At 60.5% G+C, this 329,051-nt stretch carries 306 protein-coding genes, 5 tRNA genes, 1 pseudogene and 3 riboswitches (1 of these 315 running past the window's edge); of the genes and pseudogenes, 202 read left to right on the top strand and 110 right to left on the bottom strand.

Translation table 11 applies throughout. From position 1 onward, the window contains the following. Positions 1-122, top strand: partial view of a cupin domain-containing protein gene (locus tag B5477_RS11810; protein WP_079699876.1) — the final stretch only. Its footprint begins 427 nt before the window's first position; 122 of the gene's 549 nt are visible here — the last part of the coding sequence; its start codon lies off the left edge, out of view; it ends in the stop codon at positions 120-122. A 46-nt stretch (positions 123-168) separates the two neighbouring features. Here the strand turns inward: B5477_RS11810 and rlmH are convergent, their stop codons facing one another. From rlmH to B5477_RS11785, 5 genes are all read right to left on the bottom strand, one after another. Then, entirely contained in the window at positions 169-651 is a 483-nt protein-coding gene (gene rlmH / locus B5477_RS11805; protein ID WP_079699875.1) for a 23S rRNA (pseudouridine(1915)-N(3))-methyltransferase RlmH, read from the bottom strand. Between the two features lie 4 nt (positions 652-655). Next, positions 656-1,441 (bottom strand): MBL fold metallo-hydrolase, encoded by a 786-nt coding sequence (locus B5477_RS11800; protein WP_079699874.1) that lies wholly within the window; start codon positions 1,439-1,441, stop codon positions 656-658. A 155-nt stretch (positions 1,442-1,596) separates the two neighbouring features. Continuing rightward, on the bottom strand, positions 1,597-2,880 hold the full coding sequence (locus tag B5477_RS11795; protein WP_079699873.1) for a UDP-N-acetylglucosamine 1-carboxyvinyltransferase: 1,284 nt from the start codon (positions 2,878-2,880) through the stop codon (positions 1,597-1,599). A gap of 100 nt (positions 2,881-2,980) precedes the next feature. After that, a complete protein-coding gene (locus B5477_RS11790; RefSeq protein ID WP_079699872.1) occupies positions 2,981-3,910 on the bottom strand; it encodes a magnesium transporter CorA family protein in 930 nt (309 codons plus the stop codon). Between the two features lie 511 nt (positions 3,911-4,421). Beyond that, positions 4,422-4,997 (bottom strand): nucleoside recognition domain-containing protein, encoded by a 576-nt coding sequence (locus B5477_RS11785; RefSeq protein WP_079700480.1) that lies wholly within the window; start codon positions 4,995-4,997, stop codon positions 4,422-4,424. A 199-nt stretch (positions 4,998-5,196) separates the two neighbouring features. On the opposite strand from B5477_RS11785, the gene B5477_RS11780 reads away from it, so the two are divergent. Beyond that, positions 5,197-5,442, top strand: a complete 246-nt coding sequence (locus B5477_RS11780) for an AbrB/MazE/SpoVT family DNA-binding domain-containing protein (RefSeq protein ID WP_079699871.1) — start codon at positions 5,197-5,199, stop codon at positions 5,440-5,442. 279 nt (positions 5,443-5,721) lie between these two features. Here B5477_RS11780 and B5477_RS11775 read toward each other — a convergent pair whose 3' ends face one another. The 3 genes from B5477_RS11775 to B5477_RS11765 are packed head-to-tail and all read right to left on the bottom strand — an operon-like array spanning position 5,722 to position 8,199. Further along, entirely contained in the window at positions 5,722-6,204 is a 483-nt protein-coding gene (locus B5477_RS11775; RefSeq protein WP_159449028.1) for a PTS sugar transporter subunit IIA, read from the bottom strand. Between the two features lie 40 nt (positions 6,205-6,244). Further along, positions 6,245-7,912 carry a phosphoenolpyruvate--protein phosphotransferase gene (gene ptsP / locus B5477_RS11770; protein ID WP_079699869.1) on the bottom strand — a complete coding sequence of 556 codons (1,668 nt, stop codon included), beginning with the start codon at positions 7,910-7,912 and terminating at the stop codon, positions 6,245-6,247. 26 nt (positions 7,913-7,938) lie between these two features. Beyond that, positions 7,939-8,199 (bottom strand): HPr family phosphocarrier protein, encoded by a 261-nt coding sequence (locus B5477_RS11765; protein ID WP_079699868.1) that lies wholly within the window; start codon positions 8,197-8,199, stop codon positions 7,939-7,941. A 514-nt stretch (positions 8,200-8,713) separates the two neighbouring features. On the opposite strand from B5477_RS11765, the gene B5477_RS11760 reads away from it, so the two are divergent. From B5477_RS11760 to B5477_RS11730, 7 genes are all read left to right on the top strand, one after another. Next, the gene (locus B5477_RS11760) at positions 8,714-8,905 is read left to right on the top strand and encodes a hypothetical protein (protein ID WP_079699867.1); all 192 of its coding nucleotides are present in this window, start codon (positions 8,714-8,716) and stop codon (positions 8,903-8,905) included. After that, positions 8,898-10,082 carry an alanine racemase gene (gene alr / locus B5477_RS11755; RefSeq protein WP_079699866.1) on the top strand — a complete coding sequence of 395 codons (1,185 nt, stop codon included), beginning with the start codon at positions 8,898-8,900 and terminating at the stop codon, positions 10,080-10,082. The genes B5477_RS11760 and alr overlap by 8 nt, the downstream gene beginning before the upstream one ends. A gap of 5 nt (positions 10,083-10,087) precedes the next feature. Beyond that, a complete protein-coding gene (locus tag B5477_RS11750; RefSeq protein ID WP_242942193.1) occupies positions 10,088-10,453 on the top strand; it encodes a fluoride efflux transporter FluC in 366 nt (121 codons plus the stop codon). Positions 10,454-10,681: 228 nt separating this feature from the next. Continuing rightward, positions 10,682-11,116 (top strand): ACT domain-containing protein, encoded by a 435-nt coding sequence (locus B5477_RS11745; RefSeq protein ID WP_079699865.1) that lies wholly within the window; start codon positions 10,682-10,684, stop codon positions 11,114-11,116. 51 nt (positions 11,117-11,167) lie between these two features. Beyond that, on the top strand, positions 11,168-12,403 hold the full coding sequence (locus tag B5477_RS11740) for a homoserine dehydrogenase (RefSeq protein ID WP_079699864.1): 1,236 nt from the start codon (positions 11,168-11,170) through the stop codon (positions 12,401-12,403). A gap of 23 nt (positions 12,404-12,426) precedes the next feature. After that, entirely contained in the window at positions 12,427-13,320 is an 894-nt protein-coding gene (gene thrB, locus B5477_RS11735) for a homoserine kinase (RefSeq protein ID WP_079699863.1), read from the top strand. Positions 13,321-13,440: 120 nt separating this feature from the next. Further along, the gene (locus B5477_RS11730) at positions 13,441-14,646 is read left to right on the top strand and encodes an aspartate kinase (protein ID WP_079699862.1); all 1,206 of its coding nucleotides are present in this window, start codon (positions 13,441-13,443) and stop codon (positions 14,644-14,646) included. A 58-nt stretch (positions 14,647-14,704) separates the two neighbouring features. Here the strand turns inward: B5477_RS11730 and B5477_RS11725 are convergent, their stop codons facing one another. The 4 genes from B5477_RS11725 to B5477_RS11710 all read right to left on the bottom strand — a co-directional run bounded on the left by B5477_RS11725 (position 14,705) and on the right by B5477_RS11710 (position 19,432). Beyond that, a complete protein-coding gene (locus tag B5477_RS11725) occupies positions 14,705-17,392 on the bottom strand; it encodes an Ig-like domain-containing protein (RefSeq protein WP_079699861.1) in 2,688 nt (895 codons plus the stop codon). Then, positions 17,389-17,718 (bottom strand): hypothetical protein, encoded by a 330-nt coding sequence (locus B5477_RS11720; RefSeq protein WP_079699860.1) that lies wholly within the window; start codon positions 17,716-17,718, stop codon positions 17,389-17,391. The genes B5477_RS11725 and B5477_RS11720 overlap by 4 nt, the downstream gene beginning before the upstream one ends. A gap of 260 nt (positions 17,719-17,978) precedes the next feature. Then, positions 17,979-18,671: a hypothetical protein gene (locus B5477_RS11715; protein WP_079699859.1), complete on the bottom strand. Its 693-nt coding sequence runs from the start codon at positions 18,669-18,671 to the stop codon at positions 17,979-17,981. 17 nt (positions 18,672-18,688) lie between these two features. Continuing rightward, positions 18,689-19,432: a heparan-alpha-glucosaminide N-acetyltransferase gene (locus B5477_RS11710; protein ID WP_079699858.1), complete on the bottom strand. Its 744-nt coding sequence runs from the start codon at positions 19,430-19,432 to the stop codon at positions 18,689-18,691. 250 nt (positions 19,433-19,682) lie between these two features. On the opposite strand from B5477_RS11710, the gene B5477_RS11705 reads away from it, so the two are divergent. Next, a complete protein-coding gene (locus B5477_RS11705; protein WP_079699857.1) occupies positions 19,683-20,030 on the top strand; it encodes a hypothetical protein in 348 nt (115 codons plus the stop codon). 294 nt (positions 20,031-20,324) lie between these two features. Here the strand turns inward: B5477_RS11705 and B5477_RS11700 are convergent, their stop codons facing one another. After that, complete coding sequence (locus B5477_RS11700; protein ID WP_079700478.1) at positions 20,325-20,870, bottom strand: NUDIX domain-containing protein; 546 nt, start codon at positions 20,868-20,870, stop codon at positions 20,325-20,327. A gap of 465 nt (positions 20,871-21,335) precedes the next feature. Between B5477_RS11700 and lexA the strand changes: the two genes are divergently transcribed. Together lexA and pepT are read left to right on the top strand one after the other, a co-directional pair. After that, complete coding sequence (gene lexA, locus B5477_RS11695) at positions 21,336-21,941, top strand: transcriptional repressor LexA (RefSeq protein WP_079699856.1); 606 nt, start codon at positions 21,336-21,338, stop codon at positions 21,939-21,941. A gap of 22 nt (positions 21,942-21,963) precedes the next feature. Continuing rightward, a complete protein-coding gene (gene pepT, locus B5477_RS11690; RefSeq protein ID WP_079699855.1) occupies positions 21,964-23,184 on the top strand; it encodes a peptidase T in 1,221 nt (406 codons plus the stop codon). Positions 23,185-23,406: 222 nt separating this feature from the next. Here pepT and B5477_RS11685 read toward each other — a convergent pair whose 3' ends face one another. From B5477_RS11685 to B5477_RS11675, 3 genes are all read right to left on the bottom strand, one after another. Continuing rightward, complete coding sequence (locus B5477_RS11685; RefSeq protein ID WP_079699854.1) at positions 23,407-24,570, bottom strand: phosphoglycerate dehydrogenase; 1,164 nt, start codon at positions 24,568-24,570, stop codon at positions 23,407-23,409. 33 nt (positions 24,571-24,603) lie between these two features. After that, entirely contained in the window at positions 24,604-25,686 is a 1,083-nt protein-coding gene (serC, locus tag B5477_RS11680) for a 3-phosphoserine/phosphohydroxythreonine transaminase (protein WP_079699853.1), read from the bottom strand. Positions 25,687-25,945: 259 nt separating this feature from the next. Continuing rightward, positions 25,946-26,542, bottom strand: coding sequence for a nuclease-related domain-containing protein (locus tag B5477_RS11675; protein WP_159449027.1), 597 nt, complete (start codon positions 26,540-26,542; stop codon positions 25,946-25,948). A 345-nt stretch (positions 26,543-26,887) separates the two neighbouring features. On the opposite strand from B5477_RS11675, the gene B5477_RS11670 reads away from it, so the two are divergent. Then, entirely contained in the window at positions 26,888-27,409 is a 522-nt protein-coding gene (locus tag B5477_RS11670) for a DUF4358 domain-containing protein (protein ID WP_159449026.1), read from the top strand. On the opposite strand, the gene B5477_RS11665 is transcribed toward B5477_RS11670, so the two are convergent. After that, positions 27,406-28,203: a TatD family hydrolase gene (locus tag B5477_RS11665; protein ID WP_079699850.1), complete on the bottom strand. Its 798-nt coding sequence runs from the start codon at positions 28,201-28,203 to the stop codon at positions 27,406-27,408. The genes B5477_RS11670 and B5477_RS11665 overlap by 4 nt on opposite strands. A gap of 93 nt (positions 28,204-28,296) precedes the next feature. Further along, a complete protein-coding gene (locus B5477_RS11660) occupies positions 28,297-29,676 on the bottom strand; it encodes a glycine--tRNA ligase (protein WP_079699849.1) in 1,380 nt (459 codons plus the stop codon). A 338-nt stretch (positions 29,677-30,014) separates the two neighbouring features. Here B5477_RS11660 and B5477_RS11655 point away from each other — a divergent pair, with 338 nt between their 5' ends. Beyond that, entirely contained in the window at positions 30,015-31,397 is a 1,383-nt protein-coding gene (locus tag B5477_RS11655; protein WP_079699848.1) for a hypothetical protein, read from the top strand. 42 nt (positions 31,398-31,439) lie between these two features. Here the strand turns inward: B5477_RS11655 and B5477_RS11650 are convergent, their stop codons facing one another. The 3 genes from B5477_RS11650 to B5477_RS11640 are packed head-to-tail and all read right to left on the bottom strand — an operon-like array spanning position 31,440 to position 34,834. Further along, positions 31,440-32,246: a TraX family protein gene (locus B5477_RS11650; protein ID WP_159449025.1), complete on the bottom strand. Its 807-nt coding sequence runs from the start codon at positions 32,244-32,246 to the stop codon at positions 31,440-31,442. A 4-nt stretch (positions 32,247-32,250) separates the two neighbouring features. Continuing rightward, a complete protein-coding gene (locus B5477_RS11645) occupies positions 32,251-33,966 on the bottom strand; it encodes an ABC transporter ATP-binding protein (RefSeq protein ID WP_079699846.1) in 1,716 nt (571 codons plus the stop codon). A 37-nt stretch (positions 33,967-34,003) separates the two neighbouring features. Next, a complete protein-coding gene (locus B5477_RS11640; protein ID WP_079699845.1) occupies positions 34,004-34,834 on the bottom strand; it encodes a GNAT family N-acetyltransferase in 831 nt (276 codons plus the stop codon). A gap of 141 nt (positions 34,835-34,975) precedes the next feature. Between B5477_RS11640 and B5477_RS11635 the strand changes: the two genes are divergently transcribed. The 3 genes from B5477_RS11635 (at position 34,976) to metK (ending at position 37,811) form a co-directional block, all read left to right on the top strand. Then, positions 34,976-35,551, top strand: a complete 576-nt coding sequence (locus B5477_RS11635; protein ID WP_079699844.1) for a hypothetical protein — start codon at positions 34,976-34,978, stop codon at positions 35,549-35,551. Between the two features lie 42 nt (positions 35,552-35,593). Further along, a riboswitch (FMN riboswitch) is annotated at positions 35,594-35,718 on the top strand. Between the two features lie 126 nt (positions 35,719-35,844). Further along, the gene (locus tag B5477_RS11630; protein WP_079699843.1) at positions 35,845-36,414 is read left to right on the top strand and encodes an ECF transporter S component; all 570 of its coding nucleotides are present in this window, start codon (positions 35,845-35,847) and stop codon (positions 36,412-36,414) included. Positions 36,415-36,457: 43 nt separating this feature from the next. Beyond that, positions 36,458-36,558, top strand: a riboswitch (SAM riboswitch). Between the two features lie 98 nt (positions 36,559-36,656). Then, positions 36,657-37,811 (top strand): methionine adenosyltransferase, encoded by a 1,155-nt coding sequence (gene metK / locus B5477_RS11625; RefSeq protein ID WP_079699842.1) that lies wholly within the window; start codon positions 36,657-36,659, stop codon positions 37,809-37,811. 113 nt (positions 37,812-37,924) lie between these two features. Here the strand turns inward: metK and guaB are convergent, their stop codons facing one another. The 4 genes from guaB to B5477_RS11605 all read right to left on the bottom strand — a co-directional run bounded on the left by guaB (position 37,925) and on the right by B5477_RS11605 (position 42,536). Then, a complete protein-coding gene (gene guaB / locus B5477_RS11620; protein ID WP_181966733.1) occupies positions 37,925-39,400 on the bottom strand; it encodes an IMP dehydrogenase in 1,476 nt (491 codons plus the stop codon). Positions 39,401-39,599: 199 nt separating this feature from the next. Next, on the bottom strand, positions 39,600-40,883 hold the full coding sequence (locus tag B5477_RS11615; RefSeq protein ID WP_079699841.1) for a carboxypeptidase-like regulatory domain-containing protein: 1,284 nt from the start codon (positions 40,881-40,883) through the stop codon (positions 39,600-39,602). 13 nt (positions 40,884-40,896) lie between these two features. Continuing rightward, complete coding sequence (locus B5477_RS11610) at positions 40,897-41,436, bottom strand: Chromate resistance protein ChrB (protein WP_079699840.1); 540 nt, start codon at positions 41,434-41,436, stop codon at positions 40,897-40,899. Positions 41,437-41,591: 155 nt separating this feature from the next. Next, positions 41,592-42,536, bottom strand: coding sequence for a polysaccharide deacetylase family protein (locus B5477_RS11605; RefSeq protein ID WP_159449024.1), 945 nt, complete (start codon positions 42,534-42,536; stop codon positions 41,592-41,594). 274 nt (positions 42,537-42,810) lie between these two features. Between B5477_RS11605 and eno the strand changes: the two genes are divergently transcribed. Together eno and B5477_RS11595 are read left to right on the top strand one after the other, a co-directional pair. Beyond that, on the top strand, positions 42,811-44,079 hold the full coding sequence (eno, locus tag B5477_RS11600) for a phosphopyruvate hydratase (protein ID WP_079699838.1): 1,269 nt from the start codon (positions 42,811-42,813) through the stop codon (positions 44,077-44,079). 464 nt (positions 44,080-44,543) lie between these two features. Continuing rightward, a complete protein-coding gene (locus tag B5477_RS11595; RefSeq protein ID WP_079699837.1) occupies positions 44,544-46,328 on the top strand; it encodes a Na/Pi cotransporter family protein in 1,785 nt (594 codons plus the stop codon). Positions 46,329-46,396: 68 nt separating this feature from the next. Here the strand turns inward: B5477_RS11595 and B5477_RS11590 are convergent, their stop codons facing one another. The 10 genes from B5477_RS11590 to B5477_RS11545 all read right to left on the bottom strand — a co-directional run bounded on the left by B5477_RS11590 (position 46,397) and on the right by B5477_RS11545 (position 56,910). Next, positions 46,397-47,617, bottom strand: coding sequence for a hypothetical protein (locus tag B5477_RS11590; protein ID WP_079699836.1), 1,221 nt, complete (start codon positions 47,615-47,617; stop codon positions 46,397-46,399). Positions 47,618-47,827: 210 nt separating this feature from the next. Next, positions 47,828-48,619: a hypothetical protein gene (locus B5477_RS11585; protein WP_079699835.1), complete on the bottom strand. Its 792-nt coding sequence runs from the start codon at positions 48,617-48,619 to the stop codon at positions 47,828-47,830. Further along, positions 48,616-49,092 carry a YbaK/EbsC family protein gene (locus B5477_RS11580; protein WP_079699834.1) on the bottom strand — a complete coding sequence of 159 codons (477 nt, stop codon included), beginning with the start codon at positions 49,090-49,092 and terminating at the stop codon, positions 48,616-48,618. Before B5477_RS11580 ends, B5477_RS11585 begins: the two co-directional genes overlap by 4 nt. Positions 49,093-49,173: 81 nt before the next feature. Next, positions 49,174-49,752 carry an HD domain-containing protein gene (locus B5477_RS11575; protein WP_079699833.1) on the bottom strand — a complete coding sequence of 193 codons (579 nt, stop codon included), beginning with the start codon at positions 49,750-49,752 and terminating at the stop codon, positions 49,174-49,176. Positions 49,753-49,764: 12 nt separating this feature from the next. Then, entirely contained in the window at positions 49,765-52,134 is a 2,370-nt protein-coding gene (locus tag B5477_RS11570; protein ID WP_079699832.1) for an ATP-dependent helicase, read from the bottom strand. A 120-nt stretch (positions 52,135-52,254) separates the two neighbouring features. Further along, positions 52,255-53,511 carry a putative glycoside hydrolase gene (locus tag B5477_RS11565; protein ID WP_079699831.1) on the bottom strand — a complete coding sequence of 419 codons (1,257 nt, stop codon included), beginning with the start codon at positions 53,509-53,511 and terminating at the stop codon, positions 52,255-52,257. Between the two features lie 35 nt (positions 53,512-53,546). Continuing rightward, a complete protein-coding gene (locus tag B5477_RS11560; RefSeq protein WP_159449023.1) occupies positions 53,547-54,137 on the bottom strand; it encodes an Rnf-Nqr domain containing protein in 591 nt (196 codons plus the stop codon). Between the two features lie 14 nt (positions 54,138-54,151). Further along, positions 54,152-54,856, bottom strand: a complete 705-nt coding sequence (locus tag B5477_RS11555; RefSeq protein WP_079699829.1) for an Rnf-Nqr domain containing protein — start codon at positions 54,854-54,856, stop codon at positions 54,152-54,154. Further along, entirely contained in the window at positions 54,828-55,823 is a 996-nt protein-coding gene (locus B5477_RS11550; protein WP_079699828.1) for an RnfABCDGE type electron transport complex subunit D, read from the bottom strand. The genes B5477_RS11555 and B5477_RS11550 overlap by 29 nt, the downstream gene beginning before the upstream one ends. Continuing rightward, complete coding sequence (locus tag B5477_RS11545; protein WP_079699827.1) at positions 55,804-56,910, bottom strand: 4Fe-4S dicluster domain-containing protein; 1,107 nt, start codon at positions 56,908-56,910, stop codon at positions 55,804-55,806. The genes B5477_RS11550 and B5477_RS11545 overlap by 20 nt, the downstream gene beginning before the upstream one ends. A 77-nt stretch (positions 56,911-56,987) precedes the next feature. Between B5477_RS11545 and B5477_RS11540 the strand changes: the two genes are divergently transcribed. Next, positions 56,988-57,551, top strand: coding sequence for a hypothetical protein (locus B5477_RS11540; RefSeq protein ID WP_079699826.1), 564 nt, complete (start codon positions 56,988-56,990; stop codon positions 57,549-57,551). Here B5477_RS11540 and rpe read toward each other — a convergent pair. Then, on the bottom strand, positions 57,546-58,226 hold the full coding sequence (gene rpe / locus B5477_RS11535; RefSeq protein ID WP_079699825.1) for a ribulose-phosphate 3-epimerase: 681 nt from the start codon (positions 58,224-58,226) through the stop codon (positions 57,546-57,548). The two genes, B5477_RS11540 and rpe, sit on opposite strands and share 6 nt — an antisense overlap. A 320-nt stretch (positions 58,227-58,546) precedes the next feature. Between rpe and B5477_RS11530 the strand changes: the two genes are divergently transcribed. The 6 genes from B5477_RS11530 to B5477_RS11505 are packed head-to-tail and all read left to right on the top strand — an operon-like array spanning position 58,547 to position 63,293. Continuing rightward, the gene (locus B5477_RS11530; RefSeq protein WP_159449022.1) at positions 58,547-59,686 is read left to right on the top strand and encodes an aldo/keto reductase; all 1,140 of its coding nucleotides are present in this window, start codon (positions 58,547-58,549) and stop codon (positions 59,684-59,686) included. Positions 59,687-59,709: 23 nt separating this feature from the next. Beyond that, entirely contained in the window at positions 59,710-60,492 is a 783-nt protein-coding gene (thyX, locus tag B5477_RS11525) for an FAD-dependent thymidylate synthase (RefSeq protein WP_079699823.1), read from the top strand. A gap of 4 nt (positions 60,493-60,496) precedes the next feature. Continuing rightward, entirely contained in the window at positions 60,497-61,168 is a 672-nt protein-coding gene (locus tag B5477_RS11520; protein WP_079699822.1) for a dTMP kinase, read from the top strand. Positions 61,169-61,200: 32 nt separating this feature from the next. Further along, on the top strand, positions 61,201-62,094 hold the full coding sequence (locus B5477_RS11515; protein ID WP_079699821.1) for a DUF2156 domain-containing protein: 894 nt from the start codon (positions 61,201-61,203) through the stop codon (positions 62,092-62,094). Positions 62,095-62,127: 33 nt separating this feature from the next. Then, the gene (locus B5477_RS11510; protein WP_079699820.1) at positions 62,128-62,667 is read left to right on the top strand and encodes a DJ-1 family glyoxalase III; all 540 of its coding nucleotides are present in this window, start codon (positions 62,128-62,130) and stop codon (positions 62,665-62,667) included. Continuing rightward, on the top strand, positions 62,664-63,293 hold the full coding sequence (locus B5477_RS11505; RefSeq protein ID WP_079699819.1) for a 5-formyltetrahydrofolate cyclo-ligase: 630 nt from the start codon (positions 62,664-62,666) through the stop codon (positions 63,291-63,293). Before B5477_RS11510 ends, B5477_RS11505 begins: the two co-directional genes overlap by 4 nt. Positions 63,294-63,355: 62 nt before the next feature. On the opposite strand, the gene B5477_RS14940 is transcribed toward B5477_RS11505, so the two are convergent. Next, a complete protein-coding gene (locus tag B5477_RS14940) occupies positions 63,356-63,496 on the bottom strand; it encodes a sporulation protein YjcZ (protein ID WP_117508026.1) in 141 nt (46 codons plus the stop codon). A 236-nt stretch (positions 63,497-63,732) separates the two neighbouring features. On the opposite strand from B5477_RS14940, the gene mltG reads away from it, so the two are divergent. Then, complete coding sequence (gene mltG / locus B5477_RS11500; RefSeq protein WP_079699818.1) at positions 63,733-65,517, top strand: endolytic transglycosylase MltG; 1,785 nt, start codon at positions 63,733-63,735, stop codon at positions 65,515-65,517. Positions 65,518-65,561: 44 nt separating this feature from the next. Here the strand turns inward: mltG and B5477_RS11495 are convergent, their stop codons facing one another. Continuing rightward, positions 65,562-67,970, bottom strand: coding sequence for an Ig-like domain-containing protein (locus tag B5477_RS11495; protein ID WP_079699817.1), 2,409 nt, complete (start codon positions 67,968-67,970; stop codon positions 65,562-65,564). Next, complete coding sequence (locus B5477_RS11490) at positions 67,967-68,269, bottom strand: hypothetical protein (RefSeq protein WP_079697912.1); 303 nt, start codon at positions 68,267-68,269, stop codon at positions 67,967-67,969. Before B5477_RS11490 ends, B5477_RS11495 begins: the two co-directional genes overlap by 4 nt. A gap of 287 nt (positions 68,270-68,556) precedes the next feature. Between B5477_RS11490 and B5477_RS11485 the strand changes: the two genes are divergently transcribed. The 4 genes from B5477_RS11485 to B5477_RS11470 all read left to right on the top strand — a co-directional run bounded on the left by B5477_RS11485 (position 68,557) and on the right by B5477_RS11470 (position 71,903). Beyond that, positions 68,557-69,795, top strand: a complete 1,239-nt coding sequence (locus B5477_RS11485; RefSeq protein WP_079699816.1) for a peptidase U32 family protein — start codon at positions 68,557-68,559, stop codon at positions 69,793-69,795. Continuing rightward, the gene (locus B5477_RS11480; RefSeq protein WP_159449021.1) at positions 69,792-70,670 is read left to right on the top strand and encodes an RluA family pseudouridine synthase; all 879 of its coding nucleotides are present in this window, start codon (positions 69,792-69,794) and stop codon (positions 70,668-70,670) included. Before B5477_RS11485 ends, B5477_RS11480 begins: the two co-directional genes overlap by 4 nt. Before the next feature lie 73 nt (positions 70,671-70,743). Next, entirely contained in the window at positions 70,744-71,508 is a 765-nt protein-coding gene (locus B5477_RS11475) for a TIGR00282 family metallophosphoesterase (protein WP_079699814.1), read from the top strand. Positions 71,509-71,642: 134 nt separating this feature from the next. Then, on the top strand, positions 71,643-71,903 hold the full coding sequence (locus tag B5477_RS11470; protein ID WP_079699813.1) for a stage V sporulation protein S: 261 nt from the start codon (positions 71,643-71,645) through the stop codon (positions 71,901-71,903). Between the two features lie 84 nt (positions 71,904-71,987). On the opposite strand, the gene B5477_RS11465 is transcribed toward B5477_RS11470, so the two are convergent. Continuing rightward, positions 71,988-73,214: a hypothetical protein gene (locus B5477_RS11465; RefSeq protein WP_079699812.1), complete on the bottom strand. Its 1,227-nt coding sequence runs from the start codon at positions 73,212-73,214 to the stop codon at positions 71,988-71,990. A gap of 329 nt (positions 73,215-73,543) precedes the next feature. Here B5477_RS11465 and B5477_RS11460 point away from each other — a divergent pair, with 329 nt between their 5' ends. Then, entirely contained in the window at positions 73,544-74,446 is a 903-nt protein-coding gene (locus B5477_RS11460) for an Ig-like domain-containing protein (protein ID WP_079699811.1), read from the top strand. 44 nt (positions 74,447-74,490) lie between these two features. Here B5477_RS11460 and B5477_RS11455 read toward each other — a convergent pair whose 3' ends face one another. Beyond that, the gene (locus tag B5477_RS11455) at positions 74,491-75,297 is read right to left on the bottom strand and encodes a MerR family transcriptional regulator (protein WP_079699810.1); all 807 of its coding nucleotides are present in this window, start codon (positions 75,295-75,297) and stop codon (positions 74,491-74,493) included. A gap of 138 nt (positions 75,298-75,435) precedes the next feature. On the opposite strand from B5477_RS11455, the gene B5477_RS11450 reads away from it, so the two are divergent. Then, positions 75,436-75,954: a methyltransferase family protein gene (locus tag B5477_RS11450; RefSeq protein WP_079699809.1), complete on the top strand. Its 519-nt coding sequence runs from the start codon at positions 75,436-75,438 to the stop codon at positions 75,952-75,954. 71 nt (positions 75,955-76,025) lie between these two features. Here B5477_RS11450 and mreB read toward each other — a convergent pair whose 3' ends face one another. The 3 genes from mreB to recD2 form a co-directional block, all read right to left on the bottom strand. Further along, positions 76,026-77,042: a rod shape-determining protein gene (gene mreB / locus B5477_RS11445; RefSeq protein ID WP_079699808.1), complete on the bottom strand. Its 1,017-nt coding sequence runs from the start codon at positions 77,040-77,042 to the stop codon at positions 76,026-76,028. A gap of 74 nt (positions 77,043-77,116) precedes the next feature. After that, entirely contained in the window at positions 77,117-77,755 is a 639-nt protein-coding gene (locus B5477_RS11440) for a ComF family protein (protein WP_079699807.1), read from the bottom strand. A gap of 15 nt (positions 77,756-77,770) precedes the next feature. Beyond that, entirely contained in the window at positions 77,771-79,990 is a 2,220-nt protein-coding gene (gene recD2 / locus B5477_RS11435) for an SF1B family DNA helicase RecD2 (RefSeq protein WP_079699806.1), read from the bottom strand. 178 nt (positions 79,991-80,168) lie between these two features. On the opposite strand from recD2, the gene B5477_RS11430 reads away from it, so the two are divergent. The 3 genes from B5477_RS11430 to B5477_RS11420 all read left to right on the top strand — a co-directional run bounded on the left by B5477_RS11430 (position 80,169) and on the right by B5477_RS11420 (position 81,268). Then, positions 80,169-80,255, top strand: a tRNA-Ser gene (locus B5477_RS11430). Positions 80,256-80,646: 391 nt separating this feature from the next. Beyond that, positions 80,647-80,737, top strand: a tRNA-Ser gene (locus tag B5477_RS11425). A 78-nt stretch (positions 80,738-80,815) separates the two neighbouring features. After that, positions 80,816-81,268 (top strand): GNAT family N-acetyltransferase, encoded by a 453-nt coding sequence (locus B5477_RS11420; protein WP_079699805.1) that lies wholly within the window; start codon positions 80,816-80,818, stop codon positions 81,266-81,268. Positions 81,269-81,348: 80 nt separating this feature from the next. On the opposite strand, the gene B5477_RS11415 is transcribed toward B5477_RS11420, so the two are convergent. The 3 genes from B5477_RS11415 to B5477_RS11405 form a co-directional block, all read right to left on the bottom strand. Next, complete coding sequence (locus tag B5477_RS11415; protein WP_079699804.1) at positions 81,349-83,391, bottom strand: bifunctional diguanylate cyclase/phosphohydrolase; 2,043 nt, start codon at positions 83,389-83,391, stop codon at positions 81,349-81,351. Positions 83,392-83,417: 26 nt separating this feature from the next. Further along, on the bottom strand, positions 83,418-83,771 hold the full coding sequence (locus B5477_RS11410) for an Hpt domain-containing protein (protein ID WP_159449020.1): 354 nt from the start codon (positions 83,769-83,771) through the stop codon (positions 83,418-83,420). 168 nt (positions 83,772-83,939) lie between these two features. Further along, on the bottom strand, positions 83,940-85,871 hold the full coding sequence (locus B5477_RS11405; RefSeq protein ID WP_079699802.1) for a sensor domain-containing diguanylate cyclase: 1,932 nt from the start codon (positions 85,869-85,871) through the stop codon (positions 83,940-83,942). A gap of 164 nt (positions 85,872-86,035) precedes the next feature. Between B5477_RS11405 and B5477_RS11400 the strand changes: the two genes are divergently transcribed. From B5477_RS11400 to upp, 6 genes are read left to right on the top strand one after another with little or no spacing between them, the layout of a single operon-like run. Next, complete coding sequence (locus B5477_RS11400) at positions 86,036-87,055, top strand: asparaginase (RefSeq protein WP_242942191.1); 1,020 nt, start codon at positions 86,036-86,038, stop codon at positions 87,053-87,055. Positions 87,056-87,112: 57 nt separating this feature from the next. Next, a complete protein-coding gene (locus B5477_RS11395; RefSeq protein ID WP_079699800.1) occupies positions 87,113-88,780 on the top strand; it encodes a formate--tetrahydrofolate ligase in 1,668 nt (555 codons plus the stop codon). 12 nt (positions 88,781-88,792) lie between these two features. Further along, the gene (tsaE, locus tag B5477_RS11390) at positions 88,793-89,227 is read left to right on the top strand and encodes a tRNA (adenosine(37)-N6)-threonylcarbamoyltransferase complex ATPase subunit type 1 TsaE (protein ID WP_079699799.1); all 435 of its coding nucleotides are present in this window, start codon (positions 88,793-88,795) and stop codon (positions 89,225-89,227) included. Then, positions 89,224-89,928 (top strand): tRNA (adenosine(37)-N6)-threonylcarbamoyltransferase complex dimerization subunit type 1 TsaB, encoded by a 705-nt coding sequence (tsaB, locus tag B5477_RS11385; RefSeq protein ID WP_079699798.1) that lies wholly within the window; start codon positions 89,224-89,226, stop codon positions 89,926-89,928. Before tsaE ends, tsaB begins: the two co-directional genes overlap by 4 nt. Continuing rightward, complete coding sequence (gene rpiB, locus B5477_RS11380) at positions 89,925-90,371, top strand: ribose 5-phosphate isomerase B (RefSeq protein ID WP_079699797.1); 447 nt, start codon at positions 89,925-89,927, stop codon at positions 90,369-90,371. The genes tsaB and rpiB overlap by 4 nt, the downstream gene beginning before the upstream one ends. A 19-nt stretch (positions 90,372-90,390) precedes the next feature. Next, positions 90,391-91,023 (top strand): uracil phosphoribosyltransferase, encoded by a 633-nt coding sequence (upp, locus tag B5477_RS11375; RefSeq protein WP_079699796.1) that lies wholly within the window; start codon positions 90,391-90,393, stop codon positions 91,021-91,023. A gap of 301 nt (positions 91,024-91,324) precedes the next feature. On the opposite strand, the gene ymfI is transcribed toward upp, so the two are convergent. Beyond that, entirely contained in the window at positions 91,325-92,065 is a 741-nt protein-coding gene (ymfI, locus tag B5477_RS11370) for an elongation factor P 5-aminopentanone reductase (RefSeq protein ID WP_117508123.1), read from the bottom strand. A 110-nt stretch (positions 92,066-92,175) separates the two neighbouring features. Here ymfI and B5477_RS11365 point away from each other — a divergent pair, with 110 nt between their 5' ends. The 13 genes from B5477_RS11365 to B5477_RS11300 all read left to right on the top strand — a co-directional run bounded on the left by B5477_RS11365 (position 92,176) and on the right by B5477_RS11300 (position 106,698). Next, a complete protein-coding gene (locus B5477_RS11365; protein ID WP_079699794.1) occupies positions 92,176-92,415 on the top strand; it encodes a hypothetical protein in 240 nt (79 codons plus the stop codon). Between the two features lie 299 nt (positions 92,416-92,714). Then, positions 92,715-93,851 carry an FtsW/RodA/SpoVE family cell cycle protein gene (locus B5477_RS11360; RefSeq protein WP_159449019.1) on the top strand — a complete coding sequence of 379 codons (1,137 nt, stop codon included), beginning with the start codon at positions 92,715-92,717 and terminating at the stop codon, positions 93,849-93,851. A gap of 15 nt (positions 93,852-93,866) precedes the next feature. Continuing rightward, positions 93,867-94,748 (top strand): Cof-type HAD-IIB family hydrolase, encoded by an 882-nt coding sequence (locus B5477_RS11355; RefSeq protein ID WP_143533593.1) that lies wholly within the window; start codon positions 93,867-93,869, stop codon positions 94,746-94,748. Positions 94,749-94,939: 191 nt separating this feature from the next. Next, positions 94,940-95,644 carry a UMP kinase gene (gene pyrH / locus B5477_RS11350; RefSeq protein WP_079699791.1) on the top strand — a complete coding sequence of 235 codons (705 nt, stop codon included), beginning with the start codon at positions 94,940-94,942 and terminating at the stop codon, positions 95,642-95,644. Between the two features lie 55 nt (positions 95,645-95,699). Then, positions 95,700-96,254: a ribosome recycling factor gene (gene frr / locus B5477_RS11345; RefSeq protein ID WP_079699790.1), complete on the top strand. Its 555-nt coding sequence runs from the start codon at positions 95,700-95,702 to the stop codon at positions 96,252-96,254. A 101-nt stretch (positions 96,255-96,355) separates the two neighbouring features. After that, positions 96,356-97,090: an isoprenyl transferase gene (locus B5477_RS11340; protein WP_079699789.1), complete on the top strand. Its 735-nt coding sequence runs from the start codon at positions 96,356-96,358 to the stop codon at positions 97,088-97,090. 165 nt (positions 97,091-97,255) lie between these two features. Continuing rightward, the gene (locus B5477_RS11335; RefSeq protein WP_159449018.1) at positions 97,256-98,101 is read left to right on the top strand and encodes a phosphatidate cytidylyltransferase; all 846 of its coding nucleotides are present in this window, start codon (positions 97,256-97,258) and stop codon (positions 98,099-98,101) included. Between the two features lie 14 nt (positions 98,102-98,115). Beyond that, a complete protein-coding gene (locus B5477_RS11330; RefSeq protein ID WP_079699787.1) occupies positions 98,116-99,273 on the top strand; it encodes a 1-deoxy-D-xylulose-5-phosphate reductoisomerase in 1,158 nt (385 codons plus the stop codon). Positions 99,274-99,298: 25 nt separating this feature from the next. Continuing rightward, the gene (locus B5477_RS11325; protein ID WP_181966742.1) at positions 99,299-100,324 is read left to right on the top strand and encodes a M50 family metallopeptidase; all 1,026 of its coding nucleotides are present in this window, start codon (positions 99,299-99,301) and stop codon (positions 100,322-100,324) included. A gap of 15 nt (positions 100,325-100,339) precedes the next feature. Beyond that, positions 100,340-101,389, top strand: coding sequence for a flavodoxin-dependent (E)-4-hydroxy-3-methylbut-2-enyl-diphosphate synthase (ispG, locus tag B5477_RS11320; RefSeq protein WP_117508121.1), 1,050 nt, complete (start codon positions 100,340-100,342; stop codon positions 101,387-101,389). A 31-nt stretch (positions 101,390-101,420) separates the two neighbouring features. Next, complete coding sequence (locus tag B5477_RS11315; protein ID WP_079699784.1) at positions 101,421-105,725, top strand: PolC-type DNA polymerase III; 4,305 nt, start codon at positions 101,421-101,423, stop codon at positions 105,723-105,725. 23 nt (positions 105,726-105,748) lie between these two features. Next, a complete protein-coding gene (locus tag B5477_RS11310; protein WP_079699783.1) occupies positions 105,749-106,033 on the top strand; it encodes a hypothetical protein in 285 nt (94 codons plus the stop codon). A gap of 239 nt (positions 106,034-106,272) precedes the next feature. Continuing rightward, positions 106,273-106,698, top strand: a complete 426-nt coding sequence (locus B5477_RS11300) for a hypothetical protein (RefSeq protein WP_032548332.1) — start codon at positions 106,273-106,275, stop codon at positions 106,696-106,698. On the opposite strand, the gene B5477_RS11295 is transcribed toward B5477_RS11300, so the two are convergent. From B5477_RS11295 to mtnN, 4 genes are all read right to left on the bottom strand, one after another. After that, complete coding sequence (locus B5477_RS11295; RefSeq protein WP_001255868.1) at positions 106,647-107,513, bottom strand: aminoglycoside 6-adenylyltransferase AadE; 867 nt, start codon at positions 107,511-107,513, stop codon at positions 106,647-106,649. The two genes, B5477_RS11300 and B5477_RS11295, sit on opposite strands and share 52 nt — an antisense overlap. Before the next feature lie 173 nt (positions 107,514-107,686). Next, positions 107,687-108,202, bottom strand: coding sequence for a hypothetical protein (locus tag B5477_RS11290; protein WP_015573183.1), 516 nt, complete (start codon positions 108,200-108,202; stop codon positions 107,687-107,689). A 36-nt stretch (positions 108,203-108,238) separates the two neighbouring features. Then, entirely contained in the window at positions 108,239-109,039 is an 801-nt protein-coding gene (locus tag B5477_RS11285; protein ID WP_008395979.1) for a helix-turn-helix domain-containing protein, read from the bottom strand. A gap of 43 nt (positions 109,040-109,082) precedes the next feature. After that, positions 109,083-109,778, bottom strand: coding sequence for a 5'-methylthioadenosine/S-adenosylhomocysteine nucleosidase (gene mtnN, locus B5477_RS11280; RefSeq protein WP_008395978.1), 696 nt, complete (start codon positions 109,776-109,778; stop codon positions 109,083-109,085). Between the two features lie 481 nt (positions 109,779-110,259). On the opposite strand from mtnN, the gene B5477_RS11275 reads away from it, so the two are divergent. The 17 genes and pseudogenes from B5477_RS11275 (at position 110,260) to hisE (ending at position 124,440) form a co-directional block, all read left to right on the top strand. Beyond that, the gene (locus B5477_RS11275) at positions 110,260-110,673 is read left to right on the top strand and encodes a cysteine-rich VLP domain-containing protein (RefSeq protein WP_044930679.1); all 414 of its coding nucleotides are present in this window, start codon (positions 110,260-110,262) and stop codon (positions 110,671-110,673) included. Between the two features lie 111 nt (positions 110,674-110,784). After that, the gene (locus B5477_RS11270; protein ID WP_008395976.1) at positions 110,785-111,180 is read left to right on the top strand and encodes a replication initiator protein A; all 396 of its coding nucleotides are present in this window, start codon (positions 110,785-110,787) and stop codon (positions 111,178-111,180) included. A gap of 183 nt (positions 111,181-111,363) precedes the next feature. Beyond that, positions 111,364-112,308: a MobV family relaxase gene (mobV, locus tag B5477_RS11265; RefSeq protein ID WP_008395975.1), complete on the top strand. Its 945-nt coding sequence runs from the start codon at positions 111,364-111,366 to the stop codon at positions 112,306-112,308. Positions 112,309-112,380: 72 nt separating this feature from the next. Further along, positions 112,381-112,575, top strand: a complete 195-nt coding sequence (locus B5477_RS11260) for a hypothetical protein (protein ID WP_002334813.1) — start codon at positions 112,381-112,383, stop codon at positions 112,573-112,575. A gap of 101 nt (positions 112,576-112,676) precedes the next feature. Beyond that, positions 112,677-114,299: a recombinase family protein gene (locus B5477_RS11255; protein ID WP_435413791.1), complete on the top strand. Its 1,623-nt coding sequence runs from the start codon at positions 112,677-112,679 to the stop codon at positions 114,297-114,299. 455 nt (positions 114,300-114,754) lie between these two features. Beyond that, complete coding sequence (locus B5477_RS11250) at positions 114,755-116,062, top strand: hypothetical protein (protein ID WP_079699782.1); 1,308 nt, start codon at positions 114,755-114,757, stop codon at positions 116,060-116,062. A 95-nt stretch (positions 116,063-116,157) separates the two neighbouring features. After that, positions 116,158-116,874 carry a hypothetical protein gene (locus B5477_RS11245; RefSeq protein ID WP_079699781.1) on the top strand — a complete coding sequence of 239 codons (717 nt, stop codon included), beginning with the start codon at positions 116,158-116,160 and terminating at the stop codon, positions 116,872-116,874. A 192-nt stretch (positions 116,875-117,066) separates the two neighbouring features. Beyond that, positions 117,067-118,008, top strand: a pseudogene (hisZ, locus tag B5477_RS15375) (ATP phosphoribosyltransferase regulatory subunit); the annotation flags it as partial. A 6-nt stretch (positions 118,009-118,014) separates the two neighbouring features. After that, positions 118,015-118,695: an ATP phosphoribosyltransferase gene (gene hisG / locus B5477_RS15370; RefSeq protein WP_079700474.1), complete on the top strand. Its 681-nt coding sequence runs from the start codon at positions 118,015-118,017 to the stop codon at positions 118,693-118,695. Then, entirely contained in the window at positions 118,692-119,990 is a 1,299-nt protein-coding gene (hisD, locus tag B5477_RS11235) for a histidinol dehydrogenase (RefSeq protein WP_079699780.1), read from the top strand. The genes hisG and hisD overlap by 4 nt, the downstream gene beginning before the upstream one ends. Before the next feature lie 13 nt (positions 119,991-120,003). Beyond that, a complete protein-coding gene (locus B5477_RS11230) occupies positions 120,004-121,080 on the top strand; it encodes a pyridoxal phosphate-dependent aminotransferase (RefSeq protein ID WP_079699779.1) in 1,077 nt (358 codons plus the stop codon). Next, complete coding sequence (hisB, locus tag B5477_RS11225; protein WP_079699778.1) at positions 121,077-121,655, top strand: imidazoleglycerol-phosphate dehydratase HisB; 579 nt, start codon at positions 121,077-121,079, stop codon at positions 121,653-121,655. Before B5477_RS11230 ends, hisB begins: the two co-directional genes overlap by 4 nt. Beyond that, positions 121,656-122,258 (top strand): imidazole glycerol phosphate synthase subunit HisH, encoded by a 603-nt coding sequence (gene hisH, locus B5477_RS11220; RefSeq protein ID WP_079699777.1) that lies wholly within the window; start codon positions 121,656-121,658, stop codon positions 122,256-122,258. Position 122,259: 1 nt separating this feature from the next. Continuing rightward, positions 122,260-122,979 carry a 1-(5-phosphoribosyl)-5-[(5-phosphoribosylamino)methylideneamino]imidazole-4-carboxamide isomerase gene (gene hisA, locus B5477_RS11215; RefSeq protein ID WP_079699776.1) on the top strand — a complete coding sequence of 240 codons (720 nt, stop codon included), beginning with the start codon at positions 122,260-122,262 and terminating at the stop codon, positions 122,977-122,979. An 18-nt stretch (positions 122,980-122,997) separates the two neighbouring features. Continuing rightward, complete coding sequence (gene hisF / locus B5477_RS11210; RefSeq protein WP_079699775.1) at positions 122,998-123,759, top strand: imidazole glycerol phosphate synthase subunit HisF; 762 nt, start codon at positions 122,998-123,000, stop codon at positions 123,757-123,759. Between the two features lie 17 nt (positions 123,760-123,776). Next, on the top strand, positions 123,777-124,109 hold the full coding sequence (hisI, locus tag B5477_RS11205) for a phosphoribosyl-AMP cyclohydrolase (protein ID WP_079700473.1): 333 nt from the start codon (positions 123,777-123,779) through the stop codon (positions 124,107-124,109). Positions 124,110-124,113: 4 nt separating this feature from the next. After that, positions 124,114-124,440 carry a phosphoribosyl-ATP diphosphatase gene (gene hisE / locus B5477_RS11200; protein WP_079699774.1) on the top strand — a complete coding sequence of 109 codons (327 nt, stop codon included), beginning with the start codon at positions 124,114-124,116 and terminating at the stop codon, positions 124,438-124,440. A gap of 47 nt (positions 124,441-124,487) precedes the next feature. Here hisE and B5477_RS11195 read toward each other — a convergent pair whose 3' ends face one another. Then, positions 124,488-125,324, bottom strand: coding sequence for a PocR ligand-binding domain-containing protein (locus B5477_RS11195; RefSeq protein WP_079699773.1), 837 nt, complete (start codon positions 125,322-125,324; stop codon positions 124,488-124,490). A 178-nt stretch (positions 125,325-125,502) separates the two neighbouring features. Here B5477_RS11195 and B5477_RS11190 point away from each other — a divergent pair, with 178 nt between their 5' ends. The 6 genes from B5477_RS11190 to nagA are packed head-to-tail and all read left to right on the top strand — an operon-like array spanning position 125,503 to position 132,522. After that, positions 125,503-126,807 (top strand): sugar ABC transporter substrate-binding protein, encoded by a 1,305-nt coding sequence (locus B5477_RS11190; RefSeq protein WP_079699772.1) that lies wholly within the window; start codon positions 125,503-125,505, stop codon positions 126,805-126,807. A gap of 36 nt (positions 126,808-126,843) precedes the next feature. Then, complete coding sequence (locus B5477_RS11185) at positions 126,844-127,725, top strand: carbohydrate ABC transporter permease (protein WP_207739343.1); 882 nt, start codon at positions 126,844-126,846, stop codon at positions 127,723-127,725. A gap of 15 nt (positions 127,726-127,740) precedes the next feature. Then, positions 127,741-128,547, top strand: coding sequence for a carbohydrate ABC transporter permease (locus tag B5477_RS11180; protein ID WP_079699771.1), 807 nt, complete (start codon positions 127,741-127,743; stop codon positions 128,545-128,547). Between the two features lie 39 nt (positions 128,548-128,586). Beyond that, the gene (locus tag B5477_RS11175) at positions 128,587-130,425 is read left to right on the top strand and encodes a DUF4091 domain-containing protein (protein ID WP_079699770.1); all 1,839 of its coding nucleotides are present in this window, start codon (positions 128,587-128,589) and stop codon (positions 130,423-130,425) included. Between the two features lie 15 nt (positions 130,426-130,440). Further along, entirely contained in the window at positions 130,441-131,358 is a 918-nt protein-coding gene (locus B5477_RS11170; protein ID WP_079699769.1) for an ROK family protein, read from the top strand. Between the two features lie 12 nt (positions 131,359-131,370). Further along, positions 131,371-132,522, top strand: coding sequence for an N-acetylglucosamine-6-phosphate deacetylase (gene nagA, locus B5477_RS11165; RefSeq protein ID WP_079699768.1), 1,152 nt, complete (start codon positions 131,371-131,373; stop codon positions 132,520-132,522). Between the two features lie 107 nt (positions 132,523-132,629). Here nagA and B5477_RS11160 read toward each other — a convergent pair whose 3' ends face one another. Beyond that, the gene (locus B5477_RS11160; protein WP_079699767.1) at positions 132,630-133,940 is read right to left on the bottom strand and encodes a hypothetical protein; all 1,311 of its coding nucleotides are present in this window, start codon (positions 133,938-133,940) and stop codon (positions 132,630-132,632) included. A gap of 91 nt (positions 133,941-134,031) precedes the next feature. On the opposite strand from B5477_RS11160, the gene B5477_RS14930 reads away from it, so the two are divergent. From B5477_RS14930 to B5477_RS11130, 7 genes are all read left to right on the top strand, one after another. Continuing rightward, on the top strand, positions 134,032-134,250 hold the full coding sequence (locus B5477_RS14930; RefSeq protein ID WP_143533592.1) for a hypothetical protein: 219 nt from the start codon (positions 134,032-134,034) through the stop codon (positions 134,248-134,250). Between the two features lie 168 nt (positions 134,251-134,418). Then, positions 134,419-135,813 carry an asparagine--tRNA ligase gene (asnS, locus tag B5477_RS11155; RefSeq protein ID WP_079699766.1) on the top strand — a complete coding sequence of 465 codons (1,395 nt, stop codon included), beginning with the start codon at positions 134,419-134,421 and terminating at the stop codon, positions 135,811-135,813. Between the two features lie 12 nt (positions 135,814-135,825). Next, the gene (gene larE, locus B5477_RS11150; protein WP_079700471.1) at positions 135,826-136,644 is read left to right on the top strand and encodes an ATP-dependent sacrificial sulfur transferase LarE; all 819 of its coding nucleotides are present in this window, start codon (positions 135,826-135,828) and stop codon (positions 136,642-136,644) included. Next, entirely contained in the window at positions 136,644-137,882 is a 1,239-nt protein-coding gene (larC, locus tag B5477_RS11145; RefSeq protein ID WP_079699765.1) for a nickel pincer cofactor biosynthesis protein LarC, read from the top strand. The genes larE and larC overlap by 1 nt, the downstream gene beginning before the upstream one ends. 108 nt (positions 137,883-137,990) lie before the next feature. Next, a complete protein-coding gene (locus tag B5477_RS11140) occupies positions 137,991-139,274 on the top strand; it encodes an aspartate aminotransferase type Ic (RefSeq protein WP_079699764.1) in 1,284 nt (427 codons plus the stop codon). Positions 139,275-139,420: 146 nt separating this feature from the next. Next, positions 139,421-140,851 carry an adenylosuccinate lyase gene (purB, locus tag B5477_RS11135; protein ID WP_079699763.1) on the top strand — a complete coding sequence of 477 codons (1,431 nt, stop codon included), beginning with the start codon at positions 139,421-139,423 and terminating at the stop codon, positions 140,849-140,851. Positions 140,852-141,100: 249 nt separating this feature from the next. Then, complete coding sequence (locus B5477_RS11130; RefSeq protein ID WP_079699762.1) at positions 141,101-142,414, top strand: hypothetical protein; 1,314 nt, start codon at positions 141,101-141,103, stop codon at positions 142,412-142,414. A gap of 56 nt (positions 142,415-142,470) precedes the next feature. Here B5477_RS11130 and cimA read toward each other — a convergent pair whose 3' ends face one another. Further along, positions 142,471-144,045, bottom strand: a complete 1,575-nt coding sequence (gene cimA, locus B5477_RS11125; RefSeq protein ID WP_079699761.1) for a citramalate synthase — start codon at positions 144,043-144,045, stop codon at positions 142,471-142,473. Positions 144,046-144,222: 177 nt separating this feature from the next. Between cimA and B5477_RS11120 the strand changes: the two genes are divergently transcribed. The 3 genes from B5477_RS11120 to B5477_RS11110 all read left to right on the top strand — a co-directional run bounded on the left by B5477_RS11120 (position 144,223) and on the right by B5477_RS11110 (position 147,772). Further along, positions 144,223-145,110 (top strand): polysaccharide deacetylase family protein, encoded by an 888-nt coding sequence (locus B5477_RS11120; protein WP_079699760.1) that lies wholly within the window; start codon positions 144,223-144,225, stop codon positions 145,108-145,110. 89 nt (positions 145,111-145,199) lie between these two features. After that, a complete protein-coding gene (locus tag B5477_RS11115; protein ID WP_079699759.1) occupies positions 145,200-146,351 on the top strand; it encodes a THUMP domain-containing class I SAM-dependent RNA methyltransferase in 1,152 nt (383 codons plus the stop codon). A 245-nt stretch (positions 146,352-146,596) separates the two neighbouring features. After that, positions 146,597-147,772, top strand: a complete 1,176-nt coding sequence (locus B5477_RS11110) for a carboxypeptidase-like regulatory domain-containing protein (protein ID WP_079699758.1) — start codon at positions 146,597-146,599, stop codon at positions 147,770-147,772. A 70-nt stretch (positions 147,773-147,842) separates the two neighbouring features. Here B5477_RS11110 and B5477_RS11105 read toward each other — a convergent pair whose 3' ends face one another. Beyond that, positions 147,843-148,562 (bottom strand): bactofilin family protein, encoded by a 720-nt coding sequence (locus B5477_RS11105; protein ID WP_079699757.1) that lies wholly within the window; start codon positions 148,560-148,562, stop codon positions 147,843-147,845. Between the two features lie 406 nt (positions 148,563-148,968). Here B5477_RS11105 and B5477_RS11100 point away from each other — a divergent pair, with 406 nt between their 5' ends. The 19 genes from B5477_RS11100 (at position 148,969) to B5477_RS11010 (ending at position 175,277) form a co-directional block, all read left to right on the top strand. Then, a complete protein-coding gene (locus tag B5477_RS11100) occupies positions 148,969-149,310 on the top strand; it encodes a hypothetical protein (RefSeq protein ID WP_079699756.1) in 342 nt (113 codons plus the stop codon). A 45-nt stretch (positions 149,311-149,355) separates the two neighbouring features. Beyond that, complete coding sequence (locus B5477_RS11095) at positions 149,356-150,402, top strand: V0D/AC39 family V-type ATPase subunit (protein WP_079699755.1); 1,047 nt, start codon at positions 149,356-149,358, stop codon at positions 150,400-150,402. Between the two features lie 3 nt (positions 150,403-150,405). Next, entirely contained in the window at positions 150,406-151,353 is a 948-nt protein-coding gene (locus tag B5477_RS11090) for a V-type ATP synthase subunit I domain-containing protein (protein WP_079699754.1), read from the top strand. A gap of 42 nt (positions 151,354-151,395) precedes the next feature. After that, a complete protein-coding gene (locus B5477_RS11085; protein ID WP_079699753.1) occupies positions 151,396-153,336 on the top strand; it encodes a V-type ATP synthase subunit I in 1,941 nt (646 codons plus the stop codon). A gap of 39 nt (positions 153,337-153,375) precedes the next feature. Further along, positions 153,376-153,798: an ATP synthase subunit C gene (locus B5477_RS11080; protein WP_079699752.1), complete on the top strand. Its 423-nt coding sequence runs from the start codon at positions 153,376-153,378 to the stop codon at positions 153,796-153,798. A 21-nt stretch (positions 153,799-153,819) separates the two neighbouring features. Then, a complete protein-coding gene (locus B5477_RS11075) occupies positions 153,820-154,128 on the top strand; it encodes a V-type ATP synthase subunit F (protein ID WP_079699751.1) in 309 nt (102 codons plus the stop codon). Between the two features lie 33 nt (positions 154,129-154,161). Beyond that, positions 154,162-154,761, top strand: a complete 600-nt coding sequence (locus tag B5477_RS11070; RefSeq protein WP_079699750.1) for a V-type ATP synthase subunit E — start codon at positions 154,162-154,164, stop codon at positions 154,759-154,761. Between the two features lie 19 nt (positions 154,762-154,780). Further along, positions 154,781-156,535, top strand: coding sequence for a V-type ATP synthase subunit A (locus B5477_RS11065; RefSeq protein ID WP_079699749.1), 1,755 nt, complete (start codon positions 154,781-154,783; stop codon positions 156,533-156,535). 3 nt (positions 156,536-156,538) lie between these two features. Then, positions 156,539-157,960, top strand: a complete 1,422-nt coding sequence (locus B5477_RS11060; RefSeq protein ID WP_079699748.1) for a V-type ATP synthase subunit B — start codon at positions 156,539-156,541, stop codon at positions 157,958-157,960. Between the two features lie 30 nt (positions 157,961-157,990). Then, entirely contained in the window at positions 157,991-158,611 is a 621-nt protein-coding gene (locus tag B5477_RS11055) for a V-type ATP synthase subunit D (protein WP_079699747.1), read from the top strand. Positions 158,612-158,833: 222 nt separating this feature from the next. Further along, positions 158,834-160,045 carry a hypothetical protein gene (locus tag B5477_RS11050; protein ID WP_079699746.1) on the top strand — a complete coding sequence of 404 codons (1,212 nt, stop codon included), beginning with the start codon at positions 158,834-158,836 and terminating at the stop codon, positions 160,043-160,045. 235 nt (positions 160,046-160,280) lie between these two features. Continuing rightward, positions 160,281-161,597 carry a GLUG motif-containing protein gene (locus B5477_RS11045; RefSeq protein WP_079699745.1) on the top strand — a complete coding sequence of 439 codons (1,317 nt, stop codon included), beginning with the start codon at positions 160,281-160,283 and terminating at the stop codon, positions 161,595-161,597. Between the two features lie 458 nt (positions 161,598-162,055). Further along, positions 162,056-165,784, top strand: a complete 3,729-nt coding sequence (gene rpoB, locus B5477_RS11040) for a DNA-directed RNA polymerase subunit beta (protein WP_079699744.1) — start codon at positions 162,056-162,058, stop codon at positions 165,782-165,784. A 59-nt stretch (positions 165,785-165,843) separates the two neighbouring features. Continuing rightward, entirely contained in the window at positions 165,844-169,452 is a 3,609-nt protein-coding gene (gene rpoC, locus B5477_RS11035; protein ID WP_079699743.1) for a DNA-directed RNA polymerase subunit beta', read from the top strand. A 228-nt stretch (positions 169,453-169,680) separates the two neighbouring features. Then, a complete protein-coding gene (gene rpsL / locus B5477_RS11030) occupies positions 169,681-170,106 on the top strand; it encodes a 30S ribosomal protein S12 (protein WP_079699742.1) in 426 nt (141 codons plus the stop codon). Positions 170,107-170,254: 148 nt separating this feature from the next. Continuing rightward, positions 170,255-170,725 (top strand): 30S ribosomal protein S7, encoded by a 471-nt coding sequence (gene rpsG / locus B5477_RS11025; protein ID WP_079699741.1) that lies wholly within the window; start codon positions 170,255-170,257, stop codon positions 170,723-170,725. A 96-nt stretch (positions 170,726-170,821) separates the two neighbouring features. Then, positions 170,822-172,903, top strand: coding sequence for an elongation factor G (fusA, locus tag B5477_RS11020; RefSeq protein WP_079699740.1), 2,082 nt, complete (start codon positions 170,822-170,824; stop codon positions 172,901-172,903). Positions 172,904-173,045: 142 nt separating this feature from the next. Continuing rightward, positions 173,046-174,245, top strand: coding sequence for an elongation factor Tu (tuf, locus tag B5477_RS11015; protein ID WP_079699739.1), 1,200 nt, complete (start codon positions 173,046-173,048; stop codon positions 174,243-174,245). A 342-nt stretch (positions 174,246-174,587) separates the two neighbouring features. Beyond that, positions 174,588-175,277 carry a DUF4358 domain-containing protein gene (locus B5477_RS11010; RefSeq protein ID WP_079699738.1) on the top strand — a complete coding sequence of 230 codons (690 nt, stop codon included), beginning with the start codon at positions 174,588-174,590 and terminating at the stop codon, positions 175,275-175,277. Positions 175,278-175,401: 124 nt separating this feature from the next. Here the strand turns inward: B5477_RS11010 and spoIID are convergent, their stop codons facing one another. Further along, positions 175,402-176,511: a stage II sporulation protein D gene (spoIID, locus tag B5477_RS11005; RefSeq protein ID WP_079699737.1), complete on the bottom strand. Its 1,110-nt coding sequence runs from the start codon at positions 176,509-176,511 to the stop codon at positions 175,402-175,404. 271 nt (positions 176,512-176,782) lie between these two features. Here spoIID and B5477_RS11000 point away from each other — a divergent pair, with 271 nt between their 5' ends. From B5477_RS11000 to larB, 9 genes are all read left to right on the top strand, one after another. Then, on the top strand, positions 176,783-178,129 hold the full coding sequence (locus B5477_RS11000) for a citrate synthase (protein ID WP_079700470.1): 1,347 nt from the start codon (positions 176,783-176,785) through the stop codon (positions 178,127-178,129). A 129-nt stretch (positions 178,130-178,258) separates the two neighbouring features. Beyond that, positions 178,259-179,044 carry a hypothetical protein gene (locus B5477_RS10995; RefSeq protein WP_143533591.1) on the top strand — a complete coding sequence of 262 codons (786 nt, stop codon included), beginning with the start codon at positions 178,259-178,261 and terminating at the stop codon, positions 179,042-179,044. Between the two features lie 202 nt (positions 179,045-179,246). After that, positions 179,247-180,893 carry a hypothetical protein gene (locus B5477_RS10990; protein ID WP_079699735.1) on the top strand — a complete coding sequence of 549 codons (1,647 nt, stop codon included), beginning with the start codon at positions 179,247-179,249 and terminating at the stop codon, positions 180,891-180,893. 48 nt (positions 180,894-180,941) lie between these two features. After that, positions 180,942-181,757 (top strand): HAD-IIA family hydrolase, encoded by an 816-nt coding sequence (locus B5477_RS10985; RefSeq protein ID WP_079699734.1) that lies wholly within the window; start codon positions 180,942-180,944, stop codon positions 181,755-181,757. A gap of 134 nt (positions 181,758-181,891) precedes the next feature. Further along, a complete protein-coding gene (locus B5477_RS10980; RefSeq protein ID WP_079699733.1) occupies positions 181,892-182,263 on the top strand; it encodes a hypothetical protein in 372 nt (123 codons plus the stop codon). A gap of 37 nt (positions 182,264-182,300) precedes the next feature. Then, a complete protein-coding gene (locus tag B5477_RS10975) occupies positions 182,301-183,386 on the top strand; it encodes a DUF3810 domain-containing protein (protein WP_079699732.1) in 1,086 nt (361 codons plus the stop codon). Between the two features lie 98 nt (positions 183,387-183,484). Next, positions 183,485-184,843, top strand: coding sequence for an aldehyde dehydrogenase (locus B5477_RS10970; RefSeq protein ID WP_079699731.1), 1,359 nt, complete (start codon positions 183,485-183,487; stop codon positions 184,841-184,843). Further along, positions 184,840-185,628 (top strand): YdcF family protein, encoded by a 789-nt coding sequence (locus B5477_RS10965; protein ID WP_079699730.1) that lies wholly within the window; start codon positions 184,840-184,842, stop codon positions 185,626-185,628. The genes B5477_RS10970 and B5477_RS10965 overlap by 4 nt, the downstream gene beginning before the upstream one ends. Before the next feature lie 12 nt (positions 185,629-185,640). Next, positions 185,641-186,393 carry a nickel pincer cofactor biosynthesis protein LarB gene (larB, locus tag B5477_RS10960; RefSeq protein WP_079699729.1) on the top strand — a complete coding sequence of 251 codons (753 nt, stop codon included), beginning with the start codon at positions 185,641-185,643 and terminating at the stop codon, positions 186,391-186,393. 50 nt (positions 186,394-186,443) lie between these two features. Here larB and B5477_RS10955 read toward each other — a convergent pair whose 3' ends face one another. From B5477_RS10955 to B5477_RS10930, 6 genes are all read right to left on the bottom strand, one after another. Beyond that, complete coding sequence (locus B5477_RS10955; protein WP_079699728.1) at positions 186,444-189,113, bottom strand: Ig-like domain-containing protein; 2,670 nt, start codon at positions 189,111-189,113, stop codon at positions 186,444-186,446. Continuing rightward, positions 189,110-189,442, bottom strand: coding sequence for a hypothetical protein (locus B5477_RS10950; protein ID WP_079699727.1), 333 nt, complete (start codon positions 189,440-189,442; stop codon positions 189,110-189,112). Before B5477_RS10950 ends, B5477_RS10955 begins: the two co-directional genes overlap by 4 nt. A 219-nt stretch (positions 189,443-189,661) precedes the next feature. After that, entirely contained in the window at positions 189,662-190,195 is a 534-nt protein-coding gene (locus B5477_RS10945; protein ID WP_079699726.1) for a M48 family metallopeptidase, read from the bottom strand. A 32-nt stretch (positions 190,196-190,227) separates the two neighbouring features. Then, positions 190,228-191,100: a MetQ/NlpA family ABC transporter substrate-binding protein gene (locus tag B5477_RS10940; RefSeq protein ID WP_079699725.1), complete on the bottom strand. Its 873-nt coding sequence runs from the start codon at positions 191,098-191,100 to the stop codon at positions 190,228-190,230. Between the two features lie 30 nt (positions 191,101-191,130). Further along, positions 191,131-191,790 (bottom strand): methionine ABC transporter permease, encoded by a 660-nt coding sequence (locus B5477_RS10935; RefSeq protein WP_079699724.1) that lies wholly within the window; start codon positions 191,788-191,790, stop codon positions 191,131-191,133. Next, complete coding sequence (locus tag B5477_RS10930; RefSeq protein WP_242942190.1) at positions 191,780-192,793, bottom strand: methionine ABC transporter ATP-binding protein; 1,014 nt, start codon at positions 192,791-192,793, stop codon at positions 191,780-191,782. Before B5477_RS10930 ends, B5477_RS10935 begins: the two co-directional genes overlap by 11 nt. A gap of 441 nt (positions 192,794-193,234) precedes the next feature. Here B5477_RS10930 and B5477_RS10925 point away from each other — a divergent pair, with 441 nt between their 5' ends. Next, the gene (locus B5477_RS10925; RefSeq protein ID WP_159449016.1) at positions 193,235-194,425 is read left to right on the top strand and encodes an MFS transporter; all 1,191 of its coding nucleotides are present in this window, start codon (positions 193,235-193,237) and stop codon (positions 194,423-194,425) included. Next, on the top strand, positions 194,422-195,021 hold the full coding sequence (locus B5477_RS10920; RefSeq protein WP_079699722.1) for a maltose acetyltransferase domain-containing protein: 600 nt from the start codon (positions 194,422-194,424) through the stop codon (positions 195,019-195,021). The genes B5477_RS10925 and B5477_RS10920 overlap by 4 nt, the downstream gene beginning before the upstream one ends. A 115-nt stretch (positions 195,022-195,136) precedes the next feature. On the opposite strand, the gene B5477_RS10915 is transcribed toward B5477_RS10920, so the two are convergent. After that, positions 195,137-196,960 carry an ABC transporter ATP-binding protein gene (locus B5477_RS10915; RefSeq protein ID WP_079699721.1) on the bottom strand — a complete coding sequence of 608 codons (1,824 nt, stop codon included), beginning with the start codon at positions 196,958-196,960 and terminating at the stop codon, positions 195,137-195,139. Next, positions 196,960-198,804 carry an ABC transporter ATP-binding protein gene (locus B5477_RS10910; RefSeq protein ID WP_079699720.1) on the bottom strand — a complete coding sequence of 615 codons (1,845 nt, stop codon included), beginning with the start codon at positions 198,802-198,804 and terminating at the stop codon, positions 196,960-196,962. Before B5477_RS10910 ends, B5477_RS10915 begins: the two co-directional genes overlap by 1 nt. A 384-nt stretch (positions 198,805-199,188) precedes the next feature. On the opposite strand from B5477_RS10910, the gene B5477_RS10905 reads away from it, so the two are divergent. Together B5477_RS10905 and B5477_RS10900 are read left to right on the top strand one after the other, a co-directional pair. After that, positions 199,189-199,437: a hypothetical protein gene (locus tag B5477_RS10905; protein WP_079699719.1), complete on the top strand. Its 249-nt coding sequence runs from the start codon at positions 199,189-199,191 to the stop codon at positions 199,435-199,437. Continuing rightward, positions 199,434-201,941, top strand: coding sequence for an Ig-like domain-containing protein (locus B5477_RS10900; RefSeq protein WP_079699718.1), 2,508 nt, complete (start codon positions 199,434-199,436; stop codon positions 201,939-201,941). The genes B5477_RS10905 and B5477_RS10900 overlap by 4 nt, the downstream gene beginning before the upstream one ends. A gap of 54 nt (positions 201,942-201,995) precedes the next feature. Here B5477_RS10900 and B5477_RS10895 read toward each other — a convergent pair whose 3' ends face one another. The 4 genes from B5477_RS10895 to B5477_RS10880 are packed head-to-tail and all read right to left on the bottom strand — an operon-like array spanning position 201,996 to position 205,870. Further along, entirely contained in the window at positions 201,996-203,117 is a 1,122-nt protein-coding gene (locus B5477_RS10895) for a polyamine ABC transporter substrate-binding protein (RefSeq protein WP_079699717.1), read from the bottom strand. Beyond that, the gene (locus tag B5477_RS10890) at positions 203,114-203,932 is read right to left on the bottom strand and encodes an ABC transporter permease (RefSeq protein WP_079699716.1); all 819 of its coding nucleotides are present in this window, start codon (positions 203,930-203,932) and stop codon (positions 203,114-203,116) included. Before B5477_RS10890 ends, B5477_RS10895 begins: the two co-directional genes overlap by 4 nt. Before the next feature lies 1 nt (position 203,933). After that, the gene (locus B5477_RS10885; RefSeq protein WP_079699715.1) at positions 203,934-204,788 is read right to left on the bottom strand and encodes an ABC transporter permease; all 855 of its coding nucleotides are present in this window, start codon (positions 204,786-204,788) and stop codon (positions 203,934-203,936) included. Next, complete coding sequence (locus tag B5477_RS10880) at positions 204,785-205,870, bottom strand: ABC transporter ATP-binding protein (RefSeq protein ID WP_079699714.1); 1,086 nt, start codon at positions 205,868-205,870, stop codon at positions 204,785-204,787. The genes B5477_RS10885 and B5477_RS10880 overlap by 4 nt, the downstream gene beginning before the upstream one ends. Before the next feature lie 163 nt (positions 205,871-206,033). Here B5477_RS10880 and B5477_RS10875 point away from each other — a divergent pair, with 163 nt between their 5' ends. The 3 genes from B5477_RS10875 (at position 206,034) to B5477_RS10865 (ending at position 207,628) form a co-directional block, all read left to right on the top strand. After that, a complete protein-coding gene (locus tag B5477_RS10875) occupies positions 206,034-206,246 on the top strand; it encodes a hypothetical protein (RefSeq protein ID WP_079699713.1) in 213 nt (70 codons plus the stop codon). A gap of 117 nt (positions 206,247-206,363) precedes the next feature. Next, a complete protein-coding gene (gene thpR / locus B5477_RS10870; protein ID WP_159449015.1) occupies positions 206,364-206,906 on the top strand; it encodes an RNA 2',3'-cyclic phosphodiesterase in 543 nt (180 codons plus the stop codon). Next, entirely contained in the window at positions 206,903-207,628 is a 726-nt protein-coding gene (locus B5477_RS10865; protein WP_079699711.1) for an alpha/beta hydrolase-fold protein, read from the top strand. The genes thpR and B5477_RS10865 overlap by 4 nt, the downstream gene beginning before the upstream one ends. A 25-nt stretch (positions 207,629-207,653) precedes the next feature. Here the strand turns inward: B5477_RS10865 and B5477_RS10860 are convergent, their stop codons facing one another. After that, positions 207,654-208,103 (bottom strand): threonine/serine exporter family protein, encoded by a 450-nt coding sequence (locus B5477_RS10860; protein WP_079699710.1) that lies wholly within the window; start codon positions 208,101-208,103, stop codon positions 207,654-207,656. Beyond that, positions 208,100-208,873: a threonine/serine exporter family protein gene (locus B5477_RS10855; RefSeq protein ID WP_079699709.1), complete on the bottom strand. Its 774-nt coding sequence runs from the start codon at positions 208,871-208,873 to the stop codon at positions 208,100-208,102. Before B5477_RS10855 ends, B5477_RS10860 begins: the two co-directional genes overlap by 4 nt. A 164-nt stretch (positions 208,874-209,037) precedes the next feature. Here B5477_RS10855 and B5477_RS10850 point away from each other — a divergent pair, with 164 nt between their 5' ends. Then, on the top strand, positions 209,038-209,577 hold the full coding sequence (locus tag B5477_RS10850) for a nitroreductase family protein (protein ID WP_159449014.1): 540 nt from the start codon (positions 209,038-209,040) through the stop codon (positions 209,575-209,577). A 61-nt stretch (positions 209,578-209,638) separates the two neighbouring features. Here the strand turns inward: B5477_RS10850 and B5477_RS10845 are convergent, their stop codons facing one another. Beyond that, complete coding sequence (locus B5477_RS10845; RefSeq protein WP_079699707.1) at positions 209,639-209,839, bottom strand: hypothetical protein; 201 nt, start codon at positions 209,837-209,839, stop codon at positions 209,639-209,641. A gap of 54 nt (positions 209,840-209,893) precedes the next feature. Continuing rightward, entirely contained in the window at positions 209,894-211,006 is a 1,113-nt protein-coding gene (locus tag B5477_RS10840; RefSeq protein WP_079699706.1) for a M23 family metallopeptidase, read from the bottom strand. Positions 211,007-211,429: 423 nt separating this feature from the next. Between B5477_RS10840 and epsC the strand changes: the two genes are divergently transcribed. From epsC to B5477_RS10785, 11 genes are all read left to right on the top strand, one after another. Continuing rightward, entirely contained in the window at positions 211,430-212,077 is a 648-nt protein-coding gene (gene epsC, locus B5477_RS10835; protein WP_079700468.1) for a serine O-acetyltransferase EpsC, read from the top strand. Beyond that, positions 212,074-213,462 (top strand): cysteine--tRNA ligase, encoded by a 1,389-nt coding sequence (cysS, locus tag B5477_RS10830; RefSeq protein ID WP_079699705.1) that lies wholly within the window; start codon positions 212,074-212,076, stop codon positions 213,460-213,462. The genes epsC and cysS overlap by 4 nt, the downstream gene beginning before the upstream one ends. A 155-nt stretch (positions 213,463-213,617) precedes the next feature. Then, positions 213,618-213,905: a YlmC/YmxH family sporulation protein gene (locus B5477_RS10825; RefSeq protein WP_079699704.1), complete on the top strand. Its 288-nt coding sequence runs from the start codon at positions 213,618-213,620 to the stop codon at positions 213,903-213,905. A gap of 71 nt (positions 213,906-213,976) precedes the next feature. After that, positions 213,977-214,966, top strand: coding sequence for an NAD(P)/FAD-dependent oxidoreductase (locus B5477_RS10820; protein ID WP_341455998.1), 990 nt, complete (start codon positions 213,977-213,979; stop codon positions 214,964-214,966). A gap of 13 nt (positions 214,967-214,979) precedes the next feature. Continuing rightward, positions 214,980-216,224 carry a DUF1015 domain-containing protein gene (locus tag B5477_RS10815; RefSeq protein ID WP_079699703.1) on the top strand — a complete coding sequence of 415 codons (1,245 nt, stop codon included), beginning with the start codon at positions 214,980-214,982 and terminating at the stop codon, positions 216,222-216,224. A gap of 240 nt (positions 216,225-216,464) precedes the next feature. After that, positions 216,465-217,709, top strand: coding sequence for a hypothetical protein (locus B5477_RS10810; RefSeq protein ID WP_143533590.1), 1,245 nt, complete (start codon positions 216,465-216,467; stop codon positions 217,707-217,709). Positions 217,710-217,815: 106 nt separating this feature from the next. Further along, positions 217,816-218,340 carry a cysteine hydrolase family protein gene (locus B5477_RS10805; protein WP_079699701.1) on the top strand — a complete coding sequence of 175 codons (525 nt, stop codon included), beginning with the start codon at positions 217,816-217,818 and terminating at the stop codon, positions 218,338-218,340. 75 nt (positions 218,341-218,415) lie between these two features. Further along, positions 218,416-219,117: a hypothetical protein gene (locus B5477_RS10800; RefSeq protein ID WP_079699700.1), complete on the top strand. Its 702-nt coding sequence runs from the start codon at positions 218,416-218,418 to the stop codon at positions 219,115-219,117. 237 nt (positions 219,118-219,354) lie between these two features. After that, positions 219,355-220,500 (top strand): papain-like cysteine protease family protein, encoded by a 1,146-nt coding sequence (locus B5477_RS10795; protein WP_079699699.1) that lies wholly within the window; start codon positions 219,355-219,357, stop codon positions 220,498-220,500. Positions 220,501-220,525: 25 nt separating this feature from the next. Further along, positions 220,526-221,152, top strand: coding sequence for a hypothetical protein (locus B5477_RS14925; protein ID WP_143533589.1), 627 nt, complete (start codon positions 220,526-220,528; stop codon positions 221,150-221,152). A 174-nt stretch (positions 221,153-221,326) separates the two neighbouring features. Beyond that, positions 221,327-221,533, top strand: coding sequence for an alpha/beta-type small acid-soluble spore protein (locus B5477_RS10785; RefSeq protein ID WP_079699697.1), 207 nt, complete (start codon positions 221,327-221,329; stop codon positions 221,531-221,533). A 115-nt stretch (positions 221,534-221,648) separates the two neighbouring features. Here the strand turns inward: B5477_RS10785 and B5477_RS10780 are convergent, their stop codons facing one another. The 3 genes from B5477_RS10780 to B5477_RS10770 form a co-directional block, all read right to left on the bottom strand. Further along, positions 221,649-222,611, bottom strand: coding sequence for a S1 RNA-binding domain-containing protein (locus B5477_RS10780; RefSeq protein WP_079699696.1), 963 nt, complete (start codon positions 222,609-222,611; stop codon positions 221,649-221,651). 275 nt (positions 222,612-222,886) lie between these two features. Then, positions 222,887-222,963, bottom strand: a tRNA-Pro gene (locus tag B5477_RS10775). A gap of 3 nt (positions 222,964-222,966) precedes the next feature. Continuing rightward, a tRNA-Gln gene (locus B5477_RS10770) sits at positions 222,967-223,040 on the bottom strand. 241 nt (positions 223,041-223,281) lie between these two features. On the opposite strand from B5477_RS10770, the gene B5477_RS10765 reads away from it, so the two are divergent. The 4 genes from B5477_RS10765 (at position 223,282) to B5477_RS10750 (ending at position 224,739) form a co-directional block, all read left to right on the top strand. After that, entirely contained in the window at positions 223,282-223,662 is a 381-nt protein-coding gene (locus tag B5477_RS10765) for a hypothetical protein (protein WP_079699695.1), read from the top strand. A 259-nt stretch (positions 223,663-223,921) separates the two neighbouring features. Next, the gene (locus tag B5477_RS10760; protein ID WP_159449013.1) at positions 223,922-224,152 is read left to right on the top strand and encodes a helix-turn-helix domain-containing protein; all 231 of its coding nucleotides are present in this window, start codon (positions 223,922-223,924) and stop codon (positions 224,150-224,152) included. A gap of 143 nt (positions 224,153-224,295) precedes the next feature. Continuing rightward, a complete protein-coding gene (locus B5477_RS10755; RefSeq protein ID WP_079699693.1) occupies positions 224,296-224,511 on the top strand; it encodes a helix-turn-helix domain-containing protein in 216 nt (71 codons plus the stop codon). Beyond that, a complete protein-coding gene (locus tag B5477_RS10750) occupies positions 224,512-224,739 on the top strand; it encodes a DUF6514 family protein (RefSeq protein ID WP_079699692.1) in 228 nt (75 codons plus the stop codon). It begins immediately after the preceding gene. 61 nt (positions 224,740-224,800) lie between these two features. On the opposite strand, the gene deoC (B5477_RS10745) is transcribed toward B5477_RS10750, so the two are convergent. Genes deoC (B5477_RS10745) through deoC (B5477_RS10715) form a run of 7 tightly spaced genes read right to left on the bottom strand, consistent with a single transcriptional unit; the run spans position 224,801 to position 232,334 of the window. Next, on the bottom strand, positions 224,801-225,502 hold the full coding sequence (gene deoC / locus B5477_RS10745; protein WP_079699691.1) for a deoxyribose-phosphate aldolase: 702 nt from the start codon (positions 225,500-225,502) through the stop codon (positions 224,801-224,803). Continuing rightward, positions 225,499-226,185, bottom strand: a complete 687-nt coding sequence (deoC, locus tag B5477_RS10740; protein ID WP_079699690.1) for a deoxyribose-phosphate aldolase — start codon at positions 226,183-226,185, stop codon at positions 225,499-225,501. Before deoC (B5477_RS10740) ends, deoC (B5477_RS10745) begins: the two co-directional genes overlap by 4 nt. Continuing rightward, complete coding sequence (locus B5477_RS10735; RefSeq protein WP_079699689.1) at positions 226,182-227,015, bottom strand: response regulator transcription factor; 834 nt, start codon at positions 227,013-227,015, stop codon at positions 226,182-226,184. The genes deoC (B5477_RS10740) and B5477_RS10735 overlap by 4 nt, the downstream gene beginning before the upstream one ends. Continuing rightward, a complete protein-coding gene (locus B5477_RS10730) occupies positions 227,009-228,742 on the bottom strand; it encodes a sensor histidine kinase (RefSeq protein ID WP_159449012.1) in 1,734 nt (577 codons plus the stop codon). The genes B5477_RS10735 and B5477_RS10730 overlap by 7 nt, the downstream gene beginning before the upstream one ends. Positions 228,743-228,760: 18 nt before the next feature. Beyond that, entirely contained in the window at positions 228,761-230,428 is a 1,668-nt protein-coding gene (locus B5477_RS10725; protein ID WP_079699687.1) for an ABC transporter permease, read from the bottom strand. Beyond that, complete coding sequence (locus B5477_RS10720; protein ID WP_079699686.1) at positions 230,421-231,536, bottom strand: ABC transporter ATP-binding protein; 1,116 nt, start codon at positions 231,534-231,536, stop codon at positions 230,421-230,423. The genes B5477_RS10725 and B5477_RS10720 overlap by 8 nt, the downstream gene beginning before the upstream one ends. Before the next feature lie 39 nt (positions 231,537-231,575). Continuing rightward, positions 231,576-232,334 carry a deoxyribose-phosphate aldolase gene (deoC, locus tag B5477_RS10715; protein WP_079699685.1) on the bottom strand — a complete coding sequence of 253 codons (759 nt, stop codon included), beginning with the start codon at positions 232,332-232,334 and terminating at the stop codon, positions 231,576-231,578. A 259-nt stretch (positions 232,335-232,593) separates the two neighbouring features. Here deoC (B5477_RS10715) and deoC (B5477_RS10710) point away from each other — a divergent pair, with 259 nt between their 5' ends. Together deoC (B5477_RS10710) and B5477_RS10705 are read left to right on the top strand one after the other, a co-directional pair. Then, positions 232,594-233,247 carry a deoxyribose-phosphate aldolase gene (gene deoC, locus B5477_RS10710; protein ID WP_079699684.1) on the top strand — a complete coding sequence of 218 codons (654 nt, stop codon included), beginning with the start codon at positions 232,594-232,596 and terminating at the stop codon, positions 233,245-233,247. Between the two features lie 13 nt (positions 233,248-233,260). Further along, a complete protein-coding gene (locus B5477_RS10705) occupies positions 233,261-234,154 on the top strand; it encodes a dihydrodipicolinate synthase family protein (RefSeq protein ID WP_079699683.1) in 894 nt (297 codons plus the stop codon). 43 nt (positions 234,155-234,197) lie between these two features. On the opposite strand, the gene B5477_RS10700 is transcribed toward B5477_RS10705, so the two are convergent. The 4 genes from B5477_RS10700 to B5477_RS10685 all read right to left on the bottom strand — a co-directional run bounded on the left by B5477_RS10700 (position 234,198) and on the right by B5477_RS10685 (position 237,443). Further along, positions 234,198-235,334, bottom strand: a complete 1,137-nt coding sequence (locus B5477_RS10700; RefSeq protein WP_079699682.1) for an iron-containing alcohol dehydrogenase — start codon at positions 235,332-235,334, stop codon at positions 234,198-234,200. 94 nt (positions 235,335-235,428) lie between these two features. Beyond that, the gene (locus B5477_RS10695) at positions 235,429-236,520 is read right to left on the bottom strand and encodes an ABC transporter substrate-binding protein (protein ID WP_079699681.1); all 1,092 of its coding nucleotides are present in this window, start codon (positions 236,518-236,520) and stop codon (positions 235,429-235,431) included. Between the two features lie 276 nt (positions 236,521-236,796). Next, positions 236,797-237,042 carry a hypothetical protein gene (locus B5477_RS10690; protein ID WP_159449011.1) on the bottom strand — a complete coding sequence of 82 codons (246 nt, stop codon included), beginning with the start codon at positions 237,040-237,042 and terminating at the stop codon, positions 236,797-236,799. Between the two features lie 161 nt (positions 237,043-237,203). Continuing rightward, on the bottom strand, positions 237,204-237,443 hold the full coding sequence (locus B5477_RS10685; protein WP_079699680.1) for a heavy-metal-associated domain-containing protein: 240 nt from the start codon (positions 237,441-237,443) through the stop codon (positions 237,204-237,206). Positions 237,444-237,656: 213 nt separating this feature from the next. Between B5477_RS10685 and B5477_RS10680 the strand changes: the two genes are divergently transcribed. The 5 genes from B5477_RS10680 to B5477_RS10660 all read left to right on the top strand — a co-directional run bounded on the left by B5477_RS10680 (position 237,657) and on the right by B5477_RS10660 (position 246,106). Further along, positions 237,657-238,220 carry a TetR/AcrR family transcriptional regulator gene (locus B5477_RS10680; protein WP_159449010.1) on the top strand — a complete coding sequence of 188 codons (564 nt, stop codon included), beginning with the start codon at positions 237,657-237,659 and terminating at the stop codon, positions 238,218-238,220. Between the two features lie 157 nt (positions 238,221-238,377). Further along, the gene (locus B5477_RS10675; RefSeq protein ID WP_242942189.1) at positions 238,378-240,519 is read left to right on the top strand and encodes an efflux RND transporter permease subunit; all 2,142 of its coding nucleotides are present in this window, start codon (positions 238,378-238,380) and stop codon (positions 240,517-240,519) included. 22 nt (positions 240,520-240,541) lie between these two features. Then, positions 240,542-243,256, top strand: coding sequence for a hypothetical protein (locus B5477_RS10670; protein WP_079699677.1), 2,715 nt, complete (start codon positions 240,542-240,544; stop codon positions 243,254-243,256). A gap of 267 nt (positions 243,257-243,523) precedes the next feature. Next, the gene (locus tag B5477_RS10665) at positions 243,524-244,804 is read left to right on the top strand and encodes a GLUG motif-containing protein (protein ID WP_143533588.1); all 1,281 of its coding nucleotides are present in this window, start codon (positions 243,524-243,526) and stop codon (positions 244,802-244,804) included. Positions 244,805-244,864: 60 nt separating this feature from the next. Then, the gene (locus B5477_RS10660; RefSeq protein ID WP_079699675.1) at positions 244,865-246,106 is read left to right on the top strand and encodes a hypothetical protein; all 1,242 of its coding nucleotides are present in this window, start codon (positions 244,865-244,867) and stop codon (positions 246,104-246,106) included. A gap of 25 nt (positions 246,107-246,131) precedes the next feature. Here B5477_RS10660 and B5477_RS10655 read toward each other — a convergent pair whose 3' ends face one another. After that, on the bottom strand, positions 246,132-246,452 hold the full coding sequence (locus B5477_RS10655; RefSeq protein ID WP_079699674.1) for a hypothetical protein: 321 nt from the start codon (positions 246,450-246,452) through the stop codon (positions 246,132-246,134). 10 nt (positions 246,453-246,462) lie between these two features. Next, a complete protein-coding gene (locus B5477_RS10650; RefSeq protein ID WP_079700465.1) occupies positions 246,463-246,990 on the bottom strand; it encodes an AAA family ATPase in 528 nt (175 codons plus the stop codon). Between the two features lie 236 nt (positions 246,991-247,226). Between B5477_RS10650 and B5477_RS10645 the strand changes: the two genes are divergently transcribed. The 7 genes from B5477_RS10645 (at position 247,227) to B5477_RS10615 (ending at position 256,354) form a co-directional block, all read left to right on the top strand. After that, positions 247,227-247,961, top strand: coding sequence for a YebC/PmpR family DNA-binding transcriptional regulator (locus tag B5477_RS10645; RefSeq protein ID WP_079699673.1), 735 nt, complete (start codon positions 247,227-247,229; stop codon positions 247,959-247,961). A 157-nt stretch (positions 247,962-248,118) separates the two neighbouring features. Continuing rightward, complete coding sequence (locus B5477_RS10640) at positions 248,119-249,954, top strand: sensor histidine kinase (protein ID WP_159449009.1); 1,836 nt, start codon at positions 248,119-248,121, stop codon at positions 249,952-249,954. Further along, positions 249,926-251,419, top strand: a complete 1,494-nt coding sequence (locus tag B5477_RS10635; protein ID WP_159449008.1) for a response regulator transcription factor — start codon at positions 249,926-249,928, stop codon at positions 251,417-251,419. The genes B5477_RS10640 and B5477_RS10635 overlap by 29 nt, the downstream gene beginning before the upstream one ends. A gap of 286 nt (positions 251,420-251,705) precedes the next feature. Further along, a complete protein-coding gene (locus tag B5477_RS10630) occupies positions 251,706-253,004 on the top strand; it encodes an ABC transporter substrate-binding protein (RefSeq protein ID WP_079699670.1) in 1,299 nt (432 codons plus the stop codon). 27 nt (positions 253,005-253,031) lie between these two features. Further along, positions 253,032-253,928, top strand: a complete 897-nt coding sequence (locus tag B5477_RS10625) for a carbohydrate ABC transporter permease (RefSeq protein ID WP_079699669.1) — start codon at positions 253,032-253,034, stop codon at positions 253,926-253,928. Between the two features lie 77 nt (positions 253,929-254,005). Then, complete coding sequence (locus tag B5477_RS10620; RefSeq protein ID WP_079699668.1) at positions 254,006-254,902, top strand: carbohydrate ABC transporter permease; 897 nt, start codon at positions 254,006-254,008, stop codon at positions 254,900-254,902. Between the two features lie 9 nt (positions 254,903-254,911). Then, complete coding sequence (locus B5477_RS10615; RefSeq protein ID WP_079699667.1) at positions 254,912-256,354, top strand: sulfatase family protein; 1,443 nt, start codon at positions 254,912-254,914, stop codon at positions 256,352-256,354. 56 nt (positions 256,355-256,410) lie between these two features. On the opposite strand, the gene B5477_RS10610 is transcribed toward B5477_RS10615, so the two are convergent. Both B5477_RS10610 and B5477_RS10605 read right to left on the bottom strand, forming a co-directional pair. Continuing rightward, positions 256,411-256,878, bottom strand: coding sequence for a pyridoxamine 5'-phosphate oxidase family protein (locus tag B5477_RS10610; RefSeq protein ID WP_079699666.1), 468 nt, complete (start codon positions 256,876-256,878; stop codon positions 256,411-256,413). A 13-nt stretch (positions 256,879-256,891) separates the two neighbouring features. Beyond that, the gene (locus tag B5477_RS10605) at positions 256,892-258,007 is read right to left on the bottom strand and encodes an anaerobic sulfatase maturase (protein ID WP_079699665.1); all 1,116 of its coding nucleotides are present in this window, start codon (positions 258,005-258,007) and stop codon (positions 256,892-256,894) included. A 258-nt stretch (positions 258,008-258,265) separates the two neighbouring features. Here B5477_RS10605 and B5477_RS15365 point away from each other — a divergent pair, with 258 nt between their 5' ends. Next, positions 258,266-259,726, top strand: coding sequence for a DNA recombination protein RmuC (locus tag B5477_RS15365; protein WP_242942188.1), 1,461 nt, complete (start codon positions 258,266-258,268; stop codon positions 259,724-259,726). Positions 259,727-259,783: 57 nt separating this feature from the next. Here the strand turns inward: B5477_RS15365 and B5477_RS10595 are convergent, their stop codons facing one another. Beyond that, positions 259,784-260,776, bottom strand: a complete 993-nt coding sequence (locus B5477_RS10595) for a hypothetical protein (RefSeq protein WP_079699664.1) — start codon at positions 260,774-260,776, stop codon at positions 259,784-259,786. A 311-nt stretch (positions 260,777-261,087) separates the two neighbouring features. Here B5477_RS10595 and B5477_RS10590 point away from each other — a divergent pair, with 311 nt between their 5' ends. From B5477_RS10590 to B5477_RS10540, 11 genes are all read left to right on the top strand, one after another. Further along, the gene (locus B5477_RS10590; protein ID WP_079699663.1) at positions 261,088-261,798 is read left to right on the top strand and encodes an SDR family NAD(P)-dependent oxidoreductase; all 711 of its coding nucleotides are present in this window, start codon (positions 261,088-261,090) and stop codon (positions 261,796-261,798) included. A 17-nt stretch (positions 261,799-261,815) separates the two neighbouring features. After that, complete coding sequence (locus tag B5477_RS10585; RefSeq protein WP_079699662.1) at positions 261,816-262,535, top strand: NAD-dependent protein deacylase; 720 nt, start codon at positions 261,816-261,818, stop codon at positions 262,533-262,535. Then, a complete protein-coding gene (locus B5477_RS10580; RefSeq protein ID WP_079699661.1) occupies positions 262,535-262,990 on the top strand; it encodes a YaiI/YqxD family protein in 456 nt (151 codons plus the stop codon). The genes B5477_RS10585 and B5477_RS10580 overlap by 1 nt, the downstream gene beginning before the upstream one ends. Then, positions 262,980-263,261: a DUF1294 domain-containing protein gene (locus tag B5477_RS10575; protein ID WP_079699660.1), complete on the top strand. Its 282-nt coding sequence runs from the start codon at positions 262,980-262,982 to the stop codon at positions 263,259-263,261. The genes B5477_RS10580 and B5477_RS10575 overlap by 11 nt, the downstream gene beginning before the upstream one ends. A 51-nt stretch (positions 263,262-263,312) precedes the next feature. Next, positions 263,313-263,684: a VOC family protein gene (locus tag B5477_RS10570; protein ID WP_079699659.1), complete on the top strand. Its 372-nt coding sequence runs from the start codon at positions 263,313-263,315 to the stop codon at positions 263,682-263,684. Between the two features lie 162 nt (positions 263,685-263,846). Then, positions 263,847-264,041 (top strand): hypothetical protein, encoded by a 195-nt coding sequence (locus B5477_RS10565; protein WP_079699658.1) that lies wholly within the window; start codon positions 263,847-263,849, stop codon positions 264,039-264,041. Between the two features lie 223 nt (positions 264,042-264,264). Continuing rightward, positions 264,265-266,082: a potassium-transporting ATPase subunit KdpA gene (gene kdpA, locus B5477_RS10560; RefSeq protein ID WP_341455997.1), complete on the top strand. Its 1,818-nt coding sequence runs from the start codon at positions 264,265-264,267 to the stop codon at positions 266,080-266,082. 13 nt (positions 266,083-266,095) lie between these two features. Beyond that, complete coding sequence (gene kdpB / locus B5477_RS10555; RefSeq protein WP_079699656.1) at positions 266,096-268,174, top strand: potassium-transporting ATPase subunit KdpB; 2,079 nt, start codon at positions 266,096-266,098, stop codon at positions 268,172-268,174. Positions 268,175-268,187: 13 nt separating this feature from the next. Next, positions 268,188-268,790 (top strand): potassium-transporting ATPase subunit KdpC, encoded by a 603-nt coding sequence (gene kdpC, locus B5477_RS10550; RefSeq protein WP_079699655.1) that lies wholly within the window; start codon positions 268,188-268,190, stop codon positions 268,788-268,790. Positions 268,791-268,940: 150 nt separating this feature from the next. After that, the gene (locus B5477_RS10545; RefSeq protein ID WP_079699654.1) at positions 268,941-271,628 is read left to right on the top strand and encodes a sensor histidine kinase; all 2,688 of its coding nucleotides are present in this window, start codon (positions 268,941-268,943) and stop codon (positions 271,626-271,628) included. Next, a complete protein-coding gene (locus B5477_RS10540; RefSeq protein ID WP_079699653.1) occupies positions 271,621-272,316 on the top strand; it encodes a response regulator in 696 nt (231 codons plus the stop codon). Before B5477_RS10545 ends, B5477_RS10540 begins: the two co-directional genes overlap by 8 nt. A gap of 88 nt (positions 272,317-272,404) precedes the next feature. On the opposite strand, the gene B5477_RS10535 is transcribed toward B5477_RS10540, so the two are convergent. The 3 genes from B5477_RS10535 to B5477_RS10525 all read right to left on the bottom strand — a co-directional run bounded on the left by B5477_RS10535 (position 272,405) and on the right by B5477_RS10525 (position 275,695). Next, positions 272,405-273,274, bottom strand: a complete 870-nt coding sequence (locus B5477_RS10535) for a class B sortase (RefSeq protein WP_079699652.1) — start codon at positions 273,272-273,274, stop codon at positions 272,405-272,407. Between the two features lie 176 nt (positions 273,275-273,450). Further along, positions 273,451-274,860, bottom strand: coding sequence for an NADPH-dependent glutamate synthase (gene gltA / locus B5477_RS10530; RefSeq protein WP_079699651.1), 1,410 nt, complete (start codon positions 274,858-274,860; stop codon positions 273,451-273,453). Beyond that, positions 274,853-275,695, bottom strand: a complete 843-nt coding sequence (locus B5477_RS10525; RefSeq protein ID WP_079699650.1) for a sulfide/dihydroorotate dehydrogenase-like FAD/NAD-binding protein — start codon at positions 275,693-275,695, stop codon at positions 274,853-274,855. Before B5477_RS10525 ends, gltA begins: the two co-directional genes overlap by 8 nt. Before the next feature lie 250 nt (positions 275,696-275,945). Here B5477_RS10525 and B5477_RS10520 point away from each other — a divergent pair, with 250 nt between their 5' ends. From B5477_RS10520 to B5477_RS10450, 15 genes are all read left to right on the top strand, one after another. Then, a complete protein-coding gene (locus B5477_RS10520) occupies positions 275,946-276,737 on the top strand; it encodes a sugar phosphate isomerase/epimerase family protein (protein WP_079699649.1) in 792 nt (263 codons plus the stop codon). A 262-nt stretch (positions 276,738-276,999) separates the two neighbouring features. Continuing rightward, positions 277,000-277,248, top strand: a complete 249-nt coding sequence (locus tag B5477_RS10515) for a DUF6514 family protein (RefSeq protein ID WP_079699648.1) — start codon at positions 277,000-277,002, stop codon at positions 277,246-277,248. A 66-nt stretch (positions 277,249-277,314) separates the two neighbouring features. After that, positions 277,315-277,779: a transcriptional regulator NrdR gene (gene nrdR, locus B5477_RS10510; protein WP_079699647.1), complete on the top strand. Its 465-nt coding sequence runs from the start codon at positions 277,315-277,317 to the stop codon at positions 277,777-277,779. Positions 277,780-277,999: 220 nt separating this feature from the next. Further along, positions 278,000-278,103: riboswitch (cyclic di-GMP riboswitch) on the top strand. A gap of 420 nt (positions 278,104-278,523) precedes the next feature. Further along, complete coding sequence (gene trmB / locus B5477_RS10505) at positions 278,524-279,204, top strand: tRNA (guanosine(46)-N7)-methyltransferase TrmB (protein ID WP_079699646.1); 681 nt, start codon at positions 278,524-278,526, stop codon at positions 279,202-279,204. A gap of 361 nt (positions 279,205-279,565) precedes the next feature. Continuing rightward, positions 279,566-280,831, top strand: coding sequence for a hypothetical protein (locus tag B5477_RS10500; RefSeq protein ID WP_079699645.1), 1,266 nt, complete (start codon positions 279,566-279,568; stop codon positions 280,829-280,831). Between the two features lie 91 nt (positions 280,832-280,922). Beyond that, entirely contained in the window at positions 280,923-281,774 is an 852-nt protein-coding gene (locus tag B5477_RS10495; protein WP_079699644.1) for a TIM barrel protein, read from the top strand. Between the two features lie 2 nt (positions 281,775-281,776). Next, the gene (locus B5477_RS10490; protein ID WP_079699643.1) at positions 281,777-282,490 is read left to right on the top strand and encodes a GntR family transcriptional regulator; all 714 of its coding nucleotides are present in this window, start codon (positions 281,777-281,779) and stop codon (positions 282,488-282,490) included. Between the two features lie 192 nt (positions 282,491-282,682). After that, the gene (locus B5477_RS10485; protein ID WP_079699642.1) at positions 282,683-284,215 is read left to right on the top strand and encodes an ABC transporter substrate-binding protein; all 1,533 of its coding nucleotides are present in this window, start codon (positions 282,683-282,685) and stop codon (positions 284,213-284,215) included. 74 nt (positions 284,216-284,289) lie between these two features. Next, complete coding sequence (locus B5477_RS10480; RefSeq protein ID WP_079699641.1) at positions 284,290-285,207, top strand: carbohydrate ABC transporter permease; 918 nt, start codon at positions 284,290-284,292, stop codon at positions 285,205-285,207. Positions 285,208-285,271: 64 nt separating this feature from the next. Then, on the top strand, positions 285,272-286,087 hold the full coding sequence (locus B5477_RS10475; RefSeq protein ID WP_242942187.1) for a carbohydrate ABC transporter permease: 816 nt from the start codon (positions 285,272-285,274) through the stop codon (positions 286,085-286,087). Between the two features lie 38 nt (positions 286,088-286,125). Beyond that, positions 286,126-287,118, top strand: coding sequence for an SIS domain-containing protein (locus tag B5477_RS10470; protein WP_079699639.1), 993 nt, complete (start codon positions 286,126-286,128; stop codon positions 287,116-287,118). A 101-nt stretch (positions 287,119-287,219) separates the two neighbouring features. Continuing rightward, complete coding sequence (locus B5477_RS10465; RefSeq protein ID WP_079700463.1) at positions 287,220-288,479, top strand: glucose-6-phosphate isomerase; 1,260 nt, start codon at positions 287,220-287,222, stop codon at positions 288,477-288,479. A gap of 55 nt (positions 288,480-288,534) precedes the next feature. Further along, the gene (locus B5477_RS10460) at positions 288,535-289,368 is read left to right on the top strand and encodes a triose-phosphate isomerase (protein ID WP_079699638.1); all 834 of its coding nucleotides are present in this window, start codon (positions 288,535-288,537) and stop codon (positions 289,366-289,368) included. A gap of 16 nt (positions 289,369-289,384) precedes the next feature. After that, complete coding sequence (locus B5477_RS10455) at positions 289,385-290,884, top strand: lactate racemase domain-containing protein (RefSeq protein WP_079699637.1); 1,500 nt, start codon at positions 289,385-289,387, stop codon at positions 290,882-290,884. A gap of 1 nt (position 290,885) precedes the next feature. Next, the gene (locus B5477_RS10450; RefSeq protein ID WP_079699636.1) at positions 290,886-292,046 is read left to right on the top strand and encodes a diphosphate--fructose-6-phosphate 1-phosphotransferase; all 1,161 of its coding nucleotides are present in this window, start codon (positions 290,886-290,888) and stop codon (positions 292,044-292,046) included. A 43-nt stretch (positions 292,047-292,089) separates the two neighbouring features. On the opposite strand, the gene B5477_RS10445 is transcribed toward B5477_RS10450, so the two are convergent. Then, positions 292,090-292,800: a TVP38/TMEM64 family protein gene (locus B5477_RS10445; protein WP_079699635.1), complete on the bottom strand. Its 711-nt coding sequence runs from the start codon at positions 292,798-292,800 to the stop codon at positions 292,090-292,092. A gap of 163 nt (positions 292,801-292,963) precedes the next feature. Here B5477_RS10445 and B5477_RS10440 point away from each other — a divergent pair, with 163 nt between their 5' ends. The 3 genes from B5477_RS10440 to B5477_RS10430 all read left to right on the top strand — a co-directional run bounded on the left by B5477_RS10440 (position 292,964) and on the right by B5477_RS10430 (position 295,029). Beyond that, positions 292,964-293,563, top strand: a complete 600-nt coding sequence (locus B5477_RS10440) for a DUF4364 family protein (RefSeq protein WP_079699634.1) — start codon at positions 292,964-292,966, stop codon at positions 293,561-293,563. A 112-nt stretch (positions 293,564-293,675) separates the two neighbouring features. Further along, positions 293,676-294,554 carry an aldose 1-epimerase family protein gene (locus tag B5477_RS10435; protein WP_159449007.1) on the top strand — a complete coding sequence of 293 codons (879 nt, stop codon included), beginning with the start codon at positions 293,676-293,678 and terminating at the stop codon, positions 294,552-294,554. 34 nt (positions 294,555-294,588) lie between these two features. Then, complete coding sequence (locus B5477_RS10430; RefSeq protein WP_079699632.1) at positions 294,589-295,029, top strand: hypothetical protein; 441 nt, start codon at positions 294,589-294,591, stop codon at positions 295,027-295,029. 70 nt (positions 295,030-295,099) lie between these two features. Here B5477_RS10430 and B5477_RS10425 read toward each other — a convergent pair whose 3' ends face one another. Both B5477_RS10425 and B5477_RS10420 read right to left on the bottom strand, forming a co-directional pair. Beyond that, positions 295,100-296,269, bottom strand: coding sequence for a hypothetical protein (locus B5477_RS10425; protein WP_079699631.1), 1,170 nt, complete (start codon positions 296,267-296,269; stop codon positions 295,100-295,102). Between the two features lie 464 nt (positions 296,270-296,733). Then, positions 296,734-299,067, bottom strand: a complete 2,334-nt coding sequence (locus B5477_RS10420; protein WP_079699630.1) for a SpoIIE family protein phosphatase — start codon at positions 299,065-299,067, stop codon at positions 296,734-296,736. Between the two features lie 341 nt (positions 299,068-299,408). Here B5477_RS10420 and gltX point away from each other — a divergent pair, with 341 nt between their 5' ends. Then, positions 299,409-300,863, top strand: a complete 1,455-nt coding sequence (gene gltX / locus B5477_RS10415; RefSeq protein WP_079699629.1) for a glutamate--tRNA ligase — start codon at positions 299,409-299,411, stop codon at positions 300,861-300,863. Between the two features lie 44 nt (positions 300,864-300,907). Here gltX and yunB read toward each other — a convergent pair whose 3' ends face one another. Beyond that, positions 300,908-301,630 carry a sporulation protein YunB gene (yunB, locus tag B5477_RS10410; protein WP_159449006.1) on the bottom strand — a complete coding sequence of 241 codons (723 nt, stop codon included), beginning with the start codon at positions 301,628-301,630 and terminating at the stop codon, positions 300,908-300,910. Positions 301,631-301,790: 160 nt separating this feature from the next. Between yunB and B5477_RS10405 the strand changes: the two genes are divergently transcribed. The 7 genes from B5477_RS10405 (at position 301,791) to B5477_RS10380 (ending at position 308,860) form a co-directional block, all read left to right on the top strand. Then, positions 301,791-302,348, top strand: a complete 558-nt coding sequence (locus tag B5477_RS10405) for a manganese efflux pump MntP (RefSeq protein WP_079699627.1) — start codon at positions 301,791-301,793, stop codon at positions 302,346-302,348. 107 nt (positions 302,349-302,455) lie between these two features. After that, positions 302,456-302,539, top strand: a tRNA-Leu gene (locus B5477_RS10400). A gap of 174 nt (positions 302,540-302,713) precedes the next feature. Then, positions 302,714-302,917, top strand: a complete 204-nt coding sequence (locus B5477_RS14920; RefSeq protein WP_143533587.1) for an RNA-binding domain-containing protein — start codon at positions 302,714-302,716, stop codon at positions 302,915-302,917. A 135-nt stretch (positions 302,918-303,052) separates the two neighbouring features. Beyond that, positions 303,053-304,096, top strand: a complete 1,044-nt coding sequence (locus B5477_RS10395) for an ATP-binding protein (protein ID WP_159449005.1) — start codon at positions 303,053-303,055, stop codon at positions 304,094-304,096. A gap of 918 nt (positions 304,097-305,014) precedes the next feature. Further along, positions 305,015-306,160 (top strand): phage major tropism determinant, encoded by a 1,146-nt coding sequence (locus tag B5477_RS10390; RefSeq protein ID WP_079699626.1) that lies wholly within the window; start codon positions 305,015-305,017, stop codon positions 306,158-306,160. Between the two features lie 133 nt (positions 306,161-306,293). Further along, positions 306,294-307,421 (top strand): zinc-dependent alcohol dehydrogenase, encoded by a 1,128-nt coding sequence (locus B5477_RS10385; protein WP_079699625.1) that lies wholly within the window; start codon positions 306,294-306,296, stop codon positions 307,419-307,421. Beyond that, positions 307,418-308,860, top strand: a complete 1,443-nt coding sequence (locus B5477_RS10380; RefSeq protein WP_242942185.1) for an FAD-dependent oxidoreductase — start codon at positions 307,418-307,420, stop codon at positions 308,858-308,860. Before B5477_RS10385 ends, B5477_RS10380 begins: the two co-directional genes overlap by 4 nt. Positions 308,861-308,938: 78 nt before the next feature. Here B5477_RS10380 and B5477_RS14915 read toward each other — a convergent pair whose 3' ends face one another. From B5477_RS14915 to B5477_RS10370, 3 genes are read right to left on the bottom strand one after another with little or no spacing between them, the layout of a single operon-like run. Continuing rightward, entirely contained in the window at positions 308,939-309,115 is a 177-nt protein-coding gene (locus tag B5477_RS14915; protein ID WP_117507757.1) for a FeoB-associated Cys-rich membrane protein, read from the bottom strand. Between the two features lie 20 nt (positions 309,116-309,135). Beyond that, positions 309,136-311,151 (bottom strand): ferrous iron transport protein B, encoded by a 2,016-nt coding sequence (gene feoB, locus B5477_RS10375; RefSeq protein ID WP_079699623.1) that lies wholly within the window; start codon positions 311,149-311,151, stop codon positions 309,136-309,138. Further along, the gene (locus B5477_RS10370) at positions 311,148-311,384 is read right to left on the bottom strand and encodes a FeoA family protein (RefSeq protein ID WP_200806054.1); all 237 of its coding nucleotides are present in this window, start codon (positions 311,382-311,384) and stop codon (positions 311,148-311,150) included. The genes feoB and B5477_RS10370 overlap by 4 nt, the downstream gene beginning before the upstream one ends. Before the next feature lie 242 nt (positions 311,385-311,626). Here B5477_RS10370 and B5477_RS10365 point away from each other — a divergent pair, with 242 nt between their 5' ends. The 6 genes from B5477_RS10365 to B5477_RS10340 all read left to right on the top strand — a co-directional run bounded on the left by B5477_RS10365 (position 311,627) and on the right by B5477_RS10340 (position 316,191). Continuing rightward, positions 311,627-312,037 (top strand): metal-dependent transcriptional regulator, encoded by a 411-nt coding sequence (locus tag B5477_RS10365; RefSeq protein ID WP_079699621.1) that lies wholly within the window; start codon positions 311,627-311,629, stop codon positions 312,035-312,037. A 39-nt stretch (positions 312,038-312,076) separates the two neighbouring features. After that, positions 312,077-312,808: an ABC transporter ATP-binding protein gene (locus B5477_RS10360; RefSeq protein ID WP_079699620.1), complete on the top strand. Its 732-nt coding sequence runs from the start codon at positions 312,077-312,079 to the stop codon at positions 312,806-312,808. After that, positions 312,808-313,725, top strand: coding sequence for a SufB/SufD family protein (locus B5477_RS10355; RefSeq protein WP_079699619.1), 918 nt, complete (start codon positions 312,808-312,810; stop codon positions 313,723-313,725). Before B5477_RS10360 ends, B5477_RS10355 begins: the two co-directional genes overlap by 1 nt. Positions 313,726-313,897: 172 nt before the next feature. Beyond that, a complete protein-coding gene (locus tag B5477_RS10350; RefSeq protein ID WP_079699618.1) occupies positions 313,898-314,836 on the top strand; it encodes a uridine kinase family protein in 939 nt (312 codons plus the stop codon). A 231-nt stretch (positions 314,837-315,067) separates the two neighbouring features. Further along, positions 315,068-315,493: an Hsp20/alpha crystallin family protein gene (locus B5477_RS10345; RefSeq protein ID WP_079699617.1), complete on the top strand. Its 426-nt coding sequence runs from the start codon at positions 315,068-315,070 to the stop codon at positions 315,491-315,493. 137 nt (positions 315,494-315,630) lie between these two features. Further along, entirely contained in the window at positions 315,631-316,191 is a 561-nt protein-coding gene (locus tag B5477_RS10340; RefSeq protein WP_079699616.1) for a P-loop nucleotide/nucleoside kinase family protein, read from the top strand. A gap of 47 nt (positions 316,192-316,238) precedes the next feature. Here B5477_RS10340 and B5477_RS10335 read toward each other — a convergent pair whose 3' ends face one another. Continuing rightward, on the bottom strand, positions 316,239-316,757 hold the full coding sequence (locus tag B5477_RS10335) for a prolyl-tRNA synthetase associated domain-containing protein (protein WP_242942184.1): 519 nt from the start codon (positions 316,755-316,757) through the stop codon (positions 316,239-316,241). Continuing rightward, a complete protein-coding gene (locus B5477_RS10330; protein ID WP_079699614.1) occupies positions 316,738-317,520 on the bottom strand; it encodes a hypothetical protein in 783 nt (260 codons plus the stop codon). Before B5477_RS10330 ends, B5477_RS10335 begins: the two co-directional genes overlap by 20 nt. A gap of 170 nt (positions 317,521-317,690) precedes the next feature. Here B5477_RS10330 and B5477_RS10325 point away from each other — a divergent pair, with 170 nt between their 5' ends. From B5477_RS10325 to B5477_RS10305, 5 genes are all read left to right on the top strand, one after another. Continuing rightward, complete coding sequence (locus tag B5477_RS10325; RefSeq protein ID WP_079699613.1) at positions 317,691-318,365, top strand: response regulator transcription factor; 675 nt, start codon at positions 317,691-317,693, stop codon at positions 318,363-318,365. Continuing rightward, entirely contained in the window at positions 318,362-319,744 is a 1,383-nt protein-coding gene (locus B5477_RS10320) for a sensor histidine kinase (protein ID WP_079699612.1), read from the top strand. The genes B5477_RS10325 and B5477_RS10320 overlap by 4 nt, the downstream gene beginning before the upstream one ends. A gap of 167 nt (positions 319,745-319,911) precedes the next feature. Further along, positions 319,912-320,781 (top strand): PepSY domain-containing protein, encoded by an 870-nt coding sequence (locus B5477_RS10315; RefSeq protein ID WP_079699611.1) that lies wholly within the window; start codon positions 319,912-319,914, stop codon positions 320,779-320,781. Between the two features lie 126 nt (positions 320,782-320,907). Next, the gene (yfcE, locus tag B5477_RS10310) at positions 320,908-321,453 is read left to right on the top strand and encodes a phosphodiesterase (RefSeq protein ID WP_079699610.1); all 546 of its coding nucleotides are present in this window, start codon (positions 320,908-320,910) and stop codon (positions 321,451-321,453) included. Between the two features lie 16 nt (positions 321,454-321,469). Next, positions 321,470-322,141 (top strand): NAD(P)H-hydrate epimerase, encoded by a 672-nt coding sequence (locus B5477_RS10305; protein WP_159449004.1) that lies wholly within the window; start codon positions 321,470-321,472, stop codon positions 322,139-322,141. 47 nt (positions 322,142-322,188) lie between these two features. Here B5477_RS10305 and B5477_RS10300 read toward each other — a convergent pair whose 3' ends face one another. The 6 genes from B5477_RS10300 to garR all read right to left on the bottom strand — a co-directional run bounded on the left by B5477_RS10300 (position 322,189) and on the right by garR (position 328,951). Further along, positions 322,189-322,788, bottom strand: coding sequence for a DUF3783 domain-containing protein (locus B5477_RS10300; protein WP_079699608.1), 600 nt, complete (start codon positions 322,786-322,788; stop codon positions 322,189-322,191). Between the two features lie 117 nt (positions 322,789-322,905). Next, positions 322,906-323,646, bottom strand: coding sequence for a peroxide stress protein YaaA (gene yaaA / locus B5477_RS10295; protein ID WP_079699607.1), 741 nt, complete (start codon positions 323,644-323,646; stop codon positions 322,906-322,908). A 20-nt stretch (positions 323,647-323,666) separates the two neighbouring features. Further along, complete coding sequence (locus B5477_RS10290) at positions 323,667-325,565, bottom strand: sigma 54-interacting transcriptional regulator (RefSeq protein WP_159449003.1); 1,899 nt, start codon at positions 325,563-325,565, stop codon at positions 323,667-323,669. Between the two features lie 248 nt (positions 325,566-325,813). Further along, positions 325,814-327,139, bottom strand: a complete 1,326-nt coding sequence (locus tag B5477_RS10285) for an enolase C-terminal domain-like protein (RefSeq protein WP_079699605.1) — start codon at positions 327,137-327,139, stop codon at positions 325,814-325,816. After that, positions 327,136-328,047, bottom strand: a complete 912-nt coding sequence (locus B5477_RS10280) for a dihydrodipicolinate synthase family protein (protein ID WP_079699604.1) — start codon at positions 328,045-328,047, stop codon at positions 327,136-327,138. Before B5477_RS10280 ends, B5477_RS10285 begins: the two co-directional genes overlap by 4 nt. A 16-nt stretch (positions 328,048-328,063) precedes the next feature. Further along, positions 328,064-328,951, bottom strand: coding sequence for a 2-hydroxy-3-oxopropionate reductase (gene garR / locus B5477_RS10275; RefSeq protein WP_079699603.1), 888 nt, complete (start codon positions 328,949-328,951; stop codon positions 328,064-328,066). Positions 328,952-329,051: the final 100 nt, after the last annotated feature.

Here is a 329,051-nt window from a genome sequence, read left to right as displayed (position 1 = left end):
GCCACTGGTTCCAGGCCGGGGACGAGGGCGCGATTATCTCCGAGTTCAGCACCCAGTCCCGGGACGACTATGACATCTTTACCGACCCCAATATCCGCCGACTTCCGACCTTGGAGGATTAAATGTTGCAAAAAAGGCGCACATTCTGTAGAATGTGCGCCTTTTATACTATTTGTGATATTTTGAGTGGTTAAGAATCGAGAAGGCGCGGTACAGTTGTTCGAGCAGCAGCAGCCTTGCCAGCTGGTGCGGGAAGGTCATCCGGGACATGGAGAGGCGCAGTGCGCAGCGCTCCTTTACCCGCCCAGACAACCCCCAGGAACCGCCGATGATGAAGCAAAGGCTGCTGTTTCCCGCAATCCCCAGTTTTTCGATCTGGGCGGCCAACTCCTCGGAGGAAAGCTGCCTGCCCTCGATGCACAGCGCGACGGCCGTGCTGCCAGTGGGAATTTTCGCCAGGATCATGTCTCCCTCCCGTTCGATCCCGTTTTGAATCTCTGCCGCGGAGGGATTGTCCGGCAGACGATGCTCGGGCAGTTCCACCAGGTTCAGCTTGCAGAATGCGCCGAGCCTTTTTTCATATTCCCGGCAGCCGTCGGTGAGGTAGCGTTCTTTTAATTTTCCGACGGCCAGGACGGTGACGTTCATCATCCGCCTATACCGCGATGACCGGCGAGCAGGCAAATTTCGGCGCGACCTCCAGCGTGATCTCGTCCGGCTGTAAGTCCTCCTGCTGCAGGGTGTCGTATGTAGTGCGCCAGGCCAGCTCCTCAAAGTTGTTCTGCTTGCTGGTGTGCGCCAGGATCAGCCGCCGTACCCCCTGGCGGACCAGGCGCAGCACCGCACCGGCGCAGTCGTCGTTCGAGAGGTGGCCGGTGTCGCTCTTGATCCGGCGGATCAGCGGGTAGGGATAACCCGAAACCTCCAGCATATTGCGGTCGTAATTGGACTCCAGCACCACGATGTCACTGCCGCAGAGGCTGTCGAACACCACGTCGGTGAACCGTCCGAGGTCGGTCGCCACCCCGACCTTCCTGCCGTCCGGCAGGGAAAAGGTATACCCGCAGGGATCGGCGCAGTCGTGCAGGGTGGGGAAGACGGCGAAGGAGATGTCCCCGATGACGCCGCCCTCCTCCACCGGGATCAGGTCGGCGTTTGGCGGGACCAGGTCGTGGTCGGCCAGATACTGCAGAGTCCCGGGCCGCGAGTAGACCGGCACCGGGCAGCGCTTGAGCAAAACCTTGAGCGCCGAGATGTGGTCGGTGTGCTCATGGGTGAGCAAGATTCCGTTCAGGCTCTGCGGATCAATCCCATGGCCCAGCAGCGCCTCGGAAATTTTCTTGCAATTCCCGCCCGCATCGATGAGCAGGGTGGTGGCGCCGCTCGAAAGACAGGCACAGTTCCCGGCGCTGGAGCTAAAGAGGGTAAACAGCTGGGTCATGGCTCCTCCTTTCAAAAAAGGAAAAATGTGCGCTCCTCATTGAACCGCACAAATGATAAACCCATGTTTCTTTGGGAGGGGCACATGCCCCTTGACTATGTAGGGATTCCCCGTTCGGGGAATAAATATCCGGTCGCAAACGAATACTAGGGATGCTACAGGGCCTTGGCCATCTCCGAATCCGGGAGGATCACCTTTTTGATGTTGGCGCCCAACCCCTGCAGTTTTTCGCAGATGTTTTCATATCCGCGTTCGATGTGGTGGATGTCCTCGATCTCGCTGGTGCCGTGGGCGACCAGGGCGGCGATCAGCAGCGCCGCGCCGGCGCGCAGGTCGGTTGCCTTGACCGGCGCCGCCTTGAGCTCGGGAACTCCTTCGATCACCGCCACCTTGCCGTCCACCTGGATGTTGGCCCCCATGCGGCAGAGCTCGTCCGCGTACCGGAAGCGGTTGTCCCAAACGCCTTCGGTCACGATGCTCGTACCATCGGCCAGGGTGAGCAGCGCGGTGATCTGCGGCTGCATATCGGTCGGGAAGCCGGGGTGGGGCAGGGTTTTGATGTTGACCTTGCAGACCGGGCCGGTGCGGGTGACGTGCACATAGTCGTCGTACTCGTCCACCTGCGCGCCCGCCTTGACCAGCTTCTGGGTGATCGATTCAAGATGCTTGGGGATCACGCCCCGCACATAGACGTCCCCGCCGGTCGCGGCCGCGGCCACCATATAGGTGCCCGCCTCGATCTGATCGGGGATGATGGAATAGTTGGTCCCGTGCAGGAGGTCCACGCCGTGGATTTTGATCACGTCGGTACCGGCGCCGCGGATATCCGCGCCCATCGAGTTTAAGAAGTTGGCCAGGTCCACGATGTGCGGCTCCTTGGCCACGTTCTCCAGGATGGTCAGGCCCTTGGCCTTGACCGAGGCGAGCATCAGATTGATGGTCGCGCCGACCGAGACCACGTCGAAATAGATGTGCGCGCCGAGCATGGTGTCGCACTTTGCGTTGACCATGCCGTGGTCGATCGAAACGTCCACGCCCAGGGCCTCGAAGCCCTTGATGTGCTGGTCGATCGGCCGGGCGCCCAAATCGCACCCGCCGGGCATCGAAACACTGGCGAGGTTGTAGCGTCCGAGCAGGGCGCCCAGAAAATAATAGGAAGCGCGCATCAGCCGCGCGAGTTCGTAGGGGACGATCGGGTCGTTGATGTGGGAGGTGTCGATCATCACGGTGGACTTGTTCACCATTTTGACCGTCGCTCCCAGCTCCCGAAGGATCTTGAAGAGGATGGTGACGTCGCTGATATTCGGAATATTTTCGATCACGCAGCGGCCGCCGGCGAGAATGGTGGCCGGAATGATCGCAACAGCGGCATTTTTCGCGCCGCTGATGGTGACATCGCCCCGGAGCGGGATTCCGCCTGAAATCACAAACTTTTCCAACGCGGTACTCTCCTTAAATTTATCATAAAATCATCCGCGCGCGCCACCAGGGCACGGCAACGGCCGCGAAGCGCGAACGGCTTCGCGGGACGGGAAATTCTCATTTAAACATGCCCTTGATCCAGAGGATCAGGGCCGCCAAGAGGGTAAGGCCGGCGGCGAGCGCAATCGGGAACCAGAAATTGACGCTCGGGAGGTTGTGCACGTTCATCCCCCAGATGCCGGAGATCATGGTGGGAATCGCCATCAGGACCGTCAGAGAGGTGAGGATCTTCATGACGATGTTCAGGTTGTTGTTGATGATCGAGGAGAAAGCGTCCATGGTGTTCGAGAGGATGTTGGTGTAGATCCCGCACATCTCGACCGCCTGGCGGATCTCGATAAGCACATCCTCGAGCAGCTCCTCGTCGTCCTCGTAGAGCTTGATGATCCGTCCGCGGTGTATCTTCTCAAGCGTCACCTCGTTGGACTTTAAAGAGGTGGAGAAGTAAACCAGGGACTTTTCGAGCCCGAGCAGCTGGATGAGCTCCTTGTTGCGCATGGTCTTGTGCAACTGTTTTTCCGAGTAGTCGCTGATCTTGTCGATCTGCTTTAAGTATTGCAAAAACCGGGTCGCGATCCGCAGCAGCAGGACCAGCAGAAACTGTGTTTTCATCTGGGTCCGCACGTTTTTGACAAGGCCGCGGGACAGCTCGGATACGACGGAATTTTCGCTCAGGCACACCGTTATTATATTCTTCTCAGTAATGATTATACCCATCGGGACGGTGGAATAAATGATCGTTTTTTCTTCCTCTTTTTGCGCGATCGGAAGGTCCACGATGATCAATGTCTGATCCTCCTCGCGCTCGATGCGCGAGGCCTCTTCCTCGTCCAGCGCGGCGCGCACAAAGCCCGCATCCACGCCCAGGCGCCGGGTCAGGTTTTCGATCTCCGGCTCGCTGGGGGCGATGGCACAAATCCAGCACCCTTCCTCCGGGGCCGAAAGGGCGGTCACCTTGTTGTCAACTGTTTTGTAATAGCTGAGCACTGTAAACCACCCGCCCGATCCAAGAGTAAACCAAAAATAAACGGCCTGTCCAATTTACGCGCAGATGGGAAATCCCCTTGCTTTTCTCATGACACGACCGTACCTCTTATTATAGCACAAGAACATTAGTTTACAATCCCAATTCAGGGAGGAAATTCCGCCAATTTACCCTAAAAACCCGCAGCGCGCCGCGCGGGTTTGCGGGGCTGCGGTCAATATTTGGACAATTTGTGTACGAATTTCCATCGGATGGATAAAACTTCTAAAATATGGAACAGTGTTTGTGCCTGTTCCCGGGAACGGAATTTATGTTTCCGATTAAACCCGCATAACCATCGGATTGATTCGCGATTTAAAGCGTGCGATATTGTTAAAGATTCGACAAAAACGCCGAAATAATATCCATTAATTACCAACAATTTGCAATAAAATCCAAATTTTTCACATTTTCCTATTGACAATGGAAGTAATATCCTGTAAACTAAAACCAGATGATGAAAGCGGTCGTTTCCTAACGAAAAAGCGGTTTCAACGCTGTCACCATCAGTACTCCGCTGAGGACTGAGCAAAGCGAGGCGACCCAGACGGCGGGCAGGATTTCCATCGGGGCGGCGGAGCCGGCGGCGAGCCGGAGCATGGCCGTGGTGGTGGGAATGATCTGCAGGGATGCGGTGTTGAGCACGACGAACATCACCATGCTGTCGCTGGCGCGGGAGGCCTTGGGGTTATAGCCCTCCAGCTCCCGCATGGCGGCGATCCCGAGCGGAGTCACCGCGTTGCCCAGGCCTAAAAGGCTTGCCGTCATGTTCATGCTGATGAGCTCGAAGGCGCGGCTGCCGGGCGGCACGTCGCGAAAGAGCGGGCGCAGGATGGGGGACATCCACTTGGCGATCCGGTCGGTGAGGCCGGAGCGTTGGGCAACCTTCATCAGGCCGCTCCACAGGCACATCCCCCCGCACAGCTTGATGACCAGTTCGACGGCGCCCACACTTTCATTCAGCGCAGCCTCGGATACTGCGGACAATTGGCCGTTCAGGAGTCCAAAGAGCAGCGAGAGTGCGATCATTCCCGCAAAAAGAACATTCATCATGACAAACACCTACCCAAGAATACAGTCTCCCGTCCCGAATGGGACGGCAGCGCTTCCGTATAGTATACGATTTATGACCCGGGCTTATGTTTGTTTGCCCCTTCCCTGGGGGCGGGGTAGAAGCGGTACGTTAGGCTGTGTGCCTTGGACTAGGAAAAACACTCAGAGACCCGCTTTAGAAAGGAATGCATGTAAAATGAAATCCACCGGAATTGTGAGAAAAGTAGACGAGCTTGGCCGCGTCGTGCTCCCGATCGAGCTGCGCAGAACGCTGGACATCAATGAGAAGGATTCGCTGGAAATCTTCGTGGACGGCAGCCAGATCATGCTCAAGAAGTACGAGCCGGCGTGCATCTTCTGCCAGGCCAGCACCGACATCGTCACCTATAACGGCAAAAATATCTGCAAAAAGTGCTTGGGCGAGCTGTCCGAGCTGGTGTGATGTTTTATTGCTTCGCGCACGCGAAGCAATAAAAATGCCCATGACCGTGGGCCGGCCATGAGATAAACCCCTGTTTTTTACTGCGACGAGCGGTAAACTGATAAATCCCCCTTTTACTTTTACTGCCTCATGCCCTGTTTGGGTGTGAGGAGTTTTATTTTCGCCAAACGGAAGGGCCCGCCACGTCGGCGGGCCCTTCCCCTGTTTATTTGCTGCCGGGCGCAAGCGAAGCAAATGGACATGCCAGCCCCGCCGCGAAAGCCAACGGCTTCCGCCCGGCTATTTCATTTTATAGCGCAAAACCGTCGTCTCCCCGGCGACGGCCTCGCCGACCAGCGGCTGTAGAGAGGCGACCCGGTCGGGATTGGTGATGATGAAGGGGGAGGTGGTGTCGAACCCCTTCCCGCGTAAGAACGCGAGGTCCATTTCGAGCAGCCTCTCGCCCTTCTTTACCTTCTGCCCCTCCTTGACCAGGCACCGGAAGCCCTCGCCGCCCAGCTTCACCGTGTCGATCCCCAGGTGGATCAGCAGCTCGAGCCCGTCCGCCGTTTCGATCCCCACGGCGTGCAGGGTCTCGGCCACCTGGATCACGGTCCCGTCCGCCGGCGCGAGCAGCGCGCCGTCCGAGGGGACGATCCCGACCCCGTCGCCGAGCACCTTTTGGGCAAAGACCGGGTCGGGTACCTCGTCAATCGGGATTACCCGCCCGCTCAAGGGAGCGGCCAGTGCGGGGGGTTGCTTGCCTTTTAGAAATGAAAACATGACGCCTCGCTTCCTTCCTGCTGTTAGGGTTCCCCGGTTTTCAGACGGTATACAGGTTGAGCATGCTGTCGTCCACCTCACGGGAATCGGTGTGCAGCACCTTGTTGCGCACCTCGAGCACCGAGGCGGGCGAGACCGAGAGCTCATCCACCCCCAGCTTGAGATAGAGGCCGGTCAGCTCGAGGTCGCCCGCGCTCTCCCCGCAGATTCCCGCCCAGATCCCGGCCTTGTGCGCGTTGCGCACCGTCAGTGCGATCATGCGCAGCACCGACAGGTTGCGCGGGTCGTACAGCTCGCTGAGGCTTGCGTTCATCCGGTCGCACGCCAGGGTATACTGGGTCAGGTCGTTGGTGCCAATGCTGAAGAAATCGACCTCGCGCGCGAGCAGGTCGGTCGCCATCACGGCGGCCGGGGTTTCGATCATGATCCCGTATTCGATCTCTTTGGAGTAAGGGATATGTTCCTCGTCGAGCTGGCACTTGACCAGCGCGACCACCTTTTTGATCTCCAGCACTTCCTTTAGGGAGGTGATCATCGGGAACATGATGGCCAGCTTTCCAAAGACCGAGGCGCGGTGCAGCGCCCGCAGCTGGGTGATGAAGATGTCCGGCTGGCGCAGGCAGATGCGGATCGCCCGGTAGCCCATCGCGGGGTTGTCCTCGTGCGGCAGCTCAAAGTAGGGCGCGTGCTTGTCGGCCCCCAGGTCCAGCGTGCGCACGATCACCCGCTTGCCCGCCATCTTTTGCAGGATGTCCCGGTAGCTCTCGAACTGGAAATCCTCGCTCGGAAAGTCCTGCGACTCCATATAAAGGAACTCGCTGCGGAACAATCCGATACCGCCCGCGTCGTTCTCTTCGCACAGCGCGATGTCAGCCGGGTGGCCGATGTTCGCGTTGATTTCGATCTCCTTGCCGTCCAGGCTGACGGCGCGTTTGCCGATCAGGCTGCGCAGTACCCGCTTCTTTTCGAGGTAGAGGTCCCGCTCATTTTTAAAGTGGGCGAGGGTCTTTTCGTCCGGGCCCAGGTAGACGTCGCCATTAAAGCCGTCCACGATGATCTCCTGCCCGGCCTTGAGGGTGTCGAACCCCTCGCGCAGCCCGACCACTGCCGGGATCCCCATAGTGCGCGCCAAAATGGCCGAATGGGAAATCTTGCTGCCCAGCCGGGTGACGAAGGCGAGCACCTTGGAGGTATCCATCTGGATGGTCTCGCTGGGCATGAGGTCCTCGGCCGCCACGATCACCTGTCCCTTGACCCCCTCGAGGGGGTTGCCGTCGCAGCCGCAGAGCACCCGCACCACCCGCGCGGAAACGTCCCGCACGTCGCTCGCGCGCTCGCGCATGTATTCGTCGTCCATACCGGCGAACATCTCGGCGAGCTGGCCGCCGGCCTGCTGCACGGCGTACTCCGCGTTGCAGCTCTCAGAGGTAATGCAGTCCTTGACCCCTTCGAGAAAGTCGAGGTCCTCGAGCATCATCTGGTGGATTTCGAAGACCGCGGCCTCCTTTTCACCCACCGTCTGAAGCGCGCGCTCGTGCAGCTCGCCCAGGGTCGCCACCGCGGTCTGCACCGCGGCCTCGAACCGGGCGATCTCCCCCGGCCCGTCGTTTGTTTGCTTTTTTGAAACCTTTGGATCGCCGGTTTGATAGAGCAATACGCTGCCGATCGAAATTCCCTTCGAGGCGGCAACACCCTTAATCTGTTCCATAGCTTCCTCCGCTGTTGTGTTACATGTTAGAAGTTGGCCTTGAAGAATTCCTCCAGCGCTTCGGCGGCGGCCGCCTCGTCCTCGCCCTCGGCGGTGACCTTGATCGTCTCGCCGCACTTGACGGCCAGACCCATCACCCCGAACAGCCGCTTGAGGTCGGCGCTTTTCCCCCCGACTTTTTCGATCGTCAGCTTGCTTTGGTAGGTGGCCGCCTGCTTGACCAGCAGGCCCGCCGGGCGGGCGTGGAGGCCGAGCTCATCCTTGATGGTATACTCAAATTCTTTCATGGTGGTAGCTTCCTTTCAAAACGTTTTCATCGCTCCTCTATGAGGAGAATATTCTACCCTTTGATTATACCCTAAATCCCACAAGGGTACAATTACTTTTTGTCTAAACTCTGACAGGCATTGCGGCAGAATGATTGTATCCGGCGTGCCTTTTTGGTATAATAGCCACGAAGTGGCTATTATATATTTCTGTAGCCCGCCTACGGCGATGGCCAATTATACCACTTACGCTTTGCGTTCGTGGTATAATAGCCACGAAGCGGCTATTATATATTTCTGTAGCCCGCCTACGGCAATGGCCAATTATACCATTTACGCTTTGCGTTCGCGGTATAATAGCCACGAAGCGGCTATTATATATTTCTGTGGCCCGCCTACGGCGATGGCCAATTATACCACTTACGTTTTGCGTTCGTGGTATAATAGCCACGAAGCGGCTATTATAATATTTATAACCAGTACTTTGCCCGTCCTGTCGATGGACGGGTCATCAAATGATACGAAGGAGCCTGACGTGAAAAAATATTTGGCTTGGATTTTCCTGGCACTGGGGGCCGGCTTGCTGCTGGGCTACCTGCTGCTGCTCTTTCACAGCACCCTTTCCGTGTTGATCACCCTCACCCTGGTGCTTTCGGTGGCGTGCAATGTGATTGCACTGAATCTTTTCATTTCCAAATGGCAGAGAAGGAAGCGAGACAATGACTGATTTTCTTCGGCGCACCTGGGCGCAGATCGACCTCGATGCGCTGCGGCACAATCTGGCCGAGATCCGCGCCCTGCTGCGGGAGGACTGCATGCTCCTCGGCGTGGTCAAGGCGGACGCCTACGGGCACGGGGACCGCTGGTGCGCGCGTGAGATGGAGGAGTGCGGGGTCAACTGGTTCGGGGTCTCCAACCTCGACGAGGCGCTCTCCTTGCGCGAGGGGGGGATTAAGAGCCCCATTCTGATCTTCGGAACCACCCCGCCCGAGCTGGCAGGCCAGCTGGCGAAATACCGCGTCACCCAGACGGTTTTCTCTCCCGAGTACGCCCTCGAGCTGCAGCAAAGCGCCAAGAGCCTGGGGGTGCAGGTGGATGTACATATCAAGATCGACACCGGCATGGGCCGGATCGGGTTCGACGGGTTCGATCCTCTCTGCTGCGCCGATGAGGTCGAGCGGGTCTATGGCTATGAAAGCCTTCGCTGCGAGGGGATCTTCACCCACTTTTCGGCGGCCGACGACCCGGCCTCGGACGGCTATACCCGCGCTCAGTTCGCGCGCTTTCAGGCGGTGTGCGGGGAGCTCGCAAGCCGGGGGATCACCTTCAAAATCCGGCATTGCTGCAACAGCGCCGGTACCCTGCGCTTCCCCGAGATGCATCTCGACATGGTCCGCCCGGGGCTGATCCTCTACGGGCTGTTGCCGGACGGCTGCTGCGCGGGGAAGGCCGACCTGCACCCGGTCATGCAGCTCAAGACCATCGTATCGATGGTCAAGAAGGTCCCCGCCGGGCGGGATATCAGCTACGGGAGGATCTACACCACCGGGGAGGAGACCACGATCGCCACCGTGCCCATCGGCTACGCCGACGGCTACCACCGCGCGCTCTCCTCCAAGGGGACCATGCTGGTGCGCGGTCAGGAGGTGCCGGTGATCGGCCGGGTCTGTATGGACCAGCTGATGCTCGACGTCACCGGGGTCGACGGGGTCTGCGCCGGGGACGAGGTGACCGTCATCGGCCGGGACGGCGCCTGCGCGGTCACGGTCGAGCAGATGGCGCTTTGCGCGGGCAGCACTTTCAATTATGAGATCGTCTGCCTGATCGGCAAGCGGGTGCCAAGGCTCTACCTGCGCGAGGGCAAGGCCTGCGGGGTGGCGCAGTACGTCAAAAGTGCGAGATGAATAAAATGATGACAAAATTGTTGCTCGTCGGCCTTGGGGGCGCGCTGGGCGCCGTCTGCCGGTATCTGATCAGCCTGCTGCCGGTGCGCGGAGAGTTCCCGGTGCTCACCCTGTTGACCAACCTCGGCGGCGCGCTGCTGATCGGCCTGGTGGTGGGAATGAGTGGCAGGCTCTCCCAAAACGGCATGCTCTTCTGGAAGAGCGGGGTCTGCGGCGGGTTCACCACCTTTTCCACCTTCTCGCTCGAGGCGCTGCGCCTCTTTGAAGGCGGAAAAGCGCTGCTCGGTACGGCCTATGCGGTGAGCAGCGTGCTGCTCTGCCTCCTGGGAGTTTTCCTCGGGGAATGCGCGGGCAGAAGGATCGCTCTGTAAGCCAATCAAACGGGCCCCCTGTCTCTTAAGGAGAGACAGGGGGCCTTGCCATACAAACAAATTTTTAAGAAGATGTCGCAATAGAAAGCAATCCGGCGTATCCTAGAGTATGCGAAAGAATTGGCGGAACAAAAGCGAATATTTGGCCATTTTGCCAATTGTAGTTGAAACCGTGGCATGGTAAGATTGTATCCATTGGCAGGACAAACGTTTCTGGGAGGCGGACTTATGAGTGAAACACCGAAATATTTGCTGATTGATTCCACCATCGCGCCCGACATTTTTGTGCGTGTGGTGCGGGCAAAGCAGCTGATCGCGCAGGGGAAGGCGCAGAACTCCTCCCAGGCCGCGCGCATGGCGGGGATTTCCCGCAGCGCCTATTACAAGTACAAGGACTTTGTGCACCGGTTTGACGAACACCTGCAAAACAGCGTGACCACCCTCTACGTCACGCTGGAGGATGAACCGGGGGTGCTCTCCAACCTGCTCACCCAGCTGTATAAGGCGGGGGCGAACATCATCACCGTCAACCAGAACATCCCGGTGGACGGGGTGGCGCCGGTCTCGCTGGCCGTGCGCCTGGACAGCGGGCGGGTATCGGTGGATGAGCTCATCGCCATGATGCAGTCCCTCGACGGCGTGGTCCGCGCGACCAACATCTGACTTATAACTTATAAATTGGACACTCACTACAGGAAACGAGGTCGATTCGATATGAAAAAGATAGCGGTTATGGGGTTTGGGGTCGTCGGCTCGGGGGTCGTCGAGCTCTGCGACAAGAACAAGGAAAGCATTTGCGGCCGCGCCGGGGATGAGATCGTGGTCAAGTACATCCTCGATCTGCGCGACTTTCCAGACAGTCCTTACGCGGACCGGGTCATCCACGACTTCGACACGATTCTAAAGGATCCCGAGGTGGAGATCGTCGCCGAGGTGATGGGCGGGCTCGAGCCCGCGTTTTCCTATTCCAAGGCGCTGCTTTGCGCTGGCAAGAGCGTGGTCACCTCGAACAAGGAGCTCGTCGCCCAGAAGGGGGCCGAGCTGCTCGCCCTGGCGCATGAGCATGGGGTCAACTACCTGTTCGAGGCCAGCGTCGGCGGCGGGATACCGATCATCCGCCCGCTGCACATGTGCCTGGCCGCCAACCAGATCGACGAGATCGCCGGGATTTTGAACGGCACCACCAACTTCATCCTCACCAAGATGATCCGCGAGTCGATGTCCTTCTCGGACGCCTTGGCGCTGGCGCAGAAACTGGGCTACGCAGAAAAGGACCCCACCGCCGACGTCGAGGGGCAGGACGCCTGCCGCAAGATCTGCATCCTGGCCTCCCTCGCCTACGGCAAGCACGTCTACCCGCAGGAGGTGCACACCGAGGGGATCACGAAGGTGACCTTGGAGGACGTGCAGTACGCCGAGGACTGGGGCGGGGTGATCAAGCTGATCGGCCGCGCCAAGCGCCTGGAGAGCGGCAAGCTGATGGTGATGGTCTCCCCGGCGCTGATCTCGCATGAGAGCCAGCTCTCGACGGTGGACGACGTCTTCAACGGCATTTTGGTGCGCGCGGACGCGACCGGGGACGTGGTCTTCTACGGCAAGGGCGCGGGCAAGCTGCCCACCGCCTCGGCGGTGATGGGGGACATCATCGACTGCGCCAAGGCGCAGGGGACCATCGAGTCGCTGCGCTGGACCGATTCGCAGGCTGACACGGTCGGAAACTACGAGGACTACCCGGCTGGCGTCTATGTGCGCTGCCGGGGGGTGCACGCCAAGGAGACGGCGGTCAGCTGCTTCGGCAACATCAGGACCTTGCACCGGGGCGGCGAGCACGACGACGAGTTCGCCTTCGTCACCGAGGAGATGACCGAGCGGCGGATCGCCGCGGCGCGCCGGCAGATGCAAAGCGACGGCGTCGAGGTGCTCTCGTGCATCCGCACGCTGGATTACTGAGTGAAAAGGGGAGCCATAAAGAAATGGTGAAGGTCAAGATACCGGCGACCAGCGCCAACCTCGGTTCGGGGTTTGACGCCCTCGGCCTGGCGCTGACGCTCTATAACTACCTCGAGGTCGAGGAATACGACCGGGTGGAAATCTCCTCGGCGGACGCGGTGAAAATCCCGCAGGACGAGCAGAACCTGGTCTACAAGACGGTGAAGTATCTCTACGACGTCTGCGGGCGCGAGCTGCCCGGGCTGCGGATTTTGCAGACCAACAACATCCCGATGGCCAGGGGGTTGGGCAGCTCGTCGGCGTGCATCGTGGGGGGGCTCTGCGCTGGCAACGAGCTGATGGGCCGCCCGCTGGACGACGAGGCGCTGCTGCGCATGGCGGTAAAGCTCGAGGGGCACCCGGACAACGTGGCCCCAGCGCTGCTGGGGGGACTGGTGACCGCCGCCATCGAGGAGGGGGAGGTCTACCACGTCAAGCAGACCATCAAGGACGATCTGATGTTCGCGGCCTTTATCCCGGACTTCGAGCTGCGCACCTCCAAGGCGCGCAAGGTCATCCCGCTGGAAATTTCGCATAAGGACGCGGTGTATAACCTCTCCCGCGCGGCGCTGATGAGCGTTTCGCTCTACTCGGGGGATTACCAGAACCTGCGGGTCGCCTGCGCGGACAGGCTCCACCAGCCCTACCGGCTGCCGCTGATCAAGGGGGCAAAGGACATCTTCGAAATGTCCTACGAGTTCGGGGCCTACGCCTCGTTCGTCAGCGGCGCGGGGCCGACGGTGATGTCCATTGTGAACACGGATCTTTTCGACTTTGAAAGTTTGTGCAACGCCCGCCTGGGTGAGAGGGGGATGGACGGCTGGCGGCTGCAAATGCTTTCCATCGACAACCGGGGCGCCGCGACCAAGCTTGACTAGCACTGGGCAAAAAACGGTTTGCTTCCGGGCGGCATATAATAGGGAAGCGGATCAATATATCAGGACGGGCCGGCTGTTGCGGCGCAATGGCGGCTTTGAACAGAGTTGGAGGCAAGGAGAATGGGAATAATCGTACAGAAGTTTGGGGGCTCGTCGGTGGCGAACGCCCAAAGAGTCAGAAACGTCGCCTCGATCATCACCGATACATACAAGGCGGGCAACGAGGTGGTGGTGGTGGTTTCCGCCCAGGGCGACACCACCGACGATCTGATCGAAAAGGCGGGGGAAATCAACCCCAAGGCCAGCAAGCGGGAGATGGATATGCTGCTCTCCACCGGGGAGCTGATTTCGGCCTCGCTGGTGGCCATGGCGATCGAGGGTATGGGATTCCCGGTGGTATCCCTGTCGGGCTGGCAGGCGGGCTTTGTGACCGACTCCAACCACGGCAACGCGCGGATTCGCCGGATTGACAAGGAGCGCGTGCAAAACGAGCTTGATAAACATAACATTGTCATCGTGGCGGGCTTCCAGGGCCTGAACCGTTACGACGATATCACCACCTTGGGCCGGGGCGGGTCGGATACCAGCGCGGTTGCGCTGGCGGCGGTGCTCGGTGCGGACCTGTGCCAGATCTACACCGATGTGGACGGGGTCTATACCGCGGACCCGCGCCTTGTAAAAACAGCCAGAAAGCTGGACGAAATCACCTACGACGAGATGCTCGAGCTGGCCTCGCTGGGTGCGCAGGTGCTGCACAACCGTTCGGTGGAGATGGCCAAAAAATACAATGTGAAGCTGGAAGTGCTCTCGAGCCTCGAGAGGAAATCAGGTACCGAAGTTAAGGAGGTCATAAAGGTGGAAAAAATGTTAATCAGGGGCGTTGCCAGGGACAACGACGTGGCGCGCGTTTCGGTCGTCAGCGTGCCGGACGTCCCGGGTATCGCATTCAAGATATTTTCCCTGCTCGCCGCACGCAAAATCAACGTGGACATCATCCTGCAGTCGATCGGACGGCATGGGACCAAGGATATTTCCTTCACCGTTTCCCGCTCGAACAGCGACATCGCGGTGCAGGCGCTCGAGGAGATCAAGGACGTGCTCGGCTGCGAGCAGATCACCTGTGACAAGACGGTTTCCAAGGTGTCGGTCGTCGGCTCGGGAATGGTCGCCAATCCCGGCGTCGCGGCCAAGATGTTCGAGGCGTTGAGCGAAGCGAACATCAACATCCACATGATTTCGACGAGCGAGATCAAAATCTCGGTGCTGATTGACGAGGAGGATTCCTTAAAGGCCCTCAACGCCGTGCACGACGCGTTCCAGGTATAAGAACTTCTAAGAGAGAATAAGAAGCCCCGGCCTGTTTACAGGCCGGGGCTTTGTGGTATTATTGCGTAAAGTGACGGAGCATGGGATAGTTGCCGTTCGCGGGCATGTACCAGACGGTGGAGAAGTCCCAGCCGGAGAAGCTGGCGGAATTTTTGAAGGCTGCGGCGGCGAGCGGCGTGGCGCCCGTATTGGTGAGGGGGTTGCCGCCGCCGTAGGAGGCGGTGGAGTTGAGGAAGTAGTTGCCGGAAAGGGCAGGAGAGCCGCTGAAGGTTTGAGCTGCTATACCACCTAGCGCGCCACCGTTGGCGGTTAGCCGATTGGAATAGGAGAAGCAATTTTTGATTGCTCCGTTCTCCTGCATCCAGCTTGTAATGCCACCCACACTCGTTCCTGTAATTGTATTGTCGTCAGCGTAGCAATTTTCTACCCGGCTATTTCCATAGATGGCAGCGACGATGCTTGCTCCAGAATAATGGCAGGTTAGTGTGGAATTGAGAACCCGGCACCCCGAGACAACGGCGCCATTCATCAAATAGTTGACGACTGCGCTTGTGTCACTGGTGTTTACGTTGGAAACGTTTATGGTGAAATTTTGGGCGGATAAATTTTTTACTCCTGCCCCCGAACCGCTGACACAACCGAATAATGAACCGCGTAGGAAGCCACCGTTGATTTTACAACCTGTTATTATTTTTCCGTTTCCATCGTAAAGTCCTGTAAAGGGAGCGTCGATGGTGCCGGAAACAAAATTCCCGATCGGGGTCCACTGCCCGTAGGAGGACAGGTCGATGTTGGCGGACTGCCGGAAATGTCCTGCCAAATGGCTGTTGACGTGTTGCAGCTGTCCCGCGCTGGCCACGATCCAAGGCTTCCCCGAAGTTCCCGCCCCGGAGCCGTAGCCGCCGGCTGAGAGGGCATGCTCACACCCATTAACAGTGACCGTCCCGGTCCCCGACACGCCCGAGCCGTCGGCGGCGCTGGCGCGTACAGTGATGGTGCCGTTTCCGCCGACCCCGCCGGTGACCAGGCCGGCAGCACTGATGGAAGCCACATTCCCCGAGGCCAGCGACCAGGTAATATTCCGGTTGAGGGCGTTCGCGGGGCTCACGGTGGCGCTCATCTGCACCGTACCGCCCTTGTCCACCGACTTTTGGGCAATGGTGATGCCTGTGACCTTCTGGTCGGTCACGGTAACGGTGTAGGGTGCGCTGGTTATTCCGTCCACAGTGGCGGTGAAGGTGGCACTGCCCGCCGCGGTCGCGGTCACCAGCCCGGAGGTGCTGATGTTGATATCGGCGCTGCCGCCGGTCTTCGCCCAGGTCACCGCCGGGAAAGTGACGTTGGGGGGATCGGTGGTGGCAGAAAGCTGGGAGGTGGGACTGAGGTTGTCGCTGGTGCGCACCAGGTTGTTGTTCCCGCTGACTGTCACCGAGGTGACAGCGATCCTGTCCTTGACCGTGACGGCACAGTTGGCGCTCCTGCCGCCCACCGTCGCGGTGACGGTCGTGCTCCCCGGCGCGACCGCTGTCACCAGCCCGGTCTGGTTGACCGTCGCGGCGGCCGGGTTGCTGCTGCTCCAGACCGTGGCGGCGTTGGGCGTTACCGTCGCGGTCAGCTGGACCGTCTGCGGCGGCCCCGGGATGTAGAGGGTGTAGCCGGTTGGATTCATGGTGAGGCTGTTAATCGTCACCACCGTGACGGTACAGCTCGCCTTGTATTGCGCTGTGTCCGGCGCCCCCTTGATGTGGGCGGTGATCGTCGTGCTGCCCGCCGTCTTGCCGCTGGCGTCGATGGTGGCGCTGCGCCCGTCCGCCGCGACTGTCATCGCGGTAGCGCCGGGATTGCTGTTCGTCCATTCCAGCTCGTCGCTGGATACCCCGCCCGTCAGGGCGGCGGTGAGGGTGAGCTGCGTCTCGGCCGCTGTGCCGCCGGTGAAGAGGGTATAGGCGGTGTGGCTCAGCGACACCCCCGTCACCGCCGAGACGTTGACCGTGCAGGTGGCCTTCACCTTGCCGCCGTAGACGCTGGCGGTGACGGTCGCCGTCCCGCCGGTATGGGCGGTGACGAGCCCGGTCGCGTCCACCGACGCGACGGACGGGTTGCTGCTCGTCCAGAGGACCTGTTCGGCGTAGCCGTTCGCCTTCATGTAGGGGTGGCCGGTCGGGCCGGTACTGCTTGTGCTGCCATTCTTGCTGGCGGTCAGTTGCACGCTCTGCCGCCCCTGGGCGTTGTTCGTCTGCAGGTAGAGGGTTTTCCCGGTCGCGTCGGTATCCCCGCTCCTGATCGTCAGGCTCTTGATCGCGTTGTAGGTCATCACCGTTTCCTTCACCCCGGCCTCGTGGAAGCCGGGGACGCTGCTTTGGGAGGTCACGGTGATGGTGAAGTCGGTGTCCTCCTGGGGCGGGGAAGCAAACGGGATTTTATAGTCCCAGCCCGCCCCCTGCCGCACGCCATAGAGGGCCGCGCCGCTGCCCGCCGGGGCGGCGGCGACGGTGAAGCCGGTGATCAGGTCCGGATTGTTATTGCCCAGCTTGACGGTGATCGCTTCCGTCTCTGCCCCGGCGGAGAACAGCGCCGCCCGGGCCGTTCTCCCCCCGGGAACCGGGGAGGGCTCGTATTCTATTTCCGCCCCGCCGGAGACTCCCCCCGACTCTCCGACGGTGGCGGCCAAGGCTGGGCTTGCTAAGCTCAGCGAAAAGAGGATGGCAAAGATGGCGGCGGCGCCCCGGCGCGAAGGAATCCTCACGCGGGTTCACCTGCCTCGCGGCCCTGGGTGATTTCGCCGATGACGAAATCGTCAAGCGGCTCCTTCTCACTCTCACCCACGCTTATCCCCCCTCGGAGAGTTAGGGGGTCCATGGGGGGATGATTCCCCCCATGAGGTGGGTCGCCGGCGTCAGCCGGCAATTGCATTTCCGCAGAAATGCTGCCCACCATAAATTCAGCCCCGGTGATGATCCCCTCCCGGAGCAGCCCGGCGTAATGCTCCCGCGCCCCGCTGTCCCCCAGCGTGAAGCCGCCCAATACGGCAAGCGCCAAAACGGCGGTGCAAACGATAACGATCCTTTTCATGATATGGCCCCCTCAATCAAAATAAATTGACCTACAGCATAGGTTGCTCTCGGTCATTTGGCTGAGGGGAAAGAGCAAAAATTAAGGTTTTGGCTTGAAATCCGTTCCAGAACAGGATATAATTAGGATAAATTCGGAGGGGACCGGCAAGGTTTTCGCGTTTCCTTCCAAAAACAGATAAAAAGACGACCGTTAGCAACCTATGCTAACGGTCAAATTCTTATCATACAAGCGCCCCAGCCATGCGGCCGGGGCGTGCTTTATATCCGGGTGCTGAGGCCTTTCGGCTTTTTGATCGGGACCTGCTGATTTACATGGCTGTAATGGATGGTATGCCGGCCGAGCAGCGGGCGCTGGCCGCCGTCCCGCTTATCGCCGTACTGGCTGATTACAATCCGGTGGATGATCCCATCGGCGCTCGCCTGCATGACGATTTCATTGTGTACGCTGCCGCTTTCATTCTCGGCCACCAGGGTGATCCGGTAGCCGTCCCCCGACAGCTCGACCAGGTCCTTGGTCAGGCTCAACCCGTCGAGCACCTCGGGCGGGATGGAAAAATATCCGAGCCGGACCTGGTCGTCGAAATAGCCGAACCGGTCGTAAAACCAGTCCCCCTTGAGCTGGTAATAATACCGGTCGGAGTCGTAGTAATTGGGGGTCGGCCAGCTCCAGAACACCGCGGGGTAACGGTGCTGATAGGTCAGATAGAGCCGCCCGCCCTCGCGGGAGAAGCGGATGTTTTCCTCCTCAGTGTTGACCAGGTCGTATTTGCTGCGCAGCATGGTGCTGCGCTTTTGGATGACCCCGCTCTGCAGCGAAGAGAGAAACTGGTTGTAGATTTCGATGCCGCTTTGCTCAGGCAGGGGAAAGCTGACCTCAAAGCGCAGGTGCGCCTCGAGGTTGTAGAGCAGAAAGACCGCCGTGAGCAGCAGAATGATCCGTTTGATGGCCAATTCCCCCTTTGACCGTGTTATGCGAGAAGGACGTTAAAAATCAGGCTGAGCAAGCCGTAGATGATCGGCTGGTGCAGCACGTAAATCCAGAGGGTGTGCCGCCCGATAAAGCACAGCGGTTCGCTGTGCTGGCGGTAGAAGAAGGAAGGGAACCTGCCTGCCTTGATGGGGATTCCGGCGTAGCTCCCGGCAAAGAAGAGGAACATCCAGGGGACGATAGGGAAGTAGTCGCTGGAATAGAAGGCGGGGGCAGGGAACCCTAGCGGGAACAAAAAGCGCAGCTCATACGGCGCGCTAGGCAGGGGCAGGCCGAGCACCTGTCCCGCCGGAACGCGAAAGAGCAGCAAAAACAGCGCGGCGAAGAGCAGGAACCCCCATAGCGGCGGCAGCCTGTCCAGCGCGCGCCGCAGGAAGGGAAAGAGGATCATCGACAGCCCCAGCAGGTGCAAAATCCCAAAGAGGATGCGCTGCTCGGGGATGATGAGCAGGGTGACCGCCGTCATCGCCATACCGAACAGAAAGACGCTCAGTCCCCGCTGCAGGTTGTTGCGGGAAAAGCGGCAGGCGCACCCGGCGAGGAGAATGAAGGTACCGGCCATCAGGTCCCGCACAAAGTTGAGCCCCCGCGAAAAAAAGAAGGGAAAGTCCAGCCCGAAGATGGCCACCAGGTCGTACCCGGTGTGGTAAAGCACCATCAGCAGGATCGCGACCCCACGAATCTCGTCAAGCAGCCAGACCCGCCCGTTTAAACGCTTGTCCATCTTAGCAGTCCTGTTCTACCGCCGCCGGTTTTTGCAGCGGATAATAAGAAATAATTTCCAATTCGAGTATACCATACTTTTTCTCCCGCCGCAATAAATTCATCCGGTCCGCATTGATTTTATGCGCGCTCCTGTGTTACTATAATAGCAGCGGCGAATTGCCCGATAAAAGTTTGGGCCTAAGGGAATGGGCTTAATCCTTTTTGGCAAAGTTAGTGAAGGAAGAGAAAATGAAAGGGGGCGCCGGACATTGGGAGAGAAAAGAATTCTGCTGATGAAAATTTCTGCGGCGATGCTGGCCGTGTCTCTCACGGCGAAATATGCCGCCGGATATATCATGCGTTCCCTGCACAGGGCCGGGCGGGGGAAGCGGGACCTGTCGGTGGACGTGATCGCCCCGAAGTACGGCCCGGCGCTTGTGGTCTCGACCGAGGAGTTCGAGGACGAGTTCGACCAGATCGTCACCGACGGCTTCCACACCCAGACTTTCCTGCGGGTGACCCGGTTGGAGATCCTGCGGAAAACGGCCATCGCGGTCTCGGCTGCGGCGATGGTGGTCACCTTCCTGCTCTGGCTGTTCGGCCCGGAGGAGGAATGATTTTCCTCGCGCGGTGTTCGTACCCGGGGTATTTTCTCGAATCACAGGAGAAAATGGTCGAACTTGGCGATAAGGTTGTGAGATATATCCAAAAATTATTACTAATATTTGTTAAAAACACTTAGAAATAAATTCGAAAAACCAATTGCAAACATTTGGAAGATAATATATTATAGTTATTGGTATGGTTTGTGTAGGTGAACCATACCAATAGGCGGGGATGTAAAAACCACGAAAGGCGGCTGTGTACAGAGCCGCCTTTCGTGGTTTCTATATTTTGTACCCAATCACAAATCAGAGTTTGCCCTGCCGGCGCAAGGCATCCACCCGCAGCAGGCCGACCTGGGTTTTGGCGTCGGGGATCCCGCCGTCGAGCACCATCTGCACCGCCTGCGCGAAGGGAAGGCGCAGCACGCTGAGAAATTCGTCCTCATCCAGCTTCTGTCCGCCGGCGGTTAGGTCGCGGGCGTAGTAGAGATGGGTAATCTCGGTCAGATAGGCCGGAGTGGGGTAGAGGCAGCCGAGATACTGGAAGGTCTTGGCCGAATAGCCGGTCTCCTCCTGCAGCTCTCGCAGGCCGCAGACGTAGTGGTCCTCGCCGCGTTCCAGCTTGCCCGCCGGTATTTCCAGCAGCTCCTGCGAGAAGGGGTAGCGAAACTGCCGTACCAGCAGCACGTTGTCCTCGCGGTCGAGCGCGACGATTCCCACCCCGCCCGGATGGTCGATCACCTCGCGCAGCGTCTGCTCGCCGTTTTCCAGCTCGACGGTGTCGGTACGCAGGTGGACGATCCGTCCATCATAAATGGAGCGCGTGGACAGCTGTTTTTCAAAATGGGACATGTTGATGACCATTCCTTTCCCGGGAGCTTATGTCGGGGCGCAAACGTTTCCCCTCCCGGCCTTTTTTAACTTTCCAGTGGCAATGTAAAAATTATAGCACGCCTCCGCGCCGTTTAAAAGACGCGGGACAGAAAAAAGCCGCCATACGTATGGCGGCTTTTTTCTTTGTTTGAGGTGTGTTTTGAGGAGGGTAGAGCAATACCCGAAACGCTGCGGCATAGCGTTTGGATAATCCGTTCCCTTCGGCAGGTCCTTCATATCCACCGGGTATGCTTTTATTATACAAGGTTGCAGGAATTGTTTGTTAAAGCGTTGTGAATAAACGTTTAAATAACATTCGATGAATTCTGAACAATCCGTTTTAGGAGGCTTAAAGAAAATTTAAACATATGTTTGCGTTTGCCGCATGAGTATGCTATAATAACCACAGAGTGGCGATTGCCAAGAAAGCGAAGGAGGGGTCTTATGGGCGCGATCGGCGACATACACAGGCAGGTGCTGGCCTTCATTGTAGAGAACATCGACAATGAGGGATACCCGCCCTCGGTGCGGGAGATTTGCCAGAAGCTCCATATCAAATCCACCTCTACGGTGCACAAATATCTCAACGAGCTCGAGCAGGGCGGCTATATCCGCCGCGAGAACGCCAAGAACCGTTCCATCCGGGTGCTCCATCCCGGCGGGCAGGGCACCCAGACGCTGCGCGTGCCCATGCTCGGCGTGGTCACGGCGGGCTCGCCCATCCTGGCGGTACAGGAGACGGGGGAATACATCTCCTTTGAGACCGGGCGCTACACCCACGACGAGCTCTTTGCGCTGCAAATCAAGGGGGAGAGCATGATCGAGGCGGGGATCTTCGACGGGGATTACATCGTCGCCCGGCGCACCCCTTCGGCTGAAAATGGGGACATTGTGGTGGCGCTCATCGAGGACGAGGCCACCGTCAAGGAGTTTTACCGCGAGGACGGGCACTACCGCCTGCAGCCGCGCAACAGCACGATGGAGCCGATCCTGGTCAGCGAGATGTCGGTGTTGGGCAAGGTGGTCGCGGTTTTGCGGTATCTTGAGTGATTTTAGAAAGGGGCGGATTCCTGTGAGCAATGTGACCGAGCGTTTTTTGAAGTACATTTCCTTTGACACCCAGTCCCTGCCCGAGCAGGACTGCTTCCCCAGCACCGAAAAGCAGAAGGCGCTGGGCGAGGAGCTGGTGCGCGAGATGAAGGAGCTGGGGATCGCGGACGCGCGCATGGACGACAACGGCTATGTGATGGGGACCATCCCCGCCACCGTCAAGAGGAAGGGCCCGGTGCTGGGACTGATCGCCCACATGGATACCTCGCCCGACATTTCGGGGGAGGACATCAGGCCCAGGATCGTAAAGGATTACGACGGAGGGGACATCGTGCTGAACGGTGAGCGGGGGATCGTGCTGCGCCGGGAGGAGTTCGAGTCGCTGGGCCAGTATGTCGGACAGGATTTGATCGTGACCGACGGGACCACCCTCCTCGGATCGGACGACAAGGCCGGGGTAGCCGAGATCATGCAGCTGGCCGAAATCCTGATGGCCCATCCCGAGCTTCCGCACGGGCCGCTTAAAATCGCCTTCACCCCCGACGAGGAGGTCGGCCGGGGGGCGGATTTCTTTGATGTGAAAGCCTTTGGGGCGGATGTCGCCTTCACGGTTGACGGCGGGGTGCTCGGGGAGCTGAGCTTTGAAACCTTCAACGCCGCCGATGCCAAGGTGCAGATCAGCGGAGTGAACATCCATCCCGGCAGCGCCAAGCACAAGATGAAAAATTCCATCCTGATCGGGATGGAATTTCATAGCATGCTCCCGCCCCAAGAGGCTCCCGCCTTTACCGAGGGTTACGAGGGCTTTTACCACCTCGAGGGCTTCGAGGGGTCGGTGGAGCGCACGCGGCTGCACTACATCGTGCGGGACCACGACCGGGGCCTCTTTGAAAAACGCAAGCATACCCTGCAAGCCATCGCCGACTACCTCAACGAGAAGTACGGCGCCGGGACGGTGAACCTGGTGCTGCGGGACAGCTACTACAACATGCGCGAGAAGATCGAGCCGCATTTTGAGCTCATCGAGGCGGCAAAGGCCGCGATGGTGGAGCTCGGGATCACGCCGATCGTCGAGCCGACCCGCGGCGGGACCGACGGCTCGCGCCTGTCCTACATGGGACTGCCCTGCCCGAACATCTGCGCGGGCGGGCACAACATGCACGGGCGTTACGAGTATATTTCGGTGCAGTCGATGGAGAAGATCGTCGAGCTGCTTCTGCGGCTCGTGACCGGCCAGGGCTGAGCGGATCAGGGATAAAAGGGGGAGGGAACGGCAAAAGCCGTTCCCTCCCCTTTTGGGGTGTAAGAAAAGAAGGGAGGAACCCCCTTGGGTTCCTCCCCTCAAACGCTCCACCGGAGCGTTTGATTCCCCTCTTCCGGGCCTTGACGAATAAAGACCTTGGAGACGCCGTCTCCAAACCTCTGCCAAGGGGTGTGTCACACCCCTTGGAACCCCCGGGAGGGGTTAATAAATTGTGACCCGGATGACGCCTTCGATCTTCTGCATGGTGTCGATCAGTCCGGCGGGCAGGTCGCTGTCCGCGTCCACCAGGGTATAGGCGTAGTCGCCGCGGGATTTATTGGTCATGTTCCCGATGTTGATGTGCGCGTCCGACAGCGTCTGGGTGACCTGGGAGATCATGTTGGGCACGTTGCGGTGGATGACCCCGAGGCGTACCTTGCCGCTGCGCTCCATCGACAGGGAGGGCAGGTTGACCGAATTCTTGATGTTCCCGTTTTCCAGGTATTCGCGCAGCTCCTCGGCGGCCATGGTGGCACAGTTGTCCTCCGACTCGGGGGTCGAGGCGCCCAGGTGCGGAATGACCACCACGTTCTTCTGGCCGATCAGCTCGGCGCTCGGGAAGTCGGTGACATAGCAGGCGACCTTCCCCTCGTCGATGGCGGCGAGGATGTCGGCATTGACCACCAGCCCGCCGCGCGCGAAGTTGAGGATGCGCACCCCGTGCTTCATGGTGCTGATCGACTCGGTGTTGATCATCCCCTTGGTCTCGGGGGTCTGGGGCACATGCAGGGTGATGAAGTCGCAGGTCTCGAAGATTTCCTTGACCGAGGAGGCGTGGTTGATCGAGCGGGAGATCGCCCAGGCGGCCGAGACCGACATGTACGGGTCGTACCCGTAGACCTCCATCTCGAAGTGGCGGGCGATGTTCGCGACCATCACGCCGATGGCCCCCAGCCCGATGACGCCCAGCTTCTTGCCCTTAAGCTCGGGCCCGGCGAATTTGCCCTTCCCCTTTTCGACGAGGCCCGGGACCGCGTCCCCCTCGTCCTTGATGGTGGAGAGCCATTCGATGGCCGGCACCACCTTGCGCGCCGAGAGCAGCAGCCCGGCCACCACCAGCTCCTTGACGGCGTTGGCGTTGGCGCCCGGGGTGTTGAAGACGGCGATGCCAAGCTCGCTGCACCGGTCGATCGGGATGTTGTTGACCCCCGCGCCCGCGCGGGCCACCGCCTTGATGGACGGCTCGAATTCATACTCGTGCAGCGAGGCCGAGCGCACCATGATCGCGTCGGGGCTCTGCGCCTCCTCGGCGTAGGAGTACTGCCCCTTGGGGAAGACATCCAGCCCCGAGGGGGAAATTTTATTGAGCAGCTTGATTTGATACAAGTCGGGTTCCTCCTTCTATTTCAGAAGCGGCGCTTAGCCGTTCTGGCGCTCGAATTCCTTCATGAATTCGATTAGCTTGATAACGCCCTCGACGGGCATGGCGTTGTAGATCGAGGCGCGCATCCCGCCGACGCTCCGGTGCCCCTTGAGGTTGACGAACCCCGCGGCGGCCGCCTCCTTGACAAACTTTTTGTCCAGCTCCTCGTCGCCGGTGACGAACGGGATATTCATCAGCGAGCGGTCCGCCTTGTCGACCGTCCCTTTGAAGAGGGCGGAGGAGTCGAGGTAGTCATAAAACATCCCGGCCTTGCGCTCGTTCTGGGCCTTCATCCCCGAAAGGCCGCCCATCTCGTCGCGCAGCCACTCGAGCACCAGCTTGCAGATGTAGATCGCATAGGTGGGCGGGGTGTTGTACATCGAATCGTTGTCCGCATGGGTCTTGTAGTTAAACATGGTCGGCACGCTCTCGTCGGCGTTTCCGATCAGGTCCTCGCGAATGATCACCACCGTCAGCCCCGCCGGGCCCATGTTCTTCTGCGCGCCGGCATAGATCACGCCGAAGCGGGAGACGTCGACAGGCTCGCTGAGGATGCAGCTGGACATGTCCGCCACCAGCGGCACCTTCCCGGTGTCGGGCAGCGCATGGAAGCGGGTGCCGTAGATGGTGTTGTTGTAGCAGATGTGGAAATAGTCGGCGTCCGGATCAAACTTCTGGGGATCCAGCTTGGGTATGTAGGAAAAGGTTTTGTCCGAGCTGTCGGCCACCACGTTGGCGCAGAGGAACTTCTTGGCCTCGGAATGGGCCTTTTTCGCCCACTGCCCGGTCAGCACGAAGTCGGCCTTGCCCCCCTTGCGCAGGTTGAGCGGCACCATGGCGAACTGGCTGGACGCGCCCCCCTGCAAAAAGAGCACCTTATAGTTGTCCGGAATCCCCATCGTACTGCGCAGCAACGCCTCACAGCCGCCGATGATCTCTCCGTACTCCTTAGATCGATGGCTCATCTCCATCACGGATTGCCCTGATCCACCGTAGTCCAGCATTTCGTCGGCCGCCCGGCGCAGCACCGCCTCGGGCAGCATGGACGGGCCTGCGGAGAAATTGTAAACCCTAGCCATAAAACATTGCCTCCAGTCATCATTTTGTTGCGTGACGCGAGAGCGCCCCGCGCCCGCGTAAAGCGGGTTGTATATCAGCACTTTAGTGCGATGATATATTTCTTATTATAGGTGCGGGTCCGGGTAAAGTCAATGGATTTTGCAAAATATGTCGCTCTGCACAAAACGTTTGTCTTTTTGAGGTGGACAATCGGAAACCCTGACCGTCCCGCAGGAGCGGGTACCAGAAAACCGGGACGCAGATGCGTCCCGGCCGTCCTTACACTTTATACTTCATGATCAGCCCGTAGAGCCCCGGCACGTCCACGTCGTTGTCCTTATCGAACTTGGCTTTGCCGAGATAGGCCTTGAATTTTTTGAAGGTCATGAGCCCCTGCGCCCCGGTGATCCCGATCAGGCTTTTTTTGACGCTGCCGCAGAAGACGGTGACCCCTTCCATCTGGATGTTGTAAATGTCGTTCTTCGAGAAGATTTCCCGCACCACGTCGATGTTGTGCAGGTTCTCCTGCATGAGGTTGGGCATCTTTTTGCGGGTTTTGGCCGTCACCTGGGTCCAGCCCTCGCTTTTTGCGTCGCCGTAATACTCGGCGGTATCGTTGACCGTGCTGACGAACAGGATCCCGAAGAAGCCGATCAGCATATGGTCGATGTGGGCCGCCCGGCCGTTATACGAGAGGTTGAGGTCGTCCACCACCTTGAAGTTGCGGATGACGCCGAACTTTTTGAGCGCCGCGGACACCTTTTGCTTCCCCAGCTTCCCGCTGCGGTAGAGCAGGTAGCGGTAGAGATACCACGCCCCGATCAGGAGCGCGACGGCGAGCACGCCGGTTACAATCCAAATTCCATACTGCTGCAAGTTACTTCCAGCCCTTTCATCAGTCAAATCGCGTTACTACTAAGTATAACGATTTCCCGGTGAAAAGTAAAGAAGGGGCGCGCTTTTTTTCTTTGGGCCGGGAATCGACGCCGCGCCCCTTTGCTTTTGGCAGCGGCCCTTTTTCTTTGGACCGGGAAAAATCCTGGGCGGCCGCCGCAAAGCTCTCTGTTCATTTTACGGGTGCGGGGGCGTGGATATTCCGCCGCGCTTGACACCGGTCTCAAAAAAGCTATACTTATAAATATCGCCCTGTCCCGTCCGGGGACCGGGAGAATGCCCACACGCGACGAACAATGCCGCCCGAAGGCGGCGCGGAGGTTTTGGATGAAAAAAATATGTTCCGCCCTTCTGGCGGTGATATTGGTGGCGCTGCCGCTGTTCGGCTGCGGCGCAAACGAGAGTGAGGAGGCGCCGCCGCAGCAGGACCTGCCCAAGGTCAGTATAGCGGCGGACCCCGAAGGGGCGATCGAAGAGATCTACCGCGACATTGATATCAAAGAGGTCACGGTGGCCGACGACGACCTGATGGAGGACACCCTGGGGTTCGATCTGTGGAACGACATTGAGGAGTACTACGTGCGCTACTCCTCCGGGCGTTATGGGATCGCGGACGTGTATATCATCAAGCCCTACGAGTCGAGCTACGACGTCGTGCGTGAAAACCTCGAGGCGATCAAGCTCGACCGGGTGCGCAAGAGCGAAAGCTACGACATCCTCGATTCGCACAAGATCGCCCAGGAGGCCGAGATCTACCGCTACGGCTCCTACCTGATCATGCTGATGCTCGAGGACAACGAGGCGGCCATGGAGATCATCAGCCGCTATATCCCTTCCACTGAGACCTAAAGGTCGTCGGGGAGGCCGTAAACTTTACAGGCGTTGCGGTAGGTCAGGTCGGCGAGCTCCTGCTCGCCGACCCCTTTTATTTTGGCCAGCGCCGCGATGGTAAAGGGCAGCAGCGAGGAGTCGCAGCGCTGCCCGCGGTGCGGCTCGGGGGCCATGTAGGGGCAATCGGTCTCCACCAGCAGCCTTTCGGGCGGCACCGCCTCGGCGGCCTTCAGGGCCTTCTTGGCGTTTTTGAAGGTCACCACCCCGGTGAAGCCGACGTACATTCCGAGCGCGACCACCTCCTTCGCCGTCTCGGCCGAGCCGGAGAAGCAGTGCACGATCCCCTTCGGGCGGTACTCGCGCAGCAGGTTCATGGTGTCCTGCACGGCGTCCCGGGAATGGACAATCACCGGCAGCCCCAGCCTTCCCGCCAGCTCGAGCTGGGCGCTAAAGACCGCGAGCTGGTCCTCGCGGCTGTAGGGCTCGTAGTGGTAGTCCAGCCCGATCTCCCCGATGGCGCGCACCTCGCCCTCCCCGGCGAGCGCCTCGATCTTTTCGAGCCATCCGTTTTCAAGATCGCTGGCCGATTCGGGGTGGACCCCCACGGCGCAGGAGACGAAGGGATACGTCTTGGCCAGCCGCAGGCTCTGCACGCTGGAGGGGTAGTCGCTGCCCACGTTCATCACCCGGCGCACCCCGGCGCGCGGGAGGATGGCGCCGAGCAGCGCGTCCCGGTCGGGCAGGCCCTGATCGCTCTGGCCGAACTGCCGGCTGTCATAGTGGGCATGGGAATCGAAAATGTTTTGGAGCATGTGTTTTAAAATCCTTTCTCGGAAACTCTATCAGCTGCAAGAAGTGCGTACCGCCCTTGGGCGGTACGCACTTTCATTTTGGCTTGGGGGAATTTAAAAATGCATCTTGTCCCCGAGATACCCGGGCAGCGCGTCAATCGCAATGCGCTCCTGCTGCATGGTGTCGCGGTCGCGCACCGTCACGCAGCCGTCCTCGGCGCTCTCGAAGTCGTAGGTAATGCAGAAGGGGGTGCCGATCTCGTCCTGGCGGCGGTAGCGCTTGCCGATCGAGCCGGCGTCGTCGTAGTCCACCGGGAAGAGGTCCGCGAGGCGCTCATAGACCTTGCCCGCCTGCTCGCCCAGCTTTTTGGACAGCGGCAGCACACAGGCCTTGTAGGGGGCCAGCGCCGGATGGAGATGCATGACCACGCGGGTGTCGCCCTCGCCGACCTCCTCCTCGTCGTAGGCCTCGCACAGGAAGGCCAGCGCCACGCGGTCGGCGCCGAGCGAGGGTTCGATGACATAGGGGATGTACTTCTCATTTGCTTCCTGGTCGAAGTATTCCAGGGACTTGGTGGAGTGCTCCTGGTGCTGCGTCAAATCGAAGTCGGTGCGGTCGGCGATTCCCCACAGCTCGCCCCAGCCGAAGGGGAAGAGGTACTCGATGTCGGTGGTCGCCTTGGAGTAATGGGAAAGCTCCTTGGGGTCGTGGTCGCGCAGGCGCAGGTTCTCGTCCTTGATCCCCAGCGAGAGGATCCAGTTGTGGCAGTAATCCTTCCAATACTTGAACCACTCGAGGTCGGTGCCCGGCTTGCAAAAGAACTCGAGCTCCATCTGCTCGAACTCGCGGATGCGGAAGATGAAGTTGCCCGGGGTGATCTCGTTGCGGAAGCTCTTGCCGATCTGGCCGACGCCGAAGGGCAGCTTCTTGCGGGTGGTGCGCTGGATGTTGGCGAAGTTGACAAAGATCCCCTGCGCGGTCTCGGGGCGCAGGAAGATTTCGCTCTTGGCGTCCTCGGTCACGCCCTGGAAGGTCTTGAACATCAGGTTGAACTTGCGGATGTCGGTAAAGTTCTTCGACCCGCACTCGGGACAGGAAATCCCCTTCTCCTTGATGAAGTCCATCATCTGCTGATCGCTCCAGCCGTTGGGCGAGATCCCCGCCTGGGCCTCGATGAGCTGGTCGGCGCGGTGGCGGGTCTTGCAGTCCTTGCAGTCCATCAGCGGATCGGAGAAGCCCCCCACATGGCCGGAGGCCACCCACACCTCGGGGTTCATTAAAATCGCGCTGTCCAGCCCCACGTTGTAGGGCGAGCACTGTACGAATTTCTTCCACCAGGCGCGCTTGACGTTGTTTTTGAACTCCACCCCCAGCGGGCCGTAGTCCCAGCTGTTGGCAAGCCCCCCGTAAATCTCGCTGCCCGGGTAGACAAAGCCCCGGTTCTTGCAGAGATTGACGATCTTTTCCATTGTTTTTTCTGTATTGGAAAGCACGCGAAACCCTCCGTCATATAAATTTTTCTTATTGGACTCGATATACTGTTTCATTTTACGGCGAATCGGACCAGAAGTCAAGCGGATTCGCCCCGGTTTTGCCGGCACATGAAAAAGACCGTCAGCTACCCTTTCTGACGGTCAAATCCGGCTTGCAAATCCTTGCTTTTTAAAAGCAAATCCCTATCTATTTCCAATAACAGCCTAATTATACCCTGTTTTGCCAGCATTTGCAAGGGAGAAGCCTCATTTTGCAGGGGTTCCCGTCCCGGCGGCGACCGATAGAAAGGGTATCTGGTGGTCATTTTAATAATATAAAAAGGGAAGGGATGTGGCGAATGAAACGGCTGTTATCCATCTTGGCGGCGGGGGTGCTGATGCTTTGCTATGCCCCCGGCGCCTTCGCGCAGGCGGGGGTGATCGAGGTGCCCATCGCCCCGGGCGGGTGCACCACCCGCTACTTCGTCGAGGTGAAGGACAAGGATACCGGCGCGCTGTTCGGCAGCGGCTACGCCCAAAGGAGCGGGGAAGGGTACCTCGCCAGAATCGAGGGGGAATTCCCGGCGCGCAACGCGGCCTATTCGGTCAGCGTCACCGCGCAGCCCGAGGCGGGACGGGAGGGGCTGGACCTGGCGGTGACGCGGCAGGCGCCGGACTATGAATATATCTACGAGCTGCCGCCCATCGCCTGCTGCGGGGGAGCCGTTGTGGACACCGCGACCGAGCAGAGCTTCAGCGGCTACGGCGACGGGCGCGACGGCAGCTCCTACGAGCGGCCCTATTATATCTACAACGCCCGGCAGCTGCAGCATCTCAACAACGCCCACCACCTGAAGGCGGGCAGCTACTACCGGCAGATGTGCGACATCGACCTTGCCGCCGAGGGGTACGACGCGACGCCCGACGACACCATCGGCGGGGTGTCGGTGAGCGGCAACTGGTACCCGATCGGCCTGTCGGCGGGCAACGACCTGTCCGCCTACTACGACGGGAATTTTCATCTTATCAAAAACGTCTCCTTCGACGTCACCAATGTGACCAATACGCGGGCCGGAATTTTCAGTACCTTCGCTTCGGGAGAGGTCAAAAACCTCGGCGCGGTAAACTGCACCGTGCGCAGCCACCGCACCGCCGGGCCGATCTCCTCAAACGTCTATAACGCCAGCAACTGCTTCACGATCAATTGCTCTGCCACCTCCACCTCGGACATCGCGGGCGGAGTGTTCGGCAACACGGTCGGCCCGGTCTGGGACTGCTTTGGGGTCGGGTCGCGCGCCTCGGGAAACGGGGGGAACCCGAACGCCGGGGGGATCACCGGGGCGAGCGCCTCCTCCCCGTTTAACCGCTGCTATGCGGTGGCCAACCTGGTCAGCGCCACCTACCGGGGCGGGATCAGCGGGCGCGATTCGGATGGGAAGAATTCGGCGAGCGGATGCTATTACTGCAACCCGCCGGTCTCGGGCGGCGGCACGATGTACCTGTTCGGCACGAACAGCACCTCGGCGGCCGGGGCCTTTTCCTTTGCGGACTTTGGGAGCGGCGCAGCCTCCTTCCCGGCTTTGAGCGGGGGCGGCTGGAGCCGTGGGACGCTGACCTTTTCGGCGGGCGGCGCGGCGGTCACGGTGGAGGACGCCCCCATCCTCGCGGCCGAAGGATACTTCCCGCCCAGCGCCTTCACCGGGGACTATACCACCGGGCGCTCCGCCCCCGACCCGGCGTGAGATATACAAAGGCCGCGGCAGGCATGCCTGCCGCGGCCTTCTCTATGCTCCCCGGGCGAGCAGCAAAAGCTGCAAGCCGTAGAGCAGATAGGCGTGCAAGGGGTAGTAGAGATAGAAGAAGTATTTCATCCTGCGGCCCTGCCGGTGGTTATAGAGCAGCAGCAGCGGCAGCGCGAGGATCATGAAGCTCTGCAGCCCGCCCGTCAGCAGGGAGAAGACGCAGTAAAAGATGATCATCCCCCGCCGGCGGTTTCGCAGGTAGTAGAGGATCACCCCGAAGGCGACGAGCAGCACGCCCCCCTCGACGAAGAGCGGGCAGGGCAGCAGTGCGCTCAGCACCCCGAGCAGGAGGCTGCGCAGCGGTCCCTTGCCAAGATTTGCCGTGAGCATGGCGAGCAGGAGGGAGGCCGCCGGCGGCAGCAGGAAGGGCAGAGCGATGGCCAGCAGGGGCTTCACGGGCCGGCTCCTCCCCGTCTCCCGTGCGCGCAGCCGCTCGATCCAGTAGAGATAGTAAAGGATATAAAAGAGGGTGGAAAAGATGTGGTTGTCGATTCTCACCTCGGCCCGGCCGGCTGTGAGGAAGTTGATCACCGCCGTGCAGAGGTCCATCCCGACGCTCCAGCAGAACATCCGGCGGATATAGCGCACCCGGTCGTGGGTGTAATCGAACCCCCAGCAGCTCAGGAAGATGAAGAGGGGGGCCGCGATCCGCCCGATCAGCCGGAACCACCAGGGGATGGGCAGCGCGGGGGAGAGGAAGAAGGCGACATGGTCGAAGGTCATGCAGACGAGCGCGATGACCTTGAGCTCGAAGGTGCAAAGGCCCCTTTTCAGTAAACGTTCCATCATCGCCCTAGGCCCTGAACTGCGAGCGGTAGAGCCCGGCATAGATGCCGCCTCTTTCGAGCAGCTCGTCGTGGGTGCCCTGCTCCTTGATCCCCTCGTCGGTCAGCACCACGATCCGGTCGGCGTTCTTGATCGTCGAGAGCCGGTGGGCCACCACGATGGTGGTCCGCCCGCGGCAGAGCTCGTCGAGCGCGGACTGGATCATCTGCTCGGTCACGTTGTCCAGAGCGCTGGTGGCCTCGTCCAGGATCAGGATGGGCGGGTTTTTGAGGAAGACCCGCGCAATCGAAATGCGCTGCTTCTGCCCGCCCGAGAGCTTGAGCCCGTGCTCGCCGATGTAGGTGTCGTACCCCTCGGGCAGGGAGAGGATGTAGTCGTGGATGTTGGCGCGCTTGGCGGCCTCGACGATCTCGCTTTCACCCGCGTCGCTTCGCCCGTAGCCGATATTGTCCCGGATGGTGCCGGTGAAGAGGAAGACCTCCTGCTGCACGATCCCGATGGCGGCGCGCAGGGATGCGCGCTTAAGGTGGCGGATGTCCACCCCGTCGAGGGTGATCGCGCCGGAGTTGATCTCATAAAAGCGGGGGATCAGGTGGCACAGCGTCGTCTTGCCGCCACCCGAGGGGCCGACGAGCGCGACGGTGTCCCCTTCCCGGATGTCGAGCGACAGATGGTGTAGAATCTGGTTTTTGTCCCCCTCATAGGTGAAGGTGACGTCCTGAAAGCGGATATTCCCCCGCACGTCGCGAGCCTCGATCGCGCCGGGGTCGTCGTCCTCGGGGTGCTCGTCCATGATCTCGCAGAAGCGCTTGAAGCCGGTCATGCCGGTCTGGTACTGCTCGACGAACTGGATGAGGCGCTTGATGGGGTTAAAGAACATGCTGACGAAGACGATGTAGGAGGCGAACTGCCCGGGGGTGATCTGCCCGTAGATGGCGAACAGGCCGCCCGAGAGGAGGACCACCACCATGATCAGGTTGCTTAGCAGGTCCATCCCGGAAAAGAACTCGGCCATCGCCCGGTAACTCTGGCGGCAGGCGTCCACAAAGGAATTGTTCGAGCAGGCGAACTTTTCCAGCTCGTTGTCCAGGTTCTGGAACGCCTTGGCCACCCGGATCCCCGAGATCGAATTTTCCACCGTGGCGTTGATCCCGGCCACCTCCTCCCGCCGGCGGGCGAAGGCGTTGTTCATCTTGATCCTTTTTCGCATGGCGAAGAAGACCAGGAAGGGGATAAAGGCGAAGATAATTAAAGTCAGCGGGATGTTGCGCATGCACATCAGCACAAAGGACCCGGCCAGGGTCACGATCGAGATGAACACGTCCTCCGGCCCGTGGTGGGCCAGCTCGCTGATCTCCATCAGGTCGTTGACGATCCGCGACATGATGGCGCCGGTCTTGTTTTTATCGAAGTAGGAGAAGGGGAGGGACTGTAAATGGGAGAAGAGGTCCCGCCGCATGTCCGCCTGCATGCGCACCCCGACCATGTGGCCGAAGTACTGCACCACGTAGTTCAAGGCGCTGCGCAGAATGTAGATCCCCAGCAGCAGCGCGCACCAGATCAGTAGCATGCGCAGGTTCTTCTGGGGGATGTATTCGTCGATGATATTGCCGCTGACCACCGGATAGAACAGGTCGGCCGCCGAGATGACGAAGGCGCAGCACATATCTATGGCGAACATCTTCCAGTGCGGGCGGTAGTAGGAAATAAAACGTTTGAGCATGATGTCCTCCTTGCAGTAAATGTTTCGTCAGCCGGGACTAGTCGAACGCGAGGGAGAAGTAACCGTCCTTTGTCTCCTGCGCGGGGATGAACCATTTGAGCAGCGCGGTGGGCTCCCGCTCACCGAAGGGGGCGTCCGGCGGCAGCAGCGCCGTTCCGCCGGGCAGCCCGAGGCGGGACGCCAGCGCGCCGAGGAGTGCCGGCTCGCTCCCGGCTTCGCACCCGAGCTCGGTCACGAGCAGCCTCCCCTCCCGGATCCGCCCGTGGGCGTAGCCGCCGCCCTGCGGCGTCCCGATGAGCCAGGTGCCCCCGCCGCCGTGGCGGCCGAAGTCCTCGGCGAAGCGCAGCATCCCCTGATTCCATAAAAAGAGGGGACGGCAGGAAAAGTAGCTTTCCCGCGGACGGGGGAGCTTATCGAGCCGGATCGGCACGACCTTCCCCGGCCCCCCGGCCGAAAAGGGGAAGCGCTTCACATAAAAGGCATGGTCGAACCCGAAGCGGCGGTAATAGCCGTAGAGGGACTCCTCGGCCGGCTTGAGCAGCGCGGCGGCATAGCCCCGCGCGGGCAGCAGCCTGTCCAGCTCGTGCATGATCTCCCCGGCGATCCCCCGCCCGCGCATACGCTCCTCCACCGCCAGCGCGTAGAGGTAGGCGACATCAAGGGTTTTCCCCGCGCAGAGCAGCTGGGCGGGCAGGATGTAAAACATCCCGCAGAGCGCCCCGTCCACCTCGGCGACGAGGGCGTTTTCCTCCCGGTAGCAGTGCGAAAAGAAGAGGTCGAGCCCCGCCTCATCCTCCTCGAAGACCCGTCCGAACAGGGAGCGCAGGGCGGGAAGGTCTCCTGTTTTTGACAGGCGGACATCAGACAAGCGAAATCCCTCCTAAATGAATCAAAGCGCTTCTTCTATTTTAACACAAACTGTCAAGAATATTGCAAGAATGTCACAATCAGTATATAATAACGAAGGATAGACGAACCAAAATCAGGAAAGAAGCGGTGGAATGACGGCATGAAAAGACTGCTTGCAGCCATCCTTGCGGCCGGCTGCCTGGCCCTTTCGGGATGCGTGACCAAGAGCGCGAGCGGGGATATCCCTCTCGGCGCCTCGGGCTTTGCGCCCGCCGAGGAAACGGTGAGCGAGAGCGACTATAACGTGGGTGAGCAGGCGCTGGAGGAGGACCTCATCGGCTACTGGGAATATGTCAAATGGAGCGATGCGCTGCTCGAGGAGGAGACCAAGGTGGTGCCCTGGGACTACGACTACCAGCTCTTCGCCTTCGATGAAAACGGGGTGTGCTACAGCACCATGTCGGACAGCCCGCTGAACTGGACCATCGACGACTTTGAAAATGGCTTCGACACCCTCTTTTGCAGCAAGTATAAGGTGGAGGACGGGGTGATTACCATCACCGACGAGACGCTCGGTACCTCGGAGGCGTGGGACGTGACCGTGATCGAGGAGGGCTATACCCGCAAGGGGGTCGACTTTAAACCGGGCGACCTGCTGCTTCACCGGCGGGGCCCGGATGGGGAGGTCGAATACGTGCGCCAGCTCCGCCGGATCGAGTTCCCCGAGGAATCTTGACAAGCCGGGGCGAATAGAATATAATAAATAAAAATTTAACAGCGTCTGTTTCAGGGCGGGGTGAAATTCCCCACTGGCGGTGATAGTCCGCGACCCGAAGCGAAAGCTTCGGCTGAATGGGTGTGATTCCCATACCAACGGTATAGTCCGGATGAAAGAAGCAGCACGAGGCGGTTTTCCGCGGATATGCTGACGCCCTTGGGGATTTTCCCAAGGGCTTTTCCGTTTTTCCGGGAAAGGATTCCGGGAGGGCGGCGCACCCCAGAACAGGCCCCAAACTGGAGGAGAACATCATGAAAGCAAGCCAGACCACCCGCAAGCTCACCACCATGGCCATGCTCACCGCACTTTCCATCGTGCTGGTGGCCATCGTCCACTTCCCGCTCTTCCCGGCCGCGCCCTGGATGGAGTACGACCCGGCGGACATCCCGATCTTTATCGGCACCTTCCTCTTCGGCCCCGGCGCGGGGCTGGCGCTGACGCTGGTGGTCTCGATCATCCAGGGCACCACGGTGAGCGCCTCGTCCGGCATCATCGGGATCCTCATGCACTTTTGCGCGACCGGCTCCTTCGCCATCCTGGCCGGGAACATCTACCGCAAAAAGCACACCCGCGGCGGGGCGATGATCGCGCTGGCCGCCGGGGTCGTGACCATGACGGCGGTGATGGCGCTCTGGAACCTGATCTTCACCCCGATTTTCATGGGCGCCCCCCGGCAGGCGGTGCTGGAGCTGATGATACCGGTGATCCTCCCCTTCAACCTGATCAAGGCCGGGGCGAACGCCCTGATCACCTACCTTGTCTACAAGCCGATCGCGCGGCTGGTGCGCCACGAGGAGGGCGGGCTGCCCGCGCGCTCTTGACAAGAGGGCGGGAACCGTGTAAAATAAATAAAAATTAAATACATCCTTATCAAGAGCGGCTGAGGGACCAGGCCCTGTGAAGCCCGGCAACCTGCGCGTGAGCGCAAGGTGCCAAATCCTGCGGAAAACTCCGGAAGATGAGGCTAAGATAGAGCGGCGCCCGGTTTTCCGGGCGCTGTTTTTGCGTCTGAAACATCTTGCCAAACAATCTGATAAGGGAAGCGGAAAGGAAGAAAACAAAAATGGCAAACTATCTCTTTACGTCGGAATCGGTGACCGAGGGGCATCCGGACAAGATCTGCGACCAGATTTCGGACGCCGTGCTCGACGCCATGCTGCAGGGGGACCCCCAGTCCCGGGTGGCCTGCGAGTGCGCCGCCACCACCGGCATGGTGCTGATCATGGGGGAAATCACCTCCAAATCACAGGTGGACATCCCGGCGCTGGCAAGACGGGTGATCTGCGACATCGGGTATGACCGGAGCGAATACGGCTTCGATGGGAACACCTGCAACATCCTCACGTCGCTGGACCGGCAGTCCCCCGACATCGCGATGGGGGTCTCGCTGGGCTCCGGGGGTGCCGGCAGCGTGGGCGCCGGGGACCAGGGGATGATGTTCGGCTTCGCCTGCGATGAGACGGCGGAGTACATGCCGCTGACCATCAGCCTCTCGCACAGGCTGACCCGGCGGCTGGCCGAGGTACGGCGCGGCTCTTTACCCTACCTGCGCCCGGACGGGAAGGCCCAGGTGACGGTGGAGTACGACGGCTACACCCCGGTGCGCATTTCGGCGGTGGTGGTTTCCTCCCAGCACGCGGCCGAGGTGGACATCGGGCAGGTGCGGCAGGATATTTTGGAGCAGGTCATCGCCCCGGTGCTGCCGAAAGGGCTCTGCGACGAGCGCACCCGCTACTTCATCAACCCGACCGGCCGCTTCGTGGTCGGCGGCCCGATGGGGGACAGCGGCGTGACCGGGCGCAAGATCATCGTGGACACCTACGGCGGCTGGGGCCGCCACGGCGGCGGCGCCTTCTCGGGCAAGGACCCGACCAAAGTGGACCGCAGCGCCGCCTACGCCGCGCGGTACGTGGCCAAGAACATCGTGGCGGCGGGGCTCGCTTCCCGCTGTGAGGTGCAGCTCGCCTATGCCATCGGGGTGGCCGAGCCGGTGTCGGTCAATGTCAACACCTTCGGCACCGGGAAGCGCCCGACGGATGAAATCGAGGCGGCGGTGCGCCGCACCTTCGATTTGCGCCCGGCGGCGATCATCGACTCGCTCGGGCTGCGCTCACTTCGCTATCAGTCGCTGGCGAGCTACGGCCACATGGGCCGCGAGGAGCTGAATGTCAGCTTCGAGCGCACCGACCGGGTGGAGGAACTGCTGGAAAACATATAGTTTTACGTGGGATTCCCAAGGGGATCATCCCCTTGGGCGGGGCGTGGGGCGGTGCCCCACAAAAAAACCAGGGCTTCGATCGCTGCGATCGAAGCCCTGGTTTTACGTTATCCTCAGATCTGCACCGAGTAGTTCGGCGCTTCCTTGGTGATGTAGATATCGTGCGGGTGGCTCTCCTTGAGCCCGGCGCCGGTGATCCGCACAAACTGCGCCTTCTCGTGCATCTCGTCGATGCTGCGACAGCCGCAGTAGCCCATGCCGGAACGCAGCCCGCCCAGCAGCTGGTAGATGGAATCGGCGACGCTTCCCTTGTAGGGCACCCGGCCCTCGACCCCTTCGGGGACCAGCTTCTTGTTGTCCCCCTGGAAATAGCGGTCCTTGCTGCCGCAGGCCATCGCGCCCAGGCTCCCCATGCCGCGGTAGACCTTGAAGCGGCGGCCCTGGAAGATTTCCTCGGCCCCGGGGGCCTCCTCGCAGCCCGCCAGAAGCGAGCCGAGCATCACGACGTTTGCGCCCGCGGCGATCGCCTTGGCGATGTCGCCGGAATACTTGATCCCCCCGTCGGCGATGACCGGGATGTGGTGCTTGCTGGCGACGCAGGCCACGTCGTAGACCGCGGTGATCTGCGGCACGCCGATCCCCGCGACCACCCGGGTGGTGCAGATCGAGCCGGGCCCGATCCCGACCTTCAAGGCGTCGGCGCCCGCCGCGATGAGATCCTCGGCCGCAGCGCCGGTGGCGATGTTTCCGGCGATAACCGGCACGTTCGGGAAGGCCTTTTTGACCTTCGCGACCGCGACGGCGATGTCCTTGTTGTGGCCGTGGGCCGAGTCGAGCACCAGCACGTCCACCTGCGCATTGATGAGCGCCTGGGCGCGGTCGAGCACGTCGGCGGTGGCGCCGATGGCGGCCCCGCAGAGCAGGCGGCCGTTTTTATCCCTGGCGGAGTTGGGGTACTGCACCGCCTTCTCGATGTCCTTGATGGTGATCAGCCCCTTGAGGTAGCCGCCGTCGTCCACGATGGGGAGCTTTTCGATCTTGTGCTTGCGCAGAATCTCCTGCGCCTGGGCCATGGTGGTGCCGACCGGGGCGACCACCAGGTTTTCCTTGGTCATCACGTCCTTGATCTTGACGTTGAAATCGGTCATGAACCGCAGGTCGCGGTTGGTGAGGATGCCCACCAGCTTCCCATCCGCCTCGCAGATCGGCACGCCGGAAATCTTATACTTGCCCATCAGCTCGTCCGCATCGAAGACAAAGTGCTCGGGTGAGAGGTAGAACGGGTTGACGATGACCCCGTTTTCCGAGCGCTTGACCTTATCCACCTCGTCGGCCTGCCGCTCGATGGACATATTCTTGTGGATGATCCCGATCCCGCCCTCGCGCGCGATGGCAATGGCCATCTTGGCCTCGGTCACGGTGTCCATCGCAGCGGTCATGACGGGGGTGTTCAGGGTGATCCCCTTGACCAGCTCGCTGCGCAGGTCGACCTCCTTGGGGAGCACGTCGCTCTTTGCGGGGATCAGCAGCACGTCGTCGAACGTCAGGCCCTCCTTGGCGAACTTGCCCGAAAATTCGGTATTCAGCATAGATTATCCTCCTTTTTCATCGCCGATTTCCATTCCTCTTGCACCAAACCACAATCGTTTTTCGATATTTTTTCCATTCTAGCACCAAACGCCCCATTATTCAATAGCATTTTTGTCCTTCTTTCGCAGACAGATTCCTACGGGATTGGGCAGGTTGATGAAAAGGGGGAGGGAGCCGCGGCCCCTTCCCCCCTTTGGTTTACAAGATAATCGTTTGCTCCTGTCCGCCGTCCGTGCCGGCGGTAAAGCGCTTCTCCTGCCCGTTGCCCCAAACGTGCAGCGTGTAGCTCTCGGCGGGGGAGAGGAGGATGAACTTCCCCTCGTAGTCGGTGTAGCCCTCCTCAGATTTGCCGCCCTCCTGCGGGTCGGCGCGCACCGAAAGGCCGGGCAGCGGCGCGCCAAAGGCATCCCGGAAACAAAGGATCAGCTTGTCCGCCCGGCGCGCGAGGCTCTCCCGGGGCGCCTCGCCGTTCCAGACCAGGGTGTAGTCCCGCACCCCTGTAAAAGGCAGCCCCCATACTTGGTACTCCTGCCGCTGGACCCCCTCCTTGCGGTAGGGGTTCGACAGGGTGAGGCGGTAGCGCTCGTAGACCCCCGCCTGTCGCAGCACCTCGCCGTTTTGATCGGTCTTCCTGGCTTCGATGCGAAGCGCCTTTGGGTTTTCCGGCTCCCCCGAGACCATCAGGTCGGGCACCGGATGCCCGGTGGCATCGACGATTTTCAGCCGCAGCCGGCAGGTGGGGGAGCTCTGCGGGTCCGCGTATGGACCGGGCACGGACGGATCGCTGCGCAGGGGGAGCACATATTCCCGGCTGCCGCCCACCGACGCGTCGAAGCAGAAGGTCTGCTCCCCCACCGAAGGCAGGCCCTCGGCGCGGGAAACGGTGACGGTATAGTTGTCTCGCGCGGGGCTGATGAACACATATTTCCCGTCCGGGTCGTTGTAGCCGAGCTGCCCGTCGGTGCCCGGGTTGGATTTTTGCCCCGCGGCGGGCGGGGGCGGGTTGTCCCTGCCGCCCGAGAGGAAGAGCCCGCAGACCGGGTCCCCGGTGGCATCGACAAAGCGAAGCACCACCTTTTCTGAGAGCGCTTCCAGGGTTTTTGCCGGGCTCTGCTTCTTCCAAACGGCCTCCACTGTCTGAGGGCCGTCTCCGGGCAGGACGGTGAAGGAAACGCTCTGGCACACGAGCGCGGGATAGCGGTAGTAGTCCTGCAGCGTGACGGTATACCGCTTGCCGACAAGCAGCTCCCCGCAGGGAAAACGGCCCTCGGGGCCGGTTTTGCTGACGTAGTCCGGGGTGATCGAGGATTCCAGGATTTCCCCCTCACCGTAGTCGCAGGACGCCGACAGGCCGGCCACCGGCGCGCCGCCGGGGGTGCGCACCTGCAAAAACACCTCCCGGACCGGGGAAGCGGCCAGGGGGGCGAAGCTGACAAAGATAAAGAGAAGAGCGCAGCAAAGGGAAAGAAAAAGACGTTTCATCAAAATCCTCCGCTCAGAGCTTGTCCAGCGTGCGGCACAGCTGGTTGGCAAAGTCCTGCGCCGAGGCGCGCAGGGAATCGATCGCCCCGTAGAGCTTCTGCTCGAACTCCCCCGAGCGTCCGGACTGGAAGTGGTCCCGGCTCTTGGCCAGGGAATATTTTTTGACCACCTTTTTGAGCTGTTCGGTCTCATATTCGCTCAGCTTCTGCCCGGCGTGCTGTCCGAGCTGGGCGAACAGGTCGGCGCACTCGCGCAGCAGCTCGACGTATTCGCTGTCCGACTGCTTTTTGAATTTCTGGATCAGCGCGGCCTCGTCCGAGGCCCGCAGAAAGCGCAGCTCCACCAGCTGGGCGTCCCCACCCATCTCGCCGATTTTCTGGGCGAGGCGGCTGAGGCGCGCGACATTCTTTTTGTTTTGCGGCAGAACGGCCACGCCCTGCTTAAAATATTCCGCGCCGAACTCCTTGAGCTTGCGCCAGACGTAGACCCGGTTGCGCGAGGGGTTGATCGGGATGCTGTACCCGAGCGCGACCCACTTGTGAGAGCCTTCCAAGGCCGTTCACCACCCTTCATTTGATGGTTCTATTGTAACAACTGTTAAACCAAAGGTCAACCGGGAAAACGCCGTTTTCCCCGAAAAATAAAGGACGGAACAGGCAAAAGAAAAATTTGCCTGTTCCGTTCATAAAATAGGGAGGACGAGGGACGCTAGAGCTCCATTTTGGCGAACTCGTAGCCCTCCTGCCGCGCCGCGTCAATGAAGTCGCCGAGCACGGCGGCATTGGTGGAGGAGACCGAGTGCAGCAGGTAGATCGCCCCGCAGTGCAGGTGGCTCTTCAGCTGCTCGAGCGCGTCGGCCTCCGCCATCTGGTTGTCGGGGTCCCAGTCGGCGTAGGCGAAGCTCCAGAACACCGGCTTATAGCTGTTCATCTGCACCAGCCCCAGGGCCTGCTCACTGAATTTCCCCTCGGGGAAACGGTAATACCGGCAGGCGTAACCAAGCTGGTCGTTTACCATATTGTGCAGCGAGAGCAGGTCCTCCTGCGCCTCGGAGAGGGGGGCCTCGGTGGCGTCGAGATGGTTGTCGGTGTGGTTGCCCAGCACATGCCCCTCGTCGATCATCCGCTGGCACAGCTCGGGCTCGGTGCGCACATAGTGCCCGGTCAGAAAGAAGACGGCGGGCGCCTCCTTTTCTTTTAACGTATCGAGGATTTTGGCGGTGTAGCCGTTTTCGTACCCCTGGTCAAAGGTTAAGTAGATTTTCTTTTCATCCTTGTTTCCAATGAAGATGGCGCCGTATTTTCCGTATTGCTCCTGCAGTGCGATGGGGGCGGTGGGACGGTTCTCCTCATCCACCTGCCGGCCCGGGCCCCAGGTGACCGCCGCCGGGTCGAGAGCGCCGATTTGTGAAAAATCGGCGCTCCCGGCTGCGGCTGCGGCTTCACTCGAGGAATCCATCGAGGAAGAGGACGAGGAACTGCTGCTCTCGGGCGCTTCGCTGCTGGAGCTCGGTTCAGGCATGGAGCTGGACGACGAGCTGGAAATCGAAGGGGCCGAAGAGGACGAGCCGTTCTTGTCATCGTTTCGGCCCGTACATCCGGCCAGCATGCAAAGGGCCAGCGAGAGTGCGAGCACAGTTTTGAAAATCTTCATGTTCATTCCTCCTGGAGCAGAAAGGGACAACTTCCTGCCTTCATTTTAGCACATTTTTGTAGGAGCGGGGACAGCTTTACGGCGAAACCGTCTCCACATTTCAATATTCTGTCTGGCGCGGGTCATTTTATTTGTCTTAGCGTAAAATTTCAGCGAAAGGATAATTTTTCCGGCAAAAACCTGCCGTAGACAGCTCAAAAATATGGCAGGATGTACATAAAATCCCATCCGTTCGTTCATACTACAACTATAGTCTACCAAAGGAGGCAATACAATGGAATATCCGTGCAAGATCGTTTCGATAAAGGGAAGGGAAATCCTCGACAGCCGGGGGAACCCGACGGTGGAATGCGTGGTCCGCCTGTCGGGCGGGGACGTGGGCCGGGCGGCGGTGCCCTCGGGCGCCTCCACCGGACAGTTCGAGGCGCACGAGCTGCGCGACGGTGACTCCTCCCGCTACGGCGGCAAGGGGGTGCTCGCAGCGGTACAAAACATTACCAAAACCATCGCGCCCGCCCTCTACGGGATGGACGGGGCCAACATCCGGGCGATCGACCGGGCGCTCGTCGAGCTCGACGGCACCGAGAACAAGCGGGGCCTCGGCGCCAACGCCACCCTCGGTGTTTCGCTCGCCTGCGCCAGGGCCGCCTGCCGGGCGCTCGGGCTGCCGCTCTACCGGTATCTCGGCGGGGTGCGGGCCGATACCCTGCCGGTGCCGATGATGAACATCCTCAACGGCGGCGCGCACGCCTCGAACAATGTGGACATCCAGGAATTCATGATCATGCCGGTGGGCGCGGCGTCCTTCTCGGAGGGGCTGCGCTGGTGCGCGCAGGTCTACCACAGCTTGGGAAGCCTGCTGCGCGCGCGGGGCCTTTCGACCGGGGTCGGGGACGAGGGCGGTTTCGCGCCGGACCTTTCGTCGGACAGCGAGGCCATCGAACTGATCATCGAGGCCGTCGAGGGCGCGGGCTTCGAGATGCACACCGACTTCATGCTGGCGCTGGACGCCGCCGCGAGCGAGTGGACCGCCGAGTACGGCTACCGCCTGCCCAAGCTCGGGCGCAGCTACGACACCGATTCGCTGATCTCCTATTGGCAGGACCTGCTCGGGCGCTACCCCATCTGCTCGCTGGAGGACCCGCTGGGCGAGGAGGACTTCATCGGCTGGGCCTCGCTGACCGAAAAGCTCGGCTCGAAGGCCATGCTGGTGGGGGACGACCTGTTCGTCACCAACACCGAGCGCCTGCGCCAGGGGATCGAGCTTCGGGCGGGGAACGCGATCCTCATCAAGGTCAACCAGATCGGCACCCTTTCCGAGTCGCTGGACGCCATTGAGATGGCCAAGAAGGCGGGGTTCCGCACCATCATCTCCCACCGCTCGGGCGAGACCGAGGACACCACCATCGCCGACCTGGCCGTGGCGGTGAACGCCGGGTACATCAAGACCGGCGCGCCCTGCCGCAGCGAGCGGGTGGCGAAATACAACCAGCTGCTGCGCATCGAGGAGCAGCTCGGCTGCTCGGCCCGGTATGGCGGATAGCCGCGAAATAGGGAACAAATAGTATATTTATTAATATTATATACGATTTGTATCGAAAAAGATAGCTTTTTTGTCCTGAATGCGTGTGATGCAGGGGGCGGAAAAGCTATTTTCCTGCAATGAAAAATTGTCATGGGGAAACCCCTTGATAGGGTTTCCCCACGCAAAAGCCTTCCACTGGAAGCCTTTTACTCCCCTTCCTGATCTATGGGAGGCTTCTGTGGCGGCAAGATGGCAGCGACCCGGAAAAGGCCGTGGGCTCTGCCCACACCCGCCAAAGGGTCAAGGACCCTTTGGAAACCCAATGATTTCCCTGTGGATTTCTTTATAATAAGTACAATTATTTATGAGGGTATAAATTTTCTTTTAAAAATTGTTGAGTATTTCTTTCGCGGCTGTTATAATCAAAATGAGAGAACCGGGTCAAGGGACGGTAAAATCTTCGGACAAACGGAGGAAGATCAATGGATTTTTTCAGCTTGGTGACCATGTTGGGCGGGCTGGCCCTCTTTCTGTACGGAATGTCGATTCTCGGCTCAGGGTTGGAGAAGGTCTCGGGCGGGCGGCTGGAGAGCGCGCTGGAGAAGCTGACCAAGAATACCCTGTCGAGCGTGCTGTTCGGTGCGTTGGTCACCGCGGCGGTCCAGTCCTCCTCGGCCACCACGGTGGTGGTCGTTGGCCTGGTAAACGCCAGGGTCATGAAGCTGCGCCAGGCTATCGGGGTCATCATGGGCGCGAACATCGGTACCACCATCACCGCGCACATTCTGCGTCTGGCCGGGGTGGACAGCTCCAACTTCCTCATCCAGTTTTTTAAGCCCACCACCCTGGCGCCGCTGTTCGCCATCATCGGCGTGCTGCTCTTCATGTCCTCCAAGCGCACAGTCAAAAAGGACGTCGGGCAGATCCTGCTGGGGTTTGGCATCCTCTTCACCGGGATGATCACCATGTCCGACGCGGTGGCCCCCTTGGCCGACATGCCCGGCTTCGCGAAGCTCTTTTCGATGTTTGAAAACCCCGTCCTCGGCGTGATCGTCGGGACCCTGGTGACCGCGGTCATCCAGTCCTCCTCCGCCTCGGTCGGTATCCTGCAGGCGCTCTCCTCCACTGGGGTGATCACCTGTGCATCGGCCTTCCCGATCATCATGGGCCAGAACATCGGTACGTGTATCACCCCGATCCTGGCCTCGATCGGCGCTTCCAAGAACGCCAAGCGCACCGCAATGGTCCACCTGACCTTCAACATCCTGGGTACCGTCATCTTCCTGGCGGCGACCTACCTGTTCCAATATACCATCGGCTTCCCGTTCTGGAACGACCCGATCTCGATGGGCGGGATCGCGAATTTCCACACCATCTTCAACGTGACCATCACCCTGCTCTTCCTGCCCTTCGTGGGGCTCCTGGAGCGGATCGTCTGCACCATGATCAAGGACGACCCGACCGGGGAGGACGAGGAAGAGGCCGTGGTGGTCCAGCTGGACGACCGGCTGCTCGTCTCCCCCGGCCTGGCGCTGGAATATGTGCATAAGGCCACGGTGCAGATGGGCAAGCTCGCGCTCAAGAACTTCAGCAATTCGATCAAGCAATTTGAAAAATTGGACCTCAAGCGGGAGGAGCGTATGCGCGAGAACGAGGACACCATCGACAAGCTGGAGAGCCGCCTGGGAATCTACCTGCTCAAGCTCTCGGAGCGCGAGCTCACCGAGAGCGAGTCGCGCCAGGTCTCACAGACGCTGCAGGTGATCAGCGAGTTTGAGCGAATAGGCGACTACTCGATGAACAACGCCCAGTGCGCGCTGCGCCTGTACGATGACAAGGCCAACTTCTCCCAGAAGGCCCTGGGTGAGCTGCAGGTGCTCAGCGAGGCGGTGGGGGAGATCATTGAGAAGGCGATCTGCTCTTTCGAGGAACAGGACGTGGCGGTGGCCGCCACCATCGAGCCGCTCGAGCAGGTGATCGACCTGGTGGAGGAGACGCTCAAGGAGCGGCACATCCTGCGCCTGCGGGACGGGAGCTGCTCGATCGAGGCGGGCTTCCCGTATGTCGAGACCCTTTCGAGCCTGGAGCGTATCGCCGACCACTGCTCGAACGTTGGGGTGCATGTCATCACCCATCAGAATGCCGAGCAGGGGATCGACCGGCACGACTATCTGCGCGAGGTCCACCTGGGCACCTCCAAGACCTATGCCGAGCTTTACCAGGACTACGACAAGAAATATTATTCCCGGATCGCCCCGCAGGGGTGAAACAGAGAAAGCGCCCCGGCCAAAGATTCTTGGCCGGGGCGCTTTTGGGTGATGGGGACGTCGCGCGCTTAGCCCCCCGCGCGGCGCTGTGCGAAAACCTTGAGCTCGGGCCCGTTTTCGCCCATCACCCAGGCGCTGCCGCTCCCCCCGATGTCCCAGCCCGAAAAGCTGGCGGCGTTTGTGAAGGAGGCCAGCGGCAGGCCGGAGGCGCCCGCCACGTTGCCCGAGGCGGTGGCGGTGGTGGACCCGCAGGCGGTGTCGTTGGGAAAATAGCAGTTTTCCATTTTTGCCTTCCCCCACAATCCGGCGATCATCCCATTTCCCTGCGCGCCCGACAATTTGGCGGGAATGGCGTAGCAGCGGCGGATGGTGTTGGCGGTGCTGTCGCCGTTGAAGTCCCCCGAAATGCCTGCCGCGTGGCGGACGCCGGAATAGACGCCGCCCAGTGCGTAGCAGTCCTCGATTACGATGTTGGTGCTGTCGTTTCCGAGGATTCCCCCTGCGTCATAACCGGCGGTGGTGCTGACGGTGCAATCCTTGGAGTAGCAGCGCGAAATGGTGGCATCCCTGGCCTGGCCGGCGAGGGTGCCGGCGTGCCATGATCCTCCCGTCATGGCGATGTTGGCATTTTCGATCCCCAGGTTCATCAGCGCGCCGCTGAATGTGGCGAACAGCCCAGCGGGCTTGCCGGAGGAGGTACTGGTCAGGTTCCGGATGACATAGCCGTCCCCGTCGTAGGTGCCGTTAAAGTCGAAGTTCTGCCAGGCCTCCCCCGCCATATCGATGTCGCAGGCCTGCTTAAAATGGGAATCGGTGTGCTTTTGCAGATGCGCCAGCTGTGCGGGACTGGCGACCCGGTAGGGGTTTTGCGCGCTGCCGTTCCCCATTAGGAAAGCGCCGGTGTCGTCCGGATGTCCGCAGACGCGAGCGGTCTGGAGGGCGGCGGACTTGGTCGCCGCGCGGTCCAGCCCCTCCCGGCCCGGCATGGGAAGGGCGGTCACGGTGAGGGTATAGGTTTTCGGCTCGGCCAGCGAGATCGGGGCCGGGAGGAAGACGGTGCGCGCCGACTGGACAGTCAGCTCCTCCCGGGCCAGCAGCACCTGCGGGTCGGCCGCCCCCTCGTAGAGAGCGAAGGCGTAGCGGTCAGTGCGCGTCGAGGGGGTGAAGGGGATGTTGACCCCGTATTCGCCGGCCTGGACTGCGGCCCGCGCCTCGTCCGCGGCCGCGGGAAGAAAAAGCATAGCCGCCAGGCAGGCTGCCAGCAGCAGGGAACATGCCATTCGCTTCATCAATAAAACCTCCCCAAAAGACCGCTAGATAAGCAATCCTGGGGTCCTGCCGGCGGGCGGATGGGGAAGGAAACCGCCATTTTCCCTTGCAACCTTTCCCAGAATCGGGTATAATTAGGGCATAGGTTCCAACTCCTGGAAGCGTTTCCCGGGAGAGGCGAATGAAATTACAGAAAGATGACCGTTAGCTTGCTTAGCTAACGGTCATTTTTAATCCTTCTCCAGCCGCTCCAACAGTGCGTCGATCCGGGTGCGCAGCTCCTCCTGCGGGACCGGCAGGAGGATTTCCCCGTTGTCCTCGGTACCGGCGAAGAAGGCTTCCTCCTCCATCGCCACCAAGGCCGGGGTGTCCCCGTGCGCGAACCGTGCGTCGAACGTGGCGGCCTCGGGGTCCTGCGGGCTTTGGCAGGCGGCTTGCTCCTCGCCGTTATGGGTGACGGTGCAGGCGCTCTGCGCGTCGTCCCCGCCGAAGAGCGTGTAGGTGCGCTGCCAGACGTCCAGCAGCCTGCCCGCTTCATCCGGCTCTGGCAGCAGGCGCAGGGCGCTTTCCAGGACGATTTCCTGCGTCCCGTGCCCGCCCTTGCCAATGAGCACGAGCCCATCGCCCGAGGCGGCCGGGTAAAATTCGCAGCTGCCGTTCGGCACCTCGTAGTCGCCCACGACCTCGTATGCGTCTTCCGTCAGCCGCAGCAGGGTATGGGTGCCCGAAAAGTTGCCGTAGCTGCCCACGATCAGCTCGGGGGAGCCGTCCCCGTCGAAGTCATAAAGCCCCAGGTTATATTGCCAGGGCACGAAGTCCTCGCCGTTGACGAAGCTGTTTGCCGCCTCGCTCAGGCGCTCCAGCAGCTCGTCCCGCGGCGCGCCCGCCACGGGCGCGGGCTCTTCGGGGGCGCTTTCCGGCGCGGCGCCCGGCGGGGGAACATCATTCTGTTGTCCGGGCGCGCCGGCGCAGCCGGCCAGCAGGAGCAGGCCGCTCAGCACCAGCGGCGCAAGCCGCCTCATGCCTGCCAGCCCTTGCAGACGTCCACCCACCCGGCCGCCTTCGACAGCGCAAAGAGCTCGTCCGGGGTCAGCTCGATGGCCGAGCTGGCGCTGCCCGCCGCGGGATAGACGGTATCGAAGCGCCGCAGCGACTCGTCCAGGTAGGTGCGCACCCCGCCGGGGTTACAGAACGGGCAGACCCCGCCGATCTCGTGGCCGGTCAGCCCCGCCACCTGCTCGGGGGTAAGCATCTTGGCCTTGCAGGAAAACGCCGCCTTATATTTCGGGTTGTCGATCTTGGCGTCCCCGGCGGCGACGATCAGGATGCACCCGCCGTCCGCGTCCAGGAAGGATAAGGTCTTGGCGATCCTGGCCCCCTCCACCCCCAATGCGGCGGCGGCAAGCTCCACCGTCGCGCTGGAGACTGTGAACTCGTGAATCCGATCCGCTAATCCAAGGGAAGAAAAATACTCCCGTACCGCTTCGATTGCCATAATGATAATCATTCCTTTCTTAGGGAATTTTTGCCTATGCGGCATTGCCGCATAGGCAAAAAAACCGAGAGTTTGAAAGATTCATCTTTCAAACTTATCCTTTCTCACTTCGTCCAGATAGGTCGCCTGCAAGTCTGCCACATGCAGGTGGACCGCCAGCGGGTAGTGCTCGAACGCGCCCGAGAGCGCGAAGCTGCCCGCCTTGACCGAGTCGTCGAACCCGCCCATGTGCCAGCGGATCGCCATCGCCTCCTCGCGGCTCAGCCTCATGAAGCCACTGATGATATAGACTGACTTCTCGCCGTGCCCATAGGGGAGCTGGTCGTTGACGGTATAGAAGGGCTGTTTCTCCCACTGGCCGGTCTGCTCGTTTTTCACGTTGCGGGTGCTCACCGCGTAGAAATCGGCCTTGCAAATGTCGTGCAGCAGCCCGCAGACGGCCAGCGTCTCGGGGGAATACTCCGCGGCGGCCTGCGGGTTCTGGCAGAGCCGGCGGTAGACGTTCAGGCTGTGCAGGCAGAGGCCCCCCTCCTGCGCCAGATGGAAGCGGGTGCTCGCCGGGGCGGTGAAGAAGTCGGTGCGCTGCAGCCAGCTCAGCAGCTGGCTTGCCCCCTCGCGCTTGACATGTTCGTTAAATATTTCGATAAACTGTTCTCTCATTGCCGTTCCTCCTTATACCTCGGCCGGCTTCTTGAGCTTGGCGTAGTTTGCCATCACCTTCTTGGTGCCCACTGAATCGAAGGCGATCTCCAAAAGCCGGTCCCCACCCATCGGCTTGACCGAGAGGACGGTGCCCGCGCCGTAGACCGGGTGCTCGACCCGCTCGCCCTCGCTGTAGCTGGCGCTGTCCGCCTTCCGCGCCGGCATGCCGGCCCCAAGGCGCCGGGAGACGCTCGCCGCGCTTTTCTGCGTGCGCTGAGGGCGGACGTCCTCGAGCAGGTTGCGCGAGACGGTCTTGTCGTCCAGCTCGTAGGTCTCCTTAGGCAGCTCCTTGATGAAGCGGGACATCATATTGCGGGTGGTCGAGCCGAAGATCATCCGCTGGGCGCAGCAGGTAATATGCAGCGCCGCCTTGGCGCGGGTATAGGCGACATAGGCCAGGCGGCGCTCCTCCTCGATCTGCTGCGGGTCGTAGATCGACTGGCTGCCGGGGAAAATCCCCTCCTCCGCGCCCGCGACAAAGACGTTGGGGAATTCCAGCCCCTTGGCCGAGTGGATGGTCATCAAAATCACCCGGTCGTCGCTGTCGTTGTAGCTGTCGAGGTCGGTGTAGAGCGCGATCTCCTCCAAAAACCCGGAGAGGGTGGGCTCCTCGTTCTCCTGCATATAGTGCTGGATGTTGGTCTTGAGCTCCTCCAGGTTTTCGATCCTGGTCTGCTCGAGGGTGCCCTGGGCCTTGAGCGCGGCCATGTAGCCCGAGCGCTCGAGCACCAGGTCGAACAGTTCGTCGAGCGGCAGGCCCCCTGCCTCCTCCTCGATGAAGGAGTCGATCATCCTGGTGAATTCGATCAGCGAGAGGGCCTTGCGCGAGAGGGGCTGGTACTCGTCGGCGGCGCGCAGCACCTCGAAAAGCGGGAGCCCGAGCGAGAGAGCCAGCTCGTTTGCGGCACTGATGGTCGCCTCCCCGATCCCGCGCTTGGGCTCGTTGATGATCCTTGTCAGGCGCAGGTTGTCCGAGGGGTTGTTGATGATACTCAGGTAAGAGATCAGGTCCTTGATTTCCTTGCGCTCGTAGAAGCGCAGCCCGCCGATGATCTTATAGGGGATGGCGCTGCGGGTCAGCTCCCGCTCGATCGAAGCGGACTGGGCGTTCATCCGGTAAAGGACGGCGTGGTCCGAAAAATGCTGCCCCTCGCGCACGTTTTTGGCGATGGTGTCGCAAATATAGGCGGCCTCGCCCTGTTCGTCGGATAGGCGGACCACCTGGACCTTGGCCCCCTCGCCATTTTCGGTCCAGAGGTTTTTGCCCTTGCGCTCGGTATTGTTCTGGATTACCCCGTTGGCCGCGGCGAGGATGGTCTTGGTCGAGCGGTAGTTCTGCTCGAGCCGGATCACCTTGGCGCCGGGGAACTGGTCCTCGAACTGGAGGATATTTTCGATGGTGGCGCCGCGGAACTTGTAAATGCTCTGGTCGTCGTCCCCCACCACGCACAGGTTGTGGTGCCCGCCCGCGAGCAGGGCGATCAGCTTATACTGCAGGAGGTTGGTGTCCTGGTACTCGTCCACCATGATGTAGCGGAAGCGGTTCTGGTAGTATTCGAGCACGTCGGAGTTTTCCTGCAGCAGGCGCACCGTGAGCAGGATGATGTCGTCGAAATCCACCGCGTTGGCGTGGCGCAGCTCCTGCTGGTAGCCCTGGTAGCACTTGGCCGCCGTCTGGGTGAGGTAGTCGTTTGAGCTTTTCATAAGCTCCTGCGGGGTGAGCATGGCGTCCTTGGCGCGGGAGATGACCGAGAGCAGGGTGCGGGGCTTGAGGTTCTTGTCACTGACCCCACAGAGGTCCATCTGCCGCTTGATCACCCGGATCGAATCGTCGCTGTCGTAGATGGTGAAGCTCGGGGAATAACCCAGCCGCTCGATATACCGCCGCAAAATCCGCACGCAGGCGCTGTGGAAGGTGGCGGCGTTTATGTCTCTGGCCGCCTCGCCCAGGGTGCGCTCGAGCCGCTCGCGCAGCTCCCCCGCGGCCTTGTTGGTGAAGGTGATGGCTAAGATATTCCAGGGCCGCACCGGGCGGGAAGCGATCAGCGAGCAGAGGCGCTCCTCGTCCCCGCCTGCCCCCTCGGCCCAGCTTTCCAAAAAGGCGTAATCCTCCTCGCCCAGCGGCGGTATGTAATCGGAGTGGTAGGCATCCCCGAAGCGGACCAGGTTGAGAATGCGGTTGATCAGCACGGTGGTCTTGCCGCTGCCAGCACCCGCGAGGATGAGCACCGGGCCGCTGACGGTGAAGACCGCTTCGCGCTGGCGGGGGTTCATCCGGGAAAAGTATTGTTCCAAAATCTGTTTTTTCAGCGCGGGATAGCGCGCGCCTTCGTTTGGCATGTGTTGTTACCTCCCAATCGGTTTGCAAGCATCCATTATAGCACAGGACGAAAAGAATAAAAAGGCCTCAGAAAAGCGCGAAAGCCGCAGACGCGCCTGCGGCTTTCGATGAAACCCATGTCAGTAGAGGACAATGTAGCTGTCGATCCCGGCCTCCCCGGCGGCGCGTATCTGCTCGGCCACGTCGGCGGCGGTATACTGCCGGTTATACGCGCCCTCGAGCGTGTTGTCGGTATACCCCTGCAGACAGGCCACCAGTGTCTGCACGCTGGGGGCCGAGGATTTCACCCTGCCCAGCACCGCCTGCACCGTGTCGAAGGGGGTGGTGGCCGGGGCCTGCAGCCGGAAGCCCTCGAGCTCATAGACCTCGCCGAAGCTGGCGGGCATGACCCCTACCGCGAGGGCCCCGCCAAAGAGGTTCGCGGGGTTGCTCTCCCCGTAGCGGGCGTTGTTCTGCCCGAAGACCGAGTCGGCGCTCGTATAGCACAGGAGGCTGCCGCCCCGCTGGGCGGCCTGCTCGCGCACCGACTGCACGAACTCGCGCAGCACGGCGTCCCTCGGCTTGCTCTGCGACCACTCGCCATAGGTGGCGTACTGGAGTCCGTACCCCTCGGGGAATTGGACCGAATCGAGCAGGATGGTGTCCACCCCCGCGCCGATCGCCTCGAGGGCGATGTCGGTGATATAGCTCTGCGCGATGGGGGAGTAGGGGTTCAGCCACGGCTTGCCGCCGCGCTCGGCCTCGGCGTCCAGCCAGCCCCAATCGGAATTCATGTATTTGACCGCGGCCATCTCCTGCCCCTTCGGGGCCAGCGGGTCGCAAAAGGCCTGCACCCGCCCGATCACCTGGTATCCCGCCTCATGCAGCTCGGCGCAGAGCGCGCCGAGGTCCACGGCGTTCTCCGACTGTGCGCCGGCCTGGGCGACCAGCTCGAGATTGCTGCGGTAAAGCACCGAACCGCCCGTGTCCTTGAGGTCGATCATCACGGCGTTGTACCCTTCAACCCCGGTGCCCTCGACAAAGGAGAGCGCCTCGCCCGCCAGCAGGCGGCTCGCCGGGATATAGCAGGCGCGCAGCCCTGTGACCGGCGGGGGATCGCTCTCCTGCGCGGCCGGGGCGGCGGGCGCGGGTGCCGCCGGCGGCGGGGACGCCTCCTCGCCGCTTGACGGGGACGCGGCCTCCTCCCCTCCCGAAGCGCCGATGGTGGACGAGAGCCGGCCGCTGAGAAAGTCGTGTACCGGTCCGTAGAGGCTGAAAACCAGCAGCGCCGAAAGCGCCGCCGCCAGCACCAGCAGGACGATCTTTACCGGCGTGAGCCCCCCGGGGCGGCGCCGGTATATCCGGTTGTAGCGTTTGATCTTATAGCCCTTGCGCAAGGACGGCACCTCCTAAGGTCAAGTCCGACAAATCGTCAGGTGGGCAGCTGGTGGCCGATCAGGCCGTAGATGGCCAGCGAAACCAGCCCGATATAGAGCAGGTGGATGGGCATCCCCTTGAAGGCGCGCGGCAGGGTGACCAGCTCCAGCCGGCGCCGCCCGGTGTAGATGAGCAGCAGCGCCAGGGTGTAGCCGACCCCGGTGCCCAGCCCGAAGCCCACGGTGGAAAAGAAGCTGTGCTGCTGTGCGGTGGTGAGCACCAGCGCGCCGAGCGAAGCGCAGTTGAAGGTGGACAGGGGGAGCAGCTTCTTCATCGGTGTGAAGATCTTGCCCGGCAGCCTGTCACAGAGCAGGTAGAGGATGAGATAGACCACCGTCAGGCAGCACAGGTAGATCAGCGCGCGCAGCGAGACGGCGACGTTGTAGTCATACAGCAGATAGTTGGCGGCGAAGGACAGCGTGGAGCCGAAAAAGGTGATGACGGTCAGCGCCGCGCCGTGGGCCAGGATCCGCTTTGGGGTGCCCAGAAAGACCATCCGCCCGACGCCGAGCATCCGGGTGAAGACGGCGTTCTCCAGAAAGATTGCCACCAGCGCGTAGAGGAAAAATAAACCGATCGCTTCCATAGCAGCCTCCATTTCTAAATCAAGAGATCGTCGTCGAGGTCCTCGTCCTCCCCCTCGGCGGGGGTCTGGCTGTCGCGCAGGTCGGCGCGGTAGTTACGCACCCGCCAAAGCCGCCCGATATAGCGGCTGCCCGCCGCCAGGAAGGCGAGGAGGATACAGCCCGAGAAGGGGATGAGCAGCCCGCTCAGCTTAAAGGTGATCCCCGCGACCGGGATCCCCCAGACGGAGCCGTAGCCGAAGAGCTCGCGCACACAGGCGAGCAGGGCCATCACCACCGAGAAGCCCAGCAGATGGAGCACCCCGTCGATGAGGGTGTGCAGAACGCCGCAGCGCACCCCGACGTGCTCGCAGCGGTAGAGCATGATGGTGTTGACCGCGATGATCGGGAAGTAGACGCCAAGGGAGTTGAGCACCACCGGGAAGATGGGGGAGAGGCGCAGCTCCACCGGGATGAGGATCGCCACCGCCAGCAGCACATAGACCGGGAAGCGTGCCCACAACGGCAGGAAACGGCGCACCGGCGGCAGGGAGGAGAAGAGCATGACCGGCAGGGTGGTCGCCCACATGCCGATCATCACGCAGAAGGCGCCCTGCAGGGAGTTGGTCGCGCTGATGGCCAGCGGCAGCGCCAGCCCGAGCGAGAGCACGGGGTTGTCGAAAAAGAGCCCCGAGAAGCGGCGGACAAGGCGGTTATGCTTTCTTGTTCTTTGCAGGTACAAAGCGACCCCTCCTTACCGCGCGGTAGAATAATTCGTCCAGATAATCGAAGATCGGCGCCAGGGCGTTGCACAGCAGCAGCGAGAAGGCGAAGGACTCCTCAAAGCCGCCGAAGCGCCGGAACAGCATGGTGATCACCCCGGCAAACACGGCATAGACCACGCAGGCGCTCGCGCGCTTGGGGGAGGTGACCGGGTCGGTGAGCATGAAGACGGCCCCCATGATCAGGCACCCGGAGAAGAGCTCGTAGATCACCGACGCGCCCCCCGGGATGGGCGCGCGCGGAAACAGCCCGGCCCAAAGCGCGCAGGTGCCGAGGAAGCACAGCGGCATCTGCCAGTGCACCGAGCCGCGCACGACAAGATAGAGCAGGCAGGCGCAGACCACCAGTACGTTGGTCGCGCCCATCGGCCCGGGGGTGTTGCCCAGCAGCATGCTCAGGAAATCCCCGCCGGTGGGCACGCCGCCCGCCTTGAGGGTATAGGAGGCCGAGGTGACCAGCCGCCCGGTGAAGCTGCCGAAGGCGTTCAGCGCTTCGAGCGGAACCGGGTAGGAAAAGACCGCCTTGGGAAAGCAGATGGCCACGAAGGCGAAGCCCCCGGCGGCGGGGTTAAAAAGGTTGTGGCCCACCCCGCCGAAGGGGTATTTGACCACCACCAGCGCGAAGGCCACCGCCACCGCCACCACGGCGTAGTCCACCGAGGCGGGCAGCAGCAGCGGGAGGAGCAGGGCCGTCACCAGAGAGGAATGGTCCCGCAGGCTCAGCTTCTGGCGCAGCAGCAGCTTGCAGACAAGGTCGCAGACGATGGAGACCCCGGCCGCGTGCAGACCGAGCAGCAACGCGCGCGGCCCGTAATAATAGAAGGCCATCAGGTAGAGCGCGATTAGGACGATCAGCACGTCGTCCATCATCGAGCGGTTGGAGTCCCGCTTTCGGATATGCGGCGGGTTATACGCTTTGAGTATCATTTTGATCCTCCTGTGTCCCCTCTTGGGGCTGCGTTTGCGGCTGTGCTTTATCCAGCCCCTCCACCAGCCGCTTGGCGCTCAGGATCTCGGCCGAGAGCTCGAGCTTAGCCGGGCAGACGTAGCTGCAGGTCCCGCAGCCAATGCAGCGCTCCACGTCGTAAAAGCGCAGCATCCCGACCAATTTTTGCTTGGAGGACTTGTAAAGGAAGAGCGGGGAGAGCTCCTGCGGGCAGACGCTGGCGCACTTTCCGCAGCCGATGCAGCTGTAGTGCCGCTCGCGCGGGTTGTCTAGGAAGGCCAGCACCGCGCGGGTGGTCGCGCTGATGGGGGTGTGCGCGGGGTCGAGGATGCTCATGCCGGTCATCGGTCCGCCGATGACAACCCGCGCCGGCTCCTCGAGCAGCCCGCAGCGCTCGAGCGCCTGCCAGACGCTCAGGCCGTTCGTGGCCTCGAGGTTGGCGGGGTTGGCCACGCAGTTGCCCGCCACGGTGAGAAAGCTGGTGGTCTGGGCGGTGTGGTTGTGGATGGCCCGGTAGAGGTGGATCAGGGCGCAGACCCCGACGAGCAGCACCCCTTCCCCGCACTCAGGGAAGGAGGAGCGCGCCTCGGCCGGATATTTTCCGGTAATCCTTTTTATTTTGACGCCATACAATGTATTGGGGATCCGCAGGCGGAGATCGTAGACGTTTTTGTATACCCCGATCATGATCTCCTGCGCCCCGGCGGCCTTGGCCGCGAAGAGCAGGCCGCCCACCGCCTGGGAGGAGAGCTTGAAGAGCGGGCCGAGCTGGCTGGAGACATAGGGCTCGTCGTCGATGGCGTCGGCCACCACCATAGCGGTGCCGCCGTCGCGCCGCGCCGCGCGCAGCTTCTCCCCCAGCGGGAGCGAGTCGCGCTCGTCGATGATTCCCGCGGCATCGGCAAAGGCGATGATCTCCTCGGGGGAAAGCGCTGCCGGGTCTTCAGCTTTTGGAAGCGGCAGAGGCCGCGCGCTGCCGGGGACGATCAGCTCCCGCAAATCCCGCGAGAGGGCGGGCTCTTTGTGCTGCTCGAGCACCAGCCCTTTTGATAGAAAATGAAACGCCAAAGCGACGCCTCCTTTATTACTGCAATATCACATGGCCCGGCGGCAGCAAAGCCGCCTGGGGCGAAAGGAACAGATAGATGAAGATCGAACCGTTTGAGGGCGGCCGGGTGCGCGTGACCCTGAAGCAAAGCGAAATGACCGCCCTGGGGCTGAGCTATGAAGAACTTTTGCTGGGCGGGGAGGGGCTGCAAAAGGCCCTGGGCGCCCTCCTTTGGCAATTGCAGGAGAAAACCGGCCTGCACGGCGTCGGGCAGCGCGTCCTCATCGAGGCGACGCTCGGGGAGTCGGGCGGGTGTGAGCTCGTCCTCTCGGGGCTGCACGAGCCCAGCCGCTACCGGATCAAGGAGGGACAGCTCGTCCCGCGCCTGTTTTGGTTCGCGGGCCTGCCGCAGCTCGTGCAGGGGTGTAAAGCCGTCTTCACCCACATGTCGCACCGGATTTACCGCTCTTCGCTGTACTACCGGGGCGGGTATATCCTGAGCGTCACCCCGATCGACGGGCCCCGCGCCGGGGCAGCCCAGCTGCTGGGAGAATTTGGCGGCTATCTCGGCCGGGGCGAGCTGCTCGAGGAGCTGGTCTGCGAGCACGCGAAGCCGATCCGCTGCGGGGACGCCATCGACGCGGTCTCCCGGTACCTATAAACCGCGGCCGGCTTCGGCCGCGGCGCGCAGATCGCGGACCGCTCCGGCGTAATCGGGCTTTGAAAAGAGCGCGCTGCCCGCGACCAGCACGTCGGCCCCGGCGCGCACCGCCAAGGGCGCGGTGGTGGGGTCGATCCCGCCGTCCACCTCGATGTGAAGGGGGAGGCCCTGCCGCTGCGCTTCCTCTCGCAGCGCCTCGATTTTTGGAAGCATGCCGGGCATAAATTTCTGCCCGCCGAAGCCCGGCTCGACCGTCATCACCATCACGACGTCGATGAGCGGCAGAAAGGGAAAGACCCGCTCGGCCGGCGTGGCGGGCTTCAGGACAAGCCCCGCCCGCTTGCCGCGCTTCCTTATCGTGGCGATGGCCAGCGCCGGTTCGGACTCGGATTCGATGTGGAAGGTGATCAGGTCGGCGCCGGCGTCCAGGAAGGCCCCGAGGTAATCGAGCGGTTTTGAAATCATCAGATGCACGTCCAGCGGCAGCTTTACCGCCGGGCGCAGGCTTTTTACGACCGGCACCCCGATCGAGATGTTCGGGACGAAGTGGCCGTCCATCACGTCGACGTGCAGCCAGTCGGCGCCCGCGCGCTCCATGGCGCGGCAATCCTCGCCCATGGCGGCGAAGTCGCAGGAAAGGATGGAGGGGGCGATCAGGATCGGGAAATCATGCATGGGCTTTGGGCTCCTTTCAAATGGCTGCAAGTCGGAAGAAAGCTAGTTTATTGTATAATAAAAACCGCTCAAAATCAACCTTTCACGCCCATAAAACCAATATTCACAGTTTGTTCACCATACATGGAGCAGCCGGAAACCGCCGCACACTGGGCCTTGCCTTGCCGGTTTCCCCATGAAACCTCCTTCATTCGCAAAGCGGTCCCGCGGGACTGGTTTGGGGCTTTACATTCTGCGCGGAGATTGAATCAACGCCGCTTTTATGATATGATTGGTGCGAATTGTGACAAACGTACTATGCGGAAAGGCGGATGAGCGATATGGAACGAATCACACCGAAAAATTGGGACTTTTCCCTGCCGCGCCTCGGAGTGGGCGGCATGCGCTTCCCGTTGCTGGACCCACAGGTTTCCTCCTCGATCGACCGTGAGCAGGTCGGGCGGATGGTGGACTACGCCATCGCGCACGGCGCCAACTACTTCGACACCGCCTACCCCTACCACGACCATACGGCCGAGCAGGCGCTGGGCGAGGCGCTCGGGCGCCACAAGAGGGAGGAATACCTGCTCACCGACAAATTCCCCGTCTGGCTGTGCGAGAGCGAGGAGGACCTCGGGCGGATTTTCGCCGAGCAGCTTAAAAACTGCGGGGTGGACTATTTCGACGTCTATCTCCTGCACGCGCTGAGCGCCGAGCGCATGGAGAAGGTGCGCCGGCTGCACATGCTCGAGTTTTTCACCGAGCAAAAGCGCCTCGGAAAAATCCGCAAGCTCGGCTTCTCCTTCCACGACACCCCCGAGGTGTTCGAGCAGATTATGCAGAGTTTCGACTGGGACATCGTGCAGATCCAGCTCAACTACTTCGACTGGGAGCAGCTCGAAGGGGAGAAACTCTATCAAACCGTGCTGAAAAAGGACATCCCCTGCGTGGTGATGGAGCCGGTGCGCGGGGGGCTCCTGGCCGAGCTACCGCCGGACATCGTGGGGGAGCTGACGGACCTCGACCCCGCCCGCTCCCAGGCGAGCTGGGCGGTGCGCTGGCTGGGGGACCTGCCGGGGGTGACCATCGTCCTTTCCGGCATGTCCAACATGGCCCAGATGGAGGACAACGTCGCTTCCTTCTCGCCCCGTGAGCCGCTGGATGGTAAGGAGCGCGCGGCGGTGGACGCGGTGCGCCGCCGGCTGGTGGAGAAGTTCCAGATCCCCTGCACCGGCTGCGGCTACTGCATGGATTGCCCGTTCGGGGTGCAGATCCCGGACCAGTTCGAGCACTACGGCAAGTACCACCTGCTGGGCAACAAGGACGAATACCTCGCCTGGTACGGGCGCAAACAGGATGAGGGCCATGGGCCGCAGAGCTGTAAAAACTGTAAAAAATGCGTGCCGCTCTGCCCGCAGGGGATCAACATCCCCGAGCGGCTGCGGGAGGTGGCGCAATTTGCCGCCGACCTGCGCAAATAGCGATCAAAAGGAGGAGGTCCAATATGCCGATTGTCACGTTGATTTCTTATACCCCCGATCCGGTGCGCACCGTGGCCGCCGCGGCCAAGCTCTGTTACAGCCGCAGCGGAATCGAGACCCTGCTCGACAACCTGGATGAGCACAAGGCGAACGATTTTGTGGAGATGCTCTCCGACCTGGGGCACGAGAGCCCCATCGAGCACGCCAGCTTCACCTTCGGGATCGAGGGGGTCTCGCGGGCCTTCCTCGCGCAGATCACCCGCCACCGGCTGGCCTCCTACAGCGTGCAGAGCCAGCGGTATGTGGAGAAGCAGGGATTCGATTACGTCACCCCGCCCGAGATTGCCGGGATTCCAGAGGCGGCGGCGGAGTACGGGCGGATCATGGATGAATGCGCGAAAAGCTATGAGACCCTCACCTCGCTGCTCAAGGAGAAGCACGAGCGGGAGCTGGTACAGGGCGGCATGGACCCCAAAGAGGCCGGGCGCAAGGCGGCAAAGATGGCGATCGAGGACGCGCGCTTTGTGCTCCCGAACGCCTGCGACACCCGCATGGTGGTCACCATGAACGCCCGGAGCCTGCACAACTTTTTTAAGCAGCGGCTGTGCAGCCGCGCCCAGTGGGAGATCCGGGCGGTGGCCGAGCAAATGTACCGCCTGGTCTACGCGGTCGCCCCGGTGCTCTTCGCGCACGCCGGCCCGCCCTGCGCCGACGGGCCCTGCCCGGAGGGGAAGATGTCCTGCGGGCAGATGGCCGCGGTCAAGGAAAAATACCGGCTCCTGCGCGGGGAGCTAAGGGGGAAGTGAGCGCATGGGCAGACTGATCGCCATCGAGGGGATCGACGGCTCGGGCAAGGGCACCCAGACCGCCCTGCTCGAGGAATATTTACGGGGCCGGGGGCTGCCGGTGCGCAAGATCTCCTTTCCAAATTATGAAAGCGAGTCCAGTGCGCCGCTGCGCATGTACCTCGGCGGGCAGATCAGCCCCGACCCCGGGGCGGTGGGTGCTTATGCGGCCTCCAGCTTCTTCGCGGTGGACCGCTATATCAGCTTCAAACAGGATTGGGAGCGCGACTACCGGGAGGGGAAGATTCTCCTGGCCGACCGGTACGTCACCTCGAACATCACCCACCAGATGACAAAGCTGCCGAAGGCCGAGTGGCAAAACTTTGCCGGGTGGCTTTGCGACTATGAATATGTCAGGCTCGGAATGCCAAAACCAGATTTAGTGGTTTATCTCGACATGCACCCCGCCGTCTCCCAGAAGCTGCTGCTCAGGCGCTACCAGGGGGATGAGGGGAAGCGGGATATCCATGAGGGCAACACCGAATACCTGACGCGCTGCCGCGAGGCGGCGCTCTACGCGGCTAAGGGGCTTCATTGGGAGGTGGTGCGCTGCTTCGACGAGGCGGCGCTCACCCCCCTGCCGGTGGAGGACATCGCGCGCCAGGTGCGCGCGCTTACGGCGGCGGTGCTCGGCTGAGCCCTCATTTTCAGAGGGAAGGCCTGAGAAATTTGATTACATTCAAGACCCTCGACATCTCGGACAAGGGCTGGGTGGACCGGCTCTTTCAAAAGAGCGGCTACCGCGGATGCGAATATTCCTTCGCAGGCACCGTCCTATGGGCCGAGGTCTACCGCAAGACGGCCGCCGAGGTCGGCGGCTTCGTGGTGGTGCGCAGTGAACTCGGGAGCCCGAGCTACCTCTTCCCCGCCGGGGAGGGGGATCTCCATGCGGTGATCGGGCGCCTCAAGGCGCAGAGCGAAGAGGAGGGCGTGCCCTTCGTCTTTTACGCGGTGGACGACGAAAGCCGCCCCAAGCTCGAGGAACTGTACCCGGGGCGGTTTCATTATGAGGAGCTCGACGACGCGCGGGAGTACCTCTATCTCTCGGAGAGCCTTCGCACCCTGGCGGGGAAGAAGCTGCACGCCAAGCGCAACCACATCAACCGCTTTCTCGAGCAGAACCCCGACTGGTCCTTCGAGGAGATCACGAAGGAGAACATCGGCGAATGCTACGAGATGAACAAGGATTGGTGCCGCCTTTACGGGTGCGATCAAAACGAGAGCCTGCGCCAGGAGGCCTGCGCGGTGGATTATGCCTTCGAGCATTTCTTCGCGCTCGATTTTCGCGGCGGGCTGCTGCGCGCCGGCGGGCGGATCGTCGCCTATTCGATGGGCGAGCGCCTCACGCCGGACACCTTCGACGTGCGGATTGAGAAGGCGTATCAGGATGTGCAGGGGGCTTACGCGCTGATCAACCGGGAATTCTGCCGGGCGTTTTGTAAGGACGTGACCTATGTCAACCGGGAGGACGACACCGGGGCCGAGGGGCTGCGAAAGGCAAAACTGAGCTACCGCCCGGCCATCATCTTAAAAAAATACCGGGCCACCTGGCTCGGCGATTGACAGTTTTATCGGACAGAAAGGGAGGATAGCGGTATGGTCTATCTGTTTTTGGCCCCCGGCTTCGAGGAGGCGGAGGCGCTTGTCCCGCTCGACCTGCTGCGCCGCGCCGGAGTGGAGGTCAAGGCTGTGGGCGTGGGCGGCAGCCGAATAGCCGGTGCGCACGGGATCGAGATCAGCTGCGAGCGCACCATCGAGGCGTGCGCCGACGGGGGACTCGAGATGATCGTCCTGCCCGGCGGCATGCCCGGCACGCGCAACCTCGAAGCGGACGAGCGGGTGCAGCATTTTATCACCCTGGCCTTCGAGCGGGAGCTCTATGTCGGCGCGATCTGCGCCGCGCCCTCGATTCTCGGACACCGCGGGCTGCTGCGGGGCAAACGGGTCACCTGCTTCCCCGGTTTTGAAGGGGACTGCGAGGGCGCCGATGTGACCGGCGGCTTTTTGGAGAGGGACCACAAGCTCGTCACCGCCAAGGGGATGGGCGTGGCGCTCGATTTCGGCCTTGCGCTGGTGGAGTGCCTCAAGGGGCGTGGGGAGGCCGAAAAGCTCAAAGCGGCGGTCATGAGCCGATGAGGGACATCCGGCAATTTAAAAAGGAGCGCCGCGCGCTCGTCAAGGAATACCGCCGTTCTCTGGCGCCCGAGCAGAAGGCGGGGATGGACGGGCAGATCCGAAAAACGCTGTGCCGGCTCTACCAGTTCCAGCGGGCCAAAACGGTGCTGATCTATATGTCCACCCCCATCGAGGTGGACACCGTGGGGATCATCGAGTACTGCTGGCAGCACCACAAGCGTGTGGCGCTGCCCCGGTGCGTGGACGGCACCAGGCTGATGGATTTTTATTATGTAAGCTCGTTCGACCAGCTGGAAAAGGGCACCTTCGGGGTGCTCGAGCCCAAGACCAGCTGCGAGAAGCTGGGGGACTACAAGGACAGCATCTGTGTGGTCCCCGCCCTCGCATACGACCGGCAGGGCTACCGGCTGGGCTACGGCGGGGGATATTATGACCGCTTCCTCGGCAAGTATCCCGGCGCGACGGTGGGGATCATCTACCGTCAAAACCTCTACCGCTTCCTGCCGCACGGGCGGTACGATGCCTCGGTTTCGGTGGTGGTCAGCGAGAAGGGGTTTTTCTATCCGCGCAAGGGGGAATCCCAAAGGCGGACGGCGCACGAAAAGCCGGGGCAAAAGAAGCAGTAAACCGCCGCGGGCGCGCGGGCAGAGCCTGCGCGCCCCGTGGCTTCTATGTTGCGGGGAAAGGCTCAGTTACAGAGCAGCACCAACAGCACGACGATGGCGATGATGCCGGTGATCCCGAATCCGCCCCAGCCGTACCCCCAGCCGCCGCAGTTGCCGTAGCCGCATGAGCAGCCTCCCCAGCCGCCGCATCCATTCCAAAACATCTTGGTACCTCCTTGATTTTTGGTTCCTTTTCAGGCGACTGCCCAAGCGGGCAATACCTGTGCTCCATCCTATGCGGGGCGGGAAAAAGGGGTTCCCAATTAACAGTTTTTTCACATACTTCGATTGATTCTTGACATATTTTGCGGTATGATAGAAACAATGGAAAATTGCGGCGTACTTTTTGGAATTACCGCCGTTTTTGCAAATACAACAGGACAGGAGGGACAGCCGGAGCATGAGTGAGCAGGATGAGTTTCAGGAATTGATTCGCAGCTTTAGTTTGGATAAGCAGCCCGACCAGGATACGCCCTCCGGCGAATACCAGCCGCTGCGCCGGCAGGCCCCGCCCGTGGGTGCGGCACAGCAGCCTCGGACCATGGAACCGGAGCGGGGGGTCTATCAGCCCTCCGCGCGGCCCGTGCCCTCGGGGCAGCCGGTGCGGGAATATGTCCCGCGGCCGCCCAGGGAGGAAGTTCCGGCGCCTGCGCCGGGGGATGTGCAGCCGCGCTTTGGCGAGCGCACGCCGAATCCGCGGGGGTTTAACCCGGACGGCTTTGATACCGGCGTAAAAACCGGCGGGAGCGCCGGCTTTAACCCCGCCGGGTTTGAAGAGGCCGTCAGCTCCGCGCAAAGCCCGGTGGCTACCGCCGCACCGCCCGCCGCTTCGGGGAATACCGGTGCGCGGGGACGGGGCTTTCAGCTCAATATCGACAGCGAGGAGTACGCGGGGATCCCTGATTCCGCACCGGCCCCCGTGCTTTCCCAGGGGGGCGCGCAGCCGCCCCGGCGCCAGATGGGAAGCGCCGGGGGAGGTTTTGGGGCCGTGCCCCCGCCGCCCGCGCGCGGCGGGAAGGGCGGCGGCAGAGGAAACGAGCCGCCGAAGCCCCCAAAAAAGCGCCGCCGGCGCGGAGGCGGGGTCTCCCGGTTTATGGAGGCACTGGTTCTGGTCGCCGGGGCGGTGGCCTGCGCCATCTTCCTGTCGATCTTCGCGCTGCAGAGCGCGAGCGACATGCTCGGGATCAACAAGCCCGATAAGAAGGTCGAATTCGTGGTGGCCGAAAACGCCACCGTCGGGGAGGTCGCCGAGCAGCTTAAGGAGGCCGGGATCATCACCCAGCCGCTGACCTTCAAGCTCTATGCCGGGCTTAAGGATAAAAAGGAATATGTGCCCGGCACCTACGAGCTCAACACCAAGATGGCCTACGACCAGATCATGACCATGATGACCAAGGGCAACACCGAAAAGGAGGTCGTCTGGGTCACCTTCCCCGAGGGGCAGACCCTCAACCAGGTGGCCACGAAGCTGGAAGAAAACAAGGTTTGCAGCGCCGAAGAGTTCATCAAGGTGACCGACACGGTCAGTTTCGGCAGCGACAGCCAGTACGGCTATGAATTCTATGATAAGATTCCGGACGACCCGCTGCGCTACCACAAGCTGGAGGGCTATGTCTTCCCGGATACCTACCAGTTCTACGTGGGTGAGAATGTCGAGTCGGTGGTCAACAAGTTTCTCAGCGTCTTCAACACCCGGGTGACCCAAGACCTTTACGACTTGATGAAGAAGCAGGGGATGACCCTCGATCAGACTTTGACCTTGGCCTCGATCATTCAGAAGGAGGCGGGCGACGTGCAGTATATGTACGACATTTCGTCGGTCTTCCACAACCGTCTGAGCAATTCTGCCCAGTACCCGCGCCTGGAATCGGACGCCACCTACCTCTACGTGCGCGATGAGATCGAGCCGAACCTATCATCCAAAAATGAAGAGATGGCCGCGGCCTATGACACCTATCAGTGCCAGGGGCTGCCCATCGGGCCGATCAACAATCCCGGGCTCGACGCCATTAAGGCGGCGCTCGCCCCGGCCGAAACGAACTACTTCTACTTCCTGAGCGATCAAAAGCACGAGTACCACTTCGCCACCACCTTGCAGGAGCACAACCTCAATCTGCAGAGCGCGGGGGAGGCCTACGGCACCACCATCGACCACAGCGACGACGGGTCGTCCTCGCAGCAATAAGGATAAAGGAAAGCCCCGGCTTTACAGCCGGGGCTTTTGTTTCGTCAGGGGTTGAGGATGACGCAGTAACGAACAGGACGAGAAGTATAGGTAAATCCATCATATAGACTACCGGTTTTATCTACTAGAGCATATTTTTGCGATGCAGTCTTTGTACGCAACCAATGGTAGTAGGAACTGCCATATATCGAGTTAACCAAACCGTAGTTGCTGACTGTTACCCCGTTATCCGCAAAATAGCTGAACTGCTTGGGGATGTCGTCATTACTGATTGCGGTATATTTGCCATTGCTGCCATAAATTTCTATTGCGCTCGGCGGCCATACAAATTTATTTGCGGTGATAGTATTATCTGCAGCCATTCCCTTGTGTTGCGATAATCTTGCCTTTTGTTCAGTGGTAAACTCGTTATAAAGGGTTTGACCCTGGCTTGTCCAACCGGCACTCTGGGCCGAGTCAAACTTTGCCAACAGCACGACCGAACCGGTGTCGCCTCCGAAGTCCTCGCCGTGGTCGTCGACCACCCACCAGCTCCTGCCGGCCCAGCTCACGGTCTTGCCCTCCTCCATCGGGGTGCCGCTGTCGTCCACTGGGGTGTTTGACTGCACCGTCACAGTCACGGTTTTGGAAAGCCCGGCGTTCCCGGCGGCGGTCGCCGTGATGGTGGCCGTCCCCGCCGCCACGCCGGTGATGGTGACGGCCGCCCCGCTGCCGCTGCTGCCGGGGCTTACCGTGGCTACCGCCGGATTGCTGCTCGTCCAGTTGATTGTCCGGTTGTCGGCGTTCGCGGGACTGGCCGCCGCGCTCACTGTGGTCGTTTCCCCGGCCTTGACGGTTGCCGTGGCGGCGCTGACCGTGATCCCCGTCACCGCCTGCCCGACGCTGATGTTCGCCGTCGCGCTCTGCCCGCCCCCGCTGGCCGTGACGGTGGCCGTCCCCTTACCTTGCGCCGCCGCAGTGGTGGAACCCCCCGCCGCGGGCGAGAGGGAGAGTACCCCGTTGTTGCTCGACTGCCAGCTCGTCAGCGGCCGCGCGCCGCTGGGCAGGCCGGAATAGACGGCGCTGAGCGCCGCGCTCGCCGGACTGCCGTCGTGAACGAGGTTCTTTGCCCCGGTAATACTCAGACTGCCGTTTGCGATGGTGTAGACCGTCACCGGGATGCTCCCCGTCTTCCCCGCCAGCGTGGCGGTGACGGTCGTTCCCCCCGCCGCCACCGCCCTGACGTTCCCATTTTGGTCCACCGCCGCAACGCCCGGATTCCCGCTTGCCCAGGCGGGCTGCGGGGGACTGGGCGGCGACGGGGTGACCGATATGCTCCCGCTCAGGTTGGCGCTATTCGGCGTGCCATTGGTATAGAGCACCAGCCTGCCGTTCACCACGTACTGGTAGCTCCCGTCGGCGGGGTTGTCCGGGGGCTTCACCGTGATGTCCTCCCCGCTCCCGCTGCCGTCCCCGATCTGGTAGACGGTAACAACGCAGCTGTCCGAGGGCAAGCCCCCCGCCGTGGCGGCGGTGATGGTCGCCCTGCCGGGGGCCTTGGCCACCACCCGTTTCTGATTCGGCTGGCCGGGGACCTCCTGCAATTCCACGATCCCGGTTTTATCCGTGCTCCAGCTCACCGGGGTGGCCTCGTCCCCGGGCGAGAAGAGGGCCGCCACGGTGAAGGCGGTCTCGTCCGCCGTCCCGGAGGTGAAGAGGGTGTAGCTCTCAGGGGTGACCCAGAAGGCCGACCCCTCGCTCCCCCCGCCCCCAGCGGGCACCACCGTCACGCTCATCGAGCCGGTGACCGTGTCGGCGCCCTCGTAAATGCTGGCGGTGACGGTCGCCGTCCCGCCCTTGAGGGCGCTGACGGTAACGCTGCGGTCATTCGCCCCGGGGGTGATGGACAATACCGCCTCGTTGCTGCTTGCCCAGCGCACCGGGGAAACATAGTCCTGGTGGGGAGAGAGCGCCGCGCCCACCGTGGCGCTCTCTCCCGCCCGCAGGGCCGCGGGGCCCGAGAGGGTGATCGACTTCACCGCCGGGTAGGTGTGGCGCACCGTTTTCGTCGCCGGGGCCCGCAGGCCGGGCTGGTCGGAAACCGAGGTCACGGTGATCTCGTAGTCGGTATCTCTCTGCGGCGGCGGAACGAGCGGGATTTCGGCCCGGCCCTTCGCGGGGTCGTAGCTGCCGGCGATGGGCGGCTCATCCCCGGTTTTGGCGGTCACCAGAAAACTTGCGATCTGCGAATCACCTGAAGAGAGCGGGATGAAGATCTTCTCCGGCCCGGCCGAGGCGGCCGCGCCGCGCGCAAGCGCGAGGGCCGCCGCCGGGGTGTTGCGCGGCGCGGCGCCCTGGGGCACCCGCTCCCCGCCGCTCTCGCCGAGGGTAGCTCCGGCGGGCAGGCAGAGCCCGAGGGTCAAAGACAGGGCCAGCGAGAGGCAAACCGCCCTGCGGGAAAACAGCTCCTTCACGGTACCACCACCCCGGTGCTGACCTCCCCGATCGAGAAGTCATCCAAAGGAATTTTTTCTTCGTCCGGAATGATCCAGTCCCATTTTTCAGCGAGGGCGTATTCCTCCTCGCTGAGCTCCCCGCGCTCAAACATCGCGGTGTAGATTCTCCCCAGGGCCTCGCGGTCCCCGGCGGCGATCAGGCCCGGAACATCCGGTTTCGGATGTTCCGGGCTGCCGCCGTTTCCCCCCGACGAAAATCCGCCCAGGACGCACAGCGTCAGCGCGGACAGGATGATGGCAAACAGTTTCGTTTTCATGAAAATCCCCCTTTTAAGAAAGACCGTTAGCAAGGCCTTCTTGGGGTCGTTTTCTTCGCGGGAACCCGCCGAAAACCGCCAAATTCCCTTGCATTTTTCGCCAGAACAGGATATACTTAGAAAGAACTGGAAGGGTCTGGGGGTTTTCCTCCGCCTTTATATGAGTTTACATCATAATATGACCGCAAGCAGGCCTTGCTTGCGGTCTTTTTCATGCCCGGCGCGCTTTCCATCCGCCGGGCGATCTGCTATAATAATGGGTATCAATCAAAACTTGGGAGGTCGCCATGCGGGAACGAACCCTTTCCCTTCCCGAGCTGCTTTCCCCGGCGGGGGACCGCGAGCGGCTCGAGGCGGCGGTGCGCTTCGGCGCGGACGCCGTCTATCTGGGGAGCAGCGAATATACCATGCGCTCGGCGCCAAAGAACTTCAGCCACACGCAGGTGGCCGAGGCGGTGGCGTATTGCCACCAGAACGGCGTGCAAGTCTACCTCACCTGCAACACCTTACCGCGTAATGATGAAGCGGACGGGATCGGGGACTACCTGCGCTTTGTGGGGGAGAGCGGGGCCGACGGGCTGATCGTCGCCGACATCGGGGTGATGATGGCGGCGCGCCGGCTGATTCCGCAGGTGGAGCTGCACATGTCCACCCAGACCGGGATCGTCAACTGGCGCGCGGCCTGCGAGCTGCATGCGCTGGGCGCCAAGCGGGTGGTCCTGGCCCGGGAGCTCTCGCTCGAGGAGATCCGGGTCATCCGGGAGAAGACTCCGCAAGAGCTCGAGCTCGAATGCTTCGTGCACGGGGCGATGTGCATGTCCTTTTCCGGGCGGTGCCTGCTCTCCAATTATATGACCGGGCGGGACGGCAACCGCGGCCAATGCGCGCAGCCCTGCCGCTGGAGCTACCGTCTGATGGAGGAGAAGCGGCCGGGGGAATATTTCCCCATCTTTGAGGACGAGAGCGGCAGCTACATCTTCAACGCCCGGGACCTGTGCATGATCGAGCATCTGGACAAGCTCGCGGCGGCGGGGGTGTCCTCCTTTAAGATCGAGGGGCGCAACAAGAGCGCCTACTATGTCGCGGTGATCACCGCCGCCTATCGCGCGGCGCTGGGGGAGCTGGGGAAGAACCCCGGGCACTACGAGCTGCCGCAGTGGATCGTGGAGGAGACGAGGCGGGTGCGGCACCGGGACTACTGCACCGGCTTTTATTTCGGCGTGCCGCAGCAGGGGCAGTATTATGAGTCAGGCGGCTATGTGAGCAGATGGGAGGTGGCCGCCGTCGTCACCGGCTGGCGGGACGGCTGGCTCTCGCTTTCCCAGCGCAACCGCTTCGCGGTGGGGGACGAGCTGGAGGTCCTCGAGCCCGGTCAGCGCCCGGTATCCCTGCGGGTGACGGCCATGCGCGACGGGGAGGGGAATGCAATCGAGGCCTGCCCCCACGCCACCATGGAGCTTAGCATCCCGAGCAAAAACGCCTTCCCGCCCGGCTCGCTGCTGCGCAAATGCAAGGAGAACGAATGAGGGAGCTGCACTTTACCATCGAGCCCGGGTACGACAGCACCCAGGTCAAGACCTATCTGCGGCGGCAGCTCGGCTTCTCCAACCGCACCGTCACGAAGCTCAAGCAGCATCCCCTGGGCCTGCGGCGAAACGGGGAGCATGTGCGCACCGTCGACCTGCTGCGCGCGGGGGACACCCTGAGCGTCGCCTTCTGCGAGGAGGAGCGCGCGGTGCTCTGCAGCAACCGCAGGGTGGAGATCCTTTACGAGGACGAGGATTTGATGGTTTATAACAAGCCCCCCGGCATGCCGGTGCACACCAGCTGCGGGCACGCAAGCGACACGCTGGAAAACGTCTATGCCGCCCACTGCCTTCGCGCGGGCGCGCCCGGGCGGCTGCGGGCTTTAAACCGCCTGGACCGGGATACCAGCGGCTGCGTTCTGGTGGCCAAGAACCAGTATGCCGCCTCCCGGCTCACCGGGAATTTCGAGAAGAGCTACCGCGCGCTGGTCTGCGGCGAGCTTCGCGGCGACGGGCGGGTCGAGGCGAAAATATACCGCCCCGACCCGGTGGACATCCGCCGGACGGTGGATGAGCGCGGGCAGGTTTCCATCACCGAATACGGCGTGCTCCAGACGGGGAACGGCTATAGCTTTTTGCAGTTTCGCCTGCTCACCGGGCGCACCCACCAGATCCGGGTGCATATGGCTTATATCGGCCACCCGGTGCTGGGAGACCCGATGTATGGCAGCGGGAGCGAACTGATCGGGCGGCAGGCGCTTCACTGCTGGCAGCTGCGCTTCACCCATCCGGTGAGCGGGGAGCGTCTCTGCGTCACCGCCCCGCTGCCGGAGGATATGCGGGAGGCGTATGCGCGCTCTGTCGGGGCAAAATAACGAAGGACAAAATCTGGCCGGCCGCTGGCCACAAGAGCGGCGACCGCGCCTTTGCGCGGCGGGGAGCGACAGAATGCGGGTAATGATGATCGGGGACGTGGTCGGGCGCGCTGGATGCGAGCGGGTGCGTCAGTACCTGCCCTCCTTTAAGCGCAAGGAGGGGATCGACTTTGTGATCGCCAACGGCGAAAACAGCGCCGAGGGCAACGGGATCCTGCCCCACTCGGCCAAGGAGCTGCTGGACAGCGGGTGCGACGTGCTGACCACCGGCAACCACGCCTTGCGCCGCCGGGAGATTTATGACTATCTCGAGAGCACCCCCTGCGTGATCCGGCCCTATAACTACGACAAGGGCGCGCCGGGGGGCGGCATGTATTTCATTGACCATCCCCCGTTTTCGGTCTGCGTGATCAACCTGCAGGGGACGGTCTACCTCGACGGCATCCGCAACCCCTTCGACGCGGTCGACGAGGCGCTCGAGGGAGTCCGCACCCCGCACATCATCCTGGACTTCCACGCCGAGGCCACCAGCGAAAAACTCTGCATGGGGCATTATCTCGACGGGCGGGTCTCGCTGGTCGCGGGCACCCATACCCATGTGCCCACCGCGGACGCGCGCATCCTGCCCGGCGGGACGGGGTACGTCACCGACCTCGGGATGTGCGGCGGGCGCAACTCGGTGCTCGGCGTCAAGAAGGAGCTGGCGCTGCACCGCATGCGCACCCATCTGCCCACCCGGTTCGAGAACGACCCGGAGGACGTCGTTATCAATGCGATCGTGGCTGAGATTGACAATAATTCCGGCAAAACAACTAAAATTTATCGTGTAGATATATAATTATTGTATTAAATTCCCTTAAACGCTTGAAAACCCCATGTATTTGTTATACAATATGATCATGAAATGCGGCAATCGTTTCAGAAAGAGCATGACAAAATACATGACAGTTGTTTTGTAGAGGAGCGTTTATTGTGGAGATTCTAAAGGTTTCAGCAAGATCGGTTCCGAATTCTGTCGCGGGCGCCATTGCCGGGGTCATCCGGGAAAAGGGCGCGGTCGAGGTGCAGGCGGTGGGCGCAGGCGCCTCCAACCAGGCGGTCAAGGCGGTGGCCATCGCGCGGGGATATCTCGCCCCGTCCGGGATCGACCTGATTTGCATCCCGGCCTTTGCCAACGTGGTGATCGACAACGAGGAGCGCACTGCCATCAAGCTGATCGTGGAGCCCCGATAACAGGTGGAGCAAAATAAAACCCGGCGCCGGATTGTTTGACGGCGCCGGTTTTTTGTCGTTTGGGGCCGGCCGGGGCCCTGGTTTTTAAGAAAGGGGCTGCTCCACTTGCAGGCGGGGCAGGCCGTCTTTCATTTCCCAAACGCCCGTGAAGTCGAAGCCGGAAAGATACGAGGGCGTCAGGGCGGGGACCTTGGTGCCCGTCACCCCGCTGGTTTGATTGTTGCGCCCATAGAGAGGGTAGGAGACGCTGTCCAGGCAGTAGAGCGTGGGGTAGCTGCCGCTGGGCGCGAACCAGCAGCCGATGGTCGCGCCGCAGCTCATACCGCTGAGCGTCATCCCGTCCACATAGCAGTTGGAGGCCGAGACAGCCGCGCCGACCTCCCCGGTCATGCCCAGCAGCCCAGCCGCATCGGTGTCGGCCGTGGCCGTGATGTTTTGCACATAGCAGTCCTGCACCACGCTCGAAGAGTAGAGCAGACCGACGAGTCCCCCGGCGTGCCCGCCGAAGGTGGTTTGGGAGACGGTGCAGCCCTTGGTCCAGCAGCGGCGGATCGTCGAGTTTTCCGCTACTCCGGCGATGGGCCCGCCGGCCCCGCCGCTGGGAACCGTCGCCCCAACCACGCCCAGGTTTTCGATCGTGGCCTCCTGCAGGTAGCCGAACAGGCCGTTGGCATCAGCGTTTTGAAGGTTCAGGTTGGAAACCGTGTATCCGTTTCCGTTGTAATGACCCAGGAAATGAGAATAAAGCGAACCGATCGATTCGACGGTTTGCCCCTCAAAGTCAAGGTGCCCGGTTTGCAAAAAGCTGCTTTTCTTTTGCAGGTGGGCGGTGCTGCCGATGTGTTGGAGCTGATCGGTCGAGGCGACCAGGAAGGGTGCCCCTTCGCTCCCGTGCCCCACGTAGAAGGCGCCCGCCGTCCCAGCGGGACAACCGCAGGTGGGCGCGGTGGTGAAGGTTCTGCTGAGCGCCGCTTCCCGGTCAAGCCCCTGACGCCCGGCGGCGACATGGGCGGTCACCTGCAGCGTGTGGGTGCTGGGTCCGGCGGGGTCGTAGCGCAGCGGCAGGTGGACCACGACCGGGGAATCGGTGGTCACCGTGACGTTTGCCTGCACCTCGGGCGTATCCCCGGCGTAGATGGCGAAGGTGTAGTCGCTGGTGCGCGCCGAGCGGGTGAAGGGGATATCCACCCCGTATTCGCATTGGTAGCCGCCCTGCACCGCCACCGTCACCCCGTCCCTGGCCGCCGCGCACGGGAGCGCCAAAAACAGGGACGCGAGCAACAGGCAGCAGGAAAAGGCATATCTTTTCATGGAAAACCCTCCTTATACAATAAGACCTATAGCAACGATTTCTGTTGGTCGCGGCCGGTGGGGAAGAGGGTGAAAAAGAGAAGTTTCCCTTGAAAATAGCGGAAGGACAGGATATAATTGGAATAAAGAGGGGGCAATCGAACGGGTTTGGCCCTTTCAAAAGATCAATAAAAGAAAATTATGACCGCAAGAAATCGTTTCTTGCGGTCGTTTTCATTTGCAAAGCCGCACAGCTTTTGGAAAGAAGTTATCCAAAAATCCTTACTTATGAACCGGCGCTGCGGGAATAAACTAATACCGATTCTTTTTGTAATAGGAGAAACGGCGAAATGAAAAAAATTTGGTCCTTACTGTGCGCCCTGGGCCTCTGCCTCATGACCGGGCAGCCGGCCGCAAGCGTTTATAACGGGGCCCCGCGGCTGCAGGGGGCGCTCTATGAAACAATTGAAAACGTACCGGTTTACGGCAACCTGTCGGCCTTCGACCCCGAGGGGGACGAGGTCGAGATATTAATCTGCCAGCCGCCGAAAAAGGGCTCGGTTGCCTTTGACGGGACCAGCTTCGTCTATACCCCCTATCCCGGGCAGCGGGGCGAGGACAGCTTCAGCGCGCAGGCGATGGACCGGTACGGAAACCGCTCGAACGAGGCGGTCGCGGCAATTTCCATCCGGCGCGGGAGCGGCGCGCCCTACTTTGCCGACATGGACCGCCACCCCTATGAGTACAGCGCCATCAAGCTCGCCCAGGCCGGGGTGCTCGGCGGCGAGCAGGTGGGGGAGCACCTGCTCTTTTATCCGCAGCGCCAGGTCAGCCGCGGGGAGTATGTCGTCATGCTCCTGGCGGCGCTCGGCAAGGACCAGGGCTTCACCCCCTGCGTCAACACCGGGCTGCAGAATGACGGCGCCATCCCGCTCTGGCTCAAGCCCTATCTCAGCCGCGCGATCGAGTGCGGGATCGTGACCGAGGAGGCCTTCGACACCGAGACGGTGCCCACCAGGGCCGAGGCGGTGGTGCTGTGCGAGCGCGCGGCGCAGATCGGGGACATCCTCAAATACAACCTGCAGATCGGGGACCGGGACACCATCCCGAGCTGGGCGCTGGAGAGCTATGTGAATCTTTCGGCTTACGGAATCCTCGACCTCTACGACGGGAACGCCTATCCCACGCAGGCGCTCGACCGCGGATATGCCTGCAGCCTGCTCTGGCAGCTCTACAAATATGTGAACAAATAAAACGTGCGGGCTGTAGATTTTCTCTACAGCCCGCTTGCTTTCGGTTATTTCTTCTGGATGGGGAACTGCAGCTCGGTGAGCCAGTCGGCCTCCTGCTCCTTGTTCCAGATCCCGTCGATGTAGCTCTCCCGCGGGTTCTCGGTTGGGGTGTAGCCGTTCTCCTCCATCCAGCGCATGGCGAAGGCATAGGCCTGCGAGAGCCCGGCATAGGGGCCCTTGTGCATCACCGAGACGGCGGTGACCGGCGCGATCTTCTTAAAGTGGATGTCCTCGAAATCCTCCTTCAGCTGATCGACCGCCTCACAGAATTCGAGGTTGATGTCCCGCTCGCGGTACTCGCCGTCGAGGTAGACGACGTAGCAATATTCCGGCGTGGTGCAGCGCAGGTCGGGATACTTCGCGGAAACCTGTTCGCCGATGGCGGGGATGACCGAAAAGTAGGAGTCGTAGCTGGGGATGGTCATGCGCTTGGAGTAGACGATACATTCGGGCAATTCCTTGATGATGGCTTGATAGTTCATGAAAAAATCCTCCTCGTTGGTTAGCATGAATTCAACTCGGGAGAGCATGTCCTCGTCGGCCGAAAGTTCCCGCGTGAGCTGGGCACGCCGCCGTTGCAGGAAGGGCTCCTGCGAGGACCCCTGCAAAATCAGGCGCACTTCGTCAATGGACAGCCCGACTTGGCGCAGCGCCTGGATGCGGTGCAGCCTCACCAGCTGATCGGTGGTGTAGAGCCGGTAACCCGTCGCCGGGTCGGTGCATGCGGGCCGCAGCAGCCCCGCCTCGTCGTAATAGCGCAGGGTCTTGATGGTGGTCTTGCTCATTTTGGAAAATTCTCCGATCCGGTACATTCTGCTCCCTCCTTGTGAAACCATCCTACAGCCTCCCCTAAGGGGAGAGTCAAGAGGAAATTTAAAAAATTTATCGCGGTCGGCTTGACAGGCCGCCCGTGTGAATTTAGAGTATAGAGAAGAAGGGAGGCGGCCTGCGTGAATGCGTTTTTGCTGATCGTCCCGCTTTTTCTCATCAGGTTCGGTTTGCTCGGGATAATGAATCAGGAGGCACTGCGCAGCGCCGCTCATTTTGCCCCGCTGGAAGGCGGGGAGAAGACCGCCTTCTGGTTTTATGAAATCTCAAACGCCGTTTTAATCCTCTATCCGCTGACTTTGAAGGTGCAAGCCGGGAAGCCGGGATTTTTTACCGGCCTTGCCGTCTATCTTCTGGGCGTTGCCGTTTTGGCCGTATCCACCGTCCAGTTTGCCCGGCCTGGCCAAGATGGACTAAACACGGGCGGCATTTACCGGGTATCCCGCAATCCGATGTATGTCGGGTATTTCATTTATTTTCTGGGCTGCGTCATTTTGACGCGCTCCCTGCCGCTGCTTCTGTCCCTGCTCGTTTTCCAGATTTCGGCGCACTGGATCATCCGCTCGGAGGAGAGATGGTGCAAGGAAAAGTTCGGGGATGCCTATCTGAACTATATGAAGCGGGTGAGGCGGTACCTTTAAAAAAGATTTGCAGGCCGTTGAGAAAGCCAACGGCCTGCAAATTTGATTTTTAGAAAGTATGTGCCCCGTATTCAGTGCTTGTGGGTCGGCGCACCGACAAAGCCGTCCTGCAGCTCGCCGAGGAAGGCGAAGCTCTTGCCGGTGCCGATGGCCACGCACTCGACCGGGTTTTCGGCGATCCGCGCCTTGATGTGCAAAGTGTCCTCGATCAGCTCGTCGAGCCCCTGGATGAGCGAGCCGCCTCCGGTCATCAGCACGCCGTTGACGTGCACGTCGCCCACCAGCTCGGGCGGGGTGTGCTCGAGAACCTGCTGGATCGAGCGCACGATCTGCATGGCCAGCTCGTGGAGCGGCGCGTACAGGTCGGCCTGGGAAATCTCCAGCTTCTGCGGCAGGCCGTTGACCAGGTTGCGCCCCTTGATGGTGGCGGTCACGTTGGGGTCGGCCACGAAGACATTGGCGATCTCCTGCTTGATCATCTCGGCGGTGCGCTCGCCGATGAGGATGTTGTAGCTGTTGCGGATGTGCCGGATGATCGCCTCGTCGAACTTGTTGCCGGCGATCTTGATCGAGGTCTTGGACACGATCCCGGACAGGGAGAGCATGGCGATGTCGCAGGTCCCCCCGCCCACGTCCACGATCAGGATGCCGTTGGGCTTGGTGATGTCGATCCCCGCGCCGATGGCCGCGGCGACCGGCTCCTCGATGAGATAGACCTTGCGCGCGCCGGCCGACACGGCCGCGTCCACCACCGCGTTGGACTCGACCTCGGTGATCCCCGAGGGGACGCAGATCGAAACGCGCGGGCGCAGCATGGCGCCGCTGCTGACCTTTTTGAGGAAGTATTTGATCATCTGCTCGGTGGTGTCGTAATCCGAGATCACCCCGTCCTCGAGCGGTCGGATGGCCCGGATGTTGTTGGGCGTGCGCCCAATCATCTGGTAGGCCTCCTCGCCCACCGAGAGGATTTCACCGGTGTTCACGTTGACCGCGACCACGCTTGGCTCCTTGAGCACGATTCCCTTATTTCCCACATAAACCAGCACCGTTGCGGTGCCGAGGTCGATTCCAATGTCGATCGAAGCCATAATTACCTCCAGAGAAAAATGAACGGGCCGTTCCCGTCCCAATATGAACAGTATACACCATATTGTGCCAATGTTCAACCGGATTTCTCACCGCCGCGCAAATTGGCACTCTGCTCGGAGCGCGCGCATCCGGCGCCGAAAACCTGGCGTGCGCCCGCTTCCAGGAGCGCCTTCGCGCAGGCATTTAGGGTCGCGCCGGTGGTGATGATGTCGTCGCAAAGCAGGATGTCCCGCCCCTCGCTAAGCTCGGGCAGCGCGACGGCGAAAAGGTCTTCGACGTTATGCAGCCGCTCCCGGGCGGAGAGCATATGCTGTGCTTGCTTTTTGCGGGTCTGGATCAGCAGCGCCCCCTCGAAGGGGAGCCCGAGTTCCTTTGCCAGTGCCCGGCCAAAGACCCGGGCGGGGTTGTAGACGCGCCGCTGCTCCGGCTCAAAATTCGGCACGCAGCAGACCAGCGGGCGCGTTTCCCCGAGCGCCGCCTTGACTCCCGGGGCGGCCAGCAGGGCGAAGGCGTGGCCGAGCTCGCGGTGGCGCACCGACTTGAAGGAAATCAGCCGCTCGCGCACCACCCCTTTGTAGAAAAAGGGCTCGCTGCCTTGTGGCAGCCGGGCCCTGCAATCCGGGCAACAGGTTTCGTTATAGTGTACCACCCGGGAGCAGAAGATACACCTTGGCGGGTAAAATATCGCGCCGATCCGTTTTAAAATATCCATGCGGACCTCCCATCATCAAAGGCCGATACCGGCGGGGCTCCCGTCGCGCAGGAAGTCGCAAAGCCCGGTGTAGCGCACGGTGCGCAGGTTATTTTCCACCATATACCCCACCGCCGAGGCGCTCCCGACCAGGACCAGCAGGCGCTTGGCCCGGGTGACCGCGGTATAGAGCAGGTTGCGGTAATACATCTTGGAGCGGTAGTTCATCAGCGGCAGGATGACCGCCTCGAATTCGCTGCCCTGGCTTTTGTGCACCGTGATGGCATAGGCCAGCTCGAGCTGTTCGAGCAGCTCGAAGCTGTACTCGGCCAGGCGGTCCTCATAGCGGATGAAGAGGGTGAGGCTGGCCCGATCGATGGTTTCGATCACGCCGATATCGCCGTTGAAGACGCCGGTGTTCTTGCTTTCGTCGTCCCGGGTGTAGGGGATGTCGTAGTTGTTGCGTATCTGCATCACCTTGTCCCCCTCCCGGAAGACGGTCCCCATGAAGGTGGCTTCCCGCTTATCGGGTGAGGCGGGGTTGAGCAGCGTCTGCAAATGCGCATTGAGCGCGGCGGTGCCGAGCGCCCCCACCCGGGTCGGGGCGATGACCTGGATGTCCCACAGCGGGGAATAGCCGTAGGCCTTGGGGAGCCGGGTGTGCATGAGCTCCCCCACCGTCTGGAGCGACAGGGCGTCGGACTGGCGGGGGAGGAAGAAGAAGTCGTTGTCCTTTTTGGAGAGGTCCGGTGCCTCGCCGAGCACGATCTTGTGGGCATTGACCACGATCAGGCTGCTGCGCGCCTGGCGGAAGATTTCAGTCAGCTTGACCACCGGGACCTGCCCGCTGGCGATCAGGTCGTAGAGGATGTTCCCGGCGCTCACGCTGGGCAGCTGGTCGGCATCCCCGACCAGCACCAGGCGGCAGGAGAGCTTCATCGCCCGCAGGAGCGAGTCGAAAAGCAGTGTGTCCACCATCGACACCTCGTCGAGGATGATCACGTCGTACCCGAGGGTGTTGCGCTCATTGTGGCGGAACTTGCTCCGCTGCATGTCCTGGGGGTCCACCTCCAGCAGCCGGTGGATGGTCTTGGCCTCCCGCCCGGTCATGTCGCTCATGCGCTTGGCGGCCCGGCCGGTGGGGGCCGCGAGGGCCACCTTCTGGCGCTGCCCCTCGAAGAGGGTGATGATGGCGTTTAAGGTGGTGGTTTTTCCGGTGCCGGGGCCGCCGGTCAGGATCGAGATGCTGTGACAGAGTGCCGAACGGATCGCCTCGCGCTGGAGCGCGGCGAAGGTGAGCCCCTGCTCGCGTTCGAGCTGGTCGATCTCGGCGTCAAAGTCGATATCCGGGGCGTATTCGCTGAGCTTCATGAGGGAGAGGCGGGAGGCGATGTTGCGCTCGGCCAGGAAGAAGGGCGGCTGGTAGACGTATTCCCGCCCGTTTAAGGGGCAGGAAATCAGGCGCTCCTCCTCGATCGAGCGGCTGATCGCCCACTCGCAGAGCGACACGTCGCAGTCAAGTACCTGGCAGGCGACGCTGGCCAGCTTGTCCCGCGGCAGGCAGGTGTGCCCCGAAAGCAGATTCTCCCGCAGCACATATTCGATCCCGGCGAGCAGCCGCTCGGGGCTCTCGGCGTCGAACTCCAGCTCTCCGGCGATCTCGTCGGCCTTTTGGAAGGGCAGCCCGATCTCCTCGCAGCACAGCTCGTAGGGGTTCTTGCCGATGGTCTCCTGGGTCGAAAGGCCCCAGCGCTTCCAGATCTTGACCGCGTCCGAGGGGGAGATCCCGAACCTTGAAAGGTAGAGCATCACCGCGCGCAGTCCGTGGATGTGCTGGAATTCCTCGTAAATCTTGTCGGCCTTCTGCGGGGAAATCCCCTTGACCTGCCGAAGAAGCTCCGGCTGCTGCTCGATGACGGCGAGGGTGCGCTCGCCGAACGCCTCGACCAGGCGCTTGGCCAACACCGGGCCCACTCCGCGGATGGCCCCGGAGGAAAGATATTTTAAAATCGCATTGGCGGAGGAGGGCATCTGATGCTCGCAGGCGACGGCCTTGAACTGCAGCCCGTAGGTGGGGTGATGCACAAAGGAGCCGTGCAGCACCAGCCCTTCGCCCTCGTTGATGTCGGCAAACTCGCCGACCACGCAGACGAGCTCGCCGCCGACGTCGAAATCCAGGACGGAGAAGCCGGTGTCCTCGTTATAATAGACGATTCCTTCGACCTCGCCCTTGAGCTGCTCCAATTCCTGCTGCATACCGAATCCCTTTCCGCACAAAGTTGTATAAAGAACAATAGTTTGACAAAACTAGTATATACCATTTTACAGGGAAACTCAATCGCCGCAAAGAGGAAAAGCGGACAAACTCCTGGATGGATTCTATTGACACGGCTGGTAAATTGTGATATTATATTTTGGCTGACATGCCGTAGATGGAGAGATGTCCGAGCGGTTTAAGGAGCTGGTCTTGAAAACCAGTGACCCGAAAGGGCCGTGGGTTCGAATCCCACTCTCTCCGCCACTTCTTTTTTGAAGAGACTTGGCAGAGAGGGATTCGAACAGGCGGTTGCCGCGCGCAGCGCGGTCAAAAGCTGCCGGTGGCAGGTTTTGCCGCCGCGGGTAGAATCCCACTCTCTGAGCCACTTTCTTTTTTGAAGAGTGGCGAAGAAGGATTCGAAGCGCGGGTAACTTTCAAGAGGGTTCAAATCCCTCCTTCTCCGCCAATTTTCTCGCGATTGGCGCCGACCGCTCGAGGTCCCGATTTCCCCTTTCCTCTCCATTGACTGCTTCCAATGGATCGCATGCCGTCGCCAAGAGGCACGGAGAACCACATCGCTGCGGCACTCAGTAACCAAAACTTAACATTGTGAGGAGCCGGGCCCCTGTGCCCGCGTTCCCTTCACTTTGACCATGGAGAAGTACTCAAGTGGCCGAAGAGGCGCCCCTGCTAAGGGCGTAGGGCGGGTAACCGTCGCGAGGGTTCAAATCCCTCCTTCTCCGCCAAAACCGCTTAAACATTCGTTTAAGCGGTTTTTTATTGCAATTAAAACGTAAATCGTTGCCGGAGGTGAAAGCCGAAACATGGAAATTCAATGTATCCAGCCGGGCGATGAGTTGTGGCTTCGCACGACGGAATATGCGCGCGGCTGTTCGTGGCGGGCAGGGAAGTATTTGGCGGCTGAAATGGAAAACTGCCATTTTACAGAATGGGAGAGGGTGTTCGTTGCCACCCAGCAGGATGAGATCGCGGGATATTGCACCGTCTCCAAGAAAGACTGCATCCCAAACGTCGCCTATTCGCCCTATATCAGCTTTGTTTTTGTAGGGGAGAACCATCGCGGCAGACGGCTGAGTAAAAGGATGATTGATTGCGCCTGCCGGTACCTGGACGGCTTGGGGTTTGAAACGGTCTATCTCGTCAGCGGCGAGAAGGGACTTTATGAAAAATACGGCTTTGTAAGGATCGACGAAAGGAAATCCCTTGAGGGGCATCGGGAGCAGATCTTTCAAAAAACATTGGACTGGACAGAATGAAAGCGCCCGGAAGGAATTTTCTTCCGGGCGCTTTTGTGTGGATAAATACCCCAGTAGAGCGGGGGGATAATCCTCCATATTTAGTGATCCATCGGGGAGAGCACGCTCATCAGCTCCTGCATGGATTCGTCGTCATAGTAGCAATAGCGGTCCTTGCCGTTTTTCTTGGCCGCATACAGCGCCTGGTCGGCCGCGTGGAAAAGCTGCTCGTACCCGCCCGCGTTTTGGGGGAAGAGGGCGATCCCCATACTGACCGAGACCTCGAAGGATTGGAACTTGCCGTGCAGCGTACCGAAAATCCGCTCCACGATCGGTTCAATGTTCCCTTGGTATTCCAAAAACAGGAGGAATTCGTCCCCGCCGACCCGCGCGGCGATGTCCCCGCTGCGCACGCTCTTCTGAATCATCCTGGCCACATGCTGCAGCACCTGGTCGCCGAACATGTGCCCGTACTGGTCGTTGGCCTGTTTGAAGTTGTCCAAATCGAAGAGCGCCAGTGCGAAGGATTTGCCGTCCAGTGCCAGCGCGCGGTTGATCCAGTTGCGGGCCGAGGAGTGGTTGCTCAGCTTGGTTAAAGAGTCCTGTTCGGCCAGCTTTTTGAGATGCTCGAGGCGAAGCTGCTCCTCGTGCACGTCCACGAATTTGCCGATCACACCCACGATCTTCCCCGCCTCGTCCCCCTCCCAGAGCGGGCGGGCGACCGCCTTGTACCAGCGGTCCTCCCCCTTGACATGCAGGCAATAGGAGGCGCTGGCGATCGGCTTTTCCGGCGTGACCTCCTGCAGCCGGCGGCGCAGGTCGGCATAATCCTGGGCGGAAAAGACCTGCTGCAGCTGCGCGTCGTTGGAAGGATGCTCGATGAGCACGCTCAGCCCGAGCTGGCGCGCGCCCCATTCCGAGAGGGAGAGCAGGCTGGTCTGATAGCTGTACTCGAACTGGATCTCGTTGGACATCGAGGCGAAGAACTGGTACTTGATCCGCTCCTGCTCGAGCAGCGTCAGGGTGCGGTTGGAGATTTTTCCGCTGGCGATCATCTGGCTGGAAAGCTCCTGGATGCTCGCATCGTTGATCCCGCCCAGGGAGCGCAGCTTTAATTCCTCCTCCAGGTAGGGCCCGACCTTGCGCAGGCAGTCCAGCAGCAGGGGGTTGAAGGCGCCGCACTCCCCGCTCAGGATCATCTTCATGGCGGTCTCATGCGGGTAGGCGGGCTTGTAAACGCGCACGTTGGTCAGCGCGTCGTACACGTCCGCGAGCGCCACCACCTGCGCCTCGATGGGGATGGTGTCCCCCATCAGCCCATCGGGGTAGCCTTCACCGTCCCAGCGTTCGTGGTGCCAGCGGCAGATGTTGTAGGCGATCTGCAACAGCTCTTCGTGGTGGCGCTGCAGCGCGTCCTCCATGATCTGCGCGCCGATGAGGGAGTGGGTCTTCATCACCTCGAACTCCTGCGGAGACAGGCTGCCCGGGCGGTTGAGAATATCCTCGGGGATCGAAATCTTGCCGATGTCATGCAGGGCCGAGGCGTTGACGATCAGCGCCATGCGCGCGGCGGAAAGGGGATAGCGCCCGCTGATCTCCTGCAAATTGCGCAGCAGGATTTCGGTCAGGGTGCGGATGTGCAGCACATGCAGCCCGCTTTCCCCGTTGCGGAATTCGACGATGTTGGAGAGGATCTCCACCATCAAAAAATTGTTGCGCTCCTTCTCCACGATCTGCTCGGCCACCATGCTTTCGAGCACCTTCTGCTTGGAGTAGAGCATGATGGTGTTGCGCACCCGGCGCTGCACCGTCTTCTCGTCGAAGGGCCGGCTGATGTAATCGCTCGCCCCCAAGTCATAGGCGTGGTCGATGTAGGTGGAGGCGGTTTCCGAGGAGATGGTGATCACCGGGATGTGCTCGATCCAGCCGTTGCGGTTCATCAGCGACAGGACCTCGAAGCCGTCCATCTCCGGCATGACGATGTCCAGCAGCACCAGGGAGATTTCCCCATGCCGCTGCGACAGAAGGGAGACCGCCTCCACGCCGTTGGCCGCTTCCAGGATCTCGTAGTCCGGGCCGAGCATGTCCGCGAGCAGGGAGCGGTTCATCTCGGTGTCATCCACGATCAGTATCAGGTTTTTCATGTTGGCCCTCTTCCTTTTTTGTATCCTCAGGCTTCCAGTTCCCGGATACAGGCAATGGTGGCCTCATAGTCCTGCCGCAGATGCTCGAGCATGGGGGCCGAGGCCGGGGTAATCGTCCCGCCGCGCAGCTCCTCGGTCAGGGCGCAGGCCGAGGCGTAGAGCGACGAAAGGCCGAGATTGACGCTGACCCCTTTGAGGGAATGCACCGCCCGGAACGCCTCCCCGGCATCCCCGCGCTCATAGGCGCCGCAGAGCAGCGAAAAGCTCGGGTCCTGCGGGAACTTGGAAAGGAAGCGCAGGAGCCTCTCCTGCGTGCCCATCCGGCGCAGCACATCGTCATAGTCCGCGCCGAGGTTCTCGAAGCATTCTTTTATCGTCATGGCTACCTCCATCGTTTGGCTCTATATGGCAGACCGGCGCGGCCCCAAGGCCGGCTGCGCCGTTTCTATTACTGTAACGCCGCGACAGCGCTCCTGCAGGAAATAATGAAAAGGCGGGCGCCCGCGGGAAACCCTCCGGGATGGCGCCCGCCCCAAGCGGCAAGGCTGTCAGTGCGCGCTTTCATAAAGGGTGAAGCCGTTTTTGCCGCGCGCCTTGGTCTGATAGAGCGCGGCGTCGGCGTTTTGATAGAGGCTCGCGAAGTCGCGCCCGTCGCGCGGGGCGAAGGCCACGCCGATGCTCGCCGAGATGTGCCAGCTCTTCCCGCCGCAGGCGTAGGAGCGGTCCAGGTCGCGGGAGAGCGCCTTGACCTTATCCGCCGCGAAGCGCTCCTCGGGGATGGACAGGAAGGCCACGAACTCGTCCCCGCCAATCCGCCCGAGCACGTCGCCGCTCCTGAAGTGGCTGCGGATCACCTGGGTGAACTCCTTGATCACCCCGTCGCCGAAGGCGTGGCCGAAGAGGTCGTTGGCCTGCTTGAAGTTGTCGATATCGAAGATGAAAAAGGCGAACAGCTCGCCCGGCCTGTCGTAAAGCAGTTTTTCGATCCGCCGCTGGGTGGCCGACTTGGTCAGCAGGCCGGTCATCTCATCGGTCAGGGCCAGCAGCTGCAGGCGCTGTTCCTGCTGCTTTTCCGGTTCGATGTTCTGCCGGTAGGTCAGCATGTGCAGCGAGTTGTCGCTGTCCAGGTGCACCAGACGGGCGGTGATGCGCATCCAGTAGTAGGTGAGCCCGTCCCGGGTGATCATAAATTCATAGCGCAGGGTCTCTTCGCCGCTCTCATAGGCGCGGATCACATTTTGAGGGCAGAAGGTCCCGATATACCCTTCGCGGTATTCCTCCTTGATCTGCTTTTGGGCGATGATCTGCAGCGCCTTGTCGAAGGGAGTGCCCGCCGGCGCGCCCAGGCTCTCGAAGTAGCGCTCGGTCTCCTCGTTGGCGGCCCGGTTGTGGGTGATGTCCAGCTCGTAGATGTTCTCGAACAGCTGGCCGGTGGCCTGCTCGAAGATGGTGCGGCGCTCCTGCTCGATCGACTGGGCCAGGGCGACGATCTGCCTGTTAAAGGAGCGGATCACCCGGGTGATGACCACCAGGATTCCCGCCACGATGACCGAGATGATCAGCACGGTCAGCCTCATCTGGCGGTTGAGGTCGGCCACCAGCGCGGCGGTGTCCCGCTCGACCACCAGGTGCCAATCGAGCTCGGGCAGGAAGCGGGAGACGATATAATTGCTCCTCGGCTTCCCGTCGAGGTCGGAGGTCCAGAACCGGTTGGGGGATTCCTCCTGCCTCCAGCCCAGCACCTCCTGGCGCGCCCGGGCGTCGTAATGCCGCAGCTCGAACAGGCTGCGCTGCTCATAGCCGGAGTATCGGGAGGAAATTTCGATCCTCCCCTCCTCGTCGATCAGGTAGACCCCGACGCCGTAGTCCCGCTCGTAATCGAGCAGCATCTCCTGCAGGTTGTCGATCCTCAGCCCGACCCCCACGACCCCCATGACCGTGCCGTCATGGTCCTTGATCTGGCAGTTGACGAAGACGGTGACCTCGTTTTGCGCCCCCTCGACCTCGTCGTTGTCCACGTTCATCGAGTAATCGAGCCCGCTCTCCAACAGGTTGTAGTACCAGTCGTTTTCCGGGTTTCCCTGAGTGAGGACCCGGTCCAGGCCGTTAAAATTATAGTAGCGCCCGGTGGCGGTGGAGACCAGGAAAACCGAATCGTAGCCATATTTATCCCGGTAGCCGGAAAGAAACCCCTGCAGGGTTTCGGTATAATCACCGTCGTCGAGGTGACCGGCCTCCTCGGAGAGGAAGTCCCGCAGCAGGCTGTCGTTGGCCATGGTCAGCGAGACGTTGACGGGTTTGGCAAAGGTGGAGGTCATCTGGTAATAGATCCCCTCGCTCGTCAGGTCGGAGACCTGCTCGATGCTCTGGAGCGAGGCGCTGTAGTTGGTGCGGTAGCTGAGGATGGCGGTCCCCAAAAAGCCCGCCACAATAATCAGGCAGACCAGGAAATTGGTGCGCATCAGGATGTTCTTTTTCATAATTTGGCCTCCATCGCCGCCCGGTGACCGGTCTATTTCATTGTATTACAAATCCCAGCCCGAATCAATTGTTTTTTGAAAAGGCGCCGGGGCCGCGGCAGCGCGTTGGGCCCTGCAGGCAAAGGTTGTGCGCGCGCGGCATTTGTGCTATCATGGGGCTCAGAATGAAAAAAGGACTGCTGAAAAGAATGAAAAAAATCCTGCTGATCGCCACCGGCGGCACCATCGCTTCAAAAAAGACCCAAAATGGGCTCGCGCCGCAGCTGAGCCCACAGGAGATGCTGCGCTTCCTGCCGGACTTCGGCGCGCTGTGTTCGGTGGACTGCCTGCAGCCGCTCTGCCTTGACAGCACAAACATCCGCCCAGAACACTGGCTGCTGCTCGCCTCGCTCGTCGAGCAGCATTACGCCGCCTACGACGGGTTCGTCATCTGCCACGGCACCGATACCCTCGCCTACACGTCGGCGGCCCTGTCCTATCTTTTGCAGCGCTGCCAGAAGCCGGTCATCCTCACCGGCGCGCAGCTCCCGATCGACGAGGAGATCACCGACGCCAAGACCAACCTCCTCGACAGCCTGCGCTGCGCCTGCTCGGACCTGCAGGGGGTCTATCTCTGCTTCAACGGGCACGTCATCGTTGGCACCCGCGCGCGCAAGACCCGCTCGAAGAGCTATAATGCCTTTTCATCCATCAATTTCCCCGACCTCGCCACCATCCGCGACGGGCACATCGTGCGCTACATCCCGGCGGCGCAGCCCGAGGAGCCGCGTTTTTACCACCGGCTCAACACCCGGGTTTTCCTGCTCAAGCTGATCCCCGGCCTGCCGCCCGAGGCGTTCTCGGCGGTGGGGGAGCTGTGCGACGGGCTGATTTTGGAAAGCTACGGCGTGGGCGGGATACCCGCGCAGTATCTCGAGGCGCTGGACAGGCTGATCGCGGCGGGCAAGACGGTGGTGATGGCGACCCAGGTGCCGCAGGAGGGGAGCGATCTTTCGGTCTATGAGGTGGGGCATCTCTTAAAGGAGCGCTACGACCTGCTCGAAACCTACGACATGACGCTCGAATCCACCGTTACCAAGCTGATGTGGGTGCTCGGGCAGACGGGCGACCCGCAGCAGGTGCGCAGGCTCTTCTACCGGACGGTGCACTACAACATCCTCTTTCACACCCGGCAGGAGGAATAGCGGGCCCAAAAAATTGTGCTATAATGATACCAATATCAATTACAGGGGGCGTTCATCATGTTATCGGACATTGAAATCGCACAGGGAGCTTCCATGCTGCCCATTTCCAAGGTAGCCGAAAAACTCGGGATCGGCGAGGACGAGCTCGAGTGCTACGGCAAATACAAGGCCAAGCTCTCGGACGCGCTGATGGCGTGGCTAAGGGACCGGCCCGACGGCAAGCTGGTGCTGGTCACCGCCATCAACCCCACCCCGGCGGGCGAGGGGAAGACCACCACCACCGTGGGGCTCGGGCAGGCCATGCAGAAAATCGGCAAGAAGGCGGTCATCGCCCTGCGCGAGCCCTCGCTCGGCCCGGTGTTCGGGATCAAGGGCGGCGCCGCCGGCGGCGGGTATGCCCAGGTGGTGCCGATGGAGGACATCAACCTGCACTTCACCGGGGATATGCACGCCATCACCAGCGCCAACAACCTGCTTTGCGCCATGCTGGACAACCACCTGCAGCAGGGAAATGCGCTCGGGATCGACCCGCGCAGGATCCTCTTTAAGCGCTGCCTGGATATGAACGACCGCGCGCTGCGCTCGACCATCGTGGGACTGGGCGGAAAGATGAACGGCGTCCCCCGCGAGGATGGCTTCCAGATCACCGTCGCCAGCGAGGTGATGGCGATTTTGTGCCTGGCGAGCGACATCACCGACCTGAAACGCCGTCTGGGCGACATCCTCGTCGCCTACAAATATGACAACTCCCCCGTTTACGCGCGCGACCTGCGCGCCGAGGGCGCGATGGCGGCGCTCCTGCGCGACGCGCTCAAGCCCAACCTCGTGCAGACGCTGGAAAACACCCCCGCCATCGTGCACGGCGGTCCGTTCGCCAACATCGCCCACGGCTGCAACTCGGTGCGCGCGACCAAGCTCGCGCTCAAGCTCGCCGACTACACCATCACCGAGGCGGGCTTCGGCTCGGACCTCGGGGCCGAGAAATTCCTCGACATCAAGTGCCGCTACGCCGGGATCGCCCCGAGCGCCATCGTGCTGGTGGCGACCCTGCGCGCGCTCAAGTATAACGGCGGGGTGGAGAAGGCCCGGGTCGGCGAGCCGAATGAGGAGGCGCTGCGAGCGGGGCTCTGCAACCTCGAGGCGCACATCGAAAACATGCAGAAGTACGGCGTGCCGGTGATCGTCGCCATCAACAAGTTCCCCACCGACACGGCCGGGGAGCTCGAGCTGCTGGCCGAATACTGCCGCCGTCGCGGGGCGCGCTTCGCCCTCTCGGAGGTGTTCGAGCGCGGGGGCGAGGGCGGCGTGGCGCTCGCCAACGCCGTCGTCGAGGCCTGCGAAGAGCCGGGATGCTTTAAGCTCCTTTACGATGAGAAGGCGCCCATCAAAGAGAAGGTCGCGACCATCGCGAGAGAGATCTACGGCGCCGCGGGCGTCGTCTATTCCCCCGCCGCGCAAAAGGCCATCGCCGGGATCGAGGCGCTGGGCAAGGCGGAGCTGCCGGTCTGCGTGGCCAAGACCCAGTATTCCCTCTCGGACGACCCGAAGAAACTGGGCCGCCCGCAGGGGTTCGAGCTCTCGGTCAAGGACGTGCGCCTGAGCGCGGGGGCCGGCTTCATCGTGGTCTACACCGGGGACATCATGACCATGCCGGGGCTGCCGAAGGTCCCCGCCGCCGAGCACATCGACGTGGATGGTGACGGCATCATCTCCGGGCTGTTTTAAAGGGGCGGCGGCATGACGACCTATCACACCCACTCCCCGCAGGAGACCGAGACGCTCGCCGCCACGATGGCGCAGCGCCTGCGCGCGGGGGACGTAATCGCCTACCGCGGCACGCTCGGCGCCGGGAAGACCTGCTTCACCCGGGGACTGGCAGCGGGGCTCGGGATCAAGTCGGCGGTCAGCAGCCCCACCTTCGCCCTGGTGCACGAGTACCGGGGCGAACGCCTCACCCTCTACCACTTCGACATGTACCGGATCGAGGGGGAGGACGACCTCTATTCCACCGGCTTTTACGATTATCTTAGCGACCCGCGCGCCCTGCTCGCCATCGAGTGGAGCGAAAACATCGACTTTGCGCTGGACTTTCCCCACATCACGGTGGAGATCGCCCCCGGTGCAAAGGAGGACGAGCGGGTGATCACCATAAAGGGGGACGGGCGGTTTTGAAGCTGCTTTCACTCGACGCTTCCTCCAAGGCGGCCTCCTGCGCCCTGGCCGAGGACGGACGCCTGCTGGGGGAATACTATGCCGACTGCGGGCTGACCCATTCGCAGACCCTGCTGCCGATGGTGCGCCAGCTGCTCGACACCACCGGCACCAAAACGGAGGAGATCACCCACGTCGCGGTCTCGAAGGGGCCCGGCTCCTTCACGGGGCTGCGCATCGGGCTCGCGGCGGCAAAGTCGCTCGCGGCGGGGCTCCACGTGCCGCTTTGCGGGGTGAGCACCCTGCTCTCCCTGGCTTATAACCTGCGCGGGATGCGCGGCACCGCCTGCACGGTGCTTGACGCGCGGCGGGGCCAGGTCTACTATGCACTCTTCGCGCTAAAGGACGGTGCGGTGCGCAGGCTCTGCGAGGATCGGGCCGGGCCGATCGGGGAGCTAAGGCAGGAGCTAAAAAATGTCGAGCCTCCTCTCTTTTTGGTTGGAGACGGGGCCATGTTGTGTTATAATAGTTTACAGGAAACCACCGAGGGCCTTGCGCTCTCGCCCGAACACCTGAGGCTGCAGCGCGCGTCCTCGGTCGGCTATGCCGCGCTTGCGCTCGGCGAATGGGATTCGGCCGGCGCGCTCGTCCCGAGCTACCTGCGCCTGTCGCAGGCGGAGCGGGAGCTGCTGGAAAAGGAAAAGAAGGAGGCGGATTCATGATAGCCATCGGAGCGGACCACGGCGGCTATGCGCTCAAGGAAGAGATCAGGGCCCATCTCGACGAACAGGGTGTGGCCTACAAGGATTTTGGAACCTATGAGGGGAAGAGCTGCGACTACCCGGACATCGCCGAGGCGGTGACCGGCGCCATCAATGCCGGCGAATGTGAGCGCGGCATCCTGATCTGCGGCACCGGGATCGGCATCTCGATCGCGGCGAACAAGGTGAAGGGGATTCGCGCGGCGCTCTGCTCGGACTGCTACAGCGCCAAATACACCCGGCTGCATAACGACGCGAACGTCCTTTGCATGGGCGGGCGGGTGATCGCGGGCGGACTCGCCTGCGAGATCGTGGACCTGTTTTTAAATACCGCCTTTGAGGGCGGGCGGCACCAGCGCCGGCTCGACAAGATCGCGGCGATCGAGGAGCGAAACGAACATTAAAATAACGGAGGAAAACGATATGGGCATTCAGCCAGTCATCCTGGATCATCCGCTGATCCAGCACAAGATTTCACTCATGCGCGACAAGAACACCGGCTCGAAGGAGTTCCGTGAGCTGATCACCGAGGTGACCATGCTGATGTGCTTCGAGGCCACCCGCGACCTTCCGCTCAAGGAGGTGGAGATCGAAACCCCCATCGCCCTGGCCAAGACCAAGGTGATTTCGGGGCGCAAGCTGGCTTTCGTGCCCATCCTGCGCGCCGGGATGGGGATGCTCGACGGGGTACTTAAGCTCCTGCCCGCCGCCAAGGTGGGACATATCGGGCTCTACCGCGACCCGGATACCCACCTGCCGGTGGAGTATTACTGCAAGCTGCCCAGCGACATCAGCGAGCGGGACGTGATCGTGATCGACCCCATGCTCGCCACCGGCGGCAGCGCGATCGACGCGATTTCGCAGGTCAAGAAGCGGGGGGTAAAGTCGATCAAATTTATGTGCATCATCGCGGCCCCCGAGGGGCTCGAGGCGCTGACGGCCGCCCATCCCGACGTGCCGGTCTATATCGCCGCGCTCGACGAGCGGCTCAACGAGAGCAAGTATATCGTCCCGGGCCTCGGCGACGCGGGGGACCGCATCTACGGGACCAAATAATTCTTCCTTGGATTTTCAAGGCGCGCTGTGGAAATTTCACAGCGCGCCTTATTTTGTCGAAAAACTCTGTTGCTCAAAGAATGCACGCAGAATCCCGGCAATGAATCGGGTTCCTAAGGGAGCGAACAGCGCAATGGCGACGCCCCCTTGGCGAGGAGTTTGAGGGCGAGAAGCCCTCATAAAACGTAAGAAAGGGGAATCAAACCGTCCAGTGGACGGTTTGGCGGGAGAACCCCAAGAGGGGTTCTCCCGCCCTTTGCGCGAATCGCTCCGTTTTCATGCTGATTATCTGATCTTCCCTTTAAATCACAAACCCTCCGTTCGGGCTGAGCACCTGCCCGGTGATGAAGTCCGCCCCCTCGCTCGCCAGAAAGAGCACGGCGCTCGCGATGTCCTGCGGGGAGCCGATCACCCCGAGCGGCGTCTCCTCGCGCAGCGCGGCGCGGGTGTATTCGTCAAGGCCCTGGTTCATTTCGGTATCCACCACTCCGGGCGCGACGCAGTTGACGGTGATCCCGCTCGGCCCCAGCTCCTTGGCCAGCGCCTTGGTCATCCCGATGAGCGCCGCCTTGGCCGCCGAATAGTGCACCTCGCAGGAAGCCCCAGCGATTCCCCAGATCGAGGAAACGTTGACGATCTTCCCCTGCTGACGCGCGATCATGCCGGGCAGCACGCACTGGCAGCAGTGATAGGCCCCGTCCACGGTGACGGCGAACATCCGACGCCACTCGGCGGGCGATATGCTGCAAAAGAGCTTTTGCTGCGCGATCCCGGCGTTGTTGACCAGCACGTCCACCCGGCCGAAATCGAGGTTTATCTGCCGCACCATCCGCTCGACCTGCGCGCGCTCGGACACGTCCGCCTGCACCGCGATCGCATCGCACCCGCCCGCGATCAGCTCGCGCGCCAGCGCCTCGGCGCGCGCCGCGCTCTGGTTATAATTGATCGCCACGCGGTATCCCGCCGCACCGAAGGCCCGCGCGCAGGCCAGCCCGATCCCGCGGGATGCGCCGGTGATCAGTACCACCTTTGACAATGCCACCGCCCCCTTTTGCCATCATTATAACAAATTTCAAAAATTTTGTCTGCTCCTTGTTCGGATGATCGCTGTGCCGCGTGGAACACTAATCAAAAAAGAAAGGAGCAATTTTTATGGATAAACCGCGCGGTACCCGCCCTTACGATGCGCAGGATGACGACGAGCTTTTCGACGAAAGCTTCACCGTGATGTCCTCGACCGAGTGCACCGGACTGATCCCCAGCGCCCCGACCGACGAGGCGCAGATCGATTCCTACGCTGAAATATACGACATCCCGCTCTCCAAGGACAAAACCAACGCGAAATTGCAGGACGAGAGGCGCCACGGGGAGATCCCGGGCCACCAGGAATAAGCTTAGCCTTCCCATTGTCTGCGCTTTGATACCAGCCGGCCGGGGCCCGCATAAACTGCGGGCCCCGGCCGGTTTTTATCCTGAAACGGCAAATCGGGGTGGAGCCCTTTACAGAGGGGTTAAAGGGAAATAAACATTTTTTGAATATTCCTTTTCTCGCCGCGCTTTGACTTGAATAAGCCGGTTGGACAGGCTATAATAGCCACAGAGCGGCTATTATTACATTTTTATGGCCCGCCTACGGCGATGGCCGATGATACACAGCGATGTCGATCCTATGTTTTCGGGAAAGGGGCCGAATGAAAAAGTTATTGCACTTCGCCGCGGACTATCTGCGGCATACCGATATTATCCTGATCGTCTTCTGCCTGGCGGCGTCGGGGATCAGCGTGGCGGCCCTGGCGGCGATGGCCCGTTCGGGCTATGTGGACACCTCGGGGCTGCCCTACAAGACCGCGCTGGTACAGCTGGCCGCCTCGGGGGCTGGGGTGTGCGTGGCCATGCTGCTCTCGAAGCTCGACTACCACACCATGGCAAAGCTTTGGAAAATCCACGCGCCGCTGTGCGTGGCGCTTGTTGTGCTGACCTTTTTCATCGGCATCACGGTGGGCGAGGCGGACGACAAGGCCTGGATTTCCTTGCCGTTGGGGCTGTCCTTCCAGCCCGCGGAGGTGCTCAAGATTTCCTTCGTCATCACCTTTGCGTTCCATCTGAGCGTGGTCAAGGAGGAGATAAATTCCCTGCGCAACGTCCTGCTGCTCGGCGCGCACGCCGCGCTGCCGGTGCTGCTGGTCCATCTGCAGGGGGACGACGGCACCGCGATGGTTTTCGCCTTTATCTTTTTATCCATGATCTTTGTCGCGGGGCTGAGCTGGCGCTACCTGCTCGGGGCGGCGGCGGCGCTCGCGGCGGCGGCGCCGCTGGTCTGGATCTATGTGATGAACGAGGACCAGCGCCAGCGGATCGAAATGATTGTGACCGGGAACCTCGACCCGTCGGGGATCGGCTACCAGCAGTGGCACGGCCTGCTCTCAATCGGCTCGGGGCAGCTGCTGGGCACCGGGCTTTTTGGCGGCGAGCACCGGTACGTGCCCGCTATGCGCAACGACTTCATCTTCGCCTTTTTGGGCGAGGCGATGGGCTTTGTCGGCTGCCTGATCGTCATCCTTCTGCTGCTGGGGATCTGCTCGCGCATCCTCTGGACCAGCCACCTGGCGCAGGACGACCTGGGGCGGTATATCTGCATCGGCATTTTTGCGATGATCGCCTTCCAGTCGATTCTCAACATCGGCATGTGCCTGAGCATGCTGCCGGTCATCGGGGTGACGCTGCCCTTCTTTTCGGCGGGCGGCACCTCGGCGGCGGCGCTCTATCTCGGGATCGGGGTGGTGCTCAGCGTCTACATGCACTCGCGCCGCCATCTGTTCATGGACTAGAAAGGGGAGCTGTTTTTGCCAATCAGGATGATCGCGGCGGACCTGGACGGGACGCTGCTTTGCGAACAAAATACCATCTCGCCCGCCACCCTGCGGGCCATCTCTGCGGCGGCGCGCCTGGGGGTGCGGATCGTACCGGCCACCGGGCGCATTTTCAGTGAGCTTTCGCAGGTTTTGTGCCAGCTGCCCGAGGCAGAGTATCTGGTGACCGCCAACGGCGCCGCCGTGATGACCCGGGAGCGGGAGGTCTTATGGGGGAACTGCATTTCTCCGCAGCTGCTCGGGCGGGTCATGTCGGTTGTGAAAAACAGGCACACCTTTGCCGAGGTGACGATGGAGGACGGGCGCAGCTACAGCGAGCGCGAGGAGATGCAGCGCATGTCCGACTTCGGGGTGCGGGATGACTTTTTCGAGAGCATTTTCGCCTGCGTCGAGCCGGTGGACGGCCTGTCCGGCTTTTTGCGGCGCCTTAATCAGCCCGCGGCGAAGATATACCTCTCCTTCAGCAGCCAGGAGCAGCGCAGGCTGGCCTGGCGGGAGCTCGAGGCGCTCGGCGGGCTTTACGTCACCACCTCGATGGAAAACAACCTCGAGCTGGCGGCCGCCGGCTCGGGCAAGGCGCAGGGGCTGCGCGCCCTGTGCGGAATCTTAAAGATCGACCCGGGCGAGGTGCTGGCGCTGGGGGACAACCACAACGACGCCGGGATGCTGCGTCTGGCCGGGATCGGGGTGGCGATGGGCAACGCCACCAAAGAGGCGCTGCAGGCGGCTGACTATGTCACCGCGGCTTGTGATAAGGACGGGGCCGCCGGCGCGATCGAGCGCTTCGTATTAAACGCCTGTGCGGGAAAGGATGATCTTGTTGGTGTTGCCGACTTATCGCGGGAAGGTCTGTGATTTGGTCGCGGCCGTCAGCCTGGCCCTGTCAGGGGCGGCGGTGGCGGTCGTCGGGATGGTGATGGCGGCGCGCATTATGCGCCGCTAGGGGGAATTTTCGCCCGTTAGTCTTTACATACCGGGGACCATATTGTAAAATATAAGAAAACGGGACGCCCCCGGGCGCTCCGGAAAGGGTTGGTTATTTAAGGATGGCGCTGCTTTATCGGAGGGTACTGCTCAAGCTCAGCGGCGAGGCGCTCGCCGGCGAGAAAAAGATGGGGATCGACCACGAGATCGTGGTCAATATCTGCAAGAGCATCAAGAAGTGCGTCGACCTCGGGGCCGAGATCGCGATCGTGGTGGGCGGCGGAAACTTCTGGCGCGGCCGCCAGAGCGGCGACATGGACCGCACCCGCGCCGACCACATGGGGATGCTCGCCACCGTCATCAACGCCCTGGCGCTGGCCGATGGGCTGGAGGCCCAGGGGCTGGATGTGCGGGTGCAGACGGCCATCGCCATGCAGGCGATCGCCGAGCCGTATATCCGCGCGCGCGCCGTGCGCCACCTGGAGAAGGGGCGGGTGCTCGTCTTCGGCTGCGGCACCGGCAACCCGTTCTTCTCAACCGATACCACCTCCTCGCTGCGCGCGGCCGAGATTGAGGCGGACATCATCTTCAAGGCCACCATGGTGGACGGGGTCTACGACAAGGACCCGCACAAGTTCCCGGACGCCGTCAAGTACGACACCTTGACCTTCTCGGACGTGCTGGGCAGGCAGCTGGGCGTGATGGACATGACAGCCGCCTCGATGTGCCGGGACAACGGGATTCCGGTGCTGGTCTTCTCGCTGCAAAGCCCGGACAATATCGTGGACGCCATCGAGGGCAAGCAGATCGGCACGCTGATTCAGTAGGATTTACCGGGGCCACCCCCGGACTTTGGAACATAACGAAAGGGGAAAATCACCCATGAAGGAACAGGTAAAGCTCTTTGAAGGCAAAATGCAAAAGAGGGTCGATTCGCTCAATTCCGAGCTGTCCGCCATCCGGGCGGGGCGCGCCAACCCGGCGGTGCTCGACAAGGTGATGGTCGATTACTACGGCACCCCCACCCCGGTACAGCAGGTGGGCGCGGTCTCGGTGCAGGAGGGCAAGATCCTGGTCATCCAGCCCTGGGACAAGAGCCTGATCAAGGCGATTGAAAAGGCGATCCAGGTTTCAGACATCGGGATCAACCCGACCAACGACGGCAACGTCATCCGCCTCGCCTTCCCGCCGCTGACCGAGGAGCGCCGCCGCGAGATCGGCAAGCAGGCGCACAAATACGGCGAGGAGGCCAAGGTCTCGGTGCGCAACGTGCGCCGGGACGCCAACGACAAGCTCAAGGAGATGAAGAAGTCCTCCGAGATCACCGAGGACGAGCAGAAGCAGGGCGAGGAGCAGATTCAGAAGCTCACCGACAAGTACTGCAAGGAGATCGACAACCTGGTCGCCGCCAAGCAGAAGGAGATCATGGAGCTGTAAAAACAGCGGAAAGGATACGGGGTCCGGTGTGGGGCGTAGGGCATACGCCCCACAATCCATTGGTGGGCGCCGGGCCGCCATGGGAAGGATGAAAAAGGCTGATGGATTATAAACCGCTGCTCGAAAGGCTCAAGGGGATCGAGCTGCCAAGGCATGTGGGCATCATCATGGACGGGAACGGCCGCTGGGCGCAAAAGCGCATGCTGCCGCGCAGCGCGGGACACCGCGAGGGGGCGAACACCTTCGGGAAGATCGCCCGCTTCGCGCGGGAGTGCGGGATAAAGTATATCACCTTTTATGCCTTCTCGACCGAGAACTGGCGGCGTCCCGAGCAGGAGGTGCGCGAGCTGATGGAGCTGCTGCATAAATTCCTGCGCGACTCGTATAAATATAAGGATGAGAACATCCGCACCCTCTTTTTGGGGGACCTGAGCCCCTTAAGCGACGCGCTGAAAGCCGAGATCAAGCGGGTGGAGGAGGGCAGCGCGGACAATACCGGGCTCACGGTGAACATCGCACTCAACTATGGCTCGCGCGATGAGATCGTGCGCGCGGCGCGCGCGCTGGCAAGGGATGCGAAGGCGGGCGCGATTGATCCCGAGGCGGTCGATGAGCAGGCGCTTTCCGACCGGCTTTACACCGCCGGCATGCCGGACTGCGATTTGGTCATCCGCCCGAGCGGGGAGCAGCGCCTTTCCAACTTCCTGCTCTGGCAGTCCGCCTACGCCGAATTCGTCTTTATGGACATTCTCTGGCCGGATTTTGGCGAAGAGGACTTTACCAATGCGGTGCTGGAATACGCGCGGCGTTCCCGCCGCTTCGGGGGAATCGGCTGAGCGGCCGGGCCCCGGCGCTGAGACATTTCATTTCGATTTGAGAGGAACGAAAGTTTGAAAGAGGAATCTTTCAAACTTCAGGGTATTGCACCTTGGCGGTCTCTCAACCGCCGTTTCGGCAAAGCCGAAGCCGGCGCAATTCCTGAGAAAGGTATGGACATTCACATGAAACAGCGTATCATTACCTCCTTTGTCTGTCTGGTCATCCTGTTCGCGGTGCTGGCCTTTTTCGATACCTGGCTCTTCAACCTGGTGATCGCCGCCATCGCGGCGCTCGCCCTTTACGAGCTGCTCGGCGCGGTTCACTGCCGGGGGATTCTTTCGCTGAACCTGGTTTGCTGCCTGTACGGGGCCGCCATCCCCTTCATCCCGCACGGGATGACCTCGACCCTGCTGGCCCCCCTGACGGCGGTGTACATATTCCTGCTCTTTTTGATCCTGCTGCGTGAGCACCGCCGTGTCAGCGCGCAGCAGATCGGTTTTTGCTTCTTCGTCTCCCTCGCCGTCCCCTTCGCGATGAGCACCACCGTTTACCTGCGCCAGCGCGAGGGCTGGCCCGTCGCTTTGGGGCTGATCCTCGTGGCGCTTTCGGGCGCCTGGATGAGCGACACCGGGGCCTATTTTACCGGCCGTTTCCTCGGCCGGCACAAGCTGGCCCCCGAGATCAGCCCGAAAAAAACGGTGGAGGGCGCCATCGGCGGGGTTGTGGTCTGCGTGGTCTTTACCCTGCTGATCCTCTGGGGCTATGCCGCGATCTGCGGGCAGTTCTTCGGTGTGCGGCTGGCGGTGCACTACGGTACGCTGGCGCTGATTATGCCGCTGGTCTCGGTGAGCGGGATGCTCGGGGATTTGAGCGCTTCGGTCATCAAGCGGCAGGGCGGGCTCAAGGATTACGGCACCATCTTCCCCGGGCACGGCGGGATCATGGACCGCTTCGACAGCGCCCTGTTCACCATGCCGACCGTCTTTTTGCTCTCGCATTATCTGACCATCATCGGGCTGGCGGCGTGAGGAGGAAGGACAAAGTGGAAAACGAGCAAAAAACAATCAGCATCCTGGGCAGCACCGGCTCGATCGGAACCCAGGCGATCAAGGTGTGCGAGGCGCTGGGGTTTCGGGTGCGCGCGCTGGCGGCGAGAAGCAACGTGTCGTTGCTCGAGCAGCAGGCGCGCCGCCTTCGCCCCGCGCTTTTGTCCGTTTCAAACGAGGAGGCCTGGCGGGACCTTCGCGTCCGCCTGGCGGATACAAATGTCGAAATCCTTCTCGGGACCGAGGGGATGTGCGAAATCGCCGCCGGCGGGGAAAACGACCTCGTTTTAAACTCGGTGGTCGGGATGGTGGGCCTGCGCCCGACCCTCGCGGCGCTCGAGGCGGGCAAGGACGTGGCGCTGGCCAACAAGGAGACGCTGGTCGCCGCGGGCGGACTGGTGACGGAGACCGCGCGCCGGCACGGCGCCAGGCTCATCCCGGTGGACAGCGAGCATTCGGCGATATTTCAGTGCCTTTGTGGGAATGATAGTAAGGACGTGCGCCGCCTGCTGCTGACCGCCTCGGGCGGGCCGTTTTTCGGCAGGCGCTCTGAGGAGCTCGAACACGTCATGGTCGAGGATGCGCTGCGCCATCCCAATTGGCAGATGGGCGCAAAAATCACGGTGGACTGCGCGACGATGATGAACAAGGGCCTCGAATTCATCGAGGCGATGTGGCTCTTCGGCGTCGCCCCGGAGCAGATCGAAATCCTCGTGCACCGGGAGAGCGTCGTCCACTCGATGGTGGAATACCGCGATGGGGCGGTGATGGCCCAGCTCGGGGTGCCGGACATGGCCATCCCGATCCAGTACGCGCTCACCTTCCCGCGGCGGCTGTCCTGCGAGGTAGGTACCCTCGACCTCTTCGAGGTGGGGAAGCTCACCTTCCAGCGGCCGGACTATGGGACCTTTCGCTGCCTCGGCGCGGCGCTCGAAGCGGCAAAGCGCGGCGGGCTCTCCCCCTGCGTGGTCAACGCCGCCAACGAGGCGGCCGTGGCACTCTTTTTAGAGCGCAAAATCGGCTTTATGGAGATTGCGCGCGCGGTCTGCGGCGCGCTCGAGGAGGTACCCGCGGGGGACTATGAGTCCCTCGACGAGGTGCTCGAAGCCGCGCGGCGCGCGCAGGACTATGTCAATCAGAAAATTTCGCAGTAAGTAACGATAGAAAAGGGTGGATTTTTTGCAGCTTGTTTTTCAGATCGTCGTCGCCGTCATTACCTTCGGACTGATCATCTTCATCCACGAGCTCGGGCACTTCCTGGTGGCCAAGAGCGTGGGGATCACGGTGCATGAGTTCGCCCTCGGCATGGGACCGAAGCTCTGGTCCATGAAACGCGGGGAGACCACCTATGCGCTTCGCCTGGTTCCCATCGGCGGCTTTGTGCAGATGGAGGGAGAGGATGAGGAGAGCGACAAGGCGGGGGCCTTCGGCAGCAAGAAGATTTGGCAGCGGATTCTGGTGGTGGTCGCAGGCGCTTTGATGAACATCCTGCTGGGCTTCCTCATCATCCTGGGGCTGACCATCTCGGAGGATGCGCTTTCCTCCTCCACCATCGCGGTCTTCGACGAGGCGGCGACCAGTTCCTCGAGCCTGCAGGTGAACGACCGGATCCTCGCCATCAACGGCGCGAAGGTGCATATCGGCAACGACATCGTCTTCGAGCTGCTGCGCGACGACGACGGGGCGGTGGACTTCACCGTGCTGCGCGACGGGCAGCGCCTTGAGCTGCCGGGCGTGCAGTTCGAGACCCGTAAGGCCGAGGACGGCACCAACCTGATCTCGCTGGACTTCAAGGTCTACGCGCTGGAAAAAAGCGCGCGCAACGTCGCGCTCTACTCCTTCTACTGGACCGGCGGCACGGTGCGCCAGGTCTGGGTTTCGCTGTTCGATTTGATCACCGGGCGGTATGGCCTCAGCCAGCTCTCCGGACCGGTCGGGGTGACCACCGCCATCGGCCAGGCGGCCACCATGGGGGCGCAGTCGGTGCTGCTGCTCATCGCGCTGATCACCATCAACGTGGGGGTCTTCAACCTCCTGCCGGTCCCGGCGCTCGACGGCGGGCGGCTGGTCTTCTTGCTCATCGAGCTGATCTTCCGCCGGCCGGTGCCCCAGAAGTACGAGGCCTATATCCACGCGGCGGGGATGCTACTGCTCTTCGGGCTGATGATCGTGGTTACCTTCAACGATATAATACGGCTGTTTTAAAGGATGGGCGGGACGATGAAACGAGCGACAACGAAACGGGTGATGGTCGGCGGCGTCCCCATCGGGGGCGGCAGCGAGGTGACCATCCAGTCGATGTTAAACGTTCCCTGCGCGGACGTTAAGGGGAACGTGGAGCAGGCCAAAGCACTGCAGCGGGCGGGCTGCCAGATCATCCGCGCGGCGATCGAAAACAGGGAGGCCGTGCGGCTGATCGATGCGGTCAAGTCGGCGGTGGATATGCCCTTTGTGGCGGACATCCACTTTGATTACCGCCTCGCGCTGGAGGCGGTGGCGGCGGGCGCTGACAAGATCAGGATCAATCCCGGCAACATCGGGGACGAGGGGAGGGTACGCCAGGTGGTGTCCGCTTGCAAAGCGAAGGGGATTCCCATCCGCGTCGGGGTCAACTCCGGGTCGCTCGAGCGGCAGATCCTCGAGAAATACGGTTCCCCGACCGCTGAAGCGCTCGTCGAGAGCGCGCTCTATCACGTCGGGCTGATCGAGCGGTGCGACTATGACAATATCGTGGTCTCGATCAAGTCATCAAGCGTACATAAGATGATCGAAAGTTACCGGCTGATGGCCGAAAAAAGGGACTATCCGCTCCACCTCGGGGTGACCGAGGCGGGCACCGCCCGCATGGGGCTTTTAAAGTCGGCCGTCGGGATCGGTTCGCTGCTCCTGGACGGGATCGGGGACACCATCCGGGTGTCGCTGACCGCCGACCCGATCGAGGAGATCGCCGCGGCGAAGGACATCCTGCGCGTCTGCGGGCTGCGGCGCGGCGGGGTCAACCTCATTTCCTGCCCGACCTGCGGGCGCACCAGGGTGGCGCTCATCCCGCTGGCCCAGCAGGTGGAGAAGGCGCTGCAGGAGGTGGACAAGCCCATCACCGTGGCGGTGATGGGGTGCGCGGTCAACGGCCCGGGGGAGGCCAGGGAGGCGGATATCGGAGTGGCCTGCGGCGACGGGTGCGGGCTGATCTTTCGGAAGGGAGAAATCCTCGAAAAGGTACCGGAGGAGCAGATTCTGACGACGCTGCTCTCCTATATTGAGAAGCTGTAGAGTAAGATATAAAAGCAGATGGAGGTCAAAATTGGCACATCTCTTAGAAGTTTTGGGCCCCTGGGTGCAGGGCGCGCTGCCGCAGGAGCTGCTTTCTTGCCAGGTGACGGCGATCGAGGTGGACCGGGGCAAGCGCACGATCGAGATTGCGATTTACAGCGAAACGCTGATCAGCCCCGAGGCGATCGCACAGGCACAGTCTGCCGTCAAGGAGCGCCTGTCCCTTGGCGGCTGCATATTTGCGCCCTCCTACCCGGAGCGGCTTTTTTCGATCGAGCAGCTGCCCGCGCTCTGCGCCGATCTGCGCAGGCAGGGGCTGCCGATCAACGGCTTTTTAGACGGGGCGGGTTTTTCGCTGGAGGGGGACACCCTGTATATCGAGCTGCGCCGGGGCGGGGAGCAGCTGCTGCAAAGCGCCGGGTGCGACCGGGAACTGAAACGGGAAATCCGCCAGCGCTTCGGCAAGAGCGTAGAGATTGCCTTTTGCGGGGAGTGTGAGATCAACCCGGACAGCGAGCTTTACAAAAAGACGGTGACCGACTGCGTCGTGCCTCTCCAGGCGCCGAAGCGGCCTGCCGGCGGTGGAGGGGGCGGCGGCGCGGCCTCCCGGCCGCGCGGCGGCCTGCCGTTCGACTGCGGGGACCTGCCGTTTTTGCCGGACAGCGCCCGGGTGATCATGGGCAAGATGGTGCGCGCGCGCCCGACCCCGCTGCGGGATGTGATCGAGGAGGGGCGCTGCGCCGTCTGGGGCGACGTCTTCCTCATCGAGAAGCGGGAGACGCGCGACGGCAGCAAGGTGATCTACACCATCGACATCACCGACTATACCGGCTCGCACACGCTTAAGCTCATTATGGACAAGGGTAAAAATGGTCCGATCGAGGAGCTCCAGGAGGGGGACACCCTGCTGGTTTCGGGCGAGGTGAGCTTCGACAAATACGACAAGGAGCTCAACATCCGGCCCTATGATATCGTGCAGGTGGACAAGGTCAAAAAGCAGGACGCCGCCAAGAAGAAGCGGGTCGAGCTGCATCTACATACCAACATGTCCGCGATGGACGGCATGACCCCGGCCGCCAAGCTGGTGGCGCGCGCCCACGAATGGGGCCACCCGGCGGTGGCGATCACCGACCACGGGGTGGCGCAGGGCTTCCCCGATGCGATGAACGCCGCGGCGGGCTTTAAAGATGATTTCAAGGTCCTCTACGGGGTGGAGGCGTATTTTGTCAACGACATGGCCGGCGCGGTCGAGGGGGAGTTTAACGCCGCCTTCGCCGACGAGATCATCGTCTTCGACCTCGAAACCACCGGCCTTTCGGCCGGCAGCGAGCGGATCACCGAGATCGGCGCGGTCAAGCTGCGGGGGGGAGAGGTGGCCGAGCGGTTCTCCACCTTTGTCAATCCCGAGCGTCCGATTCCCGCCAAGATTACCGAGCTGACGAGCATCACCGACGAGATGGTACAGGACGCGCCGAAGGAGGAGGAGGCGCTGCGCGCCTTTTACGAGTTCTGCGGTGAAAGCAAAATCCTGGTGGCGCACAACGCCCCCTTCGACACCAGCTTCGTGCGCGCGGCGGCCGGGCGGCATAAGCTCCCATACCGCTTTACGGCGGTGGACACGGTGGCCATCTCCCGCATCCTTTTCCCCGAGATGAAAAACCACAAGCTGGACACGGTGGCGGAGAAACTTAAACTCGGCAGCTTCCACCATCACCGGGCGGTGGACGACGCCAATATCCTGGCCGAAATTTTCCTAAAGCTCTGCGGGATCATGTCCGAGCGCCACGGCATCGATGAAATCGGGCAGATCAACACCGCCCTCGGCGGCGGGGACCCCAAGAAGCTGTACCCCTATCACATGATCCTTCTGGCGCAAAACCAGATGGGGCTCAAAAACCTTTACACCCTTATCTCCAAGGCGCATATCGATTATTATTTCAAAAAGCCGCGCATCCCCAAAAGCGAGCTCGTCAAATACCGCGACGGGCTGCTCGTCGGCTCGGCCTGTGAGGCGGGAGAGCTTTTCAGGGCCATATTGGACGGGAAGAGCTGGGGGACGCTTTGCGACATCGCCAAGTTCTACGACTACCTGGAGATCCAACCGATCTGCAACAACGCCTTCCTGGTCCGGGAGGGCCGGGTGCCGGACGATGAGGGGCTGCGGGATCTCAACCGCACCATCGTGCGCCTGGGCGAGAAGCTAAAAATTCCGGTGGTCGCCACCTGCGACGTGCACTTCTTGGAGCCGCAGGACGCCATCTTCCGCGAGATTTTGATGGCGGGCCAGGGCTTCAAGGACGCGGGTGAGCAGCCACCCTTATATCTTCGCACCACCGACGAGATGCTCGAGGAGTTTTCCTACCTCGGGGAGGACAAGGCCTACGAGGTGGTGGTGGAGAACACCAACAGGATAGCGGACCGGATCGAGCGCCTGCGCCCGATCCCGATGGGCACCTATACCCCGACGATCGAGGGGGCCGAGGAGGAGCTGCAGAGGCTGTGCTGGACGAGGGCCAAGGAGGTCTATGGCGACCCGCTGCCGGACATCGTGAAGAACCGGCTGGACCGCGAGCTCGGCTCGATCATCAAGCATGGCTTTTCGGTGCTCTACATCATCGCGCAGAAGCTGGTCAAGGACAGCGAGGAGCACGGATACCTCGTCGGCTCGCGCGGATCGGTCGGCTCCTCCTTCGTCGCCATCATGGCGGGGATCTCCGAGGTCGACCCCCTGGCCCCGCACTATGTCTGCCCCGACTGCAAATATTCCGAGTTCATCACCGACGGCAGCGTCGGCTCGGGCTTTGACCTGCCTCCTAAAAACTGCCCCCACTGCGGGGCCGAGATGCGCCGGGACGGGCATGACATCCCGTTCGAGACCTTCCTCGGGTTCGACGGGGACAAGGCGCCGGATATCGACCTCAACTTTTCCGGCGAGTACCAGTCCAACGCCCACCGTTACACCGAGGAGCTGTTCGGCACCACCCATGTCTTCAAGGCCGGCACCATCAGCACGGTGGCCAAGAAGACCGCCTTCGGCTTCGTGATGAAGTATATGGAGGAGCGGGGGCTGGTGCTGCACAAAGCCGAGATCGAGCGCCTCTCCCAGGGTTGTACCGGGGTCAAGCGCACCACCGGCCAGCACCCGGGCGGCATGGTGGTCGTGCCGGGGGACTACGACGTCTATGACTTCTGCCCGGTGCAGCGCCCGGCGGACGACGCCGACTCGATCATCACCACCACCCACTTCGACTTCCATTCGCTGCACGACACCATCCTAAAGCTCGACATCCTCGGACACGATGTTCCGACCCTCTATAAGCACCTGGAGGACCTGACCGGGATCCCGGTGCTCACGGTGCCGATGAGCGATCGGCAGGTGTATTCCCTCTTCACCTCGCCCGAGGCACTGGGGGTGAGCGAGGAGGAGATCGACTGCAACACCGGCACTCTTTCGTTGCCCGAGATGGGCACCAACTTCGTGCGCGGCATGCTGATGGAATCGCAGCCAAAGACCTTTTCGGACCTCTTGCAGATTTCCGGCCTTTCGCACGGGACCGACGTGTGGCTGGGCAACGCGCAGGAGCTGATCAAAGGCGGCACCTGCACCATCAGCGAGGTGATCGGCACCCGCGACAACATCATGGTCTACCTGCTGCACCACGGCCTGGAGCCCAAGATGGCCTTCAAGATCATGGAGATCACCCGAAAGGGCAAGGCGACAAAGCTCCTGACCGAGGAGCACATTAATGCCATGAAGGAGCACGGGGTGCCGCAGTGGTACATCGACAGCTGCTTCAAGATCAAGTACATGTTCCCCAAGGCCCATGCCGCCGCCTACGTCATCGCGGCCATCCGGCTGGGGTGGTACAAGGTGCACGAGCCGCTCGCCTACTATGCCGCCTTTTTCACGGTGCGCGGCGGCGACTTCGACGCGGCGGCCGCCATCGCCGGGCAGGGCGAAGTCAAGCGCCGTATGCAGGCGCTCAAATCGCGCGGGAACGAGCGCAGCGTCAAGGAAGAGGACCAGTACCAAACGCTGCTGGTCATCAACGAGATGCTCGCGCGCGGGTTTTCCTTCCTGCCGGTGGACCTCTACCTCTCCCACGCGACCCGCTACCAGATCGAGGACGGGAAGATCCGGCTGCCCTTCACCTCCCTCAAGGGACTGGGCGAAGCGGCGGCCAGGCAGCTGCAGGAGGCCGGCGCGCAGGGGGATTACATCTCGATCGACGAGGTGAACACCCGCAGCGGGGTGTCCAAGGCGGTGATCGAGACGCTCAAGGAGGCGGGCGCCATGGCGGGCCTGCCCGAGAGCAGCCAGGTGACCTTCTTTTAAAGGATGAGAAAGGAGCTGGGCAGATGAAACGACTTTTGGCCCTCGCGCTCGGCCTGCTGCTGGCGTGTATCCCACTCGCCGGGTGCGGGGAGGAGAAAACAGGACAGAAGCTGGTGGACCAGTTCACCGAAAGCGTCTTCTATGACCCGGACGAAGGGGAGCTGCGCTTTACCGTGCCAAAGGACACGCCCGCCGACGGGGTCTGGACCATCCTTTGCAGCGGGCGGCTTCGGATGGGGGACGACTTCATGAGCTGGCACGGCTTTCAGGACGTGACCGACTGGGAGCCCGGGGGTTCACTTAGATAAAGATACCACACCAATCCCACGCTGACTTTTGCTCAACCAATACAGCCGGAGGGCTGGATAACAAGAAAAGGCGGTATGCGCCCCGTGGAGGGGTAGCATATCGCCTTTTCTTGTGGGGGTTTCCAAAGGGGGCAACGCCCCCATTTGGCACACGACTTTGCGAAGCAAAGTGTAGTGTGTTATACGCTCTGTCGGCGTTGTCGTGAAAATGCCGTTGCCGCCGGGGAGGGCAAGGGCATTTGAAGCGGCAAGATTTGAAGCGGCAAGAAAACAGGGCTGTGCTTGCGTGGCGTGGAGCCGCAAGCGCAGGTCTGGTTTCATCAGCAGACAGGGCGTATATGAAAGCCCCCGTCCCTCGTCCTACGCTCCGACTTGTGGACAAAGTGTCCCGAAGTTGTGGCCACACTCCCGGAAAAGTAGCAGGACAGCGGGCAACCGTCAAGGCTGAAATGAACGGGGTTACACCCGGCCTTGACCGCCGCCCGCCGCCCCGCTGGATGGGTGGACAAGGCGGCCAATCCCTCAAAGTGCTTGGCCGCGCTCTTTCTGATTTTGAGGTATTCAGTTTTTCAAAATTGAATAATCAAAATAAATTTTTTCGATTGAAAAAATTTTATTTGTTATCATCTTCAATGCCATATTTTTTCTTTTGCCGAATCACATAATTACTGATTTTTTCATCATATAGTGGATACTGGTAATCCAACTGGCATGCCACTTCTGACGAAACCTCCCGGAACAATGCCATACATTGTTCAAAGGATTCCCACATATGGGGATAGGAATCCATATTATAAGTAGACATAAGTCGTTCCCACAATTCCTCTGGGACATATTGCTTCATAAATTTATAGTTTTTTCCCAAACTGAAATGAAATCCCTGTTTGATACCAATCAGCCAGGAAATCATGCGAAGCAATTCTTTTCGTACTATATCATTCATATGGTCAATAGCAAAAAGAATTTCTTTGCGGCATAAGCCCTTTACTACATATGTTGTAGTATTCCAAAATTCATTACAGCAATCGTCAAACATTCTTTGAGTAGGCTTCTGCAAGTGGTAGTCTATATCCGTTGGTATTGGCGGCTTTACGATACGGTTGTCTTTATCCAACAGTAACTTTACCAGTTTATCCCATGTAAAATACTCGTCTATCAGTTCCAGCGGCAGCAAAGTTAAATCTATCTTAACATCATCAGTAAACAGCATTAAATATGAAAATCCCTTTTCTACAGCTGGAAATAATTCCATATCTTCCGGCTTTTGCAGAATCAACCTTTCACCAAATATATCTAGCCATTTATCATCACTTGTGAAGCTGTCCATATCCGTAACAAAAAAAGTAATATCAAAATCCTGAAAATCATCAGGCGGAATATTTGTATTTGTTCTAGATCCTTCCAAAGTAACCATGCGAATGCGTTTGTCTGTTTTTGCAAAATTCAAAACAATATCATAAACTTCCTTTTCTGATCTCATTTTTATCTCCTCCAATTATTGAAATAGGTGTGAAGCCATTTTAGGGCTTTCCCGCCTTGATTACCCTTTAGCAAAGACGGGCGGGACTGTCAACGGCGGCGCATGAAATGCGCCGTTCATCTTGACCGTTGACTGGCTCGGCTGGCTTTGCTATTTTCTCGATGAAAAACAATTTATTCGTATTTATTTCCATCATTGTCATAGTAAGCCACATGAATGGAATACTCTTTTTCTGGGTTTTTAATTGAGATAATATCCATATCATCTGTGTTGTATCTCAATGTATCTTGCACTTGTCCATTTATTGTATAAGTGATTTCAGCATACTCTGTTTTAGCACCATTAAACCAAATTAAATCATACCATTCTCCGTTTATTGCAACGCCACCGACAATAATCTCATCACTATTTCGGTTTGTTGATGTACTAAATTTGTAGTCTCCATTTCCTGTTGGTTCAAAGATAGCAAGTGTAGATTTATTATCTGTACTGTATGCTCCACTCACGATATAACCGCCAAGTTCCAGTTCTTTTGCGATAGTCCATTCATTCCCTTTTGAAATTGCGGTGTTCAATATGCTTTCTCTGCTGGTAATGGTATCTCCTTTGGGAGTTAAACTAAAGAAATATAAAAAAGCGGCAGCAACGCAAATAACAGTCGCTGAAATTATCAGTAACCACTTTTTCATAACCAATACCTCCATATAATCTGATTTATTATTCTCTTACTTGCGTCCCCGCTGCGGCTTTGGATTTTTCAGCAAATCCGATTTCTGTGCAATCTTTTTCAACCACTTCTTTTCTTCCTCTGACAGTTTCCCATAGTTCAGCTTGAGCCGCTTACAGATAAATGCCATAGCCGCCTGCTCCGGGTCGCTGTCCTCTCTGGTGGTTTCCTCTGCGGTCTGCAAAAAATCTTCCAGAGGATTGTCCTCCGGGACGCTGAAAAAATCGTCCTTGTGGGCTTCCCGCAGGTCGAAGGCTATCTTGTTTATGTCCTGCTGTATCACATAGCGGCAAAAGCTGTCATCGTCAATATGGGCGGCGATAAGCTGTCGCAGCTGTGGGTCAGTCAAGCCGGGATTGTGTTGTTTCATAATCGTTGCACTCACAGCGTCCACAATGGCGTTTGCGCTCTGCACCTGCTTTCCCGCTACGCCGTTCACATAGATTTCAAGGTCGGCCATGAGCCGGGGAAAATCCGGGTGGGTCGCCAGTTCACACAAGAGGGAATTGTCCACCCGCCCGCTTTTCAATAGTTCAATCATATCGTCGCTCAAACGCAGGTCTGCAAGATCGGCGTTTGGGTGATTTTTTGTTTGGGAACGGCCCAGCAGATAATCAACAGTCACTTCGTAAAACTTTGCTAACTCAATAAGGGCATAGTGGCTGATGTCCTTATACTCGTCCGCTTCATAGCTGCCAAGCGCAGATTTGGAGAGGTGCGTCTGTTCCGCAAGCTGTTCCAGCGTCAAGCCACGCTCCACACGCAGGTCTTTTAGTCGTTCTTGAATAGTTAGGGCCATACTCTCCCCCCCTCTGTCCTCTGTTCTAAAATATCATCCAATCTTACCACGACTTTTTGATTTCTCTTAATAAAGCAACCGTAATATCTTTGGCAATACTTGATGCTTTTGCACAGTTTCCGTCAAAATTATCAACTCCGCTGTGTTTTTCAGTATCGGTCACACACCGAATGGCGATAAACGGTATGTCATTTGCATAGCAGACATGAGCGATACTGGCAGTTTCCATGTCAACCGTCAAGGGAGCAAATTCATCGTTTATTTTTTGCCGGCTCTCATCGGTTATAAACGATTCTCCCGTTACCATACGGCCCCAAACTACCTTTCCAGAAGTTGAAAGCTTGTCAACAGCAGACTTTGACATATCTATCAGCTTTGGGTCTGCCACAAAAAACACAGAATTCATCCACGGATGAAATTCCGTTAAAATGTCTGGCGCTACATCGTGGTAACAAACTTCTGTGGAGATAACTGTATCGAATATTTCAAGTTCTGGCTCCATACCGCCCGCTGTCCCTGAATTGATAATTATATCCACGCAAAATACATCTATCAAAAGCTGAGCGGCTATGGCGGCATTTACTTTGCACACGCCGGAAAACAGGGCGACAACTTCTACACTATCAATCTGTCCAGCATGGAATTTCAGCATAGCTTTTTCCGTTATCTTACAGTTGCTTATCAAGGGCAAAAATGGGGCGAGTTCTTCGTCACCCGCACATAAAATTCCGATTTTCATAGATTATTGTCCTCCTATGGCTTGAAAGCCAATTTTTATGTTTATTTTACCATAATTCCGAGAGCACGGAAATAGCCTGTTTTTTAAGCCGATTTCCTACCTTTCGGATATACGGGACGGGCGGTCATTTAGGTGTAGACTTAGGGTAGTTCATCGATGGACAGCACCTTGAAAACAGAATGACCGTCCAAAAAGGAATACCCCGGCTGGGGAAGCACTGCAAGGAGCCAGCTTCTGGACACTTTGTCCAGAGGTCACTTCGGGACAAGTTGTCCCGAAGTTGCGGGGAGCGTGCCTCGTCGCCGCAAGCTGCGTATCATTCGCTTCCGCCAGAGGGCGAAAGCTCACTCGCTCCGCTGCGGCTCCTCTCCCCACAAAGTCTGACGACTTTGCGGGGGCCCCTGTTGGGAACACGCCGCAGGCATGGGGCAAGAAACCTTTTCGGGGAGAACGGCAACGGAAAGCAAAATGGAGGGAACGCATGAGAGATAACCCCTATAAAGACTTGCCGCCGCTGGAACGCAGGCCGGACGGTTCCCTTTACCGCATGACACCGGCGCAAAGGAAACAGGCGGCCAGCCTGATACGCCAGGAGTGCTGTTGCTGTGAGGACGGCAACTGCATTGTCCTTGATGATGGGGACACCTGCACCTGCCCGCAGACAGTTTCTTTCTCGGTCTGCTGTAAGTGGTTCCGCTGGGCGGTCTTGCCGCTGGACGGGACGCTGGAAGCGGAGATTTTCCGGGATAAGGACTTGAAACGCTGTGTGGTCTGCGGCGGTGTGTTCGTCCCCAAATCCAACCGGGCAAAATACTGCCCCGGCTGTGCCGCCAGAGTTCACAGGCGGCAGAAAACAGAAAGTGAACGGAAAAGGAGGTCTGCTGTGGACAGTTAGGAGCGAAAAAAGCCTTGATTTATTAGGCTCCGCAAGCCCCAAACCGGGGCAGGTGGTATAAAGTATCGCCCGCCCCGGAAAACGGGCTTCTAACCGTCCACAAAACACGATATGACAAACACGATTTACATTCATCAGCCGGAAAAGGCGTTCAGCTTCACCCGGCTCCCGAATTTTCTCTTTGAAGCCCCCACATTCAAGCCCCTGTCTAACGAGGCAAAGGTTCTGTACACCTTTATCCTGCGCCGGACAGAGTTATCCCGCAAGAATGGGTGGGCGGATGACTGCGGACGGATTTTCCTGTATTACCCTATCTGCGAAGTGGTTGACCTGCTCCACTGTGGGCGGCAGAAAGCGGTGAACACCCTGCGGGAACTGCAATACGCCGGACTGGTGGAGATCCAGAAGCAGGGCTGTGGAAAACCCAACCGCATTTTTCCAAAATCCTATGAAGCGGTTCCAAACACCGACTTCAAGAAATCCCGTTCTGGTACGCCGGAGGACTGAAAACCGTACCCTTGAAGTACGGAAACCGCCCCCCTAAAGTACGAAAACCGGACGGTATATAGAAATACAAAGATTAAAATGATTTATTTATATCCATTCCATTCCTATCGTATCAGAGATAATTCTGGCAGGATTTTCCCTGTGGAAAACCCAGGATAGGAAAGGAATGGGGAAAGGAGCAGAATGGCACAACACGCAATTTTGCGGTTTGAGAAGCACAAGGGCAACCCGGCAAGGCCGCTGGAAGCCCATCACGAAAGGCAGAAAGAACAATACGCCAGTAACCCCGACATTGACACAAGCCGGAGCAAATACAATTTCCATATCGTCAAGCCGGAGGGACGCTATTACCACTTCATTCAGAGCCGTATCGAGCAGGCCGGATGCCGAACCCGCAAGGACAGCACACGGTTTGTCGATACGCTGATAACCGCCAGCCCGGAGTTTTTCAAGGGGAAATCTCCAAAGGAGATACAGGCGTTCTTCCAAAGGGCGGCAGATTTCCTCATTGGCCGGGTAGGACGGGAAAATATCGTGTCGGCGGTGGTACACATGGACGAGAAAACGCCCCACCTGCATTTGACCTTTGTTCCGCTGACAAAGGACAACCGCCTGTGTGCAAAGGAGATTATCGGCAACCGGGCAAACCTGACGAAGTGGCAGGACGATTTTCACGCCTATATGGTGGTGAAATATCCCGACTTGGAGCGTGGGGAGAGTGCCAGCAAGACAGGCCGGAAGCATATCCCCACCCGGCTTTTCAAACAGGCGGTTTCCCTCTCCAAACAGGCCAGAGCCATTGAAGCCGCCCTTGACGGCATTAACCCGCTGAACGCCGGAAAGAAAAAAGAGGAAGCCCTCTTCATGCTGAAAAAGTGGTTCCCGCAGATGGAGAACTTCTCCGGGCAGTTGAAAAAGTACAAGGTCACAATCAATGACCTGCTGGAAGAAAACAAAAAGCTGGAAGCAAGGGCAAAGGCCAGTGAGCAAGGCAAGATGAAAGACCGCATGGAACGGGCAACGCTGGAAAGCGAATTACACAATCTCCGCAATTTCGTTGACCGTATCCCGCCGGAAGTGCTGGCGCAGGTGAAACGGCAACAGCGGCACACAGTAAAGGAAAGGTGATAGATATAAGCAGAAATTTTCGCCGCCCCTGTGCGGCATTGTACCTTGAAAACTGAATATGGAGGACACTGGATGGCAAAAAGCGAAAGCGATATTTTTACGCCCCGGACAGGGCAGGTCATACAAGCAGAGAACGGCACGCAGTATTTTGTATGTGGGAACAACCGTATAAAAATCTCCGAACACTTCGCCGCAGGCGGGAAGCCCCTCGGTGATCTGATTGTAGATGTGGTGCGGCATACCGCAGAAAAAGCCGCTTCAACCTGATAGCCCATCATTGATAACACGCCCACGCTTATGATATAATTGCCATAGAGCAAAAGTATTGTAAGCGTGGGTTGTTTCTTTAAGAAGGAGGATTTTTAACGGTGAAACAACCTTACAATACTACGATTTACAACACGGCGCTTTATATGAGATTGAGCCGGGACGATGAAAACTATGGTGACAGCGTAAGCATTGAAACACAGCGGACAATCCTGCAACAGTACGCAAAGGAACAGGGACTTCATGTAGTCGGTGAGTATGTGGACGATGGCTGGTCGGGGACGAACTTTGAACGCCCGGATTTTCAGCGCATGATGGACGATGTGGAAGCCGGAAAAGTAAACTGCATTGTCACGAAAGACCTTTCCCGTTTCGGGCGGGAACATGTGATGATGGACTACTATCTGGAATTTCTGTTCCCGGAAAAACGGGTGCGCTACATCGCCGTTGCGGAGAATGAGGACACAGAGAAAGGGCTTTCCGATTTTGTCCCGTTCAAAAACCTGTTCAATGAATGGTTTGCGAAAGATACAAGCCGCAAGGTAAAGGCCGCTTTCAAAGCAAAGTTTGCCACAGGACAGCGTATCGGCGCTTATGCTCCCATCGGGTACAGGAAACACCCGGAAATCAAAAACAAGCTGATAATCGACGAGGAAACCCGCTGGATAGTGGAGAAGATTTTTGACCTCGCCATTCATGGCAGAGGGGCGGCCAGTATCACAAGAATACTGATTGCGGAAAAGGTTCCCACGCCGGGATTTATCAACTTCCAGCGTGACGGGACTTTCGCAAACATCTATGCGGGTGCGCCAGAGGAAAAAAGCTACGCATGGACGATAGCGCAGGTCAAGAGCATTATGAAAGACGAAACCTATATCGGCCATACCATCCACTACCGGGAAACAAACATTTCCTTTAAGAACAAGCGGAGGATACGCAAGCCCCAAAGTGAATGGGTGCGGGTGGAGAACACGCAGGAGCCGATTATCAGCGAACAGGTTTTCCGGCAGGTACAGGAGCAGATAGCAAACCGCCGCAGAAAATGCAAGGACGGTACAACACAGATTTTTTCCGGATTGGTAAAATGTTCGGATTGCGGCTGGTCGTTGTCCTATGGGGAGAACAGGCAGAACAGCAAGCCTTACGGCCATTATCATTGTAGCAAGTACGGACAGGGCACACGCCAATGCTCCATGCATTATATCCGCTATGATGTGCTTTACGCCTATGTCCTCTCCCGTCTGCAATACTGGTCGGGGCTGGTACAGCATGATGAAGAACGGCTTTTGAAGCGGCTGTTAAATGCCAATGACAAGGGACAGGCCGCCGCAAGAAAGAAGCAAGCCGCAGAGTTGAACAAAGCGGAGAAGCGGAAAGCCGAAGTCGATACCCTGTTTGCCCGGATGTATGAGGACTGGGCGGCGGGGCGTATCACAGAATACAACTTCTCTATGCTGTCCGGGAAGTACCAGAGCGAACAGGCTGAACTGGACACAAAGATTGAACAGCTTCAATCCGCTATCGCCACTGAAAGCCAGAACGCCGCAGACGCAGAAAAATGGATTGCCTTGATGAAAGAGTGCGTCAATCCAACAGAACTGACCGCCGAACTTTTGAATACGCTGATTGAAAAAATCGTTGTCCATGAAGCGGTCAAAGGTGAGGACGGAAGCCGGGAACAGGAGGTAGAAATCTTCTACCGCTTTATCGGCAAAATTGATTAAATGACACCAATATTTTTAACTATGTGATACCGGCAAAACCTATACGGAAGCGCTCGCCCCCGATGCGGTGGACTCCCTGACGATTGATGCCACGCTCACGACTTCGGAGAGCGGGCAGTACGGCGTCACGATCGAGCTGCTGAGCGACGGGTCGATGATGGCCGTGAACAGGGTAGAGCAGTAACCTTAAAAAACAGATAGCGGCCCCCGCTCTTGACAGAAGAGCGGGGGCCGCTTGGTATTTAAATGACCGTTAGATAGGTTATCCTGTTGGCCGCCGCCGGGCAATTTTGGAACGGTGTTCATCCTTCATGCCGACGCAGCCTCTATATACCCCAATTATATCCTGATTTTCCGGGCTTTGCAAGGGAAACGGGCGGATTTCCCTTCTATCCCTGCCTCCTGGCGACCGGAAGATAACCTATCTAACGGTCAATTGTAGGAAGGGGATCAGGATGAAAAAGGGGCTTCTCTGCATATGGTTTCTGGTGCTGCTGGCACTCCCGGCGGCCGCCGCCGGGCAGGTGAGCGTGCAGGTCGAGGGCGGCTATACGAGCGAATACGGGGTGGACATTCCCTTTACCCGCTCACCGAGGGCGCAGGATTACATCTTCGCCCTTTACGGGGGCGGCACCGCCACGGGCGTACCCGAGGTGCAGGCGCGGGTACGGATCATGGAGGACGGGGAGGTCAGCGTCCACCTGCCGCTGCGCTATGATTTTGCAGAGCCGGGCACCTGGACCCTGGCGGTGACGGCGCAGGTCCAGTCCGGGCGCGGCGGCCTGGACCGGGCGCGCACGGTGGAGCATACCTTCGAGCTCCCGCCCACCTGCGGCTGCGCGGCGGGGACAAAAGGAGCCTTCTATGCCGGAGAGGGTACGGCGGCTTCCCCCTTCCTGGTCGCTTCCCCGCAGCAGCTGCAGCACATAAACGACAGCCGCCATCTGGAGAGCGGTCAGTATTTTTTACAGGTTTCCGACCTTGACTGCTCCGTCTATGACAACTGGATTGCGGTCGGGTCTGACCAGCCGTTTCGCGGCGTTTACGACGGCGGGGGACGGCGGATCAAAAACCTCACAATGACCGGGTCCGCAAAATATTGCGGGGTGTTCGGCCAGCTCGGCGGGGCAACGATCCAAAACCTCGGGGTCGACGCATCCTGCAGCTTCAATCTGGAGCAGGGTTTAATCGGCGGCGGAATCGTGGCTCAATCGAGCAGAGGCGATAACCAAATCAGACAATGCTTTAGTGAAGCGGATATCCGTATACTTGATACGCAGGGGAACACTGTGCGGCTGGGAGGAATCCTTGGCAACAGCGAGGGGGGCGAGCTGACCTTGCAGAACTGCTACAGCAGCGCGACCCTCACCGTCGGAGATGTCCAGCACATCCATCTGGGCGGGATCCTGGGCTACCGCAGCGGCAACGATGCGGCTTTAACCGGAAATTATTTTGACGGTATCCTGCGCCCGGGCAGCGCGACCTGCTTCGCCCAAGGTGGGATTCTGGGCTATCTCATCTCCTCGGGAGCCTCGAAGTTCGCTGCAAACTATTGGAGCAGCGCCTCGGGCGCCGCCCACGGTGTGGGGACCGACGTCTACGGCAACGTGGGGGTCAATACCGGCTGTCCGCCGCTGAGCGCGCAGCAGATGGGCACCCAGGCGGGCTATGCGGGTTTTGATTTTGAGCGTATTTGGCGCTGGGATGGCACGAAGGGCCGCCCGGTTCTGCGGGTGTTTGACCAAGAAGAGACGGTGGGATAGAAAGTTCTGTGTAGATAATAAAACGCGGACGGTTAATCCTCGCCCGTTTCCTCCCGTAGGTGAAAGCAAAAACAAACGATACGGAGGAAAAAACGATGTCGAGTACGAACAAAACGGGTCTTGGATTCAACCAGTGGATTTTAGCCGACAAGCCGACGATGGAAGATTTCAACGCGGACAATGTGTTGGTGGAACAGCTCTTGGAGGAGAGATGCTCCAAAGAAGAGACTGACAGAAGATTTATGGAAGTGGAACAGCTCTTGGATGAGAGATACACCAAAAGTGAGGCCGACGGAAAGTTTGTGGCACGGGAAACGCTCACAGCCAATGATATTATGGTAAGTTCTCCTGTGTTCCCAGTGAAAACCTCCGTTGAGGGAGCGCTTGTAAAACTTAGTGGAGAGAAGCTGAATAAAAGCCAAATAGGGACCTTCCAAGTGAAGCTGGAAAAGGGGACGGCGACTTATTCTACCAGCACCGGGACCTATTGTAAGACCGGGAACATGGTGGTAGCGCATGTGGCGTTGGTGCTGTCTTCTGCGGTGGCGGGAGCGCCGGCGGCGGACCGGGTCGATTTGGTCGGCCTGCCCTTTCCCGCTTACGGCGGAAATGCCCGCTTTATAGGAACGAGCGGCTATACGAAAAACTTTACGAATGTGACCGGCCAGGTTCGGCCGAGAATAGCGCTTGGGACGAAAATAGAATGCGTGGTGGATAATTCCGGTACGAGTGGGATTCATATGTTAACATATGCGAATCTGACGGCAACCTCGCAATTTGACTTTACCGTCATCTATTTTACAGCACAGTAATAAAGTCTTAGAATAAGCATCCGCGGGCCGCCGGCATTGCCGGCGGCCCGTTCTTTGACGATCCCTGTCCTGTCGCGCGCCCAAAAAAGATTTACCCTGCCGGGAGGGTGTGCTATACTAAAAATAGGTTGACAGATTTAATTTCATATGATAGCATATTAGCACACTAAAGTATGACGAAGGAGTGCCAAAATGAAGCGATACGACAAGGTGACGCCGGTCTCCACGCGGGACCTGCTGTTCGGGGAATGTGAGAGTTTGCGGCGGGTGCAGGAGAAGCTCTGCCGTCTCTATGCCCGACACGGATTCCGCGAGGTGATGACCCCGTCGCTGGAGTATTGCGACGTGTTCGGCTCCTCCTATGGGCAGGTGCGTCCGCAGCAGACCGCCAAGCTGACCGACTCGCAGAACCGCATGCTCTGTATGCGCCCGGACTGCACCGTGCCGATTGCGCGGCTCTGCAGCACCAAGCTGCAGAACGCTCCGCTGCCGCTGCGCCTGTACTATAACCAGCAGGTCTATTCCACCCCGCGCGAGCACAGCGGCAAGGCCGCCGAGTTTTCCCAGGCCGGGGTCGAGCTGATCGGCGGCGCCGGACGGGAAAGTGATTTGGAAATCCTCTCGCTGGCGGCCGAGAGCCTGCGGGAGCTCTCGGCGGATTACCGGCTGGAAATCTGCCATATCGGGTTCTTCAAGGCCCTGATGAACGAGCTGCAGGCCCCCTGGGAGGTCAAGGAGCAGGTGCGCGAGCTGATCGGCCAAAAGAGCTATGCGACGCTTGGCGACCTGCTGGAAGGCTACGCCTCCCAGAGCGCAGCGCAGGCGCTGTGGGTCCTGCCCCGCCTCTTCGGCGGCAGCGAGATCCTGGCGCAGGCCAGAGCGCTGGTCGAGGGGGGCGAGGCCGCCCGGGCGTTGGATGATATCGAGCAGCTCTACCTGGAGCTTTCGCGGGCGGACCCCGGCGAGCATGTGCTCATCGATCTCGGGCTGGTCGGCCAGGCGGACTACTACACCGGGGTGATCTTCCGGGGATACCTTGCCGGGATCGGCGAGCCGGTCCTGCTCGGCGGGCGGTACGACAACCTGATCGGCCAGTTTGGGCCCGCGCGCCCGGCTGTCGGCTTCGGGGTGAACGCCTCGCTGGTCGCGCAGAGCGGCCCCGCCACCGGAGGGACGAAGGAGAACACCGTCACCCTCGCGCTGACCAAGGGCCGGCTCGAGCGCAAGGCGGTGGAGATGCTCGAGAGCCTCGGGTATGACTGCGGCGAGCTGCACGACAAGGGACGCCGGCTGATCTTCCATCTGGGGGAGAGCGGGCTGCAGGTGATTTTGGCCAAGGCGGCGGACGTGCTCACCTATGTGGAGAGCGGGGTGGCGGATATCGGCATTGTCGGGAAGGACACCATCCTGGAAAACGGCGGCAGCTTTTACGAGGTTTTGGACCTTGGATTCGGACGGTGCCGGTTTGCGGTGGCCTGTAAAAACGGGGATGACCTTTATTCCGGATATAACGCGAAGGTGATCGCCAGCAAGTATCCGAAGGTGGCGCTGGGCTTCTTCGAGGAGAAGGGGATGGACGTCGACGTGGTGAAGATCGAGGGCTCGGTCGAGCTCGCCCCGATCCTGGGATTGGCCGATGCGATCGTGGACATCGTGGAGACGGGAAGCACCTTAAAAGAAAACGGGCTGCAGGTGGTGGAGGAGATCGCGCCGGTCTCGGCGCGGCTGATCGTCAACACCGCGGCCATGAAGTTAAAAAAGGAAGCCATCGGCAGGGTGATCGCCGGGGCGGAACGATATGTGGGGGAGGAAACGAAATGATTCGTTTGACTTATGCCAACGGAAAGGACGAATACGAGCTGCTCGGGCAGCTTCGCGACCGCGGCGAGGCGGTGGACAAAAAGGTGAGCGAGGCGGTCGCCGGGATCATCGGGGACGTGCGCGCGCGTGGGGACGAGGCGCTGCGCGAGTACACCGCCCGCTTTGACGGCTACTGCCCCGAGGACTTGGAGGTCAGCCGGGACGAGATCAACGATGCGCTCAGCTCGGCCGACCCGGAGTATGTGCAGGCGCTCCTCAGTGCGCAGGAGAACATCACCGAATTCCACACCCGCCAGAAGCACCAGAGCTTTGTGGACATGAAGGCAAACGGGGTCATCCTGGGGCAGAGGGTGCGGGGGCTGCACCGCGTCGGGCTCTATGTGCCGGGCGGTACGGCGGCCTATCCCTCGTCGGTACTGATGAACGCCATCCCGGCCAAGATCGCCGGGGTGGGCGAGATCGTAATGGTCACCCCGCCCGGCAGGGACGGGAAGCCCAATCCCGACATCCTGCTCGCCGCGGCGATCTGCGGGGTGGACCGGGTCTTTCTGGTGGGCGGGGCGCAGGCGGTGGCGGCGCTCGCCTTCGGAACCGGGACCGTCCCGCGGGTGGATAAGATCGTGGGGCCGGGGAACATCTACGTCGCCACGGCCAAAAAACTGCTCTACGGCACGGTGGACATCGACATGATTGCCGGGCCCAGCGAGATACTGGTGATGGCCGACCGCTCGGCCAACCCGCGGTACCTGGCGGCCGATCTGCTCTCCCAGGCCGAGCACGACCCGCTGGCCAGCGCGATCCTGCTGACCACCGACGAGGGAATCGCCAAGGAGACCATCGCCGAGCTCGGGCGGCAGAAGGCCGCCCTCTCCAGGAAGGCGATCATTGACCAGTCCCTCTCGGGCTATGGTGCTGTCATCGTCTGCCGCAGCTGCTCGGAGATGGTGGAGCTTGCCAACCTCATCGCGCCCGAGCACCTCGAGGTCGTCTGCGAAAACCCGATGGAATATGTCGGACAGCTCGACAATGCCGGTTCGATCTTCCTCGGGCAATATGCGCCCGAGCCGCTGGGGGATTACTTCGCGGGCCCGAACCATGTGCTGCCCACTAGCGGCACGGCCCGCTTCTTCTCGCCCCTGTCGGTGGACAGCTTCGTAAAACGCAGCAGCTTTATCTACTACACCCGCGAGGCGCTCGAGGAGGCGAGGGAGGACATCGTGCGGATCGCGAACTCCGAGGGGTTGAGCGCCCACGCCAATTCGATCACGGTGCGCTTCGACGAACAGGCGCTGTAAGGGGGAATAAAAGATGGCCTATCAACTGCCCAAAAAGGTGCGGGACCTCATCCCCTACGACCCGATCAGCGGCAGCTATCAAATCCGGCTGGACGCCAACGAGAGCCCCTACGCTCCCGACGGGCAGCTGCTGGAGGAACTGCTGAAAAGCTCCCCCGCGCTCAACCGCTACCCCGACCCCTATGCGGCCGAGTGCTGTGCCCTCTTTGCACGGCAGTTCGGCCTTCGCCAGGATCAGGTGGTGGCGGGCAACGGCTCGGACGAGCTGATCTCGATCATCGAGGGGTGCCTGATGGAGCGGGAGATGACCCTTTGCACCCTGCAATACGACTTCTCGATGTATTCCTTCTATTCGGCCCTGGCCGAGCTGCGGCATGTGCTGATCCCCAAAAACGCGGACTACTCGGTGGATATCGACCGGGTGATCGGGACGGTAAACCGCGAGGGGGCCGACGTGCTGATCTTTTCCAACCCCTGCAACCCCACCTCGCTGCTGATCGGGCAGGATGAAATCGAGCGGCTGGTCGCCTCGGTCGGGGCGCTGGTGGTGCTCGACGAGGCGTATATGGACTTTGCGGGGAACGGGCGCAGCGGGATGGACTTAATCCCGAAATACGACAACCTGCTGATCCTTCGCACCTGCTCGAAGGCCTATGGCGCGGCGGGGCTGCGCATGGGCTTTGCCGCGGGGAACAAAACCTTGATCGACGCGATCAAGGCGGCCAAATCCCCGTATAACGTCAATGCCGTGACCCAGGCGCTTTGCGCTTCGCTGCTGCGCGAGCCCGACAGGATCGCGCAGCTCAGCGCCGCGCTGCACGCGCGCGCGGAGATGCTCTGTGCAGGGATCGAAGCGCTCAAAGAACGCTTCCCGGGGCGGATCGGGCGGGTCTGCGGGAGCAGCACCAACTTTGCCTTCTTTGAGCTGACGGGGGCGAAGGAGGTCCACGAGGCGCTGCTGCGCCGCTCGATCGCAGTGCGGCTGATGGGGGACCATCTGCGGATCAGCGCCGGGACCGGGGAGGAGAACGGGGCGGTGCTCGCCGCCCTCGAGGAGATACTACAAGCCAAGGAGGCCGAAGGAAGATGAGAAAGGCAGAACTCAGCCGCAAGACCCGGGAGACCGACATCGCCGTCTCGCTCGATCTGGATGGGAAGGGCGAGGGCGCGATCGAAACCGGGATCGGCTTTTTCGACCATATGCTCACGGCGCTTTGCACCCATGCGGGGATCGACCTCACTGTCAAGGCGGCGGGCGACCTCGAGGTGGACTGCCACCACACCATCGAGGACGTGGGGATCGTGCTCGGCCAGGCGCTTTGTAAAGCGCTGGGCGACAAGGGCGGGATCGCCCGGTACGGCAGCTTCTACGTACCGATGGACGAGGCGCTGGGCTTCTGCGCGCTGGATGTGAGCGGGCGGCCCTTCCTGCGCTTCGAGTGCGCCTTCCAGCACGCCATGATGGGCGGGATGGAGACCGCGATGGTCGAGGAGTTTTTCAGGGCCCTTGCGATGAACGCGGGGATCACCCTGCATTTGAGCGTCCCCTACGGGGCCAACGACCACCACAAGGCCGAGGCGCTTTTTAAGGCCTTCGCCCATGCGCTGAAGGTTGCGGCGGCAAGGACGGACGGCGGCGTGCTCAGCACCAAGGGGGTGCTGTGATTGATCGCGGTGATCGACTACGGGGCGGGGAACCTGTACAGCCTGTGCAATTCCCTGCGCTATCTTGGGATCGAGTACACCGTCACGGCCAGCGAAGAGGAGATCGACAGGGCGGACCGGGTCATCCTGCCGGGGGTGGGGGCCTTCCGGGAGGCGATGGAAAAGCTGGAGGGAGCCGGCGTGATCCCGGCGATCCGGCATAGCGCCGCCAGGAAGCCTTTACTCGGCATCTGCCTGGGGATGCAGATCCTCTTCGAGCGGGGCTATGAGTTTGGCGAGAGCGCGGGGCTCGGGCTGATCCCCGGCACGGTGCGGCAGCTCGAGGCGCCGGGGCTCAAAATCCCCCACATGGGCTGGAACGAGGTGAAGCTCCAGAACCCCTGCGCGCTCACCCAAGGGATGGGGGAGGGGGAATACTTTTACTTCGTCCACTCCTTTTGCGCCCACACCGAGGAGCGGTACATCTCCCTTTACACCGAATATGGGGAGAAGATTCCCGCCCTGGTGCACAGCGGCTATGTCTACGGCGCGCAGTTCCACCCCGAGAAGAGTGCGGCGGCGGGGCTGCAAATCCTCAAAAATTTTGCGGAGTTGAAAGTATAGCATGATTATTTTACCGGCCATCGACATCAAGGACGGGCGCTGCGTGCGCCTTTATAAAGGGGACTTTGCCACCGCCGAGCAGGTCGCGCCCGACCCGTTGGCGGCGGCGCGCGGCTTTGAGGAGGCGGGCGCCCGGTGGCTGCACATGGTGGACCTCAACGGCGCCAAGGAGCGCCGCCCCGTCAACGCGGACATTTTTAAGCTGGTGGCGAAGGAGACTTCGCTCAAAATCGAGCTCGGCGGGGGAATCCGCGATATGCAGACGGTGGAGGATTATCTCTCACACGGGATCGAGCGTGTCATCCTCGGCTCGGCGGCGCTCGAGGACCCCGCGTTCGTGCGCGAGGCGGTCTCCCGCTTCGGGGGCCGGATCGCCGTCGGGATCGACGCCAGAGACGGCTGCGTCGCCGCAAACGGCTGGCTCGAGCGCAGCGAGGTGGGCTACCTCGACCTGGCGCGCGAGATGGAGCGCGCCGGGGTGCGCACCATCATCTATACCGACATCGGCCGGGACGGGACCCTGGAGGGGGCCAACCTCGGGCAGCTGGAGGCTTTAAAAAACGCCGTCGGCTGCGACATCGTCGCCTCGGGCGGGGTGCGGGACATCGGCGACATCGCCGCGCTGCACGCGATGGGGCTCTACGGCGCGATCTGCGGCAAATCCATTTACCAGGGGACGCTCGATCTGCGCGAGGCGCTGCAGACGGCGCGGGAAAGATAAGGAAAGGCGGGAGCAGCCATGCTGGCAAAACGGATCATCCCCTGTCTCGACGTGCGGGACGGCAAGGTGGTCAAGGGGATCAACTTTGTGGGGATCAAGGAGGTCGGCGACCCGGTGGCATGCGCCATCGAGTATGATAGACAGGGCGCGGACGAGATCACCTTCCTGGACATCACCGCCACCCATGAGGGGCGGGGCACCATGCTCGACGTGGTGCGGCGCACGGCCGAGAACGTCTTCGTCCCGCTGACGGTGGGGGGCGGGATCCGCTCGGTCGACGACTACGCGCCCCTGCTGCGCGCCGGGGCGGACAAGGTGTCCATCAATTCGGCGGCGGTGCGGGACCCGCAGATCATCAGGCAGGCGGCCGACCGCTTCGGCAGCCAGTGCGTGGTGGTGGCCATCGATGCGCGGCGCAGCGCGGACGGGAGCTTTCATGTGGTGGTAAACGGCGGACGGATCGACACCGGGCTCGACGCGCTCGCCTGGGCCGAGCGGGTCTGTACCCTGGGGGCGGGGGAGATCCTGCTCACCTCGATGGACGCGGACGGGACCAAAAACGGGTTCGACCTCGAGCTCACACGGCAGGTCTGCCAAAAAGTGCCGGTGCCGGTGATCGCCTCGGGCGGCTGCGGGAAGCTGGAGGACTTTGGCGAGGTGTTCGAGGAGACGGGCGCCTCTGCGGCGCTGGCGGCCTCGCTCTTCCACTATAAGGAGCTGACCGTCTCGCAGGTCAAGGAGTACCTGCGAAAGCGGGGCATCCCGGTGCGGAAAGTGTGAAGGGGGCGGCCATGAAGATGGATTTGGAGCGGTATTTTCAGAAGTCCGAGCTGATCCCCTGCGTGGTGCAGGAGCATTCCACCGGCCAGGTGTTGATGCTCGCCTACATGAACCGCGAGAGCCTGCGGCGCACGCTCGAGAGCGGGTATACCTGGTTTTATTCCCGCTCGCGGCAGGAGCTCTGGAACAAGGGGGCGACCTCGGGGCATCTGCAAAGGGTGGTCTCTTTACACGCCGACTGCGACGACGACACCCTGCTCGCCGTCGTGGAGCAGACCGGGCCCGCCTGCCACACCGGCAGCCACAGCTGCTTTTTTAAGGATATTCCATTACAGCCAAAGGAGGAATAGCGCGATGCAGGACGTGATCCGCGGCCTTTACGAGGTCGTGCAGCAGAGAAAACGGGAGCCCCGGGAGGGCTCCTATACCTGCTATCTCTTTGAGCAGGGGCTGGATAAAATACTAAAGAAATGCGGCGAGGAGTGCGCGGAGGTGATCATCGCCGCCAAGAACGGCAAAAACGAGGACACCGAGAATGAAATCTGCGACCTGCTCTATCACCTGCTGGTGCTGATGGCGCAGCAGGGGATCCCATTGGAAGAGGTCGAGGCAATCTTGGAGCAGCGCCGGCAGAAGATCGGCAACCTCAAGCAGTTCCACAAGGTGGATCGGGAAAGTTAAATAAAAGGGAGGACCGCCGGCCGGCGGTCCTCCCTTTTTGTGCGGGATCATTTCAGCTGCAATTGCTTCTTATACTGCGTCGGCGTCATGGAAGTGTGGGACTTGAATATTTTGGTGAAGTAATTGTAGTCGCTGATCCCGACAAGCTCCGCGATCTGTGAAATGGGGTAGTTTGTCGTCTCCAGATAGGCCTTTGCCGCCTCGATGCGTTTTTTTGCGATCAGCTTGTTGACGGTGTCCCCCAATTGGGAGCGGGCGATCTGACAGAGCATGGTCTTCCCCAGTTTGATTTCAGCGGAAATATCGTCCAGGGTGATGGGCTGGTGGTAATGCGTGTCGATATAGGCCCTGATCCGCTGGGCATAATTCGGCTCTTTGGAGCGGACCAGTTCGCTGAGCCAGACATAAGCCGTGCAGGCCGATACGATCGAGGCGCAGGCCTCGATTTCATGCAGGTCGAACTGCTTGAGGTGAAAAAAATGGTCCTCCAGCGACTCGATCCCCGGATACCAGGAGCACCGCTCCTTCACCTCGTCCCACTGCTTTTGGATGGACGTATTGTCCAGGATCTGGCCGAACATCAGATAGGAGATGACCGTATCCCGCTCGATCACGGGAAAGCAGGCCTCGATCAGTCCGGCATGGCATCGGTAAACAAATTGATCCCTGCAAGCGGTGACCTTCTCGAAGGCGCTTTTGTCCGAATCATAGCACTTTTGATAGCCGATGGGGTGGGACTGGATGTAGGCGCAAAACGGATGCTTCGCCTTTGTGACCAGCAGCTCGTTGAACTGGACGTCCAGAAGCGTGAATTTCACATCGATCAAAGCGGTGAAATTATTCAGCAGTTCCATGATTTTTTGCTGGTCCAGGATGATGTCCATCTTTTTCGCCTCCTGGTCAATTATACCGCTTTGTGAAAGAATTTTCTAGTGTATGAATGAAATTATATATAAATTTTTGATTTGCTAATATATAATATGGATGTAATATACATAATCGACATTTTCCACGATGCAGAACCGAATGAAAAACACACCATGATGAGAAAGGAACGTTACGATGAAACGAGTTATCGCTCTCCTGGCGGCATGCGCATTGATGACCTCATTGGCCGCGTGCGGTTCACCGGCCGGATCGGAAAAAAACGCCTCCGCTCCAGGCGAAGCCAAGCAGCTCACCTGGTGGATGCCTCCCTATGCGACCGTCGACGCGCTCGATGAAGAAATCTGGGCGCCTGTGATCCAGAGCTTTGAAGAAAAGAACAACTGTAAAGTGGAGTTTACGGTCATCCCCTGGGAGGGGTATGAGGAGAAATATCTGACCTCCATCGCCGGGAACGCCGGCCCGGATGTGGGATACATGTATGTTGAGATGTACCCGCCCTTTATCACGATGGGGGCGGTCGCGGATGTGAACTCCTACTTTACCCAAGAGGAGAAGGACAATTTCATCGCCTGGGACAGCGGGTACATCATGGGCGGGCAGTATGGCGTGCCCTTTGCCTCGGGGGATCCCCGCGTCATCCTATACAATAAGACGATCCTCGACGAGCTGGGTGAGCAGCCGCCGAAGACCTGGGAGGACCTGCGGCGCATAGCAAAGGCCGCCACCCAGGACAAGGACGGGGACGGCAATATCGACCAGTGGGGATATGTCACCTCGTTCGCCGATTCTTACTATGGGCTCCTGCCCTCCACCTATTATCCGTTCCTCTGGCAGGCGGGCGGCGACATCTACAACGAGGCGGGGGACGAGGTGATCATCGACTCGCCCGCGGGAAAGAAATCCCTTCAGTTTTTATACGACCTGATCCATGTGGACAAGGTCGTGCCGCCCGAGTGGTCGTCGGTGACCCTCAACGACATTTTCGTCAGCCACTTCTGCTCCGGAAAAGGCGCCATGACCATGGTTTCCTCGGGCGATGCGTGCAATTATCTGCCCAACTATCCGGACCTCGAATGGGGCTATGTCACCGCGCTGGAGGATGAGGAGTCCTGGACCTTCGCGCCGACCGACTATCTCACCTTGATGTCGAGCAGCTCCGACCCGCAGCTGTCGGTCGACCTGATCAAGCATGTGCTGAGCAAGGAGGGCATAGACCGGCTCCATGAATTCCATACCCAGGCCTCTCCCCGCAAGGATGTGCCCTATCTCGGCTCGCCCCTGTTTGAAGACGCCTATCTCAAGGACGGCGGCAAGATGCGCACCCTCAACGCGACATTGGAAGGGACGCTGGTCTATGATTATCTGCTCAAGCAGATCCAGCTCATCATGAACGATCAGATCTCCATCGACGAAGGGCTGGCGGAGGCGCAGCAGTACGGCAATCAGGCGATCGCCGACTTTAAAAGCAGGAACCAATGACCGCCGATAGCGGCAACATCAGTTAGGAGGGCTTGCATGCGCAGGAACAAGAGAAAGACGGACCTCACCGGTTATGTATACATCGCCCCCATCTGCCTGGTCGTCCTGCTCATGTCCGTGGTGCCGATCTTCATCTCCCTTTACTACAGCTTTACAAATTTTGATGGCGTCAGGGCGCCGGTGTTCACCGGATGGGACAATTATGCAAAGCTCATCCGGGACCCCGTGCTGCGGGCCAGCATGATAAACACGCTGATCTATACCGTCGTCACGGTCCCGGTGCAGACGGTGCTCGCCCTTTTGCTCGCGTTCTGGCTGTCCACCTTCCGTCAGGGGAGGTGGAGCCAGTTCATCCGCGGCACGCTGTTCGTCCCGGTGATCGCCTCCAGCATGGTCGCGGGCATTATCTGGAGGGCGTTTATGGGGCCGACCGGCCTGATAAACGAGGCTTTGGGCTTGCTGAGCATACCGGCGGTCACCTTTCTGGACATCAACCACGCGCTGATGAGCGCCTGTATCGTGACGGTGTGGCGCAACCTGGGATACTTTATGGTGATCTATTTTGCCGCCATCCTGGATATTCCCAAATCCCTTTATGAGAGCGCCGATGTGGAAGGGTGCAGCTTTGGGCAGAAGCTCGTCTACATCACCATCCCCCTGCTGCGTGCGTCCACCTTCCTCATCGTCATTCTCGGCACCATCTGGTCCTTTCAGGCGTTCGACCTGGTCTTCTCCCTCACCCAGGGCGGGCCGGGCTTTAGCACGACCACCATGGTCATGACGATCTATAACACCAGCTTCAAGCAGTTCAATCTCGGCTATGCCTCCGCGCAGGCCTATGTGCTGCTCATCATCATCGTTTTGATCTCTTTTGTCCAGACGAAGGTTCTCAACCGCTCGGGAGACGGTTCCATTTAAGGGAGGGGAGTTAAAATGCGCAAAGTTTTAAAGATTGCCTGGATGCTGCTGCTCACCGGAATCACAGCCCTGATGGTTCTGCCTCTCATCTATATGGCGATGATGTCGATGACCTCGAATTTCACCACGACGGTCTCCTGGGATTTTTCTGAATACAGCTTCACCAACTATGAAAGGATCTTCGTGTCCCTGGACTTTGTCAGGTACTTCTTAAACTCCGCGGCCGTGGTAGCGGGCGCGATCCTGATCAACGTCATTTTAGGCGCGATGGCCGGCTACGGCTTCGCCAAAAAGAAGTTTCCGGGTAGGAACGCCCTCTATTACGGGATTATCCTGACGATGATGATCCCCGGGCAGGTCACGCTGATCCCCATGTATATCATTGTAAGCGCCATGGGGCTCAACAACACCCATTTTATCCTGATGCTGCCGGTGGTCAACGCATTTACCGTTTTTTTGATGACCCAGTCGATGATGTCGATCCCCGACGACCTGCTCGAGGCGGCCAGGATCGACGGAGCCAATGAGAGGATCACGTTTATCAATGTGGTGCTGCCCGTCGCGCGTTCGGCCATCGTCTCGCTGACCATCTTTACCTTCATCACGGTATGGAACGACTTCCTTTGGCCTCTGGTGATGGTGAGCGACAACCACATGCGGACCATGACCCTTGCGGTGGCTATGCTGCGCACGAACTACGGCACCAATTACGGGCTTATGATGGCGGGGGCCACGCTCGTATTCGTCCCGCCGTTCATCGGGTATGTGCTTTTGCAGAAACGGTTTGTGGAAAGCATAGCCATGAGCGGGATCAAGGCTTAATGGAAACACAACGTATCTACAGAATCTGGAGGGAGCTATATGATATTAAAAGCCTGCCTGGTGGACTCTGCGTTTAAGCATGTCCGCAAACAGGAGCTTCGGGAAAGCTTTTTCGACCGCCCGTTTTTGCCGATCACCGCTGTCAAGAACGAGCGCTTTGCCTTTCAAATGCTGGTGCGTACCGACCGGCGGTGCATGTGCTGCCTGGACGAGACGAACTATCTCAATTGGGACGGGCTCTATGACCGGGTGCGCATCGAGATGAAAGCCTCGACCCCCTTGGTTCAGGATTTGCAAATGCGCTTCGAGGGGTATGTCCCGGACGACGCCGGGACCCTGACCGCGGACCCCATCCTCGAGGTGGGGAATTGCAGCCTTGATGAGCTCGTTCCCCAGGCCGTCTGGGTGGACGGCGCCGTGCTCCCGGAGTTTGAGGGGGACGAAATTTCCATTGATTTTACGTTCTACCATCAGGCCGGGTTCGGCGACGAAGAGCGGATTCTGACGCTGTCCGCCACCGTGAGGGTGGCGCCGGTCGTGCTGCCCCAGCTGCGGGAAAACTCCGTTTATCACTTCTACCTGTGGCAGCATCCCAGCAATTGGGCCAAGACGTTCGGGGTCAGGCTGTGGGGTGAGGATCACTTTGCCGTAATCGAAAACATGCTAAAGGAGCTTTCCAGCGTGGGGATCAGCACCACGACCCTGGTGGTCAGCGAATTCCCCTGGAACGGACAGATGTGCTGCACCGAATACGAGTATCCCAGCGACCTGTATGAGCACAACATCGTGAAGGTCTATAAGGGGAAGGACGGGCGCTTTTGGTGCAATTTTGACGTCATGGATCGGTATCTTGCGCTCTGTGAAAAGTACCATATGTGCAGAGAGATCGATCTCATGGGGCTGATTTATATCTGGGCCGGCGTCGCGGAGGGGCAGTTCGCGCAAGGGCAGGTCATGAACATCAAGGAAAACGCCGGCAAGAATGCGCCGGGGAATCCGTTCGACGACTACTCGGATGGCGTTCGGATCCGTTATTATGACGAGTCGGACGGGCTGTACAAGTACATGCACAAAAAGGCGGAGCTGGGGGAATATATCCGGCTTTTGTTCTACCACTTTGTGGAAAAAGGGCTTTGGGATCGGGTCAGCCTCTTCAGCGACGAGCCGGTGGACGTCGAGGTGTGCGGCAAATGGATGCAGACCATCAAGGGGTTCGTCCCCGAATTAAGGGTCAATATCCGGCTGGGCGTCTTTAACGAGGAGATCATTGAAACCTATGGCGAGCAGGAGAAAAACCTTGTCACCCATTTTTCCGGCGTGCTGTGCCACCGGGAGATGGTGATGAAGGTCAAGGACCAAAACCGCAAGCGCGGCGGAACGTTCGACTGGGCCATCTGCTGCACGCCCGACCACCCCAACACCTTTATCCAGTCCCCCCTTATCGAGGCCCGCCTCACAAGCTGGATGACCTATCAGATGGATATGGACGGATATGAAAACTGGAAATTTGCCATCTGGCCCTCCGACCCCTGGAACCGGGTCAGCTACAAGGACCCCTCCTGGCTTTCCGGGGACATGTTCTATGTCTACCCAAACCACAATGGCAAGCCCTGCTCCTCGGTGCGGTGGGAAAACATCCGGCTGGGGCTCCAGGACTATAACCTTTTTAGGATGCTCGAGGAGAAAGGCGTCTCCCTGCGCGAAATGCGCGAGCTGTACCTCGACCCGGTCCTCACGCCCTTTGAAGAGGCGAAGGTGGAATTTGACGTCTACTCCACCCGTCCGGAAATCCATTTTGGATACTCGAGGGACTACCGCGACTATGAAAACATACGGGCGAAGCTCATCGAGCGGCTGGCTTCCTTCCAAATTGACTAATAAGGTGGAAAGAGTATGTATTCGATCGCGATCGATTCCGGCGGCACGAAGATTTCCGGCGCCGTCATTTCGGACACCGGGGAGATGCTGGAAAAAACCCGTTATGAGAACACCGGAAAGAGCGGGGACTTTTTTCTCGATACATACCGCGCCATCATCCAGTCATTTCTGCAAAAGTACGACGTGAGCTGTATCGGGATCGGGTGCAACGGCGCCGTTGACACCGATAAGGGATTGGTCGTTTCGTGCTCGCTCAACTATAAAAACTGGGTGGGGCGGCCCATCCGCAAGGAATTGGAGGAGCGCTTCGGGCTGCCGGTCTGCCTTGGGAACGACTGCAGGGCTGCCATCGCGGGGGAGGAATGGGTCGGCGCCGCGAAGGGATACAAGGATATATTGGGGATCTTTGTTGGAACGGGGCTTGGCGGGTGCTATATCCACAACGGGGAGATCGTGACGGGGTCCCGCAACGCCATGGGAGAGGTGGGGCACGGCATCATGTACCCGGGCGGGCGTCCGTGCAGCTGCGGCCAGCGCGGCTGCGCCGAACGGTACGTTTCCGGGACCGCCCTGTGGACGAGCTACAACGATAAGGCCGCCGGGGAAAGGATCCATTCCGGCTACGAGTTTTTTGAGCTGTACCGGCAGGAGGATGCCCGGGCCATTGAGGTATTGAACCAATATATATGGGACTTTTCCATCCTGCTGGCCACCTGCGCCTATCATTTCGATCCCGACGTCATCGTGATCGGCGGCGGTCTGATCGAAACGAGGGAATATTGGTGGGACGACCTGCTCAAGCGGTATTATAACATCGGCGCGCCGTGCGGCGACGGGTACGTCCCGGTTTTGGCGGCGCAAAAGGGCAACGACGCGGCGCTGTATGGAGCTGCCCGGACGGCGTTCCGTTATTTATGCGCTGCCGAAAGCTAGAGGAGGAGCGGCGTGGCATCAAACAAAAAGGTGTTGTTCAACGCGAGGATTTTCGACGGGACAAGCTTTGTGAAGGAGACCTCTCTTTGCCTGGAGAATGGCGTCATCCAGGGGCTGGGTGCCGGGCACAAGGAGGGCGATGTGGACTGCGGGGGCCGGATCCTGGCCCCGGGTATGATCGACCTCCACACTCACGGGATCGGGGGATACAGCGTCATGAGCCCGGAGGGGCTGAAAAAAGCGGCGCGGCTGTATCCGCGCCATGGCGTCACATCCTTTTGCCCCGGAGCGGGGTGCGCCTGCAACGCGGACATTAGGCGGTATCTCGAGGGGGTTCTTGCCTTCGTCCGGGAGCCGGAGGGGGCCGGCGTGCTGGGGGCGTATCTGGAGGGGCCCTATCTCAGCGCGCCCAACCGCGGAGCGAACCCGGCCGGGATGCTCCGCACACCCTCCCTGTCAGATTATCAGGATATGGTGGGGGAGTATGGCAGCCTGGTGAAGCGCATTACCATCGCCCCCGAGCTCCCCGGAGCGCTGACATTGATCGAGCGCCTGGCCGGCGACGGCGTGATGGTATCTGCGGGCCACTGCGCCCCCACGGCCGGGCAGATGATGGAGGCGGTGGAACGGGGAGTCCGTTCCACGACCCATACCTGCAACGGGATGCCGCCGCTGCATCACCGGGCTCCCGGTGTTTTGGGAGAAGCGCTGACGGACGAGCGCGTCTGCACAGAATTCATCGCCGACCTGGTGCACATCGACCCGATCCTGATCAAGCTGATCCATCGGGTGAAGGGGCCGCAGAACTGCTATGTTTGCACCGACTCCATCCCCGCGGCGACCATGCCGGACGGAACCTACTGTTTAAACGAAGGCGAAGTGACGGTCAAAAATGGCGTGGCTACCCTGGGGGATTCCTTGGCCGGCAGCACGCTGACGATGGACAGGGCGCTCCGAAACCTTGTGAAAAAGGTAGGAATACCGCTGGAGGACGCATTGCGAATGTGCACCTCGACGCCCGCGCGCGCTATCGGCGCCGGCGGGCGCAAGGGCATGATCGCTGCCGGTTACGACGCAGACTTGGTGCTGCTGGAGGACGACCTGTCCGTTTTTATGACGATCGTTCGCGGCGAAACAGAGTTTCAGGCATCGCGGGAAAGCTAGGCCTAAGCGCCGGCCGGTTTGGCGTATCGCGCGCCACGGGAAAAGCTTTATCCCGGGACCCGCTCTCCGTTTTGACGGAGAGCGGGTCCCTTTTGATGATGGAAGTATCAGTGGTCGAAGGCGCGCAGGACGGGATAGCCGAGGGTGGGGTCCATCCGCCAGGCCGCGCTGAAATCCCACCCCTTGGCGGTAAAATTGGATTGGTTCCCGAAATCGGCCTCGCTCATGAGCTGGGTGGCGGAAAAGACCGCTCCGGTGGTGGGCTCGACCACCCCGGTTCCGACGCCCAATCCGGCCGTCGGCGTCCAGAAGCAGGAGGCGTCGACCGTCCCGACGACGGTGGCGCCGCAGAACACCCCCGAGGCAACGGACGTACAACGGGAAACGGAAGTGGACAAGGCGAAGCTTCTCAGGACCTTCGGCGGGGCGGCTTCATCGCCCCAGTTGCAGCCGACCAGGCCTCCGCCGAATACGTCCGAAATACTGCCGCTGCCCGTGACGGAGGAACCCACAATGTAGCAGTCGGAGACGGTTCCGATGTTTTGCCCGATCAGGCCCCCGATCCTGGCCAGATTCGGCACACTGGGCACGGAAATGGTACAGTTTTTAGCATAGCACTGCTCGACGGTGCTGCTGCCGTTCACCTGTCCCACTAGGGCGCCCAGGCAGATCAGAGACGCCGTTTTGTTTTCTGCGAACCGGGAGTTTTCGATCCCCACCCGTACAATTTTGGCAGTCCCCACTTGGCCAAACAGGCCCCCGAAATCGAGGCCGTTTTGAATGCTGGACAAATTTGAGATCACATATCCGTCCCCATCATAGCCGCCAACGAAGCCGACTGAGGTGTCCCCGATGGGCGTCCAGTTGCCGTAGGAGGAAAAGTCGAGGTCGGCCGTCTGGCGGAAATGCTGGCCCGCCGCGAGATGCCGGGTATGGTTCAGGTGCTGCAGCTGCCAGGGCGTCCCGACCCGGTAGGGGCTCCTTTCGCTCCCGTCCCCGGCGTAGAAGGCCCCCGCCGTCCCCGCCGGGCACCCGCAGGTTGGCGCGGTGGTAAAAACTTTCGTGGCCGTTGATTCCCGGTCGAACGCTTCCCGCCCCGGCCGGACATGCGCCGTCACGCTGAGCGTCCAGGTGCTCGGGCCGCTCACGTCGTAGCGCAGCGGCAGGTGCACCGTCCCGGCCGAGGGGACTGTCACCTCGGCGCTCACCTCGGGGCTTTCCGACGTACTGTTGCCCTCGTAGAGCGCGAAGGTGTAGCTGTCCGTACGGGGCGAGGGGGTAAAGGGGATGTCTACCCCGTAATCACACTGGTAGCCATCTTGCACCGCTACCGTGATCCCCGTCCCGGCGGCATCCGCCGGGACGGCCGGCAGCAGGACTGCCGCCGCCAGGAGCAGCGCCGATATTCGTAGTTTCAATGCCGTTTTCCCTCCCTCATAATAGACCGCAAGATAAGGTTGCCAGCGGTCATATGAGGGCCGGGAGGCAGGGGGAAGGAGGCATATTCCCTTGCAAAAATCGCCAGAAGAGGATATAATTAGGATAGTTTTAGAAAAAGGCGGGGGGTTTATTCGCCCGTCCTTCAAAACGGAATTAAATTTTGCCAACAGGAAACCTTATCTTGCGGTCATTTGTAAAAATGAAAGGGCCTTTGCCGATTCCGGCAAAGGCCTTTTTTTGCCGGCCTGCAAAAGCCGCCCAGCCTCAGGGTTTATGAGCTTTGTATAAAGGCGTGCGGTTAAAGGGGGAAGGATAGGGCAATAATGACTGTTATGGGAGCAATTGCCGGATTTGGTGTTGTGTTCTTGCAGGATATGGTTTATAATAAATTCATATCTGAGGTTTTAAGACCGTCCAAACGGGGCGGAAGAATTCGTATGGAAGGGTGCATTCTGCATGCAGAGGACAGAAATCAGGAGCCTTGCCACCAGTGTTACCGACTACATCGACAGCGAGGTCACGGTCTGCGGCTGGGTCAAGACCATCCGGGATTCCAAGGCGCTCGGCTTTATCGAGCTGAATGACGGAACGACATTCCAGAACTTGCAAATCGTGTTCGAGGAGAGCAAGCTCGAAAACTTCAAAGAGGTGTGTAAACTCAACGTTGGAAGCGCCGTTTCGGTCTGCGGCAGCGTGGTGCTCACCCCGAACGCCAAGCAGCCCTTCGAGATCCATGCTGCAAAAATCACGGTGGAGGGGGCCTCCGCGCCGGATTATCCGCTGCAGAAAAAGCGCCATTCGCTGGAGTATCTGCGTTCGATCGCCCATCTGCGCCCGCGTACCAACACCTTTAACGCCGTCTTCCGGGTGCGCTCGGTCGCGGCCTACGCCATCCACAAGTTCTTTAACGACCGCGGCTTCGTCTACGCGCACACCCCCCTGATCACCGGCAGCGACTGCGAGGGCGCGGGGGACATGTTCCGGGTGACCACCCTCGACCCGCTAAACCCTCCCACAAACGAGGACGGCGGCGTCAACTACAAGGAGGATTTCTTCGAGAAGCCCACCAGCCTAACGGTGTCCGGCCAGCTCGAGGCCGAGTGCATGGCGCTGGCCTTCTCGAACGTCTATACCTTCGGGCCGACCTTCCGGGCCGAGCGCTCGAACACCCCGCGCCATGCGGCCGAGTTCTGGATGATCGAGCCGGAGATCGCCTTCGCGGACCTTTCGGACGACATGCGCCTGGCCGAGGACATGATCAAATCGGTGATGGGCTATGTGCTCGACCACTGCCCGGACGAGATCAGGTTCTTTAACGACTTCTACGACAAGACCCTCCTGCAGCGCCTGCAGCACATCATTTCCTCCGACTTCGGGCGGGTCACCTACACCGAGGCGATCGAGCTGCTCATCCCGCACAAGGACGAGTTCGAGTACCCCGTCTACTGGGGGTGTGACCTGCAGACCGAGCATGAGCGCTACCTAACCGAGAAGATTTTTGAAAAGCCGGTCTTCGTCACCGACTACCCCAAGGAGATCAAGGCGTTTTACATGCGCCTCAACGATGACAACAAGACCGTGGCGGCGATGGACTGCCTGGTGCCGGGCGTCGGCGAGATCGTGGGCGGCAGCCAGCGCGAGGAGAGATTGGACGTGCTGCTTTCGAGGATGAAGGAGCTCGGGCTGCGCGAGGAGGACTACTCCTGGTACCTCGACCTGCGCCGCTACGGCGGGGCCAAGCACGCGGGCTTCGGGCTCGGGTTCGAGCGGCTGATCATGTACATGACCGCGATTCCGAACATCCGCGACGTGATCCCCTTCCCGCGCACCACCGGCAGCGCGGAGTTTTAGGCCATGCCGGGCATGCAGAGACTGACCGCGCTGATTTCCTCTTATGAGGGGGTGGAGCAGGGCCTGTGCGTCGCCTTTTCGGGCGGCGTGGACAGCGCCCTGCTTCTTGCCGCCGCCTGCCAGGCGGCTACAGCCGGCCGCTTCCCGGTCTGGGCGGTCTATTTCGATACCGCCCTGCACCCGGCGGGGGACTGCGAAGAGGCCGGACGGCTGGCGCGGGAGCTGGGGGCGCAGTTCGAGGCGATCAAAATCGACGAGCTCGCCGAGGCGGGAATTGAGCAGAACCCGCCCGACCGGTGCTACCGCTGCAAGCGGCTGCTCTTCGAGAAGCTGCAGGCGTTCGCAAACGAAAAGGGGATCGCCCTGCTCTGCGACGGGACCAACGCGGACGACTTAAAGGAGTACCGCCCGGGGCTGTGCGCCCTGCGCGAGCTCGGGGTCCACAGCCCGCTGATGGAATGTAGTCTTAGTAAAAACGAGGTGCGCGCGCTGGCGAAGGAGGCGGGGCTTGCGGTTTCGCAGAAGCCCTCCTCCCCCTGCCTCGCCACCCGCTTCGAGTACGGGGCCACCCTGACAAAGGAAGGGCTTCAGATGGTCGAGCGGGCCGAAGAATACATGAAATCCATCGGGTATCCGGTGGTGCGGGTGCGAAAACATGGGGAGCTCGCTCGGATCGAGATCCCCATCGGAAATATGATCCGCTTTTTCGTCAGGCGGGAGGAAATCCTGCGCACGCTGACCGATATGGGCTTTCGCTACGTGACCTTCGATCTGCGGGGCTTTCGCAGCGGGAGCATGGATGAAACCTTGGAAAAGAAGGAGGAAGGCTGATGGCGACCCTGTATCTGGAATGCCTGTCCGGGATCAGCGGGGACATGAGCGCGGCGGCCCTGTTGGATTTGGGGGCGAACGCCGAGGGGCTGCAAAAAATGCTCCATGCCCTGCCGGTGGACGGCTATCATGTACATATCTCGCAGAAGGAAAAATGCGGAATACGCTGCTGCGACTTCGACGTCCACCTCGAGGAGGACGGCAATGCCCATGCTCATGCCCATGATCATGGGCATGAGCATGACCATGAGCATTCCCATGACCATCCGCACGAGCATGACCATCACCATCACCACCCGCATGTCCACCGGGGACTTTCGGATGTGACGGCGATCATCGACGCGAGCACCCTGAGCGAAAGGGCTAAGGAGCTGGCGAAAAAGATGTTCGGCTTTGTGGCCGAGGCCGAGGCGCAGGTGCACGGGCTGCCGATTGATGAGGTGCACTTCCACGAGGTCGGGGCGATCGACTCGATCATCGACATCCTGTCGGTGGCCTATTGCCTGGACGACCTTGGGATCGATCGGATCATCTGCTCCCCGCTTAGCGAGGGCACCGGCTACGTCTGGTGCCAGCATGGGAAGATGCCCGTCCCCGCCCCGGCGACGCTCGAGATCGCCCGTCGCTGCGGGATCCCCCTTGTGATCACCGACGCCGAGGGCGAGATGGTGACCCCCACCGGGGCGGCCGTCGCGGCGCTGGCGGACGAATACAAGATCCCCGAGGGCCTGACAGTGCTGCGCGTCGGCTACGGCGGCGGCAAGAAGGACTTCCCCCATGCCAACGTCCTGCGGGCCATGCTGGTGCGGGAGGCCGGAGGGGATGAGACCATCGAGGTGCTGGAGACGGCAATCGACGACAGCACCCCCGAGCAGCTCTCCTTTTTGATGGAGCGCCTCTTTGAGCTCGGGGTGGCCGACGCGCACTTCACCCCCATCTTTATGAAAAAGAACCGTCCGGCGAGCCTGCTCACCGTACTGTGCAAAAAAGAGCTCAAGGAGCGTGTGGTCGAGACCATCTTTTTGCACAGCACCACCATCGGGCTGCGGGAATACACTGTTAAAAGGACCTGTATGCGCCGTGAGGCCGGAACGCTTGAGACGAAGTACGGTGAAATTAAGGTCAAGCGCTGCACCTACGGGGCGATCAGCAAGGTGTACCCCGAGTATGAGAGCGCGCGCGAGGCGGCGATCAAAAACGGGGTGCCGCTCGAGGAGATTTACCGGCAGATACGCTAGACAATAACGCAGACGCGAGACGATAGAGCCGGCATGTGGTTGTGCCGGCACGGATGATTGGATATGGAGATCTAGGGTTGGTAGGACTATTTTTAGGAGGAATCGCAGATGGAACAGTATCAAAGCCTTTCTAAGGAGCAGCTCCTCGGCCTGTGTGAGGATCTCAAAGCCCAGTATGAGGGCTACAAGGCACAGAACCTGAAATTGGATATGTCGCGGGGGAAGCCCTCGCCCGAGCAGCTCGACCTGACGATGGGGATGCTCGACATTTTACATAAGGGCAGCGGGATGGTCAGCGGCGGGGTGGATACCCGCAACTACGGCATGATGGACGGCCTGCCCGAGGCAAAGAAGATTTTCGCCGATATTCTGGAGGTGGAGCCCGGGATGATCATCATCGGCGGGACCTCCAGCCTCAACATGATGTACGACACCGTGGTGCGCGCCCTGCTGCTGGGGGTGTACGGCGGCAAGGAGCCTTGGATCAGGCAGGGCAAGCTCAAATTCCTCTGCCCGGTGCCGGGGTATGATAGGCACTTCGCCATCACCGAGCAGTTGGGGATCGAGATGGTGGGCATCCCGATGGACGAAAACGGCCCGGACATGGACCTCGTCGAGCAGTATGTGAACAGCGACCCGTCCGTCAAGGGGATCTGGTGCGTGCCGAAGTACTCGAATCCCGGCGGGATCGTCTACTCCGACGCGGTGGTGCGGCGTTTCGCAGCCCTTCGCCCTGCGGCGGACGACTTCCGCATCTTCTGGGACAACGCGTATGTGGTGCACGACCTCTATCCCGAGCGCGCTCCGAAGCTTTATAACCTCTTCGAGGCCTGCAAGGAGTACGGCAGCGAGGACATGGTGTTCGAGTTCTGCTCGACCTCCAAGGTTTCCTTCTCGGGCGGCGGGATCTGCGCCATGGCGGCGAGCGAACGGAATATCGAGTTGATCAAGAAGCAGATGTCGGTGCAGGTCATCTGCTTCGACAAGGTGAACCAGCTGCAGCATGTGCGCTTCTTTAAGGATAAGGACGGGGTGCTGCAGCACATGAAGCGACACGCGGCCGTCATCCGCCCGAAGTTCGAGCTGGTGCTCGGCATCCTCCGGGAAGAGCTCGGGGGCCTTGGCATCGCCAGCTGGACCGACCCGGCGGGCGGGTATTTCATCTCGGTGGACACCCTGCCCGGCTGCGCCAAGCGCACGGTACAGCTCTGCAAGGAGGCCGGGGTGGTCCTCACCGGGGCCGGGGCGGCCTTCCCCTATGGGAAGGACCCGCAGGACCAAAACATCCGCCTTGCGCCGACCTATCCCGAGCTGCGGGAGCTCGAGGTCGCGGCCAGGCTCTTCACCCTGTGCCTGAAGCTCGCAGCTGCCGAGCGGCTGCTGGCCGACTAGTATCGTATAAGGCCGAACCGGGCCTGCCGCTTTTGCGGCAGGCCCGGTTTTTCGGATAGAAGGCCAAAAAGGAGATTTCCTTTTTCTCTCCCTTATGATATGATAAAACCATCCAAGGACTGTCAAACTATTACGGAGGGACCACCATGCAGCAGAAATATGAAAGCCCGTTTTCCACCCGGTACGCGAGCGACGAGATGCAGTACCTCTTCTCGGCCGATATGAAATTCAAAACCTGGCGCAGGCTCTGGATCGCGCTGGCCAAGGGCGAGCAGAAGCTGGGGCTGCCGATTTCGGATAGCCAGATCGCCGAGCTCGAGGCCCATGCCGAGGACATCAACTACGACGTGGCGCGCCAGCGGGAGAAGGAGTGCCGCCACGACGTGATGAGCCACGTCTATGCCTACGGCGTGCAGTGCCCGGGGGCCAAGGGGATCATCCACCTGGGCGCCACCAGCTGCTATGTCGGGGACAACACCGATGTGATCATCATGCGCGAGGCGATGAAGCTGGTGCGTAAAAAACTCATCGGGGTGATCGGGCTGCTCTCGAACTTCGCACGCGAATATAAGGACCTGCCCGCCCTGGCCTATACCCACCTGCAGCCCGCACAGCTGACCACCGTCGGCAAGCGGGCGACGCTGTGGCTGAATGAGCTGCTCTACGACCTGGATGAGCTCGAGTACCGCCTCTCGCGCCTCGAGCTGCGCGGGGTGAAGGGCACCACCGGCACCCAGGCGAGCTTTATGGAGCTCTTCGACGGGGACGGGGAAAAGATCGACGCGCTCGACCGCTTTATCTGCGAAGAGATGGGCTTTCGGTCCTCGGTCGCCGTCTCGGGCCAGACCTATTCGCGCAAGGTGGACTACGGCATTTGCAGCACCCTTTCCGGGATCGCCCAGAGCGCGATGAAGTTTTCAAACGACCTGCGGATTCTGGCCAACTTCAAGGAGATGGAGGAGCCGTTCGAGAAGAATCAGATCGGCTCGTCCGCCATGCCCTATAAGCGCAATCCCATGCGCTGCGAGCGGATCACCGCCCTGGCGCGCTACGTGATGGTCGAGGTGTTGAATCCCGCCTTCACCGCCGGGACCCAGTGGTTCGAGCGCACCCTCGACGACTCGGCCAACAAGCGGATCGCGGTGGCGCAGGCCTTCCTCGGGGTGGATGCGATTTTAGGGATCCTTTTGAACGTCTGCGACGGGCTGGTGGTCTACCCCAAGGTGATCCGCCAGCGGGTGATGCGCGAGCTGCCCTTCATGGCCAGCGAGAACATCATGATGCACGCGGTCAAGAAGGGCGGGGACCGGCAGGAGCTCCACGAGCGGATCCGCAAGCATGCCCTGGCCGCGGCCAAGGTGGTCAAGGAAGAAGGGGGAGAGAACGACCTGATCGAGCGCATCTGCGCCGACGAGGCGTTCGGGCTGCGGCGCGAGGAAATCCTGGAGGTTCTGGTGCCCGAAAACTTTGTGGGCCGCGCGCCCGAGCAGGTCGAGCGCTTCCTCTGTGAAAAGGTCGAGCCCATCTTAAAAGCCAACCCGGACTGCCTGGGCGGCAAGGTCGAGCTCAGCGTCTGAGCCCTATCTGCATAAAAGCTGAAAATGACCGTTAGCATAGCCAGCTAACGGTCATTTCTTTGCCCTTGTTCGCGCCATGCTCCGGCACTTCTTCCAAGGATTTCTATTCTTACCCTAATTATATCCTGTTTTTCCACCTTTTACAAGCAAAACCGTTGATTTTCGCTTCACTTCCCCGGAATGGACGGCCCCAAGCTGGCTATACTAGTGGTCTTTTTGGCGCCCGCTTCCGGGAAAGGAGCAGTCAGCATGACAAAGAAATTTTTCGCTCTGGCGGCGGCTTCCCTCTGCCTTTTGTCGGGGCTCTCTGCGGCAGCCAGCGGCGTGACGGTGGAGGTGCAGGGCGGCTACAGCTGCGACTACGGCGTGGACATCCCCTTCACCCCCTCGGCGCGCACCAGCCGTTATACCTTCGCGCTCTATGCGGGCGGGAACGCGGCGGGCAGCCCCGAGGTGACGGCCGAGGTGACCATCGCCTCGGCCGGGACGGTGCATTTGCCGCTGCGCCACAACCTGAGCGGCCCGAGCACCTGGACGCTCAGCGTGACGGCCCACGTCATGCCGGGACGGGAGGCGTTCGACCGGGAGACGTCGGCAACGAAAGTTTTTACCACCGCGCCGACCTGCGGCTGCCCGGCGGGGACGGCGGGGGCGTACTATGCCGGAAAGGGCACGGCGTCCTCCCCCTACCGGGTCACGGACGGGCGGCAGCTCGCCCACCTCGGCGCACACCCCTCCGCCTGCTTTTTGCAGACAGAGGACATCAGCCTGTCCGGGAGCTGGACGCCCATCGGGACCTTTAGCGGGGTATACGACGGGGGCGGCCATGTGATCAACAACCTCCAGGTTGCAACCTCCGGAAAGGCGGGGCTCTTCGGGAGCACCGACGGCGCGACCATCCGCGCTCTGGGGATCGCCGGGAGCTCCTCCATCGTAGGAACAAGTAGCGCGGGGGCTTTTGCCGCGGAAGCCAATGCGACGCAGATCAGTGAATGCTTTGCGCTCGCATCGGTACGCACCGATGCATATAATTCTGTCTGTGGAGGGCTGATCGGCAAGGGGACCTATAGAAACAGACTGGATAACTGTTATTTCGCAGGTTCCCTGAGCAATACCCGCGCCTACAACGCCCCCTTTATGGGCGGCCTGATGGGCATTGCGTTGACAGAGACAGGAGGTGTCCCGCCTGTCATCACCGGTTGCTACACAGCCGCCGATTATCAGTTTTATTATGCCAACCAACAGTATGGCCTGGGCAGCCTGGTGGGAAGCCTTTCCATGTGGACGGGGTCTGGCTGGGGAGCCGGCACGATCCAGTCCTCGGGCAACTACTGGCTGGCCGGGACAGCCGGCTGTCCCGCCTATGCGGTGGGGGACTTTAGCAATGGGCAGGGGCACAATCCCAGCAGCCCGGGCGCGGCGGGACTGTCGTCCCTGGCCTCCCTGCCCGCCGGTTTCGATAAATCCGTGTGGACCACCGGCAGTTACCAACGCCCGACTTATAACGGCGGCTGGGCGACGGTGAGCGCCCCGGTGCTCAAGGTGTTTCAAGGCAATTCCTGACGGAAAAGACAAACATAGTATAAACGGGCCGCCGGCATTTGCCGGCGGCCCGTCTGCTACAGCCCCTTCGCGGAGCGGTAGAGCTTGTAGTCCATCGAATCGGTCAGCGCCTTGAAGCTGGCGTTGATGATGTCGGTCGAGACCCCCACCGTGGTCCAGGAGGCGGCCCCGTCGGTGGTCTCGATGAAGACCCGTACCTTGGCGGCGGTGGCGCGCTGCGGCTCCATCACCCGCACCTTGTAGTCCACCAGCCGGATGTCCCGGATTTCGGGGTAAAAGACCTCGAGCGCCTTGCGCAGCGCCTTATCCAGGGCGTTGACCGGGCCCTGGCCCTCGGCGGCGGTGATTTCGCTGCGCTCGCCGACTTGCACCTTGACGATGGCCGAGGAGAGCTTGCTTTCCTGCTTATCGGCCTGTTCGCCCACGATCCTGAAAAGCTCGACCCTGTAGGGGGACGAAAAGAGCTCCAGGTGCCGCAGCACCACCAGCTCGAAGCTGGCGGAGGCCGACTCGAACTGGTACCCCTCGAACTCCAGCCCCTTGAGGATATCCATCAGCTGCGCGACCTGCGCGCTGTCCTTGCGCAGCCCGGGCGCGAAGGCGCGGATCTTATGCAGCAGCGAGGTGCGCCCCGACATTTCGGAGAGCAGCAGGTCCCGCTCATTGCCCACCGACGCGGGGTCGACATGCTCGAACGAAGAGCGAAGTTTTGTCACCCCGTCGATGTGCATGCCGCCCTTGTGGGCGAAGGCGCTGGCCCCGACATAGGGCAGCTGGGAGGGCAGGACGATGTTGGCCACCTCGGCGACATAGCGGGCGGTGGCGGTCAGCTCGCAGAGCTGCCCCTCGGGGATGCAGGCGTACCCCCGCTTTAATTGCAGGCTGGGGATGACGGCGGAAAGGTTGGCGTTGCCGCAGCGCTCGCCGAAGCCGATGAAGGTGCCCTGCACCTGCACAGCGCCCGCCCCGACCGCCATCAGGCTGCCGGCCACGGCGCAGCCCATGTCGTCGTGGCAGTGGATCCCCACCACCCCGCCAAAGCGGGCAACCGCCTTGCCGGTGATCTCGGCGATCTCGTCCGGGAAGCAGCCGCCGTTGGTGTCGCAGAGCACCAGCCGCATGGCCCCGGCCGAAGCCGCCGCTTGCAGGGTGCGCATGGCGTAGTCGGGGTTTTGCTTGTAGCCGTCGAAGAAGTGCTCGCCGTCAAAGATGATCTGCTTGCCGTTCTGCACGCAGTAGCGCACCGTCTCCTCGATCATGTGCAGGTTTTCCTCCAGGCTGACGCCCAGCACCTCGCGCGCATGCAGCTCGGAGCTCTTGCCGAAGATGGCCACCGTGCCGGTCCCGGCGCCCAGGAGCCGCTGCAGCAGCGGGTCGTCCTGCGGCGTGCGCTCCCGATGCCGCGTCGAGCCGAAGGCCACCAGCTCGGCGTTTTGCAGGTGCAGAAGCGCGGCGCGCGTGAAAAATTCCAGGTCCTTGGGGTTGGAGGTGGGGTTGCCTGCCTCGATGTAGCGCACCCCCAGCGCGTCGAGCGCGCGCACGATATTGAGCTTATCCTCCACCGTGAACGAGATGTTGCGCGCCTGCGCCCCGTCGCGCAGGGTGGAGTCGAAGATTTCAAGGTTCCTCATGCCAGCCTCCATTTCTTGCCGGGCCGCCCGGCAGACACAAAATGGGATCGAATCATGCTGTTTATTTTACTCCCCGCCCCCTCTTCTGTCAAACGCCGGGCCCGCCCTGCCGGGAAGCATGTTTGCGGGAAAATGGGCATAAACTGTAGCAATGGTTATTGAAAGCGGGGGGATTCCATGTTACGCATACCAAAATGGCTGCTGATTGGCGGCTGCTCGCTGCTCGCCGCGCTCATACTCTTCCTGGCGGTGCCGGGCGGGATTAAGATGGTGGCCGCAAAGCCCGAAAGTGTGCGGCTGCCCGCGGTGATGTACCACCATGTGTTAAACCAATCCGATATGCTGGGGGACTATGTCATCTCGCCCAAGCAGCTCGACGAGGATTTGCGCTACATCCAGGAGCGCGGCTATACGCCCGTCTCGGCGGCCGAGCTGCAAGCCTATGTCGCCGGAGAGGGCGAGCTGCCCGAGCGTCCGATCTTAATCACCTTCGACGACGGGTATAAGAGCAGCTTCGTCTACGCCTACCCGGCGCTCAAGAAGTACGGGATGAAGGGGATCCTCGCGGTGATCGGGATCCACAGCGAATACTATTCCGAGATCGACGACGACAACGTGAACTACGCCCACGCCACCTGGGATGAGCTGCGCCAGATGTCCGAGAGCGGGGTGTTCGAGATCGCCAACCACACCTACGACATGCACGAGGAATCCAGCCCCCGCGCGGGCGTGCGCCGTAAGGCGGGGGAGAGCAAGGCGGACTATCAGAAGGCGCTGCGGGAGGATATCGGGACCAACCAGCAGCTGCTCGAGATGGCCACCGGCAAGACGCCCACCGTCTTTGCCTATCCCTTCGGCTTCCTGGATGAGGACGCCAGGGCGGTGCTCGACGAGCTGGGCTTCACGATGACCATGGGGGTGGCCGAGCGGGTCAACACCGTCACCCGCGGCGAGCCCGAGAGCCTGCGCGAGCTCGGGCGCTATAACCGCCCGTACGGGGTCACCACCCAGAGCTTTTTCGATCCCATTTTCGCCGAGGCCGAGCGTGAGGCGGCCGCGAAATAGCGGTATTTGTGCTTTTCCCGAAAATGTGTTATAATATTAACCGGAACTATTTTGCCGGCAACGGATGTGTGTGAAGAACAGGGGAAAAGATGAAGTACAAAATTGTGTGTCCATGCCTATTCGGGCTGGAAAGCGTGCTCAAGCAGGAGGTCGTGCGCCTGGGCGGCGAGGAGATCACGGTGAGCGACGGGCGGGTGTCCTTCGCGGGCGACGTGCAGCTGGTTGCGCGCGCCAACATCAACCTGCGCACCGCCGAGCGGGTGCTGATCTGCATGGGGGAGTTTCGCGCCCAGTCCTTTACCGAGCTGTTCGATTTCACCTATGCGCTGCCGTTTGAGCAGTTTATCGGCCCGAAGGATTGCTTCCCCGTCAAGGGGCACAGCCTGCAAAGCAAGCTGCACAGCGTGCCGGACTGCCAGTCGATCATCAAGAAGGCGATCGTCAAGCGCCTGGGCGCAAAGTACGGCATCAACTGGTTCGAGGAGAGCGGCGCGCTCTACCAGATCCGCTTTTCGATCCGCAAGGACAGCGTGGCCATCATGCTGGACACCTCGGGCGAGTCGCTGCATAAGCGCGGCTACCGCCAGAACGCGAACGTCGCCCCCATCCGCGAAACCCTCGCGGCGGGGATCATCGACATCGCCAAGGTCTACGACGACAGCTTTCTGTGCGACCCGTTCTGCGGGTCGGGCACCTTTTTGATCGAGGGGGCCATGCACGCGCTGCGTATCGCCCCCGGATTGCGCCGGCGGTTTTCCTGCGAGAGCTGGAACGCCATCGACCGCAAGATCTTCAACGACGAGCGCCAGCGCGCCTTCGATATGATCCGGCGGGACGCGCCCTTCGAGGCGCAGGGCTACGACATCGACCCCACGGCAATCGAGCTGACGCTCTCGAACGCCAGGAAGGCGGGGGTGGAGAGCCGGGTCAAGGCCGCCTGCCAGCCGATCGAACAGCTCCACTTCGAGCGGGAGCGCGCGCTGATCATCTGCAACCCTCCATACGGCGAGCGGCTGCTCGACCGCAAGCAGGCGCACGAGCTCTACCGCCAGATGGGCAAGGTGTTCGGCCGCCTGGACACCCGTAAATACGTCATCTCGCCCAGCGAGGAGTTCGAGCAGCTCTACGGCAAGCCGGCCGACCGGCGGCGCAAGCTCTACAACGGGATGATCCGCTGCCAGCTCTTCTGCTACAACGGCAAGAAGCACCCGGACGCGCCGCGGGAGGATGAAAAGAAATAAGCGAAAAGGTTTTGGGCCGCCGGCCCAAAACCTTTTTTTCGCGGCTGGCTTGTCCGCAGCAGGGGCATTTGCTATAATATACCTAAACGAACGGGACGGACGCGCGGATACCGCGCGCAAAAGTTTGGGGAAAGGGACGAAAAAAAGTGCGAAGCGCCCCTTGCTTTTGTGCAAAAGGCGCTTCCAATACCCACGACAGGCGCGTTGCTTTTTGTATGCTTTGCGCGCAGAAAGAGAGGGATGGGATGAAGAAGCTGTTTATGTTGGCCTGCGGGATCTGCCTGACGCTGGCGCTGGGCCTTTCGGCGGCGGCGTTCGAGGTGGTCGCCTACCAGCCGGACGGGGAGACCCCCTGGGCGGGGCTGAGCTTTAAGGTCAGCTATGAGTCCGCAGGTAGGCAGACCTATACGACGGACGCCGCCGGGACCTGCACCGTGCCGGACGAAAGAGAGGGACAACAGGCGCGCGGTATACAATATCGGGATGGCGTCGGTAATATGGGTTTAAGTCTCCCCTCCCCGCTCCCGGCGACGGTCGCGCTGCGCGACGTATACGGATACGGGAGCGGGGATAACGAATACCATTTTATGGCCCGGGGGACGGTGCTGCTGCCGGACGGGTCCCCGGCGGCCGGGGCCGAGGTCGGGTCGCCCAGCAGCTCGGTGACCTTCCCAGAGGGGAACCTCACTGACCGAAACGGGAAGTTCCGGTTCCGGGGGGCTACAGGCTGCACGCTCACGGCGCACCTGGACGGGTACGCCGACGTCTCGGTCGAGTGGCAGACCCATGAGCCCAACCCGGTGCTGTGGCTGGAGGGAACCGAGCGCTCCCTGCGCGGGAGCGTCAAGGACGCAAAGGGGAGCCCCCTGTCCGGCGCGCAGGTCAGCGCCCCGGGGGGCGCGGCCCGCTCGGGAGCGGACGGGAGCTACACGCTGGACACCTGGGAGCAACTGTCGGGCAGGGTGACGGTCGGCCTGTCGGGCTACACCTTCGCGCCCGCTTATTACGAGCTGGCGGCTTGGAGCGGGGACCGGACCTTCGACTTCGTGGGGACCAAGGATCCCGACCAACCCGGCCCGCCCGATCCGCCCGGCCCGCCGACGGTGGGGGAGAGCGCCCGCCGCTCGCGCTCGTCGCGGGACGAGCCCTACGAGGACCCGAACGGCTTTTCGGACGAGGAGTGGGACTTCTGGCTGAAGGTGGCCGGGGAGATCGAAGCCGCCGGGGAGGGCGGCAGGGTGACGGCCTCGGCGGAGCGCTATGAGCGCCTGCCCTTCCCGGTCCTGCACGCGCTGCACGCGCGGCGGGACGTGACGCTGCGCCTGGAGCGGCAAGGGGAGAGCGTGCTGCTGGATTATACCCTTCCGGCGGGACGGGTGTTCTATCCCCTGGAGGAGCTCATGGAGCACGGGGGAGCATGATCCCGCCCGTTGGAGAATAAGAAAAAGAGCCCTCCGCCGGTTGGCGGAGGGCTCTGCCTGTATGTACGGATCAGTTGTTTTCGATCCCGGCGCCGGCGGGAGCGGGAGCGGCCGGGGCGGCGGGTGGTGCGGCGGGATAGGAGGGCGTGGTGCTTTCCATGTAGATCGAGCCCTTGATGAACGCGCCCTTCTTGATCTCGATCGAGCCGGTGGCGATGTCGCCGGTGACCACGGCGGTCGGGCCGATCACGACCTCGTCCTGCACGGTGATGTTGCCGCTGACGCTGCCGTGGATGTTGGCGCTCATGGCGGTGACGTTGCCCACGATCTCGGTGCCCTCGCCCACGAAGAAGTCGTTGTTACAGGAGACGTCCCCCTCGATGGTCGCCTTGTTGATGACGATCTTGTCGCCCTTGGTGTTCCCCTTGATCTTGCCGGAGACGGAAAGGTAGTTGTCGCACTGCACCATCCCCTCCACCTCGCCGTAGACGGTGAGCGGGTCGGAGGTGGTGATGTCGCCCTTGATCACGGTGTTGGCCGAAACGACGGTCGGCTCGGCGTTGTACTGGGAGGAATCGGTGTTCATGAAATCCATGCCCGCGTCGGGGGCCAGGGGAGTGGGATTGCTGTTCATATGATAATCACCCGTATCCGTTTGATTTGTAGGAATTTTCACCTCATAGTCGGGATAGCTGACCGGCTGCGCCGGCGCCGGCCGCTGCGTCTCCTCCTGCGGTGTGCCGGCCGAAAGGTCGCGGAACGCCCGGGTCAGATCGTTTTTGAAGCCCATGCTGATTGTTCATTCCTTTCTCGGGAATTGTTTCGGTATCGGTCCGCGAAGCCATGCGGGACCTTTATAGCATCTATGATAGCACATTTTCTGTAAAATTCAATTTGTTTTTACAAATAGTTTCCTGTTTTTTTCTTGACAGGCGAAGCAAGGCAAGAAAAATGGCCATGGCCATGGGCCGGCCATCAGAATCTAAAAATAGCCCGAAGAGCTATTTTTGGAATTACAGGCATATGATGGCAGGTGGAGCGCCTGCGGGGGATGGGAAATATTAAAATGTCAAAAAATCAAAAGCGAACATATTGAACTTATAATTAAATAGGTATAGAATAAATGAAGTTACGATTTTTTGACGGGAGGCCTGCCGGAAGGCGGGCCGATCTGTGCAAAGGAGGCAGATGCGCCGATGGAACGGGACATGATGGAACATGCCCAGGAGATGGAACAGACGATCAACGCCTTGCTCGCGATGGACGTTGCCGCCCAGGAGAAGCTGCATGAAAACCAGCAGCGCCGCCAGAAGATGGCCGACGAGGTGGCCGTTTTGCGGGAGGACATCCAGAAGCGGTACGCCGACGAGGCGAACGCCAGGATCGAAAAAATCCGGCAGGATTATCAATCGGAGTACGATGCGCAGATGGAAAAGCTGCGCGCTTCCTACGAGGCCGCTCTCGGCTCGCTCTCGCAAAGCTATGAGAAAAGCCGCGGGGAATGGGTGGACACCATCGTGCAGCGCTGCCTTCGATAGCGCCCCTTTGGTAAGCGAAATCCAAACGAAAAGGGGGTCCCAAACATGCTGGATTCCATGTCCTCAAAGGCGATTTTCACCAAGATCAAGGCGATGTACGGGCACCGGCTGAGGGAAGAGGACTTTGAGCAGCTCATGCACAAGAGCAGCGTGCCGGCCTGTGCCGCCTATCTCAAGAGCCAGACCTGGTACGGCGAGGTGCTGCGCGACGTGCAGGAGACGCAGATCCACCGCGGCGCGCTCGAGGAGCTGCTCGGGCGCGCGGTCTTCGAGCAGTATTCCCGGCTGGTGCACTACGCGGGGAAGGGCAACCGGTTTTACCGCTATTACCTGATCAAGCAGGAGATCGGGATGATCATCAACGCCGTGCGCCTGATCGGCAACGACGACCCGAACGAGTTCGTCTCGGCCGTGCCGGGGTACCTGTTGGGGAGTGTGAGCTTCGACGTGCTCTCGCTCGCCGCCTGCAAGAGCTTTGCCGAGGTGCTCGAGGTGCTGCGGCGCACGCCCTATTACAAGGTGCTTTCTGAGCTGCAAAGCGGCGACGGCGGGCCGGCCTCTCTGCCGCTGGTGGAGCACGCGCTCTACGACCACTACTACAAGACGGTGCTCGCCATGATCGATCAGCAGTTTCGCGGCAAGACGGCCGAGGAGCTGCGCGAGATGTTCTGCACCAAGGCGGAGCTGATCTCGGTGACCTCGCTCTTTCGCCTCAAGCGTTCCTTCGCCGATTCCCCGCTGCAGCTGCATGAGATGGTGCTGCGCTATAAGGGCCGGCTGCCCGGGCGGCTGATGGAGCAGATCGTAATGGCGCAGGACGCCGCCGAGGTGCTCGACATCCTCGCGCATTCGGCCTACAGCCGGTATTTTGACAAGGACAATTTCGTCTATATCGAGTACAGCGCGGGGAGCATACGCTACAACCTCGCCAAAAAGTACCTCACCTTCTCCCAGAACACCACCACCGCCTTCGTGGCGTTCATGGTGCTGCAGGAGATCGAGATCGAAAATCTGATCAATATCATCGAAGGCGTGCGCTACAAGCAGGATATTTCGCAGATGCGCGCGCTGCTGATCCGGGGAGGTGTCTGATGATTGGGAAGCGATAAAATGATCCTGGTCAACCTGGAGGGCCCGGCCGAGGCGCTCGACGAGTTCACCCTCCAATGCTCCGAATACCTCCACTCCCCCGGGGAGCGCGAGGGGAAGAAGCAGGACGAAAAAAATCCCTACTCCGGGCTGCTGGCAAAGATCGAAAAGGTGGCCGCCAACTCCGGGATCGCGCTCGAGCGGCAGAACGTGCGCGCGCTGACCGCGAGCGAGGAGGAAATCAGGCGTTTTACCGACGAGTTTTACGACGGGTTCTGCGATATGCAGTCCAGGCTGCAAGCCCTGGAGGAGAGCGTCGCCCGGTGCCGGGACGTGGTGACCCAGCTGCGGCATTTGCAGGGGATGGGGCTGCGCTTTGAAAATATCTTTTCCACCCGCTTCCTCAAGGTGCGCTTCGGCAAGCTGCCCGTCGACAGCGAGGAGAAGCTCTGCTATTACCAGGACCACGTCTTTCTGTTCTTCCCCTTTCTGCGTGGAGAGAGCTACATCTGGGGGGCCTACTTCACAACCGAGGAGTATGAGAGCGAAACCGACAACATCTTCGCCGCCCTCTTCTTCGAGCGGGTCTGGGTCCCGCAGGACATCCGCGGCACGCCCAGGGAGGAGCTCGAGGGCGCCAAGGCGCGGCTGCAGCATGAGAGCGGGGAGTACGACAAGCTCAGCGAGAGCTTCCGCCGGCTGGTGGAGGAGAACCGCGCCAAGCTCATAAGGCTCTACAGCGAGACGAAATTCCTCGCCCGCTCGTACGACATGCGGGGAATGCTCGCCGTCTATTCCGGGCGCTTTTATGTGACCGGCTTCGTGCAAAAGGACGAGATTAAAAAAATGGAGAAGGCGGCCGGCCTTATTGAGGATGTGAAGCTCCAGATGGGGAAGCCCACAGGGAGCGTGAAGCCCGCCGGGCATTGGCCGTGGCGGCGCGAGGTTTCCTAGCGGCAATCCCCATTTTTGTTATGGAGGTGTCAAAGAAAAATCATGGCGATTGAAAAGATGGATCTGGTCAACATCAAGGGACCTTTAAATAAACTTGACGACACGATCCTCAAATGCTCCGACCTCGGGTGTTTTCATCCAAAGAACATCACCCCGGCGTCCCTTGCAGGCAGCAAGTTCGAGGAGCTGGAGTATAAAAACCCGTATCAGAAGCTGCTCTCGCGCATGGTGACCCTGGCGGGGGACGCCGGGATCGAGCTCAAATACGGGGATATTGAAAACCTGGTGGTGGACCGGCAGGAGGTCAAGGCCTTCGTCAGCGAGTTCTCCGAGCGCTTTCTCACCCTGCAGGCCCAGCGCGGCGAGCTGCAAAAGAACATCGAGCAGCACCGCAACGCGCTGATCCACCTGCGCCACCTGGAGGGGATGGAGGTCAGCTTCGACAAGATCTTCTCCAACCAGTATATCAAGGTGCGCTTCGGGCGGCTGCCGCTGGACAGCAACCGCAAGCTCTCCTATTACAACCACAAGATGTTTTTCTTCTTCCCCTTCGACAAGGACGAGAGCTATCTGTGGGGGGTGTACTTCACCACCAACGAATACGCCCAGGAGGTGGACGACATCTTCTCCGCCCTGTTCTTCGAGCGGGTGCGCATCCCTGACTATGTCCACGGCACTCCGCAGCTCGCCATCGACCTGCTGGAGACCCAGTATAAGGACGAGACGCAGAAGTTTGACACGGTGCAAAAGCAGATCGAGACGCTGGTCTCGGAGAACAAGGCGCGGTTTCTGGACTACTACCGCCAGGTGCGCTTTTTGTGCAGCACCTTCGACCTGCGCAAGTACGTGGGCGTGGCCAACGGGATGTTCTACATGGTCGGCTTCATCCCGAAGGGCAACGAGAAGCGCTTTTCCGAGACGCTGCGCGCCATCGACGGGCTGACGGTCGACCTCATGCCCGAGGACAACGACAAACGCTTCCAGGCGCCGACCAAGCTGAAAAACAACTGGTTCGTGCGCCCGTTCGAGATGTTCGTCAAGATGTACGGCATCCCCTCTCACAAGGACATCGACCCCACCCCCTATGTGGCGATCGTTTACACCCTGCTCTTCGGCGTGATGTTCGGCGACCTCGGGCAGGGGCTGCTGCTCTCGCTGGCGGGTGCGCTGATGTGGCGGTTTAAAAAGATGGAGCTCGGGCCGATCGTCACAAGGATCGGGTTCTCCTCCGCCTTCTTCGGGCTGCTCTACGGCTCGGTGTTCGGCTTCGAGCATGCGCTCGACCCGCTCTACCACGCCCTGGGCTTTAGCGGGAAGCCGATCGAGGTGATGGACGCCGGGACGATCAACATGCTCCTGATCGGCGCGGTCGGGATCGGCGCGCTGATCATCATGGTGTCGATTCTGATCAACATCGTTTTGGGCTTCAAGCAGCACGACATGGACCGGGCCATTTTTTCGCAGAACGGTTTGGCGGGCCTGGTGTTCTACGGCACGGTGCTTTGTGGGGTGCTGGGCATGCTCACCGGTACGAGCGTTTTAAACCCGGTGGTGATCGCTTTGGGGATCGTGCTGCCCATCCTGCTCATCTTCTTTAAGGAGCCGCTCGGCAAGCTCGCGCGCGGCGAGCGCAAAATCAGCTTCGAGAGCGGGGTCGGCTCCTTCATCGCCGAGAGCTTTTTCGAGCTGTTCGAGGTGGTGCTCTCCTTCGTGGCCAACACCATGTCCTTTTTGCGTGTGGGCGGGTTCATCCTCAGCCACGCCGGCATGATGGCGGTGGTCTTCACCATCTCCTCGATGGTCTCGGCGGGCGCGAGCCCGGTGGTGATCGTAATCGGCAACCTGTTCGTCATGTGCCTGGAGGGCCTGATCGTGGGGATCCAGGTGCTCAGGCTCCAGTTCTATGAGATGTTCTCCCGCTTCTTCTCGGGGGAGGGCGAGCCGTTCGAGCCGATCTCGGTGGACATGGCCGCCGTGCAGTAAACCAAATGAAAAAATTTATCTGAGAAAGGATTTTTCATCATGTTGACTTTTATTCTTCCGGCCGTACTGGTCGCCGCCCTGGTGCTCCCCCTGTTTGCGATCTATAAGAAGGGCAACCTCACCCGCCGTACCGTCAAGCGCAGGATGATCCTCAACCTTTGCTCCTTCGCGGTGGTCTGCGCCGCGGTGCTGCTGGTGCCGATGGCGGCGGCCGCCGCCCCGGCCGAAACGGCCGCGGCCGCCGGCAACGCGCAGGGCATGGGCTTTTTGGCAGCCGCCTTGGCCACCGGGCTCTCGGCGCTTGGCGCCGGTATCGCCGTCGCCGCCGCCGCCCCCGCCGCCATCGGCGCCTTCTCCGAGGACCCGAAGGCGTTCGGTAAGTCCCTGATCTTCGTGGCGCTGGGCGAAGGCGTCGCCATCTACGGCCTGCTGATCTCCATCCTGATCCTCAACAAAATCTAACCTTGAAATGGGGCCGCGGATATGAAATTCTTTCTGATCAGCGACAACATCGATACCCAGATGGGCATGCGCCTGGCGGGGATCCGCGGGGTGGTCGTCCATGAGCCGCAGGAGGTGCGGCAGGCGCTGGACTCGGCGATGGAGGACCGTGAGGTCGGGGTTGTGCTGATGACCCAAAAGACCCTGTCCCTCTGCCGGGAGCAGGTGTACCAGTATAAGCTGGAACGCAAATCCCCCCTGATCGTGGAGATCCCCGACCGGCATGGCTCGGGCAACATCGGGGAGAGTATCGGCGAATACGTCAAGCAGGCAATCGGCATCACAATCTAGGGGGCGCTCTCGCCCGAAAAGGAGGCATTTGGTTTGCTTTCCAACCAAGAAAAGCTACTCGAATTTCAAAAGTCGATCGACCGCCAGCTCAAGGGGCAGATCGAAAAGATCGACAGCGAGGTTACACAGTATAAAGAGGCCCAGAAGCAGAAGCTGCAGGAGGAGGCGAGCGCCGACTGCGAGCGCCTGGTCCAGAAGCAGGCCGCCAAGATCCGGCTGGACTACACCACCAAGCATTCCCGCCGCTACAGCGAGCTGAAAAAGCAGATGCTGCTGCGCCGGGATGAATACGTCACCAAGGTCTTCGGCGAGGTGCGCGAGCGGCTGCTGAGCTTCACCGCCTCGGCGGACTACCCGCAGTGGCTCCAGCGGAAGCTCGGCAGCGCCACCGAGGGGTACCGCTTCTCCCATCCGCGGGTCTATCTGCGCGAGCAGGACCTGGGGCAGAAGGAAAAGATCGAAAAGCTGCTGCCCGGGTGCAGCGTGCTCCCCAGTGGGGAGATCACCATCGGCGGCTTTATCATCGAGGACGAGGGAAAATCCTTCATCATCAACGAGAGCCTGGACAACACTTTACAGGAACAGAAGGAGTGGTTCTACTCCAATTCCGGGCTGCGCCTGACCCAACTTTAAGACTGGAAAGGAAAGAGACATGAGCGAAAATGTAATTTATTCGATCAATGGTCCGGTCGTGATGGTCAGGGGCACCAAGGATTTCTCGATGCAGGAGATGGTCTATGTCGGGGAGGACCGCCTGATCGGCGAGGTCATCTCGATGAACGAGGAGAAGACCACCATCCAGGTGTACGAGAACACCACCGGGCTCTCCCCGCGCGAGCCGGTCTACACCACCGGCGCGCCGATCTGCGCCACCCTGGGCCCCGGGATGCTCGCCGGGATTTTCGACGGGATCGAGCGTCCGCTGAAAGCCATCGAGGAACAGAGCGGCGCTTTCATCGCCGCCGGGGCCGACGTGCCCTCGCTCGACCCCGCGCATAAATGGGAGGTCACCCTGCAGGTGAAGCCCGGCGACACACTCGAGGGCGGCATGGTCTTCGCCACCTGTCCCGAGACCGAGCTGATCCTGCATAAATCCATGGTGCCGCCCGGCGAGGGCGGGACGGTGCTCTCCGTCGTGCCAAACGGCAGCTACACCGTCGAGGACGTGCTCGTCACCTATGAGGACCGCAGGGGTGAAAAAAAGGAGCTGAAGCTCGCCCAGCGCTGGCCGATCCGCACCGCCCGCCCGGTGCTCGAGCGCCTGGCCTCCAGCGTGCCGCTGATCACCGGCCAGCGGATCGTGGACACCATGTTCCCGATCGCCAAGGGCGGCACCGCCGCCATTCCCGGGGGCTTCGGCACCGGCAAGACCATGACCCAGCACCAGCTGGCCAAGTGGTGCGATGCGGACATCATCGTTTACATCGGCTGCGGCGAGCGCGGCAACGAGATGACCCAGGTGCTCGAGGAGTTCGGGGAGCTCATCGACCCCAAGAGCGGCCAGCCGCTGACCGCGCGCACAGTGCTGATCGCCAATACCTCGAACATGCCGGTCGCGGCGCGCGAGGCGTCGATCTATACCGGGGTCACCATTGCGGAATACTACCGCGACATGGGCTACCATGTGGCGATCATGGCCGACTCCACCTCCCGGTGGGCCGAGGCGCTGCGCGAAATCTCCGGGCGGCTCGAGGAGATGCCCGCCGAGGAGGGCTTCCCGGCCTATCTGCCCAGCCGGATTTCCCAGTTCTACGAGCGGGCCGGCTATATGCAAAACCAGAACGGCACCTACGGCTCGGTGTCGATCATCGGGGCGGTCTCCCCCCAGGGGGCCGATTTCTCCGAGCCGGTCACCCAGAATACCAAGCGCTTCGTGCGCTGCTTCTGGGCGCTGGATAAGACCCTGGCCTACTCCCGGCATTATCCCTCCATCAACTGGAACACCAGCTACAGCGAGTATGTGGAGGACCTGGAGAAGTGGTATAAGGACAACGTCGGGCCGAAATTCTTAAAGTACCGGCAGGAGATCACCAACATCCTGACCGAGGAAAACCATTTGATGGAGATCGTCAAACTCATCGGCGAGGATGTGCTGCCGGACGACCAGCGCCTGACCTTGGAGCTCGCGCGGGTGGTGCGGGTCGGATTTTTGCAGCAGAACGCCTTCCACGCGGACGACACCTATGTGCCGCTCAAAAAGCAGATGCTGATGATGCGCTGTATCCTGCACCTCTACCACAAGGCGGGTGCCCTGGTGCAGATGAACGTGCCGCTCTCCTCGATTTTGGAGAGTGGGCTGTGCGACAAGCTGATCAAGATGAAATACGACATCCCGAATGATCGCTATGACCTGTTCGATCAGTATTATAAGGAAATCGACGACGCGCTGGCGCGGATTGGAGGGTAAGCAGTGGGACTGGAATTCGTAGGGCTCAGCAGCATCAACGGCCCGCTGGTGGTGCTCGACCATGTGCCGGCGGTATCGAACGAGGAGATGGTCTCCCTCACCCTGGAGGACGGCACCTCCCGCCTCGGGCGGGTGGTGCAGATCGACGGGGAGCGGGTGGTCATCCAGGTCTTCGAGGGCACGAGCGGGCTGTCGATGACCAACACCAAGACCAAGCTCACCGGGCACCCCATGCAGATCCCGCTTTCGATCGAGGTGCTGGGGCGCATCTTCAACGGCTCGGGCATGCCGGTCGACGGACTCGGCGAGGTCTATGCCGAGCGGTACGCCGACGTCAACGGCGCGCCGATCAACCCGGTTTCGCGCGTCTATCCGCGAAACTATATCTCGACGGGTATTTCCTCCATCGACTGCCTGATGACCCTGATCCGGGGGCAGAAGCTTCCCATCTTCTCCGGCTCCGGCATGCAGCACAACAAGCTCGCCGTGCAGATCGTCAAGCAGGCGGGCATCGCCAGCGCCGACGGGGGGGAATCAAACTTCGGGATCGTCTTCGCGGCCATGGGCGTCAAGAACGACGTGGCCGACTACTTCCGCCGTTCCTTCGAGCAGGCGGGGGTCATGGACCGGGTGGTCATGTTTTTAAACCTTTCCAACGACCCGATCATCGAGCGCATCCTCACCCCGAAGTGCGCGCTCACCACGGCCGAGTATCTCGCCTTTGAGCACAACATGCACATCCTGGTGGTGATGACCGACATGACCGCCTACTGCGAGGCGCTGCGCGAGTTCTCCTCCTCCAAGGGGGAGATCCCGGGGCGCAAAGGATACCCCGGGTACCTCTACTCCGATCTGGCCTCGCTCTATGAGCGCGCCGGGATCATCGAGGGGCACGACGGCTCGGTCACCCAGATCCCGATTCTGACCATGCCCAACGACGACATCACCCATCCGGTGCCCGACCTGACCGGCTACATCACCGAGGGGCAGATCGTGCTCGACCGGAACCTCGACCAGACGGGGATCTACCCGCCGGTGGCGGTGCTGCCGAGCTTAAGCCGTCTGATGAAGGACGGGATCGGCGAGGGGTACACCAGGGCCGACCATTCGGACGTGGCCAACCAGCTCTTCGCCTCCTACGCGAACGTGCAGGACGCCCGCTCGCTCGCGTCGGTCATCGGCGAGGATGAGCTTTCCGAGATGGACCGCAGGTACCTGGCGTACGGCAAGCTGTTCGAGAAATATTTCATCAACCAGGGGTTCGACGAGAACCGCCCGATCGAGGAGACCCTCTCTCTCGGCTGGAAGCTCCTGTCCATGCTGCCAAAAGGTGCCCTGGACCGGATCGACAACAAGTTTATCGAGCAGTACTACGACGAAGAGGGCGCGAAAGAACTGCAAGCGCGGGAAGAGGAGCATGTTTAATGCCCGCCGATTACGAATGGAGGTGAGGGGATGGAGCAGCCAATTTTTCCGACCAAGGGCAACCTGATCGCGACCAAGAAATCGCTCCAGCTCTCCAGCCTGGGGTTCGAGCTGCTGGACCGCAAGCGCAACATCCTCGTGCGGGAGCTGATGCTCAAGATCGACGACGCCAAGCGGATGAAAGCCGAAATCGCCGAAACCTTCGAGCGCGCGTATAAGGCGCTGGAGGAGGCGAACATCACCCTGGGGCTGGTCGAGGACGTGGCCAAGGGCGTGCCGGTGGACGACGGGCTGTCGATCGGCTACAAGAGCGTGATGGGGGTGGAGATCCCCACCGTGCAGCTCGAGGAGCGCCCGCCGGTGCTCTGCTACGGGCTGACCCAGACCAACTCCAAGCTGGACGCGGCTTATATGTGCTTCCACGAGGCCAAGCGCATGAGCGCCAAGCTCGCCGAGGTGGAGAACAGCGTCTACCGCCTGGCTTCGGCGATCTCCAAGACGCAAAAGCGGGCCAACGCCTTGCAGAACATCGTCATCCCGCGCTTTAGCCGCACCCTGAAATTTATTTCGGATGCCCTGGAGGAGAAGGAGCGCGAGGAGTTCTCCCGCATGAAGGTCATCAAGAAGCAAAAGGAAGCTCATAGCGAATAGCCCTGAATTTTAAAAAGACCGCAAGCAACGTCTGCTTGCGGTCTTGTTTTTACCTGTCTTCGCGTGCGGGTAGAGCAATAACCCCCGCTTTCACCAATCTTTTCCTAATTATACCCTGTTCTGGTAAAAAACGCAAGGGAAAACGGCGCCCGCGAGCGGTATCCCTGTAAAACCACGGCCCCCAGAAGACGTTACTAGCGGTCTTTCTTAGGAGGCCGGAACATGAAAGTGAAAAATCTGGCAATGATTTGGGCCGCGCTGGCGTTTTCCCTGGCGCTGGCGCTGCCGGCGGGCGCCGCCCCGAGCTCTTTGGGGGTGACGGTCGAGGTGTTGGACGGCTACAGCTGCGACTACGGGGTGGATATTCCCTTTACGCGCTCGGCGAGGACGCGGGATTACACCTTCGCGCTCTATGCGGGCTCCACCGCCGCCGGGACGCCGACGGTAAAGGCCGAGGTGGCCATCACGCCCACGGCGCAGGTCAACGTCCACCTGCCGCTGCGCCACGATGCGGCCGCGCCCTCCACCTGGACGCTTCGGGTGACGGCGCACGTCGCGCCCGGACGGGAGGCCTTTGATCGGGAGGCGAGCGCTGACAAAACCTTCGTCACACCACCCTCCTGCGGCTGCGCGGCGGGGACGGCGGGGGCCTACTATGTAGGGACGGGCACGGCGGCAAGCCCGTTCCAGGTCGCCACGCCCGAGCAGCTGCAGCACGTCAACGCCCACCTGGACAAGTCCTTCCTCCAGACCAAGAACCTCGACCTCGCCTCCAGGGCCTGGACGCCGCTCGGCGGGAACAGCCTTGCCAACTTTACCGGGAGCTATGACGGAGGCGGGCACATTGTCTCGAACCTCAAGGTGAACGCCGAGATGGCCGGGCTGTTTGGCCATATCCGGGACGGCACCGTGCAAAGGCTGGGCGTCTCCCGCGGTTCGGCGACCGCTTCTGGAATCCAGGGACGGTCCGGCGGCCTTGCCGCATATGCACTGGGCTCCTCCACGGTCAGCGAATGCTTTGCGGCGACCATTACCGCCTCCTCGCCCCATGTGGGCGGCGGGCTGATCGGGACCGCCGGGGAGGGGGCGCAGATTACAAACTGCTACAGTGCGGGCTGCAGCGTTTCCGCCAATTATTGCGGCGGGCTGATCGGCGCGACTGCGACGGCCTACGTCACCTACTGCCACACCTATTCGGACGGTTTGGTCAGTTCTTATTTTTCCGGAAACCTGTTCGGCTCGTTCAGCGGCGGCGGCTGCGCCAATTGCGTGTCGATGGCCCCGGCTTTTGGGAACGGCGCAATCGCCTCGACCATCCTCGGCACGGCCGATGCGTTTAAAAAAGAGGCCAGTTTCCCGGGCTGGGACTTCTCCGCTGTCTGGCGTTTAGACAATGGGGCGATCTATCCCAACCTGCGCGCGTTTAACCATTGATACAAGCCGGCAAGGATCATCCGCCCAAAAAGACCGCAAGCAATATCTGCTTGCGGTCTTGATTTGATCTGCTTTCGCGTGCGGGTGGAGCAAAACCTCCAAACCCTTCCAACTTTTTCTAAGTATATCCTGTTTTGGTGAAAAATGCAAGGGAAAGTGACAGCCTTCCAGGGGGTTCTGCAAAAGAAAAGGTCCCTAGAAGATATTACTAGCGGTCTTTCTAGGAGGCCGAACGATGAAAGTGAAAAGCCTGGGAAAAGTCTTTGCCGCGCTGGCGTTCTCTCTGACGCTGGCGCTGCCGGTGTGCGCCGCCCCGAGCTCTTTGGGGGTGACGGTCGCAGTGCAGGACGGCTACAGCTGCGACTATGGGGTGGATATCCCCTTTACGCGCTCGGCGAGGACGCAGGACTACACCTTCGCGCTCTATGCGGGCTCCACCGCCGCCGGGACGCCGACGGTAAAGGCCAAGGTGGCCATCACGCCCACCGCGCAGGTCAACGTCCACCTGCCGCTGCGCCACGATGCGGCCGCGCCCTCCAACTGGACGCTTCGGGTGACGGCGCACGTCGCGCCGGGGCGGGAGGCCTTTGATCGGGAGGCGAGTATTGATAAAACCTTCACCACCCCACCCTCCTGCGGCTGCGCGGCGGGGACGGCGGGGGCCTACTATGTAGGGACGGGCACGGCGGCAAGTCCGTTCCGGGTCGCCACACCGGCGCAGCTCGCGCATGTCAACAACCATTTGGCGGCAAGCTTCATTCAGACACAGGACATCAGACTCTCGGGCAACTGGACGCCGCTGGGCGGGGGCAGCTATAACAAGTTTACCGGGGTTTACGATGGAAAGGGTTACGTGGTTCATGACCTGCAAATCAATTGCAGGCTCCCGTGCGGGCTGTTTGGTTCCATTTACGGAGCGACCGTTCAAAATCTTGGATTAGAGAGCAGTAAAACGATCCAGGGAATCTATACCGGGTCGGATAACCTCGTTGCGGTCGGCGCGCTGGTAGGATCGGCGGACCGTTCCACCATCCGGTATTGCTATGTTAATGCAAAGGTGACCGGTCCGCCGGGATATACCGGAAGCACGAGCGGTACCATATCCACCGCCGGTATGATGGTCGGCAATGCGGAAAACGGGACACTCGTTTCCAATTGTTATGCCTATGGCCAGCTCACCAATTCGAATTGGCACGGCGGCGGCTTGGTCGGCCGCAGCAATACGGGAATGACCATTGAAAACTGCTATGCCGTGACGGGCGTACCCAACGGCCACCCACAGGGAACCGGTGGACTGCTCGGTTATAGCGCGGTTCCAGGCAGTACTCCTATCAGGTGTTCCTATTGGCTCAATGGCCAGGCTCTGGCGGCGGGCAATAACTCGGCCAGCCTGACCTCGGTATCGAGGCTGACCGCCGGCTCCCAGCTTGCGAGCCAGGGCACCTTCTCGGGCTGGGACTTTTCAAATGTCTGGACCATAGGAAGCGTGCGGGACATTAATTATACCGGGTCGACCTATACGGCTCCGGTGCTGCGCGTGTTTAATCATTAAATAAAAGCCCCCGTGCCGCAATGCGGCACGGGGGCTTTGTCGTTTGATCAAAATGACGGCAGGGCAGGGGGACCTGCATATTTTATGTAGGAGCGCCCAATATTATACATTTGAAGCAATATTTTGCAGGAATTCATTCAAATCCGGGTTTTTTTCGGATTCGTCAGATTAGCTATTGACAACTGTAATATCCTGTAATATAATAGTATACTGTATCAAAATGGCTTTTTATACCTTCTAAGGAATATATAATAGCACATCTGTTGCTAAAGTTCAATACCTGCGGAAGGGATAATCGGCCTGATTTCAGTCAATCTGCTAAAAGCGAATTCGGATTTTTGGGAAGCTATGCCTGCCGCGCCCGCAGGGTGCGGCGCCAAGGCAGGATGAATTTGTAAAAATTGGCGAACTTTTGCAGAGGAAACCGTATAAATATGCGAACAGGAGTGAGTGAGCCTATGGTGAATGTCAAGCCGGTGCAGCTGGGAAAGACCACCCGCATGAGCTTTTCCCACATCAATGAAGTCTTGGACATGCCCAATCTGATCGAAGTTCAGAAGAACTCTTACCGGTGGTTCCTGGAAGAGGGCCTCAAGGAAGTTTTTCGGGACGTGTCCGAGATTACCGACTACCAGGAGAATCTGGTCCTTGATTTTATCGATTATCGGCTGGACGACAAACCGAAGTACACCATTGCCCAGTGCAAGGAGCGCGACGCCACCTATGCGGCGCCCCTGAGGGTGCGCGCGAGCTTGCTCAACAAGGAGACCGGCGAGGTCAAGGAGCAGGATATCTTCATGGGGGATTTCCCGCTGATGACTGACAGCGGCACCTTCATTATCAATGGCGCCGAGCGGGTCATCGTCTCCCAGCTGGTCCGTTCCCCGGGCGTTTATTACTCCTCCTCGCGGGACAAGACCGGCAAGGAGCTGTTTGCCGCGACCGTCATCCCCAACCGCGGCGCCTGGCTGGAGTACGAGACCGATTCGAGCAACGTGTTCTATGTGCGGATCGATAAAAACCGCAAGCTGCCCATCTCCACCTTCATCCGGGCGCTGGGGCTTTCCTCCAACGCGGAGATCCTCGAATATTTCGGGGAGACCGAGCTCATGCTCGCCACCCTCGAGAAGGACAGCACCCAGAACAAGGAAGAGGCGCTGCTTGAGGTTTACCGCAAGCTGCGCCCGGGCGAGCCGCCGACGGTGGACAGCGCCCAGAGCCATATCAACGCGCTCTTCTTCGACCCCAGGCGGTACGACCTGTCCCGCGTGGGCCGCTATAAGTATAATAAAAAGCTCTCTTTGGCCACCAGGATCGCGGGGCACAAGCTGACCCAGCCCGCCATTGATCCGCTGACCGGGGAGCTGCTCGCCGAGCCCGGCGAGATCCTCACCCGCGAAAGGGCGCATGAGCTGGACAAAAAGGGCGTCGCCGTCGCCTTCATCGAGGTGGGCGAGCAGGAGCTCAAGTGCATTTCCAACAATATGGTGAATATCCACGATTTCGTGGATTACGACCTTACGGGTCTGGGGATCAACGAGAAGGTGCGCTTCGTGGTCCTCAAGGAGCTGCTCGAAGCGAACCTTTCCGAGGAGGAATTCAAGGAGCAGGTCCGCCTGCGCCGGGATGAGCTGATCCCCAAGCACATCATCCTCGACGACATCTTCGCCACCATCAACTACATGACCGGCCTCGGCTACGGGATCGGCACCAAGGACGACATCGACCACCTGGGCAACCGCCGCATCCGTTCGGTGGGCGAGCTGCTCCAAAACCAGTTCAGGATTGGTTTTTCCAGAATGGAGCGGGTTATTCGCGAGCGGATGACCACCCAGGCCCAGGATATGGACGTGGTGACCCCCCAGGCGCTGATCAACATCCGCCCGGTGGTCGCCTCGATCAAGGAGTTTTTCGGCTCCTCGCCGCTTTCGCAGTTCATGGACCAGACCAACCCCTTGGCCGAGCTGACCCACAAGCGCCGCTTATCGGCACTGGGCCCGGGCGGCCTGTCCCGCGACCGCGCTGGATTCGAGGTGCGCGACGTGCACTACAGCCATTACGGCCGCATGTGCCCGATCGAGACGCCGGAAGGCCCGAACATCGGCCTGATCTCGTATCTGGCGACCTTCGCCAAGATCAACGAATACGGCTTCATCGAAGCGCCCTACCGCCGGGTGGACAAGAAGAGCGGCAAGGTGCTCGACGAGGTCGTCTACATGACCGCCGACGTGGAGGACGAGTACATCGTCGCCCAGGCGAACGAGCCGCTGGATGAAAACGGCTGCTTTGCCAATGAAATGGTCAACGTGCGCTTCCGGGACACCATCCAGGAGGTTCCGCGCGACCGGGTGGACTTCATGGACGTCTCGCCCAAGATGGTGGTTTCGGTCGCGACCGCGATGATCCCCTTTTTGGAGAACGATGACGCCAACCGCGCGCTGATGGGCTCCAACATGCAGCGCCAGGCGGTTCCGCTCCTAAAGCCCCAGGCGCCGGTCGTCGGCACCGGGATGGAATACAAGGCCGCCGTGGACAGCGGCGTGGTGGTGCTGGCGAAAAACGGCGGCACCGTGCAGAAGGTGAGCGCCGACAAGATCGTGGTGCGCACCGACGAGGGTGAAAACGACACCTACGACCTGATCAAGTTCCTGCGCTCCAACCAGGGCACCTGTATCAACCAGCGCCCGATTGTTGGCGTGGGCGAGCGGGTTGAAAAGGACCAGGTCATCGCGGACGGTCCGGCCACCGACCACGGCGAAATTTCGCTGGGCAAGAACGCGCTGATCGGCTTCATGACCTGGGAGGGCTACAACTACGAGGACGCGGTGCTGATTAACGAGAAGATGGTCAAGGACGACGTCTTTACCTCGATCCATATCGAGGAATACGAGATCGAGGCCCGGGACACCAAGCTCGGCCCCGAGGAGATCACCAGGGACATCCCCAATGTCGGCGAGGACGCGCTGCGCGAGCTCGACGAGCGGGGGATCATCCGGGTGGGCGCCGAGGTGCGCTCGGGCGACATCCTGGTGGGCAAGGTCACCCCGAAGGGCGAGACCGAATTAAACGCCGAGGAGCGGCTGCTGCGCGCCATCTTCGGCGAGAAGGCGCGCGAGGTGCGCGACACCTCGCTGCGGGTCCCCCACGGCGAATACGGGATCATCGTGGACGTCAAGGTCTTTACCCGCGACAACTGCGACGAGCTCTCGCCCGGGGTCAATATGGTGGTGCGCTGCTACATCGCCCAGAAGCGCAAAATCTCGGTGGGCGACAAGATGGCCGGCCGCCATGGTAACAAGGGCGTCGTGTCCCGGATCCTGCCGCAGGAGGATATGCCCTTCCTGCCGGACGGCACCCCGCTGGACATTGTCTTAAATCCCCTGGGCGTTCCGTCGCGTATGAACATCGGGCAGGTGCTCGAGGTCCATCTCGGCCGGGCGGCCGCGGCGCTGGGCTGGAAGGTAATGACCCCGGTCTTCGACGGCGCCAACGAATATGATATCCAGGACACGCTCGAGCAGGCGGGTCTTTCCCGCGACGGCAAGACCGTCCTGTACGACGGGCGCACCGGCGAGGCGTTCGACCACCCGGTCACCGTCGGCTATATGTACTTCTTAAAGCTGCATCACCTGGTCGACGACAAGATCCACGCCCGTTCCACCGGCCCGTACTCCCTGGTCACCCAGCAGCCGTTGGGCGGCAAGGCGCAGTTCGGCGGCCAGCGCTTCGGCGAGATGGAGGTCTGGGCGCTGGAGGCTTACGGCGCGGCTTACACCCTGCAGGAAATCCTGACGGTCAAGAGCGACGACGTGGTCGGCCGCGTCAAGACCTTCGAGGCCATCGTCAAGGGCAAGAACGTGCCCAAGCCCGGCATCCCCGAGGCGTTCAAGGTGCTGGTCAAGGAGCTGCAGTCCCTGGCGCTGGACGTCAACGTCCTCGACAAGGACGGCGAGGTGATCGACCTGCGCCAGTCGATGGATGACGACGACAATATGGGCATGACCCCGATCATCGACGAGACGATGGACGAAAAAGCGAATGTCGTGGCAGTGGATTCCGAGTTCGAGGACTCCTTCGGGATCGAGACGCCGGACCTGCCCGAGCGGGAGGAAGAGGACGATCTGTTCTCCCAGTTTACCGACTTCGGACTGGCTGACGAAAACGCAAGCGGCGAGGGCGAGGAATAAGCCGGCCGCGCGATGAAGCGACAGGAACGACACGATAATTTAGGAAGAAGGGGTCGCAATTGGAATTTAACGCGTTTGAATCGATTAAGATAGGACTCGCCTCTCCCGAAAAGATCCGCGAATGGTCTTACGGCGAGGTCAAAAAGCCCGAGACGATCAACTACCGCACCTTGAAGCCGGAGCGCGACGGTCTGTTCTGCGAGCGGATCTTTGGACCCACCAAGGACTGGGAGTGCTACTGCGGCAAGTACAAGCGCCTGCGCTACAAGGGCAAGATCTGTGAGCGCTGCGGCGTCGAGGTGACGCGCAGCAAGGTGCGCCGCGAGCGGATGGGCCATATCGAGCTGGCCGCCCCGGTATCCCACATCTGGTACTTCAAGGGGACCTCCTCGCGCATGGGGCTGCTGCTCAACATGTCCCCGCGCTTACTCGAGAAGGTGCTCTACTTTGCCTCCTACGTGGTGATCGATCCGGGCATCACCAACTTAAAGAAATACACCCTCCTCTCCGAGAAGGAGTACCGCGACTTAAAAGAGGCGTATGAGGACGAGTTCCGCGCCGGGATGGGCGCGCAGGCGGTCAAGGAGCTGCTGCAGGAGATCGACCTCGAGGAGCTCTCGGTCGAGATCAAGGAGGAGCTGGAGACCGCCTCGGGCCAGAAGCGCGCAAGGCTTTTAAAGCGGCTGGAGGTCGTCGAGGCCTTCCGCCTTTCGGGCAACCGCCCAGAGTGGATGATCCTGGATGTGGTTCCGGTCATCCCGCCCGACATCCGCCCGATGGTCCAGCTCGACGGCGGCCGGTTTGCCACCAGCGACCTCAACGACCTCTACCGCCGGGTGATCAACCGCAACAACCGCCTCAAGAAGCTCTTGGAGCTCGGCGCGCCGGACATCATCGTGCGCAACGAGAAGCGCATGCTCCAGGAGGCGGTGGACGCCCTGATCGACAACGGCCGCCGCGGCCGCCCGGTCACCGGGCCCAACAACCGCCCCTTAAAGTCCCTCTCCGACATGCTCAAGGGCAAGCAGGGACGTTTTAGACAGAACCTTTTGGGCAAGCGCGTCGACTACTCCGGCCGTTCGGTCATCGTGGTCGGGCCGGAGCTCAAGATGTACCAGTGCGGGCTGCCCAAGGAGATGGCCCTCGAGCTCTTCAAGCCCTTCGTCATGAAGCGCCTGGTCGATCAGAAGGTTGCCACCAACATCAAGAATGCCCGCAAGCTCGTCGAGCGCGCCAGCGCCAAGGAGGTCTGGGACGCCCTCGAGGTGGTCATCAAGGATCATCCGGTGCTCCTCAACCGCGCGCCGACTTTGCACCGCCTGGGGATCCAGGCGTTTGAGCCGGTCCTCGTCGAGGGCCGCGCGCTCAAGCTCCATCCGCTGGTCTGCACCGCCTACAACGCCGACTTTGACGGCGACCAGATGGCGGTCCACGTTCCCCTCTCCGCCGAGGCGCAGGCCGAGGCCCGCTTCCTCATGCTGGCGGCCGGGAACCTGTTAAAGCCCTCGGACGGCAAGCCGGTCTGCGTGCCGACCCAGGATATGATCCTCGGTTCGTACTATTTGACCATGGTGCGCGAAAACGAGAAGGGCGCGGGCCACGCCTACCGCGACTACAACGAGGCGCTGATGGCCTACCAGGCCGGCGAGCTCGAGCTGCACGCGCCCATCAAGGTGCGCATGCACAAGGAGGTCGACGGCGAGGAGGTCTCCTACCTGCTGGACACCACAATCGGCCGGCTGATCTTCAACGACCCGATCCCGCAGGACCTCGGGTTTGTGGACCGCACCGACCCCGGGCACCGCTTCGATCTGGAGGTTTCCTTCCTGGTGCGCAAGAAGGAGCTCGGCAAGATCATTGACAAATGTATCCGCGTCCACGGCACCGCCAAGACCGCCGAGATGCTCGATCGGATCAAGGCGCAGGGCTTCAAGTATTCCACCAAGAGCGCCATCACCGTCGCGGTCTGCGATGCGGTGATCCCCGAGGAGAAGGCCGAGTTCATCGCCGAGGCCGAGAAGAAGGTCGCTCAGATCCGCCGCCAGTACGACCGCGGCCTCATCTCGGACGAGGTGCGCTACGAGCGGATCATCAGCACCTGGAACCAGACCACCGAGGATGTTAAGAAGGCGCTTCAGCGCTGCTTCACCGAGGATAACCCGATCTTCATGATGGCCGACTCGGGCGCGCGCGGATCGATGGAACAGATCCGCCAGCTGGCCGGTATGCGCGGGCTGATCGCCAACACCTCCGGGCGGGCGATCGAGATCCCGATCCGTTCAAACTACCGCGAAGGGCTCAACATCCTGGAGTACTTCAACTCCTCGCGAGGCGCCCGTAAGGGCCTGGCCGACACCGCGCTGCGCACCGCCGACTCGGGTTACCTGACCCGCCGTCTGGTGGACGTTTCGCAGGACGTCATCATCCGCCAGCTCGACTGCGGCACCCACGACGGGATCGAGGTCACGAGCATCTACGACTCCGGCCGTGTGATCGAGGACATCGAGGAGCGTCTGATTGGCCGCTTTGTGGCCGACGACGTGGTCCATCCCGAGACCGGCGAGGTCATCGTCGGCCGCGACAAGATGATGGACGAAAAGGATGCCAAGGCGATCACCGCCGCGGGTATAGAGAAGGTCAAAATACGCACAATATTCAACTGCGAGGCCAAGAACGGCGTCTGCGCCAAGTGCTACGGGGCAAACCTCGCCAACGGCAAGCTCGTTTCGATCGGCGACGCGGTCGGCATCATCGCCGCCCAGTCCATCGGCGAGCCGGGTACCCAGCTGACCATGCGTACCTTCCATACCGGAGGCGTCGCCTCGGCCAGCGACATCACCCAGGGTCTCCCGCGCGTCGAGGAGCTCTTCGAGGCCAGGAAGCCCAAGAGCGTGGCGATCATCTCCCACCTCGACGGCGCGGTCTCCTTCGAGCAGGACAGCAAGGGTGCCCGGATCGTGGTCGTCACCAACACCGAGTCCGGCGAGAAGTTTGAGAAGCTGGTTCCCTTCGACAGCAAGGTGATCGTCGCCGAGGGCGATGTGATTAAGAAGGGCGACCTGATCACCGAGGGGCCGATCGACCCGAAGGAAGTGCTCCAGGTTTCGGGCGAGCTGGCCGTGCAGGAATACCTCATCAACGAGGTCCAGCGCGTCTACCGCACCCAGGGCGTTGACATCAACGACAAGCACATCGAGGTCATCGTGCGCCAGATGATGAAGAAGGTCAAGGTCGACGAGGAGGGCTCCACCGGGCTGATCTCCGGCTCGGTGATCGACAAGAGCGAGCTCAAGGCCCGCAACCGCGAGGTCCGCGAGCGGATCGAGCTGGGCGAGCAGGACCTCGGCTACGCGACCTACACCCCCGAGCTGCTGGGCATCACCAAGGCCTCGATCGCGACCGACTCCTTCATGTCGGCGGCTTCCTTCCAGGAGACCACCCGCGTGCTGACCGAGGTGGCGATCAAGGGCAAGACCGATCCGCTGCTCGGACTCAAGGAGAACGTCATCATCGGTAAGCTGGTGCCCGCCGGGACCGGCATCATCAAGGATGTGGACCTCGAATTCACCGAGCCGCCCGCGCCTGTGGCGGAATATCAGCCCCTCCCGCAGGAGAGCGCCAACCCCTACCGCGCGGTGCTCGAGGACGAGGAGGTCACCATCGGCTGACGAACCGGTGTGCACGTTCGGCCCCAGGGGTGAACGGTCCTGTATAAAAGTGACTATTGACAGAGCCGCCCCCTGGTGATAAAATCTATATTTGGTATGAATCCGGAGAGTTTTGGCAAATTTTGCGCAATACTTTCAGGAAAAAACTGCTTTACCGCCCGCGGGGAAAGCCGTATACGGCCTTTCCCCGGGCTGCAAAGATAAAAAATTTTAGTAAGGAGGTGCGATATGCCGACCTTTAACCAGCTCGTACGCAAGGGCAGAGAGGTAGTCGAGAAGAAATCCACCGCTCCTGCGCTCCTAAAAGGGTGGAACGCCCAGAAGCGCACTGCGATCGATCAGAATTCTCCGCAGAAGCGCGGTGTGTGCACGGCCATCCGTACGCAGACCCCGAAGAAGCCGAACTCTGCCTTAAGAAAAGTTGCAAGGGTAAGACTTTCCAATGGAATCGAGGCCACAGCCTACATCCCGGGAATCGGTCACAACCTGCAGGAGCATAGCGTTGTGCTCATTCGCGGCGGACGTGTCAAGGACCTGCCTGGTGTGCGTTACCACATCATCCGCGGCACTCTGGATACCCAGGGCGTCAACGGAAGAAATCAGGCTCGTTCAAAATACGGTGCAAAACGTCCGAAGGCTGGTGCCAAGAAGTAATAAAATTCCCATTGGAAAAGGTCACAGTCGCACGATCCCAGGTTTTCGATAGAATGCCTCGGATTGGTGCAAACGGGAGTTTTGTCACTTTCGAGTACCGATGATATCACGGGACGAAAGTCCCGACTATGTGAAGGAGGGAAGCGAAGTGCCAAGAAGAGGTAACGTAGCAAAACGTGACGTTTTGCCGGATCCGCTTTACAATTCCAAGCTGGTCACCCGGCTCATCAACAGCATTATGCTGGATGGCAAGAAGGGTGTGTCCCAGAAGATTGTATACGGTGCGTTCGACATCGTGAAGGAAAAGACAGGCCGTGAGCCGCTCGAGGTTTTCGAGGAAGCTCTGGAAAACATCATGCCTGTTCTGGAGGTCAAGGCCCGCCGTGTGGGCGGCGCGACCTACCAGGTCCCGATGGAGGTTCGCCCGGAGCGCCGTCAGACCCTTGGTCTGCGGTGGCTGACTTCTTACGCAAGAAACCGCTCGGAGAGAACCATGCGCGAGCGTCTTGCCGGTGAGATTGTCGATGCGATCAACAATATGGGCGGCGCGGTGAAAAAGCGCGAGGATACCCACAAAATGGCCGAAGCCAACAAGGCTTTCGCTCACTACAGATTCTAAAATGGGGCCATTTTCGGCTCCGCGCGCCGCAGGGCGCCACCCTGGCGGGAAGGGCTACCTTCCCTACGAATTCTATTGTTTTAGCAGGAGGTCAATATGCCAAGAGACGTATCCCTGGAATTAACCCGCAATATCGGCATAATGGCTCACATCGACGCCGGTAAGACCACCACGACCGAGCGTATCCTTTACTATACGGGGATCAACCACAAGATAGGCGAGACCCATGAGGGTAATGCTACCATGGACTGGATGGAGCAGGAGCAGGAGAGAGGTATCACCATTACCTCCGCTGCCACCACCTGCTACTGGAAGAACCATCGTATCAACATTATCGACACTCCGGGCCACGTTGACTTCACTGTTGAGGTAGAGCGTAGCTTACGCGTACTCGACGGCTCGGTTACCGTAATGTGTGCGAAGGGCGGTGTTGAGCCGCAGTCTGAGACCGTTTGGCGCCAGGCTGACAAATACCATGTTCCGAGAATGATCTATGTCAACAAGATGGACATCCTCGGGGCCAATTTCTACAATGTTTTGGACATGATCCACGACCGCCTCAAGTGTAACGCGGTGCCCATTCAGCTCCCGATCGGGGAAGAGCAGTTCTATAAAGGGCTGATCGACCTGCTGGAGATGAAGGCCTACGTTTACTACGACGATCTCGGAAAGGACATCCGCGTTGAGGAGATCCCGGAGGAGATGAAGGAGAAGGCGGAGGAATACCGCGTAAAGCTGCTCGAGGCGGTTGCCGAGCAGGACGAGGGGATCATGGAGAAGTACCTCGAGGGCGAGGAAGTCCCCATCGAGGACATCAAGAGAGTCATCCGCCGGGCGACCATCGCCAACGAGATGGTGCCGGTCACCTGCGGTACCTCCTATAAGAACAAGGGCGTGCAGAAGCTCCTCGACGCGATCGTGGATTACATGCCCTCCCCGGTCGACATCGACCACATCACCGGCACCAATCCCGAAACCGGCGAGACCGAGACCCGACCGACCGACGACGACGAGCCGTTCTCCGCGCTCGCCTTCAAGATCGCGACCGACCCTTATGTCGGGAAGCTCTGCTTCTTCAGGACCTATTCCGGTACTGTCGACGCGGGCAGCGGCATTCTCAACGCCACCAAGGGTACCAACGAGCGCATCGGGCGCATCCTGCAGATGCACGCCAACCACCGCAAGGACATCGAGACCTGCTACGCGGGCGATATCGCAGCGGCGGTCGGCATCAAGCAGGTGACCACCGGCGACACGCTGTGTGATCCGAAGCACCCGATCATCCTCGAGTCGATGGAATTCCCGGAGCCGGTTATCCGCGTGGCCATCGAGCCGAAGACCAAGGCCGGCCAGGAGAAGATGGGCATTGGCCTTGCCAAGCTCGCCGAGGAGGACCCGACTTTCAGGGCCTACACCGACGAGGAGACCGGCCAGACCATCATCGCCGGTATGGGTGAGCTCCATCTGGAGATCATCGTCGACCGCCTGCTGCGCGAGTTCCGCGTCGAGGCGAATGTCGGCAAGCCGCAGGTCGCCTACAAGGAGACCGTGCGCAAGATGTCCGACGTCGACATGAAGTACTCCCGCCAGTCGGGCGGCCGCGGCCAGTACGGCCATTGTAAGATCCGGCTGTACCCGAACGAGAGCGGCAAGGGGTACGAATTCGACAACAAGATTGTCGGCGGCGCGATCCCGAAGGAGTATATCCCCGCGATCGACGCCGGTATCCAGGGCGCCATGCTCTCCGGCGTGCTCGCCGGCTATCCGGTCGTCGACGTGAGAGTCGAGCTGTACGACGGCTCCTATCACGAGGTCGATTCCTCGGAAATGGCGTTCAAGATCGCCGGTTCCATGGCCTTCAAGGAGGCCATGCGCAAGGCCGACCCGGTCATTCTGGAGCCGATCATGAAGGTCGCTGTCACCGTCCCGGTGGATTACATGGGCGATGTCATGGGCGACCTCAACGGACGTCGCGGCCAGATCCAGGGCATGGAGGAGCGCAACGGCGTACAGCAGATCAACGCCTTCGTCCCGCTGTCCCAGATGTTCGGCTACGCCACCGACCTGCGTTCCAAGACGCAGGGACGCGGCCAGTACGTCATGGAGCCCTCGCATTACACCGAGGTGCCCAAGTCGATCGCCGAATCCATCATGAGCGCCAGGGCAAAAAAAGCTTAAATTCGCTGGGACTTTTTGATAAAAATTCCCATGTAACCTGCATAAATGCTTGCATTTTTGAGCATTTATTGGTACAATACGAATTGTAGCTTGTCAAATTTAAATTTTAAAAAATGAATCCATAAAGGGAGGAAAACCGCTAATGGGAAAAGCACATTTTGAAAGAACCAAACCCCATGTAAACATCGGCACCATTGGTCACGTTGACCACGGCAAAACCACTCTGACTGCAGCGATCACCAAGACCCTCGGCATGAAGGGCGATGCGGAGTACGTTGCTTACGACATGATCGATAAGGCTCCGGAAGAGAGAGAGCGCGGTATTACCATCAACACCGCTCACGTTGAGTATGAAACCGACAACCGTCACTATGCTCACGTCGACTGCCCCGGACATGCCGACTACGTTAAGAACATGATCACCGGTGCTGCGCAGATGGACGGCGCGATCCTGGTCGTTTCCGCTGCTGACGGCCCGATGCCCCAGACCCGCGAGCACATCCTGCTTGCCCGTCAGGTCGGCGTTCCCTATATCGTCGTGTTCATGAACAAGGTCGACCAGGTCGACGATCCCGAGCTGCTCGAGCTCGTCGAGATGGAAATCCGTGAGCTGCTCTCCAGCTACGATTTCCCGGGCGATGACATTCCGATCGTCAAGGGTTCTGCCCTCAAGGCCCTCGAGGCTCCGAACGACATCAATGATCCGGCTTATGCCCCGATCCTTGAGCTTATGAAGGCGGTCGACGATTTCATCCCGACCCCTGAGAGAAAGGCTGACCTGCCCTTCCTGATGCCCGTTGAGGACGTCTTCACCATCACCGGGCGTGGCACCGTCGCCACCGGCAGAGTTGAGCGCGGCCAGCTCAAGACCTCTGACGAGGTTGAGATCGTCGGCCTGCGGGACGAGAAGCAGAAGACCGTCGTCACCGGCATCGAGATGTTCCGCAAGATCCTCGACTACGCTGAGGCTGGCGACAACATCGGCGCTCTGCTGCGTGGTATCCAGAGAAACGAGATCCAGCGCGGTCAGGTTCTCTGCAAGCCCGGCTCCATTCATCCGCACACCAAATTCCATGGCCAGGTGTACGTGCTGAAAAAGGATGAGGGCGGCCGTCACACCCCGTTCTTCAACAACTATCGTCCGCAGTTCTTCTTCAGAACCACCGACGTGACCGGCGTTGTCACGCTCCCCGAGGGGACCGAGATGTGTATGCCTGGCGATAACGTCGAGATGGACGTTGAGCTGATCACCCCGATCGCGATCGAGGAAGGTCTGCGCTTCGCTATCCGCGAGGGCGGCCGTACCGTCGGCTCCGGCGTTGTGACCAAGATCAACGACTAATTTGCGCTTTTAAAAGGCGGAGGGATTTTCCCTCCGCCTTTTTTGCGTTCCCGGTGAAACCTGTATATTCCCCGGTCAAAAAGAGAATACTACCAGCGTAAAGCGGGCTGCAAATAGGCGCCGGATGAACAAAATGTAAATTCTTCCTGCAACTTGCAGGAAATGATCTCCTGTGCGGCACCTATATCATGCACGCCCGCTTCGGGCGGCGACCGGGCCTGCCTGGTATCACTGCGTATGCAACACATTTTTGAACTCAGAGTTTCGTACCCTTGCCGCCATCGGCGACCATTTCGCATGGCGAAACCGGTATGAAACATCCAGAAAGGAATGGTCATTTAAATGAAAAGATTGATTACGGTTTTGCTCGCGGGAGCGATGATGAGCGCCATCTTCGCGGGCTGCGGCAGCGACAAGGACAAGGGCTCCAGCTCCTCGATGAGCCAATCTTCGAGCAGCAGTTCCTCCTCGTCCTCATCGATGTCCTCCAGCGAAGAAGGGGACAAGGTCGAGATCATCATCAAGGATGCGAAGCTCAAGGAAGCCTTTGACGCGGTGCGCAGGGAGTTCGGCGAGTTTTACGTCTCGATGCCCTCGGTGATCACCGAGCAGCAGATGCAGGAAATGTACTATATCAACCCCGATGACATCGAGGAGTTTGCCGGTGAGATGTCCATTGCCAACGTCAGCGGCGACACCTTCGTGGCGGTCAAGGCCAAGCCCGGAAAGGCCGACGCGGTGGCCGAGGCGCTCGAGAAGCGCCGTACCGATATCATCGACCAGTTTAAGACCTACCCGGTCAATTTCATGGACATCAAATCCGAGGCCGCCAAGGTCATCACTGAAGGGGATTACGTTTTCCTGGTGCTGATGGGCGACATCAACGTCCCGGATGGGGAAGAGGCCTCCCTCGAGATGGCTCAGAAGGAAGTTGAGCGCGCCGAGAACGCCATCAAGTCGGTGTTCGAGGGCTCTGGTTCCTCCGCTGCTTCCAGCGATGCCGGTTCCTCCTCGGACGCGGCTTCCAAGTAAACTATAGCAAAACGGCCCCGCCGGCCTAACAACCGGCGGGGCTTTTATCTGTCTAATAGTAATTTCGACAAGAATTGGGATTCGCAAGAGTCCGAGGTCTATAGCAGCGGGAATTGCGCATACATCACTTTATCCTCACCAGATCGGCGCCCTGGTAGTAATGCGCGAGGATCTCCCGGTAGTCCGAGCCCTGGCGGGCCATGTAGTCCGCGCCGTACTGGGACATGCCGACCCCGTGCCCGTAGCCGGTGACGGTGAAGGAGAAGGAGCCGTCCTGGTAAGAAATCTTTGCATTGGTGCTGCGCAGCCCCAACGCCATGCGCAGCGGCTGGCCGGCCACCGTGGTCTCCCCGATCTGGATTTCGGTGATATAGCCGGAGTCGGAGCGGGTGATATCCGTAAACCACCCGGACGGGTCCTGCGGCAGCTCGATCCCGGGATAGAGGGTTTTGAGCACCGAGGCGACCTGGTCGGCCGGGAAGGTTTCGGTGGTCTCATAGTCGGGGGCCAGCCGGTCCCCGGGGCTGCTGACCGGGACGAGGTAATCCGCCGAGCCGGTCCAGACGTTGGAGGCCGCCTCGGTCATCCCGCCGCTCATTGAATGGTAGGCCGCGACGATCGGCTCGTCGTCGTAGACCAGGATCTGGTTTTCGACCTGCTGTACCGCCTCTTTGACGGCGGGATAGTACACGTCGAAATGATCCCCGTACATCTCGCGGGCGGTGGCTTCGCTGACGTAGCCCTCCCGGTTTTCGGTATTGATCTCGAGATAGGCGCCCCGAAGGCGTTCGGTTGGCGCGCGGGACTCCTGTTCCTTACAGCGCAGCAGGTAGCTGTGGGCGGCCACCGCCTGCGCCTTGAGCGCTTCGGGATGGAACTGGGGTGGCATCTCGCTGCAGACCGCCCCGAGCACGTATTCCTGCTGGGACATGGTGACCACCCGTCCGGTGGCGCTGTCGAAGAGCTTGACCGGCTCGCTCAGCGCCTCGACCCGGCTGATGGGGAGGGCCGCGGCCTCTTTGGCGGGCTGCTCCTCCTGCTGCGAGGAGGCGGGGGATTTTTCGCTTTGATCCGGGGCCTGGCTCCCGGAACTGATCCGCGCGCGGGGCGCCGGCTGCTCTGAGGAGGAGGCGGGCGGAGCGGATACTTCCCCGCTTTGCTTTGGCAGGCTGAGCAGCGGCAGCAGGATCATCACCGCCGCGAGCAGCCCGAACAAGAACAGGTAATACTTCATTTACGCTTACTTCCTTTCCCATATGGATTTGGCCTGTCCGGTTTGAAACCAACTTAAAATGCAGGAATAAAATGTGAAACTTGCAATTTTAATTTCTAAAATTGGTTGTCCCAATTGTAAAAACAGGAGAAAAAATGGATTAATTTACATCCGGCCCCCATATTTGGTTGACTTCCCGCAGCAGGTGATATATTATTAAACAATAGTATATAGGGGAGGGTGAAGCGCATTGGCCGAGAAAATGAATAATTCCAAGACCAAAAATCCATCTATGCAGAGGGCTATTAAAATCTTATGCGATGAATTCCGCAAGTATAACCATATCGACCCTGCAAATTATGACCTGTACAACGTCAAGCGCGGGCTTCGCAACTCGGATGGGACCGGCGTGCTCGCCGGGCTGACCCAGATCTGTAACGTGCACGGCTACGTGATGGACGAGGGTGAGAAGAGCCCGATCGACGGTGTGCTCACCTACCGGGGGATCAATGTGCAGGATCTGGTGGACGGGTGCCTGCGCGACGACCGGTTCGGCTTCGAGGAAGCGATCTGGCTGCTGCTCTTCGGCAAGCTGCCGACCAAGTCCCAGCTAGAGGAGTTCATGGGAATTCTGGCCAGCCAGTGCGAGCTGCCCCCCTACTTCCTGGAGGATATGCTGCTCAAGGCCCCGTCGAAGGATTTGATGAACATGCTCGGACGCTCGGTGCTCGCGCTCTATTCCTATGACCAGAGCCCCGACGCGACCGGCTACGAGGAGCTGCTGCGCCAGTCGATCTCGCTGATCGCGCGCATGCCGATCATCATGGTGGCAGCCTACCAGGTCAAGCGGCGGGCGTTTGAAAAGAAGAGCATGTACCTGCACGACCCGCGCTCTGATTATTCGATCGCGGAAAATATCCTGCGGCTGCTGCGCAATGACAAGAAGTTTACCCACGAGGAAGCGAAGCTCCTGGATATGTGCCTGATCCTGCACGCCGAGCACGGCGGCGGCAACAACTCCGCCTTTGCCGCGCGGGTAGTGACTTCGTCGGGGTCGGACACCTATTCCTCCATCGCGGCGGCCATCGGCTCGCTCAAGGGGCCGCGGCACGGCGGCGCAAACTACAAGGTGATGGAGATGCTCGACTACATAAAGCGCGGGGTCCAGAACCCCGAAAATGACCAGGAAGTCAAGGATTTCCTCGCACGGATGATTAAGGGCGAGGAGGGGGACCGCTCCGGGCTGGTCTACGGGATGGGCCATGCGGTCTACACCAAGAGCGATCCGCGCGCGGTCATCCTCAAAAAGCATGCGCTGAAGCTTGCCGCGGGCACCGACATCGAACGGGATTTCATGATCCTCGACGCAGTCGAGCGTCTCACCCCCGGCGTTTTCGCCGAAACCAAGGGCTCCACCAAGGCGATCTGCGCCAACGTGGATATGTACTCCGGCCTGGTCTATAAGATGCTGCGCATCCCCCACGACATGAACACCGCCCTCTTCGCGACCGCGCGCACCCCCGGCTGGTGCGCCCACCGCATCGAGGAGATGCTCTTCGGCGGGCGGATCATCCGCCCGGCTTATAAATCCCTGTCCTACGACCAGCCGTATATTCCGATGTCCGAGCGGCAATCATGACAGAAGGACCATTCAGCACGGAAATTCAGCGGCACGCGGCAAAGATTTGCCGCGTGCCGCTGGCGCAGTTTGTTCTTTTCTGCTATAATGGTGAACATACAGAAATTTTGGGATACCGGAGATGACGCCATGACTTTATTGGGAATCTTGTTTATACTGCTCACCGTGCTGGAGAGCGCCGCGCGCTCGGTGCTGGGGCTTTTCGCCATCGCGCCCGACACGGGGTTTTATACCGGGATGGGCGGACTGGTGCTTGCCCACAACCTGCTCTACCTGGTCGGGGCGGCGGTCCTGGCGCTGCTGATCCTGCTCCCCCGGGAAGAGCCCAGCCTGCCTGAATATCCGGGCAGGACGCTGCCCATGCTGCTGGCGGCCACGGGGCTGGTGCTCTGCGTGGGCTCCTTCGTCTCCTTCTTCGGGGACCTATACGATTTCACCGCGGGCGGGGACACCCATTTTGGCCGGGTGGTCGCGGGGCCGTTTGCCATCATCGCGGCGGTGGCGATGTTCTATCTCGGGCTGCGCGCGCTGCATGGGGAGTACCGGATGAACATCTGGGGAGCGAGCATGCCCGCCCTCTGGATGGCGGTGCAGGCGGTGGGCCGGTTTATGGAGTATAAGACCATCGCGAGCATCTCGGATCAGACGCTGGAGGTGGTGACCCTCTGCGTGGGGGCGCTCTTCTGGCTGGCGCATGCGCGGGTGGTCTCGCCGCAGGGTGGACTCCCGGCGCGCAAGGCCAAGTTCTGGGCGCTGCTCTTTTCCCTGTTTTCGGTTTCCCTGTGCGTCGGGCAGGCGGTCGCGACGCTCAGCGGGCGGCAGATCTCGGTGCAGATGCCCCTCATCTCGATCGCCGGCTTCCTGCTGATGGGCGTCTACGCCGCCCTGTTCGCCGGGGAGCTGAAAAAGGAATAGCACCGGTATATACAGCCAAGCGGGGCGGCCTGCCGACCGAGTCGGAGGCCGCCCCGCTTTTTGATTTTTTGCACGAAAAGAAAGGGAGATTACCGCCGAAACGACCGGTTGTAATGAGAAGAAAAAAATAGTATAATTTAAACGATTGGGTACAATATGATTTGATTGTGATTTAAAAAGAGGATGAAAAGGGGGGAGTCGGATGAAACGGGTGCTGGCGCTCATGCTGAGCCTTTTGATGCTCAGCGCCTGTACGGCTCCCGCCTCGCAGGACGGGCGGCAGGACTCCCAGCCGGAGATCAGTTCCGGACAGGACGAGCGCGGGCCGGTGACGCTCAGCGCCGAGCAGACAGATGAGATTTCGCAGATGGTTCTGCAGAGCGCGCGTTTTATCTCCGACGAATTTTCCTCCGGGCAGAACATCCCGGTTTACGATCTGACCCGCTTCCTCTACGAGCGCATGAAGCTCGACGGGGCGGACACGGGTTTTGAGCAGTCCGCGGATGCGCTGACGGTATCCGTGCCGATCGACCAGGTGCGCAGCTACGCCAAGGCGTATTTCGGGATCGAGGAGCTCAAGATCGACTTCATGAGCCAGCAATATTTCGACGGGCAGTATATCACCATCCCGCTGCCCGACGAGGAGGAACCCAAGCTCCCATATGAGCTCGAGGTGCTGCGGGTGGAGACGGTGGGCAGCCGGATTTCGGCAGTGCTCGGCCTTCGCAGCGGGGACGTGCTCTTCCAGCAGTGGAACTACACCCTGCGCGCCGACAAGAAGGGGAACGTCTACTTCGAGTCCATGCTCAAACGCCCGGTGGAATACGGGCTCTATGCGATCAACGGCCCGGTGGGGGTCGTCACCACCCTGATGGGCCTGCCGGTCAGCGACCGCACCCTCGGCGGCTTCCAGTTTTCGCCGATGGGGGAGGGGATCCTGTGCTGGATCAGCAACGGCCGGCAGCTGCGGATCGGTTTTCTGGATTTACAGACCTATAAGAGTGAGCAGTACATCACCCTGGAAGGGCAGGGGCAGGAGGAAAACGACTTTTCGGTGCAGGTCAGCGGCGATCAGATTTTTGTCTATCAAAGGGACCGGATCACGGTGCTGGACCAAAACCTGATCACCGTGCGCACCATCCTTTACCCGCAGGAGATGCTGGCGCTGTGCGACGAGGAGACCACCGACTTCGCCCTCTCGCCCGACCTTACCACCCTTGCCTTTAACGACAGCGACGGGGTGAACGCCTATAACCTGGAGACCAAGGACTGGCGGCAGCTGATCGTCCATCCGGCCTCGGGGGCGAGCGGTGTGAATTCCTACTGGCGGCCGGTGGAGTGGAACGCGCGCACCGGGGTGCTGCTCCTCGAGCAGGCCACCCGCAAGGGGAGCGCGGGCTTCGCGGCGGTGACCATCGGCGGTAGCCGCAAGGTCATAGACCTCACCGGCGACAAGGACACCCGCTGGCGGGTGTCGGGGGAGCGGCTGATGGTGTTCGACCCACAAAGCGCCGACAAGGAGCTGCTGCTGCCGGACCATTACGCGGAATATAACCTTGCCACCGGCTCTTATAAGGTGGAGCAGGGCGGGGGCGCGCGCATGCCCGAGACCACCGACATGTGGATCGGGGAGGACAAGCTCTTCTTTGCCGACCGGCTCAAGATCGGGCGGAACATGGTCAACTCCTATTCCATCCGGGCGGTGGACAAGGCGGGCACGCGGCAAACGACGCCCGATTTCGGCTACGTGGACAAGCAGGGAAAGCTCAGCTTTAAGGCGGTGAGCAGCGGGGAGCGGATCGTCGCTGCATGCAGCGGGGTTTTCCTCGACGCGATCGTGATCATTTGACAGAATACAGTGCGCGGAGTGTAGGCCGCGTGGGGTTTGGAGGAGAAGATGGACTATTCGGCACTTTCCCGTATCAAGCTGTTTTTGCTGGATATGGAAGGGACGTTTTATGCGGGGGGAAAGCTGCTTCCCGGCTCAAAACGGTTTCTGGAGGCGATTGGGGAGCAGGGGGCGGACTACCTGTTCATGACCAACGACTCGTCGCTCAACCGGTATGAATATGCGGCAAAGCTGGGCGCGATGGGGCTGGAGACCCCGCACACCAAGGTGCTGACCTCGGGCTATGCCACCTGCGCCTATCTCAAGCGGCGGCAGCCGGACGCCAAGGTCTACCTGGTCGGCACCCCGGCGCTGCAGGATGAATTCATCCGCGAGCGGATCGACGTGGTCAACACCATGCCCGACTATATCGTGCTCGGCTTCGACACCACCCTGACCTACCGCAAGCTGAGCAGCCTCTGCCAGTACGTGCGCTCGGGGGTGGAGTTCATCGCCACCCATCCCGACCTCAACCACGCCAGCAAGGAGGGCTACCTCCCGGACATTGGCGGGGTGCTGGCCTTCGTCAAGGCCACCACCAACCGCGACCCGGACATCATCATCGGCAAGCCTTACCGCTACATGCTGGACATCGTGCTGGAAAACACCGGGCTGCTGCCCGAGGAGATCGCCGTGGTGGGGGACCGGTTGTATACCGACGTGGCCTTTGGGCGCAGCTGCGGGATTCCGTCGATTTTGGTGCTCTCGGGCGAGACCTCGATCGACGATCTCAGCCGCTGCCCCGTCAAGCCGGACTACACCTTCGCAGACCTGGGCGAGCTGGCCGAGCGGCTGTCGCGCGTCTATGCGCGGCATCGAAGATAGCGTACATATTGCTGGATAAATTTACACGGGCCGCCGGGGGACATCTTCCATTTGGATGGATGCATCCCGGCGGTTTTTATGTTAAAATAGTTGTAAGACATTTTACATTTGATGCCATCTGCGAAGGGCATTATGTGAGCGGACAGATTGCGGGGGATGCGTGCGTGGGCTGCAAGACGGTGAATATCGAGGCAGGGAGGCCGAGCGTCGAGGTGGCGCTGCAGCGCCTTTCGCAGGAGCTGCGCCTGGGGAAGGCCAACCGGGTCGGGGCGCTCAAGGTGATCCACGGCTACGGCTCGACCGGCTCGGGCGGCGCCATCCGGGACGCGGCCCGCCGGCTGCTCGCAGAGCGCCGGCGGGCGGGGATGATACGGGACTTTGTGGGCGGGGATGAATTTTCCGCCTTTTCCCCGGCGGGGCGCAGGGCCGTCGAGCTGCTGCCCGAGCTGCGCCGGGATACCGACTACGGCAGGGGGAACGACGGAATCACGATCGTGGTGCTATAGGGCTTTTGTCGCCTGAGGGGCGGAAAGGGTCTCCGGTATGAAAAGAATACGGATACATCGGGTCACGTTCGCCGCCTGGGGAATGATTCTGCTTTCCCTGGGGCTGCTGTTGTGGGCGCAGCACAGCACCCCCTTCGCCGAATGGTACGCGACAAGGGTCTATCCCGCGCTTTCGCACGCTGTCGGCTATCTGACCGGGCGGCTGCCCTTCTCGCTGGGGGAGCTGCTGATCTGCGCCCTGATCGCCGGAGCGGGCGTGGGGCTTGCCTTGCTCGGGGCGTATCTGCGGGGGCACGCATCCCGGCGCCGCGCCGCGCTTTTTGCGGCGGCGCGCACGGCGCTGCTGGCGGGCGGGGTCGTCCTGCTGCTCTTCACCCTGCTTGGCGGGATCAACTACCACCGCCTGCCCTTCTCCCACTTTGCCGCGCTGGAGGTGGGACCCTCCCCGGCCGAGGAGCTCGAGGCACTCTGCCGCTCGCTGATCGGCGAGGCCAACGCCCAGGCGCGGCTGCTCCCGCAGGAGCTGCCGACGGTGCGGGAGCTGGGCGCCAAGGCCCCCGGGATCATGGAGGACCTCTCCCGGGAGTTCCCGGCGCTTGAAGGGTACTATCCGAGCCCCAAGCCGGTATTTTTTTCGCGCGGGATGTCTTATCTGCAGCTGCTGGGGATCTACTTCCCGTTTACGGCGGAAGCCAACTTCAACGCCGACGCGCCCTACCACGAGATTCCGGCCACCCTCTGCCACGAGCTGAGCCATCTGCGCGGCTTCATGCGGGAGGACGAGGCCAACTTCATCGCCTACCTGGCCTGCGAGGGCTCGGGGGACCCGGTCTTTCGCTACAGCGGCGCCCTGCTGGCGCTGGACTACGCCATGAGCGGGCTGTACGGGGTCGATCCCGCGCGCTGCGCCGCGCTCTATGAGGATTACGGCGAGCGGCTCATACTGGACCTTAACGAAAGCAGGGTCTATTGGAGCCGGTTCGAGGGCCCGGCCGCCACCGTTTCGCGCAAGGCCAACGACGCCTATCTCAAGGTCAACGCCCAATTCGACGGGGTGCGCAGCTACGGCAGGATGGTTGACCTGCTGCTCGCGCGGCGGCGCACGCAGGAAAATATGTCATAAAAGTTAACAATTCGTTACCAAAGGGGAGAAGATTTTTCGCTGTGGATGAGGTATGATAAAACGGTGAATGGTGCACAATTCGGTAAAGGAGACGGAACATGAACCTCATCGATATGCAGCAAAAATTCTTTCGCACCGGGGCGACCCGCAGCGTCGATTACCGTATCCGGCAGCTGCGCAGCCTCTACCAGGTGATTTTACAATATCAAGAGAGGATCATGCAGGCGCTGCGCGAGGACCTCTCGAAAAGCGAGCAGGAATCCTATCTCACCGAAATCGGCATGGTCCTTTCCGAAATATCCTACGCCTTACGCCACCTGCGCCGCTGGAGCCGGCCGAAGGGCGGCGGCTTCTCGCTCGCCGCGCCCTTCTCGGTGAACCGGGTCTATCCCGAGCCGTACGGCGTGGCGCTGGTGATCGCGCCGTTCAATTACCCCTTTCAGCTGGCCCTCTCGCCGGTGGTCAGCGCCCTGGCGGCGGGCAACTGCGCGATTCTCAAGCCCAGCGAATACGCCCCGAACACCGCGGCGGTGATCAGCGAGATGCTCAACAACAATTTTGAGCAGAGGCTGCTGGCGGTGGTCACCGGAGGACCCGAGGTCGCCCAATCGCTGCTGGGGCAGGACTTCGACTACATCTTCTTCACCGGCGGCAAGACGGTGGGTCAGAAGGTCTACGAGGCCGCGGCGCGGGGCATGGTCCCGGTGACGCTCGAGCTTGGCGGCAAGTCCCCCTGCCTGGTGGACGCCAGCGCCGACATCGAGGAGGCCGCCCGCCGGATCGTCTGGGGCAAGTGCCTGAACGCCGGACAGACCTGCGTGGCGCCCGACTACCTGCTGGTGCAGGATTCGGTCAAGCAGAAGCTGATCGCCGAGATGTGCAGGGCGATCGAGAAGTTTTACTCCGCCGCGCCCGAGCAGAATCCCGACTACCCCAGGATCGTCAACCAGGCGCACTACGAGCGGCTTTGCGAGATGCTTGGCGAGGGGACGGTGGTGGCCGGCGGGCGCACCAATGAGCAGGAACTCAAGATCAGCCCCACCATCATCGAAAACGCGCCGTTTTATTCCAAGCTGATGAACGACGAAATCTTCGGGCCGCTGCTGCCGGTGATCGAATTCAGCCAGCTCGAGCAGGCCTATGAATACATCTCGCTGCACGAGCGGCCGCTGGCGCTCTACCTCTTCACCCGCCGCCCGCAGGTCGAGCGGGAGGTCCTGCAAAAAATCCAGTTCGGCGGCGGCTGCGTCAACGACACGGTCGTCCACCTCTGCCCGCATGACATGCCCTTTGGCGGGATCGGCCCGAGCGGGATCGGCTCCTACCACGGCAAGGCGGGGTTCGATACCTTTACCCACTATAAATCGGTGCTCAAGACGAGGGGGCGGCTGGATCTGCAGCTGCGCTATCCCCCCTTCGGCAAGGTGAGCCCCCTTGTGCAGAGGCTGCTTCGATGACAGGGGGCGCTTTTGCCGGGAGGCGGTGGCTGCGCCTGTGCTACGGCGCCTTTGCCGCGGCCGGGCTCTTCTTCGGGCTGCTGCCGCCGCTGCTTTATGGGATCGTCAATCCCGGGGTGCTGGCCGTGCTGGGGGCGGGCGGCCTCTATGCGGCAATGGTCCTCTTTGAGGGGAAAATCCGGGACAGGCTGGGAGGAGGCTTTCGTACTTTGAATATCCTGCTCGTTATCCTGCTGGCTCTGGCGCTGATGGCCTATCTCGGCTTCACGCTCTACTGGCGGGGGTACTGCGCGCGCTATGCGCCGCCGGCGGGGAAGTACCCCCAGACGGTGATCGTGCTCGGCGGCGGGATCGAGGGGGAGCGCCCGAAAAAGATGCTGGCCAGGAGGCTGCAGGAGGCGGCCGGCTATCTTAAGGAAAACCCACAGGCCGTCTGCGTGGTGTCGGGCGGCCAGGGCCATGACGAAGACTACAGCGAGGCCCATGTCATGAAAAAGTATCTGGGCGAGCTGGGGATCGACCCGGCGCGCGTTTTTTTGGAGGAACGCTCGGGCAACACGCGGGAGAACCTGGCCTTTTCCGCCGGGGTGATCGGTGAAAACGGGCTTTGCAGCCAGGTCACGGTGGCCAGCGACGGGTTTCACCTGCCGCGCGCCGGGATCTACTGTAAGCGCGCGGGGCTAAGCTTGCAGGGGGTGATCCCCTCGCAGACCCCATGGGGCCTGCTGCCCAGCTACGAGCTGCGGGAGATGGCGGCGCTGTGCAAGGCGCTGTTGGGATTTTAGGAGGGACCAAGCATGGACAAAAGCCAGATCGAGGCGCTGCTCCTCGGCGTGCAGCAGGGGAAGATCGCGGTGGACGAGGCGATGGAGCAGCTGCGCGAGCTGCCCTACAGCGACCTTGGCTATGCCAAGATCGACAACCACCGCGCGCTGCGCAACGGCTACCCCGAGGTGATCTTCTGCCAGGGCAAGGCGCTGCCCCATATCCAGGGGATCGTGCAGAAGATGCTCGAGCGGGGGGAGCGCAACATCCTGGCGACCCGCGCGAGCCGCGCGGTGTATGAGGCGGTCGCAGAAATCACCGGCGAGGCCGAGTACCATGAGGATGCGCGCATCGTGGTGGTGCGCCGCCAGCCGGTGCGGCTGAAAACCGAGAAGCCGGTCGCGGTGGTGACCGGCGGCACGGCGGACATCGCGGTGGCCGAGGAGGCCGCCGTGACGGCCGAGGTACTGGGAAACCGGGTGGAGCGCCTTTACGACGTGGGGGTGGCCGGGCTGCACCGGCTGCTCTCGAACACCGGCGTGCTCTTTTCCGCCAACGTGGTGATAGCGGTGGCGGGCATGGAGGGCGCGCTGGCCAGCGTGGTCGGGGGCCTGGTGGACAAGCCGGTGATCGCGGTGCCGACCAGCGTCGGGTACGGGGCGAACTTCGGCGGGCTCTCGGCCCTGCTCAGTATGCTCAACTCCTGCGCCAGCGGGGTGAGCGTGGTGAACATCGACAACGGCTTCGGCGCGGGGTACCTCGCGAGCATGATCAACCAGATGTGATCGTATAAAAAACGGGACGGCGTTTATGCCGTCCCGTTTTGACAGTTGGATCAATGATCAAATGCACGCAGAACAGGCCAGCCGTTTTGCATTCTCCAGACATTTGTAAAGTCCAAGCCGGGGTAAGAAGCGTTGGCATTGACATAGACGGTGTTGAGATTGTTAACGCCATAGGAGCTCCAGACGCGCAGCGCGCAAGGGGCGCTGGGCCCCCAGTAAACATTGGTCAGAGAAGGCGGGCTGGACGGCTGATAGCGCGGAGCGATGGCTCCGGTCCAAATTTTGCCGGGATTGGGTCCGGTAAAACCGCCGCGGGAATAACAGTTTTTGACGGTCGCACCCGGTTGGAGCGTGTCGCTGAGCAGCCCGCCGGCAAAGACGGAGTCGCCCGTTGTGTTCCCCCAAGAGATATTCCCGGTATAATAGCAGTTGGAAAGGGTGGAATTGGTAAGGGTGCCGCCCAGCCCCCCAAATAGGATGTTGCCGTAGGTATCACCTGTCGCAGAATAGACGTTGCAGGCAGAGAAGCATTGATCTATGGTCGTATTTTCGCTATAGACGAACAGTGATCCAGCATATGGATATTCGACTGTAACGGAGCCGCCGGGGATACCCACTTTTTGCAAGGTGGAGTTGTTGACGCTGCTGAAAATAGAATTGTTACAGCCGGTGAGCAAGTAGCCGTCTCCGTTGTAATTGGCATAATTGAGCGGGACAGGAGGCCATAACGAACTGAGTGAAAACTGGATGTTGCGATCCTGCCTGAAATATATCCGTGACGAGGAGGACCCCTCATGGGAAAAGATATGCGAGAGCTGCGCCTGGCTTGTGACGAGCCAAGGACTACCTGAGGTACCGGCCCCGGAGCCGTAGCCCCCGGCCGAGAGGGCGTGCGCGCAGCCGTTGACCGTAACCGTGGCGCTGCCCGATTTGCCCGAGCCGTCGGCGGCGGTGGCCTTCACCGTAACCGTGCCGTTGCTGCCGACCCCGCCGGTGACCAGGCCGCTGGCGTTGACCGTGGCCACATTCCCCGAAGCCAGCGACCAGGTGACGTTTTTGTTGACGGCGTTGCTGGGGGAGACGGTGGCGCTCATCTGCACCGTACCGCCCTTGTCCACCGACTTTTGCGCAACGGTAATGCCCGTGACCTTCTGGTCGGTGACCGTGACAGTGTAGGGCGTGCTGGTCACGCCGTCGGCGGTGGCGGTGAAGGTGGCACTGCCCGCCGCGGTGGCGGTCACCAGCCCGGAAGCGTTGATGTTGATGCTGGCGCTGCCACCTGTTTTGGCCCAGCTCACCGCTTTGAAGTGCGCATTGTCCGGCTTGACCGTCGCCGCAAGCTGGGTGGTGACGGTGGTTTTGTCGCTGGTGCGCACCAGCGAATTGGTACCGCTGACCGTTACCGAGGCCACGGGAATCTTGTCCTTGACCGTTATGGTGCTGCTCCCGCTTTTACCGCCCACCGTCGCGGTGACGGTCGTGCTCCCCGGCGCGACCGCTGTCACCAGCCCGGTCTGGTTGACCGTCGCGGCGGCCGGGTTGCTGCTGCTCCAGACCGGGGCGGCGTTCGGGGTCACTGTGGCGGTCAGCTGGACCGTCCTTGGCTCGGCCAGGGTGTAGATGGTGTAGTTCCCGGGACTGACCGACACGCTGCCGATGGTCACCACCGTAACGGTGCAGCTGGCCTTGTACTGCGCCGTGTCCGGCGCCCCCTTGATGTGGGCGGTGATCGTCGTGCTGCCCGCCGTCCTGCCGCTGGCGTCGATGGTGGCGCTGCGCCCGTCCGCCGCGACTGTCATCGCGGCGGCGCCGGGATCGCTGTTCGTCCATTCCAGCTCGTCGCTGGATACCCCGCCCGTCAGGGTGGCCGAGAGGGTGAACTGCGTCTCGGACGCTGTGCCGCCGGTGAAGAGGGTATAGGCGGTGTGGCTCAGCGATACCCCCGTCACCGCCGAGACGTTGACCGTGCAGGTGGCCTTCACCCTCCCGCCATAGACGCTGGCGGTGACGGTCGCCGTCCCGCCGGTGTGGGCGGTGATGAGGCCGGTGCTGTCCACCGACGCGACGGCCTCGTTGCTGCTCGTCCAGAGGACCTGTTCGGCGTAGTCGTTCGCCTTCATGTAGGGGTGGCCGGTCGGGCCGGTACTGCTTGTGCTGCCATTCTTGCTGGCGGTCAGCTGCACGCTCTGCCGCCCCTGGGCGTTGTTCGTTTGCAGGTAGAGGGTTTTCCCGGTCGCGTCGGTATCCCCGCTCTTGATCGTCAGACTCTTGATCGCGTTGTAGGTCATCACCGTTTCCTTCACCCCGGCCTCGTGGAAGCCCGGGGCACTGCTTTGAGAGGTCACGGTGATGGTGAAGTCGGTATCCTCCTGGGGCGGGGCGGAGAAAGGAATCCTGTAGTCCCAGCCCGCCCCCTGCCGCACGCCATAGAGGGCCGCGCCACCGCCCGCCGGGGCGGCGGCGACGGTGAAGCCGGTGATCAGGTCCGGATTGTTGTTGCCCAGCTTGACGGTGATCGCTTCCGTCTCCGCCCCGGCGGAGAACAGCGCCGCCATGGCGGTTCTCCCCTCGGGGACCGGGGCGGGCTCATATTCTATTTCCGCCCCGCCGGAGACTCCCCCCGACTCTCCGACGGTGGCGGCCAAGGCCGGGCTTGCTAAGCTCAGCGAGAAGAGGATGGCAAAGATGGCGGCGGCGCTCCGGCGCGAAGGAATCCTCACGCGGGCTCACCTGCCTCGCGGCCCTGGGTGATCTCGCCGATGACGAAATCGTCAAGCGGCTCCTTCTCACTCTCACCCACGCTTATCCCCCCTCGGAGAGTTAGGGGGTCCATGGGGGGATGATTCCCCCCATGAGGTGGGCCGCCGGCGTCAGCCGGCAATTGCATTTCCGCAGAGATGCTGCCCGCCATAAATTCAGCCCCGGTGATGATCCCCTCCCGGAGCAGCCCGGCGTAATGCTCCCGCGCCCCGCTGTCCCCCAGCGTGAAGCCGCCCAATACGGCAAGCGCCAGCGCGGACAGGATGACCGTGAACAATTTTGCTTTCATGATGAAGTCCTCCCTCCAAATAAAAAGACCTATAGCAAGGCTTTCTGCCGGTCCCGTCGTTTGGGGGAAAGCGCTGAATTTGTTGTTTTCCCTTGAAATCTGTTCCAGAACAGGATATAATTAGGATAAATTGAAACGGTTCGGGTGAAAGACCTGCCCAAACCTCGAATTACATCATAAAAAAAGACCACTAGAAAGCCTTTCTAGTGGTCTTTTTTATTAGCGTATCAGCAGCTTCCTGCGTTCCTTGTAGTCGGGCATGAGCCGCTCCATCGCCGCATGAAAGCCCTTCTGGTGGTCGGGATAAAGGAAATGGACGTACTCGTGCAGCACCACGTATTCCTGTGCGGCGAGCGGCTGTTCCATCAGGCGGGTGTTGAGGGTGATCTGCCGCTTCTGGATATGGCAGACCCCCCAGCGGGATTTCATCCGGCGCACTTTCAGCGCGGGCGGTGCGGGCAGGACCCTGGAAAAGAGCGGGTAAAAGCGTGCGCTGATCGCCTCGAAGGCGCGCAGGCACTCCTGCTCGGTGTACCGCTCGGGCGACTCGAGCTGCGTGCGGCGCACAAACGTGCGTTGCCGCGCAGCTTCGATCCACCCGGCGCGTGAGAGGACGAAGCGGTCAATTTCATGCAGGGGGACCCGCTTGGGGGCCGAGACGGCGACCGCGCCGTCCGATTGTACCCGCAAATTGAGGTTCTTGACTTTTTTATAGGTCAGCTCATATTCGATTTCCCCGGCCCTTCTTTGCATGGATACCCCTCCCCGGTGATACCGGAAAATTGCTAGTCTACCGCGACGACCGAACCCTCGTATTTCTCTGCGATGAAGGCCTTGACCGGCTCGCTTTTCAGCGCCTCGAAGAGCGCCTTAATGTCCTCTCGGCCCCCGTCCCCCTCGCGCACGGCGAGGACGTTGGCGTAGGTTTCGGCGGCGAGGGAATCCTTCTCCTCCTGCGCCAGCGCATCGGCCACCTTGAGCCCGCCCAGGATGGCGTAGTTGCCGTTGATCACGGCCAGGTCCACGTCCTGCAGCGAGCGCGCGAGCTGCTCGGCGGCGATCTCGGTGATCTTCAGGTTCTTCGGGTTGCTCTCAATGTCCGCCTTGGTGGCGGTGATCCCGGCGCCTTCCCTGAGGGTCAGCAGCCCCTGGTCCTGGAGCAGCAGCAGCGCGCGCGCCTCGTTGGTGGTGTCGTTGGGCACCGCGATGGCCGCCCCGTCGGGGAGCTCTTCGAGCGACTTGGTTTTGCCGGCGTAGACCCCAAGCGGCTCGTAATGGACGGTTCCGACCGAGACGAGCTTTGTGTTATTCTCGGTATTGAAGTTGTCGAGATACGGCCCGTGCTGGAAGAAGTTCGCGTCCAGGTCGCCGCTGTCCAGCGCAAGGTTGGGCTGCACATAATCGGTAAACTCCACGATGTCCAGCTTGTACCCCTGCTTTTGCAGCTCCTTGTCGGCCTCGCGCAGGATTTCGGCGTGCGGGGTGGGGGAGGCGCCGACACGGATTGCTGTAAGCGCTTCGCTGCCGGTCTCTTCGGAGGGGGCCGCCTCGCTGGATGCCGGAGCCTCGCTGGAAGAGGACTCTCCCGCGCCGGAAGAACAGGCGGCAAGGGACAGGGCCAGCGAGCCCGCGAGCAGGATGGAAAGTAGTTTTTTCATGGTAATGACCTCCTGTAAATAAAATGGGATTTATCTGCGTTTGTCGCTGCGGCGCGCGCCGCGCGTGCCGATCTCCTGGAAGATTTGCACGATGATGATCAGCAGCACCACGGTGACGAACATCACGTCGGTCTGATAACGGTTGTAGCCGTAGCTGATGGCGATATTCCCCAGCCCCCCGCCGCCGACGGCCCCGGCCATGGCGGAGTAGCCCAAGATGGTGGTGGTCGCGATGGCCGCCCCATTGATCAGCGAGGGCAGCGCCTCGGGCAGCAGCACCTTGTAGACGATCTGCAGCGGGGAGGCGCCCATCGACTGGGCCGCCTCGATCACGCCCTGATCGACCTCCTGCAGCGAGGATTCCACCAGCCGCGCGATGAAGGGCGCGGCCGAGAGGACCAGCGGCACGATGGTGGCGGTAGAGCCGATCGAGGTTCCCACCACCAGCCGGGTGAAGGGGATGACCGCGATCATCAGGATCAAAAACGGGATGCTGCGCGTGAGGTTGACGATCACGTCCAGAACCTTGAAGAGCGGTCTGCACGGGAGGATCCCGTCGCGCCCGGAGGTCACCAGCAAAATCCCCATCGGCAGCCCCAGCAGGTACCCGAAGAGGGTGGAGCACAGCGTCATATACAGCGTCTCGACAATGCCGAGCAGCAGCATTTGGATCATGGCCTCATTCCACATAACCGCTCACCTCCTCGGCAGTCAGGTTTTGGGCGTGCAGGTAGCGGATCATCCGCTCGACGAGCGCTTGGTCCTCGGGGGTTTGCACCACCATCTGGCCGAAGGCCCGGCCCTCGATGTTCTTGGTGTTTGCGAAGAGGATGTTGATGGGCGCCTTGCACGCGAGGACCATGTTGGCGATCACCGGCTCGAAGGAGGAGCTGCCGTCGAAGACGATCCGCAGGCACCGCCGCCCGATCAGCTGGCGCGCGGCGCGCCCTTCGGGATAAACGAGCTTTCGCGCCGCCTCGCTTTGGGGGTTCTGGAAGATTTCATCCACCCGCCCGCATTCAGCGATGGCGGAGCGGTCGATGATCGCCACCCGGTTACAGATTTCCTCGATCACGCTCATCTCGTGGGTGATGATCACGATGGTGATCCCTAGCGTGCGGTTGATTTTTTGCAGCAGCGCCAGGATGGAGGCGGTGGTGGTCGGGTCCAAAGCACTGGTGGCCTCGTCGCAGAGCAGGACCTTCGGATTGGTGGAGAGGGCCCGCGCGATGGCGACGCGCTGCTTCTGGCCGCCCGAGAGCTGGGCGGGATAGGCGCCCTCCCGCTCGGTAAGGCCCACCAGCTGCAGCAGCTCGCGCCCCCGTGCGCGTGCGTTTTCTTTGGGTTCTCCGGCGATTTCGAGCGGGAAGCAGACGTTTTGCAGCGCGGTGCGCTGCTCAAGCAGGTTAAACTGCTGGAAAATCATGCTCATCTGCCGGCGCGCCTGCCGCAGCTCCTTTGCCGGCAGGGCGCACAGGTCCACCCCGTCGAACAGCACCTGCCCCCGGTCGGGGCGTTCGAGCTGGTTCATGCAGCGCACCAGGGTGCTTTTTCCCGCGCCGCTCATCCCGATTACACCGAAGATATCCCCCCGCCCGATCGTCAGGCCGATGTTTTGCAGCGCGTCCACCCGGCCGTTTTTGGTCTCAAAGGATTTACACAATCCCTTGATTTCGATCATGGGCTCTCCCATACGCGTACCCTCCTCCTGTTCTTCTGAAAGGGAAATAAAAATCCCCGTCCCTTGAATTGCTTCAAAGGACGGGGATAAACGTTCCCGTGGTACCACCTTGATTTACCCGCGCCTCACGGCGTACGGGCCTTTGCGGGTGCGGGCAGTAAGCCGACACCCTGGCGCGTTCACGGGCGCACCCGTCGCAGCCTAAAGGGGACCCCCTCTCGGTGCGCGGCTCCGAGACCATGTTCAGCCGGATTCTCCTTTGCCCTCTCGCAGCAACAGGGCTCTCTGAAAAAGGTTTCTCCGCTTACTCTTCTCTTCTCAGCCTTTGGCGGTATGAAGTTGATAGAAGGAATTATAAGGCTTCTTTCCCGGTTTGTCAAGTGGTTTTTTCTTGACGGCGGGCGCGAAAGGCGCTATGCTTTCGATAGGATTCGTGTCATTGGGGGAGAGAGCTTGAAAGAAAAACACATACCCTGGGTGCTGCTGGGGATCATCTACCTGTCCTTCATCAGCCTCGGCCTGCCGGACGGCTTGCTCGGTGTGGCCTGGCCGGCCATGCGCGCCGAGTACCGGCTGCCGCTCGAGACGGTGGGGGTGCTCTCCATGCTGGTGATGTGCATGTCCGCCCTCTCGAGCGTTGGCAGCGGGTATATCCTGCCGCGCTTCGGGACCGGGCGGGTGACCTTCCTCAGCTGCCTGCTGACCGGGGCGGCCATGTTGGGCTACGCCTTCGCACCCGGCTTTTTGCCGGTGGTGCTGCTGACCATTCCGCTGGGGCTGGGTGCGGGCGCGGTGGACAGCGGGCTCAACCGGTATGTGGCCGAGCACTACTCCTCCCGGCACATGAACTGGCTGCATTGCTTCTGGGGGGTCGGCGCCTCGGCGGGACCGCTGATCATGACCGGGGCCATCCTGCACGGGGGCTGGCGCATGGGATATCTTTTCATCTCGCTGATCCAGCTGGCGCTGAGCCTGGCGCTGCTCTATTCCCTTCGCAAGGGGCTTTGGCGGAGCGCGCAGAAGGAAGGCGGGCAGTCCGCCTCGGCGCTGGCCATCCCCGCGCCAAGGCCGGCGACCAGGGGAACGGTCGTCCTTGCGGTGGCGCTCTTTTTCCTCTATGCCGGGACCGAGTATTCGGCCGGGCTCTGGGTCAACAGCGTCCTGGTCGAGTCGCGCCAGGTGCCGCAGCAGCTGGCCGGCATGGCGGTCACCGCCTTTTACTTCTGCGTCATGCTCGGGCGCTTCGGCAGCGGCGTGCTGGTTGGGAAGCTGGGCAATATGCGCATGATGCGCCTCGGATTCCTGCTGGCCTTTTTGGGGGCCTGCTGCTTCGCCATGGCGGGCAAGAGCTATCCGCTCTCGCTGCTCGGGGTGATCCTTCTGGGGCTGGGGCTCGCGCCGATCTACCCCTGCCTCATGCACGAGACGCCCCGCCGTTTTGAAGAGAAGGTCTATGTGCGGCTGATCGGCTACCAGGTGGGGGCCGCCTGCCTGGGCGGTTCCGTCACCGGGGCCGGGATCGGGCTGGTGCTCTCCCATCATTCGCTCGAGTGGTTCGCGCCCATCCTGGGGGCGCTGGCGGCGGTATCCTGTTTGATCAACGAGACGCTGGAGAGGCGCACGAAGGGGGAGGAGAAGGAATGACAACCATTGAGCGCATGAAAAGCGGGAAGCTCTATACCGACTTGTGCGAAGGGCTGCCCGAGCGGCGCCTGCGCGGCAAGGAGCTGTGCTACGACTTTAACCACACCCGCCCGCGCGAGGAGGAGCGCCGCCAAATAATCCTGCGGCAGCTCTTCGCTTCGCTCGGCAAAAACCCCTGGATCGAGCCGCCCCTCTCGGTGGCTTACGGCAGCAACACCCACATCGGGGACTGCTTTTACGCCAACTTCAACCTGGTGATCGTGGACGACATCGAGGTGTATATCGGGAACCATGTGATGTTCGGCCCGAACGTCACCATCACGGTGACGGGGCATCCGGTGGACCCCGCGCTTCGCCGCCCCGGGAACCAGTTTTCCTTCCCGGTGCACATTGAAGACGACGTCTGGGTGGGCGCGAACGTGGTCATCCTGCCCGGAGTCCGGATCGGGGAGGGCGCGGTGATCGGCGCGGGCAGCGTGGTCACGAAGGACATCCCGCCGCGGGTGGTGGCCGTCGGCAGCCCCTGCCGGGTGCTGCGGGAGATCACCGAACGGGACCGGGAATATTATTACCGGGATTTGCGGGTGGAGAAGTGAAGCGGTTTTTGGCGGTCGCGATGGATATCCTGACGGAAGTGCTGGACCTGATCGCGGCGCTGCGGGAGCTCTTCAGTTAAAAAAGGCAACCGGACCCCAGTCCGGTTGCCTTTTTTTACTCGCTTTTGAGGATCCGCATGGCGCTTTCTTCCTCGAACTGCCGGCTGTAGAGGGTGTGGTAATAGCCCCTCTTGTGCAGCAGCTCCTCGTGGGTGCCCCGCTCGATGATCTTGCCGTCCTTCACCACCAGGATCACGTCCGCGTGCCGGATGGTCGAGAGGCGGTGCGCGATCAAAAAGGAGGTGCGCCCGCGCAGCAGGTGGGCGATCGCGTCCTGGATGAGCTGCTCGGTCTGGGTGTCGATCGAGGAGGTGGCCTCGTCGAGCACGAAGATGCGCGGGTCGGCCAGCACCGCGCGCGCGAAGGAGACCAGCTGCTTTTCCCCGGTCGAGAGCCTGTCTCCCCCCTCGCCCACGTCGCTGTAATACCCGTTTTCCAGGTGCTCGACGATGGTGTCGGCCGAGACGCTCTCGGCCGCGCGCATGACCTCCTCGTCGGTGGCGCTCAGCTTCCCGTAGCGGATGTTCTCCATCACGGTACCGGAGAAGAGATGCGGGTTTTGCAGCACGTAGCCGATGTTCGAGTGCAGCCAGAGCTGGGAGCGCTCGCGGTAGTCCCGCCCGTCGATCAGAATCTGGCCGCTGGTCGGCTCAAAGAAGCGGCAGGCGAGGTTGACGAGCGTGCTCTTGCCCGCCCCCGTCTCGCCCACGATGGCCACCGTGGTCCCGGCGGGAATCGTCAAATTAAAGTGCTCCAGCACATATTCGTTCCCGTCGGGGTAACGGAAGGACACGTCCCTAAATTCGATCTCACCCCGCAGCGGCTCCCAGTTTTCTTCCTTTGGATGGAAGGCGTCGCCGTAGCGCTCGATCACCTCGGGCGTGTCGGTGATGCCTTCCTCCTCGCCCAGCAGCCCGCTGACCCGCTCGATGTTCGCCTGGACCGAGATGACCTCGGCCAGGGTGCGGGCGATCTGCTGGATCGGCTCGAAGATGCCGATCGCGTAGGAGGTGAAGGCGGAGAGGGTGCCGATCAGGATGACGTTTTCCAGCACCAGGTAGCCGCCGCGCGCCAGTACGATGGCGGTCGCGGCCGAGCTCAGGCACATCACGATCGGGATATAGACGGCGCTCAGCCGCGCCGCCTTGACCGAGGCGTGGCGCATGCCGGTGGTGAGCTCCTTAAAGTTTTCAAAATTCTGCTCCTCGATCACCAGCGTCTTGGAGGTCTTGGCTCCTGTGATCCCCTCGTTGTAGGCCCCGGTAATCTGGGCGTTGATCTTGCGCACCTTGCGGTTCCAGTGCAGGATCTTGTTCTGGAAATAGAGGGTGGCCAGCGCAATGGCGGGCACGACCAGCATGACGATTAGCGCCAGCCTCCAGTTGAGCGCGAGCATGGCCGCGAAGACCCCCAGCACATAGGCCAGCGCCCAGAGGATGTCCACCAGGCTCCAGGCGAAAAGGCTGGCGATCCGCTCGGTGTCGCTGAGCACCCGCGCGAGCAGGTAGCCCACCGAATTGACGTTGTAATAGGAGAAGGAGAGCTTTTGCAGATGGACGAAGCAGGCGCGCTTGAGGTCCCGCCCCAGGCTCATCTCCACCACCATCGACTGGCGGCAGAAGATGATGACGAACAGCGTCTGCACCGCGATGGTCCCGGCGTAGAGGGCGATGAACTCCCAGAGCCCCTGTAAGGAGCCGGCCTCGATGAAATGGTCAATCGAATAGCGCTGGAAGAGCGGGAGCGCGATGTCCACCAGGGTGGAGAGGAGGTTGAGCGTCACCACGATGACCAGCGGCGCCTTGAACGGGCGCAGGAAGGAGGCGATCCGCTTCCAGGAGCTGTAGTCGAAGGAGGCGCTTTTTTCTTTTTTCGCCATTATTTTTCCTCCTTTTCGTCCAGCAGCGAGCGGTCGTCGCTGGAGAGCTGAATGTCGTAGATGCTCCGATAGATCCCCTCCTGGTTCACCAGCTCATCGTGGGTGCCCATCTGGGCGATTTTTCCGTTGTCCAGCACCAGAATCTTGTCCGCCTGCATGAGGGTGGTGATCCGGTGCGAGATGAGGATGACCGTCGAGGAGCCGAGAGACTCGCGCAGAGCGCGGCGGATCTGGGAATCGGTCTCGGAATCCACCGCCGAGAGGGAGTCGTCGAACACCATGATGGGGGCCTTCTGCATGAGCATGCGCGCGATGGCGACCCGCTGCTTCTGCCCGCCCGAGAGGGTGACCCCCCGCTCGCCCACCACGGTGTCGTAGCCTTCGCTGAACTCTTGCACCGCGTCGTCCACGCAGGCGATCTGCGCGGCATTGCGCACCTCGGAAAGGGAGGCCTGCGGGCGGAAGACCCGGATGTTGTCGACGATGGTCTTGGAGAAGAGGAAGGGCTCCTGCAGCACCAGCCCGATGTTCTGGCGCACCCAGTCACGCTTCATTTTAGCGATGTCCACCCCGCCCACCGTGATCCGCCCGCATTCGGGCGGCAGGTCGTAGAGCCGGTCCAGCAGGTGCATGAGCGTGCTCTTGCCCGAGCCGGTCCCCCCGAGGATGGCGAAGGTGCTGCCCGCCGGAATGGTAAAGTCGATGTCCCGCAGCACTGGGTTCTGGCCCTCGTAGGTGAAGTTGATGTGCTCAAAATGGATGTCCCCGTTCATCGGAGGGGTAAGGGCGCCGGGGGAGTCCTGCTCCTCCGAGGCGTTCAGGATGTAGGCGATCCGCTCGATCGAGACGCCCGCCTTGCTCATCTCGGACAGGATCCTCCCCAGCTCGCGCAGCGGCCAGACCAGGGTGGAGACATAGGAGACGAAGGCCAGAAACTCGCCCAGGGTGATGTTCCCCTGAACGGTCTGGATGGTGCCGACCACCACCACGATCAAAATCTGCAGCCCGGTGATGAAGTCGCCGGTGCCCCAGTAAATGCTCAGCAGGTTCCCCAGCTTGATCCAGAGGTCGGCGAAGCGGTTGTTCTTTTCATCGAACCGGTCGATCTCGAAGCGCTCCCGCCCGAAGGCGCGCACCACCCGCACGCCGGTCAGGTTTTCCTGCACCGTGCTTGAGAGGATTCCCTCGGCGACGTCAGCGTCCCGGAACTTGCGGGCGATCCGGGAATAGAAGATCCCCGAATAGGCCGCCACCACCGGCACGAAGATCAAAACGATCAGCGAAATCCCCACGTCCATGTGGAACATGATGACAAGCGAGATCACCAATAAAAAGACGGTGCGGAAGACCTCCATCAGCTGGTTGGCCACGAAGTTGCGCACCACGTTCACGTCCGAGGTGCACCGCTGGATGATCTCGCCGGTCTGATGCCTTACATGCCAGCAAAAGGGCAGGCGCTGGATGTGCGAGAAGAGCTTGTCGCGCATCTCCTTGACGAAGTTTTCCGAGCCCTTGGCCAAGGCCGTGCGGGAGAGGTAGCTGCAAATCCCCGCCAGCAGGGCGATCAGGAGGATGGCCCCGGCGAAGAGCCAGAGCAGCCAGGTCACGGTGTGCCCGGCGCGCAGCTCGTCAAGATGCAGCAGGCGGATCACAAAATCGGGCAGCGCGAAGGGCTTATGGTCGAGCACCGAATCCACCGCCACCTTGATCACCTGCGGGGTCATGGTGTTGAGGGCGGTATTGAACATGGAAAAGAGGATGGAGGTTAAAAAAAGCCCCATCGACCCCTTCAAAAACCCCATCACGAATTGCAGTTTTCCCAGTTTTTTGGCGGTACGATCCATTGTCGTCACATCCCTTCCGGAACATTAAAAGTTTTAGATATTTAATTAAATTTATTTAATAAAAACCATTCCCATTTTATCACTGCCCTGTCTCATATGCAAGAGGAAAGAAAAATTTTTCCTATCTGCTGGAAATCGGGGCCGACAGAATAAGAATGGCCGCTAGATAGGCTTTCTAGCGGCCATGATTTCTTGAATTTTCGTGTTTAGGAGGAGTAAAATTTCCAACCCCTTCCACACTTTCCCTAATTATACCCTGTTTTGGTGAAATATGCAAGCAACCTCCCGATTTTTTGTTGGAACTCTGCGGGCAAAAGGCCGCTAGAAAGCCTAACTATGGGTCTTTTTTTATGATCGGCGGCCCTGCCAGAAGGGGGAACTGGAATGAAAAAGAAAGCGATAGCGGTGCTGTTGTGCGTGCTGGCGCTGACCGTTTTAGGCGGCTTCACGGTGGGCGGCAGCGGCCTGCGGGAGCATTATGCCGGGCTGCTGGAGCGGGGGATCATCACCGAAGCGGAGTATGGAAAACTGGAAGCGTACGGCTTCGAGCTGCCCGAGAGCGGGAAGGAGCCTCTGGACGACTTTTCGATCGGTGAGATCAGCACCGCTAATGGGGACGTGGTGGAAAGATGAGGCGGCTTCCCGCTTTGCTGCTGGCGGTTTCCCTGGCGGCCGGGATGATCCCGGCCGCCGGTGCGGCGGCAGCGTCCGTTGATCCAGACACGCCCACCTCGGAGATCTCCCTCTTCCGCGCCCGGACCGCTGCGGGCCCCGAGTTCATCCGGGTGCCGGTGAAGAATAATGACCCGGCCCGGATCGAAGGCTTCACCGTCACCGCCCTGCCCGAGGGCGGCGGGGAGGCGGACATGCTGTCCGCCTCGGGAGAGCCCGAGGTGTCGGGGGAGGACTACAGCTACAAGCTGTATTTCAGCGACCCGCCGCAGCGGGACACCGGCTTCACCATCTCGGTCACACCTGTCGCGAAGGCGGGCCGGGCCGGCTTCGACCTGCCCAAAACGAAGACCTCATCCTACACCTACCGGGCCATCCAGAGCCTGACCATCAAGGCCGGGGGCGAGGCGGTGGGGGATAAGACGGTTTACCTGCAAACCGGTGGGGAGCGCCAGACGGTACAGCTGACCGCCGACAAGAACCCCACCTCCCAGAGCTATGCCGCGGAGGTACTCTGGTCGAGCAGCGACCCAGCCATCGCTTCGGTGGACCCGGTGACGGGGATGGTGACCGGCAACGGCGGCGGGACCGTGACCATCACGGCCAGCGTCTACGACGACCCGGATACCGTTTCCGCCTCCTGCACGGTGACGGTGATCCCGATTTCCGGAATCGGGTTAAACCCGGCGAGCAAGACCCTTTTCACCGGGGGCACGGCGGCCGAGACCGACTTCGACCTGACCGCGACCCTCAGTGGGGACAACGGCGGCACCGAGCTGGTCTGGGAGAACAGCAACCCGGACCAGGTCGATATGACCAAGGTGAGCGGCAACGTCTACCATCTCTCGGCCAACGGCAAGCAGCCGGGGAGTGCGACCATCACGGTGATGGACAAGGGCGGGTTCTATAAGGCCGCCTGCACCGTGACGGTGGTGCAGGTCCAGAGCGTTTCGGTGCTGCCCAGCACCCTGACCCTCTACACCTCGGGCAGCCCGCGCAGCGGGACCTTGAGCGCCACGGTAAGCCCTTCGGCCTATGCCCCGGCCTGGGCGGCGGAGGACGAGAGCCTGGTCAGCGTGGCGGGCAGCGGGAAGAGCTGCACCGTCACGGCAAACACGAGCAAGGGCGGGAGCACCACCGTCACCGCCTCGGTGGGCGGCCGGAGCGGGAGCTGTACCGTGACGGTGCAGCACATCACGGGGATCCGGTTCACCGAGCTGCCGGGGACGCTGTACCTCGGCGGGAGCTCGGTGACGGGGCAGGCGCAGGCCGCGCTCGAGGGCGGCGGGACGGGGCCGGTCACCTACCGGAGCTCCGACCCGTCGGTGGCGTCGGTGGACGCCTCCACCGGCGTGGTGACGGCGGTGGGGAAGGGGAGCTACACGCTGACGGCGACGGCGCCCAACGGGATCAGTGTGACGAGCGAAGAGCAGGAAGTGGTGCAGCGGGTAACGGGGATCACGATCGCGACCGACTCGCTGGAGAAGGGGACGAACCTCGCATTGAGCGTGAGCGTGACGCCGCAGAACGCGAACGAGAAGGGCCTCTCCTGGTCGCTGGAGAGCGGGAGCGGGATCGCGAGTATCAACTCCACGACGGGAACGGTGACGGCGGTGGGGCAAAGCGGTACGATCACGGTGAAGGCGGCGGCCAAGGACGGGTCGGGGGTGACGGCGAGCAAGACGGTGACAATCGAGGGGTGCGAGCATGCGCTCGCCGCCGGCGGCTACGGGGGCGGTGCGGGCACCGCCGCCAAGCCCTGGAAGGTGTCGTCGGTCGAACAGCTCAAGCATGTCGGCAGCCACCTTGGCGCCAATTTTTCACAGACGAAGAACCTGGCGCTCAGCGGGACTTGGACGACTCTCGGAACCTTAACCGGTACGTACAATGGCAATGGGCTTGAAATCACCGGGATGGATTGCAACTTGGGCGGGCTGTTTTATGCAGTAACCGGCAACGCCTCTGAAGTCAGGCGGGTCATACTCGTATCCCCCAAGGCCAGGCAAGGGGCTATTTCCTGTATCGTAAACGAAGGGGCCGCGATTTCGGATTGTGTTGTGACCGACGGGCTGATCCGCTATGATCCGGGCATCTGTGGTCCGAACGACTACGTGACCTCGGGCGGCATTGCGGGCATCGTGGAAAATGCGACCTTTCAGCGGTGTACGTTCAGTGGGACGGTCGGCGGGGACTCGAATTTTGACCTCTACCGCGGCGGGATCGTGGGACACAGCCTGAACACGACCTTTATCGGCTGTATCTCCTCCGCCCAGTTCACCGGAAGCGCACCCAACATGATTCTCACCGGCGGGATCAGCGGGGCAATCGACCGGCACATCGGGCCGGTCACCCTGCAAAACTGCCATTGGTCCAATCCGGTTTACGCCATCGGAAGGACAGCCGCCTACGGCGGCGACTTCACCCCCAACGAAGGAAGCAGTTACGGCAACTCGCAAATTACCTAAAGGCAGAGCGAAGGGCCGGCGGTCAATCCGCCGGCCCTTCGTTTTTATCGGGGGTTACTGCTGCTTAAACTCGGTCCAGATTTTGTCGTAGAGCTCGGTCGCCTCGCCCACGTCCTGGATGAACTCGGTGTTGCCCAGCACGTCCGAGGGGATATAGAGCGCCGCGTTGTTTTTGTACTCCTCGGGCAGATAGGGCGCGCTCTCCTTGTTCGGGCAGAGGTACATGATCTGGCTGGAGACCTTCGCGCCGACCTCGGGCTCAAGGATATAGTTGATGAACGAGAAGGCGTTGTCCTCATGCGGGGCGTTTAAGGGAACGATCAGGTTGTCGATCCCGAAGCCCATCCCCTCCTCGGGGTAGACGACCTTCAGTTCGGGATTGGCCTGCAGCGCCATGACCACCTGGGCGGTGAACATGTACCCCACGCTCGCCTCGCCGCTGAGGATGACGTCCTGCAGGTTGTTCATCGCCAGGGTGCGGATGTTGGGCTTTAATTCCATCAGCTTTGCCTTGGCCTCGTCCAGCACGGCCGGGTCGGTCTCGTTGAAGGACTTGCCCATCGTTTTTAAGGTGATGCCGATCACGTTGCGCGCGTCGTCCATCATCACCACGCTGTCGCGGAGCTCCGGGTTCCACAAATCGTTATACCCCTTGATGTCGACATTGACCAGGGCCGGGTCGTAGACGATCAGCGGGGTGCCGGGGCCGTAGGGGACGGTGTAGAGGTTTTCGGGGTCGTAGAACTGGCTCTGGAAGTTGGGGTCGATGTTTTTAAAATTCGGGATTTTTTCCTTGTCCAGCTCCTTTAAGAGCCCGCCCTTCCTGCGCATGATGTCGATGATGTAGTCGCTCGCCACGATCACGTCGTAATCCCCGGCGTTCGCCGCCTCGAGCTTGGTGAGCATCTCCTCGTTGGACTCGAAGTTGGACATGTTGATTTTTACGCCGAACTGCTCGGTGTAGCCGTCCAGCACATCCTGCGGGAAGTAGCCGTCCCAGGTGAAGATATTGAGCTCCCCGCCGCTTTCGGTGCCGCCGGCTTCGCTCGAAGCCTCGCTCGCGGGGGCCGCGCTGCTCTGGGGTGCGGAGCTCTCGGAACCGCCGCCGCTGCCGCAGCCGGCGAGCAGGCCGGCGCAGGTGGCGGCCGCCAGGACGAGGGAAAGAATCTTTTTCATTGATTTGCCTCCTTGCTTATGGTGGGTTTTATGGGTTTGCCTTTTTTGGTTTTGGTGAGCGCCCCGGAGAGGAGGATCAGCAGGAAGGTCAGCGCCAGCATGACGGTGCAAAGGGCGTTGATCTCGGGGCTGACGCCCAGCTTGATCTGCGAATAGATCTTGATGGGCAGGGTGTTGGTCTGCGCGCCGGTGACGAAGAAGCTGATCACCACGTCGTCCAGCGACATGGCGAAGGCCAGCAGCGACCCGGACAGGATGGCCGGGGCGATCAGCGGCAGGGTGATGTCGAAGAACATCCGCATTTCGCTGGCCCCAAGGTCCCGCGCCGCCTCGCCGATCGAGCGGTCGATCCCGGCCAGCCGCCCCTTGACCACGATGAAGATATAGGGGATGCAAAAGGCGGTGTGGGCGATGATCAGGGTGATCATCCCAAACGGGAGCCCCAAGAAGGAGAAGAAGGCCAGAAAGACCATCCCGAGGATGATTTCCGGGATCATGATGGGCAGCATGGCCACGTTCTCCAGCAGGCCCTTGGTTTTAAAATCGCTCTGCGCGAGCCCCACCGCCCCGACGGTGCCGATCACCGCCGAGATGGCGCAGCTGGAAACCCCCAGGACCAGGGAGTTGCGCAGCGCGTCCATCAAACTTTCGTTGTGGATCATTTTCTGGTACCATCCCAGCGTGAACCCGGCCCACTGCACGTCGCTCTTCGAGGCGTTGAAGGAGTAGATGACCACCATCACCACCGGCAGGTACATCAGCAGCAGCACCGCGCAAAGGTAAAGGCTGGAAGGATGAAACTTTTTTCTTTTCATATCAGAAGAACTCCTCCAGGTCGCTGGAATGGGTCAGCTTGCGGTAGAGGAAGATGATCGCGAAGGTCATGATCATCATCACCACCGACAGCGCCGCGCCGAACGGCCAGTCGCGCGCCTGCATGAGCTGGTTTTTGATCAGGTTCCCCACCAGCATGATCTTTCCGCCGCCCAGCAGGTCGGAGATGAAAAACAGCCCGATCGAGGGGACGAACACCAACACAAACCCCGAGAGGACCCCCGGCAGGGTGAGCTTGAGCGTGACGGTGAGGAAGGCCTGCACCGCGTTGGCGCCCAGGTCCCTTGCCGCCTCGACGAGCGACCAGTCCATCTTTTCCACACTGGTGTAGACCGGCAGGATCATGAAGGGCAGAAGGGAATAGACCATCCCCAGCAGCACCGCGCCGTAGGTGTAGAGGATTTTGAGCGGGGTGTCGATCAGCCCGAGCGACATGAGCAGGTGGTTGAGCACCCCCTTGGCGCGCAGAATGATCATCCAGCCATAGATACGCACCAGCGCGTTGGTCCAGAACGGGACCACCACCAGCAGCATGACGAAGGCCCTCCGTTTGGGCGCGAGCTTCGCCATGAAGTATCCGAAGGGGTACCCCATCAGCACGGTGATCACGGTGGTGCCAAAGGCAAGCCCCAGCGAATCGGCAAAGGTGCGCAGATAGACCGGGTCGAACATTTTCCGGTAGTTTTGCAGGGTGAACTCGTTGGTCACCCCCCAGAGAATATCTTTCCTGAGCAGGCTGAGCACCACAATATAGATCAGCGGGATGAGCACAAAAAGGATGGTGAAGGCGTAGATGGGCAGCACCAAAGCCCAATTGTAGTTTTTCACCTTTTTCATGCATCCGCCTCCTGCATATCCACAAAGACGGCGTTTTCGGGCTTCCAGTACAGGTTCACCCGCTCGCCGAGGCCGATGTTCGCATGGATGCCGTGCTTGCTCGAGACGATGGGCTCCCCGGCGCGCGGGGTGAAGGCGATCCGCAGCATCCCGCCCACATAGCTGTTTTCGCTCACCGCCGCGGGCAGGTCGAAGTGCTCCACCGGCTCCTTCGCGACCAGCATGTTTTCACTGCGCACCGAGAAGGCGACCCGCTGGCCCTCGCGCAGGGCATAATCCCCCGCGGCGGCACAGCAGAGCCCGGCCGGGGTCTCGATCTCGGCCAGGCCGCCTTCAATCCGCTTCACCTGCCCCGAAAAGATATTGGCCGTGCCGATGAAGCGGGCCACAAAGCTGGTCTTGGGGTGGTCGTAGATTTCGCCGGGGGTGCCGATCTGCTCGAAGCGCCCCTCGTTCATCACCACGATCCGGTCGGACATGTTGATGGCTTCCTCCTGGTCGTGGGTGATATAGATGAAGGTGATCCCCAGGCGCTTTTGCAGCTTTTTGAGCTCCTGCTGCATCTGGCGGCGCAGCTGTAAATCCAAAGCGCCCAGCGGCTCGTCGAGCAGCAGGACGCTTGGGTTGTTGATCACCGCGCGCGCGATGGCCACCCGCTGGCGCTGCCCGCCCGAAAGCTCGATGGGCATGCGCCGCTCGTAGCCGGGCAGCTGCACCAGCTCGAGCATGTCGCCCACCCGGCGCTTTATCTCGTCCTTCGGCACATGCCGCAGCTTGAGGCTGTAGGCGATGTTCTGATACACGTTCATATGGGGAAAGAGGGCGTAGTTCTGGAAGATGGTGTTCACGTCCCGCTTATTGGGCTGCACCGCGGTCACGTCCTCCCCGCCCAGCAGCACACTCCCGCTGTCCGGGCTTTCCAGCCCTGCGATGATCCGCAGGGTGGTGGTCTTCCCGCAGCCCGAGGAGCCCAGGAAGGTGATGAACTCGCCCTTCTGGATCGACAGGCTGATCCCACGCAGAACCTGGGTCTGGCCGAAGCTCTTGGTGATGTCTTTGAGTTCCAATATATTTTCTACCATCTGCCATCCCTCTGTCACAATGCTTTAATGATTTAACCAATAAAACTATACATCTTTGGTTGCATTTGTATTATACGCAAAGAGGAAGACATTGTCAAGGAAGGGTAACATTCCGGGCGCGTCGCGCATAAGATGCATACAGCACAAAGAAGGGGGTACCGGGATGGATTTACATAACTATCAGATCACCATCGGGGAAATTCTGCAAAACCAGCAGGCGCGCGCTCTGGTGCAGCGGCAGGTTCCGGGGCTGCTCGGACACCCCATGCTGCCGATGGTACAGGGGATGCAACTGCGCCAGGCGGTCGGCTTCGCGCGAAAATACGCCTCGCAGCGGCAGATCGACGAGGTGCTCTCCCAGCTGGAGAAGCTCTAGAGATTCAGGCAATCGCACGCAAAGAAGCAGTCCGGGAGGAGGGGAATTTCCCCTCCTCCCGGACTTTTGCGCTTATGGCTGTTTGTGGTATACTGATTGCAAAGGGAGGGGATTCTTTTGCGCCTGTTTGTGGCCATCCTGTTTTCAGACCACACGCTGGACCAGCTCTTCGCGGCGTGCCGGCGGCTGCGGGACTGCGCCGGGCGGGGGAGCTTCACCCGGCGGGAAAACCTGCACCTGACGCTTGCCTTCATCGGAGAGAGCGGGAGAGAGGACGAGCTTTGCCGGGTGCTGGAAAAGCTGGAGGGGGAGCCCTTCCCGCTTTGGGTGGAGGGCTTCGGCACCTTTCGCCGGGAGGGCGGGGACATCTGCTGGCTGGGGCTGCGGCGAAGCGAAGCGCTTTTGGCGCTCCACCGGCAGCTTTCGGAAGGGCTGGAGCGCGCCGGCTTCCCGGTGGAGCGCCGCCCCTTTCGCCCCCACCTGACGCTGGGGCGGCAGGTGCTGCTGCCAAGAGGGTTTAACCCGCGCCGCTTTGGCGGGGAGCTGCCAAAGATCACCGAGCGCGTGGAGGCAGTCAGCCTGATGAAGTCCGAGCGGATTGATGGGCGGCTGACCTACACCGAGCTTTATCGCTATACGCTGGGAGGCGCAAAGTCATGAAGATATTAGAGGAGCGGTGCGGCGGGTGGGCCTATTGGGTCTGTCTGCCGCCGCATTTTCGGGAGGACGCGGGGTATCCCTTGGCCTGCCTGCTGTTAAATTCTCCCGGCAGCGGGACGATGGAACAGGCGATGACGATCCTTTCGCCAAAAATTCAAAGCGGCATTCTGCCGCCCTTCCTGCTGGCGGGGCTGGCGCCGGAGGACCCGAATGGCGCCTATACCCCTTGGCTTGGGAAGGCGGTCTTTCGCGGCGGCGGGGATTTTGGAGGAAGGGCAGGGGAGACGGTGCGCTTCCTCGAGGAGCGCTTCCTGCCAGGGCTGGAAAGCCGGTTCCCGGTTCTTCCCCGCCCGGCGCTGCTGGGCTATTCCCTCGCGGGGCTCTGCGCGCTCTATGCGCTTTATGAGACGGACCGCTTCGGCAGCTTCGGGAGCCTGTCCGGCTCCCTCTGGTACGAGGGGTGGCTCCCCTTTATGGAGGGGAACCGGCCCAAGAACGGAGCGGCCAGGGTCTATCTCTCGCTGGGCAGCGGGGAGGAGCGCAGCCGCAACCCCGTACTCGCCACGGTGGGGGAGCGCACCCGCGCCGCCGCCCGCCTGCTGCGCGGCCAGCTCCCGCAGGGCGGGACCTTCTATGAAGAGAGCCCGGGCGGGCATTTTAAAGACGTCCCGCAGCGCCATGCGCGGGCGCTTGAATGGCTGATGGAAAAGGACCCTTCGTGAGAATAATCTCACGAAGGGTCCGGTGCTAATTTTGTGTTTTGCGGCCGAAAGCCCGGAAGAGCGAATAGGGCAGGGAGAGCACCAATACGATCCCCAGCGCGATGGCCACCGCGATCTTGAGCGTTTCGATCCCTTTATAGAGCGCCAAATCGTTCTGGCTCATGATGAAGTAATAGACCGTGTAATAGATTCCCGACCCCGGCACGATGGGGAAAATCCCACAGGTCAAGAAGACGGTGATCGGCGTCTTACGGCGCACGGCAAAGACCCGGCAGAGGATGCTGAGCAGGATCGCCGCGGCGAAGGAAGCGAGCACCACCGACGGATGGAACCGCAAAAAAACCAGATAGCACAGCCAGCTGGCGGCCCCCGCAGCACCCCCGAACAGGAATTGGTCCTTGGGCACCTGGAAGAGCAGGGCGAAGGAGGCGCTGCCCAGGAACGCGGCGACCACCTGCGAAAGCAGGTCGCTCATACGACCACCCCCAGAAAGAGGCTGGCGGCGCCCAGCACCGCGCCCACCCCGATGGCGATACAGGAGGCGACGAGCAGCGTGTCGATCAGGCGGATCATGCCGGAGAGGTAATCGGTATTGAGAAAGTCCCGGATCGAGGTGGTCAGCGCCACCCCGGGCACCAGCGGCATGAGCGAGCCGATGATGATCTTGTCGATGTGGTTCCCCAGCCCCAGGTGGAAGAAGGTGAGCCCGCAGAGCGTCACCAGGGCGCTCGCCATAAGGTTGGCGATGATCTTCGAGAGCTTCCGCCTATCGGCGTAGATCAAAAAGCAGGAGAGGATGGCCCCCGACAGGAAGCTGATCACACTGTCGAAGAAGTCCCCGCCGAGGATGAAGCCGAAGCCCGCGCAGCCGAGCCCGGTGACCAGGACCCGCATCCAGGGCGGATAGAAGGGGATGGCCTCGATCGTTTCCAGCCGCCGGAAGGCCTCGTCGATTTCGCAGCGCCCACAGGCGATGTCCCTTGAGAGGCTGTTGACGGCGATCACCCGCCCGAGGTGCATGGCACTCAGGGGGATCTGCACCAGGGTGGTGCTGTGCAGCCGCCCGTCCACCAGGGCGGTGGCGAAGATCCCGGTGGAGACGATGTAGACGTGGAAGTCCTCGGCCCCATAGGCCTTGGCGATGCGCAGCATGGTCTCCTGCACCCGGAAGATTTCTCCGCCGTTGTAAAGCAGGATCTCCCCGGCCTTGATCGCCAGCTCCAGAATCCGCCTGGAATCGTTCATCCCTTCACCTCCCGCTTGTTTACCGATCCAATTGTATGCCAGGCATGGCGGCACTGTCAAGAGGATGGGAAAGTTTTGCCCCTCAAAATCAGCACCAAAAGAATCCCCTTGAATTTGACGCCGGCGGGGGCTATGATGAAGAAAACGTGAAGGGAGGCTTTGGCATGGAAGATTTCATGGACCTGGTTCTGGCACGGCACAGCTGCCGCAGTTATTCCACTCGCCCGGTGGAGGAGGAGAAGCTGCGCGCCTGCCTCGAGGCGGGACGCCTCGCCCCCTCGGCGAGCAACCGCCAGCCCTGGCGGTTCGTGGTGGCCGACACCCCGGAGGCGGCGGCCGGGGTCGCCCGCGCCGCGCAGGCGCAGGGCGAGAACCGCTTTACCGCCGGCTGCCCGGTGTTCATCGCCATCACCGAGGAAGGGGAGCGCCCGGACCTCGCTCCCATCGGGAAGGTCAAGCGGCAGGATTACCGGCCGCTCGACATCGGGATCGCGGTGGCGCACATCTGCCTGATGGCGCAGGAGCAGGGCCTTGCGAGCTGTATCCTGGGCTGGTACGACGAGGAAGCGGTGCGGGAGGCGCTGGGCATCCCGCCCGGGCGCGAGGTGCGGGTGATGATCGCGCTCGGCTACGCCGCCGAGGGGGAGACGCCGCCGCAGAAGAAGCGTAAGCCCTTTGACGAGGCCGTGCGCTACGTGCGGTAAAATCGGCCACAGGCAAAAAGACCGGCTTCAGGATGTTTTCCTGAAGCCGGATCATTTTTTGTCACAGGTCCCCGTGCAGATGCTCGCGTATCTCATGCAGGTGCCGCTCGTCGAAGCCGGTGGGGGTGTTTCCCCCCTGCATGCGGCCCTGCGCCTGAGTGATCGCCTGGGTGGCGTAGTAGCCGGCGAGCTCGTCGGCCACGTCGAGATAGGTGACATTTTCGTCCACCATCCGCTTGCGGCTTTGATCGGTATTTTTCATATCGGCATTCCTCCCTGTCCCTAGTTTTCGCAGGAAAGGAAATGTTTATCCGTCCTATTTGGCCGCCCGCTCGAGCAGATCGGTCTCGACGAGGGTCAGAGGGTTGATGTAGACCCCGTTGATCGAGGCGGAGAAGTGCATGTGCGGCCCGGTCGAGAAGCCGGTGGAACCCACCTTGCCGATGACCTGCCCGGTCTTCACCACGTCGCCCTCCTTGACGCTGAGGCTCTGCATGTGCTGATACCAGCTCTTGAGCCCGTAGCCGTGCTCGATGACCACCGTGTTCCCGGTCAGCTTGACAAAGCCGGCGTAGAGCACCTTGCCGTTTTGCGCCGCCTTGACCGGGGTGCCGAGCTTGGCGTCGAGGTCCACCCCGTCGTGCCGGGGCCCGGCCACGCCGTTGGTGTAGCGCACCATCCCGAACTGGGTGTTGATCCCGCCCTGGACCGGGAGGACAAAGCGCCCGTCGAAGTAGCGCTTGGAATCAAATTTCTCCTTCTGCGGCCAGATCACCTCGCGGTACTCCTTGGAGGCTTCGTCGTTGTTGATGGTGCTGTTCGCCAGACCCTCGTCCACCGTCAGGTATTGGGTCTCGAATTGCTTGCCGCTGACCGCCACGGTAAAGGTGGAGGCGCTAAGCCCTCCGCCCGACACGGTGACATTGTAATTGCCCTTGGCGGTGAAGTAGCTCACCGGCAGAAAGCCGATATAGGTATTTTCCCGGCCGGGATCGGCCGAGAGGCGCACCGAAAAACCGAAGTCGTTTTTCACCGTGACCGCCTTGACGTCCTTGACCCCGCTGACCGTTATAAAGAGGGTTTCGCCCGGGTCGATCGAGGTGGACGAGATGGACGCCTTCGGCGCGCTGGATTTCTCCGCCGCCTTGGAGGAGGCTTCGGTTTTCTTCCCCCGGGTGTTGCCCACGATGTCCGGCTCGATCACCGGGCGCGGGTCGTTCACATTCGCTTTGCTGTCGTCCACATACCGGTCGCGCACGTTCGCCGGGCGGGAGGACGAGCTCTGCGACGAAGACGAGCCCGACTTCGGTTCTTTGACGTTCCCCACGACCTTGGAACTGCCGGATTCGGCCAGCGCCAGCTGGCTGAGGCAAAGTGCAATCAAAGCCGCCGCACAGAGCAGCGAGATTCTTTTTTTGATACCTTTCATTCCCGTACCGCCTTTCTTTTTAAAGCCCGTGCAAAAAACCTCTCTTGCAAAGAGGTACGTTTTATGCTATCTTATCATAAAGATGGAAGTAAGACAATGTCAATGCCATCCAATGTAAGGTGAAATGCGGTGAGCGGGAAGAGTAGTTTTCCATTGCCGCGGCAGCAGAGAGGGGCGCACATGGTGCGAGCGCCCCGGCCGCGCGGGAGAACGAAGTGCGCCCGTGAGCAGAGCGCCCAAACGGGAAAACCCTCAGTAGGGCGCTACGTATCCCCGCGTTAAGGGGCAAGAGCAAAATACAGAGTGGGACCGTGCGAAGAGCGCCTCTGTCCGGCAATATGCCCGGACGGGGGCTTTTGTTTTTCCAATAGTAAGAATCTTTTTATCAAGTCATGCCAACAATCAAGGATTGAGGTGATCGCAATCTTCAGGGGACTCAGACAGGATATCGCGGCGATCAAAGAGCGCGACCCCGCCGCGCGCAACTCGCTCGAGGTGCTGCTGCTTTATTCCGGGCTGCACGCGCTCATGCTGCACCGCCCGGCATACTGGCTTTACCGGCATAATTGCTTCTTTTTGGCGCGTGCGCTCTCCCAGATCGCGCGCTTTCTGACCGGGATCGAAATCCATCCCGGCGCGAAGATCGGGCGCGGGGTGCTCATCGACCACGGCGCGGGGGTGGTCATCGGCGAGACCGCCGAGATCGGCGACGGCTGCACCATCTACCAGGGCGTGACCCTGGGCGGTACCGGCAAGGACAAGGGCAAGCGCCATCCGACGCTGGGCAAAAATGTCCTGGTGGGCGCGGGAGCGAAGATCCTCGGCCCCTTCACGGTGGGGGACAACAGCAAGGTCGCCGCCGGGGCGGTGTTGCTCGAGCCGCTGGAGGATAACTCCACCGCCGTGGGCGTGCCCGCGCGGGCTGTGCGGGTGGCCGGCAAGAAGGTGGATAACACCCTGCTCGACCAGGTGCACATCCCCGACCCGGTGTCGCAGGAGCTGTGCAGGATGATGATGAAGATCGAGAAGCTGGAAAGACGGATACAGGAATTGGAGGAAGAGAAAAAATGAGAATTTTCAACACCCTGACCATGAAAAAGGAGGAATTTGTCCCCCTGCAGGAGGGCAAGGTCAAAATGTACGCCTGCGGGCCGACGGTCTATAACTTCATCCACATCGGCAACGCGCGGCCGATCTGCGTCTTCGACGTGCTGCGCCGTTACCTTAAGTACATCGGGTACGACGTGACCTTTGTGCAGAACTTCACCGACATCGACGACAAGCTGATCAAAAAGGCCAATGAGGAAGGCACCACCGTGGCCGAGGTCGCCGCGCGCTACATCAAGGAGTACTGGACCGATGCGAAGGGGCTGGGCGTTCGAGAGGCCGACTACCATCCCAAAGCGACCGAGAACATCGACACCATCATCGACGTGGTGAAGCGCTTGGAGGAGCGGGGCTACGCCTATGCGAAGGACGGGGACGTCTACTTCCGCTCCCGCAAGTTCGGCGAGTACGGCAAGCTCTCCCACCAGCCGCTGGACGCGCTGGACGCGGGGAACCGGATCGACGTGAGCTCGAACAAGGAGGACCCGCTGGACTTCGTGCTCTGGAAGGCCGCCAAGCCCGGCGAGCCCAGCTACCATTCCCCCTGGGGCGAGGGGCGCCCCGGCTGGCATATCGAGTGCACCGCCATGATTATGAAGTATCTCGGCGAGACCATCGACATCCATTGCGGCGGCCAGGACCTGATTTTCCCTCACCATGAAAACGAGATCGCCCAGGCCGAGTGCTGCACCGGGCACGAGTATGTGCGCTACTGGATGCACAACGGCTACATCAACGTGGATAACCACAAGATGTCAAAATCCCTGGGCAACTTCTTCACCGTGCGCGAGGTGGCCGAAAAATTCGGCTACGAGCCGATCAAGTTCATGATGCTCCAGGCGCACTACCGCAGCCCGATCAACTATACCCTCGAGGTGCTCGAGCAGTGCCGCGCCTCGCTCGAGCGGCTGTATAACTGCCGGGAAAACCTCGATTTCGCGCTTAAGAGCGCGACCGACGGGGAGGACCCCGGGTTCCTCTCAAAGCTCGATTCCCGCCGCGGACAGTTTGTCGCCGCGATGGACGACGACCTCAACACCGCCGACGCGATCTCGGCGCTCTTCGAGCTGACGCGCGAGTGCAACACCTATCTCGGCTCCCCCCGCCCGAGGTCGGCCATCGAGGCGGCTATAAAGCTTTATGACGAGCTGTGCGGCGTGCTGGGGATCCTCTATAACCGCCCGGCGCAGGACGGCATGGCCGAAGAAATCGAGGCCCTGATCGAGCAGCGGCAGCAGGCGCGCAAAGACCGCGACTTCGCCACCGCCGACCGGATCCGCGACGAGCTCAAGGCCCAGGGGATCATTCTGGAGGACACCCCGCAGGGCGTCAAGTGGAAGCGCGCATAAGAATAGCTCTTTAAGCTATTTTTATTGCTTCGCGTGCGCTCAGCAATAAAAAGCGGGCCGCTCCGCCATCCTCGGCGGAGCGGTCTTTTTATGCTTCCCGCCCCATAAAATGATAAGAGTAGGAATACGTCTTTTTGATCAGGGAGGGGAACGCGTTGATCTGCAGAGTGTGCGACCTGCGCTACAAGGACGTCATCAACCTCTACGACGGCAGGCGTCTCGGATGCGTCTGCGACGTGGATATCGACACCTCCAACGCCTGCGTGCAGGCGCTGGTGATCTACGGCCGGCCGCGCTTTTTCGGGATATTCGGCCGGGAAGAGGACATCGTCATCAAATGGTGTAATATCAAAAGCATCGGGGAAGATATTATCATTGTGGATTGTAACCTCGGCATGACCCAGCCGATGCGGGGCAAACGGTTCTGGGGCGGCCGGTCGTAGTCCTTGAAATGGATGGGCAAATAGGGTAAACTGAGAGAAAACCGGCAACCCCGACACAGGAGGAAATGGTCTTGCGCCTTGGCGGTCTTAACAACTGCCTTTTCGGCTTTGCCGAAACCGGCGCAATTCCCGAGAAAGGAATGGTGATCAATATGAAGGACATCGTCGTCATCGGCGCGGGCCCGGCCGGGCTGACAGCCGCCATCTATGGGATCCGGGCGGGCTATCAGGTCACGGTGCTGGAGGAAAACATCTACGGCGGGCAGGTCGCCTCGACCCCCACGGTGGAGAACTATCCCGGGATCGAGTCGATCACCGGGGTGGACTTCTCAATCAGCCTGTATAACCAGGCCACCGCCCTGGGGGCAGAAATCCTGTTTGAAAAGCTGGAGTCCTGCGACCTCAAAGGCGAGGTCAAGAAGCTACAGACCGCAAACGGCGCCATCGAGGCCAGGGCGGTCATCATCGCCAACGGGGCCAAGCGCGCAAAGCTCGGCTGCGAGGGCGAGGAGCGCCTGACCGGGCGCGGGGTGAGCTACTGCGCCACCTGCGACGGGGCCTTTTATAAAGGTAAGGAGGTCGCCATCGTCGGCGGCGGGAACACCGCGCTCGAGGACGCCCTCTTCCTCTCCAACAACTGCTCGGCAGTCCACCTGATCCACCGCCGGGACCAGTTCCGTGGCGCGCCGATCTTACAGGAATCGGTCAAAAAGCGGGAGAACATCGTCATCCATTACAACGCCGTCCCCCGCGCCATCACGGGTGAAAATGCGGTCGAGGCGATCGTCCTCGACTCGACCGTGGGCGGCGAGAGCGAGACGATCCCGGTGTCCGGGGTGTTCGTCGCCATCGGCACCAAGCCGGAGAACGAGCGGTACAAGGATCAATTGCCCCTGACCGACGGCGGCTATTTCGACGTGGGCGAGGACTGTACCACCCCGCTTCCCGGCGTTTATGTGGCCGGGGACAGCCGCCGCAAGCCCCTGCGCCAGATCGTCACCGCCACCGCGGACGGCGCGGTGGCCGCAACCATGGCCGCGGGCTATCTCAACCAGCAATAAACGGAGGTTTAATATGAAGGCTTTTAAACGGGCGGACGTCCTGCTGCCGAAGGAGGAATACCGCGAGGCGTTCGCGGTGGTCGCCTGTGACCAGTACACCAGCGAGCCGCAGTATTGGGAGCAGGTCGCGCGCCTTGTGGGGGATTCCCCCTCGGCTTATCATATCATCGTCCCCGAGAGCTATCTCGGCCGCGGCGGGGTGGAGGAGCGGATCGCCTCGGTCAATGCCGAGATGGAGCGCTACCTCGAAAGCGGGGTATTTGAGGAACACCGCGACTGCTACATATATGTCGAGCGCACCCTGCGCGATGGGAAGGTGCGGCGCGGCCTCATCGGGATGATCGACCTCAAGGAATACGACTACAACAAGGGCTCGCAGTCCCTGATCCGGGCGACTGAGGCCACCGTCCTCGAGCGGATACCGCCCCGGGTGGCGGTGCGCGAGCAGGCGGCGCTCGAGAGCCCGCATGTCATGATTCTCTTCGACGACAGGGAGGACCGCGTCTTTTCGCAGATCGAGCCGCGGCGGCTGCAAAAGCTCTACGATTTCCCGCTGATGATGGACAGCGGCGCGGTGCGCGGCTGGAAGGTGGACGAGGACACGGCAAGCCGGCTCGACCAAGCGCTCGACGCCTTTGCCGATCCCACGGCCTATGCCCAAAAATACGGCGTTCCGGGCAGCCCGCTGGCGTTGGCGGTGGGCGACGGCAATCACTCGCTGGCCACGGCCAAGGAGTGCTACCGCCGGCTCTGTGAGCAGCACGGCGAGGCGGCGATGGAACACCATCCCGCGCGCTACGCCCTGGTCGAGCTTTGCAACCTGCACGACCCGTCTTTAGAGTTTGAGCCCATCCACCGGGTGGTGTTCGGCGTGGAGCCGGAGCGCTTCCTTGCCGAGATGCGCCGCAGTCTCTGCGGCGGGGGCGAGGCGGTGCAGCGCTTCGAGGTCGTCCATGGGAAGGAACGGGAGACGGTCGAAGTCGCCCGCCCCGGCTCGAATATGGAAGTCGGCACGGTGCAGGAGTTTATCGACGGCTACCTCGCCCAATACGGCGGGCGGGTGGATTATATCCACGGCGAGGAGGTCGCCGCCGGCTTGGCACGGCAGCCCGGGAATGTGGCTTTTCTGCTGCCGCCGATCGATAAAAACGAGCTTTTCAAAACCGTCATCCTGGACGGGGCGCTCACCCGCAAGACCTTTTCGATGGGCCACGCCTGCGACAAGCGCTTTTATCTCGAATGCCGCAGGATCAAATGACCGAAGGGTCCATAGGACCCTCATGACGCAAAGAAAGACCGCAAGATAAGCTATCTTGCGGTCTGTTTTCACACTGTATTTTCCAGATATTGTAACATATAATTCAACACCCAGAATTCCTGGCCCAATTATATCCTGTTTTGGATCATTTTTCAAGGGAATCCGGCTTTTTTCACCCTTCCCCCATAAGAGATGACCGGCAGATAGCTTATCTGGCGGTCATTTGAAAGGGTGAGCGCATTGAAACGATGGGCGGGAAGAGGGGCGGCCTTCGCTCTGATTTTGGCATTTCTGCTCCCGGCGCGGGCGGCGGATTTGAGCGTGCAGGCGCAAGGCGGCGAGACGGGCGATTACGGAGTGACGATTCCTTTTACCCGATCGCCGCGCACCGAGCGGTACCTCTTCGAGGTCTACGACGGCGCTGCGGCGCAGGGTGAACCGCTTTTCACGGGGAAAGAGCTGACGGTCGGCACTCCGGGGCAGACGGACGTCTATCTGCCGCTGGCATTTGATTTGACGGGCCCCCACACCTATACGCTGAAAATCACCGGCCTGCCCATGCCGGGGCGGGAGGAGCTCGACCTCGCGGCGAGTCAGACGAAAACCTTTCAGACCGGGCTGGTCTCCACCTGCGGGCACAGTACCGCGGACGGCGGCTTCGTCCTGGGGGACGGGACGGAGTCCAACCCCTACCGGGTGGCGAGCGCCAGGCAGCTCAACCATGTGCGGGAGCACCTCTCCGCGAGCTTTTTGCAGACGGCGCACATCGACGTGGGAGAAACTTATTCCGCATGGGAGCCAATCGGGGACGTTGCGCAGCCCTTTGGCGGGGTCTATGACGGGGACGGATATGAAATCAGCGCGCTGAGACTGACAAAATCTGCGCCGGATGAAGGCGGACAGACCTTTGCCGGGCTGTTCGGAATCGCAAACGGCGCCCGGCTGCAAAAAATATGTCTGAGCGACGTGACCAACACCGACCCGTCGGTGCGCGGGTGCGGTGCGCTTCTGGGCGATACGTTCATGACAACAGTATCGCAGTGCCGGGCCAAAAACGTGGTCTTTACCGGAAACAGCGACAAGTTATCGATGCTCGGCGGCCTGGTGGGCGACGACTATGGCGATACAACTTTGCGCATCAGCGATTGCTATGTGCAGAATATCAGTCTGGACGGCAACAGCGAGGCGGGCGGTCTGGTCGGTGCCTTCAACACTCTGTCCGGGCTGGCCACAAACTGTTACGCAGTGCCGGATAGCTTGAGCAGCAGTAAGGCGGGCAAGGCCGGTGGCCTGCTCGGTTCCGGAGGCAGCGGGATCACCGGCTGCTTCTACCTGTCCAACGCCGCCTGGAACAACGGCTACGGAACCCCGAAAACTGAGGCCGAGCTCAAGAGCGCCGCGACCTTTACCGGGTGGGACACGAATATTTGGGAGATCAAAGACGGCAGCTATCCTACTCTCAAAATCGAGCGGCCGCTGCCTTAAGTCACTGCTGGATCGGAACGCCGGGGCCTCAGCCCCGGCTTTTCCATTGCGCGGGAAGGGAAGCTGTGGTATGATAAAAAGTAAAATAGCATAGGGGGTCGCAACCTTGAAAAAACTACTGGTCGTGGTGGATTATCAAAATGATTTTGTCAGCGGATCGCTCGGCTTCCCAAAGGCCGCGCAGCTCGAAGAGGCCATCATAAAAAAGATTGAAGACTACAGGGCGGCCGGGGACGACGTGGTGTTCACCCTGGACACCCACGGCCCGGACTATCTCTCGACCCAGGAGGGGAAAAATCTGCCGGTGGAGCATTGCATTAAGGGCACGGACGGCTGGCAGCTCTATGGCAAGGTCGCGGCGCTGGCAGAGGGCTGCCAAAAGTTTGAGAAGGAGACCTTCGGGAGCGATTCCCTCTATAAATACCTCAAAGAGAACCCGTATGAGTCGATCGAGCTGTGCGGGCTGGTGAGCAATATTTGCGTCGTCTCCAACGCCGTGCTGGCCAAGACCGCGCAGCCGCAGACCCCGGTACTGGTGGATGCGCGCTGCACCGCCGCGCTGGACGAGGAGACCAACGAAAAGACGCTGGACGTGATGGCGGGCTTTCAGGTACGGATCGTAGGTCGCTGAGCCGTTTATCATGCGTCCCGGCGGGCAAGAATAAAGTGGGGCAAACGCTCCAATCCACATGAGGGAGGAACCCAATTGATAAAACGGATTATGGCGGCGCTGCTGGCGCTGTCACTGGCCTTGTCGCTTTCGGCCTGCGGTCTCGGCAAAAAACGGGAGGAAGCGCCGCCGCAGGCGCCGAGCTCATCCGGGGAGGCGAAGGAGCCTGAAGTGACGTCCCCACAGGAGGACCCGGATACGCCGGCGGGCGCGGCCAAAACCGCGCTGGATGCGCTCAAGGCGTTGGACATTGAGACCTTCAACCGTTATTCGGATAACAACCGTAAGGGCGGCAACGCCATCATCGGCGATCTGCCCGAGGAGGGGCCCGAGCGCGAGCTGATCGAGGCGCTGGTGAAAAATCTGAGCGGGACCTTCTCCCGGGAGCAGATCGACGGGGACAGGGCGACGGTGTCCGCTTCCATCACCAATACCGACCTGACCGGCGTGATCGACGAGCTGATCAATTTTGCGATTGCCGATGCCCTGAAGGGCGGGAACGGCGACTATGTGGCCAAGCTGGTCGAGCTGGTCCAGGAGGCCGACGGCAGCCGCACCGCCGAGCTGGAGCTGACCCTTGAGAGGGTGGACGGCGTCTGGAAGGTGCATATCGACGAGAAGCTGTCGGATGCCGTCTGCGGCGGGATGGTTTCGTCGGCGCTCGAGCTGGCGGATAAGTTCGGCCCGCTGGGCGAGAAGCTACGGGAATATGTCCCCGGCCTTGGCGAGCTGGATTAGAAAAGAAGGCCTCATACGGGAAACTTTCCGTATGAGGCCTTCTTATTTATAAGTGATTTAAAGGGCTTTATTAGAGAACAGTGTAATATTTTGGGATAAATGGTAGAATTTGTTTACATTGTCTCTATAAAGTGATATGGTGAAAATTGTTACATATATTTACCGGTAAAAGATATGCAGCGAGCAAATCAAAGGAGGGCAGTTTATAGAAAACAATAAATTTAAAGAAGGATTAAAATGAAAAAAATAATCAGTTTGTTGTTAACCGTTATAATGGCGTTTACTTTAAGCGCTGCTGCGTTCGCGGAACCGAGTGGTACAGTTGAAGAAAGGGCATCTAGGATCGTTTCGGATTCCATTCAAAAAGGGCTTATCCCTTATTCCAGGGAACAGTATTCATTAAGCGATTGTATTCCCGCATATTATTTTGACGGTGCTGCTATTGAAGAAATGAACGAAGCGGAGTATTATCTGATATATAGTGGAGATCAAATTGTGGGGATTCTAAAAGCCAATGATGCCGAATCGGGGGATCCCTGCTACTCATTTTCTGAAGGTTTTTCAGCTGAACTGGCCGATCTTACAGATAATGGAAAAGATGAATTTTTTCTGATTGCGTCTGTCAATAAGCTGTTTGCATATTGTGACGATGAGGCTGTGCTCTTAGAAGAATATCCGTTTATCCCGGTAGAAAACGTTCCTGTAACCCTGGATCTCGATGACGATGCGACCATTGGAGAATCCTCTCAAAGCAGCATAGGAGATTTGAACGACCAGGATATGGAGGTCCTGGTGGGTTCCAGTAGTTACCAGTTTGATACGAGCAGCGATGAAAAAACTCCCTTTGCAGTTAACGTCGCTGCTCCAAGAAGCACAGGAGCAATGTTGAACCCTTGGAAAGAATATAAAGTCAAGCAACCTTCAGGATCTAATGTGTGCTGGGCTATTTCTTGTTGGGAAATAGGCGATTGGGAAACAAACGACGAATCTGCCGGACCGGCCGGTTCATATAAAACTGTTTTGGATAAAATGCATAAAGGGCTTTATGACACGGCTACTATCACGGAAGCCAAAGACGCAATGAAAAAGGTATATAATGTCAATATGACCATCAAAGGGAAGGCATTGACGATTAATCAGGTTGGGGCCCAGATCGAGGCATTTCATCCGATTTATACGAATTGGTATGACTCTTCTAAAAAAAAGGGACATACCGTAGTTATTTACGGATACGACAGCGAGGCGGGGTTGCCGCCGCTAATCTACTATATGGAAAGCTTGACGGGAAAGGGCGTACATATGGAGCCAAACAGTCAGGGCAAATATGTAATGACCTACACCACGACTCCGTTCACATGGCAGGACAGCATGACAGTGGGCTGATCATCAACAATCGAGGTTGCAGAGAATGAAATATTTCAGGATTTGGTTTGTAGTGGCAGGGCTTTTATTATCGCTTTGTGGTTGTTCACAATCTGAAAGTCCCAGTCAAACGGTCAGCGGAAATATGCTTGTGGATAGCGGATCATCGTCCGCGAGTGTGGAATCTGCAGCTCAGTCTACAGCTTTAGAAGAACAAAATGAAAAAGATTTGTCTTCGTCCGATGCTAGCAGCGTCGATGAGCCACTCGAAAGCTCTTCTTTTTCTGAATCCTCGATCCCACCAGATAACATTCAGAGTGATCAGAGCGAACCGGAAATATCTTCGACGACAGATGAGAGGTTGAATGAAATCAACTCAATCTATCTCCATCAGGTGTTTTTTCTGGATGAAAGAGAATGCACTTTAACAGATCAAGAGGATTTCCAATTGGTGTTGTCTTTGGCTGATGATTTAACCTTAAGCGATGTTTATGGCCCTATTACAGGGGCTGGAGGCGTCGAGATTACGATTTTTTATCAGGATGGCCAAGAAGAAAATTATTTGTTTTACTCTAACATAGTCAAAGACGACCAGCAACCCGATCCAGATGAATGGTATATTTGCGGAAATCCCCAGGCGTTTGAAATGTTACAAAACTTTTTTGAAGAGTAAAAGAAAAGCAAGCTCTCTAATTTGAAGAGAGCTTGTTTTCTCCTTGTCCGGGAGAAAAAACTAGAAAACTGACAAAAAATTTACTGTAATAGTTGCACAACCCGCGAGAATACTATTAAAGCAAACGCAAACAGGATTTAGAAAAAAGTAAAGAAACAAGGAGTGTTAACTATTATGGCTAACAACAGCAAAAGCAGCAACAACCCCGTCGTTCCGGAAGCGAGAGAGGCTCTGAACAAGTTCAAGATGGAGGCTGCCTCCGAAGTGGGCGTCAACCTCAAGCAGGGCTACAACGGCGATCTGACCTCCCGTGAGGCTGGTTCCGTCGGCGGCCAGATGGTCAAGAAGATGATCGAGGCCTACGAGAACTCCATGAAATAAGGAATTCTGATTATTCAGAATTTTCTGTTGTGCGCTGGTCGCACAAACCCGATAAAGCAGGGTGGCAGCCGCCGCCCTGCTTTATTTTTGATCTTATCCCCGGTATTATGCGCGGTTATAATGCCGCGGATACTTCGGCGGCTTCCTCCTGTTCGTCGAACACGGTCTCGATAACCCGCGAGGAGCATGCGGGGGAGTAGCGCCAGCGATCGATGTGCCCGCCGGTGATATAGTACTCGGGAGCGGTGGTTTGATAGGCGGCGTCGAAGCTGTCCACGATGATCAGCTTCACCTTCATCTTTTCCGGGATCAGATTTTTTATGTAGACGCTGGCCTGCTGCCCGGGTCTCACGCCCTCCTTCGGCTCGGCCAGTCCCGCCAGGTTGGGGGTCAATTCGACAAAAATCCCATATTCCTCCACCGAACGCACCGTGCCCGCCACCGTCTGCCCGCAGCAGAAGTGGTCGGCGTTCTCCTCCCAGGTGCCGAGCAGCTCCTTGTGGCTGAGAGAGATCCGCCCGCCCGGCTCGATGGCCTTGACCACCGCCCGGATGTCCTGTCCGACCCGGAAGCGGTCGCTCGGATGGGATATTCTTGAGATTGAGATGCAGTCGATCGGGATGAGGGAGGCGATCCCGCAGCCGATGTCCACAAAGCAGCCAAAGGGTTCGAGGTGGGTCACCCGGCAGTCGATGATGTCGCCGCAGCGCAGCGAGCCGATATATTGCGCGAGGCATTGCTCCTGCACCATCCGTCTTGAGAGGACGGGCGCGAGGTTCCCGTGAACGTCCCGCCCGATGTCGGTGATGGTGAAGCAGACGGGCTTGTTGACCCGCGAGATGATTGCAATGTCCCGGGTAGACCCGTCACGGATGCCGATCGCACATTCCTCCCGCGGGATAATACCCCGGCAAAAGCCGAGATCGACGATCAGATTATGTTCGCTGTCACAGATGACGGCGCGCGCCTCCAGCACCTTTCCGGCCAGGAAGGCCTCCTGCAAGGTCGCCGAGCAGCGCAGCATGGCGCGGTTCTGGGGGGTATCAATCAGCTGTCCCTCAGGCTTAAAAAACAACATTTACTTTTGCCTCCTCTTTCTCTGTCTGCCGTTTTGCAAAAAGGCTTGCCGACCTTGCATAGGGCCTCATGAGCACTCCCCAACGCGGCGTCCGCCATACGACATGGTAAATGTATATTCACTCCGGGTATGGGTTTATACGTGAGGCAAAATCTTTTTCAGACAGAAAAAAGCCGCTCTCCAAGAGCGGCGTAAAGAGCCAAGTGCGAATATAAAAGCACATAAAAAGTACCGCATAAACTTAACGTTTACGCGGCACTTTTTATCGTTCACTCTGGTCGGAGTAGGGAGACTTGAACTCCCGGCCTCTTGGTCCCGAACCAAGCGCGCTACCAAACTGCGCTATACCCCGGAGTGGTTGCCCGACTAGGATTCGAACCCAGACAAACAGAGTCAGAGTCTGTCGTGCTACCTTTACACAATCGGGCAATATCTTTCGGCTGATAGGACACCGAACATTTATATATTATACTGATCCATGGACAAAATGTCAATACCTTCCGCCCCGAATTTTTGTATTTTTCCCCTTCTTCACTCACAAGTATGAACCGCCTGCGGACGGGATAAACTAAATGCAAACAGATTCTTTCGCCGGGTTTTCCGGCTTAAAACCGGCGTTCCGCCCGCCGCAAAAGCGGAGGCCGCCTCCGGGCGGCAAAAGGAGAATAAAATGAAGGCTACCATACTTTGCAGCTTCGACGACGTGGACCTGGCAGATCTCGCCGCCGGCAAGCTGCGCGCACGGATGGAAAAGGGGATCGAATCGATCGAAATCAGCAAGCCCTACTACGGCGAACCCAGCGACACCATGGATTTTTTGCCCATCTTCCCGACAATGAACGGCAACTTCGGCGCCGTGACCTATCCGGTCGGACTGACCGCCATTCCCACAATCGAGGAGCAAAGCTCCTCCGACTCACCGGAAAGCGACTACATCCCCCGCAGCGTCACCCTGCGCGTCACCTGCGCGCCCGAGCAGCGCAGCGACATCGAATCCATCCTCATCAACCTCGGCGCGCAGAAAATCCGCTCGATGAACGACGGGCACTGACCCTCACCCTGTTGACCAGCCTATCAAAACCGAAGAGCGGCGGAAAATTCCCGCCGCTCTTCGGTTTTGATGAATTTCGCCATAACAAGCTGTGATTCGACAAACCGGAGAGGAATTTTGATTTAAAATGGAAATAAAGAGGAAAATCATCAAATATTAAAATTTAGTAAAATTAGCCACCCAATATGTTGCTGGCACTATCGTTCCTGTACTCGGGCACAAATCTTCGTTACGATAAATTTGTCAGGAGGTAACGATAGTGCTGAAAGAAAATTTATCACAAAGTCTAAAAAATGAACGTAAAAAGCAAGGATTGACGCAGGAATCGGCGGCTGAACTTTGTAATTTAAGTCCTAGGTTTTGGGGTAAGATGGAACAAAAGAAAGCCAGCGCTTCGATTGATACTTTGGAGAAAATTTCGACAGGTCTACATATTAAGGTAGAAGATTTATTGAGAGGAGGCGAGGCGACGGATGATAACGAGAAGTAGTTTGCCAAGGGAAATTTATCTTCCCCCCTTTGCCGATGGCCGGCGCTTCTCGTAGAAAAATTACTAAAAACATCAAAACCGACATTATATCGGCTGGAGTGAAAGGTAAATTATCCCTTATAATTGCCAAGGAGGGATAGTTTATGACAGAAGGTAAGAAAATAGGACTACAAATCAAAGGGATGAGAAAGCAATGCGGCTTTACCCAGGAAAAGGTTGCGAACGATCTCTTTATCAGCCAGTCCTATCTTCGCAAAATCGAACATAGTGAGGCGAATCCCAGTGTCAACATGGTCGCAAAAATTACCTCTTATTTGGAAAATGCGCTGAGCGGCGCAGACAAAAAGGAGGTGTTTTAATTGGAACATTGGGAGTATATCGTCTTTTCGGAAGTGCGGCAGCATCCGGAGCTGGGCCGATACGATACATATGGAATCCAGGTATATTCAGATTCAAGGCTCATCATATGCATACACGATGTTACAACAGATCAGCTTGCGGCTGCGAAAATAGCAAAATGCTTTACTCAACTACAACTGTCCCCGATCCATTTTGACGAAGCAATTGAAGATATGTTAGCTATGTAAACCGCAAAACAAGACGCCTCTTTTCCAGAGGCGCCTTGTTTTTTCAACCTGAACGGCCCGTTTATATAGAAAGGTTTCTAACCGGCGGCTGTTCCGCCAGCCCGTTTAGAATTTCCACGCCGCAGCTGGCGCCGATCCGGGTGGCCCCGGCGGCGAGCATCCGCAAAGCGTCCTGGACGGAGCGAATACCGCCCGCCGCCTTGATCCCGGTTTCCCGCCTGAGAATGCTGTGAAGAAGCTCCACATCCTCCACGCTGGTGGAACGGGGCAGGATGGGCCTGTAGCCGGTCGAGGTTTTGACGATGTCAGCTCCGTACCCCTCGCAGAGCAGCGCCACCTCATGGATCTGCCGGCTTGTCAGCAGCGGAGTCTCGATGATGACCTTGGCGAGCGCCCCCGCCGCGTGGGCCGCGCCAATCACGCCGGAGAGCTCCCGCTCCAGGGCGCTGTAATCGCCGGATTTGAACGCCCCCACGTTGAGAACCAGGTCGATTTCCTGCGCGCCCTTTTGCAGAGCGTCCCCGGTTTCAAAAATCTTGGTCTCGGGCAGGTCCATCCCGAGGGGGAAGCTGATCACCGTGCAAACCTTGGTGGCGCTTCCACTCAGAACCTGCGCGGCGGCGGGCACCATATTCGGCAAAATACAGACGCTGGCAAAGCCCTCCGCCATGGCTTCCCTGCAAAAGCTGCGGATATATTCCTCGCTCAGCCCGCTCCCCAGCGCAGTCTGGTCGATGAGCGCCGCGAGCTCTTTGCGCGTCATTGCGACACCTCCCCACATGCCCCGTATTCCGCCATGATCCCGAGCGCACAGCTGGTGGCGATCCGGTCGGCCCCCGCGTCGAGCATGCGCTCGACCTGGGCCGCGGTGCGTATGCCCCCCGAAGCCATGACCTTGATCCGCCCGCCGAAGGCCTCCTTGATGAGGGAAACCTGCTCGATGGTGGTCACCGCCCCAAAACCAGGGTTGGTCTTGAGGAAGGGAATCCCCAGTCCGATTGCCATGGACGCGGCCCGCTTTTGCTGCTCCCGGCTCAGACAGTCGGCAAAATAAATCATTTTCATCAGCCTGCCCCGGCCTTTGACGAGCGCGAAGCATTCCGCCATCTCGTCTCTGGTTTCTTCCTCGCGTCCGGAGAGAAAGGCGCTCAGGTTCATCGAGACGTCCAACTCGTCCGCGCCGTCACAGAGCGCCCGCTCGATCTGGAAAAGTTTGCTCTCCCTGGTCATGCCCGCCAGTGGGTAGGAGAGCACGGTGCAGACCTTCCTGCCGGCGGGGTGTAAAATTTCAGCCGCCCGCTTGATATAATAAGGCTCCGCCAGCGTCACGGCAAAGCCGAAGGGGACGGTTTGCCCCACGAACTGCTCCACCTCCTCGATGGTGGGCGCGGGCTTCGCGCCGATCGAAGCGTCGATGAGGGGCGCCACCCCGGTTGCGGTTCTCATGGTTCAGTCGCTTCCTTTCCGTCCCCGCCGATCTGGCAGACCACCTGCTTGGTGCTCTTGGCAAATTCGGTCGGGGACATGCCGGTGTATTTCTTGAACACCGAGCAGAAGTATTTGTATTCGCTGAAGCCCACCTGGTCCGAAATCTCATAGACCCGCAGGCTCCCTTCGCCCAGCAGGGCGATGGCCTTCTGGATGCGGTACTTGTTGAGCACGTCCAAAAAGGTCTGCCCCGTGGATTCCTTGAATTTGCGGCTCAGATAGCTGGCGCTGATCCCCAGCTCCTCGGCGATGGATTCCACCGACAGCTTCTCGCCGTAATACTGCTTGATCCGCTTGATGGTGCGCACGACGTAGCCGTTGCCCAGCGCCTGGGGATTTTTGTCCAGACTCCAGCTGATCAGGTCCTGGATGGCCTTGTTCCTGGTGATCCCCAGAATTTCCGCATAGGTCTCGCTCTCCTCGACCTCGGCGCGGATCTTCCCGACCAGCTGTGCGAGCTTCTCCTCGTCCACGGGCTTGAGCAGGTAGTCGAACACGTGCAGCCCGATGGCGCGCTTGGCGTAGTCAAAGTCGGAATAGCTGGTCAGCAGCACGCTGCGAAAGGAGCGGGTCTTTTGGGCCTGTTCGATCATTTCCAGCCCGTCCATCTCGGGCATCCTGATGTCGGTGATCACCAGCTGCGGAGAGAGCTCCAGGATCATCTGCAGCCCCTCCTTGCCGTTGCAGGCGGCGCCGGCGACCAGGCAGTCCATGCTCAGCCAGTTGATGGTGTATAGCAGCCCCTTGCGGATGATGTCCTCGTCCTCCACGATCAAAACCTTCAGCATGATGTCTCCTCCCCGGAAGCTAGCATCCCGCGTTTGTAGATGGGCAGGCGGATACGCACCGCCGTGCCCTCGCCCTCGTCGCTGAGCACCTCCACGCCGTATTCGTCGCCGTACATCAGCTTGACCCGGCGGTGGACGTTGAAGAGCCCCACATAGTTGGTGGAATTGTGGCTGTGGCGCAGCATGTCGTTGATCTCCTGCAGCTTTTGGCGCTCGATCCCCACGCCGTTGTCATAGATGACGATGATCAGGTCGCTGTCCAAAAAGCGGGCGGTCACCATCACCGACAGCTCGGAGCGCTCGTCGAAGCCGTACTTGATCGAGTTCTCGATGATCGGCTGGAAGATCAGCTTTGGGATGATGCACTCCTCAGCCTCGGGCTGTATGCGTACCGAATAGGTCAGGCGCTCGTTAAAGCGCGCCTTGAGGATTTCCAGGTAGCTGCGGGTGTAGGCGATGTCCTCGCGCACCGTGACCTCGGTCGATGCACCCTTGATGGAGTAGCGCAGCAGGGTGGAGAGGTTTATGATCATGCGGTTGGCCCCTTCGGGATCGAGCTTGACCAGCACCCGGATGATCTCCAGGGTGTTGAAGAGGAAGTGGGGGTTAAACTGGCTCTCCAGCTGCTTGATCTCGGCCACCATGTTTTCCCGGGTCTTTTCGTTGTTCTGGCGGATCAGCTCCTTGATGCTGTCGAGCATCATGTTGTACGACTCCCCGATGATCTCGAACTCGTCGCCGGTCGAGATGTGCAGGCGCATATTGAGGTTCCCCTGCTCAACACAGTTGAAGGCGTCCACCAACTCGTCGACGATCCGGGTTTTCGACACGGCGATCCGCTTGGCGCTGATGAAGATGGACAGGGTCATCATCACGAAGATCAGCACCAGGACCGCGCTCACGAAGAAAAACATCGAATACAGCGCGGTGACCGAGGTCAGGGTGAAGATTTGCAGCCCGCTGTTTAGCGTGCTGCGGGTGACGTAGAAGCGGTCCTTCTGATAGCTGAACTGGCTCTCGTCGCCCAGCAGCGGCGCCTGCACCTTGTTGTTGAGCGTGTGGAACTGGTAGTTGTTGGCGACAAACACATGGTCGTATTGGTCGGCGACCACCGTCTGGCAGGGGAGGTTGGAGATGCTGCGCAAAAAGTCGTCGCTGTTCATTACGAAGACCAGGTACCCCTCCACCTGGCCCCGCACCAGGATCGCGCGGCCGATTTCCATCTGCACCGTGCCCGAAAGGGAGGAGCTGACGCTGGAAAACTCCAGGAAGGTCTGGCCGGGGTCCCGGGCCATCCGCCTTTTGAGCCCCAGCAGCTCGCCGGGCTTGCCCTTCAGGAACTGGGGCTTGGTCTCGTTGCTGGAGAGCAGCGGCTTCATCCCCTCGTCCAGCACGAAGAAGTCGGCGTGCACCGGCAGGCTGTTCACAGTCTCGTACAGCTCCGCGCTCAGGTTGGCCAGGTACCGCGGGTCGTCCTCCACATAGCGGGGCAGCGGACCTTGGGAAAACTCCAGGCATTTGTCGCTGTAGGCGCCGATGAGCATATCAAAATACTCCGTCATCGTTTCGTTGCACTGGCGGTTTTCCCGCACGATGCTGTAATTCCAGAACAGGAACACCAGCAGCAGGAACAGGACGATGATGGCCAAAACGGGGAAAAGCGCATGAGCGACCAAGGTCTTCCGGATGTCGTTTTTAAAGTTGCCTTTCCGGATATCTGTACTCATAACGCTTTCCCCCATCGGTTACAGGCTTATTTCCTTGCTGCCCGTGAGCTTGAAGAAGATCAGCAGGGAGATGACCGTCGTCGCCGTCAGGATGGTCGCCAGCGCCGCCGCGGTGCCGTAGCTGGCGCGGATGACCTCCTGGTAGATGGCCACCGACATGGTCACCGTCTTCCCGGTGAACAGGATGACCGAGGAGCCCAGCTCGTTGATGACGGTGATCCAGCTCAAAATCGCCCCCGAGAGCACGCCGGGCATCATCAGCGAGGCGGTGATCTTGAAGAAGGTCCTGACCGGGGAGGCGCCCAAACTGATGGAAGCCTCCTCCATACTGGGGCTGATCTGATACAGGATGGCTGCGCTGGAGCGCAGCGTATAGGGCAGCCTTCGCACGACGAAGGAAATGATCATGATGATCGCGGTGCCGCTGAGCAGCAGGGGCTTGTGGTTGAAGGCCAGCAGCAGCGTGATACCGAGCACCGAGCCGGGGATGATATACGGGAACATGGTCACCGTGTCGATGATCGCCGTGAAAACATTTCGCTTCCTTGTCGCGATATAGGCGATGAACATACCCAGTATAACAATAATCGCGATGGCAATCAAACCGAACAGGTATGTATTCTTTACCGCCCGCCCGAGGTTGTCGATGATCATGCGGTAGCTGTTCAGGGAATACCCCTCTAAGAAGACCGCGCGGTTGGTGTTGAGGAACGAGGTGTAAACCACCGTCAGCTGCGGCAGGATCGCCAGCCCCACCACCAGGTAGATGAAGGCGTGGATCAGCACGTTCTTGATCCCGTGCACCTGTTTGGGCTGGATCGGGCGCAGGGAGGACATGGTGAAGGACTTCTTGTTGACGAAATATTTCTGGGCGATGAAGATGACCGCCGTCACCAGCACCATGATCGCCGCCATGGCCGCGGCAAAGTTCGCCTCGCCCCCGGTCTCGTTGATGAATTCGGTGTAGATGAGCGTCGGCATGGTCAGGTACCCTTCTCCGATGAGCATGGGGGTTCCGAAGTCCGCCAGCGCGTTCATGAACACCAGCAGCCCGCCGGCGAACACGGTGGGCGTGATCAGCGGCACGATGATGGTGGCCACCTTCTTGATCCCGTTGCAGCCCAGGGATTCGGCGGCCTCGCTGAGCGCCACGTCGATCTTCTTCATCGCGCCGCAGACGTACATGTAGATGAACGGGTACAGCTTGAGGGTAAAGACCAGCAGCATGCCGCCGAAGCCGTAGATCGAGGGGGTATGGATCCCCAGGTTGGCAAAAAACTTGGTGACCGACCCGTTGCGCCCGCACAGCAGCACCCAGGAATAGGCGCCGATGAAGGCGGGGGACATCATCGAGACGATGATGAGGATTTCAATGATCCCTTTGCCCTTGATCTTGCAGGTGGTCATGAAATAGGCTAAGGGAGTCCCGATGAGGATGGTCAGCGCCGTGACGCAGATGGTGAGCAGGAAGCTGTTTTTGAGCGCCCCGTAGTAGTAGCGCTTGCCGAAGAACTTGGCGAAGTTGCCCATCGTCCACAGCTGGGTCTCGCTGTCCTTGAAGCCGCTGAGGAACAGCATGAACAGCGGGTACACCAGGAACACGGCGAACAGCAAAAGGATCACCAGTGTCACGGTCTTCCAGAAATCCCATTTGAATTTATGGGTTTTGAGCGCGCTGCTAGGCATACTTCTTCACATCCTTTATCAGGCTCTGCTCCTGGTCTTCGGTGAATACGTTGATCTTGGCGGCGTTGGGCTTGAGCTCGATGGTATCGCCCACGTTATAGAGCCGTTCGGCGTGGCCCAGGTCCTGGGAAAATTCTATGCTCGGCTGCCCGGGCAGCACCATGCCGCCGGCAAATTCCAGCACATAGTTCGTGTACTTGCCGAGGAAGGTCTTGCTCCTGACCTTGGCCTTCATGCCGGGCTGGATCGAGAACTCCTCCGGGCGGACCGAAACGACCACGTCCTGGCCCTCCCGCGCGCCGTCGCAGAGGTTGGGCATCTCGACGCGGTACCCGTCGGCAAAGACGACCGCCGGCGTGCTCCCGCCGCGGGAGACCTTCGCGTGAAAGAGGTTGCTGTGCCCGATGAAGGTGGAGACGAAAACGTTGGCCGGGCGGGTATAGATCGACTCGGGCGCGCCGACTTGCTGGATGATGCCCAGCTTCATGACGGCGATCCGGTCCGAGATGGCCAGCGCCTCCTCCTGGTCGTGGGTGACGTAGACGGTGGTGATCCCGACCTGGTCCTGCACCTCCCGGATGGCGGAGCGCATCTCGATGCGCAGCTTGGCGTCCAGGTTGGAGAGCGGTTCGTCCATCAGCAGCACGCTCGGGTGGATGACGATGGCGCGCGCCAGGGCGACGCGCTGCTGCTGGCCGCCCGAGAGGTTTTGCGGCAGGCGGTCCTGGTATTCGCTGATGCGCACCACACGGAGGATGTCGTCCACCTTTTTCTTCATGGATTCCTTGGACTCCTTGCGCAGCTTGAGGCCGTATTCCACGTTCTCCCGCACCGTCATGTGCGGGAAGATGGCGTAGCTTTGGAACACCATGCCGATGTTGCGCTTGTGCGCGTCCACGTCGTTGATGACGGTGCCGTCGAACTGGATGGTGCCGCCCTCGATGCTGTTGAAGCCGGCGATCATGCGCAGCAGGGTGGTCTTGCCGCAGCCGGAGGGGCCGAGGAGGGTAAAAAACTCGCCGTTTTTGATCTGGACCGACAGGTCCGGGATGACGGTGGTATCGCCGTATTTCTTGATGACGTTGTTGATCCCGATGGAAACGCTCATAATCAGTTCATCCTTTCCTCCCAAAACACCGGGGCGGCATCAGTAGCCGCCGCCCAGCTCGCCTTCCTCTTTCACGACCAGGGTGCCTTCCTTCTCCCGCTTGAGGGCCTCCTCCATGATGGCGATGGTCGAGCGGGTGCCGATCCGGATGGTGCCCGTGGAGAGCACCGCCAGGGCGGCGTCCAGGGTGCGCACGCCGCCGGCGGCCTTGACGCTGACCTTGTCCGAGCAGCTGGCGCGCATGATCTTGAGGTCCCCGATGGTGGCGCCGGAGGGCGCGTAGCCGGTCGAGGTCTTGACGAAATCGACTCCCGCGCGCTCGGCGATCTGGCAGGCGAGCTTGATCTGCTCCGGGGTCAGATAGTGGTTTTCAAAAATCACCTTGACCTTGGCGTCCATCGGATGGGCCGCCTCGACCACGCAGCGGATGTCGTTTTCCACATAGTCGTATTCCTCCGAGAGGAAGCGGGCGATGTTCATCACCATGTCGACCTCGACCGCTCCCTTCTTGATGGCGTCGATTGTCTCGAGCACCTTGGACTCGGTGGTGGCGACCCCGTGCGGGAAGGCGGCGACGGTGGTCACCAGCACGTCGGTGCCCTCCAGCTCCCGGCAGACGATGGGCAGGTCGGACGGGCGCACGCAGACGGATACGCAGTCGTACCTCCTGGCGATGTCGCACCCTTCGATCAGCTCCTTGACGGTGATGTCGGGGCGCAGCAGCGAATGGTCGATGGTCTTGGCCACGTCGTGGGCGGTGATGTGTTCCCCAGTGTGAAATACCCTTGCTTTTTCCATGGTGATATTCCTCCCATAAATTCATTTCATCGTACCTTCATTGTAACAACGTCCTGCCGGGGCTCACAATCCGACAAATCCGTTAAAATATCCGAAATTCTGAACAAGGGCCAAAAAATGTCGATTCACCCCGCTTCCCGAAGCGCGGCGGCGCGCCGGGAGGGTTCATTTTTTCGGGCGTTTTGACAGATTTCTCGGATTGAGGAAAGCGGACAGGTCCGGTACAATGGTATTAAACTGGAAAGGGAGGATTGGTTCTATGACGAATCAGGAGATTTTCGGCCACATCGACCACACGCTGCTCAAGGCGACCGCGACCTGGGAACAGATCCAGGCGCTCTGCGACGAGGCCGTGCAATACGGCACCGCGTCGGTCTGCGTGCCGCCGAGCTATCTGAGGCGGATCAAGGAGGCCTACGGCGATAAAATCAACCTTTGCACCGTGATCGGCTTCCCCCTCGGCTACAACACCACCGCCGTCAAGGAGTACGAGGTGAAAGAAGCCATCGCCGATGGGGCCGACGAGGTGGACATGGTGATCAACCTCGGGGATGTGAAGAACAGCGAGTTTGAAAGAGTGACAAAGGAGATTCGCACTTTGAAGGCGGCCGCCGGGGACAGGATATTAAAGGTGATCATCGAGACGTGCTACTTAAGCGAAGAGGAGAAAATCCGCCTGTGCGAATGCGTAACCGAGGCCGGGGCGGACTATATCAAGACCTCGACCGGCTTCGGCACAGCCGGGGCGACGATCGAGGACATCCGGCTCTTTAAACAGCATATCGGCCCCGGGGTCAAGATGAAGGCGGCGGGCGGGGTCAAGACCCGCGGGGATCTCGAGCTGTTCCTGGGCGAGGGGTGCGAGCGCATTGGGACCAGTTCCGCGGTCAAGCTGCTGACCGCCCGGGAGTGAGGGGGCAGGCGGGATGGAGAAGTACCTTTTTGGGGGCGCGGTCACCGAGCTGATCGCCCCGGCAAACGAAAACTATCAGGTGGACTTCGGCGCGCTGGATCAGGAGATCGACCGCCAGCTCGAGGGCGGGATCCGGGGGCTGTTCGTCAACGGCCTTGCCACCGAATGTCTGGTCACCACCCGCGAGGAGCAGCTGGCCATGGCCGCCGAAACGGTCAAGCGCGTTCGCGGGCGGGTCCCGGTCATGGGGAATATCGCCGCCACCCGTCCGTGCGATGCGATAACACTGTTGGAAGGGTACGAGGCGTGCGGCGTGGACGCCGTCAGCGTCACCCAGCCGGCGATTTACGGCTACACCGCCGAGGCGCTCTACCGCTTTTATGCCGGCGTCGCCGAGCACACCAAGCTGCCGGTCTATATCTATAACGCGCCCCAGACCGGCAACACCCTCACCCCCTCCCTGGTGGCCAGGCTGGTGGAGGAATATGAGGGGATTCGCGGATATAAGGACAGCGTGCAGGATATCATCCATCTGCAAAGCGTGATGGCTAGGATCCCAAAGGGCCGGCATTTTGAATGCCTGGCCGGGTCGGACGCCACCATCTTTCCCACCCTGGCGCTGGGCGGCTGCGGGGTGATCTCGCTGATTTCGGCCCTGTTTCCAAAGCCGGTGGCGGATGTCTGCGAGCTTTATTTCGCGGGCAGGATCGAGGAGTCGCGCGAGGCCGCCTGCCGGGTGCTCGAAATCCGCACGGCGCTCAAGGGCGCGCCGTTCCTGGCGGGCTACAAGTATGTGGCCGAGCTGGTCGGCATGCCGCTGGGCCGGGTGCGCCCGCCGCTGTCCGAGGCGAGCGACGGGCAAAAAGAGAAGATCAAAGAGAGCCTGCAAAAATTGGGGCTGCTCTAAAAGAATCAAGAGAGGGCCGGTTCTTTATGAACCGGCCCTTTCCTCATGATTGCTTTAAAAAGACGTGCAGGAAGGTGTCTCTGATTTCGGCCTCTCCGAACCGGCCGGGGGTGCGCAGAAATTGGTTGGCCCCGGCCCCCGGCCCCGTCCAGCGCCGGGCGGCTACCTGAGAGAGCTCTTCCCGGCTAAGGGGCGGCGGGGTGTAGGCGTTGAGCCGCCGGACCGCTTCCCCCAGCGCCTCGATCGTCCCGCCGCAGGCGCGCTCGTACCGGGCGGCCTTCTGGGGCAGCAGCTCCTTGGCGCGGGAGAGGTAGTCGGGCAGGAAGAAGGCGCAGGCCGTGCCGTGCGGGGCGCCGTACTCCTCGGTCAGATAGTAACCGAAGGCGTGGCAGTAGCAGGTGCCGATGTGGGCGATCACCATGCCGCCGAAGAGGGAGCCGTAGTAGAGATCCTCCCGCTGCTCCCAGGAGATGGGCGCGTCCTCACGCAGGGACGCCAGGACGGGGACTATGCGTTCCACCGCCGCGAGGGCGGCCGCGTCGGTCATCTCGTTGGCGGCCTTGGAGAAAAAACCTTCCGACGCGTGGGTCAGAGCGTCGAGCGCGGTGGAGACGGTATAGCGGTAGGGCAGGGACAGGGTGTATTTCGGGTCGCCGAACACCACCCTTGCGTAGTCGCAGTCCGCGCCCACCGATTTTTTGCGCCCGGTCAGGTCGGAGGTCATCACGCTGTATTTGTTGATCTCGCTGCCGGTGCCGGCCGTGGTTCCCACCAGCACGATGGGCAGGGGAGGGTGCTCCCAGCGCTTTTGCACCGTATAGACCGAGTCACCGGGCAGGTCGTTGCGCGCGAACACCGCCGCCATCTTGGCGCAGTCGAGGGCCGACCCGCCGCCGATCCCGACGACGAATCCGGCGCCCATCTCTGCCGCCAGCGCCCCGGCGCGCCGGGCGGTGGAGATCAGCGGGTTTGGCTCCACCTTGTCGAACAGCTCCCAAGCGATCCCCAGGCGCTTGAGCAGCGCACAGACATCCTGGAGCGCCCCGGATGCCAGCGCCCCGTGCCGGCCGCTCACCAGCAGGCATCGCCGGCCCAAGGAGGAGAGGACCTCCCCCTTTTCGTTCACGCAGTCCTTCCCCGTCACCAGGCGGCAGGGGAGGTAGTAATCCATGTTTTTCATCGGTATCCTCCAATTCTTCACGGAAATGGAAAAAGTAACGCCCCAGGCGTTACTTTTTCCGCAGAGATAGGCTGAGATTGTATCCGGATCTTTATCAGGAAACACTGGTGTAGATGTCGGTGAACTTGTCGCACCAATTCTTCTTGTTCTCGATGGCTACCGATTCCTCGGCCTGGAGGACCTTCACTTCGTTATAGGGCTTGAGGATGGGGGAATCCGGCAGGTCGTTGCGGATGCCGCGGTTGTTGAGCTCGGTGACCATCATGGTCTGGGCCTCCTTGCCGGTGAGGAAATCGACGAACTTCTGCGCGTTTTCCATGTGCGGGGCGTTCTTGACGATACAGACGTTGGTGCCGCGGAAGATGACGCCTTCCTCCATGTAGACCAGCTTGACGGGAGCGCCGGCCACCACATAGTCCGCGCCGCCGGTCTCATAGGTCAGCCCTACGGTGTACTCGCCGTCGGCCACGCCCTTATAGACCGCGGAGGAGCTGTTGAGCAGCTTGCCGTCCAGGTTTTCACAGAATTTCGTCACATAGTCCCAGGCTTCGTCGGTGTCGCCGCCGCCCATGGCGTAGAGCATGTTGACCAGGTGCTCCCAGCCGGAGGCGGTCTGCGCGGGGTTGGCCGCCGCGATCTTGCCCTTGAGCGCCGGGTTGAGCAGGTCTTCGTAGCCGTTGATCTCGATGTCGCCGATCAGGTTGGTGTTGACCATCAGTACGCTCGGCATCAGCGTCGCGCGGGTAATGCACTTTTCTGAATTTTTAAACTCGTCCGAAAGGACGAACTCCTCGTTGGGGCTGACGTAGTCCTCGAACAGCTCCATCTGGGGGGTGACGGTGGAAACCGTGCCCGCGAACAGGATGTCGCCCAAGGGGTTGTTGGTCTCGGATTCGATCCTCTTGAGCAGCTCGCCGGTGCCGGCCGCGATCAGGTCGACCTTGACGCCGGTCTCCTTCTCGAACTCTTCGATCAGCGGATCGAGGAACTCCAGCGTGTAGGCGCTGTAGACCACCACGGTGTTGTCGTCGCTCTTGGAGGCCGCGGGTGCGGCCTCGCCCGTACCGGCCTCAGCGCTGGCCTCGCCGCCGCTGGCGCTGGTGGTCCCGGAGCCGCCGCTGCACGCCGCCAGGGTTAAAACAAGGGATGCAGACAGGATCCCCGCCAATACCTTCTTCATATTCATGCTTTTTCCTCCTTCACAATCTGGGTTCCTTGACAATTCCATTATAGCCGGGCGGGGAGGGCGCCACAATCCGAGAAATCTGTCAAAACATCTGAGAAACTGAACTCTTTTATTGAGGTCTTTAAAAAATGCGCATGCATCGCAGGTCCGTACAGCCGGCCCGGCACAAGCAAACGCCCCCGGCCTTCCAAAGCGGAAGGCCGGAGGCGTTTTATGAAGCGCAGTCGGATGGAGGGGTAAACGGTAAGTAGGCCGCCTGTAACCAGGCGGCAGAATTTAACAACCTTTGCGGAGCTTTAACAACCGCAGCCCCAGCTGCCGGAGCAACCACAGCCGCAGCCACTGGAACTGCCGCAACCACAGCCGCAGCCACTGGAACTGCCGCAGCCGCAACCGCAGCCACCGGAACTGCCGCAGCCGCAACCGCAGCCGCTGGAACTGCCGCAGCCGCAACCGCAGCCACTGGAACTGCCACAGCCACAGCCGCAATTGCCCCAGGAGTTGCAGGAGCAACTCCCGCACAGGACGGTATCCGTCGCGATCACAGTATCCAGCGCGACGGAATCAGATTGACAACCACAGTTGCAGGCGCCGCACCCGTTATTCATCCAACACATTTTACATCCTCCATATCTGCGGGAGTGCCCCGCAGACTATCCTATGAAGGAGGGAAATAAAAGGTGTCAGCGGGTGGAGATGTCGCTGGCGTCCGCGATGATCTGATACCCCATCTTGTTTAAGCAGTTTTCAATTTTGTCATAGGAGGCGCCCGAACTGTCGTAATCCACCGCGATCCGGTTGGTCTGCTCGTTCACGCTCACCGAGGAAACGCCGTGCAGCGTGTCGAGCTGGCGCTTGATCTGCCCGAGGTCGCGTTTCCCGTCCACGTTCTCCACCATGATCCATGCCGTTTCGTTCGCCATAAGATAACCTCCCGATTCATTTTGATCCCACATGGAGCGTTAAAACGCCCGTTATTATCCTTCCCGCTGCCTCGGCGGCGATACGAGGATTCGCCTGGCACAAAGCGCTTGCGGTGGAAAACAATTCGGTAGAATCAACAAAATTTTTTTCCAGAATAATATTGACTTGCGGTCAGTCAAATGATATACTGGCAACAGATTGGAGGGGAAGAGATGAGGATTACCAAGAAGCCCGACGAGCGGCGCGAGGAGATCGTGCAGGCGGCCAGGGAGCTCTTTGGGCAAAACGGCTTTGCCAAGACGACCATCAGCGACATCGCGCAAAGGATCGGGATCGCCAAGGGCCTCTTCTACTACTATTTCCGCACCAAGGATGAAGTGATGAACGCCGTGGTGGATGAATACATCTCGGAAACCTCCGAGGTGGTGCGGCATATCGTGGAACAGGATACCGATTTTTTAAAACGGATGAACCAGGTCGTCTTCACCATTATTGAATTCACCCAAAAGACCGAGACCGTGTTCGCCGAACTCAAGGACTCCGACCGCTTTATGTTCCACCAGAGCATTTTGGAATATGCGGTGGAGCGCTTCCGCCAGCAGGTGGCGGGGCTGGTCGAGGAGGGCGTCGAGAAGGGGATCATCTGCTGCAAGCACCCCTACACCACGGTGGAAATCCTGTTTTACGGCTTCGGTATGCTCAATGTGAGCAACATGGAGCGCGAGCAGGTGATCGATATCGTCGGGCAGGCGCTCTGCGTGCGGCAGGAGCAATAACTGGGAGGCCGGGACGGCCTTTTCTTTGGCGATGAATTTGACTTATGGTCAGTCAATTTTACAAAAAGTTTTGATTGCGTTTTCTTCCTTTTTATAGAAATCGACGGACGATCCGCGAAACATGGGGGATCGGGCCGCAGAAAAGAGGGGTTTTCGTTTGCTGAAAAAATTCGCGCACCTGCTGACGCGCAATTCGGTGGTGGTGCTGACCTTGGCGGTGCTGCTGCTGATCCCGAGCTTCATCGGGATCGTCAGCACCAACATCAACTATGACATCCTCAGCTACCTGCCGGACGACCTCGAGTCCACCCAGGGCGAGACCATATTGGAGGATACCTTCCAGAACGCGGCGACCTCCATGCTGGTGGTCGAGGGGATGCCGGCGCGTGATGTGGAAAAGCTCAAGGAGAAGATCGCCGACGTGCCGAACGTCTCGAATGCTTTGTGGATCAGCGACATGCTGGACATCAGCGTGCCCAAGGAGATCCTGCCGGACACGCTCAAGGACATCTTCTACAGCAGCAAGGCCGACTCCACCATGATGATCATCCAGTTTGACCATCCCGGCGCCTCGATCGAGACCATGACCGCCATCGACGACATCCGCGCGCTGTGCAACGAGCAGTGCTTCCTCAGCGGGTTTTCCATCTTTACAAGGGACATCGCCTCCCTGGTGGCCAGCGAGATGCCCACCTATACCATCCTGGCGGTGGTGCTCACCATCTTCGCCATGCTGCTGACCATGTCCTCCACCGTGCAGCCCTTTGTCTTCATCATCGGGATCGGGTTCGCGGTGCTTTACAACATGGGGACCAACGTCATTTTCGGTGAGATTTCCTATATCACCAACGCCATCGCGGCCATCCTGCAGCTGGGGGTCACCATCGACTACTCCATCTTCCTGATGGACCGCTACGACGAGGAGAAGCCGAAGTTTTCTGACCGGCGCGACGCGATGGCCAGCGCCGTGGTCAGCGCCTTCACCTCCCTGTCCGGCAGCTCGATGACCACGGTCGCCGGGTTCATGGCCCTGTGCTTCATGCGCCTGGCGCTGGGCAAGGACATTGGCCTCGTGATGGCCAAGGGCGTCATCATCGGGATTCTGGTGGTGGTCGTGGTGCTGCCCTCGCTGGTGCTGCAGTTCGACAAGCTGATCCACCGCTGGCACCACCGCACCATCATCCCGGACTTCAGCCGGCTCAACAACTGGATCATCGACCACCGCAAGACCTTCACCGCGCTCTTCCTGGTGCTCTTCATCCCGGCGGTGATCCTGCAAAGCCGCACCGAGATTTACTACAACCTCGACCGGGCGCTGCCCGAGGACCTCGGGTCGATCGTGGCCACCGACAAGATGAAGGAGCAGTACAACATGGCCTCGACCCACTTCATCATCCTGGACGATTCGCTGCCGGCCAACGATCTGAGCGACATTGCGAAGAAGGTCGAGAAGGTACAGGGGATCGAGAGCGTGCTGGCCTTCAACAAATTTGTCGGGCCGGGCATCCCGGACGAATTCATCCCGCAGGAGATCAAGGACTTCTGCAAGAAGGACGGCAAGCAGATGATGATGGTCAATTCCAGCTACAAGGCGGCCACCGACGAGGAGAACGCCCAGATCGACGAGCTCTATGCGATCGTCAAGGCCTATGATCCCGATGCGCTCATCACCGGCGAGGGACCGCTGACCAAGGATCTGAGCGAAATCACCACGGTGGACATCAGCGTCACCAACGTCATCTCGATCCTGGCCATCCTCCTGATTGTCGCCATCTGCTTTAAATCCCTCACCGTGCCGGTGGTGCTGGTCGCGGCCATCGAGCTGTCCATCTTCATCAACCAGGGGATCCCCGCCCTCAGCGGGACGGTCATCCCCTTCATCTGCCCGATCGTCATCGGGTGCATCCAGCTGGGCGCCACGGTGGATTACGCCATCCTGATGACCACCCGCTTCCGCGAGGAGCTGCGGGCGGGACATGAGAGCGTCGAGGCGATGAAGATCGCCTCGAACGCGGCCGACCGCTCGATCATTACCAGCGCTTTGGGCTTCTTCTGCGCCAACTTCGGCGTGGCGATCGTCTCTAAGATCGAGATCATCCAGTCCATCTGCTCGATGCTCGCGCGCGGCGCAATCATCAGCGCGCTGGTGAGCATCTTCATCCTGCCCTCGATCCTGCTGTGCTGTGAAAGGATTTTCGCTCGGACCACCAAGGACTGGCGCACCACCCCGAAGCCCCGCGCCTCCAGGCGGCGGGCGGATAAAAAGGCCCCGGCCGGGCTCCCGGGATCTGCCAATTAGTGCGAATTAGGAGGAATCAATCATGAGAAAAGCACCCTTAAAAGTGATCTGTGCGGGCATGGCGCTCCTGTTCGCAACCGTCAGCGTGGCCGCGGTGGCGGGCGTACCCGCCTCGGCCCCGGCGCCCCTGGCGCCCGTGAGCGCCGCCCCGGCCGTGAGTACGGCCGCAAAGGAGGCGACAATCGGCCTCTCCTGCAAGAAGACCGAGACGGTCTATGTCAACCTCGATCCCTCGGGCAAGCCCCGCGAGCAGATCGTCACCGACTGGCTGCACACCGACGAGGCGAACGTCACCGTCGAGGACCGCACCACCCTCGACGATGTGATCAACATCAAGAGCGTGGAGGGCCCGCAGCGCGACGGGAGCGCCCTCACCTGGAAGATGGACGGGACCGACCTGTACTACCGCGGCAAGGCCAGCGGGAAGCTGCCCGTCGATCTGGAAATCTCCTATTCGCTCGACGGAAAGCGGATGAAGCCCGAGCAGATGGCCGGCCAGAGCGGCCGGGTGCAGATCGATTTAAAATTTCGCAATACCAACAGAAACACCGTTCGGATCGGCGGGAAGAACGTCACCATGTACACCCCGGCGATGGCCGTGGTCGCCATGACCCTGCCGGACGACAAGTTCTCGAACGTCTCGGTGTCGGACGGCACCGTGCAGACCGACGGCAACAACCAGGCAGTCGCCCTGATCGCCATGCCCGGTATGGAGCAAAACCTCGATCTTGAGCGCTACGACATCCCCGGCTTCGAGGACCTCGACTTCCCGGAGGAGTTCACCGTCACCGCCGACGTGACCGAGTTCGAGATGGGCCCGATCATGATCGTGATGACCACCGAAATCCCCGACCTCGACGAGATCGACGCGCAGCAGGACATCCGGGAGATGAAGGCGGATATGTACGACCTGCGCGACATGCAGAACAATCTCGACGCCGCCGACCCCAACCACCGCACCCGCTCCCTCTTCACCGATGAGCCGATCACCGAGGGCGCGCGCACGATGATCGACGACATCTTCGACTTCTATGACCTGGACACCACGGTGCTCGACATCCTCCCGAAGTACATCACCGACGAAAACATCGACCTTTACGACCGCGTCTGGGAGGACATGGATAAGGTGGACATCGACGACCTGCTCGATTCCGACGCGATCAACGACATGATCCACCAGATGAGCAAGAAGAATATTGAGAAGATCCGCGACCTGCTCGACGACTATGACACCATCGAGGATTTGGACTGCAAAGACCTCGACAAGCTGTGCGACCAGGCGATCGAGATGCTCGACGCCATGCAGGACAACAAGGAGCAGGTCGAGACCTTCAAGGTGCTGCTGAAGTACAGCGATGCGATGGTAAACTTAGCAAAATCCCTGGATAACCCGGCGGTGGAACAGTACCTGACCCCGGAGAATATGAGGGTGGCCGTCAAGGCGGTGGCCGAAAACGAGATCAACAAGCTGGCGCTGATGATCCCGCAGAGCGGGACGATCGACCCCGGCGTGCAGAGCGCCATCCTTTCCCAGATCAAGCCCTATGTCAGCGCCCAGGAGTATGCGGCCCTCGAGGCGCTGCTCTCAAGCGACATGGGGGCTTCCCAGGGCAGCCGCGACAGCTCCGCTCCCGCGGAGCTGACCATCGGCTCGGAGGAGCGGGGTACCATCCGCCGCTCATCGAACACCTCGCCGGTGGACCATGCCTTCTGGGACGGCTACGACGAAGAAGATGAGGAGGACGAAGAAGACGGGGACCTGACCGTCGGTGAAAGCGGGGAGGAACATGCGAGCCGCCGCGCCGCCCGCAGCGTAACGCTCGCTTCCGGCGGCCCGACCAATTACCAGACTTTGATGGGCATTTTGCAGAGCAAGCGGGACGCCATCGCCGGGCAGAAGGCCGACGAGGTCATGGCGCAGCTGACCCCTGCGCTGCAAAGTATAAGCCAGCTCAAGGGCGCGATCGTCGGGGAGCTGGGCGGCGCCGAGAAGGCCAAGGAGCGCCTGCAGAAGGCCGCGGCCTTCACCGAGGCGCTGCTGCCCAAGGTGCATGAGATCGTGGACACCGCCGAGAAGCTCTCCGACCGGATCGGCGGACCCGAGAGCCGGCAGCTGCAATACCTGTTGGGCGAAATGCGCGACATGCTCGACGATTTGGACGAGAACCGCGACAACATCAAGGCGTTGCAGCGGGTGATGCGCGAATACGACTCGGATAAGTTCCAGGATTTCCGCGACAACTACGGCAGCCTCAAGCAGAGCTTTAATGACGCGCGGCCCATCCTGCGCGACCTGCGCCGCGATCTCGACGATCCGGCGATGGACAAGAGCCTGCACGAGAGCCCAAAGACGGTGGATGTGCTGCTCAACATGAAAAACGACCTGCTCGCCAACCGCAACGTCAGTGAAATCCTGCGCGACGCGGTGGCCCCGCAGAGCTCAAACCTGATGGCCAGCGTCTTCAACCTCTTCGACGTGCTGCAGGACAAGGGCGCGGTGGACAAATATACCGGTCAGGTCGAGGACCTCGACGAGCTCATCGAGCGCAAGGACGCTCTGGTGGACCTGGCCGACGCTTACCGCATCTATACCGACGCGCCGGAATACATGGAGACCGACCTGAAGTTCATCATGAAGACCGACGAGATCAAAATCCCTGAGGTGGAGGAAGCCCCCGCCCCGGTGGAGGAGAAAAAGGGCTTTGGCGAATGGATCAAGGGCCTGCTTAAAAAATAATTTGAAGAATGAAAAGCGGCGCCCTCCAATTTTTGGAGGGCGCCGCTTTGTCATTTAATTGACCGCAAGAAACGCTTTCTTGCAGTCCAAATTTCCCTGAAAGCTGGACTGTCGATCGAACGCGGCTTCTAATCGGCCCTGTTTTTTCTAATTATATCCTATTCTTCCAGCTCTTTCAAGGGGATCCGCGCTTTTGCGGCGGATTCCCGGCGAGGCGGAGACCGGCAGAAAGCGTTTCTAGCGGTCAATTGCGGGGAGTTGGAACTGGTGAAAAAACAGATGGCGGTATGCGCGCTGATCCTTTTATTCATAGTAACGCTTAGTCCCGTGGCTCTGGCGGCGGGAGCCGAGGTAAACGTGGAGGCGGGCGAGGCCTGCGACTATGGGGTGGACATCCCCTTCACACCCTCCCCGCGCGCCGCACGGTATACCTTCGAGGTGTTCGACGGGGAAGGGGCCCAGGATTCCCTGATGCGCGCCCAGGTGACGGTGAGCGGGGAAGGCGAGCAGCGCGTCTATCTCCCGCTGGCGGTGGATCCCGAGGGGGCGCACCGCTATACCCTCCAGGTCACCGCCCATCCCGCCTCGGAGCGGGTGGGGCTGGACACGGCGGCCACGGTGCGCACCCCCTTTACCACCTCTCCCTCCTGCGGCTGCGCGGCGGGGACCGCCGGCGCGTTCTACGCCGGGGCGGGCACCGAAGGAAGCCCGTGGCGGGTGACGAACCAGGCGCAGCTCGCACACATCCACAGCGCGCACCTCGCCGGCGGACACTCTTTTTTGCAGGTGCGGGACATCCGGCTCGACGGGAGCTGGGGCGGGATCGGCACCGACATCAAGAGCTTTACCGGCCGGTACGACGGCGGGTACCATACAATTACGTTCCCGAATCAAACGCTTTCCAGCGGGCTCTTTATCTATGTTGTTGATTCCACGATCACTTCGTTGGGGATTGAAAATGCCGCGATCAGCTCCTCCGCTGCCCGGGGAGCGCTGGCCGCGGTTTGCATGGGAAACACGCGGATTACGGACTGCTATGCACTGAACTCCATCGTCTATGGATACGCCGCGGGCGGGCTTGTCGGCACGGCGGAAAAGGGCAGTGTCCTGGAAAACTGCTATGTCCTGGGCCCGCGCCTGAACGCCGACTGGGAGACGGGGGGACTGATCGGCCGAATCAACAGTGGCGGGCTCGACCTGAGCGGCTGCTACGCCATCCCCGCATCGGGCGGCTCGCCCCGGCGCGGCAGCTTCGCCCTGGCCGGCAACACCTCCTATCCCGGAACAGGCGGGAATATCTACAACAGCTATTGGTGCAATTCCCCGATTTCGGCCGGGGTCGGCGGCAGCGTCAACGACGGAGGCGGCTACGGCACGCCCCCGACGCTGCACGCCCCCTCCAAGGGGCTGACGCTCGGGGACTTCTTCTCGCTGGACAACTTGAATTTTGACAGCGGGCTCTGGGAAATCCGCACCCTGACCTTCAACACCGCCAGCGGCAGCGTGAGCCAGCCGGTGCCGGTGCTCAAAGGCTTTTACGGCGATTGACACCGGCCGCCCCCTGTGCTAGAGTGAAGAAAATGTGAAGCGCCAGGGGAGGAAATAGCCATGCCTAGACGCCTGCTGCCCATCGTAACCGGTATACTGCTGTGCATACTTTCATTGTCCGCCGCGGGCGCGGCGCTCGCCATCCCCGACGGGGAGGACGTGCGGACGGCCTATGTCTTCGGGGACTTCGTGAAATATGAGGTTACCGAGCCCGGGGACGTCGAGCGGATTTTTGCAGAGCTCCGGGAGATCGACGACCTGACGGCGCCCAACGAGCAGTACGCCTTCGCGGCCGGCGGGATTCCGCGGGGCGTGCTGTTCGAGCTTAAGGATGGGAAGACAGCCTGCTACGAGGTGTGGGGCGACAACCGCATTCAACGAGAGGGCAGCGCTTCCCCCGCCATTCTGAGCGGGAAGCTCGGCGCCCTGCGAGGACTGATCGAGGAGCTGAGCCAGAAATACCGGCCGGACGTCGAGCCGTTCCTGCTCGCGTCGCCCGGTGAAATCCCCGCGCCGGGCCAGGCGGGCGGGGAGACGCTCCATCTCTACGACAACGCGACCAAGAGCTACGCCCCCGTCAAGGGCGGCAGGCTGACCCGGCTGATCGGGGCGCTGGCGGCGCTGGACGGCGCCGGCCGCCCGGCCGGGCCGGATGAGCTGGGCGCCGCCCTCGCCGCCCCCGACGGGATGGCAGTCTACGACGGAGAGATCAAGCTGGAATATGAATTTTATGAAAAGGGGATTCTCGTCAAAACCCACGTCAACCGCTACAACTTCGGGCAGGAGCCCTTTCGCAGCGATATGGGGATTCCGGACAGGGCCTACGTCTTTTCGGGGGAGGGCTACCGCGCGCTGCGAAACCTCTTGCGGGAAGACTGGAAGGCGCTGCCGAAGGGCGACTACTGGATGGGGATGATGCGCTACTATAAGCTGCGGGGCTGGGAAGAAACACCGGCCTTCTCGCTGCACAATTACCTCACCGGCTACCGGCGCGAATCCGACGCGAACGAGGGGATCATCTTCTCCGACCTCAAGGCGCTGCAAATCGAGCCGGAGAGCTACCAAAAGATTACCGGTCAGGTGCTGCTGTCCGAGCCCGAGCTCGCCATAGAGATCCGCTTCGAGGGCGGGATCGTCTACACGGTGAGCATGAACCAATCTTATTTGCAGGTGCACTCCAGCGATGTGGGCTACGCCGTGCGCCACCGCTTCGCCGCCGGCTCCCCGGGCTATGGGCGGCTGCTCGAGATCGCGAGCGAAGCGCAGCGGTATGCCGACGTGCGCCAAAACCCCGGCACCTGAAATCCCCGGCGGGCCGTGTAGGACCCTATTTGGGCCGTTTACAGAAGAGCGAGCCGAGCCCGTTCCCGAGCAGAGAGACGATCCCGTAGCCGACGGAATACATCCAGGCAGAAGGATTGTAGTAGAGGAAGATGGACGGCACGAATAAAACCGCCACGGCGAGCGCAAACAGGGGATGAAACCCATGCCTGCCCCCGTAGGCGGCGGCGCAGGCAAAACAGAGCAAGGGGATCACCACCAGCATGAGGAGCATGGCGCTCCCGGTGTCCCGGATCAGCAGCGGGAGGATGTAAAAGTCAATTGCCATTGCCAGCAGGAACGGGAGCATTTTTTTGACTGTATCCATGGGCCCTCCTTCATTGATTTTGAATTTGCTCGACAATCAGCCTGGTGTTCTCTTCAATGGGCTTTGTCCCATCGACCCGGATGACGGGGCAGCTTAAAGACCGTACCCACTCCTGAACGGTGTTTTCTGCTCGGGACCCGACGAAATCAAAGAAGCCTTCCTCCCGCTCATGTAAATCCCCGCCCGGCAGCACTCGATTTCCGAATTTCTCAAAAGAGCGTTGTTTAACCCTCTGTACCCGAATGTTTTTGGGAACGTCAATCAATACGGCATAGTGAAAGCAGGAGGAAATGGATTCCCTGTAATCCCCCTTTACGCAGGTGAAGATGAAATTTTCATGCGCGTTCACCTCGCTAAAAAGGAGCTTTTCCACTTCTTCGCGGGTGCGGGGAGAGGCGTAGACATCACGGGGGTCTGTCCCGGGAAAATAGAGCTCTTCAATATCAATCAGATGAAAATGCAGTTTTTCTGCCAGGGCTTTCCCCAGCGTGCTCTTTCCGGCGCCGTTTAAGCCGCATAGGATAATACCTGTTCCCATCAGTCTTTCTCCATCAATTCTTAATTTGTAGAGTGCGCGTTCTCCCTGAAAGGCAAACATAGCCTTTTTATAACAATATCATATCAAATGGTTCTTCTCAAGGCGGTTTCGTGAAAACGCCGGAGCCGGCCTATACAAAACATACGTTGCAGCGTGCTCGCCGCCTTGACTTGGGGATAGCGGTTTGGTATACTGGTAGAGTTAAGGGCGGATTTCTTCCAACGGAGGTTTTTCAGATGTCTGGACATTCCAAATGGAGCACAATCAAACGCAAAAAGGAGAAGACCGACGGCGCGCGCGCCAAGGTCTTTACCAAGATAAGCCGCGAGATCATCGTGGCCGTGCGCGAGGGCGGCGGGGACCCCAATAACAATTCCAAGCTGCGCGACCTGATCTCCAAGGCCAAGTCGAACAACATCCCCAACGACAACATCGACCGTCTGATCAAGAAGGCGGTGGGCGACGGGGACAAGAACAACTACGAATCCATCGTCTATGAGGGGTATGGGCCGAGCGGCGTCGCCGTGATGGTGGACGCGCTGACCGACAACCGCAACCGCACCGCGGGGGATCTGCGCCATTACTTCGACAAGTTCGGCGGCAACCTCGGCCAGAACGGCTGCGTCTCCTTCCTGTTTGAGCGCAAGGGCCTGGTGATCGTCAACAACGAGGAGGGCGGGATCTCGGAGGAAAAGTTCATGGAGGACCTGATGGAGACCCCGGCGGGCGACTACGAGTTCGATGACGACGTCATCGAGGTCTACACCGACCCGGACGACCTGAGCGCGGTGCGCGAGGGGCTCGAGGGCAAGGGCTACCGCCTCGAGAGCGCCGAGGTGGAGTACATCGCCACCACCGAGACCAAGCTGGAGGACGAGGAGGACGTTCAGAAGATGGAGCGCCTGCTCGAGATGCTCGAGGACAACGACGACGTGCAGAACGTCTGGCATTCCTGCTCGAACGTCGACTGATACTGAAATTTTGCCCCGCCCCCTGCCTAGGCAGGGGGCGGGGCTTTTTGCGTCGCGGGCGGGGGACTTCTTGAAACGGTGGTAAAAACATGGTATGATCATTCTGAAAATTGCGAAAAATGTGGAAAAAAGTTGTACAGATTCGAGGTGGTTGCCCATGAAACGCAAAACCATGCGCCTGCGCCAGCAGATGCTTTTGCTGATCGCGGTGCCACTGATCCTGGTGGTGCTGCTCGTCTCGCTGGTCATCACCGCCGAGTACCGGCGCACCATCACCGACGAGCTGGTTTCGGTGCGAAAGCAGGCGGTGGAGCAGATCGCCGAAATCTTCAACACCAAGATGGCGCAGATTTATTCCATCGTCACCCTGATCAGCGAGGATGAGCAGCTTTCCTACTACTTTTCGCAGTCCCACCTGAGCCAGGAGGACTACAACTATTCGCAGAGCTACCTCTTCAAATCTTTAGCGGACAAGTACATCCTCTACCTCGGGAACCCCTATATCCAGTTTAACCTGTTGCTGATGGGCCGCGACCACCTCTCCTACAGCTCGCTGGCCGACCCGCAATTTGACTACGATGTCTACAAGGAGCTGCACGGCTACGGTGAGTCGCTGGGCAGCGGCGGGCGGATCGTGGTGGGCTGTGCCTTTAAGGATACGCGCAACGCCGAAATCTATGCGCGCAGCATGCAGGAAAACGTGGTTATCCCCTTCTTCCGCAGCGTGCAGAACCCGAACACCAACCGCTCGCGGGGCGTGGTGGTGGTCAATGTCCCCCACAGCGTGATCCTGGACTCCTACCGCTACCTCAGCAGCGGCAACAGCTACAGCCGGGTCTATGTCGTCTCCCGGGAGGGGGACGTCGTCTCGGCGCAGGAGAGCGCCCTGCTTGGCGGCAATGTGCTGGATCGGGAGGGGATGAAGGAGATCGTCGGCGCGAAGGAGGCGGGCTACTCGCTCGGGAAGGAGAGGCTGCTGCTCTATTCGCCCGTCAACAACGGGCGCTGGATGCTCATCGAGGAGGTGGACCTGCGCGGATACCTGCGCCCGGTGCAGACGCTGCAGCGCGCGATCCTTTTGATCCTCGCGCTGGCGGTGCTGGCGGGGGCGGCCATCTCCTTTTTCGGCGCGCGCAGCCTGGCGCGGCCGATCGGAGAGCTGAGCGGGCGGATGAGGCGGGTGCGCGGCGGGCAGTTCGAGCTGGACGGCACCCCCTATAAGACCCGGGAGCTTCTGAGCCTGCGGGACAGCTTCAACCAGATGCAGCTGGGCCTGCGCGCCCTGATGGAGCAGGTGCGTGCGGAGGAGCAGATCAAGCGCAGGCTCGAGCTGGCGGTGCTCCAGGCGCAAATTAACCCGCATTTCCTCTACAACAGCATGTTCTCGATCCGCTGCGTGGCCGCCATGCAGGGAAATGAGAAGGTGGCCGCCATGCTCGATTCCCTCATCCGGCTGCTCCGAAATTCGATCGGCAGCACGGGGGAGTCGATCACGGTGCGCGAGGAGGTCGCCTATCTGAAAGACTATCTCAAATTGCGCCAGATGGGCTTCTCCACCCCGTTTGAGGTCGAGTGGGCGGTGGAGGAGGAGCTGCTGGAGCGGCACATCCCGCGCATGCTGCTCCAGCCGCTGGTGGAAAACGCCGTCAACCACGGGATCAAGCCGGCCGGCCGCCCCTGTACCCTGCATATCGAGGCGAGTCGGGAGGGGGAGGACATTCTCTTTTCGGTCTCGGACGACGGGGTGGGGATGAATGACGCGAAGGTGCGCGAGGTGCTCTCGGGGCTCAGCGAGGAGCGCGGGGGCTTCTCGAAGGTCGGGCTCTATAACGTCAACGAGCGCCTGGTCTTAAACTACGGCGCGGACTATGCACTGCAAATTGTCAGCGGGGAGCAGGAGGGCACCACCATCCTGCTGCGTGTGCCGCTGCGGGACGAGGATTTTTTGCAAAGGGGGGAGAGCGGTGCACCTGCGGGTATTGATCGCGGATGACGAGCTGCCCATCCGGCAGTGGATGGCCTTTTGCCTGCGCGGCAGCGGGCTGGACTGCGAGCTGGTGGGGGAGGCCGAGAACGGCGCCCAGGCGCTCGAGCTTTTCAGGCAGACTTTGCCGGACGTGGTGATCACCGACATCGTCATGCCGCTGATGGACGGGTTGGATTTTATCAGCGAGGCGCGAAAGCTAGGGCCCGACTGTTGCTTTGTGGTGATGACCTGCCATGAGGATTTCCGCTACGCCTACCGGGCGATCGAGCAGAGCGTCTTCCGGTACATCGTCAAGTACCAGACCGGGGAGAAGGAGCTCATCGCCATCTTGCGGGAGCTCGACGAAAAGCTGACGACCCAGCGCCAGTTGGCCGGGATGGCCCATTCCTACCGGCACCTGAAGCAGGAGCGGGTGATCCGGGAGCTGCTGGAAAGCAAGGGCGGCGCGGACGCGCGGCAGCTCGGGCTGCAAAACAGCTCTTTTGTCGCGGCGGCCCTGGCGGGGCCGGGGATCCGGGACGAGGACAAAATCGCCGGGGTGTGCGGGGAGTGGATGTCAGCCTTTTCCCTTTACCGCGATGGGGAGCAGCTGCTGGTCTTCGGGAACCTCGAGGAGAGCCCGAGCAGGCTGATCTCCCTCTCCAACCTCCACAACTTCGCAAGCGGGCTTCTCGCCTGCGGGGAGCTGGACGTGGGGGTGAGCGATATTTTCTCGGGCGCGGCCCCGCTGCAGCTCGCCGCGCGCCAGGCGAGGGAGGCGCTCGACGGCTGCTTCTTTGCAGGCGGCTACAAGGCGCGGCTCTATTATGAATCCCCGAAGGGGGTGGACCGTGCGCTCGAACAGGCCGCGGAGCGCCTGGGCGAGGCAATCCGCCAGGGGCGCGAGGCGCAGTTTTTGCCCCTCTTTGAGTCTCTGCTGCAAGCCGGGGAACATGCGACGAGGTGCGGCTCGCAGAGCTACCGCGAAACGGTGCAAAACCTCTTGTCCCAGCTCTCCTATTACGCGGCCGCTAAGGAGGTGGGGGGAGGTCTCTCACAGCAGGAGCTGCGCGCCGGGCTGCAAAAGGAGAGCAAGGTGCAAGGCTTCAATAAGCGCTCGCGCGCGGCGGCAGAGGCCCTCGTTTCCCGGCTGCGGGAGGAGGGCGGCGCCGATACGGTGGCGCAGGTCAAGCGTTATGTGCGCCAGAACTTCGGGGCGGCGCTGAGCCTCGATTCGATCGCCGAGGCGGTGCACCTCAACCCCTCCTATCTGAGCAGCCTGTTTAAGCAAAAGACGGGGGAAAATTTGAGCACCTATCTCACGGCGGTCAGGCTGCAGGAGGCCGAGCGGCTGATCACATCCACCTCCCTGCGGCTGAGCGAGGTGGCAAAACGGGTGGGCTACCCCAACGCCAGCTATTTTTCTCACATTTATAAAAAGTATAAAGGGGTCAGCCCCGCGGCGCTGCGCGCGGGCCCTCCAAGGGAATGACAGCCGGGCCGGACAGGGTTTCTGCCCGGCTTTTGTTATTTTTGGATTTTTGTTTGTTTTTTTGGTTTGGGCTGCGGCGCCCGGCCAAGGACACAAACAGAACGACAGGGAATCCAAACAGCGTTTCTTTTTTGCCGTGTTGCCGGCCGGTATAATAAAGGTACGATAAGACGCGGGACATATGAAGAGGGAAATAGTTTGAAGGGGAACTTTCAAACACAGGGTTTTGTGCCTATGCCGCTGAGCGAAACCGGCACGAAACGTCCAGAAAGGAAGGGGTATTAAAATGAAACGAACAATCGGTTTACTCTGTGCGCTCCTGACCTTGTTTACCGCCGTACTGCCCGGATGCGCGTCCAAGGAGGGGAGCGCCGCGCAAAAGCCTTCGGGCCAGCCGGCCGCGGGCTCACAGGAGGCGGCCCCGGCCCAGAAGGTCAAGCTCACCTTTTTAAAGGGCGGCACCCAGCCGATGGACCGCGAATACTGGAGCGACTACATCGGGCGCTACCAGCAGGAGCATCCCGAAGTCACCATCGAGTACAGCGAGGCGACCTGGAGCGACTTCGACACCAAGGTGAACGTCGCGCTGGCCGCGGGCGCGCCGCCCGACATCGTGGGCGAGCGGCTGGGCGGGATCGCCGTGCGGGGCAACGCCAAGCAGTACGTCGACCTGAACCCTTACATTGACGGGCTGCCGGACAAGGACGACTTCATGCCCTCGATGATGGACCTCGGCAACTATGAGGGCGCGCAGATCGCCTTCCCGGTCTACCCCGGCCCGATCCTTTTCGTCTACAACAAAGAGCACTTTAAGGAGGCCGGGCTCGATCCCGAGCAGCCGCCCGAAACCTGGGAGGAGATGCTCTCCGCCGCCGAGCGCCTGACCGTCAAGGAGGGCGACATCGTCAAGCGGGCGGGATTTTTGCTCACCCCGGACAACGACTGGATCGTCTGCCCCATCATGCGGCAAAACGGGGTGGACTTCGCGGATGAAAACGGCGATCCCAACTGGAACGTGCTCGAGATGGTCGAGGCGCTCGACTTCATCAAGGAGCTCTCGCAGTATTCCATCACCGTCACCTCCCAGCAGGAGAGCCAGACCCCGCCCTTCATGGACGGCACGGCCTCGATGTCGGTGCTCTCGCCGTCCTCGATCTCCCAGTTCATCAGCGAGCACCCCGAGCAGAAGGAGAACATCGGCGTGTTCTATCCCAAGAAGGCGCGCCAGTCGGTCTGGAGCGGCTGCGAATTTTTATCCATCACCACCGACAGCAAGAACCACGACGCGGCCTGGGACTTCATCGGCCAGTCCGTCACCTCGGACGAGATGTGGACGCGCTATGAGAAGGCCAACTTCCCGGTGGTGCGCCAGTCGCTGAAGGACAAGTATATCGACGCCGACCCGGTCCTCAACTCGGCGATCTACAACAGCATGTCGATCGGCAAGGGCGCCGAGAAGACGCTCTGGTGGCTCAGCGGGCTCAAGTACATCCTCAACGCTTCCACCGAGGTGGTCTATAACCAGAAGACCTCGCAGGAGGCGCTGGATTCCAACTATCAGCAGTTCTTAGAGGCGATCCAGTAAAATCCATAGGAAAGGGAGGCGGGGCAAATGCGCCACGAGCCGAAGCGGCCGCGCGGCCGCCGGATCGACTGGGCGGGCTACGCCATGCTGCTGCCCAGTTACACCATCTACTTTGTCTTCACCCTGCTGCCGCTTTGCTGCACGATTGTTTACAGCCTGACCGATTTCGACGGCTTCTCGGCTATGAACTTCGTCGGCGGGGCCAACTTCTCGCGGCTGCTGCGGGACGGCATCTTTCTGCGGGCCGCCCAAAATACTTTGGTCTATGCGCTCTTCACCATCCTGCCGCCCATCGCCATCGGGCTGCTGCTGGCGGTGACGGTGAACGGCCGGCTGCTCTTCAACCGCTTTTGCCGCGCGGCCTTCTACCTGCCCTATGTGGTTTCGATGGTGGCGGCGGCCACGGTGTGGTACTGGATGTACGACCCGTCGAGCGGGCTGTTCAATATGATCCTCTCGGCCTTGGGGCTGGAGCCGCGCAACTGGCTCTTTGAGCCGGGGACGGCGCTCGCCTGTGTGATCGTGATGTCCATCTGGAAGATCGTGGGATATAACATGATCATCTACCTCGCGGGGCTGCAATCCATCCCGGGCGAGCTCTACGAGGCGGCCAAGATCGACGGGGCCGGCGGTGTGCAGCGGTTTTTAAAGATCACCGTGCCGCTGCTGCGCTCCACCACCTTCTTTTTGTTCGTGATGGCCTGCATCAGCTCCTTAAACGTCTTCGAGCAGGTTTCGGTGATGACCGGCGGGGGCCCCGCCAACGCCACCACCACCATCGTCCACCAGATTTACCAGGCGGCCTTCCAGCAGTATGAGATGGGCTACGCCTCGGCAATGGCGGTGCTGCTGGTCGCGGTGACCATGCTGATCACCCTGCTCAACTTCCGCTATGGCAACGCCGCCGACGCGGCGGACATGTAAAAGTGAACGCTTTCAAGCTCATAAAATTGCGCCTTGCCGGAACCGGCACAATTCTTGGAAAGGAGGAGACGGTCAAAATGAAAAATACCTGGAATCGTCTCGGCTTCCTGAACGCGCGCGAATTTTGCTCCTATCTGCTGCGCTCGGCCGTCATCCTGCTGCTGGCGCTATGCACCCTGCTGCCGCTGGCGATGATGGTGCTGACCTCTTTGAAAACCGGGAGCGAGGTCAGCGGCATGGGCTTCCGGCTGCTGCCCGCCTCGCCCCGGTTCCAAAACTATGTCGAGGTGCTCACCGGGTCGAACTGGCCGCTTTATATCCTGAACTCGGTCATCGTCACGGTGCTGACCACCGTCATCAGCCTTGTCTTCAACCTCCTGGCGGGCTACGCCTTCGCGCGGCTGCGCTTCCCGCTGCGAAAGCCCCTCTTTTACTCGGTGCTGCTCGGGCTGATGGTCCCCATGCAGGTCAACCTGGTGCCGGTCTTCATCCTGATCAAGTCGGTGCCGCTCATAGGCGGGAACAACCTGCTCGGGCAGGGGGGCACGGGAGCGATCAACACGCTGCTGGGCATCATGCTGCCGAGCCTGGCGGGGGCCTTCGGGATCTTCCTGGCCCGGCAGTTCTACCTGGGCTTTCCCCGCGCGCTGGACGAGGCGGCCAAGATGGACGGGGCGGGGGCGTGGAGGATTTTCGCCTCCATCTACCTGCCGCTTTCAAAGCCCCTGCTCGCCAGCCTTGGCGTCATCAAAATCACCACCGTCTGGAACGACTATCTCTGGCCGCTGGTGATCACCTATTCCGAGGGGGTGCGCACCGTCCAGCTCGCGCTCGGGCTTTACAAGGACGCGATGGTGCGCTGGGAGCTGCTGATGGCGGCCGCAACCATCGTGGTGCTTCCGCTGGCCGTGGTCTTCCTCTGCGCGCAGCGCTTCTTTGTCGAGGGGATCGTCACCAGCGGGATCAAAGAGTAGGAGGAAGCCATGAAACCGAATATCCTGTTTATCCTGACCGACGACCAGCGCTTCGACACCATCCACGCGCTGGGCAACGGGCAGATCAAGACGCCCAATTTGGACCGGCTGGTGCGCGAGGGCACCGCCTTTACAGGTGCGCACATCCCCTCGGGCACGGTGGGGGCGGTCTGCATGCCCAGCCGGGCCATGCTCAACTCCGGCCGCACGCTCTACCACCTGTGCGACGAGGGGGCCGAGATCCCGCCCTCGCACAAGACGCTGCCCGAGACGCTGCGTGAAAACGGCTACACCACCTGCGGGATCGGAAAGTGGCACAACGGCCCGGGCTCCTATGCGCGCAGCTTCTGCGACGGGGCGGAAATCTTTTTCGGCGGGATGTGGGACCACTGGAACGTGCCGACCTACGAATTCGATCCCAGCGGGAAATATGACAAGATGGCCCGCGCCTCGATCAGCGCCTGCTACGATAATTCCACCTCGCTGCACCGCGCCACCCACATCACGCTCGGGCGCCACTCGACCGACCTGTTTAGCGAGCGGGCGATGGACTGGCTGCGCGGCTACGAAGGGGAGGACCCCTTCTACCTCTACCTCTCGTTCATGGCGCCGCACGACCCGCGCACCATGCCGGAGGAGTTCCAGCACATGTACGACCCGAAGGACATCCCGCTGCCGCCGAACTTCGCCGGCATGCACTTCGACTTCGGGGTATACGACATGCGGGACGAAATCCTGGCCAGGTACCCCCGCCAAGAGGACGAGGTGCGCCGGCATATCGCCGACTACTACGCGATGATCAGCCATCTCGACTGGCGGATCGGTCAGGTGCTCGATTGCCTGCGCGAGAGGGGGATGTATGAAAACACCATCATCGTCTTTTCCGGGGACAACGGTCTGGCGATCGGGCAGCACGGGCTGATGGGCAAGCAGAACTGCTACGACCACTCGATCCGGGTGCCGCTCATTCTCGCGGGACCCGGGATCCCGAGGGGGCAGGTGCGCGACGGCTACCTCTACCTGCTGGATGTCTTCCCGACGCTCTGCACCCTTTCCGGCTGCGAAATCCCCGGATCGGTCGAGGGGCGGGACTTCTCGCGCATGTTATATGACCCGGAGGCGGCGGTCCGCGACACCCTCTATGCCGGCTATGCCGACAAGATCCGCTGCGTCAAGGACAAGCGGTATAAGCTGATCGAATACCGCTACAGGAAGGCGCGGATCGTCTCGGAGCAGGGTGAGGGCGAGGGGCGCGAGGGGCTGCTTGTCGAGACCACTCCCATGACCCAGCTCTTCGATCTGCAAGCCGACCCCTATGAGACGGTGAACCTGGCCGAGCGGCCGGGCTGCCGGGGAGAGGTGGAGCGGCTGCGGGAAGAGATGAAGCGATTTCGTGACGAGTGGGGGGAGCTTGCGCACCCCTGCGGGCAGCGCTTTTGGGAAAACTTTTAATTGAAAAAACAAGCGGAGTGCGTAAGCGATCGCACTCCGCTTGTTTTATTAACTTATCAGTGCTCCTTGCAGGACAGCTTTTCCACCTCGAGTTTGAAGACGCACACCGAGCCGAGCGCCGCGTCGGGAAAGTCCCAATCGTTCTTCCCGGTGTAGTGCAGCATGATGGTCTGCAGGGCCGCCCGCTTTTCTTCCGGTTCCCCGATGATTGCGACCCGCCCCGTACCGACGACGCTCTGATAGCGCGCGGAGTGCTGGCAGGCCGTGCCCGCCTCGATGAGCGCATAGCCGGTGTCCAGCTCGAAGCCGGCATGCTGCGTTTGGGCGATCAGGTCGATTTTGCGCCCTTCCCTGGCCCCATGGAAATAGAAGATGCGCTTGCCGTCCTTCTCCTCATACCCGAAATTGAGCGGTATGATGTACACCTCGCCGCCATCGCAGAATCCCAGCCGGCAGCAGTGGCAGGACAAAATGATCTCCCTGATCCTGTTGCGCTCAGAAATTTCCCGGTCTTTGCGTCTCATCCATATCCTCCTTTTATCTTTTCCTGATCCGCGCCGCCTCACGAAGCCCCGGCAGGGTGTGGGAGAGGAACGTCTCATAGCTCTCGCAGAAATAGTTGAGGCCCAGCCGCCCGTCTAAGGCCGGCTCGCATTCCCGCCGGCAGCCGCCCCGGCATAGGGGGTACCAGCGGCAGGCGGCGCATTTCGGGTCCTTACGGCGGGAGAGCTCGATGAAGCCGCTCTCCTGCCGCCGCCGCTCGATCGTCTCGAAGCTGTCCTCGCACAGGTTCCCGAGCCGCCACTCGTCCAGCGCGTAGAAGTCGCAGGGATAGACCCCGCCGTCCGCCTCGATGAGCAGCTGGGGCGAGCATTCGCCGCACAGCCCGCAGCTCTCGGGAAATTCGCCCGCCAGCAGCCCCAGAAGGTTTTCAAAATAGCGGATGTAGACGTATTCCCCCCGCATGAGGTCCCGGAGCCACAGGTCGAACAGCGCGCAAAGGAACTCGCCGTAGAGCCGGGGCGTCAGGGAGTAGGGATGCCCGCCCGGCGCCTCCCCGAGCGGGTCGAGGCAGGGGATGTACTGCTGGTAGCGAAAGCCGCTGCGCTTATAAAAGCCGTAGATTTTCCCGGCCTGCCTGGCCACGTCGGCCGTCACGACGGTGAGCAGGTTGAAGGGCACACCCCCGCTTTGCAGCCGCTGTGCCGCCGCGAGCACCCGGTGGAAGGTGCCGCCCCCGTTTGGCGCGAGCCGGTAGCGGTCGTGGCTCTCCTTGGTCCCGTCCAGCGAGAGGCCCACGAGGAAGCCGTTCGTCTTGAGAAAGCCGGTCCATTCCCGGTCCAGCAGGATACCGTTTGTCTGGATGGCGTGGTAGATGGGCAGCCCCCTCCGGTTATAGAGCCGCTCGTATTCGATCAGGTCCCGGTAGAAGGGGAGACCCGCCAGGGTGGGCTCGCCCCCCTGGAAGACGAAGGTGCAGCTGCCGTGAGCACTTTCCAGCGCGCGGCGCACGATGGCGCGCAGGGTCTCGCGCGGCATGATCCCGTAGGAGGGCACCTCGCGCTTTTCCGCCTCGTCGGCATAAAAGCAGTAGCCGCAGCGCAGGTTGCATCCCCCCGATGCGGGCTTGATCAGCAAGCTGACGTCCTTCATCGTTTCTCTTCCTCTTTCGGCCGTGTTTTACCCCTCCAGTATACCACGAACGCAAATCGTAAGTGGTATAATTGGCCGTGCAACGGAAGCGCCGACAGACGCGGATCGCTGCGGCCGTTTAAATGTATAATAGCCACGCTGTGGCTATTATATCATGCCGCGCCCCGGCGCACAAGGAAAAGACAGGGCGAGGGCCGGTTTACAGGAAGGCGGAAAAACGGTATACTTGCTATAAACCATCGGAAAGGGAATGATTGCTTGACGATAGAAACCATCCTGCTCATCTGCCTGCTGGCGGTGAGCGCCGCCGCGCTGGTTGTTTCGATCCTTGCCCTGCGTCGGGGGAGGGGAGACGGATACGGCCGCCAGCTCGAGGTGGGGCAGCGCGAGCTGCGGCAGGAGCTTCTCTCAAGTGTGCAGGGCTCGGTCCAGTCTCTCGGCGAGCTGGTCGCCGCCAACCAGCGCACCGCCGCCGAGGCGCAAAACGAGCGTCTCGCCGCTTTTGAGCGCAGCCTTGCCGCCCGCCAGGAAGCGCTGCAAAGCTCGCTGCAATCCCTTGGCGAGCTGATCGCGGCGACCCAGAGCCGTACCGCCCAGCTGCAAAACGACAGGTTCGGCGAGATTGACGGGCACCTGCTGCAAAAGCAGGACGCCCTCGCCCGGGCGTTGGCGCTGCAATTTCACCAGTTCGAGGAACGCTTCGGCACCTTTTCGCTGGAGAACGCCCAGCGGCTCGAGGAAATCCGCGCCTCGGTGGAAAAGCGGCTGAGCTACCTGCAGGAGGACAACAACCGCAAGCTCGATGAAATGCGCCACTTGGTGGACGAAAAGCTGCAAAAGACCCTGGAGGAACGGGTGACCCGTTCCTTCCAGCTGGTCAGCGAGAAGCTGCAGGAGGTTTACCAGGGGCTCGGGGAGATGAGAAACCTGGCCGTGGGGGTGGGGGACCTCAAAAAGGTGCTCAGCAACGTCAAGACCCGCGGGATTTTGGGGGAGGTGCAGCTCGGGGCGATCCTGGAGGAAATCCTCGCGCCGGGGCAGTATGCGCGCAACGTGACCACCCGGCACGACGGGAAGAACTATGTGGAATACGCCGTCAAGCTGCCCGCCGAGGACGGCGGGCATATCTGGCTGCCGATCGACTCCAAGTTCCCCGCCGACGCCTATGCCGAGCTGCGCGAGAGCTATGAAAACGGCACTCCCGAGCAGGTGAACGCGGCCCTCTCGGTGCTGCAAAGCCGGATCAAATCCTTTGCTAAGGACATCCGGGACAAGTACATCGACCCGCCCTACACCACCGAATTCGGGATCATGTTCCTCCCCTTCGAGGGGCTGTACGCCGAGGTGGTCAGCCGCGGGATGGTCGAAACCCTGCAGCATGAATACAAGGTGAACGTCGCGGGACCCAGCACTATGGCGGCGCTGCTCAACAGCTTACAGATGGGCTTTCGCACCTTCGCCATCCAGCAGCGCAGCGGCGAGGTGTGGAAGGTGCTGGGCGCTGTCAAGACCGAGTTCGACAAGTTTGGCGGGGTGCTGCTGGCCACCCAGAAGCGGCTCGAGCAGGCCAACCACGAGCTCGACCAGCTCGTCGGGGTTCGCACCCGCCAGATCCAGCGCACGCTAAAGGACGTTACCTCCTTGCAGGAGGACCAGGCGGGCCAGGTCTTTGCCCGGCTGCCCGAGGAGGAAGCGACTGCGGCGATGGCGGAGGAATAAGGGAAAACCCCCGGCAGGCCAAAGCCTGCCGGGGGTTTTGTCGTCTTTGGGTGTCGCTTACTGAGCGGCAGAAGAGGAATCCGCGGCGGAAGAGCTCTCAGCCTCGGAGGAAGCGGCCTCAGAGGAGGAAGCCTCAGAAGAAGCGGCTTCGGAAGAGGAGGTCTCAGCCTCGGAGGAAGCGGCGGCATCCTCTGCCGGGACGGTGGCGTCGGCGGCAGGAGCGGTCTCAGTCTCGGCGGGCTCGACAGCCGGAGTCTCAGCCGGGGCAGCCTCGGCCGGAGTGGTCACGGCGGCCGGGGTGGTCTCGACAACGCCGCCCTTGGTCACGTTGACAACCCAGGTGGTCTCGTCGATCACGTTGTCGTCCTTGTCGAAGAAGCGGATGGCAACCTCGGTGGTGCCTCTGCCGGTCGCTTTCAGGCGGACCTGGCCGTTCTCGTCGGGCGTGGTGTCATTGACTGCGGCCACGAAGCGGTTGGCCGGATAGACCTCGGCGCGCACGGCGGCGCCGCCGAGCTTGACGGTGATCATATCGATCCCGCCGACGGTGTCGAGGGCCTCAAAGCTCTCGTCAAACACGCCGTACTCGGCAACCTTGATCTTCCAGCTGCCGACGTTGCGGAAGGTGGTGGTGCTGTCCTTGAGCTTAAAGCAGCTGCCGTCGAAGCGCACGGTCAGGTTGTCCTTCTTCTCGAAGGGCTTGTTAAGCTCGACGTAGACGGTGGTCTTGCCGTTTTCCTCGTCGTTCACCATGGTCACGTTCTCGCTCTGTACGTCGATCTTATCATACAGGTTGCTGTCGTAGTCGCGGGTGATGACGATGTTGCCCTCGCCCTTGACGACGTCGCTTCTGTCGAAGACGATCTTTAAGGGATTGTTGCCCTGCATGACCAGCTCGCCGCCGTTGCTGGCGGGGGTCATGACCGCGTTGCCGAAGTAGATGGTGTTCGCCTTGGCGCTGCCCGACGCAAACGCGGTCAGGGAGCCGAGGCTCAGGGTAAGAGCCGCCGCGAGCACGACTGCCAAAGATTTGGATTTCATGCTTCTCATGGGAATCTCCTCCAATAATTTTGGTTTTATACGGTGTTTCCGTACGCCCTCATCTTACCCCTAAATTTGGGAAAATGCAAGATTTTGCGACTAAATATTTCCAATTTCTGGCGGTTTTCTGTGAACAAATTGAAAAGATTTTTGGTTAAATATGTAAAATCTTTTCCCTCCAATTTTGTGAGATGCGATAATAACCCGGCAGGATAAAAAAAGACACGGACCTCATTTGGACAAAAACTTTTCAAAAAATCCCAAAACTGCTATAATGAAAACGGCCAACAGCGTAACGCCATAATGTTTGGGGGAACAATATGAGGTACAGCGATAAGCTTATGCTGGTCACGGGGGGATCGAACGGGATCGGGCGGGAAATCGCACGCGCCTATTCCGAATTGGGTGCGCAGGTCATTGTCGCGGACAAATTCGGCAACGACCTGGATGCGGATTTCTACCGCATCGATTTTGCCGACCCCGCGCAGACCGAGGCGATGATGGGAATTTTGCTTGACAAGTACGGGGACATCGAGATCATCGTGAACAACGTCGGGATCATGCAGGAAAAACCGATCGAGGAGATGAGCAACGCCGACATCTGGCAGATGCTGAATATCAACCTGGTCAGCGCGCTCATCACCTCGCGGGAGTTTACCAAGAACCGTTTTAGGCGGGGGATCGAGAAAAAATACGGGCGGATCGTGAACATCGCCTCGACCGGCTATCTGACGACGGTGGAGCACAGCGAGGTGTTCGCCGCCTCCAAGGGCGGACTGGTCTCGCTGACGAGCGCCCTGTCCGCCACGCTGGCGGGGTACAGCACCACCGTCAACTGCCTGAGCCCGGGCCGGATCGAGACGCAGGACTACACCGCGTTTTCGCCCGAGCCGCACCCGCACAAAAAGCTGGGTGAGCCCTCGGACATCTCCAGGGCCTGCCTCTATTTGACCGACGAGGCAAACGGCTTCATCAACGGGCAGAACATCATCATCGACGGCGGCGTGACCAAGCGCCAGGCCGAGGACTGAAAAAAGAAGGGAAAGGCATGAACGAGAGCGAACGGCTGCAGCGGATGATCGATGAAAGCGGACGGATCGTCTTTTTCGGCGGGGCGGGGGTCTCCACCGAGAGCGGGATCCCGGACTTCCGCAGCGTGGACGGGCTTTACCGGCAGCGGTATCCCTATCCGCCCGAGGTGATGATCAGCCACAGCTTTTTTGTGGAGCACCCGGCAGAGTTTTTCGATTTCTACCGCGCCAAGATGCTCTGTCTCGACGCGCGGCCGAATGCCGCGCACCAAAAGCTCGCCGAGCTCGAACGCGCGGGCAAGCTGTGCGCCGTGATTACCCAGAACATCGACGGGCTGCACACCCAGGCGGGCAGCCGCCGGGTGCTCGAGCTGCACGGCTCGGTGCACCGCAACTACTGCATGTCCTGCCGCAAGGCCTACGACGCCCGCTTTATCCTGGAGAGCGAGGGGGTCCCGCGCTGCCGGTGCGGCGGGATTGTAAAGCCGGACGTGGTGCTCTACGAGGAGAGCCTGGATAGCGGCCTGCTCGAGCGGGCGGTGGAGTATATCGAGCAGGCGGACATGCTGATCGTGGGGGGCACCTCGCTGGTGGTCTACCCGGCGGCGGGGCTGATCGACTACTACCGCGGGAAGCGGCTGGTGCTGATCAACCGCGACCCCACCCCGGCGGACGGCAGGGCCGACCTGCTGATCAGCGGGAATATCGGGGCCGCCCTCGGGCGGGTACGCGTCTGATGCGGGTCCTGGTGGACGCCGACGCCTGCCCGGTCAAGCAGGAGATCCTGCGGCAGTGCAAGGCGCGGAATATCCCGGTGGTCATGCTGATCGACACCAGTCACGAGCTCCATGACGGCTACAGCACCGTGATTACGGTGGACAAGGCCCGCGACAGCGTGGATTTAAAACTGATCAACCTCCTCTCGCCCGCGGACGTGGTGGTGACCCAGGACTACGGAGTCGCCGCCATGGCGTTGGGCAAGGGTGCCATGGCGATCCATCAGAGCGGGACGCTGTATACGAAGGAAAACATCGACCGGCTGCTCTTCGAACGGCACCTGGGCGCCAAGCTGCGCCGGGCCGGGAAACGGGCGGGGAACACCCCCAAGCGCACCCGGGAGCAGGACAGGGCCTTCGAGCGGGCGTTTGCCGCCCTGCTGGACGGCGTTTCGGAGGTGCGGCATGCCGACTGAAGCGCTGAGCTTTTTGTGGGGATATCTTGTTGCAATCAACGTGACTGCCTTTTTGGCGGCGGCAGTCGACAAGCGCCGGGCCAAACGGGGCCGGTGGCGGCTGCCGGAGCGCACCCTCTGGCTGCTCGCGCTGCTACTGGGCAGCGCGGGACTCTATTTTGGTATGCTTGTTTTCCGCCACAAAACGCAGCGCCCCCTCTTTCGTTTTGGGGTGCCGGCTCTTTTGGTGCTGCAGGCGGGAATCCTGCTGCTGCTTTTGGGGAACTTATGATTGGGGCCGAAAGATTCGTCTTTCAACCTGATGAAAGGAAGAATTATATTTATGAAATTTAGACTCGAACACAACAACTATAATGTGCTCGATCTGGAGCGCAGCGTCGCCTTCTACCGCGAGGCGCTGGACCTGCATGAGGTGCGGCGCAAGGAGGCCGGCGACGGCAGCTTTATTTTGGTCTACCTCGGCGACGGGCAGACACCCCACTCGGTGGAGCTGACCTGGCTGCGGGACCGTAAGGAGCCCTATAACCTGGGGGACAACGAGATCCACCTCGCACTGTCGGTGGACGACTTCGAGGCGGCCTACGCCCACCACAAGGCGATGGGATGCATCTGCTTTGAAAACAAGGAGATGGGCATTTACTTCATCTCGGACCCGGACGGCTACTGGATCGAGATCGTGCCGCAGAAAAAATAACAGATGAACGGGGAGAGCCCGGGGGAAAGGCGGCCGCCTTTCCCCCGGGCTCTTTTTGTTTTGCCCCTTGCAATCTTAACGGATTTTTTATCCCCGTGGCCCCATCCTTTTACCGTTTTAACGCCGCCGGTGTTAGGATGAAAGCGTGAGGAGGGGGTCAATATGACGATGGCGCTACACACGATTCACGATGTAAAACGGATGGAGCATGAGGCGATGATCCGCTTCGTGCAGGCACATCCCTATCTGGCTTTTTACTGCCTGCTCATCGGCATGCCGCTGCTGATCCTGGCTTTGCTTTTCGCCGTCACGTCGGCCGCCGCGCTGGTGCTTTCCTTGCTTTTCGGCTGGCTGTGAACGGCCTTTATGCTTTCTTAACGCCGGCCTTCGGCTGTTAACGCCATCTTTATGGGGCGGATGATAGAATCACAAAAGAGAGAAAGGCAAAGCCTGAAAGCGAAATCTTGGAAACCTGGAAAGGAAGGATCACAAGGATGAACGCAGTTGTTGCCATCATCGGCGCTCTCGCCGTGGGGTTACTCGTTTACTATGTCTATATACTCATGAAGGGGGATGAGCAGTGATGAATGCATTCCTGCAATACATACTCTATCTCGCCGTTCTGGTGGCCCTGGCCATCCCGCTGGGCGCCTACATCCAAAAGGTGATGGACGGCGAGAAAACTGTTCTCAGCGGGGCTTTGACCCCCTGCGAAAACGCCATATACCGGGTCATGCACGTCCAGAAGGACGAGCAGATGGGCTGGAAAAAGTATCTTCTCAGCGTCCTGGCCTTCTCCGGGATCGGGCTGGTGTTCCTGTTTTTGCTGCAGCTGCTCCAGGGCGTGCTGCCCGGCAACCCGCAGCACCTGCCGGGGGTCAAGTGGGACCTGTCCTTCAACACGGCGGTCAGCTTCGTCACCAACACCAACTGGCAGGCGTATTCCGGCGAGTCCACCTTGAGCTACCTGTCCCAGGCGCTCGGGCTGACGGTGCAGAACTTCGTCTCCGCCGCGACCGGGATCGCGGTGCTCTTCGCCATGATCCGCGGCTTTTTGAGGGTCAAGACGCAGGGACTAGGCAGCTTTTGGGTCGATCTGACCCGGTGCACCCTTTATGTGCTGCTCCCGCTGAACCTGATCATCTCGCTCTGCCTGGTGGGCGGCGGCGTCATCCAGAACTTAAAGCCCGCGCAGAGCGTGCCGCTGCTCGAGCCCATCGCAGTCAGCGCCGAGGGGGAGATCATCGACGGCGCCGTGATCGATGCCGAGGCCGGCACCGTCACGCTCGACGGGCAGCCGCTAAAGGGCGCCCAGATCATCACCGAGCAGTTCGTTCCGATGGGCCCCGCGGCCAGCCAGGTCGCCATCAAGCAGACGGGCACCAACGGCGGCGGCTACATGGGCGTCAACTCGGCGCATCCGCTGGAAAACCCGAATCCTTTTACCAATCTGTTTGAAATGATTTCGCTGCTGCTGATCCCGGCGGCCCTGTGTTTCTCATTCGGGCGCAGCATCAAAAACAGGAAGCAGGGGATCGCCATCTTTATGGCAATGTTCCTCTGCCTGGTGCTGGCGCTCGGCGTGGTGGCTCTCAATGAGCAGCTGGCGACCCCGCAGCTCATGCAGGGCGGCGCGGTGGACGTCTCCGCGGTCGGCCAGGCCGGCGGCAACATGGAGGGCAAGGAAGCGCGCTTCGGCATTGCGGCCTCCTCCACCTGGGCGGTCTTCACCACGGCGGCCTCCAACGGGTCGGTCAACTCGATGCACGACAGCTACACGCCGCTGGGCGGCATGATCCCCATGCTGCTCATGCAGCTCGGCGAGGTGGTCTTCGGCGGCGTGGGCTGCGGGCTCTACGGCATGCTGGCCTTCGCCATCCTCACCGTGTTTATCGCGGGGCTGATGGTGGGCAGGACGCCGGAGTTTCTCTGCAAAAAGATCGAGCCGTATGAGATGAAGTGGGCGGTGCTCGTCTGCCTGGCCACCCCGATCGCCATCCTGGCGGGCAGCGGCATCGCGGCGCTGCTGCCCCAGGTGGCCGATAGCCTTGGCAACCCCGGCGCGCACGGCCTGTCCGAAATCCTATACGCCTATTCCTCCGCGGGCGGCAACAATGGCTCCGCCTTCGCGGGCTTTAACGCCAACACGGTGTTTTTAAACGTATCGCTGGGCCTGGTCATGCTCTTTGTGCGCTTCCTGCCGATCGTGGGGACCTTGGCCATCGCGGGGAGCCTGGCGGGGAAAAAGAAGATCGCGGCCACCGCGGGCACGCTTTCCACGACCGACGCCATGTTCGTTTTTCTGCTGGTCGTGATCGTCCTGCTCGTCGGGGCGCTGAGCTTCTTCCCGGCGCTGGCGCTCGGGCCGGTCGCGGAATTCTTCCAAAGCATTGCGTAAAGGGGGTACTGATATGACTGCACATGCGACACAAGCAAACGCTTCCTTCGCCGGCCGCAAGCTGATCGGCCGGGCGATCAAGGATTCCTTTATCAAGCTGCGTCCCGGCATACAGGCAAAAAACCCGGTCATGCTGCTGGTTTACATTTCGGCCATCCTGACCACCGCCCTTTGGGTGGTTTCCTTCTTCGGGATCCAGGACGCGCCCTCCGGCTACACGCTGGCGATTGCCGTCATCCTCTGGTTCACCTCGCTCTTCGCCAACTTCGCCGAGGCGATCGCCGAGGGGCGCGGCAAGGCGCAGGCCGATTCGCTGCGCGCCTCGAGGCGGGACGTGGAGGCGAAAAAAATCCCTTCCGCCGGCCAGAAGGAGCAGATCACCGTCGTCCCTTCCGCCACCCTTAAAAAGGGGGATGTCGTCCTTGTCAAGGCCGGCGAGCAGATACCGGCGGACGGCGACGTGATCGAGGGCGCCGCCTCGGTGGATGAGAGCGCCATCACCGGCGAGTCCGCCCCGGTCATCCGCGAAAGCGGGGGCGACCGCAGCGCGGTCACCGGCGGCACCACCGTGCTTTCAGACTGGATCGTGGTGCAGGTCACCAGCGAGGCGGGGGAGAGCTTCCTCGATAAGATGATCGCCATGGTCGAGGGGGCGGCGCGCAAGAAGACGCCCAACGAGATCGCGCTGCAAATTTTCCTGGTCGCCCTCTCCATCATCTTTATCCTGGTCACCCTCTCGCTCTACGCCTACTCGGCGTTCTCCGCCAAGCAGGCAGGGGTGGCGAACCCGACCTCGGTGACCACCCTGGTGGCGCTGCTGGTCTGTCTGGCGCCCACCACCATCGGCGCGCTGCTCTCGGCGATCGGGATCGCCGGGATGAGCAGGCTCAACTCCGCCAACGTCCTGGCCATGAGCGGGCGGGCCATCGAGGCGGCGGGGGACGTCGACATCCTGCTGCTGGATAAGACCGGAACCATCACCTTGGGCAACCGTCAGGCGAGCGAATTTATTCCGGTGGACGGGGCGAGCGAGCAGGAGCTGGCCGACGCGGCCCAGCTCTCCTCGCTGGCCGACGAGACCCCTGAGGGGCGCAGCGTGGTGATTTTAGCCAAGGAAAAATTCGGCATCCGCGAGCGGCACCTCTCCCAGAGCGGTATGGAGTTTATCCCCTTCACCGCCAAGACCCGGATGAGCGGGGTAAATTTCGGCGGCAACGAGATCCGCAAGGGCGCGGCCGATGCGATGAAGGACTATGTGCAGGCCGCCGGGGGCGTCTACTCCGAAAAATGCGCCGCGGTGGTCAAGAACATCTCCTCCCAGGGCGGCACGCCGCTGGTGGTGGCCAAGAACCACAAGATCCTCGGGGTGGTCCACCTCAAGGACATCATCAAACAGGGGGTCAGGGAGAAGTTCGCGGACCTGCGCAAGATGGGGATCAAGACCATCATGATCACCGGCGACAATCCGATGACCGCCGCAGCGATCGCGGCGGAGGCGGGGGTGGACGACTTCCTTGCCGAGGCGACGCCCGAGGGCAAGCTCAGGATGATCCGCGACTTTCAGGCAAAGGGCCATCTGGTCGCCATGACCGGCGACGGGACCAACGACGCCCCGGCGCTGGCGCAGGCGGACGTGGCCGTGGCGATGAACACCGGCACCCAGGCGGCCAAGGAAGCGGGCAACATGGTGGACCTGGACTCCTCGCCCACCAAGCTGATCGACGTGGTACGCATCGGCAAGCAGCTGCTGATGACCAGGGGAAGCCTGACCACCTTCTCGATCGCCAACGACGTGGCCAAATATTTTGCGATCATCCCCGCGCTCTTCATGGGCCTCTATCCGGGGCTCGGGGCGCTCAACATCATGGGGCTGCATTCCCCGATGAGCGCGGTGCTCTCGGCGATCATTTACAACGCCTTGATCATCATCGCGCTGATTCCGCTGGCGCTGCGGGGCGTCAAGTACCGCGAGCTGCCCGCCGGGAAGCTGCTCTCGCGCAACCTGTTGATCTATGGCCTGGGGGGCCTGGCGGCGCCCTTTGTCTTCATCAAACTGATCGATATGCTACTGGTTCTGCTGGGCCTGGCATAAGGAGGCTTTAACAATGAATACGCTGAAATCCGTCCTGCCCAAGGCGGCAATCATCTTCGTGATCTTTTCCCTTCTGTGCGGGATCGTCTATACCGGGGTGGTCACAGGGATCGCACAGCTGATCTTCCCCTATCAGGCCAATGGAAGCATCATCGAGATCGACGGCAAGGCATACGGCTCGGCTCTGCTGGGTCAGCAGTTCACCGACGAGGGGCACCTCTGGGGGCGGATCACCAACCTGGACGTCTCCACCTACCGAGATGCGGACGGCCAGCAACTGGTCTACGCCGCGCCCTCCAACAAGACCCCGGCGGGCGAGGAACTCGAGGCGCTGGTGGCAGGGAGGGTCGAGAAGCTGCGGGCCGCCAATCCCGACATGGGGGATACCCCCATCCCGGTGGACCTGGTGACCTGCTCGGGCAGCGGGCTGGACCCGGACATCTCGCCCGCTGCGGCCGAATACCAGGTGGCGCGGATCGCGAAGGCGCGCGGCATTGGCGAGGACGAGGTCCGTGCGGCGATCGAAAGCTGCACCACCGGGCGCTTCCTCGGGCTGTTCGGGGAGGAGACGGTCAACGTGCTGAAGGTCAATCTGACGCTGGACGGGGTACTATAGTCTTATAAAAAAGGGAGTTTCTTTTGAAACTCCCTTTTCAATTGACTGGCGTTGGGGTAAAATCTTAATACAATCTTAATGCTTCTTTATCATTCCTTAACGCGAAATTTAACGGGGAGACGTTATACTGAAGGAAAAGGGGGTGGGACCATGCGGGAGGACAGGAGCAGCCCGGAGGAGCTGCTGCGGCAGATCAAGATGGAAGAGGATAAAAAGGGCCGCGGCAGCCTCAAGATTTTTTTCGGCTACGCGGCCGGGGTGGGCAAGACCTACGCCATGCTCAAGGCGGCGCATGCCGAACAGAAGCGCGGCTGCGATGTGGTGGTCGGCTATGTGGAGGCGCACGCCCGCCCGCAGACGGCGCAGCTGCTGCAGGGGCTGGAGCTGCTCCCTACCCGCCGGGTCGCGCACGGGGGGATCACCCTGTGTGAATTCGACCTGGACGCCGCGATCAAGCGCCGCCCGCAGCTGATCCTGGTCGACGAGCTGGCCCACACCAACGCCGAGGGCTGCCGCCACCTCAAGCGTTACCAGGATGTCAATGAGCTGCTCGAGCAGGGAATCGACGTCTACACCACCGTCAACGTGCAGCACATCGAGAGCCTCAACGACCTGGTCGCCTCCATCACCGGGGTCACCGTGAAGGAGCGCATCCCCGACTCGGTGTTTGACGGCGCCGACCAGGTCAAGCTGGTGGACATCGAGCCCAAGGAGCTGATCGAGCGCCTGGGCGAAGGGAAGGTCTATCAAAAGCCGCAGGCCGAGCGGGCGCTTTACAACTTCTTCACTGAGCAGAACCTCGTGGCGCTGCGGGAGATCGCCCTGCGCCGCACCGCCGACCGGGTCAACCGCATGGCGGAGCGCTCGGGCAGGCGGGCGGGCGGCTTTGCGGACGAACATATCCTCGTCTGCCTTTCCTCCTCGCCCACCAATCCCAAGATCATCCGCACCGCCGCCAGGATGGCCAGCGCCTTTCACGGCAACTTCACGGCCCTGTTCGTGGAGACGCCGGACTTCCCCGGCATGAGCGAGGAAAACCGGGGCCGGCTGCGGCGGAACATCCACCTCGCCCAGCAGCTGGGCGCGACCATCGAGACCGCCTATGGGGAGGACGTGGCCTTTCAGATCGCGGAGTTCGCCCGGCTGGCGGGCGTGTCCAAGATCGTGCTCGGGCGCAGCAGCGCCAGGCGCCGGCTGCTGCCGGGGCGCCCGTCGCTGACCGAGCGGATCACCCGGATTTCGCCGAGCCTGGATATCTACATCATCCCGGACCAGAACACCCCGCGCTATAAGCCCAAAAGACGCCCGGTGCAGCGGCCGAAGAATATACTTTTGGACCTTTGCAAGAGCCTTTTGGCGCTGGGAATCTCCACCGCCATCGGCTACCTGTTTGATTGCCTCGGCTTCAGCGAGGCCAACATCATCACCGTCTACATCCTCGGCGTGCTGGTCACGGCGGTCATCACCTCCCACCGGTCGTTCAGCCTGGTGGGGTCTCTCATTAGCGTTCTGCTCTTCAACTTCTTTTTCACCGAGCCGCGCTTTACCCTGAGCGCCTACGACGCGGGATATCCCGCGACCTTCCTGATCATGCTGGCCGCGGCGTTTTTGACCAGCTCCCTGGCCGCCAGGATCAAGCGCCAGGCGCGCCAGTCGGCCGAGACGGCCTTCCGCACCAAGATCCTCTTCGACACCAACCGCCAGCTGGGCAGCGAGCAGGATGCCGACGGGATCGTGTCGGTCACCTGCAACCAGCTGCAAAAGCTGTTGGGTAAGGATGTTATTTTCTACAGCGTGGGGGAGGAGGGGCTGCGCGCGCCGCAGTTCTTTCCGGCGCACCCGGGGATCGGCCCCGACGCGTACACCACCGGGAACGAGCGGGCGGTGGCCTCCTGGGTATATCACAACAACAAGCACGCCGGGGCGACCACCAACACGCTGGGGGACTCCAAATGCCTCTATCTCTCGGTGCGCGTCGGCACGCAGGTGTACGGGGTGGTGGGATTGGTGATCGGCGGCGCGCCGCTGGACGCCTTTGAAAACAGCATTGTGCTCTCCATCCTGGGCGAATGCGCGCTGGCGCTCAAAAACGAGAGAACCACCAGGGAGCGCGAGGAGGCCGCGCTGCTCGCCAAGAACGAGCAGCTGCGCGCCAACCTGCTGCGCTCGATCTCGCACGACCTTCGCACTCCCCTGACCTCGATCTCGGGCAACGCGGGGATTCTGCTTTCGAGCGAAGAGAGCATCGATAAGGGGAAGCGCCGCCAACTCTACGCCGACATCTACGACGACTCGCTCTGGCTGATCAACCTGGTGGAAAACCTGCTCTCGGTCACCCGCATCGAGGACGGCACCATGAAGCTGCGGCTGACCACCGAGCTGCTCGAGGAGATCATCGGCGAGGCGCTGCAGCATACCGACCGGCGGCGCAGCGAGCATGACGTGCAGCTGAAAGCCGACGGCTCGCTGCTGTTGGTCAAGGCGGATGCGCGCCTCATCATGCAGGTGGTCATCAACCTGGTGGACAACGCCGTCAAGTATACACCGCCCGGTTCGCAGATCGTCATCGAAACAAAGCGGGAGGGGACCATGGCCGTCGTGACGGTCAGAGATAACGGCGGTGGAATTTCGGACGAAGCGAAGAAGCACATCTTCGACATGTTCTATACCGCCGGCGCCGGGGCCGCCGACAGCCGCCGCAGCCTTGGGCTGGGGTTGGCGCTGTGCAAGTCCATCGTCACGGCGCACGGAGGGAACATCACGGTCGGCGACAACCAGCCGCACGGCGCGGTTTTTACCTTTACATTGCCCATGGAGGAGGTCATGCTGCATGAATAAGCCTTTGATTTTGGTGGTGGAGGACGACTCAGCCGTCAGAAACCTGATCACCACCACCCTGGAGACCCACAACTACCGCTTCCAGCAGGCGCCCACCGGGGAGGCGGCGATCCTGGAGGCGGTCTCCTACAACCCGGACGTCATCCTGCTCGACCTGGGGCTTCCCGACCTGGACGGGATCGAGGTCATCCGCAAGGTCCGCTCCTGGTCCAAGGTCCCGATCATCGTCATCAGTGCGCGCAGCGAGGACACCGACAAGATCGACGCACTCGACGCCGGGGCGGACGATTATCTGACCAAGCCCTTCTCAGTCGAGGAGCTGCTCGCACGCCTGCGTGTCACCTTCCGCCGGCTGGGGGATTCCCTCGGCGAGGCGGGGCAGGGGGCGGTGTTCCAGAACGGGGAGCTGCGGATCGACTACGCCGCCGGGTGCGTCTACCTGCAGGGGAGGGAGCTGCACCTGACGCCGATCGAATATAAGCTGCTCTGCCTGCTCGCGAAGAACGTCGGCAAGGTGCTGACCCACACCTACATCACCAAGGAGATTTGGGGCAGCGCATGGGACAATGATGTGGCGAGCCTGCGTGTCTTCATGGCGACGCTGCGCAAGAAGATCGAATCTGACCCCTCCGACCCGAAGTATATCCAAACCCATGTCGGGGTGGGCTACCGCATGCTCAAGGTATAGGCCTCACTGTCCGCCGAACAAAACAAGAGCGCCGCCGTCCTGTCGGACGGCGGCGCTTTTACAGTTTCAGATAATGGCCCGGCCCGGATCAGCTGAAGGTCGGCTGCTTGGGATCGGGATTCTCGGTCAGGTCCGCGGTCTCGGCAAACTGCTTGTCGGTGACCAGCTTAGCGAAGACGACGAAGCGCTGCTTGTTGTTGACCGAATAGGTGCCGTACTTGTAGGTACAAGTCGAGAGGGTGAGGATCTTGTCCTTGGTGGTGACCTCGACATTGTAGTCGTAGAGCGAGCGGTCGCGCATGTCGTTGATCAGCTTCATGTACTCCTCGTTGTTGTAGTTGGGATGGATGTAGCTGACCGGCTTTGCCTTGTCCTCGGTGTAGGAGACCGCGAAGATCTGATAGACGAAGTCCTCGTTCTCGGTGCTGACATAGACGTACGGATTCGCCTTGGCGAACTCGATGTCCTGGAAGTGGAACAACTGCGCGAACATCACGTCGTTCGGGTCGTCGGTGATCCCCATCGGGTTGCCCAGGTTGTGCCCATAGATGATGGTGTTGCGGGGCAGGTCGTCCTTGGTGCCGTCGCCGAAGTCGCACTCGAAGTCGGCATAGAGGCAACCGGCAAAGTCATAGACCTTCTGGGTGTTGCGGCGGTAGTAGAACTCGTTGTCGGTGGTCTGCACCACGACCTGGTTGATGGTGGTATTGGGGATCTCGATCCACAAAGTGGAGTCCGCGTTTGCGGCCTTGGCCTCGGCGAGCTTCTGGCGGTTCTCCTCGGGGACCTCGACCTGATAGGGGCTCGCCCGCAGCGGCGGCTCGAGGGTATTGACCCAGTGGGAGGGGTTCAGGCGCTCGGGCTCCTGGGGCTCGGTGGTCTTCTTACAGGCAGTCATCCCGCCCAGAATGGCGATGACCAGCAGGGCGGCTACGGACTTTTTGATGTTCGGGTTCATTCGCAAACTCCTTTAATGTTCAGTCTTTCTTTGGAAGGGGCAAGGCCCCGGAAAACAGCGCATATCACTTAAATAAACCACTACTAAATATAAAACCTGCACCGGTAAAAGTCAATGGTCTTCGGCATTTTGTTACCCAATTGTAGAAAATGCGCCAAACTCTGCCAAGGGCATGATTATGCCGGATTTTCCCCGCTGCCGGGGGAGGGGAGCAAAAGATTTGCGATCGACTCGGCCGCCTTCTTTCCCGCCCCCATGGCGAGGATGACGGTGGCGGCCCCGGTGACGGCGTCACCGCCCGCATAGACCCCCGGCTTGGTGGTGGCCATCTCCTCGTTGACGATGAGGCAGCCGCGCCTATCGGCCTGCAGCCCCTCGGTGGTGGTGCGGATCAGGGGGTTGGGCGAGGTGCCGATCGCCATGATGACGCTGTCCACCTCCATCTCGTACTGTGAGCCTGGAATTTCGACGGGGCTGCGCCGCCCCGAGGCGTCCGGCTCGCCAAGGCGCATTTTGACACATTCCATCCCGCGCACCCAGCCCTGATCGTCCCCGAGCAGGCGGGTGGGCGCGGTCAGCAGGCGAAACTCGATCCCTTCCTCCTTGGCGTGGTGGATCTCCTCGAGCCGCGCGGGAATCTCCTCCTCACCGCGGCGGTAGACGATGTAGACGCGCTCGGCCCCCAGGCGCATTGCGCAGCGCGCCGCGTCCATCGCCACATTCCCCCCGCCGATCACCGCCACCGATTTGGAGCGGATGATGGGGGTGTCATATTCGTCTTTATAAGCCTTCATCAGGTTGATCCGGGTGAGGAACTCGTTGGCCGAATAGACCCCGAGCAGCCCCTCGCCCTCGATCCCCATGAAGCGGGGCAGCCCCGCGCCCGAGCCGACGAAGACGGCCTTGTAGCCCATTTCGCCCAGCTCGTCGAGCGAGAGCGCGCGCCCGATGACCATGTCGGTCTCGATTTTTACGCCCAGCGCCCGCAGCGAGTCGATCTCCCGCTCCACGATCGCCTTCGGGAGCCTGAATTCCGGTATCCCGTAAACCAGCACGCCGCCGGCCTTATGGATGGCCTCGTAGATGGTGACCTCGAAGCCGCGCCGCGCGAGGTCACCCGCGCAGGAGAGCCCGGCGGGTCCCGCCCCGATCACGGCCACCTTGATCCCGTTCGGTTCGGCGCGCTTCGACGCGGCGGTACCATACTCCATGAAGTAGTCGGCCACGAAGCGTTCGAGCCGGCCGATGGCCACGCTCTCGCCCTTGATCCCCCGCACGCATTCCCGCTCGCACTGGTTCTCCTGCGGGCAGACCCGCCCGCAGACGGCGGGCAGGGCGTTGGTCGAGGTGATGATCTCATAGGCGGCAAGGAAGTCCCCCTGCGCGACCTTAGCGATAAACTCGGGGATGCGCACCGCGACCGGGCAGCCCTTCATGCAGGGGCGGTGCTTGCATTGCAGGCACCGCTGCGCCTCGAGCACGGCCATTTCGGGGGTGTAGCCGAGGGTCACCTCGTCAAAGTTTTTGTTTCGCACCTCGGGGGCCTGCGCGGGCATGGGGGTCTTTTGCATACTCATGTTAGGCATCGATTTCACCCGCCAATCTGCAAATATGGTTCGCGTCGACCTGCTCCTGCGCACGGTAGATCGCGTTGCGCCGCTGCAGCTCGTCGAAATCGACCAGGTGGCCGTCGAAGTCGGGGCCGTCCACGCAGGCGAATTTCAGCTCGCCCCCCACATGCACCCGGCAGCCGCCGCACATCCCGGTCCCGTCGATCATGATCGGGTTGAGGCTGACGGTGGTTTTGACTGCGTATTCCTTGGTGAGCGCGCAGACCGCCTTCATCATCGGCACCGGGCCGATGGCGATCACCAGGTCGTACCCCGAATCCGCCTCGAGCAGCTCGCGCAGCAGGTCGGTCACGAAGCCGTGCCGGCCGTAGCTGCCGTCGTCGGTGGCGATCAACAGCTCGTCGCAGGCGGCCTTCATCTCCTCCTCCAGTATGACGATGTCCCGGCTGCGGAAGCCCGCCACCACCTTGACCGTCGCCCCCTGCTCGTGCAGGAACCTGGCCTGCGGATAGGCGATGGCGCAGCCCACGCCCCCGCCGATGACGATGGCCTTATGTACCCCCTCGAGCTCGGTGGGCCGTCCGAGCGGCCCGACGAAGTCGAGGATGTCGTCCCCCACGTCGAGGGCTGCAAGCATCTTGGTGGTGCGTCCCACCGCCTGGAAGACGATGGTCACCTCGCCCGCCTTGCGGTCATAGGCCGCGACGGTCAGCGGGATGCGCTCGCCGTATTCATCCAGGCGCAGGATAATGAACTGCCCGGGCAGCACCTTGCGCGCGATATGGGGCGCGTGGACGCTCATCAGCGTCACAGCTTCATTCAGCGCGCGCTTCTCTACGATTTTATACAAACTGATCTCCTCCGTCACAGAACATACCGGCTTACAGATGGTTTGTGCAGGAAATCGTTACATTTCCTGCACATGGTCAGCTTATATTATACTGTATGCCCACCCGATTTGCAAGGCGCGCGGCCCCGATGGAGGATGAAAAAACCGCCAAAATGGCATGGGCGCGGGAATTGCGAATTGACTTCGCCGTCCATTGCTGCGATAATAAGGGTGCTTTTCACACATTCCAAAACGATGGAGATAGTCGATCATGATCAAAACCGGAATCTCAACCGCCTGCTTTTACCCCGCCCTCACCGAGCAATCCCTCGGCTATGTCGTCGAGAGCGGGGCCAAGGTGAGTGAAATATTTATCAACGCCCAGCAGGAATTTTGCCCTGCCTTCTTCGATTCGCTGCGCCGCCAGGCACAGGCTGCGGGGGTGGAGATCGTCTCGGTGCACCCCTATTCCTCCGGGATGGAGACCCAGCTCTTCTTTTCCGAGTATCCCCGCCGCTTGGAGGACGGGATGGAGATGTACCGGCAGGTCTTTTCCCTCAGCGCCGGGATCGGCGCGCGGTACGTCGTCTTCCACGGCGCTTATACCCACTGCCGGCTGCCTCAGAGGGAGATCTACGAGCGGTACTGGAGGCTGCACACCCTCGCCGAAAGGGAAGGGGTCACCCTGCTGCATGAGAACGTGGCGCGCTGCAAGAGCAAGGACCCGCAGTTTATACAGGGTATGCGGGACTACCTCGGGGATGGGGTGCGCTTCGTGCTGGACACCAAGCAGGCGGTGCGCGCGGGCTATACCGCCGCCGCCCTGCGCGAGGCGATGGGCCCCGCGCTGCGGCATGTGCATATCAGCGACTACGCCCCGGGGCAGGACTGCCTGCCGCCCGGCCGGGGGACGTTCGACATCGGCGGCTTCCTGCGCTCGCTGGAATCAAGCGGTTTTTCGGGTGCCGCGCTCGTGGAGGTTTACCGCGATAACTATCGAACGAGGGAGGAATTGTACGATTCTTACAAACTTTTGGCCTCGCTGGTGCCAAATGAGGGTTAGGTTCGATTTCATTCGACTTTAAAAGACAGTCGTTTTGTGACTTTTTACAATTTGGTCTGGAAAATATTTGTATTAACTCATAAGAAATGCGAGCTCGATACAAATTCCAACGAAAAATGGGCCTTTATTTTTGCCTCGATTCATGTATAATAATTGCCGAGCCCTTCGCGAGGAGCCCCTGCCCTTTCCGACCACTACCTGCCGGTCGGGGAGGGCACCTGTAACAAAGACAAAAAATCGAGACAAAATTGGAGGTAAGAGCATGTTTGAGGAAATTGAATACCGTGTGTATCGGGAGGAACTGGAGCTGGAGGGTATCGGCAGGTATACCGCTTTTGGCGTGGCGGGCTTCCGGGCGGGCGATAGGCGGGAGCCGGTCTGTCATGTGGGGGATATTTCGACCGAGCGCAGCGTCGCCGAGCGGCTGGCGGAGCTTTGCAACCGGAATATCCTCTCCCCGAGCCATCTGCTGGACGCCGCGCAGGATTTTTTGGACTCCGACGAATTTTAAGGTTGTGCATCCCGGCGCGCGATGGTATGATAGTGGCAAGAAATACCGCAGATGGAGGGCTTTGCCATGAAGTGTCCCTATTGCTTTTATCAGGAGAGCAAGGTGGTTGATTCCAGGCCGACGGACGACGGCGAGCGGATCCGCCGCCGCCGGGAGTGCCTGAGCTGCCTCAAGCGCTTTACCACCTACGAGGTGATCGAGACCACGCCGCTGATGGTGGTGAAGAAGGACCGCTCCCGCGAGCAGTTCAACCGCAACAAGATCCTCAACGGTCTGCTGCGCGCATGTGAAAAACGTCCGGTCTCCCTGGGGACGCTCGAGGGGATCGTGGACGACATCGAGCTCGCGCTGCAAAATTCCCTCGAGCGGGAGGTGCGCAGCGAACAGATCGGCGAGATGGTGATGGACCGCCTCAAGGGGGTGGACGAGGTCGCCTATGTGCGCTTCGCATCGGTCTACCGCCAATTCAAAGATATCAACTCGTTTATGGACGAGTTGAAAAACATCCTGGAGACGAAAGAAAAAGCATGATGAACGTGCAATAAAAAGGACGGCTGCAGCCGTCCTTTTTCATTTTTGGCGGGACGGTTTGACGGCCAATCGGAACAACAATCGAACCTGTTAGAATGGCGTGATAATGCGGTTTGAACGAGGTGAGAAAAAAGTCGAAAATTTCATTTTTTCCTAAAAATATTGTCGATTTCTGTTGACGGGACGACAAGATGACGCTATAATGAAACTACCGCATACAAAATGTAAAAGGCAAAGCTGGCGAAAGCCAGTGACGCAAAACTATAGGGCCTTGATTTGAAGGAACTTAACCCCTCCTTCAGATTGTGGCAGCCAGGTGCCATTTCTCGTATGGATAATTCTATTATCTGAATTTTATGTTTTGTACGGTGGTTTAGACATGAGGGAACACCCTGTGCGAATTTTTACATCGCTCGTCGTTGGGATCATGGCTATACACCTACATATGCCTTCATCTCCGCAGTTTGAGGTCCGGGCAGCTAATTTCAGACGCAGGCCGGAGGTTTACTCCAGCTTTCGGGCTATCGCCAGTTCGCTCCTGGCGCTATAGTTTTGCGTCGATTTCCCCCTCCGGGTCGTTTGAAAGACCCGACCTCAACAACCTGCCGCCCCCTGACCTACACAGGCCGGCAAACGACGCACATCGCCCGTCATGTCTGAACTTGAAAGCCGCATTGTAATTTTACAATGCGGCTTTTTTAATGTATGATAGGGGACAGGAAAAATTGGGAGGGATCACAACCTATGCGCATGCGCCGCAAGAAATGGGCGGTGCCCGAATTGACGGCCGCCCCCTTTTATATCAGGAACCCCGAGGAGCAGACCGGGCACTGGCGCGCGCTCTACGCGCGCGCAGAGCAGCCGCTGATGGTCGAGCTCGGGTGCGGCAAGGGGGGCTTTATCAGCCGGCTGGCACTGCAAAACCCGCAGTTTAATTTCCTGGCGGTCGATCTGATCGACGACATGCTCGGGCTCACCAAGCGGGCGGTCGAGCAGGCCTACCGGGAGGCGGAGCGCGAAATCGACAACGTCCTGCTCGCCCAGCAGGACATCGAGCGGATCACCAGAATCCTCGGGGAGCGGGACCAAGTCGAACGGGTGTACATCAACTTCTGCAACCCCTGGCCCAAGGCCGGGCACAAAAAGCGCAGGCTGACCCATCCAAAGCAGCTGCGCCTCTACCGGCAGTTTTTGGTCCCCGGCGGGCAGATTTATTTCAAAACGGACGATAGGGACCTCTTCGAGGATTCGCTTCGTTACCTCGACGAGACCGGATTTGTGGTGGAGTATCTCACTCGGGACCTGCATGCCAGCGGCTATCAGGGGAACATCGAGACCGAGCACGAGCGGATGTTTTCCGCCGAGGGAGTGCCGATCAAATTCCTGATCGCCACCATGGGCGGGCCACCGAAGGCGGAGGGATAGCCCGGCTATTTTCGGCCATCAATAAAAAAGCCGCGGATTCCGCGGCTTTTTTATTTCTGGGCACAAGCGAAGCAATATAAACGGCCTTGGCCGTAGAGATCGTAAAAAAATAGCTCTTTGAGCTGGTTTTGGTTATCCTTTTCAGCGGGAAAATGATCGTTAGCTACCGTTTCATGCGGTCAAAACAGGCGGCCAAATTTCCGTTTCCTGGTAAAACATTTCCACCCTTTGGAAAACCTATCCTAATTATATCCTGATCTGGGCGCTTTTTCAAGGGAAACCGACTGTTTTCGCTTGGCCCCTGAACCCCAAAGACCGACAGAAACGGTAGCTGGCGGTCTTTCTCAGAAAGGGGATCAGGATGAAACGACAGATGAAATGGGGGGCCCTGCTCGTATGCGCGCTGTTCGCGTTCACGGCGCACACCGCCTTTGCCGCGCAGGGAATGAGCGCCACGGGATATGAGAAGACTTATGGGATCAACATTCCCTTTACCCCCTCGCAGCGCACCAGCCGCTATACCTTTGCGGTCTATGAGGGGGAAACTGCCGGAGGGACGGCGCTGGTGCAAAAGGAACTGACCATCACCGAAGCGCAGACGCTCTTCCTCGCCCTTCCCTATGACTACGCCGCGCCGGAAACCTATACCCTGGCGGTGACCGCCCATCCAATGCCGGGACGGGAGGGTATGGACAAGGCCGCCACCAAAACCAGCGCCTTTACTACCGCTCCCACCTGCGGCCACACCGCCGACGCGGGCGGGTACCTGGCCGGGGATGGGAGTGAGCAGAGCCCCTATGTGGTCAGCACGCAGGCCCAGTTGAGCCATCTGCGGCAGCATAGCGCCGCCTGCTTCTGGCAGTCGCAGGACATTACCCTGAGCGGCACCTGGACTTCGATCCCCACCTTCAGCGGCAGCTACGACGGGGGCGGGCATATCATCTATGATCTGCAGGTCGCCAACAGCGCCGAAGGGGCATTGTTTCAGGATGTGACCGGGGCCTCCTTTTCCCGGCTGGGATTTGTCAGCCGCGGCGCGGATGTCGGAGCGGTCTATACCTCCGGGACCTTGGGACGCAACCTGAATCAGTGCACCATCGACCAGTGCTTCGTGGACGTCAATATCAACGGAGTGCCGAACCGCGGCTCGGACGTAGGCGGCTTTGCAAAAGCTTTAAACGATACCACCATCACCAATTCTTATTCGGCCAGCACGCTTTCCGGGAACGCGCTCTGTGCGGGGATGAGCTGTTACCTCCAAAACGGCACCATGAACAACTGCTATTCCGTCTCGTCCATCAGCGGCGGCTCGGCGGGCGTTGGAGGGATGATCACCACCTACAATCCGGTCAACCCGAAGGTGACAAACAGCTATTGGCTGCTCGGCCCCGCCTCCAGCCCGGGCGGCGGCGTTCGGATTACCGACAAGGCGCTCTTCGGGCAGGAGGCCACCTTTGCCGGGTGGGATTTTGAAAATATCTGGACGATGGGCACCGTCTATGCCGATGTGATCGGGGAGGAGATCACGGCCCCGGTGCTGCGGGCCTTCCAGCAGACGGGGGCGCGGGACTATAGCCTGCCGCAGGGAGCGGAGGATGAAACGGCGGGCCTGGGCTTTTCCGAATGATTTAGAGATTACCCGTTTTAAAAATTCCACTTGACCTTTTTGCCGCCAATAAGTATAATACGTGTTAGAACGACTGATTGGAGCGGGAAACATGGGAAAGGAAAACGGGAGGCTTGGGCGCGGCCAGATTGCGAACATGAATATCTGCTATCAAATGTATTCCCTGGATTATTTTTTTACCTCCACGAAACGGCTGGGGTTGAGCAGCATAGAGCTTTGGGGCGCGCCGCCCCACCTCGATCAGCGCTTTATCAGCAATGGGGAGCTTTACCGGCTGAAGCGGCGGGTTCGGGGAGAGGGACTGCGGATCGTTTGCTATACGCCCTTTCAAAACGGACGCGTTATCAACCTGGCCGACCGGGATAAAAGCTTCCGGGAGTTCAGCATCGGATGGCTGCGGCGTTCCCTCGAAATTGCTTCCTGCCTCGAAACGGATAAAATGTTGGTTACGGCCGGCCGCGGGCTGCTGGATGAGCCGGCCGCCGAAGCCTTCGAGCGGGCCGCCGACAGCCTGGGGCGGCTGGCCAAGACCGCCGGACGCTATGGGATTACACTGCTGCTGGAGCCCTTGCGGGAGGATGAAAGCAACCTGATTTGCTCCCTGGGGGAGGCCGCGCACATGCTGCGCCGGGTATCGGATCCCGCGCTCAAGGCGATGGCCGACACGTCGCCCATGTACGCCCAAGGGGAAAATTTTACCGGCTACAAACGGACGCTTCGGGATGACTTCGCCCATGTACACCTGGTGGACGGCGATCCCGACGGGCATCTCGCACTTGGGGACGGAAATCTGCCGCTAAAGAAATATCTGGAAGAATTGATCGAATTGGGCTATAATGGTACCATGACGCTGGAGCTGATCGCGGATGCCTATTTCAGGGATCCCGAAGCTCCGCTCAGGCGTTCCCTGCGATTCCTATCACCCTATCTGGAGGAAGACTGAATATGTATAAAGTGGATGGCTCAACCAGCAAGCCCCTGTACCTGCAGATCAAGGTCTACCTGCTGCAGCAGATCGCCAACGGCACGTTCAAGGTCGGGCAGCAGGTACCGTCTGAGGCGAAGCTGATGGATCAGTTTGGGGTCAGCCGGGTGACGGTGCGCGCGGCGATCTCCGAGCTGGTGGAGGAGGGGGCCCTGATCAAGCGGCAGGGCAAGGGCACCTTCGTCAACCAAAACAAGATGACGGAACCCCTGCGCGGCGGCGCGGGCTTTTATGAATCCTGCTACATCAACCATCTGTCCCCCTCCAGCAAGACCGTCCACGCCGAAATTGAGGAAATGCCGGGGAACATCAAGGAAGCCCTGGGGATCACCGGCGAGTCGATGGGCCTGCACTGCCGCTTTATCCGCTTTGTGGACAAGAGGCCCATCATGCTCGACGAGGTGTGGTATGTCCCCAGGTTCTTCTATTTGCTGGACGGCGACATCAACGGTGCGCTCTATCCGCTGATCCGCGAGCGGGAAAATTGCTCGCTGAGCATTGCGGGCGGCTATGTCGAAACCTGCCGCGCCACCCAGTCCGAGGCGGAGATGCTGAAAATAAAAAAGGACGATACCCTGTTGCTTGTGGTGACCGTCGTCAAGGACGACCAGTTTAGGCCGGTCCACTGGGGGAAGAAACTGATCCTGGGCGAGCGCTTCCGCCTTTTTATTTGAATATCCGCTAAAAAAACACACCCCTGAGAGAAATTTTTGTTGACATCCACGAGGGGGTGTGTTATATTAAACACAAATAATACGACTTAACACGTATTAAAAAGGAGGGCGGAATCACTGGGAGAGGGAAAAAACGGGTTGACGGTAGGGCCTGCACAGCCGGCCTTAGTGGAAGGAAAGGAAGGAAAGCAGATGAAAAAATCCATTCGTCTCTGGAGCGCGCTTTTGGGGCTGCTGCTGACCCTGTCGGCGGCGGGCTGCGGCGCTGGGCAGCAGGAGAGCGCCGGCAGTTCGCTGAGCTCGGGGGAGGCGAAGAGCCAAACGTCGGAGCCGGCGGACCAGTCCGAAGGGGAAACGATCAAGATTACCATCATGGATTACGGCGACTCGTATAAGCCCCAGCGCGACGCGGCGAACGAAGCCTATATGAAGGAGCATCCAAACCTGGAGATCGAGTACACGCTCACCACCCGCGCGCAGCTGACCAACACGATTCTCTCCGCAGTCAGCAGCGGAACGGCGCCCGACCTGTTCGCCATCCCCGACGGGATCACCCCCGCCCAGGCGGTCAGCGAGGGATGGTACCTGCCGATGAGCGACTATATGGAAAACGAGCAGGAGGTGTGGGACTCGTTCGTGGACGGGGCCATCACCGAGGGAAAATGCATGTTCGACGGCAAGGTGTATATGGTGCCCGAGTCCGGCGGCGCGCCGCACTGCATGGTGCTTTACAACAAGGACCTGTTCGCGGCGGCCGGGCTGGACCCCGAGGTGCCGCCCAAGACCTATTCCGAATTCCGCGAATATGCCCGGCGGATCACCGAGGCGGGCAACGGCCAGTTCTATGGAATTGTCGAGGGGGCCACCCAATCCGACCGCATGGCGCAAATTTTAGTTTGCTGGAGCGACCTGATCGGCGGCAGCTACCGGGTGGACAACAACCTCAACATCCGCACCGGCACGCCCGACTGGAACAACGAGGCGGTCTACCAGGTGTGCGAGCTGTGGAAGAATCTCTGCGAGGACGAAAGTCTCCATCCCAATACGGCGACCTACATCGCCCCGGACGCGCGCGCGGCCTTTGCCGGCGGGCAGGCGGGCATGATCGTCCAGGGCTGGTGGAACGTAGGGGTCTGGGAGGCGGAAAATCCTGAGCTCAACTATGGCGTGTTCGCCCCGCCCGTGCCGGACGGCGGCAGCTATACCGGCTGCATCCCGCGCATGACCGGCGACCCGTTCCTGGGGGTCTACTCCGGCACCAAGCATCCGCAGGAGGCGGTGGATTACCTGATCAATGTCATTTGCGGCAAGGACTTCCAGTCCGCCGCCGTCGCCGCCGGTGTGCACGACTCGCTGCTGCGCGACGTGAGCACCGAGGCCAGCGTCTTCGAGGCCTCCAAGGAATATTTTGCGCTGGGCAACGAGCTGGGACGAGTGATCCCCGAGTTTGAGGTGGCCAACCCCGACACCGCCATCGTGGTCAGCAAATTCCAGGAGGTGCACCCCAACCCGACGGAAATCTTCTCCGGTATTCTCAGCGGGCAGGTCACCGACTATAAGACAGCTCTGGCCCAGTATACCGAGGCGGCCACCGAAATGTGGGACAAGGCCCTGGCCGACGCCAATGCCGAAGGGCACAGCTTTACCACCGCGGATTTTGCCTTCCCGGATTGGGACCCGACGAGGAACTTTACGGTCGAGGACTATGCGGCGCTGAAAAAGTAAACGGACGGCGCGTGCGGCGGACTTCATCCGTGTGCCGCCCGCGTGAGGTCCAATAAGGGAAGGGGAGGCTTTTGATGACTGGCAAAATTCCAAAGAGACACAGAAGGGAAGCCGCCTGGTGCTATGCGTTCATGCTGCCGGCCATTGTCCTGTTCCTCCTGTTTCAGGGATGGCCGATCGTCGCCAGTGCCTATTATTCTCTCTTTGACTGGAGTGGGATCGGGGAAAATTTCAAATACGTGGGACTGGAAAACTACCTGGGCGTGCTCAAGGACAGCTATTTCTGGTCGGCTTTAAAAAACAATTACTATTTTACGGTCTGCGTCGTCCCGCTGCAGATGGTCATCGGGCTGGTCTTTGCGGTGGTCCTCAATGAGGGGAACGACAGGCTGTGCAACGCCTACCGCACGGTCTACTTCCTTCCCGTGGTCACCACGGCCGCGGTCATCGGGATCATCCTCTCGTTCCTCTTCAGCTTTGACGGGCCGGTCACCTATCTGCTCAGCTCTTTGGGGCTGTGCGACCCGGGCCACGGGTGGCTGGCCGATGCGTCCACGGCGATGAATACCGTGGTGGTGATCTATGTGTGGAAGAACGTGGGGGTCAGCATGGTCTACTGGCTGGCGGGGCTGCAGTCCATATCCAGGGACCTGTATGAGGCGGCCAAGATCGACGGGTGCGGCAGCTTCAAGCGCTTTCGCTACATAACGGCGCCGCTGCTCCTCCCGATCGGCGCGGTGATTTTTCTGCTGAACATCATCAGCTCCCTAAAGCTGTTCGACCTGGTCAAGACCCTGACGGACGGCGGGCCGTTTTTTAAGACGGACGTCATCGCCCTGTACATTTACCGCTATGCCTTTTCCAGCACGATGGGCGTGCCGCGCCTGGGGTACGCCTCTTCGGCGGCGATGGTGTTCGGAGCGATCACCATCGTGATCGCCCTGATCGTCTCGGGCGCCGCCGGCGCCGTCAAAAAGCTGACGCAAGTTTAAAAGGGGGGAGAAGATGCGTCTCGATTTGAATCGTACCAACACCCTGGCCAGGAGGCGGCGCTGTTTGATAGGCGTTATCAAATACGCCGTCCTGACGGCGGTGGCGCTCATATGGGTCTATCCGTTCGTCTGGATGGTCTCCGCCTCCCTCAAAACGAACAATGAGATTTTTGCCGATAAGCTCAGTTTGATCCCCCAGGCCGTCCAATGGGACAATTATGTGCGGGCCTGGAAGAACGCCAACTTCAGCCAGTATTTCGTCAACACCATCCATATCACCTTTTTCACAGTCGTGATCGTCCTGATCGTGACGATGATGATGGGCTACGCGCTGGGGCGCTTTCGCTTCCCTGGGAAGCGCGCGGTCATGGGCGTGATCGCCGCCTCCATGTTTATCCCCATGGGCTTCAACCTGATCCCGGTGTTTCGCCTGATCAAAAATATGGGCCTGATGAACAGCCGTTGGGGCGTCATCCTGGCCCAGGCGGGGTCGCTCAACGTGGTCTTTGTCATGATGTTTGCCAGCAGCTTCGCGCAGATCCCTAGGGAGCTGCACGAGGCGGCCCTGATCGACGGGTGCGGGTTTTTGCGGATTTTTTTGCAGATCATGGTGCCGCTGTCCAAGCCGATCATCGGCAGCGTGGTCATCATGCAGACCATCTGGTCCTGGAGCGAGTTTTTGCTCCCGCTGGTCCTGACCCTCAACAGCGCTTCGCTTCGCACGCTGGCGGTGGGGCTGTATTCGCTCAAGGGCGAGATCATGCTGGACTGGACGGGGCTTGCGGCAGGGGCGGCCATCGCGCTGCTGCCGATCATCGTGGTGTTCGTATTTTTGCAAAAATATTTTGTCGACGGCATCTCCGGCGCGGTCAAGGGATAGTATGCCGTATATTAATTCTAAAAAGGGGAGTCACAGCCATGCAAAAAGAAATCATGGAAATCAACCGTCAGCTCGAAGAAATCCGCGCCGCCCTCGCGGGCAAGGAATTTGACAGCCTTTTCTTTACCGGCTGCGGCGGGGGGCTGCAATATACCGAGCCCAGCAGGTACGCAGCGGCGGCCCAGTCCAAGAGGCTGCGCGTCTACGGCATGCCTGCGGCGGAGCTCATGGCGATGGACCCGGCCTGTCTTGGCGAACGCTCGATCGTCATCGTCTCCTCCTTAAACGGCGTCATGCCCGAGGCGGTGCAGGCGCTGCGGTGGGCCAATGAAAAGGGCGCGTTCACCATCGGCACCACCGCCTTCCCGGGCACGCCGGTGGACCGGGAATCCAAGACGTCTTTAATCTATCAGGAGGCGCGCGGCGCGCATCCGTACACCCAGATGTACGGGATCACCCTGCTGATCACCTTCACCATTTTGGATGTTCTGGAGGGGAACCGGACGATCAGCCGCCTCCCGGGACAGATGGAGCGCCTCGATGCGCTCTGCGCCAAGGCGGGCGAGGTTTATGGAGGGGAGAAGCTCGACGAGTTCATAGCGCGGTTTGCAAGCAAGAATATGATCTATGTCGTGGGCAGCGGCCCCAACTATGCCAACGCCTATTACCTGGCCACCTGCTACCTGTTGGAAATCCAGTGGATGGACGCCAGCCCGATCAATTCGGCGGAGTTTTTCCACGGCTGCCTCGAGATCGCGGACCGCTACTCCAACTTCGTCATGCTGGTGGGGGTGGGCGCGTCCCGGAAAATGGACGAACGTGCGCGCGACTTCATCGACCGCTTTTGCGACGGGATGTTTGTCGTCGACGCCGCGGACTACGATCTGTCAGCGATCGACGACGACCTGAAGCCCTATATTGCCCAGATCATCACCCACTATCTCATTGCGAGCGTCTTTATGCCCAGGCTCGCCGAGGCGAGGCACCATTCCCTGGACCGCCGCCGCTACTACGGGAAGATGGAATATTGATGGCAAAAAAGTAAGGCCGCGCTGCAAAAGGGTCCGTTTCTGGTTCATGCCCCTGGTACGCCGGGGGCATAGCTTTAGGGCCGATTGAGGGAGCGATGCAGATGATAAAACTAAAGATCGAATCCATGGGGAACGCGGGCCGCGGGGAGCTGGAGGCGCTCTGCGGCGCCGGCGCCCGGCTGCTGCCGGGGCTGTGGGCCGGAGACGAACGGTATCGGGACAGCATGGGCTGGCTGGACCCGGAGGAGTGGGCTCCGCCCGTCCGGGTGGAGCAGCTGCAGGGGAAGGCAAAAGAGGTGCGGGAGAAGGCGCAGGCCCTTGTCCTGATCGGGGTCGGCGGCTCCAACAAGGCGGCGAGGGCCCTCGTCACGGCTCTGGAGCCCGAAGGGATACCGATCGTCTATGCGGGGAACACGCTGTCCCCCCACAGCATGCGGCAGGTGATAGGCCAGTTGGAGGGGAAATCCTTCTACATAAACGTCATTGCCAAAAACTTCGAGACGCTGGAACCGGGCGTGGCTTTTCGCACCCTGCGGGCGGTGCTGGAGGGACGCTACGGCGGGGGAGCGGCAAAACGCATTTTGGTGACCGGCACGCCGGGCAGCCGGCTGCAGGAGATGGCCGGGGAAAACGGCTACGATTTTTTAACGTTTCCGGATAATATCGGAGGCCGTTATTCGGCGCTTTGCGACGTGGGGCTCTTCCCCATGGCGGCCGCCGGGGTGGACATTGCGCAGGTGGTGCGCGGGGCCGTCGAAATGCGCTGCGCCCTGCGCACCGACGGCAGCCCCCAAAACCCCGCGGTGCGGTATGCGGCGTTTCGGAATCTATGGTACCAGCAGGGCAAGCGCCTGGAGATGCTCTCCATCTTTGAGCCGCGCCTGGGGTATCTTGGCGAATGGTGGGTGCAGCTGTTCGCTGAAAGCCAGGGCAAGCGCGGGATGGGACTGTTTCCGGTTCTCTCAAAATATTCGGAGGACCTGCACTCGGTCGGACAGTATGTACAGGAGGGCGCTCCCATCCTTTTAGAAACCTTTTTGCAGGTCGAGGACCCGGAAGCCGACGTGAGCGTGCCGCCGAGTCTTGTCCAGGACGGGTTTCAGTACCTGGAGGGCAAGGATTACCGCTTCCTCAACCGCGCCGCCGAAGAGGCGACCATGCAGGCCCACTCCTCCCGGCTGCCCTGCCTCAGGCTCTCTGTCCCGAGGATCGATGCCTACCACCTGGGACAGCTGCTTTATTTCTTTGAATTCAGCTGCTACCTGTCCAGCGAGATGCTGGGGGTCAATCCGTTTGACCAGCCGGGGGTGGAGGCCTACAAGCAGGCCATGTCCAGACGGCTGAGGGGCGAAGCCATCTGAGCGGCGCCGGGGCGCACTGGACGGTTGCGGCACGCAGCCGCCGGGAGGACAAGAAATGAAATACATCTATACCAATTTAAAGCGCTTTGACATCCCTGTACGGCTGGCCGGGGTAAACAGGCTCGCCCCGGCCGGCTGCTGGGGGGCGCAGATTGTCGAGCGGCTGCAGGACGAAATAGAGCGGTATTCCGGGAAGGCGCGGTTCACCTTCTTTTTCCCGGAGGCGCACCTGATCACAGCCGCAAACGCAAAAAGGCTGGGCTCCCCGCTGCAGATCGGCTGCCAGGGCGTCTGCCGCGAGGATGTGGCGCCCGGCGGCAATTTCGGGGCGTTCACGACGAACAGGCCGGCGGCCGCGGCAAAGGCACTGGGCTGCGGGGCCGTATTGATCGGCCACTGTGAGGAACGCGCGGACAAGGCGGGGATTTTGGCCGAAGCGGGCGTGTCAAACGAGGGGGCGGTCAACCGGATTTTAAACCAGGAAATCCGGGCCGCGGTGGGCAGAGGCCTCGACGTGCTTTACTGCATAGGGGAAAGAGCCGAACAGCAGGAGCGCTGGCAGGAGGTGCTCGCCGGGCAGCTGGAAATTGGACTGCGGGGCGCTGGTGGCGGACACATCGCCATCGCCTATGAGCCGGTCTGGGCCATCGGCCCCGGGAAAGCGGCGCCGGACCGGGACTATATCCAAAGGGCCGCGCGCTTCGTCAAGGAAGCTACCGGCGGCTTGCCGGTGGTATATGGGGGCGGGCTCAAGGAGCAGAACGCCGCCATGCTGGCTTCCATCCCGGAAATCGACGGCGGGCTGATCGCCCTCACGCGTTTTTCGGGCGAGATCGGGTTCTATCCCGAGGAATACCTGCAAATCGTGCGCCGGTACCTGGGGAAATGAGAAAGGGGGACTTTTGTTGCAGCTGGAATTTGAATACGGCCATGGCCTTATGAAGGCGCGGCTGCCCGACACGACCGACATCTTTATCCCCGGGGAGACGGTACCCGATCCCCCGCATATCCCGGAGGACCAGGTGAAGGAAGCGACTTGGGACAGCATACGCAATCCCATCGGAATGGAGCCACTGTCAAAGCTGGCTCATAAGGGCTCCAAATGCGTCATCATCTTCCCCGACCGGGTGAAGGGCGGGGAGCAGGAAAGCGCGCATCGCAAGGTGAGCATCCCGATCGTCCTCGAGGAGCTTTACGCCGCCGGGGTGGAGAAGCGGGACATCCTGCTCCTCTGCTCCAACGGCCTGCACCGGAAAAACACCGAGAAGGAGCTTCTGGGCATTCTGGGCCAACCGCTCTTCGATGAATTCTGGCACAGCGGGCAGATCGTCAACCATGACAGCGAGGACTGGGACCACCTCGTCGACCTGGGCCTCACCCCGCGCGGGGACCCGGTAATCATGAACAAATATGTCTACGACGCCGACGTCGCCGTGCTGATCGGACATACCCAGGGGAACCCCTACGGGGGCTATTCGGGCGGTTATAAGCACTGCGCCACCGGGATCACCCACTGGAGGAGCATCGCCTCCCACCATGTGCCAGGCGTCATGCACCGGCCCGAATTTGTGCCGGTGAGCGGCGGGAGCCTGATGCGCACCAAGTTCGATGAGATCGGGATGTACATGGAGAAGAGGATGGGGAAAAAGTTTTTCTGCTGCGATGCGGTGCTCGACAGCGATTCCCGGCAGATAGCGGTTTTTTCCGGCTATGCGGCGGCGATCGAGCCGCTCAGTTGGCAGGTGGCCGACCGGCGCACCTACGTCCCCTGGGCGCAGAAAAAATACGACGTGTTGGTCTTCGGTATGCCCCAGTCCTTCCACTACGGCGACGGGATGGGCACCAACCCCATCATGCTCATGCAGGCGCTTTCCGCGCAGGTTATCCGCCATAAGCGGGTGATGAGCGATCGCTGCGTTATCATTTGCTCGTCGACCTGCAACGGGTTTATGAACGAGGCGCTCTGGCCCTACCTCCCCGCGCTCTACGAGCAGTACCAGCGCGGCGGCATGCAGACCCTGCCCGACCTTTGCCGGCTGGGGGAGTACTATGCCACCGACGGGGAGTATATCCGCCGGTACCGCTACGCCAATGCGTTCCATCCCTTCCACGGCTTTTCGATGGTCAGCTGCGGGCACCTGGCCGAGCGGCACACCGCGGCCATCTATCTGGTGGGGGCCGAGCAGCCCGGCCTGGCGCGGGGGATGGGGCTCAAAACCCGCGCCACCTTCGAGGAGGCGCTGGAGGATGCCAAGCAAAAATATGTGGGGGAAACCCCCAATATCCTCGCCCTGCCGAAGACCTTTACCAGGGCGGCGGTACACCTGTGCCTCAAGGAGCGGGAATACCCGGGTACCGTCAGCAGCGCGCTGGCGGAGTTATCCCACCAAGCGGAGGTACCCTGATATGGAAAACAATATGTTGATCATTCATGGCGGCGCCCCCACGGCTGTGATGAACGCCTCCCTGTACGGTGCGGTAATGGAGGCGAAAGACAGCGGGAAGGTCGCGGCCGTGTTGGGCGCGCGCGGCGGGGCGCTGGGGGTGCTCCGGGAGGATTTTATCCGGCTGGACAACATCCCGGAGTATGCCCTTCGCGGGCTGCTAAGAACCCCCGCCTCGGCCATCGGCACCTCCCGGGACCATTTGAAGCCGGAGGATTACGGGCAGATGGCGCGGGTCCTGCGCGAGCGCCACATTGGATATGTCCTTTACAACGGCGGCAACGGCTCGATGGATGCCTGCGGGAAGCTGGCCAGGGCCTGCGCCGGCGCGGGGATATGCGTCGTGGGGATCCCCAAGACCATCGACAACGACCTTGCCGTGACCGACCATGCCCCCGGCTTCGGCAGCGCAGCGCGCTACCTGGCGGCGACGGTGCGGGAGGTGTCCGAGGACGTGCGTTCCCTGCCGATCCATGCCTGTGTGATCGAGGCGATGGGGAGAAACGCCGGCTGGCTGGCTGCCGCCTCCGCCCTGGCGCGAAGCGGGGAGGGGGACGGCCCCCACATGATCCTCTGCCCGGAGGCGCCATTCGAGGAGGAGGCGTTCTTAAGCGAAGTTGAAAGGCTGGCACGGCGGCACGGCGGAATTGTGATTGTGGCCAGCGAAGGGCTGTGTCATAAGGATAAAAAACCGGTCGTCGAGCCGGTATTCCGGTCGGGCCGCTCGGTTTATTACGGCGATGTCAGCGCGCATCTCTGCTCCCTGATCATCCGGAACCTGGGGATCAAGGCGCGCGGCGAGAAGCCGGGGATCTGCGGGAGGGCATCGATCGCCTGGCAGTCCGGCGTCGACAGGCTTGAGGCCGAATTGGCCGGGCGGGAAGCGGCCAAGGCCGCGCTGAGCGGGCATACCGAAGTCATGGTGGGTTTTGAGAGGAGGCCGGGCGGCGGGTATCGGATCGTCCCCAGGCTGATCCCGATCCGGGAGGTCATGCTCCACGAACGCACGCTGCCCAAAGAGTATCTCGCCCCCGGGCAAATGGATGTGACAAAAAATTACCTGGACTGGTGCCGGCCCCTGGTGGGGGAGCTGCCGGACGACTTTTTCAGGATTCCGGCATGAGCGAAAACAGGTCCGCAGGAGCACCCTCCTGCGGACCTGTGGCCTATGCTTTCTCCGATTCATTTTTATTGTAGCGATGCATGAGCTTCTTATGCACCATGATCCCAAGCAGGGAGACGGCTCCCATCACCGCGAAGATCAGCACGGTGCCCCAGAGGTTGCCGCTGATCAGAGTGGCGCCCGCCCAGGTGGAGCTCAAAATCGAGGGGATCCGCGCGAAACAGGCGATGAAGAGGAAGCGGGTCGGCTTGATCGGCGTGATCCCCGCCACGTAGGTCAAAATGTCCTTGGGGGTGCCGGGGATGAAAAACAGGATGAAGGTGATCGTCTCGAGCCGCTCGGTATTCTGCAAAAAGCGGTAGCCCCGCAGCTTTTCCTCTCCAAAGACCCATTTGATGAGCGCGCTGCCCAGCAGCCGCACCGCCCAGAAGACGATCAGCGAGCCGATCAGCACCCCCAGCATGCAGGTCAGCAGCCCGCCCCAGGTGCCGTAGAGCACCCCGGTCAGCACCTCGACCGGCTCGCCCGGAATGATGGCCACCACCACCTGCACCACCTGCAGCCCCAGCACCATCAGCCAGCCGAGCACCCCCAGCGAGGAGACCCATTCCTGGAAGCGCGCCTGCGCCTCAGGCTTGGAGAGGGCTGAAAAATAAGGCCATAGCCAGAGAGTGATTCCCGCCATCAGCAGGGCCAGAATCACGACTGCGATCAGCAGAAATGTTTTTTTCTTTTTATCCGGTTGTCCTTCCATCTCGGTCCCCCAAATTTACACATCATTCTGATACTAGACTATACCATAAATGGGACGGTATTCGCAACCGCGTGTGAACAATATGAAAACATCCGGCGCTTTTCTTTTGCAGGGAAATATACTATAATGGTATCCAGTACAGCACAGGAAAGGTTGGGGTGTTTTGCAGGGGAATATTTTCACCGCGGGGGTCGCGCCCGGCGCGCCCACCAATGATTTTGAGATAAAATTTTTGATCTGCCACCTGCTCGAGCAAGCGGGGGAGCCGGTCACCTTCGGGCAGCTGGCCACCACGTTTCAAAAGACAGGGTACGTCAACTATTTCGAGTTCTCCTCCCTGATGAGCGAGATGCTCGAGCAGGGGCATCTGCGCATGCTCGGGGAGGGCGGCATGGCCTACGAGCTCACCGAGCACGGGCGAAGCACGGCAAAGCAGTTTTACAAGGATGTGCCCCTCGCGGTGCGGGAGCGCTGCGAGCGGGAGCTTCAGCGCCAGCTCACCCTCGGGCGGCGCATGCGGGAAAACAGCGTCGTGATAAGACCCGAGGGGGATGGCTACGTCATCACCTTGGAGATACCGGACATCGGCGCATCGCTGATGAAGCTCTCTCTCTTCGTCCCCACCAAAGAGCTCTGCGAGCAGGTCAAACGGCGCTTCCTCAACGACCCGCAGCTCACCTATAAGGGGGTCATCGCTCTGGTGACCGGGGACCTTGGGACGGTGGGCAGCCTGATCCCCAGTGGGGAAGAGCTTTTCGACTAACAGATTCTGGCAAAATAGGCGGACAAACCTGTTAAACTTTGGTCAAATTTGCAAAATTTTTTGGTTTGTGCTATAATTCACCTTACGAATGAGGAAAGGGGTTGCGACACAGGTGAAATACACCATCTCCACCGGGTCCTCCATGGCGGTCATCGACAGCTTTGGGGCGCAGCTTCTGTCCCTGCAGGACGTGCTGGGCAACGAGTACCTATGGCAGCGCGATCCGCAGTTCTGGGCCAAGACCGCGCCGGTGCTGTTTCCGGCGGTCGGGGAGCAGAAGGGCGGCAAGGCCGTTTTTTCGGGCGTGGCATATGATATGCCCCGCCATGGCTTTGCGCGGGACAACGAATTCGAGGTCTGTGCGCAGGAGAAGGATGCGATCAGCTTCCTCCTTCGCGACAACGAGCAGACGCGCCGCATGTATCCGTTCGGCTTCGAGCTGGTGGTAGGCTTCAAGCTGGGCGGCGACGGGCTCGAGACGCGCTACACCGTCAAAAACACCGGGGAGGGGGAGTTGCCGTTTTGTATCGGCGGCCATCCCGCTTTTAACTGTCCCGTTTACGAGGGCGATGTGTTTAGTGACTATGAGCTGCGCTTCGAGAAGCCGGAAACGGTGCGCTGCCCGGTGTTCGAGGGCGGGCTGATGAATTTTTCAAAGGCGTACGACCTGCTGAGCGGACGGGATGTCCTGCCGCTGAGCTATGATCTGTTCGACGGCGATGCACTGGTTTTCGACGGCCTCATTAGCCGCCGGATCACCCTCATCAGCCGCCGCAGCCGCAGGGGGGTCCAGTTCGACTTTGGAGACTATTCCACCGTCGCGTTCTGGACGCCGCCGCACAAACAGGCGCCGTTTCTCTGCTTTGAGCCATGGTTTGGGATGGCGGGCAGGGACGATGACAAAGGCGAGGAGTTTAGAGATAAAAAAAATTGCGTAAAGCTGGCCCCTAACGGGGAGTGGAGCGCGGCTTACTCCGTCACCTTTATCTAAGGGCGTAAATTTGGTTTATGGTTTTGGAGGTTTTATGAAGAAGTTTATGTACTATCTCATGATGCTCAATACCTTCGTCGCTGCGATCGCACTGGCGGTGGTCTTCATCATGGGGAACAGTTCCCTGCCCAGTATTGTGCTGGCATTGCGCGGCGCGCTGGTGGTGACCGGCGTCGTGCTGGTCGTCAAGCGTTATGTATCGTGGGTGCGCCGCAGCGAGATCACCGGTTTTTACATCGCGGAGGCCGCGATCGCCGTGTTCAATCTGATTTTCCTGTCGGTTTTCTTTCCGGTGGACGTCTCCTTCTTTGAGTATGCGATCACCGGCACGCTGATCACCCCGATCCTCAATCTGGCGCTGGTTTTCCTGCTGCGCAAGACGAACAAGTACGTTACCTTCGAGAATGTGACCGAGCCCGTCGAGGCCGCCCAGAGGGTTCCCTCCCAGGTGCTGGTCTCCCAGGCTGCCAAGTAAGCATTTTAAAACGAGCGGCCCCACATATGTGGGGCCGCTTTTTCTATGATTGGTTCCCGGCAAAGCCCTGTCAGTGGTCAAACACCCGCAGCACCGGGTGTTTTAGGGACTCGTCCCACCGCCAGACCGAGTCAAAATCGAAGCCCGCATAGCTCGACTGCTGCTGCATCTGCGCATGGCTCAGCGCAGTGGCCCCGGCGTTGGTATTGGTGGTAAAGGCATAGGATGCCGAACCGGAGAGCCAATATGTGTTGAGAACGTTGAAAGAAGAGGAAGGAGCGCTCCACGCGACCCCGGATTTTACCTTGGAGGTCACAATTTGCACCGGTTTTGTAAAGCAGTTTTCTAAATAAAGATTGTCTATTGCATTCCCGATCATCCCGCCGACGTTGGTATAACCTGTGACCGAGACATCATAAACGTAGCAGTTGGAGGCTTTGATCGACGAGCCCATTGCGCTCAGTGGTCCGAAATTTTGGGATTGACCACTGATTGTCCCGCTTTGCACGAAGCATTGCGAGAGGACAAGGTTGGAGTTGGACGAGCAGATGGGGGAGTTGGAAGTCGAAAAATCATTGATCCCGAAGTTTGAGAGGGAGAGGTTGGCGGCGTCTCCGAAGACGGAACCCCCGCCGGAGGGTTTAAATCCGGTCAGCAGGTGCCCATCCCCGTCGTAGCTAATGCTGCTGATGCTGCGCGCCGGCCAGGAGGTGCCGTCGTAGGCGATGTCGCATATCTGCCGAAAATAGGCTGGCTGCGTACTGGAAGCTCCGCTGTGCTGCGCGACGTGCTCGAGCTGGGCAGCGTTGGTCACCAGATAGGGCGAGGCTGCGCTGCCGTCCCCGGCCAGCAGCGCCCCCACCGCCCCGGGATGCCCGCAGTTGGCGCTGGCGTCAAACGTAATTCTTTTTGTATAGGGCCGGTCCAGTCCTGCGCGAAGGGGATCCACATTGGCGGTCACCTCCAGCGTATAGGTCTTGACCTGGGCCGGATCGTAGGCGAAGGGGAGGAACACCGTCTGCGGGGATGGAATATCCAGCGTCTGGCTCAGCTGCAAAACATCCCCGTCGTAGACGGTGAAGGTGTAGCTGCTGGTGCGTGGGGAAGGGGTAAAGGGGATTTTGATTCCATATCCCTGCGCGTTGTCCGCCATAGCTGCGGTATCCGCAGCTTGCGCGGGCAGGCACAGAAAAAGGGCGGCGCCGGTGAGGGCGAGCAGTCTGCCAATCCCTGTTTTCAAGGCTTTCGACCTCCTTGGAAAAGACCGCCAGATAGGGAAACCAGGGGTCAAAATGGGATAGGGAGGAGGAGAAAAAGAAGAATTTTGCTTGAAACTCCTTCCAGAATCGGATATAATTAGGATAAGAGTTCCAGCGTCTGGAAGAAATTCCGCCGCCGCTCGAACAATAACAGGATAGGATGACCGTTAGCTTCCCTAGCTAACGGTCATTTTTGCCACCGGAGCGAAAGGCCGGGAGCGCAATTATGCGCTCCCGGCCTTTCGCCTGAGAAAAATATAAGAAGGGTAAAAGAGGAGGTGTGGTTTGGGTGGCCGGGCCAATCGCCCTCACCGGCATAGATAGAGGGAAGAAACTCCGTGCATTTTCCGTTTTGCACCCACGGGAGAAGAATTGGAAACCCTGTTTTCAATTCTTAGTTAGGGCGCAACTACTGGTATGTATAAGCACAGACCCTGCGCGCCCTTTAGGCGGCTTCGTGTAGCATCATCGCAAAGACGGTGATGTCGTCGTCATGCACCTCGCTGCGGCGCAGCTTGGCCAAGGTGGCGATCCGCTCGCAGAGCGCCTGCATGTTTTCGCTCCCGAAGCGCTCGAGCTCGTCAAGCACCCATTCCTCGCCGGTCTGGGTCACTCCGTCCGAAACCAGCACGATGATGTCCCCGGCGCTCAGCTGGAGGGAGGTTTTTTCAAATTCAACCGAGTTGAGGATCCCGGCGGGCAATGAGCTTGACTCCACATATCCTACCTTGCCGCTCTTGCGCAGATAGCTGGGCGCCGCTCCCGCCTTATACAGGGTGACGCTGCCGCGGTACAGGTCGGTGCTGCAGATGTCCACAGTGGCCAGCGACTCGTCGCCGGATTTGATGAGCATGGCGGAGTTGACCAGCTTTAAGGTGGCTTCCAGCCCGACCCCGGCCTCGGCCAGGCGGCTGATCAGGGCGGTGGCCATCGAGGAGTCGATGGCCGCCAGGCTCCCATTGCCCATCCCGTCGCTGAGGATGGCATAGCTGGAGCCGCCGTGCTCCTCGAGGTATTTGAAGCTGTCGCCGCAGAGCTTTTTCCCGCTCGCCGAGATTTGCGACACGCCGTAGCTGAGCTTGTATCCCGGCCGTTCGTAGAAGGTGAGGACCAGCAGATCGTCCCGTTCGCTGACCTCGGGCAGATCGAAATCCCGGTCGCAGATTTCCCCGAAATCGAAGGTCAGCTCGGTTTTGTCCAGGTTTTTCGAGAGTGAGGGGAAGAGCCCGAGCTCGATGACGATATGCCCGCCCTCGTCCTCGTAGCAGCTCAGCGACCGGGTGCGGATCCCCCGGCGGCTGAGATATTCCCGCACCCGCAGGCAGGTCTGCTCGTCCTGCACGGCGATCCTGGTGATCTCACTCGAAATGTCCGAGATCAGCCGCTCGATCCCGCCCCATTGGTCGAGCACGATTGAGCGCAGCTGGGCGCTTTTCGAGTATTGCGCCTCCTGGCGCCGCTGCTCGTTGTAGCAGCTGGTGAGCGCGAAGAGCAGCTCCTGCGGATCCCGGCATACGGTGCGCAGCGGCTCGGGCAGGCACTCCAAGGTCAGCAGCTTGCCCTGGCGCAGGCGGGACTGCATATCGTTGAGAGCCGAGGAGGTGTCGTTGAAATTTTGCTGCCAGCAGTCGCCGCGTTGCGGGCAGCTGCGGCAGACCCGCTCGGCGGCGGCCGCGTTGATGTCGGTGATCGGCTTTAAGCATTCCTGTAGGCGGTTTGCCACCTGCTGGGTGATGACTGCCACGTCGCCAATCGCTTTTTTGGTGTGATAGAGCCGGCCGAGGATGATGTTCTTGACCGAATCGGCGGACATGGTTTGCAGTCCCGAGGCGCTGAGGGTCAGCTTCTGGAAGAGGGACTGGGGCAGCAGGACGAAGATCACGCTGGCGATAAACACCTCGATCACCGGCGCGAGGGTCACCGGCTGTACCAGGGCCGCCAGGGCGGTGGCAACGCCGTTGACCACAACCAGCGCCGCGGCACAGCCGAAGCGTCCGAAGGAGGAGAAGACCCCGGCCATCAGTCCGCCGAAGCCGAAAGAGCCCATCATGAAGGCATAGGCGGTGTCGCTGAGCGCGCAGGCCACCCCGGCGGTGACTCCGCCGATGGACCCGCCCGCCTCGCCCGCCTTGAGCGCGCAGGTCAGCACCACCAGAACCGCCACGATCCGCCCGAGGGAGACCTCGCCCACCCCCAGCGGACAGAGGGCCACCACCAGCAGCCCGAAGGCGATCACCACGCAGCTCAAATCACTCTGCCGCAGCGGGACGGCGTCCTGCCGGTCCAGCACGCTCAGGGTGCGCGCGAAGAAGTAGGTGCTTCCGCCCGCGAGCAGTACCTCGGACAGGCAGAGGACCAGCTGATAGGTTTGCGGCACGCCGCCGACAAAGCTGACCGCCATCCCTGTGATCCCGATGGCGAGCCCGGAAAGCAGGGCGGAGATGACCCGGCTGCGCTGCAGGCGCCCCTTGCCGCTCAGCGCCCATTTGACGGCCCCGACGATCAGGATGGCCGCGATGTATTTCATTTTGAAGGGGAGGGCGGGGGCCGCCAGGGTGCCGAGCACCGCCCCGAGCACCGCCGCGAAGGTGTGGTCCCCCCGCACCGCCGCGCAGATGGCCACCCCGAACGGGGCGATTTGATAAAAGAGGACGCTGTCCGAGAGCAGGAAGGAGAGCACTCCCACCCCGAGATAGCTCAAAATGTCGCTGTAGCTGCGCAGCCGGCCGAGGAGCCTGTCCGCAAATGAGAGACCGATGATGTCAGAACTGTTTTTCAAGACTTACTTCCCCCTAAGATGTTTTGTAAATCCGGTGGAGAATGCTGCGCCGACAAACTTTCCGGTATATTTTCGTGCGGCGGCGCATATACTTCTAAATTAGAGTATAAGCGGCGGGTCTGGAAAAGTTTGTAAAATGAAGCGGTCGGCAAAGCGGGCATGCGCACCCATTTTGGGGAACGGTGGCGCAGCGCTTGACAAAAGGCGAGAAGAGGGCGTAAAATAAACAGGCGAATGGGCGGTATCGGCCCGAAAAAATGTGCCGCCATGGCGAAATTTTTGTATGGGCGCAAGTCTTGCAGGCGGCAAAATAATGATCAATTCGGAGGGTTTTCATAACCATGACATGTGAAAAAGTACGTACCCGGTTTGCCCCCAGCCCCACCGGCTATATGCATGTGGGAAATCTGCGCACCGCGCTGTACGCCTACCTGGTGGCCAAGAAGGATCACGGTACCTTTATCCTGCGGATCGAGGATACCGACCAGGAGCGGTACGTCGAGGGTGCGACCGACATCATCTATAACACCCTGCGCGAGACGGGGCTCATCTGGGACGAGGGGCCGGACATCGGCGGGCCGGTGGGTCCCTATGTGCAGAGCGAGCGCATGGGGATGTTCAAGGAATACGCCCTGCAGCTTGTCGAGCAGGGGAAGGCCTATTACTGCTTCTGCGACAAGGACCGCCTGGAGGAGGTCCGGGTGCTGCAGAAGGCCTCGGGCATGCCGCCCAAGTACGACGGCCACTGCCGGCATTTAAGCAGGGAAGAGATCGAGGAAAAGCTTGCCGCCGGGATACCCTACGTCATCCGGCAGAAGATGCCCGAGGGCGGCACCACCACCTTCCACGATGAAATTTTCGGAGACATCGTGGTGGAGAACGATTCGCTGGACGACCAGATCCTGATCAAGTCGGACGGCATGCCGACCTACAATTTTGCCAACGTTGTGGACGACCATCTCATGGGGATTACCCATGTGATCCGGGGCAACGAATACCTCTCCTCCGCGCCGAAATACAACCTGCTCTATGAGGCGTTCGGCTGGGATATTCCGGTCTATGTCCACTGCCCGCCGGTGATGAAGAACGCCACCGAAAAGCTCTCCAAGCGCAATGGCGACGCCTCTTATCAGGACCTGGTGGCGAAGGGCTATCTCACCCCGGCCATTTTAAACTACATCGCCCTGCTCGGGTGGAGCCCGAAGGGGGACCAGGAGATTTTCACCCTGGACGAGCTGACCCGCGAGTTCGACATCGCGGGGATTTCCAAGTCCCCGGCGATCTTTGACGTGCAGAAGTTAAATTACGTCAACGGCGAGTATATCCGCAAGCTCTCGCTCGACGCGTTCCATGAGAAGGCCCTGCCCTGGATTCGCCAGACGGTGAAGGGGGAGGTGGACACCAAAAAGATCGCGGCGCTGCTCCAGCCCCGCTGCGAGGTGCTCTGCGACATCCCCGAACAGGTCGATTTCTTTGACGCGCTTCCGGAGTATGAAAACGAACTCTACCTCAATAAGAAGATGAAGACCAACGAGGAGGTCTCCTTGCAGTCCTTAAAGGAGATTCTGCCGGTGCTCGAGGGGCTCTCGGATTTCAGCGAGGAAAGCCTGCACGACGCGCTCTTCGCGCTGATCGAGCGCCTGGGCGTCAAGAATGGGGTGGTGCTCTATCCGCTGCGGGTGGCGGTGAGCGGTAAGAAGTTCACCCCCGGCGGCGGGATCGAGCTGTGTGCGATCCTGGGGAAAGAGGAGTCCATTGCCCGGCTGAAGAAGGGCATTGAAAAGCTGAGCAAATAAGTTGGAACAAGATAGGGGACCGCCTAAAGGGCGGTCCCCCTGGTTTATGGCGCCAGGTCCGGCAGGGCGGTGGCGGCTCCGTAGTCCTCGACCTTGTTGGGCAGGCCCGAACCGTCGCCGTAGACCTCGGTGAAGGCCTGCGGGACCTCCCCGACGATCACCGTCTCGGCAATCAAAAAGCGGGTGTCGATGTGCAGGGGCGTGCTGACGCCCGGCAGTACGGCGGTGATGTCCACCCCCACGGTGAGGTAGAGCTGGTGCCGGGTCTGGTTGATGCTCGACGAGGTGAACTCTCCCACGATGTCGGTGGCGACGGTGGAGGCGGGCACCACCTTTAGGTTGAGCTTCGGCCCGCGTCCGGAGAGCAGCGGGCTGTCGAGCAGGGTACCGGCCGGGACGTAGAGATTGTGGATTTCGTCCGCTTGCAGCGCCTCGATGATCCGGCCCGTAACCTGGGCCTTAAAGAGGTTGATCCGGCTGACGTCGGTTTCGATGGAGGTGACCTTGCCGTCCAAGTCGCGGCTGACGGCGACCAGGGATTCGTAGTCGATCCCGTCCTGGCGCAGCTCCCCTATGACGGCGTTGTTGATCGCCTGGGTGCAGACGTTCTGGGCGATGTAGCCGCTCATGGTGCGCACGATGGGGCGCACCTGCCTGTCGGCGTAGAAGAGCGAAAAAATCAGCAGCAAAGCGAGAAGGATCAGCCGGATCGAGCGCAGATGGCGCGCCTCGATTCTTGGTATGCGGTGCCAACGCCTGTGCCTCACGAAAATCACCTCCTAAGCCATTCTATTCTTTTGCCGCGCTTTGGGTGATTTTGGACGAAAAAGAGGCATAAAATGTTGCGTCCAGTTCATTTTTTGATTGCTTTGATTGATAGGATATTGTATAATAAATTTTAATGCGGACAAAAGGGGCGTCAAGCTATTGGGGATTCTGACTCTTTTCATGATTGCAGTAGGGCTGTCGATGGACGCGTTTGCAGTTTCAGTGACCAGCGGGATGTGCAATAAGTCGCTGAGTGTTTCAAAATCGGTTTACATAGCGGCGGTCTTCGGGATCTTTCAGGGGCTCATGCCCACCGCCGGGTTCCTGGCGGGCAGCGCGTTCGCCGGGCTGATCGGCACGCTGGACCATTGGATTGCGCTGATTCTGCTCGGGCTGATCGGGGGCAAGATGATCCACGATTCTTTTTCCCATGAGGAGGACGAAGTGCCCGAGCTCTTTTCCTATAAGCTGGTGCTGGCGCAGGGGGTTGCAACGAGCATAGACGCACTGGCGGTGGGGGTATCCTTTGCGGCTATGCGGGTGAATATCCTGCAGGCCGCGCCGTTTATCGCGGTGGTGACCTTTGTATGCAGCCTCGTTGGAGTGTATGTCGGCAAGTGCTGCGGCGGATTTCTTAAAAACAAGGCGGAGCTCTTTGGCGGCTGTGTGCTGGTGCTGATCGGGGTCAAGATTTTTGTGGAGCATATGTTCGGCTGATGGTGCAATTTGGCGAAAAAATCCTTGACATCCCGATGGCTGGATGCTATAATTGTGAGCGTTGAGTATGCGCCTTGGCCAATTGCAAGGAGGGCTCAAATCTCTATGCGGTAGTGCTGGAACTGGCAGACAGGCACGTTTGAGGGGCGTGTGTCTACGACGTACGGGTTCAAGTCCCGTCTACCGCACCACTACGAATGACTCTCGAGTAGTCATAACGACAAAAAGCAGGATGGTTTTTGCCATTCTGCTTTTTGTTTTGCTTCTGTAGCCTATATATGGTATAATATATGAAATTATTTTTTTGCCTATTCTTTGTCTGTGAATCTTGAGTTATAATTATGTTGTTTTTTAGGAGCGATAATATGAATTTTAAATCTGTAATTATATCAGAAAAACAAATTGAGAAAATTCTTAATATGGCTGAAGATCATTTTAATGATTTAAAGGGAAAGCGGATTAGTCCGAGCAAATTATCAGAATGTATTTCTTCATTTGCTAATACAAGTGGTGGAGAAATCTACTTGGGAATAGAAGAAGTTGATAAAGATAACAATGTCCGTTCTTGAAGCGGATTCGGAAAAGTCGAGGATACAAACGCCTTTATTCAAATGATTGATGGACTGACTCCACTCTCAAACAATTACGATATTACCTTTTTGGAACATCCCGTATTGCATACTCTGGTAATGCAGATTTCAATTATGAAATCTGGAAGTATTGTTTTTGCTACAAACGGTATGCCCTATATTCGTAGAGGGGCACAAAAGCTCCCTATAGATACTCCAGAAAAATTGCGCCGTTTAGAGTTGGATAAGGGCATTGCTCAATTTGAAAATGAGCCGGTTGCAGAAGCCTCTATAACCGATTTAACTGAATCAAAAGTTCTTTTTGATTTTATGACTGCGGTAATTCCTAATGTAGAAAACGAATTATGGATACAAAAGCAAAAACTGTGTAAAGGAGATCTCCCCACTGTTGCTGGGGTCATTTTGTTTTCTGAAGAACCTCAAATTACTTTGCCAAAACGGTCCGCAATAAAAATTTTTCGTTATAAAACATCTGGTGTAGCAGACAGGGATATGTTATCAGAGCAGCCCTTATCAATTGAAGGGTGTGCTTATGATCAAATTTATAGTGCGGTACGTACAACAAAGGGTATAATAGAGAGCATGAAAAGACTCGGAGAAGGATTTGAATCAATACAATATCCAGAAGAAACATTACATGAAATTATAACTAACGCTGTCATACATAGGGATTATAGCATTGCAACAGATATTCAAATTAGAATATTTGACAACAGGATTGAAGTGGAAAGTCCTGGAAAATTACCAGGACACGTTACTGTTCAAAACATTCTAAATGAGCAATCTGCTCGGAATCCTAAAATTGTTAGAATTATTAACAAGTTTCCCAATGCACCGAACAAGGACGTAGGGGAAGGATTAAATACGGCATTTGATGCCATGACAAAATTAAGACTTAAAGTTCCCGAGATTATAGAGCAGAGTAATTCGGTGGTTGTTATTATTCGCCATGAACGGTTGGCTTCGCCCGAAGAAATTGTTATGGAATTTATGAAAAGCAATTCTGAAATCAACAATAGTAAGGGTCGAGAGATAACCGGAATTAAATCTGAAAATACTATGAAAAGAGTATTCTGGAGACTGCGTGACCAAAACCTATTAGAGCCTGTTCCAGGAAAGCAGGGGCCTGCTTTTGCATGGAAATTAAAAAACCGTTAATACTATTAATCAATATTCGTCTGCTTGATGCTGGACATCCTTATTTTATGCGGATTTCCAAGTTTGTCGTTATGAACGCTCGTACCAATTAAAATGGTTTCCAAATGATATTATCATTTGGAAACCATTTTGTTTTTTGTTTTACATTACGATGAAGAGTCCCCAGCGTTAACGGAGGTCCCTTCCTATATTTTCACAATGCAGGGGAGAATCTGCTTGCGAGATCACACCGGCAATTGTCCAGCCACCAATAAAAATTGCTTCCGCGCTCTTTCCGCTGGAATCTGTAAACATCACCGGGTTATTCCCACAATGCCCTGAGATAGTAGGTGTCCGCCTCCAGGTTGAGGTACTCCCCGCAGTACCGCCAGGGGCTATGGTCCAGCTCCTCCGGCTTCTCCTCGTTGTCGAAGGCGTCGTGGTCATAACTCTTGAGGGGGATTCCGTACCGGCCGTTGCACTACACAACATCCCCATGGGCATTAAAGAGGTAGTACTCCTGCTGCCCGTCCAGCTCCCGCGCGATGATCGTCCCGTTCGCCTGGTATTCCGCCACCATCTCCGACCTATCCCAGATGTGGCTCCTTTTTGGCTTCCTTGAGCAGGCGGCTGCGCAGGTCATAGACTAGCTTTGCGCTAGCTGCTGCCAGCATTCTGGAGAGTGAAGTCCCAGCAGTTGCCGCTCCTGTTTTATAAAAAAGGACCGTTAGATTTAATCTAGCGGTCAACGTAATTATTAGACAATTTGGCTTTTCCAATCATGTGCCTCCTTGCCTTGAATTTATAGCAGGATTATAATGACTATTAAAAAATTTGATGAAGTGCTAAAAAATGACGGATAACGGTTATTTTTTGCCTTGTGGTTCCTAGTGATGAAAGAGCAATGCGCTCTTATATTGATAATTAGGGGGAAACACAATGGCAAGCATGAACAAGACGGAACTGGGATTCAATCAATGGACCTTGACGGACAAGCCCACCATGGACGACTTTAACGCCGACAATCTGTTGACCGATCAGCTGCTCAAGGAGCAGTATTCGGTGACGATGAAGGCCGCCGGCGAGGACAAGCTGAACGTGACCTGGAACGGCAGCACCACCCGGATCGGTGCGGAAGACCTCGACGTTGGGAGCTCGTTCTATGTAGGCAAGGACTACACGGTTTACAAAACGGACGGCGGATTCTTTATTTCTCTCGACGGCAACGTCGCCCGCGCCCAAAGGATCGGCGGATTCCATTACGGTACCTGCCGCCGCGTCGATGAAAAGCTACGGCCGGTCAATCTGGCGGGCGAGGTTCGCGGCGAAGGGTGGGAGAGCAACGTCTACAATGGCATCCTGCCCCGCAGCGTATGGTACAAGGGGCACCGCCCGGCTTGCGACCCGAAGGGAATGGTGTACCTGGGAAACGGGACCTGGGTCGATATTTACCAATCCAGCGACGATGGGGATGGGGGCCTGCTATCGGCCTACAACCAACTGCCGTTGACCGGTACGGAGGGGCTCAACTGGTACGGATTCGTGGAGCGCGCCTTCGTGGAGGGGAAGCGGCTGCTGACCTATCAGGAGTTTTGCCAGATGGCGTTTGGCAGTCCCGGCGGGCTTGACGACAGCAACGAAAACGCTTGGTCGGCGAAGACGAATAGTGGGCGGCAGAAAACCGGGTATGTCCGTAATGCGGTCTCTTCCATTGGCTGCCGGGACGCGGTGGGGAATGTCTGGGAGTGGCTGGATGAGTTTGTCACCAAAGCGGAACATACGAAGATCAGCGGGAGCGGTATATTTAGCTTTTGGGATGGAGGACGCGGTGATAAGACATACACCAATGGAAACGGACACTACCACGCAATAAATGATGGTGCCTGGGGTTTTGATACTATTTCCCCGTTTGGAGACGGATACGGTAACATCTATCAGTATAATGATTATTCTCTGATTGCTTTAGCGGCCGGTGGTTACTATGGCGATGGGGTTCATGCCGGGGCACGTACTGTCGAATTAAGCAGCTATCCGTGGTATTTAGGAGAGCGTGTTGGCTCCCGCTGCGCCTGCAACAGCTTATAAATAAAAGCACCTAAATTCAAAAAGCACCTGGGCAGCCGCTTCCGGCTGTCCAGGTGCTTTTTATTTGCTCTTCTGATTTAAATAAATATAAAAATCCCTTTTCGGGGAAAATAAACCCCGAAAGGATGATAGCATGAAAGCGATTGTTTATAAGGGAATCCGCAATGTGGCGCTTCAGACGGTGGAGGACCCGAAGCTGGAGCGGGCGGACGACATCATCGTGCGGGTGACCTCCACGGCCATCTGCGGATCGGACCTGCATCTCATCCACGGGCGGGTCAGGGGGATGTATGACGGGTACGTCCTCGGCCACGAGACGATGGGGATCGTGGAGGAGGCGGGCAAAGAGGTGACCCGCGTCAAGAAAGGGGACCGGGTGATCGTCCCCTTCCCGGTCTCCTGCGGACACTGCGCCTTCTGCGAGGCGGGCGAATACAGCCAGTGCGACAACTCCAACCCGAACGGCGAGGCCGGCGGGCTGCTCGGCTACAGCGAATCCTTCGGGGATTATGCCGGCGGGCAGGCGCAGTACCTGCGCGTCCCCTACGCGAATGTGGGCCCGGTCAAGGTGCCGGAGGAGCTGGATGACGAACAGGTGCTCTTCCTGACTGATATCCTGCCGACCTCCCGCTGGGGAGCCGAGATCGGCGGGGTGAAAAAGGGCGACACGGTGGTGGTCCTCGGCTGCGGGCCGGTCGGGCTGCTGACCATCAAATGGGCCCTCTTTCTTGGAGCCGGCCGGGTGCTGGCGGTGGACAACGTGGGCTACCGCCTGGCGCACGCCGCCGGCTACGGGGCCGAGACGCTCAACTTCGAGGACTACGACAACACCGGCCTGGAGCTCAAGGAGCTCACCCATGGCGGCGCGGACGTGGTGATCGACTGCGTGGGGATGGACGGCAAGATGAGCGCCATGGAAAAGATGGAATCGGTGCTCAAGCTTCAGGCCGGCTCCAAGTCGGCCGTCGAGATCGCCTGTGAAGCGGTGCGAAAATGCGGAACCGTGGCGATGGTCGGCGTCTACGGCGGGCGGTATAACGCCTTTCCGCTGGGCAACTTCTTCTCCCGGAATGTTGCCCTGCGCATGGGGCAATGTCCGGCGCAGCGATATATTGAGCCAATTTTGGAGCTGATCCGACAGGGCCGCTTCGACGCCACCGACATCATTACGCACCGCCTTCGGCTCGAAGAGGGGGAGCACGGCTACCAGGTCTTTGACAAAAAGGAAGAAAACTGCATCAAGGTGGTGCTCAAACCGTGACGGAATCAATCTGGAGCAAGACGGAACAATTGCCGTCGTTCCCGCCGCTGCAAGGCGCGCTGTCGGTGGATGCCGCCGTCATCGGGGGCGGCATGGCGGGTGTGCTCATCGCCCACTTCTTAAAGGCCGCGGGGCTGAATGTCGTCGTGCTGGAGGCGGGACGCTTGGGAAGCGGTCAGACGAAAAACACCACCGCCAAAATCACAGCCCAGCACGGACTCATCTACCACCGGCTGGCCGAGCAGTTTGGAGAGGAGAAATCCCGGCAGTACGCCGGAGCCAACCAGAGGGCGATCGCGGAGTACCGCCGCCTCATTGAGGAAGGGAAGATCGACTGCGATTTCACCGAGGCGCCGGCCTATCTCTACTCCACCGGCGGGAGCGAGCAGCTGGAAAAAGAATACGAGGCGGCGAAAGTGGCGGGCATCGGGGCGGAGCTGCTTTTTGGCACCGAGCTGCCCTTTCCGGTATCGGCGGCACTGCGTTTTGATGACCAGGCGCATTTTCATCCGCTGAAGTTCCTGCGCGCCCTCGCCGGGCCGTTGAATGTCTGCGAGCAGACCACGGTACGCTCGGTGGAGGGCAACGAAATCGTTACCGACCGCGGGACGGTGACGGCTCAATTCATCATCTTTGCCTGCCACTATCCCTTTGTCAATGCGCCCGGATACTACTTTATGCGCATGCATCAGGAGCGCAGTTATGTGCTGGCGCTGGAGAACGCCGCCAAGCTGGAAGGCATGTATTACGGGATCGATGCCGACGGGTTGTCCTTCCGCCCGCAGGGGGACTTGCTGCTGCTCGGCGGGGGCAACCACCGCACCGGTGAAAACTCGGCGGGCGGGCAGTACCAGAAGCTGCGTGAGGCGGCAATGCGCTATTGGCCCGAAAGCCGCGAGGTCGCCCATTGGAGCGCGCAGGACTGCATGACGCTTGACGGCGTACCCTATATCGGGCAGTTTTCGCTCCCAACCCCAAACTGGTTTGTGGCAACCGGCTTTGAAAAATGGGGAATGACCTCCTCGATGGTCGCGGCCTTAACGCTGCGCGACCTGATCACCAAGGAAGAATGCCCCTGGGCCGAGGTGTTTTCACCCCTGCGCTTTACGCCGTCCGCCAGTGCGAAAACGCTTATGCAGGAGACCGCCCAGGCGACAAAGGGTTTGGTGCGAAAATTTCTTGTTCCGCCCCGGGCGGACATCGAAGCGCTGCCAAACGGCCACGGGGGCGTGGTGGAATACGACGGCGAAAAGGTCGGCGTCTATAAGGACGAAAACGGGGAGGCGTTTATCGTCTCGGTGCGCTGTCCGCACCTGGGCTGCCAGTTGGAGTGGAATCCGGATGAGAAGAGCTGGGATTGCCCCTGCCACGGCTCCCGATTCGATTACCGGGGCAACCTGATCGACAACCCCGCCCAGCAGGATTTGGAGCACGCCTAACTTGGGAAATATAAAAGCACCCCCGGACGGGGGTGCTTTTTTTATACCCGCTCTTTGACAGCGTCTGAAAGGACGGGCTTATTTTTCTTCTTCCTCCCGCTGACAGCCGCCCGGACAACCTGAGCAGCCGGAGCAACAGGAGTTACCCCCGCAGCCGGAGCATCCGCCTTTCTGTTTCCTGCGGCGCATGCTCAAAAAAATGATTGCCAGCACCGCCGCCAGCAGCAAAAGGATGACAAGGTCAGCCATTGACATTCGTATCCCTCCTATCGCGTTCAGCCGATCAGCAGCCGGCCCACCTGGAAAATCACCATCGCCACCAGATAGGCGGCACCCGTCTGGTAGAGTGCGGTCAGCAGCGCGCTGTGCCAGCTCCCGAGCTCCCGCCTGGTGGCGGCGAAGGCGGCGACGCAGGGCATGTAGAGCACCGTGAAGGCCAAAAAGGAAAAGGCGCTCAAGGGGGTGAAAATGCCGCTGAGGATGGCACCGAGCTCCCCGTCGTTGGCGGCGCCGGTAAGCACGGTGAGGGTGCTGACCACCGACTCCTTGGCGGTGAGCCCGGTGATCAGCGCGGTCGAGGCGCGCCAGTCGTTGAAGCCCAGGGGGATAAAGATCGGCGCGATGGCCGAACCGACAAAGGCCAAAATACTCTTGGTGGAGTCCTCGACCATGTTGAGCGTGAAGTCGAAGCTCTGCAAAAACCAGATCACGATGGCCGCCACGAAGATCACGGTGAAGGCCTTGCGGATGAAGTCCTTGGCCTTCTCCCACATGTGCAGCATAACGCTGCGCGGGGAGGGCATGCGGTAGGCGGGCAGCTCCATCACGAAGGGGACGGGGTTGCCCTTAAAGATGGTGTTCTTGAGCAGCAGTCCCGACAGGATCCCCACCACGATCCCCAGGGTGTAGACCGAGATCATCACCAGCGCGGCGCTGTGCGGGAAGAAGGCTGCGGTGATCATCGCGTAGATGGGCAGCTTGGCGCTGCAGGACATGAACGGGGTGAGCACGATGGTCATTTTGCGGTCCCGCTCGCTTGCGAGGGTGCGCGTGGCCATAATGGCGGGCACCGAGCAGCCGAAGCCGATGAGCATCGGCACGAACGAGCGCCCGGACAGCCCGATCTTGCGCAGCAGCTTATCCATCACGAAGGCGACGCGCGCCATGTAGCCGCTGTCCTCGAGCAGCGAGAGGAAGAAGAAGAGCAGCACGATGATCGGCAGAAAGGAGAGCACGCTGCCCACCCCCGCGCAGACCCCGTCGATGAGCAGCGAATGCAGCCAGGGGCTGACCCCCACCGAGAGCAGCAGAGAGGAGAAGGAGTCGGTGAAGAGGCTGATCCCATCCTCGAGCAACCCCTGCAGCGGCGCGCCGAAGACGCTGAAGGTCAGCCAGAAGATGACGAACATGATCCCTAAAAAGATGGGGATGCCGAAATACTTGTGGGTGAGCACCCGGTCGATCTTCTCGGAGCGGATCTGCTCGCGGGTCTCCTGGTGCTTGTGCACACAGTCGGCGCAAAGCGATTCGATGTAGCTGTAGCGCATGTCCGCGAGCGCCGCCTCCCGGTCGGTGCCCAGCGCCTCCTCCATCATCTCGACGATGTGCTCGATGACGTGCAAATCCCCCTCGTCCACCTGAAGCGCCTGGCGCATGGGCTCGTCCCCCTCGACGAGCTTGGTCGCCGCGAAGCGCACCGGATATCCGGCCGCCCCCGCATGGTCCTCGATGATATGGGCGATGGAGTGGATCGCCTTATGTACCTCGCCGGTGCAGAAGTCATACTTCTTGGGCGGGCTCTGCTCGCGCACCGTTTTGATCACCGCTTCCAGCAGGTCGCTGATCCCCTCGTTCTTCCCGGCCGAGATGGGCACCACCGGGATCCCCAGGTGCTCGGAGAGCTTTTTCACATTGATCGAGTTGCCGCTCGCGCGCACCTCGTCCATCATGTTCAGCGCGATCACCATCGGGATCTCAAGCTCCATGAGCTGCAGCGAGAGGTAGAGGTTGCGTTCGAGGTTGGTCGCGTCCACGATGTTGATGATCGCGCTGGGGCCCTCCTTTAGGAGGAAATCCCGCGTCACCACCTCCTCCGAGGTGTAAGGGGAGAGGGAATAAATCCCCGGCAGATCCACGAGGGTCATATCCTTGTGCTTCTGGATCGGGCCTTCCTTCTTTTCCACCGTCACGCCGGGGAAGTTCCCCACATGCTGGTTCGAGCCGGTCAGACAGTTGAAGAGGGTGGTCTTGCCGCAGTTCTGGTTTCCGGCCAGCGCCAACAGACAGCTCATACCGCCGCGCCCTCCTTAAGGGTGATCTTGGCCGCATCCTCCTGCCGGATGGTGAGCACATACCCGCGCAGGAACAGCTCGACCGGGTCCCCCATCGGCGCGACCTTTCGCACCTGCACCTTGGTCCCCGGGGTCAGCCCCATATCCAGCAGCCGGCGGCGCAGCGCCCCTTCGCCGCCGATGGCGGCGATCACGCCGCCGCTGCCCGGCTTGATGGCATCCAGCGTCATCAGTGATTCCTCCCCTTGCTTATCACAAACAAAATTGTTAGCCTACGCTTACATTTTAATCTGTCGGCCCCGGCTTGTCAAATGATTTATTTGAAGCGACAAAATTTTCGTGATATACTATAGAGAAGGGCGGGGCTCCCCCCGTGTAATCGGTAATTTTGCCAAGCCGGGCGGAAGGCTTCACAGCCCGGTCCGGCGGGCCGCTTCGGAGCGCCAATCCCCGGGAAAGGAATGGTCGTATAACCATGGGCAAGCTGACCGTCTCCAAACAGGATTATCTGGAAACCATCCTCGACCTCTCCAGCCGGGGAGAATCGGTGCGCTCGGTGGACATTGCGCAGGCCTTCGGGTATTCGCGGGCGAGCGTGAGCCGGGCGATCAAGCAGCTGCGCGAGGACGGCTTTTTGCAGCAGGAGCCCTACGGCAGGATCACCCTGACCGAGGCGGGGCTGCGCGAGGCGCGCCTGGTGCGCCAGCGTCACGACCTGCTCAAATACTATCTTGTCGCGATCCTCGGGGTGGACGAAGAGACCGCCGAGCAGGACGCCTGCCGGATGGAGCACGTCGTCAGCCAGACGACCCTGCGCCGGATGGAAGAATACTCTGCGCGTACGCTGGACGGCGCGCGCACGGGGACAATTAAGGATAAAGAATAGGCCCCCTCCTGTGGGCAAGAGGGCGGAAAGGACGTGTATATGCTAGAGCTGCGAAATGTTTCAATCGACGTGGAGGACCACAGGGCCATCCTCAAAAACGTTGATCTGACCATCGAAGACGGAAAATTCGTGGTGATCACCGGGCCGAACGGGGGCGGGAAATCCACCCTGGCCAAGGTGATCGCCGGGATCATGACCCCCTCGAAGGGGCAGATTCTCCTCGACGGGGAGGACATCACCGCCCTGTCGGTGACCGAGCGGGCCAGGCGGGGGATCACCTTCGCCTTCCAGCAGCCGGTACGCTTCAAGGGGCTGACGGTGCGCGACCTGCTGGTTTTGGCGGCGGGCGAGGGCACGGGGGAGCCCGGGCTGCGCGCACTGCTGCGCGACGTGGGGCTCTGCCCGAAGGATTATATCGAGCGGGAGATCAACGCCAGCCTCTCGGGGGGCGAGATCAAGCGGATCGAGATCGCCATGGCCCTGGCGCGCAAAACGCGGATCACCCTCTTCGACGAGCCGGAGGCGGGGATCGATCTGTGGAGCTTCGGCAACCTCATCGAGGTGTTCGGCCGCCTGCGCGGACGGCGGGAGGGCACGGTGATCATCATCTCCCACCAGGAGCGGATTTTGGACATTGCGGACGAGCTGGTGGTGCTCGCCGGGGGCGAGCTCAGGGCGAAGGGGGCCAAGGAGGACATCCTGCCCGAGCTGCTGCAGGAGGGGGCATGCTCCTTCTGCCCCGAAGGGGCGCGAAAGGGGAGGGACTGCTGATGAACGCCATCACCGAAAAGCTGCTGGGGCTGATCTCGGATTTTACCGGCTCCTTCAAGGGCGCTTACAACATCCGGGAGGATGGGAGCTGCGCCGGGCGGCAGTCCAGCGAGAATATCGTCATCACCCCGAAAACCGACAAGCCGGGGATCGACATCCACGTCGCGCCGGGCACGGCGGGGGAGACGGTCTATATCCCCGCCTGTGTGACCCATTCGGATGTGGAGGACCTGGTCTATAACGATTTTTATATCGGCGAGGGGGCCGACGTCACCATCGTCGCCGGGTGCGGCGTGCACGCCGACGGCGAGGAGGCCGCCACCCACAACGGGATCCACAGCTTCATGATCGGGAAGGGAGCGAAGGTGCGCTATCTGGAGCGCCATATCGGGATCGGGGAAGGGACCGGCAAGCGGATCATCAACCCGGTGACCGAGGCGCATCTGGGGGAGGACAGCTATATGGAGATGGACACCACCCAGATCGAGGGGGTGGATTCCACCGACCGGCGCACCAGCGCGACGCTCGCGGCGCGGGCGCATCTCATCATCCGCGAGAAGCTGATGACCCATGGGAGCCAGGCCGCCGCCACCGATTTTGTGGTAAACCTGAGCGGGGAGGACTGTTCGGCCGACGTGGTTTCGCGCTCGGTGGCGAAGGGCACCTCGCGCCAGGTCTTCCGTTCCCAGCTGAGCGGCAATACCCGCTGCAGTGGGCATTCGGAGTGCGACGCCATCATCATGGACCGCGCCTCGGTCAGCGCGATCCCCGAGCTGACCGCCAACCACCTGGACGCGGCGCTGATCCACGAGGCGGCCATCGGCAAGATCGCCGGGGAGCAGCTGATCAAGCTGATGACCCTGGGGCTGAGCGGGCAGGAGGCTGAGCGCAAGATCATCGAGGGCTTCTTAAAATAGGTTTTCCCGCGTCCTGGCGGGGGCGCGCGTATGGTGCAGGCCGCTGGATGGACCAGCGGCCTGCGCTTTTCTGTTGGGCGGCCCTTGCAGGGAGGGCGGCAATGCGGTATGATAGCGGTAACAGTTGGCAAACTAAGGGTATTGCCGATTTTGGAGCTATAGGAGACGAACTATGAGATATACCCATCGCATGGAGCAAATATCGATCCCCGAGACCGCGCACGCCCTGCGCGAGACGCCGCAGAAGGCGATGAATTTTGCGGAGGGGAAGTACCGCGAAAAAATCCTTTCGGTCTGCCGGGAGCTTGAGAGCAGGGAGGCCAAGGTGCTGCTGCTGACCGGCCCCTCCTCCTCGGGGAAGACCACCACCGCCAAGATGATCGCCGCCGAGCTCAAAAACCGGGGCAGCCGGGTCAACCGCATTTCCCTGGACAATTTCTATAAATCCCTGGATGAGCTGCCGCTCTGGGAGGATGGCTCGCGCAACTGCGAGAGCGTCGAGGGGCTGGATATCGCCTGCTTCGCCGAATGCATGGAGCAGCTGTTGCGCGAGGGACGCGCCGGCTTCCCGATCTATGACTTTTCGGTCAAGCGACGGCTGGATACCCGCAAGGAGCTGCTCTACGACGAGCACACCTATGTCGTCGTGGAGGGGATCCACGCGCTCAACCCGCTGATTTCGGGCGCGCTGCACGGGCGGCCCTGCCTGCAGGTCTACATCAGCGTGCACAGCGATTTTCTCGACGGGGCGGGCAACGTGCGCCTCGCCGCGCGGGATTTGCGCCTGATGCGCCGGATCGTGCGGGACTTCCACTTCAGGGCCACCCCGGTTATGGAGACGCTGCGCATGTGGGACTATGTGCTCAAAGGGGAGGAGCTGTACATCCATCCCTTCCGGGAGCGGGCCGACCTGCACATCAACTCCACCCATTTTTACGAACCCTTCCTTTACCGCGAAAAGCTGCTGGAGATTCTGGACGGCGCGCAGGGAGATTCCCCTTGGAACGCCACGGTGAGGCGGCTGATCAAGGACGAGGAAACCTTCTTTCCGATCGACAGCCGGCTGGTGCCGCGCTACTCCCTGATCCGGGAATTTATCGGACTGGAATAAAATGCAAAACCCGATCATCAAGAGGTTTGAAAGGAGATTTTAGCACTCTTAATACTAGAGTGCTAAAATTAAAGGTTTATTCATAAATAGTATGATTTTTCTTAAAAATCCTTTCGTACAATAAGGACGTAAACAGAAAAGAGAGCGGCTCCCCAAAAGAGGGCCCGCGCCGCGAATGTTTACGCAAACCATTCACCAACACAAACCAATTGATTGAAGGAGGTTTTTTGTATGTTCGATTTAATGCCTTTCGCCCGCAGAGAGAAAAACCTTTTTGATGCGCTTTCCACCGCCCTTAACGACGACTTTTGGGGGAGCGCGGGGCGCACGCTGAGCCAGTGCAAGACCGACGTGCTCGACAGGGGCGACCATTTCCTGGTCCAGGCCGAGCTGCCGGGCTTTAAGAAAGAGGACATCAGCATAGACATTAACGGCGATTACCTCACCCTGCGTGCGCAGCACAGCGAGGAGAAGAAGGAGGAGAAGGACAACTATGTCTGCCGCGAGCGCAGCTACGGCGGCTTCTCCCGGAGCTTCGACGTGTCGGGGGTCAAGGTCGATGAGATCACAGCGAGCTATGAAAACGGCGTGCTGGAGCTCAAAATGCCCAAGCGCGGCGAGGCGAAACCCGATACCCGCAAAATCGAAATCCGGTAATCAAAATGCGAGCCCCCGGTTTTTCCGGGGGCTTTTACATATTCCCCGTCCCTGGAGGAAAAATGAGGATAAAGGGCTTGACAAAAGCGGCACTCATCACAAAAATCCGATTGGACTGCCCTTGGGAGGAACCGTTTATGAAACATTTGATCTTGATCACCTCGCCCCCGGCCAGCGGAAAGACCTTCATCGCCAAAAAGCTGGCCGAGGCGCTGGGGGAATGCGTCTATCTGGATAAGGACAGCGTGATCGTGCTCTCCAGGCGGATTTTTGAGGTGGCGGGGGAGCCGTTCGACCGCAGCTCGGATTTTTTTGAGCGCAATGTGCGGGACTATGAATACGAGGCGATCATGGCGATCGCCCTCGAAGCGCTGGACTACAGCTCCCATGTGCTGGTCAACGCCCCCTTTAACCGCGAGCTGCGGGATGAGGAGTACCTGCGCCGGCTGCGCGAAACCTTGGCCGGGAAGGGGGCGAAGCTGACGGTGGTCTGGGTGCATACCGACATCGAGGTCTGCCACCAGCGCATGATAGCGCGGGGCTCCGAGCGGGACACCTGGAAGCTGCGGAACTGGGAGGAATACGTCGCCAGCCGCAGCTTCGAGCCGCCCGCGCTCGAGGGGCTGAGGATTATTGACAACTCCACCGACAACTCCTACCGCGCGGGGCTTCAAACGCTGCTGGAGGAGCTGGAATAACGGATGGAAAAACCTGCCCGGCCGCATGCAGCGGCCGGGCAGGGCCTTTATACGAAATCCAGAAAAGTCAGCGGATTGCCGTGTGCGCGCACCAGGCGGGCGAGGTCCTCCATTTTCAGGAACACCGTCGCGGTGTTCTGCAGCGGGTGGACCCCGATCAGGTCCTTATCCCCGTAGCTGCGGTCGAAGACGGCCTGCACCTGCCGCCCTTCGTCGTTGAGGATTCCCAGCGGGGTGACCGCCCCCTTGGAGAGGCCCAGGATCCGCGAGAGGGTCTCCCCGCCGGCGAAGCTCAGCTTGCGGCTCCCGAGGTCTTGTTGCAGCCGGCGCAGGTCGGCGCGCCGCTCGCCGCGCAGGGTCACGAGATAGAAGTTTCGTTTTTTGTCGTCCTGCAAAAACAGGTTTTTGGCGATCGCCTCGCTGTGGGGCAGGCACAGCGCCGCCATCTCCTCGATGGTGTACACCGCCGGGTGCGGCAGGTATTCGTATTCGATACCTAGCGCCTCGAGCGCCGACAGGGCTTTGGCATGTACCGGGTCCCCGGGATCAGTCGTCGTCATCGTCATCACCGTCGTCGTCCCAATCGTCGTATTCGGCATGGTGGGTGCTGCTGTGCGAGCCGTGCCCGCTCAGGGCGGGCAGCGCAGCCAGCGCGCGCTCGGCCGCGTCCTGCCGCTCGCCGATGAAGTCGTCCTCCCGTTCGAGCAGGGCATATTCCTTTAAAAAGTCCTCGCGGCTGGTGGCGCCGCTGCGGTAGCCGTCCTCCAGCGCATCCTTGCGGCCATCGAGTTCGTCGTCCTGCCGCTCGAGCTCATCGAGCAGCGAGAGCAGCCCCTCCCGGTCCTGCGGCAGGGTGAAGGAGAAATAGGGCGCAAAGGGGCCGATCTGCGCTTCCAGCGCATCCTTGCGCGCGTCGAGTGCGTCCTCCTGCCGCTCATATTCGGCCAGCTTCTGCTGGAATTCGCTGTCGCCGAGCTTACCGGTGCGCAGTGCCGCTTCGAGGTTTTCGATGTCGATTTCCAGCGCTTCCTCCTGCGCCTTGACGCTGTAGTACTGTGCAAGCAGCTCCTCGCCGCTCGCTTGGACAGAGGACGTGCCCGCCTGCTGGGAGGAGGAAACCTCCGCCTGTGAGGCGGCGCTCTCCTGCGGGATGACATCCTCCTGCGGGGCGGCATCCTCGTTGGGCAGCGAACTGCTGCTCACCTGGGCGCGCCTGGGCGCTATTTCATCCGAGATCGGCTGGCTCTTGACGGCGTTCTGCCTGGAGCAGGCAGAAAACAGCAGGCAGCAGGCCAGAAGCAGGGCGGGGAAACGGTAACGGGAATACATGGTCATACTCCTTTAAAAATAGGTTTATTTATACTATAATACCACAGGCAGATGAAAATCAAATTAAATTTGTAAAACTTGGCGCTTACCTGTACAATAATGGTGTCTTCATCTTGCTTTAATCTGTTTGCGATAAAGTATTCATAACGTCAATCAAGGAGGGGAGAGCCATGCGGATATTGGCCGTGGAGGACGAGCGCGACCTGCTCGATGTGACCGCCAAGCGCCTCGAAGCGCAGGGCTACAGCGTGGACCGCTGTACCGACGGGCAGGAGGCGCTGGACTATGCCGAGAGCGCGCAGTACGATTTGATCCTGCTGGACATCATGCTGCCCAAGGTGGACGGGCTGAGCGTCCTGCGCCGGCTGCGGGGGCAGGGGAACCGCACGCCGGTGCTGCTGCTCACGGCGCGGGACAGCATAGAGGACCGGGTGCAGGGCCTGGACGGCGGGGCGGACGATTACCTGACCAAGCCCTTTGCGTTCGAGGAGCTCCTGGCGCGGGTGCGGGTGCTGCTGCGTAGGGGCACGGGCGAGGCTGCGAACGAACTCGCGCTCGGGGACCTTTGCATGGACCTTGCCGCTCACCGGGTCACCCGCGCGGGGAAGGAGATCAAGCTCTCGGCCAAGGAATACGCGATCCTGGAATACATGCTGCTCAACCGCGGGGTGGTGCTCTCCCGCGAGCGGATCGAGGAGCATGTCTGGAACTACGACTTCGAGGGCGGCAGCAACGTGGTGGACGTCTACATGCGCTATCTGCGCCGCAAGCTCGACGACCCGTTTGAAAAGAAGCTGATCCATACGGTGCGCGGCAGCGGCTATGTTATCCGGGAGGAAGTATGAAGAAGCTGTCGATCAAGGCCAAGGTTACCCTGTGGTACACCGCGCTGGTCTTTCTGCTGATTGTGGTGCTCCTGGGGGACCTGTTCTATTTCTCCAGCCGGGTGCTCTACGAGCGCGCGGGGGAGTCCCTCTCCCGGGTGGTGGAGGCCGCCGCCGGGCAGGTTCATTTTGAGCGCGGCGAGCTCGATGAGCGCGAGATCGGGTTTTACGCCGACGGAGTCTCGGTCTTTCTCTATGACGACCAGGGCCGGCGGCTGGCGCCCCGTTCGGGCAGCGGACCGAAGGTCAACGCCCTGCTCGAGGACGGGGTGCTCAAATCCTCCCAGGACGGCGGCGAGCGCTGGCTCGTTTATGATCGTTATACCCAGATCGACGGGGTCAGCCTCTGGATCCGCGGGGTCACGCCGGACACCGGCTTTTCAGGCCCTCTGGGCACCATGCTGCTTCTGGCGCTGATCGCCAGCCCCTTCCTGCTGCTGATCGCGGCGGGCGGCGGGTACCTGATCACCAAGCGCGCCTTCCTGCCCATCGAGCATATGATCGGCACGGTGCGCTCGATCAGCGGGGGGAACGACCTCAGCCGCCGGATCGGCGGCAGCGGCGCGAAGGACGAGATTGCAAGGCTCGGGGGAACCTTCGATGAGATGTTCGACCGGCTGCAGACCTCGTTCGAGGACGAGAAGCGCTTCACCTCGGACGCCTCGCATGAGCTGCGCACCCCGGCGGCGATCATCCTTTCCCAGTGCGAATACGCGCTGGAGGACGAAAAGAGCGCGTCCGAGCTGCGCGAGAGCGTGCGGGTGATCCTGCGCCAGGCCAAACGGATGAACTCGCTGATCGCGAGGCTCCTGCTGCTGGCGCGCGCGGACAACGGGCGGCTGCAGCCCGAGTTCGAGGAGGTGGACCTCGGCGAGCTATGCGCCGTCGTCTGCGAGGAGTTGGAGCCCTCGGCCAGGCAGGAGGGATTGACCCTTCATCAGGAAATCGAGGGGCAGGTGGCGCTCACCGCCGACCAGACCCTGCTCATGCGGCTGGTCACCAACCTGCTGAGCAACGCCATCCGCTACAACCGCCCGGGCGGCAGCGTGACGCTCCGCCTTCGCACCGAGGGGGAGAATGCATTGCTGAGCGTCCGTGACACCGGGATCGGGATCGCGCCCGAGCACCTGCCCAAAATTTTCGGCCGCTTCTACCGCGCCGACGCGGCGCGCACCGCCGAGCGGGGCGGAACCGGGCTGGGACTGTCGATCGTGCGCTCGATTGCGCAGGTGCACGGCGGCTCCGTCGAGGCGCAGAGCACGCTTGGAGAAGGGAGCGACTTCACCGTCACCCTGCCGCTGCGCCGGGAAGAGAATCCCGGGGTGGGCGAGCCGGATTGAACGAGCCGCGGCTCAATATTTTTTACAAAATCAAGAAAATGATGAAAAAGTGAAAATTTTAATTTTACTTTAATCATGGCCCTGTATTCTATAATCACAGAGAACGATACACCCTGAGGTGTCAAGCCTGAAAGCAAGGCTTTCAGGCCTGGAAAGGAGTATATATCATGATGAAGGGTAAAAAATTATTGACAAGCGCTGTGGCGTTGGCTCTCCTGCTCGGTACTTTTTCAGTCCACAGCTTTGCGGCGGGCTTCACCGCCGCCCAGGCGCGGGAGCTCGCCAAAAAACAGGTTCCGAGCGGTTGCACCTATCTGAAGACCGAGCTCGACGACGGCTATTACGAGGTGGAATACTACCTCGAGTCCAAGAGCGAGAAACACGAGGTGAAGATCAGCACGGCCTCCCAGAAGATCGTCTCCTACAAGACCGACCGCGACGGGAAGGGCAGCGCCCAGGTTTCACTGAGCAAGGCGCAGGCCAAGAAGCTGGTTACCGATGAAATTTCGGGAGCCGAGATCGTCGATACCCTGCTCGAGAGCGACGATGGGCTCAAGGAGTACAAGATCCGCTTTAAGACCGACTCCCTCTACGGCAGCTATGAAATCAACCCCAACAGCGGCGCGATCCTCGAGCGGGAGATCAAGATCGGCACGGCCCCGGCCAGCTGGACCGGCTCCGTCTCCAGCTCCTCGGGCAGCTCGTCGTCCTCCAGCGGGCCGATCAGCAGCGCCAAGGCGCGCGAGCTTGCTTTGAAGGTTGTCCCGGGCGCTACCATCACCGACTTTGACCTCGACGACGGTGTTTACGAGATCGAGCTGTACAAAGATGGGTACGAGTACGATGTCGAGTTCTCGGCCGCCACCGGCAAGCAGCTTTCCTACAGCCGCGACCGGGACGACGACTATTGGGACGACCGGTATGATGACGATTGGGACGATGACTGGTACGATCACCATGATTGGGACGGCCACGATTACCACGGCGGCCACACCTGGGAGCAAAGCCACCACAACGGCCACTACTACGACGACTGATCATAACCTGGTTTGCCTGCGCCCGCCGCTTATGCGGCGGGCGCATTGACATTCCCGGGAGCACGGGCTAAAATAAACGGTGATGATAAGACGTTTTTTGCAGTTCCCGGGAAAGGAAGAAAAAATATGAAGCTGATGATCGCTTCCGACATCCACGGCTCCCGCCCCTGCTGCGAGGCGCTGCTGGGACGCTATGAAAAGGAGCGCGCCGGGCGGCTTGTGCTGCTGGGCGATTTGCTCTATCACGGGCCGCGCAACGACCTGCCCGAGGGGTACGACCCGAAGGGGGTCATCCGGCTGCTGAATGACCGCAGGCAGGAGCTGTTTTGCGTGCGGGGCAATTGCGACGCCGAGGTGGACCAGATGGTGCTGCAGTTCCCCATCCTGGCGGACTACGCGCTGCTCTGGCTCGAGGGGCGCACCGTGTTCGCCACCCACGGGCATATTTACAATGAGCAAAGCCTCCCGCCCCTCAAGGAGGGGGACGTCCTGCTGCACGGGCACACCCACGTGCTCGCCGCGCGGGAGATGGGCAGTCATATCTACCTCAATCCGGGGTCGGTCTCCCTGCCCAAGGAGGGCAATCCCCGCAGCTATATGACTTATGAAGACGGCGTGTTCACCATCAAGGACCTGGAGGGTGGGGAGCTTTGCTCCCTGTCCATCCGTTAAAGGGGAGGCGCATGATATGCGGCTGGTCACCAGTGCACAGATGAAGCAGATCGAACGAAACGCCGTCCTTGCGGGGCTGTCCTATTCCGAAATGATGGAGAACGCGGGCCGCGTGGCCTTCGGGGCGCTCTCGGCGTACCACGACTTTGAAGGGGCGACGGCGCTGGTCTTCGCGGGCAGGGGGAACAACGGCGGCGACGGCCTGGTGCTCGCCCGGATGCTCTGGAGGGCGGGCGCGAAGGTCACGGTGCTGCTCTGCGACGGGGAGCCTCAGACCAAGGAGGCGACGGCCAATTTAAGCCTGCTCCCGAGGACGGTGGCGGTACTGAACCTGGCGTATGAGACGCAGGCGCTGGAGGGGCTGTCAAAGCCGGACTTTGTGGTGGACGCCCTCTACGGGACCGGGTTCCATCCGCCCTTTGAGATGCGCGACCGCCAGGCGGCGCAGTGGATGAACTGCTGCGGCGCGCCCGTCTATGCTTTGGACCTGCCCAGCGGCGTGGACGCCGACATGGCAAGAGCCGACTGCGATGCGGTGCGCGCCCGCTGCACCTTCGCCTTCGACAGCCTCAAATACGCCCATTGCCGCGAGCCCGCGAAGGGATACTGCGGCGAGGTGCACTGCCTGAATATCTGGATTCCGGAGGAGTGCCACCGGGGGCTCTATTGGGAAATAGAAGAACAGTAAAGGGCTTGCTCCTCCCGCCCGGGAGGAGCAAGCCTTTTTTGTTTTAATTATTTTTCGATTTCGATTAAGCTGCTCCCGGCGCGGCGCAGCCCGGCGGTCGCCTCCTGGAGCGCCTCGAGGGTCATCTCCTCGCCGCGCTTCATCACTTCCTCGGCCTTTGCCGCCGCCATGCTGAGAGCCTCGAAGCTCGCTTTCTCGAACGCCGCGGCGTCGAGGCCGCGAGCCACCTGCACCAGCTTATACAGGACGTCGTAGGCGCTCATCAGCACATGCTCGCGCTCGAGCTCCGAGAAGAGGTCGAGCAGCTTCCAGGAACGGTTGTGCTCGGTCACCACGGCCTTGCGCGCGATGGAGCCGACCTGCCGCTTTTGCAGGGAGGCCAGCAGGGCGTTCAGCCTCTCCTGGGAGAATCCCTTCATGATGATCGCCTCACCCTCGGGGGCCGGGCCGCTGTAAAGCGGCTCCTGCTTTTCATAGCCCGCCATCCCGGCGGCGAAGCCCAGCGTCTGGTTGAGGTGCTCGATGGGGATCTGCCGGTAGGGCGCGCCCAACTCCCCGAGCGCCTCCAGGACCTTTTGGCCCTTTTCGGTGGTTTCACCCAGACCGTAGAGCAGGACCAGCTCGTCGTTTTGAATTCTCGCTTTCATATTGTGTGGCTTTTCGCCGCGCCTCCCGTCCGTCGTTTCTGATAGGGTGGCCCAAAGCGGCCGCCCCCAATCATCATGCTTTCAGTTTAGCGCATTTTCCTCCGGCTGTAAAGCCGCTCAGTCCCGGATAAAGACGTACCGTCCGCCGTCCGAGCGCGCGGGGGAGAATTCGTATCCGTCCCAGTCAAAATCCCATACCCCCTCGGGTTCGTCGATGGAGTGCCGCGCGATGAAGCGCACCATCTGCCCGCGGGCCATCTTGGCGGCGGTGGGCAGGCAGCAAAGCCTTCCCCGCTTCACCACCAAAAAGTCGCAGGTAATAAAGCGGTCCCGCGCCCCGAGAAAGGGGGAAACCGCCTTGGAATATTCGGCCGAGGCGAGGTTCAGTACCGGCTCGCCCGGCGAAAACAGGTCGCGGTAGAGCCTGTCCCCCCAGAAGCGGTAGAGGCTCTGCCCGTCCACCTTGATCTTGCATTGCAGCTCGAGGCGGTAGGGGGAGATCCCGTCCAGCGGGCGCAGCAGCCCGTAAAAGGCGCTGACGATCCGCAGGCGCGGCTGTAAAAATTGCAGCTCGCCGGGGGTGAGGCTTTGCGGGTCGATGTTTTGATATTGCAGCCCGTGGTAGCTCATGATCGCCGGGCTGCCCCCGGATTCAAGGTCCAGGCTCTGATAATACCCGAAGGCGCGCAGGGCAATGTCGGGATTTATTTTCATCAGCGACTCGAGCTGCCAGGGGGGATACTCCCGCAGCTGTTCGAGCAGCCGCGCGCTCTGCTGTAAGTAACCGGGGCGGGAGAGGGGGAGCCGAGGGTCCCCGGTGATCCGCATATTTTTGGCGGGGGAAATGATCAGTCGCAATGGAACTGCTCCTTTATCGCTTAGTCGCCGGAAATGCCGTATTTCTTCATCCGCCGCCAGAGGGTGGTGGTGCTGACCCCGAGCTCCCGCGCCACCTTCTGGCGGTTCCCGCGGTGCGTTTTGAGCAGCTCCTTAAGCTCCTGCGCGTCCGGGTCCTGGTAGACGATCACCCGCTCGCCGTCCGGTTCGTGCGCGGCGGGATAGCACTGCTCGAGCTGCTGGGCGATGAACACCTCGTCCACCGTCCTGCGGGGCGCCAGGGCGACCACCCTCTCGCAGAAGCTCTCGAGCTGGGGGAGGTTGCCCTCCCAGGCATAGGCGGCGAGCGCCCGGCGGGCGCCGGCGGTCAGGGAGAGGTAGCGGGACTGCTTTTGCTGCTGGGCTTCGAGGAAGCGCTCCGCCCAGCCCTCGATGTCCTCCCGCCGCCGGCGCAGCGGGAGCAGGGAGAGGGAGAGGACGTCGAGCGCATAGTAGAGGTCCCGGCGAAAGTGCCCCTCCCGCACGGCCGGCCCGAGCGGGCGGCCCGAAGCGGCGATGACCCGTACGCCGATGGGCAGCGGGCGGGTGTCCCCGCTGCGGATGAGCACCCCGTCGCGCACCAGGCGAAAGAGCTTATATTGGGCGCTCATGTCCAGCGCGTCCACCTCGTCGAGAAAGAGGGTGCCGCCCTTGGCCATATCGGCCAGGCACTTATGCGCCGCCGTATCGCCCTCCCCACCGGCACCGAAGATTTCCTCGGACATCTCTCCGGCTTGGAGGCTGTCGCAGCGCACTGACACGAACGGCGCCCCCTTTCTCACGCTGTCGTTGTGGATACACTCGGCCAGCAGCTCCTTTTCGGTGCCGAACTCCCCGGTGATCAGTATGGGGGAGTCGCTGCGCGCAAAGAACTTGGCCGTCTTGACCGCTTCCCTGGCGGGCGCGGACAGGGCGACGAGATTGTCGAAGTGGTACTTCGCCACATGCCCGAGCTTATAGATTTCCCGGCGCATCTGCGCCTCCATCTCGGCCACCCGCTTCCCCTCGTGGAACGAGAGAAAGGCCCCCTGCACGACCGAGTCGATCAGGATGGGGGCGATGTTGGTGATCAGGGCGCTCTTTTGGATGGTGATGAGGGTGGAATAGACCTCGCGGCCGCCGCCCAGCGCCTCGTCGAGCAGGGCGGGGTCCAGCGAGGGGATGAGCGCCGTCACCGGCAGGCCCACCGACTCCTCCTCGCTTTTTCCGGTGAGCTTCTCGACGAAGTGGTTGAGGTGCTGTACCTCGCCCGCGGCGTTGGTCTGGATGATCCCGTTGAAGGAGTAGTCCAGCAGCGCCTTGATCTGCGCGGTGTTGCGTTTTTCGAGGTCGCTCGAATAGGCGACCTTCTCGGCGATCCGGAACGCCTCGGCGATGGATTCCGGCCCGGAGGCGAGAAAGAGGGCGGGAATCCCCGCGCTCTTCGCCCGTTCGCAGACGGCGTCCCCGCCGATGACGACCTGCGCGCCCTCGCGGATCGCCTCGTCGGCGGCCCCCAGCAGCTGGTCGGTCTCCCTGACGAAATAGGGATGGATTTCCACCCCGAAGAGGGAGTCGAACGCGCTCATGTCGCAGAACATATTTTGAAAGCCGATCACCGCGATTTTCGGGCAAATGGAGCTGGCCATCTCCTTGGCCCGGCTGACCAGCAGCCCCATCTCCTGCCCGGTCAGGCGGATTTCCACCACCGGCACGTCCACCTTCTGGCGGATGTGCATGGCGTGCAGCCCGCGCGCGATAATGATCTGCGCCCCGCCGGCCACCGCCTCCTGCGCGCGCAGCACGGCGGTGGAAGAGGAGGTGAGCGCATAGCCCACGATGTCCAGGCGGTACCCCGGCGCCAGCCTTTGCGCCTGCTCGATCATTTCCTGGCGCGGCGCGAAAAAGACGACCTTAGCCAAACGGTTCATTCCTCCCTCTGCAAAAACGGCCGCCCGGCTTCATGCGGGCAGCCGTCAGTCTGTCGAAAATTTAAAATTAGTCCCGCAGGCGAGCTTTGCCCGCCGGAGGGACTCCGCGAGAGCAAAGCGGCGGTGAGCGGGCCAATCAGGCCTGCGGAGCCGATTTGCGAACGGAAGGGGACCACCGCCTTAAAAGGCGTTAGGGAAACCGGCGAAGCAATGCGATTGACGGTGTCCTTATGCAGCTTTTATCGTACCATACAGGGGCGCTTGGGGTCAAATGTCCAGCCGGGGATGTAAAACTGCATCCCCGCCGCGTCGTCCCGCGCGCCGAGGCCCTGCTCGAGATAGAGCCGGTGCGCTTTTTCAATCTGTGCGCGGTCCGCCTCGACCCCGAGGCCGGGCGTGTTTGGCACCCGGATTTTCCCATCCTCAATTTCGAGCGGCGCCTTGGTCAGCCGCTCGCACCCCTCCTGCCAGATCCAGTGGGTGTCGATGGCGGTGACGGGATCCGGCACCGCCGCCGCGGCTTGGGTGAACATGGCCAGCGAGATGTCGAAGTGGTTGTTCGAGTGGCTGCCCCAGCACAGCCCGAAGTCGCTGCAGAGCTGCCCCACCCGCACGCTGCCCGCCATGGTCCAGAAATGCGGGTCGGCCAGCGGGATGTCCACGCTTTGCGAGAGCAGCGCGTGGCGCAGCTGCCGCCAGTCGGTGGCGACCATGTTGGTGGCCACCGGCAGGCCGGTCGCCTGCCGGAACTCCGCGAGGATTTCCCGGCTCGAAAAGCCGCCCTCGGCCCCGCAGGGGTCCTCGCAGTAGGAGAGGATGCCCTGCTTGCCTTGGCAGAGTTCGATGGCCTCGCATAAGCTCCAGGCACCGTTGGGGTCGAGGGTGATCCGCGCCGAGGGAAAGCTCTCCTTGAGCGCCAAGATGGCCTTCATTTCCTCCCGGCCCTCCATCACACCGCCCTTGAGCTTGAAGTGCCGAAAGCCGTACCGCTCTTTGGCGGCCCCGGCCAGGGCGACGACGGCCTCGGGCGTCATCGCTTCGCGGCGGCGCAGGCCGTACCAGCCGTCTCCCGCCTCCCCGGGCAGGTAATCGAGGTTCGTGCGCGCGCCCTCGCCGATATAAAAGAGGTAGCCCAGCACCTCGACCTCGTCGCGCTGCCGCCCGTCCCCCAGCAGGGAGGAGACCGGCACCTCCAAATGTTTCCCAAGCAGGTCGAGCAGGGCGCTCTCCACCGCCGTGAGCGCATGCACCCCGGTGCGCAGATCGAAGGTCTGGCTGCCCCGCACGTCCTCCCCGCCGCTTTGGGCCAGGAGCCGTCCGACCTTTAACAGGGTGTCCTTGTACCGGCCGATCTCGCTGCCGAGGACCGCCGCGCGCACCCCTTCGAGCGCCGCCGTAATCTTAGGCCCGCCCGGTACCTCGCCAAGGCCAATGTTGCCGCTGGAATCGGTGAGCAGGACGACGTTGCGGGTGAAATAGGGCCCGTGCGCCCCCGAAAGGTTTAAGAGCATGCTGTCGTGCCCTGCGACCGGGAAGACCTCCATCAGCTCTATCTTCGGCGTCATGAGGCAAGCCCCCCTTCGCGGCAGAGCCCCATCTCGCAGAGGATCATCCGCAGCCGCTCGCGCTGGGCCGGGGAGAGGGGCGCGATCGGCTCGAGGCAATTGCCCACCTCGAACCCCTGTAAAGAGAGCCCCTCCTTGATGACCTCGGGGAAGGTGCCCATCTCGCAGGCGATCCGCAGCGGGGCCAGGCGGAACTGGGCCTCCAGGCTCCCGCGCAGGTCCCCGGCGACGAACTTGTCGTAGATGTCGGCGGCGAGGCGCGGGGCGACGTTCGCGCAGCTGGCGATCGCCCCGGCGGCCCCATAGCAGAGCCCCGCGTGGATCAGGGTGTCCCGCCCGAGCAGGACGCTGAAGTTTTTGCACCCCCGGGTTAATCTCAGGTATTCCTCGGTGTTGGTGAAGTCGCCGGTGCTGTCCTTGATCCCGACGATGTTGTCGATCTCGGCCAGCCGCGCGGCAGTGGCCGGCTCGATGGTCACGTTGGTCTTGGGACGGTTGTTATAAAGGATGATGGGCAGGGAAGTGCTCTCGGCGACGGTGCGGTAGAACCCGTAGAGCTCCTCCTGCGTCTGGCTGATGAACATCGGGGTCAGCACCGAGACGGCGTCCGCCCCCGCCTGCTCGGCGAGATGGATCAGCCGGATGGTGCCCCTGGTGGTGATGTGGCTGGTCCCGGCGTAGACCGGGACCCGACCGGCGGTCTGGGAGACCACGGTCTCGATCACCCGCCGGTATTCCTCGTCGCTGACCGCGTAGAATTCCCCCGTCGTGCCCATCGGGAACAGCCCGTGCACCCCCTGGCCGATCAGATGGTCGGTCAGGGCGCGCAGGACCGGCTCGTTGACCCGGCCGCCGCCATCGAAGGGGGTGATGATCGGGGGAATGATCCCCCGGGGTGAAAAGTCCATGTCCGCTCCTCCCAACCTAGTCCCGGCCAATCGCGGTGCCGGTCAGCTTCTGATAGTACCGGGCCATCGCGCTGTGGTCCTCCTGGCCGCAGCCGTCGGCATGCAGGTTCTGTAAAATTTCCATGACCGAGGCGGTCATGGGCAGGGGAGCCCCCACGCTGTGCGCGGTGTCGATGGCATTTTGCAAATCCTTGATGTGCAGGTCGATCTTGAAGCCGGGCTTAAAGCTGCCGCTTATCATCATCGGCGCCTTGGCGTCCATCACGGTGCTGCCGGCCAGCCCCCCGCGGATGGCCTCGAAGACGAGCTGGGGATCCACCCCGGCCTTTTTGGCGAGCATCAGCGCCTCGGACACCGCCGCGATGTTCAGCGCGACCACCACCTGGTTGGCGAGCTTGGTGGTGTTCCCGGCCCCGACCTCGCCGCAGCGCACCACGCTGGCGCCCATCGTCTCGAGCAGGGGCTTGTAGGTGTCGAAGACCTCCTGGTCCCCCCCCACCATGAAGGAGAGGGTCCCGTCAATCGCCTTGGGCTCGCCGCCGCTGACCGGCGCGTCGAGCATCTTGACGCCGCGCTCGGCGAGCGCAGCGGCGATCTCCTGCGAGGCGATGGGGTTAATGCTGCTCATGTCGATGAGCACGGTTCCCGCGCGCACGGTCTCGATCACCCCGCCCTCGCCGAGCACCGCCGCCTTGACGTGCGGGCTGTTGGGCAGCATGGTCAAGATCACGTCGCACATTTCGCCGATCTCGCGGGGGCTTTTCGCCCCCTTGGCCCCGGCGGCGACGGTCTCCTCGACGGCCGCGGCGTTCAGGTCGTAAACGGTCAGGTCGTACCCCGCCTTCAGCATGTTCTTGGCCATGGGCTTGCCCATGATCCCCAGTCCGATCAGTCCTATTTTCATAGCGAATCCTCCTTAAAATTACGGTTTCAGATTCGGGGAAGGGTAGCTCGCGTCCCCCGCTTATCCATATTATAAGGAGAAAACGCCCGCCATTGCTATT

Origin of the sequence: Provencibacterium massiliense (assembly GCF_900169495.1) — a bacterium.
In the GTDB taxonomy this organism is placed as follows: Bacteria; Bacillota; Clostridia; order Oscillospirales; family Ruminococcaceae; genus Harryflintia; species Harryflintia acetispora.
The sequence above is the reverse complement of the archived record's forward strand: the minus strand, read 5'-3'. Positions and strand labels throughout refer to the sequence as shown.

Bases quoted from the DNA above. Each gene is read 5' to 3' on its own strand.
- rlmH (WP_079699875.1), bottom strand. From the start codon at position 651: ATGATGAACGTCACCGTCCTGGCCGTCGGAAAATTAAAAGAACGCTAC.
- B5477_RS11800 (WP_079699874.1), bottom strand. From the start codon at position 1,441: ATGACCCAGCTGTTTACCCTCTTTAGCTCCAGCGCCGGGAACTGTGCC.
- B5477_RS11785 (WP_079700480.1), bottom strand. From the start codon at position 4,997: ATGAATGTTCTTTTTGCGGGAATGATCGCACTCTCGCTGCTCTTTGGA.
- B5477_RS11780 (WP_079699871.1), top strand. From the start codon at position 5,197: ATGAAATCCACCGGAATTGTGAGAAAAGTAGACGAGCTTGGCCGCGTC.
- B5477_RS11775 (WP_159449028.1), bottom strand. From the start codon at position 6,204: ATGTTTTCATTTCTAAAAGGCAAGCAACCCCCCGCACTGGCCGCTCCC.
- ptsP (WP_079699869.1), bottom strand. From the start codon at position 7,912: ATGGAACAGATTAAGGGTGTTGCCGCCTCGAAGGGAATTTCGATCGGC.
- B5477_RS11765 (WP_079699868.1), bottom strand. From the start codon at position 8,199: ATGAAAGAATTTGAGTATACCATCAAGGATGAGCTCGGCCTCCACGCC.
- alr (WP_079699866.1), top strand. From the start codon at position 8,898: ATGACTGATTTTCTTCGGCGCACCTGGGCGCAGATCGACCTCGATGCG.
- B5477_RS11750 (WP_242942193.1), top strand. From the start codon at position 10,088: ATGATGACAAAATTGTTGCTCGTCGGCCTTGGGGGCGCGCTGGGCGCC.
- B5477_RS11745 (WP_079699865.1), top strand. From the start codon at position 10,682: ATGAGTGAAACACCGAAATATTTGCTGATTGATTCCACCATCGCGCCC.
- B5477_RS11740 (WP_079699864.1), top strand. From the start codon at position 11,168: ATGAAAAAGATAGCGGTTATGGGGTTTGGGGTCGTCGGCTCGGGGGTC.
- thrB (WP_079699863.1), top strand. From the start codon at position 12,427: ATGGTGAAGGTCAAGATACCGGCGACCAGCGCCAACCTCGGTTCGGGG.
- B5477_RS11730 (WP_079699862.1), top strand. From the start codon at position 13,441: ATGGGAATAATCGTACAGAAGTTTGGGGGCTCGTCGGTGGCGAACGCC.
- B5477_RS11720 (WP_079699860.1), bottom strand. From the start codon at position 17,718: ATGAAAAGGATCGTTATCGTTTGCACCGCCGTTTTGGCGCTTGCCGTA.
- B5477_RS11710 (WP_079699858.1), bottom strand. From the start codon at position 19,432: ATGGACAAGCGTTTAAACGGGCGGGTCTGGCTGCTTGACGAGATTCGT.
- B5477_RS11700 (WP_079700478.1), bottom strand. From the start codon at position 20,870: ATGTCCCATTTTGAAAAACAGCTGTCCACGCGCTCCATTTATGATGGA.
- lexA (WP_079699856.1), top strand. From the start codon at position 21,336: ATGGGCGCGATCGGCGACATACACAGGCAGGTGCTGGCCTTCATTGTA.
- serC (WP_079699853.1), bottom strand. From the start codon at position 25,686: ATGGCTAGGGTTTACAATTTCTCCGCAGGCCCGTCCATGCTGCCCGAG.
- B5477_RS11670 (WP_159449026.1), top strand. From the start codon at position 26,888: ATGAAAAAAATATGTTCCGCCCTTCTGGCGGTGATATTGGTGGCGCTG.
- B5477_RS11665 (WP_079699850.1), bottom strand. From the start codon at position 28,203: ATGCTCCAAAACATTTTCGATTCCCATGCCCACTATGACAGCCGGCAG.
- B5477_RS11655 (WP_079699848.1), top strand. From the start codon at position 30,015: ATGAAACGGCTGTTATCCATCTTGGCGGCGGGGGTGCTGATGCTTTGC.
- B5477_RS11650 (WP_159449025.1), bottom strand. From the start codon at position 32,246: ATGATGGAACGTTTACTGAAAAGGGGCCTTTGCACCTTCGAGCTCAAG.
- B5477_RS11645 (WP_079699846.1), bottom strand. From the start codon at position 33,966: ATGCTCAAACGTTTTATTTCCTACTACCGCCCGCACTGGAAGATGTTC.
- B5477_RS11635 (WP_079699844.1), top strand. From the start codon at position 34,976: ATGAAAAGACTGCTTGCAGCCATCCTTGCGGCCGGCTGCCTGGCCCTT.
- B5477_RS11630 (WP_079699843.1), top strand. From the start codon at position 35,845: ATGAAAGCAAGCCAGACCACCCGCAAGCTCACCACCATGGCCATGCTC.
- metK (WP_079699842.1), top strand. From the start codon at position 36,657: ATGGCAAACTATCTCTTTACGTCGGAATCGGTGACCGAGGGGCATCCG.
- guaB (WP_181966733.1), bottom strand. From the start codon at position 39,400: ATGCTGAATACCGAATTTTCGGGCAAGTTCGCCAAGGAGGGCCTGACG.
- B5477_RS11615 (WP_079699841.1), bottom strand. From the start codon at position 40,883: ATGAAACGTCTTTTTCTTTCCCTTTGCTGCGCTCTTCTCTTTATCTTT.
- B5477_RS11605 (WP_159449024.1), bottom strand. From the start codon at position 42,536: ATGAAGATTTTCAAAACTGTGCTCGCACTCTCGCTGGCCCTTTGCATG.
- eno (WP_079699838.1), top strand. From the start codon at position 42,811: ATGGAATATCCGTGCAAGATCGTTTCGATAAAGGGAAGGGAAATCCTC.
- B5477_RS11595 (WP_079699837.1), top strand. From the start codon at position 44,544: ATGGATTTTTTCAGCTTGGTGACCATGTTGGGCGGGCTGGCCCTCTTT.
- B5477_RS11590 (WP_079699836.1), bottom strand. From the start codon at position 47,617: ATGAAGCGAATGGCATGTTCCCTGCTGCTGGCAGCCTGCCTGGCGGCT.
- B5477_RS11585 (WP_079699835.1), bottom strand. From the start codon at position 48,619: ATGAGGCGGCTTGCGCCGCTGGTGCTGAGCGGCCTGCTCCTGCTGGCC.
- B5477_RS11580 (WP_079699834.1), bottom strand. From the start codon at position 49,092: ATGGCAATCGAAGCGGTACGGGAGTATTTTTCTTCCCTTGGATTAGCG.
- B5477_RS11575 (WP_079699833.1), bottom strand. From the start codon at position 49,752: ATGAGAGAACAGTTTATCGAAATATTTAACGAACATGTCAAGCGCGAG.
- B5477_RS11570 (WP_079699832.1), bottom strand. From the start codon at position 52,134: ATGCCAAACGAAGGCGCGCGCTATCCCGCGCTGAAAAAACAGATTTTG.
- B5477_RS11560 (WP_159449023.1), bottom strand. From the start codon at position 54,137: ATGGAAGCGATCGGTTTATTTTTCCTCTACGCGCTGGTGGCAATCTTT.
- B5477_RS11550 (WP_079699828.1), bottom strand. From the start codon at position 55,823: ATGATACTCAAAGCGTATAACCCGCCGCATATCCGAAAGCGGGACTCC.
- B5477_RS11540 (WP_079699826.1), top strand. From the start codon at position 56,988: ATGAAGATCGAACCGTTTGAGGGCGGCCGGGTGCGCGTGACCCTGAAG.
- rpe (WP_079699825.1), bottom strand. From the start codon at position 58,226: ATGCATGATTTCCCGATCCTGATCGCCCCCTCCATCCTTTCCTGCGAC.
- B5477_RS11530 (WP_159449022.1), top strand. From the start codon at position 58,547: ATGGAACGAATCACACCGAAAAATTGGGACTTTTCCCTGCCGCGCCTC.
- thyX (WP_079699823.1), top strand. From the start codon at position 59,710: ATGCCGATTGTCACGTTGATTTCTTATACCCCCGATCCGGTGCGCACC.
- B5477_RS11520 (WP_079699822.1), top strand. From the start codon at position 60,497: ATGGGCAGACTGATCGCCATCGAGGGGATCGACGGCTCGGGCAAGGGC.
- B5477_RS11510 (WP_079699820.1), top strand. From the start codon at position 62,128: ATGGTCTATCTGTTTTTGGCCCCCGGCTTCGAGGAGGCGGAGGCGCTT.
- B5477_RS11505 (WP_079699819.1), top strand. From the start codon at position 62,664: ATGAGGGACATCCGGCAATTTAAAAAGGAGCGCCGCGCGCTCGTCAAG.
- B5477_RS14940 (WP_117508026.1), bottom strand. From the start codon at position 63,496: ATGTTTTGGAATGGATGCGGCGGCTGGGGAGGCTGCTCATGCGGCTAC.
- mltG (WP_079699818.1), top strand. From the start codon at position 63,733: ATGAGTGAGCAGGATGAGTTTCAGGAATTGATTCGCAGCTTTAGTTTG.
- B5477_RS11490 (WP_079697912.1), bottom strand. From the start codon at position 68,269: ATGAAAACGAAACTGTTTGCCATCATCCTGTCCGCGCTGACGCTGTGC.
- B5477_RS11485 (WP_079699816.1), top strand. From the start codon at position 68,557: ATGCGGGAACGAACCCTTTCCCTTCCCGAGCTGCTTTCCCCGGCGGGG.
- B5477_RS11480 (WP_159449021.1), top strand. From the start codon at position 69,792: ATGAGGGAGCTGCACTTTACCATCGAGCCCGGGTACGACAGCACCCAG.
- B5477_RS11475 (WP_079699814.1), top strand. From the start codon at position 70,744: ATGCGGGTAATGATGATCGGGGACGTGGTCGGGCGCGCTGGATGCGAG.
- B5477_RS11465 (WP_079699812.1), bottom strand. From the start codon at position 73,214: ATGAAAAGATATGCCTTTTCCTGCTGCCTGTTGCTCGCGTCCCTGTTT.
- B5477_RS11460 (WP_079699811.1), top strand. From the start codon at position 73,544: ATGAAAAAAATTTGGTCCTTACTGTGCGCCCTGGGCCTCTGCCTCATG.
- B5477_RS11455 (WP_079699810.1), bottom strand. From the start codon at position 75,297: ATGTACCGGATCGGAGAATTTTCCAAAATGAGCAAGACCACCATCAAG.
- mreB (WP_079699808.1), bottom strand. From the start codon at position 77,042: ATGGCTTCGATCGACATTGGAATCGACCTCGGCACCGCAACGGTGCTG.
- B5477_RS11440 (WP_079699807.1), bottom strand. From the start codon at position 77,755: ATGGATATTTTAAAACGGATCGGCGCGATATTTTACCCGCCAAGGTGT.
- recD2 (WP_079699806.1), bottom strand. From the start codon at position 79,990: ATGCAGCAGGAATTGGAGCAGCTCAAGGGCGAGGTCGAAGGAATCGTC.
- B5477_RS11420 (WP_079699805.1), top strand. From the start codon at position 80,816: ATGGAAATTCAATGTATCCAGCCGGGCGATGAGTTGTGGCTTCGCACG.
- B5477_RS11415 (WP_079699804.1), bottom strand. From the start codon at position 83,391: ATGAAAAACCTGATACTGATCGTGGATGACACCGAGATGAACCGCTCC.
- B5477_RS11410 (WP_159449020.1), bottom strand. From the start codon at position 83,771: ATGACGATAAAAGAATGCTTCGAGAACCTCGGCGCGGACTATGACGAT.
- B5477_RS11405 (WP_079699802.1), bottom strand. From the start codon at position 85,871: ATGAAAAAGAACATCCTGATGCGCACCAATTTCCTGGTCTGCCTGATT.
- B5477_RS11400 (WP_242942191.1), top strand. From the start codon at position 86,036: ATGAAAAAAGGACTGCTGAAAAGAATGAAAAAAATCCTGCTGATCGCC.
- B5477_RS11395 (WP_079699800.1), top strand. From the start codon at position 87,113: ATGTTATCGGACATTGAAATCGCACAGGGAGCTTCCATGCTGCCCATT.
- tsaE (WP_079699799.1), top strand. From the start codon at position 88,793: ATGACGACCTATCACACCCACTCCCCGCAGGAGACCGAGACGCTCGCC.
- rpiB (WP_079699797.1), top strand. From the start codon at position 89,925: ATGATAGCCATCGGAGCGGACCACGGCGGCTATGCGCTCAAGGAAGAG.
- upp (WP_079699796.1), top strand. From the start codon at position 90,391: ATGGGCATTCAGCCAGTCATCCTGGATCATCCGCTGATCCAGCACAAG.
- B5477_RS11365 (WP_079699794.1), top strand. From the start codon at position 92,176: ATGGATAAACCGCGCGGTACCCGCCCTTACGATGCGCAGGATGACGAC.
- B5477_RS11360 (WP_159449019.1), top strand. From the start codon at position 92,715: ATGAAAAAGTTATTGCACTTCGCCGCGGACTATCTGCGGCATACCGAT.
- pyrH (WP_079699791.1), top strand. From the start codon at position 94,940: ATGGCGCTGCTTTATCGGAGGGTACTGCTCAAGCTCAGCGGCGAGGCG.
- frr (WP_079699790.1), top strand. From the start codon at position 95,700: ATGAAGGAACAGGTAAAGCTCTTTGAAGGCAAAATGCAAAAGAGGGTC.
- B5477_RS11340 (WP_079699789.1), top strand. From the start codon at position 96,356: ATGGATTATAAACCGCTGCTCGAAAGGCTCAAGGGGATCGAGCTGCCA.
- B5477_RS11335 (WP_159449018.1), top strand. From the start codon at position 97,256: ATGAAACAGCGTATCATTACCTCCTTTGTCTGTCTGGTCATCCTGTTC.
- ispG (WP_117508121.1), top strand. From the start codon at position 100,340: ATGAAACGAGCGACAACGAAACGGGTGATGGTCGGCGGCGTCCCCATC.
- B5477_RS11310 (WP_079699783.1), top strand. From the start codon at position 105,749: ATGAAACGACTTTTGGCCCTCGCGCTCGGCCTGCTGCTGGCGTGTATC.
- B5477_RS11295 (WP_001255868.1), bottom strand. From the start codon at position 107,513: ATGAGATCAGAAAAGGAAGTTTATGATATTGTTTTGAATTTTGCAAAA.
- B5477_RS11290 (WP_015573183.1), bottom strand. From the start codon at position 108,202: ATGAAAAAGTGGTTACTGATAATTTCAGCGACTGTTATTTGCGTTGCT.
- B5477_RS11285 (WP_008395979.1), bottom strand. From the start codon at position 109,039: ATGGCCCTAACTATTCAAGAACGACTAAAAGACCTGCGTGTGGAGCGT.
- mtnN (WP_008395978.1), bottom strand. From the start codon at position 109,778: ATGAAAATCGGAATTTTATGTGCGGGTGACGAAGAACTCGCCCCATTT.
- B5477_RS11275 (WP_044930679.1), top strand. From the start codon at position 110,260: ATGAGAGATAACCCCTATAAAGACTTGCCGCCGCTGGAACGCAGGCCG.
- B5477_RS11270 (WP_008395976.1), top strand. From the start codon at position 110,785: ATGACAAACACGATTTACATTCATCAGCCGGAAAAGGCGTTCAGCTTC.
- mobV (WP_008395975.1), top strand. From the start codon at position 111,364: ATGGCACAACACGCAATTTTGCGGTTTGAGAAGCACAAGGGCAACCCG.
- B5477_RS11260 (WP_002334813.1), top strand. From the start codon at position 112,381: ATGGCAAAAAGCGAAAGCGATATTTTTACGCCCCGGACAGGGCAGGTC.
- B5477_RS11250 (WP_079699782.1), top strand. From the start codon at position 114,755: ATGAAAAAGGGGCTTCTCTGCATATGGTTTCTGGTGCTGCTGGCACTC.
- B5477_RS11245 (WP_079699781.1), top strand. From the start codon at position 116,158: ATGTCGAGTACGAACAAAACGGGTCTTGGATTCAACCAGTGGATTTTA.
- hisD (WP_079699780.1), top strand. From the start codon at position 118,692: ATGATTCGTTTGACTTATGCCAACGGAAAGGACGAATACGAGCTGCTC.
- B5477_RS11230 (WP_079699779.1), top strand. From the start codon at position 120,004: ATGGCCTATCAACTGCCCAAAAAGGTGCGGGACCTCATCCCCTACGAC.
- hisB (WP_079699778.1), top strand. From the start codon at position 121,077: ATGAGAAAGGCAGAACTCAGCCGCAAGACCCGGGAGACCGACATCGCC.
- hisA (WP_079699776.1), top strand. From the start codon at position 122,260: ATGATTATTTTACCGGCCATCGACATCAAGGACGGGCGCTGCGTGCGC.
- hisF (WP_079699775.1), top strand. From the start codon at position 122,998: ATGCTGGCAAAACGGATCATCCCCTGTCTCGACGTGCGGGACGGCAAG.
- hisI (WP_079700473.1), top strand. From the start codon at position 123,777: ATGGATTTGGAGCGGTATTTTCAGAAGTCCGAGCTGATCCCCTGCGTG.
- hisE (WP_079699774.1), top strand. From the start codon at position 124,114: ATGCAGGACGTGATCCGCGGCCTTTACGAGGTCGTGCAGCAGAGAAAA.
- B5477_RS11195 (WP_079699773.1), bottom strand. From the start codon at position 125,324: ATGGACATCATCCTGGACCAGCAAAAAATCATGGAACTGCTGAATAAT.
- B5477_RS11190 (WP_079699772.1), top strand. From the start codon at position 125,503: ATGAAACGAGTTATCGCTCTCCTGGCGGCATGCGCATTGATGACCTCA.
- B5477_RS11185 (WP_207739343.1), top strand. From the start codon at position 126,844: ATGCGCAGGAACAAGAGAAAGACGGACCTCACCGGTTATGTATACATC.
- B5477_RS11180 (WP_079699771.1), top strand. From the start codon at position 127,741: ATGCGCAAAGTTTTAAAGATTGCCTGGATGCTGCTGCTCACCGGAATC.
- B5477_RS11175 (WP_079699770.1), top strand. From the start codon at position 128,587: ATGATATTAAAAGCCTGCCTGGTGGACTCTGCGTTTAAGCATGTCCGC.
- B5477_RS11170 (WP_079699769.1), top strand. From the start codon at position 130,441: ATGTATTCGATCGCGATCGATTCCGGCGGCACGAAGATTTCCGGCGCC.
- asnS (WP_079699766.1), top strand. From the start codon at position 134,419: ATGCAGAGGACAGAAATCAGGAGCCTTGCCACCAGTGTTACCGACTAC.
- larE (WP_079700471.1), top strand. From the start codon at position 135,826: ATGCAGAGACTGACCGCGCTGATTTCCTCTTATGAGGGGGTGGAGCAG.
- larC (WP_079699765.1), top strand. From the start codon at position 136,644: ATGGCGACCCTGTATCTGGAATGCCTGTCCGGGATCAGCGGGGACATG.
- B5477_RS11140 (WP_079699764.1), top strand. From the start codon at position 137,991: ATGGAACAGTATCAAAGCCTTTCTAAGGAGCAGCTCCTCGGCCTGTGT.
- purB (WP_079699763.1), top strand. From the start codon at position 139,421: ATGCAGCAGAAATATGAAAGCCCGTTTTCCACCCGGTACGCGAGCGAC.
- B5477_RS11130 (WP_079699762.1), top strand. From the start codon at position 141,101: ATGACAAAGAAATTTTTCGCTCTGGCGGCGGCTTCCCTCTGCCTTTTG.
- cimA (WP_079699761.1), bottom strand. From the start codon at position 144,045: ATGAGGAACCTTGAAATCTTCGACTCCACCCTGCGCGACGGGGCGCAG.
- B5477_RS11120 (WP_079699760.1), top strand. From the start codon at position 144,223: ATGTTACGCATACCAAAATGGCTGCTGATTGGCGGCTGCTCGCTGCTC.
- B5477_RS11115 (WP_079699759.1), top strand. From the start codon at position 145,200: ATGAAGTACAAAATTGTGTGTCCATGCCTATTCGGGCTGGAAAGCGTG.
- B5477_RS11110 (WP_079699758.1), top strand. From the start codon at position 146,597: ATGAAGAAGCTGTTTATGTTGGCCTGCGGGATCTGCCTGACGCTGGCG.
- B5477_RS11105 (WP_079699757.1), bottom strand. From the start codon at position 148,562: ATGGGCTTCAAAAACGATCTGACCCGGGCGTTCCGCGACCTTTCGGCC.
- B5477_RS11100 (WP_079699756.1), top strand. From the start codon at position 148,969: ATGGAACGGGACATGATGGAACATGCCCAGGAGATGGAACAGACGATC.
- B5477_RS11095 (WP_079699755.1), top strand. From the start codon at position 149,356: ATGCTGGATTCCATGTCCTCAAAGGCGATTTTCACCAAGATCAAGGCG.
- B5477_RS11085 (WP_079699753.1), top strand. From the start codon at position 151,396: ATGGCGATTGAAAAGATGGATCTGGTCAACATCAAGGGACCTTTAAAT.
- B5477_RS11080 (WP_079699752.1), top strand. From the start codon at position 153,376: ATGTTGACTTTTATTCTTCCGGCCGTACTGGTCGCCGCCCTGGTGCTC.
- B5477_RS11075 (WP_079699751.1), top strand. From the start codon at position 153,820: ATGAAATTCTTTCTGATCAGCGACAACATCGATACCCAGATGGGCATG.
- B5477_RS11065 (WP_079699749.1), top strand. From the start codon at position 154,781: ATGAGCGAAAATGTAATTTATTCGATCAATGGTCCGGTCGTGATGGTC.
- B5477_RS11055 (WP_079699747.1), top strand. From the start codon at position 157,991: ATGGAGCAGCCAATTTTTCCGACCAAGGGCAACCTGATCGCGACCAAG.
- B5477_RS11050 (WP_079699746.1), top strand. From the start codon at position 158,834: ATGAAAGTGAAAAATCTGGCAATGATTTGGGCCGCGCTGGCGTTTTCC.
- B5477_RS11045 (WP_079699745.1), top strand. From the start codon at position 160,281: ATGAAAGTGAAAAGCCTGGGAAAAGTCTTTGCCGCGCTGGCGTTCTCT.
- rpoB (WP_079699744.1), top strand. From the start codon at position 162,056: ATGGTGAATGTCAAGCCGGTGCAGCTGGGAAAGACCACCCGCATGAGC.
- rpsL (WP_079699742.1), top strand. From the start codon at position 169,681: ATGCCGACCTTTAACCAGCTCGTACGCAAGGGCAGAGAGGTAGTCGAG.
- fusA (WP_079699740.1), top strand. From the start codon at position 170,822: ATGCCAAGAGACGTATCCCTGGAATTAACCCGCAATATCGGCATAATG.
- tuf (WP_079699739.1), top strand. From the start codon at position 173,046: ATGGGAAAAGCACATTTTGAAAGAACCAAACCCCATGTAAACATCGGC.
- B5477_RS11010 (WP_079699738.1), top strand. From the start codon at position 174,588: ATGAAAAGATTGATTACGGTTTTGCTCGCGGGAGCGATGATGAGCGCC.
- spoIID (WP_079699737.1), bottom strand. From the start codon at position 176,511: ATGAAGTATTACCTGTTCTTGTTCGGGCTGCTCGCGGCGGTGATGATC.
- B5477_RS11000 (WP_079700470.1), top strand. From the start codon at position 176,783: ATGCAGAGGGCTATTAAAATCTTATGCGATGAATTCCGCAAGTATAAC.
- B5477_RS10995 (WP_143533591.1), top strand. From the start codon at position 178,259: ATGACTTTATTGGGAATCTTGTTTATACTGCTCACCGTGCTGGAGAGC.
- B5477_RS10990 (WP_079699735.1), top strand. From the start codon at position 179,247: ATGAAACGGGTGCTGGCGCTCATGCTGAGCCTTTTGATGCTCAGCGCC.
- B5477_RS10985 (WP_079699734.1), top strand. From the start codon at position 180,942: ATGGACTATTCGGCACTTTCCCGTATCAAGCTGTTTTTGCTGGATATG.
- B5477_RS10975 (WP_079699732.1), top strand. From the start codon at position 182,301: ATGAAAAGAATACGGATACATCGGGTCACGTTCGCCGCCTGGGGAATG.
- B5477_RS10970 (WP_079699731.1), top strand. From the start codon at position 183,485: ATGAACCTCATCGATATGCAGCAAAAATTCTTTCGCACCGGGGCGACC.
- B5477_RS10965 (WP_079699730.1), top strand. From the start codon at position 184,840: ATGACAGGGGGCGCTTTTGCCGGGAGGCGGTGGCTGCGCCTGTGCTAC.
- larB (WP_079699729.1), top strand. From the start codon at position 185,641: ATGGACAAAAGCCAGATCGAGGCGCTGCTCCTCGGCGTGCAGCAGGGG.
- B5477_RS10950 (WP_079699727.1), bottom strand. From the start codon at position 189,442: ATGAAAGCAAAATTGTTCACGGTCATCCTGTCCGCGCTGGCGCTTGCC.
- B5477_RS10945 (WP_079699726.1), bottom strand. From the start codon at position 190,195: ATGCAAAGAAGGGCCGGGGAAATCGAATATGAGCTGACCTATAAAAAA.
- B5477_RS10940 (WP_079699725.1), bottom strand. From the start codon at position 191,100: ATGAAAAAACTACTTTCCATCCTGCTCGCGGGCTCGCTGGCCCTGTCC.
- B5477_RS10935 (WP_079699724.1), bottom strand. From the start codon at position 191,790: ATGTGGAATGAGGCCATGATCCAAATGCTGCTGCTCGGCATTGTCGAG.
- B5477_RS10930 (WP_242942190.1), bottom strand. From the start codon at position 192,793: ATGGGAGAGCCCATGATCGAAATCAAGGGATTGTGTAAATCCTTTGAG.
- B5477_RS10920 (WP_079699722.1), top strand. From the start codon at position 194,422: ATGACAACCATTGAGCGCATGAAAAGCGGGAAGCTCTATACCGACTTG.
- B5477_RS10915 (WP_079699721.1), bottom strand. From the start codon at position 196,960: ATGGCGAAAAAAGAAAAAAGCGCCTCCTTCGACTACAGCTCCTGGAAG.
- B5477_RS10910 (WP_079699720.1), bottom strand. From the start codon at position 198,804: ATGGATCGTACCGCCAAAAAACTGGGAAAACTGCAATTCGTGATGGGG.
- B5477_RS10905 (WP_079699719.1), top strand. From the start codon at position 199,189: ATGAAAAAGAAAGCGATAGCGGTGCTGTTGTGCGTGCTGGCGCTGACC.
- B5477_RS10900 (WP_079699718.1), top strand. From the start codon at position 199,434: ATGAGGCGGCTTCCCGCTTTGCTGCTGGCGGTTTCCCTGGCGGCCGGG.
- B5477_RS10895 (WP_079699717.1), bottom strand. From the start codon at position 203,117: ATGAAAAAGATTCTTTCCCTCGTCCTGGCGGCCGCCACCTGCGCCGGC.
- B5477_RS10890 (WP_079699716.1), bottom strand. From the start codon at position 203,932: ATGAAAAGAAAAAAGTTTCATCCTTCCAGCCTTTACCTTTGCGCGGTG.
- B5477_RS10885 (WP_079699715.1), bottom strand. From the start codon at position 204,788: ATGAAAAAGGTGAAAAACTACAATTGGGCTTTGGTGCTGCCCATCTAC.
- B5477_RS10880 (WP_079699714.1), bottom strand. From the start codon at position 205,870: ATGGTAGAAAATATATTGGAACTCAAAGACATCACCAAGAGCTTCGGC.
- B5477_RS10875 (WP_079699713.1), top strand. From the start codon at position 206,034: ATGGATTTACATAACTATCAGATCACCATCGGGGAAATTCTGCAAAAC.
- B5477_RS10865 (WP_079699711.1), top strand. From the start codon at position 206,903: ATGAAGATATTAGAGGAGCGGTGCGGCGGGTGGGCCTATTGGGTCTGT.
- B5477_RS10860 (WP_079699710.1), bottom strand. From the start codon at position 208,103: ATGAGCGACCTGCTTTCGCAGGTGGTCGCCGCGTTCCTGGGCAGCGCC.
- B5477_RS10855 (WP_079699709.1), bottom strand. From the start codon at position 208,873: ATGAACGATTCCAGGCGGATTCTGGAGCTGGCGATCAAGGCCGGGGAG.
- B5477_RS10850 (WP_159449014.1), top strand. From the start codon at position 209,038: ATGGAAGATTTCATGGACCTGGTTCTGGCACGGCACAGCTGCCGCAGT.
- B5477_RS10845 (WP_079699707.1), bottom strand. From the start codon at position 209,839: ATGAAAAATACCGATCAAAGCCGCAAGCGGATGGTGGACGAAAATGTC.
- B5477_RS10840 (WP_079699706.1), bottom strand. From the start codon at position 211,006: ATGAAAGGTATCAAAAAAAGAATCTCGCTGCTCTGTGCGGCGGCTTTG.
- cysS (WP_079699705.1), top strand. From the start codon at position 212,074: ATGAGAATTTTCAACACCCTGACCATGAAAAAGGAGGAATTTGTCCCC.
- B5477_RS10815 (WP_079699703.1), top strand. From the start codon at position 214,980: ATGAAGGCTTTTAAACGGGCGGACGTCCTGCTGCCGAAGGAGGAATAC.
- B5477_RS10795 (WP_079699699.1), top strand. From the start codon at position 219,355: ATGAAAAAAATAATCAGTTTGTTGTTAACCGTTATAATGGCGTTTACT.
- B5477_RS14925 (WP_143533589.1), top strand. From the start codon at position 220,526: ATGAAATATTTCAGGATTTGGTTTGTAGTGGCAGGGCTTTTATTATCG.
- B5477_RS10785 (WP_079699697.1), top strand. From the start codon at position 221,327: ATGGCTAACAACAGCAAAAGCAGCAACAACCCCGTCGTTCCGGAAGCG.
- B5477_RS10780 (WP_079699696.1), bottom strand. From the start codon at position 222,611: ATGTTGTTTTTTAAGCCTGAGGGACAGCTGATTGATACCCCCCAGAAC.
- B5477_RS10765 (WP_079699695.1), top strand. From the start codon at position 223,282: ATGAAGGCTACCATACTTTGCAGCTTCGACGACGTGGACCTGGCAGAT.
- B5477_RS10755 (WP_079699693.1), top strand. From the start codon at position 224,296: ATGACAGAAGGTAAGAAAATAGGACTACAAATCAAAGGGATGAGAAAG.
- deoC (WP_079699691.1), bottom strand. From the start codon at position 225,502: ATGACGCGCAAAGAGCTCGCGGCGCTCATCGACCAGACTGCGCTGGGG.
- deoC (WP_079699690.1), bottom strand. From the start codon at position 226,185: ATGAGAACCGCAACCGGGGTGGCGCCCCTCATCGACGCTTCGATCGGC.
- B5477_RS10735 (WP_079699689.1), bottom strand. From the start codon at position 227,015: ATGCTGAAGGTTTTGATCGTGGAGGACGAGGACATCATCCGCAAGGGG.
- B5477_RS10730 (WP_159449012.1), bottom strand. From the start codon at position 228,742: ATGAGTACAGATATCCGGAAAGGCAACTTTAAAAACGACATCCGGAAG.
- B5477_RS10725 (WP_079699687.1), bottom strand. From the start codon at position 230,428: ATGCCTAGCAGCGCGCTCAAAACCCATAAATTCAAATGGGATTTCTGG.
- B5477_RS10720 (WP_079699686.1), bottom strand. From the start codon at position 231,536: ATGAGCGTTTCCATCGGGATCAACAACGTCATCAAGAAATACGGCGAT.
- deoC (WP_079699685.1), bottom strand. From the start codon at position 232,334: ATGGAAAAAGCAAGGGTATTTCACACTGGGGAACACATCACCGCCCAC.
- deoC (WP_079699684.1), top strand. From the start codon at position 232,594: ATGACGAATCAGGAGATTTTCGGCCACATCGACCACACGCTGCTCAAG.
- B5477_RS10705 (WP_079699683.1), top strand. From the start codon at position 233,261: ATGGAGAAGTACCTTTTTGGGGGCGCGGTCACCGAGCTGATCGCCCCG.
- B5477_RS10700 (WP_079699682.1), bottom strand. From the start codon at position 235,334: ATGAAAAACATGGATTACTACCTCCCCTGCCGCCTGGTGACGGGGAAG.
- B5477_RS10695 (WP_079699681.1), bottom strand. From the start codon at position 236,520: ATGAATATGAAGAAGGTATTGGCGGGGATCCTGTCTGCATCCCTTGTT.
- B5477_RS10685 (WP_079699680.1), bottom strand. From the start codon at position 237,443: ATGGCGAACGAAACGGCATGGATCATGGTGGAGAACGTGGACGGGAAA.
- B5477_RS10680 (WP_159449010.1), top strand. From the start codon at position 237,657: ATGAGGATTACCAAGAAGCCCGACGAGCGGCGCGAGGAGATCGTGCAG.
- B5477_RS10670 (WP_079699677.1), top strand. From the start codon at position 240,542: ATGAGAAAAGCACCCTTAAAAGTGATCTGTGCGGGCATGGCGCTCCTG.
- B5477_RS10660 (WP_079699675.1), top strand. From the start codon at position 244,865: ATGCCTAGACGCCTGCTGCCCATCGTAACCGGTATACTGCTGTGCATA.
- B5477_RS10655 (WP_079699674.1), bottom strand. From the start codon at position 246,452: ATGGATACAGTCAAAAAAATGCTCCCGTTCCTGCTGGCAATGGCAATT.
- B5477_RS10650 (WP_079700465.1), bottom strand. From the start codon at position 246,990: ATGGGAACAGGTATTATCCTATGCGGCTTAAACGGCGCCGGAAAGAGC.
- B5477_RS10645 (WP_079699673.1), top strand. From the start codon at position 247,227: ATGTCTGGACATTCCAAATGGAGCACAATCAAACGCAAAAAGGAGAAG.
- B5477_RS10640 (WP_159449009.1), top strand. From the start codon at position 248,119: ATGAAACGCAAAACCATGCGCCTGCGCCAGCAGATGCTTTTGCTGATC.
- B5477_RS10630 (WP_079699670.1), top strand. From the start codon at position 251,706: ATGAAACGAACAATCGGTTTACTCTGTGCGCTCCTGACCTTGTTTACC.
- B5477_RS10625 (WP_079699669.1), top strand. From the start codon at position 253,032: ATGCGCCACGAGCCGAAGCGGCCGCGCGGCCGCCGGATCGACTGGGCG.
- B5477_RS10620 (WP_079699668.1), top strand. From the start codon at position 254,006: ATGAAAAATACCTGGAATCGTCTCGGCTTCCTGAACGCGCGCGAATTT.
- B5477_RS10615 (WP_079699667.1), top strand. From the start codon at position 254,912: ATGAAACCGAATATCCTGTTTATCCTGACCGACGACCAGCGCTTCGAC.
- B5477_RS10610 (WP_079699666.1), bottom strand. From the start codon at position 256,878: ATGAGACGCAAAGACCGGGAAATTTCTGAGCGCAACAGGATCAGGGAG.
- B5477_RS10605 (WP_079699665.1), bottom strand. From the start codon at position 258,007: ATGAAGGACGTCAGCTTGCTGATCAAGCCCGCATCGGGGGGATGCAAC.
- B5477_RS10595 (WP_079699664.1), bottom strand. From the start codon at position 260,776: ATGAGAAGCATGAAATCCAAATCTTTGGCAGTCGTGCTCGCGGCGGCT.
- B5477_RS10590 (WP_079699663.1), top strand. From the start codon at position 261,088: ATGAGGTACAGCGATAAGCTTATGCTGGTCACGGGGGGATCGAACGGG.
- B5477_RS10585 (WP_079699662.1), top strand. From the start codon at position 261,816: ATGAACGAGAGCGAACGGCTGCAGCGGATGATCGATGAAAGCGGACGG.
- B5477_RS10580 (WP_079699661.1), top strand. From the start codon at position 262,535: ATGCGGGTCCTGGTGGACGCCGACGCCTGCCCGGTCAAGCAGGAGATC.
- B5477_RS10575 (WP_079699660.1), top strand. From the start codon at position 262,980: ATGCCGACTGAAGCGCTGAGCTTTTTGTGGGGATATCTTGTTGCAATC.
- B5477_RS10570 (WP_079699659.1), top strand. From the start codon at position 263,313: ATGAAATTTAGACTCGAACACAACAACTATAATGTGCTCGATCTGGAG.
- B5477_RS10565 (WP_079699658.1), top strand. From the start codon at position 263,847: ATGACGATGGCGCTACACACGATTCACGATGTAAAACGGATGGAGCAT.
- kdpB (WP_079699656.1), top strand. From the start codon at position 266,096: ATGACTGCACATGCGACACAAGCAAACGCTTCCTTCGCCGGCCGCAAG.
- kdpC (WP_079699655.1), top strand. From the start codon at position 268,188: ATGAATACGCTGAAATCCGTCCTGCCCAAGGCGGCAATCATCTTCGTG.
- B5477_RS10545 (WP_079699654.1), top strand. From the start codon at position 268,941: ATGCGGGAGGACAGGAGCAGCCCGGAGGAGCTGCTGCGGCAGATCAAG.
- B5477_RS10540 (WP_079699653.1), top strand. From the start codon at position 271,621: ATGAATAAGCCTTTGATTTTGGTGGTGGAGGACGACTCAGCCGTCAGA.
- B5477_RS10535 (WP_079699652.1), bottom strand. From the start codon at position 273,274: ATGAACCCGAACATCAAAAAGTCCGTAGCCGCCCTGCTGGTCATCGCC.
- gltA (WP_079699651.1), bottom strand. From the start codon at position 274,860: ATGCCTAACATGAGTATGCAAAAGACCCCCATGCCCGCGCAGGCCCCC.
- B5477_RS10520 (WP_079699649.1), top strand. From the start codon at position 275,946: ATGATCAAAACCGGAATCTCAACCGCCTGCTTTTACCCCGCCCTCACC.
- B5477_RS10515 (WP_079699648.1), top strand. From the start codon at position 277,000: ATGTTTGAGGAAATTGAATACCGTGTGTATCGGGAGGAACTGGAGCTG.
- nrdR (WP_079699647.1), top strand. From the start codon at position 277,315: ATGAAGTGTCCCTATTGCTTTTATCAGGAGAGCAAGGTGGTTGATTCC.
- trmB (WP_079699646.1), top strand. From the start codon at position 278,524: ATGCGCATGCGCCGCAAGAAATGGGCGGTGCCCGAATTGACGGCCGCC.
- B5477_RS10500 (WP_079699645.1), top strand. From the start codon at position 279,566: ATGAAACGACAGATGAAATGGGGGGCCCTGCTCGTATGCGCGCTGTTC.
- B5477_RS10495 (WP_079699644.1), top strand. From the start codon at position 280,923: ATGGGAAAGGAAAACGGGAGGCTTGGGCGCGGCCAGATTGCGAACATG.
- B5477_RS10490 (WP_079699643.1), top strand. From the start codon at position 281,777: ATGTATAAAGTGGATGGCTCAACCAGCAAGCCCCTGTACCTGCAGATC.
- B5477_RS10485 (WP_079699642.1), top strand. From the start codon at position 282,683: ATGAAAAAATCCATTCGTCTCTGGAGCGCGCTTTTGGGGCTGCTGCTG.
- B5477_RS10480 (WP_079699641.1), top strand. From the start codon at position 284,290: ATGACTGGCAAAATTCCAAAGAGACACAGAAGGGAAGCCGCCTGGTGC.
- B5477_RS10470 (WP_079699639.1), top strand. From the start codon at position 286,126: ATGCAAAAAGAAATCATGGAAATCAACCGTCAGCTCGAAGAAATCCGC.
- B5477_RS10465 (WP_079700463.1), top strand. From the start codon at position 287,220: ATGATAAAACTAAAGATCGAATCCATGGGGAACGCGGGCCGCGGGGAG.
- B5477_RS10460 (WP_079699638.1), top strand. From the start codon at position 288,535: ATGAAATACATCTATACCAATTTAAAGCGCTTTGACATCCCTGTACGG.
- B5477_RS10450 (WP_079699636.1), top strand. From the start codon at position 290,886: ATGGAAAACAATATGTTGATCATTCATGGCGGCGCCCCCACGGCTGTG.
- B5477_RS10445 (WP_079699635.1), bottom strand. From the start codon at position 292,800: ATGGAAGGACAACCGGATAAAAAGAAAAAAACATTTCTGCTGATCGCA.
- B5477_RS10430 (WP_079699632.1), top strand. From the start codon at position 294,589: ATGAAGAAGTTTATGTACTATCTCATGATGCTCAATACCTTCGTCGCT.
- gltX (WP_079699629.1), top strand. From the start codon at position 299,409: ATGACATGTGAAAAAGTACGTACCCGGTTTGCCCCCAGCCCCACCGGC.
- B5477_RS14920 (WP_143533587.1), top strand. From the start codon at position 302,714: ATGAATTTTAAATCTGTAATTATATCAGAAAAACAAATTGAGAAAATT.
- B5477_RS10395 (WP_159449005.1), top strand. From the start codon at position 303,053: ATGAAATCTGGAAGTATTGTTTTTGCTACAAACGGTATGCCCTATATT.
- B5477_RS10390 (WP_079699626.1), top strand. From the start codon at position 305,015: ATGGCAAGCATGAACAAGACGGAACTGGGATTCAATCAATGGACCTTG.
- B5477_RS10385 (WP_079699625.1), top strand. From the start codon at position 306,294: ATGAAAGCGATTGTTTATAAGGGAATCCGCAATGTGGCGCTTCAGACG.
- B5477_RS14915 (WP_117507757.1), bottom strand. From the start codon at position 309,115: ATGTCAATGGCTGACCTTGTCATCCTTTTGCTGCTGGCGGCGGTGCTG.
- feoB (WP_079699623.1), bottom strand. From the start codon at position 311,151: ATGAGCTGTCTGTTGGCGCTGGCCGGAAACCAGAACTGCGGCAAGACC.
- B5477_RS10365 (WP_079699621.1), top strand. From the start codon at position 311,627: ATGGGCAAGCTGACCGTCTCCAAACAGGATTATCTGGAAACCATCCTC.
- B5477_RS10360 (WP_079699620.1), top strand. From the start codon at position 312,077: ATGCTAGAGCTGCGAAATGTTTCAATCGACGTGGAGGACCACAGGGCC.
- B5477_RS10355 (WP_079699619.1), top strand. From the start codon at position 312,808: ATGAACGCCATCACCGAAAAGCTGCTGGGGCTGATCTCGGATTTTACC.
- B5477_RS10350 (WP_079699618.1), top strand. From the start codon at position 313,898: ATGAGATATACCCATCGCATGGAGCAAATATCGATCCCCGAGACCGCG.
- B5477_RS10345 (WP_079699617.1), top strand. From the start codon at position 315,068: ATGTTCGATTTAATGCCTTTCGCCCGCAGAGAGAAAAACCTTTTTGAT.
- B5477_RS10340 (WP_079699616.1), top strand. From the start codon at position 315,631: ATGAAACATTTGATCTTGATCACCTCGCCCCCGGCCAGCGGAAAGACC.
- B5477_RS10335 (WP_242942184.1), bottom strand. From the start codon at position 316,757: ATGACGATGACGACGACTGATCCCGGGGACCCGGTACATGCCAAAGCC.
- B5477_RS10330 (WP_079699614.1), bottom strand. From the start codon at position 317,520: ATGTATTCCCGTTACCGTTTCCCCGCCCTGCTTCTGGCCTGCTGCCTG.
- B5477_RS10325 (WP_079699613.1), top strand. From the start codon at position 317,691: ATGCGGATATTGGCCGTGGAGGACGAGCGCGACCTGCTCGATGTGACC.
- B5477_RS10320 (WP_079699612.1), top strand. From the start codon at position 318,362: ATGAAGAAGCTGTCGATCAAGGCCAAGGTTACCCTGTGGTACACCGCG.
- B5477_RS10315 (WP_079699611.1), top strand. From the start codon at position 319,912: ATGATGAAGGGTAAAAAATTATTGACAAGCGCTGTGGCGTTGGCTCTC.
- yfcE (WP_079699610.1), top strand. From the start codon at position 320,908: ATGAAGCTGATGATCGCTTCCGACATCCACGGCTCCCGCCCCTGCTGC.
- B5477_RS10305 (WP_159449004.1), top strand. From the start codon at position 321,470: ATGCGGCTGGTCACCAGTGCACAGATGAAGCAGATCGAACGAAACGCC.
- B5477_RS10300 (WP_079699608.1), bottom strand. From the start codon at position 322,788: ATGAAAGCGAGAATTCAAAACGACGAGCTGGTCCTGCTCTACGGTCTG.
- B5477_RS10285 (WP_079699605.1), bottom strand. From the start codon at position 327,139: ATGACGCCGAAGATAGAGCTGATGGAGGTCTTCCCGGTCGCAGGGCAC.
- B5477_RS10280 (WP_079699604.1), bottom strand. From the start codon at position 328,047: ATGGACTTTTCACCCCGGGGGATCATTCCCCCGATCATCACCCCCTTC.
- garR (WP_079699603.1), bottom strand. From the start codon at position 328,951: ATGAAAATAGGACTGATCGGACTGGGGATCATGGGCAAGCCCATGGCC.